This is a genomic window from Granulicella aggregans (assembly GCF_025685565.1).
Classification (GTDB): domain Bacteria; phylum Acidobacteriota; class Terriglobia; order Terriglobales; family Acidobacteriaceae; genus Edaphobacter; species Edaphobacter aggregans_B.
On record NZ_JAGSYE010000003.1, the window covers coordinates 115,343 to 576,715 of the forward strand.

The 461,373-nt window shown below is 59.7% G+C and carries 349 protein-coding genes, 2 tRNA genes, 4 pseudogenes and 1 riboswitch (2 of these 356 only partly in view); of the genes and pseudogenes, 160 read left to right on the top strand and 195 right to left on the bottom strand.

The features are described from left to right. Positions 1-101, bottom strand: the beginning of a protein-coding gene (locus OHL18_RS15870) for a UbiD family decarboxylase (RefSeq protein ID WP_263375858.1). It extends 1,498 nt beyond the left edge of the window; 101 of the gene's 1,599 nt are visible here — the first part of the coding sequence; it begins with the start codon at positions 99-101; its stop codon lies off the left edge, out of view. 294 nt (positions 102-395) lie between these two features. On the opposite strand from OHL18_RS15870, the gene OHL18_RS15875 reads away from it, so the two are divergent. Further along, positions 396-1,124, top strand: a complete 729-nt coding sequence (locus OHL18_RS15875) for an energy transducer TonB (RefSeq protein ID WP_263375859.1) — start codon at positions 396-398, stop codon at positions 1,122-1,124. On the opposite strand, the gene OHL18_RS15880 is transcribed toward OHL18_RS15875, so the two are convergent. From OHL18_RS15880 to OHL18_RS15895, 4 genes are all read right to left on the bottom strand, one after another. Continuing rightward, positions 1,108-2,115, bottom strand: a complete 1,008-nt coding sequence (locus tag OHL18_RS15880; protein ID WP_317890507.1) for a VTT domain-containing protein — start codon at positions 2,113-2,115, stop codon at positions 1,108-1,110. The genes OHL18_RS15875 and OHL18_RS15880 overlap by 17 nt on opposite strands. A gap of 205 nt (positions 2,116-2,320) precedes the next feature. Beyond that, entirely contained in the window at positions 2,321-2,914 is a 594-nt protein-coding gene (locus OHL18_RS15885; protein WP_263375861.1) for a Dps family protein, read from the bottom strand. 97 nt (positions 2,915-3,011) lie between these two features. Further along, positions 3,012-4,274, bottom strand: coding sequence for an HlyD family secretion protein (locus OHL18_RS15890; protein ID WP_263375862.1), 1,263 nt, complete (start codon positions 4,272-4,274; stop codon positions 3,012-3,014). After that, positions 4,271-5,809: a TolC family protein gene (locus OHL18_RS15895; protein ID WP_263375863.1), complete on the bottom strand. Its 1,539-nt coding sequence runs from the start codon at positions 5,807-5,809 to the stop codon at positions 4,271-4,273. The genes OHL18_RS15890 and OHL18_RS15895 overlap by 4 nt, the downstream gene beginning before the upstream one ends. Before the next feature lie 275 nt (positions 5,810-6,084). Between OHL18_RS15895 and xylB the strand changes: the two genes are divergently transcribed. Beyond that, positions 6,085-7,557 carry a xylulokinase gene (xylB, locus tag OHL18_RS15900; protein WP_263375864.1) on the top strand — a complete coding sequence of 491 codons (1,473 nt, stop codon included), beginning with the start codon at positions 6,085-6,087 and terminating at the stop codon, positions 7,555-7,557. Positions 7,558-7,687: 130 nt separating this feature from the next. On the opposite strand, the gene OHL18_RS15905 is transcribed toward xylB, so the two are convergent. The 3 genes from OHL18_RS15905 to OHL18_RS15915 all read right to left on the bottom strand — a co-directional run bounded on the left by OHL18_RS15905 (position 7,688) and on the right by OHL18_RS15915 (position 11,055). Next, positions 7,688-9,583, bottom strand: coding sequence for an ABC transporter ATP-binding protein (locus OHL18_RS15905; protein WP_263375865.1), 1,896 nt, complete (start codon positions 9,581-9,583; stop codon positions 7,688-7,690). Between the two features lie 85 nt (positions 9,584-9,668). Then, on the bottom strand, positions 9,669-10,055 hold the full coding sequence (locus OHL18_RS15910; protein ID WP_263375866.1) for a hypothetical protein: 387 nt from the start codon (positions 10,053-10,055) through the stop codon (positions 9,669-9,671). A gap of 94 nt (positions 10,056-10,149) precedes the next feature. After that, complete coding sequence (locus OHL18_RS15915; protein ID WP_263375867.1) at positions 10,150-11,055, bottom strand: SCO family protein; 906 nt, start codon at positions 11,053-11,055, stop codon at positions 10,150-10,152. A gap of 192 nt (positions 11,056-11,247) precedes the next feature. Between OHL18_RS15915 and OHL18_RS15920 the strand changes: the two genes are divergently transcribed. Both OHL18_RS15920 and OHL18_RS15925 read left to right on the top strand, forming a co-directional pair. After that, positions 11,248-13,977 (top strand): PD-(D/E)XK nuclease family protein, encoded by a 2,730-nt coding sequence (locus tag OHL18_RS15920; protein ID WP_263375868.1) that lies wholly within the window; start codon positions 11,248-11,250, stop codon positions 13,975-13,977. After that, a complete protein-coding gene (locus OHL18_RS15925; RefSeq protein WP_263375869.1) occupies positions 13,970-17,581 on the top strand; it encodes a UvrD-helicase domain-containing protein in 3,612 nt (1,203 codons plus the stop codon). The genes OHL18_RS15920 and OHL18_RS15925 overlap by 8 nt, the downstream gene beginning before the upstream one ends. 4 nt (positions 17,582-17,585) lie before the next feature. Here OHL18_RS15925 and OHL18_RS15930 read toward each other — a convergent pair whose 3' ends face one another. The 8 genes from OHL18_RS15930 to OHL18_RS15965 all read right to left on the bottom strand — a co-directional run bounded on the left by OHL18_RS15930 (position 17,586) and on the right by OHL18_RS15965 (position 24,853). Beyond that, complete coding sequence (locus OHL18_RS15930; protein WP_263375870.1) at positions 17,586-17,954, bottom strand: hypothetical protein; 369 nt, start codon at positions 17,952-17,954, stop codon at positions 17,586-17,588. Positions 17,955-17,997: 43 nt separating this feature from the next. Beyond that, positions 17,998-18,660 carry a phosphate signaling complex protein PhoU gene (gene phoU / locus OHL18_RS15935; protein ID WP_184213024.1) on the bottom strand — a complete coding sequence of 221 codons (663 nt, stop codon included), beginning with the start codon at positions 18,658-18,660 and terminating at the stop codon, positions 17,998-18,000. Next, on the bottom strand, positions 18,660-19,418 hold the full coding sequence (gene pstB, locus OHL18_RS15940; RefSeq protein WP_184213026.1) for a phosphate ABC transporter ATP-binding protein PstB: 759 nt from the start codon (positions 19,416-19,418) through the stop codon (positions 18,660-18,662). Before pstB ends, phoU begins: the two co-directional genes overlap by 1 nt. Beyond that, on the bottom strand, positions 19,418-20,338 hold the full coding sequence (gene pstA / locus OHL18_RS15945) for a phosphate ABC transporter permease PstA (protein ID WP_263375871.1): 921 nt from the start codon (positions 20,336-20,338) through the stop codon (positions 19,418-19,420). Before pstA ends, pstB begins: the two co-directional genes overlap by 1 nt. Positions 20,339-20,340: 2 nt before the next feature. After that, positions 20,341-21,426, bottom strand: a complete 1,086-nt coding sequence (gene pstC / locus OHL18_RS15950) for a phosphate ABC transporter permease subunit PstC (protein ID WP_396274677.1) — start codon at positions 21,424-21,426, stop codon at positions 20,341-20,343. A gap of 114 nt (positions 21,427-21,540) precedes the next feature. Then, complete coding sequence (pstS, locus tag OHL18_RS15955) at positions 21,541-22,548, bottom strand: phosphate ABC transporter substrate-binding protein PstS (RefSeq protein WP_263375872.1); 1,008 nt, start codon at positions 22,546-22,548, stop codon at positions 21,541-21,543. Between the two features lie 125 nt (positions 22,549-22,673). Continuing rightward, positions 22,674-24,101 carry a sensor histidine kinase gene (locus OHL18_RS15960; protein ID WP_263375873.1) on the bottom strand — a complete coding sequence of 476 codons (1,428 nt, stop codon included), beginning with the start codon at positions 24,099-24,101 and terminating at the stop codon, positions 22,674-22,676. Between the two features lie 47 nt (positions 24,102-24,148). After that, positions 24,149-24,853 carry a winged helix-turn-helix domain-containing protein gene (locus OHL18_RS15965; protein ID WP_263375874.1) on the bottom strand — a complete coding sequence of 235 codons (705 nt, stop codon included), beginning with the start codon at positions 24,851-24,853 and terminating at the stop codon, positions 24,149-24,151. Positions 24,854-25,198: 345 nt separating this feature from the next. On the opposite strand from OHL18_RS15965, the gene OHL18_RS15970 reads away from it, so the two are divergent. Both OHL18_RS15970 and OHL18_RS15975 read left to right on the top strand, forming a co-directional pair. Further along, the gene (locus OHL18_RS15970) at positions 25,199-25,630 is read left to right on the top strand and encodes a response regulator (RefSeq protein WP_263375875.1); all 432 of its coding nucleotides are present in this window, start codon (positions 25,199-25,201) and stop codon (positions 25,628-25,630) included. 77 nt (positions 25,631-25,707) lie between these two features. Then, on the top strand, positions 25,708-27,519 hold the full coding sequence (locus OHL18_RS15975; protein WP_263375876.1) for a CHASE3 domain-containing protein: 1,812 nt from the start codon (positions 25,708-25,710) through the stop codon (positions 27,517-27,519). On the opposite strand, the gene OHL18_RS15980 is transcribed toward OHL18_RS15975, so the two are convergent. Beyond that, complete coding sequence (locus OHL18_RS15980; RefSeq protein WP_263375877.1) at positions 27,516-28,538, bottom strand: threonine aldolase family protein; 1,023 nt, start codon at positions 28,536-28,538, stop codon at positions 27,516-27,518. The genes OHL18_RS15975 and OHL18_RS15980 overlap by 4 nt on opposite strands. Before the next feature lie 80 nt (positions 28,539-28,618). Next, complete coding sequence (hemW, locus tag OHL18_RS15985; RefSeq protein ID WP_263375878.1) at positions 28,619-29,791, bottom strand: radical SAM family heme chaperone HemW; 1,173 nt, start codon at positions 29,789-29,791, stop codon at positions 28,619-28,621. A gap of 115 nt (positions 29,792-29,906) precedes the next feature. On the opposite strand from hemW, the gene OHL18_RS15990 reads away from it, so the two are divergent. Next, on the top strand, positions 29,907-31,784 hold the full coding sequence (locus tag OHL18_RS15990; RefSeq protein ID WP_263375879.1) for a SpoIIE family protein phosphatase: 1,878 nt from the start codon (positions 29,907-29,909) through the stop codon (positions 31,782-31,784). 137 nt (positions 31,785-31,921) lie between these two features. On the opposite strand, the gene OHL18_RS15995 is transcribed toward OHL18_RS15990, so the two are convergent. From OHL18_RS15995 to OHL18_RS16010, 4 genes are all read right to left on the bottom strand, one after another. After that, the gene (locus OHL18_RS15995) at positions 31,922-33,172 is read right to left on the bottom strand and encodes an Nramp family divalent metal transporter (RefSeq protein ID WP_263375880.1); all 1,251 of its coding nucleotides are present in this window, start codon (positions 33,170-33,172) and stop codon (positions 31,922-31,924) included. A gap of 181 nt (positions 33,173-33,353) precedes the next feature. After that, entirely contained in the window at positions 33,354-34,409 is a 1,056-nt protein-coding gene (locus tag OHL18_RS16000; RefSeq protein WP_263375881.1) for a CgeB family protein, read from the bottom strand. A 99-nt stretch (positions 34,410-34,508) separates the two neighbouring features. Beyond that, entirely contained in the window at positions 34,509-35,783 is a 1,275-nt protein-coding gene (locus OHL18_RS16005; RefSeq protein ID WP_263375882.1) for a magnesium transporter MgtE N-terminal domain-containing protein, read from the bottom strand. 127 nt (positions 35,784-35,910) lie between these two features. Continuing rightward, the gene (locus OHL18_RS16010) at positions 35,911-37,971 is read right to left on the bottom strand and encodes a M13 family metallopeptidase (protein WP_263375883.1); all 2,061 of its coding nucleotides are present in this window, start codon (positions 37,969-37,971) and stop codon (positions 35,911-35,913) included. A gap of 236 nt (positions 37,972-38,207) precedes the next feature. Here OHL18_RS16010 and OHL18_RS16015 point away from each other — a divergent pair, with 236 nt between their 5' ends. Continuing rightward, entirely contained in the window at positions 38,208-38,648 is a 441-nt protein-coding gene (locus OHL18_RS16015) for an ATP-binding protein (protein WP_263375884.1), read from the top strand. A 14-nt stretch (positions 38,649-38,662) separates the two neighbouring features. Continuing rightward, positions 38,663-39,010: an STAS domain-containing protein gene (locus OHL18_RS16020; RefSeq protein WP_184213050.1), complete on the top strand. Its 348-nt coding sequence runs from the start codon at positions 38,663-38,665 to the stop codon at positions 39,008-39,010. A gap of 136 nt (positions 39,011-39,146) precedes the next feature. On the opposite strand, the gene OHL18_RS16025 is transcribed toward OHL18_RS16020, so the two are convergent. Together OHL18_RS16025 and OHL18_RS16030 are read right to left on the bottom strand one after the other, a co-directional pair. After that, entirely contained in the window at positions 39,147-39,728 is a 582-nt protein-coding gene (locus tag OHL18_RS16025) for a LemA family protein (protein WP_263375885.1), read from the bottom strand. A gap of 100 nt (positions 39,729-39,828) precedes the next feature. Then, positions 39,829-40,581, bottom strand: a complete 753-nt coding sequence (locus OHL18_RS16030) for a TPM domain-containing protein (protein ID WP_263375886.1) — start codon at positions 40,579-40,581, stop codon at positions 39,829-39,831. Positions 40,582-40,885: 304 nt separating this feature from the next. Here OHL18_RS16030 and OHL18_RS16035 point away from each other — a divergent pair, with 304 nt between their 5' ends. Beyond that, positions 40,886-42,970 (top strand): S9 family peptidase, encoded by a 2,085-nt coding sequence (locus OHL18_RS16035; protein WP_263375887.1) that lies wholly within the window; start codon positions 40,886-40,888, stop codon positions 42,968-42,970. Positions 42,971-43,050: 80 nt separating this feature from the next. On the opposite strand, the gene OHL18_RS16040 is transcribed toward OHL18_RS16035, so the two are convergent. The 11 genes from OHL18_RS16040 to OHL18_RS16090 form a co-directional block, all read right to left on the bottom strand. Beyond that, a complete protein-coding gene (locus OHL18_RS16040) occupies positions 43,051-43,440 on the bottom strand; it encodes a hypothetical protein (RefSeq protein ID WP_263375888.1) in 390 nt (129 codons plus the stop codon). Positions 43,441-43,515: 75 nt separating this feature from the next. Next, positions 43,516-44,790, bottom strand: coding sequence for a sugar MFS transporter (locus tag OHL18_RS16045; RefSeq protein ID WP_263375889.1), 1,275 nt, complete (start codon positions 44,788-44,790; stop codon positions 43,516-43,518). Positions 44,791-44,943: 153 nt separating this feature from the next. Then, the gene (locus OHL18_RS16050) at positions 44,944-46,347 is read right to left on the bottom strand and encodes a TldD/PmbA family protein (protein WP_263375890.1); all 1,404 of its coding nucleotides are present in this window, start codon (positions 46,345-46,347) and stop codon (positions 44,944-44,946) included. A 195-nt stretch (positions 46,348-46,542) separates the two neighbouring features. Beyond that, complete coding sequence (locus tag OHL18_RS16055; protein WP_263375891.1) at positions 46,543-47,049, bottom strand: TadE/TadG family type IV pilus assembly protein; 507 nt, start codon at positions 47,047-47,049, stop codon at positions 46,543-46,545. A gap of 13 nt (positions 47,050-47,062) precedes the next feature. Then, complete coding sequence (locus OHL18_RS16060; RefSeq protein ID WP_263375892.1) at positions 47,063-47,512, bottom strand: TadE/TadG family type IV pilus assembly protein; 450 nt, start codon at positions 47,510-47,512, stop codon at positions 47,063-47,065. Further along, entirely contained in the window at positions 47,509-48,804 is a 1,296-nt protein-coding gene (locus OHL18_RS16065) for a Tad domain-containing protein (protein ID WP_263375893.1), read from the bottom strand. Before OHL18_RS16065 ends, OHL18_RS16060 begins: the two co-directional genes overlap by 4 nt. A 1,124-nt stretch (positions 48,805-49,928) precedes the next feature. Further along, the gene (locus OHL18_RS16070; protein WP_263375894.1) at positions 49,929-50,300 is read right to left on the bottom strand and encodes a type II toxin-antitoxin system HicB family antitoxin; all 372 of its coding nucleotides are present in this window, start codon (positions 50,298-50,300) and stop codon (positions 49,929-49,931) included. Between the two features lie 24 nt (positions 50,301-50,324). Beyond that, a complete protein-coding gene (locus OHL18_RS16075; RefSeq protein ID WP_184213067.1) occupies positions 50,325-50,636 on the bottom strand; it encodes a hypothetical protein in 312 nt (103 codons plus the stop codon). A gap of 231 nt (positions 50,637-50,867) precedes the next feature. Further along, the gene (locus OHL18_RS16080; protein WP_263375895.1) at positions 50,868-51,176 is read right to left on the bottom strand and encodes a hypothetical protein; all 309 of its coding nucleotides are present in this window, start codon (positions 51,174-51,176) and stop codon (positions 50,868-50,870) included. After that, on the bottom strand, positions 51,176-52,573 hold the full coding sequence (gene tldD, locus OHL18_RS16085; protein WP_263375896.1) for a metalloprotease TldD: 1,398 nt from the start codon (positions 52,571-52,573) through the stop codon (positions 51,176-51,178). Before tldD ends, OHL18_RS16080 begins: the two co-directional genes overlap by 1 nt. A gap of 153 nt (positions 52,574-52,726) precedes the next feature. After that, on the bottom strand, positions 52,727-54,451 hold the full coding sequence (locus OHL18_RS16090) for an amidohydrolase (protein WP_263375897.1): 1,725 nt from the start codon (positions 54,449-54,451) through the stop codon (positions 52,727-52,729). 178 nt (positions 54,452-54,629) lie between these two features. Between OHL18_RS16090 and OHL18_RS16095 the strand changes: the two genes are divergently transcribed. From OHL18_RS16095 to OHL18_RS16120, 6 genes are all read left to right on the top strand, one after another. Continuing rightward, on the top strand, positions 54,630-55,340 hold the full coding sequence (locus OHL18_RS16095; protein ID WP_263375898.1) for a Crp/Fnr family transcriptional regulator: 711 nt from the start codon (positions 54,630-54,632) through the stop codon (positions 55,338-55,340). Between the two features lie 75 nt (positions 55,341-55,415). Continuing rightward, entirely contained in the window at positions 55,416-55,817 is a 402-nt protein-coding gene (locus OHL18_RS16100; RefSeq protein ID WP_263375899.1) for a GntR family transcriptional regulator, read from the top strand. Next, positions 55,814-56,743: an ABC transporter ATP-binding protein gene (locus OHL18_RS16105; RefSeq protein WP_263375900.1), complete on the top strand. Its 930-nt coding sequence runs from the start codon at positions 55,814-55,816 to the stop codon at positions 56,741-56,743. The genes OHL18_RS16100 and OHL18_RS16105 overlap by 4 nt, the downstream gene beginning before the upstream one ends. Beyond that, positions 56,740-58,341: an ABC-2 family transporter permease gene (locus tag OHL18_RS16110; protein ID WP_263375901.1), complete on the top strand. Its 1,602-nt coding sequence runs from the start codon at positions 56,740-56,742 to the stop codon at positions 58,339-58,341. Before OHL18_RS16105 ends, OHL18_RS16110 begins: the two co-directional genes overlap by 4 nt. 554 nt (positions 58,342-58,895) lie before the next feature. Beyond that, on the top strand, positions 58,896-62,159 hold the full coding sequence (locus OHL18_RS16115) for a vitamin B12-dependent ribonucleotide reductase (protein ID WP_263375902.1): 3,264 nt from the start codon (positions 58,896-58,898) through the stop codon (positions 62,157-62,159). A gap of 97 nt (positions 62,160-62,256) precedes the next feature. Beyond that, positions 62,257-63,954 (top strand): DUF262 domain-containing protein, encoded by a 1,698-nt coding sequence (locus OHL18_RS16120; protein WP_263375903.1) that lies wholly within the window; start codon positions 62,257-62,259, stop codon positions 63,952-63,954. A gap of 259 nt (positions 63,955-64,213) precedes the next feature. Here OHL18_RS16120 and OHL18_RS16125 read toward each other — a convergent pair whose 3' ends face one another. The 4 genes from OHL18_RS16125 to OHL18_RS16140 all read right to left on the bottom strand — a co-directional run bounded on the left by OHL18_RS16125 (position 64,214) and on the right by OHL18_RS16140 (position 75,335). After that, a complete protein-coding gene (locus OHL18_RS16125) occupies positions 64,214-65,302 on the bottom strand; it encodes a CDP-alcohol phosphatidyltransferase family protein (protein ID WP_263375904.1) in 1,089 nt (362 codons plus the stop codon). Between the two features lie 66 nt (positions 65,303-65,368). Further along, positions 65,369-66,316, bottom strand: coding sequence for a GntR family transcriptional regulator (locus tag OHL18_RS16130; protein WP_263375905.1), 948 nt, complete (start codon positions 66,314-66,316; stop codon positions 65,369-65,371). 74 nt (positions 66,317-66,390) lie between these two features. After that, the gene (locus OHL18_RS16135; protein ID WP_263375906.1) at positions 66,391-67,104 is read right to left on the bottom strand and encodes an MOSC domain-containing protein; all 714 of its coding nucleotides are present in this window, start codon (positions 67,102-67,104) and stop codon (positions 66,391-66,393) included. A gap of 257 nt (positions 67,105-67,361) precedes the next feature. Continuing rightward, positions 67,362-75,335 (bottom strand): protease pro-enzyme activation domain-containing protein, encoded by a 7,974-nt coding sequence (locus OHL18_RS16140; RefSeq protein WP_263375907.1) that lies wholly within the window; start codon positions 75,333-75,335, stop codon positions 67,362-67,364. Positions 75,336-76,636: 1,301 nt separating this feature from the next. Here OHL18_RS16140 and OHL18_RS16145 point away from each other — a divergent pair. Further along, positions 76,637-77,128: a DUF1440 domain-containing protein gene (locus OHL18_RS16145; RefSeq protein ID WP_263375908.1), complete on the top strand. Its 492-nt coding sequence runs from the start codon at positions 76,637-76,639 to the stop codon at positions 77,126-77,128. A gap of 30 nt (positions 77,129-77,158) precedes the next feature. On the opposite strand, the gene OHL18_RS16150 is transcribed toward OHL18_RS16145, so the two are convergent. The 3 genes from OHL18_RS16150 to OHL18_RS16160 form a co-directional block, all read right to left on the bottom strand. Then, the gene (locus OHL18_RS16150) at positions 77,159-77,671 is read right to left on the bottom strand and encodes a DinB family protein (protein WP_263375909.1); all 513 of its coding nucleotides are present in this window, start codon (positions 77,669-77,671) and stop codon (positions 77,159-77,161) included. Positions 77,672-77,819: 148 nt separating this feature from the next. Next, positions 77,820-78,830, bottom strand: coding sequence for a family 43 glycosylhydrolase (locus OHL18_RS16155; RefSeq protein WP_263375910.1), 1,011 nt, complete (start codon positions 78,828-78,830; stop codon positions 77,820-77,822). A gap of 423 nt (positions 78,831-79,253) precedes the next feature. Next, positions 79,254-80,681: a pentapeptide repeat-containing protein gene (locus OHL18_RS16160; protein WP_263375911.1), complete on the bottom strand. Its 1,428-nt coding sequence runs from the start codon at positions 80,679-80,681 to the stop codon at positions 79,254-79,256. Between the two features lie 290 nt (positions 80,682-80,971). On the opposite strand from OHL18_RS16160, the gene OHL18_RS16165 reads away from it, so the two are divergent. The 6 genes from OHL18_RS16165 (at position 80,972) to OHL18_RS16190 (ending at position 86,830) form a co-directional block, all read left to right on the top strand. Next, the gene (locus OHL18_RS16165; protein WP_263375912.1) at positions 80,972-81,445 is read left to right on the top strand and encodes an REP-associated tyrosine transposase; all 474 of its coding nucleotides are present in this window, start codon (positions 80,972-80,974) and stop codon (positions 81,443-81,445) included. 27 nt (positions 81,446-81,472) lie between these two features. Continuing rightward, positions 81,473-83,128 (top strand): alpha-L-fucosidase, encoded by a 1,656-nt coding sequence (locus OHL18_RS16170; RefSeq protein WP_263375913.1) that lies wholly within the window; start codon positions 81,473-81,475, stop codon positions 83,126-83,128. An 80-nt stretch (positions 83,129-83,208) separates the two neighbouring features. Continuing rightward, positions 83,209-83,817: a transcriptional repressor LexA gene (gene lexA, locus OHL18_RS16175; RefSeq protein WP_263375914.1), complete on the top strand. Its 609-nt coding sequence runs from the start codon at positions 83,209-83,211 to the stop codon at positions 83,815-83,817. A gap of 124 nt (positions 83,818-83,941) precedes the next feature. After that, positions 83,942-85,144 (top strand): efflux RND transporter periplasmic adaptor subunit, encoded by a 1,203-nt coding sequence (locus OHL18_RS16180; protein WP_263375915.1) that lies wholly within the window; start codon positions 83,942-83,944, stop codon positions 85,142-85,144. A 29-nt stretch (positions 85,145-85,173) separates the two neighbouring features. Continuing rightward, on the top strand, positions 85,174-86,109 hold the full coding sequence (locus OHL18_RS16185) for a DUF4097 family beta strand repeat-containing protein (protein ID WP_263375916.1): 936 nt from the start codon (positions 85,174-85,176) through the stop codon (positions 86,107-86,109). 25 nt (positions 86,110-86,134) lie between these two features. Then, positions 86,135-86,830 carry an HAD family hydrolase gene (locus OHL18_RS16190; RefSeq protein ID WP_263375917.1) on the top strand — a complete coding sequence of 232 codons (696 nt, stop codon included), beginning with the start codon at positions 86,135-86,137 and terminating at the stop codon, positions 86,828-86,830. A 6-nt stretch (positions 86,831-86,836) separates the two neighbouring features. On the opposite strand, the gene OHL18_RS16195 is transcribed toward OHL18_RS16190, so the two are convergent. From OHL18_RS16195 to OHL18_RS16205, 3 genes are read right to left on the bottom strand one after another with little or no spacing between them, the layout of a single operon-like run. Then, positions 86,837-88,495, bottom strand: a complete 1,659-nt coding sequence (locus tag OHL18_RS16195) for a M20/M25/M40 family metallo-hydrolase (RefSeq protein ID WP_263375918.1) — start codon at positions 88,493-88,495, stop codon at positions 86,837-86,839. Between the two features lie 48 nt (positions 88,496-88,543). Beyond that, the gene (locus tag OHL18_RS16200; RefSeq protein ID WP_263375919.1) at positions 88,544-89,689 is read right to left on the bottom strand and encodes a glycoside hydrolase family 5 protein; all 1,146 of its coding nucleotides are present in this window, start codon (positions 89,687-89,689) and stop codon (positions 88,544-88,546) included. 22 nt (positions 89,690-89,711) lie between these two features. Then, positions 89,712-90,293, bottom strand: coding sequence for a histidine phosphatase family protein (locus OHL18_RS16205; protein ID WP_263375920.1), 582 nt, complete (start codon positions 90,291-90,293; stop codon positions 89,712-89,714). 42 nt (positions 90,294-90,335) lie between these two features. Between OHL18_RS16205 and uvrB the strand changes: the two genes are divergently transcribed. The 9 genes from uvrB to OHL18_RS16250 all read left to right on the top strand — a co-directional run bounded on the left by uvrB (position 90,336) and on the right by OHL18_RS16250 (position 99,786). Further along, positions 90,336-92,324: an excinuclease ABC subunit UvrB gene (gene uvrB, locus OHL18_RS16210; protein WP_263375921.1), complete on the top strand. Its 1,989-nt coding sequence runs from the start codon at positions 90,336-90,338 to the stop codon at positions 92,322-92,324. 133 nt (positions 92,325-92,457) lie between these two features. Further along, positions 92,458-93,387, top strand: a complete 930-nt coding sequence (locus tag OHL18_RS16215) for a DUF3300 domain-containing protein (RefSeq protein ID WP_263375922.1) — start codon at positions 92,458-92,460, stop codon at positions 93,385-93,387. A gap of 205 nt (positions 93,388-93,592) precedes the next feature. Continuing rightward, complete coding sequence (locus OHL18_RS16220; RefSeq protein WP_263375923.1) at positions 93,593-94,423, top strand: hypothetical protein; 831 nt, start codon at positions 93,593-93,595, stop codon at positions 94,421-94,423. A gap of 166 nt (positions 94,424-94,589) precedes the next feature. Further along, a complete protein-coding gene (locus OHL18_RS16225; RefSeq protein WP_263375924.1) occupies positions 94,590-96,338 on the top strand; it encodes a hypothetical protein in 1,749 nt (582 codons plus the stop codon). Positions 96,339-96,412: 74 nt separating this feature from the next. Continuing rightward, positions 96,413-97,036, top strand: coding sequence for a YdcF family protein (locus OHL18_RS16230; protein WP_263375925.1), 624 nt, complete (start codon positions 96,413-96,415; stop codon positions 97,034-97,036). A 50-nt stretch (positions 97,037-97,086) separates the two neighbouring features. Further along, positions 97,087-97,875: a dienelactone hydrolase family protein gene (locus tag OHL18_RS16235; RefSeq protein ID WP_263375926.1), complete on the top strand. Its 789-nt coding sequence runs from the start codon at positions 97,087-97,089 to the stop codon at positions 97,873-97,875. A gap of 107 nt (positions 97,876-97,982) precedes the next feature. Then, on the top strand, positions 97,983-98,987 hold the full coding sequence (cyoE, locus tag OHL18_RS16240) for a heme o synthase (protein WP_263375927.1): 1,005 nt from the start codon (positions 97,983-97,985) through the stop codon (positions 98,985-98,987). A gap of 20 nt (positions 98,988-99,007) precedes the next feature. Continuing rightward, positions 99,008-99,553, top strand: coding sequence for a DUF420 domain-containing protein (locus tag OHL18_RS16245; protein WP_263375928.1), 546 nt, complete (start codon positions 99,008-99,010; stop codon positions 99,551-99,553). Between the two features lie 5 nt (positions 99,554-99,558). Then, complete coding sequence (locus tag OHL18_RS16250) at positions 99,559-99,786, top strand: hypothetical protein (RefSeq protein WP_263375929.1); 228 nt, start codon at positions 99,559-99,561, stop codon at positions 99,784-99,786. A 12-nt stretch (positions 99,787-99,798) separates the two neighbouring features. On the opposite strand, the gene OHL18_RS16255 is transcribed toward OHL18_RS16250, so the two are convergent. After that, positions 99,799-100,059, bottom strand: coding sequence for a UBP-type zinc finger domain-containing protein (locus OHL18_RS16255; RefSeq protein WP_263375930.1), 261 nt, complete (start codon positions 100,057-100,059; stop codon positions 99,799-99,801). 200 nt (positions 100,060-100,259) lie between these two features. On the opposite strand from OHL18_RS16255, the gene OHL18_RS16260 reads away from it, so the two are divergent. Further along, positions 100,260-102,365: a beta-galactosidase gene (locus OHL18_RS16260; RefSeq protein WP_263376564.1), complete on the top strand. Its 2,106-nt coding sequence runs from the start codon at positions 100,260-100,262 to the stop codon at positions 102,363-102,365. Positions 102,366-102,376: 11 nt separating this feature from the next. Here the strand turns inward: OHL18_RS16260 and OHL18_RS16265 are convergent, their stop codons facing one another. The 5 genes from OHL18_RS16265 to OHL18_RS16285 form a co-directional block, all read right to left on the bottom strand. Next, complete coding sequence (locus tag OHL18_RS16265; RefSeq protein WP_263375931.1) at positions 102,377-102,796, bottom strand: VOC family protein; 420 nt, start codon at positions 102,794-102,796, stop codon at positions 102,377-102,379. A 50-nt stretch (positions 102,797-102,846) separates the two neighbouring features. Further along, positions 102,847-104,406, bottom strand: coding sequence for a PP2C family protein-serine/threonine phosphatase (locus OHL18_RS16270; RefSeq protein ID WP_263375932.1), 1,560 nt, complete (start codon positions 104,404-104,406; stop codon positions 102,847-102,849). A 7-nt stretch (positions 104,407-104,413) separates the two neighbouring features. Then, positions 104,414-104,791, bottom strand: coding sequence for a response regulator transcription factor (locus tag OHL18_RS16275; RefSeq protein ID WP_263375933.1), 378 nt, complete (start codon positions 104,789-104,791; stop codon positions 104,414-104,416). A 5-nt stretch (positions 104,792-104,796) separates the two neighbouring features. Then, a complete protein-coding gene (locus OHL18_RS16280; RefSeq protein WP_263375934.1) occupies positions 104,797-109,818 on the bottom strand; it encodes a GAF domain-containing protein in 5,022 nt (1,673 codons plus the stop codon). A 198-nt stretch (positions 109,819-110,016) separates the two neighbouring features. Further along, on the bottom strand, positions 110,017-111,135 hold the full coding sequence (locus OHL18_RS16285; RefSeq protein ID WP_263375935.1) for a GntR family transcriptional regulator: 1,119 nt from the start codon (positions 111,133-111,135) through the stop codon (positions 110,017-110,019). A gap of 359 nt (positions 111,136-111,494) precedes the next feature. On the opposite strand from OHL18_RS16285, the gene OHL18_RS16290 reads away from it, so the two are divergent. The 4 genes from OHL18_RS16290 to gltX all read left to right on the top strand — a co-directional run bounded on the left by OHL18_RS16290 (position 111,495) and on the right by gltX (position 117,200). Further along, positions 111,495-112,820, top strand: a complete 1,326-nt coding sequence (locus OHL18_RS16290) for a sugar porter family MFS transporter (RefSeq protein ID WP_263375936.1) — start codon at positions 111,495-111,497, stop codon at positions 112,818-112,820. A 213-nt stretch (positions 112,821-113,033) separates the two neighbouring features. Continuing rightward, the gene (locus OHL18_RS16295; protein ID WP_263375937.1) at positions 113,034-114,257 is read left to right on the top strand and encodes a glycosyltransferase family 61 protein; all 1,224 of its coding nucleotides are present in this window, start codon (positions 113,034-113,036) and stop codon (positions 114,255-114,257) included. A gap of 189 nt (positions 114,258-114,446) precedes the next feature. Further along, positions 114,447-115,547, top strand: a complete 1,101-nt coding sequence (locus OHL18_RS16300; RefSeq protein WP_263375938.1) for a glycoside hydrolase family 130 protein — start codon at positions 114,447-114,449, stop codon at positions 115,545-115,547. A gap of 129 nt (positions 115,548-115,676) precedes the next feature. After that, on the top strand, positions 115,677-117,200 hold the full coding sequence (gltX, locus tag OHL18_RS16305; protein ID WP_263375939.1) for a glutamate--tRNA ligase: 1,524 nt from the start codon (positions 115,677-115,679) through the stop codon (positions 117,198-117,200). A gap of 3 nt (positions 117,201-117,203) precedes the next feature. On the opposite strand, the gene OHL18_RS16310 is transcribed toward gltX, so the two are convergent. The 3 genes from OHL18_RS16310 to adh are packed head-to-tail and all read right to left on the bottom strand — an operon-like array spanning position 117,204 to position 120,073. Further along, positions 117,204-118,106: a DUF1684 domain-containing protein gene (locus OHL18_RS16310; protein WP_263375940.1), complete on the bottom strand. Its 903-nt coding sequence runs from the start codon at positions 118,104-118,106 to the stop codon at positions 117,204-117,206. Between the two features lie 32 nt (positions 118,107-118,138). Beyond that, on the bottom strand, positions 118,139-118,537 hold the full coding sequence (locus OHL18_RS16315) for a DUF779 domain-containing protein (protein ID WP_263375941.1): 399 nt from the start codon (positions 118,535-118,537) through the stop codon (positions 118,139-118,141). Then, positions 118,538-120,073, bottom strand: a complete 1,536-nt coding sequence (gene adh / locus OHL18_RS16320) for an aldehyde dehydrogenase (protein ID WP_263375942.1) — start codon at positions 120,071-120,073, stop codon at positions 118,538-118,540. A gap of 388 nt (positions 120,074-120,461) precedes the next feature. Between adh and OHL18_RS16325 the strand changes: the two genes are divergently transcribed. Further along, on the top strand, positions 120,462-122,036 hold the full coding sequence (locus OHL18_RS16325; RefSeq protein WP_263375943.1) for a sensor domain-containing diguanylate cyclase: 1,575 nt from the start codon (positions 120,462-120,464) through the stop codon (positions 122,034-122,036). Between the two features lie 9 nt (positions 122,037-122,045). Here OHL18_RS16325 and alaC read toward each other — a convergent pair whose 3' ends face one another. The 3 genes from alaC to OHL18_RS16340 form a co-directional block, all read right to left on the bottom strand. After that, positions 122,046-123,227: an alanine transaminase gene (gene alaC, locus OHL18_RS16330; RefSeq protein ID WP_263375944.1), complete on the bottom strand. Its 1,182-nt coding sequence runs from the start codon at positions 123,225-123,227 to the stop codon at positions 122,046-122,048. A gap of 202 nt (positions 123,228-123,429) precedes the next feature. Continuing rightward, a complete protein-coding gene (locus OHL18_RS16335; protein ID WP_263375945.1) occupies positions 123,430-123,915 on the bottom strand; it encodes a protein-disulfide reductase DsbD N-terminal domain-containing protein in 486 nt (161 codons plus the stop codon). Further along, positions 123,912-124,637, bottom strand: coding sequence for a TlpA disulfide reductase family protein (locus tag OHL18_RS16340; protein ID WP_263375946.1), 726 nt, complete (start codon positions 124,635-124,637; stop codon positions 123,912-123,914). Before OHL18_RS16340 ends, OHL18_RS16335 begins: the two co-directional genes overlap by 4 nt. Before the next feature lie 157 nt (positions 124,638-124,794). On the opposite strand from OHL18_RS16340, the gene OHL18_RS16345 reads away from it, so the two are divergent. Beyond that, entirely contained in the window at positions 124,795-125,787 is a 993-nt protein-coding gene (locus OHL18_RS16345) for a KpsF/GutQ family sugar-phosphate isomerase (RefSeq protein ID WP_263375947.1), read from the top strand. A 93-nt stretch (positions 125,788-125,880) separates the two neighbouring features. Here OHL18_RS16345 and OHL18_RS16350 read toward each other — a convergent pair whose 3' ends face one another. The 3 genes from OHL18_RS16350 to OHL18_RS16360 form a co-directional block, all read right to left on the bottom strand. Next, complete coding sequence (locus OHL18_RS16350) at positions 125,881-126,516, bottom strand: DUF3106 domain-containing protein (RefSeq protein WP_263375948.1); 636 nt, start codon at positions 126,514-126,516, stop codon at positions 125,881-125,883. A 108-nt stretch (positions 126,517-126,624) separates the two neighbouring features. Beyond that, positions 126,625-127,128, bottom strand: a complete 504-nt coding sequence (locus tag OHL18_RS16355) for an anti-sigma factor (RefSeq protein WP_263375949.1) — start codon at positions 127,126-127,128, stop codon at positions 126,625-126,627. An 84-nt stretch (positions 127,129-127,212) separates the two neighbouring features. Next, positions 127,213-128,067 (bottom strand): RNA polymerase sigma factor, encoded by an 855-nt coding sequence (locus OHL18_RS16360; RefSeq protein WP_263375950.1) that lies wholly within the window; start codon positions 128,065-128,067, stop codon positions 127,213-127,215. Positions 128,068-128,301: 234 nt separating this feature from the next. Between OHL18_RS16360 and OHL18_RS16365 the strand changes: the two genes are divergently transcribed. The 4 genes from OHL18_RS16365 to OHL18_RS16380 are packed head-to-tail and all read left to right on the top strand — an operon-like array spanning position 128,302 to position 132,869. After that, positions 128,302-129,588 carry a Fe-S-containing protein gene (locus tag OHL18_RS16365; protein ID WP_263375951.1) on the top strand — a complete coding sequence of 429 codons (1,287 nt, stop codon included), beginning with the start codon at positions 128,302-128,304 and terminating at the stop codon, positions 129,586-129,588. Next, positions 129,588-131,024: an ABC transporter permease gene (locus OHL18_RS16370; protein WP_263375952.1), complete on the top strand. Its 1,437-nt coding sequence runs from the start codon at positions 129,588-129,590 to the stop codon at positions 131,022-131,024. The genes OHL18_RS16365 and OHL18_RS16370 overlap by 1 nt, the downstream gene beginning before the upstream one ends. Further along, the gene (locus OHL18_RS16375) at positions 131,021-132,127 is read left to right on the top strand and encodes an ABC transporter permease (protein ID WP_263375953.1); all 1,107 of its coding nucleotides are present in this window, start codon (positions 131,021-131,023) and stop codon (positions 132,125-132,127) included. The genes OHL18_RS16370 and OHL18_RS16375 overlap by 4 nt, the downstream gene beginning before the upstream one ends. 25 nt (positions 132,128-132,152) lie before the next feature. Continuing rightward, positions 132,153-132,869: an ABC transporter ATP-binding protein gene (locus OHL18_RS16380; protein WP_263375954.1), complete on the top strand. Its 717-nt coding sequence runs from the start codon at positions 132,153-132,155 to the stop codon at positions 132,867-132,869. Positions 132,870-133,117: 248 nt separating this feature from the next. On the opposite strand, the gene OHL18_RS16385 is transcribed toward OHL18_RS16380, so the two are convergent. Next, positions 133,118-133,969 (bottom strand): NAD(+)/NADH kinase, encoded by an 852-nt coding sequence (locus OHL18_RS16385; RefSeq protein ID WP_263376565.1) that lies wholly within the window; start codon positions 133,967-133,969, stop codon positions 133,118-133,120. A 20-nt stretch (positions 133,970-133,989) separates the two neighbouring features. Next, complete coding sequence (locus OHL18_RS16390; RefSeq protein WP_263375955.1) at positions 133,990-134,736, bottom strand: TlyA family RNA methyltransferase; 747 nt, start codon at positions 134,734-134,736, stop codon at positions 133,990-133,992. On the opposite strand from OHL18_RS16390, the gene OHL18_RS16395 reads away from it, so the two are divergent. From OHL18_RS16395 to OHL18_RS16405, 3 genes are all read left to right on the top strand, one after another. Further along, positions 134,737-134,865, top strand: a complete 129-nt coding sequence (locus OHL18_RS16395; RefSeq protein ID WP_263375956.1) for a hypothetical protein — start codon at positions 134,737-134,739, stop codon at positions 134,863-134,865. Positions 134,866-135,115: 250 nt separating this feature from the next. After that, on the top strand, positions 135,116-135,640 hold the full coding sequence (locus OHL18_RS16400) for an RNA polymerase sigma factor (protein WP_263376566.1): 525 nt from the start codon (positions 135,116-135,118) through the stop codon (positions 135,638-135,640). After that, a complete protein-coding gene (locus OHL18_RS16405; protein WP_263375957.1) occupies positions 135,637-136,503 on the top strand; it encodes an anti-sigma factor in 867 nt (288 codons plus the stop codon). Before OHL18_RS16400 ends, OHL18_RS16405 begins: the two co-directional genes overlap by 4 nt. Positions 136,504-136,595: 92 nt before the next feature. Here the strand turns inward: OHL18_RS16405 and OHL18_RS16410 are convergent, their stop codons facing one another. Continuing rightward, positions 136,596-137,975, bottom strand: coding sequence for a YncE family protein (locus OHL18_RS16410; protein WP_263375958.1), 1,380 nt, complete (start codon positions 137,973-137,975; stop codon positions 136,596-136,598). 88 nt (positions 137,976-138,063) lie between these two features. Between OHL18_RS16410 and OHL18_RS16415 the strand changes: the two genes are divergently transcribed. After that, positions 138,064-138,990: a DUF92 domain-containing protein gene (locus OHL18_RS16415; protein WP_263375959.1), complete on the top strand. Its 927-nt coding sequence runs from the start codon at positions 138,064-138,066 to the stop codon at positions 138,988-138,990. A gap of 18 nt (positions 138,991-139,008) precedes the next feature. On the opposite strand, the gene OHL18_RS16420 is transcribed toward OHL18_RS16415, so the two are convergent. Next, positions 139,009-139,677, bottom strand: coding sequence for a YdcF family protein (locus tag OHL18_RS16420; RefSeq protein ID WP_263375960.1), 669 nt, complete (start codon positions 139,675-139,677; stop codon positions 139,009-139,011). A gap of 48 nt (positions 139,678-139,725) precedes the next feature. Beyond that, the gene (locus OHL18_RS16425; RefSeq protein ID WP_263375961.1) at positions 139,726-140,370 is read right to left on the bottom strand and encodes an L-threonylcarbamoyladenylate synthase; all 645 of its coding nucleotides are present in this window, start codon (positions 140,368-140,370) and stop codon (positions 139,726-139,728) included. A gap of 185 nt (positions 140,371-140,555) precedes the next feature. Between OHL18_RS16425 and OHL18_RS16430 the strand changes: the two genes are divergently transcribed. The 5 genes from OHL18_RS16430 (at position 140,556) to OHL18_RS16450 (ending at position 144,885) form a co-directional block, all read left to right on the top strand. Next, positions 140,556-141,155, top strand: a complete 600-nt coding sequence (locus OHL18_RS16430; protein WP_263375962.1) for an HAD family hydrolase — start codon at positions 140,556-140,558, stop codon at positions 141,153-141,155. Positions 141,156-141,417: 262 nt separating this feature from the next. Continuing rightward, entirely contained in the window at positions 141,418-141,912 is a 495-nt protein-coding gene (locus tag OHL18_RS16435) for a GNAT family N-acetyltransferase (RefSeq protein WP_263375963.1), read from the top strand. Between the two features lie 131 nt (positions 141,913-142,043). Beyond that, positions 142,044-142,853 carry a TrmH family RNA methyltransferase gene (locus OHL18_RS16440; protein ID WP_263375964.1) on the top strand — a complete coding sequence of 270 codons (810 nt, stop codon included), beginning with the start codon at positions 142,044-142,046 and terminating at the stop codon, positions 142,851-142,853. Next, positions 142,850-144,184 carry a replication-associated recombination protein A gene (locus tag OHL18_RS16445; RefSeq protein WP_263375965.1) on the top strand — a complete coding sequence of 445 codons (1,335 nt, stop codon included), beginning with the start codon at positions 142,850-142,852 and terminating at the stop codon, positions 144,182-144,184. The genes OHL18_RS16440 and OHL18_RS16445 overlap by 4 nt, the downstream gene beginning before the upstream one ends. A 242-nt stretch (positions 144,185-144,426) precedes the next feature. Then, entirely contained in the window at positions 144,427-144,885 is a 459-nt protein-coding gene (locus OHL18_RS16450) for a VOC family protein (RefSeq protein ID WP_263375966.1), read from the top strand. A gap of 107 nt (positions 144,886-144,992) precedes the next feature. On the opposite strand, the gene OHL18_RS16455 is transcribed toward OHL18_RS16450, so the two are convergent. From OHL18_RS16455 to lnt, 6 genes are all read right to left on the bottom strand, one after another. Continuing rightward, complete coding sequence (locus OHL18_RS16455; protein WP_263375967.1) at positions 144,993-147,104, bottom strand: protein-disulfide reductase DsbD family protein; 2,112 nt, start codon at positions 147,102-147,104, stop codon at positions 144,993-144,995. Between the two features lie 207 nt (positions 147,105-147,311). After that, on the bottom strand, positions 147,312-147,710 hold the full coding sequence (locus OHL18_RS16460) for a CoA-binding protein (RefSeq protein ID WP_263375968.1): 399 nt from the start codon (positions 147,708-147,710) through the stop codon (positions 147,312-147,314). Positions 147,711-147,816: 106 nt separating this feature from the next. Next, complete coding sequence (locus OHL18_RS16465) at positions 147,817-148,314, bottom strand: DinB family protein (RefSeq protein WP_263375969.1); 498 nt, start codon at positions 148,312-148,314, stop codon at positions 147,817-147,819. A 65-nt stretch (positions 148,315-148,379) separates the two neighbouring features. After that, positions 148,380-149,126, bottom strand: coding sequence for a class I SAM-dependent methyltransferase (locus OHL18_RS16470; protein WP_263375970.1), 747 nt, complete (start codon positions 149,124-149,126; stop codon positions 148,380-148,382). Between the two features lie 128 nt (positions 149,127-149,254). Beyond that, positions 149,255-150,389, bottom strand: a protein-coding gene (prfB, locus tag OHL18_RS16475) for a peptide chain release factor 2 (RefSeq protein ID WP_263375971.1) whose coding sequence is annotated in 2 segments (ribosomal slippage) — positions 149,255-150,319 and positions 150,321-150,389 — 1,134 coding nt in all. Because the reading frame shifts where the segments join, the coding sequence is not laid out codon by codon here. A gap of 257 nt (positions 150,390-150,646) precedes the next feature. Next, on the bottom strand, positions 150,647-152,353 hold the full coding sequence (lnt, locus tag OHL18_RS16480) for an apolipoprotein N-acyltransferase (RefSeq protein ID WP_263375972.1): 1,707 nt from the start codon (positions 152,351-152,353) through the stop codon (positions 150,647-150,649). A gap of 50 nt (positions 152,354-152,403) precedes the next feature. Here lnt and OHL18_RS16485 point away from each other — a divergent pair, with 50 nt between their 5' ends. From OHL18_RS16485 to OHL18_RS16495, 3 genes are all read left to right on the top strand, one after another. Continuing rightward, a complete protein-coding gene (locus OHL18_RS16485; RefSeq protein ID WP_263375973.1) occupies positions 152,404-152,535 on the top strand; it encodes a hypothetical protein in 132 nt (43 codons plus the stop codon). Between the two features lie 77 nt (positions 152,536-152,612). Continuing rightward, on the top strand, positions 152,613-155,060 hold the full coding sequence (locus OHL18_RS16490) for an APC family permease (protein ID WP_263375974.1): 2,448 nt from the start codon (positions 152,613-152,615) through the stop codon (positions 155,058-155,060). 136 nt (positions 155,061-155,196) lie between these two features. Continuing rightward, on the top strand, positions 155,197-155,484 hold the full coding sequence (locus OHL18_RS16495) for a hypothetical protein (RefSeq protein WP_263375975.1): 288 nt from the start codon (positions 155,197-155,199) through the stop codon (positions 155,482-155,484). Between the two features lie 126 nt (positions 155,485-155,610). On the opposite strand, the gene OHL18_RS16500 is transcribed toward OHL18_RS16495, so the two are convergent. Beyond that, complete coding sequence (locus OHL18_RS16500) at positions 155,611-156,246, bottom strand: methyltransferase domain-containing protein (protein ID WP_263375976.1); 636 nt, start codon at positions 156,244-156,246, stop codon at positions 155,611-155,613. Positions 156,247-156,313: 67 nt separating this feature from the next. After that, positions 156,314-156,715: a bactofilin family protein gene (locus tag OHL18_RS16505; RefSeq protein WP_263375977.1), complete on the bottom strand. Its 402-nt coding sequence runs from the start codon at positions 156,713-156,715 to the stop codon at positions 156,314-156,316. Positions 156,716-156,895: 180 nt separating this feature from the next. Between OHL18_RS16505 and OHL18_RS16510 the strand changes: the two genes are divergently transcribed. Beyond that, positions 156,896-157,738: a hypothetical protein gene (locus tag OHL18_RS16510; RefSeq protein WP_263375978.1), complete on the top strand. Its 843-nt coding sequence runs from the start codon at positions 156,896-156,898 to the stop codon at positions 157,736-157,738. A gap of 236 nt (positions 157,739-157,974) precedes the next feature. Here the strand turns inward: OHL18_RS16510 and menC are convergent, their stop codons facing one another. The 3 genes from menC to mazG all read right to left on the bottom strand — a co-directional run bounded on the left by menC (position 157,975) and on the right by mazG (position 161,021). Further along, positions 157,975-159,108: an o-succinylbenzoate synthase gene (gene menC / locus OHL18_RS16515; protein ID WP_263376567.1), complete on the bottom strand. Its 1,134-nt coding sequence runs from the start codon at positions 159,106-159,108 to the stop codon at positions 157,975-157,977. A gap of 107 nt (positions 159,109-159,215) precedes the next feature. Continuing rightward, positions 159,216-159,998, bottom strand: a complete 783-nt coding sequence (locus tag OHL18_RS16520) for a GNAT family N-acetyltransferase (RefSeq protein ID WP_263375979.1) — start codon at positions 159,996-159,998, stop codon at positions 159,216-159,218. A gap of 144 nt (positions 159,999-160,142) precedes the next feature. Continuing rightward, complete coding sequence (gene mazG / locus OHL18_RS16525) at positions 160,143-161,021, bottom strand: nucleoside triphosphate pyrophosphohydrolase (protein WP_263375980.1); 879 nt, start codon at positions 161,019-161,021, stop codon at positions 160,143-160,145. Positions 161,022-161,306: 285 nt separating this feature from the next. Here mazG and OHL18_RS16530 point away from each other — a divergent pair, with 285 nt between their 5' ends. Continuing rightward, positions 161,307-161,522: a DUF3311 domain-containing protein gene (locus OHL18_RS16530; protein ID WP_263375981.1), complete on the top strand. Its 216-nt coding sequence runs from the start codon at positions 161,307-161,309 to the stop codon at positions 161,520-161,522. A 154-nt stretch (positions 161,523-161,676) separates the two neighbouring features. Here OHL18_RS16530 and OHL18_RS16535 read toward each other — a convergent pair whose 3' ends face one another. Then, on the bottom strand, positions 161,677-162,456 hold the full coding sequence (locus OHL18_RS16535; protein WP_317890508.1) for an OmpA family protein: 780 nt from the start codon (positions 162,454-162,456) through the stop codon (positions 161,677-161,679). A 343-nt stretch (positions 162,457-162,799) separates the two neighbouring features. On the opposite strand from OHL18_RS16535, the gene uvrC reads away from it, so the two are divergent. Beyond that, positions 162,800-164,923 (top strand): excinuclease ABC subunit UvrC, encoded by a 2,124-nt coding sequence (uvrC, locus tag OHL18_RS16540; RefSeq protein ID WP_263375982.1) that lies wholly within the window; start codon positions 162,800-162,802, stop codon positions 164,921-164,923. A gap of 173 nt (positions 164,924-165,096) precedes the next feature. Here uvrC and OHL18_RS16545 read toward each other — a convergent pair whose 3' ends face one another. Then, complete coding sequence (locus OHL18_RS16545; protein ID WP_263375983.1) at positions 165,097-165,237, bottom strand: hypothetical protein; 141 nt, start codon at positions 165,235-165,237, stop codon at positions 165,097-165,099. A 17-nt stretch (positions 165,238-165,254) separates the two neighbouring features. On the opposite strand from OHL18_RS16545, the gene OHL18_RS16550 reads away from it, so the two are divergent. After that, positions 165,255-166,862, top strand: a complete 1,608-nt coding sequence (locus OHL18_RS16550; RefSeq protein WP_263375984.1) for an ArnT family glycosyltransferase — start codon at positions 165,255-165,257, stop codon at positions 166,860-166,862. 194 nt (positions 166,863-167,056) lie between these two features. Here the strand turns inward: OHL18_RS16550 and OHL18_RS16555 are convergent, their stop codons facing one another. Then, on the bottom strand, positions 167,057-167,290 hold the full coding sequence (locus OHL18_RS16555; protein WP_263376569.1) for a BrnA antitoxin family protein: 234 nt from the start codon (positions 167,288-167,290) through the stop codon (positions 167,057-167,059). A 199-nt stretch (positions 167,291-167,489) separates the two neighbouring features. On the opposite strand from OHL18_RS16555, the gene OHL18_RS16560 reads away from it, so the two are divergent. Together OHL18_RS16560 and OHL18_RS16565 are read left to right on the top strand one after the other, a co-directional pair. Continuing rightward, on the top strand, positions 167,490-169,031 hold the full coding sequence (locus OHL18_RS16560) for a Cdc6/Cdc18 family protein (RefSeq protein WP_263375985.1): 1,542 nt from the start codon (positions 167,490-167,492) through the stop codon (positions 169,029-169,031). Positions 169,032-169,162: 131 nt separating this feature from the next. Continuing rightward, positions 169,163-170,542 carry an APC family permease gene (locus tag OHL18_RS16565; RefSeq protein WP_263375986.1) on the top strand — a complete coding sequence of 460 codons (1,380 nt, stop codon included), beginning with the start codon at positions 169,163-169,165 and terminating at the stop codon, positions 170,540-170,542. Positions 170,543-170,716: 174 nt separating this feature from the next. Here OHL18_RS16565 and glgA read toward each other — a convergent pair whose 3' ends face one another. Genes glgA through OHL18_RS16580 form a run of 3 tightly spaced genes read right to left on the bottom strand, consistent with a single transcriptional unit; the run spans position 170,717 to position 172,889 of the window. Continuing rightward, a complete protein-coding gene (gene glgA / locus OHL18_RS16570; RefSeq protein WP_263375987.1) occupies positions 170,717-172,165 on the bottom strand; it encodes a glycogen synthase GlgA in 1,449 nt (482 codons plus the stop codon). 32 nt (positions 172,166-172,197) lie between these two features. Then, positions 172,198-172,626 carry a type II toxin-antitoxin system VapC family toxin gene (locus OHL18_RS16575; protein WP_263375988.1) on the bottom strand — a complete coding sequence of 143 codons (429 nt, stop codon included), beginning with the start codon at positions 172,624-172,626 and terminating at the stop codon, positions 172,198-172,200. Next, positions 172,623-172,889: a hypothetical protein gene (locus OHL18_RS16580; RefSeq protein ID WP_263375989.1), complete on the bottom strand. Its 267-nt coding sequence runs from the start codon at positions 172,887-172,889 to the stop codon at positions 172,623-172,625. Before OHL18_RS16580 ends, OHL18_RS16575 begins: the two co-directional genes overlap by 4 nt. Positions 172,890-172,994: 105 nt before the next feature. Here OHL18_RS16580 and rsmA point away from each other — a divergent pair, with 105 nt between their 5' ends. The 6 genes from rsmA to OHL18_RS16610 all read left to right on the top strand — a co-directional run bounded on the left by rsmA (position 172,995) and on the right by OHL18_RS16610 (position 180,941). Further along, positions 172,995-173,807 carry a 16S rRNA (adenine(1518)-N(6)/adenine(1519)-N(6))-dimethyltransferase RsmA gene (rsmA, locus tag OHL18_RS16585; RefSeq protein ID WP_263376570.1) on the top strand — a complete coding sequence of 271 codons (813 nt, stop codon included), beginning with the start codon at positions 172,995-172,997 and terminating at the stop codon, positions 173,805-173,807. 44 nt (positions 173,808-173,851) lie between these two features. After that, positions 173,852-174,313 (top strand): single-stranded DNA-binding protein, encoded by a 462-nt coding sequence (locus tag OHL18_RS16590; RefSeq protein WP_263375990.1) that lies wholly within the window; start codon positions 173,852-173,854, stop codon positions 174,311-174,313. 222 nt (positions 174,314-174,535) lie between these two features. Then, complete coding sequence (locus OHL18_RS16595; protein ID WP_263375991.1) at positions 174,536-175,855, top strand: amidohydrolase; 1,320 nt, start codon at positions 174,536-174,538, stop codon at positions 175,853-175,855. Between the two features lie 152 nt (positions 175,856-176,007). Further along, positions 176,008-177,270 carry an amidohydrolase family protein gene (locus OHL18_RS16600; RefSeq protein ID WP_263375992.1) on the top strand — a complete coding sequence of 421 codons (1,263 nt, stop codon included), beginning with the start codon at positions 176,008-176,010 and terminating at the stop codon, positions 177,268-177,270. Positions 177,271-177,475: 205 nt separating this feature from the next. Beyond that, on the top strand, positions 177,476-180,484 hold the full coding sequence (locus OHL18_RS16605; protein ID WP_263375993.1) for a M14 family zinc carboxypeptidase: 3,009 nt from the start codon (positions 177,476-177,478) through the stop codon (positions 180,482-180,484). A 115-nt stretch (positions 180,485-180,599) separates the two neighbouring features. Then, positions 180,600-180,941 carry a DUF6632 domain-containing protein gene (locus tag OHL18_RS16610; RefSeq protein ID WP_263375994.1) on the top strand — a complete coding sequence of 114 codons (342 nt, stop codon included), beginning with the start codon at positions 180,600-180,602 and terminating at the stop codon, positions 180,939-180,941. Positions 180,942-181,003: 62 nt separating this feature from the next. On the opposite strand, the gene OHL18_RS16615 is transcribed toward OHL18_RS16610, so the two are convergent. Together OHL18_RS16615 and OHL18_RS16620 are read right to left on the bottom strand one after the other, a co-directional pair. Then, positions 181,004-182,587: a hydantoinase B/oxoprolinase family protein gene (locus OHL18_RS16615; RefSeq protein WP_263375995.1), complete on the bottom strand. Its 1,584-nt coding sequence runs from the start codon at positions 182,585-182,587 to the stop codon at positions 181,004-181,006. Then, complete coding sequence (locus OHL18_RS16620) at positions 182,584-184,560, bottom strand: hydantoinase/oxoprolinase family protein (RefSeq protein ID WP_263375996.1); 1,977 nt, start codon at positions 184,558-184,560, stop codon at positions 182,584-182,586. The genes OHL18_RS16615 and OHL18_RS16620 overlap by 4 nt, the downstream gene beginning before the upstream one ends. A gap of 170 nt (positions 184,561-184,730) precedes the next feature. On the opposite strand from OHL18_RS16620, the gene OHL18_RS16625 reads away from it, so the two are divergent. Together OHL18_RS16625 and OHL18_RS16630 are read left to right on the top strand one after the other, a co-directional pair. After that, on the top strand, positions 184,731-186,014 hold the full coding sequence (locus OHL18_RS16625; RefSeq protein ID WP_263375997.1) for an MFS transporter: 1,284 nt from the start codon (positions 184,731-184,733) through the stop codon (positions 186,012-186,014). A 201-nt stretch (positions 186,015-186,215) separates the two neighbouring features. Beyond that, the gene (locus tag OHL18_RS16630; RefSeq protein ID WP_263375998.1) at positions 186,216-186,674 is read left to right on the top strand and encodes a hypothetical protein; all 459 of its coding nucleotides are present in this window, start codon (positions 186,216-186,218) and stop codon (positions 186,672-186,674) included. A 298-nt stretch (positions 186,675-186,972) separates the two neighbouring features. Here OHL18_RS16630 and OHL18_RS16635 read toward each other — a convergent pair whose 3' ends face one another. Beyond that, positions 186,973-188,811 (bottom strand): GGDEF domain-containing protein, encoded by a 1,839-nt coding sequence (locus tag OHL18_RS16635; RefSeq protein WP_263375999.1) that lies wholly within the window; start codon positions 188,809-188,811, stop codon positions 186,973-186,975. A 251-nt stretch (positions 188,812-189,062) separates the two neighbouring features. On the opposite strand from OHL18_RS16635, the gene OHL18_RS16640 reads away from it, so the two are divergent. Next, positions 189,063-189,860, top strand: a complete 798-nt coding sequence (locus tag OHL18_RS16640) for a coiled-coil domain-containing protein (protein ID WP_263376000.1) — start codon at positions 189,063-189,065, stop codon at positions 189,858-189,860. Beyond that, complete coding sequence (locus OHL18_RS16645; RefSeq protein ID WP_263376001.1) at positions 189,850-190,656, top strand: tetratricopeptide repeat protein; 807 nt, start codon at positions 189,850-189,852, stop codon at positions 190,654-190,656. The genes OHL18_RS16640 and OHL18_RS16645 overlap by 11 nt, the downstream gene beginning before the upstream one ends. Positions 190,657-190,764: 108 nt before the next feature. On the opposite strand, the gene OHL18_RS16650 is transcribed toward OHL18_RS16645, so the two are convergent. After that, positions 190,765-194,028 carry a TonB-dependent receptor gene (locus OHL18_RS16650; protein WP_263376002.1) on the bottom strand — a complete coding sequence of 1,088 codons (3,264 nt, stop codon included), beginning with the start codon at positions 194,026-194,028 and terminating at the stop codon, positions 190,765-190,767. A gap of 219 nt (positions 194,029-194,247) precedes the next feature. Continuing rightward, positions 194,248-194,343: riboswitch (glycine riboswitch) on the top strand. A gap of 122 nt (positions 194,344-194,465) precedes the next feature. Between OHL18_RS16650 and gcvP the strand changes: the two genes are divergently transcribed. Next, the gene (gcvP, locus tag OHL18_RS16655; RefSeq protein ID WP_263376003.1) at positions 194,466-197,468 is read left to right on the top strand and encodes an aminomethyl-transferring glycine dehydrogenase; all 3,003 of its coding nucleotides are present in this window, start codon (positions 194,466-194,468) and stop codon (positions 197,466-197,468) included. Positions 197,469-197,747: 279 nt separating this feature from the next. On the opposite strand, the gene OHL18_RS16660 is transcribed toward gcvP, so the two are convergent. Next, positions 197,748-198,422 carry a Crp/Fnr family transcriptional regulator gene (locus tag OHL18_RS16660; protein WP_263376004.1) on the bottom strand — a complete coding sequence of 225 codons (675 nt, stop codon included), beginning with the start codon at positions 198,420-198,422 and terminating at the stop codon, positions 197,748-197,750. Between the two features lie 348 nt (positions 198,423-198,770). Between OHL18_RS16660 and OHL18_RS16665 the strand changes: the two genes are divergently transcribed. The 3 genes from OHL18_RS16665 to OHL18_RS16675 all read left to right on the top strand — a co-directional run bounded on the left by OHL18_RS16665 (position 198,771) and on the right by OHL18_RS16675 (position 204,501). Further along, complete coding sequence (locus tag OHL18_RS16665; RefSeq protein ID WP_263376005.1) at positions 198,771-200,681, top strand: proline--tRNA ligase; 1,911 nt, start codon at positions 198,771-198,773, stop codon at positions 200,679-200,681. A 384-nt stretch (positions 200,682-201,065) separates the two neighbouring features. Next, complete coding sequence (locus tag OHL18_RS16670; protein ID WP_263376006.1) at positions 201,066-203,615, top strand: transglycosylase domain-containing protein; 2,550 nt, start codon at positions 201,066-201,068, stop codon at positions 203,613-203,615. A 457-nt stretch (positions 203,616-204,072) separates the two neighbouring features. Beyond that, on the top strand, positions 204,073-204,501 hold the full coding sequence (locus tag OHL18_RS16675; protein WP_263376007.1) for a hypothetical protein: 429 nt from the start codon (positions 204,073-204,075) through the stop codon (positions 204,499-204,501). Positions 204,502-204,528: 27 nt separating this feature from the next. Here the strand turns inward: OHL18_RS16675 and OHL18_RS16680 are convergent, their stop codons facing one another. After that, positions 204,529-206,040: an ATP-binding protein gene (locus tag OHL18_RS16680; RefSeq protein WP_263376008.1), complete on the bottom strand. Its 1,512-nt coding sequence runs from the start codon at positions 206,038-206,040 to the stop codon at positions 204,529-204,531. A 300-nt stretch (positions 206,041-206,340) separates the two neighbouring features. Continuing rightward, positions 206,341-207,798, bottom strand: coding sequence for a PAS domain-containing sensor histidine kinase (locus tag OHL18_RS16685; RefSeq protein WP_263376009.1), 1,458 nt, complete (start codon positions 207,796-207,798; stop codon positions 206,341-206,343). A gap of 422 nt (positions 207,799-208,220) precedes the next feature. Between OHL18_RS16685 and OHL18_RS16690 the strand changes: the two genes are divergently transcribed. From OHL18_RS16690 to OHL18_RS16710, 5 genes are all read left to right on the top strand, one after another. Continuing rightward, positions 208,221-208,295 (top strand) — tRNA-Gly (locus OHL18_RS16690). An 81-nt stretch (positions 208,296-208,376) separates the two neighbouring features. Continuing rightward, positions 208,377-208,451, top strand: a tRNA-Cys gene (locus tag OHL18_RS16695). 320 nt (positions 208,452-208,771) lie between these two features. Continuing rightward, the gene (locus OHL18_RS16700) at positions 208,772-209,680 is read left to right on the top strand and encodes a tyrosine-type recombinase/integrase (RefSeq protein WP_263376010.1); all 909 of its coding nucleotides are present in this window, start codon (positions 208,772-208,774) and stop codon (positions 209,678-209,680) included. A gap of 275 nt (positions 209,681-209,955) precedes the next feature. After that, positions 209,956-210,369, top strand: a complete 414-nt coding sequence (locus tag OHL18_RS16705; RefSeq protein WP_263376011.1) for a hypothetical protein — start codon at positions 209,956-209,958, stop codon at positions 210,367-210,369. A 237-nt stretch (positions 210,370-210,606) separates the two neighbouring features. Continuing rightward, positions 210,607-212,040: a YecA family protein gene (locus tag OHL18_RS16710; protein ID WP_263376012.1), complete on the top strand. Its 1,434-nt coding sequence runs from the start codon at positions 210,607-210,609 to the stop codon at positions 212,038-212,040. Positions 212,041-212,278: 238 nt separating this feature from the next. Here OHL18_RS16710 and OHL18_RS16715 read toward each other — a convergent pair whose 3' ends face one another. Next, positions 212,279-212,608: a hypothetical protein gene (locus OHL18_RS16715; RefSeq protein WP_263376013.1), complete on the bottom strand. Its 330-nt coding sequence runs from the start codon at positions 212,606-212,608 to the stop codon at positions 212,279-212,281. Between the two features lie 231 nt (positions 212,609-212,839). Between OHL18_RS16715 and OHL18_RS16720 the strand changes: the two genes are divergently transcribed. Continuing rightward, a complete protein-coding gene (locus OHL18_RS16720; RefSeq protein WP_263376014.1) occupies positions 212,840-214,402 on the top strand; it encodes a Fic family protein in 1,563 nt (520 codons plus the stop codon). A 363-nt stretch (positions 214,403-214,765) separates the two neighbouring features. Here the strand turns inward: OHL18_RS16720 and OHL18_RS16725 are convergent, their stop codons facing one another. Continuing rightward, positions 214,766-216,799, bottom strand: a complete 2,034-nt coding sequence (locus tag OHL18_RS16725; RefSeq protein ID WP_263376015.1) for a winged helix-turn-helix domain-containing protein — start codon at positions 216,797-216,799, stop codon at positions 214,766-214,768. Between the two features lie 243 nt (positions 216,800-217,042). On the opposite strand from OHL18_RS16725, the gene OHL18_RS16730 reads away from it, so the two are divergent. Next, positions 217,043-222,877, top strand: a complete 5,835-nt coding sequence (locus OHL18_RS16730; protein ID WP_263376016.1) for an Ig-like domain repeat protein — start codon at positions 217,043-217,045, stop codon at positions 222,875-222,877. Between the two features lie 87 nt (positions 222,878-222,964). Next, a protein-coding gene (locus OHL18_RS16735; protein WP_396274722.1) for an IS3 family transposase occupies positions 222,965-224,148 on the top strand; the annotation gives its coding sequence in 2 pieces (ribosomal slippage) (positions 222,965-223,223 and positions 223,223-224,148; 1,185 coding nt in all). 564 nt (positions 224,149-224,712) lie between these two features. Here the strand turns inward: OHL18_RS16735 and OHL18_RS16740 are convergent. After that, positions 224,713-225,468, bottom strand: coding sequence for an SDR family NAD(P)-dependent oxidoreductase (locus tag OHL18_RS16740; RefSeq protein WP_263376018.1), 756 nt, complete (start codon positions 225,466-225,468; stop codon positions 224,713-224,715). Between the two features lie 30 nt (positions 225,469-225,498). Then, positions 225,499-225,894, bottom strand: a complete 396-nt coding sequence (locus tag OHL18_RS16745) for a (R)-mandelonitrile lyase (protein ID WP_263376019.1) — start codon at positions 225,892-225,894, stop codon at positions 225,499-225,501. Positions 225,895-226,005: 111 nt separating this feature from the next. On the opposite strand from OHL18_RS16745, the gene OHL18_RS16750 reads away from it, so the two are divergent. Continuing rightward, complete coding sequence (locus OHL18_RS16750) at positions 226,006-226,890, top strand: LysR family transcriptional regulator (RefSeq protein ID WP_263376020.1); 885 nt, start codon at positions 226,006-226,008, stop codon at positions 226,888-226,890. 145 nt (positions 226,891-227,035) lie between these two features. Continuing rightward, a complete protein-coding gene (locus tag OHL18_RS16755; RefSeq protein ID WP_263376021.1) occupies positions 227,036-227,767 on the top strand; it encodes a hypothetical protein in 732 nt (243 codons plus the stop codon). A gap of 9 nt (positions 227,768-227,776) precedes the next feature. Here the strand turns inward: OHL18_RS16755 and OHL18_RS16760 are convergent, their stop codons facing one another. Then, positions 227,777-228,622 carry a DUF4238 domain-containing protein gene (locus OHL18_RS16760; RefSeq protein ID WP_263376022.1) on the bottom strand — a complete coding sequence of 282 codons (846 nt, stop codon included), beginning with the start codon at positions 228,620-228,622 and terminating at the stop codon, positions 227,777-227,779. A gap of 173 nt (positions 228,623-228,795) precedes the next feature. Between OHL18_RS16760 and OHL18_RS16765 the strand changes: the two genes are divergently transcribed. The 3 genes from OHL18_RS16765 (at position 228,796) to OHL18_RS16775 (ending at position 232,932) form a co-directional block, all read left to right on the top strand. Next, positions 228,796-230,076 carry a nucleotide-binding protein gene (locus OHL18_RS16765; protein WP_263376023.1) on the top strand — a complete coding sequence of 427 codons (1,281 nt, stop codon included), beginning with the start codon at positions 228,796-228,798 and terminating at the stop codon, positions 230,074-230,076. An 82-nt stretch (positions 230,077-230,158) separates the two neighbouring features. After that, complete coding sequence (locus OHL18_RS16770) at positions 230,159-232,105, top strand: hypothetical protein (protein WP_263376024.1); 1,947 nt, start codon at positions 230,159-230,161, stop codon at positions 232,103-232,105. Positions 232,106-232,131: 26 nt separating this feature from the next. After that, the gene (locus tag OHL18_RS16775) at positions 232,132-232,932 is read left to right on the top strand and encodes an FRG domain-containing protein (RefSeq protein WP_263376025.1); all 801 of its coding nucleotides are present in this window, start codon (positions 232,132-232,134) and stop codon (positions 232,930-232,932) included. A 395-nt stretch (positions 232,933-233,327) separates the two neighbouring features. Here OHL18_RS16775 and OHL18_RS16780 read toward each other — a convergent pair whose 3' ends face one another. From OHL18_RS16780 to OHL18_RS16800, 6 genes and pseudogenes are all read right to left on the bottom strand, one after another. Further along, entirely contained in the window at positions 233,328-233,630 is a 303-nt protein-coding gene (locus OHL18_RS16780; RefSeq protein ID WP_263376026.1) for a single-stranded DNA-binding protein, read from the bottom strand. Between the two features lie 153 nt (positions 233,631-233,783). Further along, positions 233,784-234,773, bottom strand: coding sequence for a transposase (locus tag OHL18_RS16785; protein WP_449727821.1), 990 nt, complete (start codon positions 234,771-234,773; stop codon positions 233,784-233,786). Between the two features lie 2 nt (positions 234,774-234,775). Next, positions 234,776-235,106: pseudogene (locus tag OHL18_RS23450) on the bottom strand (transposase); the annotation flags it as partial. Positions 235,107-235,202: 96 nt separating this feature from the next. Next, positions 235,203-235,889, bottom strand: a complete 687-nt coding sequence (locus tag OHL18_RS16790) for a hypothetical protein (protein WP_263376028.1) — start codon at positions 235,887-235,889, stop codon at positions 235,203-235,205. Positions 235,890-236,392: 503 nt separating this feature from the next. Continuing rightward, positions 236,393-237,292, bottom strand: coding sequence for a hypothetical protein (locus OHL18_RS16795; RefSeq protein ID WP_263376029.1), 900 nt, complete (start codon positions 237,290-237,292; stop codon positions 236,393-236,395). 58 nt (positions 237,293-237,350) lie between these two features. After that, positions 237,351-238,133 (bottom strand): hypothetical protein, encoded by a 783-nt coding sequence (locus OHL18_RS16800; protein ID WP_263376030.1) that lies wholly within the window; start codon positions 238,131-238,133, stop codon positions 237,351-237,353. A gap of 292 nt (positions 238,134-238,425) precedes the next feature. Between OHL18_RS16800 and OHL18_RS16805 the strand changes: the two genes are divergently transcribed. From OHL18_RS16805 to OHL18_RS16820, 4 genes are all read left to right on the top strand, one after another. Then, positions 238,426-239,415 (top strand): DNA recombination/repair protein RecA, encoded by a 990-nt coding sequence (locus OHL18_RS16805; RefSeq protein WP_263376031.1) that lies wholly within the window; start codon positions 238,426-238,428, stop codon positions 239,413-239,415. Position 239,416: 1 nt separating this feature from the next. Continuing rightward, entirely contained in the window at positions 239,417-239,815 is a 399-nt protein-coding gene (locus OHL18_RS16810; RefSeq protein WP_263376032.1) for a type II toxin-antitoxin system RelE/ParE family toxin, read from the top strand. Between the two features lie 10 nt (positions 239,816-239,825). Further along, complete coding sequence (locus OHL18_RS16815) at positions 239,826-240,173, top strand: helix-turn-helix domain-containing protein (RefSeq protein ID WP_263376033.1); 348 nt, start codon at positions 239,826-239,828, stop codon at positions 240,171-240,173. A 257-nt stretch (positions 240,174-240,430) separates the two neighbouring features. Continuing rightward, entirely contained in the window at positions 240,431-240,619 is a 189-nt protein-coding gene (locus tag OHL18_RS16820) for an FmdB family zinc ribbon protein (RefSeq protein ID WP_263376034.1), read from the top strand. A gap of 21 nt (positions 240,620-240,640) precedes the next feature. Here the strand turns inward: OHL18_RS16820 and OHL18_RS16825 are convergent, their stop codons facing one another. The 4 genes from OHL18_RS16825 to OHL18_RS16840 form a co-directional block, all read right to left on the bottom strand. Further along, complete coding sequence (locus OHL18_RS16825; protein ID WP_263376035.1) at positions 240,641-240,871, bottom strand: hypothetical protein; 231 nt, start codon at positions 240,869-240,871, stop codon at positions 240,641-240,643. A gap of 85 nt (positions 240,872-240,956) precedes the next feature. Beyond that, positions 240,957-242,246 (bottom strand): DUF3560 domain-containing protein, encoded by a 1,290-nt coding sequence (locus OHL18_RS16830; RefSeq protein ID WP_263376036.1) that lies wholly within the window; start codon positions 242,244-242,246, stop codon positions 240,957-240,959. 41 nt (positions 242,247-242,287) lie between these two features. Beyond that, positions 242,288-242,482: a hypothetical protein gene (locus OHL18_RS16835; protein ID WP_103933697.1), complete on the bottom strand. Its 195-nt coding sequence runs from the start codon at positions 242,480-242,482 to the stop codon at positions 242,288-242,290. A gap of 33 nt (positions 242,483-242,515) precedes the next feature. Beyond that, complete coding sequence (locus tag OHL18_RS16840) at positions 242,516-242,800, bottom strand: hypothetical protein (protein WP_263376037.1); 285 nt, start codon at positions 242,798-242,800, stop codon at positions 242,516-242,518. A gap of 484 nt (positions 242,801-243,284) precedes the next feature. On the opposite strand from OHL18_RS16840, the gene OHL18_RS16845 reads away from it, so the two are divergent. The 3 genes from OHL18_RS16845 (at position 243,285) to OHL18_RS16855 (ending at position 246,159) form a co-directional block, all read left to right on the top strand. After that, positions 243,285-243,566: a hypothetical protein gene (locus OHL18_RS16845; protein WP_263376038.1), complete on the top strand. Its 282-nt coding sequence runs from the start codon at positions 243,285-243,287 to the stop codon at positions 243,564-243,566. A gap of 898 nt (positions 243,567-244,464) precedes the next feature. Continuing rightward, positions 244,465-244,761 (top strand): hypothetical protein, encoded by a 297-nt coding sequence (locus OHL18_RS16850; protein WP_263376039.1) that lies wholly within the window; start codon positions 244,465-244,467, stop codon positions 244,759-244,761. Positions 244,762-245,178: 417 nt separating this feature from the next. After that, positions 245,179-246,159, top strand: coding sequence for a retroviral-like aspartic protease family protein (locus OHL18_RS16855; RefSeq protein WP_263376040.1), 981 nt, complete (start codon positions 245,179-245,181; stop codon positions 246,157-246,159). An 18-nt stretch (positions 246,160-246,177) separates the two neighbouring features. Here the strand turns inward: OHL18_RS16855 and OHL18_RS16860 are convergent, their stop codons facing one another. Then, positions 246,178-246,543 carry a single stranded DNA-binding domain-containing protein gene (locus tag OHL18_RS16860; RefSeq protein ID WP_263376041.1) on the bottom strand — a complete coding sequence of 122 codons (366 nt, stop codon included), beginning with the start codon at positions 246,541-246,543 and terminating at the stop codon, positions 246,178-246,180. Positions 246,544-246,697: 154 nt separating this feature from the next. Here OHL18_RS16860 and OHL18_RS16865 point away from each other — a divergent pair, with 154 nt between their 5' ends. From OHL18_RS16865 to OHL18_RS16880, 4 genes are all read left to right on the top strand, one after another. Then, positions 246,698-246,994, top strand: a complete 297-nt coding sequence (locus OHL18_RS16865) for a hypothetical protein (protein WP_263376042.1) — start codon at positions 246,698-246,700, stop codon at positions 246,992-246,994. A 3-nt stretch (positions 246,995-246,997) separates the two neighbouring features. Then, complete coding sequence (gene hxsD, locus OHL18_RS16870) at positions 246,998-247,408, top strand: His-Xaa-Ser system protein HxsD (protein ID WP_263376043.1); 411 nt, start codon at positions 246,998-247,000, stop codon at positions 247,406-247,408. Positions 247,409-247,425: 17 nt separating this feature from the next. Further along, entirely contained in the window at positions 247,426-248,913 is a 1,488-nt protein-coding gene (gene hxsB, locus OHL18_RS16875) for a His-Xaa-Ser system radical SAM maturase HxsB (RefSeq protein ID WP_263376044.1), read from the top strand. A gap of 835 nt (positions 248,914-249,748) precedes the next feature. Further along, a complete protein-coding gene (locus tag OHL18_RS16880) occupies positions 249,749-250,402 on the top strand; it encodes a hypothetical protein (RefSeq protein WP_263376045.1) in 654 nt (217 codons plus the stop codon). A gap of 1,074 nt (positions 250,403-251,476) precedes the next feature. On the opposite strand, the gene OHL18_RS16885 is transcribed toward OHL18_RS16880, so the two are convergent. The 4 genes from OHL18_RS16885 to OHL18_RS16900 all read right to left on the bottom strand — a co-directional run bounded on the left by OHL18_RS16885 (position 251,477) and on the right by OHL18_RS16900 (position 254,897). Next, on the bottom strand, positions 251,477-253,240 hold the full coding sequence (locus OHL18_RS16885; RefSeq protein ID WP_263376046.1) for a hypothetical protein: 1,764 nt from the start codon (positions 253,238-253,240) through the stop codon (positions 251,477-251,479). A gap of 102 nt (positions 253,241-253,342) precedes the next feature. Next, on the bottom strand, positions 253,343-253,657 hold the full coding sequence (gene yidD / locus OHL18_RS16890) for a membrane protein insertion efficiency factor YidD (RefSeq protein WP_263376047.1): 315 nt from the start codon (positions 253,655-253,657) through the stop codon (positions 253,343-253,345). Beyond that, positions 253,654-254,043 (bottom strand): PLDc N-terminal domain-containing protein, encoded by a 390-nt coding sequence (locus OHL18_RS16895; protein WP_263376048.1) that lies wholly within the window; start codon positions 254,041-254,043, stop codon positions 253,654-253,656. The genes yidD and OHL18_RS16895 overlap by 4 nt, the downstream gene beginning before the upstream one ends. Before the next feature lie 86 nt (positions 254,044-254,129). Next, complete coding sequence (locus tag OHL18_RS16900) at positions 254,130-254,897, bottom strand: hypothetical protein (protein WP_263376049.1); 768 nt, start codon at positions 254,895-254,897, stop codon at positions 254,130-254,132. 186 nt (positions 254,898-255,083) lie between these two features. Between OHL18_RS16900 and OHL18_RS16905 the strand changes: the two genes are divergently transcribed. The 6 genes from OHL18_RS16905 to OHL18_RS16935 all read left to right on the top strand — a co-directional run bounded on the left by OHL18_RS16905 (position 255,084) and on the right by OHL18_RS16935 (position 262,568). Continuing rightward, positions 255,084-257,885 (top strand): protein kinase domain-containing protein, encoded by a 2,802-nt coding sequence (locus OHL18_RS16905; RefSeq protein ID WP_263376050.1) that lies wholly within the window; start codon positions 255,084-255,086, stop codon positions 257,883-257,885. Positions 257,886-258,236: 351 nt separating this feature from the next. Next, on the top strand, positions 258,237-258,611 hold the full coding sequence (locus OHL18_RS16910) for an ECF-type sigma factor (RefSeq protein WP_263376051.1): 375 nt from the start codon (positions 258,237-258,239) through the stop codon (positions 258,609-258,611). Positions 258,612-258,978: 367 nt separating this feature from the next. Further along, positions 258,979-260,388 (top strand): Tad domain-containing protein, encoded by a 1,410-nt coding sequence (locus OHL18_RS16920; protein WP_263376052.1) that lies wholly within the window; start codon positions 258,979-258,981, stop codon positions 260,386-260,388. Between the two features lie 3 nt (positions 260,389-260,391). Continuing rightward, entirely contained in the window at positions 260,392-260,850 is a 459-nt protein-coding gene (locus tag OHL18_RS16925; protein ID WP_263376053.1) for a TadE/TadG family type IV pilus assembly protein, read from the top strand. Then, positions 260,850-261,395 carry a TadE/TadG family type IV pilus assembly protein gene (locus OHL18_RS16930; RefSeq protein ID WP_263376054.1) on the top strand — a complete coding sequence of 182 codons (546 nt, stop codon included), beginning with the start codon at positions 260,850-260,852 and terminating at the stop codon, positions 261,393-261,395. The genes OHL18_RS16925 and OHL18_RS16930 overlap by 1 nt, the downstream gene beginning before the upstream one ends. A 108-nt stretch (positions 261,396-261,503) precedes the next feature. Continuing rightward, complete coding sequence (locus OHL18_RS16935; protein WP_263376055.1) at positions 261,504-262,568, top strand: IS5 family transposase; 1,065 nt, start codon at positions 261,504-261,506, stop codon at positions 262,566-262,568. Between the two features lie 428 nt (positions 262,569-262,996). On the opposite strand, the gene OHL18_RS16940 is transcribed toward OHL18_RS16935, so the two are convergent. Together OHL18_RS16940 and OHL18_RS16945 are read right to left on the bottom strand one after the other, a co-directional pair. Then, entirely contained in the window at positions 262,997-266,566 is a 3,570-nt protein-coding gene (locus tag OHL18_RS16940) for an Ig-like domain repeat protein (protein ID WP_263376056.1), read from the bottom strand. 101 nt (positions 266,567-266,667) lie between these two features. Further along, on the bottom strand, positions 266,668-270,129 hold the full coding sequence (locus OHL18_RS16945; protein WP_263376057.1) for an FG-GAP-like repeat-containing protein: 3,462 nt from the start codon (positions 270,127-270,129) through the stop codon (positions 266,668-266,670). Positions 270,130-270,710: 581 nt separating this feature from the next. On the opposite strand from OHL18_RS16945, the gene OHL18_RS16950 reads away from it, so the two are divergent. The 4 genes from OHL18_RS16950 (at position 270,711) to OHL18_RS16965 (ending at position 275,764) form a co-directional block, all read left to right on the top strand. Further along, entirely contained in the window at positions 270,711-272,654 is a 1,944-nt protein-coding gene (locus tag OHL18_RS16950; RefSeq protein WP_263376571.1) for a winged helix-turn-helix domain-containing protein, read from the top strand. 123 nt (positions 272,655-272,777) lie between these two features. After that, positions 272,778-273,077 carry a transposase gene (locus OHL18_RS16955; protein WP_263376058.1) on the top strand — a complete coding sequence of 100 codons (300 nt, stop codon included), beginning with the start codon at positions 272,778-272,780 and terminating at the stop codon, positions 273,075-273,077. A 74-nt stretch (positions 273,078-273,151) separates the two neighbouring features. Continuing rightward, a complete protein-coding gene (locus OHL18_RS16960; RefSeq protein ID WP_263376059.1) occupies positions 273,152-274,174 on the top strand; it encodes an IS110 family RNA-guided transposase in 1,023 nt (340 codons plus the stop codon). A gap of 555 nt (positions 274,175-274,729) precedes the next feature. Continuing rightward, entirely contained in the window at positions 274,730-275,764 is a 1,035-nt protein-coding gene (locus OHL18_RS16965; RefSeq protein ID WP_263376060.1) for a VWA domain-containing protein, read from the top strand. 26 nt (positions 275,765-275,790) lie between these two features. Here the strand turns inward: OHL18_RS16965 and OHL18_RS16970 are convergent, their stop codons facing one another. The 3 genes from OHL18_RS16970 to OHL18_RS16980 form a co-directional block, all read right to left on the bottom strand. Further along, entirely contained in the window at positions 275,791-276,222 is a 432-nt protein-coding gene (locus OHL18_RS16970; RefSeq protein WP_263376061.1) for a hypothetical protein, read from the bottom strand. A gap of 104 nt (positions 276,223-276,326) precedes the next feature. Then, entirely contained in the window at positions 276,327-277,964 is a 1,638-nt protein-coding gene (locus OHL18_RS16975; protein ID WP_263376062.1) for a HAMP domain-containing methyl-accepting chemotaxis protein, read from the bottom strand. Positions 277,965-278,063: 99 nt separating this feature from the next. Further along, entirely contained in the window at positions 278,064-278,870 is an 807-nt protein-coding gene (locus tag OHL18_RS16980) for a hypothetical protein (RefSeq protein WP_263376063.1), read from the bottom strand. Positions 278,871-279,237: 367 nt separating this feature from the next. Between OHL18_RS16980 and OHL18_RS16985 the strand changes: the two genes are divergently transcribed. Both OHL18_RS16985 and OHL18_RS16990 read left to right on the top strand, forming a co-directional pair. Then, the gene (locus tag OHL18_RS16985; protein WP_263376064.1) at positions 279,238-279,702 is read left to right on the top strand and encodes an IS91 family transposase; all 465 of its coding nucleotides are present in this window, start codon (positions 279,238-279,240) and stop codon (positions 279,700-279,702) included. A gap of 166 nt (positions 279,703-279,868) precedes the next feature. Continuing rightward, a protein-coding gene (locus tag OHL18_RS16990; RefSeq protein WP_263376065.1) for an IS3 family transposase occupies positions 279,869-281,076 on the top strand; the annotation gives its coding sequence in 2 pieces (ribosomal slippage) (positions 279,869-280,136 and positions 280,136-281,076; 1,209 coding nt in all). Positions 281,077-281,265: 189 nt separating this feature from the next. Here the strand turns inward: OHL18_RS16990 and OHL18_RS16995 are convergent. The 3 genes and pseudogenes from OHL18_RS16995 to OHL18_RS17005 form a co-directional block, all read right to left on the bottom strand. Further along, positions 281,266-281,925: pseudogene (locus OHL18_RS16995) on the bottom strand (toll/interleukin-1 receptor domain-containing protein); the annotation flags it as partial. 94 nt (positions 281,926-282,019) lie between these two features. Continuing rightward, the gene (locus OHL18_RS17000) at positions 282,020-283,333 is read right to left on the bottom strand and encodes a transposase (RefSeq protein WP_263376066.1); all 1,314 of its coding nucleotides are present in this window, start codon (positions 283,331-283,333) and stop codon (positions 282,020-282,022) included. A gap of 125 nt (positions 283,334-283,458) precedes the next feature. Then, positions 283,459-284,349 (bottom strand): hypothetical protein, encoded by an 891-nt coding sequence (locus OHL18_RS17005; RefSeq protein WP_263376067.1) that lies wholly within the window; start codon positions 284,347-284,349, stop codon positions 283,459-283,461. A 218-nt stretch (positions 284,350-284,567) separates the two neighbouring features. On the opposite strand from OHL18_RS17005, the gene OHL18_RS17010 reads away from it, so the two are divergent. Both OHL18_RS17010 and OHL18_RS17015 read left to right on the top strand, forming a co-directional pair. Next, on the top strand, positions 284,568-285,500 hold the full coding sequence (locus tag OHL18_RS17010; RefSeq protein ID WP_263376068.1) for an RHS repeat-associated core domain-containing protein: 933 nt from the start codon (positions 284,568-284,570) through the stop codon (positions 285,498-285,500). Between the two features lie 47 nt (positions 285,501-285,547). Next, the gene (locus OHL18_RS17015; RefSeq protein WP_263376069.1) at positions 285,548-286,069 is read left to right on the top strand and encodes a hypothetical protein; all 522 of its coding nucleotides are present in this window, start codon (positions 285,548-285,550) and stop codon (positions 286,067-286,069) included. 388 nt (positions 286,070-286,457) lie between these two features. Here the strand turns inward: OHL18_RS17015 and OHL18_RS17020 are convergent, their stop codons facing one another. From OHL18_RS17020 to OHL18_RS17110, 19 genes are all read right to left on the bottom strand, one after another. After that, complete coding sequence (locus tag OHL18_RS17020; RefSeq protein ID WP_396274739.1) at positions 286,458-286,673, bottom strand: hypothetical protein; 216 nt, start codon at positions 286,671-286,673, stop codon at positions 286,458-286,460. A gap of 722 nt (positions 286,674-287,395) precedes the next feature. Beyond that, a complete protein-coding gene (locus tag OHL18_RS17025) occupies positions 287,396-288,883 on the bottom strand; it encodes a M20/M25/M40 family metallo-hydrolase (protein ID WP_263376070.1) in 1,488 nt (495 codons plus the stop codon). 75 nt (positions 288,884-288,958) lie between these two features. After that, complete coding sequence (locus OHL18_RS17030; RefSeq protein ID WP_263376071.1) at positions 288,959-289,180, bottom strand: hypothetical protein; 222 nt, start codon at positions 289,178-289,180, stop codon at positions 288,959-288,961. A gap of 320 nt (positions 289,181-289,500) precedes the next feature. Continuing rightward, positions 289,501-290,031, bottom strand: a complete 531-nt coding sequence (locus OHL18_RS17035) for a hypothetical protein (protein WP_263376072.1) — start codon at positions 290,029-290,031, stop codon at positions 289,501-289,503. A gap of 161 nt (positions 290,032-290,192) precedes the next feature. Beyond that, positions 290,193-293,321 (bottom strand): MobF family relaxase, encoded by a 3,129-nt coding sequence (gene mobF / locus OHL18_RS17040; RefSeq protein ID WP_263376073.1) that lies wholly within the window; start codon positions 293,319-293,321, stop codon positions 290,193-290,195. An 8-nt stretch (positions 293,322-293,329) separates the two neighbouring features. Next, a complete protein-coding gene (locus OHL18_RS17045) occupies positions 293,330-295,399 on the bottom strand; it encodes a type IV secretion system DNA-binding domain-containing protein (RefSeq protein WP_263376074.1) in 2,070 nt (689 codons plus the stop codon). Continuing rightward, positions 295,399-295,764 carry a hypothetical protein gene (locus tag OHL18_RS17050; protein WP_263376075.1) on the bottom strand — a complete coding sequence of 122 codons (366 nt, stop codon included), beginning with the start codon at positions 295,762-295,764 and terminating at the stop codon, positions 295,399-295,401. Before OHL18_RS17050 ends, OHL18_RS17045 begins: the two co-directional genes overlap by 1 nt. A 207-nt stretch (positions 295,765-295,971) precedes the next feature. After that, entirely contained in the window at positions 295,972-296,295 is a 324-nt protein-coding gene (locus OHL18_RS17055) for a hypothetical protein (RefSeq protein ID WP_263376076.1), read from the bottom strand. Then, the gene (locus OHL18_RS17060; protein ID WP_263376077.1) at positions 296,282-297,337 is read right to left on the bottom strand and encodes a CpaF family protein; all 1,056 of its coding nucleotides are present in this window, start codon (positions 297,335-297,337) and stop codon (positions 296,282-296,284) included. Before OHL18_RS17060 ends, OHL18_RS17055 begins: the two co-directional genes overlap by 14 nt. An 8-nt stretch (positions 297,338-297,345) precedes the next feature. After that, a complete protein-coding gene (locus OHL18_RS17065) occupies positions 297,346-298,029 on the bottom strand; it encodes a type IV secretion system protein (protein WP_263376078.1) in 684 nt (227 codons plus the stop codon). A 13-nt stretch (positions 298,030-298,042) separates the two neighbouring features. Beyond that, positions 298,043-298,846, bottom strand: coding sequence for a type IV secretion system protein (locus OHL18_RS17070; RefSeq protein ID WP_263376079.1), 804 nt, complete (start codon positions 298,844-298,846; stop codon positions 298,043-298,045). Between the two features lie 72 nt (positions 298,847-298,918). Further along, positions 298,919-299,725 (bottom strand): hypothetical protein, encoded by an 807-nt coding sequence (locus OHL18_RS17075; RefSeq protein ID WP_263376080.1) that lies wholly within the window; start codon positions 299,723-299,725, stop codon positions 298,919-298,921. Positions 299,726-299,793: 68 nt separating this feature from the next. Further along, entirely contained in the window at positions 299,794-300,048 is a 255-nt protein-coding gene (locus OHL18_RS17080) for a hypothetical protein (RefSeq protein WP_263376081.1), read from the bottom strand. A gap of 10 nt (positions 300,049-300,058) precedes the next feature. Then, positions 300,059-301,381, bottom strand: a complete 1,323-nt coding sequence (locus tag OHL18_RS17085) for a TrbI/VirB10 family protein (RefSeq protein ID WP_263376082.1) — start codon at positions 301,379-301,381, stop codon at positions 300,059-300,061. Between the two features lie 4 nt (positions 301,382-301,385). Next, on the bottom strand, positions 301,386-302,162 hold the full coding sequence (locus OHL18_RS17090) for a TrbG/VirB9 family P-type conjugative transfer protein (protein WP_263376083.1): 777 nt from the start codon (positions 302,160-302,162) through the stop codon (positions 301,386-301,388). An 11-nt stretch (positions 302,163-302,173) separates the two neighbouring features. Further along, positions 302,174-304,636: a VirB4 family type IV secretion system protein gene (locus OHL18_RS17095; RefSeq protein WP_263376084.1), complete on the bottom strand. Its 2,463-nt coding sequence runs from the start codon at positions 304,634-304,636 to the stop codon at positions 302,174-302,176. Next, the gene (locus OHL18_RS17100; protein WP_263376085.1) at positions 304,636-304,932 is read right to left on the bottom strand and encodes a VirB3 family type IV secretion system protein; all 297 of its coding nucleotides are present in this window, start codon (positions 304,930-304,932) and stop codon (positions 304,636-304,638) included. Before OHL18_RS17100 ends, OHL18_RS17095 begins: the two co-directional genes overlap by 1 nt. Before the next feature lie 69 nt (positions 304,933-305,001). Continuing rightward, on the bottom strand, positions 305,002-305,325 hold the full coding sequence (locus OHL18_RS17105) for a TrbC/VirB2 family protein (protein ID WP_263376086.1): 324 nt from the start codon (positions 305,323-305,325) through the stop codon (positions 305,002-305,004). Between the two features lie 135 nt (positions 305,326-305,460). Further along, positions 305,461-306,420, bottom strand: a complete 960-nt coding sequence (locus tag OHL18_RS17110; protein WP_263376087.1) for a LysR family transcriptional regulator — start codon at positions 306,418-306,420, stop codon at positions 305,461-305,463. 298 nt (positions 306,421-306,718) lie between these two features. Here OHL18_RS17110 and OHL18_RS17115 point away from each other — a divergent pair, with 298 nt between their 5' ends. From OHL18_RS17115 to OHL18_RS17145, 8 genes and pseudogenes are all read left to right on the top strand, one after another. Next, positions 306,719-307,084 carry a helix-turn-helix domain-containing protein gene (locus tag OHL18_RS17115; RefSeq protein ID WP_263376088.1) on the top strand — a complete coding sequence of 122 codons (366 nt, stop codon included), beginning with the start codon at positions 306,719-306,721 and terminating at the stop codon, positions 307,082-307,084. 459 nt (positions 307,085-307,543) lie between these two features. Continuing rightward, positions 307,544-307,684 (top strand): annotated as a pseudogene (locus OHL18_RS23340) (DUF4158 domain-containing protein); the annotation flags it as partial. A gap of 144 nt (positions 307,685-307,828) precedes the next feature. Beyond that, positions 307,829-310,246: a glycoside hydrolase family 78 protein gene (locus tag OHL18_RS17120; RefSeq protein WP_263376089.1), complete on the top strand. Its 2,418-nt coding sequence runs from the start codon at positions 307,829-307,831 to the stop codon at positions 310,244-310,246. A 197-nt stretch (positions 310,247-310,443) separates the two neighbouring features. Next, positions 310,444-311,799, top strand: coding sequence for a hypothetical protein (locus OHL18_RS17125; RefSeq protein WP_263376090.1), 1,356 nt, complete (start codon positions 310,444-310,446; stop codon positions 311,797-311,799). Between the two features lie 248 nt (positions 311,800-312,047). After that, positions 312,048-314,300: an alpha-N-acetylglucosaminidase gene (locus OHL18_RS17130; RefSeq protein WP_263376091.1), complete on the top strand. Its 2,253-nt coding sequence runs from the start codon at positions 312,048-312,050 to the stop codon at positions 314,298-314,300. Between the two features lie 33 nt (positions 314,301-314,333). Further along, positions 314,334-315,485, top strand: coding sequence for an acyltransferase family protein (locus OHL18_RS17135; protein ID WP_263376092.1), 1,152 nt, complete (start codon positions 314,334-314,336; stop codon positions 315,483-315,485). 91 nt (positions 315,486-315,576) lie between these two features. Continuing rightward, the gene (locus OHL18_RS17140; protein ID WP_263376093.1) at positions 315,577-318,897 is read left to right on the top strand and encodes a TonB-dependent receptor; all 3,321 of its coding nucleotides are present in this window, start codon (positions 315,577-315,579) and stop codon (positions 318,895-318,897) included. A gap of 182 nt (positions 318,898-319,079) precedes the next feature. Continuing rightward, positions 319,080-319,223 (top strand): annotated as a pseudogene (locus OHL18_RS17145) (transposase); the annotation flags it as partial. 112 nt (positions 319,224-319,335) lie between these two features. Here OHL18_RS17145 and OHL18_RS17150 read toward each other — a convergent pair. Continuing rightward, positions 319,336-326,202 carry an FG-GAP-like repeat-containing protein gene (locus tag OHL18_RS17150; RefSeq protein WP_263376094.1) on the bottom strand — a complete coding sequence of 2,289 codons (6,867 nt, stop codon included), beginning with the start codon at positions 326,200-326,202 and terminating at the stop codon, positions 319,336-319,338. Positions 326,203-326,403: 201 nt separating this feature from the next. Beyond that, a complete protein-coding gene (locus OHL18_RS17155) occupies positions 326,404-326,610 on the bottom strand; it encodes a hypothetical protein (RefSeq protein WP_263376095.1) in 207 nt (68 codons plus the stop codon). Positions 326,611-326,866: 256 nt separating this feature from the next. On the opposite strand from OHL18_RS17155, the gene OHL18_RS17160 reads away from it, so the two are divergent. The 3 genes from OHL18_RS17160 to OHL18_RS17170 are packed head-to-tail and all read left to right on the top strand — an operon-like array spanning position 326,867 to position 332,754. Continuing rightward, entirely contained in the window at positions 326,867-328,948 is a 2,082-nt protein-coding gene (locus tag OHL18_RS17160; RefSeq protein ID WP_263376096.1) for an alpha-N-arabinofuranosidase, read from the top strand. A 15-nt stretch (positions 328,949-328,963) separates the two neighbouring features. Further along, the gene (locus OHL18_RS17165; RefSeq protein ID WP_263376097.1) at positions 328,964-330,106 is read left to right on the top strand and encodes an alpha/beta hydrolase; all 1,143 of its coding nucleotides are present in this window, start codon (positions 328,964-328,966) and stop codon (positions 330,104-330,106) included. Beyond that, a complete protein-coding gene (locus OHL18_RS17170) occupies positions 330,103-332,754 on the top strand; it encodes a glycoside hydrolase family 3 C-terminal domain-containing protein (protein WP_263376098.1) in 2,652 nt (883 codons plus the stop codon). The genes OHL18_RS17165 and OHL18_RS17170 overlap by 4 nt, the downstream gene beginning before the upstream one ends. Positions 332,755-333,101: 347 nt before the next feature. Here the strand turns inward: OHL18_RS17170 and OHL18_RS17175 are convergent, their stop codons facing one another. The 3 genes from OHL18_RS17175 to OHL18_RS17185 all read right to left on the bottom strand — a co-directional run bounded on the left by OHL18_RS17175 (position 333,102) and on the right by OHL18_RS17185 (position 337,567). Beyond that, a complete protein-coding gene (locus OHL18_RS17175; protein WP_263376099.1) occupies positions 333,102-335,765 on the bottom strand; it encodes an ABC transporter permease in 2,664 nt (887 codons plus the stop codon). Continuing rightward, the gene (locus OHL18_RS17180; protein WP_263376100.1) at positions 335,766-336,095 is read right to left on the bottom strand and encodes a PadR family transcriptional regulator; all 330 of its coding nucleotides are present in this window, start codon (positions 336,093-336,095) and stop codon (positions 335,766-335,768) included. A 146-nt stretch (positions 336,096-336,241) separates the two neighbouring features. Next, on the bottom strand, positions 336,242-337,567 hold the full coding sequence (locus OHL18_RS17185) for a glycerate kinase type-2 family protein (protein ID WP_263376101.1): 1,326 nt from the start codon (positions 337,565-337,567) through the stop codon (positions 336,242-336,244). Between the two features lie 67 nt (positions 337,568-337,634). Here OHL18_RS17185 and OHL18_RS17190 point away from each other — a divergent pair, with 67 nt between their 5' ends. The 9 genes from OHL18_RS17190 to OHL18_RS17230 all read left to right on the top strand — a co-directional run bounded on the left by OHL18_RS17190 (position 337,635) and on the right by OHL18_RS17230 (position 349,426). Beyond that, positions 337,635-339,044: an MFS transporter gene (locus tag OHL18_RS17190; protein WP_263376102.1), complete on the top strand. Its 1,410-nt coding sequence runs from the start codon at positions 337,635-337,637 to the stop codon at positions 339,042-339,044. A gap of 4 nt (positions 339,045-339,048) precedes the next feature. Continuing rightward, the gene (locus OHL18_RS17195) at positions 339,049-341,046 is read left to right on the top strand and encodes a YjhG/YagF family D-xylonate dehydratase (protein ID WP_263376103.1); all 1,998 of its coding nucleotides are present in this window, start codon (positions 339,049-339,051) and stop codon (positions 341,044-341,046) included. Further along, a complete protein-coding gene (locus tag OHL18_RS17200; RefSeq protein WP_263376104.1) occupies positions 341,043-341,864 on the top strand; it encodes a fumarylacetoacetate hydrolase family protein in 822 nt (273 codons plus the stop codon). Before OHL18_RS17195 ends, OHL18_RS17200 begins: the two co-directional genes overlap by 4 nt. 269 nt (positions 341,865-342,133) lie before the next feature. Next, positions 342,134-343,423, top strand: coding sequence for an MFS transporter (locus tag OHL18_RS17205; RefSeq protein WP_263376105.1), 1,290 nt, complete (start codon positions 342,134-342,136; stop codon positions 343,421-343,423). A 93-nt stretch (positions 343,424-343,516) separates the two neighbouring features. Continuing rightward, positions 343,517-344,755, top strand: a complete 1,239-nt coding sequence (locus tag OHL18_RS17210; protein ID WP_263376106.1) for an ATP-binding protein — start codon at positions 343,517-343,519, stop codon at positions 344,753-344,755. Between the two features lie 100 nt (positions 344,756-344,855). Beyond that, on the top strand, positions 344,856-345,479 hold the full coding sequence (locus tag OHL18_RS17215; RefSeq protein ID WP_263376572.1) for a response regulator: 624 nt from the start codon (positions 344,856-344,858) through the stop codon (positions 345,477-345,479). 16 nt (positions 345,480-345,495) lie between these two features. Next, positions 345,496-346,254 carry an RraA family protein gene (locus tag OHL18_RS17220; protein ID WP_263376107.1) on the top strand — a complete coding sequence of 253 codons (759 nt, stop codon included), beginning with the start codon at positions 345,496-345,498 and terminating at the stop codon, positions 346,252-346,254. Between the two features lie 134 nt (positions 346,255-346,388). Then, complete coding sequence (locus OHL18_RS17225; protein ID WP_263376108.1) at positions 346,389-347,993, top strand: twin-arginine translocation signal domain-containing protein; 1,605 nt, start codon at positions 346,389-346,391, stop codon at positions 347,991-347,993. Between the two features lie 23 nt (positions 347,994-348,016). Then, positions 348,017-349,426: an amidohydrolase/deacetylase family metallohydrolase gene (locus tag OHL18_RS17230; protein ID WP_263376109.1), complete on the top strand. Its 1,410-nt coding sequence runs from the start codon at positions 348,017-348,019 to the stop codon at positions 349,424-349,426. A 7-nt stretch (positions 349,427-349,433) separates the two neighbouring features. On the opposite strand, the gene OHL18_RS17235 is transcribed toward OHL18_RS17230, so the two are convergent. From OHL18_RS17235 to OHL18_RS17280, 10 genes are all read right to left on the bottom strand, one after another. Then, positions 349,434-350,183: a lactonase family protein gene (locus tag OHL18_RS17235; RefSeq protein ID WP_263376110.1), complete on the bottom strand. Its 750-nt coding sequence runs from the start codon at positions 350,181-350,183 to the stop codon at positions 349,434-349,436. Positions 350,184-350,198: 15 nt separating this feature from the next. Next, positions 350,199-351,701 carry an FAD-dependent oxidoreductase gene (locus OHL18_RS17240; protein ID WP_263376111.1) on the bottom strand — a complete coding sequence of 501 codons (1,503 nt, stop codon included), beginning with the start codon at positions 351,699-351,701 and terminating at the stop codon, positions 350,199-350,201. A 23-nt stretch (positions 351,702-351,724) separates the two neighbouring features. Beyond that, positions 351,725-352,219, bottom strand: a complete 495-nt coding sequence (locus OHL18_RS17245; protein WP_263376112.1) for a RidA family protein — start codon at positions 352,217-352,219, stop codon at positions 351,725-351,727. A 23-nt stretch (positions 352,220-352,242) separates the two neighbouring features. Next, positions 352,243-353,541, bottom strand: a complete 1,299-nt coding sequence (locus OHL18_RS17250) for a selenocysteine synthase (RefSeq protein ID WP_263376113.1) — start codon at positions 353,539-353,541, stop codon at positions 352,243-352,245. 98 nt (positions 353,542-353,639) lie between these two features. Then, positions 353,640-357,020, bottom strand: coding sequence for a TonB-dependent receptor (locus OHL18_RS17255; RefSeq protein WP_263376114.1), 3,381 nt, complete (start codon positions 357,018-357,020; stop codon positions 353,640-353,642). 390 nt (positions 357,021-357,410) lie between these two features. Then, the gene (locus OHL18_RS17260; protein WP_263376115.1) at positions 357,411-358,061 is read right to left on the bottom strand and encodes a bifunctional 4-hydroxy-2-oxoglutarate aldolase/2-dehydro-3-deoxy-phosphogluconate aldolase; all 651 of its coding nucleotides are present in this window, start codon (positions 358,059-358,061) and stop codon (positions 357,411-357,413) included. Between the two features lie 13 nt (positions 358,062-358,074). After that, positions 358,075-359,145: a sugar kinase gene (locus OHL18_RS17265; RefSeq protein ID WP_263376116.1), complete on the bottom strand. Its 1,071-nt coding sequence runs from the start codon at positions 359,143-359,145 to the stop codon at positions 358,075-358,077. Between the two features lie 348 nt (positions 359,146-359,493). Further along, positions 359,494-360,000: a DUF4142 domain-containing protein gene (locus OHL18_RS17270; protein ID WP_263376117.1), complete on the bottom strand. Its 507-nt coding sequence runs from the start codon at positions 359,998-360,000 to the stop codon at positions 359,494-359,496. Between the two features lie 97 nt (positions 360,001-360,097). Continuing rightward, positions 360,098-362,287, bottom strand: a complete 2,190-nt coding sequence (locus OHL18_RS17275) for a glycoside hydrolase family 3 C-terminal domain-containing protein (protein ID WP_263376118.1) — start codon at positions 362,285-362,287, stop codon at positions 360,098-360,100. A 110-nt stretch (positions 362,288-362,397) separates the two neighbouring features. Continuing rightward, positions 362,398-366,024 (bottom strand): TonB-dependent receptor, encoded by a 3,627-nt coding sequence (locus tag OHL18_RS17280; protein ID WP_263376119.1) that lies wholly within the window; start codon positions 366,022-366,024, stop codon positions 362,398-362,400. A gap of 583 nt (positions 366,025-366,607) precedes the next feature. Between OHL18_RS17280 and OHL18_RS17285 the strand changes: the two genes are divergently transcribed. Continuing rightward, the gene (locus OHL18_RS17285; RefSeq protein WP_263376120.1) at positions 366,608-367,375 is read left to right on the top strand and encodes an IclR family transcriptional regulator; all 768 of its coding nucleotides are present in this window, start codon (positions 366,608-366,610) and stop codon (positions 367,373-367,375) included. Between the two features lie 87 nt (positions 367,376-367,462). Here OHL18_RS17285 and OHL18_RS17290 read toward each other — a convergent pair whose 3' ends face one another. Continuing rightward, entirely contained in the window at positions 367,463-368,554 is a 1,092-nt protein-coding gene (locus tag OHL18_RS17290; RefSeq protein ID WP_263376121.1) for a LacI family DNA-binding transcriptional regulator, read from the bottom strand. 236 nt (positions 368,555-368,790) lie between these two features. On the opposite strand from OHL18_RS17290, the gene OHL18_RS17295 reads away from it, so the two are divergent. Continuing rightward, the gene (locus OHL18_RS17295) at positions 368,791-372,456 is read left to right on the top strand and encodes a TonB-dependent receptor (protein WP_263376122.1); all 3,666 of its coding nucleotides are present in this window, start codon (positions 368,791-368,793) and stop codon (positions 372,454-372,456) included. A 58-nt stretch (positions 372,457-372,514) separates the two neighbouring features. On the opposite strand, the gene OHL18_RS17300 is transcribed toward OHL18_RS17295, so the two are convergent. Genes OHL18_RS17300 through OHL18_RS17310 form a run of 3 tightly spaced genes read right to left on the bottom strand, consistent with a single transcriptional unit; the run spans position 372,515 to position 378,409 of the window. Continuing rightward, positions 372,515-375,736, bottom strand: a complete 3,222-nt coding sequence (locus tag OHL18_RS17300; protein WP_263376123.1) for a DNA polymerase III subunit alpha — start codon at positions 375,734-375,736, stop codon at positions 372,515-372,517. Continuing rightward, positions 375,729-377,234, bottom strand: coding sequence for a DNA polymerase Y family protein (locus OHL18_RS17305; RefSeq protein ID WP_263376124.1), 1,506 nt, complete (start codon positions 377,232-377,234; stop codon positions 375,729-375,731). Before OHL18_RS17305 ends, OHL18_RS17300 begins: the two co-directional genes overlap by 8 nt. Further along, positions 377,231-378,409 carry a RecA family protein gene (locus OHL18_RS17310; protein ID WP_263376125.1) on the bottom strand — a complete coding sequence of 393 codons (1,179 nt, stop codon included), beginning with the start codon at positions 378,407-378,409 and terminating at the stop codon, positions 377,231-377,233. The genes OHL18_RS17305 and OHL18_RS17310 overlap by 4 nt, the downstream gene beginning before the upstream one ends. A gap of 229 nt (positions 378,410-378,638) precedes the next feature. Here OHL18_RS17310 and OHL18_RS17315 point away from each other — a divergent pair, with 229 nt between their 5' ends. From OHL18_RS17315 to OHL18_RS17325, 3 genes are read left to right on the top strand one after another with little or no spacing between them, the layout of a single operon-like run. After that, positions 378,639-379,628: a DUF1175 domain-containing protein gene (locus tag OHL18_RS17315; protein ID WP_263376126.1), complete on the top strand. Its 990-nt coding sequence runs from the start codon at positions 378,639-378,641 to the stop codon at positions 379,626-379,628. Beyond that, complete coding sequence (locus tag OHL18_RS17320; RefSeq protein WP_263376127.1) at positions 379,625-384,352, top strand: alpha-2-macroglobulin family protein; 4,728 nt, start codon at positions 379,625-379,627, stop codon at positions 384,350-384,352. Before OHL18_RS17315 ends, OHL18_RS17320 begins: the two co-directional genes overlap by 4 nt. Beyond that, positions 384,349-385,095, top strand: coding sequence for a hypothetical protein (locus OHL18_RS17325; protein ID WP_263376128.1), 747 nt, complete (start codon positions 384,349-384,351; stop codon positions 385,093-385,095). Before OHL18_RS17320 ends, OHL18_RS17325 begins: the two co-directional genes overlap by 4 nt. Here OHL18_RS17325 and OHL18_RS17330 read toward each other — a convergent pair. The 4 genes from OHL18_RS17330 to OHL18_RS17345 are packed head-to-tail and all read right to left on the bottom strand — an operon-like array spanning position 385,092 to position 390,056. Continuing rightward, positions 385,092-386,771: a SpoIID/LytB domain-containing protein gene (locus OHL18_RS17330; RefSeq protein WP_263376129.1), complete on the bottom strand. Its 1,680-nt coding sequence runs from the start codon at positions 386,769-386,771 to the stop codon at positions 385,092-385,094. The two genes, OHL18_RS17325 and OHL18_RS17330, sit on opposite strands and share 4 nt — an antisense overlap. Further along, on the bottom strand, positions 386,768-387,613 hold the full coding sequence (locus tag OHL18_RS17335) for a penicillin-binding transpeptidase domain-containing protein (RefSeq protein WP_263376130.1): 846 nt from the start codon (positions 387,611-387,613) through the stop codon (positions 386,768-386,770). Before OHL18_RS17335 ends, OHL18_RS17330 begins: the two co-directional genes overlap by 4 nt. A gap of 32 nt (positions 387,614-387,645) precedes the next feature. Further along, the gene (locus tag OHL18_RS17340) at positions 387,646-388,485 is read right to left on the bottom strand and encodes a sugar phosphate isomerase/epimerase family protein (protein ID WP_263376131.1); all 840 of its coding nucleotides are present in this window, start codon (positions 388,483-388,485) and stop codon (positions 387,646-387,648) included. A gap of 29 nt (positions 388,486-388,514) precedes the next feature. Then, a complete protein-coding gene (locus OHL18_RS17345; protein ID WP_263376132.1) occupies positions 388,515-390,056 on the bottom strand; it encodes a glycoside hydrolase family 32 protein in 1,542 nt (513 codons plus the stop codon). 127 nt (positions 390,057-390,183) lie between these two features. Here OHL18_RS17345 and purU point away from each other — a divergent pair, with 127 nt between their 5' ends. The 3 genes from purU (at position 390,184) to OHL18_RS17360 (ending at position 393,388) form a co-directional block, all read left to right on the top strand. Next, positions 390,184-391,038 (top strand): formyltetrahydrofolate deformylase, encoded by an 855-nt coding sequence (gene purU / locus OHL18_RS17350; RefSeq protein ID WP_263376133.1) that lies wholly within the window; start codon positions 390,184-390,186, stop codon positions 391,036-391,038. Positions 391,039-391,105: 67 nt separating this feature from the next. Beyond that, on the top strand, positions 391,106-392,785 hold the full coding sequence (locus OHL18_RS17355) for a cryptochrome/photolyase family protein (protein ID WP_263376134.1): 1,680 nt from the start codon (positions 391,106-391,108) through the stop codon (positions 392,783-392,785). A gap of 105 nt (positions 392,786-392,890) precedes the next feature. Next, positions 392,891-393,388 carry a M15 family metallopeptidase gene (locus tag OHL18_RS17360; RefSeq protein WP_263376135.1) on the top strand — a complete coding sequence of 166 codons (498 nt, stop codon included), beginning with the start codon at positions 392,891-392,893 and terminating at the stop codon, positions 393,386-393,388. 98 nt (positions 393,389-393,486) lie between these two features. Here the strand turns inward: OHL18_RS17360 and OHL18_RS17365 are convergent, their stop codons facing one another. Beyond that, positions 393,487-393,993 carry a cupin domain-containing protein gene (locus tag OHL18_RS17365; RefSeq protein WP_263376136.1) on the bottom strand — a complete coding sequence of 169 codons (507 nt, stop codon included), beginning with the start codon at positions 393,991-393,993 and terminating at the stop codon, positions 393,487-393,489. Positions 393,994-394,132: 139 nt separating this feature from the next. Here OHL18_RS17365 and OHL18_RS17370 point away from each other — a divergent pair, with 139 nt between their 5' ends. The 3 genes from OHL18_RS17370 to OHL18_RS17380 all read left to right on the top strand — a co-directional run bounded on the left by OHL18_RS17370 (position 394,133) and on the right by OHL18_RS17380 (position 396,584). Beyond that, on the top strand, positions 394,133-394,525 hold the full coding sequence (locus OHL18_RS17370; protein WP_263376137.1) for a hypothetical protein: 393 nt from the start codon (positions 394,133-394,135) through the stop codon (positions 394,523-394,525). A 99-nt stretch (positions 394,526-394,624) separates the two neighbouring features. Next, positions 394,625-395,932: an NCS2 family permease gene (locus tag OHL18_RS17375; protein ID WP_263376138.1), complete on the top strand. Its 1,308-nt coding sequence runs from the start codon at positions 394,625-394,627 to the stop codon at positions 395,930-395,932. A gap of 13 nt (positions 395,933-395,945) precedes the next feature. Next, the gene (locus OHL18_RS17380) at positions 395,946-396,584 is read left to right on the top strand and encodes a CPBP family intramembrane glutamic endopeptidase (protein WP_263376139.1); all 639 of its coding nucleotides are present in this window, start codon (positions 395,946-395,948) and stop codon (positions 396,582-396,584) included. A gap of 4 nt (positions 396,585-396,588) precedes the next feature. Here the strand turns inward: OHL18_RS17380 and OHL18_RS17385 are convergent, their stop codons facing one another. The 8 genes from OHL18_RS17385 to OHL18_RS17420 form a co-directional block, all read right to left on the bottom strand. Beyond that, a complete protein-coding gene (locus OHL18_RS17385) occupies positions 396,589-398,067 on the bottom strand; it encodes a multicopper oxidase family protein (RefSeq protein WP_263376140.1) in 1,479 nt (492 codons plus the stop codon). Positions 398,068-398,143: 76 nt separating this feature from the next. Continuing rightward, a complete protein-coding gene (locus tag OHL18_RS17390; protein WP_263376141.1) occupies positions 398,144-400,429 on the bottom strand; it encodes a HoxN/HupN/NixA family nickel/cobalt transporter in 2,286 nt (761 codons plus the stop codon). Between the two features lie 34 nt (positions 400,430-400,463). Beyond that, a complete protein-coding gene (locus tag OHL18_RS17395) occupies positions 400,464-401,852 on the bottom strand; it encodes a tetratricopeptide repeat protein (RefSeq protein ID WP_263376142.1) in 1,389 nt (462 codons plus the stop codon). A gap of 34 nt (positions 401,853-401,886) precedes the next feature. After that, positions 401,887-403,338 (bottom strand): DUF4331 domain-containing protein, encoded by a 1,452-nt coding sequence (locus OHL18_RS17400; protein ID WP_263376143.1) that lies wholly within the window; start codon positions 403,336-403,338, stop codon positions 401,887-401,889. Positions 403,339-403,381: 43 nt separating this feature from the next. Then, entirely contained in the window at positions 403,382-404,134 is a 753-nt protein-coding gene (locus tag OHL18_RS17405) for a hypothetical protein (protein ID WP_263376144.1), read from the bottom strand. 308 nt (positions 404,135-404,442) lie between these two features. Continuing rightward, entirely contained in the window at positions 404,443-405,480 is a 1,038-nt protein-coding gene (locus OHL18_RS17410) for a purine nucleoside permease (RefSeq protein WP_263376145.1), read from the bottom strand. Positions 405,481-405,638: 158 nt separating this feature from the next. Then, positions 405,639-407,564, bottom strand: coding sequence for a CocE/NonD family hydrolase (locus OHL18_RS17415; protein ID WP_263376146.1), 1,926 nt, complete (start codon positions 407,562-407,564; stop codon positions 405,639-405,641). A 14-nt stretch (positions 407,565-407,578) separates the two neighbouring features. Next, positions 407,579-408,649 (bottom strand): LLM class flavin-dependent oxidoreductase, encoded by a 1,071-nt coding sequence (locus tag OHL18_RS17420; RefSeq protein ID WP_263376147.1) that lies wholly within the window; start codon positions 408,647-408,649, stop codon positions 407,579-407,581. A gap of 119 nt (positions 408,650-408,768) precedes the next feature. On the opposite strand from OHL18_RS17420, the gene deoC reads away from it, so the two are divergent. Together deoC and OHL18_RS17430 are read left to right on the top strand one after the other, a co-directional pair. Beyond that, positions 408,769-409,542: a deoxyribose-phosphate aldolase gene (deoC, locus tag OHL18_RS17425; RefSeq protein WP_263376148.1), complete on the top strand. Its 774-nt coding sequence runs from the start codon at positions 408,769-408,771 to the stop codon at positions 409,540-409,542. 5 nt (positions 409,543-409,547) lie between these two features. Next, the gene (locus OHL18_RS17430) at positions 409,548-410,660 is read left to right on the top strand and encodes an alpha/beta hydrolase (protein ID WP_263376149.1); all 1,113 of its coding nucleotides are present in this window, start codon (positions 409,548-409,550) and stop codon (positions 410,658-410,660) included. On the opposite strand, the gene OHL18_RS17435 is transcribed toward OHL18_RS17430, so the two are convergent. The 9 genes from OHL18_RS17435 to OHL18_RS17475 form a co-directional block, all read right to left on the bottom strand. Then, on the bottom strand, positions 410,661-412,457 hold the full coding sequence (locus OHL18_RS17435) for a glycoside hydrolase family 13 protein (RefSeq protein ID WP_263376150.1): 1,797 nt from the start codon (positions 412,455-412,457) through the stop codon (positions 410,661-410,663). A gap of 56 nt (positions 412,458-412,513) precedes the next feature. Then, positions 412,514-413,419, bottom strand: coding sequence for a YicC/YloC family endoribonuclease (locus OHL18_RS17440; RefSeq protein WP_263376151.1), 906 nt, complete (start codon positions 413,417-413,419; stop codon positions 412,514-412,516). Further along, positions 413,416-415,284 (bottom strand): ABC transporter ATP-binding protein, encoded by a 1,869-nt coding sequence (locus OHL18_RS17445; RefSeq protein ID WP_263376152.1) that lies wholly within the window; start codon positions 415,282-415,284, stop codon positions 413,416-413,418. Before OHL18_RS17445 ends, OHL18_RS17440 begins: the two co-directional genes overlap by 4 nt. 108 nt (positions 415,285-415,392) lie before the next feature. Beyond that, positions 415,393-415,842 carry a GNAT family N-acetyltransferase gene (locus OHL18_RS17450; protein ID WP_263376153.1) on the bottom strand — a complete coding sequence of 150 codons (450 nt, stop codon included), beginning with the start codon at positions 415,840-415,842 and terminating at the stop codon, positions 415,393-415,395. Positions 415,843-415,851: 9 nt separating this feature from the next. Further along, positions 415,852-416,835 (bottom strand): RNase adapter RapZ, encoded by a 984-nt coding sequence (rapZ, locus tag OHL18_RS17455; protein ID WP_263376154.1) that lies wholly within the window; start codon positions 416,833-416,835, stop codon positions 415,852-415,854. 81 nt (positions 416,836-416,916) lie between these two features. Next, complete coding sequence (gene hpf / locus OHL18_RS17460; RefSeq protein WP_263376155.1) at positions 416,917-417,570, bottom strand: ribosome hibernation-promoting factor, HPF/YfiA family; 654 nt, start codon at positions 417,568-417,570, stop codon at positions 416,917-416,919. Positions 417,571-417,623: 53 nt separating this feature from the next. Further along, positions 417,624-419,393 carry an RNA polymerase factor sigma-54 gene (gene rpoN / locus OHL18_RS17465; protein WP_263376573.1) on the bottom strand — a complete coding sequence of 590 codons (1,770 nt, stop codon included), beginning with the start codon at positions 419,391-419,393 and terminating at the stop codon, positions 417,624-417,626. Between the two features lie 213 nt (positions 419,394-419,606). Further along, positions 419,607-420,335 (bottom strand): LPS export ABC transporter ATP-binding protein, encoded by a 729-nt coding sequence (lptB, locus tag OHL18_RS17470; RefSeq protein ID WP_263376156.1) that lies wholly within the window; start codon positions 420,333-420,335, stop codon positions 419,607-419,609. Positions 420,336-420,337: 2 nt separating this feature from the next. Beyond that, on the bottom strand, positions 420,338-422,869 hold the full coding sequence (locus OHL18_RS17475; protein ID WP_263376157.1) for an LptA/OstA family protein: 2,532 nt from the start codon (positions 422,867-422,869) through the stop codon (positions 420,338-420,340). A gap of 104 nt (positions 422,870-422,973) precedes the next feature. Here OHL18_RS17475 and OHL18_RS17480 point away from each other — a divergent pair, with 104 nt between their 5' ends. Continuing rightward, a complete protein-coding gene (locus tag OHL18_RS17480; RefSeq protein WP_263376158.1) occupies positions 422,974-423,636 on the top strand; it encodes a hypothetical protein in 663 nt (220 codons plus the stop codon). Between the two features lie 83 nt (positions 423,637-423,719). Here the strand turns inward: OHL18_RS17480 and glyS are convergent, their stop codons facing one another. Next, on the bottom strand, positions 423,720-425,807 hold the full coding sequence (gene glyS, locus OHL18_RS17485; RefSeq protein WP_263376159.1) for a glycine--tRNA ligase subunit beta: 2,088 nt from the start codon (positions 425,805-425,807) through the stop codon (positions 423,720-423,722). Between the two features lie 90 nt (positions 425,808-425,897). After that, complete coding sequence (locus OHL18_RS17490; protein ID WP_263376160.1) at positions 425,898-426,860, bottom strand: glycine--tRNA ligase subunit alpha; 963 nt, start codon at positions 426,858-426,860, stop codon at positions 425,898-425,900. 104 nt (positions 426,861-426,964) lie between these two features. Between OHL18_RS17490 and OHL18_RS17495 the strand changes: the two genes are divergently transcribed. Beyond that, positions 426,965-428,590 carry a hypothetical protein gene (locus OHL18_RS17495; RefSeq protein WP_263376161.1) on the top strand — a complete coding sequence of 542 codons (1,626 nt, stop codon included), beginning with the start codon at positions 426,965-426,967 and terminating at the stop codon, positions 428,588-428,590. 2 nt (positions 428,591-428,592) lie between these two features. Here the strand turns inward: OHL18_RS17495 and OHL18_RS17500 are convergent, their stop codons facing one another. The 5 genes from OHL18_RS17500 to OHL18_RS17520 form a co-directional block, all read right to left on the bottom strand. Next, complete coding sequence (locus OHL18_RS17500) at positions 428,593-430,185, bottom strand: hypothetical protein (protein WP_263376162.1); 1,593 nt, start codon at positions 430,183-430,185, stop codon at positions 428,593-428,595. After that, positions 430,182-430,934, bottom strand: a complete 753-nt coding sequence (gene recO / locus OHL18_RS17505; protein ID WP_263376163.1) for a DNA repair protein RecO — start codon at positions 430,932-430,934, stop codon at positions 430,182-430,184. Before recO ends, OHL18_RS17500 begins: the two co-directional genes overlap by 4 nt. A 92-nt stretch (positions 430,935-431,026) precedes the next feature. Further along, positions 431,027-431,287 (bottom strand): indolepyruvate ferredoxin oxidoreductase subunit alpha, encoded by a 261-nt coding sequence (locus OHL18_RS17510; RefSeq protein WP_263376164.1) that lies wholly within the window; start codon positions 431,285-431,287, stop codon positions 431,027-431,029. Between the two features lie 89 nt (positions 431,288-431,376). After that, complete coding sequence (locus OHL18_RS17515) at positions 431,377-432,828, bottom strand: hypothetical protein (protein WP_263376165.1); 1,452 nt, start codon at positions 432,826-432,828, stop codon at positions 431,377-431,379. Positions 432,829-432,872: 44 nt separating this feature from the next. Then, the gene (locus tag OHL18_RS17520; RefSeq protein WP_263376166.1) at positions 432,873-433,748 is read right to left on the bottom strand and encodes an inositol monophosphatase family protein; all 876 of its coding nucleotides are present in this window, start codon (positions 433,746-433,748) and stop codon (positions 432,873-432,875) included. Positions 433,749-433,814: 66 nt separating this feature from the next. On the opposite strand from OHL18_RS17520, the gene OHL18_RS17525 reads away from it, so the two are divergent. Next, a complete protein-coding gene (locus OHL18_RS17525; RefSeq protein ID WP_263376167.1) occupies positions 433,815-434,264 on the top strand; it encodes a DUF1810 domain-containing protein in 450 nt (149 codons plus the stop codon). 11 nt (positions 434,265-434,275) lie between these two features. On the opposite strand, the gene OHL18_RS17530 is transcribed toward OHL18_RS17525, so the two are convergent. The 4 genes from OHL18_RS17530 to OHL18_RS17545 form a co-directional block, all read right to left on the bottom strand. Further along, positions 434,276-435,283, bottom strand: a complete 1,008-nt coding sequence (locus OHL18_RS17530) for a VWA domain-containing protein (protein WP_263376168.1) — start codon at positions 435,281-435,283, stop codon at positions 434,276-434,278. Further along, positions 435,280-435,993 (bottom strand): molybdenum cofactor biosynthesis protein, encoded by a 714-nt coding sequence (locus OHL18_RS17535; RefSeq protein ID WP_263376169.1) that lies wholly within the window; start codon positions 435,991-435,993, stop codon positions 435,280-435,282. The genes OHL18_RS17530 and OHL18_RS17535 overlap by 4 nt, the downstream gene beginning before the upstream one ends. A 111-nt stretch (positions 435,994-436,104) precedes the next feature. Next, positions 436,105-438,558 carry an endopeptidase La gene (lon, locus tag OHL18_RS17540; protein WP_263376170.1) on the bottom strand — a complete coding sequence of 818 codons (2,454 nt, stop codon included), beginning with the start codon at positions 438,556-438,558 and terminating at the stop codon, positions 436,105-436,107. Between the two features lie 206 nt (positions 438,559-438,764). After that, positions 438,765-439,619 (bottom strand): prephenate dehydratase, encoded by an 855-nt coding sequence (locus OHL18_RS17545; protein ID WP_263376171.1) that lies wholly within the window; start codon positions 439,617-439,619, stop codon positions 438,765-438,767. Positions 439,620-439,804: 185 nt separating this feature from the next. Between OHL18_RS17545 and OHL18_RS17550 the strand changes: the two genes are divergently transcribed. After that, positions 439,805-439,954: a lmo0937 family membrane protein gene (locus OHL18_RS17550; RefSeq protein WP_184213432.1), complete on the top strand. Its 150-nt coding sequence runs from the start codon at positions 439,805-439,807 to the stop codon at positions 439,952-439,954. 83 nt (positions 439,955-440,037) lie between these two features. Then, entirely contained in the window at positions 440,038-440,367 is a 330-nt protein-coding gene (locus OHL18_RS17555) for a CsbD family protein (protein ID WP_263376172.1), read from the top strand. 58 nt (positions 440,368-440,425) lie between these two features. On the opposite strand, the gene OHL18_RS17560 is transcribed toward OHL18_RS17555, so the two are convergent. From OHL18_RS17560 to OHL18_RS17580, 5 genes are all read right to left on the bottom strand, one after another. Beyond that, positions 440,426-441,295: a UbiA-like polyprenyltransferase gene (locus OHL18_RS17560; RefSeq protein ID WP_263376173.1), complete on the bottom strand. Its 870-nt coding sequence runs from the start codon at positions 441,293-441,295 to the stop codon at positions 440,426-440,428. A gap of 79 nt (positions 441,296-441,374) precedes the next feature. Then, a complete protein-coding gene (locus OHL18_RS17565; RefSeq protein ID WP_263376174.1) occupies positions 441,375-442,163 on the bottom strand; it encodes a BON domain-containing protein in 789 nt (262 codons plus the stop codon). Positions 442,164-442,240: 77 nt separating this feature from the next. Continuing rightward, entirely contained in the window at positions 442,241-446,626 is a 4,386-nt protein-coding gene (locus OHL18_RS17570) for a translocation/assembly module TamB domain-containing protein (RefSeq protein ID WP_263376175.1), read from the bottom strand. Then, positions 446,623-447,369 (bottom strand): peptidylprolyl isomerase, encoded by a 747-nt coding sequence (locus OHL18_RS17575; protein ID WP_263376176.1) that lies wholly within the window; start codon positions 447,367-447,369, stop codon positions 446,623-446,625. Before OHL18_RS17575 ends, OHL18_RS17570 begins: the two co-directional genes overlap by 4 nt. A 32-nt stretch (positions 447,370-447,401) precedes the next feature. Continuing rightward, positions 447,402-450,698, bottom strand: coding sequence for a POTRA domain-containing protein (locus tag OHL18_RS17580; protein WP_263376177.1), 3,297 nt, complete (start codon positions 450,696-450,698; stop codon positions 447,402-447,404). 295 nt (positions 450,699-450,993) lie between these two features. On the opposite strand from OHL18_RS17580, the gene OHL18_RS17585 reads away from it, so the two are divergent. From OHL18_RS17585 to OHL18_RS17605, 5 genes are all read left to right on the top strand, one after another. Continuing rightward, complete coding sequence (locus OHL18_RS17585) at positions 450,994-452,091, top strand: ThiF family adenylyltransferase (protein ID WP_263376178.1); 1,098 nt, start codon at positions 450,994-450,996, stop codon at positions 452,089-452,091. Between the two features lie 119 nt (positions 452,092-452,210). Beyond that, complete coding sequence (locus tag OHL18_RS17590; RefSeq protein WP_263376179.1) at positions 452,211-452,903, top strand: RNA polymerase sigma factor; 693 nt, start codon at positions 452,211-452,213, stop codon at positions 452,901-452,903. Beyond that, complete coding sequence (locus OHL18_RS17595) at positions 452,903-453,217, top strand: hypothetical protein (RefSeq protein ID WP_263376180.1); 315 nt, start codon at positions 452,903-452,905, stop codon at positions 453,215-453,217. The genes OHL18_RS17590 and OHL18_RS17595 overlap by 1 nt, the downstream gene beginning before the upstream one ends. Positions 453,218-453,468: 251 nt before the next feature. After that, a complete protein-coding gene (locus OHL18_RS17600; protein ID WP_263376181.1) occupies positions 453,469-454,077 on the top strand; it encodes a shikimate kinase in 609 nt (202 codons plus the stop codon). A gap of 149 nt (positions 454,078-454,226) precedes the next feature. Beyond that, a complete protein-coding gene (locus OHL18_RS17605) occupies positions 454,227-455,243 on the top strand; it encodes an AI-2E family transporter (RefSeq protein WP_263376182.1) in 1,017 nt (338 codons plus the stop codon). A 7-nt stretch (positions 455,244-455,250) separates the two neighbouring features. On the opposite strand, the gene OHL18_RS17610 is transcribed toward OHL18_RS17605, so the two are convergent. Beyond that, a complete protein-coding gene (locus OHL18_RS17610) occupies positions 455,251-456,192 on the bottom strand; it encodes an MBL fold metallo-hydrolase (protein ID WP_263376183.1) in 942 nt (313 codons plus the stop codon). Positions 456,193-456,290: 98 nt separating this feature from the next. Here OHL18_RS17610 and OHL18_RS17615 point away from each other — a divergent pair, with 98 nt between their 5' ends. Further along, positions 456,291-456,947, top strand: a complete 657-nt coding sequence (locus tag OHL18_RS17615) for a precorrin-2 dehydrogenase/sirohydrochlorin ferrochelatase family protein (RefSeq protein WP_263376184.1) — start codon at positions 456,291-456,293, stop codon at positions 456,945-456,947. Further along, positions 456,944-457,681 carry a uroporphyrinogen-III C-methyltransferase gene (gene cobA / locus OHL18_RS17620; protein ID WP_263376185.1) on the top strand — a complete coding sequence of 246 codons (738 nt, stop codon included), beginning with the start codon at positions 456,944-456,946 and terminating at the stop codon, positions 457,679-457,681. The genes OHL18_RS17615 and cobA overlap by 4 nt, the downstream gene beginning before the upstream one ends. Before the next feature lie 3 nt (positions 457,682-457,684). Here the strand turns inward: cobA and OHL18_RS17625 are convergent, their stop codons facing one another. Further along, positions 457,685-459,103 (bottom strand): M28 family peptidase, encoded by a 1,419-nt coding sequence (locus OHL18_RS17625; protein ID WP_263376186.1) that lies wholly within the window; start codon positions 459,101-459,103, stop codon positions 457,685-457,687. A gap of 64 nt (positions 459,104-459,167) precedes the next feature. Here OHL18_RS17625 and OHL18_RS17630 point away from each other — a divergent pair, with 64 nt between their 5' ends. Continuing rightward, a complete protein-coding gene (locus OHL18_RS17630) occupies positions 459,168-460,772 on the top strand; it encodes a DHA2 family efflux MFS transporter permease subunit (protein WP_263376187.1) in 1,605 nt (534 codons plus the stop codon). Between the two features lie 141 nt (positions 460,773-460,913). Continuing rightward, on the top strand, positions 460,914-461,373 hold the 5' portion of the coding sequence (locus tag OHL18_RS17635) for a hypothetical protein (protein ID WP_263376188.1). The gene runs 50 nt beyond the window's last position; the window shows 460 of its 510 coding nt (coding positions 1-460); it begins with the start codon at positions 460,914-460,916; the stop codon falls past the right edge of the window.

Here is a 461,373-nt window from a genome sequence, read left to right on the forward strand (position 1 = left end):
TCCGCCATCTCCAGGATCGGGTCCACCTCTACCTTGATCCGCTTCAGTTCTCCCGCCTTGTCGAGCCTCTTTATCCAGTCGCGTAGATCGTCGTAAGCCAATGCCATCTCCCGGCCGCGTACACTCAGCGGCACAGTTCAATGTTACCCGCTGCGACATCCGCGTCTTCGCCCGCACAGCGGACACAACGGCAGCTTTCAAGCCCGACCAATAAAATCCTTGTCATCCTTCGCGCAGCGGAGGATCTGCTTCCGCACTTGCTGTTGCCCGTTTTCTGTGCGGCAACACATTCGGGAACCATCCACACTCCGTAGGTGTCTAACTCAACAACGGACGCCTTCTCGCAGAGGCGCACCTGATCCGAACTGATAGCAGTTTTCTGGAGAGGTGCCTCAATGTTTGAAGACAGTCTCATGGAGTCGCAGAACCGTCTCTCGTCGCCCAATCAGCGCTGGACGACGATCGTCTCTCTCACGCTGCAATGCTCTCTTGTCGCAGCCGTCATCGCGCTACCCCTGCTGCATCCAGACGTCCTCACCTTCCACACCGACGCGCCCACCATCACTCTGCCACTCAAGCCGCCGATGCCTCGCGTCCCGCACTTCGAACCAACGCACTCTGCGAACACACCATCCACACCAGCCGCACTGCCAGCTTCAGGAACTCCGCTCCCCAATCTGCGCAATCTCGGGCCAATCAACTCGAACGCAGAGGATATCCCGCCATCCACGAACATCGGCAGCATGACGGGTCCAAGCGACCTGCCCGGCAGCATCGGCACATCTCCGGCAGGCGCGGGCAACAGAGTCACACTAGCCCCTGCATCGGCCACTGGTCCGCTCCACATCTCGCGCGGAGTCCTCGCCGGCCTGTTGCTCGCTCCCATCAGGCCGGTGTATCCGCCCATAGCTATCAGCACAAGAACTGAGGGAGTTGTCGTCATCGAGGCGATCATCTCGAAGTCCGGACGTATCGAAAGCGCCCACGCCACCAGCGGACCGGAGCTTCTCCGCAACGCGGCGCTCGAGGCTATCCGAAACGCCCGCTACTCGCCTTATCTGTTGAATGGACAACCGACGGAGGTCGAGACCACCATCACGGTCAACTTCAAGCTGGCTGGTTGACGTGGTTCTCAGGCTCTCCGAGAGCGATCTGCACCAGCGAAGGCGCCTCCGCTGGTGCAGCCTCATCGACATAGTCGATCAGCGGGAACCCTGCCACCTTCCACCCGTCGAAGCCTCCGCGTAGCGGACGCACCCGATTGATTCCCATCCGGTGCAACTGCATTGCGACCTTCGCGCTCGTCTCCTCGCTCGGACAGGTGCAGTACAGGATGATGTCCCGGTCACGAGGAATCCGGTCGCTGTGCAGCGCCAACTCTGTCGGGCCTACGCGCACCGCTCCCGGCAGCACCCGTGGATCAGGCAGATAATCCAGCGGATGGCGAAGATCGACGATGAACGGGGCGGGTTCGCCCAGCTTCGCAGCTTCGTCGATCATCTCCATCAGCTCCTCAGGCTCCAGTCGCATTCTCTTCACGTTTGCTATGAAGCGTTGCTGCTTCACAACTCGGGCGGTGAAGAAGCCGATCACCATCACGACGAACAGAACCCCCGCAAAGTGGCCCAGCATATGAAGAAACGGCGCGCTCTTCTTGGCGATGTCCCCGAAGAACCGGCCAGCCAGGAGGTAAGCCTCGGCCCAGATAATCGATCCCGCAAGGTCGTAGATCAGGAAGCGTCCGAAGGGCATACCCGTCTGCCCGGCGATTGGAGCGGCGACGGTCGAGAGTCCCGGAACGAACTTTGCAAACAACAGCGTCACCGGCCCGCGCTTCGTAAAGTAGCCTTCGGTCTTCGTGACACAGGTAGAAGCCTCGAGCGAAAACCGGCAAAGCAGCTTCAAGACGCGGTTGCCGTAGCTTCGGCCCAGCATGTACCACATGCTGTCGGAGATGACGCATGCAGCCAGAACGCAGAGCAATGCAACGAATGCGCTCAGTTTATGGGTTGCAGAGAGGGTTCCTGCCGTCAACAGAAGAGGAATGCTCGGAATTGGTACGCCGAACTGCTCCACCAGCACCCATACGAAGAGGATGAGGTAAGCGTATTTCACGAATAATCCGAGCGCGATGGGCATGGCCTGATAACCAGTAGATGTCTCACTTTACCGCTTCGATTCGGCAACGTAAATGCCAAAGCAAAAGGGCCGGAGGATTTGCCCCTCCGGCCCTTAACTTTGCCCTTGTCATCCTTTGACTATCCGCTTGTCATCCTTCGACGAAGTCGGAAGATCTGCTTTCGCTTTAAGCTAACGCCAGCTACTTCAAGATGAGAGGCATCTCGACCAGGTGCTGGCCGATAAACCACGATTGCAACTCGTTCGCCCGCAAAATGTCACTGACGACCATGTCGTTCGTGCCATCGTCTCCTGCGTCGTCGGCTGCCTCGGCGATGTCGTGGCACTCCTGCATGATGTGCTTGTGTGCCTCCAGCAGACGGGAGATCTGGACGGGAACTTCCTCTCGGCCTGTCGGGGGAGCCGGAATGTGCGAAAGTCTGGCCACATCGCCGCCCATCGCGATGCTCACACCACCCAGCACCTGAATCCGCTCCGCGATCGTGTCAACAAGTTCCACCTGTTCGTCAAAGTGCTTGTCGAACAGCAGATGCAGCTGATAGAAAGTTGGGCCCGAGACCTGCCAGTGATGCTTCTTGTACATATCCCGCAGCGTGATGGAGTCCGCGAGAAGCTGGTTCAGCTTTCCCACCATATCCTGACGGACAGATGCCTTTAGAAAATGAGGCATGTCGACAATTACGGTGCCAAACTTCTGTATCTCATTTGCCTTTGCATGCCAGCGCGGCGCATCGTTCGCCGGAGCGGCCTTCGTTGCTTTGCTTCCCTTTGCCATTCCAAACACCTCTTTTGCGGTCAGATGCAAAGAGTCCGGAGGCGGTTTCCCGCGTCCGGACTCTTGTACTGCTCACTTATTAGGCGATGCTGACTGCTTACTTCACCGTCACAATCGGAGTTACCGAGAAACCGGGCCGCAGAGCATAGTCCCCGTTTTCCTTGTCAAGATTCGTGAAGTCGATCCGGACCGGAATCCGCTGGACCACCTTCACATAGTTGCCGGTCGCGTTCTCCGGCGGGAACAGGCTCAGCCGCGATCCGGTAGCTCCGCCAATCTGCGTCACCTTGCCTGAGAACTTGCGTCCTCCGAGAGCGTCGACCTCGAGCTTCACTTCCTGGCCGGGCTTCATCTTGTCGAGCTGCGTCTCCTTGAAGTTCGCCGTCACCCAGAGGTTAGTCACCGGAACCACCGTCAACAGATCCTGTCCGATGCTCACATTGACGCCCACATCGACGTTCTTCTTGCTCACGATACCCGCCACCGGCGCAACAATCTTGCAGTAGCTCAGGTTCAGCCGCGCCTGCTCCAGCTTCGCCTGCGCTTGCTTCACCGAAGCCAGCATCGACTCCGCGCGAGCCTCCTGAGCCTTCACCTGCTGCGGTCCGTTCTTCGCCGCCTGCTGCGCCTGGAACCGGGACTGCGCGACCTTCTGCTGCGCTTGGCGTACCGCCTCCTGCGCCGCAATCACGTCCGCTTGGGCACCCAGCACGGCTGCCGTATCCGCGTTCGCCGTAGCGACAGCCTGGTCGTACTGCTGCTTCGAGATGACGTCCTTCTGCACCAACGGCGTATATCGCTCCACGTCGAGCTGGGCCTTCAGCGCATTCGCCTTCGCCTCAACGACACGAGCGTCCGCAGCTTCCTTTTGCTTCTCCGCCTGCGCCACAGCAGCCGATGACGCCGTCACATCCGAACCCGACGTGTCGATTGTCGTCCGCGAACTCACGCTCGTGATCGGCACGTTCACATGCGCCTGCTCGTAGTCAGCCTCGGCGCTGGCAAGGTTCGCCTGCGCCTGGTCGAACGCGACCTGGTAGTCCTTCGGATCGATGTCCGCGATCGCCTGGCCCGCCTGCACCGTCTGGTTGTCCTGCACGTAGACCTTGATCACCTGGCCGGTCACGCGCGAACTCACCTCGTACAGATCGCCATCTACCTGGGCGTCGTCCGTATCCTCTGAAAACGTCGAGTGCCAGTAAAACAGCCCTCCGCCGATCACCAGAAGGATCAGCACCGCGATCACAATAAACTTGCGCCGCGACGACTTCTCCGGCGTCTCCGGGGGTGTCTGGTTCTGGTCTTTATTCTGATCCTGATTCTGATTCTGCGTTTGATTCTCTTGATCTGCCAAGGTCATTTCCCTCCGAGATAATCCTTGTAACTTGTCTGCGCCACACCCAGCGCACGTGCCAGTGAAAGCTTGGCGATATTGTGCTGGTAGAGCGCGCTGATGTATTGGTCGTTGGCCTGTTCGAACTGGCTCTGAGCCTGCGATACCGGCAAATTGTCCGAGATGCCTTCATGGAACCGCTGCTGCGCCTCGCTCAACGCCTCGGTCGCAAGGTCGACGTTCGACTTGGTCGCTTCAACCAGCTTCGCCGCCGCCTCGATATCCAGAATGCTCGAGCGAATATCCTGATTGACCTGCTGCACCTGGTCAGAGAGCTTGGCTTGCGCCTGCGTGTAAGCCGCGCCGGCAACCTGCTCGTCACCCTTCGTCTTCGCGATCTGCAGGATCGGGGCAGTCACCTCTCCGGTCGCCGAGTAGACGCCGTGCGAGTGCCCAAACGTCGTTCCCTGGTCGCCGAAGAAACCATTCACGTCCGCCGTAGGCAACTGCTGCTCCCACGCCGCCTTCTTCTGCGCTTCGGCCGCCTTCACCGACTCGTCAAGCGACTTCAGGTCCTTGCGGTTCTTCAATGCGGAGTCGAACGCCGTCTTCGGGTCAACGCGATCCAGCGCCGCATAGGGAGCCGAATCCGTCAGCGCAAACTTCTGATCAAGAGGCAGACCGATCGTCCGGGCCAGAGCCAGCTTGTCCTTTGCCAATTGGTTCTCGGTCGAGATCAAGCTCTGCTGCTCATTCTGGTAATCGACTTGAGCGCGGAGCACGTCGAGCTTCGGGCTGGTACCGGCATCGTGCGCGGCCACCGCCTGGTCGAGCGACACCTTCGACGTCGCCAGCTCCGCCTTCACCGCTTCCACCCGCGCCGCATCGGCGACGCAAAGCAGGTAGGCATTGCCAACCGTCAGCACGACCATGTCCCGAGCATCTTCCGCGGAATACTTCGCGCTTTTGAAGTTGTGCTTGGCTTGCAGGTAGCTCTGCAATGCAGGCAGATTGAACAGCGTCTGCGAGAGAGACGCCTGAAAGTCCTCAACCTGGAACGGTCCAACGATCTGCTTCAACCCGGGAAACTTGATGCCGTACGCGGCAAGATTGACCTGCTCGACAGTGTAGCTGCCCGTACCTGTCACTGTTGGCAGAAGTGCCTGCAGCTGTTCCAAACGCTGCCCATTCGCATTCAGCGTCGAGGAGTTCTGGAGGATGATGCCAAGGTTCGTCCGCAGGCCACGCTGCATCGCGTCATCCAGAGTCAGGTCGATTACGCCGTCCGTCGCAACCCCGCTGACGACGCTTCCCTTGAAGGAATCCGAGCTCACTTGGCCGCCCGATCCGCTAGAGCCCGACACGCTTCCCGTCGTCAACTGTTGCTGCGCCTGGTTCACCTGCGCCGTGTTCAGTCCGGAGGAACCCGAAGTCGAACCCGGACCGCCTGCCGCCTGTCCGTATGCGGTGACCCCGGATACCAACACTGCCAGAAGGCCCAAAGTCGCACTCTTCACGGCGAGCGGCGCTCGCGCCACTTCTACATTTCTTGTTAAACCCATATTCGGTATCGTAACCTGCACTCGCTGCTTCAAGTCTGAGGACCTGAATCTTCCGTACATTACCGGCCCACCAGGCAACCGGCCGCTGCCGGACCATCGTTCCAGATCGTCAATACTCGATTCGATGCAGTTAAGGTGCGCGAGTGTGCAAAAAAGACGATCCCTCGTTGGACAAGTCTCCCAAACCGCACCCAGCCCCGGAATCCTCTTCGCCCCCTGTCCTTATCTAAACGATTTACTATTGGCATTCAGAATTTCTCAGGGAGAAGTTGGTCATGTTACTGGGCATTGACGTTGGCACCGGCGGCACTCGTGCCGTCTTGATTGATCGGGCGGGCGCGGTCGTCGCCTCCCACAGCACCGAGCACGCCCCCATCCACTCCGAACACATCGGCTGGGCCGAGCAGCACCCCGAAGACTGGTGGCGCGCCGCCAAGTCGGCCATCGCCGGAGCCATCGCAGCATCAGGCAATTCAGGATCGGCCATCGAAGCCGTCGGCCTCACCGGACAGATGCACGGCTGCGTCATGCTCGACGCCAGCGGCAGCGTGATTCGCCCCGCACTCATCTGGTGCGACCAGCGCACCCAGCCCCAGTGCGATTGGCTCACCGAGACCATCGGCTACGCCCGACTCATCGAGCTCACCGCCAACCCAGCGCTTCCCAACTTCACCCTGACGAAACTCCTATGGGTCCGCGAGCACGACCCCGAGAGCTTTACGAAGATCGCCCACGTCTTCTGCCCCAAGGACTACATCCGCTACAAGCTCACGGGCGAGTTCGCGATGGACATGCAGGAGGCCTCAGGCACACTGCTTCTTGATGTTGCCCATCGCCGCTGGTCGGAGGAGGTCGCAGGCATCGCGGGCATTCCTATGTCCTGGCTGCCTCCACTCTTCGAAGGCCCCGAGATCTGCGCCCGCATCTCAGACGCTGGCGCAAGCACAACCGGTCTCGCGGCTGGAACTCCGGTCGCGGCAGGAGCAGGCGATCAGGGAGCGGGAGCGGTCGGCATGGGCATCCTGAAGCCCGGCTCCGTCTCCGCAACCATCGGCACTTCGGGCGTCGTCTTTGCGTCGACCGACAAGCCCACCATGGACCGTCTCGGCCGCCTGCACACCTTCTGCCATGCCGCCCCAGGCCTCTGGCACGTCATGGGTGTGACAAATGGAGCTGGACTCAGCTTGCGCTACTTCCGCGACACCTTCGCTCCCGATGCCAGCTACGACGAACTGTCGGCGCAGGCCGCAGCGATCGCGCCCGGCAGCGACGGCCTCTTCTGGACACCGTACCTCTTTGGCGAGCGCACCCCACACCTAGATGCGACCGCACGCGCGGCGTTCGTCGGCATCACCGCCTCGACAACACGGGCGCACTTCGTCCGCGCCGTCCTCGAAGGCGTAGCCTTCAGCCTGAAGGACACGTTCACCCTGTTTTCAGAACTCGGCATCCCGGTGACTGCTATCCGCCTCGGCGGCGGTGGAGCGCGCGGCCCACTCTGGCGTCAGATCCAGGCGGATGTCTATGGCCATCCCGTCGACCTGCTCGAAGCCGAAGAAGGTGGCGCCTTCGGTGCTGCTCTGCTAGCCGGAACCGGCATCGGCATCTGGCCCTCGGTCGAAGCCGCGTGCGAAGCCACCATCCGCATCGCACAGACCATCCAGCCAAAGTCGGCTGAAGCCATGCAGGCGGCCTATGCTGAGTACATCAAAATCTACCCCGCGCTGAAGGATATCGGAAGGGCTTAAGGCTCGCTACGCGCGGGGCGGTCACTTCGTGACTTTTGTACCGCTTCGCGTATCCCTCCGTTGGTCGGCACAGAATCTATTCTCGCGACCATCGGGAGCACCACGCGAAGCCCAATACCGCACGAAGTGCCTAAGCCGTGACCGCTTCGACCTTATCGCCCTCGCCCGGCGCAAGAAACAGATTCGCCTCCAGTCCATGCTGCCTCGTGTAAAGGTCGTAGTAGCGGCCACCGAGCTTGTACAACTCATCGTGCGTTCCGCGCTCGAGAATCTTCCCCTGCTCAATCACCAGAATCTGATCCGCCTTACGAATCGTCGATAGCCGGTGGGCGATCACGAACGTCGTCCTTCCCTGCATCAGGAAGTTCAGGCCATTTTGAATCATCGCCTCCGACTCCGAGTCCAGCGAACTCGTCGCCTCATCCAGAATCAAGATCCGCGGATCGGCGAGGATCGCACGCGCAATCGAGATCCTCTGCCGCTGTCCGCCAGAGAGCTTCACGCCGCGCTCTCCAACGATCGTCTCGTAAGCCTCCGGAAACCGCTCCGCGAACTCATCCACGCGGGCGATCCGGCAAGCCTGCATTAATTGCTCATGGGTCGCGCTCGGACGGCTGAAGAGCACGTTTTCGCGGATCGTCCCGTCGAACAAGAACGTCTCCTGCAGCACCACACCAAGCTGTTCGCGATAGCTGCTCAGCCGGATCGTCGCCAGGTCGACTCCATCGACAAGAATCGCCCCGCCGGTCGCCGTGTGGAACCCGCAGATCAGGCTGATGATCGTCGACTTGCCCGATCCAGACGAACCTACCAGCGCGGTCACCGTTCCAGGCTTCGAATCGAAGCTGATCCCATGCAGTACCGGCTTGTCCTTCTCATACTCGAAGAAGACGTTGTCGAACGCGACATCGCCCTTGATCTCCGGCAACGCAACTTTGCGCCGAGGCTCGCTGTCCTCCTGCATCTCGTTCATGATCTCGGTCGTCCGATCGAGACCAGCCAGCGCTTCGGTCAACTGCGTGCCGATCGAGACCAGCTGCACAATCGGCGCAATCATAAAGGCCAGCAGCATCGTGTACTCGACGTAATCGCCGACACTCAACCGTCCTGCGACATGCTCGTGTGCGCCGAGATACATAATCAGGCCGCCCACCACACCCAGCACCATCGTCGAAGACAGTGTCATTAACGACTGCGCCGTCAGCGAGCTGATGACGTTCTCCAGAAGCCGCGTCACGCCCTTCGCGAAGACGTTCGCCTCGCTCTCTTCGGCATGATATCCCTTCACCACGCGCACGCCGCCGAGCGACTCGGTAAGCCGTCCCGTCACCTCAGCGTTGATCTTCGCGCGCTCGCGGAAGATCGGTCGAATCGTCTTGAACGCCCGCTGCAGGATCAGGCCGAAGACCAGCAGGATGACGAACGTCAGCAGCGTCATCCGAGGATTGATCTTGATCAGAATGGCGAACGCGATAACTGCGGTCAGAATGCCGCCCGCAAAGTCGAGCAGCCCCGTTCCCACCAGGTTTCGCACGCCTTCAACATCCGTCATGATGCGTGCAACCAGCGTTCCCGTGCGGTTCTCGTCGTAGAACGCTACCGGAAGCCTTCCGATGTGCTGCTGAACCTGTTTGCGTAGATCGGAGATCAGCCGCTGGCCTTCGGTCGAGAGCAACTGCGTCAGTGAATACGAACTCACGCCCTGCAGGAACGTCGCCGCGGCAACACAGCCAATGATCAATGGCAGCTTCCCCATCTGGCCGCCGTACATCACGTTGTTGATCAGGTACTTTGCCGATACCGGGAGCACAAAGCTGCAAAGCCGGTTCACCAGCATCAGCAGAAAGCTACCTGCGATCAGCCAGATCCTTGGCTTCACCAGCTTCCAGACCTCGGGCATCACTTTCTTCAACGGCGGCTTGGGCCGCTTCGCCGAAAGCTCCGCAACCGTCGCCCGCCCCGCGCCACGCAAAGGTTTATCGCCGCTGGGCATCCCTGAGCCCCCAAGTTTTGTGCTCGTAGACATATGAACTGATTCTACGCCGGGGCGGAGGAGCGTTATCGGTTGTACGTTCTACGTTGTACGAAAAACGTACATCCTACAACGTCCCTCAGACGAGCCGCGCCCGCCGAGCCGCGATAAACGACCGCACGCAGAGCAGCACATAAATGAGGCAGATCGTCCCCATAATAGCTTGCACCTTCGCCGCATCCGGTGCCACGCCACTGCTCTGCCCGACTGCCATCTTGATCACACCGATCAGCCCCGGAATCGTCCCCAGAAATCCGAGCAGCCCCACCGTCACGGCGATGTGCATGAACAGCATCCGCTTCTTCGCCACCGGCGTATTCGCCAGCGCACCGAAGATCACCAACAGTAGCCCAAAGGCTCCGGGGATCAGCGAATGAATTCCATGCGAGTGCTGCCCCAACTGCGTATAAGCCACGGCACTCAACAAGATCAGCAAAACACCAAACCCAATCGTCAACTTCGCCATTACCTTAAACTCCTATCAAATCCGTTGCATTGAAACTCTGTACCCCATTCATCGCAGCACTATCGCGATGAGTGGGACCGCCACAATCGTCCGCTCAAGCAGCCGCGCTCTTCACAGCCGCAATCATCTCGCCAGTCACCCAGTCATTCGTCGGATACCACGCGATCACCTTGCCGTCCTTCCCAATCAGCACCGTCGATAGCGAGTGCGTCAGCGCCTTCCCATCCGGCGTCACGCCCACATCGAAGAACTGCGTCATCTCCGCCAACTCCTTCACCGGAGGCGCGGCGAAGTCCCAGTGCGCAAACTTCTCCTTCGTATAATTCCCCGTGTACGCTCCACCATAACTCTTCAACACAGCAGGCGTGTCATACGCAGGATCAAAGCTCACGCTCAGCAGATGCGTCTTCTCATACAGCGCGGCATCACCCTGCAGCGCCTTGTCGATCTCCGCGAAGTTCCGGCTCATCCTCGGGCAGAAATCCGCCAGCGTGCAGCGTGTGTAGATAAACGTCATCAGCACAACCTTGCCCTTGAACTGGTCGAGATAGATCGTCTTTCCGCTCTGGTTCAGCAACGCAAAGTTCGGCACCTGGTCGCCCGCCGCTGGAACATGAAACTGAATCGCCGGCTTATAGTCCGGCTTCGACTGCGCGACCACAACGATGTTCGTCAGCCGCGCATTCTTGTAGCCGCCCGCCGGGTCGGCATCGATCTGATCGACCAGCACGTCCGCCGTGATCTTGTCGCCCGGATGCAGCTCGCTCATGATGCTCGGATCAGCCAGCTTGTAGGGCATGATCATCGCGTCCATGAATCCGGGAACAGCTTCGTGATCCAACGTGATCTTCCCAGCCGAGACATCCGTTGCGAGCACCTTGCCCCGAATCTTGAAGGTCTTCGTTATCCCGGAAGACGCAGGCGCGACCGGCGCATCCTTCTTGCAACCAGAGACCCACGTCATCGCCAGAGCCAGCAGCGCAAACCCCAGAACACTCATCACCCGAAAGCGCCGCACATCCAAACGCCCAACACCAATACGCATGCTTCGATGATAGTGCCTTCCCCACTCCAAAGCTCAACCTGAGACGAGTCCTCAAAATGGCATTGCACGGGATCAAAGATGCGATCGAGCAGTCGCCTCCAGAGTCCATGCCAGGTTCTCCACCTCGCCTCAGCGTATAAACGAAAGATGGAGCCTCGCAGCAGCCTTCCGCCAAAGATTCTTGAGATCCTTGAGCGCGGTGGCACCCTCCTGACCGGCAACCAGCGCGCGGCCCGCACACTTCAGCAGGCCTTCGACCGCGACTGTCGCGACCGTGGCCTTCCGCACTGGCAGCCACCTGCAATCTTTGCCTGGGAGACGTGGACTACCAATCTCTGGCATCAGCGCCTCATCTCCGGCACAGCCAGTCGGATTCTCCTCAACACTTCGCAGGAGTTCCACATCTGGCGTTCCATCGTTGCCTCTGATCCACGCCATACCAGCCTACAGAAGATCGATTCCCTCGCAGAGATGGCCGCGCAGGCATGGAAGCTGCTCTGCGCCTATCGCGGACAGTCTCGCCTAGGCCAACTCGGGGTCAGCCAGGACACCCGAACCTTCCAGCGTTGGACGCAGGCCTTTATCCACCGCTGTGAGTCGGACCTTTACCTGTCGCCTTCAGAGCTGGATGCCGCGCTTGCATCCTCCCGTCGCCACCTGCCCGCCGACGACCTTCTGCTGATCGGCTTCGATCGATTCACTCCCTCGCAAGCGGCCCTCATCGCCGCGCTTCGGGAAGCAGGAAGCACTATCGCGGAGTTACAGGCAGCGCCACCAGCCGAGCAGCGGCTTCTCGCTGGGTCGGAGACAGTCGATGCTGAACTTCTGGACGTAGCAACCCGCATCCGCCAGTCTCTCGAAGCTAAGCCCAACGACCGCGTAGCCGTCATCCATCCCGACATCGCCTCTGCGCGTGGCGAGATCGACCGCATCTTCCGCCACGTCTTAGCTCCCGAACTCGAGAGCATCACCAACCTCGCTGCCGGCCCCTACGAGTTCTCGCTCGGCCAGCCCCTCGCTCAGGCACCGATGGTCGCTAGCGCCCTCTCGATCCTGCGCCTGGCAACGCGACCTCTCAGCGTCTCCGATCTCAGCCGCCTTCTTCTCTCGCCATGGTTCACACCGGCAAGCGAGCTCCACCTTCGCGCCGAGTTCGACGCCCAGGTCATCCGCTCCTCTACGCTCCTGCATCCGCAACTGAGCTTGAGCGATCTCCTCCGCGCTTCCGGCCACCGTCACTACAAAGAGCGCCTCAGCAACCTCCTCCGCCAGCTCCACTCGCTCCAACGAGCAGCCGAGCGGCTCGTCCCGGAGTCCGCTGTCCAGAAGCCCTTCGCCGATTGGGCCGACGGCATCCGCGAGATACTCCGCGACGCTGGCTGGTCCACATTCATTCGCGAGACCAGCACCGAATTCCAGACCCGCAGGAAGTGGGAGTCGGCGCTCGACGAGTTCGCCACGCTCGACTTCGAAGGCACTCGGCCCAACTTTGCCGAAGCGCTAGGCCATCTGGAAAGCATCCTCGACCGCACCCTCTTCGCGCCTGAATCCCGCGATGCTCCCATCCAGATCATGAGTCCGCAAGAGGCCGCCGGTTCGCACTTCGACGCCATCTTCTTCCTAGGCTGCAGCGACCTCTCCTGGCCGCCGTCGACAGGCACGAATCCCCTGCTTGGCTGGAGGTTGCAGCGCGATCTCGGCATGCCGGGCAGCGATCCAGCCCTGGACCGCGCCCATGCCAGCGCCATCACCCAGCGGCTGATCGCCTCAGCTAGCACCATCACCTTCAGCTACGCCCGCCAGACGGAGGACTCGCACCAGTGGCCATCCCCGCTGCTCGCTGGCTTGAATCTTCAACCCGCCGAACCTCTTCCGAGTGAGTCACCAGCAGCCCAGATGATCCTCGAAGAGATCACCGACTCAGCCAGCATCCCAATCACCCACCCCAAGGTTCGCGGCGGCTCTTCCGTTCTCAAGAATCAGGCAGCCTGCGCCTTTCGCGCCTTCGCCGAGGGCCGCCTCGCCTCGACGCCGCTCAAGTCCCAAACCGCCGGCCTCGATGCCGGCGAGCGCGGCAGCCTCGTCCACGCCACCATGGCAAAGCTATGGGGAGACCTCGGCAGCCAGGCCGCGCTTCGCGCACTCACGCTGGACGAGCGCCGCGCGTTGCTCGATAGCGCGATCACCCACGCCCTGCATCGCGTCTCGGAGAGCCACGGCTCGGCCGCCCCGGCATGGGACTCGGCCTACCTCGCCATCCAGCGCACCAGAATCCACCGGCTCGTCGGCTCCTGGCTGGAGATGGAGCTAGAACGCTCTCCCTTCAAGATCAAGTCACTCGAACAAAACTTTGACAATGTCTCCTTTGGCCCGCTGGAGTTGGACATTCGCGTCGATCGCATCGACACCCTACTCGACCAGGACGCCAACCCCGCGGGCGACATCCTCCTCGACTACAAGACGGGCGACGCCAAACCCGCGCATTGGCAGGGCGATCGCCCCGACGATCCCCAACTCCCCCTCTACGCCGCCATCTCCGATCCCGGAACGCTGGCAGGCGTCGGCTTCATCAGCCTTCGCCCCGGCAAGGCCATGGGTCTGACCGGCTACGCCGACGAAGATGAAGTCCTCCTCAAACGAGCGAAGTTCGATGCCAACTCGCTTGAAGATCAGATCGAACTCTGGCGCAACGTCCTGATCACCCTCGCCGACAGCTTCGCCGCCGGAGATGCCACCGTGGGCCCCAAGATCTATCCAACCACCTGCAAGTACTGCGCCCAGCGCATCCTGTGCCGCGTCGATCCCGCCGTCCTCGCCTCACGCCTCGACGACGAGGACGCCGACGACGAAGCCGCGACCGGTGAGAGCTATGGCTGAGATCCTCTCCATCACAGAAAACCACGCCGCCGCGCCTCAACTCCCCGACGCCGCCGAGCGCGAGCGCGCCCTCGACATCCACAGCTCCTGGATCGTCGAAGCTCCGGCTGGCTCCGGCAAGACTGGCCTGCTCATCCAGCGCTATCTGAAACTCCTCGCCGATGAGTCCGTCACCTCGCCCGAACAGATTCTCGCCATCACCTTCACCCGCAAGGCGACCGCGGAGATGCGCGAGCGTGTCCTCTCGCAGCTCCGAGCTGCTTCAACCGACGACGAACCCGCAAATACCTTCGACCGCGAGACACGCCCCATGGCCCTCGCAGCGCTGGGCCGCGATCGCGACCTCAACTGGTCGCTCGTCGATCAGCCACATCGCCTCCGCATCCGCACCATCGATTCCGTCTGCTCAGAGATCGCCAACTCGCTTCCAGTCCTCTCCGGCACCGGAGGCCACCGGAATGTGGTCGAAGACGCCGAGGAGCTCTACGCCATCGCAGCCCACCGGACGTTCCTCCAGCTTGGCGGCTCGGACGCGTCGCTGAACGAGGCGCTTCGCGAGGTCCTGCTCCACCGCGACGGTGACCTCGCCGACTGCGAACGCCTGCTAGCCTCCATGCTGAGGATGCGCGATCAGTGGGGCTCTCTGGTTCCGCTCGCCGCTCGCGAGCTGGACAACGCCTATCTCGATTCGACAGTTCTGCCCAAGCTCGAACGCGCTCTCGAAGACGCAATCTGCTCGGAGCTAACCAGGGTCACAAAGCTCTTCCCCCCGCATCTATTGCGCGAACTGGCCCTCGCCGCCGCGTCGATGGCACACCTCGCCGGACACAAAGGTTCGACATCGCCGATCTCGATCTGCGCGAATAAGACTCTCTCGCCCACCGAACGCGCCGAAGATCTAGAACACTGGCGCGCCCTGATCCACCTGCTGCTTACCGGAAGCAAAGACTGGCGGAAGGTCTTCCATCCGCACATCGTCAAGTTCGAACTATCCAAGGCCGAACAGGCAAGTCTCAAGGCGCTCATCACCGAGCTTCAAGGTAACGACGACCTTCACGCCGCACTCTGCGATCTCGACAATCTACCCCCCGCAAAGTACCCGCGAGAGCAGTGGGTCATCGCCCGAGAACTCTTCCGCGTCCTGAAACACGCCATGGTCGAGCTCCAATTCGTCTTCGCCGAACGATCCGAGTGCGACTACGCTGAGATCGCGCTTGCGGCCCGTACCGCTCTCCTGGCTGAAGACGGCCCCGGCGATCTCGAGGCCGCGCTCGGTCTCAGCATCCAGCACATCCTCGTCGACGAGATGCAGGACACCTCCAGCTCGCAGTACGAGTTGATCCAGATGCTCACCGCCCACTTCGACGGCCACAGCCAGACGGCCTTCCTCGTCGGCGACCCCAAGCAGTCCATCTATCTCTTCCGCCAGGCCCGCGTAGAACGCTTCCTCTATGCCATGTCCAGCGAAGAGTTGGGAGATCTTCCGCTCGGCCTGCTGCGCCTCACCGCCAACTTCCGCTCGCAGTCGGCTCTGGTGGGCCACTTCAACGACGACTTCGAACAGATCTTCCCCGCAACCTCGAAGGAAGACGCAAGCGAAGTCACCTTCGTCTCCGCATCCGCGATGCGGTCTCCAAACTCCCAGGCCGAAGCCCGCGTCTGGCACGCCAATCCCCTGCCCTATCTTCCGAAGGCGGAAGCCTCCGAAGCTCAAAAGATCCAGCGCAGGCAGAGTGCAGTGGCGATTCGCGAGATCATCGAACGCTGGCGTGCCCGCCCCTTGCCGGAGAACCGCACGCTGCGCGAAGGCCAGCCCGAGCCGTGGAAGATCGCCGTCCTCGTCCGCGCGCGTCCCCATCTCGAAGACATCGTCGCCGTCCTGAAGGATGAATCGCTCGGCCCTGCCATCCCTTATCGCGCCGTCAACATCGATCCCCTGAAAGAACGCCCCGAGGTGCAGGACCTCTTCGCCCTCACCCGCGCGCTTCTTCATCCCGCAGACCGCACCGCCTGGCTCGCCGTGCTGCGTGCGCCGTGGTCTGGATTCACTCTGGCGGAACTGCACATCCTCACCGGCTCGGATGATCCGCAGTTCTCCCACCGCACGCTGCAATCGCTCATCACGGAACGCGGCGACCTGCTTCCTCCCGAAGCCATACAACGACTCGAACGCATCTGGCCCATCCTCGAATCCGCATCTGCTCTCGGCCTTCGCGCCCCGTTCTCGCAGACCCTCGAGCGCACCTGGCGCTCTCTTGGCGGCGACACCTATCTTGACGCCTCCGCGCTGGCGAACGCCCTCAGCTACCTGTATCTCCTCGACGCTCTCGAACAGGAGCGCGGCGAGATCAACTCCGCCGCGCTCGAAGCCCGTCTCGACAAGCTCTACGCCACTCCCTCGCTCGATCCCACCGCCGTCGAACTCATCACCATCCACAAAGCGAAGGGCCTCGAGTGGGATGTCGTCATCGTCCCCGCACTCGAGCGCGGCAGCGGCAACAATCGCAGCCAGTTGCTCTCATGGGTCGAACTCGACTCCAACACGGCAGCGCAGGGAGACGAAGCGGCACACTTCCTCCTCGCACCCATTGCCACCAAAGGCGGTGACTCCGAACAGCTCAACAAATGGATAGCCAGCATCCACAAGGCGCGTCAGGCCGACGAAGAGAAGCGGCTCTTCTATGTGGCCTGCACGCGCGCCCGCGAAGAACTTCACCTCTTCGCCTCACCATGCCTCCTGAAGAGTGGCGAGATCGAGCGCAAGTCCGGGACACTCCTCAAGGCCGCATGGCCCGCCGCTGCAGCCGCCTTTGCCAATGTTGGTTCTATCTCCAAGCTCGTCCCGTTCCCTGCAACCGAAGACTCGGGCCTCGAGATCGCAGCCAGCGCGCCGTTATCCGAACAGACCCGCAGGCCACAGCCCGCAAAGCTCTTTCGCCTGCCGCTCGACTTTAATCCCGCGTCACGTCTCGCCAACTCCCATCCGCTCTCCTATGGAGAACGGGAACAACCGCCCTCGCTTCCCTTCCAACGCCCGGAAGGCTCCGTCGCCTCTCGTGCCTTCGGCAACGCCGTTCATGCCTTCCTCGAAGTGCTTACCGAACAACTTGCCACGGGCACCTCCGCAGCCAATCTCATCGCCGCGCTCCCGAGTTGGAGCTCTCGCATCGCGGCAATCCTTCGCTCCGAAGGCCTGCCGCCCGCCATGATCGAGCGCCTGGCGCAACGCGTACTCCATGCTCTCGTGTCCACGCTAAAAGATCCCGTCGGCCTCTGGCTGCTCTCGCCCCACGCCGGCTCGGCGACCGAATACGCCCTCACCGCATGGGCCGATCAACGGAAGAACATCCGCATCGACCGCATCTTTCAAGACGGTGCTGAACCACAGACCCCCGGCTCGGATCACCTCTGGATCGTCGACTACAAGACAACCACCCACGGTGCAGAAGGTCTCGACGCCTTCCTCACATCACAGCGAGAGACCTACGCTCCCCAACTGGAAGCCTACGCCGCCGTCCTTCGCAAAACAGAAGGCGAGCCCGCAATCCGGCTCGCCCTCTACTATCCATTGCTTTCAAAGTTGATCTGGTGGTCGCTCGAATAAACACCTAAGTTGTCATCGCACGCTGATAAACAGTGGTGGCAGTTGCTTCGAACGCGGGGCTTGCCATCAACCGTTCATACCAATCAGGCACGGCCAACGAAAACTTAGCGGCCAGTGTGCTGCTTACCTCTTCGAAGTTTTGCGCGCTCTCGGAAACTTCAATTTGGATCATGCTATCGCTGAAGACCAGCCGCACATCGTCAACAATAAGACAGTCCTTCTTATATGCGACGATGAAGGCCAAGTCCTTCCAGGCGATGAATACTTCGGACTGATCGAAGCTCTGGTAAATACCATTCTCGTCCAGCCTCGCAACCAAAGGATCTTTCGCCCTTGGTTGCAGACTCTTCCGAATGCGCTCGACCCATTTCATCACTAGAATGTTATTGCTACGAGAACGCAATCGCCAAAAGCTCTTACTCGACATTCGCGATATGCCGCACATCCGCGCCGCGCACCCAGAAGATCACATCTTCCGCGATGTTCGTCGCATGGTCCCCGACACGTTCAAGATTCCGGGAGATGATCAGCGCATTCAGGCTCTGCGGCGTAAGCTCCGGCCGCTCCTTGATCAGCGAACTCAGCGAATAAAACGCAGCATCGTTCATCTCATCCACTTCGTCGTCCATCTTCAGCACCGACTGCGCAAGATCCGCATCCGCCTCGATAAACGCCTGCAGCGACTTCCGCACCATCGCCGACGACAGCGAAGCCAGCTTCGGGATATCTACCGGCAGATCGAAGTTCGCGAACGCGCCCATCTCGCGCACCCGCACCGCTATATTGACCGCCTGATCGCCCACGCGTTCGAGATCGGCATTGATCCGGATCACGGAGAGAATGAAGCGGAGATCGACGGCCATCGGCTGCTCCATGGCAAGCAGGTCTAGCGCCATCTGGTCGATCTCGCGCTCCAAGCGGTTGATCGAAGGCTCGGCGCGAAAGACGAGTTCGCAGATGCTCAGATCGCGCGTGCTGTACGCCTCGATAGACCGCTGGATCGCCTGCTCGGCCATCCCCGCCATCACCAGCAGTTTCTCTTTCAGATCGTCTAGATTTTGATGAAAACGGACGCGCATCAGCCGAACCTCCCGGTGATGTAGTCCTCCGTCCGCTTGTCGCGCGGGTTGGTAAAGATCTTGTGCGTCGAGTCGAACTCCACCATCTTGCCGTTCAAAAAGAAGCCTGTATTCTCCGCCACACGCGCCGCCTGCTGCATGTTGTGTGTGACGATCACAATCGTGTACTGGCTCTTCAACTGGAAGATTAAATCTTCGATCTTCGAGGTCGAGACCGGGTCGAGAGCCGATGCCGGCTCGTCCATCAACAGGACTTCAGGATCAACTGCGAGAGCACGGGCGATGCAGAGCCGCTGCTGCTGTCCGCCCGAAAGGCTGGCGCCGGACTTCTTCTTCAGGTCGTCCTTGACCTCTTCCCAAAGCGCCGCGGCCTTCAACGAGCGCTCGCAGGTCTCGTCGAGCACCTTGCGATTGCGAAAGCCATTCAGCTTCAACCCGCTCACCACGTTGTCGTAGATCGACATCGTCGGAAACGGATTGGGCCGCTGGAAGACCATGCCGATGCGGCGGCGAATCTCGACCGGCGAAGCGTCCTTGTAGATGTCCACATCGCCCATCTTCACCAGGCCCGTCGCACGCGCGATAGGATTCGTCTCGTGCATGCGGTTCAGGCAACGAACGAATGTGGACTTACCGCAGCCTGAAGGTCCAATCAGCGCGGTCGCGTGGTTCGCCGGAATGTGGACGTCGATGTCCTGCAGCGTGTGCGTCGTTCCATACCAGGCGTTCAGATGCTCCACTTGAATGCCAACTCCCACTAGCTACCTCCCTTGAGTACGCCGCGGTTGGCAAATATCCGGACAAGCGTTACCGAAACCATAATCAACATGATCAGAACCAGCGATCCGGCCCATGCCAGACGATGCCACTCGTCATAGGGTCCGGTCGCGTAGATATAAATCTGCAGGGGCAGCGCAGCGATGGGCTGAGTAAGACTCAGGCTCCAGAACTGGTTGCCGAACGCCGTAAACAGCAGCGGAGCTGTCTCGCCCGCGACGCGCGCAAACGCCAGCATGCAGCCCGTGATGATGCCCGGCGAAGCCGTCCGCAGGCTGACCGAGATCGCCGTCCGCCACTTCGGCACGCCGAGACCCAGCGCCGCTTCGCGAATCGCGTGGGGCACGGTCATCAGCATCTCTTCCGTGGTCCGCGTAATCGTCGGCACCATCATGATCGCCAGAGCGACGCCGCCCGCGAAGGCAGAGAAGTGTTTCTGCTGCATCACGATCAACGAGTAGATAGAGATGCCCATCACGATCGACGGAACGCCGTTGAGTACGTCCGCCGTGAAGCGAACGGCATCCGCAAGCACCTTGCCGCGGCCAAACTCCGCCAGATAAACGCCCGCTGCAATACCCACCGGAATTCCCATCAGGCTCGCCAGTGAGAGAATGACGCCCGACCCAACGATCGAGTTCGCCATGCCGCCGCCGTCTTCACCCACGGGCTTTGGAATCTGCGTGAAGAACGCGAAGTTCAGCGAACTTGCGCCCTTGTAAATCAGGTAGCCGAGGATCAGCAACAGCGGCGTAATGACAACGACCGTGCTCAGGATCGCGAGCCCGGTAATGAGGTTGTTCATCGTCGCGCGGCGAAACTGATCCAGCTTCATCCGCCTTGTGTTGAAGTTGGTCGGCTCGCGCATCGCGGGGGTCGGTGTCACAGGTTTTGTGCTCATGGTTATGCCACCCTCGCCGGAGCGCCGCGCGTCACCGCCCATACCAGCAGGCGGGCGATCGTATTGACGACAATCGTTACCAGGAAGAGCGCAAGCCCAATCTCAATCAACGCGCTGAGATACACGTCGCCGGTCGCCTCGGAGAACTCATTCGCGATCACACTGGCCAGGGTATATCCCGGCGCAAACAGGCTCTTGTTGATCTCCGCGTGATTTCCGATCACCATCGTGACCGCCATCGTCTCGCCCAACGCGCGGCCAAGCCCAAGCATCACCGCGCCGACGATACCGATCCGCGAGTTCCGCAGAACACCCACCCGGATCATCTCCCACCGAGTCGCGCCAAGAGCCAGTACCGCCTCACGCTGGCTGTTCGGAACCGCCAGCATAATGTCGCGCGTCAGCGACGAGATGATCGGCAGGATCATGATCGCGAGAATAATGCTCGCCGTCAGCATGCCGACACCGAAGTTCGCGCCTTCGAAGAAACCAGTCCATCCCAGCGTCTTCACCAGAAACGGTCCCAGAGAGTCGCGCATCATCGGCACCAGAACGAACACGGCCCAGAGGCCATAGACAACGCTTGGGATAGCCGCCAGCAGTTCAGTCAGGAACGAGATAGGCGCGCGCAGCATCTTGGGGCATAGCTCTGTCAGGAAGACGGCCACTCCCAGCGCCAGCGGAACCGCCATGAGCAGTGCGAGGAAGGACGTCGCAAGCGTCCCGTAGATGAACGGAAGCGCACCGAAGTCGCCGCTGACCGGATCCCATGCCTGGCTGGTGAAGAACTTGAAGCCGAATGCATGCAGGCTCAGTTTCGAGCGCAACACCAGGATCGACGCGATAAAGATAACGATCGCGAAGATGCTCAGAGCGCACGTCAGCATCAACCCGGCAAACGCCTGGTCGGCAAACTTGCCGCTGCCTCGCGAAGAAAGGAACTGCCGAATGATCGACGGTGTAAGCACGGGCGTCGGTGGCTCTCCGGCGGCAGGCGCAGACGGCAGAGGGACCTCGAGGGCGCGAACCGTCGAGCGCGGCTCAGATGGATTGGATTCGGAGTTGGTGGTCATTTGTGTAGGAGACACAGTCTTTCCTGAATGCCCACGCAGTATCCTTCCTGGAGAACGGGAAGGAGCACGAACGCAGATGAAATATAGATAGCCGGGGACGCCTGCGCGACCCCGGCCTGACGCACCGGTTTACTTGACCGTCTTGATCGTCTGCTTGACCATCTCCTGCACCTGCTTCGGCAGAGGAGCGTAGGTCATGCTGGAAGCTTCACCTTCGCCCGTCGTGATCATCCAGTCCAGGAAACCCTGGAGGGCCTTGCCCTTCGCCGGATCAACGGACTTCACCGGAATCAGTAGCCAGGTAAAGCTCGAGATCGGGTAAGAGTCCGGACCATCCGCGTTGGTGATCGAAACCCGGTAGTCCTTGGGCATCGACTTGGCGGCAGCCGCGGCAGCAGCCGTCACGCCGTCCGTCGTCGCCTTCAGGAACTTGCCGGCCTTGTTCTTCACCGCGCCGAACTGCATGTTGTTCGCACGCGCATAGATCAACTCAACATAGCCGAACGAGTAAGGCGACTGGCGAACCATCCCGGCGACGCCCTCGTTACCCTTCTGGCCGATACCTGTCGGCCACTTCACCGAGGTGCCCTTGCCGATCTTGCTCTGGAAGTCCGGGCTGACCTTGCTCAGGAAGTCCGTGAAGATATAGGTCGTACCCGATCCATCCGAGCGGTACACCGGCAGGATTGCCTTGTCCGGGAACTGTACGCCGGGATTGTCCTTCGCGATGCGCGGATCGTTCCACTTCGAGATCTTGCCCAGGTAGATGTCCGCGATCACTTCGGAAGAAAAGTTCAGGTCCTTCGTGTTACCCGGGATGTTGAACACCGGAACCACTGCGCCCAGAACCGTCGGAATGTGGATTGTCTTGATCTTCGAATCGGCGATCTGCTGATCATTCATCGGACCGTCGGTCGCACCAAAGTCAACCGTGCCTTCCGAGACCTGGCGAATACCGCCGCCCGAACCGATCGGCTGATAGTTGATCTTCACTTCGGGGTGAATCTTGTTGTACTCGGCAAACCAGCGGGAGTAGATCGGGTTCGGAAAAGTGGCACCCGCGCCATTGATGTTCTGGGCAACTCCCGCGCTTGCGGTTAGCGCCAGCAAGCCTGCTGCAATAACGTTCAGTTTCACTCGTGTACCTCGGTAAGATTTTGTTCTAGGGTCTGCCACTCCACTTTAGTGTGATCGGAAGATGTTACGGGACAGTTACATCCCGGCGAAATACCCAAGAAACCACCCCTGACCGCCTAAAATCTTTAGTTAGTTACCGGATACTGCGCTACCGGAAGGCAGAAGATGAACGTACTTCCGCGATGCAGTTCGCTCTCCGCCCGAATCGTTCCACCCTGCGCTTCGACCATGTGCCGGGCGATCGCCAGCCCCAGGCCGGTGCCCCCGGACTCCCGGGACCGGGCCTTGTCCACTCGGTAGAATCTCTCGAAGATCCGGCCTAGGTGTTCGAACGCGATTCCCTGCCCAAAATCCCGCACCCGGAACTCCACCATCTCGTACGGCTCCGAGATCTCGCTCGCTGAAACCACCACCCGGGCAAACTCGCTGCTCCGTGTCCGGCCGTACTTGATGCCATTCTCAATCAGATTGCTCAAGACCTGCATCACCGCGTCATGATCGGCATAGACCTGGCGGCTTGTCACCTCGCCAATCTCAAGGTTTGCGTCCGAGTCCTGCACCAGGCCGCTCATCGCCTCGATGGCCTCGCGCACCAGCGAATCCGCCGGGATGGGGCCGGGATGGAGCTTCTGCTCGGTCGACTCGATCCTCGCCATCACCAGCAGGTCTTCCGTAAGCCGGTTCATTCGCGTCGCATTCTTCAGAATCGTCGACAGAAACTCCCTTGCCACCGGCGTCAGCGACTCTTCGTGGTCGAGCAGCGTCTCCACGTATCCGGTGATCGACGTGAGCGGCGTCCGCAGTTCGTGCGAGACGTTCGCCACGAAGTCGCGCTGCGTCCGTTCGACTTGCTCGATCCGAGTTACATCGTGGAGCACCGCGACCGCGCCTCCCCCCGGCATCGGTGACGCATTGATTTCAAAGGTCTTGCCCGGCAGTAGCGTCGTCGACTTCCGTTCGCACACCGTCCGGCTGTCAAGCGCCGATCGGACGCACGCCAGCACCTCAGGATCACGAATCGTCTGCACTAGCGAGTGCCCCACCCGCACCGAGCCGCTTCCCAGCGTGCCGCGCGAAGAAGACGCCCCCGGCATCAGCCGCTGCATCCTCTGGTTGCTCCACTGGATACGTCCGGCGGCATCGACCGCGATGACTGCGTCCTGCATCGAGTCGAGCAACGCCTCCAACTCGCGCCGGCTCTCCTTCGACTGCTCGAGCGACTGGTCAACCTGTGCCGCCGCCCCGGCGAGCGCCTTCGAAAGCCTCTCAAAGTCGCGATATCCGGGCGCAAAGTCGCCGCCATCCGCCTGGGCAAGCGTTCCCTCGGCGACCTCATCCGGCCGGTCGGCGATCGCTCCCGCTGCCCTTTCAAGAGGAGAGATCGCCTGCCGGACCGAGTAGGTCGTCCACACCGCCGCAAGCGCAGCCCAACCGATCACCGCGAGGACAGTGATGTACCAGTCCTTTTGCGGCAACAGCGCGCGCGTCCCCGCCACAAAGGCCATGGCCAGGGTCAGCCGCAGAAAAACGGTAACGAAAAAGCTACGCTTCAACCAGACTGCTCCGCTTCGGCTCCATCACGTACAACATCAACCTGCGTCTACGCCGGGACAACCTTGGGGATCTCAAACCTGTATCCCGCCCCGCGCATCGTCTTCAGGAACCGTGGCGTTTCGGCGTCAGCCTCAATCTTCTCGCGAATTCGCCGGACATAGACATCGACAGAACGCGGAGTGACAAACCGGGCATCGCCCCAGACCGCATCCAGAAGATGATCGCGACTGAACACCCGTCCCGGATGCCGGGCCAGATAATCCAGCAGCCGGAACTCGGTCGCCGTGGTGGTCACCAGCTCGCCGCTGACGCGCAACTGCATCGCGCTGGCATCGATCTCAATATTCTCGAACTTCAACACCGAAGGCGCACTCGGCCGCTCGAACCGGCGCAGCACCGCCTTTACTCGGGCCACCAGCTCGCGAGTCGCAAAAGGCTTGGTGATGTAGTCGTCCGCCCCAAGCTCCAGCCCCTGTACCCGATCGTTCTCAGCCGCGCGAGCCGTGAGAAAGATGATCGGAATTGAACTCAAGTTCGGATTCTGACGAAGCCGCCTGCAGAGATCAAGCCCGTCTCCACCAGGAACCATAATGTCCAGCAGGAAGAGCGAGGGTGGCTGGCGTTCTGCATCCGAAAGAATCTGCCCAATGGCAAGGTAGGAGCGCACCGCATAGCCTGCGCTCTCCAGGTGATACTGGACGAGCCGCGAGATGTCCGCATCGTCTTCCAATACAAAGATTGTCTGACTCAAATTTGTTGCCCTCGTCTTCCATACGCTGCCCAGAGCGGCCTCGGAATCGGTCTGTGAACCGGCCTGGGAATGATCTACAAGTTGGCGCATGAACTCAGAGTACCTTATTGCTTTTCAACCAATTGCAAACAGAAGATGAATGTATTCGAACCCGGCTTAGCCCTGCCGCGGCGGTGGCAATATCCTGTCCGGGCCCTGGCCGGACCGAAAGTTGCATCCATTGTTCCACCTTCGCATGCGACTGAAATCCCCGTTCAAAGCGTCGTACTGTTAAGATAGCCGCAAGGGGGGTCGCTGAGATTGAACAACTTCACTCAAGATGAGAGGACTCCCCTGCCCGAAGGCATGTCCGAAAGTGAGACGCCGGCGCGGAAGATGAAGACACCCGTAGTCCTTTGCATCGACGACGAGTTGATCGGACTCAGGGTGCGCAGAATTCTCCTTGAACGGGCCGGATATACCGTTCTCGGCGCCCTGGATGGTGCCGAGGGCATCGAGCTCTTCGCCCAGCACCCCATTGACGCTGTCGTCCTGGACTATGCGATGCCAGGCATGAACGGCGCCGAGGTAGCCACTCGACTCCGCGAGATGAGGCCCGAAGTCCCCATCCTTCTGCTCTCCGCCTATCTTGGATTGCCTCCGGAAGTCACTTCCCTGGTTGACGTTTATATGACCAAGGGCGAGGGGGCCCCCATGTTACTTAAGAAACTACACGTCATGCTCACGCTGACCCGTCCTCACGACGGTCAGAGGAGACAAGACCACACCCCCGAGTAGCATTTAGGCCACCAGAGATCTGGAACGCAGGCAAACCAGATGGCCGAAATGCATCGTAAGAAGTATAGGATGGGGCATTGAACTTAAGTCACTTCAATCGCATCGTGCGTCAGGTACTTTTTTTCCCGGTCATCTCGCTGGTGCTGGTCGCGGCCGCGTTGTCCTGGCAGATCTTCAGTTCCACCGATACCGTAAAACTCATCCAGGACTCTGACCAGTCCATCCAGCAGACCAATCTTGTGGGACGCCTTATCTCCGACCAGGAGTCGGGACTGCGCGGCTTCGAGGTGACCAGCGAGAAGAGTTTCCTCGCGCCTTACGACCAGGCGAGCGATCTCCTTCCAGCCGCCTTCGACAAGCTCGAAGCGCTCAAGCTCAATGCCTCCGAGCACCAGCTGATCGCCCAGCTTCGCTCCGACCACGAGATCTGGATCGAGTCCTATGCCCGCCCCGTCATCGCCATGACCCAGGCCAGCGGTCAGGAGGCCGGCCTTCACGATCTCGCACTCAATCAGCTCGGCAAGCGGCAAATGGACAAGATTCGGGCCGATCTTCAGGCCGTCGTCACCGCAGACGAGGCCCACCGTGCCCGCCGCGTGGACCATTGGCGCGTTCAGGTGCGCGACATGGTCATCGGTCTGGTTCTCTTCGCCGTCGTGATCGGTATCTTCATCGGCCTCTTCACCCGAAACCGTCTGCACGTCGTCTCCGACGCCTACCAGAGCTGGGTGGACACCCTTCGCGTCAAGAATGAGGAACTCTTTCTCTCCGGCCAGCAGCTTCGTACCACGCTTGCGTCCATCGGCGATGGTGTCATCACGTGCGATATCGACGGCCGCATTCGCATGATGAACCAGGTCGCATCGGACATGACTGGATGGAAGATCGACGACGCCCTGGGACGGCCTTTGGACACCGTATTCCATATCCTTAACGGCGCGACCCGTCAGCTCATGGAAGATCCTGTCCACAAGGTCAAACGCGTCGACGCCATCGTCGGCCTTGGCCCGAACGCGACGACCGACACCATCCTCGTCCGCCAGGACGGCACCGAGATCAACATCAGCGACAGCGGTGCCCCTATTCGTGACCAGGATGGAGCCATCACCGGCATCGTCCTCGTCTTCCGCGATGTCACCGTAGCGAAACGGACCCAGGAAGCCCTTATCGCCAACGAAAAGCTCGCCGTAGCCGGTCGCCTTGCCGCCAGCATCGCCCACGAGATTCACAATCCGTTGGACTCTGTTTCAAACATGCTCTACCTCATGGGTGCCGGGAGCACCGAGGAAGAAAACAAGCAGTTTCTGCAGATGGCCCAGCAAGAGATCGCCCGCGTCACCCAGATCAGCCGCTCGATGCTCAGCCTCTACCGGGAGTCCACCGCGCCTATCCCTATCAATATCCGGGAGATCCTCTCCGGCACTCTCGTCCTGCTCGACCACCGTGTACAGGACCTTCAATCCACGGTGCACCTCACCGCGCCCGACGATCTCACCATCCACGGCTTCCCTGCCGAGCTACGCCAGGTCTTCACCAACCTCGTCATCAATGCCGTCGAAGCCGCCGGTGCCAGCGGCCACGTTGAGGTCACCGCCAAGCACGTTCTGCCCGCCGAATCCCCAGCCACAGAGCGGCACGCTGCCGGCGTCCTCGTCGAGATACTGGATAATGGCCCGGGAATCTCAGACGCCGCATCGTCGAAGCTCTTCCAGCCGTTCTTCTCCACCAAGGGCGAGCAAGGCACCGGCCTCGGTCTCTGGGTCAGCCGCGGAATCGTCAGCAAGCACGGCGGCATGATCAACCTCGAAAGCCGCAAAGACACCCGCGGCGCGGTCGCCCGCGTCTTCCTCAGCACCCAGCCGGTCATCTCACCCGGCGGAGCCGACTAGCGCTCCAATTCCTCCACCGCGATCTCCGCAGCCCTCTCACACACCGATCGATCCACATCCAGGTGCGTGACGAATCGCACAGCATCCGGCCCGATCGCGCTCGCCAGGACGCCTCGCGTCTTCAACCGCTCCACATAGGCCGCCGCATCCCCGGCGATCAGCTTGAAGATCACGATATTCGTCTGCACGGCTTCAAGATCGATCTCGACGAGTCCGGATTCAGCAACCGCTTCAGCGAGGATTCGCGCGTTCACATGGTCATGCGCTAAACGCCCCGGCCCTTCTTCAAGCGCAATCAACCCCGCAGCCGCAAGAACACCCGCCTGCCGCATCCCTCCGCCCAACGCCTTGCGAACGCTCCTCGCCTTCGCGATCAGCTCTTTCGATCCCACCAACATCGAGCCTACAGGCGCGCCCAGCCCCTTCGACAGGCAGAACATCACCGTATCGAACCCGCGCGTGAGCTCTGCGACCGACAAATTCAAAGCCACAGCCGCATTGAAGACCCGCGCCCCATCAAGATGCACCGGAAGTTCAGCCTTCTTCGCCTCTGCCCAGATCTCCTCGAAGACCACAACCGGGGTCACCGTGCCACCCGCCATATTGTGCGTATTTTCGACGCAAATCAGCCCCGTCTGTGCCCGGTAGTAGATCGACGGCGCAATCACCGGCGCGATATGCGCCCACGTCAGAATCCCGCGCTCCGCCGCGACTGTCCGCACCTGACATCCGGCAAACGCCGCGATCATACCCATCTCCCAATCCAGTACATGCGAACGCGCCTCGCAGATCACCTCCTGCCCATGCTGCGTATGCAGCCGGATCGCCGTCACGTTCCCCATCGTTCCGGTCGGCATAAAGATCGCCGCCTCGCGCCTGAAGACCTCCGCAGCCTTCGCCTCCAACAGGTTTACGGTAGGGTCTTCGCCGTAGACGTCATCCCCAACCTCAGCCTCAGCCATCGCCCGCCGCATCTTCTCTGACGGCTTCGTTACCGTGTCGCTTCGCAGATCAATCAACACAATCTCCCTAATTCAAAAACTAAAAAGCCGTCATTCTCAGGCGAAGCCGAAGAATCCCCGCACTTCTCTTCCTCGCCTCAAACCGCAACCCGGAGCAACTCCCCAAAGACCTCATTCGAGATCAACCGCCCGCGCCCGCTCAACCGCACCGTGTCACCCTCCCGGCACATCAGACCACCCTGCACCAGCTCTCGCAGCGGTGCATCCAAATCTTCCACGCGCGCGCTTCCAAACTCTCGCTCCAACTCCCCGAGCCGCACTCCCACATTCCTCCGCAGCCCCAGAAACAGCGCCTCCTCGAACGCCTCATCCGGATCGACAGACGTCACCTCACACCCAGCCCCGACGGCGTAGTCCTCCAGAGAATCCCCGTTAGCAAACCGCACCGCGCCGTCGCCCTTGCGCAGCATCGAGTGCGCATCCACTCCAAGTCCCAGATATGGCTCCCGAGCCCAATACTTCAAGTTGTGCCGCGACGCATGACCTTCCCGCGCGAAGTTCGAGATCTCATACTGCTCCAACCCCGCCTCGCCAAACTGCTCGATCGCCCGCGCATAGAACTCTGTCATCGCCTCATCGGTTGGCACTGCCGTCGCCTGGTAGCGAGGCCCGCCAGCGATCAACTCCTTGCCAAGCCGCGACTCCTCATCGACCTCCAGCATGTAGACGCTCGCGTGCGGCACGCCCGATTCCACCACCGCATCGAGCGACCGCTTCCAGCTCTGAGCCGTTTGCCGAGGAAGCCCCGCAATCAAATCCAGGCTGATCTCCGAGATCCCAGCTGCCCGCACCCGCGCGATTTCCGCCTGGCAAGCCTCCGCAGTATGCAGCCTTCCCACCGCAGCCGTCTCCTCATCCACAAACGACTGCACCCCGAAGCTGACGCGATTCACTCCATGCGCCATCGCCTCTTCGAGCGTCGCCTCCGACATCTGCCCCGGCGCGCACTCCAGCGTCACCTCGGCTCCTGCCGCGATCTCAAACTCTCGTCGCAGCGCCGCAAAGATGCTCTGCAATTGTTTTGGCTCCAGCAGACTCGGCGTTCCGCCACCAAAGTAAATCGTATCGACGGACCCCGGCAGCTCTGCCTTCAACTCCGCAGCCCGCACCCGCGCTGCGGCGATCTCGGCAACCAACCCATCGACGTAGCCGTCCATACGCTCCAGCCCAAACGCCCCTGAAGCGAAGTTGCAGAACGTACACTTCGCCTTGCAGAACGGCACCGAGATGTAGATTCCCAACGACTCCATCGACCAAACCGCCTCACTTAAGATTCTTTCACGCGAACGCATCGAGCGCGCCACCGCAAGCCCCACCCGGCAGACTCCTCTACCTCAAGCCGAGTAGTATCATCGCATCTAATCGATGGCCACCACCCCCAAACCGCGCTCCACCGCCGCCGGCGCAGACCCCACCACGCCGCACGACCGCTTCGAAGGCGACTACCGTCCCGCGTCTCCAACTCCGTCTGCTACCGAGCCCGTCTCGAACGTCTCCGCACGCCTCGAACCCCTCCAGATCGACTTCCTCCTCCGCCTCGCCGACGCCCTGAACACCACGCTCGACCTTAACACCCTCATGCACCGCGTCGCCGACCTGGTCCGCGCTGTCATCGACTACCGCATCTTCGCCATCCTTCTTCTAAACGACAAAACGAATGAGCTCCGTATGCGCTTCCAGACCGGCCACACCCCCGAAGCCGAACGCATGCGCATCAAGATCGGCCACGGCATCGTCGGTCAGGCCGCCCTCCAGCGCAAGTCCATGCTCATCGACGATGTGAAGAAGGACGAGAACTACATCAACATCCACGACGACGTCATGTCGGAGCTAGCCGTCCCGCTCGTCGTCAAGAACAAGGTCATCGGCATCATCGATATCCAGTCCGAGCACGTCGGCTTCTTCACCCAGGAGCACCGCCGCCTGCTCGAGCTCACCGCCTCCCGCATGGGCGTCGCCATCGAGAACGCCCGCCTCTACACCCGCGTCTCCCGCCAGGCCCAGACCCTCACCGTCCTCTCCGAGATCTCCCGCGAGATCTCCAGCATCCTCGACCTCGATGACCTGCTCGAACGCGTCGGCCAGGTGCTGAAGCGTGTCGTCGACTTCCAGATGTTCTCCATCCTTCTCTGGGACGACCGCACCCAGCACCTCGAACACCGCTTCAGCTCCCGCTACGGCGAACGCGTCGTCCGCGAACACGCCGTCGCCCTCGGCTACGGCATCATCGGCACCGCAGCCGAGACCCGCCAGCCCGTCCTCGCACCCGACGTCCGTAAAGACCCGCACTACATCGCCGTCAACCGCGAGGTCCGTTCCGAGCTCGCCGTCCCGCTCATCTACAAAGGCAAGGTCATCGGCGTGATCGACCTCGAACACACCCGCGTCAACTACTTCAACGAAGACCACCAGCGCACCCTCACCACGCTCGCTGCCCAGCTCAGCGTCAGCATCGTCAACGCCCGCCTCTACCAGCGCATCTCCGAAGAAGAGCAGCGCATGGAGCGCGACCTGGAGATGGCTCGCGAGGTCCAGCTTCGCCTGTTGCCCTCTGAGCCACCCCAGCCAGCCCACGCCGAGATCGCCGCGAAGTTCCTCGCAGCCCGCTCCATCGGCGGCGACGTCTACGACTTCCTCGACTACGGCCACGGCCGCACCGCCCTCGCCATCGGCGACGTCTCCGGCAAAGCCGCGCCTGCTGCTCTCTACGCCGCGCTGGTCAGCGGCATCCTGCGGTCGTTAGCCACAAGGCAGCTCTCGCCCGGAAAGATGCTCGCCGCGCTCAACAATCAATTGCAGGAACGCAAACTCGACGCCCAGTACGTCACCATGCTCATGGCCGTATGGGACGACGAGAACCAGACGCTGCAGATCGCCAACGCAGGCTCCGTCCAGCCCGTCTTCGTCACCAACACCAACTGCGACGACCCCGCCGACCGCGTCGTCAAGACCATCGAAGCCGAAGGCTTCCCGCTCGGCCTCTTTCCCGACGCCGAGTACGAAGAGTTCACCTTCTCCACCCAGCCCGGAGACATGATCGTCTTCTTCTCCGACGGCATCGTCGACGCCGAAAACGCCGAGCACGAGATGTTCGGCACCGACCGCCTCGACCACGTCCTGCAGCAGCAACCGTGCCCCACTGCCGAATCCACCGTCGAAGCGATCCTCAAAGCTGTCACTGACTTTCAGGCCGGGACGGACCACTTCGATGACGAAACGGTAGTCGTCCTCCGCGTGATCTAGTCTCTTTGAGTCGATTCGAGTAGAGCGTCATCCTGAGCGGAGTTTCGCGCGCACTTGCGCGAAACGGAGTCGAAGGACCCCGATACTTCCTACATCACCCAAACCGCCTGAATTTTTCTACCAACACATCTACGAACTCACCCCACCAACTGGTTCCAAACCAGCACCAGCGACATCGCGATCACGATCCCCGCCGTCCCCCACGCCACCACGTTGAACCACCGAGAGTTCGTATACTTCCCCATCAACTCATGCTTGTTGATCAGTCTCAGCATGAAGATCATGATCAGTGGCAGCAGCACGCCATTCAGCACCTGCGACAGCACCGCGACCTGGTACATCGGGAAGTTCGGGATCAGCACCGTCGCCGCTCCCAGCACGATCAGCAGCGTGTAGAACCAGTAAAAAAACGGCGCCTCCCTGAAGCTCTTATCCACGCCGTGCTCAAATCCCAATCCTTCGCATACCGTATACGCAGTCGACAACGGCAGGATCGACGCCGCGAACAACGAAGCATTGAACAGCCCCGCCGCAAATAGGATGAACGCATACTGTCCCGCCAGCGGCTTCATTGCCTCGGCGGCCACGGACGCATCACTGATCGTCCGAATCCCGTGCGTGTATAAAGTAGCCGCACACGCCACCACAATGAACCACGCCACGATGTCCGTGAAGATCGACCCAACGATCACATCCAGCCGCGACGCCTTGTACTGCTTGACCGAAACTCCCTTCTCGACGATCGAAGACTGCAGATAAAACTGCATCCAAGGAGTAATTGTGGTCCCTATTACTCCCAGCGTCATGTACAGGTACGACTTGTCCTTCCACGCGCTCACGGGCGGCATCTTCACCGTCTCGGTCAACGCCAGGTGCCAGTCCGGCCCGCTCAGCACGCCCGTCACGATGTAAGCGATGTAGAAGACGCTCGCCGCGAGGAAGACCTTCTCTACGCTCTTGTAGTCGCCCTTCACCACCAGCGCCCACACGATGACCGCGCAGATCGGCACGCTCAGATACTTGCTGATGTGGAACAACTGCATGCTGCCCGCGATGCCGATGAACTCCGTGACCACGTTGCCGAAGTTCACCAGCACCAGCAGGATCATCATGCCGAAGGTGATCCGCAGCCCGAACTCCTCGCGGATCAGATCGCTCAGGCCTTTGCCCGTCACCACGCCCATGCGGGCGCACATCTCCTGCACCACGATCAGTGCCAGCGTGATCGGAATCATCGTCCACAGCAAGTGGTAGCCGAACTGCGCACCAGCCTGTGAGTAAGTGAGAATTCCGCCCGAATCGTTATCGACGTTGGCCGTGATGAATCCCGGCCCCAGCACCGCCAGAAAGAGGAAGATGCGCGTCCGCCACTGCCGCCAGAACGTCATAGCCGCGCCTCAGTGAGCGGACAAGTATCGACGATCTTCAAAACAGCACAAAGCACGCGGCGAATCATCGACCCTCCCTCTTTTCTTGATTTTGTTTGGCGGGCAAGCCCTACGCGCAGGCGCGGGTCTAAGCCGGACAGCGCCGCCTATGTAGCTTAGCTCACAGCAGCAGCTTCTGGCCTTAGCGCACCGCAGCTTTGACCGCAGGTATCATCCCCGCCACCCGCTCAAGCACTAGCCCCACCTGCCGGTCGTTGTGATATCCGTCCCGCTCCGCTCTCGCTCTTCCCGCTGCCGCAATCCGTCGCCGTGCCGCCTCATCCGGCAGATACCGCCGGATCTTCGCAACAAGCTCTTCATAGCCGGAGAAGAAAACCGCCTCTTCCCCTTCCACAAAGCGCTGCAGATGCCCCTCCGACCGCTCCGCCAGCAGAAACCCACCGCACCCCGCGATCTCGAAGCTCTTATGGACAAACTCGTCCTGATTGGAGTGCGTCAGGAAGCTCAGGTTGATCTTCGACCTCCAGATCCCCTCACGATACGCATCGCGATACAACTCTCCGTGCCGAAAGATCCCCGCAAACGCCTCTGCATCAAGTGCCCGTCGCCACTGCCGTTCATTCCCCGACACCGTCACCGCGAAACCGTCCTCGCCCCACAGTCGCGTCAACGTCTTCGCGCGGTCGTCATACGGCGTCCCAATAAAAGAAACCTCGCGATCGCAATCCTTGTCGCTCCATCCCGCCGGAGGAGGAAAGTTCAGCGTAGGCTCGTACGCCGTCTGAATCTTGATCACATCGCGCGCGCCCCGCTCCTTGTAGTCCGCGATGTTCTTATCGCGCTGCACCACGTGCAGGTCATAGAAGGGAATGTCCTTCATGTACAGACGCCAGCCCGGATCTCGCCTCGGACCGAACGGATTATCGATCATGTAACTGACCGTCGCGATGCCCATCGCCCGCAGCTTCTTCAGTGTTGACGGCCGAATCCACAGCATCTTGTCCGCCCAGAAGAGATCTGGCCGCTCCTCCTCCGCCATGCGCAAAACATCCGCATTCAGCCGATCCACTCCCGGCCCTGCACTCAGCCGAAACAGAATCTTCCGTAGCAACGGACTCTTCGCCTCGTACCCCGCGACCGGCAGAGGCACCACCGTATGTCCCAGCCGCTCCAGCGCCCACAACCGATGCAGCGCTGTATCGTTCTCCGTCAGCGTCCCGGCGTAAAGAATCTTCAACCAGCCACTCCGCTTTTCCTAAATAGATCCGTCATCTCGACCGAGCACCGCGAGTGGAGAGCCCCCGCATTTTGCTTTCGCATTGAACCATCACCACCCCTACCGCTCCCGCAACTGCGCGATCACATGCTCAGCAAGAATCACGCCCACCATCTTCTTGTCCTTATCCACCACCGGCAGCGAACGCAGGTTGTACTTATCGAACAGCTCGGCCACCTTCTTCGCCCGCTCATCCACATGGGTCGTCACCAGATGCCCGGTCGTCAGCGCCGCCAGCTCTACATCGCCACCGGTCAAGACCAGCTTCACCAACGGCACAATCCCGTGCAGCCTCTCGTCCGCGTCCAGCAGGTAGATGTCGGTCAGCGTCTCGACATCGCCCTCATACTCCTGCAAAGCCGCGATCGCGTTGGCCACAGTTGCTCCTGGTCCCAGCGCGACGTAGTCCGTCGTCATTTGACCGGCAGCTGAGTCCGCCGAGAACTCCAGCAGCTCCTCGACCTCCTGCCGCTCCTCCGGATCCATCTCCTCCAGAATCGCGTCCGAACGCTCCTCCGTCAGCTCCGACAACAGGTCCGCCGCCGCTCCTGGATCCATCTCCTCAACAATGCCCGCGACGCTCTCCGAGTCAAGGTCCGCGATCAGCGCCTTCTGGAGCTTGGGTTCAACCTCCTCCAAAGCCTCCGCAGCAACCTCTTCATCCAGGCTGTTAAACAAAGCCTGCCGCTCCGCTGGAGCAAGCTCCTCAAGAATCTCGGCAATATCCGCGGGATGCATCCGCGAGAGTCGTTCCTGTTCGATCTTCAGCTTCACTCGCCGTCCCGGGTCGCGGTCGATCAGGTCGACAAACTCCCACGGAATCACGCTTGACTTCACCCGCGTCGCCAGCCCATCCACCGCGCTCGCCGGAAGCCCCTTCAGCAGTCTGCGAATGGCCCCGCGAACCCCGACCTCGACCTCGGCGATCCTCAGCTTGATACCGCCCGCGCCATCCTTCTCCGGCTCCCACACCAGATCGACGTCGTTGACTCGCACAACCTTGTGACCATGCACGTCGATAATCTGCTGGTCCAGAAGATCACGCTCGAGCAGAAGAAACTCATCGTCCTGCGGCACCAGCAGCGACGTGACATCTCCCTTCAACTGCATCTCACCCGTCTCCGTCAGTTGGATCTCGGAGATCGGGACCAGTGAAGGCTTCGTCTTCCTTCCCGAGCCCTGCAGCCGCACCAAAACGCCGCGAATGTGCCCGGAGTCCTCCATCGGGCTCACCGCGAACTCGCTGACGTGTCCCAACGTCGTCCCGCGCGCGTCCACCAGCGCCGCTCCCATCAGCGTCGCGACACTCGTCCGGATATGCGCGTTCAAAGTCATATGAACCTTCGACCCCACCACTTCAAACTTGTCATCCTTCGCATGGACAAATCAGAGCTTCATCGTGGTTTGCCCATGCGGAGGATCTGCTTCTCCCCAACCAAAACGTCCGCCGACGCGAACCGCATCACCAGACCTTACAGGCCTTCGCCCGCACCATTGGCTGCCCTGCCTTACAACTGAAGGCGTTCGCAAACTCCGGCATATTCGACACCACACCATTGATCCGCGCAAATCCCGGCGAATGCGGATCAGTCAGCGCCTGCACCCGCTGATTCTCCGGCCGCGCATTCTCGCAGGCCCACTGCGCCATGCCGACAAAGAACCTCTGATCCGGCGTAAATCCGTCCACTGGCTTCAGCTTCTCCGTCTCCGTCGCCTTCTTCCACGCCATGTACGCCAGCAGCGTCCCGCCAAGGTCCGCAACATCTTCGCCGCTGGTCAGCTTACTGTTGATGTGAATGTCATCGACGACGACGAAGCCCGCATACTCGTCCCGCACGCAGTTGATGCGGTCTTCGAAGTTCTTCGCATCGTCCTTCGTCCACCAGTCTTTCAAATTGCCCTTGTCGTCGAACTGACGGCCCTCGTCGTCGAAGCCGTGCGTCAGCTCATGCCCGATCGTCGCTCCCGTATTGCCATAGTTCGGCGCATCGTCCAGCTTCGGGTCGTACAACGGTGGTTGCAATACGCCCGCCGGAAAGTTGATGTCGTTCATCTGTGGGTTGAAGTACGCGTTCACGGTCGGCGGCGTCATGCCCCACTCGTCACGATCCACCGGCTTGCCTACCTTGGCCCACTGCCGGGCCCGCTCGAACTGCAACGCCCGCTCCACGTCGCCGAAGTAGTCGTCCGGCTTCACCGTCAGCGCGGAGTAGTCGCGCCAATGGTCCGGATATCCAACCTTGTTCCGAACCGCGTGCAGTTTGCGCAGCGCCTCTTTCTTAGTCGCATCGCTCATCCAGTCCAGGTGCTCAATCTCCACCTGCATCGCGTCTTCGATCTGCCCGGTCATCAATACCGTTTTTGCCTTTGTGTCCGCGGTAAAGGTGCGCGCCACAAACTCCTGTCCCAGCGCCTCCCCCAAATGGTTATCGACGCCATGAACGCATGTCTTCCAGCGCGGAGGCTGCTCCTTCGCGCCACGCAGATAGCGGCGGTAGAAGTCGAAGTCTGCCGTCGCAAACGGTTCGGAAAGCGCGGGAGCGGCATTCGTCACGAGATGGAAGCGCAGGTACGCCTTCAACGCATCGACCGGCTCGTTCGTAAGCTCGGCGTCGACCGCCTTCATAAACTCCGGTTGCGCGACATTTATGGTCGCCAGCCCCGGCGCTCCCTGGATCTCAAAGTATCGGGCCCAGTCCACCACCGGATCGGCAGCGCTCAACTGGGCGACCGTCATCTTGTGAAACGTCTTATAAGGGTCGCGCAGCTCCACGTTCGTGAGTGATGCTTTGGCAAGCGCCGTCTCGATCTTCAGGATCGCAGCGGCATCACTCGCCGCCTTCTCCGAAGTTTCGCCACTCAGGGTCAGCATCTGCGCTACGTACGCAACGTACTTCGCTCTCGTCTCCACGCTCTTCGGATCCGTCTTCAGGTAGTAGTCACGGTCTGGCAGACCAAGCCCGCCCGCATTCACGCCGACCAGGATCTTGCTCGAATCATCAGGATCCTGATCTGGCCCGGAGTTAAAGAAGTAGGCCCCCGACGACAGATGCTGCAACCGGGCCAGCGCCGCAATCACCGAGGCCCGGTCTGGCAGCGCCGCTAGCCGCGCCATCCCTGAGGCAATCGGCGCATCGCCCCGCTTGTTGATCGCCGCCGTATCCATGCACGCGTTGAAGAAGTCGCCGACCTTCTGCTGGACCGGTGTGCGATTCTTCATCGCGGCGTCTTCCTTCAGGATTCCCCAAAGAAACTGCGTATTCTCATCGCCCAACTTGGCGTAAACGCTCCAGCCGGACTGGTCCGCCGGAATCGGGTTGTTCTTCTGCCAGCCGCCGCAGGTGAACTTGTAAAAGTCCACGCAGGGGTCGACACTGCGATCAAGATTCGTCAGATCGAGGCTTGGAGAATAGGGCATCGCCGTCAGCGGCTGTGCCTCCGTTTTTTGCTGGCTCCAGCCACTTGAAACACACCCAGCCAGAACCGCAGCCGACAGAGCTACCCTCTTGAAGACACAGCGCATGGACTCGACCCTCGTAACCGCATCCTATCCCAATCGGTAAACCTCAAGAAACCTGGCCACGCATCAGACCCCTTACAGGTTCCCTGAACCTGTCTTCTTGACTTTCCCCACTTCCACAAGCAAACTGCCAACACCGGATGAATTTGTTGACATCCGGTTGACAAGCACGGCGGTACAGAGCGCGATTCGCGCAATTCGAAAGACGCAATTCGAGAGACCCGGGGGCAGGGATACTTTTGGCCGATTCCACTACAAGCCGTGTCAGCTACACCCTCGACTCGTCGATCGAGAGCGTCAACAAGATTGAGCAAACGGCAGAGCTCTGCGCTACATCTGCCGGCTTCGACGAAGACACTGTCTCCAACATCTCCATGGCCATCCGCGAAGCTGCAGTCAACGCGGTCCTCCATGGAAATGCCTACGACGCGAACAAATCCGTGAAGGCCTCCTTCGAGACCACAGCGGAAGCTCTCACCATCAAGATCTGTGACCAGGGGCCCGGACTCGATCCCGACACCATCCCTGATCCACTCGCACCGGAAAACATTCTGCGCGGCTCCGGACGCGGTATCTTCCTCATTCGAGCGTTCATGGATGAGGTAAAATTTCGCCAGTTACATCCCGGAACCGAACTTACTCTCATCAAGCACCGCCCCCCCGCGCAATCGGGTACATAAGGAGAACATAGAAAATGAGCATGAAGGTCAGCACCCGCCAGGTGGATGGGATCACGATTCTCGACATGTCCGGCCGTATCACCCTGGGCGAGGGCAGCGTTACCCTCCGTGATGCCGTCCGCGATGTTCTCGCAAAGGGAACCAAGCAGATCCTGCTCAACCTTGGCGAGATCACCTATATCGACAGCTCAGGCATCGGAGAACTTGTGAGCGCGTTCACCACCGTCAAGAACTCCGGTGGCGAACTCAAGCTGCTCAACCTGACCAAGAAGGTCCACGACCTGCTGCAGATCACCAAGCTCTATACCGTGTTCGACGTAAAGGACGACGAAGCGTCGGCGATCGCGTCGTTTACGAAGTAAGCGAGAGGCAGCAGACAGCAAGTCAGCGAAAGACAGCACTCAGCAAAAAGGCCAGCGACCCAATCCTCCGGAGGCGCTGGCCTTTTCTGCTTTTCGCTGCATGAAGCTGCCTTTAGCTGCTCTTCGCTGCCTTTAACTAGTTGTTAAAGTCCACCTTTGGCGCGCTTCCGTTCTCCGGGTTCCCCTTGAAGTACTCATCCCGATACTTGAATCCAGCCATCCCGGCCCAGACGCTGTTGGGGAACTGCTGCACGTAGATGTTGTAGTCCTTCAGCGTATCGTTGTACCGCTTGCGCGCCACGGTGATGCGGTTCTCCGTCCCCGCCAGTTCGTCCGAAAGCCGAATGAACTGCTCGTTGCTCTTGAGGTCTGGATACTGCTCCTGCAGCCGGAAGAACGGCCCCAGCGCAACGTCTAGCTTGGTATTGGCCTGGATGCTCGTAGCCCGGTCCGGCGCTCCGAGAACGCCTGCGCGAGCATTCGCAATGTTGGTCAACACAGTTGACTCTTCCTTCGTGTAGCCCTTCACCGTCGCCACGAGATTCGGGATCAGATCGAGTCGCCGCTGCTGTTCCACGTTCACCGTCGAATACGCGCTGTCCACATCCTCATTTTTCTGCACCAGCGTATTCTTCGCTCCGATATAGCTGCCCCCGACCGCAAGCAACACCACCACGATCAGACCCACCACGCCAAGCGCAATCCATAAACCTTTCATCTGTCTTTCTCCTCGTACCTTCGTGTAACCAACTCTTGTCATCCTTCGCCGAAGGCGGAGGATCTGCTTCTGCATTTGTTTTTGCCTTTACACGCCCACCTCAAAAATCCCCACTGGCCCCTCCACCACCCGAACCTCCGCCACCAAACCCGCCGAACCCTCCACCGCCGCGGTCATCCCTGTCGCGCCCACCGCCACCTCCGCCCCCACCCATCATCTCCATCAGCAGAATAAAGATCCAGCCAGCGTTCCCGGTACTAATCAGGAAGATCAGCACCACCAGCAAAACGCCGCCGCCGATCACCAACTGCCAGAAACTCAGATGGACCGGCGTGCCTACCTGCTGCTCATGATAACGATGTACGGGCTGAGTCTGCGTCAACGTCACACCAGCATCGGTCGCGATCACCTGCGCGATCTTCGACACCCCCAGCGGAACCGCCGTATTGTAGTCATTCGCCTGCGCCGCCGGGGCCATGGCGCGGCCGATATCTCCCACCTTGGCGTCGTTCAAAATCCCCTCAAGCCCGTAACCCACCTCGATCCGCCCGCGCCGCGGATTCATCACCAGCAGCATCAGGACACCGCGATCAGTCCCCTTCGCTCCTACCTTCCACTTCTCTTCCAGGGCGACCGCGAACTCTTCGATCGTGGTCTCGCCGCCATCGTTTGCTTCGATGGAATTGACCGTAACCACTGCGATCTGCGCCTTGGCCTTCTGATCGACCTGGGTGCAAAGGTCCTCCACCTGCTGCTTCGTCTGCGGCGTCAGCACGCCCGCAAAGTCATTCACGTAACCCGTTGGCGCGGGAAGCTTAGCGACTGTCTCCGCCTGCAAACACCCAAGCGACACGACCAACACCGCAGCAAGAGCAAGCAACCGTTGCGAAAACGCCCCCGCCCAAAAACGCTGCCTAGAATCCGTCCCCCGCAGAGAAACTGTCTTGCTTAAGGGCACGGCTTCAGCCGTGCCACCAACGACCCCGATGACTCGCGGCTTTAGCCGCTGAGGTACGACTTCCGCTCTGTCCGCCACTCGCTTCAAAAAACTCCCAAAGAAATCCCGAAACATCCCACCCGATTCTACGCGCCGCCCATCAACTAAGTTCCCTCGCCGATCCAAGCGCTACGTCCGTTAGACGCGATATCCTCAACCCATGACTCTCGCCGTAACCACTGCCCCGCCAGTAGCCCGTACCGAGCCCACCGTCACCCCTCTGCACGGCGTCACCCTGACTGACAACTACGCCTGGCTCCGCGACAAGGCCTCCCCCGAGACCCTCGCCTATCTGAACGCCGAGAACGCCTACACCGAAGCCGCCATGGCCCCCACCCAGGCCCTCCAGAAGCAGCTCTACGACGAGATGCTCTCCCACATCAAGGAGACCGACGAGTCTGTTCCCTACCGCATGAACGGCTTCTTCTACTACTCGCGCACGGTCACCGGCCTGCAGTATCCTCTGCACTGCCGCCGCATCGCCACCGGCCCCAAATTCGACGAGAGCCAGCCCGAAGAGATCCTCCTCGACGTCAACAAGCTCGCCGAAGGCCAGCCCTTCATGTCCGTCGGTGGCATGGCCGTAACCCCGTCAGGGAGCATCCTCGCCTACACCACGGACAATACCGGCTTCCGCCAGTACACGCTGCACATCCGCGACCTCGCCACCGGCCAGGATCTCCCTGACACCGCCGAACGCGTCGGCTCCATCGTCTGGGCGGCAGATTCAAAGACACTCTTCTACACCACCGAAGATGAGCAAACCAAGCGCCACGACCATCTCTTCCGCCACACTCTCGGGACGGAAACTGCGAACGACGTTCTTGTCTTGCATGAAGAAGACGAACGCTTCAACGTCGGCGTCGGCAAGACCCGGGACGGCAAACTCCTCATGGTCGAGATCGGCAGCCACACCACCAACGAGTGCCTCATCCTCTCCGCACAGACGCCCACAGAAGCCTTCCAACTCATCGCCCCCCGCCTTGACGACCAGGAGTACTACCCCGACCATCGCGACGGAACCCTCTACATCCGCACCAACGACACAGGCCGCAACTTCCGCCTCGTCACCGCTCCGATCGCAACACCCGGCCGCGAGCACTGGACCGAGCTTCTTCCCCACAACCCTGACGTTCCTCTAGAAGACTTCGACCTCTTCGAATCCTTCCTCGTCACATCGCGCCGCGAACTCGGACTGCCCGTCATGGACGTCTTCCCGCTCAGCGGCGACCGCGAACTCGGCCAATCCGCCCGCATCGCCTTCCCTGAGCCCACCTACTCCGCTGGCTCCCACGTCAACCGCGAGTTCGACACTATCGTCTTCCGCTACAGCTACCAGTCACTCGTCTCGCCCGCCTCCGTCTTCGAGTACGACATCGCCTCCGCAACTTCCACTCTGCTCAAGATGCAGGAGGTCCCCGGCGGCTTCGATCCCGCCCTCTACGCCTCGGAGCGCGTGATGATCACAGCCGCTGACGGCGTCGAAGTTCCTGTCTCCCTCGTCTATCGCCGCGACTCCTTCAAGCGCGACGCCACCAACCCGCTCTACGTCTACGGCTACGGCTCCTACGGCTACGCTCTCCCCGTCAGCTTCAGCGGAGCCCGCCTCTCGCTCCTCGACCGCGGCCTGGTCCTCGCCTACGCCCACATTCGCGGCGGCGGCGAGATGGGCGATCCCTGGCACGACGCCGGCAAGATGATGCAGAAGCTCACCACCTTCACCGACTTCACCGCTGCTGTCGAACAGCTCACCGCGAAGGGCTACGGAGACCCCACCCGCGTCGCCATCGAAGGCGGCAGCGCCGGCGGCCTGCTGATGGGGGCGGTCGTCAACCAGCGCCCCGACCTATTCCGCGTCGTCCTCTCGCACGTCCCCTTCGTCGACGTCATGAACACCATGCTGGATGCCACGCTGCCCCTTACCGTGGCTGAGTACGAAGAGTGGGGCAATCCCAACGAGGCGGATGCCTTCGCCTACATGCTCCGGTACTCGCCCTACGACAACCTCAAGCCCGGCAACTACCCCGCCATGCTCGTCAAGACCAGCCTCAACGACTCGCAGGTCATGTACTGGGAGCCCGCGAAGTACGTCGCCAAACTCCGCACGCTGAAGCAGAACGACACGCCCCTCCTTCTACATACCAACATGGATGCCGGCCACGGCGGAGCCTCCGGCCGCTACGACTATCTGAAAGAGGTCGCCTTCGACTACGCCTTCCTGCTCACCCAGCTGGGCGTCGTCTAGTTCGCGATCGCGACTACGCAAAAAGAGCGGGATGGGCCATGCAGCCCATCCCGCTCTTCTATTCTCAGCCTCTTCGAAACTTACTGCTGCGGCTTCGGCTTGCCTTCCATCTTGTCGCCGACGTCCGCGATTCCGGCTCCGGTCTTGTGAACTGCCTTCTTGGTGCCGTTCGCGGTAGCCTTCGCACCCTTTTCAACGCCCTTGCCGGTATCCTTGGCAGCTACCTTGGTGTCGTGGCCAGCAACTTCAGTGCCCTTATTCACGCCTTTGCCGGTGTCCACCGCAGCTACCTTCGTATCGTGACCGGCGACCTTGGTGCCCTTCGCAACTCCCTTGCCGGTCTCCTTGGCAGCGGCCTTCGTGTCGTGACCAGCGTCCTTGATGTCCTGCCCGGCGGTCTGTGCAAACGCCGGTACCGAAGCTACAGCCAACGCAGAAGCCAATACACCCGTCAAAATGGTTCTCTTCATGTGAGTCTCCTATCTTTCGTAACTCAACTGTAATCTCTTGTCGCGCTCAGATGCTTGTGGAAGACTGCCCACCGTTTATGACGCTGCTGTAAGCAGCGAATGCGGCTCGTCCGGCTTGATCTCATACCCCTTGAAGCCGTAGTAGATGATGAAGATGTAGCAGAGGAACGGCAGCGTCATCGAGTGATGCACCCCGAACCGGTCTGCCAGCGCACCCATCATCACCGGGAAGATCGCTCCCCCGACAATCGCCTGCACCAGCAGGCCCGATCCCCGCCCGGTCAGCGGTCCAAGCTCCGCCACTGCCAGCGTGAAGATCGTCGGGAACATGATCGAGTTGAAGATGCCTACCGCGAGAATCGTCCACAGCGCGAAGTATCCAGTGCCAAGTAGAGAAGCCAGCACGAGAACGCAGGCACCCACTCCGGCCCATCCCAGAATTTTGTGGGCTGCAATCTTCTGCATCACCGCCGAACCGATAAACCGGCCCACCATCATGCCAGCCCAGTAGAAGGTGACGAGTTTCGCGCCCTTCTCCAGCGGCAGCCCGGCGATCAGAGGATCGTTGAAGTACTTCACCAGGAAGCTGCCGATGGAAACCTCAGCTCCCACATACACAAAGATCCCAATCGCTCCCAGGTACAGGTGCGGGTGATGCCAGATGCTGTCTTTCTGAATGTCCAGGCTGCTCGGACGGTAGTCCTGCGTCGTCTCAATCCGGGGAAATTTGTAGAGAGCGATCGCCAGAGCGAGCACGATGACCACACCCGCGATGGTGAGGAAGGGCAAGCGGAACACATGCAGCGGATTGGCCGCTGCCGTGCCGCTGAGAATCAGCGCTCCACCAACATACGGCGCGACGGTGTCGCCCAGTGTGTTGAAGGCCTGGGTCAGGTTCAACCGGCTCGACGCCGTCTCCGGCGGTCCAAGGATGGTCACATACGGATTTGCCGCAACTTGTAGAACGGTCACTCCGGCTGCCAGCACGATCTCCGCAGCCAGGAAGAAGGTATATGCACCGACCGCAGCCGCAGGTACGAACAGCACAGCTCCCGCGCCCATAGTCAGCAGGCCCACTACCATGCTCTTCTGATACCCTATCCACTCCACCAGCTTGCCCGCAGGCATCGCAAACACGAAATAAGAGCTGAAGAACGCTAGCTGGATGAGAGACGCCTGAAGATAAGAGAGCGTGAAGATCGACTGAAGGTGCGGAATCACCGCATCATTAATAACCGTGCAGAAGCCCCAGCAGAAGAACAGCGTCGTAACCATCGCCATGGCGCTGTAGTTTGTCGATCCTGGAGCTGCGGAAAGTGTTCGGGGGGTGCCTGTGCTTGTGATCGCCATCGGTGTCGGTTCGCTGCCTTCTCAGTGCGACTCTTGGGCCGCCTGTCTTATTTTTGTCCAGACTTTGCCCAAACCGGGCTTTGCAACCGGCAAGGCTTTTCGATGACGATACTACATGATCCCGTCCACCTCTGGCTCAACTTCCAGCGGTGCCTACGACCCCGCGATCATCATCCCCTCGACCCGGATCGTCGGAGCCGCGCTCGCTCCCCGGAAGACCAGGTCGTTCCCGATTGCGACGACATTCTTATACATATCCTTCAGATTCCCGGCGATCGTGATCTCCTCTACGGGAAACGCGATCTCGCCGTTCTCAATCCACATCCCGCTCGCACCCTGCGAGTAGTCTCCCGTCACCAAGTTCACTCCGAAGCCCATCGTCTCCGTCACATAAAGCCCCTGCTTCACGTCGCCGATGATCTCCTCCGGCGTCAGCGTCCCGGCCTCGAGGTAGAAGTTCCCCGCCCCGATCCCCGGATTCCCCGCTAGCCCTCGGGAAGCATTCCCCGTCGAAACCATCCCCAGCTTCCGCGCCGTATACGTATTCATCACGTAGTTCTTCAGAATCCCGCGCTCGACGATCACCTTCCGGCGCGTCGGCAGCCCTTCACCATCGAACGGCGACGTCCCAAACCCGCCGACTCCATCCCCGTTGTTCGGATAGAAGACCATCGTCCCGTCATCAACCACGGTAATGTTCTCGCCCGCCACCTGTTCGCCCAGCTTGTCCGCGAAGAAGCTCGCATGACGATAGATCGCGTCCCCGTTCGCCGCCTCGAAGATGTTCCCCATGATCGACCGCGCAATCTCCGGCGAAAACACCACCGGCGCAGCCTGCGTCTTCACCTGCCGCGCGCCCAACCGCTTCAGCGTCCGCCGGGCTGCCTCATGCCCAATCTCCTCGGGCGATTCGAGCAGCCGCGTCGTCCGCGAGTTCGAGTACCAATAGTTCCGCTGCATCCCGCCCGTCTCGCCCTGCGCAATGGGCGAAGCCGAGAACCCGCAATAAGACTTGCGGTACTCCCCGACAAACCCACGCGAGTTCACCATGATCTTGTGCGATGTAGATGTATCAAAGTCGCCGCCACCGGAGTTGGTAATCCGCGTGTCATACGCCATCGCCGCAGCCTCTGAGCGCCGGGCAATCTCGATCCGCTCAGCCGGCGGCATCTCATTCACATCTTCAAAGTAGAGGTGCTGGTCCTTCTCAACCTGCCCAAACGCCTCAGCCTCGGGCAGCCCCGCAAACGGATCTTCACTGGTCACCTTCGCCAGCGCCACAGCCCCACTCACCAGACGTTCAATCGATTCCGAAGAAAAATCTGAGGATGAGGTGCTCGCCGTCCGCTGCCCAAAGAACACCCGCAGCCCCACCGCCCGCGAACCGGACTCCTTCAACTGCTCCACCTGCCCCAGCCGCACCAGCGCCCCAAACTCCTCGCCCTCATACACCACGGCCTCGGCATCGCTCGCGCCCGCCTTCTTCGCCTTCGCGACAACATCGAACGCAAGCTGTTTCAGATCGGAAGACGACGGTGCGGACACAAGCGTAGACATGAATACTCCTTGAAAAGATCACCTCCTCAATCGTATTCGAGATCGCAGGAACCCGCCGCAGCAGCGACGCCACAAGTGCCACCCGCCCGACCTTTGTCATCCTTCGCGCATCGCAGAGTCTGTGGTGAATAGAGATGCAGGATAGTGCAAACACTCCCTAGATACATCAAGAACCCTAAAAATCGGGCAAGTCCGCTAACGGCTAATGAACCGGTAAGCCTGGACATCCAGCAGGCCCGTCCGCGTTCCATAGAATGGAATCGTGTACGAGTACGAGAAAACGATCACCCCAATCCCGACCAAGTCGCCAACATAGTTGCCTGTTGACGATCCATCCCCGTAAAGGACGAGGATGGTCGGCGGTTGCGTGGTCCCCGGCAGATAGAGATTCGCTTTCACGACGTTCTGTATCTGTACCTGGCTTGCTGGAGACAGGCTCGTGGAACTGTTCAGGCTCGCATACCGCGCGCCCACGTTCGCGGCATAGGTCGCGCTGCAAATGCTGACCAGCAGCATAGACAACTCGAAGATGCCAATAAGCAGCATGAAAAATACTGGCAACACCAGTGCGGTCTCGATCACCATCGAGCCCTGGTTTTCATGAGCCACTCGCGCGAAGCGATCCTTGAACGATCTCTTCGGTGCGCCCAACTCGGGCCCGAGGCCGACGGTCTTCCATAAGAGCCATTTTTTTCTCATCATGTGCTCTCTCCTTTCACTTCGTCCAGGGCACCCTGTAGGTGGCGGTAGCGCTCAGTTGCAAGCTGCTCGATATGCCGCTCCACTTGAGAACCGCTGGCACGTTCGCGTTCGCCGTGACTTGTACATACATGATTGGGGTGCCGTACCCGATGCAGGTTGTCAGGCTACTTACCGCGGCTCCGCCCGGCGTGCAGGTGTAGATGTTTACCGGCGTCGGCACGACGAGACCACTTATTCCCGTCCCCGCCTGCTGTGCGGCGAACTGCATGCCTCCGTAGTTCTTCTGGTTGCCTGGAATGATCCCGAGCTGCGCACCCGCAGCCGCGGCCTCTGTCAGCATCATCTCGGTACGGATATAAATCCCATAGTCAACTACTCCCGCCAGAATCAGGACGAAGACCGAGATGAACATCGCGAACTCGATCAGCGCCTGCCCGCTCTCGTTCTGGAGAAGTCTCGTCATTGAACCAGCACCGATTGAGTCCGGAATGGACTCCCTCCCGACAGCCACGAGAAGTTGCCGTTCTGCGTGATGGTGGTTGCGAAGAAGTAGGTGTTGCGCGTGATGAAGCTGCCGTAATTGGGCACAGTCCAGGTATTTGCCCAGACATAGAGACCGGTGTTCGGCAGATACCAGATCCCATCGCCGCTGAACGTGTCATTGGTGTTGAGTATGAAGTCGTTCGGGCCGGTGGCCACCCAGTTCCGATCGGCGAAGAAGAGTATCCCTGTGATCCCATCATTCGAGGTGTCGGTCGGCGCGGAGAGATTCAGTGTGCTCTGGCCGCCTGGTGAATTGCCCACCTGGAACTGCCCGTAGCTGGCTCCGTTTCCTTTGGTGAAGAAGAGCGTCACGCCGGTGCCGGTTATGGTTGAAAAGTTGATCTTCGCTCCGCCTGTGATGACGTAAAGCCCAGGATTCAGCGTCACCGTGGCATTCGTGATCGTCAGACCGATCGTGCTCGAAGTCCCGCAGTACGTCCCGGGGTTGAGCACTGTCAAGCCCGTGACGGTCTTCGAGGTAAAGTTGCACGAGCCGAACGTCGGCTGCGTAACGGAACTCGACAGCGGGTCCGTTATCACCGGAACGCCGAATGTCGGGTTGACCGAGGGCGGAGCGCCTCCATAGCTCGAACCCGTTCCCTGACCCTGCGTCTGCTGCGCGAACCAGCCTCCGCCGCCGGAGTTGCCGGACGTGCCCGAGACGTCCACACCAAACCCCCAGCCTCTGGAAAAGCCGTCAACGACAAAGTTGTAGTTGGAGTAGACCGGGCACGTCGCGAAGAGTGTCGCGCTAGCATCGTCGAAGGAGTTCACATACTGCGAGTTGTAGGCGCCGAGGAAGTAAGAACACGGTGGCACCAGCGCCACGCTTTGTGCTGTCATGGTCCATGTGCCTCCGTGCAAGGTCTCCATGAAGATCGTCTTTACTGTCTGTGTGACGGTTGCCTGTATCGCGTCGTAACGCCCTGCGTAGGGTCCGCTGGTCGGGTTCTGGATAACTGTCACGGTCGCGCCGTTGCTACCGTTCTTGAAGCCATTGATCGCGGCGTCTTCCTGGCCGTGCGTCGCCCAATCGAACGGCCCGGCGTTCGCGCCTGGTCCGGTGCGCTCCGCCTCCAGCTCCGCGCCCACCGCCGCTCCGTCCGCCGCGCTCTGCATCTGAATCTTCACCAGTTCCATGTGGCCGATGTCGATTGTCAACCCGCAGAAGAGGATGCACAGGATGAGCCCGATCGCGAAGATAGGGCTCATCGCGCCTCCTCGTGTTTCCGGCAGCGCCGTTCGTCTTTTTGAGAAGTAATCATGCGTCTGTTCCGGTGTGCCTCAATCTTTTCTATCCGGTGCCGCGCCCTTTTTCATTGATAGGATCTCCCGGAGGGTCCGGCTTGTCGGAAACTTCGCAATTTGGACCGGCCCACGCTCAAAAGGGCTTAGAGGACGATTCATGATGTTTGGTCCAGTGACCCCGGCAGAAACTGCTGAAGCCGATCATGCCTCTTTCGGAAGAGACCATGGCAATGGACACACTCCCTGCTTTGCAGGTCAGTTCGAGTTTCCGTGTGCTCTTAGAACTGACTGGGATCTCGCTACGAATCTGGTTTAGCGAGGTTCAAGCAGTAGTACCCAGAATTATGGTGAAGCGAGTAGGGCACCGAAAGAGGCACTAGGCTTTCTGATAATGGTCACATTTTTCGTCTGTCTACGAGCGGACTTGAATGTCCGCGCGAACGATAAATAGACCAGATAAAGCGGTCGCAGTTCTCGGGAAAGGAATATGCGAAAGCAGAGCCTTGAACCGTTGCCGACGGCATAACGCTATCAGCTTCGAGCCCAGATCTTTGTGGGATGGATCACATTACTTGTGCAACTTCTGCTCGATCATCCTCGATCGGCACTCATTTCCAGCTCTAGCGAGGCTGTGTCTTGGGATGCGGGAAAGCTCCCCAAACGGCTTGCCTGTATGACCCTCTGGAAAGAAGGTGCCGATCTCGAACTCATATCGACCCCTTGGAGGATAGTTCGTCACCACTTCGTTCTTGCATGGCGACCTACAGGGGATGGTGTACTTCCATCATGCGGGGCTAGCGTAAGTCATCGCTAGGACGCATTCAACCCGCGCCCTCCCAATGAACTGCCCAATGAACTGCAGGAGGCAAGCAATGCCCTATACCCATGAAGCTAAATGTCCACACTGCCACTTGATGATCCATCGCTGGCGTCTCGAGTGTCCAAACTGCTTGACGCGTTTGGATGTCGAACCGGGATCAAACATCCCCGTAGCGCCCATGTATCTGCATCGAATCCCTCAGTCTTCATTTCGTCCACGTTGAAGTCTGGCTATCCGAAGATCTAGACCCTCTTTTTATCGGCCGAAATTAGACAAAGTGCGTCCGCACCTTGCCCCCGTTCAGACTCCGCGAAAACAGATTCCACTTGAACCCGAACGGCCTTCTTAGTCTCCGCCGGATCTTCGCATCGAGCGAAGCCGCCTTCTCCTCCGGCATCGGCTTCACAATCATCCACTCCGCGTGGGTGCCCGCAGGAACGTCATCCATCCCCATGAACGGCTCCTGCGGGGAGCGCCCCTCGAGAGCCATCCGCTCCAGTTGGAACTCAAGCTCGTCGTGGATATTCTCTCGCAGTTCCTCGAGCGAGTGCCCGATGCTGGAGCATCCAGGAACATCGGGCACGTACGCGCTCATGTGGCCGGAACCGATCTGATAGATGACGAGATAACGACGAATCATAGAGGACCTTTAGTGCGAATCCCGTTAGCGCACGGGAAACTGTGACGGACGAGGCTCCCGTCCATCGGTCGCCTTCAAGAAATGCAGGCCCGACGGGCAGTACTCGGAATCGCTCTTCAACTTGTGTTCGACATGCGCGGCCGAACCGTTCTCGGCGCGGCGCTTGTACAGCTTCAAGGCCCCACCGCAATCCTTGCAGCGGAACTCGGTGTCCGCGTCCTCAAGAGCTTCTGCTACGGTCTTCACCTTCCAGAAGGGCTCATACCCTCCCGTTGCCTTCACGCGACGACGCTTGACCTGACATACATGGAACTGCTCGCGCTCTGCTGCTGCCATCGAATTCCTCCGGACACTTTAATCACGTACGGTTGGAGTGCTTGGATTGGACGTCTTGAGCCGACACGTCATGGTGTCGAGGAAGGATTCCGCCTCCCGGGTCTCAACCCGGGCATTCGTTCGCCCCAGGAGTCAAAGAGGGGAAATCCAGAGCCTTGTTGTAGTGCGGGCAGATGGAAGATCGTTACACGGAAAATCTTCCTCTAGCCAGCCCGCGTTCCGAAAATGGTATTACTCGACCGGCTTCGCCGAGATCTTCGGCTCGCGTCCGTCGGTCGCCTTCTTGAAGAGAAGGCCGCTGACGCAGAACTCGGAGTCCGCAGTCAGCTTGTGCTCTACGTAAGGAATCGTGCCTGCCTTGCCGTTGCGGCCCAGCAGCTTTACTTCGCCGTAGCAGTCCTTGCAGCGAAACTCCGTGTCGCTGTCGCTCAACGCGACCGCTACTTCCTTCACCTTCCAGAAGGGTTCGTACCCGCCGCCTTCTTTGACCCGGCGGCGCTTTACCTCACATTCGTACATCTTTTCGCGTTCGACTGCCATTACTGTCCCGTTCCCCCGACCGTCATGCGGTCGAGCTTTATCGTTGGCATTCCAACTCCTACCGGAACACTCTGCCCAGCCTTGCCGCACGTCCCGATACCTTCATCGAGCGCAAGGTCATTGCCTACCATCGACACATACTTCAGCGCTTCAGGCCCATTTCCAATCAGCGTCGCGCCCTTCACCGGCCGCGTCACCTTGCCATCCTCGATCAGGTAAGCTTCACTCGCCGAGAACACAAACTTGCCGTTCGTGATGTCTACCTGCCCACCACCAAAGTTCACCGCATACAAGCCACGCTTCACACTCTTGATGATGTCTTCCGGCATGTCCTCGCCGTTCAACATATAAGTGTTCGTCATCCGCGGCATCGGGATGTGGTGATAGCTCTCCCGCCGTCCGCTGCCCGTATTCGGCGTTCCCATCAACCGCGACGACAACTTGTCCGATAGATACCCCTTCAAAATTCCGTTTTCTATTAAAACGGTTTCCTGGGTCGGATTCCCTTCGTCATCCATGTTGATCGATCCGCGACGGTTCGGCATCAAGCCGTTGTCGACTACCGTCACCTTCTCGCTCGCGACCTTCTGGCCGATCAATCCGGCAAACGCCGATGTCTTCTTCCGGTTGAAGTCCGCCTCAAGCCCATGCCCCACGGCCTCGTGCAGCAGCACTCCCGGCCATCCCGGCCCCAGGACGACTTCCATCTCGCCCGCCGGAGCAGCCACTGCTCCAAGCTGCAGGATCGCCGTCCGCGCCGCCTCGCGAGCGAAGTGCTCCGGGCTCTTATCGGTCTCACCAACGCCACGGGCGTCCTCAAAGAATTCCAGCCCGACCCGTCCGCCGCCGCCGCTCGTTCCCTTCGCCGTATTTGCGCCATCCTTCGCCAGCACAAACACATTCAACCGCGCCAGCGGCTGGGTGTCCGAAGCAAACGTCCCATCGGAGGCCGCCACCAGTATCCGGCGAAGCTCATCATTGATGCCAACCCGAACCTGCGTAATCCGCGAGTCGAACGCCCGCGCCGCCTTGTCCGCCCGCTCGAGCAGCTTCAACTTCGCCGCGATGTCCGCATCACTCTCAGCACCCGTGATCGGATAGAGCGACGCCGTCTGCGTCTCGCGGAAGCCGCTCATCAGCTCCTTCGCCGGGCCGCTTGCGATCAGCGCCGCCGTCCGAGCCGCTTTGAGTAACCTTTCGCTCGATAGATCGTCTGTATACGCGTAACCAGTCCGCTCGCCGGAGACCACGCGAATCCCGCAGCCCACGCTGATTCCCTGGCTCGCCGTCTTCACCAGTCCCTCGTCCACACCCAGCGAGGTCGACATAACTGACTCAAAGTAAAGGTCGGCGTAGTCCCCGCCCGCCGAAAGCGCCTCGCCGAGGCAGCGCTCCATCAACCGTTCGGATAACCCAAGTTTCTCGATGAAATAACGCTTATGGTCCGGAGCGGGTATAGTCACATCTTCGATTCTAGGCCCTCCATCCACAAGCAGCAACTTCGGTGCATCCAGCGCGGTTACTTTTCTGCGCCGAATTCGGCTTCGCCGCTACTTCGCCCGCTCAAAGACGACCTTTCCCTTATAGAGCGTCATCATGCACCGCATCTCCTTCAAATCAGTCGTCGGCACGGTGTAAGGATTGCGGTCCCACACCGCCAGGTCCGCCCATTTACCAGTCTCGACCGAGCCCGTCTCCGTCTCCGCGAAGATCTGCCGCGCCGCCCAGATCGTGTAGCTCTTTAGCGCCGTATGCACATCGACCGCCTCCTCCATCCCAAACGGATGCGGCCCGAATGTCCCCTTCAGCGGCTCGCGCGCGACCGACGCCCACAGTCCATACCGCGCCGCCAACGGTGTTACCCCATAGTCTGACCCGCTGGCAAAGATGATCCCATTCTTCCGGTACGTCGCAAAGGGCATCAGGTGCTTCGACCGCTCCGGACCGAACGAAACCGGCAGCGTATCGCCCAGCCACCACAGAAACTCCGCCTGCGTCTCCGGATATCCCGCGTCATACTTCTTCTGCAGCTCCTCCATCACCGAGATCGCATGGTCCGTCGGCTCATGCGCATGAATAATACTGTGCCGCAGCCCCACCGTCGGCTTCTGCTGTAGCGCCTCTGCGTAGGCATCGACAGCCAGGTCGATCGTCCGGTCGCCGATCGCATGCGTTCCCACCGAGACCCCGGCATCGTTGAACAGCAGCACCATCTTCCTGTAGACATCCGGCTCGATCGTCGAGAACCCATGCCCCGTCGGCGCGGGATGCCGCGCGTCCACCGGATAATCTTCATATCTCCAAGCCGTTCGCCCCGTAGCGCTACCATCGAGCAGAATCTTCGCCCCGCATACCTTCAAGTCCCCGCCAGGAAGTTCTTTCTCGATAACGCGATCCCTCTGAATCTCCGTCAGCGCCGCCTTCGCGCTCTCGAGCGAGTACCCCGCCCAGATCAGGTTGCATGCATGGATCGTCAACCCACCTGCACTGGCAACGTCCTTATAAGCCGCCCACTCCACCGGATAGTTGAGGTCCTTCACACCGGTCATCCCCTCTGAGTGCATGACCGCAATGCCGTTCTTCACCGATATCCTGTACTGCTCGGGAGTAATCGCAGGGATGTGTGACGACACCAGCCGTACCGCCGACTCCTCCCTCAGCATCCCGGTCGGCTTTCCCGTAGCATCGTGCTCGATCTTGCCGCCCGCTGGGTCCTTCGTCGAAGCGTCAATCTTGGCGATCGCCAGCGCCGCGCTGTTCACAATCGCATAGTGGTGCGTCACATTCTCCAGCAGCACCGGATGCCCACTGGAGATCGCGTCCAGCTCCGACAGCGTCGGCCCGCGATGCTCCGCGAGAATCCCCTCGTTCCACCGCGAACCCTGCACCCACTCCCCTGCCGGCGTCGCATCCACTCGCGCCTTCACCAGTTCCGTCAACTGCGCAAGGCTCGCGGCTCGCCCCAAATCGACACCGACAATCTCGTCCGCTCCCGTGCTCAGCAGATGGGCATGCGTGTCGATCAATCCCGGCGTGACCGTCTTCCCCGCCAGATCGACCACCTTCGTCTTCGCGCCGACCCAGCGACTCACGCTTGCGTCGGTTCCCACCGCAACTACCCGCCCGTCGCGGATCGCCACCGCCTCGGCCACGCTGTCTTTGGCATCCACCGTCAAGACCGTTCCGTGCCGCAAAACCAGGTCGGCAGGCTCAGGTGCCGCCTGTCCCCACATAACACCCGACACCAGAAAGGACCCAAATAAGGCGAATCGCATCGCATCTGCTCCTGAGAAACGTTCAAATCTGTGAATAAGTACGCTTACCTTACAGCATCTCCGCTTGCCTTCAAGTCGCACATGCTCCCGGTGAGCAGTTTTGGCCACGCATCCTTATGTTGCGTAGAGTACACTCGCCGCAGACGAGTCTCTCATCCGTCTAGATCGTGGGCGCGCAATGCCCCTCATCTACCGCAACACCATGCTTCATGCTCTCCACCCGGATGTCCTCCAACGCCTGCACCTTACATCGTTGACCCTGCCTCTGCGTCGTGACATAGAAATCCCCGGCGCAGAGATGCACCAGATCATCTTTCTCGAAGACGGAGTCGCTTCCATGACGGCATCCTTTGAAGATGGCTCTCAGGTTGAAATCGGCGTCACGGGCTACGAGTCCGTCTTGTGCGCCTCCTCCATGATGGGGACCGCGCGAAGCCTAAACCGCGTCTACATGCAGATCGCTGGCCGCGGATATGCCACCACGGTCGCCAACGCCCGGATGGAGTTCGCCCGTCACGGCCAGTTCCACAATCTCACCCTGCTTGCCAGCCAGGCCAACTTCCTCCAGACCGCGCAGACCGCCGGCTGCAATGCTCGCCACACCGTCGACAAACGTCTCGCACGCTGGCTCTTGCTCTGCGCCGACCGCATGGAATCCCCGGTAATCCATCTTCCCCACGAACACATCGCCGCCATGCTGGGGTGCAACCGCTCCACGGTCACCGTTGCTGCGGGAAAGCTGCAGCTCGACGGCCTCATCATCTACTCGCGCAGCAAGATCCGCATCCTGAACCGCTCCGGCCTGGAATCCCACTCCTGCGAGTGCTACGGCAACCTCGCCGACTATCTCGCCACTCCCGAAGAGTTCAGCGCCGCCATCCCGGCATAGTCCACTCGAAACATTGGATGCGCTATCAGGAAAAAACCAGTTGCCACCCACTGTACTACGTGTAATAGTACAGACGTGATCCCGTTCCGCGTCACATTCCGTCCCGGCGTCTCCCTCTTTGAACAGGTAGTCTACGCCGCGCGCAAGGCCATGATCTCCGGCCAACTCCGCCCCGGCGACGCCTTCCCCTCCGTCCGGGCCCTCAGCAAAGAGCTCAAGATCAATCCCAACACCGCTCACAAGATCGTCACCCAACTCCTCGCCGACGGCCTGCTCGAATCCCGTCCCGGCATCGGCACCCTCGTCGCTGAGATTCCCGACTCTACCCGCAAAGAGCGCACCGCGCTCCTCGGACACGAGATCGAAGAGCTCGTCGTCGAAGCCAAGCGCCTCGGCATCGAACTCGACGAGATGCTCGCCTCCATCTCCGCCCACTGGCAACGCCTCACCCAATCCAACGGAGGCCGCAGCAGATGACGTCCGCAATTCAGACCCGACAGCTCTCCAAGCGCTATCGCCGAACCACGGCGCTCAACGAGGTCACTCTCGACATCCCGCCGGGAGCCATCTACGCTCTCGTCGGCGCCAACGGTGCCGGCAAGACCACGCTCATCAAGCTCCTGATGAACATCCTCAGGCCCAGCTCCGGCGCGGCCACAGTTCTCGACATTCCATCGACCAAAGTGGCCGGCGCAGCCTTCGACCGTATCGGCTACGTCTCGGAGAACCAGGAGCTTCCCGAGTCCATGACCGTCTCGGCATTCCTCGCCTTCATGCGACCGTTCTATCCGAAGTGGGACAACGCCCTCGAAGCCCAGCTCGTCCAACAGTTCGATCTCCCGCTGGACCGCAAGCTCAAAAACCTCTCGCGCGGTATGAAGATGAAGGCCGCCCTCGCCAGCGCGCTCGCTTACCGCCCGTCGCTGATCGTCCTCGACGAACCTTTCTCCGGCCTCGATCCACTCGTCCGCGACGAACTCATCGAAAGCCTCCTCGAACGCGCTTCCGAGACCACCATCCTTCTCTCCTCGCACGATCTCGCCGAGATCGAAAGCTTCGCCAGCCACGTCGGCTATCTCGAACAGGGTCGCCTGCTCTTCTCCGAAGAGATGGCATCACTCTCCGCCCGGTTCCGCGAAGTCGAGATCACGCTGCCAGCCTCCAGTGCTACGGTCACACCCAACTTTCCCGAAACATGGCTGCTCACGGAACACACTGGCTCCGTCCTCCGCTTCATCGATAGCCGCTTCGACGCGGACACCTCTCCGTCGGCGCTCGCGTCTCGCTTCCCGGACTCCACCGGCATCGCCATCGAAGCCATGCCTCTTCGCGCCATCTTTCTCGCCATCGCCAAATCCGGCCGCCCTGCCCCAGGCAGACCCACGACAGGAGCTTCTCGATGAACCAGACCCTGCACATCTTCGCGAAGGACACTCGCCGCTTCTGGATCGAGATCCTTATCTCTCTAGCTCTGCTGGCAGCCTTCGCTCATGTCTCGCTTTTCTCTTACCAGCCTGGGATGCCCCGGCCGGAGTTCTTCCTCTATCCGATCTTCAACATCATCCTTATCGTCCTGATCCCCATCACCTGGTGGATTCTCGTCTCCCGCGTCGTTCACGAGGAGAACCTCGTCGGAGACCGCCAGTTCTGGATCACCCGCCCCTATCGCTGGCCCAGCCTGCTCGGCGCGAAGATTCTCTTCCTCGTCGCCTACGTTCTGCTGCCCATCGGGCTCCTGCAAACCTTCGTCCTTGCTGCTTCCGGCTTCCACGTATCGACGATCATCCCCGGGCTTCTCTTCAGCGTCGCTCTCTTTGGCGTTCTGGTCATCCTTCCGCTCTTCGCGCTCTCGACCGTAACCTCTTCCTTCGCCAGGCTCACCGTCTCGCTTCTCGCTATCTTCCTCGGGGTACTGCTCTTTGGTGCTCTCGTCACGTCCCGGGCGCAGAACGTCGATCTGTCCGTACATGCTGCATGGCCCTATCTCGCGCTATCACTCGTCGCGTCGATAGCGATCATAGGGGTGCAGTACTCGATGCGCCGCACCTTGATCGCCCGTTCCATTCTCCTTGCATCTCTGATCCTCTTGATCCTCCTGCCGGTCTTCTTCGCGACAACGCTGACTCCGCTTTACTTCCCTTCCGCAAGTGCGTCTCGTCCGGCCCCCGTAACCTTCACCTTCGATCCCGACCCGCGCCGCCACTCCAATGGAATCGCAACCGGCGTCGACGACCGATACGTCTCGGTTAGCCTTCCCGTCGTCGTAAGCGGAGTCGCTCCCAACGCACTGGCCGTCGCCGAGGGCATAAAGGTGACCCTTACGTCCTCAGACGGGAAGACCTATAGCAGTCCCTGGCGGGCTTATCGCACGTTCTACAGCTCGGATAGCAAGCTGGCGCTGCAATATGTCCCGTTTCTCGTCCCAACCGACTTCTTTGAGCACGCAAGATCGACCGCTGTCACCGCGCACATCACGCTGGGGGTCAGTCAGCTCAAATCCCAACCCTCCATTACCGTTCCGTTCCCCTCAGAAAAGACTGAGATCCCAGGCATCGGCATCTGCGCCGGAACCACGGACGGGCGACACATCGATCGAAGCCACTACGGCCTGGCCTGTACCCTCCCTTTGCGAAGCCCCGCCTACACCGAGATCTCCGTTCGCTGGTCCGATAACCGATGCGAACAGCCGCAACCTCCCTCCGACCAGCTCATTCCAGGCAAAACCTCCGTCGGATCCTTTGACAGCGATCCCGCCGACTTCGGCCTCTCGCCCCTGATCCAGCAGCCAATCAACTTCAGCAATGGCCTGGTTGCGCTCCCGAATAACGCCTCGCGTCCCCGCTTCCTGTGCTCCGGTACGCCGCTCACTCTGACCCCGTACTCTTTAACCTATCGGGCTTCGGTCGACTTCACCGCCCCGAATCTGAATCTCGCCAACTACCTTCCAAAGTCGGAAGCTAACATTGAAATGCAACAATTCTCGCCCGATCCAAACGACTAGCTACCTGGAAAAGCAGCCCTCTTGTGCGACTGCGGGCCCGCAGCCACAGTTATGGCAGCGAGCGTTCCGATTCCGCACCACTTTATCCACTTTTCCCTCAAAAATAGACTCCAACAGAGGCCCCTGCGGGCGGCCTCCGTCATCTACCCTCAAATCAGGGAATGTGAACCGCTCGTGAAACCCGCGAAAACCGGGCTGCTTGGCGATCTTCCACAGAGAATTCGCCGGATTTCTTGATCCCCTCCGCGAAATAGACCCGCAAAACCCGGTACACACAATAGCAACACAACCTGTAGTGCTTTATACTTGACGTACCCCATAGGGGGCGGTACTTTTACGACTGCAAGGCCGCAGAAATTCATCGCTCGTTCAACTTAGCCCGACCCGAACGTCCCTGAAAGACACCCGAGATTCATCCTCCCCCGACCTCGGGAGAGCCTTTTTGAACGGCACCAGCGCCCGTCGTACACGTAACCCGCAGGCCCAGAGAGTCGCTTCATCCATAAGTTGTTTCACCCAAAGATTTGATCCACCCTTAGAGGAGATTTACCAGCATGGCGACCATCCCCACCCAGGCACCCGCAACGTCGGCAAAGCAGGCCCCCGCACCGGCAGCTTCCACAAAGAACGCAGCCCCCGGCCTCACCTTCTCCCGCCACTTCTCCAAGCCCGGCGTCTCGCCATACGACGAGATCACCTGGGAGCGCCGTGACGCCGTCATCCAGGACTGGAAGGGCAACCTCATCTTCGAGCAGAAGAACGTCGAAGTCCCCACCGAGTGGTCCGTCACCGCGACCAATATCGTCGCATCGAAGTATCTCCATGGCCTGAACGGCACCGCCGAACGTGAAGACGGCGTCCGCGCCCTCATCACCCGCGTTGCCGAGTCCATCCGCGACTGGGGTATCCGCGACGGCTACTTCGCTACGCCCGAAGATGCCGCCATATTCTACGCCGAGCTCGCCCACCTTCTCCTCAACCAGAAGGTCGCCTTCAACTCCCCCGTCTGGTTCAACGTCGGCTGTGACCGCCTCGAACCCAACTCCGACGCCCAGAACTGGCACTGGAACAAGCACTCCTGCGCCGTCGAGTTCTCCGTCACCGGCTACTCCAAGCCCCAGTGCAGCGCCTGCTTCATCAACTCTGTTCAGGACTCGCTCGACTCCATCCTCACCCTCGCCAAGACCGAAGGCATGCTCTTCAAGTGGGGATCGGGCGCAGGCTCGAACCTCTCCATGATCCGCGGGTCGATGGAAACCCTCAGCGGCGGAGGAACCGCCTCCGGCCCGCTCAGCTTCATGCGCGGCTTCGACGCCTTCGCCGGCGTCATCAAGTCCGGCGGCAAGACCCGCCGCGCCGCCAAGATGGTCATCCTCAACATCGACCACCCAGACATCGAAGACTTCATCGAGTGCAAGGTGAAGGAAGAAGAGAAGGCATGGCACCTCGTCCAGGCCGGCTACGACGGTTCAGGCCCCGACTCCGAAGCCTACAGCAGCATCTTCTTCCAGAACGCCAACAACTCCGTCCGCGTCACCGACGAGTTCATGCAGGCAGTCGAGTCCGACGGAACCTTCGCCACTCGCACCGTCAAAGAGAAGAGCGTGGTCAAGGAGTACAAGGCCCGCGACCTCATGCACAAGATCGCCGAAGCCACATGGCAGTGCGGCGACCCCGGCATGCAGTACGACACCACCATCAACCGCTGGCACACGAGCAAGAACACCGCCCGCATCAACGCCTCGAACCCCTGCTCCGAGTACATGTTCCTCGATGACTCGGCCTGCAACCTGGCCAGCTTCAATCTGCTGAAGTTCCTCACCCCCGGCGGCCAGTTCGACATCGCCAGCTACCGCCACGCTATCGCGATCGTCACTACCGCGATGGAGATCATCGTCGACTCCGCCGGATACCCCACGGAGATGATCGCGAAGAACTCGCACGACTACCGCCCGCTCGGCCTCGGCTACGCCAACCTCGGCGCGCTCCTCATGGCCTTCGGCCTTCCCTATGACTCCGACGCTGGCCGCGACTTCGCCGGTGCGGTAACCGCCATCCTCTGCGGCGACGCCTACTGGCAGTCCTCCCGCATCGCCGAGACCTGCGCACCTCTAGGTGCCGCGACGCCACTCACGCAGCGCGCCGAAATCACCGGCGGAGCCTGCCCCGGCTTCTACGTCAACCGCGAGCCTTTCCTTGACGTCATCCGCATGCACCGCGCCGAAGTCAACCACATCGGCAAGTCGAAGACCAGCTCCGAGCCCTTCGTCGCGCCTCAACTGAACGAACTCGTCGCTGCGGCCAAGAACTCTTGGGACGGCGCTCTTGCCCACGGCGAAAAGTTCGGCTACCGCAACTCCCAGGTCACCGTCCTTGCCCCCACCGGCACCATCGGCTTCATGATGGACTGCGACACCACCGGCGTCGAGCCTGACCTCGCCCTCGTCAAGTACAAGAAGCTGGTCGGCGGCGGCATGATCAAGATCGTCAACAACACCGTCCCCTCGGCCCTCATCAAGCTTGGCTACAACGAGGCCGACGTCAACGCCATCGTCAGCTACATCGACGCCACCGGCACCATCGAAGGCGCTCCCGCCATCAAGCCCGAGCACCTCGCCGTCTTCGACTGCAGCTTCAAGCCCGCCAAGGGAACCCGTTCCATCTCCTGGATGGGCCACGTCAAGATGATGGGCGCGGCACAGCCGTTCCTCTCCGGCGCCATCTCGAAGACCGTCAACCTGCCGCAGGACTGCTCCGTCGACGACATCGCCGAGGCCTACATGGAGGCCTGGCGTCAGGGCGTCAAGGCCGTCGCCATCTACCGCGACAACTCCAAGGGCACCCAGCCCCTCAACGTCTCCGCGCAAACGGACGACAACAAGAAGGGCACGAAGGCCGTCAGCAGCACCGCCGAAGACACCGCCGCGATCGAAGCCGGTAAACAGAAGATCGCAACCCTCGAAGCCCAGGTCGTGTCCCTCAATACGCAGATCAAGCAGATCGCCGAAGCCAGCCTGCAAAACTCCGACGCCACCGACTCGCAGGCCCCGCCTCGCGCCGTCCGTCATCGCCTCCCCGCCGAGCGCGCCAGCGTCACCCACAAGTTCGCGCTCTCCGGCCACGAGGGCTACATCACCGTCGGCCTCTACCCCAACGGCAGCCCCGGCGAGATCTTCATCCGCATGGCCAAGGAGGGCTCCACCGTCTCCGGCCTGATGGACTCCTTCGCCACGGCCGTCTCGCTCGCCCTCCAGCACGGCGTTCCGCTGCGTGTGCTCTGCGAGAAGTTCGCCCACACCCGCTTCGAGCCCTCGGGCTGGACCGGCAACCCCGAGATCGGCTACGCCAAGTCCATCATGGATTACATCTTCCGCTGGATCCAGATGCGCTTCCTCTCCGGCACCCAGCTCGACCTCTTCGCCGGCATGAAGCAGGCAGCGTCGGTCCCGGTAGCCGGACACGTCACGGCTCCTGCCAACACGGTAAGCCTAAACGCCGCCGTAGAAGCCTTGTCATCCTTCGCCGAAGGCGGAGGACCTGCTTCTTCCTTCAACATCCCCGAGTACGCCGACCGCACCGCGCCCCAGCAAGGCATCGCCCCGGACCTTCAGGCCCGCAGCGGCCTATCCTCTGACTTGTCATCCGGAGGAACCGCTTCATCCTTCGAAGATCGCGGCATCTACCACACCGCCTCCGCCATGCGCTCCATGATCGACATGGGCGACAGCCCAAGCTGCGCCACCTGCGGAGCCATCATGACCAGAAACGGCTCCTGCTACCGCTGCAACGAGTGCGGCAGCACCAGCGGCTGCAGCTAGACACTGGAGGAAGAGGGAGAAGCATGGTATCGTCACAACCGGGCCCCGACTTGATCGGGGCCCGTTTCTTTTATTCAGAGATTTCGAGGCCAATTAGATGAAAATTCGATCTATCGACAGATCCATAAATGACATCCTAAAGGGCGGCTTTTACAAGATTCCGCGCTTTCAAAGACCGTACTCCTGGGAACGAGAGCACGTTGAGGATTTCTGGACAGATATCTTCGTCAATTCCGGACCAGATTATTTCATCGGCCCGATGGTCGTCTTCAAGCCTGAGAACTCTGACACCTCGTTCGTCGTCGACGGCCAACAAAGGCTTACAACTATCACCATGCTTTTAGCGGCGCTACGCAATGCATTTATGGATGCGAACTCGGAAGACTTGGCTTTGGGGATTCAGTCCCTCATTGAACGGCCGGACATAAACAATCAGAGCCAATACTGCCTGCAAACCGAGACCTCATACCCATATTTTCAAGATCATATCCAGAGTAAGGATGCCCCCGAAACCGAACCAAAGATCAAAGAGGAAGAGGAGGCTCTTCGTCTTACGTTCGAATATTTCTTAAGTCAAATAAATAAAACCGTCGCGGCGATTCAACTCGACAAAGCAGCAGACCCGAAAGCGATCACTCAGAGGATCAAAAAAAAACTGGCGGAGCTCAGAGATAAGCTTTTGTCCCTCAAGGTCATTTACATTGATCTTGATAACGAAGATGACGCCTATCTCATCTTCGAGACAATGAATACCCGGGGCAAAGATTTAGAGCCGGCTGACATGGTGAAGAGCCACCTGACAAAGCTCATTAAGCCCGCAAATAAGAATGTGGATATCACAAAAGACTTCTGGAACAAAATGGTAGAAACCATTGAGGGGTCGGAAGCCGATTTAACTGTAACCACATATCTCCATCACTACTGGCTTTCCCGTTACGACTACGTGACGGTGAAAGAACTTTATAAAAATATAAAGCGCAAGGTGGGAAAGAGCGAAGCCAAAACCTTTTTGCATGAACTTGTCTCTGATTCCAAAATCTATAGAGAAATTCAGGAAACTAGCTATCGAAAGTGGCAGAAGAGCGAGAGAAAGATCAAAGACTCTCTGGATGCTCTAAATCTCTTCAGGCTCAAGCAGCCACTTCCAATGGTTTTGGCTATTATGCATGCCTACAATGCAAAACAATTGACGCTTTCGCAAGTGCAGGAAACCCTATCCTCAATAGAGAAATTCCATTTCATCTTTACTGCGATCACCTCACAGCGGTCATCCGGAGGCATCTCTTTTATGTATGCCCTACACGCAAGGAACCTCCTTCAGGCGACGGATAGCAATTCCAGATCAAAAGTGCTTTCCGAGCTCAAAGCTAAGCTAAAAGATAAGCTCCCTCCGTACGAGGAATTTGAAGCCAACTTTACGACGCTCAACTTTACTAATGACTTTACTAAGCAGAAGAAACTGATCCAGTATGTACTGGGACGGCTCGACAGAAACGAAATGGCTGGGGTAGCCGTCGACTATGATCAGATGACAATTGAGCACCTCCTCTCCCAGGGCGACGGACACTCGCCGGAAGTGTACGGCAACATTGGAAATCTTTTGCTGTGTGAAAGCGCCTTTAACGGAAAGCAACTCGCGACCAAATCTTTCAAAGACAAGAAAGCCATCCTCAAGACCTCAAAGGTAACGTTGGATGCTTCGATCAAGAGTGCTTCAAGTTGGACTGCGAACGAAATCAACGCGAGAGCAAAAGCGATGGCAAAGAGATCGTTCAGTAGGGTTTGGAAGATGTGAAATCTCGATCCCTCGACTGTGTCCGCTGACGCCTCGCCAAGCGCAGACTCACAACCACAAACCGGCAGAGCCGTGCCCTTAATCCACTCCCCAGGCAAGGGGCTTTAGCCCCTGAGGTACGCTTCAGCGCTCGTCCGAAGCACCAAAGCTCCTCGCCGTGTGCCATAAGCTGGAGCAAAGTGCCAAGTGACCTCGTTAAGTGGTCGCGGGAGCCTGCGCGATCGCATCTTCGATGCCGACGAATCAAAATTGAGGAACATCATTGCTCCGGGCCCTTCTCTTTCAGGCTCACGAGTGGCCGCAATGGCTGCACTGGCTGCCGAGACGTCCCCCGTGGGACCCGCGCCTTCAAGACCTCGACCAGCAGCGCCTCGTCGGCGCGTGACATCTCAAGCACCACGACCTGCGTGTGATCGTCCGCGTCGCGATAGCTCAGGGAGATCTGCTTCGCCTCCGGCCACGGCGCTACCAGCTTCCAGATGCCCTCCGTCAGCAGACCCACATGCACCACCTTGCGGCTGCTCGACTCATAGGTGATCACATGGTCATAGGAAATCACCAGTCTGGAGGTCCCCGCAAACTCCAGCGCGTCGTTCGTTCCGATCGATAGCTTACCGTCGATGCGATTGCCCTGCAACGCCGTCCCGCCCACATACGTGACATGCTGCAAGGACTGCGCCTTCATCTCCGTGCTGCCAAGCGTCCCCAGACTCAGCATCACCGCCAGACCAACCAGCGCACCCGCCGCCCGCTTCATCTCCACTTGCTCCCGCAACAGGTCCGTCCTCATCCGCCACGCCACCACCAGCGTCTTCACATCGCGCCGCCACGCGGGCAATATGAGACTCATCGCCAGCGTCTCCGCATTGCTCAGCACGCCCAGGACAACCGCCGCGCTCATCCAGATCGAAACGTGCTGCGTCGCAAAGGTGACGACGACCGCCACAGCCAGCACCAGGCCCCAGGTCTTCGCCACGTAGGAGTGATAGCTCGCTGGCCTTCCAAACTTTGCGAAGTCGAAAGCAAAGTGCAGGGCCTCGCAGCCGAGCACCAGCAACACGCCGCTTCGGCATTGGTGCCACACAACAGGCATCCCGAAGCCTATCGCGACGGCCACGCACAGGTAAAACGCGGTATCCGCCAGCGTATCGGAGAGCCGAAGCGCCGCTGTGTCTGTCTTCCATCGCCGCGCCAGCACGCCGTCGAAGATGTCCGATAGCAACGCAGTCAGCACGATCGCCGCCAGCGCACTCCCACTCCACCCGCATCGCTCGCCAAGCACCACAATCGGTCCTAGTGCGGCACGACCCAGGACCATCGTCCACGGAATCCACTGTTTGATCTGCATCTCATCCTCCTCCATTTGCCCTGCAAGGAAGAGGCTATCGACCCCATGAGACACGCACGCGTTCGATTAGGACACTTTCGCAGGTGTCACAACCCCGCCATCGCGCATCACGGCCTGCTCAAACGGCCGCAGAAGCTCCTTCACCGACTCCGCCAGCAGAGGAAAGACAAACCGCTTCACCTTCTTTGGGACTTCCAGCCGGGATGCCGTGTAGGTATCGCACAGAATCGCGCTCGCCGCCGCCAGCCCACGCATGCGCTCCGGAGCATTCGCATCGATCAACAGGAGTGCGTCTCCGGCAACTCCGGCGGCCTGCAGCATCGTCCGTGCCGTCTCCACAAACTCCGGCCAGTGCGAGACCACTGCAATCAAATGGCCTGGCGTCGCACCCACGAGCGGCGCCAGCCAAGTCAGCGCCGAGTTTATCGGCAGTACCAGAAGCTCCACACCGATTCCTACCGCCTCCTGCACCATCAGCTTGCGGCTCGGCCTGCACAGTGGTACCGCGCCCCCAAGGCAATTGCGGTTGGCCCGGCACTCTTCCGGGTCGATCACCCTCACGTCCATCGAGGTAAGGGCGTTCAGTTCAGCCACGAAGATCTGCGCAACCTTCTCGTCCGCCTCAATCAACAGGAGATGGTCCGCAGGCGGCGCTGCGAGCCACCGAGCAACCTGCGCCCGTACCGCCTCCATGGGCAAATCAAGCTCTCGCACCGCGCGGAAGAACCCGGCAATATGCACATCGAGCACCTGTTCCGGCGTCATCGCTTTCGGTTTGCGGTCGTTCACATACATACCCGACCCGCGCCGCGACTCCACCCAGTTCTCTACCTCCAGTTGGTGATAGCTTGCACTGACCGTGTTGGGGTGGATGCCGAATCGTCGCGCCAACGCACGGGTGCTTGGCAGCCTTTCGCCTGGTTTCAGGTCCCCTGAGAGTATGGCAAGCACGATCTGTGTCCCGAGTTGCCGGTACAGCGGGACCTCGCCGCCTGGGGCGAACCACATCTTCATCTTTTAGCCCTCTGTGCTATCGTAAGCCGACCTGACAGTCTGCCACTTGCGCCAGCAGTTCGTGCGATTGCTCCCTATCCTTCCTCCCATATGTCATCTCCCGCCTCAATCCACCCAGGTGTCGTTACGGATGCGTAGACACCCACGCGTCCTTCGTATCGCCTGTCCAGAAGCTTCATCAAGGAAAATAAGGGTTCCGCATTAGGGGGTGCGTCCGGATCGTAGGTGATGAATCTACAGCGCGGTATACGTTCGCGAATCAGGAGCTTCGCCTCTTTTCCGATCCGGACCTGTCGCCCCACGAGTGCGTCCTCGGCGAACGCCCCGCCCACAAGATTGACCAGCATATTGGCTCGAAAGCGGCGCTCCCCCAAGGTCATGCCAAACTCCTTCGAGAGCGCCTCAACTGTTGGCAGCGACAACAAAGATAGGGGACGCACATCGGTCTGCGGCGTCAGGCTCTGCATTAGGGAGAGGCTGCCTGCGTCGGCAATATTCGCCTGCAGGTGGTGAAGCAATGGTGCAGAATCGATTGGATATCGCTTCCCATCTGGGGTCAGGACTTCAACTCCTCCATCGGTGCGTACATGTGGGTGATATTGCAGCATCTGGCGTCGCTCACGAGCGGTGAGACGAAGCATGCCCGCAGGAGCGCTCGAGCTCTCGAACGCATAGAGTCGATCGCGATCAAGGCCATAAGGGGCTAGATACGCTCTCGCGAGAAGTTCACCCGACATGCTCTTTACGGGGTAACGAACGATGGACACAATCTGACCGAGTATAGACATGCAGGTCATAGACTATCGTCACGTTTTGCGTGTCGGCCTCGCCCAATTCCTGGCGTTCATCGATGGGGCCGACGCTGCCGAAATCGCCGTTTTACGTGAACTAGGAGGGCATGCTCTCGCTCGAACGGTACCGGCCCTTCTACTTCAGCCACTCCTTATTCTTTTGGTCGTCGCGAACTCCGTATCCCTGGGCAAAACAAGGGCGATCAACAACAGTTACTGTTCTGACTGCCCCGGGACTTCATTCAGTCGTTGCCTTACTGCACGATGGTGAAGTTGACCGTGTTGGAGGTGGAGGCCGCATACTGTGCGCTACCCAGGTAGGTAACGATCATTGTGTGCGGTCCCAGCGTTGTGTTGGGCATGGTTCCATGTGAGCTGTAGTTGCCGTTCGCATCAAGTGACACAGTTGCCCAGTTCGCACCATCTTCCTGATAAAGCACTTTTCCGCAGGCCGAGTTGCAACTCACATGAACAGAGACGCTCCCAGGGGCAGATGCCGGAAACGAGGCCGTATTGATCGTCGCGGTCGTGGTCGTTGCCGGAGGCAGGATGGTGAAGCTGACCGTGTTGGAGGTAGAGGCCGCATACTGAGCGTTCCCGAGGTAGGTAACGGTCATCGTATGCTGCCCTGGCGTTGCGTTCGGCAAGCTGCCATGGGAACTGTAGTTGCCGTTCGCATCCAGTGTGACCGTCGCCCAGTTCACACCATCTTCCTGATAAAGCACTTTTCCGCAGGCTGAGTTGCAGCTCACATGGACAGAGACACTTCCAGGAGACGATGCCGGGAACGAGGCCGTATTGATGGTCGCGGTTGTGGTCGTTGCCACCGTCGGTACGTACAGGGTGAAGCTGCTGGTTGCGCTCTGGGCACCCGAAGTCCCGCTGACCGTGATCGAGTACAGTCCGGGAACTACGTTGCTCGCAGCACTGAGTGTCACGGCGCTGGAGTATGTCGTTGGGTTAGGGGAGATCGATGCCGTCACCCCGCTTGGTAACCCCGTGAGGGCGAGCTGTACCGGGGCAGTGAGGCCATACGGAGCATTGATATACAGATAGTCGGTCGTAGAGCTGCCTTGGTTGAGACTTACCGGTGTGCCCCCAGTGATGCTGAAGGTGGGCGCATAGATACCCAATTGCAACGTCGTTGTTGCAGTCTGTGTCCCGGACGTTCCTGTGATCGTCAGAGTGCTCTGGGCCAGAGCTGCTGTGCTCGATGCGGTAAGCGTCAGAAGACTTTGGCTCGTCGTCGGATTCGCAGAAAAGGCGGCTGTCACGCCGGCAGGTAGCCCCGACACGCTCAACTGCACCTGGCCTGTAAACCCATACAGATTGTTGATCGTGATATAGCTCCCGGCCGATGTTCCTTGCGCGATATTCAAGGAATACTGTGTATTTGACAGCGTGAATGTCGGTACGTAGACACCGACAGTGAATGTCGTCGAAGCGGTTTGTGTGCCGGATACACCTAGGAGCGTCACGGTGTACTGCCCAAGACTCGCGGCGCTTGATGCCGTCAGGGTGAGGACACTTACGCCCGTCGCTGGATTCGGAGATATGGCTGCAGTCACGCCGCTAGGTAGACCGGATACCGTGAGTTGAACAGCTCCCGTAAATCCATTCTGTTGGTTGATGTAAACCTCGACTGTGCTGGATGTGCCTTGACCGATACTGGCCCCGCCGTAAACGTTCAACGTGAAGGTGGGGCTGACAACCAAGATGGACGCGGGCACGGACACAACCAACGAACCAGATTTTCCGGTGACGGTATAGCTGTACTGACCCGGCTGAACCGTACTGGCCACAGCTAAAGCAAGACTCGTCCCGCTCGTCGACGTTACGGGTGAAAACGTACCAGTCACTCCTGCGGGAAGGCCCGAAACAGAATACTGAACGCTGCCTGTAAATCCGAACGCAGGATTCTCATAGATGGATTGCTGCCCCGTTGTTCCCGCCCCGATCTGTCCCCCGCCGTACGCTGTAAGAGTGAAAGATGGTGTGCCCACCGTAAAGGTCAGTTGTGTGGTCGCGCTCAAGGCACCTGAAGTACCCTTCACTATCGCCGAGTACTGGCCAACCGGCGTTGTGCTTGACGCAGTCAAGCTCAAGGTACTGCTATTCGTCGCCGGATTTGGCGAAAAGGCTGCCGTTACGCCGCTCGGCAAGCCGGAGATGGAGAAACTGACGCTCCCCGCAAATCCGGCCTGGCTCTGCACATAGACATAGGTCGTAACGGTGTTGCCCTGCCCCACAAGTGGAGAGTCGTAGTTCACGAGCGAAAAGCTCGGTGGCAGCACCGTGAGCATCACAGGTACCGTGTTGACCTGCGTACCCGATATGCCCACCAAATTCAAGCTATATTGCCCCGGCTGCACGGCGGTCGTTGTACTCAGCGTCATATTTGTACTACTCGTCGAGGAGGACGGGGAGAACGACGCGGTCACACCTGCCGGTAGTCCGGTCACAGAAAACTGGACCGCTCCGCTAAAGCCATAGGTGGGAGATACGGAGATATATTCACTCGAGGAGTATCCCGCGCCGACGGAGATGTTGTAGCCGTAAAGAGTAAAAGATGGCACCCCTGCATCGACCTGGATCTGCGAGGTCGCCGTCTGTCCTCCTCCAGTGCCTGTCACGGTAAAAAGGTACTGCCCGGCGACAAGCGTCTTCGCGGCAGTCACAGTCATGACCGTGCTGCCTAATCCGGGATTCGGCGAGAAGGCAACCGTCATCCCGCTTGGCACGCCCGATGCGGCGAATTGCACAGGTTGCGTAAATCCATTGTTCGTTGATACATAAATCGTCGCGCTGGTGGATGATCCGATACCGAGAGAGATGCCTGAACTCGAAAGGGTGAAGGTTGGTGCCGCAACGGTAAGAGGCACAACGACCGTTGATGTGGTTGTCCCGGAGACGCCGGTGACTGTGACGTTGGACTCACCCGGGATTGCAGACGTCGCAGCCGTAAACGTGAGCGTGCTCTGAGTCGTTGCAGAGCTAGGGGAGAAGGTCGCAGTGACCCCAGCCGGCAGCCCTGAAGCGCTAAGACGGACCGCGCTGCTGAAGCCATACATCGATGAGATCCCGACAGAGACCTGGCTGCTCGATCCAGGAGTTAGAGTTGCCGTCTGATAGGTCGAGAGGTTGAATGTTGGGGCGTAGATCGAAAGGTTCAGTGGGATCGACACGATTTGTGTGCCGTAAGTACCGACAAGCGTTGCGTTATATTGCCCTAGGGGAGCTGTGCTGTTGGCCGTCAAAGTCAGCGTGCTGTTGCTGTTCGTGGGAGTTGGCAGGAAGGAGGCGCTGATCCCGCTGGGAAGTCCCGTCACCGAAAGCTGGACGCTTCCGGTAAATCCATTAACAGGGCTGACTTGAACATTGGTTTGCGCTGACGCCCCTTGACCCAAGGAAACTGTGCCGTAGCTGCTAAGTGTGAACGACGGCGCGGCAACCGTGATGTTCAGCAGACTTGACGCTGTCAGCTTGCCAGAAGTACCGGTAACGACCGCGTTATACTGTCCAACGCTTGCGGACGCCGATGCCGTCAACGTAATGGTGGCGCTTGAAGTGGTTGGGTTCGGCGAGACTGCTGCAGTGACACCACTTGGTAGCCCAGAGACGGCGAGAGTGACGCCACCAGAAAATCCGTTCTGTCCCTGGACATAGACCGAAACCGGGGCCGATGTCCCCAGCCCCAACGATGTGCTTCCGGCTACGAGGTTGAACGCCGGCGAAGATACTGTAAGCGGAAACTGGGTCGATGCGGTCACCGAGCCGGACGTTCCCGTGATCGTAACCACGCTGCCAGCTAGCGCCGCAGTGCTGCTGGCCGTCATGGTCAACGTGGATCCGGTCTGCGTGGCGGCCGGTGAAAACGACGCCGTAACGCCGGCTGGAAGTCCGCTGGCCGACAGATTGACTGTCCCAGTGAAGCCAGAGACAGGCGTAATGTAAATCGCAGAAGTTACGCTCTGCCCCTGGCCAACCGTGTCACTGGATGGCCCTGAGATCAAGAACGACTTTGGCTGGATCTGGATCTGAAAGTCTGTTGTCGTTGTCGTACTTCCCAGAGTTCCGATAATCGTCAGATTTGTATTCGCCGTTGCCGCAGTGCTTGCAGCGATTAGCGTCAGCACGCTTGTGGTGCTCGTTGAAGCCGGAGAGAACGTTGCGGTCACACCTGCGGGCAATCCGGAGATGCTAAGCGCGACATTACCCGCTGGAGCCGGCGTGGACCATAGCACCGAGACGGTGCTGGTAAACGTCGTTCCCGGCGCGAACTGTGCCACTCCATTATCCGCCTGGAGAGAAAAAGTGCCCGGAGCGATCGTGAGTAAGAACGTGCTCGTTGTCTTCAGCGATCCCGAAACACCCGTGACCGTCACCGTCGAAACCCCGAGCGCAGCCGTGCCGCTCGCCGTCAGATTTAGCTGGGAGCTCCCGGTTACCACGTCCGGAGCGAAAGAACCGGTCACACCAGCCGGTAGCCCGCTCACCGAGAGGGTTGCGCTGCCTGTAAAGCCAAATAGACGGGTCACAGAAACGTAGTCGCTGGCCGTGCCTCCCGGACTGATGGACACACCTCCAGTGCTCAGCGTGAAAGTCGGAACCCCAACCTGCAGCGGAAAAGATGTCGTCGCGGTCGTTGAGCCCGAAGTTCCTGTGACGGTGACCGAACTCGTTCCTACCGTCGCCGTGCTGGTCGCCGTAAACGTCAGTGTGCTCGACCCGCCAGTAACCAGCGCAGGCGAAAAACTCGCCGTGACGCCGCTTGGCAGACCCGAGACTGTCAAATGAGCCGTGCCGAGAAACCCATTCACTGGGCTCATGATGATGGTGGTGGTCGCCGACGATCCTTGTCCCACCTGCGCCTGGCCATAGTTCGAAAGCGTGAAGCTCGGCGCTCCCACCGTCAGTGCAAACGTGGTCGAAGCCGCCTTTGCGTTCGTCGCCGTACCGTTAACTGTGACGGTATAGTTCCCAGGTTTGGCTGTACTGTCGGCGACCAGGTTCACGACTGCATAACCAGTCGTCGGGTTGGGGGAGATGGACGCGGTCACTCCGCCTGGAAGCCCCGCGAGAGAGAGCGTCACACCACCGGTTAGTCCGGAGCCTGGATAGATGTACACCGATTCCTGGGCAGAACTCCCCACACCTAAAGCGACTGATTCAGAGGCAGACAAGGTGAAACTTCCCAAACCTACCGTCAATGGGATCGACGTCGTCGCAGACTGCGTTCCCGAGCTTCCTGTGACTGTTAAGGTGCTATTCCCCAACGCCGTAGCTGTGCTTGCAGTCAAGGTGATGGAAGCAGCGCCCGTAGTCGGATTTGGCGAGATCGCCGCATTAATTCCGCTCGGAAGTCCGGCGACTGCAAGGTTGACGCTCCCCGTAAATCCATACAAAGCATTCACGAAGAGAGGTATTGTCGTTGAGTTGCCCGGAGCCATGCTTACAGGTCCGTTGCTGCTAAAGGTGAACGTCGGCACGAAGACCTGCAGCGTCATGCTCGCCGTCGCCTTCAGAGAACCGGAGGTACCTGTCACTGTCACCGCGTTCATGCCGGTTGCTGCCGTGCTGCTCGCTGTCAGCGTCAGTGTGCTGTTCCCGGGAGTCGGATTCGGAGTCAGCGATGCCGTCACCCCGCTCGGCAGCCCGGCGATCGCAAGGTTGACTGCACCCGTAAATCCATACATCGGATTCACATAGACAGGAACCGTCGTCGTCGTTCCTGTCCCAATCTGCACGGTGCCCAATTGCGTCAGCGTGAAGCTAGGAGCGACGACGTTGACCTTGAACGTCGTCGTCGCCGAAAGACTGCCGGACTGCCCCGTCACCGTCACCGTGCTGGTTCCCAGAGGTGTCGTGCTGCTTGGGGTAAAAGTCAGATAAGAGCCCGATGTGGTCGGATTCGTCCCGAAGGTCGCAGACATACCGCTGGGCAGGCCCGCGACCGACAGAGTCACAGCTCCTTGAAAACCGTAGTAATTTTCTACGTAGATGATATTGCTCGCCGAAGTCCCAACTCCGAGCGTCACATCTCCATTGTTTGCGAGCTTGAATGTAGGCTTCACCACCGTGATCGGAACGATCGTTGTCGCCGTCAACTGCCCGGATTGACCCGTGATGGTGACGTTGCTGGTGGCCGCCACCGCAGCGCTGGTGGCTTGAAGCGTCAAGAGTGCCGTTCCACTCGTCGGGTTGGTCCCGAACGTCGCTGTGACCCCGGCAGGAAGTCCAGAAGCCGTAAGGGCCACACTGCCTGTAAATCCAAACAGCGGTGTCACAATCACGCTTGCTGTCGTTGGGCTTCCTGCAAGGACCGCCAAATTATCCGGCGAAGCAGATAGAGAAAACGCAGGCGGATGAACTGCGAGGGTAATCTGCGTCGTCTCGCTGATACTGCCGGAGGTTCCCGTGATGGTCAGCGTCGTCGTCGTGTTGGCGGCCGTGCTCGCCGCCGTTAGTGTCAGAACACTGCTTCCGGTCGTTGGATTGGTTCCCCAGGCCGCTGTCACTCCGGTGGGCAATGCGGACGTCACAGCGAGCTGCACTTTGCCCGTAAATCCTCCAGCATCCACAACGCTGATCGACGTAGACCCATTTCCTCCCGGATTCACCTGGATCGTGGAAGACGACGCTGAGAGCCAGAACCCGAGAGTCTGCGGACCGGCGAGATCGTTAATCAGATTCTGGCCTGTGGGGCTGCCCCATCCCGTCACCAGGTCATAGCCCGTCCCAGCATTGAACCAGGTTGGCTGTCCGTCAGTAAGGTTATCGCCAGTAACGATATCGTGAAAGTCGTTTACGTATCGCGTCCCGCTGCCAATCGCATAGAGCGCAGGATTCAAGAAGCCGATGCCGCCCGCAGGCGCGGTCCCCATCTCCGCAGCCTGCTGATTGATCAGAGCGGTGAACGCCGCCCACCGTGGTGCGGCGAAACTCGTACCGGCATTGTCTCCCGCGCAGACGCCCTCTTCGCAGTTGTAATTGTCGAAGTCGCCCTCCATAGCGACATCGGGAGCATTGCGGAATGTTGTCGAGCCCCCGTTTGCTGCCGTCACCACGCCCGTCTGCCAGCTTGGAATCGCAATATCGTCAGGGCTGATGCCACCGCCGCTGCCATAGGGAGGGCCGTTCCAGGACGTCTCTGCCTGCCACGGTCCGCCCGCACCCACCGTCGTCAGGTGGGTTCCGCCTACCGTCGTCACGTTCGCGTCTTCCGCTGGGTAGACCCATGGCGCAAGCTCAGTGTCCCACGCGCCATAGTCACCCGAAGCCACAAAGAAGCTTTGTCCCTGTGCCGCAAACTCCTTGAAGAAGACGTCATCGGTGCCGGGATCATCCGGATACCAGCCCCACGAGCAACTCAGGGACTTCGCGATGTTCTCCGACGCCATCGAGTTGAGAATGTCAGCGTCTTCTGAGCCGATGTACACCCGGACTTGGCTTAGCCCCGGGGCCATTCCAATCGCCTGCACGATGTCCAGTACCTGCTCTCCGTCACTTCCATTCGAGAGACCGGTCGCACCATCCAGCAGCACATTGTTGATAGGGACCGTGTAGCTTGTGCCCACGCTGCTGAAGGTTTGCTTCACATCGTTCAGGTCATAGCCGCCAAACTCCAGCAGGCCTACTGCCTGTCCCGCGCCGGTCAACTGCGTACCGCCGTAATACGCCGTACGCATATCGCCTGCCAGGTACGCCCCATTCGGCCCCGAGCCGGTTACGTCGGCCGCCATCCGACCATCCGCCGCTCGATGCATCATCGGCTTAGGCACGGAAAAATTGTTCAATCCGCTGATATGGGCCACCCGCACACTCAGGGCAAGCGAAGGCTCACGGTCCGGCGAGAAGAAAACGCGGTTTTCCGTAGGGTGCTGGTACAAGTTCATCCGCACATGCAGGGCGGCATTGATCGCCGCAACCGTGCCTTTGAGTGGAACAACCATGCGATTCGCCGGCGTGCCGGTTACCTCGAGGCCATTGGCCTTAGCAAAAGCGACCACCGTCGCGTAGTCAGCAGCCGTCGGAGCAAACTTCTCGGTAAAATCCGCTACGCTAAGAAATTTCCGGTAGTCGGCGCTCGATGGATCGTACAAACGCTGCAGCAATGCATCAAGGTCTGCTTCATTCCGCAGTGGCAGAATAATGGAGAAGTTCAACTTCCCATCGTCCGGCATCGAGCCAGCCAACTGCGCCTTCCCCTGCGAGACCGCAGGACGCACATGGCCACTGAGCCGCTGTAGGGAGCTCTCTGCACGCGCCGCGAATACGGCAAAAACCGTCAGAATCGCACACCCGATAAATCGCCTGGTCCGACCACCGCAAACGCACTGGAGGCAAGCACAAAGAAAAACACAGAAGGGGCGCACACAACTCCGAAGGTCACCCAAGGCAATAGGCTCCAGTGGTTCTAGTTTTATGGGGGAAGGGTGAGGATTAAGATTACTCGCAGGTTACCAGTTACATCGAGCGGGTTATTCTCTGGTCTATTGCGAAATAGGTTTACTCTTTGCAAGCAAAGAGTAACACAGGAATTTCCTGTCTACGCGAAGCTCCCTTGCACCCAAACGACGGCTTCGCGGGGACAGTGCTGTTTCGCTTCGTTCTCTGAATGGAAGTGCTGCGCAATCGATTGGCTTGCGTAAGAAGGGGTAGAAAGACGTGATGAAGATACCGAGGGCTAAGACGATCACTTTCGACGACGACATGCAACTCCGATCAGGGAGAGGCCTGCTATAGCCATTCCAGCATGATCTGAAAGCGAATTGAGACGTTTACGGAGGTCACGCGGCAGCCGTAGTCTCCGATAACGCCGTTTCACGGGAGGAAGGTGTGCTTCCTCAGCCAAAGCGAAATCAGGATTGCCATCGCGCCGACGAATACTGTGAAGAAAATCACCACCCTGCCAGCGAGTTTGCAGGCTGGCGCAAAATAGTAAACGTTCGGTCGATCCGGATTGTATTGAACCGATACGTAGCGATGCTTATGTGGTGTTTGAACGCCGCGCCCATATATGTCGCGGACAGAGGAAAGGTAGGTTTGACCCGCAACTTCATAACTCAGAACCGTGTAACGGGCCAAGCGGCGATCTCTAATCGTTCCATTCGGGATGGAGAGATGGGACTCCACCCTCGCCTTTACGCTCGGCCATTGCTCTCTCCCCGTCTGCCTAGCAAGATACGATTCCAGCCAATCCAGCATTCATGCCTTTCGACAAGTCACCACCGGATTCTACGTCTTTACTCGAAAGTCGGTGTTTTCGGAAACTTCCATTCAACCGAACACTCCATCCCGAACCTATCAACCCACCTACACCAGCACCTCAAGCCCGTGCTTCTCCACCACAAGCAAAAGCTTCAGAGGCACTCCACTCGGCTTCTTCGCTCCCGTCTCTCACTTCTCAATCGTCGACTCACTCGTTTTCAGATAGTGCACAAAGACCAGCTGGCTCTCGCAAATCAGCATCCATGTACTCTACGAATATGTCCGGCCACACGGCATGCAGCTGAAGGAACCCGAAAACATGCCCCTCTTCGCCACAACTCCACTCGCCACCCGCCGCTACCTCCCTGGCATCCTCGCCGGCTCCATCGGCGGCTTCATCTCCGGCTTCGTAAAGCTCGGCTGGGAGGTGCCCTGGCCTCCTCGCGCCCCCGATCGCATCCCCGAGCCCCAGGTCCTCGTCTCTCTCTTCACCCACCACCCCACCCCCACCTGGGTCTCGCTCGTCATCCACTTCGCCTTCAGCGTTCTCATGGGCGCAGCCTATGGCCTCCTCGCTGAGATCCTCCCCATCGTCACCGTCGGCATGGGCGTCGCCTTCGGCCTGGCCATCCAGATCGGGGCCCACGAACTCATCATGCCGTGGATGGGCCTCACCCCAGCCACTTGGCTCCTCCCCGCCAGCGAGCAGGGCTCGGAGTTCCTCGGCCACATCCTCTGGGGATTCACGATCGCCATCTTCTACGAAGACCTCCGCCGACGCTTCATCCGGCCCCGAGACCTTCCCCGATAGTCGCTTCCTCGATGTACCCCGAAACAACGCTCACATACCGTCAGCAGAAGGCCCAAAGGTCCCAGGCACCGGCTCGTTCAGCAGCCGCAGGTACACAGTCAGCTGGCCACGGTGATGGATCATATGGTTCAGCACATTATTGCGGTAGGCCATATAGCGTGTGCCGATAAATACCGGTTCGCCCTTCCTGCGCAGCGTCCACGTCTCATCGAAAGCAGCATCTGGAGTGCTCTTCATGGCAGCCATGGCTTCTGCAGCCAGCTCATCGAAGTCGGCCAGAAGCTTGTCCTTTGTCTCCATACGAAGGATCTTGCGCGGGTCGGACGGGGTCTGCATATCGATGCCCGGCAAGGTCAGAATCAGCGCGGCGAAGCCCGCAAATTCCGCCGTGTGGCCAGCCAGCCGATGAAGTAGCATGGATTTCTCATGCGGCCTGTAATCGTTACGACCGTCCGGCACCGCTTCGATCACACGGCGCGTCTTTGCCAGTTCCTGCTCCAACTCAGGAAGCAGGCGGGCACTCAGCAGATAAGTATCAGTCATGTTGAACTCCCAGGGTAAGACACAGCATACGCGTTGCGAGCACCGCAAAAGATCCCACCCTCAAATTCGTGCTGAGGGTGGTACCTGCCACTCGAGAGCACTTTCGATGGGAGCCTATCGTTCGACCTCCGCATCCCGATCACTAAGGCTACGGTGTCGGCGGCACTACATTTGAGCGAAGGGACGTCTCGCCTTTCCTCACGTTCAAGCTCCAAGGCTGAGGAGGCGGCAAATGCATGGAGCGGCTCCCCATCTCGAGCGGCATCCAGAGATAGCGCGAGTCCCACAGCGCATGAGGTCGCCACAAATCGCCCATGAAGATCACCATTGTCCCCTTCGAGCCTGCGACCTTGAGCAGCATGGCCGACTGCGAGTCGTAGTTGTTGACCTCCTGCGCCGCTAAATTTGAGAATTCCGTCCACGGTCCGGCCAGAGTGGACGCGGTCGCGTACACGTTGGGATTAGGTCGCCAGCCGGTCATGTGGGAACCCACCACATAATAGAAGCCGCCGTAATGTACCAAGGCACCCCCCTCGAGTGGAGCGGCAATGAAAGCAGTCTTCTCTACATTCATCAAGTCGTCGGTCAACTTGGCAACGAAGAAACCTTTCGTTGGACGGCTCTCGAAGATCAGGTATGCCGATCCGTCATCGTCGACAAACTGTCCAATATCGCGGCTCTCTTCACCAAGCGGCCTGAAGCTCTTCACATACTTGTACTGGCCGTCGATCCGGTCACTGACCGCGACCATCACACGAGCTAATTTGTAGGGCGCGTCGTCAAGATGCGCATACATCACAAATTTGGCTCCCTTTCGTCCGACGAACACCTTGGGCCTCTCAAGCACCCAATGAGGTCCCAGACGTTCCGGATCAGCGAGTACCAGCACTTGGCCACGGGATTCCCAGTGAACAAGATCGCGTGAAGAGTAGCAGGCTACGTAGCGCTTATCAGGATCGTTGCTGGGAGTCCGGTCCTCGCCAAACCAGTAGTAAACGTCCTTATACAAAGTGACTCCGCCCCCGTGCGCCTGAATGCGTTGACCATGGCTGTCGAGCCACGGGTCGCCGGGGCGAATTACATCCTGTCCCACGCACAATGTAGAACTCGCCAGACTCAACACGCCAGCGACCAGCCACCGCTCAAATTGCCTTTTCAAGTTCGAGTCTCCTTATTGACCTGAGCCTTGACCCTCCATCCGTGGAGCAGCCCGTTCCATTCTCGCCCCTTTTCGGCCTATGATGTTCCCCCTCTTCGATCGGCCAGGGAGAAGCACTCTGCCATGCCCGCCTCTGGAGGTGCAGCGCCATCATATCCCTTTTATTTTCCATCAGTTAAACCGAAGACTCCAATCGCCCAGCTAGGGCGATCGTGAAAATTCAATCTTTTGCGTGAATTGGCGGCAAAACTTCAAGCTTATGGGGTCTGGTCGGTTCAACCTTATGCGGTATGCGAACCGGTAGCCTGCTCAAAAACAACGCGGGGCGCTTCAGCCTTATGCGTAAACCCACATCAAACGTAAAATTGGTGCACTCGGTGCACTCATTGCCGAGCCTGATCTGGATTTCAACCCCTTACGTTCTTATCGCTTGATCAAGTGATCGAGTTGTTTCAAGATGCCAGGCAGATGTTCACCCAAGACTGAGGTCGCTTCGTTCAAGGAAATCCTTACCAATTGCTCTTGAAAGCTTTTCAGTAAGTTTGATACGAAGCCTGGGGATTTATCTTTTCGTGCTAAGTCATCTTCAAGGCGTTGAATAGTATCATTTACCTCGATAGATGATTGGTTTTGGCGGGGAAGGTCTGCTACGAATGCTCTGATTTCGCCAATTAGAGAGCTCAATGCACTCGCATCGGATCCACTCTCGAACACGGTTTCAACTGTCGCATTGTCAAACGCAATAGCCACAGCAGTTGCGGGCCCCAGAACTTGAACGGTATTGGTAGTCTTGCTCAGGATTCTAGGAAAGACTTCATCCAATAGCAGGCTTTTCTCTATCCGAAGTCTCTCATTCTCCCTCAGACTTTCGCGAAGTTCTACTTGAGCCTCTCGCAACCTCTCCGCATAGATGCGGAGTTGTGAAAGAGCGTTGTCGTCCACTTCTTCGACTCTAATAGTTATCAATACGCCGCCGTTCGTTTCGGTGATCGACGCCAATCGTAATCTGCAATCAGGATTGATCTTTGAGGGTTCGTGAAGGAGAGCTGGAAATGTATTAATCTCTAAGGCAGTTATTCCTTCCGAATAGAAGAGCTCAATAACTGGCTGATTCCCATAGAGCTTTTCAAATTCTCCAATAGCGAAATTTGAAGCGGTCTTGGCCTCTTCGTCCCAGAAAACGGCCTCGCACTTTATTCCTTTGATTGACCACCCAGCACGCTGAGTCTCCCAAAGGCGAGCCTTAGTGATGTCCGCACCATCTAAAACCGCAAGATGAAATATCGCGAGATTGAAATTCGTGTTTTTTGCGACAACATTGCGAAAGCTAGCCCGTCTCAAGATGGCTTGGGTGAAGTCCGCGGAGGAAAGATTGGCTTGATCTAACCGAGCGGAACTCAGCTCTGCACCCGCCGCTATGACATTGGTGAGAATTGAACCTTCGAAGGTCGCCCCTTTCAACTCAGCTCTTGTTAGATCACATTTTTCAAGATGACAGTTTGCGAAATTCGCTGAATTTGCTTTCGCGGTCCGAAGATTTGCATTAGTCAGATCTGCACGCTTGAGGACAGCACCACCCAGCATCGCCCCCCGGCAGTCCATGCTCTTGCATTTTGCATCTGTCATTGAAGCCCCGCCCAGGAACGCTCCCATGAAGTCTGTGTGGTAAAGAAATGCCCGATCAAGATGGGCTTTGGACAGCTGGGCTCCTTGCAGATTGAAACCGCTCAAAAACTTGCCCACCAGTTGAGCTTTCCTCAGATCCGGAACGATACTTGGGTTATCAGAACGCCACTGATTCCAAACCTTCTTACCTTTGGAGAGTTTTTCTAGGTGAATCGTATTTGCCATCAGATGGGCATCTTCACGGAACTATGTTTTGACCGGTTATACCATTTAGCAAAGGGTGATTGGCGCCACTCCTTCATTCCGGGCTTCGCTCTCGATACGCTTGCGGAGAGATCGTCAGGCGCAACTCGATCGCGACCATTTCCTCAAGCCCACCAGCTCCTCACCGAGCGCCGCCCCACCTGCCACGAGCAGGCAGAGACTGTCTTGCTTAAGGGCACGGCTTCAGACAAACCTTATTCGCAGAACCTTAAGAAATCTCTGCGAACACCGATCCGCATTGCGATACGCTGTTGCCACTCATCATGGCGATCCCGACGCGCACCGCCCGACTCGGCACCTTTTTCATCACCACAGCGACCTACAATCGCCGCCGCCTCTTCCAGGTCGAATCCAACGCCCTGCTCGTGATCGACACCCTCCAGCACTACCGCCGCGAAGGCAACTACAAACTCCACGCCTTCGTCGTTATGCCTGACCACATCCATCTCCTGCTCACTCCCGAAACCGTCACCCTCGAACGCGCCATCGGCCTCATCAAAGGAGGCTTCTCCCGCCGCCTCGCCTCAAATCTTCCCGTCTGGCAGCGCAGCTTCACCGACCACCGCATCCGCGACGCAGAAGAGTTCACAATCCGCCGCAACTACATTCACGAGAACCCCGTCCGCGCACATCTGTCCGAGGCCGCCGAAGCCGATCCCCACTCGTCTGCGTCCCTTTCCTTATTTAGCAAACCCACCACGTTCGACACGCTCCTACTGCTCTGAAACAATAGACGCTGCGCCCACAAACCTATGAATCGTCGCCAAGTCCTCATCCACTCCGCCCAGTTGGGCCTCGGTCTCGCCGCCCGTCAAGCACTCGGCCAGGCAGGCGAACACGCAGCCGCTCCCCGAGCTCTTCCCTCCCCCGACCAGATCGCCTGGCAGGACCTCGAAGTCGGCATGTTCGCGCACTTCGCCCCCAACACCTGGCAGGACAAGGAGTCCGACGACCTCTCCACGCCCCTGTCCGCCATTAATCCAGCGAAGCTCGATACCGACCAGTGGGCACGCACCGCCCTCGCTCTCGGCGCGAAGTACATCGTCTTCGTCGCCAAACATCAAGGCGGATTCTGCACCTGGCAGACCCAGACCACCGAATACAGCATCCGCAACACCCCCTGGCGCGGCGGCAAGGGCGATGTCGTCGCCGACGTCGCCGCCTCCTGCCGCAAGTTCGGCCTCAAGCTCGGCGTCTACGTCTGCCCCCGCGACGACCACTTCGGTGCCAAGACCGGCGGCATCTGCGCCACACCCGAACTCCAGCAGCGGTACAACACCATGTACCGCCAGCAACTCACCGAGGTCCTCTCACGCTACGGCGAGATGGTCGAAGTCTGGTTCGACGGATCGACCGCTGCCCCCGTCTCCGACATCCTCGCCAAGTACCAGCCACACGCCATGGTCTTCCAGGGCCCGGCGGCGACGATCCGCTGGGTGGGCAACGAAGACGGCATCGCCCCCAACCCTTGCTGGAACGGCATCAGCCGCGCCGACGCCCGCACCGGCACCGCCACCTCTCTCAACAGCGACCCCGACGGCGACACCTGGATGCCCAACGAGGTCGACGTCTCCATCCGCCGTCCCGACTGGTTCTGGAGCACGAAGAACGAAAACAAAGTCCTCACCGTCGATCAGCTCCTCACGATCTACTACTGCTCTGTAGGCCGGGGCTGCCAGCTTCTCCTCAACATCCCCGCCAACCGCGATGGCCTTCTCGCCCAGCCGGACTGCGACGCCGCAGCCGCCTTCGGGACACAGCTTCAGCAAAGATTCAAGAAGCCCATCGCAGCAACTTCAGGCAGCAGCGACGAGATTCTGCTGCGTCTTCCCGTCCCCACAAAGATCGACACCGTGATCCTCCAGGAGGACACCTCCAGGGGAGAACGCGTCCGCGAGTATCGCATCGAAGGGCGAATCGGCGGGGTCTGGCGCGAACTAGGCACCGGAACCTCGATAGGCCACAAGCGCATTCAGCCCGTCGAACCAACTACGGTCGATGCTCTTCGCATGGTTGCGACCGTCCACCAGGGAACTCCTTACCTACGCACCTTCGCCGTATTCAACGTCGGAGTCGCTCCGCCTACAGGCTGGGACACCAAACCGCAGGTCTGGGCGGCCGATCTCGTGGGTTCATGGAGCGAAGGCAAATTCTCCCTCGATCTGACCTCAAAGATCGACAGCGCCAAGCAGTACCGGCTCCGCTTCGTTCCTACGTCGGGCGAAGTCAAGGCTCTACGGACGGTCGTCCTGACCCTTCACGGAATCCCTCAGCCCAACCTGGTCAAGCCGGTCGCCGGAAGACGCGACGAACTCACCCTCGACATCACCGAAGTCGGCGGCACCGTCCAGATCGCGGGCGCCGTTGAAGGAGCAGCCGCCGGCCAGATCCTGCTTCAGAAGCTGTAGCGAAGTTCCCAAGAGGGTTCGCCGCAGATATTTTTTCGCACAGCCTTGCGCTTCGCCTTTTATTCGCTACAATTGGTGGCATGGCAATCACACGTCGGCAAAAAGAGGTCATCGACTTTCTTTCCAGCTTTACCCATAAGAACGGCTACTCTCCGTCTTACGAAGAGATCGCCGCCGGCCTCGGGCTGAGCAGCCTGGCCACCGTACACAAGCACGTAACCAACCTTCAGAGTAAGGGGCTCCTTCAGCGCGCCCACAACCGCAGCCGCTCAATCGACGTGATTCCCGTGCGTCCGCCCAAGAAGACGGCCTCCGACCGCCTACCCCTAATGGGCCGAATCGCCGCCGGCCAACCGGTTGAGGCCGTTGAATCGGCAGAGAGCATCTCTCTGAGCGACATCATCGGAACCCGCGAGGTCTTTGCGCTCGAAGTTCGCGGCGACTCCATGCGCGATGAGCATATCGTCTCCGGAGACTACGTCCTGGTCGAACGCACGAAGTCCGCGCGCGAGGGAGAGATCGTCGTCGCCCTGATCGACGGCGCGGAGGCCACGCTCAAACGCTTCTATCGCGAAGGTGCCAACATCCGTCTTCAGCCATCGAACGCCGAGATGGCACCCATCTACGCGCCCGCCGCAAGCGTCGCCATCCAAGGCCGAGTCCTCGGCATGCTCCGCAAATACTCCTGAGCAACTTGCCTCGTCTTTCACTACGCCCTAACCTCTAAACCCTATTCCCTGTTTTTTCACGGAACCATCCTCCGCGCGTCTACGTAACAGCATGTGAAACGCAAAGACTCGGAGGATCTCGTTCATGGCACAACGCAAACGCAGGAACATCTGGCTCTGGGGCGGACTAGGCGGCTTTGTTCTCCTCATCGTCCTCGGTGTAACCCTGGTCGCGAAGGGCAAGAAGACAACCTTCGAGCCTTCGCAGCTTGCCAAGGCGGAGTCTGGTGACATCGCCCGCTCGGTCGTCGCAACCGGCAAGGTTCAGCCTATTACCAAGGTTGAAGTCAAGTCGAAGGCCAGCGGCATCGTCACCAAGCTCTTCGTCGACATCAACGCTCGCGTCACCAAGGGACAGGTCCTCGCCCAGCTCGATCAACAGGAGATCCTCGACCAGGTCGCAGCACAAAAGGCGACGCTGGCCGCCTCCCAATCCAATCTTCGCGCCACCTCCGCCGCCATCGACTACGACAAGGTCAACGCCGAAGCCCCCGACCTGCCCATGTACAAGCACACCTACGAGCGCGCGCTTGAGATGTCAAAGGACGGCGTCGTCTCGAAGCAGTCGCTCGATGACGCGCAACAGAAGTATCTCGCTGCCGTCAACGTGCGCGACAAGGCCGTCTCGCAGATCTCCGTGGATACCTCGAAGATGCACCAGGCGCAGGCGCAGGTCGAGCAGGCCCAGGCCTCGCTCAAGCAGCTTGAAGACCAGCTCAGCTACACCACGATCGTCTCTCCCATGGATGGCATCATCCTCTCCCGCGACGTCGAGGTGGGCGATGCGGTCAGCTCGATCCTCGTCCTGGGTTCCACTGCAACGCTGGTCATGACTATCGGCGACACCCACCAGGTCTACGTGCAGGGCAAGGTCGACGAGGGCGGCATCGGGCAGGTCTACATGGGCCAGCCCGCGCGCATCAAGGTCGAATCCTTCAAGGACAAGACCTTCCAGGGTAAGGTCACGCGCATCGCGCCCCTCGGTGTGGAGAAAGACAACGTGACGACCTTCGAGGTCCGTGTCTCGATCGACAACCCCGGCGGCGAGCTCAAGGCCAACATGACCGCGAACGCCGAGATCATTCTCGACGAGCATAAAAACATTCTCACCGTCCCCGAGCAGGCCGTCCTCTACGACAAAGATCGCAACGCCAGCGTTGAAGTGCCGGATCCTGCCCAGAAGGGCGGCAAGCGAAAGATCGACATCAAGGCTGGCATCTCAAACGGCACCAAGACCGAAGTCCTTGCCGGCCTGAAGATCGGCGATACCGTGATCCTGCAGCAGTAGGCTGACTGACCTTCAACAAGGAGCCGCACGTGAACTTTAAAAATATCGCTCTTATCTTCGCAATCGGACTCGGATTCGCAGGTGCGACATCGACCGCATTCGCCGCGGAAGGCACCTTTGCCAGAACGCTCAACGTAAGCGGCGCGCCCGCCATTATGGTCTCGACCGGCTCAGGATACATCCACGTCAGCACCGGCTCGCAGTCGGAGGTCCGCATCAACGCCAAGGTAAAGTCTCAACACGGATGGGGCTTCAATGGCAGCAAAGGCTCCGACGAAGATCGCGTCCGCGACATTACGTCGAACCCTCCCATCGTGCAGAACGGCAGCACCATCACCATCGGCGAAACGCACGGCGACTCAAACCGCTTCCGCAACATCGAGATCGACTACGACATCAGCCTTCCGGCCTCGACGACCCTGAAGGTCAGCAGCGGCTCCGGCGATCTCGACGTCTCAAACGTCGCTTCCGTGCTATCGGCGGATACGGGTTCGGGCGACATCCGCCTCAATAATGTTGGGCCCACGCCCCATGTTGTCACCGGCTCCGGGACGATCCGCGCTAACGGAATCCACGGAGCCGCAAATCTCGAAACAGGTTCGGGCGATATCGAATTCCACCAGCAGCTTGCAGGCGATGTGAAGGCCGGCACCGGCTCAGGTTCGGTCCATCTCTACGGCGTAAATGGCGGCGTTCGTGTGCGAACAGGATCAGGCGATGTGGAGATCGATGGCAACCCATCGACCGATTGGAAACTTGATACCGGTTCCGGTTCCATTAGCCTAAAACTACCCTCCGAAGCCCACTACACCCTCAACGCCGATACAGGATCCGGCTCAGTTCGCGTTGACGCACCCATTACGATGCAGGGCACCCTCAACAAGCAGCACATCGTCGGAACCATCCACGGCGGAGGGCCAACCATTCGCGTCAGCACCGGCTCGGGAGACATCTCGGTCCACTAGCACTCCATCTGCTACCTTCAATTGAGTGCCTTCCTCATCTCCACAGCTACTCGTATTCGACCTCGATGGCACGCTCATCGACTCCCGCGTTGACCTCTGCAACTCGGTCAACGCGATGCTCAAGCATCTCGGCAAGCCGGAGCTTCCACAACAGGTCATCGCAAGCTATATCGGGGACGGCGCATCGATGCTGGTGCGCCGTGCTCTCGGCGACCCCGAAGGCGATTCGACCGACGAGCAATATGTAACCGCAGCGCTTACATACTTTCTCGACTTCTACCGGGTGCATAAGCTCGACTTCACCTACGTCTACCCCGGAGTCGTCGAGGCACTCGAAGCCATCCGCGCCGTTCATCCGCAGTTGCCCATGGCAGTCCTGACCAACAAGCCCGTTCATCCGTCACGCGAGATCTGCGCTCACTTCGGGCTGGACCGCTTCTTCTTCCAGAACTACGGCGGCAACAGCTTCCACACCAAGAAGCCCGATCCACATGGTCTGCTGACCCTCATCGAAGAAGCTTCTGCCCTCACCGGCCAGCGCATCGAGCCAGCGCAGACCATCATGGTCGGCGACTCCGACATCGATATCCTCACGGCACGCAACTGCGGAGCCCGCTCCATTGGCTGCACCTTCGGCCTCGCGCCGCACACTCTTGAAGCCGCTTCACCGACGCACATCGCGCACTCGCCCAGAGACTGGCCTTTGCTGGTCATCCTCTAACGAAAGCTACTTCGCCCCCTCGAAGCGCTTGAAGAAGCTCGAGTCGAGGTAGTGCTGCGTCGCCGGATCATTCGCAACCGTCCGCGCAAGATCGGCGAGATAACTGTTGAACTGCGCCGCAGCCACATAATCGACCGGCTGAGTCAGGTCGTCGTCGGTCGAGTGATATCGCTGCGCCAGCCAAGCTCTCCACGCCTTGTACTCAGGCGATCCCATCGTCCATCCAAACTTGAACGCCAGCGCCGGAACTCCCGCCTGCACGAAGCTGTATTGATCGGTGCGGATGAAGGAGTTGCGGTCCGGCTCGGGATCGACCGCAATCTCAATTCCATGGATCGCCCCCACAGCCTTAGCATCATCAGCCAGCGTCGACTGCTCCAGCCCCTGCACATGCAGCTTTTTCAGCGGAAAGATCGGCATGAACATGTCGAGATTCAGATCGGCGGCAATCTCGTTCTCTGGCACTGTCGGATGCCCCGCGAAGTAACGCGACCCGAGCAATCCCTTCTCTTCCGCAGTGAAGATCACAAACAGCATCGATCGCTTCGGCCTCACCGGATTCGCCGCGAAACTCTTTGCGACCTCCAGCACCGTAGCAACGCCTGAAGCATCGTCCATCGCTCCGGCATAGATCGTCTTACCGTTGATCGGTGCGCCTACACCAAGGTGGTCCAGGTGCGCGGAGACCAGAACATACTCCTCCGCCAGCTTCGGGTCTGATCCCTTCAGCTTGGCGACGATATTCGGCGACTCTACCTGCGCCGTCTCCGTTGTCACCATCGCCGTCAGACTCTTTCCCAGCGCAAATCGCGGCAGCGGCTTCTGCGCATCGGCAAGCGCAAGCACCTCCGCAAACGTATGTCCCGTTCCGGCAAACAGCTTCTCCGCTTCAGCCGGATTGAAGGTCGCCGCAAAGAGTTCTCCATCAATGTCCTCAAGCGCAGGATGTCTGGCCGCGAGCGCCTTCGCATCCGGGTAGGCAGCGAGCCGCATCCCCGGCTGCGAGGCTCCGCTCGCTACGCGCGCCCAGCCGAAGTCCATCGACTTCGGTGTCGGTATCGAGATCGCTCCAACCGCGCCCGCATCCTTCAACGCCCTGCGAAACGGAGAAGTCCGAGCAAACGACTTCAGCGGCCCTGGCAAGTCCGCCGGGCCTCCATTTACGTAGACCACAATCTTTCCCTTGAGCTCCGACATCGGAAGCTCCGCCGAATTGAAGTCGTCGTACTTCGCCTCCGGCAGATGCAGCCCATATCCGATAAAGACCAGCGGCGCGTTGATCGTCTTCGGCTGTGGCGACCGTGTGCCCAGGATCGCGTCCTCACCCAACACCAGCGGTTCGGTCTTCCCATTGACCGTAAGCGCAAGGGAAGACTTCTCCGCGATCACCCGCTGCACATCAAACTTCACCGGCTGATAGAAGCTGCCGTTCTTGCCCGCAGGCTCCAACCCATCAGACTTGAACTGGCCGACGACATAAGCGGCTGCACGCATATACTCTGCGCTGCCCGTCTGTCGGCCCTGCATCGAGTCATCAGCAAGCGTCTGCACATGCTTCCACCACGCGCGGCCAGCGGGGGCGTCATTGTTTGGGGTCTGAGCGATCAACGCTCCCGACCCGACCACCACTGCTAGAAGAAAGCTGAAACTCCGGTGAAGGTTCACTCAGACGCTCCTGGAATGATCGATACAAGCTCTTCATCAATTCGCGAGTTACTGCCCGTGCAGTCCAAGCGCGTCAGCGACACCCTTATCAACCGTGGTCTTTCCGTTGGCCTTGGTCACGATCGCGAAGCCACCCTGGTAGTCCCACATAGACCAGCCAATGTGATGCGCCTCGAACGCAACTCGCATATCGTGCAACCACGCGTCCCGCGCCGCCGGATCGGAGTACGTCCTGTACACGCCAAACTCGCCACACCACACAGGAACATGGTGCTTCGCTCCCCACTCCGCCATGGTGGCAATCTCTTCGTCGACCTTCTTTGAGTCCCAGTGCTGCTTGCCGTACCAGGCAAGGTCCTTCTTGCCCTGCTCCGTCGATTCAAGACCGAGCAACGGCGCAACGTTCTCCTCAGTCGAAGGATACGGCACCTTGCGCAGCGGCTTCAGAGACTCACCCACCCAGTTCGCGCCCTGGTGGGTGAAAGTCATCGGATCGTAGTCATGGAAGCTATAGATCACGTTGTCGTCGCGAACAGGCTCCAGCAGCTTCAACCCCTCGACACCGCCCCACTTCGCTCCGGTTGCGATGATGGTGTGCCTCGACGCGATGGTCCGGATGGCCGGGATAACGCTCGCCTGGATACCTGCCCAGCGGTAGGCATCGTCGAAGTGCGGCTCGTTGAGCACTTCGAAGTAGACCTTGCTCGGATCGGTGCCGGCGTAGTGCGATGCAAAGGTCTTCCAGAACGTGAGGAGATTGGCAACGGACGCATCGCCTTTGCCGAGCGCGTCCATGAACGGCATCTCGGGGTGAATATCGAGGATGACGATGAGCCCCGTCGCGGTAATGTCGGCGACCGTCTTATCGAGCCGCGCAATCGCTTCGGGGTCCAGCGCATCGGGCTTGCCTCCGGCCATCAGGGGTTCGGGATTGATGCTGAGCCGGGCGTGATCGAAGCCCAGCGACTTCACCAGTCGGAAGTCGTCCGCTGTCGTGTACTCCTCCAGGTGCTTGGCAGAGTAGTCCCAATCCTGCGCATACCACATGCTCAGGTTGATGCCGCGCTTCAGATGCGCTGCCCGGAAGAATGCAATTCCACTGCCTGAACCGGAGCCCAGACTCTGCGCCTCAATGCAACTGGCTCCGGTCATCACTATCAGCGCGCAAACCAGCACTCCCAGAAACTTCTTCATCAGGCCCATCCTCGCAATGCTCTTACTCTTCGAACTCGCGATTCCAGCTCTTGATCACATGTGTCTCGCGTTCAAATCCCAGCACGCTCAACGATCCCGTCCCTAGAGCCAGCAAACTTCCGCCGGTCGCCGGAAGACCAATCCACCGGGCCGCCAGAATCCGCAGAATATGCGCGTGCGCGAAAAGCGCAACCTGCCCATCAGCGCCAGCCGCGGCCAACGACCGCGCAATCACACCATCCGCACGCTCGCCCACATGCTCCACCGGTTCGCCATCGACAATCTCGTCCTTCCACACCGACCAGTTGGGATGATCGACGCGGATCTCCTTCGTCGTCTTGCCCTCAAAGATGCCGTAGTCCCACTCGCGCAGGCCTTCGTCGATCACAGCAACGTCGCCGTATCCGGCGATCTTGCACGTCTCTCGCGCCCGCTGCATCGGGCTGGTAAACACAGCGGCAAACTTCTTTCCCTTCAGGTACGCCTTCAGCTCCTCCGCCCGCACCCGCCCATGGTCGGTCAGGGAGATATCCGTGCGGCTGGTGTGCGCTCCACTCAGACTCCACTCCGTTTCACCGTGTCGAATCAACCAAACCTCAGCCATCAGACTCTCCCATTTCTTCGCTTATTCTTCTATCCTGTAAGGATGGACTTCCAGCTCACAACATCGTACAAGCCCCAGGGAGATCAGCCCCGCGCCATCGCCGAACTCGTCTCCGGAATCAACGCCGGCGAGAAGGACCAGGTGCTGCTCGGCGTCACCGGCTCCGGCAAGACCTTTACGATGGCCAAGATTATTGAAGAGCTACAACGCCCGGCCCTCATTCTTGCACATAACAAGACCCTCGCCGCGCAGCTTTACCACGAATTCAAAACCTTTTTCCCGAACAACGCGGTCGAGTACTTCGTCTCCTACTACGACTACTACCAGCCCGAGGCCTACATTCCCTCCGGCGACCTCTTCATCGAAAAAGAAGCCACCATCAACGAGGAGCTCGACAAGCTCCGCCTCTCCGCCACGCGCTCGCTCTTCGAACGCCGCGACGCCATCATCGTCAGCTCGGTCTCCTGCATCTACGGCCTAGGCTCGCCAGAGGCCTACTACGGCATGTTGCTGCTGCTCGAAAAAGGCCAGAAGATCAAGCGCGAAGACATCACCCGCCGTCTCGTCGAGATCCTCTACGACCGCAACGACGTCGACTTCCGCCGCGGTACCTTCCGCGTCCGCGGCGACATCATCGAGGTCTACCCCACCTACGACGAGAACGCATATCGCATCGAGCTCTTCGGCGACGAGATCGACTCCCTCTCGCAGATCGACCCACTCTTCGGCACGGTAAAGCAGAAGTACTCTCGCCTGCCCATCTATCCCAAGTCCCACTATGTAGTCCAGCCCGAACGTAAGAAGGCCGCCTCCGACTCCATCCTCGCCGAGCTCTTCGAGTGGGAGGCGCAGCTTGAAAAAGAAGGCCGCCTCGTCGAGTCGCAGCGCATCCACCAGCGCACCCGCTTCGACCTCGAGATGATCAAGTCCGTCGGCTACTGCCACGGCATCGAGAACTACTCGCGTCACTTCTCCGGCCGTCTGCCGGGAGAGCCACCGCCGACCCTGCTCGACTATTTTCCGAGGGACTTCCTGCTGTTTATAGACGAGTCCCACGTCACCGTCCCGCAGCTTCACGGCATGTGGCACGGCGACCGCAGCCGCAAGCAGAACCTCGTAGACTACGGCTTCCGTCTGCCCAGCGCCATGGATAACCGCCCGCTCAAGTTTGAAGAGTTCGAGGGCCGCACCGGACAGATCATCTATGTCTCGGCCACGCCCGGCCCCTACGAACTCACCAAGGCCGCAGGCGTAGTCGTGGAACAGATCATCCGTCCGACCGGCCTGGTCGACCCACCGGTCGAAATTCGCCCGGTCAAAGGACAGATCGATGACCTGCTCGCAGAGATTCGCGACCGCGTCAGCAAAGATCAGCGCGTCCTTGTCACCACTCTTACCAAGCGCATGTCTGAGGACTTAGCCAACTACTACACCGAAGTCGGCGTGCGCTGCCGCTACATGCACTCAGAGATCGAGACCCTAGAGCGCATCAAACTCCTACGCGATCTTCGCAAGGGCGAGTACGACGTTCTCATCGGCATCAACCTTCTCCGCGAAGGCCTTGACCTTCCCGAAGTCTCGCTGGTGGCTATTCTAGACGCCGACAAAGAAGGCTTCCTTCGCTCGCAAGGCTCACTCATCCAAACCATCGGTCGCGCCGCCCGCCACCTCGAAGGCCGCGCCATCCTCTACGCCGACAAGATGACCGACTCCATGCAGCGCGCCATCAACGAGACCGACCGCCGCCGCGAAAAGCAGGTCGCCTACAACGAGGAGAACGGCATCACGCCGATGTCTGTCATCCGCCCACTGGAGATGGGCCTCGCCGGCATCCTCAAAGCCGACTACGCCGACCTCACCGACGAAGCCGAAGGCATGCCTGACTTCGCTACCCAGCAGGAGCTCGATACTTACATCGGAAAGCTTGAATCAGACATGCGCGAAGCCGCCAAGAAGTTCGAGTTCGAAAAGGCCGCGAAGCTCCGCGATACGGTTAAGGAGCTACGCACGAAAGAATTCCTGTTTTCTTAATTGCAGGCCAGCTCTCATGCCGCATGAGTCATCACCGCAACTTTTTCCACGATTTCGCGTTGATTTCATTGACAGATCTGGCACCGGAAGGATGGTGACCAGATCAGATTGAAATGAAACAGGAAATGTTGCCATGAATAAATCTGCATTGCTTCTACTGCTTCTTACAACATCGCTTGAAGTCTCCGCAGTTGCTCAAACCGTGAACCAGAGCGGGAATCAGGCTCCCGCGCCAATCGTTCGTCAGGCCCCGTCCGAGCCGGATGCCCAGGCTCCGCCGCCCAGCTACCCGGCCTCGGTGCCGCCGCCTGCCGACCAGGCACCGCCTCCCCCGCCAATGGCTCCGCAGCAGCTCGATGGGCTCGTTCAGCGCATCGCGCTCTACCCTGATCCGCTACTGGCCCAGGTCCTCACCGCGTCGACCTTCTGGTATCAGATCGGCGATGCAGCTGGCTGGGCAAACCAGCACGCCTATCTTCGCGGCGATGCGCTCGCCCAGGCCATCCAGGCGGACAACCTGCCATGGGATCCAAGCGTCCTCGCGCTCTTGCCTTTCCCGTCCGTACTCGACATGATGGCCCGCGACCCGCAATGGACGGGCAATCTCGGGAACGCGGTTCTGAATCAGCGCCCGGACGTAATGGATGCGGTGCAGCGCGAACGCCGCATCGCCCGCGACTACGGCTATCTCGCGACGTCCCCCTATTACGATGTCGTGGACAGCGGCGGCTATCTTGAGATTCAGCCGCTCAACCCGGCGTACTACTACGTTCCGGTCTACGATCCAGCGATCGTGTTCTTTGCGCCACGGCCTGGCTTCGTGGTTGCCGGCGCGATACACTTCGGCCCCGCTATCGTCATCGGCCCGTCGTTCGGGGTATTCGGATGGTTCGGCGCTGGATTCGGCTGGGGCACGCATGCCATCTTCATCGACCACCGCCCGTGGGTTCGCACCTTTGCGAATCGCGGCGTCTACGTCCATCCTTATGGCCGGCCCATCGCACGGCCAGTCGGACCACGGATCGAATCTCACCCGCTGCGGGATGATCGGCATAGACGATAGAGACACTATCGAAGCTAGATGATAAGTGATTGCAAAATACTTAAGGATTTGTCTCTACGTGAGGCAAATCCTTTTTTCTTTGCGGGCAAAAAATTGACGAGTCCACCCATAAATTCATTGCCCCCTCCCATCGAGAGTGCTATTCTTCTGGCCATTCCAGATGCTAGCCCCGGAACTCTAGGGAATTTTGCTCTTCGAGGGAACCATGATTTCGCCCCGCTTTGCCGCGTCATGCTGCGTGTCCATTTCGCTCTTCACCTCCTGCCTGATCGCGCATGGCCAGACGACACCCGCAGAAATCGAGCAGAAGCTGGATGCCGAGTACACCGTCTCGAAGGCAGCAGCCGACAAAAGTGACATCGTCACTGCCGGCTCAGTGCTTGTGCTCAAAAAAGACGGCCTCATTATGAGCGCCACAACGGGCACAAAAGCTCAAGACGAATATAAAGATGGCAAGATAACCGCAAAGGGAGCGGTCGGTGCCGCGGTGAAGGTCCCGAGTTGGATGAAGGGTCACGTCCCAGGCTCTGACATCAAAACCCGGACCTTCGTCGCGGGAGAGAAGTTCTTCGTCTCCGGCATCACCGTCACCAAGGACGGGGTCGTAATGGAGTTGATCAGTGATCCGTTCGCGGATGTTCGTTACATCACCGATCTGAAATTTCCCTTCAAGGGCTCGATCCCTTCCGTCGATCAGGTGGACAGCACCATCGCGGAGGTAGTCAAGGTTCAGGCAGATGACTCAGCAGCAGCCGGCAAGGATGCAAAGCAGCCCGCGCCCGCGCCCGCGCCCGCGTCACAGGCTGCAGTTGCAGCAGCCGCGCCAGCACCTATGGCCGCCATTCCGCCGCCGCCACCGCCGCCGGACACTCCTCCGCCCACACCCAAGACCATCAAGCTCAAGCAGACCCGCGAAGAAGTCGTGGCAGCTTTCGGCGAACCCACTTCCATTCGCGATCTTGGCGTGAAAAAGATCTATATCTATCCAGATATGAAGGTCACCTTCGTCAACAACAAGGTCACCGACGTCCAGTAGCAAGCTGTTAGCAGGCGCTACCCAGCAAGATCAAGGGTGCTTTGTTCAAGGAGTAGTCGTGCTCTTCTCATCGGAGTCTTCCCGTTTCTCGCTCTCAAGCCGGGCTCAGTCTATCGCCGTCGCACTTTTGCTATCGGCAACCGCTCTCGCGTCTTCTCCGAAAGCATTGGCTGACAATAAGAAACCCGCACCCGCGCCAAAGGCAGCGCCCGCGGCGAAGGCTCCCGCTCCCGCCGCGAAGCCCGCCGTCGGAGCCACGGCAACCCACGCAACCGGAGCGACGACTGCCGGACACACCACCGGTGCTACTACCGCTGGCCATACGACGGGAGCGACTACCGGCGGCCACACCACCACAGCCACCGCCGGCGGAGCCAAAACGACAACCACAACTGGCACCAAGACCACCAATAATCCGGCAGGCGCTGGCGGCGCTAGATCAACTACACAACCAACGACCGCCGGAGGCCGAGGTCCCGCAGGCACTCCCGCTCCGAGGACGACCGGCCTAGCCCACACCGCAGGCGGGCCCCCGCCCGGCCACATGCCAACAGGCAGCCACGAGGTTCGCACCGCCCATGGCGATGTCATCCGAACGCGTCCGAACGGCTCTCGCGCCGACGTGCATGTCGCTGGCAGGAACATGGACATCCACCATGGTCTCAACGGCAATCGCCGCATCTCCGTAGAACGCGCAGACCACTCCCGAGTCTTTGCCGAACGCGGCGGTCGAGGCTACGTCCAGCACCCCTATCGCTACGGTGGACGCGAGTATGGTCGCCGCACTTACTACGACCATGGCCGCTACTACGACCACTACTACGGTCGCCATTACTACCACGGCGAGTATGTCGACGTGTACGCACCAGCTCGCTTTTACTCGGTCGGTTTCTATGGCTGGGCCTACAATCCGTGGGCCGCTCCGATCAGCTACTCCTGGGGATGGGGTGCGGCTCCCTGGTACGGCTACTACGGTGCCTACTTTACCCCGTACCCGGTTTATCCCAGCGCAGCATTCTGGCTAACCGACTATCTCTTTTCCGTCAGCCTCCAGGCCGCCTATGCCGCAGCCGCCGCGAATGCTGAGGCCAATGCAATCGCAGCCTCGAATCCGCCACCCCCGCTCAGCCCGGACGTGAAGCAGATGGTCGCCGACGAGGTAAAGAGCCAGCTTGCGCTCGAAAACGCCGAAGCCGCTGCGAACGCGCAAAACCAGGCTTCGGATCCTGCTTCTAGCAGCATCGAGCGCATGCTCAGCGATGGCAAACCGCACGTCTTCATCGCGGGCGGCGATCTTGACCTCGTCGATGCAAATGGACAAGAGTGCCCCATCAGCCAGGGAGACGTAATCGAAGTCCCCTCGGCTCCTGCCCCGGACGCCACGGCTGCCACTGCTCTTGTGGTCGCCAGCAAAGGTGGCAAGGAATGCGCTCGTTCGACGAACGTGAACGTTGCCTTCACCGATCTGCAGGATATGCAGAACCACCTGCGCGAGACGATCGACGCCGGCATGGGCGATCTGCAAGCGAAGCAAGGCAAGGGAGGACTTCCCGCCGCGCCTCCCTCCGCAACCACGCCACCCGTAGCCTCCGCCATTACCGCGGCAGCGCCACCGCCGGACACCAACGCTTCCGCCGAGATTGCCGAGCAGTCGAAGGCCGCCGATCAGGCCGAACAGGAAGTGGCAAGCGCCGCTCCGGTCACCCCTGGCCCGTCGGATCAAACTGAAGTCGCCGCCGCTCCTATTACTCGGACAGGCCCCCCAGCGACCATCGCGCTTGGCCAGACCATTGACCAGGTGACCGGCAGCTTCGGACAGCCGCTAAGCGTTCGGGATCTCGGCACGAAAAAGGTCTACGTCTATAAGGACATGAAAGTGACCTTCAAAGCTGGAAAAGTGACGGATATCGAATAGGCGCATTGTTGCAACAATGCGCATGACATTCGTCTCTGGCCGGACCTTTTCTATCGCCCTGCTAATCTGGGCGGGTGAGACTCGTCCGGTTTTTCCTTGCTTTGCTGCTCCTCGCGATCGCCGCCGTGGCCATCAATCGCGCCGCAATCCCTAACCACAACACCGCCGTCACCCACTTCGACACGATCATCGTTCTTGGCTATCCCGCCAATCCGGACGGCACGCCCTCGCCCGACGAGCGCGAACGCGTCCTGGAGGCCGTTCGCCAGTACAAAGCCGGAATCGCGCCCGCGATCATCATGACCGGCGGCGCGGCCCACAATCGCTTTGTCGAAGCTCACGTCATGGCCGCTTTCGCGATCAGCCAAGGCATTCCGGCAGAGGCCATCACCGAAGAGCGCCAGGCACAAAATACCATCCAAAACATCTTCTACTCGTCAGAGATCATGCGGTCCCACCAGTGGCACTCCGCAGAAGTGATCAGCTCCTCCGCCCACCTCGGCCGAGCCGCCATGATCCTCCAGGCGTTCCCCAAATCTCATCCCGGCCTCGCCTTCGACTGGCGCACCCACCCTGCTTCCTGGCCTGCCGAATACAGCCTCATCCGCCGCGCCTTCACCGATTCGCTCGAAGCCTCGCGCTGCCTGCAGATCCGCATCTTCGGCTTCCCCAAGTCGCGCTTTCTCCCCAAGGGATAGGACGCAATCTCCGAGTTATACAATCATTCTGCGAAAGAGAGACCGCAAAAATGATCATCGTCAATGACGAGTACGTCACCCTCGACACCCCCGACGGCCCCATGCGAACGCACATCGTCCGCCCAGCCGCTCCCGGCCGCTATCCCGGCATCATCTTCTACTCGGAGATCTTCCAGATCACCGCGCCCATCCGCCGCACCGCCGCCATGCTCGCCGGCCACGGGTACATCGTCGCCATGCCGGAGATCTACCACGAGTTCGAAGAGCCCGGCACGGTCTTCGCCTACGACCAGGCCGGCTCCGACCGCGGCAACGCGTTGAAAACCACCAAGAAGCTCATCAGCTACGACACCGACGCCCGCGCCGTGCTCGACCACCTCGCCGGTCGTCCCGACTGCACCGGCAAGCTCGGTGCGATGGGCATCTGCATCGGCGGCCATCTAGCATTCCGCGCCGGTATGAACCCGGACGTCCTCGCCACCGCCTGCTTCTATGCCACCGATATTCATAAAGGCAGCTTGGGTGAAGGCATGAACGACGACTCCCTCGAACGCGCCAAGGACATCCACGGCGAGCTCCTCATGATCTGGGGTCGCCAGGACCCGCACATCTCTCTCGAAGGCCGGATGAAGGTCCTCGCCCGCCTCAACGAGCTTGGCACCCGGCTCAGCTGGCACGAGGTCAACGGCGCACACGCTTTCATGCGCGACGAAGGCATCCGCTACGACCCCGAGCTCGCCTACTCGCTCTACGGCCTCGTCTTCGACTTCTTCCACCGCAAGCTCGGCGAAGGCGACCTCTCCGTATCCGCCCCCGCAAGCACCGAGACACGTCACTAAGGCCCTACCCGATTGTGAACGGGATCAAATCCCGCTTGCAGTCGGGTTCCCGGCTCTTCAACGGTCCGGCAGCAGAACGCGCTATCCTTGAAGGAGTGGCAACCACCGTGACAACCCGTACCGGGCATGACCTCGCCGGTCAGGAGGACGAACTCCCTCACGCGACCGCGACCGCCCCGGGCCGTATCGACGAGCGTTCGGTTCCTTCACTCCTCGCGGACTACGCGACGCTGCTCAAGCCTCGCGTCTCCTTGATGGTCGTCATCACCGCCGCCGGCGGCTTCTACCTCGGCAGCCTGCGCTCCGGTATCAGCCCCTTCCACCTCGGTGCCGTCGAGGCCCTCGCAGGGATCGCAGTAGTCACCTTCGGCAGCAGCATCCTGAACCAGGCCCTCGAACGCCGCACCGATACCCTGATGCGCCGCACCGCCAACCGCCCCATGGCGGCAGGCCGAATCGGCTTGGCCCACGGCCTTATCCTCGGCTTCCTCGCCGTATTCCTGGGCACTCTTTACCTTGCCGAAGTCACCAACGTCATCACCGGCACCCTGACACTTCTTACTGCCGTCGGCTACGTCGCCATCTACACCCCGCTCAAGCGATTCACCACCATCAACACCTTCATCGGCGCATTCCCCGGAGCGCTTCCGCCGCTCATCGGCTGGACCGCCGCCCGCGGCGTCATCGAGTGGCCCGGTGTCGCCCTCTTCGCCATCCTCTTCGTCTGGCAGTTCCCCCACTTCATGGCCATTGGCTGGATGTATCGCGAAGACTATGCCGCAGCCGGCATCAAGCTAACCGCGACCCAGGAACCCGCAAAGTCCGCCGCGCAGATGGCCGTCGCCCAGGCGCTCTTTTACGCCGTGATCATGATCCCCGTCAGCCTATGGCCTGTAGCCCTACACACCACCGGATACATCTACGGCGCAGCCGCGGCGATCCTCTCCGTCGGATATCTCTGGTACACCCTGCGCTTCGCCCGCATCCTGCGCGATCCTCTCTCATCCGAGTCCCGCACCTACGCCCGCGAGTTGCTTCGCTACTCGGTCATCTTTCTTCCTCTGCTGCTTGCCGCAATGACCCTCGATGCTAAAGGACGACTGCTCTTCTAATGCAAGCCACGCTACCTAAAATGAACGAAAAGCCAAATACCCTGCGCACACCGCCTGCCATCATCGCGACGATTGTCATCGTCAGTGCCCTCGCCAGCGCGCTCATCTGCTATCTCGTCTACTTCCACGCCCCGTCCGACGTCACCGGAACTCACCTGCGTTCGCTCCCTTTCCTGAACGCAGTCCTGAACGCCTGCGCGACGGTCGCCCTCATTGTCGGCTACATCTACATCCGCGCACGAAAGCTCAGTGCGCACCGGGCATCGATGTTCGCCGCATTCTTCTTTTCGTCGATCTTCCTGGTCTCCTACCTCACCAACTTCACTCTCCACGGCGAGACCCTTTTCAACCGTCTCAGTCCCTGGTGGCCCTTCTACTGGAAGCTTCTCCTCTCGCACATCCTCCTGTCGATCATCGCGCTGCCCCTGATCCTGATCACCTTCTTCCTATCGCTCACGGGCCGCTTTCCCGCCCACCGCAAGCTGGCCCGCTACACCTTCCCGATCTGGCTCTATGTCTCGGTCACCGGCGTGATCGTCTACATCATGCAATCGGCGCTGCGGTAATGGGGATGCAGCAGGACACCCGCGCTCTTCTACGCACCGGATCGGCCCTCTTCCTCACCGGAGCGATCTCGGCGCTGCTCATCTTCGTAGCGTTCGGCGGCATCACACGCCGACAGGGTCCCCACACCAATCTGGGATGGCTGGCTCTCATGCTTGCCATGGGATGCCTGCCCACTGGCGCGCTCACCCTCGCGCTGGGACTGGCAAAACTCGCCGGAGACCGCAAAAAATAGCAGAAGCGCAGGCTACTGCGGATCCAGCATGACCTGATCGACAAAGCACCACCCCCAGGTCTCTCCCGGCTCGAGGCTCCTCATAATCGCGTGCTTGGTGCCATGGAAGTGTTTCGTTGCGTGCTTCCCGATCGAAGAGTCGCAACATCCCACATGCCCGCACTCCATGCACATCCGCAGATGGACCCACTCCTGACCGATCTTCAGGCACTCTTCACATCCATCCGTGTTTGGACGAACGTCCCGCATCTGCCCCAGGTGCTTGCACTGCATGGTTCACCTCGCTCGCTAACAGGTATATCGCATACAAGGGAACGTCCGCGAATCGGTCATCGCGACAGCATCTTTCCCGAGAAAGCGCGAAAACCGCTAAGCTTGTAGGGCCGATTCTGCGAGGTCGCAAGACCCTCGCAATCTCCCAACCAAGCGATCGCCGAAACCCCATCGCCGCCAGAGGTAACACCTTGACCTTCGTGAAAACGTATTCCTGGCTCTTCCTCGCTTTACTCGTCACCGCTGGCTCACTCGCGTCCGCCCAATCAGCGAAGGTCCCGTCGCAGACCATCCTCTTCGGCGCAGCCTACTACGAGGAATACTCGCCGACCGACCGCCTCGACGAGGACATCCGCTTGATGAAGGCGGCCAACATCACCGTCGTCCGCATCGCGGAGTCCACCTGGGGCACACTCGAACCGCAGGAAGGCGTCTTCGACTTCAGCCACGTCGACCGCGTGCTCAACGCCATGGACAAGGCCGGCATCAAGGTCATCGTCGGCACACCCACCTACGCCGTCCCCACCTGGCTGGCCCGCGAACATCCCGACGTCCTGGCCATCACGCCACAAGGTCCCGGCATCTACGGCCGCCGCCAGAACATGGACATTACCAACCCGAACTTCCGTGCCGCCGCCGAACGCGTCATCGTCGCGCTCATCGACCACGTCAAAGATCATCCCAGCGTCATCGGCTACCAGGTCGACAACGAGACCAAGTCCTACGACACCAGCGGCCCCAACGTGCAGGCCGCCTTCGTCAAGTGGATGCAGGCCCGGCATCCCGACCTCAACAAGCTCAATCATGACTTCGGCCTCGACTACTGGAGCAACCGCATCAACCGCTGGGAAGACTTCCCCTCCGCGAACGGTTCCATCAACGCCAGCATCTCCGCCGCCTTCGCCGAGTTCCAACGCGGCCTCGTCACGGAGTATCTTGGCTGGCAGGCATCGCTCATCCGCCAGCACGATCGCCCCGATCAGTTCCTCACGCAGAACTTCGACCTCGACTGGCGCGGCTACTCCTACGGCATCCAGACTGAGGTAAACCACTTCGACGCCGCCCGCGCGCTCGATGTCGCGGGCATCGACATCTACCACCCCACCCAAGACCACCTCACCGGCACTGAGATCGCCCTCGGCGGCGACATCGCCCGCTCCATGCGCGGCGGCCAGAACTATCTCGTCATGGAGACCGAAGCTCAGGGCTTCCCCGAGTGGACCCCCTATCCCGGCCAGTTGCGCCTACAGGCCTTCAGCCATCTCGCATCCGGCGCCAACATGCTCGAATACTGGCATTGGAGCACCACCAACAACGCCGCCGAGACCTACTGGCGCGGCCTGCTCAGCCAGGACGAAAAGCCCAACCCCACCTACGACGAAGCCGCCACCATCGGCAAAGACCTCGCCCGCCTCGGCCCCGAACTCGTCAACATGAAGAAGCAGAATCGCATCGCGATCTACGTCAGCAACCGGGCCCTCACTGCCTTCAACGCCTTCAAGTTTGGCTGGGGATCGCGAACAACTTACAACGACGTCATGCGGCCTTTCTACGACGCGCTCTATCGCATGAACGAAGAGGTCGACTTCATCGATCCTTCAACCACCGATCTCTCCCGCTACAAGCTCATCGTCGTCCCCGCGCTTTATGCCGCTTCAGATGCAGAGATTGAACACCTCAACGCCTTCGCGAAGTCCGGCGGTCATCTCATCTACACCTTCAAGAGCGGCTTCTCGGACGAGAACGTCAAGGTCCGCTCCGGCGAACAAGGCGGCCCGGTGGCAGAGGCTGCAGGCATCCACTACAACCAGTTCACTATCCCCGAAGGCGTCTCCCTCGAAGGCGACCCGTACCACGTAGGCGACAAAGAAAACTCCGCCCGCTGGTGGATGGAGTTCGTCACCCCAACCACGGCCAAGGTCATCGCCCAGTACCATCACCCCGTCTGGGGCAAGTACGCCGCGATCACGCGCAACACCTACGGCAAAGGAGAAGTCACCTACATCGGCTTCATGCCCAGCGACGCCCTCGCCGAGAAGATCATGAAGGAAGCCGCAGAGCGCGCTAACCTCTGGGGACCGCAGCAGACACTTCACTTCCCCACCATCATGCGCAGCGGCGTGCTCGCGAACGGAAAGGCCGTCCACTACGTTCTGAATTACACGCCCGCGCCTGCGCAGGCCAGCTATGGCTTCCCTTCAGGCAAGGACTTGCTCTCAGGCACTGCCGTCCAGAAAGATGGCACCGTCGCTCTGCCCGCATGGGGTGCCGCAATCGTTGAAGAAGACTCCCCAACCAGGCCCTAACTACGCCAGCTTCACTTCGCGAAGAGGCTGCTGAAGTCGTCAAATCCCTTGAATTCCAGCGCGTTCCCCGCCGGGTCTAGCAGGAACATCGTTCCCTGCTCACCCACCTCACCCTGGAACCGGATGTACGGCTCGATGACGAACCTGACGCCCTGCGACTTCAGCCTCTCGGCGAACTCTCTCCACCGAGCCATCGTCAGCACTACCCCGAAGTGCGGCACCGGAACATCATGCCCATCCACTGGATTGGCATAGCCCTCGGTCGCGACCTTCGGCTTGTAGTGCGCCACAATCTGGTGCCCAAACAGATCGAAGTCGATCCAATGCGCCGCACTGCGCCCTTCAGGACAGCCAAGCACCGTTCCATAAAAGTGCCGTGCAGCCTCCAGGTCATCGACAGGAAATGCGATATGAAACGGTGTCAATTGCATCAAGCTTCAGTCTCCCTAGAGCCCTAGTTTATGCGCAGCGGAGACAAAGCCTAAAAGCGGCGGACCGACAGCATCGTAATGTCATCGGACTGCGGCGCTCCATCAACAAACAGCGATACTCTGCGCGACATCTCGCCGATCAGTGCGCGGCAGTCCAACTCGCGATTGGCTCCGAGTCCCTCAATCACGCGCTCATCGGAGAAGTCCTCTTCCGCGATGTTCTGCGCCTCGGAGACTCCATCCGTATAAAGGAACACAGCGTCCCCCGGCATCAGATGCACGCTGCTATCGACATACCCCATCCCATCGAACAGTCCCAACGGAATCCCCCCGACATCTGCCAGTGCTTCCACCTTTCCACTAACCGCCCTCGTCACATACGGCGGATTATGGCCCGCGCTGCAATACTGAAACTCCCCCGTCGTCAGATCGAGCAGCCCATAGAAGCACGTCGCGAACATCGCACTCACGCGTTCCCGCACCAGAACCCGGTTCACCTCAAGAAAACACTCCGCGGGCGACATCCCGAGGATGGCCGTGGACTTCACCTGCATCCGCGTCAACGCCATGTACAGCGCCGCCGGAATCCCCTTACCCGACACATCCCCAATCACCACGCCGAGCCGATTCTCATCGACCAGGAAGAAGTCGAAGAAGTCCCCGCCAACCGCCCTCGCCGAAGTCATCTGCGCATGCAGCTCAAACTCCTTCCGCTCCGGAAATGGCGGAAAGATTCGCGGCACCAGGAGGTGCTGAATCGTCCGCGCCGTCTCCAGTTCATGCTGGAGCGCAGCAAGCTGTTCGCGGTCTCGCACCGCTCCCACCATCTCGTTGCACAGAAACGAATTCTCGATCGCCGTCGCCGTCTGCAACGCGATCGTGTTGACCAGCTTCAGATCGGCCGCCGAATACGAAGTCCCTGCCGCTGTATGGGCCAATGCAATCACGCCCACCGAACGCTGTCCTGCCCGCAGCGGAGCGCAGATCACAGCATTCAGCGCTCGCTCCGAATCGAGCAACCTCGCATCGCTGCCGCAATCATTCACGACCTCCGCAATGCCTCGATCAAGAATCGACTGCGCGAACTGCGACCCGGTCGCGAGCGGCCCGCCATCACCGCCTTCAAGGTTGCCAAAGGACGCCGCCACGCGCAACGGGCTATCGTCTTTCTCGCGAACAAGGATGCACCCATGCGTGGCGTGTATCAGTCGCCGCGCCTGGGCCAGTGCGGACTCGCCCACCGCATTCAAATTCAGCAGCGCTGCAAGCTGCTCCGAGAGCTGTTCGATCAGGTGAATCTCGCGGTAGAGGTGCAACACCTCCGCCCCCAGCGCTCGTCCTTCAGCCTCACGCGATGCAAGATGCGCCAGCAATAAGGCAAGCGCGTTGGCGGCCTCTTGCGGTCCCGTAACGTACCCTAGCGTCACGTCGTCCATACGCACCGGCACACCGGTATTCCCCGCGTCCGTGCCCGTCAACTCTCCGAGCAGGGTCTTGCCCGATGCGTCCGTAACGCAAACATTCCCTCCAAGCGCCTCGCACATCGCAAGCAACGCAGGATAGCTGCTCGAACGCTTGCTTGCGATCGTCTTCAGGCTTAGCGCAGCCATCGCAACCTCACTGCTCGAGCCCGAGCACCGACCGGGCCTTGGCCACCAGAGCGTCCGGATCGAACGGCTTCGTCATGTAGAGATCAGCGCCAACCTCCTGCCCGCGCTGCCGGTCGAACTCCTGCCCCTTCGCAGTCAGCAGGATGATGTGAATGTGGCTCATCTTCAACTCATTCTTGACCGCGTGGCACACGTCGAAGCCGTTCTTCTTCGGCATCATCACGTCCAGGAACACGAGGTTCGGCTGCTCTTCCTGGATCATGTCAATGGCCTCTTCGCCATTGCTGGCCATCAGCAGCTCGACGCCTTCATCTTCCAGCTCTTCCAGGGTCTGCTGGATCAGCATCCGCAAGTGTGGCTCGTCATCAACGATAAGAATCTTCATAGAGGTCACTGATAGATCAGGAAAAGGACGTTCTCCATACCCTTCTCGAAGCGCAGCGCACGCACCGCTTCGTCACTGGAAAGCACCGAGTTGAGAATGATGATGTCTGGCTTCGAGAGCACCGCGCGCGACACCAGCTCCGAGCCGTTCGACTCCACCACCGTATAGCCGCGCGTCTCCAGAACATCCGTCAGCGTGCGGATCGTCGATGCGTCCTCATCGACCACCATGACCTTCTTCTTCGACTTGCCCTGATCGAGCAGCGTGTCCACCTCGTGGAAGAGCGACACCGTATCGATCGGCTTGGTCAGATAGCGGTCCACGCCCAGCCGGAAGCCACGCTCCTTGTCTTCGACGATCGACAGAATGATGATCGGAATGTCCATCGTCGCGGGATCGTTCTTCAGCACCGCTGCGACGTCGAAGCCATTCATCTCCGGCATCATCACGTCGAGGATCACGAGTCCCGGAATCTCCTCGCGGATCAGCGCCAGCGCCTTCCGCCCATCCTCAGCCAACCGCACGCGGTAGCCAGCCTCGGTCAACTCCTGCTCCAGCAGCGACCGGATATTCGGATCGTCATCCACCACGAGAATCGACTTGTCGTGAGGCTGGTGCGTCTCCACGCGTTCGCGAAGCTGCTTCACCAGCGACTCGATGTTCACCGACCGCCGTACCGGCGCAAGATCGAGCTTCGCCTGCGCCGCAATCGGCAGACTGAACGAGAACGTACTTCCCTGCCCCGGCGTGCTCTCCACCCAGATGCTGCCGCCGTGATACTCGACGATCTCCTTGCAGATCGGCAACCCAAGCCCTGTCCCCTTCGGCTTATCCGTAAGAGTATCGCCTACCTGCTTGAACTTCTCAAAGACCTTCGGCTGGTCCGCAGGGGCAATCCCGATGCCAGAGTCAGTCACACCAACCACGATCTGCCCGTCCTTCAACGCCGCCGAGCAGGTAATCGAACCCTCGTCCGTAAACTTCACCGCGTTCGAGATCAGGTTGATCACCACCTGGATCAGCCGGTCGGAGTCGCCCGTGACAGTCGGCAGATCGGGCTCAATCTTCCGCACCAGCGTCAGCTTCTTCGCTTCGAACAACGAAGCCGTCGCCGCCACCGCACGATCGATCACCTCTTCGACCGATACACTGCCCATGTTCCACGTAAACTTGCCCGCTTCAATCTTCGCCAGGTCGAGCACATCGTCGATCAGCTTCGTCAGCCGCTCGCCTTCGCTCACCACCACTCCAAGGTTCTCAAGCACCTGGTTCTTGGTCTGAACGATCTTCTTGTCGTCACTCGGGAGCAGCGGGAACAAGCGCTCTTCAAGCCTGCGCCGGATGATCTTTGCAAAGCCCAGAACCGACGTCAGCGGCGTGCGCAGCTCGTGACTGACCGTGGAGAGGAACGAGCTCTTCGCCGCATCTGCCTGCTCCGCCGCAGCCCTTGCGTGGCTCGCTTCTTCGAACAGGCTCGCATTGTGGAAAGCCACACCCACCGCTGAGGCAATCGTCGAAAGCAGCCGCTGATCGGCCTCTGTAAAAACGCCCTCCTGGTCGGTCGACTGCACGCTGATCACGCCGATCATCTGTCCGCCCGATGGGATCGGCACGCCAAGATATGAAGCCGTCATCACGCCAATCTGTTCGATGCCCAGCTTCGACCGGTTGCGCTCCATGTCCTCGTTGATGAGCAGTGGCTGGCCCGTGCGAATGATCTGCGATGTAAGCCCAGTCCCGAAGGGTCTTGACGCAGCTTCTTCCCCGAACGTGTACGGGAAGTTCAGCATCATCGTCGCCCGGTTCAGCAACGCCACATAGGCAATGGGAGCATGGAAGAGATCGCGGATCTGATCGCCCACAAGCTGGATCAAACTGTCGCGATCCAACTGCGTAGCCAGCGCCTGCGTGATCCGGTTGATCGTCACCAACTCCGCCGCGCGCTCCCGCACCTCGTGCTCGCGTTCATTGATCACCATGTACGCATTCGCGTTATCGAGCGCGATCGTCGTATAGGCAGCCAGGTTTTCGAGCAGGCTCAGATGCTGTTCCGTGTACGCATTCTTCTTGAAGCTCTGAATGCTCAGCACGCCCAGCACGCGTTCCTGCGCGATCAGCGGGAGATAGATCATCGAAGCCGGCGGCCTCGCCTCGGTCCCGTCCTCGAGCGCCAAACCGCTATGTTCGTACGCAGGAATGTACTTCGAATACTCCGTTGCAACGTCGTTCAGCAGAATCGGCTTGCGGTTCTCGATGCACCACACCGGAAACTGGTTCTTGTCCTCCGTGCTGCGCGTATACGGCGCATACCGCTTCCCGTTCTCGATTGCCAGGCTGTACTCGATCAGCTTCTTCTCCGGCCGGTAGAGTCCCACGCCAAAGATGCTTGCATCGACGATCTGGTTGACGCGCTCATACAGCTTGAAGAGGATCGTATTCAGGTCCAGCGACGCCGTGATCTCTTTGCCAATCTCGCTCAGCAGCTCAATCGAGTCCTTCTGCGCCGCAATCTCCGCAGCCTGCGCTCGAACCTCGCTGGTCCTCGCTTCAACCGTGGCTTCTAGCAGCTTCGCCTCGGCCTCTAGCGCCTTCGTCCGAAGCTGTGCCTTGTTTCTTTCGTGACGAATAATCAGGGTCCACGCCACATAGGTGATGAGCAGGAAGAGGACGACATACACTCCGTAAGCGATTCGCGTCCTGTACCACGGCGGCAGAATCGTAAACGCAAAGTTGCCTTCCGGACTTACACGTCCGTCTTCGGCCTGCGAACGTACCCGGAACCGATACTCTCCCGGCCCCAACCCGCTGTAGTTCGCCTCCTTCTGCTTGCCCCACACCGACCAGTCCTTGTCCGCTCCCTCAAGCAGATACTGATAGTTCGTATTCGCGGCGTTGCCATAGGAGATTGCGGCAAACTGGAAGGTCAGCGCCCGCGTGCCGGGGGCCAGCCGCAGTTCCTGGCTATCCACTGATGTCCCGCCAAAGATGAGCTGCGTTCCAGACATCACCTGCCGCACAAGTGGTGCCGAACTCTGCGTCGTTTGCGGCTTGATGTGCGGGTTCAAACGGATCAGGCTCTCGCCGCCTGTCCACACCATCCCATCCGCATCCAGGTAGGCGCCGCTGCCAACCTGAAAGTGCGTGAGTGGCCGGTAGGTCTCTTCATCCACGCGCCAGCTTCCATCGGGCTGTTTGAAGAACCGGCCGATCCGCGAACTGTCCGTGGCCGATGTAAACGTCCAGACGCTTCCGTCTGTCTCCTGAAAGGCATTTGAGCTGGCATCCGGCGCATCCAGCGGAAGCACCCATCGATTGTCCACGACGAACTTATGCGCCGCTGGCTCCCACCGCAGCATGTCTTTTGTCAAACTCGGCGCGATATAGATCGCACCATCGATAAGATGGACATACACGTTTCCCTCGGGAACGCCCTCCGCCTTGGAGATCACCTCCGCCTTGGCCTCGCGCAACCCATTGGCAGGCACATCGATCCTCAGAAGCTTGCCGTCCGTGCCGCTTACCCACAAGGCTCCACTAGCGTCTTCGTCCAGCCCCCTCGCCTCGTAGATCATGGGCAGGCGACCTTCGTCGATCCACTGATGCCCATCCCAGCGCATCGACCCCACGCCGTCGCCGTGGCCTACAAACAGCCGGTCGGGCGTCTTCCGCGACTGGCGGATGGTGTAACTCTGCTCTCGCAGACCGCTCAGCGAAGGGACGGTTCGTACCAGTTTGTCGCCCTCGACCCTCAACACGCCTTCGCTCGTCGCCGCCAGCAACTGGTCTGGAGTCTTGCCCGTCACATCGTGGAAGATCCTGAGCCGGAATGCCTGCGTCGCTCCTGGTAGCTTCACAAAATCCGGGCGGTTCGTTTGGGGATCGATCACGAGCCGCTGCACCGAACCGGCACCCGACGCCAGGGCCATGTAGATTGACCCTTGAAACCGGATTACGTCCTCTTCGGGCAGAGTCGAGAAGATAGATAGCGGGGAGTTTGCCTCGACCCGCGAGACTCCACCTCCGGTTCCAATCCAAAGCGCGCCGTCTCTGTCTTCGAAGACGCTCAACGCCCCAGGATCGATCAGGCCATCTGCCTTGTCGATGATCTGCCGCAGCGTCCCATCGTGGTTGATTAGGACCACTCCCCCGTCGAGGGTCGTGACCGCAAGGCCGCCATCGCGCAGAAGGGTCGAGGTGTAAGCCGGGTGCTTCGCCAGATAATCGGCCGCCCCTGTCACAAAAGGCGTGGCCTTTTGCCCGTCATAAAGAGTGAGCGCACCGTCCCGGGCGGAGACGAGCATCCGGCCGTCGTCGTAAGGGTGAAGAAAGAGCTTTCGCGAACTCTTATAGGCATCGCCGCCCGGCATGTTGCGCAGCTCATCTCCGACGATCTCCTGCAGGCCGATCCCATCCTGTGCGGTATAGATATGACCAGCAACCTGCGAGAGCGCCTGGAACTTCGCGTTCGGTGCCGGATACCAGACATGCATGCTCTTTCCATCCCAGCGGAAGAGCAACTCATAAGACCGGAAAAATATCCCCTGCGGAGTGACTAGTGTCTGCCATACATCCGTAAAGCCGCGGTCCTTAGCCTGGACGTGATCCAGAAACGAGACGTACTGGGTCTTGCCTGTCTTGTCCGGCGCAAGGTAGCCAAAGTTTCCGCTTCCGCCGACCCACATCCTGCCGGTAGTATCGAGCGCCAACGACCGGATCACCGACATCGGAGTCTGGATCTTTCTCCAGTTCACCCCGTCGTACTCCAGTACATCGCCACCCGAGACCCCCATGTAGATCAGGCCGCGGCGGTCCTGCGCTACCGTCCAGACCTGGCCAAAGTCTTTGTACTCTTTATAGGAGTGCGGCTGGATGACAGGAATGCCTGTCTCTGCGCCCTTCTTTTCCACGACTTCTTTTGTGACGGCGGCAGACGCTCTCACTCCCGGCTGCAGGCAAGTCAGCAGCAGAAGCGACGGAGCAAGCAGCGCTCCACATACGTGCATGAGACCAGCGAAACGTCGAGCCAAGTGATTTCCAGGGGAGCGCAATCGCGAAGTTATAGGGTGGAAACAGTTCGTCATCCAAACCGGTATCCTTTTCTAACACGCGACTTACGCACATGCAATGCGAACGCGGACAACCAGCCCAGCGAAAGCCTCCAGAGGTACTTCTTTCCAGAACCTAGGTCACCTCGCACGTAACCACGCACCGTCGCTGCCTCTCAATCACAACGTGCGTTTGGTGGATTCTCGAACCATCAACTCAAAATCGACCAGGAAGTTTCGCGCCGGCGCCCCAGGGTTCGCAACCCGATCGCGCATGGCCATCATGGCGTTCGCTCCGATCGCCAGCACCGGCTGACGAATGCTCGTCAGCGGCACCTGCAGCAGGCTCGCGTACTTAAGGTCGTCCATCCCCGTCAGCCGCACGTCTCCCGGAATGCGCACCCCTGCCTTAGCCAGCGTCGTCATCAGTTGGACAGCCATCAGGTCATTCGCGCACAGAATTGCGTCGGGACGATGCAGCTTAAGCAGCACCTCGACCGCGTTTGCATCTGTCGGATCAGCAAAGCAAACGATCTGCAACGCTTTGTCCAGACCTCGAGCCTCCATGGCGCTCCGGTACCCCATGATTCGAATCGTCACCGTCGGTGCAGAGTACGGCCGAGCGAAGAAAAGAATCCGCTGCGCTCCCACATCCAGCAGATGCTCCGTCATCATCAGGCCTGCCCTGTGATTGTCGATCCCGACCACGTCATAACGGCTGCGCTTCGGATACTCGACGATATCGCGGTCGAGCAGAACCAACGGAACTCCCGCGTCGTCAAAGTTCTTCGCGATCCGCATGTTCGTCTCGTCCTTGCCCTCCGTCAGCTCCAGCGGCGCAAAGAACACACCCGCTACTCCTCGCGCGAGGTAGTGCTCGCAGAGACGCTCCGCTTGAATCTCCTGCGATGCGTCACGGTCAAACAGCGGTCCCCAGATCAAATCGTGATGGTCGCCATTCCTGCCCTGCGAGATCCCCTGGCATATCGGCTCGAAGATCTCAGTGACACCGAGATCCGGGATCAAAAGCCCGAAGCTCGGGTGTGGCATAGCTGCCTGACTCGACACAAACGTCCCTGACCCAGCCCGCCGCTGAATCAAACCCTCGGACTCCAACTGGGCGAACGCCCGCCCAATCGTCGGCCGGCTTGCCGAAAGCCGCTTGACCAGTTCGTTTTCGCTCGGAAGCCGCGTCCCCGCCGAGTAAGTCCCGTCCTCGATCGACTGTCGCAGCAGAAGATAAATCTGTTTGTACTTGGCTACACCGGGTGGGTTCGCAAGCGGATCATCTAACGTCACGTCACGTCCTCGTCTCTTCTATGCAGCTCTGCTAACGTCCAAAGTTACGCGCGTCTTTTTATTATCCGTAGACGGCAAGTAAGCGAAGTGAGACTCCGCAGTGCAGGCATGGCCTTCATACACCTCATGCCTGCAAAAAAAGCACAGTCCTCTGACACTAAGCGCAAGCTGGCAAAGACGCACATCCCATCTTCTGGTTATAGGTGTCGACAAACACATAGCATTAAGCTGCACTGCCTTCGTCGGGTTGCGCACAGATCCCCAACTTGCCCCGTGAACCTCGCTCTGGCGACGGAACACCCACCACTGGCGTATAACTTTGTTGACCTGAATACTGTTCTCATTACTCGGAGACCCTTTTGAATCGTTACCTCATAAAAGCCACCATCGTTGGCGCACTCGGCGGCCTGCTCTTCGGATTTGACACGGCTGTCATCGCGGGCGCGGAACAGCAACTCACCGAGGTCTTCCACCTCACCCCGTCGACGCTTGGCCTCACCGTCTTCATCGGCCTCGTCGGCACGGTCATCGGAGCGATGGGCTCGGGCGTCCTCGGCCAAAAGATCGGTGGCCGCGAGGCCCTCCGCATCATGGCCATCCTTTACACCATCTCCGCCGTAGGCTGCGCCTTCGCCTGGAACTGGGATTCGCTGATGGTCGCCCGCTTCATCGGCGGCCTCGGCATCGGAGGATCTTCCGTCCTCGGCCCCGTCTACATCGCGGAGCTCGCACCCGCAAAGTGGCGCGGCCGGATGGTCGGCCTCTTCCAGATCAACATCGTCATCGGCATCCTTCTCGCCTACCTCTCGAACTTCATCATCACCCTCTTCCATCTCGGCGCGAACGAGTGGCGCTGGGAGTTCGGCGTCGCCATTCTCCCCTCGGCGCTCTTCCTCATTATGCTGTACGGAATTCCACGCAGCTCACGCTGGCTCGTCACCACCAACCAGAACGACGAGGCCCTCCGCGTTCTCGAGATGATGGGCTCGCCCAACTCCGCCGCCGAACTCCAGGAGATCAAGGACTCCGTCCACGCCGAGCTTCACCAGAAGCAGGAGCCCATCTTCAATGGCAAATACAACCTGCCCATCTTCCTCGCCGCCTCGATCGGCCTCTTCAACCAACTCGCCGGAATCAACGCCATCCTCTATTACCTCAACCCCATCTTCGCCTCGGCTGGCTTTAGCAACAGCTCCTCGGCCCTGCAGGCCGTAGCCGTCGGCCTCGTCAACCTCATGGCGACCGTCCTCGGGATGACCCTGATCGACAAGGTCGGCCGTAAGACCCTCCTGCTAACCGGGTCTGTCGGCATGGTCTTCGCTCTGGCTGGAGTCTCCGCCATCTTCTACACCCACACCCACCAGAACCTGCTCGTCTGGCTCCTCGTTGTCTTCATCATCTTCTTCGCTGTTTCGCAGGGATCGGTCATCTGGGTCTACATCTCGGAGGTCTTCCCCAACCGTGTTCGCTCCAAGGGCCAGAGCATCGGTTCTTCGGCCCACTGGATCAGCGCCGCCGTCATCACCCTCTACTTCCCCGTCGTCGTCGACAAGTTCTCCCAGGGAACACCCTTCGCCTTCTTTGCGGTGATGATGCTCCTCCAGTTCTTCGTCGTCCTCTTCATCTATCCCGAAACCAAGGGCCGCTCCCTCGAACAGATCCAGACCCAGTTCGGCATCCACTAAAGCGCTCCAACGTAGGCTCGGGTATGCCACATCTCAATCTTGAAACGTGGCGAACCCCAGCCTCACCGATGTAGCCATCTGCCTACATCGCAGGTTCCGGTTTCGTCACCTTCCCCATTTGTGCGATACCAAATACTCCGCCGCTTTGTACACTGGAAGGAGAATTCGTGGGCCAGGTCTCCGTGCCTCGCAATACCCGCGCAAGGATGGTTTGTGGCTGCTCCCTCGATCTCGAGATCCCTCAAGACCTCACTTCGCGGTCACTTCAATGGCCTTGAAGGTCTCAATAACCGCGTCGCTTATAAGCTTCATCGAGCGCTCATCTCCAGCTTCACCGCTTTGGGCCTAGAACGCCTGCTGCTGAACCAACCCTTCAGCGCCGAAGAATGGCCCGACCTCGTCTCCAACTTCACCCTCCTCTATCCAGCGGAGACCGTCGACCTCAATACCCCCGGCCGGCCCTTTACCTCTGACCCCTTTCTTCGCTCCTGCCAGGACATCGTCGAAGGCTACCTCTCCCGCGCAGCGATCTTCACTTGCGAGGTGAACACGGCCAAGTTCTTCCCTAAAAACGGACTGGTCTTCGATGCCCGCTGGCACGTTGTCGTGGAATCGGTCCTGGACCACCAGCGTTATTACTCCTTCCGCAAGACCTTCCGGCCTCGCAGCATCACAAAGCGCTCCGGTTTCTTTTCCTCGATCCAGCACCCCTGGCACGACAACAACTGGCACTGGACAGCCGACAGCCTTCCACAGCTCCGTTCCCTCGAACTTCACATGCAGGGCCGCCCGCTCACCCTGCTCATGTCGTCGGAGGTCGGCCCGGTTCACCGCAGCTCCCTCGAAGCGATCCTCCCCAAAAACTTCTCCCTCGAATACGTCGATCCCGGTAGATGGTTCGAACTTGAGACCTTCGTGCTGCCTTCCTATGTCTCCTCTCGCGCCAGCGCCTGCTTTCCGCAGGATTACTTCGACTTCATACGCTGCCGCACCCACCTCGCTCTGGGAACCCCCAAACCCGCCATCGCCACGGGCCGATACTACATCTCGAGGGGCCGCGCCGGACACCGCCGGCTTATCAACGAAGACGAGGTCTTCGCACTTATCGCCAGCTTCGGCTTCAAGAAGATCTTCATGGAGGACTACACCTTCGCCGAACAGGTCGCTCTGATGCGCAACGCCGAAGCGATTCTCTCCCCGCATGGAGCCGGCCTGGGCTCCATCATCTACGGAGAGAATCTGAAGGTCTGCGTCCTCTACCCTGAAGCTCGTCCCGCAGGCTACTTCTATACCCTCGCCGTCGGAGCCGGCCACCAGCACTTCTGCACCAACTCGAACGTCACCGAACATGACGACTTCATGGTCAATCTCGATGCCCTCCGCCGGGTTCTCACCGACGAGATGAACCTATCCCGGTCGCCTAATCCCAACATGTAACCTGTGAAGAAAGAAGCGTCATCTCGACCGAAGCATCGCAGCGTCACCGCGATGCGCAGTGGAGAGACCCCCGCATTTCGCTTCTATCCGCAGCCATTGCCCCACCCTTGTCGTCCTTCGCGCAGCGGAGGATCTGCTTTCTCTTCCCCCGCAGACGAACTACTCATTCATCCTGCATACTTGCAGACCATGAAACTCCCCATCCTCGCCTTCGCTCTGATCCTCACCACATCCGCTTCATCCCAATCCGCAACACCCTGGCAGCTTGGCCCCTTCACTCGCCCAATCTCCGCACCTGTCATCTCCCCGAACAAATCCTCCACGTTCGACGACCCCATCCGCCACGCCCCCGTCCACTGGGAGTCTCTCCATACCTTCAACCCCGCCGCGATCGTCCGCGACGGCAAGATCTTCGTCCTCTACCGCGCCGAAGACGACACCGGCGAGATGCAGATCGGGCTCCACACCTCCCGCCTCGGGCTTGCCTCCAGCGCCGACGGCGTCCACTTCATCCGCCAGCCACAGCCTGTCTTCTATCCGGCCGCCGATGCACAGCGATCCCGCGAGTGGCCCGGCGGAGTCGAAGACCCACGCATCGTCGAATCCCCCGATCACACCTACGTCATCACCTACACCCAGTGGAACCGCATCACCTACAGCATCGGTATCGCCACCTCGAAAGACTTAATCCATTGGACGAAGTTTGGTCCTGCATTTAGTAGCAGCAACGGCGGTAAGTACGATCACCTCCAATACAAATCCGGCGGGATCGTCACGCAGTTAGTCGGCGATCACCTGGTCGCCGCCCGCATCCAGGGCAAGTTCTGGATGTACTGGGGCGAAGGCGCAATCCACCTCGCCACCTCGCCCGATCTCATCCACTGGAGCCCCGTGGAAGACGCCACCGGTACCCCCATCGAAGTTCTCACCCGCCGTCCCGGCCACTTCGATAGCGGCTTCCCCGAGACCGGCCCGCCACCCATCCTGACGCCAGCCGGTATCGTCATGCTCTACAACGGCAAAAACGACCCCGACCACGGCGACCCCACCCTCGGCCCCAACGCCTATGCCGCCGGTCAGGCGCTCTTCGCCGCCGACGATCCATCCAAGCTCATCGCCCGCGACGATGCCCCATCTTTGAAACCCGAAGAACCCTTCGAGAAGACAGGCCAGTACGCCGCCGGAACCACCTTCGCAGAAGGCCTCGTCCGCTTCCACCACCGCTGGTTCCTCTACTACGGCTGCGCCGACTCCGCCGTAGGAGTAGTACAGTCTCCGGTCGCCCCCTGACCCCACCCCTTGTCATCCTTCGCCGAAGGCGGAGGATCTGCTTCTGTATTCCCACGCCCGTATCGAACCCGTCGGACGGACGCTCGTCCCACGCCCCTTTATAATCGGAGGTCGAGACCAATCCTGAAAATGCCTGAAGTATTCGAAACTCCCGCCGCCCCCATTCGCGTCCGCATAGCTCCTTCGCCCACCGGCGACCCCCACGTAGGCACCGCCTACATCGGCCTGATCAACTTCATCTACGCCCGACAGCGTGGCGGCCAGTTCATCCTCCGCATCGAGGATACCGACCGCGCCCGCTTCGTCGCCACCTCCGAGCAGATGATCTTCGACGCCCTCAAGTGGGTCGGCCTTGCCTGGGACGAAGGTCCGGACGTCGGTGGCCCCTACGGTCCCTACCGCCAGTCCGAGCGCACCCAGATCTACCGCGACCACGCCGAAATCCTCCTTGAAAACGGCACCGCCTACCGCTGCTTCTGCACCCCTGATGAGCTCGAAGCCAGCCGCAAGCAGCAGATGGCCGCCAAGCTGCCGCCCCGCTACGCCGGAGCCTGCCGCAACTTATCGCCGGATGTGGTCAGCGCAAACCTTGCTGAATCAAAAGAATACGTAGTCCGCATGAAAGTTCCACTCGAAGGCTCCACAACCTTCCGTGATGAACTACGCGGGGACATCACCTTCGAGCACACCAACGTCGACGACCAGGTCTTGATGAAGTCCGACGGCTTCCCCACCTACCACCTCGCCAACGTCGTCGACGACCACCTGATGCTCATCACCGACGTCATCCGCGCCGAGGAGTGGATCTCTTCCACCCCGAAACACGTCCTGCTCTACCAGGCCTTCGGCTGGCCAGCGCCCCGTTTCTGGCACATGCCGCTGCTCCGCAATCTGGACAAGTCCAAGATCTCCAAACGCAAGAATCCCGTCTCGCTGGTCTTCTACCGCCAGGCCGGCTTCCTGCCCGAAGCCGTCATCAACTTCCTCGGCCTCATGGGCGGCGGCATGTCCGACGCCGGCAATCCCGAAACCGCCGCCGTCGCGGCTATCCCATCCGGCAAGCCGAGCGAAGCCGACATCTTCTCCCTCAAAGACATGCTCGCCCGCTTCCGCGTGGACAAGATCCGCCTCGGCGGCCCGGTCTTCGACCTCACCAAGCTCAAGTGGCTCAACGGCGAGTACCTCCGCCGCATCACGCCCGAGGACTTCTACACCCGCCTCCGCGCCACCATCCTCTCGGACGACTACCTGAAGCAGATCGCCGTCCTGATCCAGGCGCGCATCGAAACCCTCGGCCAGTTCGGCGACCTCACCCACTTCTTCTTCGCCGAAGACGTCCTCCCCACCGAAGCCGTCTTCCTCCCTAAGAAGCGCACGCTTGAAGAGACGCTGGCCTTTGCCGCCGAACAACTCACCGTCCTCGAAGCCACCGAGTGGTCCGTCACCGCGCTTGAAACTGCCCTCAAAGCGCTAGGCGAAGCTCACACATGGAGTGTCAAGGAAAACTTCATGCTTCTCCGCGCGATCATCACCGGCAGCACGATGAGCCCCCCGCTGCTCGAAAGCCTGATCGTCTTCGGTAAGCCGCGGACGCTCGACCGCATGAGGCGTTTCCTCGACACCCAGAAGAAGCTCGCGGCCGGTAAACGATAGGGATCAATCCTCGTAGCGCTTCTCTCCCGCCTTCACTGCCACGGTCAGCCGGTTCTCCGGCGAAGCCAGCGGGCAGGTCGCATAGGGAGAGTACGCGCACGGTGGGTTCACCGCCTCGTTGAAGTCGAGAACGACCGTGCCCGGCTTATCCAGCCCAGCCGAAGGGGCACTCGTCGACAGGAACCGTCCACCGCCATCCGTCGTCGTCTTCGCTGTCACATCGCGGAAGACAAAGAACAGGCCGTCCTTGTCAGCCTCCATTGGCGTGAGCTGAAGCTTTACTCCGTCCAGTTCGAACTCTGCGTAACCCGGCACCTTTACCGGCGTTATCTGCCCTAACTTGTTCAATACTCGTAGCGTATGCGGCGTAGTGTACGGCACCCAACGCGCTTCGACCCGGTAATGCCCTTCGGGCGGGTACCAGTTCAGCCCATGAAAGTGCTTCAACGCGGGAGCCCCGGAGTCCTTAACCCGCAGATACCGCTTGCCGCCGCGATCGATCGCCCACAGCCTCAATGTTCCGGATGTCAGAGCGGCAGCATCGTCCTCACCATCGCCGAAGATCGCTCCCGAAACCACCGGCTTGCCCTGGGAAGTAAGAGACGGATCAGCCTTCAGCAGCGTCACCTTGCCGTCCTTCTGTTCAAGGGTGATCAGGTGCGCCGGAGCGCCTGGTAGAACGATGGAGTTGTCCCTTGCCGAGCCGATCGTACTGGTTCCCGGCTTTAGCCAGTCCAGAGCTACCAGCGAGAACCAGCCATAAGGCCTGGTAAGTCCCTGCGCGCGCTGGGCACGCTCCTGGGCATAATTCGGAGCCTGTGCCCGGGCTCCTTGGTCAAATGCGCCGGCAAAAAGAACTGTCGTAATCAGGGTCAGCACTTGTGCGATTCGCCGAACGTCTCTCATGCCCTCCAGAATAACTCCGGGCGACCGAATCTCTAAATCCTCCCAGCCTCCCGCAACGCCCGAATCTCCTCATCCGTAAACACCCGAGACCGCGTCAAAAACCGCACACCCTCAGGCCCTTCCAGAGAGAACATCCCACCCCGCCCCTTCACCACATCCAGAATGATCTGCGTGTGCTTCCAGTATTCAAACTGGCTCTGGTGCATGTAGAAGGGCGTTCCCGACAGCGTCGCCATCAGTACATCCTGGCCGCCGATCAGGAACTCTCCCCGCGGATAGCACATCGGGGAGCTGCCATCGCAGCAGCCCCCCGACTGGTGGAACATCAGTGGCCCGTGCTTCGCCTCAAGCTTGGCGATCAAGCCAAAAGCGGCATCAGTCGCAACCACCTGCTCCGGTACAACCTCGGTCCCTGTCTCTACTCCAGCCATCTAGAAGAATCCCAACGCATTCGGACTGTAGCTCACCAGCTGGTTCTTCGTCTGCTGGTAGTGGTCGAGCATCATCTTATGATTCTCCCGCCCAATTCCCGATTGCTTATAGCCTCCAAACGCAGCATGAGCCGGATACGCGTGGTAGCAGTTCGTCCAAACCCTGCCCGCCTCGATCCCCCGCCCGAACCGGTATGCCCGCGTCATGTCGCGAGTCCAGACGCCCGCGCCAAGCCCGTACAGCGTGTCGTTCGCGATCGCCAGCGCCTCATCGTCATCCTTGAACGTCGTCACGGAGAGCACCGGCCCAAAGATCTCCTCCTGGAAGATCCTCATCTTGTTATGGCCCTTGAAGACCGTCGGCTCGATGTAGAAGCCGTTCTCCAGTCCGCCCTCAAGCTGCTTGCGATGGCCGCCCGTCAACAACTGCGCGCCCTCCTGCAGCCCGATGTCGATGTACGACAGGATCTTCTCGGTCTGCTCCTGCGAAGCCTGCGCGCCCATCATCGTCGAGGCATCCAGCGGATTGCCCATCCGAATCGCCTTCACCCGGGCCAGCGCCCGCTCCATAAAGCGATCGTAGATCGACTCATGAATCAGCGCCCGCGAAGGACAGGTACAAACCTCGCCCTGGTTGAACGCAAACAGCGTGAATCCTTCCAGCGCCTTGTCGAAGTAAGCATCGTCCTCCGCCATCACATCGGCAAAGAAGATGTTTGGCGACTTCCCTCCCAGCTCCAGCGTGACCGGAATGATCGTCTGCGAAGCGTACTGCATGATCAGCCGCCCGGTCGTCGTCTCGCCCGTAAACGCGACCTTGTTCACACGAGGGCTCGATGCCAGCGGCTTGCCCGCCTCCACTCCGAAGCCGTTGACGACATTCAGCACGCCCGCCGGCAGCAGGTCGCCGATCAGCTCCAGCAAGATCAGGATCGACACCGGTGTCTGCTCCGCTGGCTTCAGCACAATCGCATTGCCCGCAGCCAGCGCCGGGGCCAGCTTCCAGCACGCCATCAGCAGCGGAAAGTTCCACGGAATGATCTGCGCCACCACACCCAGCGGCTCGTGATAGTGATACGCGACCGTATCCTGATCGATCTCCGAGATCCCGCCTTCCTGCGCCCGGATGCACCCGGCAAAGTAGCGGAAGTGGTCCGAGCACAACGGAATGTCGGCATTCATCGTCTCGCGGATCGGCTTGCCGTTGTCCCACGTTTCGGCTGTAGCCAGCAGTTCAAGATTGTCGTCGATCCTCTGCGCGATCTGCTCCAGAATCCGCGCTCGCTGTGCAACCGGCGTCTTACCCCACGCCTTCTTCGCCGCATGCGCTGCATCGAGCGCCCGGTCGATGTCTGCAGCGTTCGATCGAGCCACCTCGCAGAAGACCTCACCCGTTACGGGAGACACGTTATCGAAGTACTCGCCCGAGAGCGGCGCGACCCAATCACCACCAATGTAGTTGCTATAACGCTTCTTGAACTCCACAGGGAATCCATACTTGCCGGGCTGCAGTTGTGTCAAAGTCGCGGTCGACATAGCTACCTTCCTTATCAATCTGTTGCGTTGTTCGCTTCCATCGTGAAGCGTCTGAAGGATGCCGCCAGCCCGGAAACCGGTCACCGGCGGATTTGGAGCACGCGGCATCCTAATCCTCCTCAACCAGGAAAATCCAGTCCCATCGCCTCGCTCGTCCTCTTGCCAAATCGGCTTCGGCACCGCTTGCGTGTTATTCCTCTAGCCTCAAAAGCATGAGATAGTGCGCAAGTTACTGAAACGCCACACGAATCCGCCCGATTATATTCGCTACTTTCAGAAGCATCCAGGAGCTAAGGTCGGGTATCCTCGGGCGGAGGAATTTTTCAACTTTTCTCTCGACACGAAATACGGCACGAGAGTGAAGCGACAGAGACTCACCAGAGATGGCATGAGGCAACACGATATCGATCCGTCGGCGTTGGACAACTTCCCCTCTCCCGGGGCCAGTCCCTCTGCGTCTCCTGTCGACCCAAAGATTGCGTCACGCCTCGACCGTCTCTCTTCCGCATTTGACCGTCGGCCCATCCTCTCCGGCCTTGCCCTTCTCGGAGTCACCGCGATCGGCTTCAGCCTCGCAATCGCCCTCTTCGACAGGGCTCTGCCGTCGACGGATGGCTGGGCCATCTACTGGCCCTATGATGGCATTGCTCTCGCGCTCTTGCTCATCACCAATCGGCGACGATGGCCCTGGATCCTCGGCGGAGTCGTTCTTGCCTTTGTCCGTGGGGAGAGAAACGCACACGACCCGCTTTCAGAAGCCCTCATTGATATCTCCTGCAACCTGGTCGAAACTCTTCTCTCCGCATGCCTTCTACCGCCCTTCCGCTCCCTCAGGCGCTGGATGATGGAGCCGCATCTCGCCCTGCGCTTCACCTTATTCGCCATCCTGCTGGGCCCCGCTCTCACCTGCCTGCCCACCGCATGGTACTTCTCAGGGATACACGGACGCTTCTGGCTGCTGGCTATGAAGTGGGCGTTTCCCGACGCCTTGGGGACCGCACTCTGGACGCCTCTCGTCCTCACCCTCGTCAGCCGCGAGACCTACGACATCTTCCGCTTCAAGGCGCTGCCGCAGACCATTACCCTTCTCGCCGGACTATTTGCTGTCTCCTGGTTCACCTTCGACCAGGCAAGCTACCCACTCGCTTTTGTTCCCTATCCGATGCTGCTGTTTGTCGCCCTCCGCCTCGGCTTCAGCGGAGCTGTCATCGGCGCCAACATGCTTTCGCTCGTCGCCGCATACTTCAGCGTCCGTGGGCTTGGACCTTTTCACCTCGCGGCAGAGGGCTGGACCGACCAGCAGTCGGTCGTTCTTCAGATCTACTCCACGCTCGCCATGCTCTTCGTCCTTCCACTCAGCGTCATCCTGGTGGAGCGCCGCAACTTCGCAGAGAAGTTGCAGCACGCGCTCGACGAGATGAAGAACCTCGCAACGATAGACCAACTCACCGGCGTCGCAAACCGTCGCCGCTTCGACGAGATCCTCGACACCGAGTGGAAGCGCGCCATCCGCGACGCGACTCCTATCTCTCTTCTGATGATCGACGCCGACCACTTCAAATCCTTCAACGACCGCTATGGCCACGTCGCCGGCGACGACTGTCTACGTGGAATCGCCGCCGCCCTCAGCGCCAAGCCACTGCGCCAGCATGACCTAGTAGCTCGCTATGGAGGCGAAGAGTTCGCCGCCATCCTGCCCGGTGCCCCCGCTGCTGCCGCCGAGGAACTCGCGGAGCAGATGCGTCTCTCCGTGCTCGAATCCTGCGTCACGCACGAGGGAAATCCAACCGGCTGTGTCACCGTCTCCATCGGTTGCGCCTCGCTCGTACCAGCCAAGGGAATGTCGCCGGCCGAGTTGATCGCGTCCGCCGACCGCGCTCTCTATCTGGCCAAGGAGAGTGGCAGAAACCGCGTCTGCACCGCCGCGCCCAGGCTCGTCGAGCCGATGCAGCGGCCTGCCTAGCTTCTTCCTCTAGCCCGCCTTGAACATTGCCTTGATGCCACGCAGCGCCTGCCGCGTCCGCTCCTCGTTTTCAATCAACGAGAACCGCACATGCCCGTCGCCGTGCTCGCCAAAACCCACGCCCGGACTCACCGCGACCTTCGCCTCAAGCAGCAGCTTCTTCGAAAACTCCACTGACCCCAAGGCCCGGTACTGCTCAGGGATCTTCGCCCAGGCGAACATCGTCGCCTTCGGCAGATCCACCGCCCATCCCAGCTTGTTCAGCCCCGGAACGAGCACATCCCGCCGGCACTTATACGTGTCGACGATGTCGGCGACGCACTCCTGCGGCCCTTCGAGCGCTGCGATCGAAGCCACCTGGATCGGCGTAAACGTTCCATAGTCGAAGTAGCTCTTGATCCGCCCAAGCGCTCCCACGAGCTTCGGGCAGCCGACCATGAAGCCGACCCGCCATCCCGGCATGTTGTAGCTCTTCGAGAGCGTGAAGAACTCCGCCGCAATCTCCTTCGCTCCCGGCACCTCGAGCACGCTGGGCGCGCGATATCCATCGAAGACGATGTCCGCGTACGCGAGATCATGCACGATGTAGATGCCAAGCTCCTTACACAGCGGCACCAGCTTCTCAAAGAAGCTCAGCTCCACACACTGCGTAGTCGGGTTCGCCGGAAAGTTCAGGATCAGCAGCTTGGGACGCGGCTCCATCCGCGGCAGTTCATACTCCAGCCTCTGCCAAAGCGCCTCTTCATCCGTGCCATCGAGCGCGATGCTCTGCACCTTCGATCCCGCGATCACAGGCCCAAAGATGTGGATCGGATAGCTCGGATTCGGCACCGCAACGGTGTCCTCATCGTCCAGCATCGCCAGGCAAAGATGGGCGATCCCCTCCTTCGACCCGATCGTAACGATCGCTTCGGTCTCCGGATTCAGATCGACATCGTATCTGTGCTTGTACCAGTTACAAATTGCCTTGCGCAGCCGCGGTATCCCGCGCGACAAAGAGTAGCGGTGCGTCGCCGTCTTCTGCGCCGCTTCAATCAGCTTGTCGACGATGTGCTTCGGCGTCGCTCCATCGGGATTGCCCATCCCGAAGTCGATGATGTCCTCGCCCCGCTTGCGCGCCGCAGCCTTCAGCTCGCTCGTAATGTTGAATACATACGCGGGCAGCCGCGTCAGCCTTCTAAACTCTTCCATCTTCCCTAGATCCAGTCTTAACAAATCGCTTTGCTTAAGGGCGCGGCTTCAGCCGTGCCATATAGCTTTGTCAGCATCGCGGCTTCAGCCGCTGAGGTACGCCTTCCATCATTCAATCACTACGGCGCGAAGGAAATCCCGGGAAAAGATCTTCACCGCTGGAATCTCTTTCCCTTGCGAATACGCCTCGCCAACACCGCGTCTACTTCGCCGTGAACAGCACCTCAACCGGCAACGTCTTCGGCGGATAACACGCCGCATGATCGCAAGCCTGGTAACGAAGCGTCCCGTTCAACCGATGCTCCCCAGCAGTCGCGACCACCGGCAGCTTCACGGTGAACGCTCCCTGATACACATCGAGCTTTTCGTTCGGCTCGAAGCTGAAGCTGTAAGCAGTACCCGCGGGATACTCGAGCGCCGCCGCCTTCACTCCATCAGCCGCATCGAGCTTCAGGTTTGTCGGAATCAGCAGCTCCGACTTCGGCGTGTGGCTGTTCACATGAAAGCCATCCTGCACCTTGAAGTGCAGCTCCACCACCGCCTTCTTCCCCGCCGCAATCGTCTGCGGCTCGGCTGCATAGACAATGTAAGTCTTTGGCTTCGACGGATTCTCAAAGCCCACATCCTGCGCTCGCACCATCGGAACAGCCAAAGCCGCGAGGACAGCGCATACCGCAAACAACTTCATCGCCCCGCACCCACAGCCGGCGCAGCGCCAAGCGAGGCCGTCGCAGCATCACCGGGCCCGAGCAGCTTCTTGATATTCGCCTCCACCTCGTCCTTCGAAGCGAGTCCGATCGTCTCCGTCGTCACAAGTCCCTTGCGATCGATGTAGAACGAAGTTGGCAGCATATCTACGCCGCCGTAAGCGGGAGCCACCTTGCCATCCGTCAGCAGGATCGGATACGTCACCGCAACCTTCTTCGCCGTCTTCGCGATCTCATCCTTGCCCGCGTCATCTTCAGCGATGCCAAGAATCTCAAACCCCTGCGCCTGGTACTTCTGGCGGAACTCCTCGAACCACGGCATCTCCAGCTTGCACGGAGCGCACCACGTAGCCCAGAAGTTCACCACCACCGGTCGCCCTTTGTAGTCGGCCAGAGAGACCTTCTTGCCCTCAAGATTCACCAGCGTGAACGCCGGTGCCGGCTTGCCCTTTAGCGGAATCTCCTGGGCCGTCGTCTCCCCTGCTGCAGAACCCGTACCAGCACCCGGAGCAGCCGCGCCATCGGGAGTCAACACGACGTGGTTCGCCTGCGCCTGCTGCGCCGCCAGCTTCCGCGCCCGCAGGCTGTACACACCGGCCCAGATCATCAGGCTGATACCGAAGACCATCATCGCTACAAAAAACGCACTCTTCTTCACGCCAGCATCCTCCGGCAGGCGCACCCGGCGCACCGCCAACTTCAAGTCTACTGCGTTAGAGAAAAATCGGATGCTCAGGATACAGAGATGTCAGGATACAAACCGTCCGGGTGCCCCATCCATGCGGTCGTATCGCATGGGTGGCACGTAAGACGCCCAGGAACCATCCTCTCGACTCGCACCTCTGCTAGCATCTACCTCGATGTCTTCCAGCCCGTCCGATCTCGTCCGCTTAGAAGCCCGCGCCCTTCTTCAGCTAGCCGACCGCCTTGACGGCTCGATGTCCATCCCCTTCGCTCGCGCCGTCGACCTCCTGGCCGCCTGCTGCGACTCGAAACACCGCGTCATCCTCCTCGGCGTCGGTAAGAGCGGCCTGATCGCCCGCAAGATCGCAGCGACCCTGACCTCCACGGGTACCCGCGCGCACTTTCTTCATCCCGCCGAAGCCCTCCACGGTGACCTGGGTATCATCACGCCGGGGGACCTCGCGATCGCTCTCTCAGCCAGCGGCGAAACCGAAGAACTTACGCGGCTTATCCCCGTCCTGAAGCGCCTCGAAGTCCCGTTGATCAGCTTCACCGGAGCGCTCGCCTCGACCCTTGCGACAGCCAGCAGCATCGTCCTCGACACCAGCATCACCGAAGAGGCCTGCACGCTCAACCTCGCGCCAACAGCCTCCACTACGGTCATGCTCGCTCTCGGCGACGCCCTCGCCATCGAGGTCAGCCGTCGCCGCAACTTCCAGCCGGAGGACTTCGCCAACCTCCATCCCGGAGGCCATCTCGGACGTCGCCTCGCACCTGTTCGCGACCTCATGCACTCGGGCGAAGCTCTGCCTCACGTAGGCGCGTCCACGCCAATGACCCAGGTCATCTACGAGATGTCACGCAAGAAGCTGGGCATGACGACCGTTCTCTCGGAGCCCGAATCCGGCCCGGGCAAACTCCTCGGCATCGTCAGCGACGGCGATCTTCGTCGTCTGCTCGAGCGCGAAGGTCCCCATGCCCTCGAACACACCGCCGCCGAGATCATGAACCCCAACCCCATCACCGTCGCGCAGACGACCCTCGCACCCGCCGCCCTCGCCTTGATGGAGCAGAAGAAGATTACTTCGCTCATCGTCACTGACGCAGGGACGCAGGAAGTTCTCGGAGTCGTCCATCTGCACGACATCTGGGCGTTGGAAATCCCGTAGGGCTCGCTCCACCACCTGGAGACACGTCCTCTCGACCGAAGCGAAGTGGACAGACCCCGCATTTCGCCTTTGTTCTTGGTTGTTTGTGAGCACTTACTGCGGCGGCGGCGCCATAAGACCATTCGCCTTGGGAAGCAGCGGCTCAACCGCCATCAGATTCCCCAGCGTAATCCGTTCCTGGGGTGACAGCTCCCGATGCAGGTACTCCGAGCTCAGATAAGCCTGCCGCTGATTCAGAGGCATCATCCGCAGATCGCGAAAAGCCCGCGCCACCACCCTACGCCGTTCTGCTGGCAGCCGTCCAAGCTCCGCCATCGCCCCACGCACCTGTTGCCGCTGGTCCGGGTCCAGGTGCTCCATCTCCTCCGCCCGCTCCAGCACTTGCCGCCTTTGCTGCGGAGCCATCGCGTTCAACTGCGCCAGCCGATTCAGCATCCTCTGTTGGGTCGCCGGGGCGAGCTGCCGGAACCCTGGCTCGTTCTGCAAAGCCTGCTGCTGTTGCTGCGGGGTAAGATCTCGATGCCGCTCCATCCACTCCGGAAGATGCTCTTTCGTCGGGCTTACAGCTGGCTTCGGCGCAGAGTTCATCGGCTGCGCAGGCGATGCGGAAGGTGGCTGCCTCACAATGGGAGCCTGCCCGCCAGCCGTAGAGGAGAAGCCGGCAGCGGCCAGCAACAACGCCGCCAGGATCGCGGACACACCTGCGCGAGTTGAGATTGAAGCCGCCATCACTCTGTAACCAGAAACTCCTTCACAGAACCCCGCCCTGAATCAAGACAAGGGAATCAGATCAGTACCGCAGTGAATGTTCGAATCGAAGCCCACCTAGAACATCCGTCAGCTTGCCGGCTGGTCGGAGCCATCGGGCCCCGAACCGTCATCGTCCAGTAACTGGTCCATCTGCTGGATCGCCTGCTCGTTCCGGTCCAGGATCTGAAGATCGTTTACCGCGGCTGAAGCCTGCACCTTCTCGTGTTCGCCCTTCAAAACCGTCACCCCGGCATACCCGCCGCCGCCCAGCAACAGCGCCAGCGCAAGTCCACCCGTAAGCGCCGGGCGAAACTGCCTGCCCGTGCTCAGCAGCACATACTCCCTAATCCGCTCGAAGAATCCTGCCGGGGCCTTGGCCTGCTCTTCACGCATCCGCACCGCCATCTTCTGGTCGAAGTACGCCGACGGCTCAGGAGCCTTCCATGTATCCAGCAAAGCCATCGTCGCCTGCAGACTCTTCGCCTCTTCGGCGCACTCCGCGCACTCCGTCATGTGCTTCGTCAGCTCTGCCGACGCCGCTCCACCAAACAAACTCTCTTCCAACTCGTCTTGATATTTTTTGCAGCTCATATCGCTCACTCCCAAAACCCGACGATTTCGCACCGCCCAAATCCGCCTCAACCTCGCGTTCCCAAACCCTCGCGTTCCCAAGCTTTAGACAAAATCTTTCAACTTCTCACGCAGCGTCTGGTAGGCCCGGAACAGCAACGACTTCGTCGCCGACTCGCTCAACTTCAGCACCTCGCCAATCTGCTTGTAGTCCATGCCCTCATACTTGTGCATCAGCACCGCCATCTGCTGCCGCTCCGGCAGCGCCATCACATGCTGCTTGATCGCCGCCATCCGCTCCCGGCGGAGAATCTTCTCTTCAACTCCCGGCGTCGAGTCCGCCACATCTACCGACGTTCCCGTCTCCTCGTCGGTCTCATCCAGATAGACGGTCGAAGCAGCCCGCTCGTGGCGTGTGTCCCGGGCATGATTCACACCCAGGTTCGTCGCAATCCGGTAGAGCCAGGTGCTGAACTTCGCCTCCGCCCGGTAGCTCTCCCGCGAGCGATAGACCCGCAGGAAGACCTCCTGCGCCAGCTCCTCGGCGACCGACTCGTTATGCACCATCCGGTACATGAAGTGGATGATCGGCCTGCGATACCGTGCCAGGAGGTAGTCAAAAGCGCCCATCTCGCCCGCGCGAAGCCGCAACATCACCTCGGAGTCTTCCATGCCTTCGTAGCCACGATCGCTGCGAAGGAACTCAAGAACAGGCAGTGACTGTTCACCAACCAGATCCGAACTGACAGCCAGGGTAGCCATGTCGTCATCGCCCTCACCCTGTGTAACCCCAAAATCCTCATCCTGTTGCGTCAGGGCATCGGAATCTTGTTCTTCTGTCGCCGCTTCGTCCAGAATCTCATCCGCGTCGCTCGACTCCTCGCCTCTTCCGAACCTATCTGGCTGGGCTTCACGCGGTTGCCGCGTCGCCGAATCGGGTTTGGGAGAGGACAAGGCCATGACTCCGTTCCATTCTAACCATTTGCGAGCACCGACTCACTCACCCGAACCGGCCACCCCCGGGGCGCCGCGCCCCTGCGCCCAGCCAATTGATCCGACTGCAAAAATCCCTCCTTTCAATTGCTTCACCCACCACCGCCAAATTGACGACCAAAGTAGTCGCATATAACATCGAGACATTGACTTCCTGATCTGCCAACGCGCCCGTACCCGCGTCCGAACCGAGGCTTAGAAATGTTTCAAGCGTTCATCATCACTCTCCGCGAAGGCGTTGAAGCCGCCCTGATCGTCGGCATCATCTTCGCGTACCTCGGCAAAATCGGCCGCACGGAGCTGAAAAAGACGGTCTTCTGGGCGCTCGGGGCCGCTGTCGCCGCCTCAGTCGGAGTGGCCGTAGTCATCGCCCGCACCGCTTTCAACTCCGACATCTTCGAAGGCTGGGTCATGCTGGTGGCCGCATTCTTCGTCGTCAGCATGATCTGGTTCATGAAGAAGACCGCCAAGGGCATGAAGGGCGAGATCGAGACGAAGATCGCCAGCCTCACCGGTGCGAGCGCCGAAGGCGAAAATGTATCGAAGCTCGGACTCTTCTTCTTCGTCTTTCTGCTGGTGCTCCGCGAAGGCGTCGAGACCGTCCTGATCCTCTCCGCCGTCTCGCTCAACTCCACGGAGATCCTCAGCTTTACCGGCACGATCCTCGGAATCGCCGTGGCCGTCGTCTTCGGCGTTCTCTTCATCCGCGGCAGCGTTAAGATCAATCTGCAGCGCTTCTTCAAGGTCACCACGGTGATCCTGTACTTCGTCACCTTCCAGTTGCTGGTCAGCGGATTACATGAACTTTCGGAGAACGGCGTCCTCCCCTCCAGCGCGGCGGAGATGCGGCTGATCGGGCCGATCGTCCGCAACGACCTCTTTTTCTTTGTCACGATGCTCGCCCTCGCTGGCCTGATGGTCCTGATGGAGTACAAACGCCGCGTCCCCACGGTTCTAGCCGCCGACGCGTCTGCCTCCGATAAGCGCAAGGCCGCGTGGACCGCGCGCCGCGAGAAACTCTGGATGAACCTGGTCGTCGGCACCAGCTTCCTCTTCATCTTCCTCTCGACCGCAGAGTTCATCTACGCCAAGAGCACCACCGCCCTCAGCCCCACCTCGTCCGTAACGCTGGTAGGGAGCCAGGTCACCGTCCCCGTCGCCGACATCAATGACGACAAGCTCCACCGCTACGGCGTCATGGTGGACGACGGCACCGGCGGCAGCCGGGAGATCCGCTTCCTGCTCTTCAAGAAGCCCGACGGCAACCTCGTCTCGGTCGCCGACGCCTGCCAGATCTGCGGCCCGGTCGGCTTCTACATCGGCAGCCAGGGCATCACCTGCAAGATGTGCGCCTCGCCGCTGAACGCCGCCTCGATGGGCCAGCCCGGCGGCTGTAACCCCGTCCCGCTGAAGTCCACCATCACCGGAGGCCTGGTCACCATCCAGGCAGCGGATCTCAAAACCCTCGTCGACGTGTTCAAGAAGTAATGTTCCTTCGCCTTCTCTACGAGAGCTTCCGCCGCCAACGCCGCCGCAAGCTGCTGGCCGGAGTCGCCATTCTGCTCGGAACTACGGCGGTGACCGCGATGCTCGCGTTGGCGACGACCATCGGCGACCGGATTCACCAGGAATTGGCCGTCTACGGCGCGAACATCGTAGTCACCCCACAGGCTGACCTCCTCGACGTAAAAGTCGGCGGAGTGAACCTCAAGCCCGCGACTGGCGGGGCCTATCTCCACGGGAAGGACTTAGAGAAACTGCACGGAATCTTCTGGGCCAACAACATCACGGGCGTTAGCCCGGAGCTTCCATTAGTTCTTCACGCGACTCTGCCTTTACTGGACAGCCGTCATTCTGAGCGCAGCGAAGAATCACCGCATTCCGCCCAGAGCGGCGACACCACCTCCCAGGAGCCGCCAGCGATAGCAATCGACATCCCCGCCCTCGGCCTCTGGTTCAACCATCGCTTCGCCAGCCCCAACGATATGGCCCAGGGTAAGGGCTTCGTCACAGGTGCTCCCGCGCTCCATCCCTGGTGGAAGCTCTCCGGCTCTTGGCCCTCGGCTCCTAATGAAATTGTCCTCGGCGCTTCCCTCGCGAAATCTATCAACCTCGACGCCGGGGACACACTTTCTCTGCCAGAGCCCGCATGGCAGATGGAAGCCGCCCATCGTCCAATTCCATTGGAGGTTAAGCTGAAAATTACCGGAATCGTCTCTACCGGAGATGCAACGGAAACAAAGGCGCTTCTGCCTCTCGAAACGGCGCAGACCTTCGCCGGCACCCCCGACGCCATCTCCCGCGTAGAGATCTCCGCCCGCACCAAGCCCGAAGACGCCTTTGCCCGCTCAGACCCGGACAAGCTCACCGGCAAGAAGCACGACCTCTGGTACTGCAGCCCCTACGCGAACTCCATCGCCTACCAGATCCGCGAGGCCATCCCCGGCGCGAACGCCCAGCAGGTTCGCCAGGTCGAGCAGAGCGAGGGCACTGTGCTCTCCCGCATCAGCGGCCTGATGTGGCTCATCAGCGCGGCGGCGTTATTGGCGGCAGGCTTTGCCGTCTCCGCCGCCATGGCTACCGCCATCCTAGAACGCCGTGCCGAGATCGGCCTGATGCGCTCGCTCGGAGCGAGCCGCTCCTCTATCGCGCTCCTCTTCTACTCCGAGACCGGCCTCCTCGCCGTCTTCGCTGGAGCCTGCGGCTATCTCATCGGTTCGTCGCTCGCCGCTTGGCTCGGCGCGAAGATCTTCGCCACCGGCACCACCACCTTCTCCTCGATCCACCTCGCAACGGTCCTGAACCCGGTTCTGCTACCCATCGTCGTCGGCCTCGCCATAATCGTTGCCATCGCCGGAAGCACCCCGGCGATCCGGCAAGCGCTGCGCATGGACCCCTCCGCCATCCTGCGAGCCGACGCATGACGCTTAACATGAGCACCATCCTTCGCCGCTCGCTGATTCACCGCCGTTCCCGCAGTCTCTCCGCGCTCGTCGCCCTCACCGTCTCGGCGGGAGTCGCAACTGCGCTGCTCACCCTCTACGCCGACCTCGACGCCAAGCTCCACCACGAGTTCCGCAGCTTTGGCGCAAACATCGTCGTCACCGCACCCTCATCTGCAACGCTTCCGCAGAACGCTCTCGCCGAAGTCCAGCAAGCCGCCGGTCCCGACGCGCTCATCGCTCCCTTCGCCTACGCTGTCGCCACGACTGACCGTGGCACGCCCGTTGTAGTCGCCGGAACTGACTTCGCCGCCGTCAAGAAGCTCGACGCCTCGTGGGCGATTGAAAACGGCGCATGGCCCGATCCATCCGACCCACAAGCCGCCCTGATAGGCCAGCGCGCCGCAAACTTCATCGCCGACGAGCACGCCGTCAAGCTCACCTTCGCGGGCAAGCCCCTCGTGTTGCATGGAACCGGCCGACTCAAAACGGGCGGCGACGAAGACAGCCGCATCTACATGCCGCTCCCCGCCTTCACCGCATGGACAGGCACCACCACCAGCGTCATCGAAGTCCAGGTATCCGGCAACGTCGCGAAGGTCGAAGCCGCAATATCCCAGCTCAAGTCAGCCCTCCCCGGAGTGCAGATCCAACCCGTCCGCCAGCTCGTAGAAGGCGAGTCCCGCATCGTCGACCGCACCCACACCCTCATGTACGCGGCCGTGCTGCTCATCGCGCTCACGGTCGGGGTCTCGGTGCTGGCGACGCTCTCAGCCAGCGTCCTCGAACGCCGCCGCGACTTCGCCCTGATGAAGGCGCTCGGCGGCTCGCAATCGCAACTCATCAGCCTGTTCCTGCTCGAAGCCGCGCTGATAGCCTTCGCCGGAGTCATCGCCGGATACATCATCGGCTCAGGCCTCGCCTGGGCCATCAGCGAGACAAACTTCGGCACCGCCTCGCTCCCACGCATCGGAGTCCTGCCACTTGTCTTACTCTTAAACATGGCGATCGCGGTGATGGCAGCTCTCTTCCCCGCCCGCGTCCTGCGCGGCCTCGAACCCGCCGCGCTCCTGAAGGGTGAATAAGAACGTGCGAGTGCTTGAAGAGACGTTGTCGACCCCCGGAACCGAATCCGTCATCTCCCTCAACGCGGTCACGCGCGAGTACGCCAGCCACGGCAACGTCGTCCGCGCCCTCGACTCGGCCACCTTCGCCATCAACGCCGGCGAGTGGGTCGCCATCACCGGCCCCTCAGGCTCCGGCAAGTCTACCCTCGTCAACATGCTCGGCTGCCTCGACCGTCCCACCAGCGGCACGCTCAAGATCGACGGCACAGACGTTGCCTCCATGTCCGCAACGGAACTAGACCGTTTCCGCGCCGACAAGATCGGCTTCATCTTCCAGCAGTTCCACCTGATCCCCTACTTGTCGGCCATTGAAAACGTCATGCTCGCGCAGTACTTCCACTCCATGACCGACGAGTCCGAAGCCCGCACCGCGCTCGAAAAGGTCGGCCTCGGCGCACGCACATCCCACTTACCTAGCGAACTCTCCGGCGGCGAGCAGCAGCGAGTCTGCATCGCCCGCGCGCTGATCAACAATCCCCCGATCTTGCTGGCTGACGAACCCACCGGCAACCTCGACGCCGCCAACCAGAAGATCGTCGCCAACCTACTCGCCGAGCTCCATCGCTACGGCCACACCATTGTCATGGTCACCCACGACCCTGAGATGGCCGCCCTGGCGCAACGCAAGATCGCACTCAGCCACGGCAAGGTCTTCTGCCACCCGACGTCGTCTTCAAGAATGATTCGCCTGCAGCGCTGACACACCCTTCGGCATCGCCGCAAGAACCGTCATCCTGAGCAGAGTGCAGCGGAGTCGAAGGACCCCGACGAAGCTCGTACACGTACGACGGTCCGGACCTTTCTGCCTCGAATTCTCGCCTGCGAACCAATAGGCCGAAAGCTTCGATCGGTATGGATGACGTCAGCACCCTCGGGGTCCTTCGACTCCGCGTCTCGCAAACTACGCGAGCCGCTTCGCTCAGGATGACGGGGTATGGGTATTGGAGATCAACCCCACTTCAACTTCGACCGCAGCACATTAAACAATCCATTCGGCCGCAGCCTCAACAGCCTCACGCTGTACTCCGACTTACAACAACTGATGCTGTCCCCGCGATGAATCTCCACCGCCTCCTGGCCATCCACCGTCAGGAAGGTCTGGCTGGGCACTCCCTCAAGGTGCACACTGATCGTCGACTCCCCCGGCACCACGATCGGACGAATCGTCAACAAATGCGGGCATATCGGCGTCACCATCATGGCATCGACGCTGGGCATGACGATCGGCCCATCCGCAGCGAGATTGTAAGCAGTAGAACCCGTCGGCGTAGAAACAATCACACCATCCGCACGGAACGAAGCGACAAACTGGTTATCCAGCGCCACGATAAAGTTCGCCATGCGCGCAATCGCGCCCTTCGCCACAACGGCGTCATTCAACGCATCCCACTTCTGGAAGAGCTGCCCATCGCGGTGGAGCTCAATCCGCATCATGCTGCGCAACTCGATGCCCGCGCAGTTCTCGCACCACGCTTCGAGGGTCGTATAGAGCTCGGCCAGCGGGATCTCGGTCAGAAATCCCAACGACCCAAGATTCACGCTCAGTATGGGAACCGTCGTCTTGGCAAACGCGCGCGCGGCAGAGAGTAGCGTCCCATCGCCACCCAGAACGATCACAAGGTCCGGATTCTGCTCCGGCATCTCTTCGCGGTCGATCGGGTCCGACGCGTCAATGTAGTGCGCGCTGTCCGGGTCAACGATGGAGTTATATCCACGGCGGGAGAGCCACGCGATCAGATCAGGAAGAATCGTCCTGAGCTCAGGCTTCTGCGGTTTTGAGATGATAGCGGCCAGGTGCATCTGCTTTAGTGTAACGGCTTTCACCTTCTTTGCACGTCATCCGCCTTGCCCTCGAACAACACGTGCAGCAGATATTCATGATTGCCTTCCATCCCGCGGATCGGCGAATCGATCACCTCAAGCGCACAGCCGCCCAGCGACTCCGCGCACTCCCACACGCGCTCAATCGCGTACTTTCGCGCGTCGGGATCGCGAACGATTCCCCCCTTGCCGACGTTCTCCCGGCCCGCTTCAAACTGCGGCTTTACCAGCACCACTGCCTCGCCCTGCCAGCGCTCGCCCGGCAGCGCAAGGGCCCCGACTACCGCAGGCAGCACCAGGGTCGCCGAGATGAAAGAGACGTCCATGGCAAGAAAGACCGGCGTATCGGCGGGGTCTTCACGGACCAACTCGCCTTCATTCAGCAGCCTTGCGTTCGTCCGCTCGCGAAGAGTCACTCGCTCGTCATGCCGGAACTTCTCCGCGATCTGCCCATAGCCTGTATCCACAGCGAGAACGCTGCGGGCTCCAGCCTGCAGCATGCAGTCCGTAAACCCTCCGGTGGAAGCTCCCACGTCGATGCAGGCGAGGCCCGCCACGTCGATCTTCCAATAGTCGAGAGCCTTCTCGAGCTTTAGGCCGCCCCGGCTCACGTACTTGAGATCGTCGCCGAGCATACGGATGGTAACGTCGCCTGCAACCGCCGTTCCGGGCTTGTCGATGCGCTGTTCATTCACCAGCACGCGCCCGGCGAGTATCATCGCCTGCGCCCGCTCCCGCGACACCACGTGGCCGCCCTCCACCAGCAGCTTATCGAGCCGAACCTTCCCAATCGCCTCTTTGATAGCACCTTCTCCTCTGAAACCCGCAAGAACGTCATCTCGACCGAAGCGACGTGGCTATATCACGTCGCGTAGTGGAGAGACTCGCATGTCGCGCCGCATGCGCTCTTTGACAAGGCTACACCTCCGCACTTTCTATAACGTCTTCCAACGATTGCAGTTATCATGGTCTGGTTGCGGACACACACGTGACCTTTGCGCCATCCTTCGATCACCGAAGTTGCATGGGTTGCAGGTATTTGCAGATTTCAAGGCAATCCGATCTTTTTGTGGGTGCGTTCTTATGTACAGAGACACGGGTTTGTTGAACATTCCTCCACCGTCGATGCAGGAGGATGCACATCTCCTCTCACTCGTTCAGCGGGGCGATGAACGAGCCATGGCTTCGTTGTACGACCGATATTCGAAGGTCGTCTACTCAGTCGCACTTCGGGTGCTTCGCGACCCGGCTGCGGCCGAAGACGTCCTACAGGAAATTTTTATGCAGGTTTGGCGAAATCCCGATAGCTTCATCGCGACAAGAGGCAGCCTTGGTGGCTGGCTCGCCGTCGTCTCTCGGAATCGCTCGATCGATGCTCTGCGCAGAAGGCGGCCCACGGAAGACGTCGAAGACGTCGCCCTCGCCGCTCCCTGCGATCTCGGCAATGAAGCCGAGCGAAATATCATGATGGAGAAAGCCCGGCTCGTGATCCACAAGTTGCCCGCCGAACAGCGCAAAACACTTGAGATGGCCTTCTTTGACGGCCTCACCCACTCCGAGATCGCGGAGATGACAGGCGATCCTCTTGGCACCGTGAAAACACGCATCCGCAGCGCGCTCCTGACGCTGAGAAAGGCCTTCCAGTCATGAGTGCAAACAACCAGAACGGTAATAATCATGTCGAACACGACGATCTCGCGCTCTACGCCATGCACTTCCTGACTGAGCAGGAGGCCGAAGCCGTCGAGGCTCACATCGATACCTGCGCCGGTTGCACCGACGCGATCGCTCTCCTGCGTGGAGATCTCGCGGCCCTCGCCGTCACTGCGGAGATGGTCACCCCGCCAGCCGCGGCCCGCCAGAGGTTCATGACCCAGGTCGCCCGCGAGAAGAAGATCATCCCCTTCGACCGGCCTGTCCATCAGGATCTCGGCAGCCCTCTTGCCGACCACATCGCCATCGGCGATGAGGTCGTCGCGCAGCATACCTCCGCCGCCCGGGTTCTGCCCTGGGTCAGTTGGGTAGGCTGGGCAGTCGCTGCCGGAGTCACGGTGCTGGCTACAGACCTCTACCGGGACCGCGACCTGCTCCGCTCCGCCGTCGCACAGCAAGCAACGCAGATATCGACTCTGTCTACGGACGCGCAAAGGGAGCGGTCCATCATGGGCGCTCTCACAGACCCTGATGCGATGCGCGTGACCCTCGTCAAGACCCCCTCGAAGACGACCCCGATTGGAAGGGCCTCCTACGTAGCCGGCAAGGGCGCGCTGCTCTTCACTGCAAGCAATCTCGATCCACTCGATCCGTCCAAGACCTACGAGCTTTGGATCATCCCAGCCGACGGAACCAGCCCCATTCCCGCTGGCACCTTCAGCCCCGACATGCACGGAGACGCAGCTCTGGTCATGCCGGACATCCCCAAGGGGATCATCGCCAAGGCCTTCGGCATCACCGTGGAAGACCAGGGCGGCTCGCTTAAGCCCACTTCGCCTATCGTCCTTCAGGGCGAATAACCAGCCAGCCTTACCCCAGACAAGAGAAGGCCATCCGCAAGGATGGCCTTCTTCTGCTTCTAACGCAGAACGTACAACTCACAACGTAAAACTTACTGCGCCGTCATTCTCACCTGGATCCCATATCCCTGAAGCGAGATCGCCGTATCCACCTGGTTCGTATCCGTGCGAATGACCGTCATCAGCTTGGATGTCGTTGATGTCACGTAGACCTTACCTGTCGGGGTTCCGGTCGTCACCGCCAGGAAGGTCGGGTTTGGGGTAGCGGGAACCGGGATCGTCGCCGTGACCGTGTTCGTCTTCAGGTTGATCACCGAGACCGTGCTGTCGCCCTGGTTGATCACGTAAGCCTGGGTGCCGTCCTGCAGCACACCTACCATCAGCGGATTCTTGCCCACCGGGATATTTGCCACCAGAGCGCCGAATCCCGTCGCATCGATCGGATTGTTGACGTTGCAGTTAGGATTTCCCGTCGGCGAAAGCGCGGAGCATAGCGGAATGCTGAAGATGCTCACGCTGCCGTTATCCGTTCCCGTCCCCTCGTTCGCAACCACCAGCTCGGAGAGAGTCGGAGCGAAATCGGCCCAGATCGGAGCGACCGCGTTCGGGTCCTGAATCGTGCCATTAGTCACGCCCGTGTCCAACTGGTTGTTCTGTGCGTCGATCACCGACACGGTGTTCGATCCCTGGTTCATCACAAAGGCACGCCGCGCGTCCGCTGTCATCACGCCATACACCGGATTCACGCCCACAGGCAGCGCCGTCGAGGGAGTATTGGTCGAGGTCTCGATCGGAGTCGCCGTGCCCGGAGAGCCTGCCGTTGCGCTCGGGCTAAGCGCATAGATTCGGGGCGCCGAAGCAACGCCCGCAATGTAGATCGGCGCGGCGCCCACCGGCGCAAGCTCCTGTCGTAGCGTGAGAGGGCTGCCTGCAAGCTCTGCAACAGAGGCGCGCCCCGGCTGCGTGATGTACGTATAGGTTCCTTGCGGAAAGATGCTCGTCGGAAGCGGCGCACCAGTAGGATTCTGCAGCAACGTCGTCTGCTGAACGGCACTCGACAAGAGGCTCGTCGAGATACCGAAGGAGTTCACCGTCCCATCCTGGTTCAGCGTGATGCCCGTCGATCCGCTCGCACCCAGGATCAGGTAGTACGGCTTCACCCCGATATTCGCGGTGATCAGCACGGTGTCGCCGGAAAAGTCGACAAACGTGACCAGGCCAGGCAGCGTGCCGTTCGGGTCACCAAGGTTCGGATCGGAGATAGCCACCGCGTACTTCGTCGGCTGACCGGCCGGCCCTACCGGGTTGATCGCCGTGATTACCGGGCGGTAGTTATTCCCGCATCCAACAACCGAAAACAACCCCATAACGAGTGCCGCCGTCGCTGTGCGACGGCCGTAACGTGTGACTGCTGGCCGCAAACTCTGCGACACCTTGTTCCCTGCCGACGTCTGATTCCCTGCTAATTGCAAAAGTGCTCCCACGGTACCGCTGGTGTTGGCTATGCTCAAGTCACGATTGTAAATCACCGAACAGGACTGCCGCGGAATGAAGAGTGAAATGAGCGAGCGCCCCGGCGCAGGGCGTGCTATCCAAACCAGGCGGTTGAAGCCCGTCCCCGCCTCGCGCGACCGCAAGCAGAGTGACCTGCTCACCGGCGCCGTAGGCTTCCTGCTGATCATCAAGCTAGCCGTCGAATCCTGGCGGCTCCACGGCATCGGCCCGTTCCACAAATCCTTCTACGCCGCCTGCGTCTTCAGCCTCCTCTTTGCCTTCTTCGTCTGGGTCGTCCGCTCCGCCACGGCACCCGCAGCAGCCATGGGCGGTGTCATCTGTATGGACCTGTTGTTGCGCCAGAGAGATGGCTTTGACGCCCAGAACTCCGCCATCGTCTCTTTGATCTTGCTCTTCATCCTCACCTTCGCCGCAACCCGGTTCGGTCGCTCGCGCAAAGAGTCACTGGGCGTCGCGGAACGCCGAACCGGCAGGTGCGCCTCGCAGGTCATCGCCAACCTCGGTGCGGCTGGTTTGCTCGCTGCTACGGGATCTCAGGGAACCGCTATCTCCACTCTCGGCCTCGCTGCCTGCGTCGCCGCTCTCGCCGAGGCCACCGCAGACACCGTCTCCTCAGAGATCGGTCAGGCGCTGGCCGGCACTCGCTTTGGAGCGACGATTCTCATCACCTCCGGCCGCGCAGTTCCGCCCGGCACCGATGGAGGCATCAGCCTTGCGGGGACTTTCGCAGGCATTCTTGCGGCTGCCCTGGTCGTCATGGTCAGCCCGTTCGCCTATACCTTCGGGCCCGCACTCTGCATCTTCTCGGGAGCCCTCGCGGGACTGATCTTCGACAGCGTCCTCGGAGCGACCGTCGAACGCAAAGGCTGGCTCAATAACGACCTGGTCAACTTCGCATCCACGCTGCTGGCTGCCGCCGTGGCCTGGGCCGCTCATGCTCTCCTGCTGCCGATCACTTCGACGCAGCTTTAGTTCTGGAACCTGTCGCGGCTAGAGTTCGTCCTTGTTCTCCAGCCACCGGTGCACCCAGCTAGCATGAAGATTCAACCGCAGCGAAGTATAGCTCAACATCTCGTGCACATACCGACGAAGCATCTCAAAGTCGCTTACATGCCCCACAGCCGGTCGCGGAGACGTATACACATCCAGCCCCGCCGCCTTGCATAGCTCCCGGATGCGAAACAGGTGCGTCCCATCTGACACCACCACGATCTTCTCCAGCCCGTCCGCCTGCGCAATCGCAGCCAGCCGCTGCACCTGCTGCTCCGTGTCGACCGACCGCGTCTCCGCGATGATCTTGTCGTACGGAACGCCGTTCGCCAGCAGATAATCCCTGCCGACTCCACCCTCGGTCGTGCCGGAGTCCTTATCCCCGCCGCCACCGAGCGTGATGACTAACGGAGCGATCTGCTTCTTGTATAACTCCACCGCATGGTCCAAACGCGCATGGAGCACCGGCGAAGGATGCCCTGAATACTCCGCCGCGCCAAACACCGCGATCGCGTCCGCAGGCTGCGCATGGTCTTCGCGAGCCACCGTGTCGATCTGCAGATACACCCAGCCAAACCAGCCCAGCGCCCCCAGCAGAACCAGCCCCACCACCCTCCGCAGAAAATTCCCGGAGGCGCGGCTTCGAGTTGGAACAGTGGGAGAAGTCATTCAGGTAAGCCTTGAGTATAAGTTCAGCGCTCTTGAGCGGCTACGCCTCTAACGTTGCAGCGTCAGCGCAATCTCGTGGGTCGCAATCGCTCCCTCGCGCACAATCATCCACGAGTTCCCGCCGCCCGAAAGGTCCACAATCGTCGTCGGAATCGCTCGCGCCGTCGGGCCGCCATCCACGATCAACGGAATCTGGTCTCCCAACTGGTCGCGCACGCAATTCGCATACGTACACTCCGGATATCCGCTCAGGTTTGCGGAGGTCGCCGTAATCGGCAGCCCCAGCTTCGCCACCACCGCCCGCGAGATCGCAGCCTCTGGAACCCGCAGCGCGACATTGCCCGTGTTCGCAGTCACCCGCAGCGGCAGCTTGCCGCCCGCCTTCACGATGATCGTCAGCGGCCCCGGCCAGAACTTCTCCGCCAGCCGGTCGAACGCCGTGTCGATCTCGCGTGCCAGCTCATACGCCTGCGCCACCTCGGAGATCAGTAGCGAAAGCGGCTTGTGCCGCGCCCGCGTCTTGATCTCGTAGATCCGGTCCACCGCCCGCAGGTTCACCGGATCGACCGCAAGCCCATAGAACGTGTCCGTCGGCAGCGCGACTACCTGGCCCATATTCAGGCTGTCCACAACCGTCTTGACGAGCGCCGGTTCCGGTTCGTCGGGATGAATCCGCAAAATCTCAGCCGTCAATCGCTACTCCTTCGCTAATCCTCGTTGCCTGTTTTGAAACGTCATCTCGACCGGAGCATTGCGGCCTCATCGCAATGCGTAGTGGAGAGCGCCCCGCATTTAAATCTCACTCGGCACAGAACCCTAGCATAACGCCCGCACCCGTCATCAGCCACACCCTCGCCCGAATCTGAGACCATACCAACATGAAGCTAGCCATCCCCAACCACCCCTTCAAGGCCTATCTCTTCGACTGCGACGGCACTATCGCCGACTCAATGCCCCTCCATTTCGTCGCCTGGTCAAAGGCCCTACGCGAGTGGGAGTGCGCCTTCGCCGAAGAGCAGTTCTACGCCTGGGGCGGCCGCCCTGTCGACGAGATCATCCGCGCCCTCAACGAAGCCCAGGGCCTGCACATGCCCGTCGACGAAGTCATGCAGCGCAAGGAAGCTCTCTTCATCGACATGCTCCCGCAGCTCCAAGGTGTCCCCGAAGTCCTCGAACACATCGAGCACAGTTATGGCAAAATCCCCTTCGCCGTCGTCTCCGGCGGCCCGCGTCACTCCGTCGAAGCCTCGCTCAACACCCTCGGCATCCGCGACCGCTTCGAACTCCTCGTCTGCGCCGGCGAGTACGCCAAAGGCAAGCCCCACCCGGAACCATTCCTCAAAGCCGCCAGCCTCCTCAACATCGCCCCTGAAGACTGCCTCGTCTTCGAAGATGCCGATCCCGGCATCGCTGCCGCCGAAGCCGCCGGAATGCAGTGGGTCAAGATCGATTCCCCCATGGTCCGCGCAGCCAGATAGCCACAATCTGGGGGACCCATATCTGGCAGCTTCATCGCCAGATGTGGGAATACGGACACCACAGACCGGGGTGCGGCCCATGTCACATGAAATCCCTCCACGCCGGGTGCCCCACCCATCGCGCTCTTGCCTCTCGCGATGGGTGGGATATTCGTGCGAAGCACCAACCGCTTTCACTCCGCCCCCCCCAATCCTTGTCATCTGTTGTCTTTACTAACCCCTACAACCTACCCCCTACACCCTTCTCCCCTACAATCCCTCCATGCACATCCGGAACGCCACCGCCTCCGACATCCCCGCGATTGTCCGCCTCGAACACCGCCGCGAGTTCCACACCTTCATCGGCACCTGGCCCGAAACCAAACACGCAAAGACCTTCGCCGACGAGGACTCCTGCTACCTCGTGGTCGAAGACGACGCGCACGAAGTCGTCGGCTACGCCATCCTCCTCGGCGTCGCCTCGCCCGACAGGTCGATCGAACTTAAGCGCGTCGTCATCTCCGCCCCCGGCCAGGGCCACGGCAAGCAACTCCTCCACTTCATAGCCAACCGAGTCTTCAACGAGTACAAAGCGCACCGCCTCTTCCTCGACGTCTACGAGACCAACCCACGCGCGAAGTACGTCTACGCCACCTTTGGATTTAGCGAGGACGGCATCCTCCGCGAAGCCGCCTTCCGCGACGGCCACTTCTACTCCATGACCCTCATGTCCATCCTCGACCGCGAGTACCAAGCCCGCCACTCCACCAATGCTTGACGGAACCCTCATGGTTTGTCATTCCCGAAGGGAATCTGCGTTATCACCACCACAAAATCCGGGTGCCCCATATCTGGCGGCTTCATCGCCAGATGTGGGATTACAGCCACCACACCATCTAAACTCTCCTTATGGCCTTCTCCGACAGCGCGAGCGCAGTCATCACCAGCCGCTCCAACGCCCGCATCAAACAACTCCGCGCCGCATTCGCCGGACAAGCCCGCCTCTCAGGCGGCCTCGTCGCCATCGAGGGCGACAACCTGCTCAACGAAGCCCTGCGCAGCGGCATGGTGCTCAAGACCATCTTCATCAGTGAGCGCCGCGAACTCCCCAGGTCCGTTCCGAAGAGCGTCGAAGCCCTCTGGCTGGCCAACGACATCTTCGCCAGCGTCGTTGAGACGCAGTCGCCGCAAGGCATCGCCGCCCTCCTCGTCCCGCCCGTCCACAAGCTCGACGCTGTCATCAGCGGCACGCCGCTCATCGTCGTGGCTGCCGGCCTGCAAGACCCCGGCAACCTGGGCACCCTCATCCGCTCCGCCGAGGCCTTCGGCGCAACCGGCGTCCTCTTCACTCCCGGCACCGTCAGCGCATGGAACCAGAAGGCCCTCCGCGCCTCTGCCGGCAGCGTCTTCCGCACACCCGTCGTAGTAGCCACGCTCGAAGACCTGGTCAACCTAAAATCTCGAGGCATCCAGATAGCCGCTGCCGTCGCTGAAGACGCCTACAAAGTCATCCCCGCCCACGAAGCCGACCTTACGCAACCAACAGCCATCCTCATTGGCAACGAAGGCTCCGGCCTCGCCGATGAACTCCTCGAACTTGCCGACCTCTTCGTCACCATCCCCTGCCCCGGCCGAGTGGAGAGCCTCAACGCCGCCATCGCAGGTTCGCTGCTCCTCTATGAAGCGGCCCAGCAGAGAGCATCCAAACAACCAGCATGAGCCTCTTCGACACATCGCCGATCGCCACCGCCGCAAACCCGCGCACCACCCCGCTGGCCGAACGCATGCGACCACGCACCCTCGAAGAGTACGTCGGCCAGGACCACCTCCTTGGCCCAGGCAAGCCGCTGCGTCTCGCGATCGAGCACGACGATCCCACCTCCATGATCTTCTGGGGCCCTCCCGGCACCGGCAAGACAACTCTCGCCAAGATCATCGCCCACCGCACCCAGGCCAGCTTCATCGAGTTCTCCGCCGTCCTCTCCGGCATCAAGGAGATCAAGCAGGTTATGGTCGACGCCGAACGAGCCTCGCACATGGGTTCCCGCACCATCCTCTTCGTCGACGAGATCCATCGATTCAACAAGGCCCAGCAGGACGCCTTTCTCCCTTATGTCGAGCGCGGCACCATCCGCCTCATCGGTGCCACCACCGAGAATCCCTCCTTCGAGATCAACGCCGCGCTCCTCTCCCGCTGCCGCGTCTACACGCTTCAAGGCTTGAGCGAGCCGCAGGTCATCGGCCTGCTGCAACGCGCGCTCACCGACACCGAACGCGGCCTCGGAGCCTCTGGCATCACCGCAGACGACGAGGCGCTCGCCACCATCGCCGCCTACACAAGCGGCGACGCCCGCAACGCTCTTAACGCCCTCGACGTCGCCGCCAAGCTAGCCGAAGGCCGCGGCGAAAACCTCCTCACCAAGACTCTCGTCTCCGAGGCCATGCAGCGTCGCGTTCTCCTCTACGACAAGAAAGGCGAGCAGCACTACGACATCATCTCTGCCCTGCATAAGAGCGTCCGCAACTCCGACCCCGACGCTGCCCTCTACTGGCTGGGCCGCATGTTGGAGGCCGGCGAAGACCCCATGTACTGCGCCCGCCGCGTCGTCCGCATGGCCGTCGAAGACATCGGTCTGGCCGCGCCCGAAGCTTTAAACCTCTGCCTCTCCGCCCGCGACGCGATGCACTTTCTCGGAGCTCCCGAGGGCAACCTCGCCCTCGCCCAGGCCGTCGTCTATCTCGCCCTCGCTCCCAAGTCGAACGCCGTCTACACCGCCTACGCCGCCGTCCAGGCAGACATCGCCGCCACCGCGGCCGAGCCCGTCCCGCTCCATCTCCGCAACGCTCCGACCAAGCTGATGAAGTCCCTCGACTACGGCAAGGACTACCAGTACGCCCACGACGTAGAAGGCCGTGTCGCCGACATGCAATGCCTCCCATCCTCACTCGCCAACCGTCGCTACTACCACCCCACCAACGAAGGCCGCGAGCGCGCCCTCGCCCAGCGCATGGAAGAGATCGCCCGTATTAAGTCGTCCAAGCGCGAATAAGCACGGCTCTTATCCTTCTCATCCCTTCGCCCTTACCCTTGTCATCCTTCGCCGCAGGCGGAGGATCTGCTTCTCGCCTTCGCCTGCCCTTGCCGTTGCCTGCTTTTGCCGTCATTCTGAGCGAAGCGAAGAACCCCGAGCGAGCCCACACTCCCACAACCGCCCGAACCTTTCCGCCTCGGAAGCTCATCTTTAACTTCAACCGTTCGAAATCCGACGTATCCTGACCCAACAGAGGCGCCATGACCTATCCACCCCTGATCCCGTACCTCGTCGTCTCCGACGCCGCCGCAGCCATCGACTTCTACAAGTCCGCCTTCGATGCCATCGAGCTGACCCGTCACACCGCCGGGCCCACGCAGCAGATCTCCCACGCCCATCTGCTCATCAACGGCGGCAGCATCATGCTCTCTGACGACTTCTCGGGCATGATGGGCGGCAAGTCCATGGTCCCCGAAGCCCTCGGCGGCTCGCCCATCACCCTGCACCTCGTGCTCGAAGACGTCGACGCCTTCTGGGAGCGCGCCGTAGCCGCCGGTGCTCTGATCAAGATGGAACTCGCCGACCAGTTCTGGGGCGACCGCTACGGCCAGCTCGTCGATCCCTACGGCCACATCTGGTCGTTAGGTCAGACGAAGGCCCAGCTCAGCGACGAACAGATCAAGATCGCCTCCGACGCCTACTTCGAAGGTCGCGTATAAGCACCCACCCTTCGGGTGCCCCATCCATACAGTCTCATCGTATGGGTGGGACGTAAACCGCCCGCTTCACCGTCTTCTCCACCATGAAGACGGCGAAGCAGGACAGCCTACTTCACCGCATCCCTCTTGATCGCATCCAGCACAAGCCCCTTCTCCAGCAGCTCCGGCAACACATCCGGTGCTGCATCCTTCGCGCTTGGATAGATCACGTAGGTGGGCACCCCACTCCGCCCCAGCGAAGCCAGCTCCTTCGTAATCTCCGGGTCGTACTTTGTCCAGTCCGCCCTTAGCAGCACCACGTTGCGGTCGCTCAATTGCTTCTGAACATCCGCTGCATGAAGCACCAGCTTCTCGTTCACCTGGCAACTCAGACACCAGGCCGCCGTGAAGTCGATAAACACCGGCTTGCCATCCTTGCGCGCCGCATCGAGCGCCCCCTGCGAGTAAGGAGCCCACACCAGGTTCGTGTCCTTCGGCTGATACAGCGGGACAGCCAACGCAACCGCGATTAACGCGACAGCCGCAGCGAAACTTCCCCACTTCGCCGGCCACTTGCCCAGCACCCACCCTGCGACCGCCAGCACCAGGAAGCATCCCAGCAGCAGCGACAGCTTATAAACGCCCTCGCTCGGATCGGTTGCTCCGCCCGAGTTCAAGCTTCCGTAGACATAAGCCAGCCAGATTGCCGTCCCAAACAACGGCACCGCCGTCAACTGCTTCAATATCTCCATCCACGCGCCCGGACGTGGCAGAATCTTCGTCCACGCCGGCTGGAAGCTCAGCAGCAGATAGGGCATAGCCAGTCCCAGCGCCAGCGCCGTGAAGATCGCAAACGTGATCCACGCCGGCTGCACCAGCGCAAACCCAATCGCCGCTCCCATCAACGGCGCGGTGCAAGGTGTAGCCACCACCGTCGCCAGCACTCCCGTAAAGAAGCTTCCGGTATAGCCCTGCTTCTGAGCAAGCTCGCCACCGACGCTGGTCAGCGACAATCCAATGTCGAACATTCCCGCCAGCGACAGTGCAAAGAAAAAGATGAACGAAGCCAGCACCACGATGAACGCCGGCGACTGCAACTGGAATCCCCACCCCGCCTGGCTACCGCCCGCACGAAGAATCAGCAGCACGCCGACGATCGCCCAGAACGACACAAGAATCCCCAGCGTGTACACCAGCCCATGGCGGCGAAGCTCCTTCCGCTCCTCGCCCGACGACTGCACCAGCGCCAGCCCCTTCAAAAACAGCACCGGAAAGACGCATGGCATCAGGTTCAGAATGATCCCGCCAAAAAACGCCAGCCCAATCGCCCCCAGCGTCGTCACGCCCGAAGCCACAGCATGCTTGACCGGCGCAGGTGCTACCTCGCCCGGCACCACCGCCGAGGTGAACTCATAGCTCTCCGTGTCCGACAACTTCAGGAGCCCGTGCAGCTCCTTCGGCAGCTTCGCCTTCTCGTCTGCCCGCGCGATCCGCATCTGGAAGCCATCCGGCGTGGCCGTCACATCCTGGTCCGCCGCATTAGCAATCTCGTCGATATCGTACGGATAGAACTCAACATCATCCACATTCACGTTCGTAATCGACGAGCTCTTCAGCGTGATGGCGAGCAGCTTCTTCCCGCCCAGCACCGTCACCTGCGCATCCGCAGGCAGCGGCTTCGGCAACAGACTCAGAGCCTCACCAAGAGCGCCCGCAGGCGCAACCGGAGCACCCGCCGGCCCAACCATCAGCGTCAGCCCTAGATGCGCCTTGCCGGGAATGCAGACCTGCGCACACACCAACCAGTCGGTCAGCGCATCGACATGCACCTGGCCCGGCTTCATCTTTGGCGAGGCAGTAAAGGTAAATGGGAATGCCGCCGTGTCTTCGTATCCAAAGTCCATCAGGGGACCCAGCGGCAGACGGCTCGGCGCGGGAAACTGCAATGGCCCCACCGACAACCCCGGAGGCAGCGTCCACTTGATGTGCGGCGGCTCACCCGAGTCGCCAGCGTTCACCCAGTACACATGCCAATGCTGTTCCATGGTCAGCACCAGCCCGGCCTGCAGCGTGCTTCCGGGCGCAATCGTCGACCCAAGCGTCACAAGCTCCGCCGTCAGGTGCTGCGCCTTCACCGGCCCCGGCCCACCGTCGCCGACCGTCGTAAGCTGGGCTTGCGCCGAAGTCGCGATGGCACACATCGCGACTAACAAGATGGAGAGATACGTACGAATCTTCATGAACCCCAATTGTAGGCTGAACCAATGAATTTGTAGGACGAACAGATAAATCCAGATGCTGTAGTCATAGACCGTTTTGCATAAGAGCACGGCGTCAGCCGTGCCAACACAAGTCCAGCGGCAAAGACGGCTTTAGCCGCTGAGGTACGCTGATCGGTCGCCGCGCCAAACTTCTCAATCACGAGAAGAGAAACCTGGAACATCCGCTCATGACATCCGGCGATGCTCAACCATAATGCAATGATCCATAACTACGCGGATGCCGCTGGCCTCCGCCTTCTCGGCAGCTTCCACGTTTATGATTCCCAACTGCACCCAAAGGTTACAAAGTCCCAGGCTCTCCATCTCTTCCACAATGCGCGGAATCACCGCCGCACCCCGAAAGACATTCACCAGATCCGGCTTCTCCGGCAGGTCGCTCAGCGACTTATAACTCTTCTCGCCCAGCACCGTTTCGACCGAAGGATTCACCGGAACAATGCGATAACCATGCCGCTGCATGTACTCCGAGACATAGTGGCTAGGCTTCTCCGCATCGGCCGAAAGTCCCACCACGGCAATCGTCTTCGCCCCGAGCATCGCTCGAATTACTTCCGGCTCGTTCACTTCGACCTCTCACAATACTCGAAACCGTCATCTCGACCGAAGCATCGCGGCCTTATTGCGATGCGCAGCGGAGAGACCCCCGCATTGCGCTCTTGCCTTTAGACCTTTACGACTTCCAAATCCCCAACAACCGCCGCAACACCACCAGTTCCCCAAGATGATACGCATTGTGGTCCGCAATCAACATCGCCTCACGTAGCAGATTCTGCCCATCGCCCCACCGAAACGGCTTGTACAAATCCACGCCCGGCTTCTGCAATAGAGCCTCAAACTTCCGGCGGTCGCTCTCGATTGCCGCCAGCGTCTGATCCCACGACCCCGGGTAAGGCGGCTCCGAAGACTCCGGCCAATACGCCTTCGGCCACTCCATCGGCTGATACCCGCCCGTCGGCGGAGCACAGAACTCCAGGATGTCGCGCTGCGTGATCCGCAGATGCTCAATCAGTTGCCACGCCGAGTAGGGCAGCTTCTCCGGCACCACCCCACGCATCTCCTCTGGAAAGTCCTTCACCGCGCGTTCGAGATCGACATGCGCCTGCTTGCCCTCGATCAACGCCAGCAACTGCTTCACCAGCTCCGCATTCTCTCCGTCCGCCACAGCCATCGGTCCCTGCCTCCAATATCTTTGCCTTTTGGATGCGCAATGCAACCACAAGGAACTGAAAATCCTTAGGCAGCCGGCTTACGAGCCACCACCACAGTAAGCGGCGGAAACGTGGCCCACATACTTCCCCTCTTCTTTGCCACCTCAAAACCCGCCCCACGCAGGTACGCCCCATACTGCGAGGTCAACTTGTAGTCCGACAGAATCGCCTGTCCGCCGGGCTTCAGCACCCGCACAATCTCCGCCAGCGCCCTCTGCCTTGTCGGCTTGTCATAAATGTTGTGCAGACACAGATTCGACACAATCACGTCGAACGAACCATCCCCGAATGGCATCTCCTGCGCTCCGGCACTCACCAGCGTACAGCGATCAGCCACGCCCTCCAGCTCAATGTTCTTCTGCGTAGCTGCCATCGCGTTTCCGCCCATGTCCACCGTCGACCAGATGTCGATTCCAGTCGCGCGTCCTGCGCTGCCCACCCGCTTGGCCGCGCCGATCAGCAGCAGTCCGCGCCCACATCCCACATCGAGCACCTGTTCATCTCCGCGCCACGCATGAAACGCAAGCATGGAATCGCGATGGTGCATCTTCCCTACCTTCACATAGAGCAGGTAGAGAAATCCCTCCACCACGAGTGCCACCCCGGTCCAGAGAAACATGCTGTGGAGCGAGAGGATCACATTGCCTATATGGATCGGCGCATGAATCACTCCAGCGGCGAACAGGCACGCAGAGCCGAACAGAAAGAGATTGCGCAGCACCGCCGGTGCATCCACGCCATAGTCAGGTTTAGTCACTGCTGCAGTCGCCATCACGCCTCCACCCGGCAATCTCAAAAGCTTCCCGGTATGGAAGGAGTATCTGCCTCGCAGCCTCAGGAACAAAGAAGCATCTGTCACAATCGCTCGTGACAGATGTCACCAGGGTCTAGTGCAAAGATCTAGCCCAGATCGTCGTCATCCGCCGCTGCCGCCGGGAAGTTCCCCTCGCGCCGCATCCGCAGATACCCGCGAATAAACGGCTCCAGATACCCATCGAGCACACGGTCCACATCACCCACCTCGACCCGCGTCCTCAGGTCCTTCGCCATCCGGTAAGGCTGAAGCACGTAGCTCCGAATCTGCGATCCAAACCCGATATCCAGCTTCGAATCCTCAAGCTTCTTCGTGATCGCCTTCTTCTTATCCAGCTCGTACTCATACAGCCGCGAGCGCAGCATCTTCATCGCACGCTCTTTGTTCTTATGCTGCGACCGCTCATTCTGGCACCCCGCCACCAGCCCAGTCGGAATATGCGTAATCCGTACCGCGGAGTCGGTCGTATTCACATGCTGCCCGCCCTTGCCGCCAGAGCGATACGTATCGATCCGCAGGTCTTCCGTCTTGATGTCGATCACAATCGTATCGTCGATCTCAGGGGACACGAAGACCGACGCAAAGCTCGTATGCCGCCGCTTCGCTGAGTCGAACGGCGAGATCCGCACCAACCGGTGCACGCCCGTCTCTCCCGAGAGCAACCCAAACGCGAACTCGCCCGTGATCGTAAACGTCGCCGACTTGATGCCCGCCTCGTCGCCGTCCTGGATCTCGTTCAGCTCCGCCTTGAAGCCCTCGCGCTCCGCCCAGCGGATATACATCCGCATCAGCATCTCCGCCCAGTCCTGGCTCTCCGTCCCACCCGCGCCCGGATGCACGACGACGATGGCGTTCAGCGGATCGGTCTCGCCCGAGAGCATCGTCTTCGACTCCAGCTTCTCGGCAAACTCCACCAGCGCCGGAATCTCTCGAACCAGATCAGGCTCAGTGTCTTCGCCCTCTTTGGCAAGTTCGAAGTAGGCCTCGATATCGTCGCTACGCCGTTCCAGTTCCGCGTCATCGGCCAGCAGCGTCTCCAGCCGCTTTCGCTCCCGCATCAACGGCTGCGAACGCGCCGCATCCGCCCAAACGCTCGGATCGGATGTCTTCTCTTCGATTGTGGCGAGTTCACGCTTCAGGCGGGCAGAGTCAAAGATACTCCCGCAGCTCACGAACTTTATCGCGCACTGGGGAGTAGGAGTATTCGAGATCGCTAATCATCCCTCTAGTTTACGGCAATCTTGTGGTTTCCATTTCGCAGCCAATTGCCTGACATTGCTGGGTGAATGACACGTAACAATTCCCACGCCCTTGTCATACGCCCTTGTCATACGCCCTTGTCATCCGCCCTTGTCATCCGCCCTTGTCATCCTTCGCGCAGCGGAGGATCTGTTTCGGCTTTTGCATTGTTCTTACCTTTGCTTCTAGGTAAGCCAAGGCTTCAGCCTTGGCCCTGACGCCTGCCACAACCGCGGGCTTCAGCCCCTGGGGTATGCACTTTTATTCGTCGCTCCACTCACCAAACCCGCCGCCGCCATCACCACCACACACCCATACGCAAACAGATCTCCCCACCGCGTATAAAACGTCTCATCGTCCTCATACCCAAACGCCACATGGAGACTTGTCCTCACATGCCTCGGAGCCGCCGCCGTCACCCGTCCCGCAGGATCGATCGCAGCCGTCACGCCGGTATTCGTCGACCGCAGAATCCACCGGTGATTTTCAATCGCCCTCATCCGCACCATGTTCAGATGCTGCCACGCCGCGCCCGTATCTCCGTACCATCCATCGTCCGAGATATTCACCAGCACCTGCGCTCCGTTCTTCACAAACTGCCGTACCTCATCCCCGAAGATCGACTCATAGCAGACAAACGCCGCATAAGTGTGTCCGCCAATCTGATAGACCGTCCGCTGCGTCCCCCGGTCCATATCGCCCACTCCGGCAGTCAGCTTATGGGCAAATCCCAGTAGACTCTTGAACGGAATATATTCGCCAAACGGCACCAGGTGGATCTTGTCGTACCGCGAGATTCCCGCGTCGTTCGGCCGGAAGAATGCCGCTGAGTCATAGAGAAGATAAGGCCGCCCATTCGCCGGATCAGGATTCGGCGCGATTCCCAGGCTGCCGATAATCAGCAGCGACTTACTCGAATCCGCCAGCCGATGCATCGCTTCCAGAAACTCCGGTTCCGTCGTATAGAACTCCGAGGGAGCCTCCGGCCACACGATCAAATCCGTCTTCGGCGTCCACGTCTGCGTCTGGTCTTGGGCCTCGGGAACCTCTTGCGCGTCCATCCCTCCGCGGTGCAGGATCACCACCTCGGGCGTCCCGGCCATCTCCGGGATCCCTGCCAGAAACGTCGGCGAAGGATGCGTACTCAAGTGCGAAAACGACTCCAACTTCTGCCCGATACTTTCGGGCAGCCCCTTCTGCTCCGCCCCCACAGAAAGGTTCTCCTGCACCAGCGTCGCCGCTCCGGTTGGCGGACTTAGCTTCACCTCCGGCAAAGCATGGACCCCAACGACATAACCGACACATAGAGCCACCGCCGCAACAGCCAAAGCCGGCCGCATCATCCTGCGCCCCTGGACCTTCACTCGCAGCAGCCACAACGTATTCACCAGCGCAACCACAAACGAAAGCCCATAGACTCCAGTAACCGGAGCCAGCCTCGACAGCAGAGGGTTGTCCACCTGCGTCATCCCCAGCAGGTCCCACGGAAACGACGTAATCCTCGCCCGGGCCAGCTCGACCGCAACCCAGGCAAACGGCACCAGCAACAGCACAGCGTTCCGCCCGAATCCAGCCCGCCGCAACCCTCCCACCACCGCCCCAAACAGAGCATGGTAAAGCCCAAGGTACAGCGCAAAGAGGACCAAGATCCCCAGCGCCACCGGCTTCGGCAACCCGCCGTAGAGATACATTGTCTGGTAGATCCAGTAACAATTCCCCGCATACCAGATCACCCCGCTCAGGTAGCCGAGGAGCGCACTCTGCCACGGCGAAAGCCGCTCTCCACGCCGGTCGTCAGCCAGCAGCGCATACAACAGTGGCAATAACCCTATCCAGGCGAACGCAGTACGCCAAAGTGGGATTGGCCCAGCTATTGGAAAAGGCAGAATCTGGAGTAGACCGGAAAGCGCCGCAAGCGCCCAGCTTCGCATAGCAATGGATCGCATCGAGTTCTAACTTACCACCGGGAAATTGACTGGAGTTACAATCGGTGTACATGGATCCGCTTATCCACATCGTCTCGAAGATTCTCGTCCCGCTCTTTTTCTTCGGACTCCTGGGATCGGCCGTCGTTGTTCTCATCAGTTTCTTCGAAGATTTGACAGAACTGATCGGCGAAGAGGAATAGTCTTGAAGCTACCGATTCCTCGCAGAGTTTCTTTCGTATTCGGCGCGACAGCGCGTTTTACGGATCCCGCATAGTCCATGAAGACCAGCCCGCCAGCCCGGCAAAACTCCTCCCAAACTGTAAACCGCCCGCCCTCAGGCCGCATTCGCCTTGTCGTCGCATCCTCCGTGATGCTGACATTCATCTCCTTCTGGCGCGCCGCAGCCATCGTTCTCAACGACCTCGGCTCCTCCGCCTTCTACGCCGGTGGCATCGCCGAAGAGGCGGTCGGGAAGTCCGCTCCCTGGTTCATCCTCGGCGTCATGCTCTTCAGCTTCGCCGTCCGCGCCGTCTACGTCGAAAGCTGCAGCATGTTCACCCGCGGCGGCGTCTATCGCATCGTGAAGGAGGCCCTCGGCGGCACCTTCGCCAAGCTCAGCGTCTCCGCGCTGATGTTCGACTACATCCTCACCGGCCCTATCTCCGGTGTCTCCGCCGGCCAGTACATCGTCGGTCTTCTCAATGAGCTGCTGCGGCTTGGCTCCAATCACCATTGGATCCACGGTGCCTTCACCCACACCAGCGGCGTCGCTCGCCAACTCCCCGTGGACGGCACCTCCGCCGTCTTCGCGGGACTCGTCACCGTCTACTTCTGGTGGCAGAACATCAAGGGCATCGAAGAGTCGAGCGACAAGGCCCTCAAGGTCATGAAGATCACCACCGTCATGGTGGTCCTGCTTCTCTCCTGGGGCTTCTTCACCGTCCTGCGCACCGGAGCTCATCTACCTCCGCTACCTGTCCCGGCAAATCTGCACTTCTCAAACGACGCCCTCGGCTTCCTCAAGAACACCAGCTTCGCCAAGACCCTCGGCCTCTTCGGCGTCATCATGGCCTTCGGCCACTCCGTGCTTGCCATGAGCGGCGAAGAGTCCCTCGCCCAGGTCAACCGAGAGATCGAGCACCCCAAGCTCAAGAACCTCAAGCGTGCCGCCATCGTCATCGCCATCTATAGCTTCATCTTCACCGGCATCGGCTCGCTCCTTGCGGTCATGATTATCCCCGACGCCGTCCGCGTCTCGGTCTATCGCGACAACCTCATCGCCGGCATGGCGATGTTCATGGTTGGCCCGCTCGCTGCTCGCATCGCCTTCCGCATCTTCGTCGTCATCGTAGGCTTCCTCATCCTCGGCGGAGCGGTAAACACCGCCATCGTCGGCTCAACCGGCGTCCTCATGCGTGTCGCTGAAGACGGTGTCCTGTCCGACTGGTTCCGCAAGCCGCAGCACAAATTCGGCACCAGCTATCGCATCGTCAATCTCGTCGTCCTGCTGCAGCTCTTCACCATCCTCGTCACCCGCGGCAACGTCATCATGCTCGGCGAGGCCTACGCCTTCGGCGTCATCTGGAGCTTCACCTTCAACTCGCTCGCCATGCTGGTACTTCGCTTCAAATACCACGGCGAGCGTGGCTGGAAGGTTCCCGTAAATATCAAGGTGGGCAAGACCGAAATTCCGCTCGGACTTCTCTCCGTATTTCTGGTTCTTCTCACCACCGCAATCGTCAATCTGTTTACTAAATCGGTCGCGACCGTCAGCGGAGTCTTATTCGCCGCAACCTTCTTCGTCATCTTCTCGCTCTCCGAACGCGACAATAAGAGACGTCACGATGTCGCCACGCGGCAGATGAAGGAACACTTCCAGCTTGAGCACCGCGACGACATCGGCACCGAAGCTCTCGACATCCGCCCCGGTGCAGTCATCGTCTCCATGCGCGACGCCGGTGCTCCTTTCGCTCTCAAGTGGGCGCTATCCCGCACGAATACCGACGAGCAGGATCTAGTCGTTTTAGCTGCGCGCATGATGGGCGCAGGCGGCCCGGATTATCTGAGCCCTGACGATCAGCTCTTTAGCGAACACGAGCAGATGCTCTTCACCAAGGCCGTCTCCGTCGCCGAAAGCTTTGGCAAACATATCTCGCTCCTCGTCGTTCCCGCCGGAGATATCTTCGCGGCGCTCGTCCAGACCGCGAAGTCGCTCGAAGCGGGTGCCGTGGTCTGCGGGCTCTCTTCTAAGCTGACCGCGCAGGAACAGGCCTATCACACAGGGCAGGCGTGGGAGCAACTCCCCGAGCCCAAGCGGCAGTTCACCTTTTACGTCGTCAAGCCCGAAGGCGAGGCTATCAGCTTCCACATTGGCCCACACGCTCCAGCCATTGAACAGCGCGAAGTCCAGTTGGTCCATCGTCTCTGGCTAAGCTTGCGTAAGTCGCCTGAGATGCATGACCTGCATCACAGCGATGTCATGACCTATGCGTTAAGCCGCATGGCCAGAGAGTTTTCGCGCGACCGTGAAGGCACGCTTCGCGACCTTCGTCGATCGATTGAGGAACATAGCAGGTTCCAGCGGCTTGGGGATGTACGCTTCGAGATATTCGACAACCACGATAAGGATTTGATCAAAGCGCCCAGCGAAACTGAAGAAGCCATCGAAGAGAGCGACGTGGATGGCTTTGAAGCGGATGCGATTATTCCCGTATCGAAAGAATAATCCGTGTACTTCTTAGCACCTTTTCCACTTGACAATTGCAAACCTAACTATATTTCTGTATCTTCTTTCAAAGAAGTCGCGATACTTAGCTCTTTGCTGGATAACTTGCGAGACGCGATTTTTTAGGAGGCGTCAAGTGGATGTAAGTCTGATTCTTGCGGAAATTGATTCTCAGATCGCGAAGCTGCAGCAGGCACGCGATATCATCTCTGGAACATCATCGGCTCCCGCACCAGTAAAGACCGGGGCGAAGCGTGGGCGGCCGAAGGGCAGCAAGAACGCCACCACAAAGATCGTTGCAACAGCGCCGCTCAAGGCGACTGCCAAGACGACGAAGCGCAAGCTAAGCCCTGAAGGGCGCAAGGCCATCGCCGACGCCATGAAGAAGCGTTGGGCTGAGCGCAAGAAACTCGCATCAAAATAACTTTCCCCATAAAAGTATCCGGCCCGCAAATCAGGCCGTTACCCACACAGCGCGATCGAGAAAAAAGGCGCCCGGATCTCTCCAGGTGCCTTTCCGCTTTAACGCCGTACATCGCTACGTCACTACTTAACGAGTCGCCAGCACTTCGCTCAAATTATCTTTCGCCAGAAAAAATCGATATCCGCTGAACGCATGCAGCAGCTTTTCAATCTGCCGATTGTTATACACATGCAGGATAGGATGGGCCCCGGTGCGCTGAATATCGATCGCATCGGTCGGTGTCAGGTGATAACGCGAGAATCTCACCTCGCCCGCATTCACTTTGGAGTGAAAGAACCCCAGCAGCACACCGCCCGGCAGCATGACCTCATGGATTCGATCGATCACCGGCGCAAGCAGCGGCGCAGGCAGATAATCCGCGGTATCCCAGAACGTGACCACATCGAACATCCGCCCCGCAAAGTCCAGGTTGGACTTCACGAACCGCTCCACATCGAAGTGCTTCGCTTCGCTATCCTCGCCAGCGACCATGTATTCAGGCTTCGCCGCTTCGTCAACAAGGTTCGCCATGTAGATGCTGTGGCCAAGGCTCGTAATGTAATTGATGTTGATCGCCGAAGTAGGCCCGATATCGAGGATCCGCAGTCCTTCATTCGTCGCAAGATGCTTCTGCAACTGCGCCCATCCGCTCGACTTGCGCGACTCTCGAGCGGCTTCCTCGCGTTCGCTGGTGGAACCGTGATTGCCAAAGAAATTCAGCATGGGGATCTGTCCACAGTCTAGAGCCGCACACGCCGCTGGTCTAGTAGCACTCTAGTGCCAGACCCGGCTAGACCTTCCCTTCGCCGAACAAGGGCGCGTCCGTCACGGCAGGCGCCTTCGCCGCAGCTCCACCAGGAGTGGCCGTTCCCACATCCACGCGCCCACGAATCGAAGCCTTCTCTTCGATCGACAGGCGCGAAGTCAGAATATCGCCCGTGACCTCGGCGGTCTGCCTCAGGTCCACTCGCCCCGATGCCTTGATGTTCCCTTCGACTCGTCCGTACACCACGATGTCCCGAACCTCCAGGTCCGCGACGATATGCGCGTTTGGCCCCACTGTCAGCCGGTTTCCCGCCAGCGTCAGCGTTCCCTGCACCGACCCATCCAGGTAAAGATCTTCTCCGCCCGTAATCTCGCCGTGGATCGTTACCGAACGCCCAATCACCGTGGTCGCTTCTGCTGGCTTCATGCTTATGGAGTCTCCCTTGGCTTTCTCGTGTTAGCCCGAACTATACCCAAGCCATCCCCAACCTGCAAACCGCAACCTTGTTCGCTGCAAGAACGTCTTACCTCATGCGATCCTTGCATCATCGCTCAAAGGCGCTCGCCTATTCCCAAGAGGTGTCGTATCTCAACCCGAAACAAATCTATGCGCTTCGCCTCGCTCACCCTCTGCGTTGCAATGTCACCGCTTCTGCCGGCCCAGCACACTTCTTTCGTCTCCGCCCCCGCAAAGTCATGGGCAGTCGACGCCGCCGCCAAAGAGATCGACATCATCAACCACTCCGGCTCCTACATCCGCTATCGTCAGCGCGCCATCGACGACAAAGGCGACGAGCTCCGCGATGTCATCGAGTCAAAAGACGGCGCAGTAGCCCGCCTGATCATGCGCGACAATCGCCCGCTCACGCCCGAAGAGGACCAGGCAGAGCGCGACCGCCTCACCGCCCTGCTCGATCATCCCTCCGAGTACGCGCGTCACGTCAAGAACGAGAACAGCTCCAAGAAGATGGCCATCGACATGATCAAGATCATGCCGAATGCGATGATCTTCACCTATGCCCCGGACCAGACGCCCAGCCCCGAGAGCTCCGCGCCCCAGGTCGTCATCGACTACGCACCCGACCCCGCGTTCAATCCGCCCAACACCACCAGCGAAGCCCTTACCGGCCTTCGCGGCCGCATCTGGATCGACGCCAACGCAAAGACCATCGTCCACATGACCGGTGAAATCTTCCGGCCCGTAAACTTCGGCTGGGGCGTCCTTGCCCACATTTATCCGGGTGGCAAGCTCGACCTCGACCAGGCATCAGCCGCCGGCTCACGCTGGAACATGACCAGCTTCCATGAGGAAGTCACCGCACGCGCCCTCATGGTCAAAACCATCGCTGTCAAAAAGGAGTTCCACTCGCTGGACTTCCAGTCCATGCCCGGCCCCATAAGCTACCAGGACGCCATCCACCTTCTGCTCAACACACCTCTGCCAAGGTAGCGGAGGAAATACTAGCTCTTGATATCTCCGATATCTGCGACTAGTCATGGGAACAAAGCGGTCTTGCCTAAGCGCACGGCTTCAACCGTGCCCGTAAGACTTCCGTTCGTTTCGCGGCTTTAGCCGCTGAGGTACGCTTCTGAGCAAGCGACAAAGCTAACGGCATCGCGAACCACCCTCGCGTCTGCGCGCTGATTTAGCTACTAACTTCGCTTCCTTCAGTATCGCGACAACGCCTACACCAACTCCCGCGCCCGAGCCTTCATCGTCTCCCGTCGCACAGTCAGCTTTTCTATCCGGTCCCGTCGCACCTCAAAGCCCATCCCTGCCACCTGCGGGACCACAATCTCACCCGCGCTGCTTACCGTCACCTCGGGCTCGATGATGTCCTCCGACCAATACCGCTTCGATGCCGATACATCCCCGGGCAGCGTAAAGTTGGGCAGCGACGACAGCGCGATGTTATGCGCCCGCCCAATGCCCGTCTCCAGCATGCCGCCGCACCACACCGGCACGCCTCGCTCTGCCGCGACGTTATGAACCGCAATCGCCTCGCTGAAGCCGCCCACCCGCCCATTCTTGATGTTGATGATCCGGCACGACTCCATATCGATCGCAGCCAGCGCATCCCGGCGATTGCGGATTGACTCGTCTAAACAGATTGAGGTGTCCAGCCGCTTCTGCAGCATCGAGTGAAAATAAAAGTCGTCGTACCACATCGGCTGCTCGATCATCAGCAGGTTGAACGCGTCCCACTCGATGATGTGGTCGAAGTCCTTCATCCGGTAAGCCGAGTTCGCATCGCAGCTCAGCGTAATGTCAGGCCAGCGGTTCCGCACCGCCTCAAACATCTTCGTATCGTGCCCCGGCTTGCACTTCAGCTTGATCCGCTGATACCCCGCCGCAAGCTCCGTCTCAATCTTCTCCATCAGCTTCGGCAGCGAGCTCTGTAATCCGATCGACACGCCGCATGGAATCACCTCGCGAACGCCTCCCAACAGGAAACCCAGGCTCACACCGTTCCGCTGCGATTCCAGGTCCCACACCGCGTTCTCAATGGCCGCCTTGGCCATGCGGTGCCCGCGCACCTGCCCAAAGATGTGCGGACAGTTCCCTCCACCGCGGAGTTTCTCTCCCGCATTCAACAGGCTCGGAACCAATTCGCCTGTCATCACTCCCCAGGCCGTGTCGACGGTCTCGTCGGAGAAGTAAGGGTGCTCGCCCGCGACACACTCGCCCCAGGCCGTGAGTCCCTCAGACTCGATCTCGACCAGTAGGATGCGGCGCGCGTCGGTCACGCCGAAGCTCGTCTCAAACGGATGCGCTAGTGGAAGGTTGATCTCGCGAAGGTGAATGGCATCGATCGTGATCGTCGACATAGTTCCTGTCCTGTTGTTTTCGTGGGGTGAACTGCTTCGGGGAGCGGCAAGCGGCGGCAACAGCTTCGAGATCGACTCAGGTGCGAACTCCATCTATCCTATCGGACATCCACGCCCAGAGTTGTGGACTTTTCCAAATTCCCCAGCAAAAACACGCCGTTCCCCTCGGCATCGCGCTCGTACCCGACAATCGCTAATCCCGTGGCAAACGCGTCCTGCAGGGCGATGCGGTTCGCCGTCTGCACCGCCTCCGCGCGCGGTCGCAGCTCAGCCGCAGCCTTCCATTCGGCAACTTGCTTCGGGACGACCACTCGCTCCAGCGGCTCAACCGTAGCCGCTTCACCACTTAGAACGTTCTCCACCCGCTCCGACCGCAGCCACCACTCCGCATACAGCCGATCGGTCGGCAGCCCGCCCTGCAGCACAGAAGTCGACGCCCCATAAAAATTCGCCTCATACCGCCGCGAGATCGCCCCCAGCTTCGCGATGTTCAGATACGCATTCTTCGTCTCCAGCGGATCGTAAGTCCACTCCATCCTCTCGATACCTCTGGCGATCGCGTCATCCCTCTGCGCCAGCTTCAGTCGGCGTCCAAGCCCCGCGTTGCGATACTCCGGCAGCACCGCCAGCATGTGCGAGTGCAGATAAGCCGTCCCCTCGCGATAAGCCGGCAGCGCCATCGCGAATCCGATCATCTTCCCATCGCCAGCGAATGCACCCACCACCTGGCCGCCGATCTTCATCGCCAGCAGAAACATCCTCCGCGGCACGATATCGCTATCTTCATACCCCCAAACAGCACCCTGGATATCGACGCACTGTTGAAACTCCTCCAGCCCCGCCGCCATTCGGATCAAGACATCGCCGTTCGGACCTTCCATCGGACTCTCTTACCCCTATTCTAGAAAATCGTCATCTCGACCGGAGCCGCGCAGCCTTATCGCGCGGCGCAGTGGAGAGACCCCCGCATTTTGTCTTTCATTCTTGGCATGATTTCCAGGCTGTCCTTGGGCCCCATACCCTTGTCATCCTTCGACGAAGTCGGAGGATCCGCTTTCTTCTCCATTACCGATCCCTATCGTCTGCGAAGGAGCCCCTTGCCTCTTTGCCTTCACCCAAAACGCTTCCAGCTCCACCGCACTCTTCCCACGCAGCCCGTCCTCTCCCGCCTCCGCTTCCATCCCCGCAAATCGCCGCCGAAACTTCGCATTCGCCCCACGCAGCGCCGCATCCGGATCGACCTTCAAATGCCGCGCCAAATTCACTGCCGTAAACAGGAGATCGCCAAGCTCCGCTTCCATTAACTCGCGCGAGCCGGTTGCAACCTCAGCCTTCAACTCTTCAATCTCTTCATCGAGCTTCTCGAACAACTCTGTCGCCCGCCCATCCGCGTTCGGCCAGTCGAAGCCCACCTTAGCCGCTTTCGACCCCAGCTTTCCCGCCTCCAGCAGCGGCGGCATAGCGCGAGGCACCTCATCCAGCAGCGAAGCTGCTTTCATTCCAGCCGCCTTCTTCTCCTCCAGCTTGATCTGTTCCCAGTTCCGCAGCACCGCATCCGCGTCGGTCGCCGTGACACCTCCCCCCGTCTCTCGGGAAAAGATATGCGGATGTCGCCGGATCAACTTCGCGTTCAGGTTCGCCGCAACATCATGGATATCGAAGTACCCAGCCTCCGCTGCCATCTGCGAATAAAACAGCACCTGCAGCAACAGATCGCCCAGTTCATCTTTCAAATCCGGCCATGCCCGGCGCTCGATCGCGTCGAAGACCTCGTAGGTCTCCTCCAGCGTATGCCGCTTAATGCTGTCGAAGGTCTGCTCACGGTCCCAAGGACACCCATCCGGCCCCCGCAGACGCGCCATGATCGCAACAGCTTCAGCAAACGCATCTTCTCTTTCTTCCATCGCCCCCAAGCAGCAAGCCCTCCCCAGCTACGAAAAGCCTACAGCATCTTCACCACCCATCCCGACCCGCTGCCGTATCACTCGCCTCCACGGCCGTCATTCTGAGCGAAGCGAAGAATCCCCGCATTTATAGTTGTCAGTTTTCAGTAAACCTCCGTCATCCTGAGCGAAGCTTCTTGCAGCCTCACCGCAAGAAGAGCACTCGAAGGACCCCGAGCGATCCCACATCACCCAAACCCCTGAAACCTTTCAGCCACAAGAATCCCATGCCACAATAAAACAGCGATGCCCCCGACCACCCAATCCGGAACGCCCCGCGCCTGGAAGTTTCTTCTACTCCTACCCTATTTAGGCCTCTGCTTCCCTCAGCTCTACACCCGCTCCATCCCAGCGCTCTTCGGCTTCCCATTCTTCTACTGGTACCAATTCCTTTGGGTCATCCTCACCTCAGCCATCCTGGCCGTCTACTACCTCCTCACCCGCCGCAGCACTACACCCTGAACCATACCGTTAAAGAGGCTAACGGAACCCTATACAAGCGGTTCCGTCGCGGTGGGAGGGAAAGCGGATCCGGAGGTTTCCCGATTCGCCCCGTAAGCGGGTTGGTCGTGCGGAGGTAAGGCGAGGTTTGGTAATGCAGCTTGTTGGCGGCGTTTTATTGCCCACCGCTCGGAACTGTAGAACTTGACGGCTGAGATTGCTGGCCCATATTGCTCATCAACTTCACTTCAACTCTGCGATTCTTAGCGCGCCCCGTAGCTGTCTTATCGGATGCAACCTGCTGATCTTTACCAATGCCGATCAGATAAAACTTGTGCGGAGGAACGTTGTATTGAGTCGCTAAGTAATTAACTACAGCATCCGCGCGGCGTTGGCTGAGCTGATAGTTGTATTGAGCGTCCCCAGTAGAGTCAGTTCCGCCCGTAACTTCCAGCAAATAGCCCTTTGTGCTATTCAAATTGGCCGCAAAGTCATCCAACTGCTTCTTATCCGCCGCCGTAAGCACAGCCTTGTCGAAGGCGAACGTGACACTCACATCCGAGACCGGTTTGTAGTTATCCAGGTTCGCAACCACGCCGCTCAGAGTGTCCACGCGGTTGTAAGCATCCTGCGCATTCTGTCCAGCGGCGTTCGCGGCTTCGCCAGCAGCATTGGCGTGCTGATTCGCTGCGTCCGCCGAAGCCTGTGCGCCAGCGATTCCCTTTTGGGCCCGGTCATCCGTGTCGCCAATCGCCCGGTGGTCCGCCGCCGTCTTTGCATCCAGCTCGTTCGTCTGCTGAACCAGAGGGCCAGTCTGTGCCTTCACGTAGTTCTTCGAAGCGCATCCGGTCACGCCTAAGCCCATCGCCAGAACTCCGGCGGCAAAGATCCCCGCCGTATACATCGTGCGCGATGCTGACTGCACCCGCACCCTACCAGAAGCGTAAGTTTTCATAGTCGTTCTCCACGTTCGGTATTACTTCTCTTTAGATGCAAACCTCCATCCGTCGTTGGCTAGATCAACTAAGCCGCTTCTAATCAGACCTTTGCCAATCTTTCGCAAAATCCCCCAACTTCCGCCCCAACATCGCAAAGCATTTTTTCCCCACAAACCAGTCAATTTTTCCCAACAACTTTTTCCGAGCGACAAATCCCTCACCCACCGGCCTGATCCACGCGAAGGTGAAACAGAAGCCCGCTATCCTCCGCAAACCCGCCTTTCCCTTATCCCTTCTCCCTCGCCGCCTACACCCTGCACCCTACCCCCTGTCTTCCATCTACACTTGAATCAGCCCCAAATGGATCTCCTTGCCAAAATCCGCACAATCCCCACCCTCCCCGGCTGCTACCTCTACAAGAACGCCGAAGGCGAGGTCATCTACGTCGGCAAGGCCAAGAACCTTCGCGCGCGCGTCCGCTCCTACTTCCTCGAAGCGAACCAGATGAACGCCAAGACCGGCTCGCTGATGCGCGAGGCCGTCGACGTCGAATACATCACCGTAGACAACGAGCGCGAGGCCCTCGCCCTCGAAAACAACCTCATCAAGCAGCGCAAGCCACGCTTCAACATCCTGCTGCGCGACGACAAGACCTACCCCTACATCAAGCTCACCCTCAACGAGCGCTTCCCCAAAGTCTTCGTCACCCGACGCCTGCGCAAGGACGGCAGCGCCTACTTCGGGCCTTACTTCCCTGGCAACCTCGCCTACAGGCTGGTCGACCTCATCCACCGCAGCTTCCTCATCCCCAGCTGCAAGATCGACCTGAACCGCTACCACCCCCGCGCCTGCCTGCAGTTCTACATCAAGCGCTGCCTCGGCCCCTGCGTCGAAGGCTTCGTCACCCCCGAGGCCTACAAAGAGACCGTCCGCGACGTCCAGCTCTTCCTCGAAGGCCGCACCGAAGAGCTCGAGCGCAAACTCACCTCCCGCATGTCCGCCGCCGCCGAAGCCGAGCACTTCGAACTGGCCGCCCGCCTCCGCGACCAGGTCGTCACCGTCCACCAGATGCAGGACAAGCAGCGCATCGCCACCGCCGACAACGAAGACGCCGACGTCTTCGGCTTCCACTTCGAGAACCAGATGCTCGCCGTCAACCTCTTCCACATGCGTGGCGGCAAGATCGTCGACCGCCGCGAGTTCTTCTGGGAAGACCTCCCCGAGATGAACGCCTTCTTCGGCGAATCCCTCAACGAAGACCCCGACGCCGATAGTTCTACAGACGAAACCCAACATCAACTCCGTCATCCTGAGCGGAGTTCGTCGCGCTCTTTGCGACGAACGGAGTCGAAGGACCCCGATACCCTCTCCCAGCCTGAGCCGCTCGAATCTTTCTCCCAGGAAAGCCAGTCCTCTCAAGCAGAACCCAACCCCACCCAGTCCGCCCCCGAGATCACCGAAGCCCCCCCCATCCTCCAGCACACCCCCATCGAAGAACCCGGCCAATCCTTCAGCCCCTCCGCCTTCTTCTCCGCTCTGCTCAAGCAGCTCTACCTCGATCAGTCCTACATCCCCCGCTCTATCCTTCTCCCGGTCGACTTCCCCGACCGCGCAATCCTGACCGATGTCCTCTCCGAGAAAGTCGGCCACCGTATCGAGATCGCCGCCCCCCGCCGCGGCGACAAACGCTCCTTAGTCGACCTGGTCGGCCAGAACGCCCGCCAATCCTACGACCAGCGCTTCCGCGTCCTACAACCCAACCAGAAGGCCATCCAGCAAGCCCTGCAAGACGCGCTGACCCTCGAAGAGTTGCCGAAAAGAATCGAGTGCTTCGACATCTCCCACATCCAGGGTGCCGAAACCGTCGCTTCCATGGTGGTCTGGGAAGACGGCACAATGAAGAAGTCTGACTACCGCAAGTTCCAGGTCAAGACCGTCTCCGGCGTCGACGACTTCGCCTCCATGCGCGAGATCATCCACCGCCGCTACAAGCGCCTCCTCGACGACAAAAAAGACTTTCCCTCCCTGATCCTCATCGACGGCGGCCTAGGCCAACTCCACGCCGCCGCCGACGCCCTCGCCGAGATCGGCGTCACCCTCCAACCCCTCGCCTCCATCGCCAAGAAGGAAGAGATCATCTACGTCTACGGCCAGGAGAACGACCCCGTAGTCCTCGACCGCCGCAGCCCCGTCCTCCACTTAGTCCAGAAGATCCGCGACGAATCCCACCGCTTCGCCGTCACCTACCACCGCAAGCGCCGCCAGATCCGCGACCGCGAGACCGAACTCGACGCCATCCCCGGCGTAGGCCCCCGCACCCGCCAACGGCTCGTCCAGCACTTCGGCAGCGTCCGCGGCATCAAGCAGGCGACCCACGACGCCCTGACCGCCGTAGTCTCCCCCTCCATCGCCACCAAGATCAAATCCCACTTCGCCGAAGAAGCTCCCACCGAAGTCCTGGCCACCCTGGTTCAAATCTCCTAGCCACAAAACCGGGTGCCGGGTGCCCCATATCTGGCGGCCTCATCGCCAGATGTGGGATCCAAGCCACAGACTCTGTGCCCCATTCATTCGTAGCCTCATCGCGAATGAGTGGTCCCGCCTCACCCATTCATCGAGAATCGAAAGCACCGATACTCCCCGAACTTTTCCTGCCTTCATCCCGTATCCTCCTGCACATGGCCACCACAGTCGTCCGTCCCGCCGACCCCACTCTCCGCGCCGCCGGGTGCCCCATATCTGGCGGCCTCATCGCCAGATGTGGGATCAAGCTCGAGCCGAACTTTTCCTGCCTTCATCCCGTATCCTCCTGCACATGGCCACCACAGTCGTCCGTCCCGCCGACCCCACCCTCCACGCCGCCCTGCGTCTGGCCCTCCTCTTCGCCGCCATCAAACTCGTCCTCCACGTGGCCGCCAACCTGTGGGAGGCCCACATCGGCTACGGCTACTTCCGCGACGAGTTCTACTACATCGCCTGCGGCCGCCATCTCGACTTCGGCTACGTCGACCACGGCCCCATCGTCGCCCTCCAGGCCCGCGCCTCGGAGCTCCTCTTCGGCCGGTCACTAGCCGGTCTGCGTTTCCTCTCCGCCCTCGCCGGAGCTGCCCGCATCTTCCTCACCGGCATCCTCGCCTGGGCCCTCGGAGGCCGCCGGCCCGCGCAAGGCCTCGCCATGCTCGGCGTCCTGCTCGTCCCCCAGTACCTCGGCACCGACAGCTTCCTCTCCATGAACTCCTGCGAGTCCATGTTCTGGATGACCTGCCTCCTCGCCCTCATCCTGCTCCTCAAAAACGAAGCCGACGCCAACTCCCAAAAACTCTGGCTCCTCTTCGGCATCTCCGGCGGCATCGGCGTCCTCAACAAGCCCTCGATGACCTTCTTCCTCATCGCCCTCCTGATCGCCCTCATCCTCACCCCGCAGCGCCGCATCCTCTTCACCAAGTGGGCCGCCATCGGCACCGCCGTCCTGATCCTGATCGCCCTGCCCAACCTTCTCTGGCAGATCCACAATCACTGGCCCACGCTCGAGTTCCTCCGCAACGGTCAGCTCGGCAACAAGAGCATCAAGCTCTCACCCATAGCCTTCACCCTCAAGCAAATCCTCAACATGGGCCCGCTGCTGGCCTTCATCTGGGTGGCTGGATTAGTCCGCCTTCTTCGCAGGAAAGAAGACCGCTGGCTAGGCATCACCTTCGTCCTCTTCTTCGCAATCATGATGCTCGAGCACGCCAAGGACTACTACGTCTCGCCCGTCTACCCCATCCTCTTTGCCGCTGGCGGCATCGCCTGGGAGGCACAGTTCGCCGCGCGTAAATGGGTGAGACAAGACCGCGCCATCGCCTTCCCCATCTACGCGACGATCCTGGTCCTCGGAGCGATCTTCATCCTCCCGCTCGCCCTCCCGCTCATGCCGCCGGCGCAGTGGCTCGCCTACACCCACGCCACCGGCCTCGACCACATCACCACCAACTCCGAGACCAACTCCAGCGGCCCGCTCCCACAGTTCTTCGCCGACCGCTTCGGCTGGCAGGAGGAGGTCGACCAGATCCAGCGCGTCTACGACTCGCTCCCACCCGAGCAGCAGAAGATCACCGGCATCGTCGCCGAAAACTACGGCGAAGCCGGAGCCGTCGACTTCCTCGGCCACAATCTCCCGCCCGCTCTCTCCGGCCAGAACAACTACTTCCTCTGGGGCCCGCACGGCTACAACGGCGACTCCATGATCGTCGTCGAGCACACCACGCGCGAACACCTTCTCAACTTCTGCGACCACGTCGAGGTCGTCGGCCACACCGGCACGACCTACTCCATGCCCTTCGAACACAAGACGATCTTCCTCTGCACTGGCCGCAAGCTCGACGCCGACGGCCACAGGTTCAGCCTGCTCGAACAATGGCCGTCCAAGAAGGATTTTTTCTGATTCCTTCGTGATCCATTCTAGGCTCCGTCATCCTGAGCGAAGCGAAGGATCCCGAGGGTGTCCGCGCTACCCATGCGGCTCGAACCATCCTGCCCGCACAGCCCGAGCCCTGTGCCCCATCCATCGCGCCCGGGTGCCCCATCCATGGCTCGCACTTGGCCATGGGTGGGACATTCGTGCAAAGCACGAACCCCTTACTTCTGAGCATCCACATAAGCCCTGAGCACCGCGTTCATCCGAGTCAGGTGGCCCTTCCCGTTCGCCCTGAACCACTCCACCACATCGCTGTCCAGACGAAGATGCACCGACGTCTTCCCACGCAGCATCACCACCCGAGCCTTGCTCCAGAACTCCGCGCCAAGCGACTCCGCCTCCGGAGCCTTCGCACTCGTCTTATCCGCGCGCTCGCCCTCAGCCTCTTGAGCTATCTAAAGCGGCCAGATCAGCTATGGGTTTTTTCGAGAGTGCGCACCGCGCACGCTCTGAGTGGAGGGTTGCATCCCAAGAGCAGTCGTGCCGGAGTGAGAGGTCGCCAGATTTTGTAGAGACTACCCAACGCTGTTTCTCTTTTGGAGCCTAGAATAGGAAGAATCTTCAACAAAGCACTTCCGTGACCGGAGGATCGACTTGTCTGCCCCTATTGCGAATTTGCGAAAGTTAATCCAGGAAAACTCCCGAATTCAGAAGGGAGCATCGATTCAAATCGACTATGTCGACGTGACTCACGCTCTCGCTGACGCCACGACAAAGCAGAATCACGTTGTGTTTGGACGGCGCGGATGCGGTAAGAGCCTGCTACTGGAGAAGGTGCGTAAGGGCACCGATGAGAAAATCCGTGCAATCTATATCAACTGCGAAGATTACAAGCATCACTCGTTCCCTAACGTATTAGTCGAGATTCTAGACGCCGTCTTTACCGAGATTGAGACACATCTTGGAGGATGGTTTGGGAAGAAGAAAAAGCTGAAAACTCTGGTTGGCGAACTGAGAGGCGAGCTCTCTACTCTCCGCGCCAAGGAAGATGAGATAACAAAAAAAGTCAAAAGCAAAGCGGAAGTCGAGAATAAAAAGTCCATTGGGGCAAAGGGCGGCGTTCCCCACCTTCAGGCAGATCTCGGCCTATCCAGCACACAAAAGAAATCGATTGAAGCGGAATATGAGACCTTTGACGATAAGATCCGCGAACTCAACCAGATCCTTCCACGTTTGAAGAGGATTATTGAACAGTTTTTTGTATTGTCCCAAAAGGTAGAAGTCATCTTCGTGGAACTGGATGATTTTTATCAGCTGAGGCGCCCAATACAGCCTTATGTCGCAGATTATGTTCACCGTCTATGCAAAGATGTTCCACTTTTCTTCAAAATCGGTACCCTTCGTCATGCAAGTTCTTTATATGCTGATCGTCACCAACAGCCGATTGGAGCTCAGGAACGTCACGACTATCAGCCTATAAATATTGATTACACTCTGGCTGATTTCAAGAAGACCTCGGAGCAGATCCGCAAGATTCTGTACGAGTACGCTAACAAGGCAGGGATGAAGAAAAATGAAGCGGATGCGCTTTTCAAAGGAGAAGGATTCAACCGGTTAGTTCTGGCTTCGGGAGGGGTACCACGCGATTTTCTCTCTCTGCTGCTCGAAGCGCTATCGGAGAAACCGGCGGGTGATGAGCGAATCGGGAAGGACGACGTGAGAGTGCTCAGCCTCAGCACTTTTCAGCACAGAATTGAGGAACTAAAGGCTGATTCGGAAGAGAAAGACCACGACGTCCTCATACGCGGTATTTATGCAATCAGGAAGCTCTGCCTAGATAGAAAAAACAATGTGTTTCTTGTAGCCGATAGAACTCTTCAAGAACGCAGCGCAATAAGAGACCTGCTGAACCGCCTGGTTGACTACAGAATCATTCACCTCGTTGGCAATGCGTTGACGCATAAGTCGCAACCGGGCACATTCACAGCGTACATGATTGACATCGGAGCTTACGCCAATCTGCGTAAGCTGGCGAACAGATTCCGCGAAATCGATGTCACTGCTAGCAACTCGAAAGAACAATGCAGAAACGCACCTGTTTTAGACGGATTGACTCTTGAAGAGTTCTTCGCGGCCGCCCCGAGCAACGCGGAGGCACAACTGCTCAAAGAGACTGAGGATATTGACGAGGAATGAAATTAGCCATCTCACTGCAACCCGGATGAGCCTAATACCACTGGGGTGCCTGCTGCTGGTTTTAGGTCCGTCCCGATGAACGTTTTGAATTACCACGCTCCACCCCCTGTGCTACCCTCCACACAACCCACATGCCCCAGCCACCCTCCACCCACGAGCTCCCGCGCGTCCTCAACGCCTCCCACGCCACCTCCATCGTGGTCGGCATCATCATCGGCAGCGGCATCTTCCTCGTCCCCCGAGAGATGATGGCCGCCGTCGGCTCCTCCGGCATGGTCTACGCCGTCTGGATCGTCGGCGGCCTGCTCTCGCTCTTCGGTGCCATGACCTACGCCGAGATCGCCGCCGCCCGCCCGCTCTACGGCGGCGAGTACGCCTTCATTAAAGCCGCATACGGCGACCTCATGGGCTTCCTCTATATGTGGTCGTGGATCTCGATCGGCAAGCCCGCCTCGCTGGCCACCATCGTCGCCGGGCTCACCCGCGTGCTCGGGTCGTTCGAAGTCTTCAGCTTCTTCTCGCAGCCCGCCTTTCGAATCGGGGAGGCCGGCCCTCTGCTGTGGAGCCAGGTCGTCGGCATCGGCGTCGTCTGGGCCATCACCCTGCTCAACATCCTCAGCACGCGCGAGTCCGCCAACGTCCAGCTCGTCCTGACATGGCTGAAAGGTTTGCTGATCGTCGTCATCGCCGGATTCTGCTTCTTCGCTGCCGGCAACCACGGCGGTTGGCACAACTTCGCGACCTCCTTCACCGGCGCGAAAGGCGGCCTCACCGGCTTCATGGTCGCGCTGATCGCCGCTCTGTGGGCCTACGACGGCTGGTCCGACGTGACCCAGATGGCCGGCGAGGTCAAGAATCCGCAGCGGTCGATGCCCCTGGCGCTGGTGGGTGGAATCGCCATCGTCGGCGCGCTCTACATGCTGACCAACGCGGCGATCCAGTACGTCCTTCCCGCCACCGCGATCGCTCTCGCCGATCGCCCGACGGTCGACGCGATGCGCCTCGTCGCCGGTCATTGGGGAGCGGCGCTGGTCACCATCGGCATGTCGGTCAGCATGGCCGCGACCTTCGTCGGGTCGTCCCTATCAGGAGCGAGGGTCACCTTCGCCGCCGCCCGCGACGGCCTCTTCTTCGAAGGCCTCGCCCACGTGAACCGGCGCTTCAAGACGCCCGACACGTCGCTCATCCTTCAAGCGACGCTGACCTCGCTGTTGCTGCTGTTCATTGGGAGATTCCAGGCGCTCTTCTCGCTCGCCATCTTCGCGATGTGGCTCTTCTACGGCCTGACCGTCTCGACGGTCTTCGTCTTCCGCCGCCGCGACGACCCGGCCACCCGCCCCTTCAGCATGATCGGTTACCCGATCCTGCCCGCGATCTTCATCCTCGCGGCCATCGGCATCGCTGTCTTCTCCATCTACAACGACCCGCGCAACTCGCTGGTCGGGTTGGCGATCATCCTCTGCGGCATCCCGATCCACTATCTGCTGAAGCGCCGAGTCTCACAAACATAGACTCCGCCTTATGAGCGGGCAGGAGGAGAAGCAGATCCTCCGATGGTCACGATCACGATAAGGCTGTGATCGGGACCATCGAAGGATGACAAGCGGTAAGGGGTAAGGGGTAAGGATGTCAGGGGCAGGGGGAAAGGATGACAGGCAGGAGGGTGAGAACGCCTGAAATCGGTACTAATTTCGGTTATTCACCGCCCGCTCGTAGACCCGCACATACTCCTTCGCTGGATGCTCCCAACTGAAGTCCTGCGCCATCCCGCGCTTCATCATGCCGGTCCACTCTTCCTTGTTCTGGAAGGTCGCCAGCGCCCGCTTGATTGCGTCGAGCAGGTCCTCTGGGTTGTAGCCCCAGAACTTGAACCCGTTCCCCTGTCCGCCGTGGCGCTCGTCGATGGTGTCTTCGAGGCCGCCCGTCGCGCGGACGACGGGAATCGTCCCATAGCGCAGGCTGTACATCTGGTTCAATCCGCTGGGCTCGTACCGCGAAGGCATCAGGAACATATCCGATCCCGCCTCGATCTTGTGCGCGATCACATTGTCGTACTTCACCTGCACGCGCACCTTGCCCGGGAAGCGATTCGCCGTCTCCGTCAGCAGGCGCTCGTAGTACTCCTCGCCGTTGCCCAGGATGACGAGCACCATGTCCTCCTGCACCAGTCGGTCCATGATGGCAACGATGAAGTCGAAGCCCTTCTGCGTCGCAAACCGCGAGACCACACCGATGACCGCCGTCGTCTCCGCAACGTCATTCAACCCAAACGCATGCAGCAGATCTTCGCGGCACTTCTTCTTCCCGGCCAGGTTCTCCGCCGTATAGTGCGCCGCGATGTTCGAGTCGTGCGCCGGGTCCCACTCCGCGTAGTCGACGCCGTTCAAAATCCCGAACAGGTCCGAACTCCTCCGCTGCAGAATCCCCTCCAGCCCATTGCCAAACTCTGAGGTCTGAATCTCTTCGGCATACTTGCGGCTGACGGTCGTGATTGCGTCCGCATACAACACGCCGCCCTTGAGGAAGTTCACCGAGTCATACGACTCCAGCTTGTCGAAGGTGAACATGTCCCACGGCAGCAGCAGCAGCTCCATCGTCGACGGCGGAAACCACCCCTGATATCCGGCGTTGTGGATGCTCAACACTGCCGGAACGCCCTTCAGCACAGGATCGAAGAAGTAAGTCGAGCGTAGCAGCACCGCCAGGATCGCTGTCTGCCAGTCGTGCACATGGAAGACGTCGGGAACGCCTAAGACTTTCGTGGCTTCGATGACCGCGCGACTGAACAGTCCAAACCGCTCTGCGTTGTCGAGGTAGTCGCCGCCCGGCGTCGCATAAAAGCTATCGCGGTCGAACATCTCCGAGTTCGCGACAAAGTAAAGCTGGACGCCATCCTTCACGCCACCGTCCAGAATCTGGACAAACCGGTTGTAGTGCGGAAACGGGATCGTCACGCTCGGCTGCACCACCGGGCACTCCGGGGCCAGCTTCGCCACCTGCCGGTAGTAGGGGATAAACACGCTGACCTTATGCCCCAGCGCCACCAACGCCTTCGGCAGAGCCGCAACCACGTCCGCCAGTCCACCCGTCTTCGCCCAGGGCGCGCACTCCGATGCTGCAAACACGATAACCATGCACTTCATCCTCTACGCTTTCGCGCGATGCTTCAACCCTGCCTTTGCCATGGATTCAGAATCGTCAAGCCTAAGCCATCAAAGTCTTTCACATTGCGCGTCACCAACGTAAGTTCATACTCCACTGCCGTAGCAGCGATCAAGCCGTCAGCCATCGCCAGCGGCTTTCCCTGGAGCTGCCGATCCGCGCTCATCGTGCCCCACCGATCACCAACCGCCTGCGTTACCGGCAGAATTCTATCCGCAACCAGCGGCAGCAGCGACTCAGCGAACCAATCTTCTAGTTGTGTTCTTCGTTTGCTGGGAGCCAGCAGGGAGAGCCCTTTTCGCAGTTCACCAATGCTGACCACGCTCAGGTGAAGATCATTCTGCGCCGCTAGCCAATCGGTTACCCGAGGCTCAGGCAACGGCCGCGTCAACTCCGAAGGCACATTCGTGTCCAGCAGGTATCCCCGAATCACGACAACTCAGCCGGGCGCCCGGGTGAAGCATCACGGCTGAAGTCCAGTTCGCTCTCGGCAAACAATCCTCGCGCCTTGGCGAACACATCGACCAAACTTCTGCCTAAAGGAACTACAGGAGTCGTCCCATTCGCGGGCGGCGAAAGGTGCAGTGCTTCTTCAAGCAGAGAAGCGGCATGAGCCTCCACACCACAGCCGGTGATCGCGGCCTGGCGAGCCAGCTCAGCCTGCGCCTGCGGCGTAATCTCAAGCGTGATGTTCATCGCGACAGCCCTCCATCATCAAAGTATGGAAACTTTCATGGCGTGAGTCAATCAGACGGCTCCGTGCAGGCTGAAACCACCACAGGCACTACTCTATACAAAGCAATGTCCAACAAGCGCAAACCCAAATTCGGGCAGAACTTCCTCGTCGACGACAACGTCCGCCACGCCATCGTAGACGCTCTCGGCGACATCTCCAACCGCACTGTCCTTGAGATTGGCCCCGGCCACGGAGCCATCACCTCGCTGCTCGCCCCTCGCGCCCAGCGCCTCATCGCGCTCGAGCTCGACCACTCGCTGGCCGCTGAGCTTACCTTCAAATTTCGCGAACAGCCCAATGTGACAATCGTCCAGGGAGACGTCCTCGAAACTGACTTGGCTGCGTTAGTTCCCGAAGGCGCAACAGCAGACGTCATCGGCAACCTCCCCTACTACATCACCTCCGACATCCTGCTCCAACTCTTCGCCGCCGGCCGCGCCGGTCTGCTCACGCGTGCTGTTTTGATGATGCAGCGCGAGGTTGCCGACCGGCTCTCCGCCTCGCCCGGGGTGAAGGAGTACGGACTCCTCGCCGCCACAACCCAGGTCAACGCCGAGGTCGACAACCTCTTCACCCTTCCACCATCCGCCTTCAATCCTCCGCCGGACGTCTTTTCCACCGTCCTCCGGCTGCACTTCGCCCCGCGTTTCGAAGAGCTTCAAGTCGACCCCACTGGCTTCGACAGCTTCCTCAAGCAGATCTTCGCCCAGAAGCGAAAGACGCTTCATAACAACCTCCGCGCCGCCAATTACGACCCCGAAACACTCGCCGCCGCTTGGCCCGCCGAAATCCCCCCACAGGCCCGCGCCGAATCGCTCGCGCTCGAACCCCTCGCAACCCTCTACCGGGCCCTAACCCAGCACCCACGCGGTCTGTAGTATCCTCAACCTCTGAAACCAGCAGAAAATTGGAGCACATCACCATGGCAAAAGGCGTCAACAAAGTTCTTCTTCTCGGCAACGTAGGCAAAGATCCCGAGATCCGCGCCACCGCAGGCGGCATGACCATCGCCAGCTTCACCCTGGCCACCGCCGACCGCGCCAAAGACGCTCAGGGCAACTGGGCCGACAAGACCGAGTGGCACAACCTCGTCTGCTTCCAGCGCACCGCCGAAGTCGTCCGCGACTACGTCAAGAAGGGCACCCAGCTCTTCATCGAAGGCAAGATCCAGACGCGCTCCTGGGACGACAAGGAGTCCGGCCAGAAGAAGTACCGCACCGAGATCCTCGTCAACGAACTCACCCTCCTCGGCAGCAAGCAGGGCGGCGAATCGAGCGGCGGCGGCTACTCCAAATCCAGTTCCACCAGCTACAACCAGTCCGCGCCGGTCAGCGCACCTGACTACGGCGACACCGGCATCACCGACGACGACATCCCCTTCTAACTCCACAATCGACGGCTGGCGCTGAAACACTTTCCTCAGCGCCTCCGTCAACCCCGTCAACACTACAACCACTGTCATCCTGAGCGAAGCCACTCGCGGCATCATCGCGAGTGGCGTAGTCGAAGGATCCCGACGCTTTCGACTCACCACAGCTCTGCGTAGCTTTCTGCCACCAGGCGATCTGTTCGAACCCGCACCACATCAGATTTGGAGGTACTCCTCTTGAATCGTGCCCGCATCGCCCTCTGCCTCATCTCCGCTGCAATCCCCGCCGCCGCCCAATCCCTCCCCGACCTCGTCATCAAGAACGCCACCGTCATGACGGCCTCGCACGGCACCATTACTCAAGGCAGCGTCTGGGTCCACAACGGCAAGATCGCTGGCGTCGGCGCAACCGTCAACGCCCCCTCCAGTGCCACGGTCATCGACGCCACCGGCAAATTCCTCACCCCCGGCATCATAGATCCCCACTCGCACTCGGCCTTGGGCAACGATGTTAACGAGGCAACCAGCCCCGTCACGCCCAGCATGATGATGATCGACGCCTTCGACAGCACCGACAAGGCGCTCTACCAGGCCCTTGCCGGCGGCGTCACGACCGAGCTTCTTCTCCACGGCTCCGCCAACATGATCGGCGGCCAGGCGGTCGTCATCAAGAACAAGTTCGGCCTCAGCCGCGAAGAGCTTCTCTTCCCCAACGCCCCGCGCTCCATCAAGTTCGCCAGCGGCGAGAACCCCAAGCGCGTCTATGGTTCTCGGAATCAGTTGCCGTCCACAAGGATGGGCAACTTCGAAATCATGCGCCAGTCCTTCGAGGACGCAAAGGTCTACAAGAAGGAGTGGGACGACTACAACGCCAAGCTGGCCAAGGGCGATAAGGACCTCGTCACCCCCCATCGCGACCTCAAACTAGAAGCCCTCGCCGACGTCCTGAACGGCAAGCTCTACGTCCAGATCCACTGCTACCGCGCCGACGAGTTCCTGACCGAAGAGGCCATCGCCAAAGAGTACGGCTACAAGATCCGCGCCTTCCACCACGCCCTCGAGATGTACAAGGTCGGCGACAAGATCGCCAAGGACGACACCGCCATCGCCACCTTCGCCGACTGGTGGGGCTACAAGGACGAAGCCTGGGACGCGATCCCCTGGAACGCCGTGATGTCCATGCGCCAAGGCGTCCGCGTGGCGCTCAAGAGCGACTCCAACGACCACATCCGCCGCTTGAATCAAGAGGCCGGCAAGATGGTCCACTACGGTGGCGCAACCGAAGACGAAGCCATCGCCATGGTCACGCTGAATCCCGCATGGATCATCGGCGTGCAGGACCACACAGGCTCCATTGACGTAGGCAAGGACGCCGACTTAGTCATCTGGAACATGGACCCGCTCTCCACCTACGCCCGCGCCGAAAAGGTCTACATCGACGGCGACCTCTTCTTCGACAACAGCTTTAAAGGCTTCGGCACACCGCACTTCAACGGCGTCATGCACGACGCCGAGTCCGGCGGCTCCCACGACGGCTCCGACGAAGGAGGCAACTAATGCTTTCCGCCCGTAATTCTCGTTCTCTTGTTTGTCATTCCCGCTCTTGTGTTTGTCATTCCCGAAGGGAATCTGCTTCTTCTTTTGCTGTTGCCCTTGCCTTCGTCTTTGCCCTTCTCATCCCCACCACAGCCGCCCACGCCCAGGCCCGCATGGTCGACACCACACCACCCACCGGCATCACCGCCATCATCCACGGCAAGCTCCTCACCGTCACCCACGGCACCCTCGAAGACGGCACCCTCCTGCTGCAGTCCGGCAAGATCCTCGCCGTAGGCCCCGCCGCATCCGTCAAAGTCCCCACCGGCGCAACCATCGTCGACGCCCACGGCCTCACCGTATACCCAGGCCTCATCGCCTCTGAATCCACCCTCGGCCTCAGCGAGATCGCCTCCGACGACGTCAACAACGACCTCGTCGAGACCAGCGAAGAGATCTTCCCCAACATGCACGTCTACGACGCCTTCCACGCCGAGACCGAGCACATCCCCATCGCCCGATTCAACGGCATCACCAACGCCATCGTCGCTCCCATCGACACCGATACGATGCCTGGTCAATCGATGTTCATCCAGCTCGCAGGCCGCGATCGCGACGCCATGATCCTCACAAAAGACATAGCGCTCCCGATGAACTTCGGCGCAAACCCCAAACGCAAGGACAAGTTCCCATCGACCCGCATGGGCGAGATCACGCAGCTCCGCCAGGCCCTCATCGACGCCACCGAATACATGCAGAACAAAGATGCCGCCGCAAAGAAATCCGGAGCGAAAGACAGCAAAGACAAGAAGTCCGACCCACCCAAGTTCGACCTGAAGAACGAAGCCCTCATCCCTTACCTCAAGGGCCAGAAGCCCGTTATCGTCACCGCTGACGAAGGCCATGACATCGAAGTCGCCTACGCACTCGCGCAGGAGTTCCACCTCAAGATCGTCCTCGCGCACGTCACCCACAGCCAGGAGATCCTCGACAAGATCGCCGCCTGGCATGTGCCCGTCATGTTCGGCCCCATCTATGAGTTCCCCCACGCCAACGAGCGCTTCGATGCTGTCTACACCCTGCCCGCCGAACTGACGAAGCGGGGCGTAAAGGTCACGCTCCTCCCCGGCGACTCCGGCGGGGCAGGCAGCGCGCAGTCTCTACGCAACCTTCCCTACGTGGCCGGCATGGCCGTAGCCTACGGCATGCCCTACGACGACGCGCTGAAGTCCATCACCCTCTACCCAGCAGAGATCTGGGGCATGGCAGACAAGCTGGGCTCACTCGACGTGGGGAAGACCGCCAACATCGTCATCGCCAACGGCGACCCACTCGACGTCCGCACCGACGTGAAGCAGGTCTTCATCGATGGCGTCTCCATTCCCATGGAGACCCGCCAAACCCGCCTCCGCGACGAATACATGCCAAAGAAATGACCTGCGGATCGCAAAACGTGCAGCATTGCAATGAGCAAGCCGGATCGGGCTTGCAAGCATTACGAGTAAAAGTAATATCCGTCATCCTGAGCGAAGCAGTTCGCGGCTTCATCGCGAACTGCGTAGTCGAAGGACCCCGATAGAGCTGACATCACCCAAGCCGCTCGAACCTTTCAACCCCCATACCTCACGAAACGGGTCATCCATGAAGCCTCTGCTCCTCGTCGCCGCACTCCTCAGCACCTCCGCCTTCGCTCAGAGCACCCTCAACGACACCTTCGCCCGCGACCCTCACCAGCCCATCGACGACGCCTACACCGCGAAGATCCACGAGTACACCACCGACCCGCACTTCACCTCGCACCTGGTCGACTACCTCCCCGCTTCGAAGACCGTGCCCACCCCGGAAAAAGTCCTCGGCAACATCGCCGGCGCGCCCGACATGCTCCCCTACGCCGAAGACGTCTACAAGTACATGCGCCTGCTTGAAGCCTCCAGCCCGCGCGTGAAGGTCACCACCATCGGCCACTCCGAAGAGGGCCGCGAGATGATCGCCGTTGCCGTAGCCGACGAAGCTCTGCTGAAGACCTACAAAGAAAACGAAGCCCGCCTGGCCAAGCTAGCCGACCCGCGCACCATCGGCCTTGACGACGCCAAAGCCAAGCCGCTCATCGACGCCTCCTACCCCGTCTACTACATCACCGGCACCATCCACTCGCCCGAGACCGGCGCGCCAACAGCGTTGATGGAACTCGCCTATCGCCTCGCCGTCGACGACTCCCCCTACATCAAGTACATCCGCTCCCACATGGTGGTCCTCATCACGCCCGTCGTCGAAGTCGATGGCCGCGACCGCATGGTCGATCTCTACAGGTGGCACAAGGCCCACCCCGGCCAGATCTACCCCCGCCTGCCTTATTGGGGACACTATGTGGCCCATGACAATAACCGCGACGCCATGGGTATGACGCTCAACCTCACGCGCAACGTCCTCAACGCCTACATCGACAACCACGCCCAGGTCCTGCACGACCTCCACGAGTCGGTTCCCTTCCTCTACGACAACACCGTAGGCGACGGCCCCTACAACGCCTGGATCGACCCCCTCCTCGCCGACGAGTGGGCCGACCTCGCCTGGAACAACGTCGCCCAGATGCAGTCCTTCGCCATGCCCGGCGTCTTTACCCACGGCGACTTCGACACCTGGAGCCCCGGCTACCTTATGTTCCTCGCCGGGTTACACAATGGCATCAGCCGCCTCTACGAGACCTTCGGCAACGGCGGCGCGGACACCGAAAAGCGCATCCTCGACCCCGAAGAATACAGCCGCACCTGGTACCGCCAGAACCCGCCCCAACCAGTCGTCACCTGGTCGCAGCGCGATAACAACAACTACGAAGAGTCCGCGCTCCTCTCGACCATCAGCTACTTCTCGCACAACACCCATCACTTCCTCGAGAACTACTACCTCAAGAGCAAGCGCAGCGTCCTCAAGCCCACCATCGAAGGCCCATCCGCCTACATCCTTCCTGCCTCGCCGGAAGAGCTCAATCGCCAGCTCCAGCTTCTCAGCGTCATGCAACTCCAGCACGTAGAGATCAGCCAACTCAGCGAGCCTGTCACCGTCGCCGTTCCTGTCTCGAAGAAGTCTGAAAAGCCCTCAAACAAGACCGAAGAGAAACCAGAAGAAAAGCCGGAAGCTGACACGCACAACAAGACCGAAGAAAAGACCTTCCCTGCCGGCAGCTACGTCATCCGCCTCGACCAGCCCTACTCCCGCATCGCCGACGCTCTACTGGACAAGCAGTACTGGGCACCCGACGACCCGCAGAAGCACCCTTACGATGACACCGGCTGGAGCTTCTCCCAGCTCTTCAACGTCAAGAGCTTCCGCGTCGTAGATCCCGTCATCCTCAAGTCGAAGATGTCCTCCGTCACCGACCTAAGCGCCGCCGCAGGAAATGTAACCGGCACCGGCACAATCTACGCCATCGCCAACACCGGCCAGACCAGCCTCCTGGCACTGCTCTACGCCGCCAAGTCCGCACACGTCGAAAGCACCGAAAAGTCCTTCGATTCCGAAGGCCACTCCTTCCCCGCAGGTTCACTTCTCATCTCTAGCACAAGCGACACCGACCTCTCCCCGATCCTCAAGAAGCTCTCGCTCAACGCCACAAAGCTCGCCGATAAACCCAGCGTCGCGACCCATCCCGTCGCCGCTCCTCGCGTGGCCTTCATGCACACCTGGCTCGGTACTCAGACCGAAGGCTGGTGGCGTCTCGCCTTCGACAAGGCCGGCGTCCCCTTCAGCTACATCAACACGCAAACCGTCTCCGCCGAAGAAGACCTCCGCGGCAAATACGACGTCATCGTCTTCGCCCCCGTAGGCCGCGCCTCCGCACAACAGATCATCGACGGCGTCCCCATCAACTCAGCCACCAACCCCATGCCATGGCAGAAGACCGACCTGACGCCCAACATGGGCCTGCTAGATTCCACCGCCGACATGCGCCCAGGCCTCGGCTACACCGGCCTCGCACACCTCAAGGACTTCGTCGCCAAGGGCGGCCTCCTCATCACCTGCGAAGACACCGCCCAATTCGCCGCCGAGACCGGCCTCGCCCCCGGCGTCAGCATCGCGTCGACGAACGACGTCCGCGTCACCGGCACCGTCCTCTCCAGCGTCTTCGTCTCCACCTCCAGCCCCATCGCCTATGGCTACGGAAAGACACTCCCGGTCATGAGCGCCAACGGCATGGCCTTCAACGTCAGCAACACCTACGGCCGCGCCGGTGGCCGCACACTCTTCGACCCCTACGAAAGCCGCCCCACCGGTCGCGGCGGCCCCGACGAGTCCGACACCGTGCAGGGCCGTGTCACGGTCGACCCCGTCATCCTGCCCAAGCAGCAGCCCTGGCAACCACGACCGCTCAACGAAGAGCAGATGCGCAACAACCCGCAGCTCATCCCTGCCGCCCAGCGCCCCGAGGTCATCCTCCGCTTCAACGACGGCAAGAATCTCCTGCTCTCCGGTCTGCTCGACAAATCAGGCTCCATCGCAGAACGGGCCATCGTCATCGACGCTCACCTTGGCACCGGGAACGTCCTTCTCTTTGCCAACAACCCCGTCTACCGTGGCGAAACCATCGGCAGCTACAACCTCGTCTTCAACGCCATCATGAACTTCGACCACCTCAACACACCAGCAAAGTAGCCTCGCCGCAAGTCCGGGTGCCCCATCCATCGCGCCTTATGCGATGGATGGGTAAACCACCACGGAACTCCTGCAAGGTCATCCCCGTACTACCCACAAATACGGGAGACCACACATGCCCCTCAAAATCACCCTCGGCATCACCGGCACAATCTTCCTTCTGCTCGCCTACCCGATGATCCTCTTCATCCGCCAGGAGCCAGCGCTCTCCATGATGCTGAGCCTTTACGTCACGCTCGGCGTCTTCCTTCTGCTTGCCATCCGCAATCCCTCCGCGCATCGTAGCCTCATAGCCTTCACCGCATGGTCCAGCCTCGCCCACGCTGCCCTGATGGCCACCCAGGCCATGCGCGACATGATCGCCCATCGCGAACTCATCGGCGTAGCCGTCCTTGCCCTTATCGGCATAGTCCTTATCGCCCTAGCCCCGGCCAAACTGTCTACCCCAACCCCATAAAACCGGGTGCCCCAAATCTCGCGTGGGAGATGTGGGACATTCGTGCGAAGCACGAACCCCTTTCACCCCACCGAGCCCCACCCACCCCCACCGGGCGACTCCACCCGCACAACGTCTCCCGCCTTGACCGCCACTGAGCACTTCCCCGGCAGCTCCTTAGTCTCATCCCCAGACACCAGCGAAGACCTTCCCAGCGACCCCGCATCGCCGCCCTTCAGCCCATACGGCGCGAAGACGCGACGGTCCGCCAGCAGCGTCACCTGCGCCTCTCCCAGCATCTCGATCTCCCGCACGATCCCATCGCCACCGCAAAACTCGCCCGCCCCGCCCGATCCGTCCCGATAGCCATACCGCCGCACGCGCAGCGGATACGCATACTCCAGCGCCTCCACCGGCGTGTTCAACGAGTTCGTCATGTGCGTATGAATCCCCGAGACCCCATCCGCTCCGGGCCGCGCTCCCATCCCTCCCGCAATCGTCTCGTAGTACGCAAAGCTCCGTCCGTTACGCGGATCAACTCCGCCAATCGTCAGATTATTCATCGTCCCCGAACTAGCGGCAGGAATCCTCTTCGGCATCGCCTGCGCCAGTGCCCGCAACAACACATCGACGATCCTCTGCGAAGTCTCAACGTTCCCGCCTGCCACCGGCGCCGGCAGCATCGCATTCACTATCGATCCCTCGGGCGCAATCACTTTCACCGGCCGCATCAACCCTGCTGTCGCCGGCGCGTCCTCAGCCAGCAGACACCGAAAGACGTAGTACACCGCCGAGTACGTGATCGCGTACACCGCATTGATGCTGCTCCGAACTTGCGCGCTCGATCCCGCAAAGTCCACCGTCACGGCCCGCGCCTCCGCATCGAACGTCACTTCTACCGCAATCCGTATTGGCTCATCCTCAAACCCATCGCTGTCGAGAAAGTCCTCCGCCTCATATCTCCCCGACGGCACCTTCGCGATCTCCGCCCGCATCAGTTCTTCCGAGTAATCGAGCAGCCCCCGCATCAACTCCCGCAGCCGCGCTACGCCATGCTTGGCGATCAACTCGCCGACCCGCTCGGCCCCGACGCGGCAAGCCCCAATCTGACTCATCAGATCGCCCTCGCGTTCCATCGGCGTCCGCACGTTGGACAGGATGATCGCCATCACATCACGCACCACCTCGCCGCCTCGCACAATCCGCACCGGCGGAATCCGCAAACCCTCCTGGTAGATCTCCCGGCAAAGCCCCATCGAGCCCGGATAAATCCCGCCCACATCCGCATGGTGTGCCCGCGCCGCAACATACATCATCGGCGCAGTTTCGCCCTCAACAAACACCGGCAGCACCATCGTCAGATCCGGAAGATGCGTTCCTCCCGCATAGGGATCGTTCAACACCACCACATCCCCCGGCCCCATCGCTACCGCATCGATCGCTGCCCGCACCGACATCGGCATCGACCCCAGATGCACCGGCATATGGTCGCCCATCGCCACCACGGCCCCATCACCATCGAAGACCGCGCAAGAGTAGTCCCGCCGCTCCTTGATATTCGGCGAGAACGAAGTACGCCGCAGCACCGCACCCATCTCCTCGGCCACCGAGTGCGTTGCGCTCTTGAACACCGCCAGTTCGACCGGATCGATCTTGTTGTAGATCATGGCTGTACCTCAATCACGACGTTGCCGAACTTATCTATATGCGCCTCGCATCCTCGCGGCATTACGGTCGTCGCGCTGTACTCCGTAATCAGCGCAGGCCCCATGAAGCGATCCCCTGCCCGGAGCGAAGCACGGTCGTACACGTTACTCTCCAACCACTCACCATCGAAGAAGATCGGTCGCGACTTCACCACCGCCTGCGAACCATCTCCATCCCGCACCTCGCTCACAGGCAAATCGATCGCCTCACTCCGAGCCGTCATCCGCACTCTGACCGTCACCGCATCCACCGCCCTCGCCTGATCCGCATACCCAAATCGTTTCTTATGCAGAGCATGAAAAGCCTGCATCATCCCCTCACCCGCTGCCACATTCAACTCATATCCCTGTCCCAAATACCGCAGATCGACGGACCGTTCACTCTCGCCAACTAATCGCTCCTCTCGGAACTCCGCCGCAGCCTTCGCCTCAAGCGAATCAAAATGTAACTTCAATCGTTGCAAATCAAAATCGCCCGATATCGCAGACATCACCGTTCGCGAATAATCCCGCACCACGTCCGCCATCAGAATCCCCAGCGCCGACAGCGCTCCCGGCATCACCGGCACCAGCACCCTTGGAATCCTCAACGCCTTTGCAAGCGCGCACGCATGGAGCGGCCCCGCCCCGCCGAACGCCACCAGCGTAAACTCTCGCGGGTCGTATCCACGCTCGACAGAGATCATGCGGATTGCTTTCTCCATAGCAGCCTCGGCCAGCCGAACGATCCCTGCGGCATACTTCTCTACGCCAAGTGCTTCACACTCCCGCCCCATCCACTCCCGCGCCCGCTCCAGATCGAGCCTCACGGCACCGCCCAGGAACAGCTCCGCATCGAGCCGCCCCAGCACAAGATTCGCATCCGTCACCGTAGCCCGCTCGCCCTTGCCGTAACAGATCGGCCCCGGCACCGCACCCGCAGACTCCGGCCCCACATGCATCACCCCGCCCGCATCGAACCGCGCCAGCGACCCTCCGCCCGCGCCCACCGTATGAATATCGAGCATCGGCACGCTCACCGGCAGCTCGGAAACGATCGCTTCGTTCGTCGTCCTCGGCCCGGCTTCATCGATCAAACAAACATCGGTGGAAGTCCCACCCATATCGAACCCGATGATCTTTGAAAATCCCGCAGCCCGCGCCACCCGCCAAGCTCCCATCACCCCGCCTGCCGGCCCCGAGAGTACCGTCCTCACTGGCTCCCGCGCCGCCAGCCGAGCCGGCACGATCCCTCCTGAAGACTGCATCACACCGAGCGAAGCCCCGGGAAATCTCTCGCCCAGACCCACTTCAAGCGCCGTCAGATACCCGCTCATCTTCGGCGCGAGATACGCATTCACGACCACCGTCGCGCCACGCTCATACTCGCGAAACTCCGGCAGAATCTCATGCGAGACCGACACCGGCACGCCAAGTTCCTTCAGCGCCTCAGCCACTGCCCGCTCATTCACCGGGTTCGCAAACCCGAACAGCAGCGACACCGCGACCGCCTCCGCGCCGCTCGCCTTGATCTTCTCTATCAACTCCCGCAACTCCGCATCGGTCGGCGACCGCAGCACCAAGCCCTCCGCCGTCACCCGCTCGTTCACTCCGAACCGCAGTTCCTTCGGAACGACACAAGGCAGTGGCGACCGCATCCAGTCGTAAAGGCTCGGCCGAGCCTGCCGCCCAATCGCGATCACATCTTCGAACCCCGACGTCGCCACATAAGCCACCCGGGCCCCTTTGCGCTCGAGCATCGCATTGGTCCCCACCGTCGTCCCATGCCGCACCTCCGGCACCGAACCTGACTCACCCACCGCAGCGACCACGGCCGCAAGCACCGCATCCCCAGGCCGTTCCGGCGTCGAGAACATCTTCAACACCTTCAGCACTCTGTCCTCTACATAGACGCAATCCGTAAACGTCCCTCCGCTATCGATCGCAACCCGCATCCCACCAGCCTAAACTTCTTTGTCATTCCCGAAGGGAATCTGCTTCTGCTCTTCGGGCGCCGGACACTGGGTGCCCCATCCATCGCGCCTTTGTTTTTGGCGATGGGTGGGACATTCGTGCGAAGCACGAACCGCTCCCGCCCACTCATCCGTTACCATCCCCATATCCCATGCCCACCGAGACCTTCCTCGAACTAGCGAAGAATCCAACCCGCCGCAACACCCTCATCGCCGCTTCTCTCGGCTGGATGCTCGACAGCATGGACGTCATGCTCTTCTCGCTCCTCATCCCGGCAATCGAGAAAGACCTGAAAATATCAGCCGCCACCGCAGGCGGCATCATGTCGCTCACGCTTATCTCCGCCGCCGTCGGAGGCATCTTCTTCGGCTTCGTCGCCGACCGCTTCGGCCGGACGCGGGCGCTCTCCGCCAGCATCCTCGTCTACTGCCTCGCCACCGGCCTCTGCGCTTTCACCCACTCCGCCTTGGAACTCGCTGCATGCCGCGTCCTCCTCGGCCTCGGCATGGGTGGCGAGTGGGCCGCTGGAGCCGCCCTCGTCGCCGAGACCTGGCCCACCAGCCATCGCGCCCGAGCCCTCGGCCTCGTCCAAAGCGCCTGGGCGATAGGCTATGCGCTCGCCGCCGCCATCACCGCGCTCATCATGCCCCGGTTCGACTCCCACCTCGGTTGGCGCGCCGTCTTCCTCATCGGCATGGCTCCCGCTCTCGTCACACTCTGGATCCGTCGCAAAGTCCACGAACCCACAGCCCTGAAAGATCTCAGCCCAGCCACCAACTGTGTGCCCCATTCATCGCAGCACCATCGCGATGAGTGGGTCTCGCCGCCACACTTAGCCCCGACAACCTCCTTCAAACAACTCTTCCAGAAACCCCTCCTCCGCCCCACCCTCATCATCACCAGCATGAACGCCGCTTCCCTCTTCGCTTGGTGGGGGCTCTTCTCGTGGGTCCCGGCCTTCCTCTCGCTTCCCGTCGCTCAAGGAGGCCACGGCCTCAACATCGTCCGCACCTCCACCTTCACCATCCTCATGCAGGCTGGAACCTTCCTCGGCTACACGCTCTTCGGCGTTCTGGCAGACCGCTTCCCCCGCAAGCGCGTCTATATCGCCTACCTGCTCATAGCAGCCGCCTTGGTTCCCCTATACACGCTCACAGGCAGCGCAATAACAGTCCTTCTCCTCGGCCCGCTGGTAGGATTCTTCGGCACCGGCTTCTTCTCGGGCTTCTCGGTCATCGCCGCCGAGGCCTTCCCCACCGCCCTCCGTGGCCGAGCCATGGGCATGGCCTACAACCTGGGCCGCATCGCCAGCGCCGCAGCGCCCTTCACCATAGGCCGCCTCTCCCAAACCCACGGTATAGGCCCCGCATTGGTCCTCACCTCCGCCGGATTTCTACTCGCAGCAGTGATCGCATCGGGACTACGTACTAACTAGGTTCAGGCAGTGCTCGAAGTAACACTTTGGTCTGACTGAACACCGAGACATTCTTCGCTACACTGACCCAACCCTGGGTACTGGGACCACGCTGAGGCACTCATCGATGTCCCACACTGCGGATTTGCCCGAACAAAAACAAGGACTCTCATAACCCCGGTACCGAGCCGTTTCCTAGTGCTCGCACCCTTGGAGTAGCGAATGCGGCATCAGAAAAACCTCTGCGATTACTGTCCTCCCTCCGGTCCCAAGCCCCCCGTTCCCTGTGGTCCCCGCGACTGGGAGACGCATCCGTCCTGGATTGGCGGCATGGAAGCCCTGAACGCCTATGGCGACTGGGTAAGCTCCTTCGTCATGCCCGTCGCCTTCCAGTGGATCGAGGAGCACAAGCCGGAGGTCTACGCCTCCATTCCGGATGAACTCAGAGACGATGTCGGTGTGGTCATCGCGGCCGCCTTCAAGCTGGTGAAGGAGCTGCCCGCCTACATGCGAGGCCTGGAACGCAGCGCAGCCTACGAGGCGGCTCTGGCCGATGGGACCTTCGATCCCTCGACGACCAATCCCGTGTGGACCGGCATCGTCAAGAAGGTCCGCACCAGCACCGAAGAAGCCTTCGCAGAGCAATCGTCGCTTCTCGGAGATGGAGACGCAAAGAAGTAAGAAAAGCTCGCACCGACTCTCATCCCTAACACCGGCAACATCACAAGACCAGAGACGCTGTATCCAGAAACCATGAGCACCTTCAAGTCATGGAAAAGGGACAGCATCTCTGGTCTTTGTCATTGATGCCAAGAACTTCCTGTCGTGGATGCCAAGGACTCGTTGAGATACCCGGCTTCGCTTAAGGGCACGGCTTCAGCCGTGCCGTAGGCGCTTCAATTGCAATGCGGCTTTAGCCGCTGGGGTACAGCTTTCATTCTATTTCAGCCCTTTTTCAACGAGCCCAAAAATCAAGCGATTAGCGATTGCATACCGAGGTATCCATCTCAGCCTGGACAACACAGTTGCGTCCCTCGCTCTTAGCCCGGTAGAGCGCCGCATCAACCGCTCGGAGCACCGTCTCGTAATCCTCGTGCGACGGAAGCAGCGACGCCACGCCAAAGCTCGAGGTCACCTGCAGCAACGTCTCGCCGTCCGTAATGCGAGCCGTCTGTACAGCCACTCGCAGCTCTTCGCCGCGCAGAAGCGCGCTCTCCAGCTCGCAATTGGGCAGGATGATGAGAAACTCTTCGCCACCATACCTTCCAACGCAGTCATAAGAACGCAGGGTGCGCGAGAAGATGTTTCCGACCTCTTTCAGGATCAGGTCGCCCGCCAGGTGGCCGAAGTTGTCGTTGACCTTCTTGAAGTGGTCCACATCGGCAAGGATCACGCTGAGCGGTGTCCCATCGCGACGCGAGCGAATCATCTCTTCGCCCAGCCGTTCGACGATTACGCGGCGATTCAACAGACCGGTCAAACCATCATGCTCGGCGTAGTGACGCATCCGTTCGCTCTCGTGCTGTAGCTCCATCTTCTCCAGCTCCAGCACACCCTGGCGGCGCTGGTCCTCGCGAATGTTGTCATAGACCGCGTAAACGATCGCGACCAGCAGAAGTGTTCCGGCGATCGTGCTGACCGAAATGCCATTGCCATCAACAAAGAAGAGCGGCGAGTCGATCTTTTCCGCGATCGTCCATCCGGTGAACTGGCGCCCCTGCTTTACCGCGTAGCTGAAGACCAGCAACATCTCATCCAGCAACGCCAGGATGGCAACCAGCCACCGCGCAGGATCAAAGTTCTTTCTCTTGAAGAGCGCATACCCCACCAGGACCAGCGGAAAGACTTCCAGCGGAAGAATGAGGATCGTCAACACTGCGTCGAAGATCTGCGCAAGCCGGGTCCACTGCGGATTCCAACTCACAGCAACCAGCACTCCATCCAATACGGAGCTAGCGATGTAAATAGCAGACAGTATCCGCGTCATCCGGCAAAACGCGCGGTTCTCATGGAGACAAAGCAGCCAGAGAATAAGAAACCAGAGCGATATGTCCTGCATGGCCGTCAGCGGCTGTCCGACCCCCATGGCCACCGAGTACGGCAAGCCCAGGTGCGCATTCACCAGCAGCAGAATCGCGGGCTGCGCAATCGCAAAGCCCGCCGTCCAGAACAAGACCCACCGGCGCGGAGATCGCAGCCACAGCAGAAAGCTAAGAAAGGCAATCGCGGCGGAGAGAAGATTGGCGCCAAAGTGAAGTTGCCGGCTGCGCAGCCATTGAAACTCATACGCGGCCTTAGCGGTTGCAATCGCTTCAGGGCTTCCAATCAACGGAGCCTCATCGAAGCCGCCCTGCGCCCCGGAGTCGTCCGAAAGCAGAGGCGCCTTCCACACACGGATCGCCAGCACGCCCTTCTGCACCTGCCCCAGCGAGAACGTCTGCATCGGTTGCGAGATGTACCAGAGAGGGCGTGGAAGCAGCCTGCCGTTGTGCCCGATCAGCCTGCCATTCCAATAGACCTCGTACGAATCGCGGATCTTTGAAACCAGAAGCGAGATATCCTGCGGTACGCCGGCGGTCGGGGTGAATACAACCGGAATCCGGTACCAGGCAAAGCCTGCAAGATGCGCATGTCCCTGCCTGCCCCAGGGCTGGTCCGCGCTAAGCTGCTCCCATGCAGAGCTGTCGAACGTGAGACTTGCCCACGCCAAATCATCTCCAGCGTGGAACTGCCACGGCCCACTCAGTGGAACCGTTCCCTTGCCAAGCGCCTCCACCACAAGAGGGGCGGCAGGCCTGCTCTCTTTACCTGGCTGCACAGCGTGCGCCCAGGAAGCGGCAAAGGCGAGCAGAACAAGGACAGCTGTTCGATGCAGGACAAAACGGCCGGAGGGCATAGCGCTTAGGATACAAAGTTAAAATGGGCGTGGCATACAAATCTAGGATACGTACACATCTCTGAACCTTGCGGTCATCGCATCAGGACTAGGCACAGCCTCGCGTTCAACGTCTTCCCGGCAATCCGATTCTCCCTTCCGCTAAACTGAAACCTGCCCTCACGGGAAGCCTCATGCCAGCCGAGATCATCCTCCAACAAACTCCGGACGCCGCCGTTCTCCTCGCGAGACGCGAACAGCTTGCCGCCGTCCGCTCCACACTTGCAGAGCGCGAATCAGACCTCGCCCAGCTCCGCGCCCAACTCACCACCTTCGAAGGCCGCTACCTCCGCCAGGTCGGCATTCTCTACGCCGAGCTCGACGACCTCGAAGCCCGCATCGCCGAACGCGAAGTCGCCCTCTACGACTCCGAAGCAGCCCGCCGCCGCGCCGAAGAGACCCGCCGCCAGGCGCAGGAGACCCACGACGCCGCATTCGGCGAGGCCCGCGAAGCCGAGGAGTTCGACCCTCCGCCCACCCTCAAGACCCTCTTCCGCGAGGTCGCCAAGCGCATCCATCCCGACTTCGGCCGCGACGACGCCGAGCAGAAGCACTTCACCCTGCTGATGGCCCTCGCCAACCAGGCCTACAAACGCGGCGACACCGACACCCTCCAGCGCCTCCTCGACGACCACCGCGAGATCGATGCCCTCAACAACGGGGCCCTCATCACCGGCGAAGACGAGGCCGCCGAGCTTCTCCGCATCACCCGCCAGATCCAGCACGCGGAGCGCGACATCGCCGCCCTTGACGCCGAGCGCTACACCATCCTCTCCGGCGAGATCGCCCAACTGCACCTCGACGCCGAAGCCGCAGCCCGCGAACATCGCGACCTCCTCACCGAACTCGCCGCCAGCCTCCGCGACCAGATCGCCGACGCCCGCCAGCGCTTCGAGCGCATCGACCGCCAGATCAGCGCCCATGGAAAATAAGACCGGGCTGCAACATATCCCGACCGGGACCACGCTCTCCCTGAACTCCACCCGCTCCAGCATCATCGCGCGCGGCCGCCGCGACGCCGCCAACGCGGCCTCCAACCCGCACTACAAACAGGCCGTCGCCGACTACAACGCCCGCAACTTCACCGAAGCCGCCGCCAACTTCCGCCTCGCCGCCGAACAAGGCCACGCCGAGTCGCAGTATCTCCTCAGCACCCTCCTCGACTCCAAAGAAGACTCCAGTGCCGACGCAGGCGAGGGCGTCCCGCAAGACCCCGCCGAAGCCGCCTTCTGGGAGCGCAAGGCCGCCGAACAGGGCCACGCCTACGCCCAGGCCAACCTCAGCTTCCGCTACTACGCGGCCAACAACTTCGCCGAGGCCTTCGCCTGGTGCCAGCGCGCCGCCTACAGCAACCTCGCCTGGGCGCAGTACAACCTCGGTCTGATGTACCGCAAGGGCGAAGGCGTCGAACCCAGCAACGCCGAAGCCGCCTATTGGTATCGCCTCGCCGCGACCCAGAACTTTCCCGAAGCCCAGCAGAAGCTGGCAGACCTTTACTACATCGGCCAGGGCGTCCCACTCAGCTACGCGCAGGCGGCCTCGTGGTATCGCAAGGCCGCCGACCAGGGCAACGCCGAAGCCCAGTTCCAGCTAGGCCACCTCTACGCCACCGGCCAGGGCGTGGAGCACGACTACACGCAGTCCCGCCACTGGACCCGCCAGGCCGCGCTTCAAGGCCATGAGCAGGCAATTCGGGAACTCAAGCGCCGCGAGTACCGCGACCCATAAGCGCAGGTTGCGCTTTGTCGGAACCTTTCCCAAAAGCCCGACATCTCGGCCGGAGCGGAGCGTAGTGGAGAGCCCCCGCATTTCGCATTTGCAGCGCGTTTGGGACGGCTACCGTTGCAGCTTCAAATCGAACTGCAACACCCGTGGTGCCTGTGCCTCGATGATCTGTCCGAAGGCAGGTGAGTTGATATCGTCCACCGGCGGAATGAAGTTGACGTGGTTCGTCACGTTGAACGCCTCCGCTCGGAAGATCAGCTTCGTCGATTCATTGAGTGAAAAGTTCTTATCGATCGCAGCATCCAGACTGGCGAACCCTGGCCCATTGACGCTGTTGCGCGACTCATTGCCGAACTGTCCGGCATTGGCCACCGGATCAAGACGCTGGAACGCGGAAGGCGACACCCACTGATCCACCCTGTGCGGCGCTCCCTTGTTGGGGTTGCCGACCACGTTAGGACGGTCCCCGAACATTCCGGACACTCCAGGATGCGGTGCCTGCAACGACACGTTCGCGGAGTCATACACCGTGAACGGCGTGCTCGAGTTCACAGCCAGCAGAGCGTTCGCCTGCCAGCCATCAAGCAGCGTCCGGGACAATCCCTGCAGGTTGTGCGCGAACGGAATCGCATAGGTCACGCTCGCCGCGAAACGATGACGCGAGTCAAACAGCGACCGCCCATATTCTCCCTTGAGGTTCTGGTCGTTCTGCGGAACGTCGAGTTCCCCAAGCACAAGCCACGGAGCCGGACCCGACATATGCAGGCTCGAGGTGTAGTCGAGGTCCTTCGAATAAGTGTAGGCAAGCGTGTAGTTCAGGTTCGGCGTGCCACGCCGCGTGAGCGATACCTGTCCTGAGTGGAAGGTCGAGTTCGCGTTGCCTTCCACCAGTCCAACGGTGCCCAGCTTGCAGGTGCCTGTGGTGAGCGTACAGCCCGAATAAAGGCGACGCCGTCCAGAGTTCGCGAGCGTCGCACCTGGTTGATAGATGGCCGGATTCGCCTCCACCAACCGGGGCAGACGCGTGCCCTTCGCGCCGATGTATCCCACCGACAGCACCTGTCCGGCGATGCCCTGGTCCACCGTAAGGTTCCAGTCCTGCGTGTACGGCGGCAGCAGCTTCTGATCGATCGTGAACGTCGACGCCGGCAGCGCAAACTGTCCCGGAGTGAATGGATTGCTCACGGTCGAGAGCGGATTGACGTAGTTGATATTGCCCGTAAGCGTTCGCACCACCACACTCGGCAGTGAAGCACTGGCGGCACGCATCGGCATGCCTACCCCGTTCACCAGCTCGTCGTAGAAGATGCCATACGCGGAACGGACGACGGTGCGGCTGTTCCCGCGCGGGTCCCACGCGAAACCCACTCGCGGCGCGAAGTCTTTGTAAAAAGTGGGTGTGATCGTGTCTGACACTCCCGGATCGCCAGGGAAGAGGAGTCCGGCTGGGGCCGTCGGTTGCACCTTCGACTGCTGACCTGGGCTGAACGCCATCAACCGGTCGTGGATATCCTTGAAAGGCGTCGTGATCTCGTACCGCACGCCATAGTTCAACGTGAATCTGGGGCTGATGCGATATTCATCCTGGGCATACGCGCCCAACTCCCAGCCGCGCAGATCACGTTGAAAGTCTCCGCCCGCCTGGGTGAAGATGTCCGGCCGGCCCAACAGGAAGTTGGCCAGCGAGTTGTTCGTAACTCCCTGGACGGTGAAGGAGAATGTGCCCGACGCGAAGTTTGCCTGGTAACCGTTTGTTTGAGTGCGGCGAAACTGTCCCCCCACGCTGGTAACGTGCTTGCCCTGCGTATGCGCGACGTTCGCGCTGAAGGCGTAGTCGTTCTGAATGGTGTCGCGCGGGTTGATGATCGGGTCGCCGACATTGGAGAAGCCCTGCGTCATGATCAGCGGCGCGCCTGTTGCCTCAGCGCGAGTGGACGCGTACGTGAACCCGAACGTCTGCGGCGAGTAGCCGGAGAAGCGCTTGTCCAGAAGGATGTGATTCTGGAAGAAGCTGACATTCGCCGTCATCACAGTCTTAGGAGAGAACGTATGTGTCTCGGTAAGGCCGGCAAGGTGAGTGTTCGTGTAATAACCAACCGGAAATCCTGGAACGTCCGCGCCCAACTCCGAGTAGGGGCTGTGCAGCTCGACCGTGGAATAGCTGTAGCGTGCACTCAAAGTGTCCACGCTGCGTAGCAGCCAGTCAGCCTTTGCGCCGCCCTGGTCGGTGTTGTAGCTGCTTCCATTGGTCGTCTGCGCAAGATGCGGATTCTCCGCCGTGTTCGGCTCCGGAAAGAACGCTAGGTACTTCGCTGTGATTGGGCTGATCTTACCCGAGAGATCGTTGCCATACGGTGTTCTTGTGGCATTGGCCAGGATCGGCGCATCCGCCGAGAAATCTCCAGAGCGTTCAGCAAGCGTGGGCACCACCACGCCGTGGGTCACGTCTTGCTGGTTGCGCATGCCCTCGTAGTAGGCGAAGAAGTAGGCATGGTCATGCACAATGGGCCCGCCCATCGTGATTCCATACTGGTTCTGCCTGAGGCGTTCCTTGCGCGGAGCGAAGTAGTTGTTCGCATCCAGCGCGTCATTGCGAAAGAAGTCATACGCCGTTCCGTGCAGCTTGTTCGTTCCCGACCGCGTAACGATCGTAGTGATACCGCCGTTCGTGCCGCCAAACTCCGCAGGCGCGGTCGCCGTAAGGATGCGGAACTCGACAATCGCATCTGCTGGCGGACGAAAGGCATAGCCCCCATCCAGGCGATTGACGTCGCGCATGCCATCGATCAGGAAGGTGTTCGACTCCGGACGCTGGCCGTTCACCTCGTAGTTCTGCCCGGCACGACGGAAGCCGCCCATCACCGTCAGGCTCGCCGATGCCGGCCGCACTCCCGGCTGAAGAATCCCGAGTTGGGAAAAATTGCGGCCACTTAGGGGAAGCGCTGTAATCTCTTTATCGCTGATGACCGCTCCCTGCGCGATCTCATTGGTCTGCAAACGTGTCGCTGCCGAGGTGACCTCGACCGTCTCCTGTGAAGATGCAGGAACAAGCTGCACTGAGATCTGCGATTGATTGCCGACGTCGAGATGGATCTTCGAATTCACCCAGGTGGCAAATCCCGGAGAACTCACCTCCACCCGGTAGTCGCCAATGAACAGCTCTTGGAACGAAAACTCTCCCCGGCTGTCGGCGTGCCCAACATGTCTCTGCGCCGTGTCGGTGGAGATAACGATGACCTCCGCCCCCGATACAACAGCGGCGGTCGCGTCTGTAACGACGCCCCTCAGTGAGGCCGTTGCGCTTTGGCCCAGCGCCATATGGGTGACCAACAAGAGAGCTGACAAGATTCCGGAGTGCAAGGCAAAGCGCTTCATGGACGGCTGACTTCCTAAAAGTAGAGGTGGAGAGAACTCTATCCGTCGCGCAGCCCATGGCGCATCGACTGAAAGGTGGAGAGAAACACCCACCCCAGGATGGACTGACAACATCGTGTGTAACTTCCGGAGATGCACCAGAGATTACCTCCCAGCGAGCGACTCCCGTTTGCCCTTCCACCACTCTTCCATCTACATTTAACTCAGTGGTAAACAGCGAATGCTGTCGCGGGAGAGACCGGGCCTCCATAAACCCCGGCGCCGAAGGAGCAACCGCCCCGGAAACTCTCAGGCAAAGAGGACCGCGACCAGCTGTATCAACCTCTGGAGAGAGGCATCTATCGAGATGTCCGCCGACGGGATAACAATCTCAGGCACACGGACAGAGGGGGCGCACCAGGCAGGCTGATGACTCAGCCGCAAAAGGATCGCGCCCCATGAATCTGACGCCCCCCACTTCCGACCAGACGCCACTCGAACAAGACCAGACCTCCGACGCCACCAACGACGCCTCCGCGAACGACACCAACACCCTCGAAGCACCGGTCGCCGTGTCGATCGCGCACGATACCCCCCAAGATTACACAGACGCCTTCGCCCGCCGCCACATCGGCCCCTCCGCGGCCGACGCCGCCGCCATGCTCAAGGCCATCGGCGTAAGCTCCATCGACGAGCTCATCGCCCAGACTGTTCCCGACACCATCCTTGCCCCCGGCGAGTTGACCTTCGGCCCCGCGCTCACCGAGCCTGAAACTCTCGCCTATATGCGCTCGGTCGCCGCGAAGAACAAAGTCCTCAAATCTTTGATTGGGCAAGGTTATTACGGCACGCTGACACCCGCCGTCATCCAGCGCAACATCCTCGAGAACCCCGCCTGGTACACCGCCTACACGCCCTACCAGCCGGAGATCAGCCAGGGCCGTCTCGAAGCCATCATCAACTTCCAGACCATGGTCGCCGACCTCACCGGCCTAGACATCGCCAACGCCTCGCTCCTCGACGAAGCCACCGCCGCCGCCGAAGCCATGGCCATGGCCAAGCGCGGAGCCAAGTCCGCAGCCGCCAAATCCAACACCTTCTTTGTCGACCAGAACTGCCATCCCCAGACCATCTCCCTCCTCGAGACCCGCGCCAAGCCCTTCGGCTGGACCCTCGTCATCGGCGATGCCGCCACCGACCTGAAGCCCGAAGAAGTATTCGGCGCGATCTTCCAGTACCCCGGCACCAAGGGCGACATCGTCGACTACCGCGAGACCATCGCCGCCCTCCGCGCCACCGGAGCCGTAGCCGTCATGGCCACCGATCCCCTCGCCCTCACCCTCCTCGCCTCGCCCGGCGACCTCGGCGCGGACCTGGCCATCGGAAGCACCCAGCGCTTCGGCGTCCCGCTAGGCTACGGCGGGCCTCATGCTGCGTTCTTAGCAACAAAGGATGAGTTCAAGCGCAACCTGCCCGGTCGCCTTGTCGGCGTCTCCATCGACGCGCGCGGATCGAAGGCCTACCGCCTCGCCCTCCAGACCCGCGAGCAGCACATCCGCCGCGAGAAGGCCACCTCCAACATCTGCACCGCGCAGGTCCTGCTCGCCGTCATGGCCGGAATGTACGCCGTCTATCACGGGCCTGAAGGCCTCAAGGCGATTGCAAACCGCATCCACACCAAGACCGCGAAGCTGGCCGCCGGTCTCGACGCCCTCGGCTACAAGATCACCACCAAGCTCTACTTCGACACCATCACCGTCGCTCTCCCCACCGAGACCGAAGCCGAAGCCATCCACGCCCGCGCCGTGGAAGGCGGCATCAACCTCCGTCGCACGAGTGCAAAAGAGATCGGCATCTCCCTCGACGAGACCTCCACCGAGGCCACCATCAAATCCGTCTGGGAGGCCTTCTGCCCCGGCAAGAATCCCATCTTCTACAGCGACGCAGCCGAGCAGTCGCTCCCCAAAGACCTGCTGCGCACGAGCGCCTTCCTTACCCATCCCATCTTCAACCAGTACCACTCCGAGACCGAGATCCTCCGCTACATGCGCCGCCTCGCCGACCGCGACCTCGCCCTCGACCGAGCCATGATCCCCCTCGGCTCCTGCACCATGAAGCTCAACGCCACCACCGAGATGCTCCCCATCTCCTGGCCGGAGTTTTCGAACATCCACCCGTTCGTCCCCGCCGACCAAGCCGTCGGCTACGCCGAGATGGTCGCCGACCTCGACAAGCGCCTCTGCCAGATCACCGGCTACGACGCCTTCAGCTTCCAGCCGAACTCCGGCGCTCAGGGCGAGTACGCAGGCCTCCTCGCCATCGGCGCGTACCATGCCAGCCGTGGCGAATCACACCGCAAGATCTGCCTCATCCCCGCCTCCGCCCACGGGACAAACCCAGCCTCCGCGCAGATGGCCGCGATGGAAGTCGTCGGCGTCCTCTGCGACGACCACGGCAACGTCGACGTCGAAGACCTCCGCGCCAAGGCCGAAAAGTATTCCGCCACCCTCGCCGCCGTCATGGTCACCTACCCGTCCACTCACGGCGTCTTCGAAGAACGCATCCGCGAGATCTGCGAGATCGTCCACGCCCATGGCGGCCAGGTCTATCTTGACGGAGCGAACCTCAACGCCCAGGTCGGCCTCGTCTATCCCGGCAAGTTCGGCGCGGATGTCTCGCACCTCAACCTGCACAAGACCTTCTGCATCCCCCACGGCGGCGGCGGCCCCGGCGTAGGCCCCATCGGCGTCCGCGCCCACCTCGCCCCGTTCCTTCCCGGCCACCCGAACCTCGACTCGACCAGTCCTGTAGGCCCAGTCTCCGCAGCGCCCTATGGCTCCGCCTCGATCCTCGCCATCTCCTGGGCGTACATTCTGCTCATGGGCGGCGAGGGCCTCACCGCCGCAACCGAGACAGCCATCCTCAACGCCAACTACATCGCCACCCGCCTCGACCCGCACTTCCCCGTCCTCTACAAGAACGAGCACGGCCGCGTCGCCCACGAGTGCATCCTCGATCCGAGACCGCTGAAGGCTACAAGCGGCGTCAGCGTCGACGACCTCGCCAAGCGCCTCATCGACTACGGCTTCCACGCTCCGACGATGAGCTTCCCGGTCGCGGGAACGCTGATGGTCGAACCAACCGAGTCAGAATCAAAGGCCGAGATCGACCGCTTCTGCGATGCCATGATCGAAATCCGCAAGGAGATCCGCGCCGTCGAAGTGGGTCAGCACACGATCACGGAGAGTCCGCTTCGGTTCGCCCCACACACGGTCTTCGATCTCACCGACGATGTCTGGGACCGCGTCTACACCCGCAGCCAGGGCTGCTTCCCGCCGACCTCACGCCGTCACGACAAGTACTGGCCCCCGGTCAACCGCATCGACAACGCCTACGGCGACCGCAATCTCTTCTGCTCCTGCCCACCCACAGCCGAGTACGCCGAAGCCATCAGCGAATAGTCCTGGCTCTTTTTGTTTGTCATTCCCGAAGGGAATCTGCTTCAACACCGCCACAAATCCGGGTGCCCACCCATGCAGCTTCATCGCATGGGTGGGACATTCGTGCGAAGCACGAACCGCTCTCTCACCCCTCCCGCACAGTCACCCTTATAGAAACGTCATCTCGACCGAAGCGGCGGACGGCTTCATCGTCCGTCGCGAAGTGGAGAGACCCCCGCATTTGTTTTTTCAGCCGTATGCGGCTCCATCATCGCGAATTGTCTTGAGAGAACACCACCACTACTCTTTCGGCAGAACCATCTCATACGCCGACTTCACAATCTGGTAGCACTCACAGCAAGCGCCCTCCAGCTTCTCCCGGTCCGCGATATGGATCTTCCCGCGCTTGTAGTCGATCATCCCCTGCCGCTGCAGCACGCCCGCCGCCACCGTCACGGTAGACCGTCTTGAGCCCAGCATCTGCGCCAGGAACTCCTGCGTCAGCATCAGCAGTTCGCTCTCGCTGCGGTCCGCCGACGCCAGCAGCCACCGCGCCAGCCGCGCCTCCACCGGGTGCAGCCGGTTGCACAGGACCGACTGCGACATCTGCACCGTCTGCAGGTACATAAAGTCGTAAATGAGCTGCGCCAGCATGCCGCCCTTCAGAAACTCCTCGCGCAGCACCGAAAGCCGTATTCGCAGCCCATGCCCCGCTCCCTGCACCTGAACCGAATGTTGCATCTGCGGGTGGCCCAGCAGCCCTGCCAGGCCCGAGAACCCCTCGCGCCCGATCACACCCACCTCCACCGACTCGCCCGACGAAGTCAGCGCGTCCGTAGAGATCAATCCAGTCAGCACAAAGTAAGCATGCTCAATCGGCTGGTGCGGCTCGGACAGCCTCATGCCCAAAGGGAGGTCGACAGGCACGAGATATCTTCCCAATGTGGCAAGCTGGCCTTCAGGCAATCGTGACAAGATCAAATTCTGTGGCACTTTTCTCTCTGGTACGTGCCATCGTTCGATTGCCAACTTTAGCTTCCTTTTTACGAGCCGTCGCTTCTGGTTCCCGGTAACGCTCGAACCTTGCGGCTGCATAACTGGGGGATAGTGAGATAACACTACCTCGGCGTTTTGCCGCATGTCTGTCGGCTAACCTACATATAGCGAAGGACTTGTTGACTTTCTCGAAACCATGAACCACACCCGGCAAGATGCCTTCGATTCCCATCCCGCCACTTCCACCCCATGCCCTCTTCGGCCAAAGTAGAATGGATAGGCAGCTTCGCTCCGCCCGTTAGGGCGCTGAAAGGTATCACCTAAAAAATGCAGCAGGCTCGAAAGCAAGTCGTCCACCGCTGGTCGCAACTCTTCATTCCCACCCTGCGTGAAGCCCCCACCGACGCCGAAGTTGCCAGCCACAAGCTCCTGTTGCGCGGCGGCTACATTCGCCAGCTCGGAGCCGGAATCTACAGCTATCTCCCGCTCGGCCAGCGCGCCATCAACAAGATCATCGCCATCGTCCGCGAAGAGATGGACGCCATCGGCCAGGAGTTCCTCCTGCCCACCATCCATCCCAAGGAAGTCTGGGAGGCCAGCGGTCGCTGGACCGTCATGGGCGACAACATGTTCCGCCTCAAGGACCGCAAAGGAGCCGAGCTCTGTCTCGGCATGACCCACGAAGAGGTCATGACCGACATCGCCCGCAACGAGCTCCGCAGCTACAAGCAGCTCCCCCAGATCTGGTACCAGATCCAGACCAAGTTCCGTGACGAACCCCGCCCCAAATCCGGCCTCCTCCGCGTGCGCCAGTTCCTCATGAAGGACGCCTACAGCTTCGACATCGACGAAGCCGGTCTCGACACGAGCTACCTCAAGCACGACGCCGCCTACCGCCGCATCTTCGACCGCTGCGGCCTGGAGTACGTGGCAGTGGAGGCCGACTCCGGCTCCATGGGCGGATCGCAGTCGCAGGAGTTCATGGTCTACACCGAGGCTGGCGAAGACCTCATCGCCTCCTCCGCATCCGGCTACGCCGCGAACCTGGAAAAAGCCGTCTCCGTCCTTGCGCCCGTCGAAGACCTCGCCCCCACCGGCGACGGCCTCCCCGAACTTATCCACACCCCCGGCAAGGGCGCGATCGCCGACATCTGCGAGTTCCTCGGCATCCTGCCCTCGCAGGACATCAAGTGCGTTGCCTTCATGGGCACAGTCGCCGCTCCGACCGCAGACACGCCGCTGCGTCCCGTCGTTGCCTTCCTCCGCGGCGACCACCAGGTCAACGAGACCAAGCTCTGCGCCATCGCCGGAGTGGCCGAACTCCGCCCCATGCTCCCCGCCGAACTCGAAGTGCACATCGGCGGCCCCGCCGGATACCTCGGGCCTGTCGGCATCGCCGAAGTGATGACCCAGGGCTCGCTTAACGGCCTCAACTCCGGCAAGCCCATTGACAAGCTCAAAGGAGTGCTCCGTGAGGATCGTACCCCCGCAGTAGCGAATCGATTGATTCACGGCACGGATCCAAGTCTGCTCAAGACCATCGTCATCATGGATCTCGGCCTGCAGGGCCGCAGCAACCTCGTTGCCGGAGCGAACAAGCTCGACTATCACTTCCGCAACGTCACCCCGTCGCGCGACTTCACCGTCACCGCGACCGCCGACATCCGGAACGTCCTCGAAGGCGAGCTCGACCCCATCGGCCACCAGCCCCTGCGCCTCGGCAAGGCCGTCGAGATCGGCCACATCTTCAAACTCGGCCGCAAGTACACCCAGAGCATGGGCGCGACTGTCCTGAACAAGGACGGCAAAGAGGTCACGCCCATCATGGGCTCCTACGGCATCGGCATCGAGCGCATTCTGACCGCTGCCATCGAGACCTCCGCCGCGAAATTTGCGTCTAATCCAGACAACAAGCAGGAAAGCTACGCCCTGCCCGCAGCCATCGCCCCTTTTGAGGTCGTCGTCACCATCACCAACGTCAAAGAGTCCGACCTCCTTACCGCTGGCGAGTCCATCGCCTCCGACCTCGCCGCCGCCGGCTTCGACGTCCTCCTCGACGACCGCGACGAGCGCGCCGGAGTCAAATTCAAAGACGCCGAGATGATCGGCATCCCCTACCGCATCAACATCGGCAAAAAACTAACCGAAGGCAAAGTAGAACTGGTAGACCGCCTGCTAAACCAAACCCAGGACGTAGCCCTGACCGACATCGTCTCCACTCTCCAACGCACCCTCTAACCCGCGACTTGCTATCACACTCACAGATACGTCATCTCGACCGGAGCGAAGCGCAGTGGATAGACCCCCGCATTTCGCTTTTGTCTTCGCACTTGCATTTGTCTTTGCACTTGCACCAAGCACCACCAAAAATCTGTCATCCTGAGCGAAGGCACTCGCAGCATCATCGCGAGCGCCGAAGTCGAAGGACCCCGATGAAGCGAACGCAACCACAACCGCTCGAACCTTTTAGCCCCGAATCCGTACCTTCACCAGAGATTTCAATCCAGCGGTATTCGTGGAGTAGCGAAAATACGGGGATTCTTCGCTCCGCTCAGAATGACGGCGCATGGAACGCATGGATCTAACCCGAGAGCGCACTGAGCACAGACCCACCCAAACCAAATGCCCGTAAAACTCAAACTCGGCAACCGCAGCAAATCCCGCAGCACCTTCGGCGGCACCCTCCTCCGCGGCGTTCTCCTCCTCGCTCTCGGCTGCGCGATCCTCTTCGCCTGCATCTTCGGCGTCCTTTACTTCAAATATCAAAAGGTGGTTGACGACCGCCTCGCCTCAGGCCCGCTCTTCGCCAATAGCGCCCAGATCTACTCCGGCTCCCGCGAGATCCGCCCCGGCCAGCATCTCACTGCCGGCACCATTGCCCGCGAGCTCAAGTCCGCCGGCTACAACACGAACAACGATCTCGGCACCTTCCAGCTCTCCGGCGACAGCATCCAGATCAAGCCCGGCCCGCAGTCCTTCCACTCGACCGACGGAGCGACGATTGCCACCGAAGACGGCGTAGTCACCTCCATCACCGCCGAGAACGGAGCGTCCCTCCAGGGCTATAAGCTCGAACCGCAGCTCATCACCGCGCTCTCCGAAGACAAGGGCCGCGTCAAGCGTCGCCTCGTGAAGTACGACGAGATCCCCCCGCACATGGTTGAGGCCGTCACCTCCATCGAGGACCGCCGCTTCTTCGAGCACGGCGGCGTCAACTACCTTCGCCTCATCAAGTGCGGCGTCACCGACGTCATCTCCGGCAAGAAGCGCTGCGGCGGCTCGACGCTCACCCAGCAGCTCGCCAAGAACCTCTTCCTCTCGCCCGAAAAAAGCTACAAGCGCAAGATGATCGAGCTGCTCATCACCTTCCAACTCGAAGCCCGCTTCAACAAGCAGCAGCTCTTCGAGATGTACGTGAACGAGATGAACCTCGGCCACCGCGGCAGCTTCGAGATCAACGGCGTAGGCGAAGCCTCGCAGGCCTTCTTCGGCAAGGACTTCAAACAGCTCGACCTGGCCGAGTGCGCGACCCTCGCCGGGATGTTCCAGCGACCGAGTTACTACAACCCCTACCGCTCTCCCGAGCGCGTCATCGAGCGCCGCAACGTCGTCCTCGACTCCATGGTGGAAACCGGCGCGATCACCGCCTCCGAAGCCAACCGCGCCAAGGCCGAGCCCCTCCGCCTCGCTCCGCCCAACGTCGACGCCAGTGAAGCGCCCTACTTTGTCGACCTCGTCCACGATCAACTCGTCCAGCGCATCGGCGACCAGGCTATCGGCCAGCAAAGCCTCCGCATCTACACCTCGCTCGACCCCGACCTCCAGCGCGCCGCCTCTGAAGCCGTCGAAGCCGGCATGAAGAACGTCGACGAGCTCATCCGCAAGCGCCACAAGGCGGGCGACACCAACATCACCTACCCGCAGGTGGCCCTCGTCGCCATCGACCCCCACACCGGCCAGATCCTCGCCCTCGTCGGCGGCCGCAACTACACCACCAGCCAGCTCGATCACGCCGTAGCCGAACGCCCCACCGGCTCCATCTTCAAGCCCTTCGTCTACGCCACCGCCTACAACACCTCGCTCAACGGCACCGACCTCGACGGCGAAGGCGTCTTCACCGCCCTCACCAAGCTCAACAACGACTCCCAGGACTTCGGCACCGGCGGCCAATCCTACATCCCCGGCAACTTCGAGCACGGAGAATATCCCGGCATGGTCCCCGCCGTTCAGGCCATCGCCCACTCGCTCAACATCGCCACCATCGCCCTCGCCCAGAAGGTCGGCTACGAGAACGTCGCCGCCCTCGCCCGCTCCGCCGGCATCGTCAACGCCCGAGGCACACCGTCGGTCGCCATCGGCACCTACAACGCCACGCCCATCGACATGGCCGGCGCCTACACCGTCTTCGCCAACAACGGCGTCCACCTCAAGCCCTGGCTGCTGGCCAGCGTCCGCAATCCCAACGGCGACATCGTCGCCGACTACGCCCCCGAAGCCAAGCAGGTCCTCGACCCACGCACCGCCTACCTCACCCAGTCGCTGATGGAAAACGTCATGACCTTCGGCACCGGTGCCTCCGCCCGCGCGCACGGATTTACCGCGCCCGCCGCAGGCAAGACCGGCACCTCCCACGACGTCTGGTTCGCCGGCTACTCCTCAAATCTCCTCTGCGTCATCTGGGTCGGCAACGACGACTACACCGACATCTCCCGCAACCTCACCCGCCCCCTCCAGGGCGCGGACGCTGCCGCTCCCATCTGGGCCGAGTTCATGAACCGGGCCATCAAGCTACCCCAGTACTCGGACATGAAGCCCTTCACAGCCCCCTCCGGCGTCCAGAAGATCCTCGTCGATAAGGCCACCTATCTGCCCGCGGACAGCACTTGCCCCGTCGACTACTCCATCGCTTTCCTCGACGGCACCATCCCGCAGAGCACCTGCAGCCACATGGGCGAGTCCCAGCAAAACTTCTTCCAGAAGCTCTTCGGCATCGGCGGCAACAAACCCGAACCCCAGCCGACCCAACCCAATCCCGACGGCAACGCCGCCCCGGACGTAGCTCCCGGCCAGCAGCCTCCGCCGAAGAAGAACATCTTCAAACGCATCTTCGGCGGCGGCGACAAACCCAAGACTCCCCCACCAAACCCTGATCCCAACGCCCCACCCCAATAGCCCCCTTAAGAAACCGTCATCTCGACCGGAGCGAAGCGGAGTGGAGAGACCCCCGCATTTGCCTTCACCTTCACCGCCCAAAAACATCCTGTCAAACTGGGTGCCCCATATCTGGCAGTCTCATCGCCAGATGTGGGAACGGTGCCCCAAAATTGTCCTCCATCCACGACCCCACCCAAATTCCTTGTCAAGCCCCAGTCCCCCACAACCCCATCATTCCAAACGATATAAAAGTTGCCCAAAGGATACCTGCAACTTGGTATCCTTAACTTAGATCGGAAAGCGAAAGGCCCGGACACCGTCCGGGCCTTTCGCCGTTAACTCATCCCTCAAAGAACAAGATCCACCGTTTCAAGACTTTAGCCAAAGGTTCCAGGCCAAACCATTCATTCCAGGAAGCTTACAAGAACATCCGAAACGCCCCCGGGGGAGCAAAAAAACGAACAAAGGAGCTGAGATGTACCCTCTCTGCACCCACATCAAATCTTCCGACGGCAAAGTCTGCCAATCCCCAGCCCTCAGGGGAACCGACCTCTGCTACTACCATTACCGCTGGAGAAAGCAAAAACCGTCCGCAGCCCGTGCCGTTCCACCGAAGAAGAAGGCGGCCTCTCCCAAAAAGGATCGCGCCCTCCCCTTTCAGTTCGACGACCTCGACACACCGGAGTCCATCCAGACCGCGCTCTCGCTCGTCGCCACCGCCATCGCGCAGGACAAGTTGGACCACAACCGCGCCTCCGCCATCCTCTATGCCCTTCAGATGGCGAACGCCAACATCTCCAAGCTCAGCTACGCCCAGCAAAACCAGCAAAACCAGGAGCAACAGGAGACATGGGAGCAATACCTCAAAAGAACAGGCTTCGGAGCGGCCGCGACCCCCGCCTGACCTTCTCCCTGTTCCCTTCTCCCTGCCTCAATAAGCCTGTGCCTGATTCAACGGCAGCCTAACCTGAATACACGTAGCCCCCGCCTTCGACTGCACGCTCATACTTCCCGAGTGCTTGTTGACGATCCGCTGCGCCGTATCCAGCCCCAGCCCCAACCCGCGTCCCGGAGCCTTCGTCGTGAAGAACGGCTCGAAGATCCGGGAACGCAGCTCGTCCGGAATCCCCTTCCCGTTGTCCCAGATCTCCACCAGCGCCGACTGCCCAGAGAGCGTCGTCTTCAGCCGCAGCGTCGGATCGTGATCGGCCGTCTCCTCCATCGCCTCCAGCGCGTTCTCGATCAGCGCCGTCCACACCTGGTTCAACTCGCTGCCATAGGCGCTGATCCTCGGCAGAGCCGAATCGTACTCCCGAAGCACCGTGATCCCCTGCAGCCGCGACTGCAGCATCGCCATCGTCCGCTCGATCGACTCCGCCAGGTCCACATCCTGGATCGGTGCCTGGTCCATGTAGGAGTAGTCCTTGATCGCCGAGATGAGGTCGAAGATCCGCACCGTCGAATCGATCACCGTCTCCGCCATCCGCTCTACCCGCAGCGACATCGCAAACGCCGGAATCCCCAGCGCCATCAGCTCCGGCGAAGCAATCTCGGCCAGCTCATCCAGTTGCGCGATCGTCAGCGGACTCTCCGCCAGCGACGGTGCCAGCGCCCAAGCCTCAGGAATCCCGTGGCCTTCGAGCCACTCCGCGAGCGCATCCTCCCGGTCCGCGATCACCAGCGGGCTGAACCGCGCATTGGTGATCTCACAGAAGTCCGCCATCTGCTCTCGGGTGCGCTCGTACCAGGCCTTCAACGCGATGTTCTGTTCGTCAGAGTGGATCGCCCTTCCCAGATCATGACGGGTCTGACCAAACTTCTTCAAGTCCCCAAACAAGCTCGCCGCCGCCCGCTGCGCCGCCGACGCCGGATTGTTCAGCTCATGCGCCAAATTTCCCGCCAGCTTGCCCAAAGCCGTCAGCTTCTCGCCCTGCTGCTCCATGCGCGTCACTTCGCGCGTCCGGTCGAGCAGCACCGAGACGCACCGCTGCGTCATGGATGGAATCGCCGCCAGCATCTCCGGGAACATCGACTCATCGATGTTCAACGACCAGCCATTTCCCACACAGTATCCGTCGCCACCGTAGGTCTTCATTCGCGAGTACGGAATCTTTCCCGTCATCTGCCCGGCGCGTCCGATAAAGACCTGCGCCGCCGACCCCTTCGCCCGCCGAACATGGATCTCGCCCTTCAGGATGAAGTGCATCTTGTCCACCGGCCCGCCGTCGACGAAGACCAGGTTGCCGTCCTCGCCCACCCACTCGGTCCCGCGCGTCGCCAGCCATTCATACTCGCGATCACTCAGCCCCTGCAGCGGAGCCACGCTCTTCAACGCTGCCACAATCTGCTCCACCGGCGTCGGAACCAGCGGCTCCGACATGAACACACGAGGCGCAGGCGCCGGCATCGTTGCCAACAAATCGTAGCTACTCTGAGTGCTCATACATTCCCTCCCGCGGCCCCATCGGCATCGCGTCCGTTCATCCGTTCAATGTCTCTATTGTGACAGGTAAGACTCTGAGGGAAACCTCAAGATGAAACGTCATCTTGAGCATCCGTGCCCCATTCATCGCAGCACCATTGCGATAATTGGGACCGCCATAAACTCGCAGGCCCAAACCTAAAAACCCATTTGTATGCAGAATAGATGACAAGATCTCGCTCAACGTTACAAATAAGATCAAATGTGTCCGTATTTTAGATACGCACAACATGCGCGATAGGTTCCAGCAAAACTGCCGCCCTACCCTTCAGATCCACCCAGGCTCCGCAGCCCCGCATTCTCCACCGGCAGCCAGATCGCAAAGACTGTTCCCACCAGACCCCGCACCCCGACACCGGCACGCCGAGTCTTTACCGTCACCGTTCCATCATGCTTGTCGATAATCCCCTTGCTCACCCAGAGCCCCAACCCGGTCCCGGTCACGTCCTTCGTCGTGTAGAACGGCTCGAACAGGTGCGGCATAATCTCCGGGCTGATCCCCTCCCCGGAGTCCGCAATCGTGATCCGGGCACCGTCCCGCATCTCCACGTCGCAGGCCGGCCGAACCCGCACCGCCAGCCGGCCACCGTTTGGCATCGCATCGATCGCGTTCCGAATCAGGTTGTTCAGCACCTGCCGTATCTCGCCTTCCAGGCAGAACACCTTCGGAGAGACCGTGATCTTCCAGTCCACGCCAATCCCGCGCACCAGAAATCGTCCGCTGTACAGCGAGACAATCCCCTGTAGCAGTTCGGCCAAATCCACGGGCGAAGGATTGTTCTGCTGCCGGTGAAACCGCAGCGTCTGCACCGTAATCTCGCTAACCCGGGTCAACTCTTTCTGCGCGATCGCCGCGTACTCCTGGATATCTTCAATACTCTCCGTCTGCCGGATCAGGTACAGCAGGTTCGTCAGCGACTCCAGCGGATTGTTGATCTCATGCGCGATCGCCGACGCAAGCTGCCCGACCGCCGCAAGCTTCTCGGACTTCCGCAGCATGTCCTCCTGCAGCCGGTCCTGCGTAATGTCGGTATTTACCGCCACCGCTCCGATAATCTGATCCTTGAGCACGATGGGTGCAGCGTCGCTCTGGATCCAGATACCTCCCCGGCGGATGGTCTTCTTGCTTGCCTCGCCTTGCAGCGCGCGCTCCATCGTATTCAGTTGCGACGGGAAGTTCTGCCCCGTCATCTCCATCGCGCGCCGGTTCAACCGCATCTTCCCGTCCGTCGTCTGGATAAAGATTCCATGCGGGATGCTCTCAATCACGGCATCGAGTTCAGCCGTCCGCCGCTCCGCAAGCCCGTACGCCTTCCGTAGCTCCTCCTGCTGTTGCCGCATCTCGCTCACATCCCGGAACGTGACCACCACGCCGGCAATCTTCCCGTCGATATGTACCGGCTGCGCCGAGATCTCCGCCAGAAACGCGCTTCCATCCTTGCGGAACATCGACTCCGTGATCTGACGCAGCGCCCCTTTATTGCGGAACACCCCATACACGGGGCAATCCTCGTCCGGGTACTCGCGACCATCCGCATAGTGATGATGAGTGAGCGCGTGCATGTTATTGCCCAGCATCTCTTCACTTTCGTAGCCAAAGATTCGGGTCGCAAGCTGGTTCACAAACGTGCAGTTCCCATCGAGATCCAGGCCCCATATCCCTTCGCCGGCTGAATCGAGCAGCGCCTGCCAGTGCCGATCCTGCCAGCCTTCAACCATGGAGCCCCTGCTTTCCAACTGTGTCTGCAACAACCGCCCACCTTCCAACCCAAAGACCGCCCACCGTAAATCGCTTACTGCAGATCGATTACTGTCGACCTGCTTCTATCGGTAGGATGCACGATGGCGCGATTTGGCCCCCTCCTATTGATGCATTCGTTGGCGATACGGAGACACCTGCCGGGACATGCCCCAAGACACGTCCCAAGACACGTCCCAGGACGCCTGTGCGAATCTTCAATGCGCCGACGTACGGCCAATGCCTCGAATAGATTGACTTACGATCCAATCTTTTTCGCACCTGCGGACCAGAGCCGCATGCACACCGGTGTTTACAGCGACTGCGCATGCAGCATGCCCTCTGCAGAACTCCCGTCGCGTTGACCTCACTGCAACGAGCCGCTATACTTCATTACAGGTGAGCGGGAGTAGCTCAGTGGTAGAGTGCTTCCTTGCCAAGGAAGATGTCGCCGGTTCGACCCCGGTCTCCCGCTCCAATCAGCGCCAGTTCGCGATATGATCCCCAGCAGCCTGCTGAGAGCGTTCATGAGTGATGGGCCTGTTTTCAGCCTGCCCGAGGCGCGGTACCCAAGTGGTAAGGGAGAGGTCTGCAAAACCTTTATGCGTCGGTTCGATCCCGACCCGCGCCTCCAAATTATCTTATTGAAAACAATAGGCTTGATCGGATGAGCTGTTGTTTTGTGTCAAAAACGTGTCTAATCCTCTTTGACATCAGTTGCAGAGAGCGAGGCACACGATCACTACCACTCCCCTCATCACGATCTACGTCAGGCATTCGGTCGGCTGCAAGTATGAGGGCGATGAGTTCGCCAAGCGTTGCGATTGCCGCAAATGGCTCCGCTGGACCCCGAGCGGCGGGGTACGTCAACGCCGTAAGGCGGACACTCGCTCATGGGCTGAAGCGGAGCAGTTCAAGCGAGACCTAGAAGACCAACTAACAGGCAAAGCCGTCGTGCCTGAGACCTCCGGGACAAAGGACATCCGCGCCGCCGTCAAAGTGTTTCTCGATGACAAAAGGGTTCAAGGTATCACTGCCGATGTAGTGGCAAAATACGAGCGTGAACTTGGACGGCTCGCCTCGTTCTGCGAGGGACAAGGTATCTACACCGTTCAGGGTTTGACTCGGGAGCTCCTGACGGGATTTGCTACGACTTGGGAATCCTCCTACCCGTCATCCCAGACGCGCTCCGTGGTGCGGACCCGCTGCCGTGGCTTTCTGCGCTACTGCTATGAGGCGCAGTGGATACCCCGGATACCTTCCCTGCCGAAGATCACCGTAGACGAAGCACCGACGATGCCCCTTGACGCGGACGAATACACCCGATTGCTTAAGGCCGCGGATAAGTTTGAGGGACCGCCGCCGACCTCTCACGTCCGTGCGTTGGTGCAACTTATGCGTTGGAGTGGTCTCGCTATCCGTGACTCCTTGACGTTGCGCTCCAACCGGATCATTCACCTGGGGACACGCTACCGCGTGGTCACAGTTCGCCAGAAGACGGGGACTGACGTCAGCGTCGTCCTCCCGCCAGATGTCGCACGAGAGATTCTTGCCGTGGCCGGAACGAAATATCTCTTTTGGGACGGTAAGAGCGACATCGTCAAGAGTTGGACGAAGTACGTGATCGCTCCACTCTTCAAGGTTGCGAAGATCGAACGTGGAGGCAACATGATGAGCCATCGCCTACGCGACACGTTCGCGGTGGATCTGCTGGAGAAGGGCATACCCATGGAGGACGTGAGCAAATTGCTGGGGCATGGCTCTATCAAAACTACCGAGCGCTCTTACGCCAAGTGGGTTAAAGGAAGGCAGGATAGGCTAGACAGCCTTCTGGAAGGTACGTGGGCAGCACCGACCAAATAGAGCGCAGATGAGAACGGGCAACAACTGCAAATTGACGCACCAGCTTGATGTGCTAGCGCCGCAAGGCATAGGGGTTCAAGTCCCCTCCTCCGCACCAATCTGAAAGTAAAGGACTTACGAGATGGCCAGCCCGAAACGGCTGGCCATCTTTTTCGCCACTGTAGTGGTTTTTGTAGTGGTTGTAACCAACTTTCGTTTTTGGCAGGGGCTAACCGAGCGGTTTCGCCGGTTGCCCGCCGTACAAATGGACGATGTAGGCTACACAGGGAGACACGATGATGCGCCCCACCCCGCAGAGCATTCCAATCAGCGCGTTGCACCAAGAGGCCGGCGCCCAAGATCTCGTCCGTTCGGAAAAGATGAGGCCGTATCTGGAGCTGCTCAAGGCCCATATCGGAGGGCAGGACACAGCGCCATACCTGGCCACATTAGCCGCACTGCCACTCGAAGAAAGATACGTTTGGCGGGTCATCTCCGCCTTGAAGTGGGCGTTCTGCGATCTCGAAACCGAAAACGTACTCGCCGATCTCGAAACCCTCTCCGAAGACGACCTCAAGTTGATTGCCGAGCCGATCGCCATGCGGGCAATCCAGTTCTCTTTGTTTGCTAAGGCCCTGCTCGGACAGGAAGCCGCCGAGCAAATCATGTTGCGGGCCACAAGGATTCTCAAACAATCTGACAACGGATGACCGCGCAGCTACCGGACAAGATCACTTCCGAAAGAGCGTTTATCTTGAGTTATTCGATGGAGCTTGTCGTCGCCGCTCGGGAAAGCCTCACAAGATCACGTACGTCGATTCCGATACCGTGACCGACGATTTCAGCGATGAGAGCATGTTGCGTGATTTACAGCTCTGCTGACGCAAAGACCCTAGCCGCTTCATACTTGTCGATCATCCAATCCTGCCCGGATTATCATCTACAGCATGGCCACAACAGGACGAAATGACCCGTGCCATTGCGCCTCGGGCAAGAAATACAAGCATTGTTGCTTTCAACTCGAAGAGAGTAGGCCGAAGCTCGTCGACACTCTCAAGGTCGCAGACAGCCTACGGGATCGAAACCATGCTCTCCTCATTGCGCTGAACGAGATTTTCAGGCTTGATCAGCCGTGGGAAAAAGTGAAAAGCGGTATGACGGATGCCCGTATCAAAGAATTCTTCGATTTCGCTGCGGCTCTGTGGCCGACCGATACAAATCTTGCCGCATTGTTGCCGACGCCAGATAGCAGCCTCCGTGCGCTCTACCTTGGCGAGTACGACCCCGAAGCAATGGTGGAGAATGTCTTTCGCTTTAGTCTGTATGCCGATGAAATCATCCTCATCAATCCCTTCGACAACCCCAACTGCCTCGCGGACAAATATAACCCGGTTGTTCATCCAGAAGAGTGGAGGATGCAGACGTTGCGCATCGTCTACCACCTTCGCATGCTCGCGCCTTGGATTGCTGCCGGCCTCGTAACGCTCATACCTGATCCAGGAGATTTCGACTACGCACTGCGCACGAAGACTTGGGCAATGGGCACCGAACGGATAAAGAAGAACCCAGTTACGCGCGAAGATGTCGAGATTTCATCGGCAAAAAACCGCGCCATGGACTATTTCCTCATGGCACCTCCGGAGTACCTCGCGGCAAAAATCCGTGAATCAGATCCGACTGCGACCGCGGAGATGGTCGAAAAAGTTCTCGAATATGTCGCCTTTCGAAAGAAAAACGATCCTCTTCTCCTCGACCAAAACCTCGATCAAATGCCTGGTCAGCTCCAGGTGTACAAAACCGGCACAGGCTTAGAATTGGGACTTTACCTGTGCCAGACGATGGGAGCGTTTCCCTACACGAACATCCCTTTTAGGTGGCGCGAGATCATGACGGCGGGCGATCAACTCAGCCCGGACGCGCAGGTATGGAGCCCACTTACAAAAGCGTTTGGCAACTTGGACTTCAAATTTCTCGACAATGTCGATCCAAACTTCGCAGTGACAATGCGGAAGGAAGGACGTCTGGAGAGCTTCAGGAGCTACACCCGTAAACTCTGGAAGACGGTCGGCGGCGAACTCGATCTGAATAAGGCCGACTCCTTGGCGCGGGATTTTCGGGACGAGCTGACAGATGAATACGCAAAAGCCCAAGCTGATTGGGCTGCTATCGACCGCGACCTCCTGAAATGGGGCGTGCCAGCAATCGCGGGAGCGGCGCAGGCAGCCGTGAGTATGGCGACGGGACATTACAATCTCGCACTTCCCGGCGGGGGATTTGCCGTCAAGGGCGTCAGTGAGCTGATTCAATCGCATTTGAAGAGGAAAGAGTTTCGTAAGAAGACGCCGCTCTCGGTTTTCATCGATCTTGAAAAGAAGAGGTAGATGTCATGGCTCGGAAGCCGGTCATGAAGTTTTGGCTCAATTGGGGACAGGCTTTGAGAACTTGGCGTTCCTCTGGATTTGAAACTCCTCATAAGTCGGCTTCTCGGAAGTAATCGGATCTCAACGACGGACGTGACGATTTTGCGTCAATTCAGAATTCGGCTTCTCGTCACCGATCCATTGCTGGCAAGAGGCGCGTTACGGAGACTAAGCCTCAAAGCCGGCTGATTTAGGAGACTCAGGCCGGAAAGTAGCACGACCATGTGATGTGGACGAACTCGCTGAAATCCTTTGCGCTGTTTTCATCATGGGGACGACCGAACCTGTGTCCCGTCAACTCCACAGCGGCGATTCGCTCGATGGGGTAGGTACGGTTGCCGTGTGAGTACCATGGCCCTGGGTCGCTAGCCCAATAAAACCCCTTCACGACTTCCTGCTCTGCGCTGTCGTAGCCAAGCGTGTACCCCTCCAGGGTCTCGGTGCGCAGCTGTCCTTCATTATCAGTGAACTCAACGCGCATGAACTGCCGGGTGCGTATTCCTGAAAGGATCGACTCTCTAACCGTCATTATCCCAACCTCAATTTAGAATTTCCGGCTCCCGGCCCGAATACCCCATTCTACTATGATGCCAAGATTAGTCCTGTGAAGTCGGCTCGTGGGAAGTCATGCCTACCTGTAGACCCTCGGCAATCAGTGACCTAAGCCGCCTCTAGCGCCTATAGTCTCGACATAATAAGATAAAAAGCGTACACCAGGAAAAGCTAATTTCCGTGCAGCGGGAAAAGCTAAGGGAGCAACATGGCCACACCCTCCGAGAAACTAGCGCAGTCCTTGGAGGCTCTTGCCAAGCTCCAGAAGTCAGACGGTGGCGCAGCCATTCGTGCAAGGGATCTGTCTCGCACACACAGGGAGCGGCTGCTCGCTCAAGGCTTTCTCCAACCGGTTCTAAAGGGCTGGCTCATCCCGAGCCGCCCGGACGATGCAACGGGTGAGAGCACGGCCTGGTACGCCTCCTACTGGCAGTTCTGCGCGGTCTACCTCAGAGAGCGTTTCGGAACGCAATGGTGCCTCTCCCCGGAACAATCCCTGTCGCTCCATGCCGGCAGTTGGACAGTGCCTCGCCAACTGATGGTGAGGGCGCCCAAAGCCCGGAATGCCGTCACCAAGCTCCCGTATGGCACTTCCCTCCTCGATCTTCGCTCTTCCCTGCCCGTAGCCGCTGATCGGCAGGTTGTGGACGGCCTGCAGGTCTTCTCGCCGGAGTCCGCCCTCGTCGAATGCTCTCCCAATTTCTTCTCCCACAACTCGACTGACGTTCGCGCTGTTCTATTGATGATCCGCGATGCCTCCGGGCTTCTGGCCCGACTGCTGGCAGGAGGACACACCATCATTGCGGGGCGTCTGGCCGGAGCCTTTCGCAACATCGGGCGCGATCGCATCGCGGATGACATTGTGAAGACGATGACTGCTGCCGGTTATGCAGTTCGGGAAGCCGACCCATTCACCGATAGGCCGAATCTCGTTCTCCGCACCCGTGAAACATCCCCGTATGTAAACCGAATACGGCTGCTTTGGCAAAAGATGCGAGAGCCGATTATTGAGCGGTTCCCAAAAGCGCCGGGGACGCCGCGCAATATCGCGGCCTACTTGAAGCGCGTGAACGAAACCTATGTCACCGACGCTTACCACTCGCTGTCCATCGAAGGATACCGCGTCACGGCAGACTTGATTGAGCGAGTCCGCGCTGGCTCATGGAATCCTGAGACGAATGAAGGCGACCGGGAGCAGCGAAACGCGATGGCAGCGCGTGGCTACTGGTTGGCGTTCCAGTCCGTGCGGGACGGCGTTGGGCGAGTTCTGCGTGGCGACAATCCGGGGCAGGTTGCGGATGAAGAGCACGGTGACTGGTATCGGGAACTTTTCGCGCCCAGCGTTGCATCTGGCATCTTGAAACCCATGGACCTTGCCGGGTATCGCAACAGCCAAGTCTACATTCGGAAGTCCATGCACGTCCCACTCAACCGCGATGCGGTGCGGGACGCGATGCCAGCGTTCTTCGATCTCCTCCGCGAAGAAGCGCACCCGGCGGTGCGCGTCGTGCTGGGGCATTTTCTCTTCGTCTACATTCATCCGTACATGGACGGAAACGGACGCGTCGGTCGTTTCATGATGAACGTGATGCTGGCATCTGGTGGATACCCTTGGACGGTGATACCAGTTGGGGATCGCAACGCATACATGAGCGCCCTGGAACGTGCGAGTGTCGGTGAAGACATTATTCCCTTCGCCGACTTCATTGCGGGCCTCGTGCGCAAGGGGCTCGCGGGAGAGCCCTTGCCGGCTGTGCCGAAGTCTTCCTGATGGCTGACCCCGCGCAACCGGACGGTCGCTCTGTCACTATAGTTCCATTATTGAATCATACTGACATACTCAGATCGCTCAGTGAGCGACTCGGCGATTTTGTATCATTCCAGATATGCTCAGGGAAACTACAAGCACTCCAAACACGTCCGCCCACCAACGACCATGGGAGCGGGCTCAAGTAAGCTGAACCACACGCGCGTCGCCGAAACCCCTGTGCCTGATTCCGTAGCTTGCTGTGATACTCGAATCTGGAGAGGAAGGTTAGCGGACGCCTTCGGACGGCGGGGAGAGGTCTTTTTCAACTACAAGATCGGTATGCACGCCAGCATATGGCAAATGCGTCGCTTGCCTAGACAGCCATCATTGGGGGAACCCATTTAAGCCAAACTGATTGAGCAGCGCGATAAACTCCGAATTTTGATGCAATGGCTTGTAGGCCGGATTCGCGGCGATCTGTAGCGCTTCCGTGGAGTGGCTTTCGAGCAGGCCTTTCAGCTCGGTCATCGTGTCCTTCCAGTCGCCAGCGTAGGCGTGCCACTCTGCGGGGACGAAGTCGTACTCCTCGTAGCTTATGCCTTTGCGTGTCGCGATGGCATGCAGCCGGACACGAGCGTACGCCACCACCCCGCCGCGATGGAACGCCTCCGCGCCTTCTTCTTCCAGGTTTGCGCGCTCGGGATTGTTGCCCAGCAGCGCGGCGCGGTGCCACTCTTCGATCGCCGCGGCGTACCTTCCCGAGGCCCAGAGGTTGTAGGCGTTCTGTTCGTGTGCAAGTGGCCAATCGGGCATCTTGCGTAGCAGAATCTCAGCCGCGCGGTCTGCGCGGTCGAACTGCCGTGCAGTGTCCGCAATGTAGATCTCGGTCATATACGGCGGTGCCCAGTCCGGATCGGCAGCGTGCGCCTGGTCGATTTGCTGCAGGGCAAGGTCGTATTTGCCTTCGGTGCAATCCAGAATCGAGAGCCACTGGTGGTTGGCCGCGTGAAAGGGGTCGAGTTCGGTTGCCTGGAGCAGTTGTTCGTCCGCTTCACGGAAGTTCCAGTCCTTGTTCAAGGCGACTTCGCCAAGCATGGCGTGGGCCTCGGAGAGCGAACGGTCAAGCGCCACAGCCTGTGTCGCGTAGCTGCGGGACTTTTCCAGATTGTCATTCCGATCCGCCGCGCCATGCTGGGAGAGGACGAAATAGGCGCTGGATAGGCCTGCATCGGCTTGTGCGTAGTTCGGTTCCATCCGCAGCGCATCCTTGAAGTTCTGGATCGCCAGTTGGATATCGCCGTCGGTCCATCGCGCCAGGTAGGACCTGCCTCGCAGATAGGCCTCATAGGCTTTGGGCGAGACCGGTTTCGCCAGTGTCAGCGCGTCCGCCCGTTGCGGCGTGTTCAGCCGCTGGAAGATGTCGCGGTCGATGCGATCACGCACAGAGGCGAGCTGGTCCTTTGAGCATACGTACTGGAGCGAGAACAGGTGTACGCCGTCGCTGCTGCGCACCAGCTCCAGATGCAGCTGGACCTGATCTCCGGCGAGCGTGAACCTGCCGAAGAGGATGGTGGAGATGTTGAGTCGCTGGGCGCGGGCCTGAATCTGGGATTCATCGGCCATAGCGGGTGGGGCGAGGTCGTCGAAGGAGTGGGCCGCGCGGATCTCGATGGCGGGGATCTGCGAGAGGGAGTCGGCGAGGTCGAAGCGGAAGCTCTCCGCAAGATAGCCCGCGCCGTCTCCCGAGACCGCGAAGGGAACGATGCCGAGCGACATGGGCCGCGCCGCGATCGATCGTTGCGAGTAGTACTGTCGGACGCCAAGCACGGCGGCGAGAACGGCGACTGCGGACAGGGCCAAGGCGGGCCAACGATATCGCCTAAAGAACGACCACTTTGAGGGCATCGGGACGGCGGCCGGGGTCTTCCAGGGGAGCTCTATCGCCGAAGAGGCGGACAGAGGCTGCTCCGTAGCCGCCTGGGGAGGGACTGTGTCGAGGGAAAGAACAGGGTGAAGGCCGGAGGTGGAGCGCTCCGGCTCCGGCGCAACAGCTTGTTGGATGGAGGGTGAGTTTGGCGCGGGGAGCGGGTGGAACTCCGCCTTGAACCGGTAACCACGCTTGGGGATGGTCTCAATATAGTTGGCCGACTTTGCGGACCGATCACGCAGTACGGCCCGCAGCTTGCAGACGGCGCGATTGATGGAGTGATCGAAGTCTACGACCTCGCCAGCGGGCCAGAGCTGACGGCGAAGGTCCTCGCGAGCGACCATGTCTCCGCCGCTTTCGATGAGGATGGTCAGCAGCCGGGCGGCCTGATCGGGAATGCGGAGGGGCCGTCCGTTACGGCGCAGCTCTCCCGTGCGGCAGTCGAAGACAAAGATCGAAAACGCGAAGACCGAGCCCGATTTGCCTTTCATACGCCATTCTAGGCAGCGGATTTCATGGAAGTAAAGCGGGAAATGGTAATTGAGAAGCCATAACTTTAGACGGCCCCTTATTTTTCGGAGCCGTTAACTCCTTGATTTGAGGATGCTTGCGCGGAGATAAAAAACGAATAAAACGAGGCGCGGGCACACATTGCATCGCAGGCGGCGCACCTGTAGGGTAACGAGACCGGAAACTCTTTCCTTCTACCCATGCACCCGAACAGGAGCGCAACCTTGCCTTTTTCATCCTCTCTCCGCCTGTCCTTCAAGTCGTTTCGGATCGTCACGCTTGTACTGTCGCTGGTCTCGGTCGTCGCGTTGGGGCAGACGCCCGCGGCTACGCCGAACCGGCTGGCGGCCACCTTCGACGAGACGCCGCAGAGCGTTCTGAAGGGGAGTGTGCCGCCACAGGCCAGAACGCAGAATGACCAGGGAGAGGTGAAGGCGGACCTTTCGATGAACCGGATGCTGCTTCTGCTGAAGCGGAGCGATGCGCAGGAGAGCGCTTTGAAGGCGACCATCGAGCAGATGCACGATCCGAAGTCGCCGCAGTTCCATAAATGGCTGACGCCGGCGCAGTTTGGCGCGCAGTATGGCCCGTCGGATGCGGACATCGCGGTGGTCGTCGGATGGCTGAAGGGGCACGGGTTCCAGGTGGCCGGTGTCGCGCAGGGTAAGGGAAGCATCGAGTTCTCCGGTACCGTCGGCCAGGTGAACAGCACCTTCCATACGGCAATGCACAGCTACACGGTGAAGGGCAAGCAGTATGTCGCGAACGCCACGAATCCCAGCATCCCGCAGGCGCTGACGCCGGTCGTGCGCGGCATCCTGTCCCTGAACAACTTCGTGAAGACGCCGCACACGATCCTCATGGGTAAGCGGGAGATCGTCCGCGACGTGAATGGCAATGTCTCCATCAAGCCGGACGCTTCGTTGTCGAACGGCCAGAATGCGGTGGGTCCAGGGGACCTCTGGAACATCTACAACTCCACCCCACTGATCACCGCGACCACGAACAAGATCGACGGCACGGGGCAGACGATCGCCATTGTCGGACGCAGCGATGTCTCGACGGACGACATCTCAGGCTTCCGCAGTCTCCTGCTGCCAGCGCCCTACAAGTCGACACTGCCGCTGACGCAGATCGTCAACGGCCCTGACCCCGGCATCAACGGCGACGACGCACTCGAGCAGGCGCTCGACGTGGAGTACGCCGGTAGCATGGCACCGGCGGCCCAGATCGATCTGGTCGTATCCGGAAGCACGAACACCACCGACGGCGTCGACCTCTCCGTCGAGTACATCGTCGACAACAACCTCGCACCTGTGATGAGCACCAGCTATGGGAATTGTGAGGCGGGCATGGGCGTTGCGGAGAACCAGTTCTACAACCAGATTTGGGAGCAGGCGGCCGCGCAGGGGATCACCTCCATGGTGTCCTCCGGCGACAACGGATCGGCGGGATGCGATCTGGTGGGGCCCAGCGGAAACAACCTCGCGCCGTATGTGGCCGACGAGGGCCTGGAGGTCAGCGGCCTTGCGTCGACACCCTATAACGTGGCCGTAGGCGGCAGTGAGTTCAGCTCGGATTCCTCCACCTACTGGAGCGCGACGCCTCTCACGGCTCCTACCACCACCACCACGGCGCTGGGGTACATCCCGGAGACGGTCTGGAACGAGAGCTGCTCTCCTCTGGTGTGCGGCAACGCGAACGCGGACATCGCGGCTGGCTCCGGAGGGAAGAGCGGATGCATCAACCCCACCCTGGACGCGGCCGGGAACATCACCGCCTGCTCCGGCGGATACGCGGAGCCGGATTGGCAGGCGGGGATCTACGGCCTGCCGTCGGACGGCGCGCGGCATCTGCCGGACGTTTCGCTCAATGCAGCGGGCCACGACGGGTACATCGTCTGCTTCGGAGGGAGCTGCGACAACGGCGGGGTGTATATCGTGGGTGGAACCTCGGCGTCGTCGCCCTCGTTTGCCGGAGCGATGGCGCTGGTGAACCAGAGCACGGGATCGCGCCAGGGACAGGCGAACTATACGCTGTACCGGCTTGCCGCAACGGAGTACGGATCGGCCAGCGCGCCCAACACCGCGACTCTCTCCTCCTGCAATGCGAGCAACGGCAACACCACTGCCGCGTCCTGCATCTTCCATGACGTGACGGCGGGCACCAACGCGGTCCCCTGCGATGGCGGAACGCTGAACTGCTCCTCGACCACGGCCGGGCAGTACGGTGTGCTGTCGGGATACGCCGCTGGCACGGGTTATGACAACGCGAGCGGCCTGGGCTCTGTGAACATCGCCAACCTGGTGGCCCACTGGAACGATACGACGCTGACCGCCACCACCACAGCGCTGACGCTGGGAGCGACGACTTCGACCTTCGGACAACCGGTAAACCTCGCCGTCACCGTAGCGCCGACGAGCGGCAGCGGCACGCCGACCGGTTCGGTCGCGCTGATTACCGATGCGGCAACGGCCAGCGGGGCCGGCGCGGTCACGCTGACGAACGGCGCCTTCAACGGCACCATCAGCTCGCTTCCGGGAGGAAGCTACCATGTGTCGGCTCACTATGCGGGCGACACGGCCTTCTCCCCCAGCTCCTCGGGCTCCGCCGCCGTGACCGTGAGCCCGGCAGCGAGTTCCACGAAGCTCAGCTTTTCGGCGTCCGACTCCGTGACGGGAGCGGTGTTCGCCGGCTCCATTCCGTACGGCAGCGTCGTGAACGCGGCGGCAACCGTGACGGGTGTCTCCGGACAGACGGCTCCCAGCGGCAACGTCGCGTTCAACAATATCTCGTCCAACAACGGATCGACCCTGCTCGCTACCAAGATCTCCGACGCTACGGGCGGTGCCAACTACAGCAGCTCGGGCTACGCGATCGGAACCTACACCTGGACGGCGAGCTTCGCCGGCAATGGGAACTACAACGCGTCTGTGAGTCCGGCCGCGGCCTTTACCGTGACGCCGGCGGCCACCACCCTTCGCCTGCTTTCGACCACGACGTTCGTGATCGGCACACAGAGCGCGACCCTGACCGCGATCGTTCTCGACGACAGCTTCCTGGCGAACCCGACCGGAAGCATCACGTTCAAGGTGAACGGCAAGACGCTGGGCACGGCCACGCTGGCGGCTTACAGCGATCCCGCGACGGGCACCTCCGAGGCTGAAGCGACGATCGCGCTTCCCGCCACTGCGCTTGCGGCCGGGGCCAACAGCATTACCGCAACCTACACTGCGGACAGCAACTATGCCGCGTCGACTTCGGCGGCGGTCTCCATTGGCTACAGCGCCACGGCGGTGACCAATGCGATCACGCTGGCGGCATCTTCGTCTACGCTAACGGTCGGCGAGCCTGTGACCCTCACGGCGACGGTGACGACGGGCGGCATTCCCTCCAGCGCTGGCACGGTGACCTTCTTCGACGGCGCGGTTCCGCTGGCGACGGTACAGGTAGTCGGCAGCACCCCGGCAAAGGGCTTCACTACCGGCACGGCCGTGCTAAAGACGATTCTAGGACCTGGCACGCACAGCATCAAGACGAGCTATGGCGGCATTCTCGCCGCGCCGGCGGCGGTCGCGTCAAGCGCCGTCTCGGTCACCGTGACCGGTGCCACGGCGTCGACGACAGTGCTGACGGCAACACCCAATGCGACCAATGCCACCAACTATGACCTGACCGCGACGGAGATCGGCCACGGTCTGCTCGCCCCGTCCGGCTCGGTAGACTTCGCCGAGACGACCGTGGCGGACGACTTCGGCACTCTTTCCATCGACCCCTCGTCCGCGGTGCATAAGCTGTTGCCACTGGCCCCCGCGGCGGCAGGACAGGGCCTCAACGCATACGCTTCGGTGTTGATCGACTTGAACGGCGACGGCATTCTGGACATCGCCTCGGTCGACGCCAACGCGAGCCGTCTCCTGATCAACCTCGGCAATGGCGACGGCACCTTCCAGGGAGCGACCTCGTACCCAGTCAGCGCCGGTGCCCAATTCACCGATGCGATCACCACGGGCGACTTCAACGGCGACGGCATCGTCGACATCGCCACCACCAGCCAGTACAACGGCAGCTTCAGCGGTGGCCAGATCGATATCTTCCTCGGCAACGGGGACGGCACGTTCCAGCCTTCGATCGGCAGCGCCGTTCCGGGCTTCTCGATAAACACCGCGGTCGCCGACTTCAACCGCGATGGCATCCTCGATGTTGCCGCCGTGCAGTACTACCCGATGCAGGTGAGCGTGGCGTTCGGCAACGGCGACGGGACCTTTGCGAGCTACGCCAACTACCCCGCCCTCTACAACGACTTCTCGGCTTACTTCATCGCGAGCGGCGACTTCAACGGCGACGGCGCGCCGGACCTGGTAGAGGTGAACCAGGCCGACCAGTCCGCCGAGGTCTTCATGAACGACGGGGCGGGCAACTTCCAACCGGGAGTGAACCTCACCACGGATCTCGGCCCACAATCCGTCGTGGTCGCCGACCTGAACCATGACGGCAAGGCGGATGTCATCACGTCGAACTACGGCGCGGGCACGCTTGGCGTCTTTCTCGGGAACGGCGATGGCACTTTCGCCAACCAGGTCAGTTACCCGCTCCAGGGCGTGGCCAATGCGCTCACCATCGGAGACGTGAACGGCGACGGGAAGCTGGATATCGCCGCCGCCTACTATATCAACAACATCAAAGCGAACGCGGCCGCGGTCGGCATCCTCAACGGCAACGGCGACGGCACATTCGGCACGGAGACGGACTACCTTACCGGTCAGGCCCATTCGCTGTGGGTGGCTCTCGGCGACGTGAACGGGGACGGGACTGTGGATGTGCTGAGCTCGAACGGCAGCGCCAGCGACCCAACCTCGCAGATCTTCACCACGCTGCTCGGCGTGACGCAGGCCACGGTGGTCCAGAAGAACGTGGCCATCGCCGGTCCCGCCAACTCGCAGCAGGAGGTTGTGGCGACGTACAGCGCCGATCCGGCGTATAACGCCTCTTCCTCGGCGGGTGTCTTCGTCAAGGGCTCGGGCACGAAGTCGACGCCCGCGATCTCCTGGAGACCGACTGCGGCTTGGGGTGTTGGAGTCGCCCTGGGCAGCAACGTCCTGAACGCAGTCACAACCGACAACATCCCCGGGAGCTTCGCCTATACCGCGCAACTCGGAACCGGCGCAGCCTTCACGGTCACTGCCGTCAGCACCATCACCGTACCTGGAACCTATACCTTCATGACGACTTTCACGCCCACGGACACCTCGAGTTACACCACCGCCACGGCATCGCAATCGGTAAGCATCGTACCGGCGGACTTCGCCCTCCAGGCCAGCGTCCCTTCACTCACCATCGTGGCCGGCAAGTCGGGTACCTTCACCGTCTCCGCGGCCTCTCTGTACGGCTTCAGCGGACAGACCACCCTCACGAGCGGAGCGTTGCCTGGCGGCTTTGCCTTCGCGGCGTCTCCCTCTTCGGTTGCGGCTGGAGGAACCTCCACCATCACTATCCAGACCACTGGCATCAACGCGCAGGCCAGCCTCGAGGCACGGCCGAGCCTGCATGGAGGTATTGGGGCCGGCGTGGCGTTCGCGGGCCTCCTTGCGATGCCGCTGCTGGTTCGCCGCCGCAGGCTCCTTGCCGGAAGGCTGCTCATGCTTCTGGTGGGCGTCGCCCTTGTGCTCAACGCGACCGGTTGCGGCGAAGGCTATGCGACCAACTCGAACCTCGCCCTTACGACCTCGGCGGCAAAGGCGGCGAGCCAGTCCACCGTCACCCTCACGGCCACGCTCTCGGGCGGCCACTCCAATGTTGGTGGAACCGTGACCTTCTACAACGGCGATACCATCCTTGGAAGCCCGGTACCGGTGAACGGCAACACCGCCACGTTGCAGATCGCGACCCTTCCCGTCGGCCTGGACAGCCTGACGGCAACCTACTCCGGAGACCGTCACAACGCCGGGGCCAACTCATCGGCCGTGCCGCAACTGATCACTGGACAGACGAGCATTGCCGTGGTGGGGACCTCCGGATCGATAAGCCACTCAACCAGCGTGCAGATCACGCTTCAGTAGGTGGTTAGAGAATTCGTAATGGTGAACTGAGTTTGCCCCCGGAAAACGTCTCTTTTAGCGAGCTGTTGTAATCGCGAAGAGGAGACTTTGATGGAGAAGTTGAAACGTCGGCGTTACACGTTGGAGTACAAGCAGGAGGCGGTTCGGCTGGTGACCTCTGGGCAGAGGGTGGCGGCGGCTGCGAAGGCGCTGGGGATCGTGGAACAGACGCTGGCCAACTGGGTGAAGGCCGAGAAGGCCGGCCCGTTGCGCGGCGTCAAGAGCGAGCAGGGGAGTGCGGATCGGATGGAGGTCAACCGTCTGCGGGCGGAACTGGCGCGGGTGACGATGGAGCGCGACATCCTGGGAAAAGCCACGGAGTACTTCGCGAAGGTGCAGCGATGGAGTACGCCTGGATCGAGGGGAACAAACTGCTCTGGCCGGTCTGCGTGCAGTGCCGGGTTCTGAGCGTGAGCGCTTCGGGATATCGTCAGCATCTGGCGCGGAAGAGGAAGATTCTGACGCGCCGCCATCTGAGCGAGACGGCCCTGCTGGTGGAGATTCGCGCGGTGTACGCCGAAGCACGCGGGGCCTATGGGTGGCCCCGCGTGTGGCGGCAACTGAAGGCTTGCGGAGTGCGCGTGGGCAAGCGCCGGGTCGAGATTGCGATGCGGCAGAACGGCCTGAGAGGCCGTGGCAAGCGGCGTTTTCGCGTCTCGACCACCGACAGCAACCATGCTCTGCCCATCGCGCCCAACCTGCTGGCGCGCAACTTCACCGTGGCCCAGGCGAATCCCGTCTGGGCCGGCGACATGACCTATATCCCGAACGGTGAAGGCTGGCTGTACCTGGCCGTGGTGCTGGACCTGATCAGCCGTAGAATCGTGGGCTGGGCCATGGGCGAGACGATCACGGCGGAGCTTGCCTGCCGCGCTCTCGACATGGCATGGCACAGCCGCTTGCCCGCCGATGGCCTGATCTTCCATAGCGATCGCGGAAGCCAGTATGCCAGCGGTCGCTACTCGGACCTGCTTACCGAGCATGGGATGAAGGCTTCCATGAGCCGCAAAGGCAACTGCTGGGACAACGCCTGCTCGGAGACTCTGTTCGGCTCGCTGAAGGTCGAAAGGCTACATGGCATGGAGTTCAAAAACCTCAGGGAGGCGAAGGACGCCACGCTCGAATGGCTGCTCTGGTACAACGGATCGAGGATGCACTCGACGTTGCGCTATCTCAGCCCAGCTCAGTTCCAGCGACAAGCGCACGCTTCCCCACTCGCCCTCGCAGCCTGACCGCGAAGGATCAACCGCAACCTGGAAGAAAGTCCAAAACCACTACGCCTATGAACGACGCGATCTGAGGGCAAGCTCAGCGAGGAGGTCCAAAAACGGGCAAAGAAAAACGCGCCTCGCGGGCGCGTTTGCAGGGTTTTGGTTGCCCCCCAGGGAACCATATGCTCACAAAACAAAGGAGATAGCTAGTTTTCCCCAGCTATACCTCGAAATGTACCCCAAAAAAATCAGCAATCGGGGATTCACAATCGGCCTATTTCATCGCTTTCTAAGGTGCGCTAAATCCACTCTGGAAGCATTGGGATTTGGTTGGCAAATGTCAGCTTTGAGGGGTACGATTCGATCCTTCGATGTGTGCCTAAGCGATTTCGCATCAAGTGAAAGTACCTGCTGACTGAGGAGAAGCGCGTTCATGGGAACTGATGCCGCACGGAAAATGAGCGGTCTTGCGGCATCATGTTTTCAAATCATGAGAAACTGATCGAATGCGAATGTCTCGGTCCTACACAAGCGACCGAGCCTATCACTTCAGAGCGAATGCGGTGGACATCCTCGGATCGGGCGTTAGAGCGACCAGCCTCCGTCTATCACCGATGCGGCACCGGTCACAAAACCGCCAAGATCCGAAGCCATCCAAAGCACGGCCTCCGCGATCTCTTCAGGCTTGCCGAGCCGCCCTACCGGCTCCAGGTCGATTGCTTTCTGGATGTCGCCACCCGTGAAGCGGTCCATCATGGGAGTTTCGATGTTACCGGGGAGCACTGCATTCACGCGGATATTTTGCTTGGCATAATCAAGTGCTGCCGAGCGGGTCAGGCCGATGATCGCGTGTTTGGATGCGGTATAGGCAGCACCACCTGCTACGCCGCGGATGCCCGCGCCCGAGGATGTGTTCACCACCGCTCCACCGCCCTGCTTCACCATCTGCGCCAGTTCGTGCTTCATGCAGAGGAAAGTGCCACGCAAGTTGATGCCAAGAATCGTGTCCCACTCGGTGAGATCAATCTCATGAACGGGAGCCGCTTTGTTCTCGACGCCTGCATTATTGAAGGCCACGTCAAGTCGACCGAAGCGCTCAACGACTTGCTTGATAGCACCTTCGACCTGGTCGGGCGCGGACACGTCACAGCCAATGGCCAAGACCTCGCTGCCCGCATTTTTCAGCTCAGCGTAGACCGCCTCAAGCGCATCGTGAGAACGGTCGAGGATGGCTACGCGCGCGCCCTCGGCGGCGAAGGCGAGTGCAGCAGCCCTGCCAATGCCGCTGGCAGCGCCAGTAATGAGGACAATCTTGTTCGTAAAACGGTCAATTCTTGACATGCTATTTCTCCTTCGGCGATTCGCCCCTTGCTATCTGCTGTACTGCTGATCGCTTACGTGTTCCAACCAATCAACCACTTTTCCGTCCTTCTTCTCCTGAATTGCGATATGCGTCATGGACGTAGCGGGTGTTGCTCCATGCCAATGTTTTTCATTGGGCGCAAACCACACGACATCTCCCGGAAAGATCGCTTCGACGGCTCCGCCCTCCCGTTGCACCCAACCTGCTCCGGAGGTGACGATGAGCGTCTGGCCAAGCGGATGCGTATGCCATGCAGTGCGTGCTCCCGGCCCGAAGGTGACGCTCGCGCCCACAACGAATGCAGGATCAGGTGCGGTGAACAGAGGGTCTATGCGCACCGTTCCGGTGAACCAATCTGCCGGACCCTTGCCGGAAGGTTGAGAACCTGTCTTTTTGATCTCCATGTGTTTCTCTCTTTCTAAGATGTGGCCTGCCACACTTACCTCTGTTAGAGTGCATAGCCGTGTCCTCGGAGGCATGAGAAATGAACATGGAGTTATGAGTAGAATTCACAAATGCTGCCTAGTGATTTGACCTCCCTCGCCACCTTCCTCGCTGTCGCAGAAGAACGCAGCTTCACAAGGGCCGCAAAGCGCCGTGGCGTCTCGCCGTCGGCGATAAGTCATGCCATGCGAACGCTGGAGGAAGAGTTGGGCGTGCGCCTGCTTGCGCGAACTACCAGGAGCGTGGCGTTGACGCAGGCTGGAGAACAACTCGTTGAGCGGCTGAAACCCGCCCTGACCGATGTGGGGCAGGCGCTTGACGACATTGCAGGCCAGAGAAGCCGGCCTGGCGGGCGGGTGCGACTTCTGGTACCGCGCCTCGCCGTGTCGTCGGTTCTCGCGCCCAGGCTTGGCATACTGAACAGCAAATACCCTGACATCGTGCTCGACGTCACCACTGACGATAGTCGTCGAGACATCGTGGCTGACGGTTTCGACGCTGGTGTTCACTTTGGCGAGTACATCGAAAAGGACATGATCGCTGTCCGTGTCTCACCCGATCAGCGTCCGGCCATCGTAGGATCACCAGGATATTTCCGGTCTCATCCCAAACCCAAAGAACCCCGTGATCTTCTGCAACAACAATGCATCAACTTCCGGCACGGTGCCGCTGGCCTGTATCGCTGGGAGTTTGAGAAGGGCAAGAAGGCAATATCGGTCGGAGTCACCGGGCCACTGATCGTTGATGACCTTGGACTGGTGCTAAGAGCAGCTCTCGATGGGGTCGGTCTCGCTTTCGTGGCTGAAACAGAAGTCTCCGATTACCTTGCCAAAGGTACTCTCTTGCGTGTCCTTCAGGATTGGTGTCAGCCATATCCCGGATTTTTTCTTTACTATCCAAGCCGCCGTCAGCAACCGGCCTCATTAACGTTCCTCATCAGCGTCCTGCGCCTGTGAAACGCAGAACTCAGATTAGGTCACCACAAATCGGCTTCTCGGAAGCAATCAGCACGAGCCTTCTCAGTCGTCGCCAACAGGCCAATTCACGTTTCCAGTCCGGGACTTTGATCGCTGAGCTGTGGACCAGGTGTAGGATCCCGTCATGCCGCCACCCTGCATTTTCTGCGACAACAACTCCGGCAGCCGCGAGCACCTCTGGCCCGATTGGCTTCTGAAGCGGCACACCTTCGGTTCGATCAAAATGCAGTTCGGCACCAACCAGCGGATCATCAAGCCCACGCCGGAACTGAAAGTCAAAACTGTCTGCGGCGCGTGCAACAACGGGTGGATGAGTCAGCTGGAAGCCGACAATATTCCCATTATCGGACCGGTGTCCGACGGCACGCCGACGACGCTCGATACCGCCGCGCAAAAGCTGGTCGCCGCCTGGTCGGTCAAAGGTGCGATGATGAGCGACTCCATGAGAGGGCGGACGGGAGCAAAGTTTTATACACGCGACGAATGCCTAAACATGCGGATCTCGCGCACGATACCTCCGAGTACGCTGGTCTGGATCGGCCGCGTCGCCGGAAAACACATCGCGAACGTCGGGACCGACTTCAGTTGGAACGACAAAAGCGGCAAGCATCTGGCAACAAATTGCCTTTGCACCATCGCGGCCGGCCACTTTGTTACGCAGGTCGTCAGCGTCCATGTTGAGCAGCCCGGCGCCAACATCCAATCCATCCCATGCAAGTCCGGAAACTGGGATGAAAAGCTCATCCAGATATGGCCAATCCAGCAGCCGGTCATCCATTGGCCACCGAAGATCGCGATCACGAATGGCGGGCCTGACGGTATCGCCTATTTACTGGATCGCTGGCGATTGGACTGAATCTCATCGTCAAAATGATTCGATCTTGCAGGGAGAAATAATGTAACCCTTCGAGGGGCGTCGGAACATGCCGCGCACATGGCTGATGAGCGACGGCGGCGCTTCGGCCGTTCCTTCATTAAAGCGATTAACCGCGCCCACGAGACATGCCTGCCAGCACAAAGGAAACCAGATGATGGTGTTGTGGTCCTTCAGAGCTTCTTCGAGGACCGGCGCATCGTTGGAATTCGGATATCTGCCCTCAACAACGATGGGCTGCGTCCCGGTCACGAATGGGTCGGCGACGGATCGGGTATAGCGGAGGCACCAGTGGAAGTTGTCCATCCAGTCCGCACCTTTCTTGATTTCCTCGCGCATCGCCGTAATCGTGCGGTTTCGGATGAACTGAGCAGGCGGCGGGTATGGGACGGTCGTATCGACCCCGACCTGATTACCGGGACCGACCGAGGTGACAGTCATTACTCGTGTGTTCTCGTTTTGCGCTGTTTGTTGTTGCAAGAAAAGCGGAGAGCGGGCGCGCATCATCTGGGCATAATCCAGAAGGAAATACTTGTGCTGCTTCACCCATCCTTTGAAATTTCGGCGTAACAGATGCTCCCGAACGAGTGGAAACTCCCGTTCAAATCTTTCGAAGACCTCATCCGGATGCTCCAGCACATTTGTTCCCGGATGATAGTCATACATCCCGCGTTCCCAGCCAATCGAACCCGGGCTTTCTCGGCTCCATTCCGCGGTTTCGAGATCGAAGTGCCACAGCGGCTTCGCAAGGTTTTTAATGGCTGGGTCGATAAACCCCTTCAGGAAGCCGCGAGGGAGGTAATGATCCTTTCGGTCTCGCTCGCGGCTATCAGGCATGACGTTATCCTAAATTTTCTTGTTGGGCGTGAATACCTAACGCGCATCAGGGGGCTCAGCGGGGAAAAGATTCGGGAATTGCTCGCGCAGTTCCGCGCCGTTGGCGAGGCGCCAGCATGAGCAGATTCTTGGGCAGTCCTTGAGAGTCCGTACAATAGGCTGTTGAGGCAAGGATGCAGAACACGATCTTCTTTTCATGGCAAAGCGACCGACCGGCAAAAGAGGGTCGGAGCTTTATTGAGCAAGCCCTCAAGGACGCGGTGGCGCGGATCGCCCGCGATGTCACGGTCGAAGATGCTGTGAGAGACGGCCTCGAAGTTGATAAGGACACGAAGGGAGTGCCTGGCAGCCCATCCATCATCGAGACGATTTTCAAGAAAATTGACCGCGCGGCTGTATTCGTTCCGGACCTAACCTTCGTAGGCACGCGGGGAAGCAGCGGCCTAACACCCAATCCGAACGTTCTAATCGAGTACGGTTGGGCGCTGAAGTCCCTCACTCGATCACGGATCGTAGCCGTAATGAACGTAGAGCACGGCGCTCCTCATGGTGCGCTTCCATTTGACCTCGCGCACATGCGTTTCCCAATCACCTACAATTTGCCAGCGAATGCACCCGCAGAAGAGCGGCGGAGTGAACAGAGGCGGCTAGCGGCTGCCTTTGAAGAAGCCATAAGACTCGTCTTGACCAGTCCCGAACATCTCGCCACGGTCTCACCGGGGCCTCAACCCGATGTCTTTCTGGAGAAACAGCCAGTTGATTCCGGCGCGCGCTTCAGGAAGTCGAATGAGGCTATCGGAATCACTTGGAAGGAGCTTCCTGCACAGACAGTTCCGTCGTTAGAAGTTCAGCTACCTGACGGACCCGCGATGTGGCTTCGTCTGCTCCCTTCGGTTGATCCCAAGAGGATCTGGTCGGCTACCGAATTGAGAGATACAGCCCGTTATGGCGGGAAGCATCTGCTGATTCCCTTTGTGCGCGATGGCATTGAGTATCTACGTGGGGAGGATGGGTTTGGTGTCTTCTCAAAAGAAGGAACGTTCGACTCAATAGCACGGGCATGGTCACTAGCCTTTGCTTTTGAAACAGGAGAAGTCTGGAGCGTCGATACGTTCCATTTTGGTGTTGGTCAAGACAAGCTGTACCTGGAATCTATTGTGAAACTCTATGTCGCTGCTTTAGCGGACTACGGCGAGTATCTGCAGCGTCTTGGAATGGAACAACCTTACAACTGGATTGCAGGATTGAGCGGAATCAAGAAACGGCGACTCGCGATTGTCCCACCATCAGGATTCTCCAGTGTGTATGAAGGTCCAGAGTGCCTGAGTGATCCAATCGTCGGAACAGGAACCTACGAATCCGGCCAGTCCGCAAGGGAAGCTCTTCAGCCGTTTTTCGATCTGATCTGCCGTAAATGTGGTCGCACCTACCCGGAATATCCGCCCTACGTCTGATTGAGCCTCGGCGAGAGGGAGAAGTCCCTTGTGTTCCGATATCAGCAACGCCCTACGTGACCCGAGAAACTGGATCTGGCAAATGTCCACTACACCCAACACCCTAGAGTCGGATATTGATCGGCTCTTCAAAGAAGCTCAGGCTGCAGCCGGGTTTCAATTTCTGTATACCCTTGTACGAGTCGATGGAATTCAGTGCTGGGACGGCTACAAGGACGAATTTCTTCAGCTTCGCAAGCTCTTAGATGATTGCACCTTCACCTGCAGTCTCGGCAATTACCAACAATTGGCCGCGTACCCAGGTCCAATCAAACTCTTGCAAAATCTAGTAAATTGCGTGCAAGGCGGCTTGTACGACGTTAGTCCGCTGCGGCCACTCGTCAAGGGAGCCTACCCAAACTCGGTGCGTCCCACGCCTCAGGAGATTGTCAATTTCATCGTTACAAACCTGCGGAATGCGGGCTTTCCGACATTGGCAGACCTATTCGCTTCGGCCTACTTACCGCAGTTCTCCGAAGAGACTGCGGAAGAAACGCCTGACCTCGACCCGGCCTTTAAGAATCTCCACTACCTTCTGCGTCAGTTGTTCGACCGATACTACGAGGAGCTGAATGGACTGCAGAAAGACGTGAAGTTCATTCCATTGCCCGGCAGTCTCGACGTTTTGGAGCTCCTATCCGACGATGCTATGGGCGGCATATGCGGCCTCAAGTTCCATTTCTCGCAGGGGTGTTCTGCCTACTTCTTGCGCACTCCCGATCAAATTACAGGGTTGAACATGGAGTTCGGGCCGCCGGTGACCTTTCTGATGATGTCAATGGAAGCTCCCGGCAATGAGTATCGGGTTGATGGGAAGCGCCTTTACGAACACGACTTCCCGGGTCGATACAACAAGCCATTTGAATGGAAGCCGCTTATTTATCCGGGCGACGCTTCACGCTTGATCCAAGAAACCCGACAGCTATCCGCCGACCCTGATGTCCAAGGCGTCCTGCTGTACATGCGGCTTACAGGGCGCAAATGTATTGAATTCGCGGTGCGCTCCAATATGGAATTGCCTGGGACGTTTACGCACACCGAAAGTGGAGATGTCCTCATCCATAAGTGTCCCAGTGACGAGGATGGAGCGCACCTCAATGTCCGCGTTTACGACTGTACGATGATCTTGAAATCCGGCACCGTGGAAGAGATTGAAAGCGGCCTAACGAGCTTCGCTTGGCTCATGAGTGTAACGTTTTTCCCTTACGGAGCCTCGTATAGTTGGCGCAACAAATATCGACTGACGTTCGATGGAACCGGACTTCTTCTCCCTACGCACGACGATATGACGACAGTGGATCAGCTCCTCAAGAAGTTTCCGTATGAAGCTGATGGCTTTGTTCTTGGCCGTGGGATTGATTGGTACAACATGGGGAATTCGGCGACGAACCCATTCACTCGCTTCCTCAGTTACTATGTCGCTTTTGAAAGCGTGGCCGTGGCGATCTTCGATGGAGCAAATTTGGGCGTGGCTCACCCGGAGCGCCTGAATCGAACAGAGCGGCGGGCAAAGACGATCGCATGTATTCAGGAAAAGCATACGGCGAGCTACGACAGCGACCCGATTGCTTTCGTGAAGGATTCCTATTTTGAATGCGTGGTCGGATTGAAAGCGAAGGCAAAAGCCATAGCGGCGCAAACTTTCGGAGAAAGCCATGAGTATGTGCGTCTGCTTTTTGAGAAATCCAATACCGAGGGGGTCTCGCTATCGGATCTTCGCAGCGAGCTGGCCCACGGTGGAGTCACGCTCTTGGACAAGACTCACGAGGCATTGATTCGCAGGAATCTCTTTACGATGGGCACGATCACGCGCGAGTTTTTACTGCGCGTTCTATTCCGGCTCCAGCCCTCCGATGAAGTACCGACGTGGTGCCAGGAGTTCAAACTTGGGATGAGCGCTGCCGATCCTCGCACAACCATGTGGACCACAAGCGACAAAACCTTTCCCCAAGGAACCAGTTGGAAGATTCGACCGGAATGGTGTGAATGAAGTCCGAAATTTGAGGGATATGGAAGATGGCGAAACGAAGCACGCAGCGCGATAAAGAGGTCGAGTCGGTTGAACAGTATGTAACCGAAGTTCTAGCTGTCCGTACGTCCCAGTTGAGCCGTCGGAACAATGTCGATTTATTGTTCCGCGGGCAGGCAGCGGATTATCCCCTGATCCCAAAGCTCGGTCGGAAGAAGATTCGCGGGCAGTCCTTTCAAGAGTTGGAGTCTCTTCTATTTCAAGAGTTCCTTAGGACGAGCTCCGCCTTCAAAGACTTTCCATCGGGAGACGAATGGGGGCCCCTGGCAATGGCACAACACCACGGGCTGCCAACGAGGCTCTTGGACTGGACGCAGAGCGGCCTCGCGGCCCTTTGGTTCGCAGTGCGGAGGCCATACAAAGCGTTTACGCCTCATGATAAGGCCCGTGAAGAAACCAGGAAGGAAGAGCATCCCTATGGTGTCGTATGGATACTGTGTCCGGAGCTGGACGACTATCTTCCCAATCCTCCGAAAGAATCTCCTTTTGCCAACACTGGTCGAACGAGAGTCTATCGACCGCGAATGACGTCTCCCAGGATCGTTTCGCAAGCGGGTGCATTCACGGTTCATAAACTCCTGAAGGAAGGGAAACAATTTGGACTGCTGGAAGAAAATCCTGCATACAGCAAGAAGCTTGTGAAGTTCACTTTTGACAGTAGGCGTTTTCCGCAGTTCCGGAAGGATCTGAATTTGTTGGGTGTGAATGCCTCTTCCATGTTTCCCGACCTTGACGGCCTCTGCGAGCACTTGGAGGGTCGTTATATCTGGTCCGACGACGAGTTGTGATTGGTCTACTGCGAAAGGCCGTGGCTCCTCTCCATCTGCGTCGCAGTGAAAGCGGCAGCGATGGACAGTGACCGGGCCGGTGGGCCTGAGGAGTTGTCGGCGGCGGAACAGACTCGCGTGGTGCTGCGGATTATCGAGGCGGCGCTGACACAGGATGGGGCGAGGTTTGAGCACGTTGTTCGGACGCGGATGCTCATTGCTCATCCAGAGGACGGGAAGGGATTGGGCGCGCGCATGGTGAGGTGTTTGGGACGATTCGTCCGGCATCGACGATGGTGGTTGCGGCGTTGCTGAATCCGAAGTGGCGGGTGGAGATTGAGCTGAGGCCGTGTTGCCGTAGGTCATTGGGATTTGCGGGAGAGCCCTTGCCGGCTGTGCCAAAGTCTTCCTGATGACTACCCCCGAGCAACCGGACGAACCGGTTGCACGAAGGTTGCGGTGAGGAGTGGGAGAGTGGCGATGTTGTCTGGCTGAGATTGCGCCTGGACGACCAGCTTGATGCGGATGCCTTTCTGGAGCGGCTTGGCGAAGTGGCCCTGCTTGCCGAAGGCGACGACGTTGTAGTGAAAAGCCTGGAAGTTGCGGTCGGAGACGATGGCGATACCGAAGGCGGTGTATTTGCGGCCGTTTTTGGAGATGCGGCTGGTGGCTGAATTGCTGACGGTGCCGAAGAGGGTGATGGTCTGTTGAGTCTGCATGGTGTTTCTCCTTTTTGCCCGGTCAATCGGGACACATCCCAAAGGGCGCAAAGGAGGTTGTTACGGAACTGAGTTTCGGATGGTCTCCGGGAAACTGCTGGCCTATCTGCAGGCTTGGTCGACGGAGTTGGAGATTCAAACGCCGCTTTCATCTCAGGCTGGTGCGAGTGCCCGAGTAATACGGGTTGCTCCAAATACCTTGACGATGCGTTTGAAGTTGTAAGCCATGATTGCAAGACTCATTTCCGTCCGAGCGCCCACCAAGCCGCGCAACACTAGACGAGGGTGCCCGAAGATCCGGTACTTGATCGTTCCGAAGGGATGCTCGACCGTAGTTCGTCTCAGTCTCATTGCCGCTGGTGTGGCACGTGCGTTCATGCGGTTCAGCGCATCGTCGTCTAGGCTGCGCGAGACCACCCGCCATTCAGATTTCGTGCAGAGAGTACGGCTGGGGCAAGCTCGGCAGTCGTTGATGGAGGCTTCGTACCGGATAGAGCGCATGGGCCGATTGAGTTGCTTCCTCGTCAGGGTCTTTCCTTCGGGACAGACGAAGGTGTCGCCTTCGGACTGGTAGGTGAAGGTGCTGCGATCGAACAGCCCATGGGGGTTCACACTACGCTTGGCGGGGACATGTGTCACGATCCCAATCTCTTCACAGCGGCTGGCGTGTTCCCCGTTGGAATAGCCGGTATCGGCGATGACGTTCAACGTCGCTGGTTTTCCAAGCGCCTCTGACGCAGGTTCTGCCATCGGCAGCAAGCAGCGGTGATCCGCGGCATCAAGCGTGACCGCATGCGTCACGATCAGAGCGTGCTCGGCATCGACGGCGGTCTGCAAGTTGTAACCGGGCGAAATGCCTCCAGCTATCCTCATGAAGCCCACCTCAGGCTCGGGATGTTTGCTCAGCTTCTCCATGGCAGCTTGCACCGCGGAAGGATCGATGGTGACTTGTTGCTCGGCGTCGGACTGTTCCATGCCATCGAGATAACGCCGAAGAGCATCGCGGTCACGGATGCTGTTGCCGTTGGCCACGGCACGGAACTTGCTGCCGTCGATGACGATCCACTCACCCTTAATGAGACCGCACGAGCGAGCGAACCGTACAAGTGCAGCGCCTGCGTTCGTTACCGCTTCGCTGTGCATGCGGCGGAACTCCGCGATGGACTTGTGGTCGGGATAGAGCCTGCCCAGCAGCCACATCAGCTCCACGTTGCGGCGGCACTCCGCCTCAAGACGGCGCGATGAACGCAGCTGATTCAGATAGCCATAGAGATACAGCTTCAGCAGAGAGCGCGGATCGTAGCCCGGTCTGCCTGTATCGGCCGGCTGCGCTCGCTCGAAGCCAAGCTTCTCCATGTCGAGCTGTCCGACGAAGGCATCGATCACGCGGCACATGTGATCGACAGGAACGAGATCATCCAGAACGACCGGGAAGAGCGTCCCCTGATTGCGACCTTCACCCTCGATATAAGCCATAAACGACGATATCCTCAAACTTCGAGGACATCGTCTCACTATAGGCTGTTTAAATCACTCGACCACTTCAAAAACTTTGGGGCTCATGCAATAGGGCTAACGGGCACACTCCTTCAACCTTGGTAAATCCCCGGTTTTCGCCTTTCCCGCCTTTACGTCAGCGATATGTTGCTGTTGTGTCGCGAGCAACGGCACACAAAATTCCGTCCTGATGGCATCAGGCACCATTTGTGAGTTATAGGGTTCAAGCGTTTGCTGATCGCTAATCTTTTTGAACTTCTCAATCACATCTGGATCGTGCTGATGCTCAAGATAGTAGGCGTAATTCTCTCCTAGATACTGCGTGCCGAAAACCTGCTTCTGTCCTATCGTCTGGAGGTAGCGGTCAAGCGTCGCGGCTGAAATCCACTTCGCGCGGCTATAGCCGAGGGCAACGGCTTCCGTCGCCAATATGTGAGCAAACAGGTAATCATCCGATTTCTGACCGTGTTGGAAGAGAAATGCGGCATAGTAATAGTCCTCGCCGTTATGACCTGGCTTCGCTAACAGCGCACGGGCCTGTTCGCGCCTCGCTTCGTCACGCTTAGGTACATCCTTCTCCCAGTCATATGAAGGAAGCTTGTCTGCCTGGGTTTTGGGAAGCATGCTGACGCCGTCATCAGCAAGGGCCACTCCGCGATCACGCTGATCTTCGACATAGAGCGCACGAAGTGTCGGCCCTCCTACAGATTGCGCTAACGAGGAACTCGCACAAAACAAAGCTGCCGCAATAAGGAATCTCATTGCATCATCGTACGGACGCGGGAGCGCAAACGGCAACCTCAGATTCGCCAGAAATCTCATCGGAGGCCTGTCCGCCTCACAGATGGATTAGTAACGCGGAGCCGTCTTCTCGTGAGGAACTAGGGGCCGAAACATCAATCGTCGACGAGTTTCGTAACAACCTCAAAGGTGCGCTGCTCCCAAGTCGCGGCAAAGCCGCGTTGCCAAGAGAAGAAGTCTTTGGAAAGGGACCCGGAGCCTGCGAGGGGGGAGGAGTCCAACACCCGAAGGGCGCGGTACGCGAGTTCTGAACGCAGAGCCGAAGGGCGCAGCTCCTGCACCGAAGCGGTGGCCGAGTGAACGTGCAAATAGGAGATCATGCAAACGGCCGACTTCACACACTTGCAGGCTTCCGAACAATTCACGATTGCCCCCGAAGATAGTCAACATAAGCGTGCCTGCGAGAAACTATCACTCCCCACAAGCCAACTTATCAGTAGGAAGAAGAGGCAGCTAACTGAGGTCTAAGGCGATAAGACTGGGGGTTGATCTGGGGGGCCGAGATCAATGTCCGGCTGGTCCTTCAATTTGTGCAGCGAATCAATTAGGGATCGAATCGGAGCCATACCTGCAACGTCATTCCCGATGTAGGACATCGACTGTACTCCGGCGAGAAACATCCTGTGCGGATGGCGTTCGTTCGGAAGGACGAATATCGGAGAACCGCTGTTGCCCTGCACAAGGGACGCAGAAACCAGTGCTTCAAAGAGATTAAGTATTTTGCCTCCAGGCATCTTCGTTGGGATTGGTTCGCCATGAAACGAAGAGACATTGCCCCATTTGAAAATAGGGTAGTTCGCGAGATTGCCTGAAACACCTGAGAGCAACCCTGCAGAGACGGTTTCATCCCCGACGCGCATTGAGTCCGCCTCGACCTGCGAGGCCAGTGCGTCGGACCCAAGTGGTTGAACGTTGGCACCCAAAGCAACCAAATTCTCCTTAGGAATCATAGTGAACGCTATATCTATCGAGTCTGCCTCTGGGTGGAACCACGCTTGTTCTTTAAGCGGATAAAACACCGTCGCTGGTTCGCCTATCTCGAGGACAAGCGGGCCCTTTCGATTCATGCGCATTAGCAGACGGTCTGCAACCTGTGGCCCCCCCGTCCAATCCGCATCCACCAAGTGACGAGCAGTAATTAGGAATGTGTACTTAGTGCCGGGCCGTGTCTTCGACGGCACATCGATGAGGAAACCGGTTCCATGTGGAGTCATCCTGACACCTCCTCCATCGGTATAGAGGAACACCACAGACTCCCGAATCAGATCGAGAGCATATGAGTAACTTCCCCGCTGGTTCACCTGGGGTGTGCTGTGCCACTGCCCAAATCCGGCGATCGGCTCCTTGGATTGTCCAGGCTTCACACTTGCTCCGGCATAAATATACTTAACTCAGCAAAGATTCTTCATAGTAAGCATTTCTTTATTTGGGGTTACGTTTTCTTCGAGGCATGCCCCACTGCTCGGCTTGCTCCAATCGTCCCTCAGTTGGTTGAGATAGATATTTCTCATCCAGATAGAGGCTGCTCCACGGTAAGTCGTTAAGTTGACGATGCCACATTCGAGTCGCATTTTCATTGTGGCTTATGCACCATGCCAACAGGTCAGCCATTTGTATGGCCGGAACGGCCCTCATGTTCGACTCGCTCTTGTGGGCTATCGCATCTAAAAGGGGAACATCTTTTCTAGCCTTCTTGCTATTCATCCGATCACAAAGATGTCCATAAAACGGTTCTCCTTGATCAAAATACATCTCGTATTGTCTCGCGCCGATGTGGCGGCCCCACTTGAAACAAAAGCCCAACGATTCTGATAAGCAGAGGTCGGTAACGGCGACTGGAAGCTTCGGCAAGCTCTTTCTGGCCTCCTTATAGTCATCTAAATAGATGGTTAGAGTGGTGGCGCGCAGACCAGGCTTTATATGGGGACGATGTGGAGTTGGAGGTTGGGCTATATGTTTAGATATACCCATTATGCAATCCCCAATGAAGGCATTTACGGATGTCTTATCCCATCCCTTTTCGACCGAGAATTCTTTTTGAAGGGAAACTGCATCGGTGGTATGGAGATGGGTTGCTTTGTGCTTATAAAGAATCTTGCGCCATGTGGAATCAAAGTTTTTCCACTGGTTGCTTGTTCCTGAAACAGTGGCGAGCACGATACGATCTGGCTGGTTCGCACCATCGAAATAGCTTTTCAAAACCACAAGTAGATGATCCTGCGGAACCGGATTGTTGACGATAAATCACAAAATGATACGTGGGTGTTAATCATACGCGGCCTACGTCATAGGAACCGCATACGACGTTCCGGCTCCAGCGCCGGACTTCCAATACAAACAACGGCGATACCAGAGTCACTGAGTCTGGTATCGCAGTGCTTAAAATCTTGGCACGATAAGCAGCCTAGCTTCAATCACTTACGGAACGATTGCACAATTTCAATTGCATTCGCCATTTGTACATTTCGGGGCATTAGGCGAATATAAGGCGAATACCATGACCTCCGCTGCCGCCCTCCGCTCCCAAATCGAAGCTGCCCTAGCAGACCGAGTCCCCTCCGCCCTCACCCCTGCGGCGAAGACGATCCGCGAAGTCATGTCTACGGGGATTGCAGCGATTGATGCCATCCTTGACGGCGGCCTGCCGGTAGGTGCGGTAACGGAGATGATTGGGGCGGAATGCTCCGGGAGAACGGCCCTTGCCCTATCGTTCCTAGCGCAGCTCACGAAGGCGGAGAGAGTCTGTGCGTGGATCGACGTGTCGAACGCGCTCAACCCTGAGTCTGCCGCTGCATCCGGCATAGACCTGAAACGGCTTCTCTGGGTTCGCTGCGGTGTACAGCCTCCCAGTCAACCGGCGTCGTCTCCTCAAGGCGACTTCGCCCTACCTGAGAAGTATCTTGCACCGCGCATAGCGAAGAGAGGGCTGCACGGTGGCGGCTTTGGCCCGCATCCTCGGACTGAAACAAAGGGCCTGTCCGATGAAGTCGGCAACTTGCTGCGACGCGATGCCGTCGCTCCCCGTTGCGCCGAACCGCAACGAAGGATTCGGGTCGAACGAGAGACTGTTGAGCCGCACACCTTTCGGCCCTCCAATCGCTATAGTGCTTCAACCCACACGGCAAAGCCCTGGTCGAGGATTGAGCAGGCATTGCGGGTCACCGATTTGTTGCTGCAGGCCGGTGGATTCAGTGCGATCGTCCTCGATCTGGGAAGCATTGCGCCTGAGTACGCCTCGCGCATACCGCTTGCGACGTGGTTCCGCTACGGCGTTGCAGCGGAGCGCAGCCGGACGAGCGTCGTCCTGCTGACGCAATACGCTTGCTCGAAGAGCAGCGCGGGTCTTGTCCTGCGTCTGCAAGCAGGACCGCCGCTCTCCGGGGAGGACGCGCACGCGGCCGCAGACAGGGGGGGAAACTTCCGCCCTCAAAGCATCACAGCCTCAGCGTTTGCATCAGCTTTTGCGTTTATAGTACGGATACTATAAAGTGGTGTGTGTGCCGCCGCCCGAACGAAACCGTATCGCTTCGATCTCCTGGGAGGGCGACTCATGGAAGGTGCTGAAGTCGTGGCCGAAGTCGATGCAATGGGATTTCGGCAACTCTTTGCGGGAAATGCAGAACGGACGGCCTGCGCGGTTGCAGGTACGGCCTATGCAGTCGATCGGCGCGGGAGTTTTTGAGCTGAAAGACGCGGACGAAAAGACCTGGTACAGAATGGTGTACTTGGCGCGTATCGAGGACACCATCTACGTGCTCGACTGCTTTGAAAAGGACACGGCGAAGACGGAGCGCAAGGATCTTCACACCGCCGCGGCGCGGTTGTCGCAAGTGAAGCAAAGGATTCTGGAGGAGCGGAGACATGAAAAGCGCAAACCAAAGCAATAAGCCGGGGCATGTGACCAAGGGCGACCTCTTCGACGATCTGGGCTTCTCTCCTGCGGAGACGCTGGAGATGAAGATCAAGGCGGAGATTTGGCAAGCGTTGCTGCAGCACATCGAAGAGCAGGGATTCAAGCAAGCGTATTTGGTGACGACGCTCAAGGCGCACCAGCCGGACGTGAGCAATTTGCTGCGGGGCAAGCTGGCCCGCATCAGCATCACCAAACTGATTCAGTTCGCCGGCAGGCTGAACCTGGAGGCGCGGGTCAAACTCACTTCACCCAAGCCGGCGAAGCCTGTCTCCTCGGTCAAGGTGTCCACGGCGAAAGCGGCGAAGAGCCGGCGCGAATTGGTTTCCGCGTAAGGCGCTTGCGAAGCGAGCAAGCTGCGGCTGTCGTTAAAAGTTGAAATCCGCCGCGTGGGGAAACCGTTCATGGGTTCCCCGCGCGGCGGATTTTTTTTGAAGGGGAATGGAGCGCGTGTCTCGCGGTCCTTTGCGGTTGGATGGCATGGCCCGGCGGGTGGGCAAACCGGCGCTGGCGCAAAGCGACAGCACGTTTAAGGGTTGGGAAAGACGGGCGCAAAAAGGCTTTGTAGATACTTACAATCAGGAGCGACACCATGAAGTCCGACAACCCCACGATATCCGCTCCTGCCGAAGTGCTCTACGTCTATTGCTGTACGAGCTGCGGACATCGTGGCGAGGTTCATTTCGCCGACGACTCCCACGATGGCGAGGTCATGGTCTGCGCGTCCTGTGATTGTCCTGTTCGGATCGAGTGGGACGGCGGCGTGACGTTTCAGGCTTGAGACTGCGCGGGGTCGATAGGCTCATGGCTTGATCTCGGCGCATTCGTAGACGTGGATATAAGCACCGTAGCGATTCGATCCAATGTCGAGCTGACCACGATAGAAAAGGTCTACCTCGAAATGCCGCAGCAGGTATCGTTTGGTGTCCCTCTTCATCTGGACACAAACGCGCATTGCATTGCGCTGATTGCCAGCCTTATCGTTGGCTTCGATGGTTGCGTTGACGTGCTTTTGTAGCTCTCGCAAAGTCATTTCGATATGTCCTCATGGATGGTTGGTCGCGTTCCGTTCTTCCGGTGACGCAAGAACGGAACGCGCACGGTTTGGTTTCGGGAGGTCAGTCGATCTTGCCGCCAAGGGTGAAGGGGCCAATCTTCGCCCCTGGCTGCGCCTTCGCGGTCGTGTCGGCGATAAGCTCGTCCTGCCGCTCTTGGGAGACACCCTGCGCGTCCCAGAGACGGCGCAATGCGGCTTCGGGGTCTTGCTCCTTCGGCTCCTGTGGCGGCGTTGGCCTGAGAAAGAAGCCGATGCCATCGGCGGACTCGATCAAGAGGCCAGCTTTGCGCTTGGCCTGAACATCGGCGGCGTTCATCACGGCGGTTAGTTTGTCGAAGGGCATGGTGCGGGTGAAGTTAGCGCCGCCGTTGTTCCAATTGTCGAGTACGGTCACGGAAACCTTATTGACTTTCTGGATGTACGACCAGCCTTCGCACGGCGAAGCCCAGCAACGGCAAGCGCCGCCCTTCTCCGGGCCGGTCTTGTCGGCAATGATTCCGCCACCCTCGGCAAGCATCGCCCGTTCGTAGGCGATGCGGTTCTCATAGTGAGTAAGCCAACGCTGCACGAATGCGATGCTGCGCTCGTGTACGCGAATGGCGATGACTGCGGCCTCTTGCTCGTTGATAATCCCTTTGTCCAAGCCACTCCAAAGGGTATTCGCTCCTTCATAGGTGGATGCCGGGTACTTCTCTTTTGTGTAATAGACGGTGATGTGGTCTTGGTTGGAGATGGCAAGAGCCAGATTGCGGGTCAGTCCTTCACGCTGCCACATCTTAAGGAACTTCTGCGACTCGGCAATTCTGCGTTCCTGTTTGCGCTTGTCGGCCTCCAGCGTCTTGATGCGGCGGGCGCGAACGTCGGGACGCTCCTTGTACTTGGCATGACGGACAGCGGCCTCGGCGCGATCTGTCCAATACTTCGCGGTGTCCCACATCTTGACGGCGCGGCGCATCCCATTGTCGATCCGCTCGATGTCTTTGCGGTGGCGGCGTTCCGAGTGATGGCCGATAAGAATGGGCTGGCCGAAGGGGATACCGTCTGCGATGGCGGCAACTGCTTTCTGCGCTCGGTCTGCGTCCGCGGTGCGGCTGGCGCTGTAGTCGGCGAATCGTTCGCTGCGCTCTTCGGCGCGGTCTACAAGGTTTGTATCTTCGTCGTCGATCTCGCCGCACAGTTCAAGCAATAAATCCTCACGTCCCGGTGTCCACATCGGGGCGACAAACAGGTCTTGCCGGGGTGCCCACTTGAAACCTGCGGTCTTGACTCGTGCATAGAGTTCAGCGTCGAGGCGGCTGGAAGCATACAGACGGAGCTTGTTGTCTTCGGGGGAATAGGTTGCAGTCAGCATGGCGTTTCGTCTCCTGGGTCGTGTTGGATTGGTGCGTGGGGCTAGATGATTCCGGCAGCGCGGAGAAACGAAGGGCAACCGTGCGGACAGGTGCCGTCCGGCTCTACTTCGCATTGCTCATCGCAGAGCGCGAGGGCGTTCTCGTCGCCGAACAATACGGCTTCGGCCATCTCTTCAAAGCTGCGGCCTTCCTGCTTCAATAGGTCGTTGAGGGTGATGCGGTGGGAGTTCTGCATGGTCGTTGCTCCTTGGGGTTATGTCGCGGGGGTTTAGGTGGAACGGGGATGCTGTTTTGCAAAATGCCAATCGAGTACAGGCGTGATGTGGGTTGTGGTGAGGTCTTCCAGCCCATCGCTGAGAAGCTCCACGGGGACGTTCCCAAGAACCTCCCCGCAGGCGGGGCAGGAGACGGTGACGGTATCGCCGCAAAAGCCCAAGCTGGCGAGGTCTGCGGTGTCTTCTCCAAGAAGGTGGTCGCCCATGTACACGTCGGCGAATCGCCGCCATGTAAACGGGTTGGGTGTGTCTGGCGGTGTGGTTTGCGTGCTGCGCATGGTTCCTCCGTTTTTGAATGGCAGTGCTGTGTTTGCTCCCAAACACGCCTTGGCCATGGCCCACGCCATCGAGGGCGGCAAGTGCAAGGTGTGGGAAAAGTGGCCTTCAGGCCAGCCGCAGGCCGGAGGAAGCGAATACCTGGAGCTGCACGGAGTTTTTTCCATCGCCTTGCGCGCGCCAGGAGCGGCGCTCCTTAGAAGGCTTGGTTTCCTTGCTGGGCGCGGAGCGCGAGAAATTGCGTTGGCTTTTGCTCTTGTCGGAGGGGCGTTGCGGGGAGGTTGGACCTCCCTGCTGAGGAGGGTGGCGGAGGACCGGAGGGCCGCAGACAGGGAGGAAACCTCATCCCACTGCTAGCTATGAATTTGTTTGCATCTCGGCTTGGATCAACCGTTGTGTGACGTGCTGCTGATGATTTCGTGCAATGAAGAGTGAACAGGTATCCCCAAGGGGAGAAGAAGACTCTAAATACTTGGAGGACGCTCTATGCAAATTTCGCTCATCCTATTTCCCAACGCACCGGACAACATCAGTGCCTTGGTTTTTGAGAGCAATGCCAGCGCGCGATGCTGGAAGCGGAATTACGATTCGGTACAGGAAGTGGTGGACGAATTGAGTGAAGCGGGTATTGCCACTGCGGAAGACGCGAGGGAGTTGCAAGCGAGGCTCATGACGGAAGAAAGCTGCCCACTGTTCCACGCAGCCGTCGAGGTAAGGGATCTGGAAGACTGGGGCTTCACCCTTGTTGGAAATGAACGGGTGAATTGAGGTACGCCTGCAAGATGCAGGGCAAGTCGCGGATAAGCTCTAGTCTCCATCCACTTTGCAATCGTGCATGACCAACACATAGAGAGGGCGGCCAATGGAGTCCTGCACGGTTGGATCGAAGTCCCACTCAAAACCACAGCTTAGGCAGCAAAGCGCATCTCGGGTATCGGAATACTTCTTGCGAGCCACGTCTTGCGGCAATTTGGCGTCTTCGACGAACATGAGACGATTGTAGGTTCAAATCCTCAGTCTGGATGCGCTTGCAGTTCCGTGCGTAAACGTTCTTTTCCGCAACACAGCCTGAGGAGCCTTTCGCTGAGTGCGTTGGCGATTTTGCGTAAAGTGACCTCGCAAAATGTCTCTTAGAGCCGCTTAATCCCTGTTCAGGGCGTAGTCCAATGCCTGTTTCGATGCGAGGTCCTTCAGAGCCCCACACCGCGCTCCGACATCTCCACAATCTTCGCCGGTCGGCGAAACGTAGTGGGCGGGTGCGGCGGTCGTCTTCAAGTCCTCACGAAGGAACTGGCACTGACATCCCCGATTAAGTCGGAAGAACATGTAGGCTTTGTGCCGCGCTCATTGCCGAATGGTAGGCGAAAAGCCTGAGGATGTGGAGTACCATGGAGGGCATGACCCAAACAATCCAAAATTTCAGACTCCGTGCTACCAGCGGTGAACTCGCTGGGAAGTGGCTGTGGACTATCGGTCTGGCTGCAAAGAGCGGGGCTCAGTTCCGTGGGGCTCTCCCATTCGAGGATGCAGACCTACACCCGGAACGATACATCGTGCATCCGCAGTTCATCGAGGAAGAGAAGAGCGCGTGGAAGTCGGTCGCGCTTGAAGGCGCTCAGCGATTCCAACGCATCTTGAGGCGGGAAGGAATCGAGACGGAGCTTGTATGAAAGTGATGGAACTTCCCGGATGGCCACCGGAAGCGACCGGTACCTTTGACCCTCTTAGAGGTGCGACGTTTGCAGGAACGGCGGACACGGTGTATATCGAGCGCGTTATACGGGCGACATCTGATGTGCTGATGTTCGCGTGCAGCTTCAACGATGGCAAAACGGCCCAACATCCTGTCTATCACTGGAACCATCTAGGCGACAACGCCCTCAAGGTCGAAAAGATTTTGCATAACAACATCGGCGAGTTGCTGTTGTCCATCGGCACCATTGGAATTCCAGAAGACGACTAGGAGTCTGACATGCGCGTGAGCCATCAGGCACTTCAGGAAGTGGAAGAAGCGTTGCGGGCGTATCAAAACGAGGTTGAATCGTCTAAGCGCTTGGCTCCCTCAACCAAGCGGACATACCTGTCCCACTCCGCAGAGTTCGTGCGTTGGTTGAAGGGCGACTTCGTGCCGGGCGCAAAGAAGTGAGAATCGCCACGCTTGTTTGCATGATTCTTAGACTTGTCACCGGATTGTGGGCAGCATGGTGTTGGTTGAAGGCACACAAGGTTGAGATTGCAGTTGACACCACAGTGACCGCAGATGAATGCCTCATGCAGATGCATTGGGCTACCGGCATAATGGCGGGTGATCTAAACTGTCAAGGGTACACTTGGGGAAACCTTCAGCGTCAATAATTTGGGTGCGGGGACACAACGTTTTATGTTTATCAAGCCGAGCTCTCGGTCGCTGACGTTGACCGCAATGGTTGCAGTCGCCCTGCTTGGACTCGCCGTGGCGCAGGCTCAGCAGACGACAACCAAAGAGGTTTACCGTACCGCGTCTAAAGGCGATAATGCAGCCTTGCAACAATTAAGATATCGTGCTGAACAAGGCGATGCGATCGCGCAGTTCGACATGGGCCTTTTATACAGGAACGGTGAGAATGTTCCTTACGATGTTGTACAGGCAGTGAATTGGTTTCGCAAGGCTGCGGAACAGGGTAATACGGAGGCGCAGACAAACCTTGCGTATCACTATGCCGTGGGCGAGGGCGTGCCTAAGGATGCGGCGCAGTCTAACTTCTGGTATAGCAAAGCTGACCCGACTCGACCAAACCCCTGGGTCACGGCGCTCGAAAATAACCCTAACGCATGCTTCGTGGCACCGTGCAACAGGCTCGGGAGTCCCACATACCCTAAGGGCTTAATTGAACCAGGTAATATTGTTATAGGTAATGTTGCCGCCAAGCATTTAATTGAACCAGCTACTAACATTAATATAAGTAATGTTGTCGTAACGGATGCCAAGAAGCACGCTCCCATGGTGAACGAAGGGGGAGTATATAAGGTTCCTGTATTCATAAACGATACGATCACACTCAAGTTCGTAGTGGACAGTGGCGCAGCGGACGTGAGCATTCCTGCCGACGTAGTGCTGACCTTGATTCGAGCTGAGACAATTACCCCATCCGATTTTATTGGTGCTCAAACTTACACTTTGGCAGATGGCTCAACGACATCATCACGAACATTCCGCATCAGATCGCTAAAAGTTGGAGACATAGTTCTTCGAGATGTCCTTGGCAGCGTGGCCGACACGAATGGAGAATTGCTTCTTGGGCAAAGCTTTCTCGGCCGGTTCAAGTCGTGGTCCATTGACAACACGAGCCACACGTTAATTCTTGAACAAGGGACCAAATAGCACTTCGCGTTATCCGATTTATTTTGTGACCGGAGGGGTCAACGACCAACCCTTTGCATCGTGAAGGACGATCTGAGGGACACCTTTGTATTCGGCGATTTTTCCGGTGGCACAGACGGTTCCCGTGGACGGAAAATCGCCCACCTTGGCCTTGTCGTCCTCCCAAATAACAAGCGTGAAGGTCTGGTGCGGGAAGGCGCCGTCAATGTCTATGAACGTTGGCTTACCACGGGCGCTGTCCGCAGTGTGTTTGCTCGTGATCTTCCCGCATACCGTCGCCTGCTCCCCGATATGTTTCGAGGCCTCCCCCGCCGGAATGTTTTGGCCCTGGACAGCGCAGGCGAAGAGCACAAGGCAAGGCACAGTTAAGGACAAACGATTCATAGAGTCTCCGTAGGCCGAAATTATAGCCGTTCTGGACCGACAGTCTAGCGACTCATCTCGAAAACGGTGGTAGCCGAAATATTTTCCGGTGGAAATTGAGATTTCGCCGTATACCTTTGACACAACTGCATTGAACGTTCTGCGGAGGACGAAAATGAGCGATAAGAAGGATTTCTTCAGCGGTATTGCGAGCAAGCTAACGATCCTGATGGGTGGTGCAGTGCTCCTGACCGGTGCCCAAGCATCAGCGAATACGCCTATTGCTCCTGCGGCGCAGGCCAATAACATCACCCTTGATGCAACCGGTCTGCGCAAGCCACTGCCGGCAAAGCTGACGTTGAAGCAGCAGGTCAACGGTTTCAAGCTCATCGCGCAGCACGGTTCCCATTCCTCGCACTCGTCGCATGGGTCGCACGGATCGCACTCGTCACATGCATCGCGTGCCGCTTAGACGATGAACGGGGAGATTACAGGTCTGAATCTCTCGCAAGAGAGTGCGGCGACCATTCAGGTAGACCATGCCTTGGTGAGTGTCGAAGCCCTACTGAAAACCTGTTACTGGTTTTCTAGGGATTTCGTGTGCGACGTAACGCACATCAGCGCGGAGCGATCAACTGTCCGCCTCAAACCGAAGCCTTCCTGCGAAATACTGCTAGACGACGCGTGCGAACAGTTTACGGCTCATTCAATGGACTTTGCGCTACGGGAACGGGTCACCGCTAGAACTTCAGATGTCCGTGATCTGCTCCTTGCAAAGGCCTTTTCCGAGTCCGGCGTTCTGGAAGAGCAGCCGCAGGGTGTTTTCGGGGATGCTTTTGAGGAAGCAAAACCGGACGGAATGTTCAAAATCCTCAGCAACAAGTGACTTTTGTGTGAATCGCAATGGCTCGTAGCTTCTACCCCGCCGAACATTTCGCGCCGTTGCCCCAACATGTATCCCTGCTACCGTTCCGGTTCGCTCGTCTTGCCGGACAGGAATTGCTTGTCAATGAGGCAGGGGAATACCTGTTCACGCCCGACGGTACGACCCGGGCGTTGGCGGATGGCACGGTCGATGTACAGTCAGACCTTTACAAGGATTTGAAGGCAAAGCATATCGTTTACGACGAAACCTCGTCGCCTCTTCTCGATGTACTTGCAACGAAAATCAGAACTAAATACGACCACTTGAGCGGCGCGACTAAGCTGCATATTTTTGTCGTGACCCTGCGTTGTGAGCACTCCTGCCACTACTGTCAGGTATCGCGCCAGACCGCCACGAAAGGCGAGTTCGATATGAGTGAGGCGACTGCCAACCGCTCTATTGCTCTGATGCTGGACTCCCCTTCACCTCATGTAACGATGGAACTCCAAGGCGGAGAGCCGCTCTTGGCCTTTGACATGATTCAGTACATGGTGCCAAGAGCTAAAGAGCAGGCACGTTTGCGCGGTAAAGGGCTGGACATCGTCGTTACGACAAATCTTGCTTGCGCGACGGATGAAATGCTCGCCTACTTCCGGGACGAGGGTGTCAGAGTCTCAACCTCTCTTGACGGTCCCGCATTTCTCCATAACAAGAATCGCCCTCGGCCCGGAAACGACAGCTATGAGCGTGCGATCGACGGGATTGAGCGTGCAAGAACGATTCTCGGCTGGACTAATGTAGCGGCCCTGATGACAACGACAGCGGCCTCACTGGAGCATGTCCACGAAATCATTGACGAGTACGTCCGGCGGGACTTTCATACGATTTTTCTGCGTCCGATTAGCCCGTATGGCTTCGCGCTCAAAACGAAGACAAAGACGGGGTATGAGATGGAACGGTTCCTGGAGTTTTACAAACAGGGGCTGGATCACATACTAGAGGTGAATCGCGGGGGCTACCGGCTCACAGAGATTTACAGCCAGATTCTCCTGTCGAAAATCCTGACCCCTCACGGCACCGGGTACGTCGATCTTCAATCACCTGCCGGAGAGGCCTGGAACGTCCTCGTCTACAACTACGACGGTGACGTTTTCGCGTCCGACGAATCACGCATGTTGGCGGAGATGCAGGATTGGACTTTCCGTCTGGGCAATGTGCATAAGGACAATCGCCGCAGCCTCTTCATGAGCGAGGCTGCGATGAACATGTTTGAAGCCTCGTGCAACCAGTCCCTGGCCGGATGCTCAGACTGCGCTTTCCAGTCCTACTGTGGTGCTGATCCGATCTATCATCACGCAACGCAAGGAGACATGTACGGGCATCGCCCAACGAGCGGGTTCTGCAAGCGCAACATGGAAGTGATCAAGCATCTCTTCTCCTTCATCAATGAAGATGATCCGCAAACAATGGGAATCTTTTGGTCATGGTTGACGGATAAGCCGATTGCCGGGCCGGTGATCAAATGAGACTTACGACTTCGGGAAATGCCCGCAATGTCAGTGGGGCTGTTGTCGGTCGCATCACGACGCAGAATCTGCCTCATGCTGAACGGTCTGAATACATCCGATTCTTGCCGCAAGGCGAAGGTGTTGCTGGTGACTTCGCTGGATACCGGGCCGTCCTTTCCCATGATGATGTCACGACGGATGTTCCGGTCGTGGATCGGCTAAGGGAGTCGGACCACTTCACGCACGGTGATGTAGTCGTCATGGAAGGTGGGACTGGCTTCGTGCGCTCCCTTTACCGGCCCTATGAACGTCATCATTCGTTGTTCGTAACGGAGCGCTGTAGCAGCAATTGCCTGATGTGCTCACAGCCCCCCAAAGACAAAGATGATGTCGAGGCGCTCACCAAGCGCAATCAGGAACTCATCCGTCTCATGTCTCCCGCTCCTGCTTACCTCACAATTACGGGCGGCGAGCCTACCGAGTTGCAATCCCTCGAGGTGGTTATGTACCCGTATTCGAGGCGCAGGAGGTGTGCGCTCCTCACCCCGGGGTTGCTGAGCCGGAGGCAGTTCTTTCCGACGCGGCTTTCGCGACGCCCGCGCCAATTCCGCAGGAAAAACCAGGACGCACGGTTGCACCGCTATGGCTAGCATGCGGACTGAGTCTGCTGCTTGCCTCGATGCTGTTGGCGCTTTGGATTCATGACCGCCACGCCCTGCGATCAGCTGTTGTCATAGCTCCACCGACCCACCCATTTTGGAGTCGCCTCTTCACGAAGAATGAGCCGGTGACCCTTGTGGCTCCGGATTCAGGCCTGGTGCTTTACCACGGTATGTCAGGCAAGGAGATCGACTTGAAGGAGTATCTGGAAGCTGGGTACCGCTCGGAGTCGAATGGCCCACCCGAGATAAGCCCGACATCACCCAAACAGGACTGGCTTCTCGATCTGGCCAATCGCCGGTACACCTCCATGGTCGATCTCAACGCGATTCTCCATATCCGGGATCGAGCCCAGGCGCTCGGCGGCGACGTATCCGTGCGATACGCCCGTGACCTGCGGCCCAACGATTTCAAGCGAGGCACGGTCGTGTTACTGGGGGCGTATTCAGCCAATCCGTGGGTCGAACTCTTTGAGCCCAATCTTAACTTCGTATTGAAAGATGACTACACCAAATACATGTGGGTTCTCAATCGCAATCCGCAGCGAGGCGAGCCAGATCGGTGGGTTTCCGATAGGACCGATCCTCAGCGGCGGGTGTATGGACTGGTCGCCTATGTCCCGAATCCTGTCGGAGATAGCAATGCTCTGCTGCTAGAAGGTACAGGGATGTCGGGCACCGAGGCGGTGGCGGATTTTGTCAATGACGACGCACAACTCTTACCGTTCTTGAATCAAATAAAGCGCCCAGACGGAAGTTTGCCATATTTTGAGCTACTCATCGAGGCGCACAATATGGGGGCGAGTGCCGTTCGAAGCCATATCGTTGCCTGGCGCACAAAGAAGTGAGCGGGTCGTGACAATCCTGAGGTCTGTGTTGGTTAAGAAGGGATTCGCCGAAGCTATGCGCTGGATTTGGCCAAGGCCGCCGGGATGGTAGGACGCAGTAGCTCCTGATGGCAGGAACTACGCCCGGAGCGGCAAGGACGGGCACATCGGCGCTCTGGCTGGGTTGTCGGCCACAGCCTTCTTCCGCGTCCGTGCCTTTTCTTTGGCAGCGCCACTGAGATTGCTCTGGGATCTTTCCTAAGTTAAGCGTTTACTGTGCTGGAGCTGCCGGATGGAACCGCGAACCTCCTCGTTGCGAGTGCTGACAAACGAATCTTCAACAACACAGCACAACAAAACAAAGCAGTTCTTAGCGGATAACTGTAGATCGAAATCCTTATCGTTCCTTTGTTGTTCCCTTATTGTTCCCACGCTGACTGCGAAATCATCGCGGCACGGGCGGTTACTCAGCGTGGAGTGTTATAGATCCGCTGGAGTGTTTTTCGGACTTCGCCCGACAGTCTCGGAGTGATGCACTGCTGACTAGCTTACGTAATCGATCGGGATCGACTTTGCGGAGTAGGCAACCGGCGGGCGTTCAAAATGCGGCTCCCGCCGGACCGTAAGCCATGCTTGATCGGCAAACCGACCACGCTCAGATCATCGAGACGGACTCAAAACGTTACCTTGTCCGTACAACCTTGCGGAAGCAGACGAAAGGACTAATCCCAAGGGCGCTCGGTTCCGCTTCCGCTGCGCATCTCGGGCTGAAAAATAACATAGTCTTCGATTCCGACGGCTTGTAGTAAAAGCGGCTCTCGGAATCGCCGTCCTCTCAGGGCCAACACGGCAGTGCGTCGCTGTAGTCCGCCTTCTTGGCAGCCTTCAGGCCGGCTACTGATGCCGAAGTGAATTTGTAGGGCTGCATTTTCGGACCTGCCTGCTGGCTCCCATCCAGCTTGACGTGACACGATAACTCCATTGAGGGTTGACCGTAGAGAGGATGTGCTGCCGGACAGCAACATCGAGAGTTTGGGCGGCGGTCTTTGTGACACCTCAATCGTCGAAGAAGGACGGGTTTTGGATTGGCTGCGCTCATCTACAGGAGGCACGAGCGCGACCTGCGGTCGTGCTCCTATGAATGGTGCAATAGGAAGCTTTCGCCGGAATAGCAACCTTGTTTGTAGTCTGTTCGGCGCTTGTATTGTCGGGATCGGCACTATAGTTACAGGCTAGTTTCAGCACCGGTCTAGGACGTGTCTTTGTTGCCTTTGGCAAAGTGTACGTTGAGGCTATTTCATCATCTGGGTCGACGATCAGCTTTTTCTCGTGAGGGCCTTCCAGCACGTCGATCGAGATGAGTGACAACGAGGAATTCGCCGGACACGAGACCAGTTGACCTGACAATTCCTTTTCATCGGCAGCTCGAAACGCAGAGAAGCAGGGCATCATAATCGATTGCAGCGGTCCGGCATCGGAAGGCAGATTGAAGTGGAGGGTAAGTGCGTGACCCTTATTCCCTGGTGCCAAAACTGTTGCGGTCAGAGTCGCACCTGGAGAATTTACGATCTGCTCAAGGTCTTGCCACTCGTATTCGAGGTCGATCATGGGGTTTCCATTGGTGCTCTTACCACCGTTCCCCGTATCGATTGTGATTTGGCGCTGACCCGCCAGGAGACTTCGACCAAAGCCGTTGTATTGAGACGATTCGTCAGCCATGGCCGTGGTGTCGAAATCTATCAGGTTCGAGTGAACTTCAATTGTTGCGGCGGCGAATGCCTTCGGGCCGCCGTCGAAGGCGGTGGACTTGCAACTCATAATGAGCCGCGCGGAACCCTTGACCGGGCCTGCTTCGGCGGTTCCGGCAAGGCGCGTTTCTGTCCCGGTCGTGCGCGGCGGGCCCGTTTCGGAGATGTCCTTAGGTACCCAAGTGAGCGGAGGAGGTGCAGTGTGGGCGTTTACGTTTCCAGACGACTGCGGCACCACAGATTGACTTGTGGCCCCGGGCTGGATGCCAAAGTCAAAGTAAGTGAACGCGTACTTGAAGGCATACTGTCCTGCCGCGAGGTCGGCGGCAGGCGTCAGCTTATAGATTCCGGGCTTGATCTGATCCGTTGCGAAGCCTTGCCTGTCCTTTTCATCACTACCCACTTCACTGCTTCCCCCGATCAAACCTCGGGCGGCCTGAGTCCATAACCTTGTGTCACCTTTCACTTCTAATTTGGTGAGCACCAGGTCCTTTGCGCTCATCCCGCCGACGAAAGACCCGCCGGAGTCCGGTATGTACGCATAGAAGACTGGCCGGGTTTGTGAGAGTTCAATCGTGGCGCTGGCGCCGTCGATCACTTGCTGAAGCTTTGAGGTCGTAATTCCCTGGGTGAGCGCGTGAAGAAACATGCCGCTGCTCTTTGCGCCGCGCGGTTTTGAACCCTCCAGCTTTACCATGTGCATTTGTCCGTCCGCTGCGCGGGTAAGCGTGTAAATTCCAGGGCTATGGGGCGCAATGGGATCGTCGGAATTTCCTCCGGTCGCAGAGTTGGCGGCAATATAGGGATTCGCGGATACCACGGCCGGATGCGGGCTGATCATGACCCGGATTACCGCAGTCGAAACCTTTGCCGCCTTGAGGGCCGTGAGGCCGCTCACACTCGTGTCAAAGGCCGTGGCTGGTGCGGCTTGAATCTCTGCGGCCACAATGTCGTCCGACATTCCAGCTTCCACGAGCCCGATCACGTCCGCGTTCGTCATGGCAGTTCCAGCGGCTACTCCTGATACGTTCTGTGCGGCGCCAATGAGGGGGAGGAAACCAGTAAACAAAATTGTGATTACGAGAAGCGGAAGGTATTTTCTGAGACGCATCGGCTTTCCTTTCAAACGGGTTCTATTTCAGGCGAGTTTCATTGAGGGCTTACGAGTGCTACGTTGAGGTGTGGTTCTAAGAACGTTGGGTAGCGGCGAATATCAGCGATTCGGCACCGCATCGACTGTGCCGGGCGGTATCGATTGTCGGCAGGACCATAGCCGCGAAGATGTGAGCTGCAAGCCACGCACGATACCGAACCTCCGAACGGCGAGGGCTGAATAGTTCGAACAAGTCGGACGGAAGCGGCAGCGTACGAAGCGGCCTGTGACCGGATGAACGTAGACGTGGTACGCATCGATGCACGCCAGGTAGGCGCGCGCGGTGATCTGCCGCCCAGGTGGCCGCCTGGCGTCGGCGGCAGAGGCAATTGTCAGCGCCGCCAGGAGAGCCATGGCGATCCATTCGTTTTTCATACCGCCGCTCCGCAGTGGGGGCACTTGACCAGCATGGACAGCTTTTTATGGCCGCATCGCGGACAGGAGGCCAGGTTGCCTTTGGGCCGCGACAGCAGGTAGATGATCAGACCGATGAAGCTCGTGAACAGAACGAGCAGCATCCAGATGACGGGGGTCTCCATGCCGCGCGTCTTTGCGTCCTTGTTTACCCAGACGAGCAGCGCGATATTGACCACAACGAAGATGATCGGCACTACGATGAGGCTGCCCAGGCAGCCGAGGATGCCGTCCGCATCGTTCGCGTTGCTATATCCACGGCGCTGAGCGAGTCCAAGTTGCGGAATGACGACTGCGGACAGCGCGGCGGCGACGGACATTAAGCGGAAACGGGATGTGTAGGACAAGGGATCTCCTCTGGTTTCGGTTGAAGGTCGTTGAGTGTGCGGAGGCGCTGTACGCTCCCGATTGGGGGTGTGATCAGTTGCAAAACTTATTTGCCCTTGAAGGCCCGCGTGAGGAGATAAATCGCGCAGATCAACGCGAGATAAGCGCCCACCGCCAAGCTGTACGTGAGGCCGAATTGGCCGGCCATCTCGCGCCCGGCCGCGCCGCCAAGCTCCTCGCCCATGTTTCCTGCCGCTGAAGCGGCGCTGTGCATCTGGCTGTCAACCACGATGCAGGCCACCAACAGGAACGCGACCGGGGCCGCGTTGAGCCATCGCGCCCAGGTCTGCTTGAGAAATGGAATGGCCAATGGAGCCAGCAGGCAGACGATCGCAAGCAAACTGAGAAAGCCACGGTCGTTTGTCATTTGCGTTTGGGGGCCTAGTCCGATCGCGTCCCAGCCGGAGAGGGCGCGCGACACAAAGCCTCCGACCCGCAGATCGGGCAGAACGAAGAACGCCAGCAGAAGAATCACTTCGGCGGCAATGGTCAATGGGCCGAGGCGGCGCTTCAGTCCTCCAGCGACAGAGGCCCCGATCGCACCTGTGACCGCTCCTCCGAGCGCTTCTCCATGCCGAAGTGCTCCACTGAATGCTCTCTGCGCCTGTTCCTTGGCAATCTGGCTCTCCGAGACCGCGAAGACCTCGGCTGGCGCGCCGTCGCTGTCGAAGTTCACATCGACTGTCATACCCGGGCGCGGCGACACCTCCGAGCGCCACATTCCCTCCAGCAGGAAGGAATACTGTTTGCCCTCCACTGTCAACAAGCCGGGACCTATATTCGTGTCCCTGAGCACCCTTCCTCGCTTGGTCATCCGCTTGCTCCTTTCGATTGGCTGTGCTCCGCTGTCTCTGATTGCGTGCCGCGTCGTGGCAAACTTTCTTGCTGTCGGTTACATCTGTTACAGGAACGACATCCGCCACATCTGAAGAGAGCATGGCTCAATAGCGCCGAGCGAGTCTTGGCGGGTTCTGAAGAAATATGAAGAGGGTCAATCTCAGTGGAAAACGGGCCGCGAAGCACTATAAAAGAGGGTAGAAAGTGGCAGTTTGCGTGGTGCGAGTTCATCGAACTCAGCCGCCAACTTCTGGTTCACGGCCAGCCGGTGAAGATTGAGGCTAAGCCCGCCGACCTGCTGGTTTTGCTGCTGGAGCGGCCGGACGAGGTACACACTAAGGACGCGCTGCTGGGGGCCAACTGGCCCAACAGCCGTGATGGCGCAAGCGACGCATCGCTGACGACCGCTATCCGCAAACTTCGTTCAGCCTTCGGCGGCGGCAGAGACGAGATCATCCTGACCGTCCCCAACGTCGGTTATCGCATGGCGGTACCTGTCGTGGAGACGGTCGTCAAGGGACCCGAGCTGCCGGCCTTACAGCTTGCAGCGGGAGACCCGATCCCCGGCAGGCCAAACTGGAGGGCGCAGCGTTCGCTCGACGCGTTCCAGACCGTATGGCTCGCCGAGCAGACGAAGACTCGCGAGGTCCGGGTCTTCAAGTTCGCCGTCGACGGGGTTCGCCTGCGCGCCTTGCAGCGCGAGGTCACCCTGTCGCGGCTGCTGCAAAAATCTCTCGCCGACACCAGCGGCTTCGTTCGAGTAATGGATTGGGAGTTCGAAGATCTGCCCTACTTCACCGAAAGCGAGTACGGGGGCGTAAACCTGTTGGATTTTGCGGAAGAAGAGCAGTTCAAGTCCCTCTCGCTCGATGGCCGGGTGGCGCTGGCGGCCACGATGGCCGAGAGCGTCGCGGCAGCGCACTCGCTCGGTATTCTGCACAACGACCTCAAACCGTCCAATGTCTTGATTCTTCAAGACGCTGAGGGAGATCTGCAAGAAATCGGCGTAGCTGGTGCCATCGGCCTGAGCGTCAAGGTCGCAGACTTCGGCGTCGCCTCGCTCACCCAGCCGGAACGTCTGCGGCAGATGGAGATCACGCAACACGGTTTCGCGGACGGGGAACAGGCCGGCGGAACACCGGTTGGGACGGGGATGTATCGCGCTCCGGAGACACTGGCCGGCGGACCTGCAAGCACGCTCGCCGATGTCTACGCGCTCGGTGTAATGCTCTACCAGATCTTGTGCGGCGACTTCATCGAACCCCTATCGCCTGGCTGGGAAGACCGCGTCGAAGACGCGCTGCTGCGGGAGGACATCGCCGCCGCTGCGAACGTCGATCCGGCGAAGCGCATCCCTGCGGCGGCAGACCTGGCCGTGCGTCTGCGAACCATGGATACGCGCCGAGCCGACCGGTCCGCGCGTCTGGCGGAAGCCGCGCAGCGCGAGCACGACCGGTCCGCGCTCGAACAAGCACGTCTGCGTCGGCCATGGATCGGGCTCGCGATGCTGGCGCTGGCCATTGGTCTGTGCGCGAGTATATGGTTTGGCCGACGCGCCGCACGAGCTCGGAACACGGCCGAGCAAAGCAACAGAACGCTGACAGAGATGAATCGTTTCCTCGCGGAGGATCTTCTTGGGCAGAGCAATCCGTTGGCGTCGCAGGCCGGCTCGGCCCCGCAGGTGGCCCTGATCGACGCCATCAACAAGGTGCTTCCGCAGATCGACCGCCGCTTCGCCAATGCTCCGCAAGTCGCCGCTCGGCTGCATGTCGCCGTTGGTGGGGCTCTCGACGCGCGAACCGACTACGTCGGCGCGGAGGACCAGTTTGCCCAGGGCGCCCAACGTTTTCGAGAGGCCGAAGGACCGCTCTCGCAAAGTGCAATTTTGGCCGAGTTGCGACGCGAGAATGTGCAGTTTCGCAGCCATCTCGCCGGCTCCATCGAGGCCGCCAAGGCCGGATTTGCGATCCAGCAACAATTGATCGCGCGTTTGCACCAAGTGAGTCCCGAAGTTCAAGGGTGGCAGGCCCTGGTCGCGAGCGGAACCCAGATATACAGCTCCAATCCCGAACCTGCGGTGACGCTGCTGAATCAGGCAATTCAGCGAGGCGAGGCGACCCCTGGGTTCAGCCCGAACCTGCTGATCGCCTTGGAGGCCCGCTTGTCGGGTGCTTACCTTCGCTTGAACGATGGTGCCGCAGCCGAGCGCGCAGCTCGCCAGGTCATCGCCACGATAACGTCCAATGACGGGCCGGAGAGCAATACGCTCTTCCAGCCGCAGATGTTTCTACAGGAAGCGCTGTATCTTGAACGCAAATATCCCGAAGCCCTCGCACAGGGTAAACGGAACTACTTGCGTTTCTCCACGGCGCTGGGGCCGCAAAATCAGCTCACTCTGGCTGCCTTGACGATGCTGGGGCAGACCGAAGGTGCCATGGAAGACTACACGGACGCCATCCGCGATGAACTCATTCTCAACAAACTGGCGGAAGCATTGCCCGGAGGCTCCTACCTTGCTGAGAGCAGCCTCGCGGACGTGGCCGGATTCGAGTGCCACAGCAATCGTATCGAGGCCGGTGTCGAGCATGCCCGCCAGGTAATTGCTGAGAGTAGCAAGGGAGCTTCGCCTCAGCCGGTTTTCCTGAACGTGGCCAATCTTACCCTTGCGGAATGTAGGATCGCCCAGATGGAAGACGAAGGGCGCGCGCCCCGAGCTACGGAACTGACCGAAGCAAATCGGCTGCTGAACAGCGTGAGCATCGAAACGATCATACAAACCCCCGGTTACGCGGATGTCGAAGGGAACGTCGATGCCGCCAGGGCGCGCCTGGCTCTGCTGGAGGGCAAACTGGACTCGGCGAAGCTACTCGCTGACAAGGCAGAGCCATATCTTGCCAAACCAGAGGCGGACGCTTACGAACGACGAGCGGTCGCCCGAGTGAACGAGACGATTGCCGCTCAATGATGGATGGTAGTGCCACCAGACGCTCAGTATCCTGCCTTTTCGTAGCACGGCGGTTGTACAGATTTGTCATCAAGAACCTCGGATAATCGTTCTCGAACCGCCTGCGGTCGAGAGGAATACTATCAAATGTCGGTATCGTCGCGGCTTGGACAGCGTTATACGTAGTGGGTCTAGCGCAGAATTGCAGATAGCTCGTCCCGATCGATGGTCTTTATCCGAGCCTGTTTCCATCTCACCGCTCTCAAAGGGAACTCCAGCACAATGCATTCAACCCGAGGCGTGGCCTCCGAATAGCATCACAGCATCCGCACCGATCTGGCAGACAAAGCGACTTCAACAAAATAAGTTTTCATGAGCTTAGCAGGGCAGTTTCAGGGAATTCGCCTGCCGAACCCAGGGGAAATCACGGAGATGTTGCGGGCCTGGAGTGAGGGCGAGCCCGCGTCAACGGAAGCGCTCTTTGAGCTGGTGTATCCAGACCTGCGTCGGATAGCCGGTGCCCTCTTCCGCGGCGAACGCCCGGAAAACCTACTGCAACCAACCTGCGTGGTGAACGAACTCTTTCTCAAGTTGTTGCGTCAGCGCAGCCTCCGTTTTGAAGACCGCGAGCACTTTTACAGCCTCTGCGCTCGTCTGATGCGCCGGGTGCTGGTCGATCATGCACGCTCCGAAGGCCGCCAAAAACGGGACGGCGGCGTGCTAGTTCCGCTGCACACTACTGAGTGAGCACCGCCAGCCATTTGCGGGGCAGATACGAGTTGACCAGCGCGGAGTTCGCGCATAGTCGGTGATGGTGCTTCGCGATGCCTCGGTATCGCACCTTATCGAAACCGAATCGCGCTTCAGTATGCGGAAGAATACTTCACCTTGGCCCGCACTCTGGGGCCGCCAGGGAAATCTCTTTGTTCAAACACACAATCAGAAAAGCTTCGACCCGCTCGGAGCATGAGCCGACGCCCGACCCACCACCGGACTTGTAACTTCCGTGCCCACAGCGTGACTCAAAAGTGCTATGCACTATGGGTGGAATAAGTGCCGTGAGCACGATACCCTACGGATAGATTTTGAGCAAGTCCAAAGGCAAGGGTTGCTAGTGACACGCACGAAGCTCTGGAATTTGCAAACACTAGGAAGGTTGGTGACGAGACTGCTTGTTGAGGAGAGCGGGGACATTCTCGTGCTGACCGCAGTTAGTCTGGTGATGCTTGTAGGTTTCTTAGGGCTGGCTCTGGATGTTGGCAATCTGCTGTACGCCAAGCGCCACATGCAGACTCTTGCCGATGCCGCAGCCATCGCTGGCTCCTATGAGGTGCAGCAGTGTGGCGTCGCGGGCCCTTGTTCAGTCATGTTTAGCGCCGTCACATCGGCGGCGAGTGAAAACGGTTATACCTCGCCTAGCATTGCCCAGAATTGCGGCGCGGCCACTGCCAGCGGCGTGACCATATCGGTCAATAACGGACCCTGTGCGCTGGGCTCGGCCGATCCCAACAACGGCAACAACAAGTATGTGGAAGCGGTCGCCACTGTTCAGCAACGGACCTTTTTTGCCGGCGTGCTGGGTTTCCCCATGGTCACTGTTGCCGCCCGAAGCGAGGCGGGACCCTCCTCTGCTGGAAGTAAGTGTCTCTATACGCTGGCAGGATCAGGCTCAAAGTCCTTTGACCTGGAGATCGGAACGATGGTCGTCCATTGTGCAATCTCCATTGCTTCAGTATCATCGGGCTCGCTTTATGTAGACAATAGTGGGTCATCCTTGCAGGCTACATCCATCACGCTGGCAGGAGATGCGAGTTCGGTAAACGTAGTGAGCGGCGGTTCTATCACACCATCTCATCCCACGACCAATGTCGCCGCTCCTCTCGATCCATTGCGCAACCTTCCTACACCTACCATCCCGTCCCCCACGTACACTGCGGATGGAAATTTGGCCAAAATTCAAGCCGCAACGACTTTGAATCCTGGTTATTACCCAAATGGTATCGACATTGCGGGTTCAGGCTACACGATCAGCCTGAATCCTGGTCTTTACTATATCGCTGGCACTAACAACCTCGTAATACCCTCCGTGACGCTGCGTGGCACGGGTGTAACGCTGTACCTCGCGGACAGCGCGCTTACGTTCAGAAACCAGTCCGTCTTCAATGTATCGGCGCCCACCTCTGGCACATACGCTGGCATCCTCTACTTTGAGGCGCGTAACAACACGACCAATCTTGTTATCGATAACGATCTGGGTAGCGCTTGGCAAGGAGTCATCTATGTGCCGAATGCCGACGTCGAAGTAGATCCAAATATCGCCAATCCCAATACCAGTTCCTCCTCCGCGAACGATATCAACGCGGGCGCAGCTTATACCATCATCGTCGCGCAGAACTTCGAACTCACTGGTGGACAGCCTATTTCAAATGGTGTTCAGGTCACAGATTTCAGCATGAAAGCCGACTACTCTTCCTTGCCCAATGGACTTTCCCCCACGCCGATGGCTTTTGCCTTGAAAGAGTAAATTATGTTCAAACACTGCAAACTTAATTTGCTGCATGGCGACCATGGCTCCAGTTTGGTGGAATTGGCTTTGCTCACGCCTCTGCTGCTAACTATAGTTCTCGGCGCAGTGGATTTAGGAAGAATTTACTTCATGTCCATAGAGGTTGCCGGTGCCACCGATGCGGGGGCGCTCTACGGAACTCAGCATGTGACCGACGCCGCCGGTATTCAGGCCGTAGTAACGGCAAACGCCTCCGATGTCGTGAACCTCAACGTCGTGTCCACCAATGGCTGCGAGTGCGCCGATGGAACGCAATCTTCCACCGCCTGCAACTCGGCTCCATCGTGCTCAAGCAGCAATCTGGTTTACTGGGTCAACGTCACGACCACTGCCACCGCTAAGCCTCTGTTCCCATGGCCGGGTATACCCTCAACCGTCACCATCTATAACACCGCGAAAATGCGCAATGGGGGCAACTGATGCCTCAAGGCGGTAAAGCTCTTAGCGTCTTGTCCCGCAGTTTTCGCGCGCTTTGCCGCCCTCCCGGTGAGGAGGAATTCCTTCGTTCCGAGCAGGGTGCAGAACTGGTGGAATTTGCCCTTGCATTCATGATCCTGATGAATTTGATCTTTGGTATTATCAGCTTCTGCCTCGCCCTCTTCAGCGCTGAAATGGTTGCCCATTGTGCACAGCAGGGGGCACGTTATGCAGTCGCGCGCGGCGGGGATCATTCAACTCCATGCTCCTCCACGGTCGTCTACGATTGTGTGGCCTCGTCGAGCGACGTGCAAAACTATATCTACACCGTGGAAGCTGGGCCAATGTCGAAATCGAGCACGACTGTCACCACAACCTGGCCTGGTACAACCCCCGATTGCAACTCAGCCTGCATCGAATGCAGCCCCACAAACTCTCGGGGCTGTTATGTCGAGGTCTTGGTCTCTTACACATTCCAGTTGCCCATACCCTTGATGGAAAAAATTACACCTACCTTTTCGAGCACCTCATATCAGGTAATTCAATAACAGGTTTTTCTGGGTCCGCCCCTCCGGGATGTCTAGGAGCTTGTTGAAATAGGTTCCAGTGTTTTGGCTGTTTTAAGACTTTCCCGGGTCTTTCTTCGTCTTTGAAGTATGCGTGGAGACGAGCGTTTTCAGGGTGGGATGTTCAGCTATGTGACGTTGGAGCAGCGGGTTCCCAAGGATCATCCGTTGCGTGAGATTCGGCGGATCACGGATGTCGTTCTGAAGTCTCTGAGCCAGGAGTTCGATAGCCTTTACTCGGCTTCTGGACGGCCTTCGATCGCGCCGGAATATGTGTTGCGGGCTTTGCTGTTGCAGGCGTTTTACTCTGTCCGCTCGGAGCGCCAGCTGGTGGAGCAGATCGACTACAACCTGCTCTTCCGGTGGTTTGTCGGGCTGGGCATGGACGACGCGGCGTGGAACCACGCCGTGTTCTCCAAGAACCGCGACCGGCTGCTGACCTCAGAGATCGCGCGGCAGTTTTTCGCCGCCGTACTTGAGCAGGCGAAGAGCTTCATGTCGAACGACCACTTTACGGTCGATGGCACCCTGATCCAAGCCTGGGCGTCCCAGAAGAGCTTCCGCAAGAAGGACGGTTCCGACGGCGACGGTGCCAACTTCCACTACAGTAAGCGTTCCAACGAGACGCATGAATCGACCACCGACCCGGACGCGCGGCTGTACAAGAAGAGCTATGGCAGAGAGTCCAAACTGGCCTATCTGGGCCATGCCCTGGTGGAGAACCGCAACGGCCTGATCGCCGCCGCGATGGCCACCCAGGCCGATGGCTACGCCGAGCGCGAAGCCGCGCTGCTGATGCTGGCCGACAAGCAGAAGGGCCGTTCGCGGCGCATCACCGTGGGCGCAGACAAGGCCTACGACGCCAAGGACTTCGTGACTGCCGCACGAGCCCTGAACGTGACGCCGCATGTGACCAAAAACGATAAGGGCCGACGCTCGAACATGGACGGCAGAACGACACGGCACGCCGGGTACGGCATCAGCCTGAGTTGCCGCTGGCTGGTCGAGAAGCCCTTCGACTGGCTGAAGCAGACAGCCGGACTCGCCCAGGTGAAGGTGCGCGGACTGGCCAAGGTCGACTGCACCTTCGTCTTCGGCTGCGCCGCCCACAACCTGCTCCGGCTGCCGCGGCTGATCGCGGAACAGCATGCGTAACCATCCCGCGCGAGGCTGCGCCTGACGAGCAAGGCCTCTGGACGGCATCCAAAATCCCCGCAAACAAGACTCGTCCGCAGGGTTCGAACCAAATCAATCCCCGGATCTCCGCAAAACCAGCATGTGTTCCGTAAATGGAGCGTTCAACAACTCCTAGAAGCATATTCTTTTCGGTTCACCTCGAAGACTCTCTGGATGAACTCCAGAAAACGCCAAAATTCAACTGTCTCGCCGGCAGAAGCGGGGAAACTCCCATTTAGATTTGCGGCGGCTCGCCCTTTCCAACGCGGTCCACGTAACCGCCATCGACTCGTCGCTCATGAACAAGGCCGGATCCGTCTCTGGCTCGCGCTTGAAATGGATCGACGCTGCGTACCCCGCTCCGCTCTCACGCGCTTAACATCCCAGATTCACGATTGTCTGCCGTCTCACTGAAGCGTCACGGCCAGAGGCGTTGTACTGCTGTTACCGGACTCATCGCTCACGACGACAGAGATCGTCTTGGTGAGGGTCGTATCGACCAGCAGCGCTCCAGACGCAGATGGGCTATGCGCTGCATCCCCGCCGTAACTCGCGACGATCGCATCCTTTCCTATGGCTAGAGTCTTGGTGGAACAGCTTGCAGAGCCAATCTGAATCGTCTGCGTGCAGAGAGTTATGCCGCCATCGGAAAAGGTCACGGTTCCAGTCGGAGAAGAGGACCCTACGCTTGCTGCAACAGATGCAGTCAATGTGACCGTACTTCCATACGTGGGCATGGCGGAGGAAGAGGTAAGGGTTGTGGATGTCGCTACGGGTGCCGCTGCGCCGCCGCCACCGCTGCATCCGGACAAACCGGAGAACACTACACACACGACTGCAAGCAGCACGAAAAGACGTACCGCACTGCGTCGTTTGCGAGGCATCAGGAGCAAGCCGAGCACTCCGAGTCCCCCGAGCGCAAATGCGGGCGACGTCCGCTGCTGTTGTGTTGCCGATTCGACGGGCGTCTGGTAGGTCACACTGAGCGTGCTGGTTGCGGAGCCATCGGAGCCCGATACGGGTGTGGCAAAGCTACAACTCAGCCCCGGCGGCAGCGTCCCTTGGCACGAAAAGACGAGCTGCGCGGCGTGGATTGTGGCCCCCAAAACAGGAGTGACCGCAACCATCGCCGAGCCTGCTGTACCCGATCCCACGCTCACAGTCAGAGCCGCTGGAGTCACCGCGACCGTGAACGGAGCGGTCAGCGTCACGGCTGCACCGACCGAAGTGGAGCTGCTGTAGTTGCCATCTCCCGAGTAAGTCGCGAAGATGCTATTGGCCCCTGCGGCCAGAGACGAAGAGGCGACGGTGACATAGCCGCTGGAAGACGTCCCATCCGAATCGGCCACGAGGGGCGATGTTCCAATCGTCTTGCCCGTGGTCAAGTCGGAAAAGGTGAGCGTCCCGGTGGGCGAAGCGCCGGAGGGGATGCTGCTGGATACCGTGCTCGATAGGGTGACCTTCTGGCCTTCTACCAGGCTTGTCCGGCTCGCAATCACACTCGTCGCGCTTGCAGCAGGCGTGATCGTGATCTGCAGGCCGCTGGACTCGCTGGCTGCAAAGGTTGCGTCTCCTTCGTAGCGGCCGAACAGAGAGTAAGTCCCGCCTGGAGTTCCGCCCACATCGAGCTGTACTTTCCCGCCCACCAGCGTTCCATCCCTCAGGCCCTGATATCCGGCAACGGTCGTGTTGCTGAGCACGGCTACATCCCCACTGGGCGTTTGCGTAGAGGCGGAGGCGCTTACCGAGACTTCTATCGGAAACGATTCGCCGTATATCGCCGTCTTGGATCCGGTCGCGGAGAGAGCGGTTACCGTGGGAAGAGTAGTGGATGCCGCCGTGCTCCAGCTCGAGGCTAGATTGTAGGCGTTGATCGATCCAAGCCCGGTCGCAAGGTCGTAGCCGACGTTTGTCTCGTAGCCGGGCAAAATGCCGAACTGCTGCGTGCTGCTTGTTGTCGTGCAATTGGCTGTTCCGGCCAGGCACGGAACCATGTTGCCGCCTTGCGTTACGTCATAGAAGGTGCAGCCCGGCGCGGCTGCTGCATTGCCCGACTGGCAGGCCGTCTGTTTGCTCGGATCGGCATACTGCTGCGCTGCCAGTTTGTAGAGGATGTAGTTGGGATTGCCCAACTGCGTTCCGGTCTGCTGCGAGACCAACGCCATGATCCCCGCGAAGGCCGGCGAGGCGAACGACGTTCCACCCGCCGCCTGGAGCGCCGTATTCACATCGCAGGCACCCGTTCCGATATCGTCGGATTGGCAGTAAATATAGAAGCTGCCCCAAAGTCCATTGCCAGCAAACAGCGAGACATCCGGCAGATCGCGAACGCCGTCGGCGGGAATACCGGGAACGTCGGCTTGCCACGTTGGTTTGGGATTGCCGCCCGAGCAACTGCCAGGCGTCACGCCATCGGACACCGTGCATTGGCTCGCGCCCCCCGAACCGCCGCCCGTGGTCACATAGTAGGGCTGCAGAGTCGCGTCGTTGCATACGGCCAGGGGATCGCCGTCGGTCACGCCTTCGGTCTGCAGCGCCCCAAACAGCAGATCGTTGGCGCAACTGTTGTTCCACGCCGCTTCCGGCACATACGACTTGGCCGATGCGAGCGTCGTCGCATCATTCGACGCATTCCAATACGCGGAAGGATCAGTGTAGTCGCCATAGAGGTCGGTGCCACCTACGGCCACGGTGTAGGGGGTCGAGGAGATTCCATTCACCTGCAGCCCATAGCTGGCGTATTCCTGATCCTGATCGCACCCAGCGGAACCCGAGTCGCCAGTAGATACCATGACCGTCATTCCCTGGGCGTCCGCCTGTTGCCATAACTCGGAATAGAATTGGTTGCCGGAGACGCCAAACGAAAGCTCGCAACCGCCCCAGCTCTCGCTGACGATCGGCGCCAGGTTATTGGTCACGGTGTAGAGTGCCGCGATGTCGATGCCGGCTGTGGTGTTGGTGTTGGGAGCCGTGACCAAGTCGATCGTAGCGTTCTTGGCGACAGCGCCCGACCATTCCACGTCCAACGCCGCCTCCACCTCGGAGCCGTTCGTGCCGGGATCGGTGGTCGGATAGATTACGTTTAGCTTCTTCGCCGGAAGGCCGAAGGTGGAACGGAAGTAGTCCACATCGGCTGGATTGATGTCGGATTCGCCGATAATGGCGATGGTTTGGCCGGTGCCGTCGATCCCGTCGTTCCACAAAGGACCCACGTTGTACATGGTCGCGAAGTCCGACGGACCCACACCGTAGTACGTCTCGCCCTTGACGGTGGTGGTGAACTGCGGCTTGCCCTTGGCCACATCCGCCATCGCCCACTTACCCGTCGTGCTGTCTCGCTTGATCAGTATGGGCTTGGTGTGCATTGCGTGGCGCGGGAAGTTATTGAGAGAGGCAAATCCGGCAACGACGGGCGCGAGAGCCGCCGGAATCCGCGGATCGCCGGCGTTCGACCAGTAGATTCCGCTCGCGGTCTTGTACTGGTGAATCTCGGTATGAAAGGCGGCCTTCAGTTGCGCGTGCGTTCCCGAAAAGGCGATCAGGTCGCCTCCCGCGGGCGTCGATTCGACGGTGAACCCGCCTGCCTTGAGCCATGCGGCGATCCTGGCGATGTCCTGTTGCGCCACGCCGAAACGCTGACCGAACGCTTGCGGCGTCAGCCAGCGATGATAGTTGGCGCTACCCGGGTTTTGCAGTTCGCCGAGATACCGAGCCAACGACGCATCCTGCGCGGGGTCTCTCTTGAGCACCAGAATCATCTGCTCCAGCGGAAGCGCCTCGGGCGCCGCGCCCAGATCGCTCTTTGCATTCGCCTGCGGGGGGATATTGCCGCTCAGCGTCACCAGATTGGTGTCGTCGATGTTGGCTGCGATGCGCGGCGCCGCGCCCTCGCGTCCCTTGGAGGTTTGTCCGAGGGAAACGGCTTGAACGGCGAGAAGAACGAGGAAGGCGAGCGCGAATTGGAATTGCTTCTGCATGATTCTCCGTGGAGTGCTAGTTGCCTTGGTGTTGCCAATACCGCTTCCGTGCGACAAGCGATGCAGGAAAGTCGCGGGCGAGGACGGCCTCGCCCGCGAAACTACTGCACGGTCACGGTGAGCGTCGTGGTTTGCGCGGTGGCGCCGGAAACGGACGGCGTCGCGGTGATCGTAATGGTCGATTGCCCCTTGGCGGCGACTTTCGCGGCGGCGCTGCCGCCGCACCCGGTCGCTCCTACAACCAACAGCAATCCGGCGACCATGGCGATGGTAAGCGTGTGCCACTTCTTGCGCCTCTTGCGCGGTAGAAAGAAGAGGATAGCCGCCAAGCCAACCCCGCCTGCCGAGGCACCGAATCCGCCCAGCTTGCCAAGAGCGGTGATCTCCGTGGACGAGGCGCTTGCCACCACAACCGTCACCATTTGCATCGCTCCGTGTGTCAGCGTCACCGTGGATGGGCTGACGGTCACGATCAGTCCCTGTTCGGCACCCGAGGCGGTGAAGGAGACGCTGCCGTTATACGTCGTGTTGGCGGTCACCCCGATCGTGATCGAGCCGGTATTCCCCTGAGGTAGGCTCAGTGAAGCTGAACTCGACTGTAGCGCGATCGCCGGCGCGAGCGCAGTGACTGCGACCGATTCAGTCGCGCTTGCCGCGTTGAAGTTGCCGTCGCCCGCGAAGGCTGCCGTGATGAGATTCGTCCCCACCGGGAGCGCCGCTGTAGTCAGGGTGGCAACGCCTCCGCTGATCGCACCGGTCCCAAGCATGGCGCCGCCCGTGCTGAACACGATGTTGCCCTGCGGCGCGTTGGCGGTGAAGGTCGTGGTGAGCGTTGCCGTGAGCGTGACGCTTGCCCCTTGCACCGCCGAGGCCTGAGACGCTACGAGCTTCAGGGCGGAAGCCCCTTGATTCAGGAACAGGCCGTTTGCCGAGTCGTTGACCGCCAGCACATCCGGTGCCCCATCGTGATTGAAGTCATCGACAAAGGTGAAGGTGCTGAACGTTCCCATCTCTTCGCTGAGATACGGGCCAAAATCGCCGCCGCCAAGATTCGGATACGTCACCACCCCGTATTGGTCGTTGTCGTCATACTGAGAGTAGGCGGAGATCGCGAGATCGGGCAGGCCGTCGTTGTTGAAGTCCGCAAAGGCCGCGCCGAAAGGAAGTGTTCCCTGGGCAACGAGCGTGGGAGGGCCGAAGCTGGCGCTGCCCTGGTTCGGCATCAACAGCACGCCTTGCGTTCCGGGTATGACGCTATAGCCGTAAGGTCCAGCCTGTAGGAGCCCCGCGGTGCTCAGCGCAACGTCCGGCTTGCCGTCCTGGTTGTAGTCCGCGACCCTCAGCGACGTAACCAGATATCCGGAAAGGATCGTCGTCGGCGTGCTGAAGGTGCCGTTTCCGTTGCCCATGGCAAGATACACGTTCGTGTAGTCGTCGTAGGCGTAGTTGTCGTTGAAGGCCAGATCCAGCTTGCCGTCGCCGTTGAAGTCTCCAAGAGCCACATTGAGCAACTGCAGGCCCGAGGGATAGAACTTCGTGGTGAAGTGTCCCTTGCCGTCATTGATAGAGACGAAGTAGCCGGATGGCGTGACAACGGAGCCGCTGCACTCCTGGTCTCCCGGATAGGCAAAGACGATGTCGTTGCTACCTTTACCGGTCAGATCGCCCGTCGTGGCGTAGTTCATTGGGCAGGCCGGCGAGATCCCCAGCGAGATCGGGGTGTATGCCGAAAACGTTCCATCCCCCTTGCCGGCCGCGTAGCCATAGCCCGTCGCCGAAAGCTCCACCAAATCCGGGATGCCATCGCCGTTCAGGTCGACAAAGTGCGAGTCCACTCCGGCCACCGCGGCAACCTCAGCCGCCGATTGCGCGATCACCTTCGTGAAGTTTCCCTTGCCGTCGTTGAGGAGGGTAACGAATGGGACTACATTCTGGTCGGCCACAATGTTGGTCAGATCCTCCGCAATGATGTCCGGATAACCGTCGCCGTTTGCATCGCCTTCCGCGAATACACTCAGATTGCTCGCGGGCAGTGTATAGATCGAAGCGGCCGTCGGGTCGAGCGAAGGGTAGCTCACCGCGGCGGCGCCCGCCAGTTTCCCGCCCGCCAGTCCGTAGTCGAGGATCGCGGTTGACTGCTGGGTATCGATATCCAATACGTCGGGCAGGCCGTCGCCGTTGAAATCGGCGATCGTCGGCAGGTTGTACGGACGCTGGCTTGCACCGACCACGCGAGAGCTTGCCGTCGACGAGAAGGTTCCATCGCCGTTACCCGGATACAGGGAGATTGCACCGTCGTCATAGGTCACAATGTCCGGCTTACCATCGCCATTCAGATCGGCGAGCGCAAACGCATAGCGCGAGGGCTGCAGAGGAACGGCAACTTTGGGCCCGCTAAAGTTTTCCTTGCCATCGTTGAACGAGACGTAGACATTGCCATCTCCGACGTTGAACAGAACGTCAGGGCTTCCGTCGCCATTCAGATCCGCGACGCTGAAGTTCGATGTCACTAGGCTGAAGCTTGAGACTGTGGCTGCGGTATAGGTGGCGTTGCTGAACGCGCCGGTTCCATCGCCGTTGGCAATGACGAGTCCGGTGAGTTCGGCGCCCGACTGGTTGGTGACCTCGATCGCCAGGTCAAGGTTTCCATCACCATTCATATCCGCCAGGATCAGCCCCTCCCCTTGCTGCGGGAATGCAGCTCCAGGAACCTGCGAGTCGCTCTCCGTTTGCGGAGAGCTAAAACTGCTGTCTCCCCGGTTAATATAGCTCTGCACGGTAAACGTGCTCAGGTAGTCGTTGATTGCGGCGGTATAGTTCTGCGACGTGGTCAGCACCACGATGTCGGGAACGGAGTCGCCATTCACATCGCCGACCACCAGCCCCCCGCCGTTGTAAAGCTCGGCCCCGGAGGTCGTCGACACGTTGTAAATCACCGGAGACTTGAAGGTCCCGTCTCCGTTGCTGATCCAGACCAGGAAGTCGTTGTCCACGTAGTCGAGGCCGACCAGGTCGGCTTTGCCATCGCCGTTTAGGTCGGCGGCTGCGATGTAACTGACATACGTGTCCAAAGCTGAGGTGTCGACATGGGTAATCGCGGAGGAGGAGAATTTACCCTTGCCGGGATTGAGCGCAATGTTAAGCTCGCCGTCTCCGTTGAGCGTGGCCAGATCGGCAAGTCCGTCTCCGTTGAAGTCTCCAACGGCAGTTGAATCAATGATGTAGGCATCGGTGGCAGGAGCTACTCCAATGGCAGGCGCGGCCACAAATCCAGGAAAGTTCACACTCACCCCCTGCAACTGGGTGGCATTCGGCATAGGTTTGGCGATGGCTGACAGTACAGGCTCTCCGGCGCTGTTCTTCATGGCCTTCAGGGCGGGCAATACCTGGCGTTCGAACGGACTCATAAAACGACGTTCTGAGCGGGTCGTCGGCAGCGACTCGCTGGAGCGCTTCTGCCGTGCCTCCATCTTCGCCAGGAACTTGGGATTGGTGTGGCTTGGCGTCGAGAGAACCTGGGAAGAAGATGAGAGTGAGCAGGCCACCAAAGTCAACAAGAGCAACCACGGACCCGACCTCCGCACTGATGTGCGGATCGATTCTGCCTCCAGCCGTCTTCCTGGGATGCCTTTTGCAAGCTCAATTATGTTCACTCCTGTTGCCTCCTGGAAAGTTCGTAAACTCTGCCCATCGACCGGTTGAAGCCGTGGGGTAAAGGGCACTATGACAACGACCGAGCTGCGGGTTGCGCCACTCGGGACTAATGGTTGAGTCGTCTCCGGCGCGAGATGCACAGGAGGACAGGCGAGCTATTTCTCCGATCGTAGGCACAGGCTTTTTGAGCTTGGGATCGGGAAGCTTACCCAACAGCGTCTAGGACTGAATGTGTTGGATTTACCCTATTTGGACATTTCGCCCAGCGTCAATTCCTCGAAACATCGGAAAGATCTCAGGAAAATATCCGCGGATAAGTAACCTCAAGTCAAATAGATATGTGTCTTTTGTACCTGCCAGGGAAGAGGCCCGAAAACGAGTTGGCGTGCTGTGCATTTAACATCTTTCTATGGAGCTTCCCTTGCGACGCGTGTATTCCTTCAAGTCGTTCCGGTTCGATGCGACGAGTGGGGATTTGACACACCATGGGATGAGGGTCCGCATCCAGGAGCAGACGGGACTCTTGCTGACCATTTTGTTGGAGCGCGCTGGCTCCGTGGTGACGCGCCAGCAACTTCGCGATCAAATGTGGCCGGCCGGGGAGCACCTGGGCCACGATCATGCCATCAGCAACGCGGTCAATCAGTTGCGAAACATCCTTCGCGACAAGCCGACTAAGCCGGTGTTCATTGAGACTATCCCTAAGCGGGGCTACCGTTTTCTGCCCGAAGTCACTTTTCTGGCGTCGGAGCCAGTTCCCGAGCACTCAGGTCTGGAGCTCACTGAAGAGACGGAATCTCTCGATCGAGGTCTCTCCGAATCGGGGCTGATGCTAGTTCCGGTGTCCGGTGAACTGGCGCTCGCAGAACCAGAGGCTGCTTCAATCATCGCGTCTCAGCAACCTATCGAATCTGCTCACGACGCTCTCCGCCTGAAGCGACCGAGAATCGAGCCGTGGGGCAAGTGGCTGGCGGCTGCGGCTATTTTCGTCGTCGTCGGTGCAAGCGGTTTTGTGTTTCGCCGCCACAGTTCCAAGCCTCAGCCACTCTCGATCGGCATCGCTCCATTTCAAGTGTCGGGTTCCGGCGCGGATCAACTCGCCGAAAGCCTGCGAAGCGCGCTCTCGGGTGCACTGAGCCAATCTCCGTCCATCAATGTGCGTGGGCAGCACTCGCTGAGCGACGCCGGCCAGGACGATTCCAGCGTACGCCGCAATGCCCAACTGCTGCACCTTGACGATCTCTTATTCGGCAACCTCACCCTCGCCGAGGGCCGCTGCGACCTGCAACTGAAACTGGTGCGTGGAAGCGACGCCGTCCATGTAGCCTCGTTTCATTACAGCGGGACGACAGACGAACTGGCTTCCCTGCGCGACCGCGCCCAAAAGGACATCGCTGCGGCATTGAAACGACCGCTGCCCGAAGACCGGCGGTCGCGGCCTGCCACCAACCACAAGGGCTACGAAGACTACCTTCGAGCGCGCAACTATCTGACACCATGGTCCGACGACTCCCTTCCCAAGGCGATCCAGAGCTTCAAGGCAGCGATCGCCGGAGATCCAAGCGATGCCGATGCCTATTCCGGCATGTCCAGCACCTATATCCTTGCAGCAGAACATGGCCTGGCTCCTCGCGAAGAGAGTTATCGCACCGCACAAAGATATGCGCTCAAAAGCACCGAGCTGAATCCGCTGGACGCCGAAGGCCACGAAGACCTTGGCTATTTGGCTTTTGTTTACGAATGGAACTTCGGGGTTGCGGAAAAGGAGCTTCGGGAAGCCGTGGCGCTTGAGCCCAACAACGCCGAGCATCGCGATATGCTCGCGCTGCTCCTCTGCATCACTAATCGATCCAACGAGGCGCTCCATCAGATCGATATAGCTCAGGAGGATGACCCGCTCTGGCCGTCGGTCTATTTTACCGAGATGTACGTCGCCACCAGCGCGCGTCAGGAGGAACGAGCCCTCCAGGCTGCGAACCGTCTTGTCCGTATGAAGCCGGATTCGGCCTTGGCGCACGATCAACGGGCATGGGTCCTGTGGAACACGCGCCACTATGAACAGGCAATCGAGGAATGGCGACTGATGGCGTCCATGGAGAAAGACGCTCCGCGATTGAAATTAGAGAACGCCGGGCTGGCGGCGTTCCACAGTGGCGGGATGGAAGCGTATGCTCGGCTCCATTTGAAGGCAATCCAATCCGGCACCAGTTGGTCCCATGAGAACGATTTCCTGCCCGCGGAGTGGTACATGTTTTCCGGTGATCCAGATCGTGCGGTGGCCGAATTGGCGAAGCTCGTCGATCGGCATGATTTCTTCGCTCTACAACTCACCACATCCCCTTCGTGGATTCCCCTCTACAAGAATCCGCGCTTTCTAGCGCTGGTTGCTCGTGTGGGCCTGCGGCTGTCGCAGATCCAGAGCCCTGCTCGATAGTTGGTTTGCGGTCCTGGTTTAGCGGGTGCGCCGTGGACTATCGAGCGGCGCGGAAGAGAAGCTCGCTCTGGCAAGCGACGCTTTAGTGTCTGAGTGAGTGAACTATAAGGTGGGATTCCGTGTGTGCGAGGAAACCGGATCGACGATCAGGAGATCGGGATGCTCTGTCTGCATCTGATTAAGCTGTCGCTCGTCTACATCAACACCCTCATGATCCAGCAGGTACTGGCCGAACCCTCCTGGAGCGGCCGCCTCAACACAGACGACCAGCGAGGCATCACTCCCATGATCCACAGTCACATCAATCCCTATGGCAGTTTCCGGCTCGACCTCAACATCCGCTTACCTCTCGACCCGCCGCGTTTCGGGCGGCAATCGGTCGGAGCCCAGCTCCTGCTCGGCTACGATCAACTGACCGGGTGACAGATAATGGGATGGCCCGTCGCCTTCCAAAGGCTATTGTGGCAGGCTATGTGCAGGTAAAGGAGGATCGACTCTTGACAGCACACGTTTGTGGCATCGATATCGGCAAGACGGTATTTCATCTGATCGGCCTGAGCGAGCAAGGCCAGATTGTCTTGAAGAAGCGTCTGAACCGGAAGCAGCTGATTACTCTGACCGTCAATATGCCAGCCTGTCTCATCGGCATGGAGGCGTGCGCCGGGTCCCACTTGCTGGCGCGTGTGCTCCGAGCGCAAGGTCACGATGTCAAGCTCATGCCAGCTGAGTATGTCCGACCTTTTGTTAAATCCAATAAGAACGACTACGTCGACGCGGAAGCCATTGCCGAGGCCGTGCAACGGCCCACGATGCGCTTTGTTCCGATCAAGAATGAAGCACAGCTCGATCTGCAAGCACTGCATCGCGTGCGAGACCGCTGGATGGGCAGGCGCACGGCGGTGATCAATCAAATTCGTGGTTTTCTGCTCGAGCACGGGATCGCTGTCAGCGTGGGCCCGGCACATCTGCAGCGACAGATACCTTCCATTCTCGAGGACGCTGAGAATATCCTATCCCCGCGCATGCGCTCGCTCGTGCTGGAGCTTCGGGGTGAATGGGAGAAGTTGGAAGAACTAATTGATGAGGTGACCCAGGAACTCGCCGGAGCGGCGAGGGAGGACGAGAATAGCCGGCGTCTGCTGACTGTGCCTGGCGTTGGGCCGCTCACGGCGACCGCGCTCACCGCGGCGGTTGGTAACGGCATGGCTTTTCGCAAAGGGCGTGATCTGGCCGCATGGCTAGGCCTGGTTCCACGGCAGCATTCCACAGGCGGCAAATCAAGGTTGCTGGGCATTAGCAAGCGCGGCAATCCTTATCTGCGAAGGCTCTTTGTGCATGGAGCTCGATCCGTGCTCGCACGGGTGAAACGAAGCCAGCATCGATTCGGAGGATGGCTGGATCGCCTGGAAGCCAGATCCCCGCGCAACGTGGCCATCGTGGCGTTAGCCAACAAGCTCGCGCGCATAGCGTGGGCAGTGCTGACTAGCGGCCAAGAGTATTGCGCGACGGTCGGCACGTAAGGAAAAGCTGGAAATCACCCTGTGATTCCCATTCTCCTCACGCGAGTTGCTGCGGGTTTTATACAAAGAGTTCCTACCAGGTTTGCGAGCAGATTCACTGATGGCTGAACAGGTCCATCCGGCCCACCTTGAGCCTTAAGGGGCAATCGGTCTGACGTTGAGACCGCCCAGATAATTAGGAGAGGGCAGGCGCGGATTCCATTATGGCTCGAAGCAGATCGACCGCTTCAACACGAAGCCGCATACATTGGCGCAGACCGCTTCACCATCAAAAATTTGCTTGCAATCAGGCGACGGACCATACATTGCCCCTGGTGACAGCAATGTTGAGTTCACCCCTTCGTGGCGCGGATCGATACGTTCTCACAATCCTGAGTGCGGGAACGCTGCCAAAGGCCGCCAATTTTACCTTTTCGAGGCGTCGGGCAAAATAGCCAAGGGCCTGTTCGAGTAACCGGCAGATGTCACTAAAGACTAACCCTAGGTTACGCCGCGATCAGGCTTGGAGTTGGATTTTAGCTGACCGTAATGACCCAGTAATCGTTTAATCGTTTCATGAACTATGCGGTTCTGTTCTTTTCGCTTTCATGCGTGATCGTCGCGGGTTCCCTTACCTTGCAAGCACAGGATGCGCCTTCACCGGGCGCGCCTCCTTGGGCAAGTAGTGCCACTGGTCAGACGGACGGCGACCTATCGACGCCTCGATTGAAGGTAAGGGCTGATTTGGTCAATGTCTACTTGTCCGTAAGCGACAAGAGCGGATACATCACAAACATCCAGAAGGGCGGATGTGCGATCGAGGAAGATAAAGTCCCTCAGAAGATCAAGGACTTTACCTTTGAGGATAATCTTCCGCTGTCGATCGGGCTGCTCCTCGATACAAGCTCCAGCCAGAGACATGTGATGCCGTTTGAGCGGGAAGCCGCTAGACTCTTCCTAAACCACCTCGCAATGCCGAAAGACGAGACGTTTCTCATTTCCTTCGACTCGAACGTCGATCTGTTGGCGGATTTTTCGAATGAGCCTGCCTTTATCCAACAGGCAATCGACCACGCAGCGTTCAAAGCCGGTGCGAGCCCGGCAGGTAGGTCTATGACCGGTAATGGCGCTATTGGCGGAGCGCTGCTTTATGACGCGCTCTATCTTGCGGCCCACGACGAACTGCAGCAAGCAGCCGGCCGCAGGGTTCTCTTAGTTGTCACGGATGGTAATGATGAAGGCTCGCAGCAGGATCTGAAATCTGCGATTGCGGCGGCACAGAAAGCGAACACAATTGTCTACGTCGTTCTAACCACCGACAAATCGTCCACCGATAGGCGACAAGCCTACCGGGCTATGGTCGAGATGGATCGCCTGGCCCGCTCGACGGGTGGCCGCGTGATCGATGTTGGTACTGATCAAAGGAAGCTGGATACCGCTTTCACGCAAATCGAGCACGAGTTGCGGGCGCAGTATCTGGCGAGCTACACATCGACCAACGTCCGAATGAACCTCCCTTTGAGAAAGCTCAGTGTCAAGTGCGGAGAGGGAGAAAAAGTCCAAGTGCAGAAAGCGTATTACGTATTGACCGATGAGTCAGGAGACGAGTAACGCTGGTTCTGATTTCGTCTCTGCTTCTACAGAGTAGATTCTACCATTCTCCCTACGGTGGGAAGTTTGGCCCCCGGGGTTTCAATTGCACATGCAGTACAAAGCTCGCATATAAATACGTGACCTAACTTTTGAAGGGACTCATACATGATGGGCTTGCCATCTCTATCCAACAACCCTTTCGGCTCATTCCATTGGTGCTTGCACGATAGCAGTGGAAAGAGCCGATCATATAGACGAACTGTCGCAGCTTCTGCGCCAGCATTGTCAATATACTCAACAAGGTCGAAGTAGGCTAAAGGCGAAAGATCGGGTATGACGGAGGCAGGCCTGAGATTGAAGAGGATTTCCTTGTAAAGGATCGTCCCAACGAAACCAAGAGCCTTTCTAGATACAGCCTCCAGCTGGGTGACGATGAGGCGCAACTCTTCCAACTGAGAGAGCAGATTATCATCCATATAGGGAATTGCCTCCAACGTCTGAGACAGACAGAGTCTCGTGACAGAATAAACCTTCTTGAGTGACACAAAGTAGCTCAGTCACAGATGAACAGTCGATTCCATCAGAAGGATTGGAAATTCTCTTCCATCGGAAATGAGTTCAATTCCGCTGCGGTTGGCTTCGCGGACTGTGGGCCCGCTTTGACGGGTCCACTTGTTTTTCTGTTGCTACTGCCAGAGGGTTTCCTCGTCTGCGAGGCACGAGTATGGTACGTCTGCCAGGTCGAGGTAGCAGCCCGACGCGTGGAACGAAGAGACATACCAGACGATTGCCCACCACCACCGACCATCTCCTGGAGCCGTCCGATTACGTCTTTCAGCGTCTCGGACTGAGAGCTCAACTCTTCTGCTGCTGCCGCACTCTCTTCCGCGCTCGCTGCATTTGTTTGCGTGACCTGCTCCATCTGACCGATCGCTCGGCCGATCTGGTCGATGCCACGAGACTGCTCTTCGCTCCCTAGGCTTACTTCATCGACCATCACCTTTACCTTCAAAGAATCTTCAGTCACGGCCCGGATAGCAAGAGCTACCTGGTCTACCTTGCCCTTACCCTCGTTCGACCGAGTAATAGAGTCTTCGATCAACGTGGCCGTGTCTTTTGCCGCTTGGGCACTGCGCTGCGCCAGACTCCGGACCTCATCAGCAACAACGGCGAAGCCCATACCTGCTTCACCCGCCCGTGCGGCTTCTACCGCGGCGTTCAAGGCAAGGATGTTGGTCTGGAACGCAATCTCGTCAATTACTTTGATGATCTTCGAGATTTTCCCGCTTGACTCCGTGATGAGATCCATGGAGACGACCATGTCTTCGAGGAATCGGTTCGCCTGGTTGACCTTGTCCTGTGACCGTGACAGGAGCTCAGCCGTCGAGCGCGAGTTATCCGTGTTCTTGCGTGCCATCGAGTTGATCTCCTCGGAAGATGCCGAAGTCTCTTCAAGAGAAGCAGCTTGCTCGGATGCGCCCTGCGCCAGCGATTGGCTTGAAGATGAGACCTGGCCTGCGGCGGTGGCAACCTGCTCAGCGCCATCGCTCAACTCAAGAATGCTGCTCTGCAAGATAACATTGATTCCTCGGACAACCCACACGATACCGCAACCGACTCCCAGGCCAAGCACGATCATGAAGATGCCTACGTTCCTCGCGGTTGGAATCATGGCGATATCGTCTTCGCCTACCTTCACGGCAAACTTGTATTGGGCCTGAGAGATCTCATCGCCGGCATCGCTGATGGGCGAAGCCAAGGCATCGACCTTTTCTCGCAAAACCGTGTCCGCGGCAACCAAGTTGCCCTTCTCAATGAGTTCATAATCCTCATTGAGCGCCTGGGAAAAGGCTGGCATCTTATCGAGCACCTCTGTTTGCATCTTCTGCTTCAGCTCCGGACTCGCGGCATTCGCAACGAACTCCCCTCCTTCTTTCAAGACGCGTGCCGATTCTGTTTCTATAACGCCGCGAAGCCGCGCGATCTCTTTAGCATCGTTCATGTGCGCCCGTGCATTGATTCCACGAGCGGATCCCAGGATGTCAGACGTGAGATTGTTGACATCTCCAGCCAAGTAAAGATTGCGCGCTTTGTTGGTAGCAACGTCTGTAAGTGAGTCGCCGAGAGTGCCGAGGTTCCTCATGGAGACCAAGCCGATCGCTATGGTTATGACAAGCGATGCACCGAATCCCGCATATAACTTTTTGCTGATGGTCATATTTCACCTCAATAGTCTTGTCTTGAGTTGCTTGCGCAGGCGATGCCAACGCACTTGCTGCTGTCTTCTGAAACCTGCTCATTGAAGATTTGCTGACGGTCAGAAAAGCCGTGACACCGACTTGAAGATCCTGTCGCTCCGGACGGAATAACCTATCGAGAAAAGCGCATGAAATCTGGCGGAGTCCTTCAGGTATCCGGTTCTGATATCCAATTGAGTGAGCCTTCGGATTGTGATCGAGAACCCTCCGTCGACGACATACTCAAGGTTGCCGTTCGCAAGAATCGTCGGCGCGTATTCAGCGAACCCCGTAACGGTTTCCGATAGACTGCGTCCTCCAGCGACGCTTGGAGCCCATGACATTCGGCGGGCACCCGCGAGGGTCGTGAGCGTGCTGCCTCCAACTTCGTTCAGGAAGTAGGCTTTCTTGATCGTCTGTGTCCAGATTGCGGTGACTCCGGGATCGTAGCTGCCGGAGGTCCAATTCGAACCGCCTCCTGGAAAGCTCAATCCGACAATTGAGGAGCGGGGATAGATGCTGTTGGGTTTGCCCAAAGCGAACTTGGCGCTGAGCGCCGGATCCATAGTTTGAAGGGAATGACTGTCGGAGGTGTTCGATCGCTGGTAAACCTCATCGCCAAACAAGAAGCGAACTTCTACCTGATTGGTCAACCCAAAACGCAAGAGTGTTTCTGGAAGGTCGGCGACATACTGTTTTTTTTGATAAGTGACTCCCGCTCCGTTTTCAACCTGCAGGCTCTGGCCGGGAATCAGATCGGGCGAATTGCCCACCGTGGGCCGTTCAGTGGAGATCACGGGTAGCTGAGTTTCCTGAGCGGAGGCAATCCATCCTCGGCTGCCCATGCTTAACAAGCAAACGACCCCAAATTTGACAATGCTTTTCAATGACGCTCCAAATCTTGTGAGTGATTGGGTTGGAATCGCAAGCTGCTCAACATGAAGAGATCGATAGCGCTGACATAGAAACGGTCCTCAAGAAGGAGATTTCATAAAGACATCCTTCGTTCGGCCTAGATCTCGGTATTTACGAAATCTTTATAGATCGAGCATCGTCTTATCGGCTGCGCCGAAGATCCGCTCCATGCCACTATCGTGCTACTCAGGAGAACCAAATACAGCTGACATGAATGAGTCCGGTCCGCGTTTCGACCGGTGGCATCACCCGTCGCCAACCTCGAAGCCCTCGCCGCCGACTGGTCCGTCCTCGTTAGATTCATCCAAAGACCGCCTCTAGAAGTCTTCACTCTGATAGATGGGAAAAATAGCCGAACTACTGATCGTCGACGAGCTAGGCTTCGTGCCCCTGCCCTATGTCCATGTGGTCTTCACCGTGCCCGAGCAACTGGCGCCGCCGGCACTCCGCAACCAGCGTCGGTTCTACAACCTGCTGTTTCGGGCCGCTTCCGAGACCCTGCTGGAGATCGCGGCCGATCCACACCATCTCGGTGCACGCATCGGCGTACTCTCCGTGTTGCACACCTGTTCGCAGGACCTCGGACTTCATCTCCACCTTCACTGTCTCGTCCCCGCCGGTGGACTGGCGCTTGATCGCTCCCGATGGGTCGCGTCAAGACGTAACTTCTTTCTACCGGTTCGCGTGCTCAGCCGGATGTTCCGCGGCAAGCTGCTCACCTTCCTCAGGCAGAGCTATCGATGTCGTTTTTCCTTTACCTATATAACGGTTTCGTTGGTTCCAAAGGACTTACGCTATTCCTAAAGGTGTAGAAATGTTCCTTAGCCTATAGAACTCTTCCTATACCTGTAGAACGATTGCTCATGCGATTTCGTTGTCAAACCGATCGTCAACGACGTTCAGTGGTTGGAGTGCCCGGCTTCTTTTGTACCAGTGGAATTGATACAAACTGGGATCAAAGGAGCGTTCTATGGCACGAGGGAAGAAGCATAGTCCAGAGCAGGTTGTGAACCTGTTACGTCAGATCGAAGTCTCTATTGCGAACGGTAAAACGACGTCGCTCGCGTGCAAGGAAGCGGGGATCACGGACCAGACTTACTACCGTTGGCGTAAGGAGTATGGCGGGCTGCAGGTGGATCAAGCGCGGCGGCTGAAGGAACTGGAACAGGAGAACGCGAAGTTGAAGCGCATCGTGGCCAACCTCAGCCTCGAGAAGCTGGTGCTGAAGGACATCGCGGAGGGAAATTTCTAAGCCCTGAGCGACGTCGCTGTGCGGTGAACCATGCGCGACAGGTGCATGGGCTGAGCGAGCGGCATGCGTGCCTTGTGGTGCAACAGCCACGTGGCACGCAGCGCTACCGCCCGACACAGCGCGAGGACGAAGATGCTCTCACCCAGGCCATCGTGACCCTAGCTGGTCAGTATGGCCGCTATGGTTATCGCCGCATTACAGCTCTGCTCAGACACGCAGGCTGGCATGTCGGCAAGGACCGGGTGGAGAGAATCTGGCGTCGCGAGGGGCTGAAAGTTCCACAACAGCAGAAGCCAAGAGGCCGGTTGTGGTTGAACGATGGCTCGTGCGTGCGCTTGCGGCCTGAGCATGTCAACCATGTCTGGAGCTACGACTTCGTGAGCGCTAGGACATACGACGGAAGGACGGTGCGGATGTTGAACCTGATCGATGAGCACAGCCGGGAGAGCCTTCTGGTCCGGCCAGAGCGTCGCTGGTCGAGCGCGAAGGTGATCGAGGTTCTGGCCGACGTGATGGTGATCAAAGGAGTGCCGCAGCATATACGCTCGGACAACGGCCCTGAGTTCGTAGCTCGGGATCTGCGCAAATGGCTTGCGAACACAGGTGCAAAGACACTCTACATCGAACCCGGTTCACCATGGGAGAACGGCTACTGTGAATCGTTCAACTCGAAGCTGCGCGACGAGTTCCTCAACGGGGAGATCTTCTACTCCATGAAGGAGATCAGGATCCTGGCTGAACGATGGAGGATCCACTACAACACCATCCGGCCTCACTCCTCGTTGAGCTATCGGCCGCCAGCGCCAGAGTCGTGGCAGGGCGGAACTGAAACAGGGTATGGAGAAGTGGAAAGCAAAGTGCGCTTCCCACTTCCCCACACCCTCGACGGCGGCTACTTGATCACAAAAGAAGCTGCGCTACACTGATAACCCGCGGTACAAAAGATCGGGCAGACCACTTTATTGTCCGTTTTCTGACGGGCCCCCCAGTATGCTTGCAGAAGCCGTAGAGCTCATCGAGGAACAGCTCAATCTACAATCTGTTTGACGTACCCCAGGGCAAAGCCTTGGCTGACCTTGGAAAAAGCGAGAAACGTTGCAACAGAGCCATTCGTACTACCCGCGGATATATGCATCCATGTTGTTAGAGGATTTATCTGCCGTTTTGGCCCGGCTGGTGGTCACGTCTTGAATAGTTTGGAAGAGTTTTGATTGCATATCCTGCTGGATCTTCCAACGATCCATTCGAGATTTTTCGGCGTCACGCATAATGGTTGCGTATATTAACTGTGCTTCCCTCGCATCTGACAAGTACTGTGCCCATTGCTCTTTGGATTGCCCAGCATCCCTTAGAGCATCGCCTTCTGTCATCTGTATGACAGAAGCGCTGTCAAACGCAGCTTCACTCCTCATAAGTATCTCCAGCTTTTCTTTCAATACGCCGGAGGCAAGTTCATTCAACCCCTCTCCAATGCTTTTCCAGGCCGAATCGCGATCATCCCACTTCGTCACCGGCTTGGCATCTTTCGGAAGCGCCTGAAGCTGGGCGAGATCAGTTTCTTTCCACGCGCAATCACGAATGAGGATCGGAACGAGAATAGCTTCTTTGCGCATCCTGCGTTCTAAGGCGGCGGGCAATTCTTCTTCGCAGCAAAAATCTGAGGCAAGAAAGTCGGGACTGACGAGAAAAACGATGATATCCGCACTGGTGAGATGCTGGTCAATGTGGTGCTTCCACTCATCTCCGGCTCCAATCCTGGCATCGTCCCACACCTGGAATGATTTCTTTCGGGTATAGCAGCCCGTGGTGCAAGTAGCTGAATTCCATTGGGTGCTCTATGGGGTATTTCTGGAGCGATAGCATCCGGTGTTACTGGGCAAGTGGGGCCATTTGGAGTTGGACTGCGCGGTGGTGCCGATTCTGGCAGGTGAGCCACACGAAGAGGCGCAAAATGAAGTGTACGGCGCGGTTCCTCAGCTCTCGCGGAGTGCCCGCGCCGAGCAGTTTCCGCATCACCAGGCTCAGGTTGAAGGCGCTGACATGGGCCAACTGGCGCTTGAGGATGTTCTCGCGTCCCCGCAGGTGGCAGCGGCGCATCCCGCCGGTTTCGTAGCAGTGGGCGAAGCTGCGCTCGACCAGTTCGCCGCGCCGCTTGAGCAGGCTCTTGCCGTAGCTGCCCCGCACCCGCCGCCGATTGTCGTAAGTCGCCCGCTGCTCCTCGGCCTTGCCCCGCCAGCGCCGCTTGCCCTTCTGCCGCTTCTCCGGAATGTAGCTGCGCAGCCCGTAGCTCTTCACCCGCGTCAGGACCGCTCCGCTCAGATAGCCCTTGTCCGTGACCAGTTCTTCGATGCCGTTGAGGTTGACCTTCGCAGCTTCTGAAGGCATCTCCGACTGACGCGCCGCCAGCTCGGCCACCGCCGAGCCGGCCTCGATCAACGTCTCGTCCAGCGTGGCCGTGTCGCCCTTGTCGGCGGCCTGCAGGGTCACCGCAACCACCGCGCCGGTGTCCAGATCGACGGCGTGCTCGGCCTTGTGGGCCAGGTGCGTTCGCCCGTCCTTCATCTTCGCAATCCGCGCATCCTCGTCGACCGGGCTCTTCCACTCCTTGTTCGAGGTGCGCTTCCTGCGCTTGCGGTCCAGCCGTGTCAGGTCTTCGCGCGTTGGCGTTGCGATGCCCGACGCCCTGGCCAGTGCGGTCAGAAACTCCTCGTAACTCGCGCCCGTGTCGCGCCCCACGATCGAACGCATCGCCGCGTTGGCCTCGAGCGTCGTCGCGTCGACGGCCACGCGCTTGCCCTCGATCAGCCCGCGCCGCGCCAGCACCTCCAGCACCCAGCCGAACACGGCCGCATGCGTCTCCAGATCGATCCGCCGCCGCGTGCGCGAAATCGTCGAATGGTCCGGCGTGTATTCGTCGAGCGCGATGCCGACGAAGCGCCGCAGCGCGAGCGAATCGGCCATCCGCCAGGCGATCCCGCGCTCCGCCCCGATGCCTTCGAAATACCCGATCAACAAAGACCGGAAGTAGATCCCAGGGGTCAGCGACGGACGGCCGAACTGCGCCGCGTAGAACTTCGCGCAACGGTCTTCGACAAACCGGTCGAAGCCCTCCGTGTCCAGCACAGCATTGAGACGCTCATAAAAAGGATGCCCTGGAGAGGCCGCCAACTGCGTGTGCGCCACCCACAAACCCTCTTGCCGCTCCCGATCCTGCCGCCGACCCATCGCCATGAACAAAGCTTACAAACCGGCGCTGTGAATACCCCTGAAATCACCCGCACACGTATCTACACTTGCACCACGGGCTGCTAGGCGTCACGTTCCAATTCCTCAAGATCACGTAGGAATTTGGACGCCTCAGATTTGCCGGCGGGCATCTGCGCCAACCACGGCACTGAGCGTTTAGCCACTGCCATCAGTTCGCGACTGTGTGCCGCGTCTAGCGTTCGGCCAGTCACCAGCCGATTCTGAAGGATCGGCGCACATAACTGTGCTTTCCGGCTGTTTGGGTCAATCAACTGTTGCAACTTGGCATAGGCAGCATAATCGGCGGGTTCTAGGATGCTACTTTTAGGTTGCGACTCAAAAGCTGCCAACTTCGGGATGCCGGAGTGAGATTGAAAGCGGGGATCTTTTTGAATCGCGCGAAACACAATACTGCGGCGATAGCTATATCTCGGAATTTCCTCTCCAACTACTTTTAGTCGCTGACCCAATGGAACACTGGAAAGCGCCCGCTCTAGCACAACATGCAGAGCTGCCATGTAACCATCGGTCATAATGGCTAGGAATTTATTCTCAGTTAAGTCTCGATAGTCACCAACGTTGACGCTGCCATAGACTAGTCGCAGTCCTGAATCCTGAGGAATCGCACCTAGAGCAGCGAGCATCGGCTTGTTGCGATCTTTAGGCCATCCCCGCAACTCTTTCATGTGAAGGTTGGTACGATTATGAGCGGCAAGAGTGCTACGCCACTTACGCATACAAGTATTCCAACTTCGATCATTTCCCATGAATCCGGCGACAACTACATGAGAATCTCCCTGTGTCATGCTCTCGTCGATATATGCAGTCAGCATCAGCGCCCAATCCGGCGGAAAGTCGTGTGGAGACTCGAAAATCCCGTCTAGGGAACAGTCTGCCTCAAGTGCTGGGTTAGCAATGTGTGTTTGTGTGGGAAATGCGGATAGGGTTGCCATAGGCAACGGATTATGACACAGTGTATGGGTTAGTCATCTCAGTTTATGCCGTCTCAACGCTCTCCTGCTCTGCGTCAAATTCCACTTGGTCCGAAACGACTCGTTATATCGTCGGCCTTAATGGTGAGCCCCTCACCGAGTTGAATGGAAGCGGAGTGTGGCAGCTTACAAACCTATTCGCAGGCGGACGCCTACTAGCGACCTACTCGGCAAGCACGATGACGTTCGCTCTCAACGATTGGCTAGGCACAAAGCGCGTCTCGATTACGCCTGCCGGGGTCGTATACGGAACGTTTGCAAGCCTTCCGTATGGGGACGGTTTGACTTCGACAGGGACCGATTCGTCAGCCGTTCACTTCACCGGCAAAGAACGGGATGCAGAGTCAGGATTGGATGATTTCGGGGCCAGGTATTACGGTAGCAATATGGGCCGATGGATGTCGCCTGATTGGAGTGCAAAGACAGAACCCGTACCATACGCGAATCTTGGTGATCCTCAGAGCTTGAACCTCTACGCATACGTGAGAGGCAATCCGGTAGGCAGGGCGGATCTTGATGGCCATATCGAGGATATGGGGGATTTCTTTGACACCCTTGATAACGCGGCGTGGAACAGTGGGGCAAAGAATCTTAGTGATCAGAATGCAGCATTAGCAGCGAAGGAGTTTGCAAGGGGGCAAGCGGCTGCGCAAGCCGAGGATGAAGCCATATCAAGCGGCGATGAGAAAAAAGCCAAAAAAATCGTTGAGACGACTTGGGGCGACACGAGAGCAGTAAAACAATGGTACAGTCTTGCAAAGAAAGATCGCGATACGCTTTACGATCCAGCCTCCTGGAGTAGCGGAAACGTAGACCTAGATTTTATTAAGGCCCGATATAATTTCGAATTTGCAAAAGCTGCACAGAGCCTGTTTACATTTGCCGAAGATTTTATATCTACTGCCACGAGTGCCACTGGCGATCCGGAAACTGTTCTAGGAAGACTAACTAACCTAGGTATCTCGGAAGCAAAGTATGGTACGGATCTTGCTAAAGGTGGTTATAAAGCTTCATTTTCGCAGCAGGTGCGCGAAGCGGAGCAGGCTTACATAAGCGCAGCTGCGACGCACTCATATGGAGTTGAAAAGGGATGGTGGCCAGCTGATCAGTAGTTATACTGGTAAAAGTGTGTCAATAAAAATCTCACTGGAGATATCGTGTGAAACCTTCTTCTAAGATTGTCGCGACAGCAGTTGTTGCCAGTTTTATTCTGGCTCTCGTCGGCCTCTTTCATTCGCAGGCCAAGGCGGTGATGTGGCATCTCGTTCACGGTAGAGATGTAACTTGGGATAACCATGTCGTCACGTTACCAATCTGGTGGACGCCTTCGGTCGGTTCGAGTGGAGGTAGCTTGAAGCTGACTCGCGCGACTCTGTTTGGCGCGGACGTAGAATTGAATGTGACCAAGAAAGGATCAGCCGCCTTGCTAGAGTCTTCGGATGCTGCGCTACATTGGCAGGAAGAAAGCCTTCCCAAGATGGCATCTGGCGCTAGGTCAGAAGCATTTAAGGCGTATACAGTCGTTACTGCCGGCGGAGAAGTATTTTGTGTGGGATCTGCGGCGGATGACGTTTCCGTTAGCTTTGTTTGCCGTGTAACGGGGACAGACTGGGATGTTCGATTTCTGGGAGATGAGACCGCTGCTTCGGACGCCAGAGCCATTGTGGGTAGCCTACGTTAACAGACGCATTGTTGATTTAACTCAAAGAGCGGAATTTGCAAAGTTAGGTGCCTCATCTCTGTCTCGAAACGGAGGAAGCGAAGGGTAGATTCCAGCTCAAGATGAATAACATCGTCCTTGACGAAGCTGTTCATTTCCCAAACCGCGAGCTTCGGGCGTATTTGTGGCAGGGACAATTGCACCAGTCGCAGACTCCGCGCCCGGGCTGCTCGCACTAAAGGCCGTTGGCTGAAGCTTACCAAATTCACGGCCGAAGTCTCCCCAAGTTTCTAGCCAGCCTTTGACCCGACTATGTGAACAGCAGGGCGCGGACATCCGCGCCCTGTCGGGTCGTGAAGCCAATACTCAACATAGTCCGACTGTGAACATAGAGCTTCCTATGTTGTGCTTAACATAGGAAGCTGTAATTGTGGAACCTGCCCATAGCCAGGAGGTAGGCGGTTAGACCTTCACTGTGTCCCTCTTCCAACTGGTCGATAAGGGCTTTGACATTGGCGGCGATGACCTCTTTGGAGGTTTGCGGTTGCTTTGTCTGCTGCTGTTGGAGGTTCTGGATAAAGGGGCTGACGGTGGGTGCGGTGGTGGCGACGATGGCGGTGTTCATGGGTGGTTCCTCCGTTTTTGAGTGGCTGTGCTGTGTTTGCTCACAAACACGCCTTGGCCATGGCCCACGCCATCGAGGGCGGCAAGTGCAGGGTGTGGGAAAAGTGGCCGTCAGGCCAGCCGGAGGCCGGAGGAAGCGAATACCTGGAGCTGCACGGAGCTTTTTCCATCGCCTTGCGCGCGCCAGGAGCGGCGCTCCTCAGAAAGGCTTGGTTTCCTTGCCGGGCGCGGAGCGCCGGGGATCGCGTTCGCCGTTGTTTTTTTCGGAGGGGAGTTGCGGGGAGGGCTGACCTCCCTGCTGAGGAGGGTGGCGGAGGACCGAAGGGCCGGAGGCAGGGAGGCGATCCTCCCTCTTAAAAAACGAGGTCAGAAATCTCTTCCGTGAAAAGAAGAAAGGAATGAAGTGGTGCGGAGCCTGATGCTCAAGGCAAGGCAAAATTGCAGGAGGACTTGAGTGTCGCTATGATGAATCATACCCGTTGGCAGCGCCTAGTTGAGGGGTTGTCGGCCCAGAAGCCGCTTCGAGCCTCGCTCTTGGCGGTTTCTGTTTTTTAGGATCAGATTGAATAGTTAAGCGAACTTACGTGTACGTCGATAGCTTCACGAGCGAAACGCGGCAACATCAGCATCACAACACAGCAGGCGATCGCTCGAAGCATTTTCATCGTGAGCAGTGATATCACTCGGAACATACTTCGGGCCTGTGACGCCGCAGGCGAAGCTCTAGTTCATCGCCATCAATGCCGCCATCGTCTCCGCCCCATCCCAAAGATTCTGCATCCGCAGATTCTCATTCGCCGCATGTTGATTGTCGTCGTGGTTGGCGATCGGCACCATGATCATCTTCGTCTCCGCCGCCCGCTCCATCGCGTCCAGCGGCACGGTCCCGCCCATCGTCGGCAGCAGCACCACCCTGCCCCGCGCGCTCTTTACGGCCGCAATCACCTCCGCCGCCACGGGAAGGTCCATCGGCGTGCGCGATGCCTCCTCCACCCCATCCAGCTTCACCTGCGCCACCTTCGCATGACCCAGCAGCTCCTCGCGCGTCGGCTCCGCATACGTCACAAAATAGCCCTGCGACTTCACGTAATCCACCACCCGCTGCTGCTCCACCTTGCCTTCGGTCCCCACTACCAGCCGCATGTCCAGGTTCACCGTCGCGGACACCGGAATCGCATTCGGCGACCGCGCCCCGGTCTGCCCCGACGAGATCCCGTTGATGTTCAGCGAAGGCTCGTTCAGCAGCTCCAGCAGATGCCGCCCGCCGCCGTCCATGTGCCCCAGCGCGAACTCCCTGCGCAGCATCTCGTCGTTTACCGGAGCGTCTGCCAGCGCCTTCTTCTCCACCGGCCCCAGCGGCTGAATGCCGTCGTAGAAATGCGGAATCAGCACCCGTCCATTCGCATCCTTCATCCCCGCCAGCAGCTCCACCAGCATCATCGCCGGGTTCGGTGCCCAGTTGCCATAGAGCCCGCTGTGCAGCGCATGGTTCGGCCCATAGACCGTGATCTGCACATGCGCGTCCCCACGCGCGCCAAACGCCAGCGACTGCGCCCGCGTCTGGTCCACCGGCCCATCGCAGACCAGCCAGATGTCGCCCCGAATCAGCTCGCGGTTGGCCATTAAAATCTGCTCCAGGTGCGCCGACCCGGCCTCCTCCTCACCCTCCCAGATAAACCGCACATTCGCCGACAGCTTCACCCCCGCAGCCTGCAACGCCCGCAGCGCGGTCAGCTGCGCGAAGATTGCCGCTTTGTCATCCCCCGCCCCGCGCGCATACACCCGCTCTTCTCCATCCAACATCTTCATCACCGGCGTAAACGGCTTGCCCGACTCCCACTCCGAAGGCGTCACCGGCTGCCCGTCATAGTGCGCATAAAACACGATCGTCCGCGTCGCCCCCGGAATCTTCAACTCGCCCCATACCACCGGTGGAACCCCCGCCAGCCCCGCAGCGGTCAGCAGCTTCGTCTCCGCTCCAACACTCCGCAACTGCGCCTCCAGATACTCCGCATTCTGCCGCAGCCCCGCCGGATCCAGCGCCACATTCGGCATCGATAGGAACGCCTCATACTGCTTCGTCAGCTCCGCATGACGCGGCGCGGTATAAGCCTTGGCGGCGGCAGCAGCCTCGGCGGTTTGGGCAAAACCAGCAGCAGCCGACGACGTGGCAACCACAAGGGCAAGTAAAGAGTTTCTTGCATTGGACATGCAAAAACCCTAGCACGGCTTTCAATGATGTTGAAACGGTCCTGCTTTGAAGGGTACGAGCTTCAGCTCGTACATTCAGTAGTCCGCTGACAGGGGGCTAATCCCTATCGACATTGCAGTCGTGCATGACCATTGCGTAAAGGGGCGACCGATCGCGTCCTTGTCCATCGAACTGAACGCCGATTCAAAGCCGCATTCGAGACAACAGAGCGCATCGCGAGTGTCGGAGAGCTTCTTGCGGACAACGTCCTGGGGCAGCTTGTCGTCTTCAATAAACATGCGGCGATTGTAGTGCAATCGGAAGTTCCCCGACACCGTCGGGTGGGCAACTTGACGTCTGTAACGAACGTGAGGTGAATGTAGACCGCAACCCTGAAATTGGCCCAGCTTGTGGTGTACGACGCTGCCAAGGTTCCGTTTCCATTTTGTGCTGCCCTCGTAGGTTTTCACTTGCGCCTTCGTTACGCCAAGGTGCATCATACTGATAACGGCATATAAGTGCAGCGGCGAAAGCCGTGGTGCCGGTCACCCGCCAGCAATGGTCTCCACGAGTGTAGGGATAATCAAGAGGCGCATGGCAGTTTGAGACGGTCCCCTTCATCGGGGGCCGTTTCTGTTTATGTTCGGATCATCAACCCGTGTCTGGTATTGTGCAGGATGATCCAGAACCGAACGGGTTTGCCGTCCGGGCGGGTCGAACCGTATCCCGGATCGCGGACGAAGGCCGTCTCGACGATCATTTCGAGCCGTCCCTTCGCTGGCTTCCGCACCTTGAAGAAGATGTCGTACTCGACCGTATCGCCGTTTTCAGCGACCAGTTCGACGGAAAAGTAGTTGCCCCGGCTTTTATTGTGCCGCGGCTTCCGGGCCGGCATTCCCTGGATGATCTCGGGCAGCCACTTGGACATTTCATAGCGCCGAAAGTCGAATATCCGGGCCTCGTAGTCATCGGGGTAGATCAACAGCGGATCGAACGTTTCACCGTCTCGCGGCCCGCGCGAAAAGCAGTGAAGCGTGAATCGCACTTCCACATCGAAGACTTCGGCTGCATGGGCGCCCTCAGCGGGGCGGGTGAAGCGGAAGATGCGAGGATGAAGGTGAGACAGGTCGTAGACCCGTCCGCCGTAATTGAAGTCCTTCCACTGCACAGGCTTTAGTTCCTCTGATTTTGCGGGTTCCCGGAAGCCGCAAACGGCGGCATTTCGGGATTCTGGGAACCAAGGCGACGCGGGGCTGACACAGCCCGACACAACTGCTCGTACTCACCGACACCCATCATAAAGCGACTCTTATCATCGGGCGCATACGGTTACAGACCGATCCCCTGGTCGTTGCCCTGATCGCTGCTACTGGGCTGCACGTTGAGGCTGTCTGGTACCGCATGGGATGGCTCGTGTCCTGCGTGCTCAAGGGCATTCTCTCGGGTAATTGGCTGGGCTTCGCGGTCGTAGAAATTGCTCTGTGGGTCAATATGCAACCAGCCTCCTGTCTGATCGTGCTTGTAGCTTTCGATGTCGCCTGTCTCCCGCTTCCATTCGTACCCTTCCGTTTCCTTGGGCAAAGCTGCTTCGATGGGCGCATAGTGCCGAGCATCAACTTCGGCTTCGTGATGGATGATCTCGGGGAGCGAAACCATCGCCTCGGTAGATGGTTCACGGCGTAGGTCATCCTGCGGGTGCTCTCTGCTGTTGGTCATCGGTGGCTCCTGAACGTGCTGGTTGGCGGTCGGTTCGACCGGCGCTCTTTGAAGCTCTATCGCTGAGGTCTTGGTCACGTCGGTACTAAGGCGTTCGCCAAGAGTTCCGGCGTCGTTGGTATAAATCCGCGCGTCCTGTGACGCGCGGGAAACGGAGACATAAGCAAAGCGTGTGTTGATGAGTTCCGGGTGAACAGTCGTATCCATGTTCACCAATACCCGGTCTGTGGTGAGTCCCTGTGAACTGTGCGAGGTCACGGTGTAGCCGTGGTCGAAGTGCCGCATCTTGGCGGAATCGAAGCTGACGGTGCGCTCTTTCTCGCCGTCCATCTTCACGTCGATCTGCTTGCCGTCGATACGGTCGATGGTTCCGAGGTCACGGTTGGAGACTCCCAACTCGCGATTCGTAGACGTGAACTGGATGCGGTCGCCCTGGGCAAAGTCCCGGCTGATCTCGCGGTACGCCGTAATGCCACTCAAGCGTTCCGGGTCGTAGGTGACTTGCTTCCCGTCCTCCGTGGCGACGGTGATCCGATTGGCTGCGGCATCAATGGAAGCGACGGTCGCATAGGTGCGCGGCTCGATCCCATGCTCCTTGCTGCCCCGCGAATAGAACAAAATGTCGCCCTGTTGGTAGTTTGCCACCCATTCTCTATCGACACTGGTAAGCTCCGATCGCTGCGTCAACACGTCCATACGGTGGTCGTCTTTCGCGACAATACCGGAGCCTTTCAACTCATTCCGAATGGCATCGTTGATGTCGCGGCGACTGGCGTTATCCGGCGATACGACAAGCGTGTTCTCCGGCTTGGCTGCATAGTCCTTGGCGATGGCCTCGATACGCTGGGCATTGTCGGGGATCTCGGTCACGCGCCCTTGCTGCTGCAATAATCCAACGCCCGTCGCCGTTTCGTTCTTGGCAAAGTGTTCGACGACGCGAAGCAACTCCGGGTCCTTCTGGCGCATGATCTGGTCAAGCTGCGAGGTCTGCATCCCGGCCTGTTGCATCTGCTCGAACGGCTTGCCAGCGTCTACGCCCTGATGCTGGCGGGTGTCTCCCACGAGCAAAACCCTGTCCTGCGGCTTTATCTTTTCCATGAAGCTCTGCATCTGCCGGGTGCTGGCGAGGCTGGATTCATCGACCATATAAAGGTGTCTGCGGTCGGGGTCGCCCTTCGTCTGCTCCTCGCCGCCGCGAGCAAGGAAACCTTGCAAGGTGTCCGCCGAAATCCCGGCGTCTCGTAGCTGGGCTGTGGCTCGACTGGTCGGTGCAAAGCCTTCGACCGCATAACCGTTCCGCTCCGCGCCTTCACGGATGGCGGACAGCGTACTGGTCTTACCTGAGCCCGCGAGTCCCTGCAAACCGTGGACGCGGTCATGGGACGACAGCACCTCCTCAATGGCTCTCCGCTGCGCCGGGTTGAGAAGTTCGCTGGTGTCGGCGTGGGCCGCAGCCCGCTCCTGGGGCAGCACCGGCTCGACGGCATTCTGGCCGCGTTTCATGTGTCCGACCGTTGCAAGTTCTGCCGCGATGGTTTCGCGTGTGGTGAACTGCCGACCTGTCTCATGCTTCTCGCCGTTCACCGTTTGGAATTCACCGCTGCCGTGCCTTTGATCGAAGTTCGACCGCACCTGGTCATAGGTAAGGTCGCCCATGCCGCGCCGCAAGGCGTCGCGCATGATGTCCCGTTCGTCGGTGACGGCCTCCCGCTCGAAGCTACGATCCTTGGCAAAGCTGACAGCTTCCTGCGCCCTTTGGGGCGCATCCGGTACCCGGTTCTGTGCCAGCCCCTCCGCCCTTTCTCTAGCTGCTGCGACCACATGATCCGCCTGGTTGCCAAACTCGGCCGCAATCTGGCGATGAGCGGCGATCACCTCGGACGGAGTGTGAATCTCTTTCCGGTCGCGGGTGTTGTGAGCCGCAATCTCCGCTGCCTCCGGCCCGCTGAAGCCGCTCCGTGCGATGGCCTCCTCGATCTGCTGTCGGCGTGGGCTGGAGGCTTCAAGATACTCGGCGGTGTAGCCCTTCACGTCGGGAGCGCCGCTCTTGCCAGCCTCGATCTCGTAACCGAGATTGCGGAGCCGGTAGGTAAACTCCGACTGGTAGACGGCGGTCGCAAACTGCTGACTATCGAAGTAAGCTTGCGGCTGAAGTGCGCGAGTCGAACCGTCGGGCCGCTCGGTCATATTGAAGATGACGGCGTGGGTATGGAGCTGGGGTGCGGCGTAGCCATCAACCGGGCGGGCGGTGTCATGCTCGAACTTGGCAACGATGAATTTGCCGGTGGTTTCGGCGGGATTATTGCCACCGATCCGGGCTTGGGTGTACCGCTCTAACTCGGTGAGCGCGATAGTCACCGCTTGCCGGTGGGCTTCGCGGACACGATCATCGCCTCCCACCAAAGCGGTCAGCGAAACGGACTTGGGGGCGGAGAACGTCGCGTCCCACCCGGCCCGATGCTCTACCGGTTTGACGGTGGTTCCGTCGGCTGTGGTGTACTCCTGGCCCTTGCGATGTTGGACCAACTGCTCGGCAGTATGGGGATTTTGACCCTCACTCAAACGCGCGAAGTGCTGCGCGTCAATGGCTCCGGTGAGGCCATACTTCTTGGCCAACTGCCCCTGCCATTCTCCGAGAATCGTATCGCCCTGCTTCCAATAGTTCTGCTCGGCAGACGTGAACTCTTTGGCGTGGTAGGTCTGCGCCTGACCCGAGCTGATTGGCTTGGAAATGGTGAGCATACGAGCCTCTAATGGCCTACAAAGTCAAAGGCTGCCTGGAGTCCTTCGTCGCTCTCAACCTCGCTGAAATCCACTGGAGCATCAGGGACAGTTCCAGCCTCGGCAGGTTCCTCTTCGGTCGGTTCGTCAACCACCGGCACGGCGGCATCATCTACCTTTGGAGAGACGACTTGCTTCACCTTCGGCACCTCGGCCTCAAGGTCAACTGTCAGCTCCCGTGCCGGTAGAGCCTTCGGTACAAGGGTGAGTGGATCGAAGCCTAGCGCATCGTCTTCCATGTCGCGGGCTACGAAGCCGCGAGTCCTTTGAGGCAAGTCCATGTACTCGAAATGGAAGCGGGCGACGTGGTTTCCCAGCTTGAGAAACGCATGGCGGTTCTCAAGTCCTGAGATTTCAGAGTCCATGACCAAAGGCTCCACTTGGCGGTCCAATGTGAAGTTCTTCCCAGAGCGTGTACCGTCAAAGTGCGTCTCCTTCATACGCTCGATCTCGATCTTTCCGATGGCGTTCGACACCCACTCCGCCGCCTTTGGCTCAGTGGTCTTGAGGAAGATTTTCGTGGCTGGCTGCGAGAGCATTACCTCGGCTAGATGGCCGTAGATCACCTCAAGCTGGGCTTTCCCTTGGAAGCCGAGGACGAGAGGGTTCTGGCTCTTCCGGTTCTCTGTGATGGCCGTATGGAGCTGAGGGAGACGCTGCAAACTCGCCAGTTCGTCCAAGACAAACCACACTGGTTTCTGGGTGCCCTGCGGGGCTGTTAAGAGCCGCAAAACCAATAGGTCGATCCAAAGGCTGTGCAGAGGCCGGAGGGCTTCGCGCTCGGTTGCGCTGGAGGTAATGAAAATCCAACCCTTGCGCGTCTCGGACCACTCTGTGGCACTCCAAGTCGTCGTCGATTGCTCTTTGGTGGGCAGCATCCGTAGGCTGTCAGCTACCAGTCCGAGCGAAGCGAGGACGCCATTGCGCTGCTGCTGCGCGCCCTTCGCAATCATCGCCTGCATCTCTGTTCCGAGCACACGTTTGTCGATCTCATCCGGGTTGGACAGCCATGCGACCAACTGCGTCGGCGTCGGCCCAAAGGTGAGGAGATGGGCAAAGATCTTCTGAGGTGTCTCGGTGAAGAACTCACCCTTCTTGTCGCTGGTCGGCTGGTAGAGCGAGGCTGCAATCGCCTTGGCTTCCGCCTTCCGACGAAGCTCCTCGGACGGCCCCCAGTAGGGGCAGCGGGCATCCAGAGGATTGAGCACAATATCCCCACGGTCGGCGTCGTAGAACCTCTGAATAAACTCGCAGGCCGGGTCGTAAACGATAGCCATTTCGTCCCGGTCTTGAATCTGCCTGAGTATCTGCATAATGAGGCTGGTCTTCCCGGCCCCGGTGTCGCCCATGAGTTCGATGTGCTGCGCCTCGGCCCTTAGCGGTATCCTCATCATCTGCTTGGCTTCGGTGGTCTTGAAGCCAATCCCGTCGCCCTGGACCGTCTCGTTGAACTCTTTGGGAGTCAGCAGCACCGGCCCTTTCAAGAGACGACCGTACTTCATTTGCTTCCGGCGCTTGATGTCCTTCCGTATGGAAAGCGGGAGCTGGGCAAGCAATGAAAGGAGCCCAAATAGGAGCGGAAGTTTATAGATATCCCAGAGCTGGTCGCCTTGGAAGACGCTCGTCTTCAGGTACTCGTGCAAGCGCTTGTCGAGGTACTGTTGCTCTGGCCCGCGATAGAGCGCGCGGAGTCCACGCGCTACCGCCTTACCCGAAAGCGCAAGCGGAATATGCTTGCCACCGGGGGCGGGACTTGTACCTTGCTGGACATCGGCTTCGACGGCGAGTTGACCCATCTTGGTGCCGTCGCCAACGTAAAGCAGTTGGTACTTGTCCTTCTTGCTCATGGCCGCCCCCGCTGCCGCTCGCGCGTAGATCGGTGTGTAGAACTGCTGCAAAGGCGTCTGACCGTAGGTAAAGCGAACATACAGAAAGCAGCCGGTCATCACGAATGCAAGGAACACCGCACCGTAGGTATAGATCGGAGAATGCGGCGGAAAGATGATCGTTTCTTTTCGTCCCCACTGTTGACTTGCCATCACGCACGCTCCAGGTCTTGCTTCGTCTCAAGGGCAAGCGCCGTCTTCCGTTTCTTGACCTCGACCATGATTCCGTCGAATACCTCGGGCGTGATCTTGAGGCCGGTTGTGAGCGGCTTTAAGAGGTTCGTGAGCATCAACCGAACCCCGACGATCTCGCTCAACTCAACGCTGGCGGTAGGTTCGACAGGGTGAGGGTTGAGTTCGCTGAGGATGAGCCGTCGGATGAGTTCTCCCGGCGTAATTCCACGGTCAGCACAGTGCTTTGCAAGTGCCGCCAGCTCATCCCGGTTGAGCTTTGTACCGGCAGTCTTGACCCGGTAACTGGCTCTCAGGGTCACAACTTCATCGTTGAGTAATGGCATCGTTTGCTCCAAGAAAGCTGAGGCGCTTTAGGGTGCTCTGAAGCGCTCCGAAGCGCCTTGTGATCTGTAAGCCCTTTGATTTCCGCTGCTGGATCAGAGCGCCTTATGCCGCTCCAGCACGACCCTCGGAGGGGTGGAGTGTCATAATTCATCCGGTGCGTAGCACCGTTTCCATACCTGCACAAATGATTGAGGGGGCAATGCTCATTACTTCGTCGCCGCAATAGCCGATGGAATTGCCGCTGGGGGTGGTACTGACGTTGCTGGCTTACGTCCCGGCTTACCCTTTGGAGCATCATCCGTGCCGCGCTTGATTCGCAGCGAGTGGATCGGCTTTGCATCGTTCGGCGCACCGATGAACTTCTGGAAGTCCTTGTCTTTGGTGAAGACGTATTCGAGGGCCTTATTGACTACGTCGTCTGCGCCAACGCGGGTGAACGCAGCATACTGATTGACGAGATTGGCTGTAGGCTCTTCGAGTGAAACGGTGGCTGTGACTTTCCGGCTGGTGGTGATCTCAAGCAATGGCATGGACGTTCTCCCTCTTGTTGCTGGTTGAAATGATTGGGTGAATTGCCGGAACATCGCGATCTGTTGCGAGATCCCCCGCACGGTCAAAGATGGTGTCGTATATAAACTGTTTGGTGTTGCGGTCATATCCACGCACGGCGATAATCTCGCTCACCTTGCGACCGGTGGCGAATCTCCCCACCTGGGCGACGATCTGAACTGTCTCGGCAATCTCCGCCGATATGTCGTCGCGGTTCGATTGCTGGTGCGAACGCATCGCCAGTTCACCGAACCGGCGAAGGGCTTTCACCGCAGAGCTGGCGTGAATCGTCGCCATCGAACCTGCATGGCCCGTATTGAACGAATCGAGCAGGGTGCGGGCTTCTTCACCGCGCACCTCGCCGAGGATGATGCGGTCGGGTCTCCACCGCAATGCGGCCTTCAATAGATCATTGAAGCTCACCGTTCCGGTGTGCGATTCCGTCTGGCATTCGGACGCCAGCAAATTCGGCTTGCCGATACGCAGCTCCGACGTGTCTTCAATCACCACAATGCGCTCTTCCTCGGGGATGTAATCGGCGAGCGCGTTGAGCAGTGTCGTCTTTCCACTGCCAGTTCCGCCGCTAATCAGCATCGTCTTTCCGGCCTCGATATAGCCGCTGAGAGTCGTGCCTATCTCCGGTGTCATCGCGCCAGTCTGAATGAGGTCTGCGATGGTGAAGCGGGCCTTGGAGAACTTCCGAATGGTGACGGCGGGGTTGGGCCGCACGACGGGCGGGAGAACCGCCGCGAGGCGGCTACCGTCCGGCAGTTGGGCATTCAAGAGCGGGTGCGCCTCATCCAACCTGCGGCTCAACTTGTTCGCAATCACCTCAAGGCCGGTGCGGAGCGCCTTCGCATCGAAGACGATCTCCGCGTGCTCCAACCTGCCCTTGCGCTCGAACCACCACTGCCCGTTCGGATTGCCCATAATCTCGCTCACAGAGTCATCAAGCAGCAATTCCTTGATGGGCTGCAGAAACGATATGAGGAGGTCTAAATCATGATTTGGGTCGTGATTCATAGCAGCTCCTAGTCGAATGCCTGGTCGGCGCGGTAGCGAACGATAGTGAGTCCAAGCGGATTGAAGGCGAGCGCGTTGTTCTCTACGTGGTCGGCAAAGACATAGGTCACGCTGGCCGTCCACCGCTCCGTCTTGATCTCCGTATGGTCGTTGGCGTTGGTGTACACCTTCTCGAACTCGATACGGGCGGAATAGGGCGACTGCCGGAGGTCATCGAGGACAACGCTCTTGATGTTGATATCGACATACGGAAGCGTGCTGTCCTGCTGGAACGTCGCAATCGTTTTGGTCAACTGCTCCTGCCGGATGACGGCCTGCTGGACATCCGAGTTGAGGAAGTAAAGCGCCTGCGTCTGGTCGCGCTCGATGGTGTATCGGTTGCGCTGGAAGTACAGGTTGGCCCACCGAGAGAGGTAATATTTGTTCTCTGCCTCCTGCGGCTTGTACTCGTAATTGCGGTAGTCGATGGCGTCGGCGTGGCCCACGTCGTCGATGCGGATGACGAGCGGCTTCATGCCGGCAAGCGCCTTCTGGCTCTTGAAGGTCAGCGCGCCCAGCATCAGGCAGACGACGCACAATACGAGAATCGTGATCTTCAGATAGGTGTTCATCACAAGCGGGTCGCCGTACTGCTCAAGATAGCGTTCGGCTGCGCGGGTGATCTCGGGCGATTTCGTCTCTTGAACTGGCATTTGCGTGTCTCCTTTAACCCATCACTGCTGAAGTAACGGCACCCGTAACTGCGCCCATGCCCGCGTCATGTCCACTGCTGCTGCCAGAGAAGATGGAGGCTGTAATCGCAGGAATCTTGAGAATGAGGAAGACGTTGACGATGACAAGCACGATCAGCAACGGAAGATTCTTGACGAGATTGATCGGATTGGTAAAGTCGGTCAGATTAGCGTAATAGCTAATGAACAGGTGTCCTAGAACACTCATCGTTGCGGCAGCAACCACCTTGTAGAAGGCGAAGCTCAGGTACGCCTTGAACCAGCCCCAGAAGAGAAACTCCAGTTTCTCAACGACTAGGAAGGGAATGAAGATTGGGCCAAGAAGTCCAATGATCGTTCCCGCAACTGCACCATAGGCCAGGATCACAGTGGCGATAGCGGAAAGCACTGTGAGTCCGACCTGGGTACTGATATAGGCGAATAGCATATAGGGTGCCGTGAACATCGCCATGCCGGGACCGGACTTCGCCAAAGCTGCGTCGATCGACTGGAACATCGACTGAATTCCGTCCTGTCCGATGGTCTGAGCGAGGCTGGTCGTGCCTTGACTGATGAAACCTTTGAGGGAGTACCCGATGCCGGGAATGCTGCTGTCGTAATACTTCACGAACATATAGGCGAAGCTGAGCAGCATGAAGAAGTTGAGGAACTTCGCCATGTCGAAGCCTGGGCCGCCGCGTGAGGATGCAAGGGCTTCCTGCACGCCGAACCAGACCATCATGATCGTTGCCAGCGAAAGGACCATGCGAAGCCCGATCGCATCGACATTGGGGGACATCGTAGCCGTCAAAGTGTCGCATTGTTGCCCAATGAAGGTAAGTAATTGGTTTCCCATAATCGCCCCGTCTGATCAGTAGCTGAATGCTTTGGTGATACCTGTTGTGTCATGCGAGACGTGACTGTTGTAGTTCGTCTCGTATCCGTCGGCGGCCTGCATGGACAGCTTCAAAGCGTCCTGCTGCTGCTTCTGCTGCACCATCTGCTGCAAGCTCTGGGCTTGTGTCATCTGGCTAGCTTCCTGTTGCGTGCGGAGCTGAAGGAGCATCGCCTGGTTGATGCGTTGCAAGGTCGCGAGCTCAGTCTGTTGGGTCGGGTCTGTGGAGTGACTGGCGGTTTCGAGCGTCTTGATATCGGCTTCGCGTTGCGGGGCATTCGTCCGCACCGTGCCGATCGTTTGTAGGCTTGTTGCATTCACCGCGTCGGCTAAATCGACCGTTGCACCCTGCGCCGCGATAGCCTGTTGGCCTTGGGCGTTCAATGAGCTGTAGCCGGAGATTTGCCCGGTGCGCTGAATGCTTGCACCCTGGTTCGCCGCCGCCGCGCCGTTGCCGTTGCTTGCTGCATTGGTCCAAGGAAGCGAATTGCCGTATGTGTTCGCTGGATGAGCGACCGGTGTCCATGTCTGCTGCACCATGTTGCTGTACGCGGTGTAGTAGCTGGATGGTGCCGTCGCCATTCGTTGTGCGAGGTTGTAGGTCTCCATCACGTTCTGCGTAGTCTTGATCGTGGTTGTATAGAGTTGACTGCCCTGGATAAGCTGCTGCACCGCGTGTGCTGACTGCGTAGGATCAAGCACGATGCCACTGCTTAACTGCGCGTATGCAGGTTTGGCAAGGGTGGCAAGGGCCAGAATTAGGAACAAAAGGGTGCCTTTCATGGTTTTCTCCATGCTCGCGGTCCGGGTTGGGAGTGACTGTTGGGGTGTAGGACGACTACAGAAAAGGGTCAGCGCTTCGAGGCGGCGATATCATTCTGGAGATCCATGATCTTGTTGCCCAGAGGATTCATCTTGTCTCGCTGCGCTTTGCACTCAGCTTGAGTGCGCTGGATCACTTCAACTGGGGCGAGCAGGCAATCCTTTTGGTATTGGGCGTTCAACGTATCGAACTGCGTGCTGAGTGCGGTGAGTTGATCTTGCTTACTCTTACAGCCTGCAAGAGCAAGCACGGTGAACGCAATAACGATTGCTGTCTTACGCATGGAGGACTCCTTAAAACGACTGCGCGATACGGTGATTCTCATAGGCCGGCAAGAGCATGTCTTGTGTGAAATAAACCTTCACGCGGTGCCCTTCCCGGATTGTGAGCGTTGGTGGAATCTGAATGAACTTGTCGAGAATCGTCGTAGCCGATTGCGACACGCTCGACGCTGCACCGTTGGTGAAGGACTGTGAACCGGAGCTGTTGAGATTCGATCCGCCCTGGCTGAGTTGAGAGGCACCGGAGATGACGCCGAGTGCAATCGACGTTCCGAAGATTTGGAGATAGTGATTGTTGACCTGGTCCTTGAGTCCCTCTTCTCCGATCTGGTCGAGACCGTGGAATTGATCCAAGTCCACGCTGTATCCGTCCGGCATAAGCAGACGATGAAAGGCAACGGAAATCCGGCGCTGCTGCCCGAACCCGGCACTGCCGATCTTGCGGGCCTCGCCCAGCACGATCGTTCCTTCTGGTATGAGTATGTGCTGATGGTCGTGGGAATACACGGGATTCGACACAAGAACCTTCACCGGCCCCACGGCGTCACCGTCCAAACGGTTCATAAGTACCGTGTCGAGAGTCAGTCCTTCGTAGATCACATAGGGCTGGCCGGTGGCGGCGTCGATGTTAACCTCGGTCGGACGCTTATAGTCGGTCGCCGGGAACTGGTCCCCCGATGGCCTTGGCTCTCCCGCGACGCGGGGAGCGGTTAACCCGGCCGGCTGACTAGGTTGCAACGTGGCGGCGTAAGGGTTTTGCGCTGTCGATGGCTGTGGCGACTGGTTCTGCGGTGCCGGAGTCTCCGGCGAACTCGCATAGGCGATGTTCGACGAAAACCGGGCCGTATCCGCCCGCTCCTTCTCGGTAGCGGCAAGCTGCTCTCCCGCCTGCTGCGAGGGTGTGAGCTGGGGTTGGCCGTTCGCCTGGGTGCCGTTGGACGTGTTAGCGCCTGCCGGTGACAGGGGACGGCCATCCGGTCCGAAACCCGACGCTGCCGCCTCCTGCGCCCCTGTACCGCTTGCCGCTCGATTGCCGGATGCGGCTGCCACCTGAGCGTCCTGCTGTGCCTTTAGCTTATCGGCCCCAAGCTGATGCTGTAGCGCATCCACGTTCGTTGCCGTGTTGTCCTGGACGTAGGGCTGCGGTCCCGCAGCCTTAGCCTTCTCCGCGTCCGTGGGAGCCTTCTTCCGGGAGCTGATGACAGTCGCCATAATCAGCAGCAGTACCGCCCCCATGTAGAGAAACATCTTGAGGTTCTTCTGCAAGACGCCTTTGGGCTGCGGCGTGTGGTCTGTAAGCTTCGGGTCTGCTGCTGCGGTGATGGTATCGGCCATGACGTTAGTCCTTCCTCGTGAAGTCCATCTTCTTCTTGCCCAGCTCGACGTACCCGTTGTCCATGACCTTCGAGATGATGTACGTCCCATCGCGCAGGTCGTAGTTGATGAGATTCGGCTTGCCGTCCCGCATCTCGTAAACGCTGAACTTCTCCGGCGCATTCGTCTTGATGTAGGTGAACTTGTCGTCGTGGTAGATCGACTGGATATCGAAGGGGGCCTCGTTCAGCTTGATCGTGTAGTCGAACTTCAACGCCAGCGGGTAGGCGCTTCTGTACTCATCTACGGTCGCTCCGACATGGGACTGAAGAGTCGAAATCTGCTGATGGGCCTGTTCAAGCTGGGCGGCTGGAACGTATTGGGCCGGGCCATTCGTAGCGACGATGTTGGAAGCATCCGCTGGCTGGATGATGACCTTGAGATCGGGGTCGCCGCCCGATGCGGTGATGTCGGTCAAGGTGAAGCTGTAGATGTTGCCCTTGTCCGTAATGAGGTTGAGATTCGAGCTAATGCCCGCCTTTGCCGGATGGACGAAGCAGAAGTTGCCCACCACGTCCACAATCCAGAAGTCTTTGTCGCCGGTCGCGGCCTCCATGATCTTCTCGGTTGCCGGAATGACGATAAGCGTCGTGTACTTGACCTTTGCCCGGATCGGCACGATGTCCTGGGAGTGGTAGGAGACGTTGCGCGAGGCGGTCTGGGCCGATGCAGTTGGGGCATAGACCGCTAGACTGCAGAGCGTAGTGAGCAAGATTGCGATTGCGGTTGTAAGTTTCTTCATGGCGTAACTCCTTAGCGGCGCGGTTGAAATGGGTGGGTGTTAGCGAGCTGGCGAACACCCTCGGCGATGCCGTACTGAGCAAAGGCTTCTCGCTTGAGAAGGTTGTCGCGGGCGTTATTGGTCGCAATCCAGTACGAGACGGAATCGACGTTGAGCCGAACCTTCTTGCTGGACTGAGCTTTGCGAATCAGCATCTCGCCGGGTGGAATGAGGTCTGCGATGATGTCGATTTCGGTGTCGTTGAGGTGGAACGCCTCGCGGTAGACCTGGCGGTTCATCTCAGGATTGGCAAGGAAGATTTTGGTCGGGCAGCTCTCAGCGACAATCGCCAGCATCCCCGAATCCTCAAGCTCCTTGATGGATTGCGTAGCAAGGATCATCGCCGCGTTGTGCTTCCGCCACGTCTTCTGAGCGGTCACGATGTAAGAGCGGATGGTTTCGTTCTTGATGAAGAGCCATGCCTCATCGAGCAGGAACGTCTTGAAGGTCGCCAGTTTCTCCGGGTTGGCGATCTCGTTGCTGGCCCGGTGGAGGACATAAAAGAGCAAAGGCTCCAACACTTCGGGAGCATCACCCCAGCCGGCAAAGTTGAACGTCTGGAAGCTGGCGAAGCTGAGCGTGTCTTCTACGTTGTCGAAGAGGAATCCATATTGGCCCTCCTTGGTCCAACGGTGCAACCGCTCCTTCAACTCACCGATGATCTGGCTGAACGTCGATAGCGTCCGCTGCTCCGGCGCAACGACATACATCCGCTCGATGGCCTCCCACAACTTGCGCTCTTCCTTGAAATCGAGTTTGTACCGCTTGTCGTTGCCCTCGATGAGCACGCGAAAGAACGAAAACAGAAATTGCAGGTTCTCCTTACTCTCCGGCAGGCTGAACGGATTGATGGTGAAATCCCGACTCTCCTGGCCGACGTTCAGATAGGTTCCACCGAAGATCTCCGTGAGCGACTGAAACGAGCCGCCGATGTCGAAGATGTACGTCTGCGGCCGGTATTTCTGAGCGTTCGTAAGAAGAAAATTGCATAAGAAACTCTTACCGGAGCCGGTCATTCCGAGAATCAAAGTGTGCGCCACCTCGCCGTTGTGGAGGTTGAGGTAGTACGGCGTGGCGTTGTCCGTCTCCAGTACCGCGAGGTATTCGGAGCGGAGGTGCGGGTTCGTCTTCTCGCCCGGGTGGATGGTGAAGAGAAACGAGAGATCGGCGTAGTTGGAGTTGAGCAGGTACATCTTGCGAAGGTTCTGGGCGTAGTTGCCTGGAACGGTCGCAAACAAGGCATTGAGCTGGTTGTAGGTCTCTGTGAAGAGCGCACCATCGGCGTTTGTAAACACGCCGATGAACTCGCCCATCTCCCGATTGATAGTCGGGAGGTCGTTGCTATACAGCACGACCGTAAGAGAGAAGTCACCCAGAGTCTGGCCGTCGCCTAGCGCCCGTAGACACTCGCCAAGGTTTTCGATGTCGGCCTGCTTCGACTCGTCGATCAGCACGTCGCGCTGGTTCGCCTTAGCCGGGTCGCTCCCCATCTGTGACACGAAACCGGACTTGCTCATGTTGAAGTGGCGACGACGCTTGTCCACTTCCTTGCGGGCCTTCGCCATCGAAAGCGGTGTCCACTCGGTGACGACGTAAAAGTTGCCCTCGATCTTGAAGAGCCGGTCAAGGACCAGCGGGCGCGTCTCCGCGATAGCCTCTTTCATCGTGAGGATGCGGACAAAGTGGTCGCCGACGCGGAGGTGGTCACGCTCTGCTTCGATGTTGGAGTTCACCACCTGGAAGTCGAGATACTGGGTCGATTGCGGCTTGCCCGCGATCCTCCACGTATCGAAGTTGAGCAGCCGGCGAAAGAAGCTGAACTGCGCCTGCTGCCCCTGGACCGCGATGGGCATAAGGTCGGCAAGATGCCGGGTGAAATTCTGTACGCATTGCTCAAGCCGCACCATGTCGGTGTCGATCTGCTTGCGGAGCAGAACCTTCATGTTGTCGTTGGTGAACTGTGCCTTGAGTTCACGGATCGCGCCCTGCGGATCGCGCGGCATTCTTCCCAGCGCGGAGAGGATGCCGGTCTTCGACCGCGCGCCTTCCAGAACGACAACATAGAAGATATCGATCTGGTAGAGCCGGTCGCGTTTCGATTCAAAGAACCGTCGCCGCTGCTCGATGGCGGTGTCGATCAGCTCGTCGTCGTAGTTTGCGAACGGAACCACCGGCCAGTTGGTTTTGAAGAGATACTGATAGACGTGGAACCCTTCGCCGAAGGACTTCAGCGCGGATTCGAGTCGCTTTACCGCGTACTTCTGCTCGTCGCTATCGAGACTTTCGTAGTCCACGCCCGTGACATCCAGAACCATTCCGAGGTCGCCGCTCTTCGTGAGGAATGCCGTTTCAGTCCAGAACCCATATAGGTTGACGTGTGCGCTGAGTGCGTCCGCTTCCTTCCACGGCTGGATGACTTTCGAGAGATTGAGCATTACCGCACCTCTACCTTCGGAACTGTCTGTTTGGCGGTGTCATACCGCAGTTTGAACTTCTCGGAGCGTCCGAGAATCTTGAGAAACGCCGGGTCGGAGTTCGTCACCCAGTGGCCGAAGATGCAGCCGCCGATGAACACCAGGACGGCCCCGATGATCGTGTTGAACAGGTTGAACATCCCCACCGCCGTCACCGCGATCATGAAGAAAAGGGTGCGTTCGATGCCCATATAGGTAAGGGGCTTATGCAGACTCTTGAAGACTCGGTTGCGGCGCTTCTGAGTTGGTTCTGGCATAAACCCCTCGCTGTAGAAGGCGGTTGAAGGTGGAATGGGATAGATCGAAGGGCAATGGCGACAAAAGGGCTAGGAACCCCAGAGCCATGTAAGGATGTTGGTCGCCATGATCGCAATCCCGGTTCCGGCGGCGGCCCCTGCGAGCGTCTTCTTCGCTCCCGGTTCTCCGTGCGCGAATGCGTAGCCGCCGATCACGATTGCAATGAGGCTAGCGGCCTTTGCAATCGTTCCGGTAAAGAGCGTCTGGATAGAGCTGATGCCGCTGTCGAACGGCGACGCATGGGCGGCGAGTGGGAAGATCAATACGCATAGGAGCAGGGCTGCTCCGCGTACAAGATAGAGCTTCGTGCGCTCAATCGTTGCTGTTGGGATGATGATTCGTCTGCGTGTCATGAGGCACCTCGAACGACCGGGTTGGTCGTGATAGCCATGACACTAGGCCGCGATTCCTACCGCGTCCAATACATATTTCCGATACCGTTTTCCGCCAAATGCGGCTTCGCCATAGGGAATTCCTATATCCAATCATCAACCGAAGAGCAAACGGTTTTCGTCTTTTTTCGATGGCCGAACTGACCGAACTGGCTTGGCGGGCGGCAGCACCCGGAACTTTTTTTGCAGCTCTTTTACGAGCCGTGGCAAAGCCTTGTGTGAAGTCGATCTGCCCAGGATCAATGCGCTATCGACAGTCCACGTCACCCCAACGATTGGCCGGGTGACAAGCCCCCTATGCAAGTGGGCACCCTCTGGAACAAGCGCGTAGCCGTAGCTGGATTCCACCATCCATTGGAGGTCGTTGGGAGATTTGCTGATGCTTGCAACGTCGCTCGCAATCCCGATCTCAGTCAGCATCTCCATCAACCGGTCGTGGGCTTCTGGGTGCTGCTTCGGTTCACGGAAGATCGTCAGTTTCGATGCAAGATCGTCTGGCGTGATCGCCTTCAATTTCGACAACGGATCGTCGGCTCTCATGCAGACTACGAGCCGACTCTTGGTGAATGGATACGTCTTCAGGCCCAACCCTGTCACGGGAAGCGTCAGCAATGCAGCGTCAATGTCGCCTCTGTCGAGCAGCGTAAGAAGCTCGACGTTATCGCCACTTTGAGACTTGATCTCGCACGAAGGATAGAGCGCCGTGTGGGTGGAGCAGACCGTCTCGAACAGAGAGTGGTCGACGAACAATGAGAAGCCCAGGCGCATGGGCAGAAAGGCGACGGTCTCTGTAGACCGCGCCGCAGCCAGCAAGTCGTCGCAGAGCTGGAGGATGTGTTTGCTTCCGGCAATCAGTATCTCCGCTGCGGCAGTCGTTCGAACTCCATTGTTATGCCGCACGAGCAAACCGACCTGAGCCGCCTGAGCGAGTTGCTTCATCTGCTCACTGAGGCCAGGTTGCGATATGAAGAGGCGGATGGCGGCGCGGGTGATATTGCCTTCTTCGGCCACGACGGAGAGGTTCTTAAGATGACGGAGATCGATCGGGTCTGGCATATGGGGAGTCCCTCTCTGATAGCGCCGTGCGCGATTCGGAGAGCGGCTTACTGCACAATGCAAGTCAAGCCCGAAGTCAATCCAATTGTGGGCGCATGTACCAGCAAAGTCAATGTGATGCGCCACAGCGAAAGTCAAGTTTGACCTCAAAAGCCGTCATCGGAAAAGCCTATGCCAACTCGGATTTTGCCATCGGATATATCTATTGGACGGCAGCGGCCCCTGGCCCCATCCTTGAGACATCCTTCACTGGGTATCGCACCACTCGATACCGCAGGAACCCCCTGGAGTCCCGCCAATGGCAGAAGTAAACGTCACCGAGCGCAAGGGCCCGAGCCGCGTCACGCTCCCTCAAGTTGAGGAACTCCTGGTCGTCGGACATGAGACCGCAGAGATGCTCTCCATCAGCCGGAGCGCCCTCGTTAGGGGTGGAGTAATGAGCGCGCCAGACAACGTGCTGCCTCGGATGCTCACTGTTTCTGAGGTCGCCACATTCTTGTCAGTGAGCGACGACACCATCTTGAAACAGTTCGGCTCTCTACCAGGTGTCGTTGACATTGGCACATCAGGCGGCTTGCACCTTCGACAGAAGCGGGTGCTGAGAATCCCACAAAGGACGTTGGAGCGGTACATTGCTGACAGGCAAGTAAAAGTACGGAGATAAGATCTTGATGTTTCGAACCCTTGCTGCTGCTGTCGAGTTCTTGACGAGGAGCAGCGGGAAGGGCACCCTCTCCTTTGTGTCAATTTTGTGTCACGGACCTGCGGGATAGCCGGAATGAGCGGGATCATCGGCTCTTGCAATCAATAAGTTATAGATTCTAAAACCGCCGGGCGGGTTCGATCCCGACCCGCGCCTCCAAAATTCCTCAACAACTTACGCTCAAGGGTTTACTGGACTCGCTACCGTTTGACGACGGTCTCGATCTTGATCGGTTCCCCGGTCTGGTACTTGCGACCGACTGCGCCGCCCGCTGCGCTTTTACTAACTTGCCAAGACCAGGAATCTTGAACTCTCCGTTCTTCGGTGAGGAAATGCCGGCGGTCTCGAAGAGTTGGCGTTGAATCCCCGCCGCGAGCTGCTCACCTCCGCATCGCGTCTTGATCTGCTGGCTTCCCGACGGACGAGGGAGCGCTGATCAGGTTGTATATGTTAACGAAGGCTGATATGACCTTTGCCCGCCAGCGTCGTGGGAACCACAATCGGCTCGGCATTGCGGTGCTGATGAGGCACCCGGATTTTCGGAAAATTTCTGGCGGGTGACGAAAGCCCGCACGCACCCTATCCTTACTGCTTAGCGGCCTGCTCGACAACCGACCTGCCCGCCGTGAACAAAAGCCTAGAATAGGGACTATCGTGCCATTGAGGAACATCTTTCCCACGCCGAATCTACTGAAGCGCGTTGCATTGTCCGTCTTCACGATCGTAGCTCTCAATCCCTCGTTCGCAGTCATCAGCAATGCCGATGCTCAAGCTCCTGGCAGGAATGACGGCACGACGTGGCAGGCGCATTGGATCGCCTTTCCCTCCCAAAGCCAATCGGATAAGGGCCTTGCCAAGGACAATCGAGAACAAACCCAACGGATGCCCCTCTTTCGTGATGAATTCATGGTGCGCAAAGCAATTGCAAAAGCGAGCCTGAGAATTTCTGGCTTGGGTCAATACGAGGCGCATATCAATGCACACAATGTCACGGACGCCGTGTTGACTCCCGGATGGACGGACTACCGCAAGCGCGTCTTCTACAACACGTACGATGTGAGCGACCGGCTTGTGCGAGGCAAGAACACGATTGGCGTAATGCTCGGCCGGGGTATGTACGACGTCCCTGAGACCAAGGGGCGCTACACAAAGTTCAGTGGTTCCTTCGGCACGCCAAAGCTGATTGCACAACTGGACATCCGCTACGTCGATGGAACAACGGAGACGATCAGTACCGATGCCGGCTGGAGAACAGCTCCTGGCCCAATTACCTTCAGTTCCGTCTACGGCGGAGAAGACTTCGACGCCCGCCTGGAGCCATCAGGTTGGGACGGTCCGGCCTTCGACGCGCCGGCGTGGTCGCATGCGGAAGTTGTCGAGGGGCCCGGGGGGATCCTGGAGCCCGAGACAATCCCTCCGATCAAACCATTCGAACGCTTCGATCCTGTTTCAGTTACCCATCCAGCACCGGACGTGACCGTCTACGACCTTGGCCAGAATTTTTCAGGATGGCCGGAGATTCAGGTCTCTGGCGAACGCGGCACAGAGATTCGGATGATCGCCGGCGAGTTATTGGATGAACACGGCTTTGTCACCCAACACAGCGCCAACGCATCCCCCGGCGATGAAAATTCCTTTAGCTACACGCTCAAAGGACAGGGCCTTGAGCGCTGGCATCCCCGATTCAGCTATTGGGGGTTTCGTTATGTTCAGGTGGACGGCCCCGAGTCGGTCATCCACCACCTTGACGGGCGTTTTCTTCATGATGCAGTGGACGTCACTGGTTCGTTCACAAGCTCCGATGAACTGTTCAACCGGATTCATAAACTGATCAACATGGCGATGCTGAGCAACATGGTCAGCGTTCTCACAGACTGCCCGCATCGCGAGAAACTCGGCTGGTTGGAGCAGACGCATCTGGCCGCAGCATCGCTCATGTACAACTACGATCTCTCGACGCTCTACACGAAAATTGCCGACGACATGCAGGACGCGCAACTGGCCAACGGCCTCGTGCCATCAATCGCTCCTGAGTTTCCCGTCTTCGAAGGAGCATTTCGGGACTCGCCGGAGTGGGGCATAGCGGACATCCTGAGCACGTGGTCAGCCTATGAGTTTTACGGCGATCGAAACACTCTGAAGAACCACTACGGCTCTATGGTCCGCTATCTTGACTATCTGCAAGGACAAACACAGAACCATCTGCTGACCTATGGTCTGGGTGACTGGTACGACATCGGTCCCGGAGAACCGGGTCCATCCAAACTCACTTCAAAGGGCGTGACCGCAACGTCCGTGTACTACCAGGCACTCACTCGCATGGAACGCATCGCCGTTCTAACTGGCCATGCGAATGATGTTTCGCGGTACAAGCAGGAAGCAGCTCGGGTGAAGGCGGCGTTCAACGCAGAATACTTTCACCCGGATACCAATCAGTACGACAAGGGCAGCCAGACAGCCGATGCGATGCCGCTCGTCGTTGGGTTGGTGCCCGAAGATCGCCGGGCCGCAGTTCTGGTGAATTTGATCGGGGACATCCGCAAGCACTCCGACCATGTGACTGCCGGAGATGTCGGATATCACTACGTGGTGCGCGCCCTGACCGATGGAGACCGCTCAGATGTCCTGTACGACATGCTGAGCCGTACAGACAAGCCGAGTTACGGCGACCAGCTTGCGCACGGCGCTACGACGTTGACCGAGGCGTGGGACGCGGACCCAAACTCGTCTCAAAATCACTTCATGCTCGGCCATGCGGAGGAATGGTTCTACCGCGGATTGGCGGGTATCCAATTCAATCTCGATCGCGACAGAGACGAGCGAATCATCATCCATCCGGCAATCGTTGGCAATATCCACAGTGCCAGGGCGACCTTTCGCTCCAGCAGGGGAGACATAGAGAGTGGATGGTCAATCAATGAGGATACGCTGCGTATGAACGTGGTCATTCCGCGAGGTTCGACGGCAACGATTACCCTTCCATCCGGATTTGCAAGAGGTGTCCGTATCAATGGAAGTCCATTGCGAACCGGAGGAGCAATCCTGAAAGTTGAGGCTTCGTCAGGATCTGTTCGTTGTGTCGTCAGTTCAGGCATATTTACGATCGAGGCTTCGAAGCTCTAGCATCCGGTCTCTTTTCATCAAGCCCCTGCCGCTGAGAGGTACAAAACCCGAAGTCCAAGCCCAGTCTTTCTTTCGCCTTGGAGACGGTCGCATAAAACAGTCAGAGGAACGGTTCCCCAGGATTTATCCTGAATCCTACTCTGCCGCCGTCCGACTGTCGCGGTTTTGGCCGGGGATCGACAGAAACCATGGGTGAAATGAAGTCCACATCGGGTCAGGCTTTCGCGCCGTCAGCCGGTGCATCAGTGCAAGCGATCGATGGGCGTGCCGCCCTCGTGCAGCAGGTGCTCGCATCCAGGACGTTTGCGAAGTCTGTCCGCCTCACGCGCTTTCTCGAATTCATCTGCCTGAAGACGATCGAAGGCAAGGCAAGAGAGCTCAACGAACAACAGATCGGCATTCACGTCTTTGATCGTTCGCCCGACTACAGCGCCTCCGACGACAGCATCGTCCGGACCCAGGCCCGCTTGCTGCGGCAGCGTCTTGAAGAGTACTTCGAGCATGAGTGTCCAACCAGCCCTGAGATTATTTCGATTCCGAAGGGCGGCTATGTGCCGGTCTTCGAGCCGAGAAGCGGAAGACTCCAATCCCCTGCGCAACTTCACGGCTCTGACGTCGCCGCCCCGACAGGGCAGATCCAGGTAGCATCGCCAGAGCAGCAGACAACTTCACAGAGAATTCCGGAGGGCAACGCGAAGCGGCGCAGTCTTTCTCTGTCCCTCTCCGTTGCAGTGGCCGCTATCCTCATGGCGGTACTCTTCCTTTATCTATGGCGGATCAATCGCATCGAGACGCCCTCCGATACGCTCTGGTCAAACGTCTTCAGCAGCGGGCGCCCGGTCGTGATTGTTCCGTCGGACGATGCTCTCGTTCTTTTCGAAGAGCTGACGCAGTCGGCAGTACCTCTCGATCAGTATCTGAGCGGAAGTTACCTGCAAAAGGCCAAGCTGCCGCAGGCGGGCAACACGCCACTAAGCTCAGAATGGTTTGCAGCGCATCAATATACAAGCACCGCCGACCTGAATCTTGCCATGCGGCTTGGCCGAATCCCCGAGGCCGTCAAATCGAACGTTGAGACCCGTAACGCCCGGGTCGTACGCATCGACGATCTGAAGAGCCGGAACGTCATCCTGATCGGCGGGATTGGAGCGAATCCCTGGGTCAGCCTCTTTTCAAAGCGCCTCAACTTCGACGTGAACTACGACTGGAAGAACTCCCAGGGATACGTCTTGAACAAGCATCCTGAACGGGGCGAGTCTGAGATGTACCGTGACGCCACCTCCGACGGCTCCCACCGAAGCTATGGCGTGCTCGCCTGGTTGCCTGGCATCGAGGACGACGGGCAGGTGCTGCTGTTCCAGGGAACGGGGATGGCAGGCACAGAGTCCGCCGCGGACTTTCCGTTCAACGTGAATTCGTTCCGAAGCTTCGCGAAACAGATTGGTGCCACCCCGGAAAAGATGCCCTACTTCGAGGCGCTGCTGGAGACGACTAGCGTTGGGGGAAACGCGCCCGAAGCTCGTCTCGTCGCCTTTCGAGTCATCAAGCCTTGACCTCCACTCTCTCTTCGTCTCATTCGAAGACTCTCCTTTCCTCCTCCAGAAAATAGAACCGGCGCGTGGCCGCCTTAGGTCGACTCACTCTGCGTCGGTCAGAGGTCCCCGATCGCCTCAGGCGTACCTCTACATGCCGGAAAACATCGGAAAATGGGCAAAACATTTGATTGACGGTGAAATCCGGCTTCCAACGGTGAAATCGCTTCCGGTTTGTTAACGGCGAAGCAATACTCCACGAATCAATCATGTGGACAAGACGTAAATTTCTCGAGGCGTCCTGCGCGAGTGTCGGGGCAGCTCTGACGGCAACCGAACTGGTCGCTGCAACCCACGCCGCGGACGATAGACGACCGCCTCGAAAACCAGTTCGGCTGGAAGACACAGCTGTCTCTTCGGCCCGGGCTGTGCTCGGCCGTCAACTCGGAGAGCGCGCCGCGGCGTTCGATTTGAAGTGGATCTCGGCGGAGGATGGCCGCGAGGTATACGAACTTTCCGCCACGGCGGGGCGCGTCATGGTCTCCGGCAGCAGCGGTGTCGCCATCTGCCGTGGTGCCTATGAGTACCTCAGACACTCCTGTAACGCCATGATCACCTGGAGTGGCAGCCACCTCGATCTTCCCGCCGCGCTGCCTTCGGTCGAACACCGGCGCGTCGTCTCCCCCTACAAGTTCGTCCAGTACCTCAATCCCTGCACCTTCGGTTACACGATGGCCTTCTGGGACTGGCCTCGCTGGGAGCACGAACTCGACTGGATGGCCCTCCACGGAATCAACCTGCCCCTCGCCATGGAAGGGCAGGAGGCAATCTGGCAGCGCGTCTGGCTCTCACTCGGACTCACGCAGGCCGAGATCGACGAGTTCTCCACCGGGCCAGCTCATCTTCCGTGGCATCGCATGGGCAACATCAACAACCTCGACGGACCGCTCCCGCAGGGCATCATCGACGCCAAGCGCGTCCTTCAAGGAAAGATCCTCGACCGCATGCGCGAATTGGGCATGAAGCCCGTCGCTCCCGCCTTCGCCGGCTTCGTCCCTCAAGGCTTCAAGCGGCTTCACCCGGACACCGAGACCTTTACGCTGCTCTGGCTCCCCGAGGAGTTCAAGACCATCCCCCGCAGCACGCGCACCTTCATCCTCCATCCCGGCGAACAGGACCTTTACAAGCAGATAGGCAAAAAGTTCATCGACGAATACAAGGCCGAGTACGGCGAAGTGGAGTACTACCTCGCCGACACCTTCAACGAACTCCGTGTCCCGGTCAGCGAAGAACATCGCTACGAAGACCTCGAACGCTTCGGCCGCACCGTCTTCGAGAGCATCCAGGCCGGCGATCCCAAAGGGACCTGGGTCATGCAGGGCTGGCTCTTCGTCTACGACTCCGCATTCTGGGACAACTCTTCGGTCGAGGCGTTGCTCCGCGGTGTACCGAACGACCGCATGATCATCATCGACTATGCCAACGACCTCGCCCCCGCCGTGAAAACCAAGTATGCCCCCGGCCAGTGGAAGACTCAGAAGGCGTTCTTCGGCAAGCAGTGGATCAACGGCATGGCCCACACCTTCGGCGGCAACAACAACATCAAGGGCAACCTCGCCCTCATGGCCTCTGAGCCTGCCGCCGTCCTGACCAGTCCAGACAAAGGGAATCTGGTCGGCTGGGGCATGTGTCCCGAAGGCATCGAGAACAACGAGGTCGTCTACGAGTTGATGACCGACGCTGGCTGGCGCTCCGAAGCGATCGATCTCAACACCTGGATTCCCAGGTACTGCGCGTCACGCTATGGCTCGTGTCCTCCCGCAATGCAAGAAGCCTGGACACTTCTCCGGCAGAGCGCCTACGCAAGCCATACCTGGATGACCAATCAGGCATGGCAGACAGAGCCCGGCAATCATCCGGTCTCTGCGCAGATCGACTCCGGGCCGACCTTTCAGAGAGCCGTTGCGCTCTTCCTTTCCTGCGCGGATCAACTCGCAGGAAATGCGCTCTATCGCAACGACCTCATCGAGCTCGTCGCTCAAGCTGTTGGCGGTCACATCGACCAGCAGCTTGCCATCGCCGTCCAGGCCGTCGACGCTCGCCAGAACGAAGCCACCGTTGACGCTTCGACTCGCGCTCTCGACTGGATGAACCGGATCGATGCGCTCATGAACCTCCGTCCCGACCGGCGTCTTGAAACCTGGACCATCGCCGCACGCTCCTGGGCAAAGTCTCCCGACGAGGCGGCCTTCTACGACGAGAACGCGCGTCGCCTCATCACCACCTGGGGCTGGCCTGAGCTCTCCGACTACGCCTCCCGCGTCTGGTCGGGTCTCATCCGCGATTACTACGCAGCCCGCTGGGCCGCTTGGTTCGAGAGCCGCCGAACGAGCAGCCACTTCTCGCTTGATATCTGGCAGCAGACCTGGCTCTCGTCGCCGTATCGCCCCAGCACTCCGCGCCCTGTTCCAGACCTGATCGCCGAGTGCCACCAGCTGCTCGCCGAATGCAAAGCCACCTAAACCGCACGAGAAGACGAAGAGAGGAGACGACCTATGCCGCTTTCATACGCAATCGAACCCGAAGCGAAGAAGCCATCCACCCGGCTCATCTCTATCGACGTCCTGCGCGGCATCACTGTCGCCTTCATGATCGCGGTGAACAACAACGGCTACAACGATGCCGCCTACCGTTTCATGAATCACTCCCCCTGGAACGGCTTTACCGCGACCGACCTCGTCTTCCCCACTTTTCTCTTCATCATGGGGATCTCGGTCGTCCTCTCCTTTGGCGGTTCACGCATTCAGGCGACATCGAAGTCCACTCTCCTTGTCCACATCCTGCGCCGCTTCTGCCTGCTGGTCTTCTTCGGCCTCATCGTCAACGGGTTTCCCTACTTCCACCTCGGGACCCTGCGCATCTATGGAGTCCTGCAGCGCATCGCGGTCTGCTATCTTCTCGCCAGCCTTTTGCAGTTGATTACCGATCGCATCACTCCGCGCATCGTCCTGCTTGTCGCCTCGCTCGCAGCCTACTGGGTCATCCTCCGCTGGATTCCCGTCCCCGGCCATGGCATGCCTGTCCGCGACTTCCCCCTGCTCGACCGCGATATCAATCTCGCCGCCTATGTCGACCGTCACATCTTTCCCAATCGCCTCTTCGAAGGAACGCGCGATCCCGAGGGTCTGCTTAGCGATATCCCAGCCTTTGCCAGCACTCTCCTGGGCATGATCGCCGGATGGTGGCTCAAGACCGGCCGCGACGCCACCTCAAAGGTCCGCGCTCTCGTTATCTCCGGAGTTCTGCTGCTCGCTGCTGGCCTGCTCTGGTCGCAGTCCTTCCCGATCAACAAGAAGCTCTGGACCAGCTCCTACGTTCTCTACGCTGGCGGGTGGAGCGTACTCATCCTCGCCGCGTGTTACTTCGCCATCGAGATCAAACAGTGGCGCGGCGCCTGGACCTTCCCGTGGATCGTCTTTGGCACCAACGCCATTACTGCATACGTCTTCTCCGAGTTGCTGTCCACCGCCGTCTCTGTCTTCCCCTTCCGGCATGGAGAACCGTTCCAGCCGTTCGTATACTCCAGTTTCTTTCAGCACATCGGAAGTCCGGCCTTTGGATCGCTGGTTTACTCAGCGCTCTTCGCCGCCTTCTGCTGGATCCCCGTCTGGCTGCTCTACCGCAGACGGGTCTTCCTCCGACTTTAGTAGAAACCCGTACGCCAGAGCAGCACGCACGCAGGTATCAGATCGCCGAAAGATCAAGACCAAACGCAACGCTTGAAAGGAGTCCTACAGCATGAAGAAGCTCTTGCAACACCTCACTCTACTCGCCGCCGTCCTCGGTCTTGGCAGCATTGCCAGGGCCCAGAGTACCTCTGCCAACCTCACCGGCAAGATCGTCGATTCGACCGGAGCGGTGGTGCCTCACGCCAAGGTCGAAGCCAAGAACACCGGCACCAATCTCACCAAGTCCGCGGAGACGGACGGCTCAGGCGTCTACACGATCTCGACTCTGCCTCCGGGACAGTACACGTTGACCGCCGCGGCGCCAGGATTCACCACCCGAGTCCAGACCGGGATCGTGCTCACGGTCGCGCAGTCCGCCACATTGGACATTAGCCTGCAAACTGGAGCGACGCAGGACACCGTCACAGTAGAAGGCGGGGCCGAGTTGATCAATACCACTACGGCCGAGATCAGCCAGGTCATCGGAGAAGATGCCGTGAGAGATCTCCCGCTCAACGGCCGCGATCCTTCTAGCCTCGTCAATCTATCCGTCGGCGTCACCAACGAACTCATCTCGCAGGCCTCGACGCTTCCCGGCTCCAACTCGTTCCCGCTTGAATCCGGCGCATCCGCAGGCGGCCAGCGCCAGGGCAGCACCTGGTATCTCCTTGACGGCGTCGCCAACATGGACACCTTCGCCCTGCTCGCCGCCCCATTTCCCAACGCGGACGCGACCCAGGAGTTCAGGGTCATCTCGAACAACTTTGACGCACGCTATGGCTTCGCTCCCAGCGCAGTCGTCAGCATCCAGACCAAGTCCGGCACCAACCAGTTCCACGGCGGCGGCTTCGAGTTCATTCGCAACAAAGCCGTAAATGCTTCCAACTGGTTCAGCGGCGCAGTCGACGGTCTCCATCGCAACCAGTTCGGCGGCTACATTGGCGGACCCATCATCAGAGACAAGCTCTTCTTCTTCTCGAACTACCAGGGAACGCGTTCGAGCTATCAGGCCAACACGAACATAACCTACACTCCCACCGCCGCGATGCTCGCGGGCGACTTCAGCGCCGTACCCGCCTCCGATCTTCAAGGGCCGCTCACCAGCGCCTTCCACACCGTCAACGGCAAGCCGAACCAGGTCGACACCTCGCTCTTCAGTCCAGGCGCACTGGCCATCGCCAAGTCTTTGCCTCTCGGCCAGGATCCCGCAACCGGCAAGACCAACTTCGCCTCTCCAGCGCAGAAGCTGACCTACAACGAGAACACCTCCCGTCTCGACTACACCATCAATCCCAACCAGCGCGTCTTCCTTCGCGCCTTCACCTACCTCTACAACCAGCCCGGGGCGACCGTGCCCGGGGACATCCTCGCCGGCGTCAATGGCCAGGGCGGAACGTATCTGAACCTCGTAGCTGGCCATACCTGGACCGTCACGCCGACACTGGTCAACAGCGCAACGCTCTCCTGGGCCGAGATCGACTTCCACACCGGCACGGTCGAGAAGGACACGAGTGGCGCACCGATCTGTCTCTCCCGATTCATCAATGTCAACGATCCAGCCGGACAGTGCTACATCGGCGGACTGTCTGCATTTGACGGCAATGTCCTCTACGGCGGCGGTCTCGGCTTCAATGCCTTCACCGGAAATCCCAACGACACCCGGCGCCGTTACTGGTGGTTCACTGACACGGTCACCAAGACCATCGGCAAACATACCCTAACCGCCGGGGCCGACATCATGCATCGCTACGGCTTTGAGTTCTACGGCGGCAGCGTCAATGCAAACGCCGGATTCAACGGCCAGTACACCGGCTTCCCGCTCTCGGACTTCCTCCTCGGTTATCTCAACAGCCTTGGCCAGGGGGCTGGCGAGCAGGGCAGCGAATCGGGCTACATGATCGGCCTCTACGGCCAGGATCAGTTCAAGGTCCGGCCGAACATCACCGTTACAGCAGGTCTTCGTTGGGACCCCAACTTCCCTCTCCAGGTCGCGAGCGGTCGTGGCGCAGCCTTCGTTCCCGGACAGCAGAGCACCCGCTACCCCAACGCTCCCGTTGGCCTGGTCTTTCCCGGAGACAAAGGCATCAACAATGGCCTCATGCCCACTACCTATGGCTACTTCGAACCTCGCATCGGCGTCGCCTGGCAGATCCATCCCAGCACAGTTGTACGTTCCGGCTTCGGCATGTTCACGACGCCGCTCGAAGACGCCTTCTACAACCATGTCTGGGACACCGCACCGTTCGCCCCCGCCTACAACTTGAACGGCTCCGGATCAACGCCGCTCTCCTTCGACAATCCCTGGAGCAGCTTCGCTGGAACGGGTGGCACGAGCCCCTTCCCTCCGTTCGCCTCCCCCTCGCAACTTCCGGCATCGAACTCCACCTTCATTACTCCGCTCGCTGTCCCGGCAGTCTTTTCTTCCAACTTCAAGCTCGGCATCACTCAGAGCTGGAACCTATCCCTGGAACAGTCCTTCGGCAGCCAGTTCGTGCTGCATATGGCTTACGTTGGAGCTGAATCCTTCCACCAGGCCACAACGGTCGACCAGAACCCAGGAGGCTTCGTATGCCCGACTGGCGTTGCCGTCAATCCTGCGAACTGCAATGACGTCCGTGCCAACGGTAACTTTGCGCAGATCATTCAGGTCCAGCCTGCCGCCACTTCCAGCTACCATGCTCTGCAACTGGGCTTTGAAAAGCGTTTCTCGCACGGACTACAGTTTCAATCGAACTTGACCTGGTCGCACGATACCGACGTAGGCGGCTCCGGCGACCCCTCCTTCGAGTCGAGCGTCAGCGATCCGCATAACGTAGGCCACGACCAGGGACCATCCAGCCTGAACTACCCTCTCGTATCGGTCTCGAACCTGATCTATCGCTTCCCCACACTTGAACACAAAAACGCACTGCTCAAGAACACACTGGGGGGATGGGAGGTCTCCGGCCTCTACACCGCACAGTCCGGTCCACCGTTCACGATCAATGGCGGCGCAGGAAACAACAACTCGGGCTTCCTGGTCGGACAGGATCGCGCGGACCAGGTAGCGGGCGTTCCGTTCAAAGTTCGCCAGGGCGGCAAGAGCAACTGGCTCAACAACTACTTCAACCAGGCGGCGTTCACGAACAATGCGTACGGAACTGCAGGAAACTCGAAGAAGTTTCAGATCCAGGAAGCTCCAATCGGGACTGCGGACATCGCAGTCATAAAGAACTGGACCGCCTACGAACGTTACAAGCTGCAGTTCCGCGCAGAAGCGTTCAACGCCCTGAATCACCCAAGCTTCGGCCAGCCGGATTCAAACCCCGGCGACTCGAACTTTGGGCAGATCACCGGAATTGGCGCAGTACAACCACGCGTCATGCAAGGGGGTTTGAAGTTTTCATTTTGATCTGCATGGATCTTCTGTCCATTGAGCGGAATGCCGGGCCTCTTCGGTACCAGTTAGGACGATAAAACTGGTACCGAAAGTAGCCGGGCAATGAAAACAGGACTATCTTTCGAGGGGTTCAAGTCCGTGCCAACGACCAATGGGAACAATTCAGCCGTGCAAATGAGCATAGAGAGCGTTGCATGGCACGAGGGAAGAAGCATGGTCCCGAGCAGGTGGTGAACCTGTTACGTCAGATTGAAGTGTCTGTGGCGAACGGGAAGACGACGTCGCTGGCGTGTAAGGATGCCGGGATCACGGACCAGACGTACTACCGTTGGCGCAAGAATGCGGCGTGCTGAAGTAATCCAGCCGCAAAAGTGACAACGACCCTTGAAGTGCCGGGCTGAGAACAAGAGTCTGGCGGTCGAGGCCTTGGTCTCCTGCGAGGATCACATCTCACGGACTGACGATCGGGCAGGCTACTTCTCCGTCCTGGCACTTTGACGTTAGCACTGCCGTCACGCTGTGCGAGAGCTGTCCCGAGGTTGCGGTCACATGGATGGTCCACACCTGCGTTCTCCAGCCCGATCCACATCCTCCAAGTGCGAGCAGACCGGCGAACAACAGGACCGCCAGCAAGCCGCCGCCGACGCGTCTCACGCGCCTGCGAATACCCGAGCACAACGGAAGCAAAAGCACGCCCGCGAGCAGCGACGCCGCCAGCGTGGTTCCCCCGCTGACTCCGCCGCGCAGGCTGGCCCACGGACCTGAAGGATAATTTGGTGTCTGAATGACCAGCGTCGCCGGTGTTGTTCCGCTCACTCCAGCCGCGATTGAGGCTGGAGTAAGTGTGACCTGCGATCCGTCGGGCGTGCCGGTGACCGCGAGGTCGACGGTGGATGCCATTCCCGACGGATTCGTCTCCGAGACCGACAGCATGAAGGTCGCAGTACCGCCATGGAAGATGGTCAGATTCGGATTGGTTAGAGTGAGCCCGAAGTCCTCGACCGTGACGGCGGCGGGCGGACTCGCAGCAGCGGCGTAAAGTGTGTTGCCGCCGTAGCTGGCCGTAATCGAGTGGGTGCCAAGGCTCAGCGTACTCACCACAAAGGTTGCGGTTTGATTGGAGAGCGGGGCGGTGCCGATCAGCACCGTACCGTCGAAAAACGAAACCGTACCTGTGGGTGCCGGTCCGATGAATGAGATGGTCGCCGTGATGGTGACGGGATTGTTGAGGAATACCAGGTTCGGTGTCGCAACAACGTTCACGACCACCGGCGAAACGATGAGCACGGTCTGCGTCACGGTCGGGGCCGCGGCGTACTGTGCGTTCCCCGCCTGGTTCGCGGCCACAACCACCGTGCCTGTGCCGGTAAAGGTCAGCAGGGTTCCGTTTACCGCTGCCGGCCCAGAGACCACGCTGAAGCTGACGGGCAATCCGGACGAGGCTGTGGCTGCCAGGGTTACGGTTGGCGCGCCTGCGGCGATGGGCGAAGCAAGCGGCGCGAACGTAATCGTCTGCAGCTCCTTGGCAACATTGAAGGTCGCCGTGGAGGTTCCGGCGGCATAGATGCCGCTGGCCGCCTGCGACGCCTGTAACACGACGGCACCCGCGCCGGTCAGCGTTACGGTCGAACCGGCAATAGTAGCCGGGCCGCTCAACACCGAGTAGGTAATCGCTCCGGGCGAGTTCGAGACAGCCGCAACGGTGAAGGGAGGATTGCCCAACGTCTGGTTCGCTACGCTGAAAGTGATGGTTGGGGCAGTAAGGTCGAGTGCCACTCCGTTCAAAGGAACAGTCTGGGTGGTGCTGGTCAGGTTCAGCGCGTTGTCCGTTGTAACCAACTGTCCGGAGAGGTTGCCCACGCTTACCGGCGTGAAGCTGACCAGGTCGGTGCAGGACGTACCTGCCACGAGCTGCGAGGAGGCGCTGGTCACGTCCAGCAGCGGACAGGTCGACGCGCTGTCAACGGTAAAGCCCGGCGAGATCGCTGGGTCGAAGCCGTTGCCCGGCGCTGAAAAGACCAGCGGAGCATTCCCATCATTCGTAAGGGTCACAGGCTTGGGGCTGTCGCTGCTGGTCTGGCCCACAGTCACAGAGGCAAAGCTCAGCGTCGGCGGGTTGGCATAGTTCAACTCCACGGCCTGGGTCAGTCCCGAATCCGCGACAAAGATGTTGCCGCTTTGATCGACGAAGAGTCCGTCCGGACTGACGAGTCCGCTGCCAAGCGAAAGAATGGTTGGGTTGCTCGCCGGGATGCTGCCGCCGACGGCCAGAATCTCCTTCACGTCACTGTCGCCATAGTCCGATACGAAGACATCGCCCGCAGCGTCGAGCGCGATATTGGATGGCAGGTTCAGGCCAGTTGCCAGGGTGAGGATGGTGGGCGAGGCGGGGATGCTGCCGTTTACCGCCATCACCTCGAAGACCGCGTTTTGATCCTGGTCAGAGACGTACAGGTTGCCGCTCGCATCTACAGCGACACCAGTAGCGCCAGTGAGGGCCGTCGACAGGTTTTGGATGACAGGCGACGCGGGGATACTGCCATCAACCGAGATCACTCGGTAGATTCCGCCGCTGTATCCCGTGCCCGCAAGGCTGGACACATAGACGTTGCCGAGCCCGTCCACTTTAACGCCGGTAACGTTGACGAACTGCGACGTGACGGTCACAATCGTCGGCGAATCGGGGACTGTACCATTCACCGCCAGGACTTCGCTTAGCGTTGTATTGCTGCTGAGCACGAAGACGTTTCCAAGGCCATCGACAGTGACATCCTCGCAATCGGCGAACGAGCCGATCTGGTGAGGTTGGCCGCTGACAGGGATCTCATAGAGGCCCGAGCCGTAGCTGGCGACAAATACATCTCCCGCTCCGTCGACGGCAACCCCGGCCGACCGCGTAATGGTGCCTGCGAGGTTAGTCTGGGTGCCAGGACGAAAGGTGACTTGGGGTCCGGTACCGACGCCGTAGAAGTAGCTGGTGGCGAGCACTGTGCCGGAAGCCGCGGTGAAGACCGCTCCGCCAAAGCGTTGACCGGGATGGGTGGGCGTAAAGCTGAATTCCAGGACGCAAGTCTGGCCGACGGCATAGGCGACCGACAGGCTGCAGGTTCCGCCGGCCGCCTGCGAAAAATCGAGACCGGCGACACCCTGCGTGGAGGTCCTTATGGCGCTGAGTGTGCCTGCGGTCTGAAAGGTCACCAAGGTGGAGATCGCCGCGCTGGAGCTCCCCACCGGTTCCGTCAACACGACCGGGTTCAGGGTGATCTGGACTGGCGCGGCGGCCGTATAGCCTCCTCCCGCAGCCTGATCGGCCTCGACCACCACGGTTCCTGGAGCGGTGTACGTCAAGGTTGAGCCGTTCGTCCCGCTGACCATCGCTGGGCCGCTCACGACACTGAAGACCACGGGATTGCCCGATGCTCCACCCGTCGCCTGCAAGAGCACGGATGTCCCGGCGAAACTCGAGGTGGGAGCGTTGAACTGGATGACCTGCGTCGTCGAAGTGTAGGTGTAAAGATCATTGGCGCTGGTGGCGCTTGTGCCATCGGGTGTCGTTACCGTCACATCCACGGTGGATGTCCCGGGCGGACTGACAGCGCTGATCGACGTAGCACTGTTGACCAAAAAGGACGTCGCGGGCACGCTGCCGAACTGCACCGAAGAGGCCCCGGCGAGATCGAGCCCGGTAATGACGACGGATGTGTTTCCGCCGGAGGGGCCCGAGTTGGGCGAGACGCTCGTTACCACGGGAAGCGCAGTCCCCGTGCCAGTGCCGTTCAGCGGAATCGTCTGCGAAGGCGAAAGCGTGTTGAGGTTGTTATCGGCGACCACCATGGTTCCAACCCACGGCCCACCGTAAGGCGGCTTGAAGCTGACCTGGTAGATGCAGGACGTGAGGGGCCCCAGGCCACTCACCTCGGTGGCACTCCCAGGATTCGGGAAGCAGGTCGAGCTGGCGTCGACGTCGAATCCGGTTGAGATCGTCGGATTCAAGGCTTGCGGCGATGTACCGCCGAATTGCAGCGTCCCGTTGCCTACATTGACGAAGGTCACGGTCTGCGGGCTGTCGCTGCTCGTCTGGCCGGGCGCTGTGGTCGCGAAGTGCAGGCTTGGCGGATCGAAGTTGTCCTTCTCGAAGACCCCGGGGTTGCTGCTCGCAAAGTAGTTCGTCGCGAAGTAGAGGTTGCCGTCGCCGTCGACAGCGACCGTTTCCAGCGAGTCGAATCCGGAGACCGCCGTGCTCTGCAGGAAACCACCAAACTGTAGCGGTAGCTCTTTATAGATCACCCCAAGCGAATAGTCGGCAATGTACAGATTGCCCAGCCCGTCGACGCTCAGGCCTCTCGGGAACGAGAGACCGCTTACCGCAGTCGTTTCGGTGTACCCGCCATTCGACGGTGTCTCCGCGAGGATGTTGCTGTTCCCCTGGCTCACGTATAGGACGCCGTTCCCGTCGACGGCGAGCGCGTTCGCATAGACCCTGGAGTTGATCGTCGACTGAGTGTAGGTTCCGTTGGTCAAGGTCTCCTTCACCAGGCCGACCAAAAGGCTTCCGATGTAGACGTTGCCGCTCCCGTCCACTGCCACGCTTTCCACGTTGCCGAGTCCGGTGAACACCGTGGTCTGGCTATACCCGCCGTTGATGGGCGACGCCTCCACCACGGTCTCGGCGTCCTGGTCCGCGATAAAGACGTTCCCCGCGCCATCGACCGCTACGCCCACCGGGTACACCAGATTGGAAGCGACGGTCGTTTGGACGTACCCCGTCCCCGACTTCGTCTCCTTCACAACGGCGCTTGGAATTTGGGGTGAACCTCCCACCTGGGTCGCTTCTACGATGTACACGCTGCCTGCCGCATCGACCGTGACCGCGTAGGGATCGATGACCTGGCTGAAGGGCAACTGCAGGGTCGTTCCAGGACTAAAGTTCAGCATCGGTCCGGTGCCAGTGCCTTGAAGGTACACAGTCGCCAGCGGATCGCCCGACGCATCGCTCAGCACCGCGGCACCATAGCGCACGCCCGGCCGTTGCGGCGTGAACGTGTACTCCACCGTGCAGGTCTGTCCGGCGGTATAAGCCGTACCCACGGTGCAGCTGCCACCCGAGACCCCATTGAAGTCGAGCCCGGCAACTCCCTGTGTCAACGCGGTAATCTTCGCGAGTTGTCCTGCCGTGCCGATCGTGACCGTCACCGTCTGCACCGCGCTGGTGCTTCCCACGGGTTCCACCAGGGGCCCGGAAGATGTGGCCGCGCCTACGGTGAAGGGCACGCTGTTCGAGGAGCTCGTCGCGAAGTCGTTGTCGCCCGGGTAAAGCGCCGTCAGGGCATCGGATCCCGCAGGGAGGGTGGTTCCGCTCCAACTCGCAACGCCGTTTGCGATGCTTCCCGTCCCTACAGTGTTTCCATTGCTCAGAAACGTCACGACACCGGTCGCATTGTGATTCTGTGCCGCGTCAGGAGCCAGCGAGACGCTCAACGTCACGGATTGTCCCGGAGCACTGCTCGAAGGGTTCGCCGTGAGTGAGAGCGTCGTCGGCTGGAGGACACCGGTCAGCGGCGTGGAACTCGAAGTGGTGGCCGCATAGTTTCCGTCGCCGCTGTAAACGGCATCGACGTCGTGAATCCCGAGTCCGATCGGCGAGATGTTCGCTACCGTTGCAGTAGCCGATCCGTTCCACTCGCTGAGAAAGATCGAGACGCCGTTTACCTGGTTGAGCGCTGCGATGTCCGGCCTGCCGTCGCCGTTTAAGTCCGCGACAACGCCAGAGAAGGGTGCCCCGTTGGTTGCCGCACCGACACGATGGGTGAAGGTGCCGTCGCCATCTCCCAGCAGCGCGAGGACGTTCTGGGTTACTCCCGGGGTTGTCTCCTCGAGAAAGGCGGCCAGGTCGGGCTTGCCATCGCCGTTGAAGTCGCCGACCGCAATCGCGTTGATGTAGTCGACATTGGCGGTGCTGATCGGAGCTCCAAACGTACCGTCGCCCTTCCCCAGAAGGACCATGATCGAGGCTGGCGGCTCAATGTTCACCACGGCGACATCGAGGTTACCGTCGCCGTCAAAGTCCGCGACCACCAGGCCTTCGGGACCGATTCCTAACGTGGGGGACGCGACCGGCGTGAAGGTGCCGTCGCCATTTCCCAGCAGCACGGTCAGAGGGGCGGGAGTGAGGGCGCTGTTGGCCGCAAATAGATTCTCGACGACAAGATCCAGTTTGCCGTCGCCGTTGAAGTCGCCTACGCCAACATCCACCGGATTGTCCCCGGTCGCGAAGGTCTGCGGAAGCAGCGTAAACGTGCCGTCGCCGTGTCCCGACAAGATGAAGACGGTCTGCGCGAACTGACTGATGCCGATCAGGTCCTGGTTACCATCGCCGTTCACATCGCCGACGGCCGCCGAGAAACTCGCGAAGGCACCTGGGATCGACTGCCCCGCGGTAAAGCTGCCATCCCCGTTTCCGAGCAGGATGTCGATCGTGCCGCCCCCTGTCGTGATCGCAAGATCGACCTTCCAGTCGCCGTTGAAGTCGCCCGTCAGAAGACTACCCGGGAAGTCGCCGGTTGCCACACTTGGTGCTGTGCTAAACGTTCCATCGCTGTTCCCTAAGAGGATGGACAGGCTCCCGGGCGCGTTGGTGTTCAACCCATCGTTCGCTACAGCTAGATCCGGAACGCCGTCACCATTGAAGTCGGCGGTCACGATGGATCCGGGGTACTGCCCAGTCGCCGGCGCGGACTTCTGCTGCAGCGTCAGCCCCGTCGCTCCAACCTGGAGCCCGGCGATCCCAAAAGCAAAGTTGAAGTTGTTGGTGTCCAGGAACGATACGGTTCCCGTAGGAGCGGTCGAGCCGTTACCAGCCACAGTGGCGGTGAGGGTGTAGTCTCCCGCCGACCCGGCTGCGGCGATTGTGGCGGTCGCGACATCGGGTGCTCCAACCGCGGTGACCGCCAGCGCAGAGATAGCCGAGATGCTGGCGGCGTTGGAGTTAGTGCCAGGAAAAACTGCCTTGTAGCGATGAGTTCCGGTGCCCGGGATGAACTTGTAGCTTGCTGTCCCGGCACTCGTAAGCTGCGCCAAAGCGAGCAGGTGGAGATCGGTGCAATGGGCGGCATCGGCGTCGCAAAACTTAACCTGGCCTGGATTTACGAGGGAACTCCCGGCCTGAACGGTCGCGGTAAGCGTGACCACGGTTCCCGGACTTACCGATGCGGTTGGATTTCCGTTCGTCGTAACGGCCAGAGTGGTTGTGGTGGTCGCTGCTTGAGCGGTGCCGATCAGTACCAGCCAGCCGACGAGCACGCGCAGGAGTCGGAGCATGGATCTGGCCTCGGGAAGCGTGGGAATGCCCAAGCATAGCAGACCGATATTTACGGAAATTGATGCGTGACTTCTATCTTTCTTTATCTGGAATGTATGAGGATGCCGGCAAGTTCGCCCTGGAAATGGCTGCGACTTATGCACCGGCTCGTACGGGATAAAAATTACCCCAGTATCGAACGATGTTGCCGCGAATGTCCTTTAATCCTGCCCGGCCAGAGCCGGCTCATCACGCAGCCGCAGCAACTTCTCGACATAGAGCCGCGTCGCCTGAATCAGTTCAGCTCCATATCCGTCGGCGACGATGATTTCCTCCACGCCGTGACTGGGAAGAATCCATTTGATATCCCAACCTTGCATGTCGCGCAAAGCCGCTAGATGAAACTCCAGTCGCTCGGGTTCGGTCACATACGTGACGGAATCTTCGAGCGTACACCTGCCAGCATTAGCCCATCCGGTAATATCACTGCCACACCATCAAAACTGTGGATGTCCGCATGGCGTAATCGATCTCCTCGTAGAGCGGCACTAACTACGAGATAAATCGCTTTAGTAGGGTTATTTCGCTTGCTTTGCGTCGCATGGCCTCTCTATATTGGTCGTCAAATTTATGCGCCTCATCTTGACAGCCGTTCCGCGAACGCGGTCTCTCCTCTTTCGAAGGATGCTTCTTCTCAGCTTCTGTTTTCCATTCACCGCAGCCCTGTCCCAAGCGCCAGCCATTACGGCCACTGTCGACGTTGCGAAGACAGGCACACCCATCTCCAAAAACATCTATGGGCAGTTTCTTGAGCACGGCGGAGATATCGTCAATGCGGGCATCTGGTCGGAGATGCTGGTCGATCGGAAGTTCTTCTATCCGGTAGCGACCGTCGCGCCCACGCCTCCACCCGCGATGGGCAATGCTGCTGGCAATCCCAGGTTTGACAACGTCCCCAAGCGCTGGTGGTCACCCGTCGGGGGTGACAGCGTTGTGACGATGGACAACAAAGCTCCCTACACCGGCGACCAATCGCCGGCTGTGCGCCTCAGCCCGTCCGAGCAGCATGGCTTGCAGCAGTCGGGGCTTGTTGTGCATGCCAAGAAAACGTATACAGGCCGCATCGTTCTCGCGGGCACGCCGGGCACGGTCGTCAGGGTCGCACTGATCGGGAAGGCCGGTGCTGCCGGCCGTAAAGTGATCACCATTCACACGGTGAGCCGGCAGTACCATCCCTATCCTTTGCGTTACACCGTAGACGCCGACAGCGATAACGCCACGCTCGAGATCACGGGCACCGGCACAGGTGAGTTTCACGTCGGTGCGGTGTCGTTGATGCCCGCCGACAACATCGACGGATTCCGCCCAGAGGTCATCGCCGTGCTCAAGCAACTGCGCTTCGGCGTCCTGCGCTTCCCCGGCGGCAACTTCGTTTCTTCGTATGAGTGGCGTTACGGCGTCGGCGATATCGACAAGCGGCCGCCTATCTTCGACCCCGTATGGCACGCCTTGCAACCGAATGACGTCGGCACCGATGAGTTCCTGACGCTGTGCAAGCTGCTCGGCGTCGACCCGTACCTCACGGTGAACGCGGGCTTTGGCGACGCCTGGTCAGCCCGTGAGCTGGTGGAGTACACCAACGGCGCGGCCACCACACCCATGGGCAAGTGGCGCGCGCAGAACGGCCACCCGGCACCGTACAACGTGAAGCTGTGGGGCATCGGCAACGAGCCCTGGGGCGACTACCAGATGGGCGCGATGGCGTTGCCGCAGTATGAACTGAAGCACAACCTCTTTGCCAAGGAGATGAGAAAGATCGACCCAACCATCACGCTGATCGCCGGCGGCGCCATGCCGGACGTGATGGAGGGAGCCGACCAGTCGCGCCGCATCAATGGGCAGTATGTGCCTGACTATCTGTCCTCCGCCGATTGGACCGGCCAACTGCTCCTGCACTGCCTGCCAAACATCGACATGATAAGCGAGCACTACTATGCCTCCGGCACCGAGCACACCGACATGAAGCTAGGCAAGAAAGTGCCCATCGAACCTCCACTCTCCCCTATCGAGTTGCAGCGTGCCGCCGCCGTGCAGGTACGCGCCAAGTACGAGCACTACGAAAAGTATCTGGAGCTCATCCCCGCGCTCAAGGCCAAACCTGTTCCCATCGCGATCGATGAGTGGGCCTACTTCCTTCGCGGCAAGCGCGACTCTTATTCCACCGTTCCGGCCTATGCCTGGGCCTTCCACGAGATGTTCCGCCACTCCGACGTCTTCCAGATGGCGAACCTCACCTTTGCCACGGCGACTTTTAGCTCCAATGGCACCGAGGCTGTGCTGAATCCAACGGGACTGCTGTTCAAGATGTACCGCGACCACTTCGGTGTCATCCCAGTGGAGGTAAGCGGCAACTCGCCGCAGCCCAAGCCCACCTTCCCTGTAGGCGGCGACCAGCCTGCGGTCAACCCCGGCAGCCCCACTTATCCGCTGGATGTAAGCGCTGCGTTGAGCGAGGACCGCAAGACCTTGACCATCGCGGTGCTCAATCCGTCTGACGCCGGACAGAGCATTCACCTGGACATACACGGTGCAGCGTTGGCTTCCACCGGCAAGCTTTGGCGCATGGCCCCTAACTCCATCGACGCCACGGTGAAGGCCGGCTCGGCCGCCGAGGTGCAGGTGGAAGAGCAGTCACTCGGCGCGCTGCCTGCCACGGTCGCACTTCGCCCTCACAGCGTCAATATCTACTCCTACCCCGTTCAATAAAGGTGTGTTCCAGCGATGATCGAAGTCCGCAAGCTCCTCCTCCGCGCCACCACGCTCGCCGCAGTTGTAGCGTGTGCCGCATCTCTCGCAGCACAGGTACAAACTATCGTGCCGCCCCCCGTTCCGGGCGCAAAGCCCGTCACCGTGGAACGCATCAAGGTCCACAGCGCGGCAATCGAGGGCAACCTTGAGGGCGAGCCGGCCGACCGCGACGTGATCGTCTTTCTGCCGCCGAGCTACGGCCGCGACACGAAGCGCCACTACCCGGTGCTGTACGCGCTGCACGGATACTTCATCGGTGCGGAGCAGTGGTCGGGCGAGATCCACGTGCCCCAGACCGTCGAAGGCGCCTTTGCACAGGGCGCGGCAGAGATGATCGTCGTCCTGCCTGACTCGAAGACCGTCTATCTCGGATCTTTCTATTCCAGTTCGGCGACCACAGGCGACTTCGAGCGCTTCATCTCCCACGACCTGGTGGCCTACATCGATGCGCACTACCGCACTCTGCCGACGCGAGAGAGCCGCGGCCTGGTGGGTCACTCCATGGGTGGATACGGCGCATCGCGTATCGGCATGAAGCATCCTGAAGTGTTTGGCGCGCTGTACATCATGAGCCCTTGCTGCCTCTCGCCCATGACCGGCGGCGGGCCGGGGCCGGGCGACGATTTGAAACAGCGTGCCATCGATAGTGAAAAGAGAGCAGCAGCAGCGAAGTCCCCGGCCGAACTCGCCTCCTCATCGAAGGGCTTTGAAAACGCACCGTATGCGACCGCGGCCGCGTGGGCACCTGACCCGAAGAACCCGCCTCTCTACTTCGACCTGCCCACCAAGGACGGGGTTCCGCAACCAGAGATCATGGCCAAGATCACGGCCAATGCACCGCTTGCCTTTGTGGACCAGTACATCAGCAATCTAAAGCGGTACCGCGCGATTTCGATGGACGTGGGCGACCAGGATGGTCTGCGCGTCGATGCGGCCAAGCTGCATGAGCTGCTTGACCGCTACGGCATCGTCAATGGTTTTACGATCTACTCCGGCACGCACACCAGCGCCGTTGCGGACCGCTTCCAGAACTTCGTTATGCCCTTCTTCAGCAAGAACCTTTGCTTCACAACACCCTGCCATGAGGATCCAGCAATACCCAGGAGAAAGCCATGAAGCTCGGTCTGAAACTGCCTCTCTCGTTCGCCATCTTTTGTGTGTCAATGATCGTGCCGGCCGGCGCACAGGACACGGCGCATATGCCGTTCATGAACCCGCAGCTTGCCCCGGAGGCTCGCGCCACCGACCTGGTGCATCGCATGACGCTTGCCGAAAAAGCGTCGGAGATGCAGAACAACTCCGCCGCAGTGCCACGCCTCAACATCCCGGCCTACCAGTGGTGGAGCGAAGCGCTGCATGGCGTGATCAACGAGGGAGTGACCGAGTACCCGGAGCCGGTGGGCCTGGCCGCGACCTTTGACACTGCAGGCATCCACACCATGGCCGCGCAGATCGGCGTGGAAGGCCGCATCAAGCATGTGCAGAATCTTCGCGAGGGCCACACCGGCATCATGGGCGGGCTCGACTTCTGGTCGCCCAACCTGAACATCTTTCGAGATCCACGCTGGGGCCGTGGGCAGGAGACGTACGGCGAAGACCCGTTCCTGACCGGTCGCATGGGCGTAGCCTATGTAACCGGTCTGCAGGGCGACAACCCCAAGTACTACCTTGCCATCGCCACGCCCAAGCACTTCGCCGTGCACAGCGGCCCTGAGCCGACCCGGCACTTTGCCGACGTCGACGTGAGCAAGCACGACGAGGTGGACACCTACGAGCCGGCCTTTCGCGCGGCCATCGTCGAGGGCAAGGCTGGCTCGGTGATGTGCGCCTACAACGCCATCAACGGAGAGCCGGCCTGCGCAAACCAGTATCTGCTGCAGGACCAGCTGCGGGGTAAGTGGGGCTTCCGGGGCTACGTCGTCTCGGACTGCGACGCCGTGCGCGATGTCGCGGCGAATCATCGCTATCGGCCAACTCAAGCACAGGGCGCGGCCATCTCAGTCATCCGAGGCATGGACAACGAGTGCGTGACCTTCACCAAGCGATTTGGCGAGCCGGTCGAGAAGGCCTACATCGATGCCGTGCAGCAGGGCTACCTGCCCGAAAGCACGCTCGATACCGCGCTGATCCGCCTGTTTACCGCACGCATCAAGCTCGGCATGTTTGACCCGCCAGCCATGGTGCCGTACGCCAGCATCGACGAGAAGGAGTTGGACAGCGCTGCGCACCGCGCCCACGCTCGGAAGCTAGCCGAGGAGTCGATGGTGCTGCTCAAGAACGACGGCCTGCTGCCGCTCAAGCCGGGGATCCGCAAGATCGCCGTGGTGGGTCCGCTGGCGGAGCAGACCCAGCCGCTGATCGGCAACTATGCGGGCCATCCCACGCATATCGTCTCCATCCTTGAGGGACTGCACGCTCAGTTCCCCAGTGTCACGATCAACTACGTGGCGGGCACACAGTTTCTGCATTTCGATGGAACCCCCGTACCCAACAATCTGCTGACCACCTCGGACGGAAAGCCCGGTCTGCATGCCGAATACAACGAAGGCCGGCAGGGCTTCGATGACAAGCCCAAGAAGCTGGTCGAACGCATCGAGCCGAACGTCCATCTTTCCAAGTCAACCGAGCCGAAAGAAGTCGCGGGTCGCAAGCGCTTCGGTGTGGAGTGGACCGGCTTCCTCACGCCTCCGGAGACAGGCGAGTACCTGCTTGGCGTGCGCAGCCAGGGCTTCGTTCGGGTGAGCGTCGACGGCAAACAAGTGGCTTCGTCCTACGGCGGTGGTCACGAACCTATGCCCGTCATGGGCCGTTTGAAGCTCGAAAAAGGGCATAAAGTTCCGCTTGAAATCTCCGGCGGCACGCAGGACGGCGACGCGAACGCCGAACTGATCTGGAGTAAGTACGATCCCGCTGTCGCTCCTGAAGCCGTCGCCGCCGCGCGCGATGCAGACGCGATCATCGCCGTGGTCGGCATCACCAGCCAACTCGAAGGCGAAGAGATGCCCGTCACCGAACCGGGCTTCTTGGGTGGCGACCGCACCAGCATCGACCTGCCGAAGCCTGAAGAAGACCTGGTGGAAGCCGTCGCAGCGACAGGCAAACCGCTCGCCGTAGTTCTGATGAACGGCAGCGCGCTGGCCGTGAACTGGATCAACGATCATGCCAACGCAGTGCTTGAGGCTTGGTATCCCGGCGAGGAAGGCGGCGCGGCTGTGGCGGAGACACTGAGCGGAAAGAACAACCCCGCAGGCCGGCTTCCGGTCACCTTCTACAAAGGCCTGGACGGCCTGCCGAACTTCGAAGATTACGGAATGGCAAACCGGACTTACCGGTACTTCACCGGAAAGCCGCTCTATCCGTTCGGCTACGGTCTCAGCTACACGACGTTCGGCTATAGCAATCTGACAATCTCCGCCCCAACTGTTGCCGCCGGGCAACCTGTTGAGGCCGACGTTCTCGTGACCAACTCCGGCAAGGTTGCGGGCGACGAAGTTGTGCAGCTTTACCTCACGTTCCCTGACGTCAAGGGAGCGCCGGCGGTAGCTCTTCGCAGCTTCGAGCGCATCCACCTCGAGCCGGGAGCAAGCCAGAAGGTTCACTTCCACCTGAACCCGCGTGACCTCGGCATGGTCACCGAACTTGGCTCGCCCATCATCGCCGAGGGCGACTACAGCCTCAGCGTGGGCGGCGGGCAACCGGGAACCGAAGCCCCGGGTGTAAGCGGCAAGTTCCACGTCGACGGGACCTACGCGCTACCCGAATAGCTCAGCTACCTCGAGAAAGGAGCATCCCTGTGACCCGTTCATCCGTTCTTACCCGGAGAGAAGCGCAGCTTCTCTCCGCTACTGCCGGCATCTCTGCTGCCGCGCCCTCGACGCATGCTGGCCTCTGACAGCATCAAGACCGTCTTGCATCGGGAGACTGGCACCGTCCGCGGCTTCCTCATTGGCGGCGTCTTCACCTTCTAGGGCGTGCCTTAAGGCCAAAATGCGGGTAGTGAAAACCGCTGGCGACGGGTAGCGGGTGTGGCCTGAACATGGAGGCGAACGCTCGCTGCGGTGACATTTCCCGAAAGCCGGGACAAAGCGACTTCGCCGTCCCCGGATATCTTTCATTCCATGCGCAACGCCACCATCGGATCGACGTGAGAAGCTCTTCGCGAAGGAATCCAGCAAGCTCCCAGCGCCACGAAAAGCATCAGTACGGGCACGACCGTGAATGTGGCCACATCGTACGGCTGGACGCCATACAACATACTGGTCGACAGCTTAGCCCCGGCAAGTGCAACGGGCACACCCAGCAGCACAGAGAGGATCGCCAGTTTCATACCGCCGCGCACCACGAACGATTGCACTTCCTCCGCCTTCGCACCCAGCGCCATGCGAATGCCAATCTCCTTGGTCCGCTGGCTTACCGAGTAACTCATCACCCCGTATAGGCCGACCGAAGCAAGCAAGAGCCCTGCAATTCCGAAGACACCGAACAGCGTGCTGACGAGACGTGGGAGGAACAATGCTTCGCGCACATGCTCCTCCATCGTCTTCGTGCTGAAGGTCGCGAGTGACGCATCTTGCGCGTGAATCGCATTGCGCATCGCCGCCGCCAGCGCAGCCGCATCTCCCTCATAGCGGACGATGAAGAAATAGCCATCAGAGGAAGGGTCTTTCTCTACTGCCTGGCTAATTGAGCGAAAGAGCACAGGCCTTTGCTCCTCGCCGATCGTGCGCGCCTTCGTGTCTTTGACCAAGCCAACGATCTGGTAGTTCACATCGCCGCTGCGCACCGTCCTTCCGATCGGCTCAACTCCATGCATGATCTCGCGCACAAACTCCTGGTTCACCACAGCGGTTTTCGGTGCGGCCGGATTTTCTTCTCCCAGTTCATGCCCCCGCAAGATCGGAACGCCCATCGTCTCCATATACTGCGGCCCCGCCATGTACAGCTCGACACTCTTCACATCTTGATCCGGCTTCGGCAAGCCCACCGCCTCAAATCCATCGCTGCGATGTCCGCCGGAAAGGGGCAAGCCATCCGTCGTTGTCGCGGAGATCACACCTGGAAGACTCATCATCCGTTCACGCACCTGCGTGAGCAGTTGAATCGTCTTCTCCGCTGTATACGTCTTCTGCGGGACATCCACGCCCATCATCAACACACCGCGCGAACGGAAGCCCGTGTCGATCTTCGCGGCGCTCTCCATGCTACGCAGGAACAACCCCGCGCCACACAACAAAACTACGGAGAGCGTCACCTGCGTTACAACGAGCACATCACGCAGGCTCCACTTGCTTCCCGGTCGCGCCAGAGCATCCTCACCCTTCAACGCATTCGGCATCTTCGGTCGCGATGCGCGCCACGCTGGAACAAATCCACACAACATCCCCGCCGCGAGACTCAGCACAAACGCATACACCAACACGCGCCAATCAACATGTACTGCGAAGTCCAGTGGCACAGGCGCAGGCGGATGCATCATGGAAAGCCTCGTCGTCGCCCATAGCGAGAGCAATACACCGCACACGCCGCCGCCTAACGAGAGCAGCACACTCTCAATCAGCATCTGCCGCAGTAGTTGCAAGCGGCCCGCGCCCAGCGCCAGACGGACTGCCATCTCGCGCTGTCGTCGCGCGCCCTGCTCCAATAGCAGATTTGCCACATTCGCGCACGCGATGCACAACACCAACAGCACCACGACCAGAAGACCAGCCAGAAAGGCATGCAGCGTTCCGGAATCGCGCGGTCCGATCGTTCCCGGAGGCCAAAGCTTGAAATTGTCTCCCTTCTCAGTCTCGGGATGCTCCTTTGCCAGGCGCTCGCCAATGATCTGTATCTCGGCAGCCGCCTGCGCCTCTGTTACGCCTGGCTCCAATCTCGCAGCTACGCGCAGCCACTGGGTCGTGCGTGACTCAGGATTCGGCGAGCCGGCCGACAGACGGGGCAGCGTTCCAAGCGGCACCCAGAAGCTTGGATCCAACACAAGATCAACTCCGCGAAAACCCTTCGAGGCTACACCCACTACAGTGAATGGCAGGCCGCCTAACGTCACTGGTTGGCCCACAATCGACGGGTCACTGTTGAAGTGTTGCCTCCACAGGTCATAACCCAGCACCACAACCTGCGCGGCGTCTTCGTCTTGGGCAAAACCGCGGCCTTGCGCCATGCGAAGTTGAATCACGTCAAAGAAGTTCGCCGTGACCGCCTGGCCCCACTCGCGCGCGGGCTCCTTTCCTGGCGCGCCCATCGCCGCTGGGATCAGCTCGTAAATCGCAGCCATCCCCTGAAAGCTCTTCGCCTGGTCGCGCAGATCGCGATACGCCGGCATCGGCAGCGAGTTGCAACACGCGCCGTTGTCATAGGTGCGATAGACCGTCGTCAGCGTCTTGGGATCACCCACAGGTGGCGGAGCCAGCGCGAACTTGCTGACCATCGAGAAGATCGTTGCGTTCGCTGCAATGCCCAGTCCCAGCGAAAGCACAACCGTTGCGACTAACCACGGAGTCTTGGCTAGCCGCCGCAATGCATATCGCAAATCGTTCCAAAGACGTTCCATCGTCGCTTCCCATCCTGCGCTCCATACCTTGTGCTTTACCGTCTCAACGCTTCCCAATTCAGCGCGCACAGCGCGCAATGCTTCCTCGCGGCTCATGCCGCTGCGGACTTTGTCGTCCACAGCTTCATCCATATACGCTTGCAGCTCTTCACTTATCTCGCGGTTCCGGGCAGCGCGATCTCGCAACGCACGCAAGCCCATTCGTAAACTCTTTAGCCTGCCCATCTAGGCCTCCAGAATCCATTGGATTGCGGTAAGCTGTCGCGCCCATTCCGCACGCTCCGTCTTCAGTTGCTTGCGACCCTTCTCCGTAATCGTGTAGTACTTCGCGCGGCGGTTGTTCTCTGTCACCCGCCACTCACCCCTGATGTGACTTGCCCGCTCCATGCGACCGAGCGCGGGCAGCAGCGACCCTGGGTTCACGCGAAACACGCCATCGCTCAACTGCTCCATCCGCAGCGCGATCCCATACCCATGCATGGGTTCGAGCGCCAGCGTCTTCAAGACAAGCATCTCCAGCGTTCCAGCGACCAGCTCCGTCGGTTTCTCTCCCATTCAGGCTTCTCCTATAGATTCTCCAGAGGGAAATCTTCCTCTAGGCAATCAAGTGGAGTTTACGCAGTAGCGAGCGTGAAAGTTCCAGTCCCCAGGAAGTTTTTAATATTTTCCCGATCGCCGTCTCAGCTCTACGGAGCGTGCTTTCAGGAGGATCTCAGGAGCAGTCGCAGATCGCGAAGGTTGTTTCCCGTCGGACCGCAGAGGACGGATGCACCGATCGCACTCAGCAAAGGAGTGGTATTGAACTCGAGCAACGCCGCCTCTATGGAGAGACCCAGTTTCAATGCCTCGTCAGCGGAATGTTGATCACAGACTGCACCTGCAGCGCTGCTGCTCCCGTCAATGCCGTCGGAGCCGGCACTGAAGATCGTGACGTCTTCATGCAGTGAAGCGGCCTGCACACCGCACCAAAGGGCAAAGTGTCCGTTTCGTCCGCCCACACCAGGGTTTGCAGGCAACTCGACACTGATCTCGCCTACGGAGATGATGCAGCTTCGCCGATGGTGCTCGCCCAGGCTTCTGCTGCGTTCGAGCAGGTAGATTCCAGCCTTCCGGTAATCCCATTCATCGCATTGGTTATCAATCTCGGCGTGGAAGCCTGCGGCACGCGCGTGGACAGACGCTGCTTGGGCGAGGTCATCACTTGAAAGCACCGTTCGCCACAAAGAACGGGAAAAGATGCGTGCGTTCGCGCGAGGTGTCTCCGGGCACTTTCGGCTCCGAAGAAATACCTCAATGCTGTTAGGGATGCGTGAGTGCTGACCCAACTCGTCCAATATCTGGAGGCAGTCCGCTAGCGTCGTGCTGTCGGGGATTGTCGGGCCTGATCCGATGGTGTCGGGAGTGGATGCCGGAACGTCCGAGACGAGCAGTGTCAGTTGAAAGCGGGCTGCTGAAGCGGCCTCGGCCAGGCGACCGCCCTTCACCGCCGAGACGTGCTTGCGCAGAGCGTTCATGCGCGCAATCGAAAGGCCGTAGCTGATCAGCGCGTCGTAGAAGGAAGCGATGTCACGAGGAGAGATTGACTCGTCGATCGCCTGCTCCATCATGGCGGATGCGCCACCGCTGATGAGGAAGATGACGACGCTTCGATCCGTCACCTTGTTCAGCATCGCGAGCGCGGCGCGGGCTGCGGCCAAAGAGAGAGCGTCCGGGATGGGATGCGCGCCTGCAAAGAATTCGGTGTTGGCCCAGTCCATTTTTTGTTGCGCAGGTCCGACGACAATTCCACGACGCCTAAGTCCGCGCACAGGATTGAGAGGCTGTTCGATGGCCGAAACCATAGTGGCGGCGGCTTTGCCGACGGCAATCGTGACGACTTCATCGACTTCAGAGAGAGGAATCTCTGCCCCCGCAAGAATGAGGGAGTCCGCGCCGACCGAGACCTGCGAGGAGACACTTCGTCCCAGATCAACCGTTTTGAGTGAGTTGGCGAAGATAGTCCGCGCGATCTCTGCTAGTTCCTTCACGTGCTGCCACCTTCCCCAAGTCGCCCGTCTGGCGTTGCAATGACAATGCAAAGCGGTTGAACGTATCATGATCGCCTTACAGATTGAACCTCATGCAGCGATTCTTCGCTTGTTCCAAGGAGAAGTCCTGAGCCTCTCTAGCCGCGCTTCCAATTTAACGCCTCCCCGGCTTCCGCCGCATCCAGAGACAGTCGATACGGCCGATGCGATAAAGACGCTTGCGGTCCTCGATCGGCGATGGTGGTATGTGCTTCCCGCCGTCTTCATCACGTACAGCCTCGCTTATCTGGATCGAGCCAACTACGGGTTCGGCGCTGCGGCTGGCCTGGCCGCGAGCCTCCGGATCGATGGCAGGCAGAGTTCGCTGCTGAGCGCGCTGTTCTTCCTGGGCTACTTCATCTTTCAGGTGCCCGGCGTGATGCTTGCCCGCAAGCGGAGCGCGACCCGGCTTGTGGCGCTCTCGCTTGTTGCCTGGGGAACTTTGGCCGCCATGACGGGAGTGCTTGGCAGCTTCTGGATGCTCGCCCTTGTAAGATTTCTGCTTGGCGTTGCAGAGAGCTTCATCTTCCCTGCGATGTTGCTCCTCATCACGCGCTGGTTCACCCGGCAGGAGCGGTCGCGCGCCAATACGATTCTGATGCTTGCGAATCCGATCACCGTTCTGTGGATGTCAACCATTACAGGCTTTCTCATTCAATCGATCGGGTGGCAGCGAACGTTCATCCTCGAAGGCATTCCTTCCATCCTCTGGGCGTTTGGGTGGATCGCGATCATCCGCGACCGGCCCGGACAGGCGACGTGGATGACGACTGAAGCTTCGGCGGCGCTTGAAGCACAACTGGACGCCGAACAGAGTTCGATCGCGCCGGTCGGCGGCGTTTGGGCGGCTTTGCTCCGACGCGATGTTCTTCTTCTGATTGCGGCGTACTTCTGCTGGAGCCTCGGGGTCTATGGCTTTGTTCTCTGGCTCCCAACCATGGTCCGACAGGGCGCGGCACTCTCGATGGGAAGGACCGGTCTGCTGTCGGCAGCGCCTTATCTTGTGGCCGTTCTACTGATGCTGCTCGTCGCGCGCAGGTCGGATCGGACACTGCGCCGGGTCTCGCTGGTCTGGCCGTTTCTGCTGAGTGCTGGCCTGGGCCTCTTCTTCTCCTTTGCGTTTGCGCGGACAAGCTTTGCGCTTGCCTTCGCTGGACTTGTCGTCGCCGGGGCTTGCATGTACGTGCCGTATGGTCCCTTTTTCGCGGTGGTTCCGGAGCTTGTGCCGCGCAACGTTACCGCAGAGGTCCTTGCAACGATCAATAGTTCAGGCGCTCTGGGTGGTTTCTTTGGCAGCTACACGGTTGGCTGGCTGCAGGCCGTCACGGGCAGCTCGCGTGCGGGATATCTCCTGATGGCGATGTCGCTGGTTTGCTCGGCTATCCTGATGCTCTGCCTGCGCGACCCGGCTTCATCAGGCAGAGGGAAGGTGATCTAGACCCATGCTCACTGACACCGAGATCCTCGATAGTAGCCCTTCGCTCTTCGCCGACGTAAAGACCCATGCGCCGGGTCCGAGCGGTTCGCTGCCCATCACTCCCGAGATGCTGCTGAACCAACCCTCGGGCAATCTCTTCGGCCTGTCGCAAAACGCCGGCATGGGGTGGGAGCCCGCACGGCTACTTGATCCTGAGTTTCTTATTCTGAGCACGCATGGCGGGATGCGCGCACAGGATGGCACCGCCATCGCGCTCGGATTTCACACCGGCCACTGGGAGGTCGGGCTGCTGGTGGCGGAGGCAGCGCGTGAACTTCGCAATCATCACGCTATTCCTTTTGCCGGCGCATGCACGGACCCCTGCGATGGACGAACACAAGGCACGGCGGGGATGCTCGATTCGCTGGCCTATCGCAACGACGCGGCCATGGTGCTGCGCCGGCTGATGCGGTCGCTGCCGACGCGGAAGGGTGTGCTCGGCATCGCCACATGCGACAAGGGACTGCCTGCGATGATGATGGCGCTTGCTTCCTCGGGCAGCTATCCCAGCATTCTCGTTCCCGGCGGAGTGACGCTGCTGCCCGAAGACGGCGAGGATGCAGGGAAGATCCAGACCATCGGGGCGCGCTATGCACAGAACCAGATCACACTGGAGTATGCGGCGGAGATGGGGTGCAAGACGTGCGCCTCTCCGGGCGGCGGCTGTCAGTTTTTAGGTACCGCGGCTACGGCGCAAGTTGTCGGCGAAGCGCTTGGGCTCTCGCTGCCGCACACGGCGCTTGCGCCTTCGGGCCAGCCTATTTGGCTCGACGCGGCGACACGTTCCGCACGGGCTCTGCTGCGCATGGCCGAGCTGGGAGTCGGCACACGCGACATCCTCACGCCTGCTGCCCTGCGCAACGTGATGGTGGTTCACGCAGCTTTTGGAGGATCGACCAACCTGCTGCTTCACATCCCGGCCATCGCTCACGCCGCAGGTCTTCCTCGTCCGACCAAGGAGGACTGGGAGGCGATCAACCGGCAGGTTCCGCGTCTGGTCGATGCCTTGCCTAACGGCCCGCACGGCTATGCGACGGTGCAGGTATTTCTTGCCGGAGGTGTACCCGAGGTGATGCTTCATCTGCGCGAGGCTGGCCTGCTCGACACTACGGTGCGTACGGCGTCAGGCAATACGCTCGATGAGGTTCTCGACTGGTGGAGGCAAAGCGAGCGACGGGCTGCGCTTCGAGCGCGGCTGACGGATATCAATGGGATAGATCCCGATGATGTCATTCTCTCACCCAGCCGCGCACGCGCGAGCGGTATGACTGCTACGGTCTGCTTCCCGTCTGGCAATCTCGCGCCGGAAGGCTCGGTCATCAAGAGTACCTCCATCGATCCATCGCTCATCGATGAGGACGGCGTGTACCGGCACATTGGCTCGGCGCGCGTCTTCATCACCGAGGCTGCTGCGATCGATGCGATAAAGCGAGGCAACGTCTCACACGGCGACGTGATTGTCCTTATCTGTGGCGGGCCTGCTGGCGCCGGCATGCAGGAGATCTACCAGGTCACCTCCGCACTCAAGAATCTGCCCTTCTGCAAACACGTCGCGGTACTGACCGATGCTCGTTTCAGTGGTGTGTCGACCGGCGCGTGCATTGGGCACATCTCTCCTGAGGCTCTCGCTGGAGGGCCAATCGGCAAGGTGCTCGAGGGCGATGTGATTGAGATCGGCATCGACACCCGAGCGCTGCATGGCTCCGTCGACCTGGTCGGCGAAGCGGATGACCGATTCACTCCGGACGAAGGCCGCCGGCGCCTCAAAGCACGCGTACCGCGTCCGGATCTCGCAGCACATCCCGACCTTCCCGATGACACACGACTCTGGGCGGCGCTGACAAACGCAAGCGGCGGTGTCTGGGGCGGCTGCGTGTATGACACAGATAGCATCCTTGCCCAGTTGGAACGCGGTGCTGAGACAGAAGCGCAACACCAAGTTAAAAGGAAGATCGACGCATGAAGCTCTACAGAACTACTCAAGGCATCCTGGCCGAAGCTGAAGGCAGCTTCCACACTCTTCCGGATAGAAGCTGGAGCGAACTTCTCGCCGACCCAGACCTGCTCTCAATCGTGCGGCAGGCGACCGAGACTGCACCGGTCCAACTGGACGCGGTATCTGTTCTCGCCCCGATTGTCGACCAAGAGGTTTGGGCGGCGGGAGTCACTTACTTTCGCAGCCGGGATGCTCGCATCGCCGAGAGCAAGGAGGCCGGTGGAAGCTCCTTTTATGATCGTGTCTATGCCGCCGAACGCCCTGAACTGTTCTTCAAGGCTGCAGGCTGGCGGGTGATAGGCCCCGACGGTGCAGTGAGTATTCGGTCCGATGCAAGCTGGTCGGTGCCCGAGCCTGAGCTAACGCTGGTGATCAATCCGTCGGGAAAGATCGTGGGCTATACGATCGGCAATGACATGAGTTCGCGCGATATTGAGGGCGAAAATCCGCTCTATCTGCCGCAGGCCAAGGTCTACAACGGTAGCTGCGCGCTGGGCCCAGCGATCCTCCTTGCCGACGAATCTCTCCCCAAATCAACCAGCATCGAGATTGAGATTCAGCGCAAGAATGCAGTTGTCTTTAGCGGAGACACGACTCTCGCCGAGCTGAAACGAGAGCCGACCCAGCTTGTTGAGTACCTCTTTCGCGACCAGCACTTTCCGCATGGTGTCTTCCTGATGACCGGCACAGGCATTGTCCCGAGCGATCACTTCACCCTGTTATCCGGCGACGTCATCCGCATTTCAATCTCCGGAATCGGTGTTCTCAAAAATTACGTTGGATGAGAGATTCGCTTCCTTTGCCCGAATCCCCAACCCTGCCGCTCGTAACGCCCGCTGAACTTCTTCTCAGTTGAGGACAGATTCGAGGGTAGGACTGTCGACGGTACTCAAGTAATTCGTCTCACTGCTTCCCCGGCAAGAATTCGATCTTCGTGGGACATATGCCCTAGGCTCCCGCAGCCTTTCTCCCGGAAGATGGATGTCAGTCTAATGACAGCACTTCTAATTGCCTATGAGCCTTCGCGGCTCGAGCCTGCAGATCCGGGGGAACGATGATCAAGGTCGTACCTCGAATCCGCGTTCGTTACTTTCTCGGATTCTGGCTGTTCATTCTCAGTGGCGTTGCCTTTCTTGATCGAACCAACATTTCGATCGCCGGTCTGGACATTAGCCGCGACTATGGCCTGAACAACCAGTCACTGGGATGGGTCTTTTCAGCATTCCTGATCGGATACGCGGGCTTTCAGTTGCCGGCCGGGATTCTGGCGGCGCGCTTCGGTCCCCGGTGGGTGCTGACCCTTGGGGTGCTCTGGTGGGGCGTGGCAACGGCGTTGATCACTGCCCTGCCGACCGGCACTGAGCACACCCTCGGGCTGCTCATCGCGGTACGGTTTCTGCTCGGCGCGGGCGAGGCGGTGATCTATCCCGCGGCGAACCAGTTTGTCGCGTCATGGATTCCACAGAATGAACGCGGTGTGATGAACGGCCTTATCTTTGCAGGAGTTGGAGCCGGCAGCGGCCTCACTCCCCCGCTGCTGACGTGGATCATTCTGGGTGAAGGCTGGCGCGCGGCATTCTGGTTCAGCGCGTTTGTGGGTTGCGCGGCGGGTATGGTCTGGTGGGTGTTCGCACGGGACAATCCTGAGGAGCATCCGGGCGTCTCGCGCGCGGAGCTGAAGGAGATCCGGTCGGGCCTTACATTCGATTCGCGTGATGGCAAGCGAACAGGCGAGAGAGCCATCTCCTGGAGAGCGCTCTTCGCCCGGCGCGACCTTGCAGCCTTAATGGCGGGATACTTCAGCTTCGGGTATATCGCATGGGTCTTCTTCAGCTGGTTCTTTTTGTACATGGCCCAGGTACGCGGCGTGAATCTCAAGCTGAGCGCGCGCTACGCGATGCTCCCGTTCCTGTGTATGACGGTCTTCTGTCTGGTGGGCGGATCTCTTTCCGACCGGCTGACAAAACGGTTCGGACTGCGATTCGGACGTTGCTATCTCGCGGCTGCATCGTTACTGGTGACCGCAGCGTTCCTCATCGTCGGTTCCCAGGTAAGCAGCCCGCAGTGGGCCGGAATCATCCTCGCCGGCGGAGCGGGAGCCCTCTATATGTCGCAGAGCAGCTTCTGGTCCGTCTCGGTCGACATCGCGGGCCGAAGCTCAAGCGTATTCTCTTCGCTGGTAAACATGGCGGGGCAGTTTGGCGGAGCCTTGACCGCGACCATGACGCCATGGATCGCGCAAAGGTTCGGCTGGACGACGTCGTTCGGCGTCGCGGCAGCGATGGCGGTCGTGGGCTCACTCTGCTGGCTGGTGGTTCATCCGGAGCGTGCGCTTGAGGACTGACGGAATCAGGAAGGCCCAGATATCTCGTGGAATAATGACCTATTGACTCTCAACCAGGGTGTTTCTCCAGCGATGGCATGCATAGGGAGGCCGGTGTACTTCGTTCTGGCTGGCGTACTGTTGCTGGCTGGCAGAGAGCTGCGCTCACAGATCGCGCCCTATCCAACGCCATCAACGGAGATGCCCTCCGCAGGTCGAGACCGGACCGAAGCGGTCGCGCTGGCGGGAACCTCTCCACCCGCGGTCGTGATTCGCGGCTGGTCGACCAGCTCCGAGGTCGGGCCCACAAGTGAGAGTCTGGAGCCGCTGGTCTTGAACGCCGGGAACCGCGATCTGGTGATCTTCTTCGATGCCACGCCCGGCCGCAAAACCGATCTCGAGTTTCGATACCGCCTTACCGGATATGATCCGGACTGGACGGTGACCCCTAGCAAGCTCGCTCACTACCGGCGGCTCAGCCCCGGACATTTTGAGATGGAAGTAGAAGCCCGCGAGGCAGGCGGACAATGGTCTGCAACCGCAGCGACTCTCAAGGTCGTGCAACGCCGCTTCTTCTACCAGACCTGGTACTTCTACGTCCTGGTCGGCGTAGCGATGGTGCTGATTGGGACGCAGTTGCTGAGCCAGCGAGATCAACTGCTCAAGGGAGAGATGGGCATTGTGCTGGAGGAGCGGAACCGCATCGCCAGCGACTGCCATGACACGCTGATGGCCGGGTTCGCGGCCATCTCCTGGCAACTGGAGGCGACGGCGAAGCTCTTCCGAGACACCCATGCGGAGCTGACACCGGCGGCAAAGTCCTGTGAGCTGGCACGCAGCATGGTCTCGCACTGCCAGGCGGAGGCGAGGCGAATTATCTGGGACTTGCGCGATACCGAGGAGCTGACCGACAACCTCTCGCAGGCGCTGACACGCGCTCTGGCGGCGCACCGCATGCGCGAGACCATCGAGACCACCTTCGAAGTCTATGGCGATGAGACTCCCATCGCGCCCGGTGCGGTCCACCACCTCGTCTGCATCGGGCAGGAGGCCATAACGAATGCGGTGCGCCACGCGCAGGCGACCAACATCCACGTCGCGCTGCGCTATGGGACCGACTCGCTGAATCTCTCCGTAAAGGACGATGGCAAAGGATTCCATGTGTCGGACACATCGACCCGGACCGGACACTTCGGTATCCCGGTGATGCAGGAGCGCGCGAGGAAGCTTGGCGGAGCTCTGAAGCTGACCAGTTCCGCGCAGTCAGGGACCGAGGTTGCGGTGACAGTTAGTTTTCAGGCGATCGATCGCTCGCTGAAGCAAAGGGACGTGGTGCCGTGGATTGGCGTCTAGGCGGGATCGCAAAGTCGATTAAGGGGATGTAACCATGCAGGGAGACCACGAAGTGGAAGAAGCGACAGAGCGGCCAGGGTATCCGGTACGAACTTCGGGGCTGAAGCCGATCCGGGTCTTGCTGATCGAAGATCATTTTCTAGCGCGAATGGCCTTGCAAAGCGTTCTCGCGGGCCACTCACAGATCAAGGTCGTCGGCGAGGCGTCCGATGGAGAGCAAGGCATCGAGCAGTTTCGCGCGCTGAAGCCGGACGTGGTGGTGCTCGACCTTCGGCTGCCGCGTGTAAGCGGGTTCGAGGTGATCGTGACGCTGCGCAAGATGGCCCAGCCGGCGAGAATCGTGGTCCTCTCGAACTACCACGGATCGGAAGATATCTATCGCGCCGTACGATCGGGCGCCATGGCCTACCTAACCAAGGACGCGAGCGGAGAAGAGCTCATCAACGCCATTCGCAACGTCGCCCGTGACCTTCGGTATCTTCCTCGGGTCGCGCTCGATCGGCTGGCGGAGAGGACTCCCGCGGTCGAACTGACGCCTCGCGAGAGTGAAGTGCTCGTCTGCATTACCCAGGGGCTATCGAACCGCGAGATTGCAGAGGCTCTGCGGATTGCAGAGAAGACGGTGCGGATCCATGTGTCCTCCGTGCTGGATAAGATGGGCGCGCGCGATAGGACACAGGCGACCATCTACGCGCTGCAGCGTGGTTTGGTTCACTTTGACTAAACGAGGAGCGTGAAAAATGAGAATCGGCGGACGAACTGTCTGGATCACTGGTGGCGCTACTGCGCTGTTGCTTGTAGCGGCGGGAGTTCATGCGGATACTCCGCTGACTGCCGCGGACTACGAGCATGATGCGGCGCGGATGCTCGAGGCATACCGGCATGTTGAGGCCGCATCGGTCTCGGATGCGGAGGAGCAACTCCTTCATGAGAAGCACTACATGTCGCACAAGGTGCAGGCGATCTTTCCCACCAAGTTCGCGGGCGTCGCGCTGACGGTCCTGTTGAAGAAGGAAGAAAACAACGATCCGGCTGCACTATCAGGAATGCTGAGCGCCATCGACAGCGGCGGTCCAGGCTCGGTCTACGTGATGAAGGTGGAGGACGGCGAAGACATCGCCGGCATGGGTGGCCTGATGGGGACAGCCATGTTCGCGCGCGGCTTTGCAGGCGCAGTCGTCGATGGCGGGGTCCGAGACCTGCCGCAGTTGAAGCGAATCGGCTTTCCCGTGTACGCGACAGGCCCGGTGCCGTCGACCTCGGTATCGCACTATCGCTTCGGTGGCATGAACGGAACCATCGAGGTTGCGGGCACGAGAGTAAGTGGCGGAGACATCATCGTGGCGGACCAGGACGGCGTGGTCGTTGTGCCACGGACACATGCTGTGGAGGTGCTGCTGCGTGCACAGAAGCTCGATGAGAGCGAGCACAGCATGTATCCGTATATCGAAAAGTTCCACTCCATCGTGGAAGCAGTGAGACAGTTCGGGCGAATTTGACCGCGGCGCGTCTAGGACATTTGGCCTAGCAGAGCACGGGGCTTCCGCCCGATGACAGGACCGTTACATCGGAGTGCAATAGAAGCTCCATCGAAAGCCAATATCAAGGCAGCAAGAAAGACGGGAAAGCAACGATGCGCCTTTTGAAGCGTGGAAACTGGTCGAGACGAGATGTATTGAAGCAGTCCGGAATTCTTTCGGCGGCACTGGCGGCGGCTCCCGTGAGCGCATCGGCGGCGCTGCTTACAGTCGAAACAAGCGCAGTGCCGACTAACACCGGAACGGCCACTGAGAACCTGTACACGAAGATCGGCGTTCGCCCCATCATCAACGCCCGCGGCACCTTCACCATCATCTCCGGGTCGCAGTCGCTGCCCGAGGTGAAGCAGGCGATGTTCGAGGCATCGCAGCACTACGTGCATCTCGACGAGTTGATGCCTGCGGTGGGCGCGGAGATTGCAAGCCACATGGGAGCGCCCAGCGCGATTGTGACGGTGGGTTGCGAGGCCGCGATCGCGCTGGCAACGGTGGCCTGTATCTGCGGGACTGACCCGGAGCTCTCGCAATCGTTCCCCTACAACAAGAAGCGCAGCCAGGTGATCATTCCCAAACACTCGCGCAACCCCTACGACTTTGGCGTGCGCATGTCCGGGCCAGAGATCGTCGAAGTCGAGAGCGATGACGAGCTGCGGTCGAAGATTAACGACAAGACGGCGATGATCTATATCCTCTCCGGCCCGCGCGCGTTTGAAGAGCCGCTCTCGATCAAGACGATCTGCGCGATCGCGAAAGAGAAGGGCGTCCCCGTATTCGTGGATGCTGCGGCGGAAGAGCCTCTCGTGCCGAACATTCATCTCGCTGCCGGGGCGACTTTCGTTGCTTACTCAGGTGGCAAGTGTATGCGCGGGCCCCAGACGGCAGGCGTTCTGCTTGGGCCGAAAGATCTCTGCGCGGCAGCCTTCTGGAACGCGGCACCCCACCATAACTGGGGACGCGCGCTGAAGGTGGGCAAGGAAGAAGCGATGGGTATGCTTGCCGCTGTCCGCGCATGGTACAAGCGTGATCACGAGGCGGAGCAGAAGCAGTGGCTGGAGTGGGACAAATACATCGCCGAAGCGGTGAAGGGCATCCCGACGGTGACGACGGAGATTCGCATGCCCAGCGCGGACCTCTCAAACCGCGCACCGACACTGCAGATCCGCTGGGATGGCGCAAAAGTTGGCATCACCGGGACCGAGCTCGTCGAGAGACTCGACAAGGGAACGCCGCGAATTCTTGTTGATGGTGGTCGTGGCCGCAGGCCGGAGATGATGGAGTCGTCCATCGGCATCATGCCGTACATGATGCAGCCGGGAGACTACAAGATCGTCGCGGACACCATCGCAAAGTATCTGCGCAACCCGGGCCACTACGAGAACCCTCCCGTCTACACCGGGGCTCTTGCGAACGTTGCGGGAAGCTGGAATGTGACGATCAACTACTCGCGCGGCGTAGGGCTGCAGCAGTTGGAGCTCAGCCAGGATGGCAATGCCTTGAGTGGCACGCAGAAGGGCGAGGTCTACAACTCGCAACTAAAGGGTAAGGTCGTTGCGGATCACGCAACGCTCTCCGGAACAATGCAGGTAAGCGGCACCGAAGTTCCGTATACCTTCACCGGCGTGGTCTCTGGCAACACATTCGCCGGCGACGTGAAGCTTGGCGAGTACGGCACGGCTACATTCAAGGCTATTCGGGCGTAACAACAAGGAGTGACATGGGAATCATGGGTCTTCGTCGCAGTTTCGCGGGCATCTTCGCCGCTGCAGTTCTGTTGTCGGCTTCGTCGCTATGTACTGCGGCACAGGAGGGCGGCCCTCCGAAGGAGGTTCCGCCCAATCCCCTGGCTTATGACCTTCTGCTAAAGGGCGGCCACGTCATCGACGCGAAGAACAAGATCGATGGGCTGCGCGATGTCGGCATCAAGGACGGAAAGATCGCTGCGGTTGGCGAGCACCTTGAAGCGAAGGACGCGCTGAAGATCGTCGATGTGCATGGCTTCTACGTGACGCCCGGCCTGATCGATATCCATGTGCACGCCTATGCTGGGACGGGCGAGAGGAACTCCTATGCAGGCGATAACTCGGTGTATCCCGATGGCTTTACCCTGCGCACAGGTGTCACAACGGTGGTTGATGCGGGCAGCTCGGGGCGGAAGAACTTCGACGACTTCAAGGACCGCGTGATCGATCGCTCAAAGACGCGCGTGCTGGCTGAACTCAACATCGTAGGCGCGGGTATGCGTGGGCCGAAGTACGAAGACAACCTCGACGACATGGACGGCAAGCTGACCGGCGAGAAGGCGAAGCAGTATCCCGGCGTAGTGGTGGGCATCAAGAGCGCGCACTTCAGTGGACCGGAATGGAAGCCCTTCGACCAAGCTGTGATCGCAGGCACGATCGCGGATATCCCGGTGATGATCGACTACGGTGCGAACCGTCCGGAGCGGCCTTTGCTGCAGCTTGTATCAACGCATCTGCGGCCGGGAGACATCTACACGCACTGCTTCTCCGGCCTGCGCGGCGAGCAGAACCCGCAGACCGGCGGCCCTTCTGAAGCGCTGGTCGTGATGCGCAAGCGGGGCATCTACTGCGACGTGGGACATGGCGGCGGATCGTTCTCATGGACGGTGGCAGGGCCAATCGTGGCGACGGGCTACAAGCCCGATTCGATCTCGACCGACCTCCACATCACGTCGATGAACAACGGCATGAAGGACATGCTGAATGTGGCCGACAAGATGATGGTGCTGGGTGAGACCATCCCCGAGGTAATCGAGCAGATGACCTCGGCACCTGCACATGAGATCAAGCAGGACCAGCTTGGCAATCTGTCCGTTGGCTCCGGTGCCGACGTAGCGGTGCTGTCCGTAGAGACGGGGCGCTTCGGCTTCGTAGACATGTACAACACCAAGCGGACAGGCACGAAGAAGCTGGTGTGCCAGCTGACGCTGCGCGATGGCAAGGTGGTCTACGACTTGAACGGCATCTCGGCGGACACGTGGGATGCGAAGCAGCATTCGGCTGACGTGCGGCAGGCATCGCGCTGGACGACGTTCAATGAGCGGCCCATCAGTACAAGCAAGTTCCCACTTTCCACGCCGGCTGGTGCACCCGTTCCTGCGACTCCTAAGTAGACACCTACTAGAGATCGAGCAGAGCGAAACTGGCCGCGTATTGCGCGGCCAGTTCTCGTTTAAGAGTAGTGGCGCTAGAGCACTGGACTTCGCTATCCTCGGATGCCTTGATCGGGAGCCCGCGCTCTAAGGATGAGCCGTCGCGTATCTCAAGGCACTCCACGCAATTGGACGTAGTAACGAGGACCGCAGAAGATGACGCGCGGAATGAGACGCTGAGCCGCGACGAAGCCAGCCCAGGAAGCTTGAGTGGTGAAGGGGTTGGAATCAAGGCCCCGTCGCTGCTTAGCGGAAAGAGATTAAAGATCGCGGAGGTAGTTGACGCGATGACGAGATGCCTTCCGTCAGGGGCAATAGCTATGCGGTCCGGCAGCGTCGCGGCAAGCGTGAGCGGGTCATGGCTCATCCGGGAAAGTCTAGCCCCAGATGTGTCGATGCGGAAGGCGGAGACGGAGCCGCGGGGGCGATGCCGATGCTCAGCAATGCAATGGGCCACGTACAGAACAGGCAGCGTGGGATGAAGAACAATGGCCCTTGGAGCGGCCGCAGGAGTCGAGAAGGACAGTCGCCAAGGGCCATCATTGACGCGATAGACCTCGATGCGATCTGTATCTGAGCCATGGGCTGCAACGATTCCGGCGAAGGCAAGCTGGCTCGCGTTCAAAGCGCCCATCACGCGGACGACACGCGACGACGCAGGCGCCGCAAGCGTCAGCGTGGAGAGGAAGCGGCGGCGAGTTAGGGGCACAAGAGACATAGGTCCTCCCGAGGCTCAGGCGCGAATACTCATGGAGCTATGAAAGATGTTGTTGGGATCGTAGCGTCGTTTCACCGACTGCAGAAAGGGATAGAGTGGACCGGTGCCATAGAAAAGCTGTGGCCAGTGGGAGTAACGCAGCATGTCGGAGTCCGCGTAGTTCATATAGCAGCCTTCGAAGCGTTCGCCAAGCGGAGTTCCCTGGTACTGCGGCGGAACATGCGGTCCGGTGTAGACTGCGGTAAAAAAATCATCCATGAACTTCAGCCGGGCCGCGTCTTCCTCCTCCGTGCGCCAGTAGCACTGCCACTGCAGCTTCATGATCGACGATCGTTGCGCGATGGCCGTGTCGTGCGCGCGTTCGGGCCGATTGATGGCACCGCCGTAGGAGTCGATGCTGAGATACGTGCCCTGCGTCTGGTCGCCGGGATTCGCAAGGTAGCGATAGATTGCCTTGCATTCGTCTGCGGTAAAGTTCTGCTTCATGTAAGCGGACTTGTACTTGGCGCGGCTGCCTCCACCGCTGCCTCCGCCTGCGAGCGTGGCGTTAAGCCACGGCCGGCGTTCGATCTGATAGGCCTTTGCTGAAGCGGATGGCGTCTCCGGGTTAAAGCTCGAAAAACGCTCGAAAAACTCTTGTTGTATGGAGAGATCGCTTGCGGTGCCGTCCCGCTGGACGAACTGTGTATGGATGCCGAAGCGTGCGCCGGCGTGATTGTCGGGCACAAGAAAGAGGATAGAGAAAAGACCCCAGGTATCGGGATCGAGGCCACGCGTGCTCCAGTAGTCGCCATAGGTAGTGAGGAGTTTGCTCAGGCGCTCTTCCGTCATGGAAGACCATGAGAACCAGAGGCTCGCCTCCGCGACCTCGCGCGGGGCGGGGGGAAGGTGATCGAAGTGGAAGCGGGTGATAACTCCAAAGTTGCCACCGCCTGCGCCGCGGCAGGCGCGAAAGAGTTCAGGATCATGCTGCGCGTCGACGTGACGCGGAATGACTCGACCATGGGCGTCGACAGTGAGGATATCGACCCCAGTGAGCCAGTCGGAGGTCAGGCCATGCATTCGCGAGAGCAGACCATAGCCGCCGCCGGAGATGTGGCCACCCGCGCCGACCATGTAACACGTGCCTGCGGGAAGCGTGACGGCATAACGCTTGAACAGCGTCTGATAGACATCGCCGAGCAGAGCGCCGGGTGCGATGCGGAATGCACCGTTATGGCGGTCGACGAGGTTGAAGGTGGAGAGGTCGAGGATCGCTCCGCCAGGATTGTTGGCGACGAAGTCCTCGTAGCAATGGCCTCCACTGCGTACGGTAGGCCGCAGGCCGGCGGTCACGATGCGCTGCAGCGCTGCGGACGTCTCCTCTTCGTTGGAACAGATGACGATACGGCCCGCCGCCTCGGCGCCGGACGCGGGAAAGCGGAGATTGTGGCCGCGCTTGAGTGTCTCAAAGCGCGAGTCGCCGCGTTCAATCACGACCGGTGCATTTGGGGGCGGATCGAGAAGATTGGAGGGCACCGTCTAGAACCTCGCAGAAAGATTTAGATATAGGCGATGCAGTCGATCTCTACAAGCGAATTTCCGGGGATGCCGCCGGCAGGAGAGACAGTCGTGCGGACAGGAGGAATCTTGCCCCAGCGGTTCGCGTAAGCAGTATTCATGCGGGCCCAGTCTTTGATGTCGTTCAGGTAGACGTTGACCTTGAGGACTTTCTCCATGGAAGAGCCGGCGGCAATGAGGTTCTTCTCCAGCTCGTCGAGGACATGCTTGGTGGCCTCTTCAATCGTACCGGGCTCGTGATAGCCGACGCCCGCGAGGAAGAGCATGTTCCCATACGAGACCGCGCTCGAGAAGAGTGGCGGCGCAGCGTTCGGGTTGTCGGAGTTCTTCGTGGGGTAGGACTTCTTTTCTGGCTTCGGCGTAGCAGCCTCGGCGGGTGCAGCGAGTACGGCTGCACCGGTAGCGACAGCAGCGGCCTTCGCGGCGTTCTTTAGTAGGCCCCGGCGTGAAGTTTGATTCTCGGACAGCTTGGTCATCTTGATCTCCTTGTAGAGCTGGGTCAGGCTTTGGGGTTGGAGAGGACGGTCTTGAGGTGTTGACCGACGATCTCGGCTTCGCCGGGTTGCATCATCCAGGTGCCGACGACGATGGTGTTCTCGTTGGAGTGCGTGCCCAGCCGGCCAGTCGTTCCAGTGGCCGGGTTCAGTTCGATGCGCGGGCGCATCGTTTGGAGACGCGTCTGCACCTGTTTCGGGGTGATGCCGACGACCTTGGGATCGTAGGCAAGGATGAGGTGGGGAACGTGGTTCGCGATCTCCGGCATGAAGACTTCGCTGGTCAGCGTGGGGATGTCTTTCAACATGCCAGAGATGGTGTTCGCACGGCGCATGTACTCGGCTTGATTGGCCTCATCGCTTTGTTCGAGCAGCCAGTCAACCGCAGCGACCATACCGACGATCTGTTCCTTCGCAACCTTCATGCCACGGCCCACGGCGTCGGAGTTGGGGCTGTCGTTCTCATTTGCGAGATCGATGAGATGCTTCTTGCCGAGCAGAAGTCCTGCGTTTTGTGGACCACGAATGCCTTTGCCACCGGAGAAGCAGACGAGGTCAAAGCCCATGCCCGTGTACTTCCAGAGGTTCCCGATCGGCGGCATGTCCGCGGCAGCGTCGAGATGGCAGGGAACGTTGTGGCTGTGCGCGACGTCGAGCCATGTCTTGCGGTCGATCTCACCTGCCTCGGCCGAGTTGAAGAAGTTGGTCATCACCGTATTGGGCGAGAAGGCACGCTTGTAGTCCTCGATGGTGACGACCTCGACAATGTGCGCGCCGCATAGCTGCATGGCGTGATCGTACTCGTAGCGATGGGCCTTCTGCACGATGACTTCGCTCTTCATGCCGGGATGGTCCTTGCTCGGCCAGACCTCCTGCGGGATCTGGTCAGGACGGCAGTTGTTCGCGGACATAATGCAGGCCGCCGTGGCGAGCGTCAGCGCAGCCGAGGCTCCCGAGGTCACGAGCGCACCCTCGCAGTGCAGCTTGCGCGAAAGGTATGCTCCGGATGCCTGCTGCAACTCCTTCAGCACCACGGGATGCAATGCTGCTTTCGCGACGGCCCGCTGCACCTGTGGCGGCATGACAGCGGCGGTCAGATAAGTATAGGTACCGGCGGCGTTGATGATGGTGTCTACGCCAAGCTTTGCGTAGTAGTCGTCCAATGGAACGGGCGTTTCTGCGCAAGCGGCTGCAGAGCTGGCGAATGGCAGCGCGGGGGCCACGCCCAATACGCCCAGGAGACCCTGCGACCAGCGCAAGAAGCTGCGGCGCGAGAGGGGATCGATATTCGTTGACGAAGGCATGGAGAACTCCCTGACAGTGGATGCGAACATCGAATGCGAAAAAGAGAGAGGCGCGGGCGCATGGAATGCGTTCGCGCCTCTCTTGCAAGAGTAACGGGTTAGAAGATGATCTTGCCGGAGAGCTCGAGCACGCGAGCTCCGCTAAACGTTCCGGGCACGGACTGGACGCTGGTGATCTCCCCGAAGCCGGGGTTAAACGTTAGGCAGGCGTTGGCGCGACAGGGGTCTGATGCGGTTTTGCCCGTGTTAATGGTGATTCCACCCGAGCTGGGATTTGCTCCGCTTGGGTGGTTGAAGATATTGAATGCCTCTGACCGGAACTGCAGCTTCGCCCACTCGCCTACTGCAAAGTCCTTGAAGACCGCGAGGTTCTCGTACTGGAAGCCAGGACCGATGAGGCTGTTGCGGTGAAGATTGCCGTATCCTACAGGGTTCGAGCTCAGGCTATAGTTGACGGCAGGAGTGTAAGCGGTGGTGTCGATGCAGGAGTTGGTGTTTCCGCTAAGGCCAGAGTACGCGTTGTGCAGATTGCACTTCGCTTTTTCAACGTGAGCCCAGGAAGGACGCTCGGTGCCCTGGTCCACGCCCGCGGCAGAGGTATTGCTGCTCATGGAGATGGTGTACGGCATGCCCGCTTGGATGTTGACGATCGCGCTTGTGTGCCATCCGCCTAGAGCTTCGCGGGTGAGCAGGTTTGTCGTGGCCAGCTTAGGCAGGGCGTATGTAAACTCGGCGACGAAGCGGTTGCGGACGTCCCAGTTGGCGTTTCCATAGTCCGCGCGGATGTTGTACTGCTGCGAGGTGGTTCCACCGTTGTTCGAGTCGGGAGAGATGTCCAGGTCATGGGACCAGGTGTAGCTCGCCTGGCCGGAGAGGCCATGGAACTCGCGCTGACGAAGCACCGCAGTTAGAGCGTTGTAGTGTGAGTACTCGTCCTCCTGGAACGTGCGGATGGAACCGAAGAGCTGGTTCGGTCGTTGCGAGTTGAGCGACTTGACCGTGGTGTTGACTGGGTTCAGCGGCTCGTTGTTGTAGAAGCTGCGATCGAGATGGAGAGAGTGCGAGCCGAGATACTGCAGTTCGAACGCAGCTCCTTTCCACATCTCCTGGCCCAGGTCCGCGTTCCACTGGTAGCTGCGCTGGGTCTTCAGGTTCTCCTCCGGGGTGTACGCGCTGACGTAGGTCCCGGCCACGCCAGCCACGGGAGAGGTCTTGCCTGCGCCGTTGGTTGGATTGGTGAACGATAGCGGCGCTGCGTTGGTGGTGCTGTAGGTCACGGCCGCGGCGAAGGGATAGTTCGAGGTGAGCAGCGTGTAGGTGTTCAACTGGTTTGGGTTGTAGTAGAAGCCGACTCCACCTCGGAAGACGGTCTTTTCGGTAAGCCGGTAGTCGAGTCCGAGACGCGGGCCCAGGTTGTCGGTCTGAGTCTTGCCAAGCTTGTAGCCGGGGGTGGGGGTGTAGCTGGCACCCAGCGTTGCTGTCGAAGCCGGGATAAGAGCCGTCTGCGAATCGTTCAGCATACGGGCATAGCCATTTAGGCTGTACGGCGCCGTGGGCAGGTCGTAGCGGAAACCGTAGTTTAGGGTTAGTCTCTGGCTTACCTGCCAGTTGTCCAGCGCGAAGAAGCCGTCGCGCCACTCGCCGACAGAACCCTTGATTGTGTCGATGGGAGTGGTCACGTTGTTCACAAGACCGAGGACGAAGTCTGCGGGAGCGTAGCCGGTGCTGACGAGCGTGGTGCAGGGGTTGGTGGCTGTCACAACACAACTTGTGCCCGAGAAGCCAATCGTTCCCAACGGGTTGTTCGTCGCTTCGCGCCCAAGGGTGATGCGCCGGAATTCACCGCCAACAATGATGCTGTGTTTGCCGTGCGTATAGCTCAACTGCTCGTACAGGTCGTAGGTGCGATCGTCCTGGAACCAGTTGCTGCCCGAGTTGCCCACGCCCTGGAAGTTGGCGATGCTGAGCACCGGAACGCCAGGGTTGTTGTAGATCGTGTCCGCATTGAAGCCCGGAATACCGAGATTCGTTCCGGCGCTCTTCAATCCTGCCGTGTACCAGTAGTTCAGGTTCTCCGCGATCAGCTTGTTGACGCCGAGATACAGATCGTTGACCAGCGAGGGCGTAAGGATGTGCGTGTATCCGAAGGCAAAGTTGCGACTGTTCGTCGGGCCGTTCGAAGCATTCGCCGCGAACGACGTGCCAGAGACGAAGGTCAGGTCTTGCCAGTAGTAGCGACCGAAGAGCTTGATCTTGTCGCCGATGTTCTCGTCGATACGATCGATCGACTGCTTGATGACGATGTCGCTTGGGTAAGAGTTGTTCAGATTGTTCGCGATGCCCGGCAGGTTCGGGGCGACCATGTAGGCTTCGTACTTCTTCGCGATCGCTGCGTCCGCTGTAGCAAGCTGGCTCGCTGGGATCTGATTGTTTGCGTACGGAAGACCGGTTGTCGGATCGTAGATCGTGCCGGAGTAGGCGCTGAAGTCGCCGGCCTCGAATGCGGGCGTCAGTACAGACGAAACCCCGGAGCCCTGGCCGATCTGGTTCAGCTTCTCGTACGAGCCGAAAAAGAAGGTCTTGTCGCGGCCGTTGTAGAGATGCGGAATGAAGACCGGGCCACCGAGGTTGAAGCCGTACTGGTTGAAGTGCAGGATCGGCTTGGCCGAGCCAGGCTTTGCCGTGAAGGGGTACGCATTGAGCGCGGTGTTCTCGATGTAATCGTAGACCGCGCCATGCAGCTTGTTCGTGCCGTTCTTGCTGGTCATGTTGACGTGCAGACCAAGGTAGGATCCATACTGCGCGGAGTAGTTGCCGCTCTGCACCTGCACCGCGGAGACCATGTCGGCCGCCGGATGGTCGGGCGTCGTCGAGATGAGATTGTTCATGATCGAAACGCCATCGAGCGAGATGCTGTTCTGGATCTCGCGCTGGCCCGCGCCTTCGATGTCCTCGCCCGGAGGATTGCCCTGGTAGCTGGTCTTCGATCCGATGTAGACGTTGGACGAGACCGCCGCGATATCGAGCGCGTTGTGGCTGCTCACGGGAAGCTCTTCAACAGCCTGTTGGCTGAAGGTCTCGGCCAGTGTCGAATCGTCTGTCGAGAGTGGCGGCGTGGTGGCTGAAACGGATACAACATCGCTCACTCCGCCGGGCTTCAGCGAGAAGTCGTTGCGTACAGCAAGGTTAAGCGTCACCGTGATGCCCGTCTTGATCGACTTCGAGAACCCGGCCTGCTCCACCGAGACGGAGTACGTACCCGGAATGATGAAGCTGATCGAGTAGTAGCCTTCATTGTTGGTCGTTCCTTCGGTTGCGACATGGGTCTGCTCGTCGGTCGCTACAACGTGCGCCCCGGCGACAACGCCGCCACTCGCATCGACCACAGTTCCTACCAGCGAAGTGTTGTTGGCGATCTGCGCATGCAGGGCAAGAGGGGTCAACAGGTACGCAAGACAGTAGAGGAACGCTTTTCTCATGATGGTCTCCTGATAGAAAACTGGCGAATCATTTTCGGATCGACCGTTTTGCCGGACACGCGCTGCGGGCAAGAGGTGCGAACGGACGTCAGTTGTTACTTGAGTGTCACGATTGGATTACAGCCAGGAAAAGATGTCATGGGTCTGTTGCCGGGTAAGTGTCTAGGTCAAAAGACCTAAGCACAGTAAGGTTGCAAGGACCTCCACAGACAAGCATTCACGCTCTTAAAGGAACGGCCGTGTCTATGCGCGCCGACTGAGGACGCACGAAGATCTCGCCCACGATCAAGTCGATCCCGCTCTTTCAGACGGAATCAGCTTGATCGTGGGCGAGCGAGTAAGACGGAATTGTTGAGAGGAAGCCAATCTTTGGCAGCTCGTTAACTTGCGTTAGCCTTCAGACCTGAACCGCCGCACGATATCCAGATAACGCGCCGCTTTCGAAGTGATCTCGTGCGCCCTGCCCTGTGCCATCGCCCCCGCGTCCACTAGATCTGCGCCTACTCCCAAAGCGAACGCTCCCGCATCGAGAAAGCTCCTGGCGGTGTCAAGACTCACGCCGCCTGTAGGAATCATTTCGACCTGTGGCAGCGGGGCCTTGATGCTCTTCAGATAGCTCGCACCGCCCATGGCATTTGCCGGGAAGACTTTGATGACATCCGCGCCCGCCTGCCACGCCGTTACGATCTCGGTCGGAGTGAGCGCACCTGGAAGCACCGCGATGTCGTACCGCTGACATATCTCGACGGTCTTGATGTTCAAGGACGGACTTACGATAAACCTCGCGCCCTCGAGCATGCAGATACGCGCAGTCTCCGGGTCAAGCACAGTCCCCGCGCCAACCAGAACATCGGGCCGTTCTCTGGCAAGCCGAGCCATCACGCGAATGGCTCCGGGAATCGTCATGGTCACTTCGAACACATTGATTCCACCCATGGACATCGCCGAAACCAGCTCAAGCGCCAGCGCTTCGCTATCGGCGCGAAGTACGGGCACCAATCCCACGGACTTCATCTGCTCCATTACTGCGTACTTCGTCATAAGTTCCTCTAGCCTAACGTAAAGTTGCCGCGTGACCACCGTTCATCAGGTGTTCGACCTCTGCAAGCGAAGCCATCGAAGAGTCTCCTGGAGTCGTCATCACGAGTGCCCCGTGCGCGATGCCGCAATTGAGAGCATAGTCAATCTCTCGACCCGCAAGAAGCCCGTAGATAAGCCCGGCGGCGAACGCATCTCCGCTGCCCACGCGGTCCAGAACTTCAAGCATAGGGAAGTGCAGACCTTCGACCGCTTTACCGTTTGCGAACGCGAAGCCGCTCCAATCGTTCCTGCTTGCGGTCTGTGCTCTTCTCACACTGGACGCGATCACCTTCAGGTTGGAATACTCGTCGTTCACGCGCGCCGCCATCTCGCCAAAAGAATCAAGCGTATGCCAGACGGGACCATTGGAAGACGCGGAGGCTGTTCGAGCTATGTCGCCCTCGTGGCCCAGCAACACATCGACGAGCGGCATAAGCGACCGGTTCACGGCGATCGAACCCTGGCGACCACCACGAGAGCTCCAGAGCGACGGACGATAGTTACAGTCATAGCTGACTATCGCGCCATGAGCTCGCGCCGCGATCATCGCCTCTCGCACAACCTCCGTTGAACTCTCGCTCAGCGCGGTCGTGATGCCGCCCGTGTGAAACCAGCGAACGCCATGCGAGAAGACGGGTTTCCAATCGATGTCTCCCGGCTTCAGCTGCGCCATAGCGGTGTGGCCGCGGTCCATCATGCCCAGGCCGCCACGAACTCCGAAGCCACGCTCAAGGAAGTAAATGCCATTCCGAGCGTCGCGCCCGACGCCGTCGAACGTTCGCCACTGGATGTGGTCTGTACGCACTCCACCTTGCAAGACCAGGTCTTCGATCAACCTTCCAACGGCGTTGTCCACAAGCGCACTGGCGATGGCGGTGCGAAGACCGAAGCAGCGATGCAGGCCGCGCGCCACGTTGTACTCTCCGCCGCCCTCCCACACATGAAAGCTCCGTGACCCGACGATGCGGCGCTCGCCTGGATCGAAACGAAGCAGTATTTCGCCGAGAGAGACAAGATCGTAGCCCTCATCCTTGGACGGCTTCACTGAGAACCCCTCTTCCAAAGCAACTTCCCCCTTGGACACGCTCAGTGTCAATCTTCAAAATGCCTAAGAGACTTGCATCTTGTCAAAGAGTGGCTTGGCGGATAGAGGAACGGGAGATCGCCTGTGGCGGCCCCTTTGCACTAAATTGTCTAGCGCAAGCTTGCCATGTCTTGGTCAATCAGGCGGCGATATGAGCTCTTCGCCCCGGAGATCACACCCAGTTTTTTCTCGGCCATGACGAGCTTTGACGCCAGCTCGAGAGCACGCTTCATCAGATATACCGAGTGCGAATCTAAGATTAAGTGGGAAGCAGGCCCCATCCGATCACGAACAGGGCCTTGGGTTTAGCTAGAGCTTCTTCTTCAGGTCGTATGCCATGTTCTTGTGCGCCGCGACAGCCGTCTTTCCCTTGATCACAGCGGTGCGGAACTTCACGTCTTTGGTGTCCTTCGCCTCGGAGGTGAAGGCGCTGAGCGCCTTGGTGTGGTCGGAGACCATGTCGCTGATGTACTCCTTGTCGAAGTCGTTGCCGGAGAGTCCGTCAAGCTTCTTCAACTCATCCTGATGGTCGGAGTCCGGGCCACTCGGTGGCGTAAGTCCCCACGAGTCCGCAAACGGCTTCATGCTCTCGGACATCTTTGTATGTTCGGTGACCATCTTGTCCGCAAAGGCTTTTACTGCGGGATTGGTGGCCTTCTGTTGCGCAAGCTGACTCATCGCAATCTCGTTCTGGTCGGATTGGGCCGCCATCGCGAGAAACTTCTTATCATCATCCGATTCGGCCTTCGCGCGGGTTGTAGTCGCGCAAGCCATGAGCGCCACTGCGGCGCAGCAGGCGATATAAGTCTTTTTCATGACATTCTCCATTCGTCAGGATTCCCTGAACTCGAAGTGAGAGTGCAGACCGCGCTCCAGCGTTGTACGGTTCGCCAAATGCGAGCGAAAAATCTGCCTAGCGTACCTGTAGCGTCGTGGAAAGCTTGACATCATTCGAGGCGCTTCCGAGCATCACGCTCACGGGTTCGGATTCGATTTTGAAGGCGCTGTCTTTCTCATCCCAGTAGGCGAGTGATGAGGCTTTGACCGAAAGCTGGACAGTTCGCGTCTGGCCCGGTTCGACCGCAACTCGCTGGAACGCCTTCAGTTCCCTGCTTGGTCGTTCGACCTTCGAGGCCATGTGTTTCACGTACATCTGTACGACCTCGTCGCCAGCATGGTCGCCGGTGTTGGTGACATCGACGCTGACCGTCACCGAACCATCCTTCGCGAGCTGCGGCGAGTTCAGCTTCAGGTTCGAGTACTTGAACGTCGTGTAGCTAAGGCCGAAGCCGAAGGGATAAAGCGGCTCGCCCTTGAAATACATGTAGGTGTCGCCATGGCGGATGTTGTAGTCCATCTTCGGCGGAAGCTGGTCGAGCGACTTGGGCCATGTGGCGGTAAGGTGGCCGCCGGGGTTGTAGTCGCCAAAGAGCACCTTTGCGATGGCCGTACCTTCATCCTGCGAGGCGTGGGTGATGTGCAGGATCGCGGGAACGTGGGCCTGCGACCAGTTGATCGCGTAAGGAAAGCTCGAGACGAGGACGACGATGGTCTTCGGGTTGACGGCGTAGACCTGCTTGACGAGCTGCTCCTGTTCCAGCGTGATGCTCTCGCGGTCGCGGCCTTCCCTGCCATCGCTGGCGACGGTGCAGGCGAGCGTGCCGCCGCCGTCGATGGTGTCGTGCCAGTCTTTGGCCATGTCGGGGCCGCAGGTGGGATCGTTGCCGACAACGACAATCGCAACGTCGGATGCCTTGGCGGCATCGATCGCGGTCTGATGGAGCTCACTCGCGGCGTAGTTGATCTTGATGCCGTAGCCAGCCTGGTGCGTGATGCCTTGCAGAGGCGTGACTGCGTAGGGTGGGAAGCCGCCATACCAGTCCCAGTGGACGGAGTCAGCCAGAGGGCCGATCACAGCGATGGACTTCAGGCTCTCGCGCTTGAGCGGAAGCAGCGCCTTCTCGTTCTTGAGCAGGACGACCGACTCAAGCGCCACTTTCTCTGAGATGGCCTTGTGCTTTTCGGTGTTCCAGGGCTCGGGCGAGTCTTTGATCTTCGAATACGGGACGATGTCGTCTGGATCAAGCAGGCCGAGACGGATGGTGACGCGGAACTTGGGGCGGAGCAGGTCGTCGATCTCGGCTTCGGAGATCAGACCTTCCTTGACGGCGGCCCTGGTCTCGTCCTGGTAGGTGTCGAGGAACTGGTTGATGCCGGCCTTCAGGCTCGCGACGACAGCTGATTTTTGATCCGGAAATGCGTGCCGCGGGTCGACGAGGAGCTTCACCGCTCCGCCGTCGCTCGAAAGCACATCGACTCCCCACTGCTTTTGCAGAATGCTCCTGAGGATGGGATTGACGACCATGGGCGTACCATTCCAGGCGTTGTAAGAGGCCATGACGGCCTTGGCTCCGCCATCCTGAAAGCCCATACGGAAGGGCACGGAGTAGTACTCCCAAAAGAGCCGCTGATCGAAGTCGGAGGACGACGAGGTGCGGAAGTCCTCGTTGCTGTTGGCGAGGAAGTGCTTGAGCAGTGCCGCCGAGAGCCAGTACTTCGGATCATCGCCCTGCAGTCCATGGATAAAGGCGGTCGCCATGGTTCCGTTGAAGAATGGATCTTCGCCGTAGACCTCTTCGGTCCGGCCCCAGCGAGGATCGCGCGCGAGATCGGACTGCGGTCCCCAGAGCATCAGAATCTGGCGGTTGTACTTCGCGGTCTGGGTGATGTAGCGAGCTTCATAGCCTTCGACTCCGGCGGCTTGTTTGACCAGCTCCGGGTCCCACGTCTCGCCCAGGCCAGGAGGCTGCGGGAACTGCGTCGTCTCGATCGGCGGCCCATCGTATGCGCCGCGTTGCACAACACCGTGGATGCCTTCGGAGCTGCCGAAGCTCTTTACGCCGAGACGCGGCACAGCCGTCTTCGTACCCAGGCAGGCGATCTTCTCGTCAAGCGTCATGTGCGAGAGCAGGTCGGTGATGCGCTGTTCCATTGGGAGGTCGGGGTTGCGGAAGGGTTCAGCCGGGGTTTGCGAGAAGGCCGAGACAACGGCTCCGAGGCAGAGGCTGGTGGCGAAGATCTTTGCGAAGACTTGTCTGGTCATGTATCCCGTCTGGCGTTGCGGTTCGTGGAGTCGAGAGGGCAGGAGCAGTGTACAGAAAAGAAGCCCTGACACCGTTACCGGAGCCAGGGCTTTGGAGGAGATGGATTCGCCTAGAACGTGTACTTCACGGCGAGCAACATGGTGCGTTGGGTGAACTTCGCATCCGTAACACCAGCGTTGGCAGCCACTGTGGGCGTGAACGTGACGTTGTCCGGGGTGGTGAACTTCAGGGTGACCGGATCGGTGCTGCTGTATCCGGGGAGCGGGTGGTTCAGGAAGTTGAACGCCGTACCGCGGATCTCGAAGGCCTGCTTCTCGGTGATGTGGAAGGTCTTGTAGATGCCGAGGTCGGAGTTGAAGTATGCCGGAAGGCTGAGGTACGGCGCCTGACGGATACCAACCTGACCGATCTGCGGAACTCCGAAGCAACCAAGGTTCACGTGCTGATAGTGGCCGAGGTTTGCAGTCGGGTTGCAGGTAAGGATGGGCAGCACACTCTGCGAAGGCGTTCCGTAGAAGGTGGAAGAGCCGATGGTGTACTTGGTCTCCACGTTGGTGACAGGGTCGGTGTAGTCGTGCGTGAGGGTGAGGCCGAGGTTCTGGCTGGTGTTCGCCTGGATGTTTCCGCCAGCCTGCCAGGTGGTGGTGCCGGTTACGGTCCAGCCGTTGACAGCGCCGCCGACGAAACGATTGCCGTGAACGAACGAGGGCAGATCGTAGGCGTAGGAGGTGTTGACGACGTGCGGACGGTCGATGTTCAGGACGCCGTAGTTGTTACGCACATTGAAGGCATCGAGTGTGCTCGAGACGATGCCGAGGGACTTCGACCAGGTGTAGTTCACGTTGTAGGATGCGTGTCCGGCCTGCTTGACCAGGCTGACCTGCGCGCCGTTGTAGTTCGCGTAACCCTTGTGGGTATTCACCGAGATGGCAGCCGAGCCGTAGCCCTGGTAGTAGGGGTAGTAGTCGATGGGATCGCTCTCGGGGTTCGCGGGAGCGGGAGCTCCGGTGACCGGGTCAGCCTTGAAGAGGCCGCCGAGCGGGATCTTGTTTTGGTTGACGAAGCCCGAACCGCCCACACCGGAGCCGTTGCTCTGGCCGCCCATGAGGATGTTCTGGGTGTTGTTGCCGACGTACGCCACTTCGAGCAGCATGGCGTGCGGCAGGCGCTGCGAGATGGTCATGTTGTAGGCGTAAGTAACGCCCGTCTTGTCGTCGGTGGGATCGGTCGCGTAGACGCTTGAAGGAAGCGCTCCGAGAGCGGATGCGTTGGTGCCGAGAGCTCCGATCTCCTTCAGCGTGATGGCTTCGCCGCCGTTGGAGTTGAAGGTCTTCACGCCAAGCGCGGTGCCGAGCGGACCCGCGTAGTCGTTGTACTGGTCGTTCCAGCGATAGGCTGCCCAGCCGCCACGAACAACGGTCGCGCCGTTGCCTTTGACGTCATAGGCGAGACCAAGGCGTGGCTCCGGCAGGACTGACTGTACCGGCGATCCACCGTTGGGAATGCTCTTGTCGATCGCGTGCCAGTAGACGCCAGGGTAGGCCTTTCCAGCGGCGACATCAGCGGCGTAGCGAGCCGGCTCCCAGGTGGCGAGACCCGTCCCGGTGGCATCCTGCCAGCGGCCAAGGTGCTCAAGACGGACGCCGAGGTTGAGGGTGAGGTGCTGGGTGATCTTCCAGTTGTCGAGCAGGTAACCGGCCACGGTGGTGTAGTGCATGTCATCGACTGGGTTGATGCTGTTCTGCGTGAAGCCGCTGGTGATGCCCAACAGAAAGTTCGCGAGCGGGTTTGCGGTCCCGATGGTCAGGCCGGTGATCTGGTCGACCTTGGAGCCACTGGCGAAGGAGAGATCGCCGTTGGCGTAGCCGTAAGTCCCCTGCTTGTTGCCGGCGCGGCTCCAGTAGAAGCCAGCCTTGAAGGTGTGGGTCTTGTAGACGTAGGTAAAGTCATCGGCCACGGAGGGCGACTTCTTGTTCGAGTTGTAGGTTCCGCCCTGCTGGAAGAGGTCGGGCTGCGAGATATCGGGCAGGGTGCGCGGGCCGGGCGAGTTGATCGAGGGCACCAGCGTCGATGCCGAGTTGTAGACCGATCCGTAAGGATAGCCGAGGGTCGAGATCTGCATCGCCTTCAGGTTCGCGGCCGCGAACGGGTTGTCGAGCCAGCCGGCCGAGACGCGGAGTTCGTTCGTCGAAGCGGAGCTGAAGACGTGGATGAAGCTTCCGCTGAGTACGTGCGAGTGGACCGGGCTGATGAGCGGGCCGCCGGGGTAGGCGACTGCCTGGCCGGGGTTGTAGTAGATGTGAGCGACGGAGGTCTCGGAGTCGCTGCCGTACTGGTAGCTGCCGAAGATCTTGTTCTTGTCGCTCAGGTTGTAGTCGACGCGACCGCGGTAGACGTAGCCATCATGCGAGTTCGAGGGCTGGAGGAAGTAGTTGTAGCCGGAGCTGTTGGTGGATGGGTCGGTATTCGCCGCCGGGAACAGCTTGAGCAGGGCGAGTGCGCCGGGATCGAGGTACACGGTGGGAATCTGGGTTCCGGTGAGAGGAGTTCCATCGGGAGCATAACCGCCGGTGAGCGCCTGGCAGAAGTCGGTCGAGCCGGTGCTGGCGGCGCAGAGCTTCGCGTTGTCCGGATCGGTCAGGCTGAAGTTACCCGCACGCATCGCGGTGGTCGGAACCCAGGAGGTGAGTGGCGATGAGGCCGGAAGCGTCTGGCGGAAGTCTTCGTAGCCAGCCCAGAAGATGAGCTTCCGCGCTTTGTTGAAGCCAGTGTGCGGAATGAGGATCGGGCCGCCGATGCTGCCACCTGGGTAGTAGTACGAAGCCGAGGGGCGAGCGGTGGGAGTAGAGCTGTGCTTGTCCTGCCAGGTGTTGGCGTTCAGCACGCCGTTGCGGGCGTAGAAGTATGCCTGGCCGTGGAACTCTGACCCCCCGGAGCGGCTGATGTTGTTGATGACTACGGGACCCTGCGCTGCATCAGCGCCGAAGTTCGAGGTCTGGACCTTGACCTCCTGGGTCATGTCCGGGTTGACGGTCGCGATCGACCAGCAGGCGCAGCCTGGGTCGATGATGCTTGCACCGTCGAGCAGATACGCCGTACCGCCACGGTAGGGAGCGCCGTTGGTGTTGAGGCCGACGCCGACCGCTGAACCGGACGAGCCGTTGTCGGTGAAGTCGAAGCCTGTGCCGTTGCCGGTGCCACTGGCGGTCGTGGTGACGCCGGGAAGGATCTTGAGCAGCTCGGACATGTTGCGGCTCGCGATGGGCAGGCGCTCGATGTCATGGGTGCTGAGCAGTGCACTGCGCTCGGCAGAGTCCTGGGGGGCGATCTCGTTGACGCTGCTGGCGACGGTGACCGTGTCGTTCGAGCCGCCGATCTCAAGCGTGAGGTTGCTGAGCGCGCGGACGTCGCCGGGGTTGACCGAGACATCGGACTGGCGGAAGCCGCGGAAGCCCTGCGCGGTGATCTCGACTGTGTAGGTGCCGGGGATAAGGCCAGCGAAGGTGAAGTATCCCGCGCCGTTGGACTCGATCTTGCGCTGGTCCTTGCTGGCGTTGTTGGTGATGGCGACGGTTGCGCCGGGGATGACCGCGCCGGTTGGATCTGTGACTGTGCCGGAGAGGCTGGCAGTGGTCTGGGCGTAGAGGGAGTGAACGCTTGTACCCACAAAGGTGAGCAGGAGGACGAGCAGAGTCAGGCTCTGCTGCCGTATGGCGTCTCTTAGGTTGAATCGCATGGGTGTGGCCTCGTTGAAGGGTTGTTTGACGACCGGCTTACTAGTAAACCGATTCAGTAAATCGATTTAGTTTTTAGACCACCTAAACGCCTGATTTGAAAGTCGGAAACAGGCTTTTAGGAGGTGTAAGGCGTTATTGCGTGGCTGGAGATGCACCCGCCCGGGATGATTCGGGAAGCTGGAGGTTCCGGCGATTTGGGTGCGGCAAAAAGACGGAGCGCTCTGTATCCAGGACGACACATAGCCGGGCGCAAGAGTGCGCCTGAATGGGTTCCACGGGATATGCGCTCATACTTCCGAAGTTCATGGTGATCTGTGGACTGACCTTTTGGATGCGGCTGTCTCACCACTGGCGAAACATATTTTGCATCCATGAAAACCATGTGATACATGACCGAACTAACGACTGTCAAGGACGCTTCTATGGCGGGAATCCGGCGGAGGTAGAGAGCCACTCGCGATTCGTGCGAGGTATGATGCCTCGTCTGTGCAAAGTCTCCTTTACGGTTCGGGCTCTCCGCGGTCACGGGGAGGCGCGGTGGCGATGCCGGTCTGGTTCAACAGCGTTATTGGAAGGAAGATCGTGGCGAAAGAAGCAAAGGTAGTAAGTTATGCGACCCCGGCGTTGGACAAGGGGCTGGACGTGATTGAGCTGCTCGCGGGCCAGACAGAGGGGATGACAAAGAGCCAGCTCGCGCGGGCGCTGAACCGGACGGTGTCGGAGATCTTCCGCATGCTGTTGACGCTCGAGCAGCGCGGGTACATCGCGCAGGTGGGGGATGATCGCTACTCACTGACGTTGAAGCTGTTCAAGCTGGTGCACGAGCATCCGCCGACGGAGCGGCTGCTGGCGAGCGCGCTTCCGGTCATGCAGCGGCTGGCACATCAGACGCTGCAGTCCTGCCATCTCGGCGTCCTTGAGACCAGCCGGGTGGTGATTCTTTCGCAGGTGAACGCGCCTACGGACGTCGGCTTTTATGTGAAGCCGGGATCGACGGTGGACCTGATGGCTGCCGCCAGCGGATATGTGATTCTTGCCCACCAGAAGGAAGATCAGCGGGAGAGGACGCTTGCGGACTGGATGCGGGATACCGGGAAGGCTCTGCCGCGTGATCTGAACGCGCACCTGGGCCGGATCTGCAACGACGGATATGAAAAGCGTGAGAGCTACCTCGTAAAGGGCGTCGTGAACATCAGCTTTCCGGTGCTCGACGATCGCGGCTCGGCTCTGGGGGCGTTGACGGTGCCTTATATCCGGGCTTTGGGGGGCGTCGTTATGGATGACGTCATCAAGCCATTAGGAGCCGCGGCGGCGGAGATTACGGCTGCGATCGGCGGGTCGGTTCCGTAGCGCAGAACCCCGAAACCGCATGCTGATCGACCTTGAATCCATGCCGTCCGCAAGCCCAGCTGGACAGACTCTCCAGTGGCATCTGCTTCAACCGGCCCTTCCTTTCTTCTTACTCTTCCGGACGGCGGTTGAGCTTCTGACGATCAGCTCTGGCGATGCCTTCACCAGGAGCGATGGCCCAGCCGTCGGCAAGTTCTTAATCTTGACGGCGTGAAGGATGTGTTCCGCGGCCTTGAGTCCCATCTCGTTGAGCGGCTGGCGAATAGTGCTGATGGACGGTGTGGCGACCCGCGCCGGGAGAACATCGTCGAAGCCCATCACCGAGCAATCTTCGGGCACACGGACACCGGCCTCTGTAAGTCCACGAACGACACCGAGGGCGGTGAGGTCGTCGAAGGCGAGTACCGCTGAGAAAGATCGCCCTGAAGCCAGCATCTCGGTTGCAAGCCGGCAGCCGCCCTCGAAGCCTGACTCCGGGTCAGCCAGCGCGGGCAGCTCGAAGACCAGACGCGGGTCGAGCGTGATGCCGCTTTCGTTCGCTACGCGTTGAATGCCTTGCCAGCGCGGCTCACTATCGCTCATGCCCTGGGGGCCGCGGATGACCGCGATCTTTTTGTGGCCGAGATCGCTGAGGTGCTGCATTGCCAGCGCACCGCCGGCCTCGTTGTCGACCAGGATCGAGTTGATACCGCGTGAGGTAAGGTCGCGGCCAACGATGATGATGGGAACGTTGTTCTTGCGGACATCGGCGAGCAGGTTGGTCTCTTCGAAGACCCAACTTGCGATGACGATAAGACCCTCCGCGCGGCGCTCGAGCAGCAGGTTGAGATAGCCGTCGAAGAGCTTGCGCTGGGTCTGCGCGTCCATGACCAGGGGCAGGTAGTCAGCGGAGTGGAGGCCGGACTGGATGCCGCGCATGATGGGGATGCAGAAGGGATCGGAGAGATCGAACGCCAGCACGCCGATGGTCTGCGTGCTGCGGCGGCGGAGTGAGCGGGCATGGGCGTCGGGGTGGTAGCCAAGCTGGCGGGCCATCGCCCGGACGTGCTCTCGCGTGGCGGCCGCGACATTTTGCGAGAGCGGAGCTTCGCTAAGAACGATGGAGACGGTCGAGACGGAGAATCCACTGGCACGCGCGACGTCAGTGAGGGTCACATGGCCAGATTTTTTTTGCGGCATTCTTCGTCACCTCGGTGGATTTGGCGGTTTTGTTTCGCGCGATCGCCGTGCGCGAAGATCACGGGCGGCGCGTCCGGCGGCAGAAATCCTGATCGCCGGCCTCTACAGGATTTTTCGCTTGACATGCTGAAGATCGAGTCCTATACCTATCACTCAAAGACATTCAAACGTTTGAACCACAATAATCTGGCGCAAATTTCCCGTCAATTCAAATTCCAGCGATTCGGAGGCTACCCATGTTCCTTGGCCGAATGAGCAACTCCTCTTCCCTGCGGAGGCTCTCCCTGTTTGTGAGCCTTCTCGTCTTGAGCGCGATCCCGGCATTCTCCCAGGCGGGCCGAGGTGGCATCAGCGGCACCATCACCGACCCCAGCGGAGCTGTCGTTTCCGGTGCGACGGTGACCCTGCTCAACAGCGCGAACGGGGCGACCCAGCACACACGCACCACGGCGGCGGGCCTTTACACCTTCGTCTCCCTGAACCCCGGGCAGTACAAGGTTACGGCGACCAAGGACGGCTTTGAGAGCGTCGCGCAGGAAAATGTCACGATCACGGTCGACCAGGTCAGCACCGTCAACATCGCGCTCCATGTGGGCTCGGCATCGGACGTCGTGAACGTGACCGAGACGAGCGACCTTGCTGAGACCAGCAACTCGACCGTGGGACAGTTGATCACGGCGGAGACCATCGATCGCGTTCCGCTGCTTACCCGCAACGTCTTCGACCTCATCCAGTTGAGCGCGGGTGTCACTCCGGCGAACGGAGCCAATAACTCTTCGAGTTCCTTTGCCATCACCAACATCTCGAGCGGCAGGCCCGGAGTCGATGTTTCGTCCTACACGATCAACGGATCGATCGTTGGATCGGTCTACTACATGGTGGACGGAAGCCCGGTGGGCATCGCGGAGAACAACGCGGCGGCGATCATCCCGGCACTCGAGATTCCCGAAGACGGCGTGGACGAGGTACGTGTGGAGACGCAGAACACCCCGGCTTCCTATCAAAGCGGCGGTGCAGGCGTGATCAGCCTGGCCACCAAGTCCGGAGGCAACCACTTCCACGGCGACGGCTTCGTCGTCATTCGACCGGATGTGCTGGCGGCCAATGAGTACTTCAACAAACAGAGCCAGCTAAGCAGCGGCGCAGCCAACACGCCCCCGTCGTTCCATCGCTACCAGGAGGGCGGCGCGATTGGCGGCCCCATCAAGCGCGACAAGATCTTCTTCTTTGGCGACTACGAAGCGACACAGCAGCAGCAGTTCGACGGCTCCAACATATTTACGGTGCCGACGAGCGCGGAACGCACGGGCGATTTCTCTGCCGACTCGTTCACCATCTACGACCCGACGAAGCCCGACAATCCGGATGGCACACGCCAGGCATTCGCCGGCAACAAGATCGCCAATCCTAACCCCATTGCGCTTGCATTTCTCGCGAAGATGCCTAAGTGCAACGTGGGTGCTTCCTGCGACTCGGACCCGACTGGCGCGGTGAATAACTTCTACGCTCCGGGTCTCGATCCGACCACGGCACAACGCTTCGATGTCCGCGTGGACTGGATCCAGAGCGAGAAGCAGCGGGTCTTCGGGCGCTTCTCCTTCGACCGGCTGTTCACCTCCACCTTCAACGCGTTCGGTAATGCGTATGACCTGAACTACGCGCAGAACGTGACGAATGGCCGCAACATCCTGCTCGCGGACGACTACACACTGAATGCCAATACGGTGCTGCAACTGCGCTACTCGTTTACCCGGCACTTCGAGAACCAGGGCGGCGATCCGGCGCAGAATGGCACCGACCTTACCGCGCTGGGCTTTCCGGCCGCGCTGGCAGCGCAGGAGGTCTTCAAGGTGCTTCCGTTCATGACCTTCGGCGATGTAGGCGGCGGCGTGGGCGGAACGGCAGACTACAACACGTTCCGTTATGCCAGCGAAAACAGTGACGCAAGCGCGACGCTGACCAAGGTCCTGGGCAAGCACGAGATCGACTTCGGCTTCGAATACATGAAGCGATTCCTGAATGTGGGCCAGCCGCCTGCGGCCTCGGGTTCCTATGCCTTCGACATCAGCGGCACCGATCAATCCGTTGCAAGCAGCGTGGGCGGCAGCGACTTCGCCTCCTTCCTGGCGGGCATTGGGACGCAGCCTGGCACCGAATCGGGAGACTACCCCAACTTCACGAAGGACATCTTCGCCGCCGAGTCCAGCCCGTACTACGCTTCTTTCGTTGAAGACACCTTCCGCCCAACAAAGAAGATCACCATCACCGCCGGTCTCCGCTGGGACATCTTTGGCGGACGTACCGAGCGGCACAACCGTCTCGAATACTTCAATCCGAATGCAGCGAATTCAGTGAGCGGCGTCTCCTATACCGGGGCCGAGATCTACGCAAGCAGTGGCGCACGTTCTCCGTTTGCGACGAACCTTAAGGACTTCGGCCCTCGTCTCGGGTTCTCGTGGCAGCCTGTGGACCATCTCGTTCTGCGCGGCGGTGCGGGATACTACTACGGCCCAAGCACCCACATGGTCGCAGGTACCGGTCAGGACAGCGACGGCTTCTCCTCGCAGACGCAGTGGGACGCCACCTGTTTCAACGCCGACGGCAACACGACCTACAACGGAACCTCGGGTTGCCAGGGAGCGGCAGAAGGCGCTCCAGCACCCAGCACAACCGGGATCTACTCGTTGAGCAACCCGTTCCCCAACGGTGTGGTGCAACTGATCTCTTCGCCCACCGGACTGGCCAACAATCTAGGCACAACATTGCAAACGGTCCTCCACTCGCAACGAACGCCAACAACTTACAACTTCAATCTTGGAGTGGAGTATGAGTTGCCACACCAGGTGATTCTGAGTGTCGGCTACGTGGGCAGCCGCGGGCTCTTCATCCCCCTGGGAACTGCCGACCTCAACCAGCTCGACCTCGGCACAATTGGGAAGTATGGCTACTCGCTCTGCGTAGACACTTCGAATCCAGCCTGCACCATGGTGCCGAATACCTATGCCAGCCTGGAGCCAGCGACCAATGCCAACTATGGATCGGCAACGATCCCGCTATGGGCATCGCTGCAGCAGTTTCCACAGTTTGGCAGCGGTAACTATGGCGCGGGCAACGGAGTCATCATCCACGGCTATCCCGGTGGCGATTCCGACTACAGCTCTCTGCAAACCAAAGTACAGAAACGCCTGACAAAGCACTTCACGACGCTGGCCTCGTTCACCTGGGCGAAGCTGATCACGGATGATGGGAACCCGCCGCTCGGATTCGTTGGAACTCACGCTGGGAGCCCGCAGGACTGGAAGAACCTGAACCTGGAACACTCCATCAGCCCGCAGGACGTCAAGTATCAGTTCACCGGCCATGTGTCATACGATCTTCCCATCGGCCAGGGCCGTGCGCTCGATCTGGGGCGCATTGGAAACGCAGCGCTTGGAGGATGGACTGCTAATGGCATTCTTTACTTGAGCACGGGAGTTCCGATCGCTTCGCCGATCGTCGGAGCCTCCATCTCCTACTTCAACCAGCGGCCGAACCTGACCTGTGATCCGAGCAAGGGCGCTCCACATACCACGACCACCTGGTTCAACTTTGGATGCTTCGCACTCCCTTCGAGTCAGTTCGTACCCGGAGGAGCACCAGCGTATCTCGATCATGTCCGGACGAACGGATCGAACGACGTCGATCTATCGCTGTACAAGGTATATACACTTCGTGGTGAACAAGCGGTTCGCTTTGAGGTGTCCGCATACAACATCGCTAATCGGCCACAGTTTGGCGCACCGAACGTGCCCAGCATCACTTCTGTGGAAACACAACCGTCGGTTGCAGCAACCTTCGGACAGATTACCTCGACCATCAACACGCCGCGCCAGTTCCAGTTCGGGGCGCGCTACACGTTCTAACCTGCATTCAGCAGCCATCAACTGGAGCCATTCTCTTAGGAGGATGGCTCTTTTTTCTTCAATGAAAGTCATGTGAGCGCACTTCGATCGCCGCGGCGTGCAGGTGCTCCAGGGACTCCGCCTTCACATGCACGACTCCATCCTGGTTCTGCAGCTTGCCATAGACCTTGAGGAACCGCCCGCGCGTGACGAGGACGCGCTCACGCTCGTAGAGCTGCGGTGTGATGATGATGTTCGAGATCCCCGTCTCGTCTTCCATCGAGAGAAAGATGAAGCCTTGCGCCGTGCCCGGACGTTGGCGGGCTATGACCGAACCGGCAGCTATGACGCGGCGACCATCGGGTTGAAGACGCAGCTCGAGCGCGGAAGAGACTCCCATGCCTCTCAGCTCGCGACGACGGTAGGCCATGGGATGAGGGCCGGTAGTAAGGCCTGTGCCGGAGTAGTCTGCGACCAGCCGCTCGTCCGTCTTCATCTTCAGCAGTGGCGAATGGGATGACTGAGGCGCCGCTTCGCTCTGTTGGAGCAAGGGGCCGACGGGACGACTTACCTGCTCGATCTGCCAGATGGCGTCGCGCCTGTGCTCGACGCCGCCGAGCGAGTTGAGAGCACCGATCCGCGCTAACTGCGCGAGGTCGCTACGGTTCAATGCAGGCACACGCAGGGAAAGGTCCTCGACACTTTGGAAGGGGCCGCCTGCATGGCGTGCGCTCACCAGCAGCGACGCTGTAGCCGCTTTCAGGGAACGGGCGTAGTTCAATCCGAGGCGCAAGGAGAGTAAGCCACTGGGCTCGTGCTCTACCGTGCAGCAGATCTGCGAGATCTGCACATCGATGGGCTTCACGCGGAGGCCATGAAGCTGCGCATCTTTCACCAGAGTGGCCGCCGTGTAGAAGCCCATCGGCTGGTTGTTGAGCATCGCGCAGGTGAAGGCCGCGAGATACTTCACCTTGAAGTAGGCCGAGGCATAGGCGATCAGAGCAAAGCTGGCGGCGTGCGATTCAGGAAATCCATACAGCGCGAAGGACTGGATGCTCTGCACGATCACGTCCTGCGTCTCGGCGGCTATGGCGTTCGCGTCCATGCCCTTGCGCAGCTTTACCATCAGCTCTTCCATTCGCTTCCAAGAGCGCCTCATGCCGACGGCCTTGCGCAGCTCCTCGGCTTCTGTTCCGGTGAAGTTGCCTACGATCATCGCCATGCGAAGCAGCTGCTCCTGAAACAGAGGCACACCAAGCGTCCGTTCCAGTACAGGCTTAAGCGCTTCAACCGGATAGGTGACTTCTTCTCTTCCCTGCCGGCGGCGCATGTACGGATGCATCATCTTGCCGACGATGGGACCGGGGCGGATGATCGCCACCTGCACGACGAGGTCGTAGAACTTCGTTGGAGCATTGCGCGGTATGGAGGCCATCTGGGCGCGGCTCTCTACCTGGAACATGCCCACTGTGTCCGCACGGCGCAGGGTCGCATAGACTTCTGGATCGTCGGCGGGGAGTTGCGCAAGGTCGACAGCGTCGCCGTAGTGCTCGGGGATCAGCGTGAGGCAATCTTTCATCACGGCCATCATGCCCAGGCCGAGCAGGTCGATCTTGACCAGGCCAAGTTCGGCGCAGTCTTCCTTGTCCCACTGCACCACGCTGCGGCCAGGCATGGAGGCGCGCTCGAGCGGAACCACCTTGTTCAGGCTGCCCTGGCAGATGACCATGCCGCCCGAGTGCTGGCCGAGATGTCGCGGCAGGTCCTGGATGCGTTCGCACAGCTCGACATACTTGGCGATGCGCCAGTGGCCGAGGTCGAAGCCTGCATGGCGGAAGTTGTCCCCGAGAGTCTCGTCCTTCTTGCGCCACTCCCAATGGCCGATGAGGCTGGAGAGGCGGCCCAACGTCTCCTCATCGAAGCCAAGCGCCTTGCCGACCTCGCGGGCAGCGGATTTGCCGCGATAGGTGATGACATTTGCGGTCATCGCCGCGCCAAGCTCGCCGTAGCGTTGATAGACGTACTGGATGGCCTGCTCTCGCTTATCGCCCGAGGGCAGATCGAGATCGACGTCCGGCCACTCGTTGCGATTCTCGTTGAGGAAGCGCTCGAAGAGCAGATCCATGCCAACCGGATCGATGGCGGTGATCTCTAGCGTATAACAGACGACCGAGTTCGCCGCGCTGCCTCTTCCCTGGATCAGGATGTCGTTCGCTTTACAGAAGCGGACGATGTCCCACACGATCAGGAAGTAGCCTGCGAAGCCGAGCTTTTCAATCAGCGCGAGTTCGCGCTCGGCCTGCTTCTTCGCGCGCTTATGCAGATCGGTGTCTCGCTTCGGCAGGTAGCGGCTTTCGATGCCTTCGGCGACGCGCTTGCGCAGGAAGACCTCCATCGGTTCGCCACTTGGTGTGTCGAAGCGCGGAAACTCATAGCCAAGGTCGTTCAGTTCGAACTGGAGACGCTGTGAGACCAGCAGCGTGTTCTCGATCGCCTCGGGAAGATCGCTGAAGATGCGGCGCATCGCGCTGGCGCTGCGAACCTGTCGCTGCGAGTTGGATTGCAGCAGACGGCCCGCCTCATCGAGCGAGACGTGGTGCCGAATGGAGGTGAAGACGTCGAGCATCTCGCGCTCGTACTGCGTCGCATAGCGAACTCCGTTGGTTGCGAGGATGGGCAAACGAAGGCTCTCCGCGATGCGAAGCGCGGCCTGGTTGCGGGCTTCCTCGGCGCGATCGCCGTGACGCTGCAACTCGACATAGACGTTGCCGTGGCCGAAGAGTTCGGTGAGTTGTTCGACACATTGACGGCCTGCCTCTTCACCGCCTGCGTGAAGAGCGGACGCGAGAGGGCCTTCCTCTCCGCCAGTAAGACAAATCAGTCCATCGCGAAACTCCGCAAGGTCGTCGATTCGCGCCGCACCTTCGCTCTTGATCGGCTCACGCATCTTGAAGCGCGTGATGAGTTGGCAAAGGTTTTGATATCCAGCGCGCGAGGTGCATAGCAACGGGAGCCGTACCGGCTCTGCCCTGTGTTGATGAGGCAGCCACTCCGGCGGTTGCAGGCGATCTTCAAGATCACTGACTGCGATCTCCGCGCCAATGTGGGCGCGCACTCCATTCTCCTTCGCTGCAGAATGAAACCGCGCGGCACCGTAGAAGCCGTTGCGATCGAGCAGCGCGATGGCGGGCATATTCGCTTCGGCGGCGGCTCGAATAAGGCCCTCGGGCTGCGATGCGCCTTCAAGAAAGCTGAACGCACTCGCGGCATGAAGCTCAATGTATTCCGTGGCATCAGTCATAGAGCGCGTCCATCTGCCAGCGGTCGCCAAGCAGATCGTGGGTGATGAGACACAGCAGCGAGTTTCCCGAATCTGCAGCAGCCTGCACGTCCCACTCTTCGCGCGACCATACGTCTGATGACCACCAGTCGCCACTCTGACGCCATGGGCCGTATGCCTGCTCCACCTTGTAGAGCCTGCTGTTGAACCAGAACGAGGCCAGTCTACGACCTTCATGGTGGACAGAAAGATTAACCGGAGGGCGGCAGCGGCGAAGCGCAACGGCGTGCCTTGCTGGCTCGTCTTGAACCGTCGACTTCGGAACAGTGAAGCGCTCCATTTTGAAGCTGTCCGAGCGATGCCTGTCGAGCAGAACGGCCTTGCCTACGCGATCCTCGCCGACAAGCGCGGCGATGCGCGCCAGCGTTACATCGAGGCGCGTGGGTTCAGGCAGTTGTGGCGCGAAGAGGCCCATCTGCACCTTGCTGCGATCGCCGGGTTCGGCGTGGAGGAAGATGTTGCTCACGCCCGCAGATGGGGGATGCGCCTGTAGATCGAGGTGCAGCAGCTTCAGCAGCACGTCCCTTTGCGCCACCGGCAGTGCTGGTTTGATCGTGCGCTCATGCTCGGTGCCGCCATCAAGGCCCAGCTTGATCGTCACGCTTGCCAGCGCGTAGCAGCGGTTCAACGCCCGGGCAAGAAGCTGGTCGAGCATGGGGCCAACGATGAAGAGCAGCGAGTCGAGCATCTCTACAGGCGCATCGAAGGCGATGAACTCTTCGAGAGAAAATGCCGGCTCTTCCGGAACCATCAGGTGCGGATGTTCGCCGCGCGCAAGCAGCCTTAGCCGCTTGCCTTCCTGCCCGAGGCGTACGACGAGGTCTACCTCCGGCAGTGCGGCAAGATCTCCCAGGGTGTGCAGCCCCCATAGCGATAGCGTCTCCGCTTGCTGCGACGTGAGATCGAGCGCGGCGAGCGGCAGCGGACGCAGGTGTTGCTGCTCCTGTCCCGCCAGGATCAAGACAGGACGCCTGCGAGCAGACGGAGCGATGCAGACGGCCGCATGCAGATTGGCGCTTGCAGCCAACTGCACGAAGAAATGAAGCGGCTTCATGGCGCGGGCGATTGCGTCTATCGATCGTTCAATCGGGCCAAAGATGCGCGACGTGCCGGTCATGTCGAGCGCCATCACAAAGGCCGTTCCGGCTGACCTCTGAATCTCGATCCGTGGAGTGAATCTCGCAGCCGTCTCCACCAGAACAGAGCGGGCGACACGCTCCTCCGCTGCTGAACGTCGAAAGACGGTGACGCCAGCAAACATCTCCAGTTCTGCAACCGTCATGCCTTGTGCGACACCGAGCCGGATGGCCCGAGTATTCGCGCTACAGACCTGCTCGAGCGGCGGATCGCCTTCCACGACAACGACCGGCGACTGTGACTTCTCCGGTCGCAGACGCAGCAGCGCCTGCACCGGGAACTCCGGCACATGGACGCAGATGTAGAGAGGCTCACTTATCACGGTTGCCCCCATGCGGCATGGCTCGCCCATTGGCCGGGGCGTTCAGGCTGCGGCGGCTTGCGGATGGAGACCACGCGGTCCGCTCTCTCTTCAGACCTGCTGCGTTCGATGGCGGCGCGATAGCGGATGCCGGTCATGACGCGACTTTGCGCTTCCATGGCACCGGTCTCAAGCCGCACCACAAGCTCTGCACTACTTCGCGCGCAGGGATGCTGCGTCAGGAGCAGAAGGCTTGTCCGGGAGCGCTCGCAGGCAGCACGAAACCGGAACCACGTCGCCAACGGAATGCGCCATGCGATCTCCGCTGGGGTGCTACCGAGGTCAAGCACGATGGCACCAAAGCCACCGCCCTGCAGCAGCAGATCCGTAGCGCGTATCGCCTGGTCGAGCGCAGGCCACGGTGCTCGAGCCACGGATTTGCCGGCTCTCATGCCATCCAGCACGGATGCCTTTTGGATCGGCATACGTTCCTTGGAAGTGATCTGCGGCGCGCGCCGGGGCTGCGGTTCAGCACATCGGGAAGCGATGGCGAGATTCTCGCCGCGCCTCGGCGGCAGGCGGTCAGAGTTCACCTGCTCTTCTCGTGGGCCGGACTGCTTAGTAAGCGGACGGTTGGGAGCGCCAGGCGTGCCGATGGACTTCTTCTCCCGGCGAAGCTGGTGGTCTAGCAATCCACCATGAGCCTGAAGCAGCTTGCCGATCGCCTGCGGCATGTCCCTGCCCTCAGAGCGCGGATGCGGGCTTCCGCCTCCGTTGTGGCGCGGCTGCGTGTTTGAAGCAAGGCCAGGGCACAGCTCACTCTGTCGCTTTGGGGTGAGAGCCTGCATCCGTGGCTGTCCGCATCGCACCCAGAGCAGGCGTTCGAGATCCATGCCATTGGCGGCCACGCTTTCGATGCAGAGGGAGTCGGCCACATCGATCCACGCGCAGACGGTATCCGTCCGGGCAAGAGCCGTGAGATAGGCCAGCGCCAACGAGGTGCGCCCCGAGCCCTCCGCGCCGACCAGTTCGGTGATGGCACCCTCGGCGACACCGGATTGCAGCAGGCCGTCTACTGCGTCAATACCGGATAGAACTCCTTGCCTGACTGTCTTCGCTGCGGGAGACAGAGCGGCTGGCACCCTGTCGGCGAGAGTGGCTTCGATCTGTCTGCGGAGAGTCTGGGCGAGAGGCATATATTCGCCTTATCTTCGCCTTATTCTTCTCGCCATGCAATGGCACTGCACAGTCTGCAGTGCAACTTTGGGCAAAAGTCGAGGCAAACAAAGGCGTTAGATTTCCGCTTCCACTGCCTCTGAATCCGAGCTTGAGATCCAGAATCACCTTCTTCACCATGCTCTAATGCGATCTATGCTGCGGGAATCGACTCGGAGAGTATGGCTGGCTTTCGCAGCGATTTTGGTTGTGATCGCTGGCGTTGGTTTCTACTTTTCGAGGCACCACGACAAACTGGTGCTGAGCGAGCGTGATGTCACGCTGCCAGCCGATGGCGGCTGGCACCCGATCGCAACCTTCAGTGCGCCGCCGCTACGTGAGGTTCGACTCATAGGGCCGCAACAAGCTGATAGTCCAGCCACAGTCCCCGACCTCCAGACCCGCCTGGAGTCACGAGCCGGCCAGACCATCCTTGAGGCCGTCAGCCCCGTGCTGCCCGGCACGCGCAACCTCGTTGAGTTCTCCGCAAACAGCAAGACGACCCTTCACCTCCACTTCACCGAGGACGACAACGACTCCTTCGGCGACGGAACGCCCGATGCGCTTCGTCTGCACAGAGCTGCCGACCGAGTTGCCTTCCGCGAGTGGATCTCTGCGCTTGCCGATACGGCGGCAGCGCTTCCGGCCGACCGGCTGCCAGGCGAGATCGATGACTGCGCGGCGCTGCTGCGCTGGACCTATCGCGGATCGTTACACGCCCACGATGCGGCATGGCAGACCGCGCAGCCGTTCGATTCCCTGCCGCCCATCCCGTCCGTGCAGCAGTATGCGTATCCCTTCACGCCGCTGGGCGCGAACCTGTTCCGGGTAAGTCCGGGCAGGTACGCGGCTGACGACGCCCGAAACGGTGCCTTCGCCCAGTTTGCCGACGCGAAGACGCTGATGCAGCGCAACACCTTCTTTGTCTCGCGCGATCTTCGTACGGCAAAGATGGGCGACCTGCTCTTCTTTCGCCAGCTCGAACAAAACTCTCCTTTTCATTCCATGATCCTCACCGGTTCAGGGCATAATTGGGCGGTGTATCACACGGGCCCAATCGGTAAGGAGAGAGGCGAAGTGCGCCGAGTCATGCTTGACGATCTTCTCGCGCACCCAGACCGTCGCTGGCGGCCCTTGCCGGAAAACTCGAACTTCCTTGGAGTCTATCGCTGGAATATTCTGCGGGAGGATTCCCGATGAAGCTTCGACTCCTTCTGCTGCTATTGGTGGCTGGCCTTTGCTCAGCGCGGGGACAGTCGACCAATAAGGCGATCTCGTTCAACTTGAGCACCAGCCGCAGCTACGCTCCTGGCGAGCAGCCTAAGATCCACCTCTACACGCACAATGTCGATGCGCTGGAGTTCCGCGTCTATCGGGTCAACGATCCTGTCCGGTTCATCGAGAACCTACGCGAGCTGCACTCGTTCGGCGACACAGGCCCCTTCGGCCCCTCCGAGCAGATCGACGAACGCACGTGGATCGAGAAATTCCACGACTGGAAGATGGAGATATGGGAAAATATCCGCGAGTTCTTCCGCCACCAGTTCTCGCACGACGCACGATCTTCGCTGCGATCGAAGCAGACGAAGCTCTCCAGCCGTAGCCGCATCGTCAGCGCGGTGCAGTTCGCGCAGATACCGCTCCTGAACGATCGCCAGCTTGTGGCTCGCTGGCGGCAGCTTGTTCCGGCGACCTATATCTCCGACTCGAACGACCTTGCCGTCAAAGATCTCAGCTCTGGCCTCTATCTGATCGAGGCCACCGATGGCCAGTACAAGGCGTATACGCTGCTGATGATCAGCCGCAATGTGCTGGTGACGCGCACGGGGCCGGGTGGTGTGATGGCCTTCGTCGTCGACCGCGCGACCGGTGCTCCGGTTGAAGCCGTGCAGGTGGCTGCGGGCTTTGGGCAAAAGCAGGCAGACACCGCGACGACGGACAAAGACGGTGTAGCGGTGCTCTCCATCCCCGCCAGCAAGACGCAGCAGGACAACTTCTGGGTGGTTGGCAGCAAGGGGGCTGAGGTAGCGGTCGCAACGCCGGAGAGCTATTCGCTGAACTACTCCAGCAACGACAAGTTCGCCGCGTATATCTACACGGATCGACCGGTCTACCGGCCCACGCATACTGTCCACTGGAAGGCGATCCTGCGCGAGCACCAGGGGAACCTGCTCGTCCTTACCAAGCCGCAGAGTGTCCACGTGACCATCGTCGACGATCAGTCGAAGACGGTCTTCGAGCGGTCCATGCCGATCGATCCGGCAGGCTTCGTAGCGGGAGACTTCGATCTTCCTAAAGATGCGGCGCTTGGCTACTACAGCATCAGCGTGGGTGACGGCGACGACCGCGTGATGGGCGGCGACTTCCACGTCGAGGAGTATCGCAAGCCGGAGTACCGCGTGCAGGTCACACCCGCCAGCAAGCGTGTGCTTCAAGGCACGGACATGGCCGTCACCATCGACTCGCGCTACTTCTTCGGCGAGCCGGTCGCGAACGGCAAGGTGAAGTACCGCATCTATCGCGAGCGCCACTACTGGTGGGGCGAGGACGAAGACAACTCCGGGCCACCGCAGGATGACGCAGGCTCTGAGAGCTACAACTACGCAGGCGACGCTCAGGACGAGAAGACCGGCAAGCTGGACGCGGATGGTCGGCTCGTTATCCAGATTCCCACCCCGGTCAACGATAAGGACAAGACTCACGCCGACTACGACTACACGGTTGAGGCGGGAGTCACTGACGAAGCCAATCGCGAGGTCACCGGCCGTGGCAGATTCCTCGCGACCTACGGAACGTTTCGCGTCAATGTAGAGCCGGTCTCCTATGCCGTTCACGCAGGGGAGTCAGCAAAGTTCCGCATCACTGCCATCGACTACGACGACAAGCCGGTGCAAACGCAAGTCCACGTCGCGCTCGTCTATCGCCACTATGAGAATAGCAAGACCGAGACCACGCAGGGCGCAGCAGTCGACGTAACGACGGATGCGAGCGGCAAGGCGACCGGCGAGGTACTGGTGCAGTCGAAGCAGTACAGCTCCGCCGGACTCGAAGCGACTGCCAGCGCCGTGCAGCCTGGTACGCGCGATGTGAGCGATGAAAGCTACCTGTGGATCATGGGAGCGGGTGAGTCCGCCTACGGCGAAGACTCCACGCAGACATCGCAGATCGTCGCCGACAAGAAGAGCTACGCCCCCGGCGACACCGCTCATCTCAGTCTCGTCTCCGAGACCGCAGGCTTTCACGCACTGATCATCGTGCAGGGCGATACGGTCCTTCGCCGCGAGCTGGTTACCTCTGACGGACGCACGCTTGCCTTCGACATTCCCATTACTGCGGAGAGCCAGCCCAACATCACCGTCGACGCAATCTATGTGAAGGACGGCGTGCTTTACCAGGCCAGCAAGGTCATCAAAGTCCCGCCCGCACAGCAGCAGTTGCAGGTACAAATTGTGCCTACGCGCGATACATTTCAACCGCAACAGAAGGCCGACTACGACGTGACTACGCTGGACTTCGCGGGCAAGCCGGTAAGCGCTGACCTCAGCTTCGGAGTCGTCGATGAGGCGATCTACTCCATCCATCCGGACTCCAGCGGCGACATGCTCACTCGGCTCTATCCGCAGCGCTATGACTCGACGTGGGTGGACTCCTCGCTGAGCTATTACTTCAGCGGCGAGGCAGGAACGAAGTCTCCGATGCTGGCGTTGCGCAATGCGCGATATCGGCCGCAGCTTGCGCAGGTAAAGCCGGGCAACGAGGACAAGCCGCGCGTGCGCAAGGCCTTCCCGGACACTGCCTTCTGGACGCCTTCGGTGCGTACGGATTCCACTGGCCACGCGCGGGTCTCGCTTACCTTCCCCGACTCGTTGACTACATGGCGTGCGACCGTTCATGCAATTACTGCGGACTCGAAGGCCGGTTCGGCGATGAGTCGCGTGCTGGTGCGCAAGAACATCATCGTCCGCATGGGCACGCCGCGCTTTCTTGTGCAGGGTGATGAGATCGTCATTCCGGTCATCGTGCATAACTATCTCAACACGCCGCAGCAGGCGAAGCTCTCGCTCGCCGTCGATGGCCTCGACGTTCTTGCGGGATCAGATGAGACGGTCACCGTGCCAAGCCGTGGTGAGGCAACAGCGCAGTGGAAGCTGCACGCCGCGCACATCGGCACGGCGAAGCTCACGGCTTCAGCGATCACACCGATCGAGTCCGACGCACTCGAGATCACGCTTCCCGTCGAGCCTGCGGGCGTGGTGCAGACGGTCGCACACGGTGGTGTCATCTCGCAGTCCGCCGACCGCTCCCAGAGCAACATTGGCTTTCCGCAGACTACCGATGCGGCCTCGCACTCGTTACGGATCGAGGTAAACTCCTCCATCGCGGGATCGCTCGTCTCCGCGCTGGACTATCTCACCAGCTTCCCCTACGGCTGTACCGAGCAGACGATGTCGAGCTTCCTGCCTAACGTCATCGTTGCAGAGACTCTAGGCAAGCTGCCCGCAGCGAAACGCGTTGATGAGGCCGACCTTCGCGCAAAGATGGAAGCCGGCCTCGATCGCCTCGCCGACTACCAGCACGAGGATGGCGGTTGGGGATGGTGGAAGGAAGACACGAGCCAGGTCTTCATGACGGCTTACGTCGTGGGCGGCATCGGTCAAGGGGCGAAGTATCTTCCTCTGCATGGCAAGCAGTTGCAGATGCTGAACAGCGGGCAGAGATATCTTGCAACTACGCTGCACGACCACCCAAAGATGCGCCCCGATCTTCGCGCCGCGGTGCTTTATGCGCTTGCCGAGGCTGGCGATCCGCCTTACGATTCCGAAGCCGTCGCCACGCGTAAGGCCGCGACGGAGTTGGAGTGGGATCGCCGTAAGGATCTGCAGCCCGAGGGTCTGGCTATGACCGGCCTCGCCATGCTCGAGTGGAAGGACGATCGCGCCAGCCAGGTCGAGGCGCAGCTTGAATCCTCTGCGGTCAAGCAAGGCGACCTTGTCCATTGGACTGGTTCTTATGTTCCGCTGCTGGACGCCGACTATAGCAACGATGCCGAGGCCACTGCATACGCTGTTCGCCTCATCGCGAAGGTGCATCCCGACAGCCCGTTGCTCGCGCCCGCCGCGCAGTGGCTGATGCTCGAACGCAACGGCGATGGTTGGTGGCAGTCCACGGAGCAGACGGCCATGGTTCTCTTCGGCCTCGTCGACTACATCGCCACCTCGCACGAGCTTGACTCAGATTTTACGGTCGAAGCGCTGGTCAATGGCCACTCGGTGGGCCAACGACACTTCACGCCAACCGACGCTCTCAGCGGCGCGTCACTCACGATCGACCTCGATGCCACAAAGCTTCTGCCCGGCAACAACGATGTCCAGATCGTGCGACGTAGCGGCAGCGGACGCATCTACTGGCGCGCCAGCGGGCGCTACTACACCACCGACCGCACCCAGTTCCAGGCGGGCACGCTATCCTTAAACCTGACTCGTGACTACTACAAACTGCAGCCTAAGCAAAAGGACGGCCGATTGATCTACACGCTCGAACCGCTGACGGGCGAGGCACAGATCGGCGATGTGCTCGCCGTGCATGAGGCCATCAATGGGAGCCCGATGAAGTATCTTCTTCTCGAAGATCCCATTCCCGCAGGAGCCGAGTTCGTTCGAACCGAGGACAGCTACCCCATCGAGACGAGTCCCGGCGGATGGTACGACTGGTACACCCGCCGCGAGTTCCACGACGATCGCGCAGCCTTCTTCTCTTCGACCTTCAGCGGGCGTCAGGAGATCTTCTACCTGATCAAGGTAGTCAACCCCGGCAGCTTCCGCATCAATCCCGCGCGCGTCGCGCCGATGTATCAATCCGGCGTGCAAGCTACCAGCGATGCGCTTACACTGCACGTACCCTCACCTGACGGAGGTGTCCATTGACCGCCATTCTGCGCCGCGCGCGCGGCCTGCTTCGCCTTCGCCTGCTGCTGCAGCAGCTAGGTCTTGCTGCCGTGGTCTCCATCCTGTTTGTGCTGTGGCTGCATGTTCCGGACTCCAGCGTGCTTGAAGAGTTGTTCTCTGTGCTGATGGCGCTGATCATTGCGATGATCGCGCTCGGAGGCGAGTCTTTTCTGCTGCTGCAGACCTGCCCCATCTCCTATAGCGATGGCCGCAAACGCATTCAAGTCGGGGCGCTTACACTGCTTGCCGCGGCGCTGCTGTGGTTTGAATGGAGCTTGCTACTTGAGCACTTCAGTCGTATCGATGACTCGCTGCTCGCGGGCTTCCTCAACTCCCGCGCTTCCGCGCACTTTCGCAACTTCTTCAGCTACAGCCATCTCTACGACTGGCTGGAGGATGTGTGGCTGGTGCTGCGATGGTTCGCCACGGGGCTTCTGCTCGCTGCGTCGCTGGCGCTATTGCTGGCGCTTCGACGGGGTCGCGCGACGTTGCGTCTTGTCTTCTCGTTTACTTACTGGATCGTCTTTGCGCTCTCAGCAGTAATCGGCTCGCACCTAACGCACGCGCTGCTGCAGTGGACGCCCGGCCATGGTCTTCCGGTCGAGTCCATCAGCCTCGTCCTGCGACTGGGTGCGGTGATCCTTGTAGACCTCATCCTCATCTGTCTGCCCTTCACAACAGCGATCGCAGTGATCGAACGCAGCGAGGCATGCGCCGCTTAGTTCACGCTGGCAGGCACGCCGGAGACGAGCCAGCTTCGTATCGGAGCCATCCCGTAATGTGCGACCATCGCGCGCACTTTGGCGGCAGCGGCGCGATGTGCCTGCTCACTTGTTCCGTGAGTTGTGGGATGGCTCAGTTCGGCCTCCATCGCAGCATCGCTCATCGCGCTGCCTACGGGTTCACCGTCGAGCACTTCCACAAGACCTTCACGCAGCCACAGCGGTGCCTTCGTAGATGCCTCCGACTCTACCAGTACATGCAACATCTCGTGCCGAAGTGTCTTCTGATGCAGCATGGGTCTCGCGTTGATCACGATGCGCGATCCGCTGGTGCCTGCCAGCATCCATCCGGGCTGCGAGGTCATCTGGCGGAAGAGTTCGGCAGACGGTGCGAAGCTGATCTCCGGCGCGATGGAAGTACGCGGCGGAAATAGAGTCTTTGCCTCCTGCCATGAAGTTTCGATCTCTTCTCGCTGCTCCGCCGTGAGTCGCGCTTCGCTTCGAACCTTGATGCCGGCGGTATCTTCGTTGACCCAGCCGCTGTCATTCGGGCCCATGCCTACGACCGTTCCGGGAAAGTAGAAGGCAAGGATCTGACGCGCGTTCTTGTGCTCGATAGCCATCTCGGTCGCGCCGAACTGGCATAGGCCAACCCCATGGCCGAAGCCTCTGCCATCGAAGATCAGTGTACCGTTGCGGACCCCGATGTCGTACCAGTCGGAACGGACCTTGTTCCATCCCAACGAGCGGTCGATGGCGAGGCGAAGTGCGCTCGCGCTTACCTGTGCGCGGACGCCGTTGCTTCCGGCGAACTCCAGCATTTGCGCCCGATGCGACGCACTTCGTTTTGTAACCGTCACCGATGCAATCTCAGGAGGCAGCCGCCAACCCTGGGATTTCGCGACCGATTGTAGATCGATGGGCTTCACCTCGGTGTGCCATGTGGATACACTTCGACGCACGCAATAAGGATCCATGTGGGCGGTAAGGTAAGGCACCTCAGGAGTCGCAAACCGCGCCGCATGAGCGTCTTCTGTCATGCCGCCGCAGCTCTGGCTGAAGTAGACTTCGGCGCTCCGTCTTCCGAACCACAGCGTCTCGCCTGCGGTCTCCCACACGGCTTGCTCGATCGCGTCTGAGACAGATCCAAAGCGCGCGACCTGGCACTCCGTACTGTCGCAGAGATCGGCCTTCAGATGCCCGGCAGGAGCGGTGTAATGCGGGCTGTTGAGGGCATAACTTCGCGCTACCACTGCCATCGCGCGCAAAGACTCCGGTGGCTCTTTCGCGTCGGCCTCGGCGCTGAGGACGGCGGCTACGTAACGCTCGCTAGGCAGAGTCAGAACCACATCGACGCTTCCTGCAACCGCCTTCAGATGCCAGAGGCCAACGGCGCTCCGGTGCTCTCCTGATGCGGTATCGGTGATGCGGAGCGCACCACCGGCGAAAAGTTCGACGTAGCCAGGAAAGCTGATCGACGCGGATAGGTTGCGATGCGCGCAGGTAGCGCAATCCGCTATCCAGGCCGCGGAGTTGAGTGGGGTCAGAGTGACTGCGCGAACATCACGCGCCGAGAACAAGGCGACGGTGACATCGCGACCGCCGGAGTCGTCCGCGTGTGCTGTCGTGGTCGCGATCATGCCAAGCGCCATCGCGGCAGCGCGAAGAGCTCTCATCGGCGAGCTTCCGCGTCACGCATAGCGAGGAAGAACTGCCTCGCCAGCGATGCAGCCGTTCCTCCATCTCCGTGCGGCACGAAGATGACGATGACCATTCGTCCGGGCAGCGCACCTGCGAACCAGCCGTGGGTCCACGTCTCGCCAGGGTTCTTCGCGGTGCCGGTCTTGCCGAGGATAGTTTTCCCTTCTACGGCTGCCGGATGCGCCATACCGTAGTCGATGGACTCCTTCAAACCGCGCTCGACCGGGCCTCCGGCGGGAAGCCTGAGCATAAGCTCACGATAGGCCTGGGCCAGTTCAAGCGACGTGGCCGTGACATTTTCGAGGCCCAGGGTTGTCAGTTCGCGATCTTCCGCTAAAGCGTTCGTAACAGCATGGTGCTCGATCCGTGCTTCACGCAAGGCCTGCTCCAGCTGAAGCCCGGTAAAGCGCCGCCCGAGTTCGGCGAAGTAGCGATTGCACGATTCCGCCAAGGCACTCTCCGCATTGAATACATTCCTGTCTGCAGGATGCGTGCAGTCGACCGTTCGGCCAGCGATGCGAAGATGCCGGTCGCAGAGGACCTGCGCTCCGCTAGTAATGATGCCGTGCTCCAACGCATACTCCAGCAGCAGCGGCTTGATCGTAGAGCCTGGTGTCGACCGCACTTCACTGCCAACGCGCGCCGTCATTGCTCCTGTTTTGAGGTCGAGCACGACGCCAGCGGCCTGAGTTCCGCGCAGGGCTTGCAGCAGTGCATCACTGGGACTCGACGCGAAGGACGATGCGCTCAACGACAGCAAGAGCACAGCCAACGCTCGCATACAAAGCAGCGTCACTCGATTGGCAGAGGCTCTCATCCCGTTGAGCCTATCGCATCCGGTGCTGCTGTTTATTTCAACAGCCCCTTGAGATACGCGAGGCCCTTCACCGCGACATCTTCCGGGGTAACGCCAGTCTCGGCCCAGAGCCACCCCGGGCCGTCTGTCTCCTGCAAACAGTAGCCGAAGCCTTCCACCGTAAGGTAGCCCTGATAGCCGATCTTCTTCAGCGATTCGATGACGGCGGGAAAGCCTACGTGCCCCGTTCCCGGAACTCCGCGATCGTTCTCGCTGATGTGAATGTGCTTCAGCTGGGGGCCAAGCGATTCGATGGCCAGTGGCAAGCTCTTTTCCTCGATGTTCGCGTGGAACGTGTCGATCGTCACGCCGATGCGTGGATTGCCAATCGCATCGCAGAGTGCTCGTGCCTCGGCTGCGGTGCGGATGAAGAAGGTCTCCGCGCGGTTCACCGGCTCAAGCGAGAGGGTCATATCGTGCTCGTCAAGTGACTCGCCAACAGCCTGAAACGCCTCAATGGCCCAAAGCATCTCGTCGCCGGTTGGCCGGTGCGGGGGCAGATATCCGATAGGCGCGAAGAGCGGGCCGCCGAGCAGATGGGATCCGATCTCTGCCGCGGTTTCGACGCACTCGATCAGGTGCTCGATGGAGCGCCGCCTGACTGAAGCGTCGGGACTGATGGGGTTGATGCCCGCTGGAAGGATCGCGCAGACGGTACATTCCAGACCGCTCTCCTCATAAGCCTGGCGCAGGGATGAGGCTGGCAGATCGCCGGGAGCGAACATGGCAATCTCGAAGCCATCAAAGCCGGCCTCGCGGGCCCACGCCAACAAGGGCAGATGCCGCTCCTGGAACTTTGCCGTCCACGCAAACGCACTTACTCCAAACTTCATTCGTTCGTCCTTTGAACTTCAGTGCGAGGCTAGATGGTGAACTTCGGCGTAGTCAGGCGGTCTTTGGAGATGGGCGAGATCTTCCATCCGGTCAGCGTCACGCTCGTCGACCCCGTCGCGTGTACCTCTATATCTGGAGCCATTGAGCCAGGGTAATAAAAGCGCTTCGTGTAGCCGATCCGGTCGCTCACGATCAGTTCAATTACCGAGCCATCGACGTAGGCGTGCAGCGAAGGTAGATCGGTCGGCTCTAGACCGATCTCTTTGCCATCGACTAGAACCTTGTGAGTATCGGGTTCATAGGTCACCTGTAGTAGTTCACCTTGGTTTGAACTCATCTTGAGCTGCATCGTTGCATCTTGACCGCCTGTACATAGCACCTCGCCGGTCGCCTTTGGAAGCGTTCTGAGAATACCTGCGCGCGTCTCCTGATAGGGCAATTCCGTCCCCCGCAGTCTCGTTGCCTCCGGCAGCGACTTGATCCGCAGCGTCCCGTCCTTATCCAGACTCAGCACACGCGGCAGACTCATCATCCCGGACCATCCTGCCACCTTCATCTCCGCGTCGCTACGCTTCTCCTGGATCCATCCCCATAAGATTCGGCGGCCCTTCGCGTCGAGCTGCGTCTTGGGGGCGTAGAACGCGCCTAGATCGAGCTCTCCCGTCTTCTTCTTGGTGAAGGTCATCGTCGCTTCGTCCAGGTGGCCTGACTCCCAGATGACCTTGCCCAGCGTGGAGTAGATGAGCACATGGCCGCCATCGAGCGCGAAGAAGTCCGGGCACTCCCACATCTCGCCGTCGTCGCATGGGTTGGCGGTCTTCTTGCCGTTCCACTCGCCACTGGTGAGTTTGTGCAGGTACTCCCAGGACTTCGGATCATCGAGCTTCTTGGTGCGATAGAGCAGCACGCAGCCGCCTACCTCGGCCTCGCCGGAGCCGACGGTCATGTAGTACCAGTCGCCCTGTTTCCAGGCCGAAGGATCGCGGAAGCCGGTGATCTTCATTCCCGGCGGCGGCAGCGGAATGATCGGCTCGGGCAGCTTCGTCCACTTCACCAGAGCCGGATCGTCCGACCAGGCGATGCACTGCGACTCCTGGATCTTGTTCTCGCCATCGCGGATGGTTGCGAGGTCTGGCGTGGTCAGCTTCGTGCCGGTGTAAACCTGATAGACACGTTTGCCCACCTTGATCGCCGAACCAGAGAAGCAGCCGAACGAATCCGGACTGTCCGGCGTCGGCGTCATCGCTAGGGGCAGATGCGTCCAGTGCAGCATGTCCGGGCTCTCGGAGTGATACCAGCTCATGTCGCCCCAGACCGCGGCCAGCGGATTGAACTGGCAGAACATGTGGTACTTGCCGTTGAAGTAGACCGGCCCATTAGGGTCATTCATCCAGTTCTTTGCTGGCAGCAGGTGGAACTGCGGGCGGCGCGGGTCAGAAGCCAGATTGGCTACCGCATCTTCCGCCATCGCCCAGCGCGGAACCAGACCCGCGGCAGCAACGGTGGCCGCCGATGCGAGCAGCCTGCGACGGCTGAGTGACCTGCCTTGAACCGGATCAGAATGCTTCATCGACTCGCTCCCCTTGCCGCCGGTTAAGGCCAGCAAGCCAAAGGGTCTTTCACGCATAGGCCACCTGTCAAGCAGACCGCTAGACAGGTCACGCAATACTCGTCCTGTAAACTTCTCGAGACTGACTATGCCGACCACAGCCGTCCTGCTCATCGATTGCCCCGACCGCAAAGGCCTTGTCGCCGCCATCGCGAACTTCCTCGTCGATAACTACGACGCCAACGTCCTGAACGCCGATCAGCATCAGGATGCCGCCCTTGGCCTTTTCTTCATGCGCGTCGAGTTCGAGACCGACCGTCCCTGCGACGACTCGCAGTTTCGCGAGATCTTTGCGCCGCTGGCCGCGCAGATGAACCTTGATTGGAAGATCACTTTTCCGGCACGGCCGCAGAAGGTCGCGATCTTCGTCTCGCACTACCTACACTGCCTTGCCGACCTGCTGCACCGGCACCAGACCGGCGAGCTTCCCTGCGAGCTTGCGCTGATCGTCAGCAACCACGAAAGCGCGCGTCCGCTGGCTGAGTTTTATGGAGTTCCCTTCCACTTCACGCCCGTCACTGCGGCGACCAAGGAGGCTGTAGAACAACAACACCTCGACCTGCTCGCTGCCAACAACATCGACCTGATCGTCCTCGCCCGTTACATGCAGATTCTGTTGCCTCGCTTTGTGCAAGCGCATCCGCTCCGGATCATCAATGTCCACCACTCGTTTCTTCCCGCCTTTACCGGGGCGAAGCCGTATCACGCGGCGTTCGCACGCGGCGTCAAGCTGATCGGCGCGACCAGCCACTACGTCACCGAAGAGCTGGACGAGGGACCGATCATCGAGCAGGACGTAACCCGCGTCGCCCAGAGTGACCAGTTGCCCGACCTGATTCAGAAGGGCCGCGACCTTGAGCGCCTGGTACTCTCGCGCGCCGTCCGCTGGCATCTGGCCCACCGCATTCTTTCTTACGCGAACAAGACGGTGATCTTCTCGTAGAGCAACTTTCGTCCGCAAATGTTCACCCCACCATAAGCGGGATTGCGTCGCTCGATAGCCTAAGAACATGGCCCCCTTCGCCGAGCAGGTTCAACTCGCCTACCCCACTCCAGAGGAGTTGCAAGGCCGACGCTGGATCTTCGTCCCCTACGATCGCTTCACCGACCGCACCGGGCCGATTGCCGAACAGCCCGCTTCGGAGACCGGCATCGTCATCGTCGAATCCACCGCCAAGGCCCATCGCCGCCCGTATCACAAGAAGAAGCTCGTCCTCCTGATCTCCAATATGCGCCACTTTGCGCTGGAGCAGGCCGCTCGCGGCTGCAAGGTCATCTATCACTTTTCGGAGCACAGCCACGCGCAGGCGCTGTTACAGTTGCAGCGCGAGCTTCCACTGCCAAAGATCACCATGATGGAGCCTGCGGAGCGTGAGCTTCGCATCGACATCGACGCTGCGATTCAAGCAGGACTCAAGATGAAGATGGTGCCCGACACAACCTGGCTTTCCACCACCGAGGACTTTCTGAACGTCTTCGGAGCTTACAAGGCAGGCCGGGCCTACGTCATGGACCGCTTCTATCGAGCCCAGCGCCAGCAGACCGGCATCCTCATGGACAAGGGTAAGCCGATAGGTGGCAAGTTCTCCTTCGACGCAGAAAACCGCAAGCCCTACAAGGGCCAGCCGCGCATCCCCACGCCGCCTGCATTTGCTCCCGATCTGGTTACAAAAGAGGTCATCGCGCTGGTGCGGGAGACCTATCCACATCACTTCGGCTCGATCGAGAACTTCGACTCTCCCACCACGCAGCAGGACGCAGACGCCGCGTGGGCGTTCGCGCTCGAACATCTGTTGCCGCACTTCGACCCCTACGAAGACGCCATGCGCGACGATGAACTCCAGCTCTTCCACAGCCGCCTTTCGGGACTGATCAACCTGGGTCGCATCTTGCCAGCGCAGATGATCGCCGATGTGGAACGCGCCTGCACGGAAGGCCGTATCCCGCTTGCAAGCGCTGAGGGGTTTATCCGCCAGATACTCGGATGGCGCGAGTTCATGCGGCATCTCCACCAGCAGACGGATGGATATCGTCTGCTGGCCGATACTGTTGCACAAGAAGAAGGATCGATGCCGCAGCAAGATCCCTATGCCGGTGCGACACCTTCCGCGTTGTCAGCTTCTCTGCCGCTTCCTGCGGCTTACTGGGGAGTTAAATCAGGCTTGCACTGCCTCGACACCGTCGTCGCGCAGGTCATCGAGGAAGGCTGGTCGCACCACATCACCCGCCTCATGGTGCTCTCGAACCTGGCTACGCTCTGCGGATTTTCACCTCGGCAGCTTACGAACTGGTTCTGGTTCGCCTACGTCGACGCCTACGACTGGGTGGTGGAGACCAATGTTCTCGGCATGTCTACTTATGCGGATGGCGGCCTCACCGCCACCAAGCCCTACGTCTCCGGAGCCGCTTACATCAACAAGATGTCGAACTTCTGCGACCACTGCCAGTACGATCCGAAACGCTCCACCGGCGAAGGATCGTGCCCGTTTACTGCCCTTTACTGGACCTTCCTGGAGCGTAATGAGGCCGTGCTCGGAAACAACTTCCGCCTGCAAATGCCCTACACGACACTGCGCAGGAAATCCCCAATAGAGTTAGTGCAGCTACGCGCCCGGGCCGACGACGCAATCACGCACCTCCAGCGCTTGCCGCACCTGAAGTACGAGCCATTGACTCCGCAAAGTAACTAAAAATAAGAGACACGATAGCCCAATTTGGAACACAATGTTGCGCTGAAGAGATTCTCTTTCGCGAATTCTCGGGCCCCGTTTGAAATCTACAAACCAGGAGAGTCCATGGACACCCGCAGTGAAGCCGCCCTCAGCAATGTCTGCCCCGAGTTCGCCTCCAAGGTTCGCGCTGCATCCGATGCGCTGAACGCAGAAGGAACCTTCATCCTCGTAGTCTGTGGCCTGCGCACGGCGGAAGAGCAGAACGCGCTCTACGCGCAGGGCCGCACAACAACCGGCAAGATCGTGACCAATGCAAGGGCCGGCCAGTCCATGCATAACTACGGCCTCGCCGCGGACATCGTCCCGTACATGACGGGAAATGGCGGACAACTTAACTGGAACGCCTCGACACCGCAGTTCCAGCACATGGTCGCCGCGATGAAGGCACAGGGCCTGGAGTGGGGCGGCGACTGGAAGGGGTCGTTGGGCGACTTCGACCACTTTCAACTCACCGAGCTTCCCGCGTCGCCAACAATCGCCATGCGCACGGACTACGGCACCGGACCCACAGACCTCAGCGCGATCTGGGACAAGGCTACCTCGGGCGCATACGCCGTTTAGCTGTTGGGCCCGGGCGAAGCTTCGCCCAAACCGCACGAATGTCCACTCATGCAATCTCATCGCATGAATGGGGCATTCGTGCGAAATCACGGACCGCGCTACGTCTTTGTCAGCGCCGCAATCAGTTCAGTCCACTCCGGCCATTTGTCTGTCAGCTCGGCTCGCTTCCCTTCGGAGTAATCGACGAACTCAAACCCAGGGCTGACCGTGCATCCCAGCAGCGCCCACTTTCCACCAGGCACCAGTCGCGACCCCTGCCATACGCCGCGCTCCACTACGACCTGCGGCCGATTGCCCGCAGCGAAGTCATTGCCGATCACAACTCTTCTGCCCGTGCCGTCGTCGAAGAGTTGCAGCATCTCTACCGCGTCGCCCGCGTAGAAGTGGAAGATCTCATCGGACTGCAACAAATGCATCTCGCTGAACGTCTCCGGCTCAAGAAAATAGTAGATGGCTGTGCTCGTCCGGCGCGGACCATCGTATCGGCCATCGGCGAAGGTTTCCGCTGGCACCAGCTCCGCCGACTCGTAGGTTCGGACGTACCATCCGCCCTCCTGGGGATGTGGTTTGAGCCCCAGCAGCTCTTTCAACTGATCAACCTGCACAACAACCTCCACATTGACGCTGGCATCATCAACAGTTTGCGCCCGAAGCGATAAGATGACGCTGACAGTAGATCAACCCAGAATTGGCCGAGCCGCTTCACTCCATCGTCGAGCTTATTTTGCCTGCAGAAAGCGAACCATGATTCCGGTAAACAGCCTATCCCCTTATACGAGTCTCTTCAGCTTTCTGGTAGGTCTCCCCACACTCATTGGAACGTACTACCAGTCATGGAAGGCCCGCGAAGAGGCGAAGCAGGCGCGCGCGGGGCTGAGCTATAGCGAGAACTGCCTGGAGTTCAACCTTGAAGACGGCACTACCATCAATCTGGTGCCGCTCGAAACGCTGCACACACTGCCCGAACCGGGAGATATTGTGCTGCTCCCTGGTGACTCATCGCCGATCCAGCATGCCGCCTACCGCGTCAGCCGTATCGAGCACATCTATGTGCGTGTAGAGACCCGCTTCGCGCAACATGGGCAGGCGCGACTAGCCAAGACGGTCGCACATGTGGACCGGGTCAACGGAGCGTAGCGTACGGCGACTGAGACGCCATTCGCCGCTCTCCCGCGAAATGCTCTATCCTTTAGAGAATCAATTCAAATCCAGTCCCACGCGAGAGACCTGCCCTTAATGCGCCACTCCCTCGAACGCTACTTCGGCTTTGAACGGCTGAACACTAACTGGCGCACCGAGTCCCTTGCCGGCCTGACCACCTTCATCACGATGGCGTACATCATCTTCGTGAACCCCAGCATCCTCTCGCAGACCGGGATGCCGCTTGCCGCCGTCACCGCCGCAACCTGTCTCTGCGCGGCCTTCGGCAGCATCCTGATGGGCTCGATCGCAAACTATCCGTTGGCGCTGGCGCCGGGCATGGGGCTGAACGCCTACTTCACGTACACCGTCGTGAAGAAGATGGGCATCAGTTGGGAGGCCGCGCTTGGCGCTGTTTTACTTTCCGGGCTGATCTTTCTGGCGCTCACGTTTACCGGCGTTCGCCAGAAACTGCTAGAGTCGATTCCTCACCAGCTCCACGCGGCCGTAGCTGGAGGGATCGGGCTCTTCATCGCCTTTGTCGGTCTGCGCAATGCAAACATCATCGTGCCCAGCCCCGCAACGACGGTCACGTTGGGCAACATGAGTTCGCCCGAGACCGCGCTCGCTCTCTTCGGCATCATGCTGATCGCGGTGCTGCAGGTGCTGCGCGTGAAGGCCTCGATGCTGATCGGCATCCTGGGAACGCTACTGCTCGGCATCGCGCTCCACCGTGTTCATTGGCAGCCGACACCGTACAGCATCTCCGCCATCAAAGCCACGGCGTTCCACCTCGATGTGCGTGGAGCCCTGCAGCATGGAGCGCTCGAGATCATCTTCGTCTTCCTCTTCGTCGATCTCTTCGACAACATCGGCACGCTCGTTGCGGTGGCAGAGCGCGCCGGCCTGATGTCGAAGGACCACACTATTCCGCGTCTCGAGCGCATCTTCTTCGCGGACGCCAGCGCTACGGTCTTCGGCGCGCTCTCCGGCACCAGTACCGTGACCAGCTATATCGAGTCAGCTGCTGGAGTCGCGGAGGGTGGACGAACCGGCGTCACGGCCATCGTCACCGGCCTGCTCTTCTTAGTCGCGATGTTTGTGGCCCCGCTGGTCGGCGCGATTCCGACCTTCGCGACGTCGCCTGCGCTGATCATCGTCGGAGGCCTGATGCTCGCAGGCGTCGGCACCATCGAGTGGCACGAGCCTACCATTGCGATTCCGGCGTTCCTGACACTTGTGACCATTCCGCTTACATATTCCATTGCGGACGGACTGAGCTTCGGCCTTACCAGTTACGCCGCGCTGCAGATTCTGACCGGCCGCGCCCGCAAGAAGGACTGGATGCTCTACATCCTCGCAACGCTCTTCGCGCTGCGGTTTGTTTATGTGGCCAAGCACTGAGTACGGAGATCCTATGCTGCCCGCCGCGCTCATCGCCGAGTTCCTCCTTCTCTTCGTCGCCTTCCCACTTGCCTACCGGTTCTCTCCGTGGCCGCTGCCTGCGCTTCCCGTCCTGTGGGTAATCACGCTCTACTGCTACTGGCAGCTTCGGAGTGACCCCACCTTCGACCGCTCTCGCCTGTGGAACCCACACCCAGTCGCCGGGCAGCTTGCCTCTATCCTCGTCATCTTCGCAATCGGAGCGATGCTGATCTTCATCGGCGTAAGGCTCTTCGCGCCCGAGCTTCTCTTCAGCTTCGTCCGCATGCACCCGCGCCTGTGGGCGGCGGTGATGGTGCTCTATCCGATCCTGTCGGTCTATCCGCAGGGCATCATCTACCGCAGCTTCCTGATGCACCGCTACGCCTCGCTCTTCTCATCGGAGTGGGCGATCATCCTTGCCAGCGCCGCGGCGTTCAGCTTCATGCACATTGTCTTTCGCAATCCGCTTGCGGTGACGCTCACGTTTATCGGCGGCCTGATCTTTGCCTGGCGATACAGCGTGACCGGCAGCCTGCTGACCTCGTCGATCGAGCACGCGCTCTATGGCTGCTGGCTGTTTACTGTTGGGCTAGGGCAGTTCTTCTACCACGGACGAGTACGTCTGCAGTAAGTCTCTACGCGTAGTCGAACAACGCCATGAAGCCGTAGTCCATGTGCAGTTGCTGGTGACAGTGGAACAAGGTCGGCCCAGGATTGCTGGCAACAAAGTCCACCTCGACCTCCTGATAGCCACCCACCATCACAACGTCCTTCATCACGCCGCTGGTCGACTGCCCAGCGATCTTCGTCAGCTCAAAGCTGTGGCGGTGCAGATGGATGGGATGGATGTCGTCGCTCGCATTGCGCATCTTCAGCCGGTATCGCTTGCCCTGCGTCAGAAGAAACATTGGCTTCGCCATCATCTGGTCATCGGGGTAGGCGATACCGTTGATCGTCCAACGATTGAAGCCCGCGATCGCGGCGTTGTCCTTCGCGAAGGTCATCTCGAAGACGTCGTCGGGCGGGACGCCAGGAGCTGCCGCATGTCCGAACGCAGCGTAGTTCCACTTGAACGGCCTGGGCGCGACCCATTGCGGCTTGCCCGCCGCACCTGCATATTCCAAGACGATGCCCATGCCATGATGACGGTCGTCATCCCCGGTATCGCCCATGATCCACACGCCCGGATGATTCATCTCAACGATGGCCGAGATGCGCTCGGCGGTGCCAATCCAGAGGTACGGCACTCGTACAGGCTTCGGCAGGGGGTTGCCATCCATAGCCACGATAGTGAACGTGTGGCGAGGAAGCGCAAGGCTGCGAATCTCTCCGGCGCTGCCGTTCAGAACATGGAACAGAATGCGCTCGCCGCGTTTGACGAGGATCGGCTCGCCATGGCCGAGCATCTTGCCGTTGATTGTGAAGGCTCCATAGCCGACCTCGAATCCCTTCGGCATCCCCTTGGCGAGCGACGCCTTCATTGCGGATTCGCCTGTGTCTTTCAGCGTCTTCACTGTGGCCGCGGGCGAGAGGAAGTCCATGTCCATGTCGCCGCCGCGGCTGAAAGTCGGTTCGAACTCCTTCAACGTCAGGAAGACCTCGCGATCGTAACGACCGGGGTTCTCTTTCGTCTCGATACACACGGGCCCGACGAGACCGCTGTACTGTCCGCGGCCCAGATCGCTGCCCGCGCGCACGTGCGTGTGATAGAAGCGGAAGCCTGATGGACCGGGCACAAAGGAGATTCGCTGGCTACTGTGTGGGGCGACGTACGGAGTTCCCTCCTCCGCCGCTCCGTCCACCTCCGGCGGCAGCGTCTGCCCGTGCCAGTGCAGTTGCTCAGGGACGTCGGTGTCGTTGCGTACATCGACGGTGACACGCTGTCCTTCCTTGAATCGCAGCAGCGGCCCAGGGAACTGCCCGTTGTACGTCGTGACGGAGACAGTGTGCTTGGGCGAAAGCTCGATGGGCGTGTTTGCTATGGTCAACGAGTAGTCGGCAGGCTCAGACTGCCCAAGAGCGGTGGTCGCAAAGCCACGCGCAAACAGCGTTGCCGCCGCAGCGCCTGATGAGGTGGCAAGAAAGCTGCGGCGGGAAGATCTCGGGGGAACCATCAGCGAACCTCTGGCTAAAAGGTATCGCATCTGTCTGAAGAGCGCACGAACGCGAGGTGCTTCGGCCTACGTGCGTTTACTCGGGTGTCCAGTGGACGTGGCTGGTGAACAGGCCATCCACGAAGCCAAGGTGGTAGACAAGGAAGAGACCGAAGCAGACGCTGACCAAGCCAGAGGCGGTCGTAAGGAAGCGCGTCGAACGCTGGCCTGTAAGCGCTATCGGAATCGCCATGACCGTGGTCATCAGCATCATGCCCGCGACTGTTCCGAGACCGAAGATGACGAGGTACGCAATGGCCCACGCGGGGCTGTGAATCATCGACAGCACTAACAGAGCGACGGCTGCAGAGCCCGCAAGCCCGTGCACAAGGCCGATGGCCAGTGGGCGCAGCAACTGGTAGTAGCCGAAACGTGCGAGCATCCTGCCGAAGAATCCTGAGGGCTGCGCTCGATTGTCCATCAGACCATCGGGCTTCGACTGTGGAGTGAAACGGTCGGTCAGCTTTCGCAGCACTCCCGTCAGGTTAAGCACGCCAAGCAGGATCAGCATTGCGGCCACCGCCATCTCCATGGAGAGCCCGATGCGCGGAGGGATGGTGAGGTTGAAGAGGATGATTGCCGCGCCAACGATAAAGATGGTGATCGTGTGTCCGAAGCCCCACATCATGCCGATGACCGCGCCCTGCTTCACCGAGCGCTCGCGGCTGACGATGGTTGAGACGGCGACGACATGGTCGGGGTCGGTCGAGTGCCGCATGCCGAGCACAAGGCCCAGAACGACAATGGCGAGGAACGATCCTGCGTGGCCATCCGTGAGCGAGCCCCAGTGTAACGAAATCCCGGTTACGGGGAGAGCAGTGGCCGCAATCGCCAGGCCCGCAATCAGCATCGCCGTTGCCGAGGCCATCGGTATATAGCGCTGAATCCATGGCGAATCGGACCGCCAACGCGAGAGCAGCGTTCGTGCGCGCACCATGGCAACGCCAATCGCGATGAGCACCGTCGCAAGGCCGAGGCTGAAGCACACGATCAGAAAGAGTCCCAGGCCAATGCGATGCAGCGAGACGGCGCTGAGCAGAACCACAAGCGCAGCCGGACATGGGATGATGCCGCCCGTGATGCCCAGCAGCAGCAGCTGTTTCAGGGAGACGCTCTTGTCGCTCGTAGCTGGTGCGTCGATGCGCTTCTTCGAGTACCAGTGCGAGTGCATCACGCCGTTCGCATCTTCATTCGGCTCTTCCACGCCAGTCCATGCGCGCAGGAGCATGTACGCCGCCATGACCGCGATGACCAGGCCGGAGAAGATGCTGAGCCAGGGATAGACCTGTTCTGGGATGACGTACTTCGATGCATAGAGCACGACGGCACCGAGGAGATATACGCCTGCCGTGTGGGCAGCCGTGACCAGCATTCCGAGGCCGACGGCGTGCCGCGTCTTGCCGCGTGAACCGACGAGATACGCGGCGACGATGGTCTTTCCGTGGCCGGGTTCGAGGGCGTGCATCGCTCCCAGACCAGCGGCGAGAAACGCGGCGGTAAGCAGGAAGCCCAGACCCAGCCCTGGTGTGGCCATGAGCTCAGTGAACTTGTTGCGTGGAGTGGCCTGCCGGTTTGCCTGCAGCTTCAGGTCTGGCTCGGGTGCGGCTTGGGTCGTTGCGACTACGGAGGTCTGCACCGGAGTTGCCTTTTCGATCGCGTCGATCTTCGTCGGCTTTGCCGGGGCCGGAGCCGCAGATGGAGCTACGGGCTTGGTGTCGGCAATAAGAGGCGCTGCGACCGAGTAGTTGAACTCCGCTTCAAGGTCCTGCGGTGGGCTGTTGAGGAGATTTGTGGGATAGTCGGTCAACTGCGCGCTGCGGTCGACAGCGAACGGCTTTGGCCCGTCAATCGTCACATCGCTGCTGGCGTTCACGACGATCTCTTTCCAGCCAGCGTGGCCCTCGTAGTTGCCATCTGAATAATGCAACCGGATCTGGCCGCTCTTCGCCGCATCGGGAACCCGTCCGCGATAGACTACTCCGATCTTCATCGTGGGCAGGCCGCCCGCTCCCGGTGGAAAGATCACGCTGGGCTTGCCGGCGGTCAGCTTGATCGCTTCCCCGTTTACTTCAAGGCGAAGCCCTTTCTCCCAAGCCACTAACTGCTGCGCGAGATAAGGCCGCAGAGTCGCATCGCCCACCCGCGCGACGATGCCCGCATTCTGGATCTCCTGGTAGGTCGGAATCTCGGCGATATCGATGATGTAGCGGACTTCAATCGCATCTCGATCAATATGAATGCCGGAGTAGTGATTGATGCTGAAGTTGCCCATCGGATGGGCGAGGCACGAGACCGCACAGACCATCATCAACACAGGCGGCATGGCCCGAGCCACGAGCGAACCCCTTCGCATCATCCTAGTTCTGGCTTGCATGTTCTCCGCCAGCATTCACCCCAACCGTTGTCTGCGTCTGCGCCTTCAAGGCCGCGACCATCTTCTGCGTCTGCGGAGCAAAGAGAACATGGAACTGCGGATTGATGGCGAGAGCGCGCTCAAGATGCTCTGCTGCCTTCGCCCTATCGCCCGCCGCCGCGTAGATCATGCCTGCGTGATACTCCATCAGAGCGTCCTTTGTCCCCATCCGCATCGCGCGCTCGATCTCTTCCTTCGCATCCTGCGTCTGGCCATTCTTCAAAAACGCCCAGGCGAGCGCGTCGGATGTATAGACATCGTGGCGCACCTCGAACTCCTTGCGCGCAAGCTTCAGAGCTTCGGGAAGCTTACGGTCATGGTCAGCATAAAACAAGGCCAACTCGCGGTTGTAGACCTGCTGGTTGATCTCGTTCAGACGTCCGATGAACTCTACTGTCGCATACTGCTTCTCGGCGTTCGCCTTGTCGCCGGTCACCGTATAGACATCGCCCAGGGCCGTGAGATAGAGCGGCAGCGGGATGATGGCGATCGCCTGCTTGTATAAGTCGATCGCCTCCGGCAGTCTCCCCTGCGCGGCGCGTATCTGCCCCATCGCGGCCAGCGCGCGGTGATACTTCGGGAAGTCGCGAAGCGAGTTGTCCTCGCGCTCCTCGGCCTTGATGAAGTCGCCTAACTGAAAGCTCTGTTCGCCCAGCATGAACTCGGTCCAGGCGAGGTTCTCCGCAGGCATGTGCATCTCTTTGCCAAGAACGATCGCCCGTTCGAGATCGTCAAATGCCTTTGCGGTGTCGCCTTTGATCCAATGCAGTCCGGCTCCGTGACTTGCCGCCAGAAACTCGATTCCTGGATGCTGCGTTCCATCCTCGGGAGGCTTTACGTAGTCGTAGAACTTCTGCGCCGCGTCGTAGTTGCCCTGCTCAAGTTGGGCGTCGCCCGCATAGGGATAGGCCGCAAGGTCGGTCGGCAGCAGCTTGATGGCCTTCTCGGCGTCCTCTCCTGCCTCTCGAAACTTGTGCTCGGAGAGATGCACCGTGGCCAGTTGCGCGAACGCTGGCGCAGCCTCCTTGTGCGTCGATTCGAACTTCAAGGACTGTTCAAGAGATCCTTCGGCGAGTTGGAAGTAGCTGATATCGCCGGTCTCGCGCGCCTTCTGCGCATAAGCCGCGGCAAGCTCGTTGTAGCTGCCCCAGTACTCCGTGTCTCGGGCAACCTGCATCTGCCAGAAGCGTATCCGAGCATCGGAGGCTTTGTCCGCCGGAAGAGGCTTCTCCTGTGCGAACGCCGACTGTGCGATTGCCAGAAAGATGGCCATGAAGACAAGGAGGGCCTTCAGAAAGGCCCTCGTCTGGATCATCCAAGCATGTTGTTTCATACCAGATCCCCGTGATCAATTGCTCCGCACAATTCTACTGCTGCGTCGGGTAATCGATCGTCCCTGGAGCTCCTGGAAGCGGATGCGGAGCCGGGATGTACGGGAAGGTCGCGAGGAACGGATAATCGTTGCCATCGAGATAGTTGGTGATGGTGTTGTCAGGCTTGATGAACTGCGTACCTTGCAGGACGACCAAGACGCGACGATCCTGGCACTGCGGGAACGCGGTGCAGTTCAACGCGGCCCTGGTTCCCAGCGTACCGCCGCCGGTTACGCCCGCAGGAAACTGCACATCCGTGAGTTGACGCAGAAGTTGCAAAGGAACGTCGATCGTTGAGTAGTCGAGCGGACGACCGTTTTGCAGACCGAACTGGCCGATAGCCAAAGTACCGAACGGAAGATCTAGATCGAGTCGCTGCACGTCTGGCAGAAGGGCAATGCGGAGGAGGTCCTTGCTGGTATTGCCGAAGCTGGCGGGCAACAGAAGCGGAGCTCCGTTCGGCAGTGCCGCTACGCCTTCGGCCTGGAGCAAGGCAGCTCGTCCAGCGATGGTGTTGCCCGTACCATCGTTGTCGGTAGTGGTCAGAGCGTCCGGCACCAGGCTGGAGTAGCTGGCAACATCGTTTTCAGGGATCGCGAAGTTGAAGGCATCACGAGGCGCGCCGCTCGGTACAAAGATCGTAGCGAATGCCTGTTGTCCCTGGCGCTCGAACTGGTCATAGGTATTCTGGCCGTGGCGCGTCGGAACAAGCTTGCTGACCGTTGCCCAGACGTTAATCATCGAGGTGCTGCCACGCAACATGCTCTTCGGCACCGAGATCGCAATAGAGGTCACGTTGAAGCCGGCGAAGGTGTCGACGCCGCTGGTGCCATCGGAGCGAACTGGGCGGCCGCGGAAGGGGCCGACTGCGCGGAAGAGGTCCTGGCTGCCATTCAGGATGCGTGTGAACTGGGCGAAGTCGAAGACGAAGGGATCGTCGCGGAGTCCCACATACGCCTGCACGGCACTCGAGCTACCGAAGACGGTACCAAACTTACCCGTCGCCGTGGGCGCGCTGGTCACCAAGGTGTTGCGAGATCCTGTGGTTGTGGGTACAGCCGGACCGTAGACCGAGGCGGTCTGCCCCTGTCCGGGCTGGTCGAAGACGATCTGGATGACCTGGTCTTCGCGGGCGTCACCGGTGTTATCGATCTTGAACTGGTAGAGCATCTCGGGAGAGAAGGCATAGCTTCCGCCTTCAGCCGCCTGAGCAAACGGGTTCACGTTCATGATGAAGACGACGCGAGTCGAGTCGTTCGGGTCGGTAAAGGAATACAGGTCGGTGATGTCGCCTTCTGGCAGGCCGTCGACCGTTGGAGCCTCGCGATGGTCAGAGCCGTACACTTTCTTCATCTGCTTCGCTGGCGCCAGGGTCAGGAAAGCAACCGTGCCGGCCATCACCGTGAAAGCCACAACTGCGCGCATCCAGTTCTTCGTGTGCTTCATGTTTCCCCCATTGGCCCGCAGAGCGGGCCATTGTTCCAAATGCCTATTGTTTGGTCGCCGGAATGTATAGAAGGTTCTGATCGTTGAGCCCGAGCATGAGAATCTGGTTGGGTCCGACCACGTAATAGGCGAGATTACTTCCGACCAGAGCTGCCTGTCCGCGACCGTTCGTCAACGGAGTCGCCAGGAAGCCGGTCACGGTCGGGTAGCTCAGCGATGTCTGTGCGTCGGTGAAGGTCATGTTGCCGCCGGTAAACGTTCCGCCCGTACCGGCGACGAACTGTCCGCTGCCAGAGATTGTTCCCTGACCTTCGCCAGTCAGCGAGAAGCTGTATGTTCCCGGCGTCACAAAGCCCGAGGTGGTCTGCTTATAAAGCATTCCGCTGCCTGAACCGTCGAAGTTCTGGAGCGGCGTGGTTCCTGAGACTGCGAGGTTCGCAGAGAAGGAGTCCTTGACCGAAGCGCCGTCGGTAAGGTTGAACGTCGCAATAGTGCCGCTCACCGTGTAGGTCCCGGTCAAAGGAACATTTGGGTCAATGCCCGAACCCAGGTTATAGTCCGCGACCGCACTGGAGATATTTCCTTTTCCATCCGCGACAAAGCTACCGAGGACGGAGTAATCACCGTCGTTCGAGTCAGTCCCGCTCGCGTGGAAGACATACCCTCCGCTCACGTCGCCCACGGTGTTCGTCGGCGTCTTGGTTGACGACCCGGAATCTCCGCAGGCAACCAGCAGCAGGCTAAGCGACGAAGCACAGAGGCATCTCACTGCCAGATCAAATCCAAGTCTGTTCATGGGTCCGCTCATAGGTTTTTCCGATCTGAATCACTTACGTGAGAAAAATAATTCTGGTTTTCGGCTGAGAAAAATATTTCTTGATTTCTTGCCCCTAACCCGTTAGCCCGCACAGGAACGTCGCTCCATCGAGCGGTCAAGAGATCACGCCTGCAGCGACGCCTGCCATCATTGCGGAAATAGTGTGGGATGTAAAGGAAGAATTTCAAGAAAAATGGATGGCTGTCCGGCTTTGTCCGCTGTTGACCAAAGCGGGAATACCGGGCCAGTCCATCCATCGATTTACGGCCTTCGAATTGTTACGCGGTTCACTTTCCAGGGGTCTGGTCCCGGTATGTGTCCCACTTTGTCACCAGTTCATGGACGACAGCGCTTCCCACCAGCCATGTCGATTCGAACGCCGTCGACTTGATGTACGGCATACTCACGCTCTCTAGCGCCGTCTTCCCCGGCTTCGGCATGCTGTAGTTGCTTCCAACGCGCAACACCAGCAGCCGTTGATAGTCCGCGCGATGCAGCCGGTCGAGCCGGTGCATCGCCTCGGCGATCGCCGAGTCTTCCATGTTGGTCATCGCAAACGTGCCGCGCCCGACGGTCCACAGCTTTACCCAGTCCTCGGCATATCCGGTCATGATCTTGCCATGCCAATAAGTGTCCGATGCGAAGCTGTCGCCTTCGAGCACCACCGGCGGTTCGCCGGCCTTGGGGAAGCCATCCCAGCCAACGCGCGATTGCTGCATCGCAGCATTATCGGGAATCTTCACATCCCTCGTTTCAAGATAGGCCCAGTGCGCCAGCTTCCCGTTCAACTCATATAAGTTGTTGGACATCTGCGTTTTGGGAAGCACATTGGGCTCATGCGCTCCGATGACAAACATCCCGTACGGCCAGTTTGCGGGAGCCTCGCGGCTGTCGATCTGGCGCGAGATATCGCCCACCACGTAGCTCGCCCACGCAGCCGTCCCGATCGATCCAATCTTGGGGTCGACACCGGCAATCCCAGCTACGAGAAAGTAAGCATGGGTGAGATCGAATCGCGGATCGAGCCCCAGCGCCATCATCGACGGCCCCGCGTTCGAGAGGGTCATCCCGGTCACGATGCCGAGCACATCATGCGACTTGTTGATTCGCAGCGCCCGAACTCCCCCCGGAAAGTCGATCTTCTCGTCGAGATGCTCGCGCTCCACCCAGTACTGAAACTCTCCGGGTGCGTCGCCGGTGTCCTCACCTGGCTCAAACGTCGTGACGATGACGACCTTGATCGGCCATGGCTTCTCCTGCGCGGCGGCAACGCCTGCGATGGAAAACATTCCAACCAACAGGGACAAGAACAGACGATTTCTCACGAATAATCTCCAGGAAAGTTCAAAGCCATACGTCTTGTTCGATCGGCAATCATCCCACCCATCCTCGCAAAAGACGCGAGGATGGATGGGGCACCCGAACGGTTGAGGCCTGTCAGGATTGCTGACGCGCACCACTGGGTAACTAGTCTACTTGACCCTTACTCCGTGACCGGTACAACCGGCAGGCTTACATAGCTCGCCGTCCCCGGCTTGTGCCAGATGCGCTCAGTCGCCTTGTGATAGTCGCCGACCTTCGCATCGAAGATGTTCGGCACAAAGGTCTGCGGGTTCCGGTCGTACAGCGGAAACAGCGTCGATTGCACCTGCACCATGATCCGATGCCCCGGCTTGAAGGTGTGGTTGATCATCGGCAGCCCGAACTTGAACTCCAGCGGCTCGTTCGGTGTCAGCGCGGAAGGGTGCTCGAAGCTCGTCCGGTAGCGACCGCGAAAGATGTCCGTCGCCAGCGGGAGTTCGTATCCGCTCATCTCGACAGGAGGAGTCATCCGGTCCGGATAGACGTCGATCACCTTAACCACCCAGTCCGAATCCGTGCCACTGGTCGAGGCGAAGAGATGTGCCACAGGTTCTCCCGAGAGCTTCATCGCTTCCTTCAGTGGCTCGGTCTCGTAGGTCAACACATCCGGCCGCCCATCGACAAAGCGCTGATCCATGAGCAGCCAGTTTCCCCAGCCATCTCTGTCGTCCGCGGCAATCGGCCTCGGACGGTACGGTACGGGCTTGGCCGGGTCGGAGACATACTCATCGAACTCTGCACCGGCATTCGGCGGATCGAACGATAACTTCCCGCCCGCCGTGAGATAGAGCGGCTTCGATGCCACTGGGCACCCAACTTCACAGCTCGCCGGCCACGCCTTGGGAGTCTCCCAGCGGTCCTCGCCGGGGTTGTAGATCCACGTCTTCGGCGTCTCCACCTTCGGCGATCCGGGCTTCAGATACTCGTTGAAGAACGGCAGCAGAACGTCCTTGCGCCACTGCGCCGCCGTGTCGGTCGCCCAGGTGAAAGGGCCAAGCGTCCGGCCTTCGCGGTTGATCTGGCTATGCCGCCAGGGGCCCATCACGAGGTGGTTAAGGTGATGCGTGTCCTTCGCCTCCAGTGCGCGGAAGCTGTGGATAGCTCCCCACATATCCTCCTGGTCCCATAGACCCTGCTCCCACATCGTTGGCACCGTCATCGGAGCCTTCGCGATCAACTTATCCAGCGCCTGACTCTGCCAGAAGGCGTCGTAGGACGGATGCTCCTCGACCGTCTTCCAGTAAGGAAGCTGGTCCTCGCCCAGCGCCCGAGCAAAGTCTCCCGCCGAACCTGCTGTGAGGTAGTTCGAGTAATCATCCCGCCCCGCGCGCGGAACCTTCGCCCCTGCACCACGCATCGAGGTCTGGCCCAGGAAGTAGTCGAGATTGTTCTGCCGGAATGCTCCGTAGTGGAACCAGTCGTCGCCCATCCAGCCATCCACCATGGGGCTCTCGGGAGCGGCCACCTTCAGAGCCGGGTGCGGTGCGAGCAGCGCCATCACCACCGTGAATCCCTCGTACGACGACCCGATCATGCCCACGCGTCCGTTCGTCTCGGGAACGTTCTTCACCAGCCAGTCGATCGTGTCGTAGGCGTCGGTCGTATCGTCCGCACCGGTCGGGTTGAAGCCGGAGTTTACCGGCGGCGGCGTCATCAGATAAGGCCCTTCCGACCCATACTTTCCGCGCACGTCCTGATAGACGCGGATGTATCCAGCAGCCACAAAGCCTTCGTCGCTCAGCGGCAGCGCCTCGATCATCTTCGGCGACTCTGACCGCGCCGCTCGCGCCGCAGCGTTATAGCAAGTTCGAGTCAGCAGGATCGGAGCGCCCTTCGCGCCCTTCGGCACGACGATTACGGTATACAGCTTCGTCCCATCGCGCATCGGCACCATCACAACGCGCTTGTCGTAGTCGCGATCAACCGCTGGAACCTTGAAGTCCTTTGCCAGGTCGTCACCGGGCATCTTCTCCTGCGCCACCGCAGCGCCCACCATCATCGAAAACGAAAGACACACCAGCGTCGCTGCCTTGAACAAGTTCACCATGCTTGAATTATTACCTAATTCAAGTCGAACTCCCCAGCCAACAGCTCGTAGCTCCTGATGCGCGCCGCGTGATCCCACGCAATTGTGTTGACGATCAGCTCACCGATGCCTAGTTCAGCCGCCATCGCCCTCAGCCGTTTGCCCACCGTCGTCGGAGTTCCCACGAAATACCGTGGCCACTCGCCCTCTTCGACGGCGATATCGCCAAAGACCTGTAGCTCGCGCAGCGCGGCTTCTGGAGATGCGACGGGCCGGCGATCTCCCAGCCTGATCCGGCGTTGCAGCACGCGCACGCTTGAGGCGAGATAATCGGCCTCCTCATCGGTCTCCGCGCAGATGACACCGACAGCAATCGTCGCCTCCGGTCTCTCCCGGCCATCAATACGGCCACTGGCAAGAAATCCACGCTGGTAGGCTTCGATCGCCGCGCGCGTGTGGACGGGACTAAAGAAATGGGCGAACGCGTAGGGCAAGCCAAAGTTGGCCGCAGCGGCGGAACTCCACATGCTCGATCCAAGCATCCACAGATCCGGAGCGCCCGGCATCTCCGGCGAAACACGCATCTTCGCAAAGGGATGGCGCTCGGGAAATCCCTCGCCGAAGTACGCCAGCAGCTCACTCACCTGCTCCGAAAAATCGTCTGCCATCCCCGTCTTGCGGTCGCGCTTCAGCGCCAGCGACTCCACCGGCCCGCCACCCGGAGCGCGCCCGATCCCAAGATCTATTCGTCCCGGATAGAGCGCATGCAATGTGCGAAAGACCTCTGCCACCTTGAATGCGGAGTAGTGCGGCAGCATGATTCCGCCCGACCCAAGCCGTATCCGCTTCGTCTCCGCGCCGATGCGCGAGAGCATGATCTCCGGAGCCGTGCATGCCAGTGTGTCCATCGCATGATGCTCGGACATCCAGAATCGACGATAGCCCAGTTCATCCACCCGTCGCGCCAGGGCGATGGAGTTCGCCAGCGCCTGCCCGGGCGTACTTCCCTCGGGCACGGGTGATTGATCGAGTACAGAAAGCTTCAGGTCGTGTTTTCCGTTTTTACCCACGGTGATTAGATGTCCGGCCCCAGCGGAACGACCCATGCCGCTTGGCCTCGCCAACCGTACTCCGGATAGTTCATACTTTTACCCGTAGACGCACGTCTCCTGAAACGGGGCCGTGCTAACCTCCCCGCAACACCGAATGACCCGCAGGAGCTTCCTTGAACACCGTTGCCATCTCCGATCTACCCGCATTCGACGCCGCCGCCTTTGCCGCTCATACACTTAGCTCCCCTGCCAACCTAGCCGCCGTCCTCGACCACACGCTGCTGAAGCCCGAAGCGACGCGCTCGCAGGTGCTGACCCTGTGCGCCGAGGCGGCTGAGCATCGCTTTGCCTGCGCTATGGTCAATCCCACATGGGTCTCAACCGCCGTACATGCGCTCGCCGGAACCGGCGTTCCCGTAGGCGTGGTCATCGGCTTCCCTCTCGGCGCGACGCTCTCCAGCTCCAAGCGCGACGAGACCGTCCGCGTGTTGAAGCTCGGCGCTCACGATGTGGACATGGTCCTCAACGTCGGCCTGCTCAAGTCTGGCCAGAAAGAAGACTTCGAAGCGGTACGCCAGGACATTCGCGGCGTCGTGGAGCTGGCCCACGCTGGGGGTGCCATCGTAAAGGTGATCCTCGAGACCTGCCTGCTCACCTTCGAAGAAAAACTTCGCGCCGCCGACCTTGCCCTCTCAGCCGGTGCCGACTTCCTCAAGACCAGCACTGGCTTCTCGACCGGCGGAGCGACCGCCGACGACATCGCATTACTGCGCGGAGTTGCAGGAAATCACGCTGGCGTAAAGGCCTCAGGCGGCATCCGCTCTTTGACCGATGCGACGGCAATGCTAAACGCCGGTGCTACGCGCATCGGTGCCAGCGCAAGCGTCCGCATCATCGCGGAGCTCAATGGCCAGGCGGCCACAACGCCTCCGGCTACGGGATATTGATCGCCATGAGGAAGCTCGCCACGCTCGCTGGGGTTGCATTCGCTGCGAGCGTGGCGCTTGCCCCTATGTTTGGTCAGGCACGGCCCACGCCGCCTGCTCGCGACCCACTCACTCCGGGATATCCTGCGGCAACGGAGTTGCCGGATGGCCAACTTCCTCCGAAGAACGCCGATGGCAACTTCATCCTCGGCCCGACTCATACGAGCGTTCCCGAGAGTCTGCCGCAGACCGGCGTGCCACAGGGCTCGATCTTTGAGTTCACCATGAACTCCCCCGACAGCAAGCTCTACCCCGGCATCGCGCGTGAGCCCGGAACCTTCGGCACGGTCGATCCTGCGGAACCGAGCAAGCTCATCGTCACCACCAGCCATCCTGCTCCTTACAGCCGCAAGGTGAGCGTCTACATCCCGAAGCAGTACATCGCCGGAACGATCGCGCCATTCATCGTCGGAGCTGACGGGCCCGACCGTACGCTCTTCACCGTGCTCGACAATCTCATCGCACAGAAACGCGTTCCAGCCATGATTGCCATCTCGATCAGCAACGGCGGAGGTGATGCTCAGGGCAGCGAACGCGGCCTCGAGTACGACACCATGTCCGGCCGCTACGCCGAGTTTGTAGAAACCGAAGTCCTGCCGGAAGTCGAAGCGAAGTATCACGTCAAGCTAACGAAAGACCCCGACGGCCGCGCCACCACAGGCGGAAGCTCCGGTGGGTCATGCGCTCTGATCATGGCCTGGTATCACCCGGAGCTTTATCACCGCGTCCTGACTTACTCCGGCACTTACGTGAATCAGCAGTGGCCGTACTCGGCTGAGACTCCGCATGGTGCGTGGGAGTTTCACGAGCACCTTATCCCGAACACCACGCGCAAACCGCTTCGGCTATGGCTTGAGGTCGGCGACCGCGACCTGCTCAACCCAAACATCATGCGCGACGAGATGCACGACTGGGTGCTGGCCAACGAGAAGATGGCCGAGGTGCTTGCCGCGAAGGGATATCACTATCAGTTCGTGTTCGCGCGCAATGCTGGGCACGTCGATCAGGCAGTGAGACGGCAGACACTTGGTGAAGCTCTCGAATACGTCTGGCAGGGTTATGTTCCTGTCACTCGATAGCTAATACCTGTATATTCGCGTCTCCCAGGGCCGCAGCTTCAACGTCCCGCCATCGTCAGGCAAACCCGCTGGAAGATTACTCAGAACGAGCGAACTCGGCGTTAGGCCATCTGGCAATGTGAACTGCGTTGCCGCTCCTCCAAAGTTCAGCACCACGAGGAACTTTTCGTCACCAAGCGTTCGCGTATAGGCAAATACCTTCTCGTTCTCCGGGTCAAGGTCCTTGTAGTCGCCATACACAAGCGCCTTGTGCGCATGATGCAGCGCGATCAACTGCTGCGTATAGGCGAACACTGAGTCCTTGTCCGCAACCTCCGATGCAGCGTTGATCTCCTTGTAGTTCGGATTCACTGCAAGCCACGGCTTATCGCCAGTCGTGAATCCGCCATTCGAAGTCGCGTCCCACTGCATCGGCGTTCGTGAGTTGTCGCGCCCAAACTGATGAGCCCCCGCAATAAACTCCGCCTCCGTCATCTTGCCGGTCAGCACCTTTGCCTTGTAAGCGTTCTTCACCTCGATGTCGTCGAACTGAGAGAGTTTGGTGAACGGATAGTTCGTCATGCCCAACTCATCGCCTTCGTAGAGAAACGGCGTGCCGCGCAGCGTCAGAATCATCGTCTCGAGCAACTTCGCCGATGGCACGCGGAACTCCGCCGAATCATCCCCGAAGGTCGAGACAACCCTTGGAGCGTCGTGGTTCGAAAGAAACACCGTGTCCCAACTCGTCTTCCCCAACACATTCGCGTGATTGGTATAGATGGCCTTGAACTGCGGCAACGTCCACTTGCGCGCCGAGTAACCGTCGCCACGGCTGATCCGCATCGCATCGAAGTTGAAGACCAGATTCAACTCATGTCGACTGTCATCGATGATCTTTGGCTCTTCCTCAAGCGTGATACCGATCGCTTCTCCCACGGTCATCGTGTCATAGGCGCTCAACGCCTTCTTATTCATCTCCTGCAGGTACTCGTCGCGATGAGGCCCATTCGCCCACAGCTTCACATAGTCCGTCCCCGGTGCGAGGTCAGGCAGGCCGGGCTGCTTCGAGATCAACGGGATCACATCCATGCGGAAGCCATCGACTCCCTTGTCCAGCCAGAACCGCATCAGGCTGTAGACCGACTCGCGCACCTTTGGGTTCTCCCAGTTCAAGTCTGGCTGCTTCACCGCGAAGAGATGCAGGTAGAACTGCTTCGTCGGCGCGCTGTACTGCCACGCCGAACCAGAGAAGAAGCTAGGGTAGTTATTCGGCGGATCGAAGCCATTCGGCGCTGCAGGGTTCGGCTTACCGTCGCGCCAGATGTAATAGTCCCGGTACGGATTGGTCTTACTCTTCGCGCTCTCGACGAACCATTTATGTTCGTCCGAGGTGTGATTCACCACCAGGTCGATGATGAGCCGCATATGCCGCTGCTTGATGCCAGCCAGCATCTTGTCGAAGTCCGCCATGGTGCCGAACTCCTTCATCACCTTTTCGTAGTCGCGGATATCGTAGCCGTTATCCGCGTTCGGCGAGTCGTAGTGCGGACTCAGCCAGATCACATTCACGCCCAGCTTCTGCAGGTAGTCGAGCTTCTCCGTGATGCCGTTCAGGTCGCCGATGCCATCGCCGTTCGAGTCTTTGAACGACCGCGGATAGATCTGATAGACGACGGCCTCTTTCCACCACTTCGGCTCATATCCGTTTACCTGAGCTACTGGCGCACCCTGAGCCAATGCTTCCTTCGACTGGTTCAGTCCACCTAGAAGACACGCAAGCGAGAGAACTCCCGCAATCTTGAAAACACTTTTAGACATGATCACCCTCGATGCTGCGACCACTCATAATACCTGCGGAGTTATGACTCTGGCAGCTATTCGAGATTCTGAATCTGCTCACGAGCGCGCTCGATCTCGACCTTCATCTGAAGGCCAAGTTCCGTGATGCGGAGACCGTTCTGCGCTGTCGCTCCGCTGGTCTTTGAGAGGAGAGTGTTCGCCTCACGGTTCAACTCCTGCAAGAGAAAATCCAGACGCTTGCCTACCGGTCCCCCCTCGTCAAGCATCGCCAGCAGGCTTGCGACGTGCGTGCGCAGCCTCACCAACTCTTCCTCAACATCGCTACGGTCCGCGATCAACGCCGCCTCTGAAAGCAGTCTGTCTTCACTCACACCCAGGCCTTCGGTCAGCTCTGCAATGCGCGCCCGCAGCCGCTCGTAGTTCGCTGCACGTACACCCTCGCGAAGTTCCGCTACCTCGACCGCAGCGGCATCTAGCCGAGACATCGATGCCCGAAGCTCCGCGACTAAAGCCGCACCTTCGTCCGCACGCACCGCGTTAAAGCTGACGATCAACTCCGCCAGTTCCTCCATCACCGGCGCCTCAAGCAGCGCAGCCTCATCGCGCGAGTTGTTCTGTGTGCTTGTCATCATGCCCGGCATGCGGAGGACTTCGTTCAGGTCAGGCTCGGACTGCAGATTGTGCCGCTCCGCACATTCACGAAACGTTGCGATGTAAGCGGCGATCTGCTCGTCGTTGAAGTAGAGGCCAGTGCGCGTTTGCTTCTCCAGCGTGAGCGAAAACTCTACGTGGCCGCGATGAATCTGCTCCTTGAGCACACGGCGCAACTGCGATTCGAGAACATCGCAGCCCTGTGGAAGGCGAAGCTGTAGATCAAAGAAGCGATGGTTGACGCTCTTCAGCGACATCGTAAAGCTCACCCGTTCCTCGGCATCGACACGCCGCGTCGCATAGCCCGTCATCGAATGAATCACACTCATACTGCCCCTTCAATCGCCTCGGCCGGTATGGCCTCATCCAGTTCATCCGCCGGCTCAGTTCGGAACTGCAGGTCATGCAACCGCCGATAGGTCCCAGACAGTTCGAGCAGCTCCTCGTGCGTTCCAATCTCAGTGATGCTGCCCTGTTCCATCACTGCGATCCGCGTGGCGTTTCGCACCGTCGAAAGCCGATGCGCAATCACAAACACCGTCCTCCCCTGCATCAGGTTCGCGAGCGCAGCCTGCACGAAGGCTTCGCTCTCGGTATCGAGGGCGGAGGTCGCCTCGTCAAGAATAAGGATCGGCGCATTCTTCAAAATTGCCCGTGCGATCGCAAGCCGCTGCCGCTCGCCGCCACTCAGCCGCACACCTTTTTCACCGATCACCGTGTCGTAGCCATTTGGCATACGCAGAATAAAATCGTGCGCCAGCGCCATCTTTGCTGCCTCTTCCACCTTGCTTAGCGGGACGTCGGGCTGGCCGTACGCGATGTTGTTGCGGACGGTGTCGTTAAAGAGCACCACTTCCTGCGTCACCTTGCCGATCTGCCGCCGGAGGCTTTCAATCGTCACGTCGCGCAGGTCGTGGCCATCGATCACGATGCGGCCTTCGTTCACATCGAAGAAGCGCGGGATGAGGTTCACCAGCGAAGACTTCCCTGCCCCACTCGGCCCAACCAGAGCGAGCACCTCGCCGCGCTGCACCTTCAGGTCGATGCCGCGCAGCACCTGCTTGATCTCTCCCTCGCTCTCGTACGCGAAGCCAACGCCTTCGAACGCAATGCTGCCTTTGAAGCCCTCAAGTTTATATGCGCGCTTCTTCTCGCGAACATCGTCCTGCGCATCCATGAACTTGAAGATGTCTTCGCTCGCGCCGAGTGCCTGCTGAAACGAGTTGTAGAACATGGCGAACTTCCGGACCGGATCGTACAAAGAAAACGTCGCAAAGAGGAAAGCAATAAAGTCGCCCGTCTTCATGTGGTGCGCGATGATCTGCCGCCTGCCGATGAAGAGCAGCAACGCAATGGCGATCGAGCCAATCGCATCCATCAGCGGCGAGCTGATGGCCTGCACCGACACCGACTTCAGGTTCGCCCGAAAGAGTCGTGTCGCCGCGCGGCGGAAGCGGTTCATCTCCCACAGCTCCATGCCGAAGGCCTTCACGATGCCGTTGCCCGTGATGGTCTCGTGCAGGATGTTCTGAATCTCCGCCAGCTTGTCTTGTCCTTTGCGGGTCGTCCTTCGAACTTGTCTGCCGATCCTTCGCGCCGACGAGATGACGACGGGTATGAAGAGCAGCAGGATCCAGGCCATCTTGCCGCCCAGGCTGATGACGGCGACCACCATGAAGATCAACGTGAAGGTCTGCTGCAGGAACTCGCCGAGGACGCTGGACATCGCGGTCTGCACGCGCTCGATGTCGTTGATCAGAGTCGAGAGCAGCGTCCCCGTGGTGTGCTTCTGAAAGAAGCCTACCGAGCGCCGCAGCACGGCGTTATAGAGATCGTTGCGCAGGTCGGTGATCATGCCGAAGCCCGCGTAGTTGATCATGTACGTGCCCGCGTAGTCGCACACCGACTTGATGATCGCCGACATCACCAGCGCATACGCGACGATGTCCCACGAGTTATGAAAGTGGCTGGGCACAAGGAAGCGCAGGCTGAAGTCGCGGTTGAAGTAAGGCACGTGGAACTTCAGCACATCGGCGTAAGGGGCATCGGGGCTTAAAACCTGATCGAAGATGGGCTTGACCAGAAGAATTCGAAACGCCGACATGGCGCCCACCATCGCCATCAGCAATACGGATGCCAGCGAATAAAGCGCGTAAGGGCGCACGTAAAGTAGAAGCCGCCAGATGCGCTTCATACGCTCCTGCCTTGCCGCGATGCGTGGGGGGGTGCGGTGACTGCCATCTGGTCAATTCTACGGCGTGGCGACTCCGTTCGAACGCGCTCCGTCAATTCAAAATGAGCCCTAACCAAGCTCCACCACGAAACTATAGCCATGCCGCGTAAAGCCAAGGGCGTCGTAGAACCGATGCGCTTCTTCCCGTGACAGATTGCTCGACAGTGTCAGCTTGTAGCATCCGGCTCTGCGGCACCGCTCCATCGCATCCTGCATCATGGCGCGGCCCACGCCGCGTCCGCGATACTCGGGCAGCACCATTACGTCTTCTACAACGCCGGACCTGCGGCCCCGCTTGGCCATATTGTCCATGATGAAGAGTTCATAAGTACCGACGACGGCTTCACCGTCGCATGCCACGAAGACCTGCATCGAAGGCTGCCGTTGCATCGCCTGCAGATGGGAGACAGCCTCTTCGACGGTGAACGCATCTTTGGTTGCAAAGTCTCCAGCAGCGTAGAGCCGCAGCATCGCGGCAACGTCTTCACTGGCAGCTTCGCGGATCTGCAGACCAATCATCTTGGGGAGCTACCTCGGCATGTCGCGATGCGTCGTCTTCACGCGGTAGCCTTCGCCCGCCAGCCGCTTCTTCATCTCTTCCGCGATGAAGACAGACCGATGCTGCCCACCGGTGCAACCGAAGGCAACGGTCAGGTAACTCTTGCCTTCCTTGATGTAGTGCGGCAGAAGGAAGGTCAGCATATCCGTGGTCTTGTCCAGGAACTCCTTCGTCTGGGGAAACTGCCGCACATACTTCTCCACCTTCGGATGCTTGCCAGTCAGAGGCCGGAACTCCGGAATGAAGTGAGGATTGGGGAGGAAGCGGACATCGAAGACGAGGTCAGCCTCGGCGGGTACGCCGTTCTTGAAGCCGAAGCTGATCGAAGAGATGGTGAGGTTGTGCTCCGCGTCTCCGCGCTGGAACTGCGCGTTGATGTGCGCCCGCAGCTCATGCACATTGAAGCGCGATGTATCGATGGTGATGTCGGCGACGTTGCGGATCGGATCGAGCCGCTTGCGCTCAGCCTTCAGCGACTTCACCACCGTCTCGCCCGCTGCCGCGCCCCGGCCCATCGGATGCGGCCGGCGCGTCTCGGAGAAGCGCCGCACCAGCACATCGTCGGTGGCCTCGAGAAAGACGACCTTCGTCGCCAGTACCTTCCGAACCTTCTTCAAAATAGATGGAAAGCTGTTCAACTTCGCGCCTTCGCGCACATCGATAACCAGCGCCGCGCGATCGATCGCGGCTGATTGATGCACCAGATCCGCAAACCTTGGAATCAGTTCGAGAGGGAGGTTATCGACTGAGTAGAAACCGAGATCTTCGAACGCCTTCAGCGCGGAAAGCTTGCCGGACCCCGACATGCCGGTGAGAATGACCAGCTGGTCCGGGGTGGACGCAGGTGGAGTTACCGCACCTTTCGCTGCCGCTTTGCGCGGGCCTCGCGATGGCTTCGCGCCATCCATCTTCTTTGCAGCTTTTCCTGGCTTACCCGGAGCCTTCGATTGCATGCAGAGATCGTAGCATCCACGACCGGAGCAGGAGCGTTACACCCTTGGTGCAGTGCTCCTGCTCCGACGTTAAGCTAGCGGCTACGGGATGATGATCAACTCCATCTTGCCGTCGCGCTTGCGATGCAGCACCATTACCTGGCCATCGCGATCGCGGAAGACGAAGACGTCTTTGTCGCGGAACGCAGCCTCCTTCACCGCCTCTTCGAGCGACATCGGCCGCATTGAGGAAGAGTCGATCGAGCGCACCACGTGCGGCTCAACCAGCGGCGAGCGCGACGGGAAGGAGTGCACCACCATGGGTACCGCCTTGCGCACGCTGCCGTTCGCTCCGTTGCCATTCTTCGCGGCGACGGACTTCACAGACGCCTTCTTCAGCACCGCCTTCACTGGCTCACCTGGCTCGGCTTGTAGCTCGGCGTCTTTTGCCGTAGCCTTCGGATGCCGCTTCTCCGACGTCTTCTTCTGGTTGTGGCGAATGGCCTGCTTCTCCAGCTTGGCCAGCGCATCGTGCAAAGCGGCCTCCATCTCTTCCGCTTCGCAGGCCGCAACCATACTCTGCTTGCGCGTCTTCAGCGTGACTTCAGCAATCCTCCGGTACTTATCGGTTGTCAAAAATACGTGGGCGCTCGCAGTTCTCCCCACCAGCTTGGCTATGCGGGCAAGTCCTGCTTCAGATTGTGTCTTGAGTTTCTTCCCTACGACGGTCTGGCGACCTGTGTACTCGATGTCCATCTTCACCTCGCGAAATCAACATCTCGCCAACGTACTTTACTCCGTACCCGAGGCTAACGTACACGCCTCTGGTGCGTGCTGGGAATCTGCATGTCTTCGCGGTACTTCGCTACCGTGCGCCGGGTGACCTGGATGCCCTGGCGTTGCAGCTCTGCCGCGAGCTGATCGTCGGTGAGGGGCTTGCGCGAGTCCTCGTCTTCGATCAGCTTTTTAACCTTACGCTTAAGCAGGACCAATGGGAGGTCGCCGCCCTCCGGCCCATTGACGCCCTCGGAGAAGAAGAAGCGAAGCTCGTAGACGCCCTGCGTGGTATGCACGTACTTGTTGGCGACGGCGCGGCTGACGGTGGAAGGATGGACGCCGATCTCCTCGGCGACCTCCTTGATCATCATCGGCCGAAGCGCGGATTCACCGTGCTCGAGGAACTCCGCCTGGCGGCGCACGATGACTTCGCAAGTCCGCACAATCGTGTTCTTCCGCTGCTCGATATTCCGGAGAAGCTGAATCGCGGACTTGTAGCGTTCCTTCACGTACTCGCGAACATCCTTCTCCGTCTGCTTCTGCCGCAGCATCTTGCGGTAACCCTGGTTCAGCCGGAGAGTTGGCATCTCCTCTTCGTTCATCAGCACGACGTATTCGCCGTCGCGCTTCACGAAGGCGACGTCGGGCTCGATAAGCCGGGTCTCGATATGGTTGTAGCGCTGCCCTGGCCTTGGGTCAAGCGTCCGTATGAAGTCGACAGCCGCCTGCACTTTGTCAGCCGGAGCGCCGCAGCTTCGCGTCAGCTCGCGCATGTCCTTCTTCTGCAGCAGAGCGAGACAGTTGGCCACGATGTGACGGGCGATCTCGAAGACGTTTGCGACGGCCGCAGTCCCAGGTTCGGCGGAGACAGCCGCATCGAGGACCGGCTCTTCACTCCCATCAAGGTTGAAGCCGTTCTTCTCGTTCGAGATTTGCTGACGGGCGTACCGCTCACGACGCTTCAGCGTGATCCCTGCCTCGCGTTGCTGCGCGTCGATCTGCAGCAGCAGGCACTCGCGAAGGTCCCGCGCGCCTACCCCGATCGGATCGAGCTGATGAACGACATCGAGCGCAGCGTGGAGGGCGTCGTACGCTCCTCCTGTGTGTTGCGGAGCAGAGGCCGCGAGCTGAATCGTTTCATTCTCCACGACTGCTAGGTCTTCTACCATCGGGGCTTCGGTGCCCGCTTCCGCTAGTTTCTCCTCGACAGGCGCTTGCCAGAGCTTCTTCCCTCGCTCGAAGGGAATGGGCTCCAACCGTCCCGCCGTCGCTGGCTGGCGAAGAGCCTCAATCAACTCCTCGTCGCTGGCCGTGAGGTAGCCGTCCGCGTTCAGGTTACCAATGATCAGGTCCGCGGCGACGCGAACCGCGGGCGTCAGCGAGAGTGAGCCGAGCTGCCAGGTCAGGTGGTCGGTTAGGGTACTGGGCTGCGAGAGGAAGTTCTCAAACGAGGGTTTGTCGAACTCTTCAAAGTTCGACGCTGTCTTGAAGCCCGGGTCGAGATAATCCTGAAAGTAGCTTCCAAAGTCGATCTCGTCGAACGGGTCTTTTTCGACTCGCTCACTCTCGGCGGCGACCTCTTCGGCAGAGCGCTCCCGGTCGCCTTCGAGGCCAGACCGCTCTTCGAGCGTCGAGACGGACTCTTCAAGCTCCTCAAGCACCGGATTTTCAATCATCTCGGTGTTGATCATCTCGCGCAGCTCAAGCTTGTTCAGCGCCAGGACACTGACCATCTGTACCAGGCCGGGTGTCAGCGCTTGTCTCTGCGAGACCTTCAGGTTGAGCTTGGGTTGCAGCACTATATCAAGGCCCTCGCAGGAGTGAATCAAGACCGGCAGATAGGGGGTTTCCGTCTTCGACCGCTTTGCCAGCGGCCTCTAAACCTCTCGACGGATATCTGAATTACCGGCTTGGCCCCAGTCTACACTCGGGGGCGGAAACCTGTCCGCAGAACGAAGCTGTGGAACCGATATGGGAAGCCCCGGCTGTCTTTACAAGTTTTGCTTATACCGCTACTAATCCATCGAAAAGCTCTCGCCCAGATAGATCCGCTTCACCTCGGGGTCACGGCCTAGCTCGCCGGGAGTTCCAGTGCGGAAGATCTTGCCCTCTGCGATGATGTACGCCCGGTCGGTGACCGAGAGCGTCTCGCGGACATTATGGTCTGTGATGAGCACCCCGATGCCACTCTTCTTCAGCCCGAAGATGATCTCCTGCAGGTCCAGCACAGCGATGGGGTCGATACCCGAGAACGGCTCGTCGAGCAGGATGAACGCGGGCTCTATGCAGAGACATCGGGCGATCTCGACGCGCCTGCGCTCGCCTCCGCTCAGCGCATATCCACGCGTCTTGCGGACGTGGCCCAGGTTCATCTGCTCGATCAGACGATCGGTGCGGATGCGGCGGCTCTCCCAGCTCAGCGGCTGCGCCTCCAGCACGGCAAGGATATTCTCCTCGGCCGTCAGCTTGCGAAAGATCGACGGCTCCTGCGGCAGATAGCTTATGCCGTAGTTCCGCGCCCGCAGATACATGGGCAGTTTACTGATGTCCTTGTCGTCGCAAAGGACCCGTCCCGCGTCCGGCCGCACCAGCCCCACGATCATGTAGAAACTCGTCGTCTTGCCCGCGCCGTTCGGCCCCAGCAGGCCCACCACTTCGCCCTGCTGGATCTCCAGGCTTACCCCGCGTACGACCTCGCGCCCGCCGTAGGACTTGCCAATCTCTTCTGTAACCAGTCTCCGCATCGCTACTGTTTCACCCTCGTCTCCGTCTCCACCTTGCGCGCCGGAGCTTCGCCATCCACCCCGGAGACCACGACGTTATTGTCCCCTGAATGAAACCGCAGTGCCGCTCCTGTCGTCGAGCCCTGCACCGCATCCACCACCCGCGGCGGGGCGGAGGGAGTTCCCGTCAGCACGAACATCTGGTCGCTCGCCGTGTAGATAAGACGCTCTCCCGTGGCCTTTCGACCCGGCTGGGTCAACTCAATCTGGTGGATCGCTACGATCCGTTCCAGCTTGCCTCCCAACAGTCCGTCCGCAGTGGCAGCATGGCCGGCGGCGGTCTGGGAAGGCAACTGGGAAGCCGGCGCTGCAGGGGCAAGATAGACTACGGCTGATTGCGCCTTCACCTCGCCCGTACCATCGACCATCCTGACGCCGCCGGTAAAGTCCACACGTCTCTCCAAGTCCGAGTAGACCATCTCACTACTCACGATCCGCGCCACGCCGTTGCTCGAAGCCTTAACCGATTGTGCTGCAGGTTTTGGACTCTTGCTGGCGTTGCCTTCGGCAAGAACCGCGTGAACCATACCCTGAGCGCCCGCAGTCTCCGCCCGCGCCGTCAAGCGGCTCTCCCTGTGCGACTTGTCTTTCTCATTCCCGCCTGTCTCTTCGAAGACCAGCACAGGCGCTTCAACCTGTGATCCCCCCCGGCCACCGGTTCCGGCCTGCCACAGGCGCGCAACTCCCGCACCCGATGAACTGCGCCCATAAAAGATCGCTTTGCCCGCAGAACGGGTCAACTCGGCCCGCGCTGCCAGCACATGCGCCGGTTCGGCCGATCCCGCCTGCTGATAGGTCACCTTCACCCCACCATCAGCCGTCGCGTCTCCCGATCCCTGGGCGATCACCACCTTCGCCGCCAGAATCTGCCGGCCTGGATCGTTCATCGCGACATCGCCCGTAAGCGTCAGGTGATTCGTCGCCGCATCGAAGCTGGCCTTCTGCGCCGTAGCATGCTGCACGTCGGCAGCCGCTCCGGCAACCTTCGAGGGAACAGTGCGCTCGATCGCAACACCACCCTGCTGCACCGCGCTCGCAAGCTCGGATATAGTTTTCCCGCCAGCTCCTGCGACCTGGTGGAACGTCGCGTCCAGCGTATCGCCGGTGCTCTTCTGAAGGATGCCGTCGACGCCCTTCTGCTCGATCACCGTGTGCCCGCTGCCGTGCACCGTAGAGATCTCCGGGCTTCCGTTGACCGGCACCATATGCGCCGTGAGCAGGTCGCCCCGGAAGCTTCGTGCAACCGCGCCGACCCGGCCTCCAGCTCCGGCAGTCGAAGATTCGAGAGTAGCCATCTGCACGGAACCAGTCGCCTTTACGTCCCTGACCTCCGGTCGCTTGCCTTCGCCCAGAGAAGCCAGCCATAGTTCGAGCGCATCGCTCGTCAACACCCTCGAGGTGCTGCCAAGTGTTCCTGCGGCCGAGGTCCGCACACTTTCCACGGTCTTCACGCGTCCCTGCATCACAACATGATCCAGGTGTCCCTGCCCATCGAACTCCAGGTTCGCGCGCTCCGACTCGCCATCCGCCGTCCGCAGCGGCCCGTCCTGATGGAACGTCGCGCCCCCAGTGAGCAGTGCAGTCTTGGGCTTGTTCGTTGCGTCAAGTGAGATCTCGGCGCGTTGGGAGCTCATTTTTCCTTGCACGCCATCCTGAAGCGCCACGTTGTTGATGCAGTCGATCCGCTCGACGCTGTTGTCCTCCCGGAGATGAACCTGAGCCATATCGGCCTGCGCCACCTGCCCCGCAGAGCTATAACGCGCATCCTTGAAGTCTGCTCTCCGAGCGACCCGGTCAAGTTCTCCATGAGAGGACTGCAACGCTATGGGACGGCCCTTATCCAAGCCACTGAGGGTGACCGCCGACTGCAGTACGACGTGACCGGACGTCGAGTTGTACTCCGCGCCAACCGCATGTCCCGTGTATCCGCCGAATGCAAACTCCAGCGCCTGGTCGGTCGTCGCAACTCCGGTCTGCTTGGTGTAGACCAGGCCACTGGTCTTCACATGAATCACATGACTGCCCAGCGGCGCGTCGTCGTGTTTCGACTCGGAAGGCCCAGCGAGGTGCTTCCGGGCGTCGCTGTTGGGATCGCCCGCGGGAGCCGAGGCGTCGAGGTCAAGATGCACCACGCCTATCGCAGTAACCACTTGCGCCTTGGTGTCGTACTCGAAGTCATCCCCGGAGATTCGGTCCGCGCGGTCGCCGCTATGGCCGTAGAGGATCATGCTGACGTCGTGCAAAGTCAGCTTTCCATCGCTGTGCTGCATCTCCTTGGCGGCGTGAATGGTGAAGATCGTTCGCTTGCCATCGGACTGCGAGAACGTAATCCCATTCGCTTCCCGGGTAATCGTCGCGCCCATCTTGCCCGGCAGGTCCGCGATGACGCGGCCCACGCGATAGCGCGCGTATCCCAGGAACGCAGCGATCACCAGAACCAACAGGCCCGCGCCCACCAGCAACCCTATTCGCAATCGTTCTACTGAGGTGCGCATCGCTATGCTTCTATCTTCTCACCCCCGACCGCGACGCTTGCACCCAGCGTCCTAACGAACTGTCGCGCATCTAAAGGACTGCGTTAAAAGATTAGGATCGAACAATGGCAGATCAGCTTTACCTCAGTCTCTGGTTCCCAAACTTCCGTTTTTCCGCGCTTCCTGAGACGCTGGCGGGCGTGCTGCGCCAGTTTGCCACCGTCAGCGGTGACAAGCGTGTCGCGGCCGCCTCCGCTTATCCGCTCGGCTTCACCGAATCGCCCACCTACCAGCGTCTCTACGTCAACGACGACCGCAGCGAGACGGGCGATGAGTCCAGCATCGAGAGCGCCGTCGCCGAGGCGACCGAGCAACTCCACGAAGACATGGCTTACGAGTTCGAGATGAAGTGGAACCTCTGGTCACCGACGATCGAGGACACAGACGAAGGCCTGGAAGCGGTCTGGAAAGAACAGCCCTCCACTGTCCGGATCATGGGCTTCGGTCCCCAGTTTGACGACGCCAGCTTCGACCAGAACGGCCACATCCGCGTCGACTTCGGCCTCGATACGCCGTGGATCCTCGATGACGAGGCGCTAGAAGCCGCTGGAAGTTCTACCGCAAACAGCGACGCTGCCGCAACCTATATCCAGAAGAACGTTGAGATGCTGCTGGCCTTCACCCTGCTGGTAGAACGCCACTGCGGCATCTCCAGCCGCCTGCTCTGGACGGAGTCTGGCGAGCCTCTGGTGCAGAAGCTGATCGACAGGCTGCAGCGCGTGAATTAAACAGACGGCGAATGTCCGGGTGCCCCATCCATCGCGCCTTTGCTCCACGCGATGGGTGGGACGTAAACTATCGCTTGAGGAAGTTATCCCGCGACCACGATCTTGGATAAGTCCGCGATTTTACGAATATCGTTGACGATCAGATCAAGTATGAATAAGCGGCTGCTTCTGACGTCTGGATCAGGATCCATGACCATTACAGATTCAAAGTATTGGTCGACCTGGGGCCGCAACGTCGAAATCAGTTGAAATGCAGGAACGTAATCTCGCTGCCCTATGAATTGGAGAAGTCGATCGCCGACCAGCGTAGATGCGTTCTTCAGATCGTCTTCTGCCGGAACCGTCTGAAGGCGGATACCTACTTTTGTGCTGTAACCCTTCTCTTTCGCTTGATCCAAGATATTATTCATCCTCTTGAACGCCTCGCTCACCGCAAGAAAATCCTCTCTACCACGCACCGCCGTCAGCGCCTCAGAGCGAGCAATAACGTCTCGCACATCAACCGCCCCAACCGCTAATACCGCTGCGACGACGTCGTAAGCCTGTCCCCGCGCCTCGCGCAGATAAAACTCCAACCGCTCCGCAAAGAAAGCCACAATCTTCTCGACGACCGCTGCCTCCGCACCGGTAGCGGCAGCCACTTCTGATAGCGTAAGCGGCAACCCACTCTCCGCCAGGATCTTGACGATCCCATTCGCTGCCCGTCTTAGCGCAAATGGGTCCTTCGATCCCGTAGGATCCAGCCCTAGCCCGAACATACCCGCGATCGAATCTGCTTTATCCGCGATCGCGAGCACGCTGCCCTCAACCGTCCGGGGCACAGGGGCGTCCATCGACACCGGCCGGTACTGATCGTAGATCGCATCGCTTGTCGCCTGGGAGAAGCCCTGCGCCTTCGCATAGAGCCCGCCAACGATTCCCTGCAGCTCGGTGAACTCCTTCACCAGATCCGTGGTCAGGTCGGTCTTCGCAAGCGAGGCGGCATCCTTGAGACCGTTGTAGTTCAAGTCAACGCCACGAGACGTTAGCATCGTCGCCAGACGACCGCATAGAGCGACAACGCGATCCGTCTTTGCGGCGTAGCTACCAAGATCCTTCTGGAAAGTGACGTTCTTCAGCAGCTCAACCCGTTCCACGAGCGGCACACGCTGATCAAACTCCCAGAAGAACCTTGCATCGTTGAACCGCGCCCGCAGCACGCGCTCATTGCCATGCCGGATGACCGCCTCGCCTTCAGCGGTCGCGACCGTATTCAACACAGCGAGAAAGTGAGGTGCCAGCTTACCGTCTGCCGACTCAACAGCGAAGTAGTTCTGGTGGTCACGCATCACGGTGACCAGAACTTCCTCCGGCAGCGTCAGGTACTCGGGATCGAAGCTGCCCGCGATGACGCTAGGCCACTCGGTCAGGTGGGTCATCTTATCGACCAGTTCGTGATCTTCGCGCCAGCGTGTGTCCGGCAGTGTGCGGCAGACATGGTCGAGCGCCTTACGAATCTTGTGCCGGCGCGCCTCGACATCTGCGAGGACGAAAGCCTTCTCCAGAGTTCCTAAATAGTGCGCCGGAGCCGCAAGCGGGATCGCGTCCGCTCCCGCCAGCACACGATGGCCATACGTCACATTGGCCGCCGTATACCCAGCAAACTCCACCGGCACAATCGCACCATCGAGGAGCGCCACCATCCAGCGCACCGGCCGCACGAATCGTTCCGGCTTGCCCGGCCGCCAGTACATGTTCTTCGCCCAATAGATGCCCGCAAGCTCCTTCGGCAGCCCTTCGGCGATCACCTCCGCCGCCGTGCGTCCGGGCTTTAGCGAGGTCGCAGCAAGGTACTCGCCCTTCGGCGTCTCGACCGTCTTCAATGCCTCGACCGCAACTCCAGCCTTCTTTGCGAAGGCCACCGCAGCCGGGGTTGCTACACCGTCTTTGTAGGCGATCTTCGCCGAAGGACCAAGCATCTCTTCGGCCAGATCCTCCTGCTTCGCCGCAACGTGCGACGCCAGCACCGCAAGCCGGCGAGGCGTCGAATAACTCTTCACCACGGCACCAGCGGCGGTCAAGCGCTCACGTTCGAGCAGCGCAGTCACACGGCGCGCAAGCTCGGCTTCCGCAGACGCGATCATCCGGGCGGGAACTTCTTCAAGACCAATCTCAAATAGAAATTCAGACATTTTCTTTACTCAATTCAAAGCTAGTGCGGAAACGGACAAATGCAAAAGAAGAAGCAGATCCTCCACTGCGCGAAGGATGACAAGTGGCGGTTAGGTGGCTTTCTCGGCGAGCGATTGACCCTGCGCCGCATACGCTTTGGCCACGCCCACTACCAGGTTGCGAATCCGCGCCATCACGCCCACCCTCTCGGTCACAGAGATCGCTCCCCGGGCATCGAGCAGATTGAACAGGTGCGAACACTTTAGCGCCAGCTCATAGGCTCCCAACACCGGAAATCGCTTGATCTTCAACGCGTCGGCGGTCTCGTCCGTATCGAGCAGCTTCGCCTGCTCCAGCAGCCCCAGGCACTCCTTCTCGTAGAGGTCCAAATGCGCCCACAACGAGGCCACATTCGCGTAGTCGAACCCATACGCCGAATACTGCTCCTCTTCCGGCAGCCGCATGTCGCCATAGGTCACTTTTTTACCTGTGTCCGGCTCAACCGCCCATACGATGTCGTAGATCGAGTCGACATCCTGGAGGAAGCCGGCGATGCGCTCGAGCCCATACGTAATCTCTCCGCAGATGGGGTCGAGGTCCATGCCGCCGCACTGCTGAAAGTAGGTGAACTGCGAGATCTCCAGGCCATCGAGCATCACCTGCCAGCCGACACCCCAGGCACCGCCCACCGGCCACTCCCAGTTGTCCTCTTCGAACTTGATGTCGTGCTCGCTCAGGTCGATCCCGATCGCCTCCAAAGACTCCAGATAAAGCTCCTGGATCCGCACCGGTGGTGGCTTCAGAATCACCTGCAACTGCGTATGTTTGAAGAGCCGGTTCGGGTTCTCACCGTAGCGCCCATCGGCGGGCCGCCGCGAGGGCTGCGCATAGGCGATCCGCACCGGCTTTGGGCCTAGAACTCGCAGGAAGGTATCGGGCGACATCGTGCCCGCGCCTACTTCAACATCGTAAGGCTGCTGCAGCACGCAGCCCTGGTCTGCCCAGAACTTTTGTAGCGTAAACAACAGCTCCTGGAATGTCAGAGCACTCTTATTTTCAACGATTGCACTCATGCGTCGCGTACATCTCTCTCAAACTTCAGAATTCCTTGATTCTATCGTGCCGGGGTGCGTTCCTGCTCCGCCTTCCGCGTACAGGCGCGTGCGAAGATTGAGGGATGAGTGAAGGGCTGGGGGCGGTCACAACCACGAGGGCAGAACTTGCATCACCGCCGTCAAGATCGATCTTCGACCAGACTCTCATTTTTTTGCTGGTAGCCCTCGGTGGTATAGCGCTCGTTTTAGTCGTCCTGGTGCCGCTTCACTTCCTGCCTGCGGAAGACGCCGTCATCCTCTTTCAGTACAGCCGAAACCTTGCCTCGCATGGTGCCATCACCTTTCTGGCGAATGGGCCACGTGTCGAAGGAGCGACGGATTTCGCATGGATGGCATTGGTTGCAGCCGGGATGCAAGTCGGCCTCGCTCCTCTGTGGACGACTACGGTTTTCAACGTTCTCTCTCTATTGACGATTGCAGTATTGCTCCTGAGGCTCGCGCAGATTCGGCCCACGATGCGCCGTTTGCTGCTGGTCACAGGGTCAATCGCGCTGGTCCCTCAGGTCCTTGCCGCAGCCTCCGGATTTGCCGTGCTCGCCGATGCCGCGCTGCTGACCGCGCTGGTGTTTTTTACGGTAAAGGGCCGCGCGGTGCCCGCCGCTCTCTTCGCGCTCGCGCTATGCCTGTTTCGCCCGGATGGAGTTCTCTTCGCCATTCCCCTGCTCGCCGGTCTCGTCGTGCGCAGCCCGTTGCGATTCCGCTCTTCTGCTGTTATCGGTAGCCTATTCGTCATTCCGGGTTTGCTCCATTTCCTTTGGCGCTGGCATTACTTCGGGGAGTTCTTACCTCTACCGTTCCTGGTCAAATCCGATACACCCAGGTTCGCTGGACTGTTCGTGCCCATGTCGATCCACGACAGCCTCAGATATCTTGGCTTCGCGGCAATCCTGCTTGCACCGCTGCTGATCCTGCGACGCGCAAAGCACCTCTGGCTGACGATTCCTCTCGTCCTCTGTCCAACTCTCTTCTACTGGGCCATGCGGCTTGATCAAAATGTCGGCGGACGCTTCTTCTTCTACCTGCCGCTGTCGGCGGCAATCCTTCTTGCCCTCAACTGGGCTGAGCTCTCAACGAGCCAAGTGGTCGTGCTCCGGACAGGTTTTATCGCATGGCTGATCCTGTTGGCAGGCCCGCAATGGCGAGAGATCCGAACCTTCCGCGATGGACAATTCAAGGAGGTGAAAGCGATCTCCGAAGCCCTGGGCAGACTTCCCCAACATGGGACCATCGTCACCTCGGAGGCTGGTTTTCTCCCCTACTTTTCAGGCTGGACCACCTATGATGCGTGGGGGTTGAACACGCCGTTATTCGCCCACCGATTCTTCCAGAGCTCAGACGTCGTTCAGCTTGCGCCGGATCTGATCGTCTTCCATCCCGACTGGACTGAGAGTTGCCTCGCATCGCCTTCCTGGTCGAACTACACGGACCGTTCCTGGCCGCACATGACGCGCAATCTCGTGCTTGGGGCGGCGCAGTCGCACTACGAACTATGGCTCACGTCCTACGGATCGGAGTTCTACCGTCAGCGAAAGCACTGGCGGTACGGCGAGGGCGACCGCGAGTGCTGGCTGATCCGCACCGATTCACCCCTGCATGCGGAGATCGCCGCGATCCTCGAGCGGCATCACGGGATCGGGCCCGAACAATCATTGGCGTTAGAAAAGGCGCATGACCAGGTCCGAAGGTAGCGTCATCGGGCTTTGATGGCCGGGATACTGCCCTGATCCGAATGCCGCAGATAGATGCGGTAGCTGTAAGGTGTCAGCGGTCGGCTCCAGTAATGGATCGGCGGCTGTGGCCCGCTTTGCTTCACCAGATCGTAGTTCCTTGCGAGGTAGCTTTGGAACTCCGGCCAACGCGTGTATTTGTCGAAGCTCCGTGCGCCCTCGTAGCAGACCGAGTCGGTCACGACGATCAATCGCGGAGGATCAAGGGCCATCTCCTCCCAGAAGTGACGGCGAAGATCGCCATTCACGACTCCGTTCCGGTCTGAACCTCGCTCCCCCAGAAGGTAGCAGTCATAGAGAAACCCGGTGCTCTGCACGATGCCGCCCGCGTAGAGCGAGTCCAGGCAACCGCCGATGGTATCCATACACTGCACATGGCCGGAGAGAGTCGACGGCGGTCCAAACGCTGAAAGATCGCTCAGGAGAGGCCGCTGCGGTTCGATGCGGTCGAACTTTGCGAGACGAATGACACACAGACTCGCCAGCACGACACCAAAGGCGAAGCCCGCAATCCCAATCAATCGAGTCCACGATCGCCCCTTCACCAGCCTGTTGAAGTCGATCATGAAGACCGGCAAGAGGAATGCCAGCAGTGGATAACGCTGGTACCAGAACCCCTTTCGCTGCAGCAGGTATGAAAGCAGTCCGCAGACCGCACACGAGATGAGGACAAAGCGCTCAGGGTTTGAAGTGTGCTCTCGCAACATCCAGGCTGCGATCAACCAGAGACCAAACAGCCCGGCGACCGGCGAAAGGCAATTAGCGAGAAGATACCCCAAGCTCCGGGGATCGATCGACGCGTGATACGGAATGAGCCCGTGCATCTCGCTCCAGAATCCGGAGAGAGCGCCTTCGCGAAGCAGAAAATCGAAGCATCCCAGCAACGGAAGCAGAAGCCCCGCTGCAATCGGCGCAAACACTCCAGCCACGGATTGCGATTGCCTGCGCCGCATCCACTCCATCCAGAACAGAAGGCAGATGGCCATCGGGATGAACGTCGGCTTGATACAGCAGGCAAGACCCAGCAACGCACCGGAGCACACGCCCAGGCCCATGGTGGCGGCGGAGATGCGTTGGCGCCGAACCGCCGCAAACAGACAGGCAACCGACGCAAGCAGCAACACCGCACCGGCAAAGTCGCGCTCGCCAGCCATCAGGATGCCGTCTCTCCCGTGGATCAGGATAAACAGCGCGGCAGCCAGAATACCGGCCAGCCTGCCCTCCCGCCGAAGGATCGTCAGCAGCGAAACCGACGCCACCAGCAGCAGAGCAAAGTCATAGAGCCGCCAGCCGATGGAACCGGGGCCGAGCAGCCGCATCTCCGCGCCTTCCAGCAGGTAAGAACCTGGGAGGTTCATATCGACGATGTCGCGATACGGCACCATCCCATGCTTCATCAGGAAGATCACGTAGTGCATGAACGTCGCGTCGCCAACCATCGGCCAATGGCGGCTCATCAAGCCAAACGCCATGACCAATGCAAGCAGCCAAAGGCAGATGCCGCGCCTGATGATTTGTTCGGTAGTTACGGAAAGAGCGTAATCGGACCGATTCAAATCTTCTCCGCCCTTATCCTCTCCAGCGTCCGCGCGCTCGCAAGCCGTCGCTCCAGATGACGCTCCAGCAACTCGATCGCAAACCGCCGCAGGTCGGCTGCACAAGTCTTTGGGAACTCTTCCCCACGAAACGTGCTGAGCGGAGCGCGGAAGATTCTCTCCGCCAGCGCAGCCGATCCCGCCGAGAGCGCAACCGCCCCCGGCCTGCGATCGTCCGCGCACGTGATGCCATCGCTCGTCGCTGAATAGTGCAACGTCTGTCCGCGCAGGTATTCGCCGCACACGACACAATGTCCCAGCTCCGGCATCCATCCCATCAGACGATTCATCCAAAGCGCAAAGTAGGTCACCGGCAGCCAGATCCTGTCCACCTGCATCTCCTCCATTACGGAGAGCGCAAGCCGAAAGACGGCATCCTCCGGGGCCTGCTCCGGAAGCGCCTCTTCGATCACCTCCGCCACCAGTTGCAGGGCCGCTGTGCGTGCGTAGTCCACCGGTCTCGACAGGGGCGACGAAAGTATCTCGAACGCGTCGAGCCGCATCAACTCCTGTTTGGGGCGTTCAGCGTAAGTCGCCCGAACATACGTCATCGGCTCCAGCGCCCCGCCAAAGCGCCGCCGCGACCGCATCGCGTGGCGAGCGACGCCCTTCACCCGCCCTTGCTCGCGGGTAAACAGGCTCACGATCAGGTCCGCCTCCAGGAAGGGCCAGCTTCGCAGCACAATCGCCTCGCCCACTCTCTGGATCATTCCCTATGCCCCAGTCCCGTATCCGGTCTCCGCATCAACAAACAGCGACGCGCAACCCGAAGGCTGCGCGTGCTCAACACCATCCAACCGTCTTAGCGTCCGAAGTGTTCTGCGTTCTTGGTCTGGAAGTCGGCCCACTTCTCCGGGAGATCGTCACCAGCGTAGATCGCCGAGACCGGGCAAACGGGAACGCACGCGCCGCAATCGATGCACTCGACCGGGTCGATGAAAAGTTGGTCGGATTCGCCGTAGCCGGCCTCATCCTTCTTGGGGTGGATGCAGTCTACCGGACACGCATCGACACAAGCCGAGTCCTTCGTTCCAATGCACGGTTCTGCGATTACGTATGCCATTTCATCTTCTCCTGATGTCGTTTGAAATCCCGCAGTTCGATTCTAGCAGCAGACGCATCTGTCAGCGGATTCCATCATTGCAGGAGCGTTCACGGCGTCGGCCGCGCCAGGTCATCCTGCATACGGTGCCTTCGCCCATCACGATCGTCGGAGAAGCCTTCGCGCCCATTCATCTCCCGGATCGCGATCTGTAACTCGACCTCGGTCTGCACCTCCGGCCCATCCAGCCTGCTCGCCGCATCCTCGGCTACACCCGGATGGTCGAGAGCATAGCGCTGCAGGATCGACGATACGGAATCGACAACCCCGGTCAACTGCCCGAAGCCATAAAACTCCAGCTCCCCATTGCTGAACGCTTCAGGCTCAAGGTCCTTGGCCAGCGCCCGCCCCAGGGAGAGCGACCGGTTCGCCTCCTCCACTGCGGCAAAGACCGCGTTATCGCGCTCCTCTGCGCTCAAGGTCGTCTGCCCGACCCTCTGTGACAGAAGCCTTGTATGTGTAGAGGTCTCCCTGATCTGCGCTGCCAGCCGAGCCTGAACCTGCGCCCGCGCTGCCTCAAGTTGAGCCTTCTCTTCTGCCGTTGGCTGCTCCGTAGCTATTGCCGTCTGCGCAGTTGAAGGAGCCGCAAGAGCAGCAGCAGTCGAAGCTGCGGCCAATGCCAGGGCTAACTCTTCCGCCTTCTCCGGGGCATACTGCTGCATCGCCTGCATATAACCGCTCGGCTTCTCCGTCAGCACCAGCACCGCCGGGTCCTGCGCCGCCAGAAACGCATCCCCGATGAACTGATACAGCGTCGTCAACGAATCCGCATCCAGCGCCGAACTGCTCAGATTCACCTTCGAGTCCCGCCGTCCACCATCCCCCTTCTGCAACTTCAACAGCGCAAACGCCGAGCTCACAGCCAGCGGATCGCTCGCCGGATCGATCGTTTTCAGCCGGAAGACAATCGCCGCGCCGAACAACTTCGCCGCGCCCGCGTCGCGTCGCCGCAGCACGTCATATCCGGCCACCACCGCAGGCGTTACCCCGAACTCGAGCTTTCGCGCCGCAGCATCGCGGACTAGATCAGCACCCTTCGTCCCCGAATTCTCCGACCCGACCCGGTCAAAGACCTGATGCTGCAGCTCCATGTCGGCATCCGCCGTCTGCGGAGCGGCCAACAGCCGCAGCGTCTCCCCGGAATCGATCCGCAGCATCTGCAAGATCGTCGCGCGCCGCCCCATCTCAAGCTGCCGCAACAACGCGTCATCGACCGCTCCTTCCGACCGCACCGCAACCTCGGCAGCGTCGATATCTGACAGCGCGCGCTTCAACAGAGCCAGCGCCTCAGATTTATCTCTCTGTGCAACCGCTCCCGCCGCCTGTCGATAGAGGTACGCCCGATTCAAAGGCAGATGAAGATTTTCCGTCCGCTCCACCGCCTGCTCAAACTTCTTCGACGCGGGCGAAGTCTCGGTCCCGACCGATCCGAACGTCCGCGTCGCACTCGCGATCAGCGCCAGCAGCACAACGCCCGCAGCAATCGGAGAGAAGCCACTCATATCGACTCACCCTTTGGCTTAGACTCGCGCGAGTCCCGGTCGGTCTACTTCGTCGCCTGCGCCCTCTTCGCGGCAAACTCCGCAGGAGTCGGTATCCGCTCCAGATCCCGTCCGGCGAACATCTCGGTGAAGATGTGCTTCATCTCCGGGAAGATGAGGCCATTCGTCGCCAGCACCTCGCGGCTGTCCAGCGTGAACTTTCCACCGTCGAAGTGCGTGATCGTTCCGCCCGCCTCTTCGACCAGAAGAACTCCGGCGGAGGTGTCCCACGGATTCAGCTTGAACTCCCAATAGCCATCAAGCCGTCCGCACGCAACATACGCCAAGTCGAGCCCGGCAGAACCCGCGCGCCGAACACCGTGCGATCGAAGCGTGATCTGCTGATAAAAATGAACGTTCGGATTCTCGTGGCGTTTCTGGCTTGGGAATCCGGTCGCGGTCAGCGACTCCGCCAGCGTCGCGACCTTCGACACCTTGATCTGCCGTCCGTTCAGCCATGCTCCGCGGCCTTTTTCCGCAACGAACATCTCGTCGCGCAGCGGGTCATAGATCACGCCAGCAACGATCTCGCCATCGGCTTCGTCAGACAGCCCCAGCGGCCGGTGCTCCAGCCCCAGAATCACGCAGAAAGAGGGAAATCCGTGCGCGAAGTTGGTCGTCCCATCCAGCGGATCGACGTACCAGCGGTACTCGCTCTCCAGCCGGTCGCGCGTGCCCTCTTCGCCATAGATCCCATGCGCCGGAAACGCCGTCTTCAGCTTCGAGACGATCAACTGCTCGCTAGCTCGGTCGGCCTCGGTCACCAGGTCGACATCGCCCTTGTACTCGGCGGTCACGCCCTTCTCATAGAACCCGCGCAACAGCGCCCCGGCCTGACGAGCGATTCCCTCACCAATGTGCGCAAACTCAAACTTCCTCATAGACTGCGTTTCCTCAGCTCAAGTCTACCGCCAGGCGTACCCTAAGGACGTCGCGAACAGACTTTGATGACGCAGGTGACTATGGCGGATGACGACCCCTACAAACTCAAACGATTCCTCGACGCCCAGAAGGGAATCTACGAGCGCGTGACGAGCGAGCTTCGCGCCGGCCGGAAGGCAAGCCACTGGATGTGGTTCATCTTTCCGCAGATTCGCGGTCTGGGGCATACAGAGACGTCGATTTTGTTCGCAATAGCATCTCTGCCGGAGGCCGAAGCTTACCTTAGCCATCCCGTGCTCGGACCAAGGCTGCATCAATGTTGTGAACTTCTCATGCAGATTGATGGAAGGTCCGCCAGCCAGATCTTCGGTTCGCCCGACGATCTTAAGCTCAGGTCATCGATGACCCTCTTCGCCCAGGCAGACTCTAAGAGCGCCTTGTTCCAATCCGTCTTGAATCGATACTTCCAAGGAACGCCCGACCAGCGCACACTGGAACTGCTCGAAGCAAAGTAGCCCAAACATGTCTACCGCCCATCATCGTAATAAGTCTTCCGATACCGCAACTCGCTCTTCCCTGTCAGCTCCGCATCTTTCAGCTTCACCTGTACCGAATGCAGCTTCACGTCCGCGTCCCGCTCTTGGTCCCGCGGTGGAGCGTAGTAGCCCAGCAGGTACTGCGTCCGCAGATCGTCTGAAACTCGCCGCAACGCCGGCTCCAGGTCGCGCGGGTCGGAGACGTAGTAGTACTTGCCGCCCGTATCTTCGGCCATCTGGATCAACGCGTGTTCGCCGCCAGTGTTCCGTCCGGCATCCGCATAGACCGGCACGATAATCAACGAGTAAACCATCGCGCCTGCGCGTTGCGCCTGCTCCATCGCCTGCGTGTAACGCGAGCCCTTCACCGTATCCGTGCCGTCGGTGATGAGCACGATCACCCGGCGACGGAGTGCAGCCGAATCACCGTCGCCAACGCCTGTCGTGGAGGAGCGGCTGCCCTTCTTCTTGGCCAGAACTTCCGTATGGGTCTCCGCCAGCCGCTCCGATGCAAGATAGATCGCGTCGTAGAGCGCCGTCGCGTCTCCACGCTCGAGGTTCCCCAGCCCGGCATCGATGCGCTTCTGATCATTGGTGAACGGAACAATCTCGCGCACCGTGTCGGAGAAGTCCATCAGGTCGAGCTCGTCCTGTTCCCGCAGCAACGCCTTGACGAAGTGCTTCGCTGCGCTGCGCTCGAGGTTCTCGTCGCGCAGCACACTCTCACTGGCGTCGATGGCCAACACAATCGACAGCGGAGTCGTCGTCGAGCGCTCGAACAACGCAATCTTCTGCGGTTTCCCGTCCTCGGCCAGCGAGAAGTCGTCCGCCGTCAGTCCGGCAATCGGCGCACCGTGAACATCCTCGACGTTCATAGGAATGTTCACAAGCCGGGTCTGTACCTTCAACGTCTGGACGGGGTCCCGCCGTTCTATCGGGGCCTGGCTGCCTTGCCCCGCCAGCAGACCCATTGCCATCATCATCGCCAGCGACTTCATCTCTGCGCCGCCGCTACGCCGCTGACAATCTCTTCAGGAAACGGCTCGCCATCGGCCCATACCGCGCCGTCGACGAAGTGCTCCTTCTTCCAGATCGGCACGGTCTTCTTGAGCGTGTCGATGACCCACCGGCAGGCCTCGAACGCCGCCCCGCGATGGGCCGAAGCCACCGCGATCAGCACGCTGCTCTCGCCGATCTCCAGTTTGCCCAGCCGGTGAACAATAGCAACATCTCTTACCGCGAACTTACTGAGAGCATCGCTCGCCAGACTGTGCATCTGCTGGAGCGCCATCTCTTCATACGCCTCGTAGACGAGGTACATCGTCTTGCGTCCGCGCGTGTTGTTGCGAACAATACCGTCGAAGACCACGAGCGCTCCATCTTCGCCCGCCTTCAGAGACGCGGCAGTCTCTTCCCTGTCGATCTTCTCCCGCTGCAGCGCGACCTTCACTCCCGCTCCTCCACTGACCGGCGGCAGGAAGGCGACTTCGTCACCATCCTGCACCACGGTCTCAGGTCCGGCATACTCCCGGTTCACCGCGACCGCCAATGAGTTCCAAGTAACATCACTCCCGTTAGACGCGCGGGCCCGCAGAAGGCGAACCGCATCAGCCACGGTGCTGCCATCACCAAGCTCCAGCGATTCCCGCTCACAACCGGCCACGTCCTTCAACACTCCGAAATACAACACATCGATTCTCACAGCCACCAGAATATCCCCCAAAACGAAAAGGGCGGCAGATCGAATCGATCCACCACCCTCTCGCTTCTAACCACGAGAAGCCCAATACACGTCACGAAGTGACCGCCCCGCGCGCTCTTATACCTCGGCAGCGTGCAGGATCTCTTCCCGCACCTCTTCGTCGATCACCGCCTCCAGCTTGCTCTTCGGCAGAGCGATCGCCAGCACGTCCTCGATGACGCTCGCGTAGTGGATGTTCACGCCCTCGATCTGTTCCGGTGTGAGGTCCTCTTCAACCTGCTGCCTGCAGTCGACCGGCAGGATCACGTCACGAACTCCAGCCCGCTTGGCGGCAAGGAACTTCTCCTTGATGCCACCAACCGGCAGAACGTTTCCGCTCAGCGTGATCTCGCCCGTCATCGCAGTGAGAGGCCGAACCCGAGCGTCCGTCAGCAACGAGACAAGCGCAGTCGCCATGGTCACGCCAGCCGATGGACCATCCTTCGGGATCGCTCCCGCCGGCACGTGGATGTGTATGTCCACATCCTTGGTGAAGTCCTCATCGAGCCCCAGCGAAGCCGCATTCGAACGGACCCATGTCAGCGCTGCCTCCATCGACTCCTTCATGACGTCGCCGATCTGGCCGGTGATCTTGAAGCCGCCCTTGCCCTTCATCTTGTTCGCCTCGATGAAGAGGATGTCGCCGCCAGCCGGCGTCCATGCCAATCCGACGACCACGCCAGCGCGCTTGGTGCGCTCCGCGATCTCGGTGTCGACACGGACCTTGATGCCACCAAGGAACTCGTGCACGACCTCCTTGGTGATGACCAGCTTCTCCGTCCGCCCCTCAGCGATCTTCCGGGCGAGTTTGCGGCAGACCGTTCCAATCTGCTGCTCCAGCTTACGGACGCCCGCCTCTCGCGTGTAGTGACGCGCGATCAGGCTGACGCTCTCCTCCGGGAACTCGATCAACTCTGGGTCGATCCCGTTCTCCTTCGTCTGGCGCGGGATCAGGTACTTGAAGGCGATCTGCACCTTCTCCTCCTCGGTGTAGCCGGTCAGCTCAATGATCTCCATGCGGTCCAGCAGCGGAGCCGGAATCGGATCCAACTGGTTCGCCGTGCAGATAAAGAGAACCTTCGAGAGATCAAACGGCTGATCGAGATAGTTGTCGCGGAACGTGTTGTTCTGCTCCGGATCCAACGTCTCCAGCAGAGCGCTCGCGGGATCGCCACGGAAGTCGCGGCCAAGCTTGTCGATCTCGTCCAGCATAAAGACTGGATCGTTCGTCTCGACGCGCTTCAGGTTCTGGATGATCTGTCCGGGCAGAGCTCCAATGTAGGTACGGCGATGGCCCCGGATCTCCGCCTCGTCATGCATGCCGCCCAGAGAGATGCGGCTGAACTTGCGTCCCAGCGCTCGCGCGATGCTGCGGCCCAGCGAGGTCTTACCCACGCCTGGAGGCCCGACGAAGCACAGGATCGGCCCCTTCATGTCCGGCTTCAAGCGCCGCACCGAAAGGTAGTCGAGGATGCGATCCTTCACCTTGTTCAGACCGTAGTGGTCCTCATCCAGAAAGTCCTTCGCCTTGGGAATGTCGATCTCGCCAGCCGACGACTTCGCCCACGGCAGCACAGCCAGCCACTCAATATAGTTCCGCGTCAGCGAGTAGTCCGCCGCCATGGGAGACATCCGCGCAAGCCGCGAAAGCTCCTTCAGAGCGTCCTTCTTCGTCTCTTCAGGCATGCCGGCGTTCTCAATCTTCTCTTTGAGGTCGGCGGTATCCTTCTGCGAGTCGTCGAGGTCGCCAAGCTCCTTCTGGATCGCCTTCAACTGCTCACGCAGGTAGTAATCGCGCTGTGATTGCTGAACGGAGTCCTGCACCTCGGTCTGAATCTTGTTGCGAAGCTGCTGAACCTCAAGCTCCTTGGCGAGGTGCTTGTTGATGCGCTCCATCCGCGCCAGGACGCTCGGTGTTTCGAGCAACTCCTGCTTGTCAGTAGTGGTCAAGAACGGCAGCGACGACGCGATAAAGTCCGCCAACCGCCCGGGCTCTTCAATATTGATCGCGATCGTCTGCAGATCGTCCGACAGCGTCGGCGACGAGGTCACGATCTGCTGGAACTGGCTGACCACGTTCCGCTGCAACGCCTCAATCTCAGGCGACGCAGTCATCTCGCTCTCAGGAATCGTCTCGTACTCGGCGGTCATGAAGGGCGAAAGCTGCGTAAACTCGCCCACGCGAACGCGCTCGTTGCCCTCGGTAAAGACGAAGAGGCTCTGATTCGGCATCTTCACGACCTTGTGCACGGTCGCGCGAGTTCCGATCGAGTACAGATCCGCGCCTTCCGGCGTGTCCTGGCGGGCATCGCGCTGCGCCACGACCAGGATCGTCTTGCCCTCACCCAGCGATTGAATCAGTTGAATCGAGCTCTCGCGGCCTACAGTCAGCGGCAGAACGGCGTGCGGAAACAGTACGGTATCGCGGACTGGAAGCACCGGAAGCGGGGTGTTGCCGCCGCCCGGGGTAGATCCTTCGCCAGCTTTCTCATTTCCTCGGGGGCTAATTACGCTTACAAAGTCATTTGGCATTGAGTGTCCTTCTGTCATATTTCATGCTATTCGATGCCGAAGATTAAGAAAAGTCGCAACCACCACATCCCTGGCTCGGACTCACCCAGCCACATCTCCTTCACATCGGCTCGAACCATGCCCCCGTGACGCTTTCGCCCGTTCGCGTGCAGAGGAAATACCAATCTGGACGGCACCGAAAGCTTATACGATTCTGGCTATCGCCGTCAGGCCGCGAGATATCGTCCCAGCTCCTTCACCGTGTGACAGTGCGCGGAGAGCGAAACAAGAGCGGCCTCGGCCAGCGCCACTTCAGCGAACCGAAACTCTACATAGAAGACGTACTCCCAGGGGTGCCCGGGCACCGGACGCGATTCGATCCTCGTTAAGTCCACGCCCGCAGAAGCGAGAAGTTGTAGCGCCTCAACCAATGTCCCTGGGCGGTGCTCGACGGTGAACGCAACCGTCATCTTGCTCGACTTCTGTGGGATCAACGCGCCTGGAAGCATCGCTACCCGGTCTTCCCGGCAGATCAGGTGAAAGCGGGTGAAGTTCGCGGCGTGGTCCTCAAGATCCCGCGCAAGGATCTCGCCGCCATACTCCTGCGCGGCAAGCTCCGGCGCGATACCCGCCGTAGCGCGAAGCTGCATCTGCATCACGTGTTTCACGCTACCTGCGGTGTCGTAGAAAGGGACCACTTCCCAATCCGGGTGCGCCGCCAGGTATCTTCGGCACTGCGAGAGTGCAACCGGGTGAGATATCACCCGCTTCAGGTCACCGGCCTTGACTCCCGGCATCGCAATCAGGTTGAAGCGTATCCGCAGAAAGCTCTCGGTGACGATCCGCACCGGGTTCGCCGCGATCAGGTCGTAGTGTTCCGCCACCGCCCCGTGCAGGCTGTTCTCGATTGGCAAAACTGCCCCGTCGATGGCTAACTCCTCATCGGTCTCCATCAGCTTCTCAAACACAATCGCCGAGACCGCACAGGGCACTATCTCGACTGTAACCTCGGCCGCTGCGAGCAGCTCCAGCGCTGCCATATGGCTGTTCGATCCAAGTTCTCCCTGGATTGCAATTCGCAACTTCGACTTCACCCTTTACCTCGCACTCAAAATCTTCCCGCCAACTTCTGTGTGCAAAATAAAACACTTTCCATCACAGCGTTTGGCAACCTCATTCTTACACCTCGCACCTTATGAAAGGCAGACGGTTTATAAGCACAAACGCCCGGCCGCATCAAGGGCCCGGCAACAGGAGATTCACTCAAATGCTCTGGACGATCACCATCATTCTCTTCCTTCTCTGGGTCGTTGGCCTGGTCAGTGGCGCGGCACTCGGCTCCTGGATTCACATCCTTCTCGTGCTCGCGATCATCGTGCTCATCTTCAACCTGCTTCAAGGGCGGCGTGCGCTCTAGCTTCCGTGATAGGCGCGGCACCGCCGACTTTCACCATGTCAAGTGAAGTAAACATCATCCTTATTACTTAACTAGGAGTAGTTATGGCTACCGAAACAATTACCGGAAAATTCGATCAGCTCAAGGGCCAGGTAAAGCAATCCATCGGCGAAGCGACAGGAAACGAAAAGCTTGCCAATTCAGGTGCCGCTGACCAGGTCAAAGGCGCAGCCAAGGAAGCGTGGGGCAACACCAAGGAAGCCGCGCAAGCGGTAACGGATGATGCTCGTGCTCACGCTCAGGCAAGCAGCTCCGATGCCGAGATTGAAGGTCACGAGAAGACCCATTCTGTTCGGGACTCTATCGTCAACACTGCTCAGAAGCTTAAGGACAGTGTGATCCGTCACACGGACAACGTGAAAGCGAACCACTAAATTCGAAATAGCCGTAAAAAAAGGCCGCTCAACTTGAGCGGCCTTTTTGTTCGCAAGCCTATTGGCGCCCCAATAAAACATCTGTGGCTACGAAGATAAAAAGCACCACAGAGATCACGCCGTTCAAAGTGAAGAAGGCTGCATCCATCCGCCGCAAGTCCTTCGGCGAGATGATCGAGTGCTCATAGAGTAGAAGTCCCGTGACCGCGCCAATTCCGACCGTCGCAATCTTTCCTAGTCCGAATAACTCCACGAGCCACAGAAGAACCAGGATCATTGCGAAATGCATAGCGCGCGCCATCCAGAAAGCGCCTTGCAATCCAAAGGCCTGCGGCACACTGTTCAATCCCACAAGTCGATCGTGCTCGAAGTCCTGACAGGCGTAGAGGATGTCGAAACCACCTACCCATAAGATCACCGCAAGCGTCAACACAGCGATGCGTGGATCGAAGCTGCCCCGCACGGCAATCCATGCGGCCGACGGCGCAATGCCCAGCGCCAGTCCCAGCACGAGGTGCGACCACCGCGTTAGGCGCTTCATGTAGCTGTAGACCAGCACCACGCCCAACGCAGCCGGAGCAAGCTCCAGCGTGAGCCGGTTCAGCATTGCCGCGCCGAGGAAGAACACCGCCGCAGATACCGCCACGAAGCCGCCTACAAATCCCTTGCTCAAAGCGCCCGCAGGGAGCGCCCGCGTCGCCGTGCGAGGATTCGCTGCATCGAGCTCCGCATCAGCAAGCCGATTGAACGCCATCGCCGCAGTCCGCGCCGACACCATGCACACCACAATCCATAGGAACACGGAGAGCTTCGGCCAGCCTCCCGCAGCCAATACAGCGCCAGTCAAGGCAAAGGGGAGAGCGAAGATGCTGTGCTCCCACTTGATCATCTCGAGCGCAACGCCCGTCTTCGATACCAGCGAACTCATACTTCCATTCTATGAGCTTTCAGACAAAACGATGGCCGGACAAGATGCCCGGCCATTCGCCCTGTGAATCGTTCTCGGCTTATTTTGCTGCCGAATTCGATCCCCCTTCGACCTGGAGGTTATTCGTCACCTTGAAGACTCCCGGAACGCTATTCGCACGAATCCCTGCAGTGTCCCTGTCCGCTTGGCTGTCGACTACACCCGAAAGCGTCACGTTGCCGCTCACTACGGTAATTCTGATCGGCTTCGCCGGATCGATCGAGTACTTGTTCAGCGAAGGATATCCGTAGACCGCGCGCGCAGTGGCGATACGAATTCTGTCATCCATCGGCGAAGGCGGGGCGACTTCAATGTTGTCGACAACATCCTTCACACCCGGATAGTTTGCGGCCTCGCTGAGCGCTGCGTCCTTATCCATCGGGCCATACGCAACGCCGCCAAGCGTCACCACGCCGTTCTGTACAGCAATCGTGATCGCATTGAAGGCGGTCGTCCCGTATCCCACGCGGTCATAGGCGATCTTCTCGCCGAGTTTGTTCCGCAAGGTCGCGTCTTCTACCGTGGGGCCGGCGACCGTGATTTCATTGCGAACGCCCGAGACGTTCTTACGGTGATGCGCCTTCTTGTCGGCTTCTTCCTTTTCGCTATAAAGGTCGACCGTTCCGGACAACGTCACGATACCGCCCGAAACATCAACCTTCACGTTGCTGAAATGCTTATTGTTCAGTGCCTTCATCACGTCGGCCTGGATCTGCGCGTCCGCCGGATTCGTACTCTGCGCTGCTGCTGCAAATCCCATGGTGGAGATAGCTAGCATTCCGGCGACGACTGCACCATTCACCACTCGTCTTAAGTCGTTTACGTTCATGGTCTTCTCCGCTCTGCCCTTCGGCTTCATCGCCGCAATGAGGGCAATCTCACAGTGATAAGACGCAAAAATCGGGATTAACGATAGCGTTTCCGAATTTTATAGACCACGCTGAAGACGCCCGTCTCGTCGCGTGTCGCCACGATCGACATGTTCCGATTCAACTGATACTGCACCTGAATTAACTGCTGCGCAGTCTGGTTCACGTTCTGCGCATAGGTCAAAGTGAGTTGCTGCGTCAGTTGCTGCTCAACCGTGATACGCGCCGACGAGTTACCAAGCGTACCGACGAATGCCGGATCGATCTTCACGCTGCCCACACCAAAGAGCTTCGAGACACGATTGCTAACGGTAGCGTTCAAGGCCCCGCCCAGCAGGGCGCTGGTTGTGGGATCGGTGCCCTGCTGCACCTGCTTTTCCTGGTAGAGCTGCGCCTCTTCCTGCGTGCGTCCGAGCGCCAGCAGATTGAAGACGTCCGCCTCGCTCAGCGGCGGCTCTGACCGGTAGGTCGGCTTAAGGTTCGTCGAGGTCCCATGCAGGCCAACCGTAATGTCGTAGCTCTCCACGCGGGCCGTCGCATCGATATCAATGACCGGGTCAATCCGCACTGGGTTCGAGAAATAGATGTCGCCACGCTGCAACTGATAGGTGGTGCCGGCGAAGGTTGCGCTGCCGTCGGTCACCTGGATACGCCCCAGCACGGTGGGCGATGCGATCGTTCCGCGTACTGTCAAGTCAACGGTTCCGGCCAGCTTGGCATAGGAGTTCTGGAAGTCCAACTGCGGCGAACTGGTCACATGAACGTCGAGGACGATCTTATCCATGATGGAGTTCGGATCGGGCGGCGCGGCCACCCCGCCAGACCCCGCAAACGCCGCGAAGTCGACGTTCGCGCCCACACCGAAGCGCGTGATGAGCATGTTGCCGCTTAGCCGGAGACTGTCCGGACCACCCTGCAGCTTCAGGCTCGCGTTCGCCGTCGCGCTCAGGCCGTTGTAGCGCACGCGGACCGTGTCCGCTCCCAGCGTCAGGTCGGCGAAGAACTCGTTGCGATAGGTGAAAAATCCACCGATCGTCACCTTGCCGCCGCCCGTCGTCGCGGTTAGATTCTCTACCTGTAGCCGGTCTTCGTTGAAGGTCATGCTGCCGTTCATGTCGGTCAGGCCGTTCGGTATGCTCTCCATGCTGGCGTTCACATGCTCAAAGTTGATCTTGCCGGTAAGTTGCGGCTCTTTCATCTGACCCACAGCTGCCACATTGAAGCTGACCTTGCCGCTCGCCTGGACCTCGCGATCGACGACGTGCGCCAGTGCCGGGCTTACACTTCCAGTTGACCGCAGATTCAGAGCGCCGCCCTTCGCGCCCGTCGCGCCCAGGATCTGTGCAGTTCCGCCCGCATGCAGGTCGGTGTCAGTACCCGTGATATGCAACTGCTCCAGCGTCGCAACACCGTTCTTCAGGCTTACGCGGATAGGCTCCGCCGCCTTTAGGTCGATGCCCTGCAGCTTCACGCTGAAGTTGTTCAACGCCGCGTTGCCTTCGAGCTTCATCGGCGTCTTCAGAGGCCCGTTGACCGTGACCGTTCCATCGATGTTCGAAGTTACCTTCAACCCGGTGGTCGAGAACATATCGACCGCCTTGCCCAGATCCAATCCGGCAAAATTAAGCTTCGCCTGGGTCTGGTAGTCTCCCGTCAGCTGCGTCTGCCCGGTTGCGTCGATCTTCGTTCCAATCGCCGACGCCTGCGCGGTGAGGTACATCATCGTTCCCTGGCTGTGAACGTCCGCCGTAGCATCGCCCAACGGCTTGTCACTGACCGTCACATTCGCAAGCTTCAACTTCGCGACCAGCCCCGGCTGTTCGATCGTCCCGTTTGCGTCGGCCACCAGCGTCAGCGTTCCGTCTGCCGCGACACCTGACTTCTTCACCGTATCGAGCTTTGACAACAGCAGATTGTCGCCCTGCAGATGCGCATGGAAGCGCTGACTCGCCATGTCGTAGCCGCCGTTGCCCGTCACCTGCATGTCGTGCGCCTTTAACAAGACGTTCTTGCCTTCAATCGCTTTGCCCTGGACGGTCAGGTCGGCGCTCACTGTTTGGAAGGCCTCGCCATAGGCAACGCCATTTGCGAGTGCCACGTTACCGCCACCGTTCAACGCGCCAAGAGTTCCGTTCACATTGCCGTGCAGATTGAGAGTGCCAGTCACGGGATACTTCCCCTGCTGTCCGGCGATCTGCAGCACGTCCGCCATCTGTGCATTCGTAAGCCGCACCTGCGCGTTCACCACGGTATCGTCATCCCACACATAACTCGAGTTGCGCCGCCTTGAGATCACCTTATGCGGCTTCACGGATCCGCCAACATTGAGCACGGCGGTCCCGCGCGTGATCGTCGAGCTTGCAACAGCCAGCCCCGAGTAAGGCGAGAACTCCGCGTCCGCGACGACTGAATCCACCAGCACGTCCGCCTGCTGTGTCTCGCCAGTACCGAGCTTTACCTCCACCTGCTGCGCCTGCAGATGTCCCTTCACATCGAGGTCCGCAATCGGGCCGGATGCCGATCCCTGAAACTCCAACCCGCCGTGAAGCACCAGAGGGATCGCGGCGCTGCCCTTCTTGCCGTTCGACTCCAGACCGAGCGTCTGCAGCAACTGGTCGTATTCGCCGAGGTCCCGCACAGAAAGATTGACCTGCAACGCCGTCAAAGGATCTCCAATATTGACGCCGAGCACGCCACTCGCATTCAACGTGGATTGCGGCGTCAGCAACTGAATCCTCGAGATCCGGACCACCTCGGTCCTTCCGTCGTAATGCGCCTGCGCCTGCCCGCTTACGGGGATGTTGGAGGCCGCACCCGCACGCTTCGAGCCCGACGGCGCAAACTTTAAGTCGCCATCCACCTGCACCGATGCCGCCAGCGCGCTCGCCGGCCCGCTCCACTCCGCTTTGACCGGCCCACTCACCGTGGTGTCGAAGCCGAGATCGCCATAGCCCTTCGGTGCCACGACGTCCATGATCGTCCGCAGCGGAATACCCTTCGCCGTCGCGGTCAGATACGCATGCGCGGGTTGAACCTTCGTGACCGCGAGTGAACCCGTCACCGGAGGAGCGGCGTTGATGATCGCTGCCGTGCGGTTTGCCGTCTTCGCCGCCGCGGTTGCAGTCAGCGTACTGGGGGACTTCGCCGTCGCATCGGAAGGCACCTCGCCCAGCCAGTTCGTGATCCTGAGATCGCCCTCCGCGCTTCCACCGCCGGGCAGATAACCCGTCAACGCAGTGAACAGCAGGTCCGCTGGCGTGATCTTCAGGTGCGCGGAGCCGTCGATATCGTGCAGCCTGACATCCTGGTCCTCGTAACCCGCCTTGTGAACCTTCACCTCGCCAACCAGCAGATAGCCCGCCTTGCAGTCCGGATCGGGCGCCAGCGTCTTGCTGCTCGACGTCTGTTCGGACTTCGGATGTCTGCTTCGCCAGAAGGGCAGATGCTTCTGCGCGACAGCGGGAGTGACGGTGCAGTTATGCCCACGCAGATTCAAGTCAGCCACGCCGCCCGTCAGCCCACTGAACCCGGCGAGGATGCCAATCTGCTTTAGCTCCAGTGAGCCATCCACCGCTGCCTGCCACTCCGGCTGCGCGAAGTGATCGAGCGATGCGTTCGCCTTCACTACCGTGCTCTTACCTGTCGTCAGTTCGAGCTTCGTCAGCTTCGCCGCATCGCGACCGAGCTCAGCCTCAACGTGCAGCTTCGACTGCGCCTCCGGATACGTCGTCATCTTCGTGCGTAGATCACGCAAGTCGACCGTCGCGCCGTATCGATCGCTCTTGGAGATGTAATGCACCTCTGCATCGAGATCACGCGCAGCCAGATCGAACGGAATCGCGCGATCGTTCAGTAGCGCAACGCCATTCAGAAGTTCCACCTGGCTCGCCTTCAGGTCGAGCAGCGTGTCCGTCAACGATTCTTTGCTCGTGCTAGAATGCTTCGGCACCGGCTGATTCGTCTTTCCGTCCTTGTCGATGATGAGATGAATCTGCGGATGTTCGACACGAAGCAGGCTCAACCCCACATGCGAAGCCAGTCCCACGCCCGCAGTGTGAGATAGAAAGCTCGAGATCTTCAACCGTACATCAATCTTGTCGAGCGAGACATACGGCGCTTCGCCCGGCCCTTCCGTCCCATGAATGATAAGTCCATCGGCTTCGATGGCAAGGTGCCGCAGGCTGAAGCGCAGCTTCCCCAACTCGACCCCGCCGCCGGTTGCGTCCTCGAGAACCTTGACGACCTCTCTGCCGACGCGCCGCTGAAAGTCCGGTGTCGTGGTGTACCACCAGCCCGTGCCGAGCAGCGCGACGATCAGCACGAGCACACTCAGCACGGTCCATGCCATCGCCTTCGAGATGCGGATGGCGATGTGGGGCCGCTTCTTAACCTGCGGAACTACCGGCTCTTCAGGCACGCTCATCGCGTCACCTCATCTGCCGTGACCATCCGCACATCGCCCGACGCGCGCAGCGCCTTCAGCCAGTCATCCAGCAACGCGCCCACCTGTTCCTGCAGCAGAATCTCGCGGATCCGATCGCTGATCGAATCCAGCTTCGGAGCATTCGCCTTGCGCTCCGCATATTTGGGCAGAAGCGTCTTTTTGTAATAGTCCTGCACCTGCTGGTCGGAGATGCGAATTCCCATGCGGAATCTGTCCTCGATGAACTGCAGCGTCTCCATGCGGTCGCGCCAGTGCCGAAGCAGTTCTTCTTCCGTAAATCCGTTGTCGCTCAGAAACTTGTGCCAGCCCTCCGGGGTCTCGCACTTGTACTGCTTGCAGGCCAGAATGTCCTTGCGCAGGTCGGCCAGGTTCGCCTGCACTTCGGCATCGGTGATCGGCTTTCTTGGCTGTTCCTTTGCCTGCTGCAGAATCAATGTCCGGTCGATCAACCGCTGAATCGCCTGTGCGCGGGAGAACGACCCCGTCGGTTCGCTGTAGGGCTGAAAGACCGCGAATCTACGCTCTTCATCGACATCACTTTCAAGAATCAGGTCGCCGTTGACGATGGCCACCACACGGTCAAGCTGCGTTGCTCCGGCATCCTGCGCAGCGGTGCTCTGAGACTTGGCGTCAGCCGCACTCTGAGCCTGCATAGAACCGCACAACAATAGCAGCGCCGCGGGCAGCACAAGTCGCAGCAGGTTGGCCCTGCCGTCTTTCATCGAACTCCCGACCATGCCGTTGTCTTTGAACACTAGAAGCTCTGTCCGATGCTGAAGAAAAAGTTGAACCTGCCCGCCTTGCCTTCATACGGATCACGTCCGTTGAAGTCTGCAATCACCGGATATCTGGGCGGATTTAAGTTGTAACTAAAATCGACGCGAATTGGCCCGACCGGCGTCTTGTACCGTCCGCCCACCCCAAGAGCGTGCGAAAAGTAATTGAAATCGCATGTCCCGAATGCATTCGTCACCACCGCGCAGGTCTGCTCATTCGGCTGCCTGAAGCGAAAGAAACTTGGGAACATATCGCTAACGTTTTGGAAGACATTTCCCATGTCGTGAAAGAGGACAAAGCTTAGCCCATCGCCCACATAGGGCAGCGTCGCCGCAGGCAGACGGAGCTCCGTTGAGTTCACGAACGCCGCCGTCCCGCCCACCGGAAATCCGGTCTGCAGGTCCCTTGGTCCAGCTCCGTTTAGAGGGAAGCCGCGGTGTGAACTCGCGCCGCCCGCGTACAGACGCTCCGGTAGCGGAACAGCATCGCAGGAGGCATTCGTATCGAGCAGAATTCCTGCGCAGGAAGCATTCCCCTCGTTCGGATTCTTGCCAAACTTGGTCTCAAATCCCAGCCGCGTGTTGCGTGCCAGCACATACTTCCGTTTCCCAAAGGTGTAGTAAGTCGAGTTCGTGAGATCCACGCGATTGAAGTCGGACTCCGACCCGAACTTCGACGTCGCAAAGAACTCCGACACAGACGTATACGATCCCTTCCCGGCATCGAGCGGGCTTGGATCGCGCGTGTCGTGGAACCAGGTCAATCCAGGCCCGCCTACCCTGACCGGCTGCGAGAGCAGGGGAATCAGGTTCGCCGAGATCTGCAGGCTGTTTGGATCGACGGCTACCCGACGGTACTCAAAGTCGTAGATAAACGTGTCGGTTCTGCGGAACTTCTGCGTTACGCGAAAATCGAACTGTAGCGTCGAGGCCTTGAAGGTCGTGATGTTCTGTACGTTCGAGTAGCCGCCGGAGACCGTCGCCGTCAGCAACGGATTGCCCAGCAGATGGGGGTTTATGAAACTCAGCGTCGCCACCTTTTCGAGTAATCCGTAGGTCGTATGCAGCGTAGCCGACTTGTCTGTGCCGAAGAGATTGATGCGCGACACGTCCGCCGACACCCGCGGACTAACTCCAGGGCTGCCCTCCTGCTTGGGAACAACGTTCTGGTCGCCGAGCAGGATCGCCGAGGCCTTGGAGAGCGTTCCCGCCGTCGGCGTACCGGTCTGTGCCTCGATCCCGAAACCGTACGTTACATCCCACCGCTTTGCCTCGCGCAACTGGATCAACACATTCTTACGCGCCGCGTCTCCATCAGGATTCTGCACCGCCGCGTTCACCTCATTGAATAAGGCGAGGTTGTAGAGCTTTCGCTGCGTGTCGAGCAGCGCGCTCTGGTCCAATGGGTCGCCCGGGTGCAACTCCAAGGTATTGTCGATCACCTTCGGCTTGGTCCGATCGTCGCCGGATACCAGCACGTGATCGACGAAGACCTGGTGTCCTTCTGTGACGTTGATGCCGACATTCGTTAGCTTCGGATCGTTCGCGTCCTTGGCCTGCTTCACCTCGACCCGCGCCTGGTCGAAGCCATTGCTCAGGTAGTAGCTCAATACCGCGTCGCGGTCACCGGAGAGCGAGATCAGGCTGAATGGTTGTCCCTGCTGCGAGTTCAGCAGCCCCTTAACCGCCGCCATCCGGCTTGCATCCACACCCGCCACGTCGATCGGCCCGAACTTCTGTTGCGGACCTTCCACAATCGTCAGCGTCACACGAATCTGCGCTGTCTTGAGGGGCTTGCCGTTCGGACCGTTGTCAATGTCATCCACCACGGGCGTGACCGTCGTCTCATTAAATCCGTTCGCACGATAGAGCGCCTGGATCGAACTTATGTCGGAGTCGACCAGCGCCGGACTGTAACGGCCACTGCGAAGGTAAGCATCCGCCTTTTGCACTTTCATCCGTTCCTTCAACAGATCGGACTCGAAGTACTTGTTGCCCTTCAGCATTACACTTGTCACCTTGTGCTTTACGCCGCGGTCCACCGAATAGACCACCTGCTCGCTCGGGGTATTCTCGCCAATCACCTTCACTTCGACCTTCGCGTCGAAGTATCCCTGCTGTTCAAGGAACTCGTGGATATTGTGCGTCCCTTCGTTCAAAAGGTCATTGTCGATCGTGCCCTCTTCGAAGATCGGCACCAGCATATGCAGCCTGCTCTTCGAGACCTTTGCTCCTTCGATCGAGACCTTCACCACCGGCCCCTGGTTCGCACGGAAGTCGTAGTTCAACTGCTTCTTCGGCTGGTCGTAGGTGGATTTCTGCAGCGCCACCGTCGCTTCCAGCCGATCTTTCTTTTGATACTGCGCACGCAGTCTGCTGAGCGCATTCGAAGTTGTCTCGCGCGTGACCTTGCGGCCTTCCTTCAGCTTGCTTTTCTTTCGGAACTCCTCCAGCGTGAGGCCAGGATCGGGGCCCTCCATCGCCACGTTGCCGATACGGGCCTGCGCCCCAATGTTGATCCGAAAGGTGATGTTCATCTGTTGACTCGCATCGTCCGGAGTCGTAGTCACGGAGATGACCGGCTGATAGTACCCGTTCTGCGCCAGCGTCTGCTTCACCAGCGTCGTCGCCGTGGGGACCGCCGTCTCAACATACGGAGCACCGGGATTCAGGTTCGTCGAATACTCCAGCAAAGAGGCGAGCTGTTCGACCTTTACGCCTTCGATGTTGACCCGACCAACAAAGTAGCGCGACGGGCCGCTGAAGATCAGGGTCACCGAGTTGCCACTGCGAATCCCGCTCACTCCGATCGTGCGATACCGTCCGCTCGCAAATAGCCGGCGCATACTGTTGCGTACCTTCTCCGGATCGAGCGGCTGTCCTGCCTGCTGTGGGAGCTGCTTTGGAAGAACGTCGTCCGGACCGAAGGTCACCCCTTCAAAACGGATCGCATCGACCTTCAAGCCGTTCCACTGGAAGATAGTCGTCTTCAGCCCAGGCTCATCGGCAACTTTGGTTCCACCCGCCTGCCGCTCGCGCTGAGCCTTTGTGGGAGCGGCCGGTACCGATTGCGTGGTCTCCGGAACCGGAGCGCGCTGAACTACGGCAGGAGCTGAAGTGCCTGTCTGGGGCGGGCTTCCAACAGCCGGAGTCGAAGCTTGTCCAAAGGCAACGCCTCCGAGAGCGATTGCCCCCCATGCCAGGCTGAGCGCGGCGTGCAACCTCCGAATCTTCAACTCGCCACCATCAAACACCACTCGCAAATTCCTCTTCATGGGGCCCGCAGAATCTTCGAGCAGTCCAACTTCCTTTGTCTCATTGTGGGACGTTTCATCCCGTGACCGGGAGGCGAAAAGCTCGCACCCGTGGCCGCCGCCCTTTGCGTCGTTCAGCGTTTTTCCGGCCCCTTGCAGATGCCGATCAGCTGTCGTTCAACCTTCTAGGATGCAAATTCCTCGGCGAAAGTCATGCCGCAATCCGAACCGCTTTACCCTCTCTATACTACGTAGTAAGAGTTCATCCGTCGCCGGCCATGAGAGCGATCTTTCCGGCACACTGGACCAGACGTCTATGCCCCTGTCCGTGCAAAATCCGATCGATGCCCTAACCGCCGCCGCCCCGAATGCCGCCGTCGACACCGAGCGCTATAGCCGCCAGATTCTCTTCCCCGGCGTCGGCGAATCCGGCCAGCAGCGGCTGGCTGCAGCGCATGTTGCCATCGTCGGTTGCGGAGCGACCGGGGCCGCATCGGCATCGCTGCTCGCCCGCGCCGGTGTCGGCACACTTACGCTCATCGACCGCGACTTCGTCGAGGCCTCCAACCTCCAGCGCCAGGTTCTCTTCGACGAAGCCGACGCCGCAGCCTCCCTACCCAAAGCCGAGGCAGCCCGCCGCAAGATAGCGCTCTTCAACTCCACCGTTACCGTGGTTCCGCAGATCGCCGACCTCGTCCCGGCGAACACCCAAGAGCTCCTCAGCGCAGCGGACATCGTCCTCGACGCCACCGACAACTTCGAGACCCGCTATCTCATCAACGACTTCGCCGTACAGCAGGGCAAGCCCTGGATCTACGCCGCCGCCATCGGTGCCTACGCGGCAACGATGAACATCCTGCCATTGCATCTGGATCGTGATCCGCAGCAGGCCACCGCCTGCCTCGCCTGCATCTTCCCAAAGCCTCCATCCGGCCCAACGGAGACCTGCGACACGGCTGGAATCCTCTCCACAGCCGTCAACCTCGCCGCCTCAATCCAGGTCACCGAGACACTCAAATATCTGACCGGGCAGCCCGCTCTCATGCGCCGCTCGCTGCTTTCGTTCGACCTCTGGAACAACGACCGGTCGGAGATATCGACAGCGAAACCTGAGCCGGCCTGCACCGTCTGCGGTCTGCACGAGTTCACGCATCTGGCCGGAAACGCCCGTCCTCACATCACGCTCTGCGGCCGCAACTCCGTGCAGATTCATGAACATCACCGTCCCGTCGATCTCGTCGCCATGCACGCCCGGCTCGCGCCGCACGGCACTGTCCGCTCGAACGACTTGCTTCTTCGTCTTGAACGGCCGCCCCACACGATTACCCTCTTCGCCGACGGCCGTGCGATCATTCAAGGCACCACCGATCCCATGATTGCGCGCTCGCTTTACGCTCGCTTCGTCGGCTCGTGAGGGCACCCCAAGGAAACTCCGCCAAATACAACCTCCACGCTTCCTCCCGCGTCGTATAAAAAATAGAGATACATCGACGCATATTTCTTCCACCACTTAAGGAAGGTTCGAACGAAGCAATGCAGGAAACGACGATAGAACAAACCAATTCGGCCTCTCCGGTTCCTGTAGATTCCACGCAGGCCAAGCCGAGCCCCAGTCTCTTCAAGAGAAATCCCCCCATTGCAGGCGAGGCGGAAGCCATTGAACGTGCCAAGGCAGGCGACCCTGAGGCCTTCTCGAAGCTCTACGCGCTGCATAAACGCCGCGTCTACACCCTCTGTCTGCGCATGCTCGGCAACGTCTCCGAAGCCGAAGATATGACCCAGGAGGCCTTCCTGCATCTCTTCCGTAAGCTGGGCAGCTTCCGCGGAGAGTCCGCCTTCTCCACCTGGCTGCACCGCATGACCGTGAACCTGGTTCTGATGCAGCTACGCAAGAAGGGGCTGAACCTGGTCTCGCTCGAAGAGACCATCAATCCATCGGAAGAAGACGCCCCCAAGCGCGACTTTGGCAAGCGCGACCCGCAGCTCTCGGGCTCGGTCGATCGTGTCGCCCTTGAGCGCGCCGTTGCTCTCCTTCCCCCCGGATATCGCATGGTCTTCGTTCTCCACGACGTAGAAGGCTTCGAGCACAATGAGATCGCCAATATGCTCGAATGCTCCACCGGAAACAGCAAGTCCCAGCTGCACAAGGCTCGCCTGAAGCTCCGCGAACTTCTTCGTCAGACGGAGCCACACTCGGAATCTGGCCTGCTTAAGGAAGCCGTCTAATGACCCAAACGCCCAATAGCACCGAGAAAATGACCCTTGCGGAGTTCGAACAGAGACTCCCTGAATTCTTCGCCACCGGCACCGGGAGCATCAGCGATGATGCCCGGCTTCAGGCCTTTCTGCTTGAAAATCCAGATGCGGCCGCCCTCGTCCGCGACTTTGAAGCGATCGTAGAAGCAGCTCGCGGAATGTTTGACGTCGAGGATGCTGAGCCCAGCGACGCCGTATGGCAGAACATCCAGAGCGGCCTCCAAACGACCTCTATCGACCCGGAGACTTCTTCGGAGCCTCTGGCCGCGAAGTCAACCCACTAATCGGAGATATCTTGTCACCCGCTCATCACGGGTGTACATTCTTTCTTGACATGACGAATTGTTTCCAGCCTGTCTCGTTTACCAGCTCCTATTGGTGCCCTCGCGCGGCCAGTGGAGCCTTCGCATGTCCCTCTGAAACCTGATAAACCCCCTCAGAGAACTTCGAACTTCCCGAGCCGCGATCCCACAAGGATTGCGGCTTTTTCACTTTAGCCAAGAAGAACAGCCACCTCATACACTACGGAGAAGTCATGACGACCACCCGCCATTCCGAAGCTGCCTTGGAAGAAACCATGGACACACTCAACGCGCCGCAAGCTTCCGTTCATCCCACGCTTCGTCGCATTGTGCTCACCGGATTCATGGGCTCCGGCAAGACGACCCTTGGCCGTCTCATCGCCGAGCGCCTCGACTGGACCTTCCTCGACCTCGACCACTACATCGAGTCCCGCACAGGCATCTCTGTTCCAGACATCTTCGCTCTTCACGGCGAATCCCACTTCCGCCGCCTTGAATCTACCGCCCTCGTCTCCGCGCTCGGTAAGAACAACACCGTCATCGCCCTCGGCGGAGGCACTCCTGAGATCCTCACTAACCGCCTTCTGCTCGAGCAGACTCCCGGCACCGCCACCATCTTCCTCGACGCGCCCTTTCCGGTCCTCTTTGATCGCTGCGTCCTCCAGGGCATCTCGCGGCCCGTCCTCGCCGACCCCGCGCTTGCGGAACGCCGATTCGCCCAGCGCCAGCCGCTCTATCGCGCCCTTGCCCACCACACAATCGACACATCAACTCTTGAGGCTCACGGAGCCGTGGAAGCGATGGTAGCGGCACTGGCCGCAGCGCCAAAACGCACTCGCTGAGCGACATTGCACAATCGCGACGCATCTCACTCGATGCAACGGAAACTATCCGAGTTCTCAAGGAGCGCACGCTGAACGACCTCACCTCCGAGCCTGTATCGCCCTCTGTTGCGGAACTCGCCGCAGCGCAAGCCGCCTCCGCTCAAGCCGTGGAAGCTTCGGCGAAAGACCATCGTCGCGCCATCGTCTTCTTCTTCGCGATCCTCATCTCGCTCGGTATCGCTTGGAAGCTCGCGAAAGAGCTGGAGATCCTCTACGTCAGCGCGCTCTTTGCCGTCGTGCTGATGCCCATCGTCAACAGCATCTGCAAGCTGAACATCCGCGGCTGGCGACCGTCACGAGCCATCGGCATCGTGCTCATGCTTCTCGCCGTCGGCCTGTCGCTATCGCTCTTCTTCTTCATCGCGCTGCCACCGGTCACGCGGGACCTCAGCCAATTCCTCACCGACCTGCCACAGCGCATCCCCGTCGCAGTCGCGAAACTCAAGCATCTCCCCATGGCCGACAAGCTGGGCCTCGACACCGTGGCGCAGAAGGCGCAGGGAGCCATTGAAGCGACCGCAAGCTATCTCTTCACTTCGATTCCAATGTGGCTGGCCCACATCTTCGACATCGTCACCGCTGCCTTCCTGTGCCTCTATTTCATGCTCGAAGGCGAGCACGCGTACGATTTCTTCCTCTCCCTGGTGCGTACGTCTTCGCGCGGCCGTCTCGACCAGACGCTGCGCAAGGCCGAAACCAAGATGAGCAAGTGGCTGCTCGGCCAGGGCCTGCTGATGCTGACCCTCGGCGTGACCAGCACCATCGTCTTTCTTATCTTCCACATCCGGTACGCTGTCCTGCTGGGCGTGCTGATGGGGCTCTTCAACATCATTCCCGTTGCCGGCGGAATTATCACCATGGGCCTGGTCTGCATCGTCGCGGCGCTCGACTCATGGACCAAGCTGTTTGAGGTCGTGGCCTTCTATCTCATCTACCTCAATCTTGAAAATGCCCTTCTGACACCGCGCATCATGAAGTCGAGCGTCGACCTGATGGGCCTTACCGTCCTCGTTGCCTTGCTCGTTGGCACGGCCCTTGCCGGCATCGTCGGAGCACTCGTCGCCGTTCCCACCGCCGCTCTGGTGGTCGTCCTGCTCGACGAGTACGCGGTGAAACGCTCCTGATGCGAGCTTACTTCCTCGCTTGCATCAGGAACGAGACCGACTCCGCTTTGTAGATCACGCGCCCTGTCCCGGCGGGTTCGCCCGCAACCTTCCCCGCTCGAACTGCGGCGAAGTCCGCCAAGAGCTTTGGCAGAATTGCTGGCGGTGTCAGCGGAAAGTTATGCGCCCCAAGCACCTCCCGCACATCCGGAGCCAGCGCTGCCAGCCGTGCAATCGACCTGCCGTATGCATCGAGATCCGTCTCCGGGGCGAACAAGTAAATCGTTCCGGGATAGTAGGTATCGCCGGTGAACAGCAGCCCGCGGGCGCGTTCAAAGAGACTTATCGCGTCCGGAGTATGCCCCGGCGTGGCGATCACCTCGATCTCCCGTCCACCCAGGTCGATCCTGTCTCCGTCGCGCACCACGTGCGTGATCTTCCATGGCCTCGTCACATACGTCTTCGCGTCGAACCCCGCCGGAAGCTCACCACATATCTCGCTCGGCTTGATCTCATCCCGCGCCTGCTCGCTCGAACCCCGCGCGCTCTTCCGCGTGAACTCCGTATCCATCCCGTAGACGTGCGGGAACTGCCAGTTCCCTCCCACATGGTCGCCGTGCGTGTGCGAGTTCAACACCGAGACGGGCAACGAGGTGAGGCGATCCACCACGGCCTTTATATCGCCGATGCCCATCCCGGAGTCGAAGAGCAGCGCCCGCTTCCTGCCCACGATCAGGTAGCCGATCGTCTCCTCTGACTGCTTCGGCTCATAGATGGCAAACGTGGCCGGAGCCACCTCGTAGACCTCGAACCATGTGTCCGCCATCGGAACCCGCTTCAGCGTCTTGTACCCCGCGCGGGGAAGCGACTTGCACCAGTCAGGCACCTCCGCCCGCGAAGGCATCACGCCCGCGCACAGTGCGAGCAAGAGCCCAGACAGAAGCATCATCGCCACAGGAATTCTTTTCATCGTGTGCGCTAGTATATTGCTCCGGCGGACCTCTACCCTTTGCACAAACACATCAAGCGTCTCCGCAAACCCGCTATCATCGATAGCGGAGCACGCGCATGGACCTCTTCCCGATCTTCCTCAAACTTACCGGTCGCCGCTGCCTGGTCATTGGCGCGGGCAACCTCGCCGAGTCCAAGATTGAATCGCTTCGCGCCGCCAACGCGAACGTCACCGTCATCGCACCCGATGCTCGCCCGCGCATCCTCGACATGGCGGACGGCGGCGAGATCACCTACCATCAGCGCCCCTACGAACCCGGCGATGTAGCCGCGCAGAAGTACTTCCTCGTCGTGACGGCAACCGACGTCCCCGCCGTCAACCGCGCGGTCTATCAGGAAGCCGTCGCCAACGAGATCATGGTCAACGCCGTCGATGACCCACCCTTCTGCGACTTCTACTTTCCTTCGGTCGTTCGTCGCGGCGACCTGCAAATCGCCATCTCCACCGCCGGCTCCAGTCCTGCGCTCGCCCAGCGCCTGCGCAAGGAGATCAACGCGCAACTGCCGCTCGACGCCGGCGACTGGCTCACCGATCTCGGTAACCTCCGCCGCGAGGTCGTCCATATGGAGCCACTGAACGAAGAGCGCAAGCTCCTGCTGCATCAGCTCGCGCAACGCGAAGTCTGCGGTTTCGACCAGTGCCCCAGCCGCGTCCTCGCACGCGAACACGCCAAGACCAACCCGCTACCTGTATCGACCGAGCAAACCACTTGAACACTGAAGCCGTTCCCGGCACCGTCTATCTCGTCGGCGCAGGCCCCGGCGACCCCGGATTGTTGACCATCCGCGCCCATCGCCTGCTGCAGACCGCCGATGTCATCCTTCCCGACGATCTCGTCTCCGATGCCATCCTCGACCTAGCCAGCCCCTCCGCCGAGATCATCCCCGTCGGAAAACGCTGCGGCCAGCCCCGCATTACCCAAGCCGAGATCCACGTCCTGCTGCTCCGCCACGCCCGCGCCGGGCGCTCCGTCCTCCGCCTTAAATCGGGCGACCCGCTCGTCTTCGGTCGTGCCGGCGAAGAGATCGCCGCCCTCCGCGAAGCTCAGATCCCCTTCGAGATCGTTCCCGGCATCACCACCGCTTTCGCCGTCGCAGCGAGCCTTAAGACGCCGCTCACCGACCGCACCTCGGCCTCGAAGCTCATACTCGCGACGGCACATCACGCCGCGGGAAAGCTGACCCTCTCGCCAAGTTGGTCTGGTGCCTTCCCTGACGAGTCCACCCTGGTGATCTACATGCCCGGTCGCGACTTCGTCGCCCTCGCCGCCAGCCTCATCGACTCCGGCATCGCGCCCGAGACCCCGTGTTGTGCCGTCTCCAAGGCCTCGACGGCGGAAGAACAGTCGGTCGCAACGACTCTCGCCGGCCTCGCCACCTCCGAGATAGGCCCTGCCCCGGTCATTCTGCTAATCGGCAGAGCGATTCAACTAGCAACTGAGAACTGACTCCTATCGCTTCGGCTGTCCACCCGCATTCCAGCTGGGCTTGAAGTCACTCGTCGCTAGCCACCGCACCGGCTCCACCAGCGACTGGATCGCCCCCGTCATAAACTCCAGATCAAGGTGGGCCAGGTCGTCGTTTAACTGGTGATAGGTCGGCACCGTTCCCCATCCTGCAGCCGTATGCGCCACCACGCCCTGCAGCGCAAGCTGGTAGTTGTCCGAGCGCTGAAAGAAGTGCTGCTCCGGGTAAGGATCAGGCCCCAACAGCGCTCCGTGCCCCTTCAAAGCCGGTCCCAGGTTCGAGCGTTCCCAGCCGGTAAAGAGCAGCGTTCCCTTTGGCATCTTCGGGTCCTGCGCGCCGATCATCTCGAACTCAAGATTGGTCACCAGTTGCGTGAGCGGCACGGGTGGATGCTTGCCGAAGAACTCCGAGCCCAGTTCGCCTGCCTCTTCGCTGCCGTAGCATACGAAAAGGACGCTTCGCCGGGGCTGCGGTCCAGCCGCGAGCGCGTGCGCCAGTTCCAGTACCGCTGTCGTACCGGAGGCGTCGTCGTTCGCTCCGTTATAGATTGCGTCCCCGTTTACGGGATTGGCCGTAATCCCAAGATGATCCAGGTGCGCCGAGAGCAAAATCGTCCCGGCTGCCGGATCGCTCCCACCAAGGTATCCAATCGCGTTGAAGGTCCTTCTCGGCTTCGCTGGCAGCGGGTGAACCGTCAGCGTGGCGACGGTTCCCGGCTTCTCTGCCAGCAGCCGCGCCATGGCAGTTGCGCTTACTGCCGCCACCGTCGCCGGCAGGGGCGTTGTGTCGCCCGGCTCCTGGTCCAGCCGCAGTAATTGATGCGGGTTGGGATTCTTCGCCAGATACGCCCGCAGTGCGTCGTTCTCAGCGAAGAGCACCACGGCGGCGCCCGATCCCCGCAACAAAAAGGAGTTTCGCAGCCCGGTACTGTTCGGGGGAAGGTCGGTCAGGAGCACGATGGCCCCCTTCGGGATATTCGCCTGAGGAGCGTCGGCCGCGGCCAGCCGAATCAGCGGGCCGTTCGCCCCGAATCCGGACGGGAACAAGACCCGCAGGTCGGCTCCCTCGGCAAGACTTATGCCCCCGGCCGTCAAAGTCGCCTTGCCATCCAACTCAGGAGCGACGACAACGGCCGCCTGGATCATTCCGGCCATCCCCGGCGCGGGCTTCAGACCATAGGCCACGAACTCAGACGCGACGTACTCCGCCGCAATCTGCTCATCGCGAGTCGCGCTTCCACGTCCAGCCAAAGCATCGCTGGCCAGGAACTCCTCATGCGCCCGCACCCACTCTGGCCTTACCACCCAACCCTGCTGCGCTTCGACGTGCCCAGCGCATACCAGCAAACAAAGAGCGACAAATCCCCGCGCAGAACGCAAACCACCACATGAAACGATCTTCATCGACACCTTGTACCTTTTACCCAATCCAAAATGAGCTATCGAAAGTTATCATAGGCGTTACGCAATGCCATCCGATTCACACTTGTCAGAAGCTCCTTGGAAGCCTAGTCACAATCCATGGGCCATCGCTCTTACCGTCACCCTCGCCACCTTCATGGAGGTGCTGGACACGTCGATTGCCAACGTCGCCCTGCCGCACATCGCCGGATCGCTCGGCGCGTCGGGTGAAGAGGCCACATGGGTGCTCACCAGCTACCTCGTCTCGAGCGCCGTCGTCCTTCCGATATCCGGCTGGCTCTCCAACCGGTTCGGCCGCAAGCGCTTCTACATGACCTGCGTCGCGCTCTTCACCGTCTGCTCGTTCCTATGCGGCATCGCAACCAGCCTTCCCCTGCTCATCATCGCCAGAGTCCTGCAGGGCGCTGGCGGCGGCGGCCTCGCGCCCTCCGAACAGGCCATCCTCGCCGACACCTTCCCCATCGAGAAGCGCGGCCAGGCCTTCGCCGTCTACGGGATGGCAGTCGTCGTCGCTCCCGCCATCGGCCCAACCCTGGGCGGCTACATCACCGACAACTTCAACTGGCACTGGATCTTCTTCATCAACATCCCCATCGGACTCTTTTCGCTCTGGCTCTCGAACCGCATGGTCGAAGACCCACCCTTCCTGAAGGCCCGCCGCGAGGCCGCCAAGCACCTCAAGGTCGACTTCACCGGTCTCGGCTTGGTCGCCATCGGCGTCGGCTTCCTCGAGTTCACGCTTGACAAAGGCCAGGAAAAAGACTGGTTCGGCTCCGGTGAAATCCAGCTCTGCGCGATGATCGCCGCCTGCACTCTGATCTTCTTCTGCTTCTGGGAGTGGAACCACCCCGACCCCATCGTCGACCTCAAGCTGCTCAAGAACCGCAACTTCGGCACCGCCGTCTTCCTTCAGCTCATCCTCGGCATGGTGCTCTTCGGGTCTACGGTCCTCATCCCACAGTATCTGCAAGGCTTGCTCGGCTACACGGCCGAACGCGCCGGCGAGGTCCTCTCGCCCGCCGGCTTCGTCATGATGGCGATGATGATGGTCGCCGGCCGATCGCTCGGGCTCTTCGACCCTCGCATCATGGTCGCCTTCGGATACGCCGCCACTGCCGCCGGGATCTACAACCTCACCCGGCTCGACTTGAACACCGCCTTCCACACGGTCACCATCTGGCGCATGTTACAGGTCATCGGCCTCCCGCTGATCTTCATTCCCATCAGCACGCTGAACTACGTCGGCGTCCCGCCCTCAAAGACGAACCAGATCTCCAGCCTGTCGAACTTCGCCCGAAACCTGGGCGGGAGCGCGGGTACAGCCCTTCTGACCACATTTCTCGCGCGAAACGCTCAGGTCAACCAACAGCGGCTATCCGCCCACGTCTATCCAGGCAGCTTCGGCTACCACTTCTTCACCGAGCGCATCCGCGAGCTCCTGATGCGCGGTGGAACCTCATCCGCCGCGGCGGGTCAGATCGCAATGGGTCAGGCCTACCAACAGATGTTGCGTCAGGCGTCCATGTTGAGCTACCAAAACGCGTTCTTTCTGCTCGCCTGCACTCTGGTTTGCCTGATTCCATTACCGTTTATCATGCGTCTCCCGCCAAAACGCGCCAAGCCGGACCCCGAAGCCCTGGGCGGCCATTAATTATCCGCAACCTTTTCCCACAAATGACGTTCCAATGAACGGGAGCTACAACAGAAGTAACGTGGCTCCCGGGCGGCTGTTAGATTCTTCGGTGTCGATCTCCCCGAAGTCTTCATCAGCCGTGGCGAAGGGAGTCCCAAAATGCGGTATCTAAAATATCTCGCTTTACTTGCTTTTCTCGCCATTGCGATTCCGTCGGCCACGGCGCACGCTCAGGTAAGGGTGGGCATCGGCTTTGGCGGCCCTGTCTACTATGGCGGGTACGACTATCCAGCCCCGGTCTGCGACTACGGCTATTACAGCTATCCTCCCTACGCCTGTGCGCCCTACGGCTTCTACGGTCCGTCATGGTTCTCCGGCGGCATCTTTATCGGTGCGGGCCCCTGGTTCCGTAGAGGCGGTTACGGCTATGGCGGCTATGGATATCGCGGTGGTTATGGATACCGTGGCGGCTACGGTTACCGCAGGGGATACGGCGGCGGATTCCGCGGTGGCTACGGTGGCGGAGTTCATCCCGGAGTCGGCGCGGCACGCGGCGGGTTTGGTGGCGGCGGAGGATTCCACGGTAACTCCAGCGGCGGATTTCACGGCGGTGGTGGTG

Excerpts from the sequence above, each read along its gene's own strand:
- OHL18_RS17130 (WP_263376091.1), top strand. The coding sequence starts at position 312,048 with ATGTGGACAAGACGTAAATTTCTCGAGGCGTCCTGCGCGAGTGTCGGG.
- OHL18_RS16780 (WP_263376026.1), bottom strand. The coding sequence starts at position 233,630 with ATGCAGACTCAACAGACCATCACCCTCTTCGGCACCGTCAGCAATTCA.
- OHL18_RS16375 (WP_263375953.1), top strand. The coding sequence starts at position 131,021 with ATGACGCTTAACATGAGCACCATCCTTCGCCGCTCGCTGATTCACCGC.
- OHL18_RS16125 (WP_263375904.1), bottom strand. The coding sequence starts at position 65,302 with ATGCAGATCAAACAGTGGATTCCGTGGACGATGGTCCTGGGTCGTGCC.
- OHL18_RS17355 (WP_263376134.1), top strand. The coding sequence starts at position 391,106 with ATGGCCCCCTTCGCCGAGCAGGTTCAACTCGCCTACCCCACTCCAGAG.
- OHL18_RS17335 (WP_263376130.1), bottom strand. The coding sequence starts at position 387,613 with ATGAGAGCCTCTGCCAATCGAGTGACGCTGCTTTGTATGCGAGCGTTG.
- OHL18_RS16765 (WP_263376023.1), top strand. The coding sequence starts at position 228,796 with ATGCAGAACACGATCTTCTTTTCATGGCAAAGCGACCGACCGGCAAAA.
- OHL18_RS17430 (WP_263376149.1), top strand. The coding sequence starts at position 409,548 with ATGAGGAAGCTCGCCACGCTCGCTGGGGTTGCATTCGCTGCGAGCGTG.
- OHL18_RS17435 (WP_263376150.1), bottom strand. The coding sequence starts at position 412,457 with ATGTCTAAAAGTGTTTTCAAGATTGCGGGAGTTCTCTCGCTTGCGTGT.
- OHL18_RS16650 (WP_263376002.1), bottom strand. The coding sequence starts at position 194,028 with ATGAAGCGCTTTGCCTTGCACTCCGGAATCTTGTCAGCTCTCTTGTTG.
- OHL18_RS17010 (WP_263376068.1), top strand. The coding sequence starts at position 284,568 with ATGACGTTCGCTCTCAACGATTGGCTAGGCACAAAGCGCGTCTCGATT.
- OHL18_RS17530 (WP_263376168.1), bottom strand. The coding sequence starts at position 435,283 with ATGAAGTCGCTGGCGATGATGATGGCAATGGGTCTGCTGGCGGGGCAA.
- OHL18_RS17270 (WP_263376117.1), bottom strand. The coding sequence starts at position 360,000 with ATGAAAAAGACTTATATCGCCTGCTGCGCCGCAGTGGCGCTCATGGCT.
- OHL18_RS17555 (WP_263376172.1), top strand. The coding sequence starts at position 440,038 with ATGGCTACCGAAACAATTACCGGAAAATTCGATCAGCTCAAGGGCCAG.
- OHL18_RS17320 (WP_263376127.1), top strand. The coding sequence starts at position 379,625 with ATGAAGCTTCGACTCCTTCTGCTGCTATTGGTGGCTGGCCTTTGCTCA.
- OHL18_RS17260 (WP_263376115.1), bottom strand. The coding sequence starts at position 358,061 with ATGACGAAGTACGCAGTAATGGAGCAGATGAAGTCCGTGGGATTGGTG.
- OHL18_RS16110 (WP_263375901.1), top strand. The coding sequence starts at position 56,740 with ATGAACCAGACCCTGCACATCTTCGCGAAGGACACTCGCCGCTTCTGG.
- OHL18_RS16325 (WP_263375943.1), top strand. The coding sequence starts at position 120,462 with ATGAGGCAACACGATATCGATCCGTCGGCGTTGGACAACTTCCCCTCT.
- OHL18_RS17475 (WP_263376157.1), bottom strand. The coding sequence starts at position 422,869 with ATGCGCACCTCAGTAGAACGATTGCGAATAGGGTTGCTGGTGGGCGCG.
- OHL18_RS16830 (WP_263376036.1), bottom strand. The coding sequence starts at position 242,246 with ATGCTGACTGCAACCTATTCCCCCGAAGACAACAAGCTCCGTCTGTAT.
- OHL18_RS17440 (WP_263376151.1), bottom strand. The coding sequence starts at position 413,419 with ATGAGTGTGATTCATTCGATGACGGGCTATGCGACGCGGCGTGTCGAT.
- OHL18_RS16610 (WP_263375994.1), top strand. The coding sequence starts at position 180,600 with ATGCCCCTCAAAATCACCCTCGGCATCACCGGCACAATCTTCCTTCTG.
- OHL18_RS16640 (WP_263376000.1), top strand. The coding sequence starts at position 189,063 with ATGCCAGCCGAGATCATCCTCCAACAAACTCCGGACGCCGCCGTTCTC.
- OHL18_RS17595 (WP_263376180.1), top strand. The coding sequence starts at position 452,903 with ATGACCCAAACGCCCAATAGCACCGAGAAAATGACCCTTGCGGAGTTC.
- OHL18_RS16360 (WP_263375950.1), bottom strand. The coding sequence starts at position 128,067 with ATGGCCTTGTCCTCTCCCAAACCCGATTCGGCGACGCGGCAACCGCGT.
- OHL18_RS16470 (WP_263375970.1), bottom strand. The coding sequence starts at position 149,126 with ATGGCGACTGCAGCAGTGACTAAACCTGACTATGGCGTGGATGCACCG.
- OHL18_RS17330 (WP_263376129.1), bottom strand. The coding sequence starts at position 386,771 with ATGAGAGCTCTTCGCGCTGCCGCGATGGCGCTTGGCATGATCGCGACC.
- OHL18_RS17590 (WP_263376179.1), top strand. The coding sequence starts at position 452,211 with ATGCAGGAAACGACGATAGAACAAACCAATTCGGCCTCTCCGGTTCCT.
- OHL18_RS16370 (WP_263375952.1), top strand. The coding sequence starts at position 129,588 with ATGTTCCTTCGCCTTCTCTACGAGAGCTTCCGCCGCCAACGCCGCCGC.
- OHL18_RS16670 (WP_263376006.1), top strand. The coding sequence starts at position 201,066 with ATGCCCGTAAAACTCAAACTCGGCAACCGCAGCAAATCCCGCAGCACC.
- OHL18_RS17070 (WP_263376079.1), bottom strand. The coding sequence starts at position 298,846 with ATGTCCCCCAATGTCGATGCGATCGGGCTTCGCATGGTCCTTTCGCTG.
- mobF (WP_263376073.1), bottom strand. The coding sequence starts at position 293,321 with ATGCTCACCATTTCCAAGCCAATCAGCTCGGGTCAGGCGCAGACCTAC.
- OHL18_RS17625 (WP_263376186.1), bottom strand. The coding sequence starts at position 459,103 with ATGAAGATCGTTTCATGTGGTGGTTTGCGTTCTGCGCGGGGATTTGTC.
- OHL18_RS17480 (WP_263376158.1), top strand. The coding sequence starts at position 422,974 with ATGGCAGATCAGCTTTACCTCAGTCTCTGGTTCCCAAACTTCCGTTTT.
- OHL18_RS16315 (WP_263375941.1), bottom strand. The coding sequence starts at position 118,537 with ATGGCTGGAGTAGAGACAGGGACCGAGGTTGTACCGGAGCAGGTGGTT.
- OHL18_RS16580 (WP_263375989.1), bottom strand. The coding sequence starts at position 172,889 with ATGAACATCACGCTTGAGATTACGCCGCAGGCGCAGGCTGAGCTGGCT.
- phoU (WP_184213024.1), bottom strand. The coding sequence starts at position 18,660 with ATGCGCGTCCGTTTTCATCAAAATCTAGACGATCTGAAAGAGAAACTG.
- OHL18_RS17105 (WP_263376086.1), bottom strand. The coding sequence starts at position 305,325 with ATGACACGCAGACGAATCATCATCCCAACAGCAACGATTGAGCGCACG.
- OHL18_RS16445 (WP_263375965.1), top strand. The coding sequence starts at position 142,850 with ATGAGCCTCTTCGACACATCGCCGATCGCCACCGCCGCAAACCCGCGC.
- lptB (WP_263376156.1), bottom strand. The coding sequence starts at position 420,335 with ATGCGGAGACTGGTTACAGAAGAGATTGGCAAGTCCTACGGCGGGCGC.
- OHL18_RS15970 (WP_263375875.1), top strand. The coding sequence starts at position 25,199 with ATGTCCGAAAGTGAGACGCCGGCGCGGAAGATGAAGACACCCGTAGTC.
- OHL18_RS17400 (WP_263376143.1), bottom strand. The coding sequence starts at position 403,338 with ATGAAGCACACGAAGAACTGGATGCGCGCAGTTGTGGCTTTCACGGTG.
- OHL18_RS16805 (WP_263376031.1), top strand. The coding sequence starts at position 238,426 with ATGACCTCCGCTGCCGCCCTCCGCTCCCAAATCGAAGCTGCCCTAGCA.
- OHL18_RS17050 (WP_263376075.1), bottom strand. The coding sequence starts at position 295,764 with ATGCCATTACTCAACGATGAAGTTGTGACCCTGAGAGCCAGTTACCGG.
- OHL18_RS16040 (WP_263375888.1), bottom strand. The coding sequence starts at position 43,440 with ATGAAGAGAACCATTTTGACGGGTGTATTGGCTTCTGCGTTGGCTGTA.
- OHL18_RS16115 (WP_263375902.1), top strand. The coding sequence starts at position 58,896 with ATGGCGACCATCCCCACCCAGGCACCCGCAACGTCGGCAAAGCAGGCC.
- OHL18_RS17045 (WP_263376074.1), bottom strand. The coding sequence starts at position 295,399 with ATGGCAAGTCAACAGTGGGGACGAAAAGAAACGATCATCTTTCCGCCG.
- OHL18_RS17200 (WP_263376104.1), top strand. The coding sequence starts at position 341,043 with ATGAAGCTCTACAGAACTACTCAAGGCATCCTGGCCGAAGCTGAAGGC.
- OHL18_RS16965 (WP_263376060.1), top strand. The coding sequence starts at position 274,730 with ATGAACTATGCGGTTCTGTTCTTTTCGCTTTCATGCGTGATCGTCGCG.
- OHL18_RS16300 (WP_263375938.1), top strand. The coding sequence starts at position 114,447 with ATGAAACTCCCCATCCTCGCCTTCGCTCTGATCCTCACCACATCCGCT.
- OHL18_RS16350 (WP_263375948.1), bottom strand. The coding sequence starts at position 126,516 with ATGGCGGCTTCAATCTCAACTCGCGCAGGTGTGTCCGCGATCCTGGCG.
- OHL18_RS17495 (WP_263376161.1), top strand. The coding sequence starts at position 426,965 with ATGAGTGAAGGGCTGGGGGCGGTCACAACCACGAGGGCAGAACTTGCA.
- OHL18_RS16235 (WP_263375926.1), top strand. The coding sequence starts at position 97,087 with ATGATCATCGTCAATGACGAGTACGTCACCCTCGACACCCCCGACGGC.
- OHL18_RS16825 (WP_263376035.1), bottom strand. The coding sequence starts at position 240,871 with ATGACTTTGCGAGAGCTACAAAAGCACGTCAACGCAACCATCGAAGCC.
- OHL18_RS16625 (WP_263375997.1), top strand. The coding sequence starts at position 184,731 with ATGCCCACCGAGACCTTCCTCGAACTAGCGAAGAATCCAACCCGCCGC.
- OHL18_RS15990 (WP_263375879.1), top strand. The coding sequence starts at position 29,907 with ATGGCCACCACCCCCAAACCGCGCTCCACCGCCGCCGGCGCAGACCCC.
- OHL18_RS17610 (WP_263376183.1), bottom strand. The coding sequence starts at position 456,192 with ATGAAAAGAATTCCTGTGGCGATGATGCTTCTGTCTGGGCTCTTGCTC.
- OHL18_RS15930 (WP_263375870.1), bottom strand. The coding sequence starts at position 17,954 with ATGAAATGGGTCGAGCGCATTCGGAAGAGTCTGCAACCAAGGGCGAAA.
- hpf (WP_263376155.1), bottom strand. The coding sequence starts at position 417,570 with ATGGACATCGAGTACACAGGTCGCCAGACCGTCGTAGGGAAGAAACTC.
- OHL18_RS16045 (WP_263375889.1), bottom strand. The coding sequence starts at position 44,790 with ATGGCGATCACAAGCACAGGCACCCCCCGAACACTTTCCGCAGCTCCA.
- OHL18_RS16675 (WP_263376007.1), top strand. The coding sequence starts at position 204,073 with ATGTACCCTCTCTGCACCCACATCAAATCTTCCGACGGCAAAGTCTGC.
- OHL18_RS17630 (WP_263376187.1), top strand. The coding sequence starts at position 459,168 with ATGCCATCCGATTCACACTTGTCAGAAGCTCCTTGGAAGCCTAGTCAC.
- OHL18_RS17175 (WP_263376099.1), bottom strand. The coding sequence starts at position 335,765 with ATGGGCAGGCTAAAGAGTTTACGAATGGGCTTGCGTGCGTTGCGAGAT.
- OHL18_RS16205 (WP_263375920.1), bottom strand. The coding sequence starts at position 90,293 with ATGGCTGAGGTTTGGTTGATTCGACACGGTGAAACGGAGTGGAGTCTG.
- lexA (WP_263375914.1), top strand. The coding sequence starts at position 83,209 with ATGGCAATCACACGTCGGCAAAAAGAGGTCATCGACTTTCTTTCCAGC.
- OHL18_RS16840 (WP_263376037.1), bottom strand. The coding sequence starts at position 242,800 with ATGCGCAGCACGCAAACCACACCGCCAGACACACCCAACCCGTTTACA.
- OHL18_RS17340 (WP_263376131.1), bottom strand. The coding sequence starts at position 388,485 with ATGAAGTTTGGAGTAAGTGCGTTTGCGTGGACGGCAAAGTTCCAGGAG.
- OHL18_RS16180 (WP_263375915.1), top strand. The coding sequence starts at position 83,942 with ATGGCACAACGCAAACGCAGGAACATCTGGCTCTGGGGCGGACTAGGC.
- pstA (WP_263375871.1), bottom strand. The coding sequence starts at position 20,338 with ATGAGCACAAAACCTGTGACACCGACCCCCGCGATGCGCGAGCCGACC.
- OHL18_RS17445 (WP_263376152.1), bottom strand. The coding sequence starts at position 415,284 with ATGAAGCGCATCTGGCGGCTTCTACTTTACGTGCGCCCTTACGCGCTT.
- OHL18_RS17230 (WP_263376109.1), top strand. The coding sequence starts at position 348,017 with ATGGGTCTTCGTCGCAGTTTCGCGGGCATCTTCGCCGCTGCAGTTCTG.
- OHL18_RS16005 (WP_263375882.1), bottom strand. The coding sequence starts at position 35,783 with ATGACTTTGAACGCGCATATCCGGACGAGTGTCGCGACGCTGATGGGA.
- OHL18_RS16535 (WP_317890508.1), bottom strand. The coding sequence starts at position 162,456 with ATGAAAACTTACGCTTCTGGTAGGGTGCGGGTGCAGTCAGCATCGCGC.
- OHL18_RS16605 (WP_263375993.1), top strand. The coding sequence starts at position 177,476 with ATGAAGCCTCTGCTCCTCGTCGCCGCACTCCTCAGCACCTCCGCCTTC.
- OHL18_RS16850 (WP_263376039.1), top strand. The coding sequence starts at position 244,465 with ATGAAAGTGATGGAACTTCCCGGATGGCCACCGGAAGCGACCGGTACC.
- OHL18_RS17290 (WP_263376121.1), bottom strand. The coding sequence starts at position 368,554 with ATGCCGCAAAAAAAATCTGGCCATGTGACCCTCACTGACGTCGCGCGT.
- OHL18_RS16120 (WP_263375903.1), top strand. The coding sequence starts at position 62,257 with ATGAAAATTCGATCTATCGACAGATCCATAAATGACATCCTAAAGGGC.
- OHL18_RS16385 (WP_263376565.1), bottom strand. The coding sequence starts at position 133,969 with ATGCACCTGGCCGCTATCATCTCAAAACCGCAGAAGCCTGAGCTCAGG.
- OHL18_RS16725 (WP_263376015.1), bottom strand. The coding sequence starts at position 216,799 with ATGAAAGGCAAATCGGGCTCGGTCTTCGCGTTTTCGATCTTTGTCTTC.
- OHL18_RS17280 (WP_263376119.1), bottom strand. The coding sequence starts at position 366,024 with ATGCGATTCAACCTAAGAGACGCCATACGGCAGCAGAGCCTGACTCTG.
- hxsB (WP_263376044.1), top strand. The coding sequence starts at position 247,426 with ATGGCTCGTAGCTTCTACCCCGCCGAACATTTCGCGCCGTTGCCCCAA.
- OHL18_RS16010 (WP_263375883.1), bottom strand. The coding sequence starts at position 37,971 with ATGCGCTGTGTCTTCAAGAGGGTAGCTCTGTCGGCTGCGGTTCTGGCT.
- OHL18_RS16520 (WP_263375979.1), bottom strand. The coding sequence starts at position 159,998 with ATGGAAGGTCCGAACGGCGATGTCTTGATCCGAATGGCGGCGGGGCTG.
- OHL18_RS17310 (WP_263376125.1), bottom strand. The coding sequence starts at position 378,409 with ATGCCTCTCGCCCAGACTCTCCGCAGACAGATCGAAGCCACTCTCGCC.
- OHL18_RS16245 (WP_263375928.1), top strand. The coding sequence starts at position 99,008 with ATGAACGAAAAGCCAAATACCCTGCGCACACCGCCTGCCATCATCGCG.
- OHL18_RS17575 (WP_263376176.1), bottom strand. The coding sequence starts at position 447,369 with ATGAAAGACGGCAGGGCCAACCTGCTGCGACTTGTGCTGCCCGCGGCG.
- glgA (WP_263375987.1), bottom strand. The coding sequence starts at position 172,165 with ATGGTTATCGTGTTTGCAGCATCGGAGTGCGCGCCCTGGGCGAAGACG.
- OHL18_RS17570 (WP_263376175.1), bottom strand. The coding sequence starts at position 446,626 with ATGAGCGTGCCTGAAGAGCCGGTAGTTCCGCAGGTTAAGAAGCGGCCC.
- OHL18_RS17345 (WP_263376132.1), bottom strand. The coding sequence starts at position 390,056 with ATGAAGCATTCTGATCCGGTTCAAGGCAGGTCACTCAGCCGTCGCAGG.
- OHL18_RS15885 (WP_263375861.1), bottom strand. The coding sequence starts at position 2,914 with ATGGCAAAGGGAAGCAAAGCAACGAAGGCCGCTCCGGCGAACGATGCG.
- OHL18_RS16505 (WP_263375977.1), bottom strand. The coding sequence starts at position 156,715 with ATGAAGCCAGCAGAAGCGACCACGGTGATTGGGCGTTCGGTAACGATC.
- OHL18_RS16885 (WP_263376046.1), bottom strand. The coding sequence starts at position 253,240 with ATGCGTCTCAGAAAATACCTTCCGCTTCTCGTAATCACAATTTTGTTT.
- OHL18_RS17300 (WP_263376123.1), bottom strand. The coding sequence starts at position 375,736 with ATGACTGATGCCACGGAATACATTGAGCTTCATGCCGCGAGTGCGTTC.
- OHL18_RS17150 (WP_263376094.1), bottom strand. The coding sequence starts at position 326,202 with ATGCTCCGACTCCTGCGCGTGCTCGTCGGCTGGCTGGTACTGATCGGC.
- OHL18_RS16940 (WP_263376056.1), bottom strand. The coding sequence starts at position 266,566 with ATGCAGAAGCAATTCCAATTCGCGCTCGCCTTCCTCGTTCTTCTCGCC.
- OHL18_RS17100 (WP_263376085.1), bottom strand. The coding sequence starts at position 304,932 with ATGCCAGAACCAACTCAGAAGCGCCGCAACCGAGTCTTCAAGAGTCTG.
- OHL18_RS17245 (WP_263376112.1), bottom strand. The coding sequence starts at position 352,219 with ATGACCAAGCTGTCCGAGAATCAAACTTCACGCCGGGGCCTACTAAAG.
- OHL18_RS16440 (WP_263375964.1), top strand. The coding sequence starts at position 142,044 with ATGGCCTTCTCCGACAGCGCGAGCGCAGTCATCACCAGCCGCTCCAAC.
- OHL18_RS16365 (WP_263375951.1), top strand. The coding sequence starts at position 128,302 with ATGTTTCAAGCGTTCATCATCACTCTCCGCGAAGGCGTTGAAGCCGCC.
- OHL18_RS16510 (WP_263375978.1), top strand. The coding sequence starts at position 156,896 with ATGCGCTTCGCCTCGCTCACCCTCTGCGTTGCAATGTCACCGCTTCTG.
- OHL18_RS17585 (WP_263376178.1), top strand. The coding sequence starts at position 450,994 with ATGCCCCTGTCCGTGCAAAATCCGATCGATGCCCTAACCGCCGCCGCC.
- OHL18_RS15895 (WP_263375863.1), bottom strand. The coding sequence starts at position 5,809 with ATGGGTTTAACAAGAAATGTAGAAGTGGCGCGAGCGCCGCTCGCCGTG.
- OHL18_RS16415 (WP_263375959.1), top strand. The coding sequence starts at position 138,064 with ATGAGCGAGCGCCCCGGCGCAGGGCGTGCTATCCAAACCAGGCGGTTG.
- OHL18_RS16490 (WP_263375974.1), top strand. The coding sequence starts at position 152,613 with ATGAAGACCAGCCCGCCAGCCCGGCAAAACTCCTCCCAAACTGTAAAC.
- OHL18_RS16910 (WP_263376051.1), top strand. The coding sequence starts at position 258,237 with ATGAGCTTAGCAGGGCAGTTTCAGGGAATTCGCCTGCCGAACCCAGGG.
- OHL18_RS17060 (WP_263376077.1), bottom strand. The coding sequence starts at position 297,337 with ATGAATCACGACCCAAATCATGATTTAGACCTCCTCATATCGTTTCTG.
- OHL18_RS16775 (WP_263376025.1), top strand. The coding sequence starts at position 232,132 with ATGGCGAAACGAAGCACGCAGCGCGATAAAGAGGTCGAGTCGGTTGAA.
- OHL18_RS16310 (WP_263375940.1), bottom strand. The coding sequence starts at position 118,106 with ATGAGAGACGTTCGGCGAATCGCACAAGTGCTGACCCTGATTACGACA.
- OHL18_RS16900 (WP_263376049.1), bottom strand. The coding sequence starts at position 254,897 with ATGACCAAGCGAGGAAGGGTGCTCAGGGACACGAATATAGGTCCCGGC.
- OHL18_RS16970 (WP_263376061.1), bottom strand. The coding sequence starts at position 276,222 with ATGGATGATAATCTGCTCTCTCAGTTGGAAGAGTTGCGCCTCATCGTC.
- OHL18_RS17370 (WP_263376137.1), top strand. The coding sequence starts at position 394,133 with ATGATTCCGGTAAACAGCCTATCCCCTTATACGAGTCTCTTCAGCTTT.
- OHL18_RS17450 (WP_263376153.1), bottom strand. The coding sequence starts at position 415,842 with ATGATTGGTCTGCAGATCCGCGAAGCTGCCAGTGAAGACGTTGCCGCG.
- OHL18_RS16615 (WP_263375995.1), bottom strand. The coding sequence starts at position 182,587 with ATGATCTACAACAAGATCGATCCGGTCGAACTGGCGGTGTTCAAGAGC.
- OHL18_RS16200 (WP_263375919.1), bottom strand. The coding sequence starts at position 89,689 with ATGAAGAAGTTTCTGGGAGTGCTGGTTTGCGCGCTGATAGTGATGACC.
- gltX (WP_263375939.1), top strand. The coding sequence starts at position 115,677 with ATGCCTGAAGTATTCGAAACTCCCGCCGCCCCCATTCGCGTCCGCATA.
- OHL18_RS16550 (WP_263375984.1), top strand. The coding sequence starts at position 165,255 with ATGGCCACCACAGTCGTCCGTCCCGCCGACCCCACCCTCCACGCCGCC.
- OHL18_RS17275 (WP_263376118.1), bottom strand. The coding sequence starts at position 362,287 with ATGACCAGACAAGTCTTCGCAAAGATCTTCGCCACCAGCCTCTGCCTC.
- OHL18_RS17250 (WP_263376113.1), bottom strand. The coding sequence starts at position 353,541 with ATGCCTTCGTCAACGAATATCGATCCCCTCTCGCGCCGCAGCTTCTTG.
- OHL18_RS17085 (WP_263376082.1), bottom strand. The coding sequence starts at position 301,381 with ATGGCCGATACCATCACCGCAGCAGCAGACCCGAAGCTTACAGACCAC.
- gcvP (WP_263376003.1), top strand. The coding sequence starts at position 194,466 with ATGAATCTGACGCCCCCCACTTCCGACCAGACGCCACTCGAACAAGAC.
- OHL18_RS17190 (WP_263376102.1), top strand. The coding sequence starts at position 337,635 with ATGATCGCCTTACAGATTGAACCTCATGCAGCGATTCTTCGCTTGTTC.
- OHL18_RS16255 (WP_263375930.1), bottom strand. The coding sequence starts at position 100,059 with ATGCAGTGCAAGCACCTGGGGCAGATGCGGGACGTTCGTCCAAACACG.
- OHL18_RS17095 (WP_263376084.1), bottom strand. The coding sequence starts at position 304,636 with ATGCTCAATCTCTCGAAAGTCATCCAGCCGTGGAAGGAAGCGGACGCA.
- OHL18_RS16345 (WP_263375947.1), top strand. The coding sequence starts at position 124,795 with ATGTCTTCCAGCCCGTCCGATCTCGTCCGCTTAGAAGCCCGCGCCCTT.
- uvrB (WP_263375921.1), top strand. The coding sequence starts at position 90,336 with ATGGACTTCCAGCTCACAACATCGTACAAGCCCCAGGGAGATCAGCCC.
- OHL18_RS17510 (WP_263376164.1), bottom strand. The coding sequence starts at position 431,287 with ATGGCATACGTAATCGCAGAACCGTGCATTGGAACGAAGGACTCGGCT.
- OHL18_RS17415 (WP_263376146.1), bottom strand. The coding sequence starts at position 407,564 with ATGGTGAACTTGTTCAAGGCAGCGACGCTGGTGTGTCTTTCGTTTTCG.
- OHL18_RS16435 (WP_263375963.1), top strand. The coding sequence starts at position 141,418 with ATGCACATCCGGAACGCCACCGCCTCCGACATCCCCGCGATTGTCCGC.
- glyS (WP_263376159.1), bottom strand. The coding sequence starts at position 425,807 with ATGTCTGAATTTCTATTTGAGATTGGTCTTGAAGAAGTTCCCGCCCGG.
- OHL18_RS16250 (WP_263375929.1), top strand. The coding sequence starts at position 99,559 with ATGCAGCAGGACACCCGCGCTCTTCTACGCACCGGATCGGCCCTCTTC.
- OHL18_RS16420 (WP_263375960.1), bottom strand. The coding sequence starts at position 139,677 with ATGACTTCTCCCACTGTTCCAACTCGAAGCCGCGCCTCCGGGAATTTT.
- OHL18_RS17295 (WP_263376122.1), top strand. The coding sequence starts at position 368,791 with ATGTTCCTTGGCCGAATGAGCAACTCCTCTTCCCTGCGGAGGCTCTCC.
- OHL18_RS16270 (WP_263375932.1), bottom strand. The coding sequence starts at position 104,406 with ATGGCTGCGCTAAGCCTGAAGACGATCGCAAGCAAGCGTTCGAGCAGC.
- OHL18_RS16745 (WP_263376019.1), bottom strand. The coding sequence starts at position 225,894 with ATGGAGATCAAAAAGACAGGTTCTCAACCTTCCGGCAAGGGTCCGGCA.
- OHL18_RS16530 (WP_263375981.1), top strand. The coding sequence starts at position 161,307 with ATGCCCCCGACCACCCAATCCGGAACGCCCCGCGCCTGGAAGTTTCTT.
- OHL18_RS17235 (WP_263376110.1), bottom strand. The coding sequence starts at position 350,183 with ATGTCTCTTGTGCCCCTAACTCGCCGCCGCTTCCTCTCCACGCTGACG.
- OHL18_RS17385 (WP_263376140.1), bottom strand. The coding sequence starts at position 398,067 with ATGGTTCCCCCGAGATCTTCCCGCCGCAGCTTTCTTGCCACCTCATCA.
- OHL18_RS16020 (WP_184213050.1), top strand. The coding sequence starts at position 38,663 with ATGAGCATGAAGGTCAGCACCCGCCAGGTGGATGGGATCACGATTCTC.
- OHL18_RS16975 (WP_263376062.1), bottom strand. The coding sequence starts at position 277,964 with ATGACCATCAGCAAAAAGTTATATGCGGGATTCGGTGCATCGCTTGTC.
- OHL18_RS16760 (WP_263376022.1), bottom strand. The coding sequence starts at position 228,622 with ATGCCTGATAGCCGCGAGCGAGACCGAAAGGATCATTACCTCCCTCGC.
- OHL18_RS16335 (WP_263375945.1), bottom strand. The coding sequence starts at position 123,915 with ATGAAGTTGTTTGCGGTATGCGCTGTCCTCGCGGCTTTGGCTGTTCCG.
- OHL18_RS16545 (WP_263375983.1), bottom strand. The coding sequence starts at position 165,237 with ATGAAGGCAGGAAAAGTTCGGCTCGAGCTTGATCCCACATCTGGCGAT.
- OHL18_RS16935 (WP_263376055.1), top strand. The coding sequence starts at position 261,504 with ATGCGTGGAGACGAGCGTTTTCAGGGTGGGATGTTCAGCTATGTGACG.
- OHL18_RS16220 (WP_263375923.1), top strand. The coding sequence starts at position 93,593 with ATGATTTCGCCCCGCTTTGCCGCGTCATGCTGCGTGTCCATTTCGCTC.
- OHL18_RS16160 (WP_263375911.1), bottom strand. The coding sequence starts at position 80,681 with ATGGCAAATACGATTCACCTAGAAAAACTCTCCAAAGGTAAGAAGGTT.
- OHL18_RS17055 (WP_263376076.1), bottom strand. The coding sequence starts at position 296,295 with ATGCCATTGCTTGAGATCACCACCAGCCGGAAAGTCACAGCCACCGTT.
- OHL18_RS15995 (WP_263375880.1), bottom strand. The coding sequence starts at position 33,172 with ATGACGTTCTGGCGGCAGTGGCGGACGCGCATCTTCCTCTTTCTGGCG.
- OHL18_RS16135 (WP_263375906.1), bottom strand. The coding sequence starts at position 67,104 with ATGTCTATACTCGGTCAGATTGTGTCCATCGTTCGTTACCCCGTAAAG.
- OHL18_RS16565 (WP_263375986.1), top strand. The coding sequence starts at position 169,163 with ATGCCCCAGCCACCCTCCACCCACGAGCTCCCGCGCGTCCTCAACGCC.
- OHL18_RS16060 (WP_263375892.1), bottom strand. The coding sequence starts at position 47,512 with ATGACGAGACTTCTCCAGAACGAGAGCGGGCAGGCGCTGATCGAGTTC.
- OHL18_RS16050 (WP_263375890.1), bottom strand. The coding sequence starts at position 46,347 with ATGTCTACGCTTGTGTCCGCACCGTCGTCTTCCGATCTGAAACAGCTT.
- OHL18_RS16035 (WP_263375887.1), top strand. The coding sequence starts at position 40,886 with ATGACTCTCGCCGTAACCACTGCCCCGCCAGTAGCCCGTACCGAGCCC.
- OHL18_RS16930 (WP_263376054.1), top strand. The coding sequence starts at position 260,850 with ATGCCTCAAGGCGGTAAAGCTCTTAGCGTCTTGTCCCGCAGTTTTCGC.
- OHL18_RS16720 (WP_263376014.1), top strand. The coding sequence starts at position 212,840 with ATGGCCACACCCTCCGAGAAACTAGCGCAGTCCTTGGAGGCTCTTGCC.
- OHL18_RS15915 (WP_263375867.1), bottom strand. The coding sequence starts at position 11,055 with ATGAGTGTTCTGGGGTTTGCGCTGCTGGCTCTGGCGATGACGTGGGTC.
- OHL18_RS16070 (WP_263375894.1), bottom strand. The coding sequence starts at position 50,300 with ATGATTCGTCGTTATCTCGTCATCTATCAGATCGGTTCCGGCCACATG.
- OHL18_RS16820 (WP_263376034.1), top strand. The coding sequence starts at position 240,431 with ATGAAGTCCGACAACCCCACGATATCCGCTCCTGCCGAAGTGCTCTAC.
- OHL18_RS16925 (WP_263376053.1), top strand. The coding sequence starts at position 260,392 with ATGTTCAAACACTGCAAACTTAATTTGCTGCATGGCGACCATGGCTCC.
- OHL18_RS17525 (WP_263376167.1), top strand. The coding sequence starts at position 433,815 with ATGACGCAGGTGACTATGGCGGATGACGACCCCTACAAACTCAAACGA.
- OHL18_RS17005 (WP_263376067.1), bottom strand. The coding sequence starts at position 284,349 with ATGGCAACCCTATCCGCATTTCCCACACAAACACACATTGCTAACCCA.
- OHL18_RS16685 (WP_263376009.1), bottom strand. The coding sequence starts at position 207,798 with ATGGTTGAAGGCTGGCAGGATCGGCACTGGCAGGCGCTGCTCGATTCA.
- OHL18_RS17220 (WP_263376107.1), top strand. The coding sequence starts at position 345,496 with ATGAGAATCGGCGGACGAACTGTCTGGATCACTGGTGGCGCTACTGCG.
- OHL18_RS15910 (WP_263375866.1), bottom strand. The coding sequence starts at position 10,055 with ATGGCGAAGTTGACGATTGGGTTTGGTGTTTTGCTGATCTTGTTGAGT.
- OHL18_RS16355 (WP_263375949.1), bottom strand. The coding sequence starts at position 127,128 with ATGAGCTGCAAAAAATATCAAGACGAGTTGGAAGAGAGTTTGTTTGGT.
- OHL18_RS16465 (WP_263375969.1), bottom strand. The coding sequence starts at position 148,314 with ATGGCTGTGGCGGACGGAGAGAATGCGGAGCTGGTGAAGCAGTTGCTG.
- OHL18_RS16055 (WP_263375891.1), bottom strand. The coding sequence starts at position 47,049 with ATGATGAGAAAAAAATGGCTCTTATGGAAGACCGTCGGCCTCGGGCCC.
- OHL18_RS16430 (WP_263375962.1), top strand. The coding sequence starts at position 140,556 with ATGAAGCTAGCCATCCCCAACCACCCCTTCAAGGCCTATCTCTTCGAC.
- OHL18_RS16835 (WP_103933697.1), bottom strand. The coding sequence starts at position 242,482 with ATGCAGAACTCCCACCGCATCACCCTCAACGACCTATTGAAGCAGGAA.
- OHL18_RS16150 (WP_263375909.1), bottom strand. The coding sequence starts at position 77,671 with ATGACTGATACTTATCTGCTGAGTGCCCGCCTGCTTCCTGAGTTGGAG.
- OHL18_RS17375 (WP_263376138.1), top strand. The coding sequence starts at position 394,625 with ATGCGCCACTCCCTCGAACGCTACTTCGGCTTTGAACGGCTGAACACT.
- OHL18_RS16590 (WP_263375990.1), top strand. The coding sequence starts at position 173,852 with ATGGCAAAAGGCGTCAACAAAGTTCTTCTTCTCGGCAACGTAGGCAAA.
- OHL18_RS16865 (WP_263376042.1), top strand. The coding sequence starts at position 246,698 with ATGAGCGATAAGAAGGATTTCTTCAGCGGTATTGCGAGCAAGCTAACG.
- OHL18_RS16400 (WP_263376566.1), top strand. The coding sequence starts at position 135,116 with ATGCAGGAGGATGCACATCTCCTCTCACTCGTTCAGCGGGGCGATGAA.
- OHL18_RS16600 (WP_263375992.1), top strand. The coding sequence starts at position 176,008 with ATGGTCGACACCACACCACCCACCGGCATCACCGCCATCATCCACGGC.
- OHL18_RS17420 (WP_263376147.1), bottom strand. The coding sequence starts at position 408,649 with ATGGGTCGTTCCGCTGGGGCCGGACATCTAATCACCGTGGGTAAAAAC.
- OHL18_RS17615 (WP_263376184.1), top strand. The coding sequence starts at position 456,291 with ATGGACCTCTTCCCGATCTTCCTCAAACTTACCGGTCGCCGCTGCCTG.
- OHL18_RS16065 (WP_263375893.1), bottom strand. The coding sequence starts at position 48,804 with ATGAGCCCTATCTTCGCGATCGGGCTCATCCTGTGCATCCTCTTCTGC.
- OHL18_RS17075 (WP_263376080.1), bottom strand. The coding sequence starts at position 299,725 with ATGAAAGGCACCCTTTTGTTCCTAATTCTGGCCCTTGCCACCCTTGCC.
- OHL18_RS16275 (WP_263375933.1), bottom strand. The coding sequence starts at position 104,791 with ATGAAGATTCTTATCGTTGATGACGAGCCACACTTGCGGATGCTGATC.
- hxsD (WP_263376043.1), top strand. The coding sequence starts at position 246,998 with ATGAACGGGGAGATTACAGGTCTGAATCTCTCGCAAGAGAGTGCGGCG.
- OHL18_RS16645 (WP_263376001.1), top strand. The coding sequence starts at position 189,850 with ATGGAAAATAAGACCGGGCTGCAACATATCCCGACCGGGACCACGCTC.
- rsmA (WP_263376570.1), top strand. The coding sequence starts at position 172,995 with ATGTCCAACAAGCGCAAACCCAAATTCGGGCAGAACTTCCTCGTCGAC.
- OHL18_RS16680 (WP_263376008.1), bottom strand. The coding sequence starts at position 206,040 with ATGAGCACTCAGAGTAGCTACGATTTGTTGGCAACGATGCCGGCGCCT.
- OHL18_RS16750 (WP_263376020.1), top strand. The coding sequence starts at position 226,006 with ATGCTGCCTAGTGATTTGACCTCCCTCGCCACCTTCCTCGCTGTCGCA.
- OHL18_RS17125 (WP_263376090.1), top strand. The coding sequence starts at position 310,444 with ATGAAGTCCACATCGGGTCAGGCTTTCGCGCCGTCAGCCGGTGCATCA.
- OHL18_RS16450 (WP_263375966.1), top strand. The coding sequence starts at position 144,427 with ATGACCTATCCACCCCTGATCCCGTACCTCGTCGTCTCCGACGCCGCC.
- OHL18_RS17600 (WP_263376181.1), top strand. The coding sequence starts at position 453,469 with ATGACGACCACCCGCCATTCCGAAGCTGCCTTGGAAGAAACCATGGAC.
- OHL18_RS16090 (WP_263375897.1), bottom strand. The coding sequence starts at position 54,451 with ATGCGATTCGCCTTATTTGGGTCCTTTCTGGTGTCGGGTGTTATGTGG.
- OHL18_RS17255 (WP_263376114.1), bottom strand. The coding sequence starts at position 357,020 with ATGAGAAAAGCGTTCCTCTACTGTCTTGCGTACCTGTTGACCCCTCTT.
- OHL18_RS16265 (WP_263375931.1), bottom strand. The coding sequence starts at position 102,796 with ATGCAATTGACACCGTTTCATATCGCATTTCCTGTCGATGACCTGGAG.
- xylB (WP_263375864.1), top strand. The coding sequence starts at position 6,085 with ATGTTACTGGGCATTGACGTTGGCACCGGCGGCACTCGTGCCGTCTTG.
- OHL18_RS15890 (WP_263375862.1), bottom strand. The coding sequence starts at position 4,274 with ATGACCTTGGCAGATCAAGAGAATCAAACGCAGAATCAGAATCAGGAT.
- OHL18_RS17195 (WP_263376103.1), top strand. The coding sequence starts at position 339,049 with ATGCTCACTGACACCGAGATCCTCGATAGTAGCCCTTCGCTCTTCGCC.
- OHL18_RS17565 (WP_263376174.1), bottom strand. The coding sequence starts at position 442,163 with ATGAACGTAAACGACTTAAGACGAGTGGTGAATGGTGCAGTCGTCGCC.
- OHL18_RS16785 (WP_449727821.1), bottom strand. The coding sequence starts at position 234,773 with ATGCACAGCGAAGCGGTAACGAACGCAGGCGCTGCACTTGTACGGTTC.
- OHL18_RS16705 (WP_263376011.1), top strand. The coding sequence starts at position 209,956 with ATGATGCGCCCCACCCCGCAGAGCATTCCAATCAGCGCGTTGCACCAA.
- OHL18_RS16080 (WP_263375895.1), bottom strand. The coding sequence starts at position 51,176 with ATGGCAGTCGAACGCGAAAAGATGTACGAATGTGAGGTAAAGCGCCGC.
- OHL18_RS16985 (WP_263376064.1), top strand. The coding sequence starts at position 279,238 with ATGGGAAAAATAGCCGAACTACTGATCGTCGACGAGCTAGGCTTCGTG.
- OHL18_RS16145 (WP_263375908.1), top strand. The coding sequence starts at position 76,637 with ATGCCCCTCTTCGCCACAACTCCACTCGCCACCCGCCGCTACCTCCCT.
- OHL18_RS16500 (WP_263375976.1), bottom strand. The coding sequence starts at position 156,246 with ATGCTGAATTTCTTTGGCAATCACGGTTCCACCAGCGAACGCGAGGAA.
- OHL18_RS17520 (WP_263376166.1), bottom strand. The coding sequence starts at position 433,748 with ATGAGGAAGTTTGAGTTTGCGCACATTGGTGAGGGAATCGCTCGTCAG.
- OHL18_RS15920 (WP_263375868.1), top strand. The coding sequence starts at position 11,248 with ATGGAGCCTCGCAGCAGCCTTCCGCCAAAGATTCTTGAGATCCTTGAG.
- OHL18_RS17560 (WP_263376173.1), bottom strand. The coding sequence starts at position 441,295 with ATGAGTTCGCTGGTATCGAAGACGGGCGTTGCGCTCGAGATGATCAAG.
- OHL18_RS17140 (WP_263376093.1), top strand. The coding sequence starts at position 315,577 with ATGAAGAAGCTCTTGCAACACCTCACTCTACTCGCCGCCGTCCTCGGT.
- OHL18_RS16455 (WP_263375967.1), bottom strand. The coding sequence starts at position 147,104 with ATGAAGATTCGTACGTATCTCTCCATCTTGTTAGTCGCGATGTGTGCC.
- OHL18_RS16130 (WP_263375905.1), bottom strand. The coding sequence starts at position 66,316 with ATGAAGATGTGGTTCGCCCCAGGCGGCGAGGTCCCGCTGTACCGGCAA.
- OHL18_RS16715 (WP_263376013.1), bottom strand. The coding sequence starts at position 212,608 with ATGACGGTTAGAGAGTCGATCCTTTCAGGAATACGCACCCGGCAGTTC.
- OHL18_RS17115 (WP_263376088.1), top strand. The coding sequence starts at position 306,719 with ATGGCAGAAGTAAACGTCACCGAGCGCAAGGGCCCGAGCCGCGTCACG.
- OHL18_RS16710 (WP_263376012.1), top strand. The coding sequence starts at position 210,607 with ATGGCCACAACAGGACGAAATGACCCGTGCCATTGCGCCTCGGGCAAG.
- OHL18_RS17360 (WP_263376135.1), top strand. The coding sequence starts at position 392,891 with ATGGACACCCGCAGTGAAGCCGCCCTCAGCAATGTCTGCCCCGAGTTC.
- OHL18_RS16845 (WP_263376038.1), top strand. The coding sequence starts at position 243,285 with ATGCAAATTTCGCTCATCCTATTTCCCAACGCACCGGACAACATCAGT.
- adh (WP_263375942.1), bottom strand. The coding sequence starts at position 120,073 with ATGTCGACCGCGACTTTGACACAACTGCAGCCCGGCAAGTATGGATTC.
- OHL18_RS17165 (WP_263376097.1), top strand. The coding sequence starts at position 328,964 with ATGATCGAAGTCCGCAAGCTCCTCCTCCGCGCCACCACGCTCGCCGCA.
- purU (WP_263376133.1), top strand. The coding sequence starts at position 390,184 with ATGCCGACCACAGCCGTCCTGCTCATCGATTGCCCCGACCGCAAAGGC.
- OHL18_RS17025 (WP_263376070.1), bottom strand. The coding sequence starts at position 288,883 with ATGTCCAATGCAAGAAACTCTTTACTTGCCCTTGTGGTTGCCACGTCG.
- lon (WP_263376170.1), bottom strand. The coding sequence starts at position 438,558 with ATGCCAAATGACTTTGTAAGCGTAATTAGCCCCCGAGGAAATGAGAAA.
- OHL18_RS17170 (WP_263376098.1), top strand. The coding sequence starts at position 330,103 with ATGAAGCTCGGTCTGAAACTGCCTCTCTCGTTCGCCATCTTTTGTGTG.
- OHL18_RS16215 (WP_263375922.1), top strand. The coding sequence starts at position 92,458 with ATGAATAAATCTGCATTGCTTCTACTGCTTCTTACAACATCGCTTGAA.
- OHL18_RS17390 (WP_263376141.1), bottom strand. The coding sequence starts at position 400,429 with ATGCCGCCTGTGTTGATGATGGTCTGTGCGGTCTCGTGCCTCGCCCAT.
- OHL18_RS17080 (WP_263376081.1), bottom strand. The coding sequence starts at position 300,048 with ATGCGTAAGACAGCAATCGTTATTGCGTTCACCGTGCTTGCTCTTGCA.
- tldD (WP_263375896.1), bottom strand. The coding sequence starts at position 52,573 with ATGGAGCGCTGCCTCGGCGAGGCGCTTTCGGCGGGCGGGGACTACGCC.
- OHL18_RS16405 (WP_263375957.1), top strand. The coding sequence starts at position 135,637 with ATGAGTGCAAACAACCAGAACGGTAATAATCATGTCGAACACGACGAT.
- OHL18_RS17490 (WP_263376160.1), bottom strand. The coding sequence starts at position 426,860 with ATGAGTGCAATCGTTGAAAATAAGAGTGCTCTGACATTCCAGGAGCTG.
- OHL18_RS16950 (WP_263376571.1), top strand. The coding sequence starts at position 270,711 with ATGAGGGTCCGCATCCAGGAGCAGACGGGACTCTTGCTGACCATTTTG.
- recO (WP_263376163.1), bottom strand. The coding sequence starts at position 430,934 with ATGATCCAGAGAGTGGGCGAGGCGATTGTGCTGCGAAGCTGGCCCTTC.
- hemW (WP_263375878.1), bottom strand. The coding sequence starts at position 29,791 with ATGGAGTCGTTGGGAATCTACATCTCGGTGCCGTTCTGCAAGGCGAAG.
- OHL18_RS17160 (WP_263376096.1), top strand. The coding sequence starts at position 326,867 with ATGCTTCTTCTCAGCTTCTGTTTTCCATTCACCGCAGCCCTGTCCCAA.
- OHL18_RS17090 (WP_263376083.1), bottom strand. The coding sequence starts at position 302,162 with ATGAAGAAACTTACAACCGCAATCGCAATCTTGCTCACTACGCTCTGC.
- OHL18_RS16075 (WP_184213067.1), bottom strand. The coding sequence starts at position 50,636 with ATGGCAGCAGCAGAGCGCGAGCAGTTCCATGTATGTCAGGTCAAGCGT.
- rapZ (WP_263376154.1), bottom strand. The coding sequence starts at position 416,835 with ATGCAATCGAAGGCTCCGGGTAAGCCAGGAAAAGCTGCAAAGAAGATG.
- OHL18_RS17395 (WP_263376142.1), bottom strand. The coding sequence starts at position 401,852 with ATGAAACAACATGCTTGGATGATCCAGACGAGGGCCTTTCTGAAGGCC.
- OHL18_RS17225 (WP_263376108.1), top strand. The coding sequence starts at position 346,389 with ATGCGCCTTTTGAAGCGTGGAAACTGGTCGAGACGAGATGTATTGAAG.
- OHL18_RS16620 (WP_263375996.1), bottom strand. The coding sequence starts at position 184,560 with ATGCGGGTTGCGATCGATAGCGGAGGGACGTTTACGGATTGCGTCTAT.
- uvrC (WP_263375982.1), top strand. The coding sequence starts at position 162,800 with ATGGATCTCCTTGCCAAAATCCGCACAATCCCCACCCTCCCCGGCTGC.
- OHL18_RS17380 (WP_263376139.1), top strand. The coding sequence starts at position 395,946 with ATGCTGCCCGCCGCGCTCATCGCCGAGTTCCTCCTTCTCTTCGTCGCC.
- OHL18_RS15925 (WP_263375869.1), top strand. The coding sequence starts at position 13,970 with ATGGCTGAGATCCTCTCCATCACAGAAAACCACGCCGCCGCGCCTCAA.
- OHL18_RS16770 (WP_263376024.1), top strand. The coding sequence starts at position 230,159 with ATGTCCACTACACCCAACACCCTAGAGTCGGATATTGATCGGCTCTTC.
- OHL18_RS16665 (WP_263376005.1), top strand. The coding sequence starts at position 198,771 with ATGCAGCAGGCTCGAAAGCAAGTCGTCCACCGCTGGTCGCAACTCTTC.
- OHL18_RS17135 (WP_263376092.1), top strand. The coding sequence starts at position 314,334 with ATGCCGCTTTCATACGCAATCGAACCCGAAGCGAAGAAGCCATCCACC.
- OHL18_RS16790 (WP_263376028.1), bottom strand. The coding sequence starts at position 235,889 with ATGAGATTCCTTATTGCGGCAGCTTTGTTTTGTGCGAGTTCCTCGTTA.
- OHL18_RS17180 (WP_263376100.1), bottom strand. The coding sequence starts at position 336,095 with ATGGGAGAGAAACCGACGGAGCTGGTCGCTGGAACGCTGGAGATGCTT.
- OHL18_RS17405 (WP_263376144.1), bottom strand. The coding sequence starts at position 404,134 with ATGAACAGACTTGGATTTGATCTGGCAGTGAGATGCCTCTGTGCTTCG.
- OHL18_RS17020 (WP_396274739.1), bottom strand. The coding sequence starts at position 286,673 with ATGAACACCGCCATCGTCGCCACCACCGCACCCACCGTCAGCCCCTTT.
- OHL18_RS16105 (WP_263375900.1), top strand. The coding sequence starts at position 55,814 with ATGACGTCCGCAATTCAGACCCGACAGCTCTCCAAGCGCTATCGCCGA.
- OHL18_RS17580 (WP_263376177.1), bottom strand. The coding sequence starts at position 450,698 with ATGAAGAGGAATTTGCGAGTGGTGTTTGATGGTGGCGAGTTGAAGATT.
- OHL18_RS17550 (WP_184213432.1), top strand. The coding sequence starts at position 439,805 with ATGCTCTGGACGATCACCATCATTCTCTTCCTTCTCTGGGTCGTTGGC.
- OHL18_RS16095 (WP_263375898.1), top strand. The coding sequence starts at position 54,630 with ATGCCCCTCATCTACCGCAACACCATGCTTCATGCTCTCCACCCGGAT.
- OHL18_RS17110 (WP_263376087.1), bottom strand. The coding sequence starts at position 306,420 with ATGCCAGACCCGATCGATCTCCGTCATCTTAAGAACCTCTCCGTCGTG.
- lnt (WP_263375972.1), bottom strand. The coding sequence starts at position 152,353 with ATGCGATCCATTGCTATGCGAAGCTGGGCGCTTGCGGCGCTTTCCGGT.
- OHL18_RS16025 (WP_263375885.1), bottom strand. The coding sequence starts at position 39,728 with ATGAAAGGTTTATGGATTGCGCTTGGCGTGGTGGGTCTGATCGTGGTG.
- OHL18_RS15905 (WP_263375865.1), bottom strand. The coding sequence starts at position 9,583 with ATGTCTACGAGCACAAAACTTGGGGGCTCAGGGATGCCCAGCGGCGAT.
- OHL18_RS17205 (WP_263376105.1), top strand. The coding sequence starts at position 342,134 with ATGATCAAGGTCGTACCTCGAATCCGCGTTCGTTACTTTCTCGGATTC.
- OHL18_RS16860 (WP_263376041.1), bottom strand. The coding sequence starts at position 246,543 with ATGAATCGTTTGTCCTTAACTGTGCCTTGCCTTGTGCTCTTCGCCTGC.
- OHL18_RS17515 (WP_263376165.1), bottom strand. The coding sequence starts at position 432,828 with ATGAGTGGCTTCTCTCCGATTGCTGCGGGCGTTGTGCTGCTGGCGCTG.
- OHL18_RS17065 (WP_263376078.1), bottom strand. The coding sequence starts at position 298,029 with ATGCCAGTTCAAGAGACGAAATCGCCCGAGATCACCCGCGCAGCCGAA.
- yidD (WP_263376047.1), bottom strand. The coding sequence starts at position 253,657 with ATGAAAAACGAATGGATCGCCATGGCTCTCCTGGCGGCGCTGACAATT.
- OHL18_RS16170 (WP_263375913.1), top strand. The coding sequence starts at position 81,473 with ATGAATCGTCGCCAAGTCCTCATCCACTCCGCCCAGTTGGGCCTCGGT.
- mazG (WP_263375980.1), bottom strand. The coding sequence starts at position 161,021 with ATGGAAGAAAGAGAAGATGCGTTTGCTGAAGCTGTTGCGATCATGGCG.
- OHL18_RS15875 (WP_263375859.1), top strand. The coding sequence starts at position 396 with ATGTTTGAAGACAGTCTCATGGAGTCGCAGAACCGTCTCTCGTCGCCC.
- OHL18_RS16630 (WP_263375998.1), top strand. The coding sequence starts at position 186,216 with ATGCGGCATCAGAAAAACCTCTGCGATTACTGTCCTCCCTCCGGTCCC.
- OHL18_RS16755 (WP_263376021.1), top strand. The coding sequence starts at position 227,036 with ATGCCGCCACCCTGCATTTTCTGCGACAACAACTCCGGCAGCCGCGAG.
- alaC (WP_263375944.1), bottom strand. The coding sequence starts at position 123,227 with ATGGAAGAGTTTAGAAGGCTGACGCGGCTGCCCGCGTATGTATTCAAC.
- OHL18_RS16485 (WP_263375973.1), top strand. The coding sequence starts at position 152,404 with ATGGATCCGCTTATCCACATCGTCTCGAAGATTCTCGTCCCGCTCTTT.
- OHL18_RS16855 (WP_263376040.1), top strand. The coding sequence starts at position 245,179 with ATGTTTATCAAGCCGAGCTCTCGGTCGCTGACGTTGACCGCAATGGTT.
- OHL18_RS16740 (WP_263376018.1), bottom strand. The coding sequence starts at position 225,468 with ATGTCAAGAATTGACCGTTTTACGAACAAGATTGTCCTCATTACTGGC.